The following is a 461373-nucleotide window of genomic DNA, read 5'->3' as shown; positions in this document are numbered from 1 at the left end:
GCAGCAGGACATTCTTCCGCTATCGAAGGCGGACGACCTGAAGATGGCAATGGAGTACGCCACCTTCGCTCAACCGGTAGGGGATCATCCGCTCTTTCCCTACTTCCGGGCGCCTAAGCCCATCAGTACAGACAGCGGCGACTATAGGGCCGCCGTACTAGCCAGCAACTCGACGCGCTACCCTTGGTCGTTGCGCAATCAACGTGCGCTAGGGGATGGGGAATCGGATCTGTCCTTGAAGGCGGATTTCCAGACGATGAAAGCTGCCAGTGTCAAGCCAGGCAGCAAAGACCCCGGCACGCCAATGATGCTTGCCCTTTGGGACCCTGTCGGCGTCGCACACGAACTCAATGGCTTTCGCCACGATGTCGTCGGGCATATCGCACGTTATTACATCGAGCGAGACATGCAAGTCGGCGCGATCGAGCAGTTTCGCTCGATCGAGTTGCTGTTGCAGCAACATGCCGCTGTCATGGCTGGAAAAATGCGCCAGGCGAGTCAAGATGAGGCACGGCGTCAAATCGAAGAGGGGAACGAATGGGCCGAGAGTAGCCTGCAAAGCGACGAGCAGAAGATCGCGGCTGATGAGCGCGCGTTGATGGAACGCTACCGGCAAGGTGAGATCGATTGGCAGGCCTACAAATCTGGAAGAAGCAGCAGCATCGCGCGTAATCAGCCGTTCGATGAGGCGCGGCAACGCGAGATCGAGTACCGCTACTCGTTCCACGATAGTCTTCGAGTGATAGATAACCCGGATCGTCTGGCCGAAACAGAGCGGCTGGCCTTGGCTTGGAATCGGAGCCAGGCGCAACGCGACTGGAATGGGAAGTACAGACCGCTCGTCGACGCGATTGCCATCGCGGCCTTCGAGGCCAAGCTGCAGGCATTCATGGACGCTGCCATGGCGTTGATGGAGCGGCGCTCCGAGGTCCTGGGGCGTTGGTTGAAGAACGATCTGTTCCTGACGGTGTTGGAGGACTACGATCAAGAAGATCTGCCGTCCGGCATTGCGTTCGGAGACGTTATTACCGATGCGATCGATGGCCTGACCATTGATACGCAGGGCAGGAAATTGATCGAAGCCTTCATCGCCGACATTGCGGCAGAAGAGCGCGGTTCGTTGGTCTGGCGCGTGATGGCGCTTAATCAGCGCGATGCACGCCCCGAGCTCCAGAATTACTTGCGTAGCGCTGAGCAGAAGAAAGACACCCCAATGGCATCAATCGGGGCTGCGTGGGGCGCTTTCACGGCCGGCGCTGCGCAGCTGAAGAAGCTGGTGGGCCACTATAAGGACATGTCCGAGCTTAGCCAGAAGACCGAGGCGAAGGCGCCCTGGGAGAAGGCGTTGAAGAATACTGGGGCCGATCGGTTCGCGGTGACTGTCGGTACCTACATGCTCAAGCGGCTGCGCCTGCAGGATTACGGTGAAACCGTGGGCAGCGCCATGGTGACGCATCTCCTCAGCACCCGCGCATTCATGTCCGAGCTGGAATCCCAGAATCTCATCAATCTTCGCGCCAAACTCGAGCCGGCTTACGCCCGTTTTTTTAAAGAAAAACTGGAGCAATACCGGCAGGACCCTGCCACTCGCAATGGCGCCATGGCGCTGGCGCTGGCCGATGCCGAGCGCAACAAGGAACTGGGAACTCGTGTGCTACGTGCTGCCTGGGCGCAGGCTTCTGACAAGGCCAAGTCTGCGATCCGGCTGGCAGCGATCGCCGGGTCACTGGAATTGGTCAACTTCCTGAATATTTTGGTTAAAAGCGACAAAGGTAGCAAGGATTACGCGCAGTTGCTTTCGTCGGGCATTTCAATGTCCTCGACATATATGCTGGCTGCTAACAAAGTGACGGAGGAGTTATATGACAAGCTTTACAATGGAAGCAGCCGGAGTGTGGCGAACACTAAGGCATTGGGCAAACTTTTAGGTGGTACGGCGAGTGGGGTCTCCTTATTGTTGGATTACTCTGCGATCGACGAGTACGTTGGCAATAGAAACGCGCTCGCGTTGGCATATGTTATTAAAGCTTTTGCCGACTTCTCAGCTAGTGCTTCTCAGCTTCTCACGGCGCTTTCACATTCCGCGCCAGTGGTGCAGCGAGCTTTTGGTGGTCAGCGAGCCGTGGTTTTCTTTAATGGACTTGAAGACTACTTAGTAAAGGAAGGTGGGAAGAAGGCGGCATTAAAAGCCGGCAGCGGGCTAAGCGTGCGATTGTTGGGAAAGGCAATGCTGCGCCTGGGTACTTGGCAGGTTACATTGGTCTTGATAGGCGTCGATGCGCTGATATGGTATCTGACGCCGGATGAGCTGGAAAAATGGTGCGAGCAGAACTATTTCGGCATCGTGCGTGCGCCTGGTGCGTTCGGCTTTGGTGGAAGCGATCCGAAGTTCAAGACAGGCAAAGAGCAGTCGGAGGCGTTCGATAAGGCCGTAGGCGCTATGGGTATTGCTGCACCAGCAGCATCTAATAAATCGGATCCACATTGAGCGATTCAAGAATGCAAAACGTAGACATAAGCGCTGCTCCGCGTTTGTTGCGCGGCAAGTTGAGTGCCGTGAAAACAAGTCGCACCACGATCGACTTTTTTTTTGGTCAATCCGATGAGCGGCTGATGGAGGGCACAGCGGTGGCTGCTGCCGCCATGGGCCTGAGCGGCGCGGCTGCGGCTATGACTGGCGCCGCCTTGGACGAAACCAAGGAGGATGTGCTCAGGGTGGAGTTCACTATCGATGGGGAGCGTATAGAGGGCGTTTTTTGGTCGTTCCCCTTCCAGGAAGGAGATGAATTGGAGGCCGTGGTTGAGCCCACACAGCAAGGTTGGATAGCCTTTGCTGTGGCCCGTCCATGTGACCGTATTGTTGCAATCTATCCTTATGCTTGGGCCGGTACGATTGCCCACTACAAGCGCTCGTTCTCCGTTGCATGGAAAGTGATACTGGCGATAGTTTTTTTTGGTACAGCGACCATGGTGTTGTTGACACTTTTAGATTGGAAGGAAAAGTCGCCGGAAATTATAAAGATGATTTTTCTCGGTGGAGGTTGCTTTTCACTGATACTGGCGGTTATTGCATTTAATCTTTCAAGACGATTGTTGCCTTTCTCTGAAATGGCGGACCGGATTTTTGCGACCCTAAAGCTGGACGCGCCTAAATGGGTTAACCTCCGCCAGTCAACTCTGAGAAATCGTACGCCCGAAGATCCGCCCGAATTGGGCGACCAATATTTCCGCTATTGATGTCGTCCGTCATGAAATAAGGCCGATACATATTGAGTGGTTCTAAAGTGCAAAATGTAGACATAAGCGCTGCCCCTCGTTTACTGCGCGGCAAGTTGAGCGCCGTGAAAATTAGTCACACCACGATCGACTTTTTTTTTGGTCAATCCGATGACCGGCTGATGGAGGGCACGGCAGTGGCTGCTGCCGCCATGGGCCTGAGCGGGGCAGCTGCAGCCATGACTGGAGCTGCTTTGGACGAGACCAAAGAAGATGTACTCAGGGTGGACTTTACTGTCGGTGACGAACGGATGGAGGGCGTATTCTGGGCATTCCCCTTTCAGGAAGGGGATGATCTGGAGGTCGTTGCTGAACCTGCGCGGGAGGGTTGGACAGCTTTTGCTGCTGCCCGCCCCCGTGATCGTGTCATTGTAATTTATCCTTACGCCTGGGCCGGTACAATTGCTCACTATAAGCGATCGTTTTCCGTTGCCTGGAAAGTGATATTGGCGCTAGCGGTGTTGAGCGGCGGGGTAATGGTCTTGCTAACGCTTTTAGATTGGAAGGAAAAATCGCCTGAAGTTATCAAGATGATTTTTCTTGCAGAAGGCTGCTTTTCCCTAATATTGTCGGTTATCGCGTTTAACCTGTCGAGGCGTTTATTGCCTTTTTCTAAGATGGCTGATCAGATTTTTGCCGCCTTAAGATTGGATGCGCCTAAATGGGTTAACCTCCGCCAGTCAACTTTGAGAAATCGTACACCCGAAGATCCGCCCGAATTGGGCGACCAATACTTCCGCTATTGATGTCGTAGATCATGCGAAGCGCGCCAGTAATCGAAGAGTAGCCGGTGCTGCTGGAACTGCTCACCGCCGAGTCGCGCAGCGCGCTGCGCCCGTTCCACGGCCATGTCACCGCGTTCGAACGGCTCGGCAGCAACGGCGGCCTGGCGCGCTACCGGCTGGTGGTGGAGCCGTGGCTGGCGCTGCTGGCCCAGCGGGTGGACAGCTACGTGTTCCAGGACATGAGCGTGGTGGAGATCGCCGAGAGCGTGTTCGCCGACTACGCCGAGCAAGGCGCGCTGGCGCCGGCGTGGCGCTGGGAGCTGTCCGACCGCAGCACGTACGCCAAGCGCAGCCTGACCACGCAATACGAAGAGACGGACTTCGCGTTCCTGCGCCGGCTGCTGGCCGAGGAAGGCATCGCCTATTGGTTCGAGCACACCGGCGCAGCCGACAGCGACACGCGCGGCACGCACACGCTGGTGCTGTCGGACCACAACGCCGCCTTCGCCGCGCTGGGCACGGTGCGCTACCACCGCCACGACGTGACCGAGCAGCAGGACAGCGTGCAGCAGTGGTCGCCGGCACGGCGCTGGCGCACCGCCACGCTGTCGCGGGCCAGCTGGGACTACCGCAGCCTGAGCCTGCGCCCGGCCGGCGCCGAAGCCACGCCGCTGGGCGACATCGACGCCGAGGACGTGGACACCGCCGGCCCGTACGCCTGGCAGGACAGCACGCGCGGCCAGCGCCGCGCGCAGCAGCAGCTCGATGCGCAGCAGGTGGCGGCGCAGACCATCGAGGGCCAGGGCAGCTGGCGCCAGCTGGCGCCGGGTAAGCGTTTCGGGCTGAGCCAGCATGCGGGTGTCGCGGCCGATGCGGCGTTCCTGTGCCTGCAGGTGCGGCACCAGGCGCGCAACAACCTGGGCGCGGACGTATTCGACGCGCTGGAGCAGTCGCTGGGCGCGGTGGCGGTGGCCGGCGCGCCGCTGCCGTCGGCGCTGGCGGGCCTGGGCGCCGGTTATGCGCCGCCGCAAGACGATGCGTCGGTGGAGTTCTACCGCAACCACTTCACCGCGTTGCCGGCCACGGCGACGTACCGGCCGCAGACCGAGGACGGCCATGGCCTGCGCCTGCATCCCAAGCCGACGGTCTCCGGCACGTTGAGCGCGATCGTGGTTAGCGACGGCGACCCGGTGCAGTCCGACCGCGACCACCGGATCAAGGTGCAGTTCCCGTTCCAGCGCGGGGCCGACGCCAGCAACGCGCTGGCGCACCCGGGGGGCGAGGACAACGCGCCGGGCAGCGCCTCGGCGTGGACCTGGGTGCGGGTGATGACGCCGTGGGCCGGGGACAACTGGGGCGGGGTGGTGCTGCCGCGCAAGGGCCAGGAAGTGCTGGTGGGGTTCCTGGAAGGGGACATCGACCGGCCGGTGGTGATCGGCAGCGTGTACAACGGGCGCGGCCAGGCCGACGCGGCGCACAACCAGGTCGGCGGCGGCGGGGCCGGGGCCACCGGCAATGCGCCGGCGTGGTTCCAGGGCAACGCGCACGGCGCGGTGTTCACCGGGTTCAAGAGCCAGGCGCTGGCGCAGAGCCAGGACGGCGCCGGCGGCTACCAGCAGCTGCGGCTGGACGACACGCCCGGCCAGGGCCGCGCGCAGCTGTCGACCACCCAGCACGCCAGCACCTTGACCCTGGGCCACCTGAAGGGCGGCCGCGACAACCTGCGCGAAGGCGAGCGCGGGTTCGGGGTGGACCTGTCCACGCAGGCGTACGGCGCGGTGCGCGCCGGCCAGGGCCTGCTGCTGAGCAGCGAGCCGGGCCAGCAGCAGTTGTGGCGGCCAGCCAGGCGCTGTCGCAGCTGGAACAGGGCGAACAGCTGCTGCAGGCGCTGGCCGATGCGGCCCGGCAGCAGCAGGCGCAGTTGCCGAACGAGGCGGCCACGCTGCCGGCGCAGGACGGGCTCAAGACCCTGCAGGCCAGCCTCAAGGCGACCCAGAGCGGCAGCGCCGCCGGCCAGCTCCCGGGCGGCGACGGCCAGGCGCCGGGCTGGAGCCGCCCGGCGCTGCTGGGCAGCGGCAGCGCGGGCGTGATGAGCCTGACCCCGGCCGACCAGGTGTGGGTGTCGGGGACGCAGACCACGCTGCTGGCCGGCACCGCGCTGAACTGGGCCAGTCAGGCGCAGCTGGTGCTGGCGGTGGCCGGGGGTCTGGTGCTGTACACCCAGGGCAGCGACCCGGTCGCCGGCAGCCCCAACCAGGAACGCGGCATCGCCCTGCACGCCGCGCAAGGCACGCTCAGCGCCCGCGCGCACAGGAACCAGGCCAGGATCGCAGCCAAGACCCAGGTCAGGATCGTCAGCACCACCGCCGACGTCCAGCTCGCCGCGCCGACCAAGCACCTGCTGGCCACGGCCGCCGGCGCCTACATCAAGCTGGACGGCGACAACATCGAACTGGGCGCGCCGGGGACGATCGAGTTCAAGGGCGGACATCGGGTGTGGACGGGGCCGCAGTCCGCGTCCAATTCAGCCAAGTCAATCCAAGGCTCCCACGAGGCTTGCGAATATCGGGTTCGTACTGCAGAAAATTCTGGTGCCGGTTTGGTGCCACTTGGAGCATAACGCGTGCACTTCGATCATCGGCTATTCGAGTCGCATCAGTTCGCCCTCATGAACCCGCTGCTGATTGAACGGCACGTTGTTGGGATGTGGCCCTGTGAACCCATCGTACCGCTTGAATTGAAGGGGCAGGGGCACCTTTTTCCGTATCTTTTACGGCTGGGAGAAATGTCTATAGATGAGAAGCTTCGCGCCTTAGACGCCACGGTGGCCTACGGGCAAGCACACGATAAAGAGCCATTTTCTGCTCTTATCGGTACTGCCGCTAAAGCCGGGCGGGTGCGCGGCCATCTTGCGAGGATGATGGTTCGACGCGTCGAGGGCGAAAAGATGCTGTTTAGATTTTACGACCCCCGCGTTTGGTCATGCCTGCAGTGGATTCTTTCTGCCTCGCAATTGGATGCACTGCTTGGTCCAATTGACGTGTGGACAACGCGCGACGCAACTGGAGACACATGGACACAGTCCCAGAGCATGCAATCAGCGGAGAGTGAATTCGCGATGGACTTGTCGCAGTTATCCGCAGTGGCGTCGCTGGGATCGGTCAATAAAGTACTTAAACGACTTCGGGAAGAAGAGGTTCATGTGGGCGGAAGCCTTCCGTTGTCCAAACGCGTGTATACCGAAATAGAAAATGCGAGAGCGGCAGGGCTCGTGAACGCGGATGACCAAGAGGCTTTCGCATTTTTGTCAATGTCGATATCTCCACGGATACACGATCGTCCGGAGTTTCAGGATTTGATGCACTTGGCGCGGAAAGAGCCCGGTGCTTACCGTAGCCTGGTTTTCGAAGTGGATGAGCAGAAGATTCAGCAATACGCGACTGAACTTGAACATCAAGGAGCTTGGCAGAATGGATAAGACCCCGATGCGATCCTGTGATCCTGCGAAGAAATGTGACGTCTGCGATCAGATCGGACTGCCGATACTCCCGCTTCGCTATGCCGTATGTCGATCGGACGTGCGTGAGCAATGGAGAGGCCCTCCGCTGACGGGGAAATTCGGCAAGGGAGTGTCTAGCCTCGCTCTGCCCGGAAGTGAAGCGCATTACACCTTGCGACTTGCGCGCCAAGGGTATCTCTATGTATTCAATGAAGTTCGTGGTGAGTGGAAAGGCTATCAAGTGACTGAAGACGCCTATCTATTAGAGTTTGATCCCCTAGGCGTGCCGCCGCCACGAGAGGAATTTGCTCCAAGCTGTGCGCGTATGGCTAATTCGCAGATTGCACGCTTCGTTACGATTCCCGATCCGAAGCGCGCTGGAGACGTATGGTTTGGCTACAGCGAAGCACCTTGGCCAGCTGAGATACTGAAGCGCAACATGTCACGTGCTGAACGCCAGAAGCACATGCGCTGCGTCAATGTAAAAGCATGGTTAGCAGGAAAGGACTTTGATCACGCAGGCAACGCAATGGATGCAGCGGCCTTGGTCAGTGAGTTCAAATTCACTCAGCCTGAAAGGCAGAAAACCACGATTCCATTTCTGCCACCGGCCCAGCCTACGCCTTCGCAAAAAAAGCCAGGTTCTCTGGGTCAGATAGAGAGTCTTGAAGAAGTCATGGTTGTCGCCAATCCTGGTTTCGGATTCTCGTTCGTGCACTTTGCTCGATGTAAACAGCAGGTGCCAGGCATGGAGGAGTGGTTGAAAAAGAGTGCTTCGCTTAGTAGGCCGATGATGCTTGCGCTAAATGATCCTGCCGGCATTGCTCAGGAGCTGTCGGCGCTGATTCGGGAAAAGGCGGGGGATTTCGAAGTTGAGAATGACCGCAGCTGGAAGCAGGCAAGTGCTGTAGCCATTCGCGGCATAAAGCAGGCCATCGAGGATCAAGCAGCAGCTGATGAGCTTAGTTCAGTGCGCGCTAGCGCGTATACTGGCAAGGCTGCCATGGAGCTTTACGCAGCTGGTATCAACAAAATACAGGAGGAGCTGACGCCCGAGCAGGAAAAAAGCGCCCGAGAATCTGCGTGGAACAGATATCGCGACGACTACGATCATGCTGCGATGAGTCGCTTCGAGATTGAGCTTAAGAGCGAGATGGAGAGCTTTACTAGCGCTCATCTTACTCCGCTTGCCGAGAGCTTTGTCAGCTGGTACCAGGACGAATCCTATCGAACCTGGCTGTGCTGCAACCATCATGACGAGTACTCGCACAGTGGAATGCGCTGGACGGAGATCGTCGAAAATTCGCTTGAAGGAGTCGTAGGTCACGACGTCGTCCAGGCAGCAGTCATCAGGGATCTGACCGGGCGATTCGATGACATCAAGAACGCAACCATGCGTGCGCTCGTTCTGAACGACAAGATTGCCGCTCAGATTCTGCAGGAACAATCGAAATCACTGGTCGACAATCCTGGCGCTTGGTCAAATATATTCAAGGCATATGGGCATGTCTTGGACAGAGGTGGCAAGAATCCAGCTGAGCTTCAGCAGGGGCTTGGGTTGATCGCAGGCTTTGTCTACAAAATTTCGGGTGGAATCGTCACATGTCTGGCAAAAGTCGGTACCACGGTGCGCCGGGGGACTGTAAGCATTGCAATCAGCGCCGCCACACGTAATAACATGATGGGGCTTCTGGGGATGCTTTCCGGGAAGCGCATTGAACGGGTAGGCATCAAGGCATCCGAGCGTGAAATGGCGCACTTCCTCGTTGAGGCGTTGAGTCGGGGGCAGCCCGGGGTCAATAGGAGAGAGTTGCGTGCCCGCATCGACCAACATCTGCGCCAGGAACTAAATGAGCGTAGTGGCGCCCGCGTTGCGACCGGTGAGCGAAATGCGCGTGGGAGAAAAATTTTCGAATGGGCGGTATTTTGGGATAAGGAGGCGGTGGCCGCAGCGCGCGGGGGTAGCCCTTCATCGCTAGGGAACTTGTTGCTGACGGAGCAGCAGATAAGGGCGCTGGTACAGAACCGAGCATCCCAGCATGCCGCTCCGCACGTTAGCCTTGACGTGAGACTTGGTGTGGTAGGCCTGATCCTTGACGCGTGGAACGTATGCGACTCGTTTGGCAAGCTCGACGAAAAGTCGGAAGGGCCTGCCTTACGTCGTGAATTGGCCCTGAGTTCGGCACTTGTAGGCTTTACTGGCACCAGCATGGAACTGATCGGCATTGGGCTAGAAAAAACAATGTGGGGCCGTACCGCGCTGGCAACAGAGCTTCGATTTGGTGCGCTGCAGGCGTCAACAAGGGCCGGGGCTATGGGGTTTTTCGGTAAAGCCCTTGGTGCGGTTGGTGGTCTATTAGGTGCGGCAATTGATGGCTGGAAGTCAGTGGACGCTTACAGGAAAGGTGATATCCCCATGACGGTCTTTTACGCTGTGACAGCGGTATCGGGAGCTGTTGTCGCTATTCTCATGCTTGCGGGGGTTCTTACCGCGGGCGTTGGATTTATTATTCTTCTTGTGCTTGGTTTTATAAGCATGCTGGGTGAATGGCTAATTAATTTGATTAGGGACGATAAGGTTGAAGTGTGGTTGGACAAGACACCTTTTGGCGTGCACGAACATGGGAGGTTTGGGTCCGTCGAAGAGCAAGATGAGGCATATAATGCGCTCATGCCGGCCGGGGCGTAAGAAATGAGTCAGTTTGCAGGCTGGTTGGCCCAGCATTATCGTGTGAATCGCCCGCTATCCGATTATGAAAGGGTTTCGGATGTTTCTAACTTCGATGCATCAGGGTTGAAGCCGATTGATCAAGGGATTATCGATCTAAATCCCGTATTTGTAGAATACGTGGATCGACACTTCCTCTATCGCGGCTGGGGAGCAATGTGGGGCTCCCTCATTGTCGCTATGGCGTTCACGTTCGCATTGGCAATGATACGGGTGCTCTGGGAGGTTAAAGCGGAGGGTTTGCGGGCGGTCACCGCAGGTGACTACTACGCAATTGGCTTTGTTGTGATCCTCTCGCTAGGAGCCGGCGCTTTAGCATACTGGATGCTATTAGGACGGGATGTTTTTCGGTATCAGTACTATCCAATACGTTTTAATAGGGTGAGTCGGGTTGTTCATATCTTTACAGGTGGAAAGCAGGGTGCGATCTCCGTTCCTTGGGATGATATCCATTTCGTCATTGGACGCGACAAACCTATAGGTCCTGATGAAGGCAGTACGTATGATCTGCGTGGTCATGTAATGCGCGGCGACCAAGTCATCCATACCTTTGCCGTTGGATCCGATAGTGGTTCCAGTCCCGGCGTCACCTTGGCACATTGGGAGATGATCCGCCGATACATGAACGGTGGTGGGATGGACGCGCTGCCGTTTCCCCCGCTACAGCTATTCATGTCGACCGCGGTAAGTTTCCGTAACGCGTTCATTATCCATGTTTCTTCGGCAGGCAAGGGTTTGATGCTTCTTGCTCTGCCAATCACGTTGCCCTGGGCCCTATTCCGGTATCTCACCATGAAGCTGTGCAGGAAGCCGCAGTGGCCCGAATCTGTGGAAGAGGCCTGCCAGCCAGGGTCAAAGCAGCCTGGCGCACTCCAAGCCCCTGCGGTTTATGGGCGTGTCAAGCGCGGTGGGCCGAAAGGCGATGCAATGCTGTCGTTCTGGAAAGATGCCATTAAAGAGGCAAAAGCAAGAGATCCCGAACTCCGTGCACAGCTGTACGGGCGGACTCCTACGTGAAGTGTGTCTTTGCTGAGGTCTCCAATTGCTATCCACGAGTTTCAGTTGGCGTCTTGGAATTGGGTAATAGCGCCGCTCCGGTCAACGCTGAGAAACCGTAAGCCTGAAGATCCCCCGAAATGGGCGAAGGGTATTTTTACTATTAATGTCGTGGATCATGCGTACTGTGCCGATACTTGATGAAAAGTAGCCGGTGCTGCTGGAACTGCTCACCGCCGAGTCGCGCAGCGCGCTGCGCCCGTTCCACGGCCATGTCACCGCGTTCGAACGGCTCGGCAGCAACGGCGGCCTGGCGCGCTACCGGCTGGTGGTGGAGCCGTGGCTGGCGCTGCTGGCCCAGCGGGTGGACAGCTACGTGTTCCAGGACATGAGCGTGGTGGAGATCGCCGAGAGCGTGTTCGCCGACTACGCCGAGCAAGGCGCGCTGGCGCCGGCGTGGCGCTGGGAGCTGTCCGACCGCAGCACGTACGCCAAGCGCAGCCTGACCACGCAATACGAAGAGACGGACGCCGCGTTCCTGAGCAGGCTGCTGGCCGAGGAAGGCATCGCCTATTGGTTCGAGCACACCGGCGCCGCCGACAGCGACACGCGCGGCACGCACACGCTGGTGCTGTCGGACCACAACGCCGCCTTCGCCGCGCTGGGCACGGTGCGCTACCACCGCCACGACGTGACCGAGCAGCAGGACAGCGTGCAGCAGTGGTCGCCGGCGCGGCGCTGGCGCACCGCCACGCTGTCGCGGGCCAGCTGGGACTACCGCAGCCGCAGCCTGCGCCCGGCCGGCGCCGAAGCCACGCCGTTGGGCGACATCGGCGCCGAGGACGTGGACACCGCCGGGCCGTACGGCTGGCAGGACAGCACGCGCGGCCAGCGCCGCGCGCAGCAGCAGCTCGATGCGCAGCAGGTGGCGGCGCAGACCATCGAGGGCCACTATGGTGGATATTCCAGTGCGCACTCGCGCCGTCGGCGCGGCCGATGCGGTAGCGATCTTCGCTCCGATGGGCGACGCCGCAGCTCGCGGATTCGCCGCGAATGGCCCGTCGCGCGGTGCTCCCGGCGGTGCGAACGGCGCCGGGGAATTTTTTTGTTCCAAGGCTGGCGCAATGCGCAGGAGGGCTGTAGAATGGCTGGCTCCCAAGCGGGAATAGCTCAGTTGGTAGAGCGCAACCTTGCCAAGGTTGAGGTCGCGAGTTCGAGTCTCGTTTCCCGCTCCAAATTTTGATCTACAGACTTCCACTGGCATCTGTAGGTCGTTGAAAAGAGAAGCTTCGGCTTCTTTTTTCGTTCCAGTAAAAGCCACGGAAATCCACCGACAGCCAGCGTTTTTGAGGCCAAAATTGAGGCCAAAGAATGAGGGTGGTACCGGTTCCGGGTTGTTGCTAGGGTTGGATCGGGCTGACCAGCAGCATTGAGCCTAAGTCTCACGACTTAGGAGTTTGATGATGGCACTCTCTGATCTGACTGTGCGGCAAGCCAAGGCCGCACAGAAAACCTACAGTATCCCCGACACCGACGGCCTTAGCCTGGTGGTCACCACCGTCGGTGGAAAGTCGTGGCATCTGCGCTACTACTGGCTCGGCAAGCAAAAGCGCATCTCCTTGGGCAGCTACCCCGAGATCGGACTGCGCGAAGCACGCGCCTTGCGTGATGAAGCCCGGGCGCTAGTGGCGAAGGGCATCAATCCCCATACAGAACGCAAACAGAAGCGACACGCTATCAAGCTGGCCTCGGACTACACGTTCAAGGCCGTCTTCGATGCTTGGGTCGAGCATCGTGCGAAGGAACTCAAGGAAGGCAGAAACAGCACGCTGTCGCAGATCCAGCGAGTCTTCCGCAAGGACGTGCTGCCCAGCCTTGAGAAGATGTCGATCTACGACATTCGCCGGCCTCAACTCCTGGGCGTCCTGGCGCGGATCGAGCGGCGCAAGGCTTTCACCACTGCCGAGAAGGTCCGCACCTGGCTGGGCCAGTTGTTCCGCTACGCCCTGGTCATTGTCGAGGGCATGGAGGCCAATCCGGCCACCGACCTCGATGTGGTAGCCGAGCCCAAGCCACCGGTAAACCACAATCCCTATCTGCATCTGTCCGAACTGCCCGACTTCCTCCAGAAGCTCAGGCTCTACAATCCGCGTGGCTGGCAAACGCAGCTCGGCATTCGGTTGCTGTTCCTGACCGGGGTTCGTACCGGCGAACTGCGGCTAGCCACCCCGGATCAATTCGACCTCGACCGCGGTCTTTGGATTATTCCGCCGCAGATCGTCAAGCAGCTTCAGGACGAGATGCGCAAGGCGGGTAGGCGTCCGCAGGACATACCGCCTTACATCGTGCCCCTTTCTGTCCAGGCCATCGAGATCGTGCGCTACCTCCTGCGTGTAATGCGGCCTGCCCAAAAGCATTTGCTGGCGCACCGCAGCGAACTCAAGAAGCGCATCAGTGAGAACACCCTCAACGCTGCCTTGAAACGAATGGGCTACGAGAATCAACTGACCGGCCACGGCATTCGGGGAACAATATCGACGGCGCTCAACGAGATCGGTTATCCCAAGATTTGGGTGGACGCGCAGCTTTCGCACTCCGATCCGAACAAGGTGAGTTTGGCCTACAACCACGCCATGTATGTCGAGCCGCGCCGCCGAATGATGCAGGATTGGGCTGACCGTCTCGATCTGCTTGAACAGGGCCATGTGGAAGATGCCAGTGCACATCTCACCATCCATATTGAAGGGACGCCTGCGATGGCGGAAGAGCCGGCGGCCATTGCCGCTGCTTCCGCTAAAGGCGACGTGTTGTCCACGCCGATCGCTGTGGCACCAAGCACTAAAGGAACCACCTTCCAGCGGCTTTCGCAGGTGCCTCCGCCCCCCATTCGGACGCCGAAACCGGAAGCATCCGCAATCCAGCGCGAGCGCGAGGAAATGCTGGCCATGTACGAGTCGCCTAGCTGCCTGCCGGTGCCGCTGTTCGGCAAGCTCGCCGGTAAGTCCAAGGACCAGATCAACCGCGAGCTGAAGGCAGGCAAGCTGCTGTCCATCAGCCTGGGTAATCGGGGGCAGCGTGTTCCCGATTGGCAACTGGTGCCACTCAAGCACAAGCTGGCCCAGGTACTTATGAATCAGTGCCAAGGAGCTGACTCATGGGACCTGTACCGAATGCTGACTCGGCCGCACCCGGATCTTGGTAATTGCGCAGCGATCGATGTAGTCACGCCGATCAATGTTGTCGCGGTCGTTCGGACCATTATGGGCGGCCGACATCATCCAGATGCCTCCGATACCGTCTCACCGCAAGCTATCCCCGGGGGTACGCGGCAGAGCATTCGCCGGATGAATGGTGCGGCTGTATTAGAAAGCGCTTGAATGCCAACGCTGCGGCCTGATGACCAGAGCGGGGCTGCCCATTGTCACCAGGTTTCGGGTCGGGGTCGTCTCCAGACTTGGCGACCTGTTGTGCTCTGGGCTCAAGCTACTCAGCAGGTACGTTGGTTTCCCCTGACGCTAAATTTTTGGGTTGATCGTTTGTGGGAAGCTCGCTAATTGCAAATATGGGTGCTTAGGCGAGAGATAAATCGCTCCAACGGAGCCGACAAGGTGCCGCTGTCGGGCCGAAGTAGATAGGTGGTGATCACTGCCGACTGCGCCGCCAAGGGACGGATTACTACATCAGGCCGTTGGCAGCAGGATGCGGCCCTAGTTTCCGTGGTGAAGCCGAGGCCGAAGCCCGCGCCGACGAGAGTGAACATCATATCTAATGAAGACGTATATTCAACGACATTGGGCTCGCGCTTCAAAGGCCGAAGGAAGCGCCTTAGTTCACGGTAATAGCCCTCGCAAAGCTGCGGGTCACATAAGACAAGTGGGTGGTTCCCAAGCTCATGAAGTGGGACCTCCTTATGGACTAACAACTCATGCCGAGCAGGTACCGCAATCACTAGCGAGTCTTGCCAAAGTGGTTCGGCAACAAAGTCATCATCAATCTCGGCCGTGTATGACAAACCTGCGGTGAAGTCGCCTGACCGTAGGCCGCGCAACTGCTCGGCCAAAGGAACTTCGGACAGCCTTATTTCAATCTCCGGTTCTTTTTCACGGCAATGGGCCAAGAATGTGGAAAGTCGCCGGTCAACTGCGCCATCGGAAATTGCGATGCGCAGATTGCCTCGTGAACCGGCTGCAATGGCCTTGGTATTTTCTCGTGCCTGCTTCAGGACGGTGAATAGCCTTCTAGTGTCATGCAAGAACGCAGTTCCGGCCGCAGTCAGTCGGGTACCTCTACGATCCCGATCAAAAAGAACTGCGCCCAATTCGTCCTCAAGTTCCTTGATAGTTCTGGAAAGCGGTGGCTGCTCAATATGGAGACGGTCTGCGGCCCTTGTAAAGTGCAACTCCTCAGCCAATACAACGAAGCAGCGAAGGTGTCGAAGTTCCATTAATTGCTTGCTAATTATTATTTCGAATTGATGTGCGATCTGACTGCCAAGCCTCGTCAAGATCGGTGTCGAAGAAGATTTTGGTGCTACTTGTTTATTGCTTTGCCTGATTCGTTTGCGGAAAGAATTTATTCTCAAAGAATGAAAGTGTTGACATGCATCTTATAGTCACTCCTGCCTTTGGGTGGCTTGACTTACAGTTGGATTATGTCCAGCTAAACAACTATCTTATCCACGCTGGAACTATAGTAAGTCCCTATCTCATATTTCCATAGTGCATCTGTACTATTGATTAGGTAGTAGGAGGATGTGGATGGAACCATCTCGTAAATAATTATGAGGGCGTCTGTGCCTCGGTTAAAGCCACACCATACCTTGTTCGCATAAACAGAGGTCCATAGGCGTTCACTGAACGAAAAATCGTCTACGCACCTTTGAGCCGGTAAGGCGCGCCGAACATGCTAGTTCGCTTCTGAAACGCGTACCGTAGGGAGGCCTGGCAAGCAGGCGTATTCCCCTGACGGGGCGAGGAAGAGTGATGAATCAGAAAGTGAAGACCGTGGTGATCGTGGCCGGATTCATGGCCGGCTTGGCACTTTCAACCAGCGCGTTGGCGCAGGCGTGTTGCCCAGGCGATGGGCATACCATTGCTGCGACCACTGGCTTGGGTCAAAGCATGCCGCCGGCGACCAATCTTGCGGTCGATCCATCATGGCGGGTCTATGCGTTTCGGCGCGATGGCGTGGAGTATTTGCAGGTCAACGATACCAAGGGCGTTGTGCGCGCAGCCTTAGGTCACATCAACGAAACGACTTGGGTCATGCCCATGGGTACGGACGTAAACCGCGTCACGATCGCCTCCAGCGCCAACGACAACTCGGGCACTTTGATCTATCGATCGGGTCCGATCGCCATCAGAGTCTTGCAGGCAGCGCAGGGCAACTCCTGGGTAATCACGACATCCGAGAACTGATGCGATCTTGAACGGGTTCTGAGACAAGGAAGCTCAGGCTCAACGCATGGCGGCGACGACAGGTGCCGCCATGCGTTGTAAGCCTGTCCAAAAACTCACCCTCCAGCGTCTCGTCGCCGCGCGGGACCGCATCGAGCACCGATGCGTCGGCGATGAGTTGGACGGCGACGCCCAGCCGTCCGCGCGACTGCCAGACCCGTGCTTTGACCAGATGCCGCCGTGCTAGCGGCAAAAACTCTACCGCGTTGAGCAGACAGCGGTACGCGGCAAGCTGCAGGCCGACCGACATTCTTCTTGGATCCCCAAGCAAGCGGCAGCGAAACTCCGTGTCGCACTTGTTTGCGAGGGATACCGAAGCCAGCACGTGGTAGAGACCGTGCGTCTCGATCGCCAACGGATAGAGTACATCGACATAGTTATCCAGCAACCGTGCCTGGATCAACCCGCTGCGGGTCATCTCCATCGCCGCAGCATAGTGGCCGCGTGTGCGCAGATACGTTATCGCGTTTCGGCGCAACCTGTTGAGCTGGACATTTATGTCCGTGTACTCGGCAACGCGGTTGCGCATTGCACGTTCGGAGGAGAGGTAGCCGGAATGGGCCATCTGTAGCGCCTGATCCCTGGATTGGCTGAAACTGCGGGCGTTCGCATACGCCGCCGAAAGTTGCGTACCGAAAGCCACGAGACCTATCGCGACGGCGCTGAGCAGCAACTGGACATTGAAGACATCGGCACTGAAGTACCCGTCGATACTCACCTTGGGCAGCGATAGCGCCACAGCCACGTTCACCACCACGATACCGAGCGCCGCACCCCGCCAGCCGTGACGCAGCGTCAACCCGATAGCGGGTGCGATCAGCGCGAGCATGAGCAATTGCTTGAGCAGCACGTCGGTGGACAAGGCGATCGCCACGAACAGCGCGCCGACCGCTGCAAGCGTCCAGACTGCGTGACGCAGAAGCGCTGCCGCTTCTTTTTCGCTCCTTGGTCGACGTTGCCAGAGCAGTGCCGGCAGAAGCAGCATCAACATGCCGAGAAAATCGCCCAGGGTGTACTTCACCAGCGTTTGCCACACCGCCGACCCTTGAGGCCCGCCGAGGACGGCGTTGAAGGCCAGACTGCAGCACGATCCCCAGATTGCCATCATCAACGCGAGCGCGAGGAGCCAATGGTTCTTGTGGGTTAGATTGGGAATGTGGCTGCGGGCGATCAGCGGCAGAAACGACACGATAGGCATGTAGAAAAATGCGCTGACGTATGCCCATGCTATGTTGTAGCCACGCACTTCCACCATCGGCACGCGGAGCATCAAGACGGCGGCGATGTCACCGATCAGCAGGTAAGGCCATTGGCGCCATGGCAACAGCAGCAACGTCACCAGCCTGAGCCCTGCGGGTAGATACCACTGATCGACGGACCAGCGTCTAAGCAGAAGAAACACAGCGCAGTAAACGATACTGAGCAGACATCCCCTTGCGAAATCCTTTGCAGCCATGTGCCCCTCCCTGGTACGGATACAGAGTAACTATAGAAGCCACTCCGACACGGGCGGTAGACAATTGCCCCGGTACCGTCATTGGTTACGAGGCGACCACCTCAAATAGGCGGCTGCTCGATAGCGGCACGTGTCGGGGCTCAGCGATGGGGCTGCTTTTGTACTGGTGTCATCGCGAGCGCACCAGCTGGTACTGGCTATGATCACCGTAGGCTGGTCCCTGCGTCTTGATATTGGCGCATAGACGACTCTCGCACAGCGTCACGTCGGCCGCGTTGTAAGCACGCAAAAGCTCGGCGCGTAGTTGGTTGTCGCGGATGTCCTGGCGGTACTGCATAAGTAGCCAACCGCCGCCAGCGAGCAACAGCAGCAAGCTCCCAAGCGTGACGGCGGCGCTCTTCCACAGCAGCAGGCGTTGCATGCGTTGGGTGGCCAACGACTGCGCGCCCTCGCTGATCAAACTGCCCGCGTGCTGCAGCCGCTTTTCAAAGCCGGCTACGGGCTCGTCAAGGCCATTCTGCACCTGCCGAATCAAAGCATCCGGAACACGCTGCAACGTCTCCTGCACCGAACGCACGGTCAAGCCTGGCAATGATTGCGTGACTTGTTCGAGGTGCTGTACTAGCCGCCGTTGTTGTCGATTGAGGTCGGCGCAGATGCGCTCGAACTGTTCCATCAGCGCAGCGGCGTTGCTCGCCAGTGCCAGCGTGTCGGACTGGTTCATCATGCTTCCTAGGATAGGGCGTGTAGACAATCAGAGGCTGTGCGCACCGATCCGCGGTGTTTCCTGCTGCTGCATGTCTGCTTGTTGCCGTTGTGTCTGCAACGCTTGCTGCGCCGCTTGATGCTCTTGTCGGTTTACCGTTTCGATCGCCTCGGCGCGAAGCGCACGGCCATTCTCGGCACTGGCCAGTTCTTGGGTCATCTGCCGGAACGCAGTGCGGTCGCCGCTCTGTGCGGCGGCCAGCATTCGATCCAGGAAGGCGCCGGGGTCCTCGTTCAGCGAGACATGTGCCTTGGGCTGCGCCGCCGCGCCCTCGGTTACTTTTAGCGGGGTCTGCCAGCCCTGCGGCGTGGTGCCGTGCTGTTGTGTGTCGTGTACCTGCTGCATATGCTTGGGCCAGTTGGGCACGCCAATGATGTTTCGCCCCGTGCCGGGCGGGAGGGGACCGCGCAATTTAGCCGCCCCGGGAATCGCGGAGGCTCCATTACTTGAGAAGATGGAGCTATGAGCAGAGCAAGCAAGTTCTCCCCGGAGACCCGGGAACGGTCGGTGAAGAAGGTTCTGGAGCACCAGGGCGAGTACGACTCGCGATGGGCGGCGATGGTGTCGATGTCGGCCAAGGTGGGCTGCACAGCCGAGACGCTACTGGGTTGGGTGAGGCAGCACGAGCGCGACGTTGGCAAGCGCGACGGGATGACGAGCACCGAGAAAGAGCGCATCAAGGCGCTTGAGCGCGAGGTTCGCGAACTGCGTCAGGTCAACGAAATAACGCGCTGTGGGTCAGCGATTTCACGTATGTCTCGACGTGGCAAGGACGGGTCTATGTCGCCTTCGTCATCGACGTCTTCGCCCGTCGCATCGTGGGCTGGAAGGCGTCGTCCTCGATGCAGACGGGCTTCGTGCTCGACGCGCTCGAACAGGCGCTCCACGCGCGGAAGCCGGTCGGCCCGGATCGCCTGATTCACAGCGATCGAGGCGTTTAGTACGTGTCGATCCGCTACACAGAGCGGCTCGTGGAGGTCGGCCTGGAGCCTTCGGTAGGCAGCGTAGAGGACTTCTACGACAGCACTGGGCGGAGACCATCAACGGCCTCCACAAGGCCGAGGTGATCCATCGCACGTCGTCCTGGCGCACGCGCGAGGAGGTCGAGTGGGCCACGCTCAACTGGGTCGACTGGTTCAACAACCGTCGATTGCTGGAGCCGATCGGGAATATCCCACCGGCCAAGGCTGAGGCCAACGACTATTCCCACTCCCATGAGTCAGCCATGTCGGCGTGACTCAAACCAAGGGGTCTCCGGGAAACACGGGGCGGCTCAGTCGGCCTTGCGTCGCTGCGTACTGCCAAGTATCGGTGCGGAAACGCGCACAAAGTCACACTGCGCCGACAACGCTGCAGTTGACCGGAGAGACATCCACCGTCCAAGGCCCACCGTCGCCATTCGGCGCCGCTATGGAGGTATCCTAGGTGTGTGCTCGGCACGGATTGCCCTCTCAGGCGATCCTTGCGACGCCCATTCAGACAAGGAGGCTCCATGGACCCGGTCGCCACAGTACTTTCCGCGCTGAGCGCCGCCCCGCGGCAGCAAGAACGGCTGTTGCGGTTGCATACCGCGCTTGGCCCCGACGTGCTGGTCGCCGAAACCATGGACGGCCGCGAGTCGGTCGATGGCGGCGGGTTCCGTTTCGACGTGTGCGCGCTATCGGCCAACGCCGGCCTGCCCCTGGACGACCTGCTCGGCCAGCCGGTCCTGCTGGAACTGCTCACCGCCGAGTCGAGTACCGCGCTGCGCCCGTTCCACGGCCATGTCACCGCGTTCGAACGGCTCGGCAGCAACGGCGGCCTGGCGCGCTACCGGCTGGTGGTGGAGCCGTGGCTGGCGCTGCTGGCCCAGCGGGTGGACAGCTACGTGTTCCAGGACATGAGCGTGGTGGAGATCGCCGAGAGCGTGTTCGCCGACTACGCCGAGCAAGGCGCGCTGGCGCCGGCGTGGCGCTGGGAGCTGTCCGACCGCAGCACGTACGCCAAGCGCAGCCTGACCACGCAATACGAAGAGACGGACTTCGCGTTCCTGCGCCGGCTGCTGGCCGAGGAAGGCATCGCCTATTGGTTCGAGCACACCGGCGCCGCCGACAGCGACACGCGCGGCACGCACACGCTGGTGCTGTCGGACCACAACGCCGCCTTCGCCGCGCTGGGCACGGTGCGCTACCACCGCAGCGACGCGACCGAGCAGCAGGACAGCGTGCAGCAGTGGTCGCCGGCGCGGCGCTGGCGCACCGCCACGCTGTCGCGGGCCAGCTGGGACTACCGCAGCCCGAGCCTGCGCCCGGCCGGCGCCGAAGCCACGCCGCTGGGCGACATCGGCGCCGCTGACGTGGACACCGCCGGCCCGTACGCCTGGCAGGACAGCACGCGCGGCCAGCGCCGCGCGCAGCAGCAGCTCGATGCGCAGCAGGTGGCGGCGCAGACCATCGAGGGCCAGGGCAGCTGGCGCCAGCTGGCGCCGGGTAAGCGTTTCGGGCTGAGCCAGCATGCGGGTGTGGCGGCCGATGCGGCGTTCCTGTGCCTGCAGGTGCGGCACCAGGCACGCAACAACCTGGCCGCGGAGGTGTTCGACGCGCTGGAGCAGTCGCTGGGCGCGGTGGCGGTGGCCGGCGCGCCGCTGCCGTCGGCGCTGGCGGGCCTGGGCGCCGGTTATGCGCCGCCGCAAGACGATGCGTCGGTGGAGTTCTACCGCAACCAGTTCACCGCGTTGCCGGCCACGGCGACCTACCGGCCGCAGACCGAGGACGGCCATGGCCTGCGCCTGCATCCCAAGCCGACGGTCTCCGGCACGCTGAGCGCGATCGTGGTCAGCGACGGCGACCCGGTGCAGTCCGACCGCGACCACCGGATCAAGGTGCAGTTCCCGTTCCAGCGCGGGGCCGACGCCAGCAGCGCGCTGGCGCATCCGGGGGGCGAGGACAACGCGCCGGGCAGCGCCTCGGCGTGGACCTGGGTGCGGGTGATGACGCCGTGGGCCGGGGACAACTGGGGTGGCGTGGTGCTGCCGCGCAAGGGCCAGGAAGTGCTGGTGGGGTTCCTGGAAGGGGACATCGACCGGCCGGTGGTGATCGGCAGCGTGTACAACGGGCGCGGCCAGGACGACGCGGCGCACAACCAGGTCGGCGGCGGCGGGGCCGGGGCCACCGGCAATGCGCCGGCGTGGTTCCAGGGCAACGCGCACGGCGCGGTGTTCACCGGGTTCAAGAGCCAGGCGCTGGCGCAGAGCCAGGACGGCACCGGCGGCTACCAGCAGCTGCGGCTGGACGATACCCCCGGCCAGGGCCGCGCGCAGCTGTCGACCACCCAGCACGCCAGCACCTTGACCCTGGGCCACCTGAAGGGCGGCCGCGACAACCTGCGCGAAGGCGAGCGCGGGTTCGGGGTGGACCTGTCCACGCAGGCGTACGGCGCGGTGCGCGCCGGCCAGGGCCTGCTGCTGAGCAGCGAGCCGGGCCAGCAGCAGCTGGCGGCCAGCCAGGCGCTGTCGCAGCTGGAACAGGGCGAACAGCTACTGCAGGCGCTGGCCGATGTGGCCCGGCAGCAGCAGGCGCAGCTGCCCGACGAGCCGGCCACGCTGCCGGCGCAGGACGGGCTCAAGACCCTGCAGGCCAGCCTCAAGGCGACGCAGCGCGGCAGCGCCGCCGGCCAGCTCCAGGGCGGCGACGGCCAGGCGCCGGGCTGGAGCCGCCCGGCGCTGCTGGGCAGCGGCAGCGCGGGCGTGATGAGCCTGACCCCGGCCGACCAGGTCTGGGTGTCGGGGACGCAGACCACGCTGCTGGCCGGCACCGCATTGAACTGGGCCAGCCAGGCGCAGCTGGTGCTGGCGGTGGCCGGCGGGCTGGTGCTGTACACCCAGGGCGGCGCACCGGTCGCCGGCAGCCCCAACCAGGAGCGCGGCATCGCCCTGCACGCCGCGCAAGGCACGCTCAGCGCCCGCGCGCACAGGAACCAGGCCAGGATCGCAGCCAAGACCCAGGTCAGGATCGTCAGCACCACCGCCGACATCCAGCTCGCCGCGCCGACCAAGCACCTGCTGGCCACCGCGGCCGGCGCCTACATCAAGCTGGACGGCGACGACATCGAACTGGGCGCGCCGGGCACGATCGAGTTCAAGGGCGGGCATCGGGTGTGGACGGGGCCGCAGGGCAGCAGCACCCGCGTGCAGCTGCCCTCGGCGGACAAGCCGGTATGCCTGGAATGCATGCGCGATCTTGCAACCCGGCACGAAGCCGTCGCGTCCCGCGGGTGATCGGTCATGCATCCGCTCTTCGAATCGTGGTCCACCTTCCTCGCCCCCCATCGCCACCGTGAGGGCACCGGGGCGTTCCTGCTGCTGGATGCCGCGCAGCTGCCCATCAATGCGATGCTGTGGAAGGAGATGATCGGCGAGCAGCGCGTCCACAATGTGCTGCGAGATCAACCCGAAAGCATCGATCCATCGGTGTGCGCGCTGCTGATGGACTACGAGGCCGCCTGGGTCGATGCGTTGTTGAACAGGCATTTGCCGCGCAGGCCGTTCGCCTTCGTCGCACTTTCCAGTGCGCTGCCCATCGCCCAACTGGCACAGGCATTGGCGAAACGCGCCGAGGTATCGCTGCCCGGCGGCAAGAAGGGATTGCTCCGCTATTACGATGCGGCAGTGCTGCAGGCGCTACCCAGGGCGGTGGAGGCCAGCAAGCTGGATGCCTTCCTGTCATGCGCCGATGCATGGGTCTGCATCGGTCGCGACGCCGCCCCACTGGAACTGCGTCCCTCGCCGGAACGCAGGCCCGGCCGGCCCGCCGCGCGCCTTGCGCTGACCCCACCCGAGCTGCAACGGCTGGACGCGCTCGGCCGGCTGGATCGCATTGCCGCAGAGCTGAAGCGCAACGGCGCGCTGCCGGTCGATGCCGATCCCTTCCAGACGTGGAAGAAACTGTCCGTGATGCAGGACGTGCTGCTGGAGGCGGGGCTGGAAGCGGAACCGCTGCTCTATCGCTGCTGCGCCGCGGTCGTGCGCCGGGATGTCGATGACAGCTGGCACGCACAGCTGTCCTCCATCGTGCACGACCACCGCGACGACGACGACGTGCTCTGCGAGGAACTGCTCGACTGGGCCTATGACGCGGCGAGCATGCAAGAGCGCCTGGCATGAGAAGCGAAGTCTATCTTCGAAAGAATGAAACTGCCTCGCTGCATTGGGTAGACGACATGGGCGCGGATGAGCTTCCTCCAACCCCATCTATTGCTAAAGAAGCAGGATCTTTGAGGCACCTATGAGCACGCTCAGATTTTTGATGGCGGCGTTTATCCTCTTGCTCGGTGGGTGCAAAGACGGTTTCTCGCAGTCGAGAACCGTATGCGTGACTGGATATAATGAATACGAAAAGCAGATTTATGAGTTCTGGCTTGATAATGAGTCAAAGGCGGGATGTTTTGGCAATCCTTCAGGGCGTGGCAAAGACACGGGTGATTGGGGTGGTGGCGGCGCATTTTCCTGTGGCTGTAAAGTAACGCCCGGTAAGGTTGTCAATCTTTACTGGACATTCGAGCAGACTAGGCAGGACTACGATTCTGGTTTGAAGCCCGAGGAGCACACCATCAGAGTCCAAACGCCGCAGCCACAATCATCCAGTTCACGATATTTTAGGATTTACTTTCGCAAGAATGGAACGGCGTCTTTGCAATGGGTAGACGACATGGGCGCGGATGAGCTTCCTCCAACTCCATCTATTGCTAAAGAAGTATGATCTTTGAGGAAACTATGAGCATTCTTAGATTTTTGATGATGGCGTTTATCCTCTTGCTGGGCGGTTGTAAGGATGGTTTCTCGCAGTCGAGAACGGTCTGTGTCACTGGCTACAACGAGTACGAAAAAAAAATCCATGAGTTCTGGCTGGATAACGAGGCAAAATCTGGCTGCTTTGGGAATCCTCCAGGTCGGACTGATGGGAATTCGTGGGGAGGTGGTGGGAAGTTTTCTTGTGGATGTAATGTCACACCTGGAAAGACTGTTAATTTGCAGTGGAGTTTTGTTATTCCTAAGGAGGATTTTTATGCAGGGAAGAGAGCTGAGGAGCATTTTTTAAAAGTCACCATCCCTCAGCCTGAATCAAGTGGATCACGGTATTTTCGCGTTTATTTCCGGAAAGATGGAACGGCGTCTTTGCAATGGGTAGATGATATGGGGGCAGAAGAGTTGCCCGCAACGTCCGATGGAAAAGGAGATTCCAAGTGAGTCAGGCGAGAAAAGAAAGTAAAGATTCAGACCAAAAGCGCGCATTTCTTGATCGCACAAAAGTCGAGGCTGAACAGAGATGCCCAGCATGCCAGCAGGTGCTCTGGTTAAGTTTCCTCTTTGACGGTTTTGGTTACACAAACAAGAATGGTCCTGCAAGTAACATTGCGAAAATTCATGCAGCCTTACGCGAAGATACGGCACACGGTGCACGGGCTTTTTACTACCCTGGTCTTGGCGCAGAATTCGACCCCGAGAACGCCGCACTTGCTGCCGCCCTGGGCGACAAAGCCGGCAAGGAGATCGAGGACAAGGTCAGCTCCGCACCGAAGGATGCCGCCAAGGGCGCGGTGACGGATGCCTGGAAGGAAAGCGAACGGCTGCGTGACAAGTCCTACGCGAATCGTGCGGCCTGGACGATAGATCGCGTCAAGAAGCAAGCGAAGCAGATCGTCAAGACGGCCCAGAAGCCCGTTACCACTGTAGCTAAGGAAGGCTGGAAAAAATTGCGCAAGGAATGGCGTGGGCTCTGGAAGGACGTAGTCAGGCACCCGTGGCGCGCAGCCAAGGATGCTGGCGCGGCCGTGGCCAAGAATACCGCTGGCTATGGAGCCGAAAGCGTCGGACTGATCCGCGACTCGACCCTCGGTGCGGCGCTGTTCAACACAGGCGTGGATACGCGCCTGAAGTCGGCCGAGACCGATTTCAAGGCCGCGTTCGCACTGGCCAAGGCCAAGCTGCCGGTGCACAGGGTCAACGTGGCGATCTTTGGCTACGACATGGGCGGCGGGATCGCGCTTGCGTTCAGCAAGCTGCTGATCGACGACATCTGCGCGAGTGGTCGCTACCAAGCGGTCGAGGTCAAGATCCGCTTTATGGGCCTGTTCGATTGCGTGACGAATCGCTACGACGATAACCTGCTGACCGGATTCATCCCGCTCAGCAACAAGGTGTCGTCGGAGATAAAGTTGCTGCCCGAGGTCGAACGCTGCGTGCATTATGCGGCGGCACATGAACTGCGCTTCTACAAGCCGTTGACGATTATCGGTGGCACTGCCAGCGCGACGGGCAACCGGCAGGAGCTGCTTTTTCCCGGTAGCCAGGTGGATGTGGGGGGAGGTGCCGAAGCCGAGGAAGCGGGTGTGCTGGATGGACTTGCACGTTATCCGCTAGAGATGATGTACAACCGGGCTTATGGCGCGGGAATTCCCATGCCCAGCTTAACCGAATTAGAAGATCTCGATGTCGCTTTGTATGTGAAATTTGTAGTAAATAGTGAGGTTCAATCCTTTCAGCGCAAATATCGCGCCATTTTAACTACGCTGGTTGAAGACGTAAAAGAAATCAGCCCCGCAGTAATCCGCCTGAACCTTCCATACGTCTGTACCTACACCAAGCCTGGCCAACGCACGGCCGAGCAGGAAAGCCAGTGCTATGTGCCGCCGGAGCCGCTGGTGGTGCGCTCGCTGCCCAAGGACATTCAGGGGCAGATGAAGGGGCATATGATCATCTACATTCAGTGGCTGCGGATGTGGTACGAACAATTCGCAAAGACCGCCAACGAGCAGACAGGCTCCTGGTTGTTGGGTGCCCCGAAATATCCCGCCGCCAAAGGCCGGTACGACAAGCTCGCGGCCGAACTGAGGTACCTTGAACGCAACGCGCGTTCGGTCGATACCTTCAATATGGAACAGGCAAAGAAACAGATCGACGGAGAGGTCGCATCCAATATCTTTGTCACCGATCCGCAAGGCCAAGCGCTTTATTGGATATGGAACAACCCTGGTAAGCGACTGCCAGAGGTCGAGGCGCTTTATGGTGGATTTCTTAAATATGTACACGACAGCATGGCAGAGAGCAGCCTTGAGGGTGCGTACGGTTCGTTCGCGGCATCCAAGCATTATATGAACCGCCGTCCGATGCAGAAGATCGAGACTAAGCCCGACAAGAGTTTCTTGGGGGATTTATGGGAATCCTATAAAAGCCTCTACAAATAGTTGCATGGGGCCAATATATTGCAGTGCCGTCAGCGCTCGCAGCCCGGCCGGCGCCGAAGCCACGCCGCTGGGCGACATCGACGCCGCTGACGTGGACACCGCCGGCCCGTACGCCTGGCAGGACAGCACGCGCGGCCAGCGCCGCGCGCAGCAGCAGCTCGATGCGCAGCAGGTGGCGGCGCAGACCATCGAGGGCCAGGGAACCTGGCGGCAACTGGCGCTGGGCACGCGTTTCGCGCTGCGCCAGCATGCGGGCGTGGCGGCCGATGCGGCGTTCCTGTGCCTGCAGGTGCGGCACCAGGCACGCAACAACCTGGGCGCGGACGTATTCGACGCGCTGGAGCAGGCGCTGGGTGCGGTGGCGGTGGCCGGCGCGCCGCTGCCGTCGGCGCTGGCGGGCCTGGGCGCCGGCTATGCGCCGCCGCAAGACGATGCGTCGGTGGAGTTCTACCGCAACCAGTTCACCGCGTTGCCGGCCACGGCGACGTACCGGCCGCAGACCGAGGATGGGCATGGCGTGCGCCTGCATCCCAAGCCGACGATCGCCGGCACGCTGAGCGCGATCGTGGTCAGCGACGGCGACCCGGTGCAGTCCGACCGCGACCACCGGATCAAGGTGCAGTTCCCGTTCCAGCGCGGTGCCGACGCCAGCAGCGCGCTGGCGCATCCGGGGGGCGAGGACAACGCGCCGGGCAGCGCCTCGGCGTGGACCTGGGTGCGGGTGATGACGCCGTGGGCCGGGGACAACTGGGGCGGGGTGGTGCTGCCGCGCAAGGGCCAGGAAGTGCTGGTGGGGTTCCTGGAAGGGGACATCGACCGGCCGGTGGTGATCGGCAGCGTGTACAACGGGCGCGGCCAGGACGACGCGGCGCACAACCAGGTCGGTGGCGGCGGGGCCTGGGCCACCGGCAATGCGCCGGCGTGGTTCCAGGGCAACGCGCACGGCGCGGTGTTCACCGGGTTCAAGAGCCAGGCGCTGGCACAGAGCCAGGACGGCACCGGCGGCTACCAGCAGCTGCGGCTGGACGACACGCCCGGCCAGGGCCGCGCGCAGCTGTCGACCACCCAGCACGCCAGCACCTTGACCCTGGGCCACCTGAAGGGCGGCCGCGACAACCTGCGTGAAGGCGAGCGCGGGTTCGGGGTGGACCTGTCCACGCAGGCGTACGGCGCGGTGCGCGCCGGCCAGGGCCTGCTGCTGAGCAGCGAGCCGGGCCAGCAGCAGCTGGCGGCCAGCCAGGCGCTGTCGCAGCTGGAACAGGGCGAACAGCTACTGCAGGCGCTGGCCGATGTGGCCCGGCAGCAGCAGGCGCAGCTGCCCGACGAGCCGGCCACGCTGCCGGCGCAGGACGGGCTCAAGACCCTGCAGGCCAGCCTCAAGGCGACGCAGCGCGGCAGCGCCGCCGGCCAGCTCCAGGGCGGCGACGGCCAGGCGCCGGGCTGGAGCCGCCCGGCGCTGCTGGGCAGCGGCAGCGCGGGCGTGATGAGCCTGACCCCGGCCGACCAGGTCTGGGTGTCGGGGACGCAGACCACGCTGCTGGCCGGCACCGCATTGAACTGGGCCAGCCAGGCGCAGCTGGTACTGGCGGTGGCCGGCGGGCTGGTGCTGTACACCCAGGGCGGCGACCCGGTCGCCGGCAGCCCCAACCAGGAGCGCGGCATCGCCCTGCACGCCGCGCAAGGCACGCTCAGCGCCCGCGCGCACAGGAACCAGGCCAGGATCGCAGCCAAGACCCAGGTCAGGATCGTCAGCACCACCGCCGACATCCAGCTCGCCGCGCCGACCAAGCACCTGCTGGCCACGGCCGCCGGCGCCTACATCAAGCTGGACGGCGACGACATCGAACTGGGCGCGCCGGGGACGATCGAGTTCAAGGGCGGACATCGGGTGTGGACGGGGCCGCAGTCCGCGTCCAATTCAGCCAAGTCAATCCAAGGCTCCCACGAGGCTTGCGAATATCGGGTTCGTACTGCAGAAAATTCTGGTGCCGGTTTGGTGCCACTTGGAGCATAACGCGTGCACTTCGATCATCGGCTATTCGAGTCGCATCAGTTCGCCCTCATGAACCCGCTGCTGATTGAACGGCACGTTGTTGGGATGTGGCCCTGTGAACCCATCGTACCGCTTGAATTGAAGGGGCAGGGGCACCTTTTTCCGTATCTTTTACGGCTGGGAGAAATGTCTATAGATGAGAAGCTTCGCGCCTTAGACGCCACGGTGGCCTACGGGCAAGCACACGATAAAGAGCCATTTTCTGCTCTTATCGGTACTGCCGCTAAAGCCGGGCGGGTGCGCGGCCATCTTGCGAGGATGATGGTTCGACGCGTCGAGGGCGAAAAGATGCTGTTTAGATTTTACGACCCCCGCGTTTGGTCATGCCTGCAGTGGATTCTTTCTGCCTCGCAATTGGATGCACTGCTTGGTCCAATTGACGTGTGGACAACGCGCGACGCAACTGGAGACACATGGACACAGTCCCAGAGCATGCAATCAGCGGAGAGTGAATTCGCGATGGACTTGTCGCAGTTATCCGCAGTGGCGTCGCTGGGATCGGTCAATAAAGTACTTAAACGACTTCGGGAAGAAGAGGTTCATGTGGGCGGAAGCCTTCCGTTGTCCAAACGCGTGTATACCGAAATAGAAAATGCGAGAGCGGCAGGGCTCGTGAACGCGGATGACCAAGAGGCTTTCGCATTTTTGTCAATGTCGATATCTCCACGGATACACGATCGTCCGGAGTTTCAGGATTTGATGCACTTGGCGCGGAAAGAGCCCGGTGCTTACCGTAGCCTGGTTTTCGAAGTGGATGAGCAGAAGATTCAGCAATACGCGACTGAACTTGAACATCAAGGAGCTTGGCAGAATGGATAAGACCCCGATGCGATCCTGTGATCCTGCGAAGAAATGTGACGTCTGCGATCAGATCGGACTGCCGATACTCCCGCTTCGCTATGCCGTATGTCGATCGGACGTGCGTGAGCAATGGAGAGGCCCTCCGCTGACGGGGAAATTCGGCAAGGGAGTGTCTAGCCTCGCTCTGCCCGGAAGTGAAGCGCATTACACCTTGCGACTTGCGCGCCAAGGGTATCTCTATGTATTCAATGAAGTTCGTGGTGAGTGGAAAGGCTATCAAGTGACTGAAGACGCCTATCTATTAGAGTTTGATCCCCTAGGCGTGCCGCCGCCACGAGAGGAATTTGCTCCAAGCTGTGCGCGTATGGCTAATTCGCAGATTGCACGCTTCGTTACGATTCCCGATCCGAAGCGCGCTGGAGACGTATGGTTTGGCTACAGCGAAGCACCTTGGCCAGCTGAGATACTGAAGCGCAACATGTCACGTGCTGAACGCCAGAAGCACATGCGCTGCGTCAATGTAAAAGCATGGTTAGCAGGAAAGGACTTTGATCACGCAGGCAACGCAATGGATGCAGCGGCCTTGGTCAGTGAGTTCAAATTCACTCAGCCTGAAAGGCAGAAAACCACGATTCCATTTCTGCCACCGGCCCAGCCTACGCCTTCGCAAAAAAAGCCAGGTTCTCTGGGTCAGATAGAGAGTCTTGAAGAAGTCATGGTTGTCGCCAATCCTGGTTTCGGATTCTCGTTCGTGCACTTTGCTCGATGTAAACAGCAGGTGCCAGGCATGGAGGAGTGGTTGAAAAAGAGTGCTTCGCTTAGTAGGCCGATGATGCTTGCGCTAAATGATCCTGCCGGCATTGCTCAGGAGCTGTCGGCGCTGATTCGGGAAAAGGCGGGGGATTTCGAAGTTGAGAATGACCGCAGCTGGAAGCAGGCAAGTGCTGTAGCCATTCGCGGCATAAAGCAGGCCATCGAGGATCAAGCAGCAGCTGATGAGCTTAGTTCAGTGCGCGCTAGCGCGTATACTGGCAAGGCTGCCATGGAGCTTTACGCAGCTGGTATCAACAAAATACAGGAGGAGCTGACGCCCGAGCAGGAAAAAAGCGCCCGAGAATCTGCGTGGAACAGATATCGCGACGACTACGATCATGCTGCGATGAGTCGCTTCGAGATTGAGCTTAAGAGCGAGATGGAGAGCTTTACTAGCGCTCATCTTACTCCGCTTGCCGAGAGCTTTGTCAGCTGGTACCAGGACGAATCCTATCGAACCTGGCTGTGCTGCAACCATCATGACGAGTACTCGCACAGTGGAATGCGCTGGACGGAGATCGTCGAAAATTCGCTTGAAGGAGTCGTAGGTCACGACGTCGTCCAGGCAGCAGTCATCAGGGATCTGACCGGGCGATTCGATGACATCAAGAACGCAACCATGCGTGCGCTCGTTCTGAACGACAAGATTGCCGCTCAGATTCTGCAGGAACAATCGAAATCACTGGTCGACAATCCTGGCGCTTGGTCAAATATATTCAAGGCATATGGGCATGTCTTGGACAGAGGTGGCAAGAATCCAGCTGAGCTTCAGCAGGGGCTTGGGTTGATCGCAGGCTTTGTCTACAAAATTTCGGGTGGAATCGTCACATGTCTGGCAAAAGTCGGTACCACGGTGCGCCGGGGGACTGTAAGCATTGCAATCAGCGCCGCCACACGTAATAACATGATGGGGCTTCTGGGGATGCTTTCCGGGAAGCGCATTGAACGGGTAGGCATCAAGGCATCCGAGCGTGAAATGGCGCACTTCCTCGTTGAGGCGTTGAGTCGGGGGCAGCCCGGGGTCAATAGGAGAGAGTTGCGTGCCCGCATCGACCAACATCTGCGCCAGGAACTAAATGAGCGTAGTGGCGCCCGCGTTGCGACCGGTGAGCGAAATGCGCGTGGGAGAAAAATTTTCGAATGGGCGGTATTTTGGGATAAGGAGGCGGTGGCCGCAGCGCGCGGGGGTAGCCCTTCATCGCTAGGGAACTTGTTGCTGACGGAGCAGCAGATAAGGGCGCTGGTACAGAACCGAGCATCCCAGCATGCCGCTCCGCACGTTAGCCTTGACGTGAGACTTGGTGTGGTAGGCCTGATCCTTGACGCGTGGAACGTATGCGACTCGTTTGGCAAGCTCGACGAAAAGTCGGAAGGGCCTGCCTTACGTCGTGAATTGGCCCTGAGTTCGGCACTTGTAGGCTTTACTGGCACCAGCATGGAACTGATCGGCATTGGGCTAGAAAAAACAATGTGGGGCCGTACCGCGCTGGCAACAGAGCTTCGATTTGGTGCGCTGCAGGCGTCAACAAGGGCCGGGGCTATGGGGTTTTTCGGTAAAGCCCTTGGTGCGGTTGGTGGTCTATTAGGTGCGGCAATTGATGGCTGGAAGTCAGTGGACGCTTACAGGAAAGGTGATATCCCCATGACGGTCTTTTACGCTGTGACAGCGGTATCGGGAGCTGTTGTCGCTATTCTCATGCTTGCGGGGGTTCTTACCGCGGGCGTTGGATTTATTATTCTTCTTGTGCTTGGTTTTATAAGCATGCTGGGTGAATGGCTAATTAATTTGATTAGGGACGATAAGGTTGAAGTGTGGTTGGACAAGACACCTTTTGGCGTGCACGAACATGGGAGGTTTGGGTCCGTCGAAGAGCAAGATGAGGCATATAATGCGCTCATGCCGGCCGGGGCGTAAGAAATGAGTCAGTTTGCAGGCTGGTTGGCCCAGCATTATCGTGTGAATCGCCCGCTATCCGATTATGAAAGGGTTTCGGATGTTTCTAACTTCGATGCATCAGGGTTGAAGCCGATTGATCAAGGGATTATCGATCTAAATCCCGTATTTGTAGAATACGTGGATCGACACTTCCTCTATCGCGGCTGGGGAGCAATGTGGGGCTCCCTCATTGTCGCTATGGCGTTCACGTTCGCATTGGCAATGATACGGGTGCTCTGGGAGGTTAAAGCGGAGGGTTTGCGGGCGGTCACCGCAGGTGACTACTACGCAATTGGCTTTGTTGTGATCCTCTCGCTAGGAGCCGGCGCTTTAGCATACTGGATGCTATTAGGACGGGATGTTTTTCGGTATCAGTACTATCCAATACGTTTTAATAGGGTGAGTCGGGTTGTTCATATCTTTACAGGTGGAAAGCAGGGTGCGATCTCCGTTCCTTGGGATGATATCCATTTCGTCATTGGACGCGACAAACCTATAGGTCCTGATGAAGGCAGTACGTATGATCTGCGTGGTCATGTAATGCGCGGCGACCAAGTCATCCATACCTTTGCCGTTGGATCCGATAGTGGTTCCAGTCCCGGCGTCACCTTGGCACATTGGGAGATGATCCGCCGATACATGAACGGTGGTGGGATGGACGCGCTGCCGTTTCCCCCGCTACAGCTATTCATGTCGACCGCGGTAAGTTTCCGTAACGCGTTCATTATCCATGTTTCTTCGGCAGGCAAGGGTTTGATGCTTCTTGCTCTGCCAATCACGTTGCCCTGGGCCCTATTCCGGTATCTCACCATGAAGCTGTGCAGGAAGCCGCAGTGGCCCGAATCTGTGGAAGAGGCCTGCCAGCCAGGGTCAAAGCAGCCTGGCGCACTCCAAGCCCCTGCGGTTTATGGGCGTGTCAAGCGCGGTGGGCCGAAAGGCGATGCAATGCTGTCGTTCTGGAAAGATGCCATTAAAGAGGCAAAAGCAAGAGATCCCGAACTCCGTGCACAGCTGTACGGGCGGACTCCTACGTGAAGTGTGTCTTTGCTGAGGTCTCCAATTGCTATCCACGAGTTTCAGTTGGCGTCTTGGAATTGGGTAATAGCGCCGCTCCGGTCAACGCTGAGAAACCGTAAGCCTGAAGATCCCCCGAAATGGGCGAAGGGTATTTTTACTATTAATGTCGTGGATCATGCGTACTGTGCCGATACTTGATGAAAAGTAGCCGGTGCTGCTGGAACTGCTCACCGCCGAGTCGCGCAGCGCGCTGCGCCCGTTCCACGGCCATGTCACCGCGTTCGAACGGCTCGGCAGCAACGGCGGCCTGGCGCGCTACCGGCTGGTGGTGGAGCCGTGGCTGGCGCTGCTGGCCCAGCGCGTGGACAGCTACGTGTTCCAGGACATGAGCGTGGTGGAGATCGCCGAGAGCGTGTTCGCCGACTACGCCGAGCAAGGCGCGCTGGCGCCGGCGTGGCGCTGGGAGCTGTCCGACCGCAGCACGTACGCCAAGCGCAGCCTGACCACGCAATACGAAGAGACGGACGCCGCGTTCCTGAGCAGGCTGCTGGCCGAGGAAGGCATCGCCTATTGGTTCGAGCACACCGGCGCCGCCGACAGCGACACGCGCGGCACGCACACGCTGGTGCTGTCGGACCACAACGCCGCCTTCGCCGCGCTGGGCACGGTGCGCTACCACCGCAGCGACGTGACCGAGCAGCAGGACAGCGTGCAGCAGTGGTCGCCGGCACGGCGCTGGCGCACCGCCACGCTGTCGCGGGCCAGCTGGGACTACCGCAGCCTGAGCCTGCGCCCGGCCGGCGCCGAAGCCACGCCGCTGGGCGACATCGACGCCGCTGACGTGGACACCGCCGGCCCGTACGCCTGGCAGGACAGCACGCGCGGCCAGCGCCGCGCGCAGCAGCAGCTCGATGCGCAGCAGGTGGCGGCGCAGACCATCGAGGGCCAGGGGACCTGGCGGCAACTGGCGCCGGGCACGCGTTTCGGGCTGCGCCAACATGCCGGCGTGGCGGCCGATGCGGCGTTCCTGTGCCTGCAGGTGCGGCACCAGGCACGCAACAACCTGGGCGCGGAGGTGTTCGACGCGCTGGAGCAGTCGCTGGGCGCGGTGGCGGTGGCCGGCGCGCCGCTGCCGTCGGCGCTGGCGGGCCTGGGCGCCGGTTATGCGCCGCCGCAAGACGATGCGTCGGTGGAGTTCTACCGCAACCAGTTCACCGCGTTGCCGGCCACGGCGACCTACCGGCCGCAGACCGAGGACGGCCATGGCCTGCGCCTGCATCCCAAGCCGACGGTCTCCGGCACGCTGAGCGCGATCGTGGTCAGCGACGGCGACCCGGTGCAGTCCGACCGCGACCACCGGATCAAGGTGCAGTTCCCGTTCCAGCGCGGGGCCGACGCCAGCAGCGCGCTGGCGCATCCGGGGGGCGAGGACAACGCGCCGGGCAGCGCCTCGGCGTGGACCTGGGTGCGGGTGATGACGCCGTGGGCCGGGGACAACTGGGGTGGCGTGGTGCTGCCGCGCAAGGGCCAGGAAGTGCTGGTGGGGTTCCTGGAAGGGGACATCGACCGGCCGGTGGTGATCGGCAGCGTGTACAACGGGCGCGGCCAGGACGACGCGGCGCACAACCAGGTCGGCGGCGGCGGGGCCGGGGCCACCGGCAATGCGCCGGCGTGGTTCCAGGGCAACGCGCACGGCGCGGTGTTCACCGGGTTCAAGAGCCAGGCGCTGGCGCAGAGCCAGGACGGCGCCGGCGGCTACCAGCAGCTGCGGCTGGACGACACGCCCGGCCAGGGCCGCGCACAGCTGTCGACCACCCAGCACGCCAGCAGCTTGACCCTGGGCCACCTGAAAGGCGGCCGCGACAACCTGCGCGAAGGCGAGCGCGGGTTCGGGGCGGAACTATCCACCCAGGCCTACGGCGCGGTGCGCGCCGGCCAGGGCCTGCTGCTGAGCAGCGAGCCGGGCCAGCAGCAGTTGGCGGCCAGCCAGGCGCTGTCGCAGCTGGAACAGGGCGAACAGCTGCTGCAGGCGCTGGCCGATGCGGCCCGGCAGCAGCAGGCGCAGCTGCCCAACGAGGCGGCCACGCTGCCGGCGCAGGACGGGCTCAAGACCCTGCAGGCCAGCCTCAAGGCGACCCAGAGCGGCAGCGCCGCCAGCCAGCTCCAGGGCGGCGACGGCCAGGCCCCGGGCTGGAGCCGCCCGGCGCTGCTGGGCAGCGGCAGCGCGGGCGTGCTGAGCCTGACCCCGGCCGACCAGGTGTGGGTGTCGGGGACGCAGACCGCGCTGCTGGCCGGCACCGCATTGAACTGGGCCAGCCAGGCGCAGCTGGTGCTGGCGGTGGCCGGCGGGCTGGTGCTGTACACCCAGGGCAGCGACCCGGTCGCCGACAGTCCCAACCAGGAGCGGGGCATCGCCCTACACGCCGCGCAAGGCACGCTCAGCGCCCGCGCGCACAGGAACCAGGCCAAGATCGCAGCCAAGACCCAGGTCAAGCTGGTCAGCACCACCGCCGACGTCCAGCTCGCCGCGCCGACCAAGCACCTGTTGGCCACGGCGGCCGGCGCCTACATCAAGCTGGACGGCGACGACATCGAACTGGGCGCGCCGGGGACGATCGAGTTCAAGGGCGGGCAGCAGGTGTTGACGGGGCCGCAAGGGGCGACCAGCAATGCTGTCGTGCCTAACGCTACGTTGAAGCCCTGCCCGCAGGACACCACGGCGAAGGCCGCTGGCGGCGCTGCGTACATCTAGGGGCAAGAACACATGTTGGACGCCATCGCTAGACAGTTAGGCGAGCATCTGCAACGCGATGAAGCGGATGCATGCTTTCTTCTCATCGACCCCTTGCTGAGAGAGCCTTTTCCGGAAGGTTGGCTACCAGTCGCGGCCGCGGACGTTTGGGAAGTACCCATCAAGCATCCCAGCGTCTCCGACACACAACGGCCGCGGCTGATCAGGCTGGATGCGCGCAACGTCGCTTTGCTCGAGGCCAGCGTCGCCGGTGCAGTGGAAGAGCAGCGAATGCCGACCGTCGAGGCAGCGCGTGGCTTCAGCATCGGGGGCTGGCTCTGGCTTGGGGCGCCGGCCGACCCCGCGCATCTGGCGCGTCACTTGGCCCGTTGCATGCAATTGCGCGCCGGGCCGGGCGGAACGAGCCGGTTGATCCGCTGGCACGATCGGCGCGTGTTGGAATGGATGTGGCCTGCATTGTCCGATGAGCAACGCAGCAGATTGCTTGGACCGATCCGCGCGTGGACCGTCCTGGATCGACGCAATCGCTTGGTCACCTATCGGACCAATTCGGAACGCCAGCCTGGCGCGCTGCGCTTGACCGCCACGCAATGGGTCCATGGGGCATTGAACGAGACGGTGCAGGATCTCCTGAGGGGCTGGATGTCCTTTGCCAATGAACTCCCCGCGGACTATCTTGCGCAGGCACACAGCGCAGCCATCGCGGTTGATGCCGCCGGCGTGACACACCGGCAGGACCGCAGCTTGATGGCGGCCTATCTCTTCCAGGTTCACCTGCGCCTGCTCGACCACCCGCGGGTTCAGTCCGCGGTGGCACGGGCCATTGCCGGCGAGACGACGCTGGCGAAAGCGCTGGAAGACATTCCGGACCCCGAGGGCTGGAACCGGATTCGCGACGAACTGAATCGCAGCGGCCGGCAGGCCGGCATCGACACCGATAGGGACATGCGACATGGCTGATGGTCAACAACCCACCTACTCCTCCAACGCCCAGCGAGCCGCTGCGACGACGCCAGCCGGACAGACGTCAGGATGCACCGCCTGCGTGAAGGCCGGGCTGCCCTTTCTGGTGCTCAGACCGGGGCTGGCGGACGCCGCCTACGCCGAGCCGAAGCAGCAGGCGTGCGTGGCGTTGCTGGACAAGGATGTAGCAGGGCCGAAATTGAGCTTCGGCCGCTACGTGATGCGCACGTTGCGTGCCGGCTATCTAATGGTCTATTACGCGTCGCCGCACACGGCGGAATTGAAGGCGAACAAGGGGTGGCAGGCCTTCCAGGTTTCCGACGGTGGCTATCTTGCGCCCTATCCGCTGGACATGATCGAGCACTCCGGCGCGAAAGCCGACAGCGCCTTTACCTGCCAACGAACCGCGGCCTACGCCAGCGCGATGCTGCTGGTGATCCCCGAACCCAAACACGCGGGCAAGGTCTGGGTGGGCTACAGCGATCATCCGTGGTCCAAGCCCGTGCGGGAATTCTATGCGTCGCACTCCAGCAAGCGCGACGCGCGCATGACCATGATCGACGTTCCCAGCGTCACCTGCTCGCGCTCCATGCCGCTGACGGCAGGAACGGTGGCAACGATCGTGGCCGACTACGACCCGTCTCCTCCCAAGAATCATTTGCTGGATACGCCATACCCTCCCCTATCCCAGGGAAGGGAAGCCACTGGAACGGCCGGCGTACGGCCCGAAACCGTCGCCCATCTGATGCAAGAAGCCGAGAAGCTGGTCAAGGCGAGCAAAGGACAGTACACGCTGGATCAGCTGAAGATCGTCAGCGTGCCGGATGCCGTGGGCATGACGGCAGAAACCGCCACCGCCCGCCTGACCCAGTGCAACAGCGCAAAGCGCTGGCTCTACGACAAGGACAAGCAAAGCGAACAGCGCCCTTGGCGATTGCAGACAGCGCTAAGCATCGAAGGGCTGCTGAAGGAAATCGACGAACGCAACAATGCCGCCAAGCAGAACCTGCAGGAACTCAAGCAGCGCGGCATGGGCGGCAAGAAGGTCACGCGCGCCGAGTTCGACCGCATGATCAAGAACAAGGAGTTGCCGCCAGGAACCTATTTCCAAGAAAGCGGAAGGGTCACCGAAACCGGCGAATACATCCCGGATTTCAGCAAGGGCACGATCGTCTTGCAGAATGGACAGGGCCTGGATCAGGACACCGCCAAGCTCAAGCAGCAAGTGCTCGACAAGCTCAAGAGCAAGGAGGGCGCTTATCCCTTCCGCGAATTTTTGCAGCGCTACACCGCATTGGTGGAGGCCGACCTCAAGAAGCTCGCCCAGGTGGAGTTGGACCACCAGGTCTGGATCCAGTCGACGGCACGCAAGTTGGTGACCGACAACGATTGCTCGCAACAGATCCGCATGGATGGCCTGCACTTCGCCAGCCTCGTCGCCGACATCACCAATGGTGGCGCGATGACCGATAAGGGCTTGGAATGGTACGGCGATTTCCTCAAGGATGATCCGGAACAGAAGGAAGCCTTGTTGACGCGGGCGCTGCTTGGCAACCAGGACGAATTCCACAAGGCCTTCAAGGCAACCAAGCTGCACAAGGAGGCCAAGAACCTGTTCAAGCTGTTCGAGGACACCAGCAAAGCGGCCGAAGGCCAGCTGAAAGCCGATCAGCGGCTGCTGAAGTCGTTTCCGTTCTACGACAAGACCGTCGCTTCGCTCCCCACCTTGAAGACAATGGCCGCTGCCGCCGGGCATCCGCTGATCGCCGTTGCCGGCGGGGTCGCGCTGAGCATGGAAAAGAAAAAAGCCTGGTCCGCCGCGGCGGGCGCCACGTTCGAGCGCTTGATGGCGGGGCTGCTGGAGGCGGCTGGCCCGGGGAAGGAGGCCGTCCAGATGGAGCTTCGCTTCGGCCAAGCGGTTCAGTTCTGGCAGATGGCCGGAGAGCGCTTACGCCAGTCCAGTGCCGAAGCCGCCAGCCAGGCGACCGGAAGCCTGCAGCGTCAGGCTGGCAAGGTGAAGAGCCTGGTATTGGCCGGATCGCTGGCGATGGCGATCAAGACGCCCGACGGGCTGGCCGAGCAAGTGGTCAAGGTCTGGAGATTCGGCGAAGACGCAAGCCAGCAGACCGGCAAGGTCGCGACACTGGCAGGCAATGAACTCAAGCTCTGGGGCGATGCCACCGCCAAGGCGTTGCGTGAAGGCTCTGCGGCCTTTACTGCCGCCGGCGGCGTCTTGCAGGCGTATGCGATCGTCAAGGCATTTCATGCCTTGACGTTCGGTAGCGACAAAGAACGTCAGGTCGCGTATGTGGGCCTGTTGGGTGCGGGCATGGGGCTGGCGGCCGTGACATTGGAGCTCGGTGAGGCGCTCTATAAGCATGTTGACAAGGCCAAGGGGGTCGATGCTGCTTTGGGGCGTGCACGGGTGTTGAAGTGGACAGCGGGGCGGATTTCTGCGGCTGGGTTGGTGATTGATGCGGCGCTTTCTTTTGCAAATGCCTACTCGCGACTAGGCACTAAAGATAACGACTCGCGAAATTTCTATCTAATGCAGGGGGCGTTCTTTAGCGCAGCGGCATATGCCTCCTGGATGGGAGCATCGACAACATTTGCAGCATCTGGCGTTTCCGGAGCCGGGGCGGCATCCGCGACCGCGTCTGCGGCATCTGCCGGAATGCTGGGACTATCCTGGACCGGATGGGGTCTACTACTCATTGGCGCGGGCCTGTTGGCAGGCTATGTCGCGATGCGCCTGCAGGACACGCCGACCGAGGAGTGGGCGGCCAAGAGCATCTGGGGCGTGGCGGACGCTGACGTAAAGTGGGGTAGACCTCAGCGTGAACAGGAAGAACTCAACAAGATGTTGATGGGCATCCGTGTGGAGTTCGAGTACAGCACGGAGTGGATCAAGAGCCTGGGTGCATCCGGAGCCGCCGCAGACACGCCCGGTGTCGTGGGCGAGGATGCCCGTATCTGGTCCAAGACCGTGACCACCAGGCTGTGGATGCCACAAGACCTGCGAGCGCATCTGAGCTATATGCTGGCCGTGGTGCTGGCGGATCTGAAGGGAGTCTCCACGACCGTGTATGCCTACAGCAATGGCCAGGGCACCATGCTGGCAAGGCTGGCCGGCGTGGACGAGGCGCGGTTGCAATCGGAAGCCGACGTGGTGGTGATCGAGATCGGCGTGGATGGATCATCCTACCGTAGTGCGCAGTTGGAAGTGACGATCGGCGAGTTGGCCGGTGAACGGCAAGTGCTGGTGCAGCAACTCGTGAATGGATAAAACGCAATGAACGAAGTCAAGAACCCGGCATACCGTGTGTTATTGCCCGAATGGCAGGGCGGCGAGCCGCAGTTCGATCTGCCGCCGGCGCAGCTCAAGCTGATGCTGAGCGCCACGCCGCATCGGGTTGCGCCCGTGTACAAGCGGCAACCGGTACATGAGCGCGCCAGCAGCTGTGAGTCGTTGGTCGCCGTGTATCCTAACGCAATCAGTATCGGCAGCGTCCTGGGTTCTGGAACTGAAAGAGGAGATGTCGGGTTTGGTGGATGGATGACACTACTAATCTCACTGGCTTTCTTTTGGTTTGGCATATTTGGATCCGGCCTCTATGACTTGGGCACATGGTTAATTTGCTTTCCTGCTGGTTCATTTTTTTTAATCGGCGCCATCCATTTACTGAGAATAAGCTACATGCTCCCTAGGGAGCAGCCGGTGCTATTCAACAGGGAAACAAAAAAAGTGTTTTTTTCCCGCATACAGCATGCCCCATTCTGGAAATTCTGGATCATGCCGGGGTTTCTCGAGCCGCAGACCGTGGACTGGGAGACGGTGCAAGCGCGCACCTACAAATTCAACCAACTGATGGGCGAGACCATGCGCGACTCGTATCGGCTGGAGCTGTGGGCACCGCACCCGGACGATCCCAAGAAGCTCTATGCGCGCGAATCGATCGGCTACCTGGGCTGGTATGAGGATGAGTTGCTGTGGCGCTTATACGAGCATATCCGCCGCTACATGGAAGAAGACGGCCCGCCGATCCAGCCCGGCGAGACGCTGCGCAAGCGCCGCACCGGCCGCGACCTGGAGCCTTTTAACGAGGAAATCATGGCAACCGTCGGCGGCCCAGCGCTTAGCCGCGAGCAGGTGGAGGCGCTTGCCGAGGCGCAACCAACCCACACAGCCTGATACGCGTAATCCCTTCTATGCGTCACACGGCAGAAACCGCCACCGCCCGCCTGACCCAGTGCAACAGCGCAAAGCACTGGCTCTACGACAAGAACAAGCAAAGCGAACAGCGCCCTTGGCGGTATTAGGCAACACTGAAGAAGTCCTGTATTTGGAGCATTGCCATGAACCTAGATGTCGATAAATGGAGTCTACTTGAGAAGGCTCAGGACTATCGCTTTCTGCTGCGTCTACTTAGCTTGGCCTTGGTCGCGGATCTGCTGTTAGCCTTATCTACTGGCACGAATTTGTTGGCTTTCCATTGGGGGAAGATCAGCGATCAGCCTGGGCTTTTGGTTGTGCTAATTCTCGCTTATAGCATGGCGATGACCGTCGGTGCTGCCACTGTTTCATGGATAGTCACGGAGCTTCTTATCCCATTGGTTTCAACGATTCAATCTCGACTCAATCTCTCGTCCCATCGGCCCAAACCAGATCCGCTGCGCTATGTAAGTTGGTCGGAAGCAGAAGAGTGGCTGGCGCAGCAGACTGATGCTGCTCATCGAGCGCCAGTGGAAAAACAGATGGCTGATTGGCGCAAAGAACGGAAGCGTTGGTTCTCTATAGTCAAAGATGGCTGGGCAGCATTAGCGCTAGGCGTCGCCAGTTTTGGGGTGCCTAATTCAAGCGTTGTCGCGCTTAACCACTGGCACTGGTGGGCCGCTGGAATTGTGTTGTCGGTGCCGGCGCTACCTTGCTTGTATCACGTCTGGGCGGGCATGCCTGGACACTACGAGATCGAGTTACCGGAACTAGCCTTGAGACTTTATCGCAAGAAAAGTTTGCGTTATTTAGCCCAAAACCAAGATTAAAAGAAGTTCCTGATTAGCCCCGACTCTCAGCCATGAAAATTGCTCGCTGCACGTAAAACCGGCTCTGGGCATGGTGTGGATTGCATCATGGCCGTGGCAAGTCGTGGCAGCATCTCGCGCAAGCGGAATCGACGATTAAAACGATAGGCTTGACCGGCCAGCCTTTCGTAGACATCCAGTTGCCATAATTGATGGCAATGACCGAGGTGTTTATGGGCAACAGCAAGCAATACACGGATGAGTTCCGTGCCGAGGCGGTGAGGCAGGTGATCGAGCGTGGCTTCACGGTGGTTGACGTCGCCTCCCGCATAGGGATTTCCAAGCACACGTTGTATGGCTGGGTGCAGGCGGCCAAGAAGACGGTACCGGCCCCTGGAGCCCCGGCCGCGCCGAGCGACTCGGCCGAGATCCGCCGGCTCAAGGCTGAGCTGCGGCGGGTAACCGAGGAGCGCGACATCCTAAAAAAAGCCGCCGCGTACTTTGCCAAGGGGTAAGGGCGAAGTACGCGTTCATGCGCGCGCACGTCCGAGAGTTCCGTCTGGTGGCGATGTGCCGGGTGCTGGACGTGCAACGCAGTGGCTACTACGCCTGGCTGCGCCATGGCGCCAGTGCTCGCGAGCGCGAAGATCAGCGTCTGCTGGGGCTGATCAAGCACCACTGGCTGGCCAGCGGCACGGTGTATGGCTATCGCAAGATCACCCTGGACCTGCGCGAGGCCGGCGAGCGCTGCAGCCGGCACCGCGTCCTGCGGTTGATGAAGGCAGAAGGCCTGCGTGCCCAAGTCGGCTACGGCCGCAAGCCACGTCATCACGGTGGTCCCGTGGGCGTGGTGACCAATGTGCTCAACCGGGAATTCGCGCCACAGGCACCGAACAAGGTCTGGGTCACGGACATCACCTACATCAGGACCTACGAGGGCTGGCTGTTCCTGGCGACGGTGATGGATCTGTACTCGCGGCAGATCGTCGGCTGGGCGACGGCGTCGACGATGACCAGCGATCTGGTACTGCAGGCGCTGGTGGCGGCAGCTTGGCGGCGCAAGCCGGGCCCAGGTGTGCTGGTGCATTCGGATCAGGGCTGTCAGTTCACCAGCAGCGACTGGCAGTCGTTCCTGAAAGCGCACCGGATGGTGCCGAGCATGAGCCGACGCGGGAACTGCCACGACAACGCCGTGGCCGAGAGCTTCTTCAGCGTCTTGAAGAAGGAGCGGATCAAGCGGCGGATCTACCCGACACGCGCCATGGCAGCATCGGACGTGTTCGACTACATCGAGATGTTCTACAACCCGATACGCCGGCATGGTTCCGCTGCCGGGCTGTCACCTGTAGAGTTTGAAAGGCGCTACGCGCAGAGCCGCAACTGAGTGTCTACGGAACTCTGGCCAGTCCAGTTCGGCCAGCAACCCCTGATGCGGACGGTGCCACACACCCGCGGCCTGCCAGTCACGCAATCGGCGCCAGCAAGTCATGCCGCTGCTGTAGCCAAGTTCCTGAGGCAGATCCTCCCAAGCGATGCCAGTGCGCAGCACGTACACGATGCCGCTGAGTGCGCTTTGGTCGTCTACGCGCAGCCTACCGCCCTTGGGCGAAGGTGGCACGACCGGGATCAAGGAGTGGATGCGCTTCCACAGCGCTGTGCTGATTTCTTTGCGGTGAGCCATCACCGCAAAGTGGTGGCTCAACAGACGTGTTCAAGAGGCTTTTGTTAGCCGCTCTTAGTGGACGCGCAGATATGGGTTGTTCGGCGGGACCTCATCAAAAAGATGCCTGGGATCTTGTAACAGGTAGCCGTGCAGCCGCCGTGATTTGCGTGGTCCGATGACATCGCAGGTCCAGATGTTCAATCCATTGTCTTGTTTGCGGTGTAGCAGCAGCTTCTCGAAGTGCTTCTGTACCCATTGCCATTCCTGCACGTTCTCCTGCTTAGCCAGAGCAGCGATCTGCGGGTGTTCCTGGGCATAGCGCTGGAAGACACCGGGACTGACCAAGTAAGCGGTATCGGCGACCGTATGCACCAACGCTTTGGCGTCGTTGATGATCAGCTTGCGTGATTCGATGCCCTGCTTCAGCCAGGTAATGAAGTGTTTGGCGGAGGGCAGTGCCTGCGACGGCTGGCCTTCAGCTGGGTCGGGTGTTTGCCTCTGTGTGGCGGTGGATTCCGCCTCGCCTGGCGGCAGGCTGGCAGATGCATCTTCCACAGGAGGCGTTGCCGGAGGAGACGGATCGCTGATCAACGACAGTAAGTCTTCCATCGCATCGACTTGAGCCGACGCGAGGACGGCGAGTGTCGCTGAAGCCGCGTCCACAAACGAATGGGGGCCGACGGGATCGGGCGAAGGGGCAGGGGAGCCGCCGTTCTCCTCGATTGGTTCGCTGCCCGATGCTTCTTCGACGACGGTGCCACTGAAGGGCTGTGGGCGTTCTGCGGCTTCCCAGATCAGTGCAGGGGCCAAGCGCAGCAGCGTGAAACTGTGCGACCAGCCGGTCTCGCTGGTGACCGTGGCTTTCCAGATGGCTTTGCCTTCCGGCGTTGCCTGGAGGATACCGTGGTCTTGCAGCACATTGAATACGGCGGTGTTGTTCGAAGGAATGCCATCGATTCCCTGCGCCAGCAAGTGTGCGCGCAGTTTGTCGGAGACGGTCTTGCTGACGAGCCACAGCGCATCGTGCGTCAGCCAGCCATCTGACGCCTGGGCCTGATTGAGCTTCAACTCTTCCTTGAGCAGGTAGCGCAGGCCGTCCAGCAGCTTGCGCTGCAAAGCATGCTTCGGTGCGGCCATCGCCTTTGCCGGATCACCTCCCAGTTCCTGGGCTACGGAGGCACGGTCGGCCTTCTCCACCAGTTCTCCGAGCACCCCGGCGTGCTCGTACTGTCCTGCCATGATGTACAGCAATGCAGCCCACAGCGATGGGAAGCCGCTGAGCCAGTCAAGGATGAAGCGATCTAGCACTTGGTGGTACAGCAGGCCGGTAGCTGCACTGTGCAGTCGGTACTCGCGATCCTCGCGGTAGCGGAATCGGTAGGGTTGCTTCAGCGGACCGTGCCAGGGGTGCCAGACACTGCCGTCGGCATGCTCTACATGTAGATCAACCGCGATCTTGCCGATGTCGTGAAGCAGTGCGGCATAGGCGGTTGCCGCGGTCCAGGCTTCTGCTTGAGCGGCCTGGTCTTCGGGTGTTGTGCCAGCGGGCAGCAGATAGGACTGCCGCAGCTTGAGCGCGTAGGCAACGATCTCAAGCCCATGGTCGAGCATGCCGCCATGGTAGGCATGGTGGTGGCTCTCGGAGGCGGGGAATTGCTGCACAAGCGCGGCGTAGCGCTCCAAGGGCTTGCGGTACAGCGTGTCGAACTGCTGGCGAGACAGCGAAGTGCGCTGCCAAATGTGTTCCAACAATTTCTGACGGCGCGGGGTGGCGAGCAGAGACGCGGCCGTCTCCGGCCGTGTCAGCCCTTTCGGGAGGTTGGTGGCGGGTGCTGCCGACGGAGCGGCAGCGACCAAGGCCTGTTTTCGCCGGAACAGGGAGAGCATATAGGTGTCCTGGTGGTGGGCCGACCGGGAGGCCTTTTAGCCTTTTCGAGGTAGGGCCTTTCCCCTTGCACCCCATTCCCCTTGCCTTTTCTGCCCTTGGGCCTTTAACCGTTTCGGTATAGCGGGGTATAGGTTGCGGTTCCAGCGTCAATGTGGAATCCGTTCGTGTGGATTGGGCGGTCAGCCTACGCTGCTCGGACGCCATTTCCACCACTTGGGTTCTCGCCAAGGCGACAAAGTTGACAAAGGCGACATGTGAGACTAAGGTTCGGTCTACCTTACATCGCCTGGAGATGATCATGTCCAATGCCGTCGAACTCATTGCTGACCGTCTGCCGCGCGTCACGGAGGAAGACGTGCGCCGCTTCGCCGCCATCGTCTATATCCGAGATGTCGGGGCTTTCGCGGCCGAGTTGCAGGCGTTTGTCCACGAGCGTGTAGAGGCGTTGGAGCTTCCCGCTCGCCTGGAGATGGAGACCATGCAGCGGACCTTGGAACGTAAGGCGTCCACGCTGCGCGCCGACAAGCGCTGGACACCGAATGAAACCGAAGTCCAGCGTGGCCGCACCGTGTTGTTGGAAACCTTTAACCAGCCGCATAACGTGCCGATCCCCGAATTCGCCAAGTTGGCGGACAAGTCGCGTCAGCAGATCTACAAGGACATCCTCGCCCGTCGGTTGCTGGCACTTAATGTGGGGATGCGCGGCCAGAAGCTGCCCGACTGGCAACTTGACCCGGTGAAGCAGCAGTTGACCCAAACCGTGCTTCAGGAGGTCGAGGGCATCGACAACTGGACGATCTACGGTGCGCTGTCCGAACCGCTTGAAGGGTTGGGCGGGCGTTCGCCGGTGGATGCGGTGACGCCAGACTCGATCGACGTCGTAGCTGAGGCCGTGTTCAACGTGCTGGAGCATTGCCCTGTTCGAGCGCGCTGAAGCGAAGGTCAGGGTCATCAAGGATATCGACCTCATTGACCATTTGGACTGGCCGCGTTTCGTTGCCACCTATCGCATCGGCGTGTTGCTCGACCCCGGCCCGGTGGAACCGGATGACGAAGCGTCCTGAAGCAGCAAGAGAACACATTGAAGCTCCAAGCCGAATGAATTGGACCAAGCTGGAATAGGCATCCTCGTGTAGCAGGAGACGACTATGAACACGACAACCCGCATCAGTACCGCAGAACGCCTCGGCCGCAGCGTTGGCCGTGGATGGCGCGCCTATGCGCGCGGCGAGCGACGGTTGTCGGGTTGGCTCGCCTCCAAGGGGGTGCCGACGGCGGGCGTTGTCGTACTGCTGTGGGTGGTCAAGCTAGTCGTCCTCGGTGTGCTGCTATACACAATGTCATGGCTAGCGCTGCTGCTGGTGTTTGCGGTGATGGCCGCATGGGTTGCACGCAACTCCGGGCTTGCCGACGACCCGCCCGAGCCGGAATGGCGCAACGGGCCTGCTGGATTCGGTCTGTACACCTACGATGGATTTCGCATCGATCCGCACGTCGAAGACGATGAGTAGCAATTCTCACTTCTTTGACAGAGCATTGATTGCAATGCCACCGCCCTTGCCTCCGGCAGCCTTGGCGTCCCCAGTTGCGCCGGCGAGGCCTTGCAGGACGTTGCCAGCGCGGATGCCTGCCCATGCCAAGGCCATGATCCAGAATGTTGGCAACACGATGAACATCGTCCCTGTGACGAAGTTCAGCAGCATGTCGCCGAACGTATTGTTCAAGCCCACCAGTGGATCGAAGTTGTTCTGCGGCCGATTCCAGCCCCAGCCCCATCCATAGAGTGCATCGAGGATGGTGCTGTCGATCCAGCGGCCTAACTGGAGCCAAAAATCGACGAAGAACAGCGCGAACTGCACGACGCTGATGGTGACGACGGTCTTGAGGTCGTAGGTGCCCACGACCAATACTAGAGGAATGCAAATCACCAACGCCATCTTGAGCAGTGCGAGCACCATGGGCAGGGCCTGGCGCACCACGTCCATTGCGGGGAATGCTGCGATGCCCCCAACGGCCATCCCCACGTCACCTGCCGCCCGCGTCACGATGTTCGGCAATGTCTTGTCGATCTGACCACCGTAGTCCGTATAGACGGAGCCTTGATTGAGTTTTTGCTGTCGCGGCGAGGCGATTGCACGGATCACCGAATCGTCCACGTCGGCGCGGCTCAGGAACCCAGCCCAACCCGCCAGCCGCGTGAGTAGGTTGGGGTCCACCTGGCCCAACAGCCGCGCCCGCAGGCCGCTGCTGCTATCGGCCCACCATTGCCGGCAGTTTGGGTAGCCGCCGCCGTTGGATACCTGCGCAAGCCCTGCATCGCGGTTGCTGTCGTAGGGCCAGTCCTCGCGTGGAGTGCTGGCGCGATAGCTGTCGTAGTAGCCAGCCGTATCCGTGAAGAAGCGCGAGCCGATCCAGGTGACATCGTGCATCTGCTCTTCGTCAAGCTGCGGGCGCTGCATAAACAACTTGGCGCGGGCCGGCCCGTAGCAGTCGTGGGTGAAATCCGCGACTTCTTGGGCCAGCACTGGATCATCTATGCGCGTGGCGTCGATCTCCATCCGCATTTGCCGCAGATCGGTGCCGCAGGGGATTGCGGCAACCGAGGCGCCCGTGACAGCGCGCGAAAGCGCATGCATGAAGGCCCACCACACCGGCAACTTCGCGCTTTGGTTGTTGAGGGTCGAGAAGGACTGCGACCAGCCTGTGTCGGAAGGCTGCGGCACGCTGACTTGGCACTGCGCCGAGCGCGAGCTGTCGTACTGGATGGTGTTCAGATCCACGTCGATAAATGGGATGCCGGCGAACATTACCACCACGATAGCGACGAACACGCGGTTCTCGATGCGCGCAGCCGAGAGCACGCCCTTGTTGCCTTCGTCGGCACCTTCCGTGCGCGCTTTGAGCCATTCCTGCACGATGATTGCCACAAAGGGCAGCGCAAACACACCGCTGGATACCAGCACAGCCCAGATCCCGTTATGGATGATCCAGGACACCAGCGTGAGGTAGTACTCCAGGTAGTCGGTTGTAAAAAGCGTCATGGCCTGACTCCCCCTCAGGTCTGCATCCGCAGGCTGATCTCCAGCGCCAGGATGGCGATGACACCGGCGATCTCGCTACGCACCAGGCGGCGCCGTGCCTGCGCGTCCTCCTCGCGCGCCAGCAGCCGGCGGCGCATCCAGATCCATCCGTAAGCCGTCGCCCCGTACAGGCATAGTCGCCATGCCAAGAAGTAGCCTGCAGTGGCGGCCAGCCACTGCTCCCAGCCGGCAATACTGCCGACCAGGTAGATGCCGGCGACATTGGCCCCTACGGCAATCGCGACAATCAACACCGCCCACAGCAGCGCCTTAGCCGCGCGTCGGCTAAAGAGCCAGTGTGGGCGCAGCCAAGTCATGCTCATGGCCGGTCTCCTTGCTTGCCTTTCTGCAACTGATCGAGACGGTCAGGCACCGGGTCGCCTTCGTAGATACCGCGCGAACCCGCCGCGCGCGTGCCGTGGCGCTGGATGATTGCCATCGGCGAGTTGTTGGCCAACTCGCGGCGCAGTTCCAACTCGGTTTTGAGGTTGCGGATCTCCTGATCGAGCGTGTCGCTCTCGTGGTTCACGGCCTCGACCGCCAACTGGTTGGCCGCTACGTTGGGTTCGTTCTTACCCGTCAGTAACGTGCGCTGGAGCAGCAGCGCCTTTTCCAGCACTGACGAGAGCGCGACTTCGGACGCCAAGCGTCGCGCCAGCAGGTCTTGATCCGGCTCGTCGCGCAGCGCCTCGATGACGCCGCGGGTGATGGGCAGCGAACTACTGCCTGCCCCGCGAAGGTTCTCGAACGTCGTGTTGTTCGTCCCGGAGATGAGTTCTTGCAGGGCTACGAGCTTGGCTTCGTACTCCTCCTGGATCAGCGGCGTTAGCCCTACGCCGGGCACTGTCTCGGTCTTGGTGCATGCATCGCAAGTGCGCTGCTCCTTCTCTCCCAGGACCCGCGTAGCCCATTCGACCGCCTGTTGCGGCGAGGTCCAGGTCTGGCAGGACAGAGTGGAGCAACTCGTCTGATCGATGGATGACGTGTCGGTCACGCCGCGGCCGTTGACCAGATTGTAGCCCGCCCGAGTGACATCGCTGACCACTCGGATGGACGGCTGACCCACGCCGCCGGCATTGCTGCCGCCCACCCAGGGCACGCCATCGTTACCGCGCTTGGTTTCCGCTCGCTCGATCGCCGATACGGCATCCGTACTCGACACTGCATCGCGCAGTGCCATGCTTTCCGCCATTTGGCTCCATCCAAGCTGTCCTCCCGCCTTGTCGGCCATTTTTTCGGCCATGGCGCGGCACGTCAGCTTCGAGCGATCGTAGTCCAGTCGCGCCTGCAGCACGCCGTTGGTGAGCAGGTTGTACAAACCTGGATCGGCGCGCTGGATGATCAGCGCAGGCAGAGATGCCACGGCACTCGTGGCGCTCTGGATCACATTGCTCATGATCTGTTGGAAACCGTTCGTAACACCGTTGAGCTGGTTCTTCAGCGTGGTCTGGATGTCCATATCGCCGCAGATCAGGTTGCTGTTCCAGCCTGCACCGACTCCAATCGAGCGCATGCCTGCCGCGCCGCCCATAGACACCGCACTGCCACCGCCGATCGAGTACATCACCTCATCGCCGATGACGGGACCGCCCGTTTGGAAACCGGTCTGCGCCCAGGCTAGGCCGCAGCCAAGGGAGAGCGCGCCAGCCAGCGCCGTGGGACGCAACAGGCGGCGTGCCTTGGTGGAGAGGGTCATCAGTTCAGGACGTTTCATCGCCGTATCCTCAATAGAAATCGACGCTGCCGAGGAATACCTGGCCCCGGCGTTCGCAGCATGCATAGGGCCGCCACAATGCCCAGGCGTAGTCGCCTTGCTGGGCCTGTGTTAGGGAACCGCTGCGCGGGAAGACCGTGCATGACGAGGACAGGACAGGCGTGAGTTCCTGCCATTTGCCGGTTGAGGCATCACCCTCCCTCAGTGCGCCTGCAGGCCAATAGCCGGGCCGTGAGTTCGCCAGTAGCGGTTGATAGACGTGAATCTGCCCGCGGCGCGTGACCACATCGCCAGCACGCTGAGCTACGACGGCGCCAGCTTTGTAGTCGTCCGTCTGCTGAAGGAAACCGCCGCGAGGATACAAATTGCCCCAAAGGTTCAGCGTCGAGCGCGCGCCGATCTCGCGCTTGCCCGGAATCAGCGACTCCGGGTAGGCAATCTCAGGCACGTTATAGCGCCAGGCTAGTGTGTCCAAGGTGCTGAGCAGATACGTCATGAACGCCGTGCCCGCGCCCTCGCAGAAATAGCCCGATGACGATACGAACCGGTTAAACACTTCGACGCCTGGATGACCGACGACATCGGCGTTCTTGAATCGCGCGAGGTTGTTCTCGTGGTCTTCGTTCGTGGTGCCGTCGCCGCCTGACTGGGCTGAGCGGTTGGGCATGCTCATCGCCTGAACTTCGACCCAAGGGTTTTCGCCAGTGTTGCTGTAGCTGGAGACGACCGCATCGGGGACATAGTGGCGCACTTTGACGGACGTGCGCACCGTGCATCCGGTCACGCTACAGTAGAGCCAGTAACAAATGCCCACCACTCTGTATTCAAGGCAATCTGGCGATGCCACTGAGCCGACGATGGTTGCGGTATTCAATGCGTAGCTCGTTGTGGTGCTGACCAACAGCAGCGAGGCCACCGCGACACGCAGGCGGCGTAGCAGGTCGAATGGGCGGATCACGGCTGTGCCCTCCGATACTGTTCGATACGCGCGATGGCGCGCGCCACGTTCGCCTCGCCATAGACCACATAGCGCTGGTCCACCACGACGGCCGGGATGCTGCTGATACCCAGGCTCCATGCGTCGGTGATGCCTTGGTAGGCGATGCCAATGCTGCGTTGAAGATCGGTGCCGTCTTGGCTCAAGCGCTGCCGGACGATGGCTACTGCCCGTTCGGGGTCGTTTGGCAGATTCGCGGAAAGCTCCGCTTCGGTCTGGGATGCCTGGTCCAGCTCGATCAGCCGCTCGCCTCCCATGGTCTTGACCGGGTGGCGGCTGTCGGTGACGACCACCACATCTGCGGCAAAGGTGGCCGGGTTGAATGCCGCCAGGGAAGCCGGCAGCGCGATAGCCACGCCAAGGGCCCGCCAGCCTGACGCAAACTTGGAGAAAGATGCTGGCATGTCGCGTGCCCCGGAAGTTGATCAGGGCGATAGTCGAACGCCGAACTCGATGCAGCACCTACAAACAATGCGCATTGCGGGCACCCCACATACATCCTGTCTTCCTGGGGCAACAAAAGCACATCGCCGGTTAGAACGGCCTGCATCACGAAGCTTCGATCAAAGATCGGCGAGCGCCAAAATCGTGCCTGCATGCTATCGATCAGCGACTGTGCTTCGATCTTTTCAGGACGAAGCACAGTTGTATCGGGCCCAGTGGTGACCAGGACATGCAACACAGGTCTATTTTCTGCCCTTCACCTGGCGAAAGCCGAGGGGCCGTCATTTCTGACAAGCTGGGCTATGGTTTCTTCCGCTGCTGGTGTCGTTCGAGATGCTTTTCAGCTTGGGCGATGCATTCTTGTTGACGCTTTACGTAGGCATCGCCTTTCCGCAGACGGACCAGCATGCCCAGCGGGAACACGACGCAAAAATACATGGCAAAACCAACGCACAATAAACATGGTACGAGCAGCTTAATGCCGCCGTTCATGAAGGCAAGTGGCAGCAGCAAGAAGCCCATTGCTATTGCACCGAAACAGTATAGGCCCTGGATCAATAGGAAATGGGTGAGATTGGTAGGATCACTTCGGAGCCACTCGATTTTCCTGAGTTCAGCTCGATTGACTAGTAGGCCAAATTTTTTATCCAAAAAGCTGACCTGATCGAAAGCCCATTTCGCAACAATGAGCACAATCGTAGCAACAAGACTGGCCGCCACGTCCGATACATCAAAAGGAATTCCCATCTGCCAACCTCCACAAGTCAGTGATTAAGAGAGCCCATGCCCGGCACGACGCTTAACGTCCTGTATCAGGTCTCTGATCTCACACCACTGATGTCTCAAAAGCTGCGACTGCCTCCTCAATACTTTCCCTTGTCATAGAGGTCACCAATCGGACTGTCCGGCTCACGGTCAGACGGCGACGCGAATGGGGCGAGGCCAGCGCGGTCAATCGCGTCGTAGTCTTCAAGACCGAGGGCTACCTTGGCATGTCGCCGATGATGTCCGTAGGCATTTGCGTTGTGGGGTCCGCTGGAACGGCGGGTGTATGGATGGTCGTGTCGGCCGACAGCATGTCCATGGCTGATAGCAGGGTATCGCCCTCGATCGGCCCCTGCAGCAGGACGGCCTGACCGGTCTGGCGATCGCGCAGCCGGACCGATGGCGTGGCGGTCACGCCGCTCTTCGTCGCTTCCGCGGCCTGGGCGCGTATCGTCTCCTCCGGCCGCCCGCTCGCCATGCATTGCTCGATAGCGGGCGTGAGCTCGGGATAGCGCAGGCCATCGGGCAAGCCTTGGCCGTCGCTGCGCGTATGGGCATAGACCCATTCGATGGCCTGCCAGAAGGCAGCATGCCCGCCGGCCTCAGCGGCGCATTCCGCCCAACGCGCTTCGGCTGACGCTGCGGGCTCATGCGCGGCCAGGGGCATGTGGTGCCATTGCAGGGCCACATCCGCGTGGTCGCCCACCCAGCGCTTGAGCAGCGGGAAGTAGGACCGGCAGAATGGGCATTCGAGGTCCCCATAGAGCGTCAGCGTGAAACGGCCCTGCGAGTTACCCATCTGCCAGGGAGGCCCAGCCACCTGCGCAGTGTTGACTGGCGTGGGCGCCTGCTGTGAGGATTCGCCTGACGACCGGGACGGTAGCCAGATCAGCAGGAACCAGATCAGCAGCAGCGCGGCCAGCACAGCAACCAAGGCCCAGAGCCAGCGAGACCGCCAGCGCCTGCGGCGGAACGCCTGCACCTGTATCGGCATGGAAGGACGTTTTGGCGTCATGGCTCTCTCCGGCGACTATTGCGGCAGGTCTAGGGTCGGCGACTCGATGCCGCGCGCTTGGTCGATCGTCTCGGCTACCGTTACGGCGGCGTCCAATTCGCTGATGCCGTATTGCTGCATGAGCTGGTAGCGCTCTGCTTTTTCCTCGGGCTCTGTTTGCGCCAGCGCGAGGTACAGGCTCGGCGGAACGGCTCGGAAAAGCACTTCCATCGACTTCGACAGAATGACCCCCTCTGTGAACTTGCCGGCCTCTTTTCTGGCAGACAGCATCAATGCCTTTTGAGCGGGCGAGAGTTCGCGGAATCGCGCGATCTTCTCCACCTCATCCGGCGGCATCGACAGGCAGATCCACCACTCGATCATGTTGAGCATGGGTTCTGCGGCACGAGGTAGATCGTCAATGTTCTGCGTCGCGAGCCAAAACCACGCACCCAATTTGCGCCACATCTTCGTGATCTTCACGACGTAAGGCGCGAGCAGCGGGTTCTTCGTAATGATGTGCCCTTCATCCGTGACATTGATGATCGGCCGACCGAGGTATTGGTCGCGCTCGGCGATATTGTTGACGGTGCTGATGAGGCTGATGTAAGCGATCGACAGCTGAGCGTTGTAGCCTTCACGGGCATAGGTTGCTAGATCGACCAGCGTGATGTCGGCCTCGGGCCACGGCGTACCGTCGCGGTCGAACATCTCGCCGTCCGTGCCTTGACAGAACATATCCATCGCGTCTGCCATCTCCAGCAGCCGCACGCGACGCATCTCGGGCAGCGTCGGGTCTTGGCCGCGAGTACGAAGCGCGTTGCGGACGTCGCGCGTGAGTACCGTGCGCTCTTCGTCTACGCAATACTCGGCTGCATCGAGGATGCACTGGCGGATCAGTGAGCGATCTGCCCGCGTCATTCTTGCTTCTTCTTTGTCCTCGCCGCCCGTAATCATCAGGCGGGCAGTGATCTCCAGTTCGCCGAGCACGTCGCGCTGCTCGTCCGCCTCCATGGCTAAGGCATCCGGTGGCAGGTCTTCGTCCAGCGCATCGGCATCGAGTGTCTGCATGTCGCTCGGCGCTTCGATCAGCCGGCGCGCATCAGCGAACGGCGCCAGGCTGATGCTCGAGCCAGGGGCCAGCTTGACCCGATTTACGGTCAGGCCTAAGCGCTTGGCGAAGTCGCTGAACAAGCCGAAGCTGTTGCCAGCTTCCACAACGAAGAGTCGTGGCCGGTAGAGCGCAGTGACCTGGTTGAGCAGGTTATTGAGCGTGGCGCTCTTGCCCGAGCCGGTGGGCCCGAAGAGAAACAGGTGGGCGTTCATCTGCCTGTCCAGGCGATTGAGTGGGTCGAAGGTGATCGGACCGCCACCGCGATTGAACATCGTGATGCCAGGGTGTCCTGTGCCCTGGGCGCGTCCCCACACGGGCGACAAATTCGCCAAATGCTGGGCGAACATCAGTTGCGTGTACCACTTGCGCCGATCTTTGGCGGGGTTGTAGCAGCAGGGCAGCCAGCGCAGGTAGCTGTTGAGCGGCGCGACCTCATCGTCCTCGCGCACCGGCTGCAAGCCGGCATTGAGCATCACGTTCGCCAAGTCCAAGCCGCGTCGGTCCAGTTCCGCCTCGTCGCGGCCGCGCAGATAGAACGTCAGGCTGCCTCTGTAGAGCTTGTGCGCGCTGCCGATCAGGGAGCGGGCTTCACGCACGTCCTTGAGCGTCTGCTCCGATGCCAAGGTTTCTCCAACCGCTTTCTTCGCGAGATGGTTCAAGTCCGATTCGAGGACATCCTGCGGCGTGGCAACCACTGTGAGACACATCAAAGTGTCTTCAGGCATTTGGTCGAACAGCGTGTTGATTGCATCGCCCTTACGGGTTTCGCCCGTCAGGTGTCCTGTGCCAGGCGGCATGCGCAGCCGGTCGGTGGTCAGCACGCGGTGCGGCATGCCATCGAAGTACCAGGTGCCGTGCGCCACATCGGAGCGCGGTTGGCTGAAGAACAGCCGCTGGCTGAAATCCCGCCCACTTGCTAGTTCGATTTCGCCGGGCTCGGTCTCATCTGGGTAGCGCGCTAGCGCATAGAAGCGCTCGCGGTCCTCTGCGTCAGGCCCAAGTAGCGCGGGACGCGGATTGAACCAGCGCAGTAGCCAATCGTGCACATCCGCTGCAATCATGCGCCGAGCCTGGATGCCGGCGTTTGCCAGGCCACCACACAGCCGGTCACAGACGATGTTGAGCATCTGCTCCGGTGTCTGACCACGACGGCTCTCGTGTCCGATGGAGCGCCGATAGACGACCATACGCACGCGCCGCGTCTGGCCGCGCCAACGCAACCGCGTGACCACCGTGTCCTCGAACAGTCCTCCGGGCTTGGCCACCGCGCGCAGGTGATGCGCGAAGAAGCGAAGGTAGAACTCGGTGAAAGCGGTATTGCGGGCGCGCGGCTGCACATAGTCGCGCAGAGTCTGCATGTACTGGTCGAAGCAGGGTTCGTCCTGTGCGTATAGCTGGAGCACCCAGGGGTTCTCGTCTAGTTCATCGAAGCTGTCCTGCAGGGCGTTTTCGAGCGCATCGCGGGCATGCGCGAGCCAGCCGGGTTCCCGGCCCTCGGTGCCAAGGGGCACCAGCTCGAAGAAGGCTGCCACCGACTGCCCGTCCTCCAGCAGCATGGACTTCGAGTGAGGCAGAAACTCCACCCATGGCAGCAGTTCAACGAACGATGGCGCGACGTCGTAAAGCGCCTGCTCGTCCCCTATGGTTGCCGGCCTACCGCCCTGAACCGCCGCGCCAGGTTCCGGAATGCCGGCCTTGCGCAAGGCCTCTACGTGGCGCTGCCAGCCGTCCGATTGATCGTCGTCGCTTGCGCCGGATGCGTTCAGCTTCGGCCAGAGGAGTTTCCAGCGCATCAGTAGTCCTCCACGCGCTCGCCCGGCATCGCGTACTGCACGCGCTGGTACAGCGGGAAGACTGTCGTGTAGCCAGGAACCGGCACGGGGTCCGTGCCCGCCAAGTGCGGGAACACGTACATCACCAGGTCGGGGTTCGGCAGGCGTTGGAACTGGCGATAGACCTCGTTGCTTGCCGTGCGCGTGTAGTGCATCTGCTCTGCCGGCGCGGCCTGCATGTCGGCGTCCGTCAAAGGCCTGCGCAAGCTCTGGCGTGCGTCGAGCAACTGGCGGCGCGCCACCTGACCGGCACCACCCACCGCGCCGCCGCTGGCCTCCTGCTGCCAGATGTCCATCATCGTGTGGTCGCCGTGGGTCAGCAGATCCTCTTTGTTGGTGGCGCAGCCGCCCAGCAGCGCGAAGAGGAGGGCCAGCGCAAGTCCCTTAGTCAAGATCGAGAGCATGATTTTCTCCTGCGCGGTGATCAACCTTGCGACCTTCGGGATCGAAGTCGATGGCGAGCGGTTTTTCGAGGTGGACGGCGACCTTGGCGCCGGGCTGGACATAGACGGCGGCGAAGGCTTGGCCGTACAGTTTGTTGACCCAGTTCGACATCTCCTTGACACCACCCGCGAGAATCCGACCGACCGCTTCCTGACCGGTGATGCCTACGGTGCCAATGGAGCCGTCCGAGCCCACGTAGGACATCTGGCCGCTGTCGCTCTTGATGAGTGAGGCCATGCCTGCACCGGCCGCCGTGATAAGGGCTTGCGAGCCGAGGTACTGCTGCGCATTGCTGCGCCGTTCTCCGCTGACGCATGGAATGCCGTAGGGATCGCTGATCCAACCCAGGCCCCCACTTTGTGAGTTTTGCTGCTGATTGTTTTGCTGGTTGCCGTCGCGATCTTCGGGAATCGTGCGGATCGTTCCATCATGAAAGACGAAGGTGATGCTGCGCACCTGGCCGCGCACGCATGAAAGCGTCCAGTCCCCCGAAGCCGTGCCGCTGAACACTGCACCGGCCACGTCAGGAATGTCGATGCCGTTGGCGGTGAGATTGTCGGGGCCGACGAGGACTTTGAAGGGGTATGGGTCGTTCACGGTTCCGTCGATTGGGACGCGGCCAATCAGCGCCGTCATTGCCACCGATCCTATGAGCGTCGAGTTCGTCGGCACGGTGTATATGGGTTTGGTGTTTTTGGCCGCAGCGGAGTCCTCGACCGCCTTCGGTGCGGTTTGCTCTGGAGTGTCCAGCGTGCTCTGCGCAGGGCCGAAACTGGTCGGAAAGTTCGTGCCGCTATTCGCGCCACGGCTGCCATTGCGGCCGTCGTCGGGCTTCTTGTCGTCCGGATCCACCCAGCGCATGCCGCCTTCCATCCCGACCTGGTCGCCGTCGTGCAGCCCCAGGCCCACTGGCAGATCGGTATTGCCGCCCCCGCGTCCGCCGATGCTATCCAAACGCCGCTGCAGGTCGGCGAGCAGACCCTCGGTCTGCTGGCGTTCACTGGTCGCCTGTTGCTGGTCGCGGCGCAGGCTCGAGCGTTCGGTTTCCAGCGCCGAGTTGATGCGCTGGTCGATCGAGTTCTCGCGCTGGCGCAGGCGCTGGTTTTCCTCGCGCTGGGACTTGTTGTCTGACAGCGCGGTTTGAAGCTCGGTGCGCAGTTGCTTTACCTGGGCGACGAGCGTTGCCACAGTGTCGCGCGGGGTATCGCCCGCAATGCCCAAGGCCTTCATCTCTTCGGGTGTGAGTTGGTTACCTGTGTCGGATTGGGGCGGAGCCGACGCCCCGCCGCTGGGGAACAGCCGAATACCGACGAACAGCACCAGCAGGGCCACAGGAATCATCAGCCACTTCAGGAGTCCGTTACTGCGCATTGCGGACCTCCTTGCCGTCCATCGGGGCCTCGTCGTTGGCTTCCGGCTGCGGCAAATGTGTGGCCGGGTCGAAGCGCTGGATGGCAGGCAAAAGTGACTGCGCGAGGCCGTGCCCGCGCGTCACCAGGTACAGAACGGTGGTGTCCTCGGGCGTGCCGCGCGGGCCGAGTGCCTCATGCTGGAAGGTCGCGGTGAGGAAATCGCCTTGCAGCACGCGCGGGTCGAGCGTGATCCAGCCGGTGCTGGTGTTGGTGAGGCGAACGGCCGTCACCCATTGGTCTTCCAGCCGCCACGAGGCGAGGGCGGTGGCACGTACCGGCAGCGTCGGCATCAAGGTACCAAGGTTCAGGTCCCGGCGCAGGTTGATCCGCATGACGCCCGGCAGCGGTTCGACGGTGCGCAGCGGCGCGTATAGGTGCTGCGCGGCAAAGCGTGTGAGTACCACCGGGATGGGCGTTTCTCGCCGGGGGGACCGTTCATCGGCCTGTTGATCGGCGGCCACTGGCGCCTTGTCGTCACCGGCCGGCTGATCGCCGTAGCGCGCGGTGGGCGCAGCGCTCTCGACGATGCGCACCGGCTCCAGCGCAGGCTCGCCATCCTTGGCCGGCTCGGCAGCAATGTCCAGCAGGATCAATGCCCCGGTGTTGGCGTCTTGCAGCTGCAGCCGCGTGGGTTCGATAGGCTCGTTTGCGCGCAGGTACACCGCGCCGCCTGCGCTCTGCACGCGCAGGCGTTCGCCCACGCCCGCAGGCACGCCGACGCGCACGTTCCGGTCGATGAACACGATGCGCTCCTGGCCGACCTTCAGTGGCACCGCCAGCGGCATGCGTTCCCAACGCAAAATTTCCACGGCCTGGGAGGCAGGAGTCGAGGCCATGGTCAGCAGCCCCAGCAGCCCCAGCAGCGCGAGTACAGAGTGCTTCATGGTGTTTCTCCTTGAGGCGCTTGCGCAGGCAGGCCGCCAGCTGCTGGACGGGCCGACTCCGGTGCACTGATGCGCTGGGGCGTGCCGTCATAGCAATCGAGTGCCAGGCCGAATGGGTTGCGCGAGGGATCGACATCCACACGCGTGACTTTGATGGGGTAGCGCACCAGGGCGCGCTTGACCTGCTCCTCGCCGTAGTATTCGTCGGCGCTGATGTCCAGCGTCACCACCCAGTCGCGGTCGGAAACCACGCGCACCCGGGCGGTGGGATCATCGCCATAGCCGCGGCCAGGGATTTCGTAGATGCCGCGCACACGTTGCCGCAGTTCGCCCGTGTTGCGCCGGTAATCGAAGTCGGCACGCAGAAAGGCTTGGCAAGACGGCGTGAGGTACGGCGAAAGCGCATGCAGGTTTCGCGGGTAGTCTTCTTCGCCATTGGTCGGCCAACGATTCAATTGCTGGAACACGTAGAACGTGAAGGCATAGACCGATTCAGGTGGAACCTCCCACCATTTGCGAGTACTCCCCGAACGCAAGTCTGGGGGGACGTGGATCGTCAAGTCGCGCGGTGCGCTCCACCAGCCGCCGCCCATCACGAGGGCGACGATCACCAGCGCACCAGCTCCCAGACGAAGCGTTTTGATGTGCGCCTGGAGATGGGTGATCTCGTTCTTGAAACGGCTCATCGTGCGCCCCTTGTCATGGACCTATGAGTGGACCAGAAGCCTGAGCGCGAGATCAGCATATGCCCGCCCACCCAGCCAGCGGCGAGCGGATGGCGCGTGGCGATTCGCCACTGCAATTGCCTGTAAAGCCAGGTATCCGGCCGGCCGCGCTTGAGGCGGCGCAGGATTCCGCCGCCGATGAATAGGCCGAGGGCCACGCCTAATACAACGAACGTGGGCGCTAGCGCGATCGTGCGGAACACCCATGACAGCGGCGCGCCGACCAGCAGACCTACGCCGCCGGACAGAAAGCAGCAAATCCACAACTCGTCGGCAGTGAGGCCGCGCACAACCACGGGATGACGGTTGAGCCGGTGCGGAAGGAACGTCACCGTTCCGTCAGCGCGGACGTGTTCGTGCTCGGACATGACCAGTCCCCTTAAAGGATGCCGGTGGCTTCGGTTAGGAGCCAGATACCGATCACGAGCAGCACTGCACCGATGGCGACGGTGAGTCCGAACTGACCCCAAGTTTTGCGGCCGGTGTGGATTTCCGCGTAGGTGCCGTATGCGTGGTAGCAGACGCCGATGAACATCGACGCCACGACCAGCAAGGCTACGAGCATGATGATGTCGTAGCCGTAATTGCGGATGGTCTCCATGATGCCGTTGCCGGCGCCGCGCGTGGGGTTCTCCAGTTGCGGCAGTCCCTGTGCGAACGACAGCGCGGGCAGCGCGGCTGCGCCCAGGGCCACAGTGGCACGCTGAGCAAGACGGGAAGTGAGGATGCGGCTTTGCATGGTCAGTCCTTTCAGGTCAGGAGAGTAGGAAGAAACTCAGGACGAGGTACATCGCGACGAAGCGGATGCACACGCCGAGGAACTGGCGTTGATTGAGGCGGCTCTCGGACCACCCCACGTAGGCCGTTCGGATGGCCCAGACGCCCCAGACGAGCAGGACCGCGAAGACGACGCCGACCAGGACGGTCGCCATCGCGGAAGGCGCGATACCGCTGTTGGCCTGGAATGCCGATACCTGGGCGGCGTTCATGGCTGTTCCTCCGCGGTCGCACGCGGCGGCTCGGCTCCCTGCTCGGTGCGGTAGTCGCCGGCCAGTTCGGAGGGATCGCGCGGCTGGGCACGCGAAGGAGTGAGGTGATCCCGGATACCGGTGCGCACGCGCGCCAGATCAGCCTGGAGACGCGGATAGTCGAAGTGGTAGCGCTCGCCCGGCGTGACGGGGGCATGCGCGGCGCTGTCCGCGACGGTGCGCTCCAGCGCATCGAGTTGGCGCAGCGCGGCGACCAGCTCCTGGCGCTGTGCCGGAGACTCGGCAAAGGACGTCGGGGACAGCCCCATCAAGAGGGCCATTGCGAGAACATTGGGTACGCCGCGATGCGCGGCGCGCAGCCAGATCGAAGCCACCATCGCGCCATTCCTGTGAAATCAGCAATGGCTCGATGGTGGAGATCGGGGCGGCTTCGAGCCGCAAACAATAGGAACCTGAGATTGACCTGATTGATGGTCTCGCTGCCAGGTTTGCGGGCGGGAAGGTTCTACGGGTGCTGTGCTAAAGGCAAATTCTGCCTAACGCCCCTCTTGAGAGCACTGGTGCTACAGGTACTTCTTAAAACTGCCCGCAGTCAGGCTCACAGCCAGTCCCAGCAAGGCCGCACTGGGCAGCAGAATCAGCAATGGATGCACCGAGATCGGCAGCGCCAGGTATGTGACCCATGGCAGCACCGCCAGCGGCATCAGGCTGGCTTTTGCACGGTGGTATAGGAAGCCTGATTCGCGGCCCGCGCCGAACCGGCGTACATCCCTCCGTACCAAACCGTCGATCAGGCCCACGAATGCCGCCGTCAAGATCAACGGCAGCGTAAGCACCAGAATAAGCAGGCGCACAACGAAGGTCAGCGTCGTGAACGCCGCGGCGATCAGATAGCTCTCGGTCCAGACATAGACCAGGCTGATGTAGTAGCGAAAGTTGTGCGTTTGCCCCTGGCTTGGCGCGCGGGCGCGCTCGGCGGTCTGGCTCATGCGTTCCAGCAGTCCCGAGCGTACGAACACCCATTCGTAGCCCGTATCCACCAGCTCATGCGCCGTGCGCCCTGGCTCCTGCACGACCAGGCTGCGCGTGAAGTGGTTGGAGAGGTGCCCTAGTTCGTACTGCAACATCTGTTGGGAGTGCCGCCAGCCCTGATCCTTCCAGAATAGGTGCATGCCGACACACTCCATGACGATCGAAAATAGCAGCGCGCCGATCAGCACTCCGAGCAGCCGAAACGGCAGCGTAAGGGTGCTGACGATCAGGCCTTGACTCTGGTTCTGCTCTCGCTGCGCGGTTGAGGCGACGTCTTTCATGGCGAGGACTCGTTGCCGGCGTCGTCTATAGCCCTGGCATCGGCGTTGGGCACAGCGGTGACCGCCTCATCAAGCAGGTCGCTGGGCAAGGCTGTGTCCTGTATGACCGGAGAACTGGTGAACTGCCACCACTGCGTGGTGTCGGTGTAGCTCTGGCGCATATAGCCAGCGAGCTGTTGCAGATCCTGCGGCATGACCTCATCGGGGGCAGGGGCCGGCAGCGGCATTCTGATCTTCCAGAGCTGACCGCCCTGCAGCAGCGCGAAGCACTGTCCTTTGGGTAGACCCACCACGTGCGATGGCTCGATCATCGGCACGCTGGACATACTGATACGGTCCTGCGTGTTCGACGTAAAGTCGGTCGCACCACGGATGTCTGAACTGTCGGTCGCGCCCGAGACGATGGTGGTGCTATAAACCTCGACTTTGGGCAGTTGCCTAGTCAGGAGTTCGGCCGTGGCCGTCTCCCGGACCCGCAACATAAACAGGTTGTTGAAGTTGCCGATCACTTGACCGGCTTTGGCCCGACTGCCAATGCGGGCCTCGATGTCCGAGAGCGTCTGCGTGTATGCGGTGACCTGCAGCCCGGCACCGCCGCCCTTGTTGATGAGCGGAATGAACTCGTCGCCCATCAGTTCGTTGAACTCGTCGGCGTGGATGTTGATTGGCACCCGCGCGCTGGCCGATGTCCCTGGCAGGCCGTCGTCGATTCCGTGCTTGTAGATGTGGCCTGCGACCGAGACGAGATCGCTGAACATCGAGTTGCCGACCGCTGCGGCGACTTCGGCGTCGGACAGCGCATCCAGACCCACGTAGACCAAGGCACGCTTCCTGATCACCTGCATCCAATCGAAGATTGGCCGCGGGTCTGCCAGGTCGGAATAGTTCGGCGCCAAGAGCTGCGCGATCTTGCCGCTGGTGAGCTTCTCAAGCAGTGGCAAGAGGCTGGCGACGATCTTGTCGAAGTACGTTTTGTCGTACCGCACAGCTGAGCGCAGGCCATCCAGCACCGGGTCGTAGTTGCGCGCCTGGGAAAGGTACTGCTCCAGCGCCACCACACGTTTCTCGCGCCCGATCATGTTGCGGGGGATGTTCTTCTCGTTGAGCTTGGCCTCGATCTGGACGATTACCTCCCACGCCTTGGGCTCCGTCTTCGCGAAGTAATGCTGGGCGTACTCGATGAACAGCGCGTCGATATTGATGACGTGTCGCTGGATCAGCATGTAGTCCGGGCGCTGCCCAAGTTCCACCAATGCCCGGGCGATGATGTTCACGAAGCGCCAAGCGAACTCGCGGAAAGCCGCGCTGTTGCCTTCGCCGGAGAGCTGGCCGGCAACGCGGGTTGCGACTTCCGAGATGCGCCCGAAGCGCCCCACGGCGTTGTAGCGCGCGGAAATCTCCGGCCATCCCAAATGAAAAACGTAGAACTCGCCTTCGCGGCCCGCGCGTTTGGCCTCCAGGTACATCCGCTTCAGGAGATCGGCATCGCCCTTGGGGTCGATGACAATGACGACTTCATGCTCGCTTGCGGCGTTCTTTCGGCGGATGTCCTGGGTGATGAACAACTCGGCCAGTCTGGTCTTCCCCACGCGCGTCGTGCCCAGCACTAGGGAGTGCCCGACGCGTTCGCCCAGCGGCAGACTGACGTCCACTTCCTCCGGTTCGATGCCATGTAGCCGTGGGAGGCCGCCCACGAGCGGCAGCGGTCGCACCGGGTTGAAAGGCGCATTCCAGCCCGTGAGCCTGGGCAGACGCGAAAGCGGAAACGGCGCGAACTCCAGTCGCTCTTCCAGGCGCCTTGCCAGTCGATATGCGGGTGTCGGTTCAACGTAGCGGCGGAACTCAGGCCGGTACGTCTGCATCAGCCGATGGGTGTGTTTCTGCTCCCACAGAAAGCCCCTGCCGATGAAGAGTCGCTGCTGGCTGACCGGCACGTCCTTGCTCGTCATCACATAGCGCGGCAGGCGGCGGATGTTGCGCCGGTAACGCAGGATGATGCGGGCATCGCGATAGCGGATCGCGCCGTAGGCACTGAATGCCAGCGCGCTGCCGACGCCCATGGCCGGGCTCAGCGCCAGCGACCACGGGGCCACCAAGGACAGAAACGCGGCGCCTGCACACGCTGCGACGGTGTATAGCTCCACCGCTGGGCGAAGCAGAACTTCAACCGGCTGTTTCCCCGACATGGCCTCATTGCTCGATGCTGGTGGCGGTGATCAGCGCCGGGTAGTGCCGCAGGCCCAGGCGTTCGGCCAGGTCGTCGCCGGACACGGGCGCGAGCGGCACGCCAGGCACCAGCGTGCGCAGCCGCGTCAAGGCCTGCACGGTCTCGACATTGACCACCAGGCCGACGGCGCGACGCTCGTGCAACGAGGCCGCATGGCGCCGCAGCCAGTCCTGGGAAGCCTTGTCGTCGCCGACGATCACGAAAGGCCGAAGGCCGGGTGCCTCGATTACCCGCCGCGCGACGGTACCGGGCGTGAGCCTGGCGCTGCGCACCGGCAGCATCGCGGCCTCGTCTGCGGGTGTCGCGGGAACCTGGGGTGTCGGGATGGGCGACCGCGCCGCGCCATCGGCCCGCGGCTGGAGGTTGAGGGCTTCGTAGTACGGCAGCGCCGACGCTCCGCCACGGTCCTCGACCACGATCATTGGCTCGCCGGCATACGAGGCCAACGGCAGGGCCGCCAGCAGCATGAGCAGGCCCCGCAGAGTCAGATGGAATTTCATCATGGGGAGATCTCCTGGCTCGCGGCGATCACCGCGGCGGTTGGACGCGCGCCCTGCACACGGGTGAGGTGGCGGGACACACTGCGCCGGTAGCGGGCGGCAGGCTCGCCGCCGGCGGGGCGGTGGTATCGGCCGATCGCGAGCAGCCAGTCTTCGCCGGGTACGTGTTGCTCCTTCAGGATTTCGGCTGCGATCGCAAGGTTTCGGTAAGGGTCCAGCAGGTCGCACGTACTGGTGAAGCGCTGCTTGTGGTAGCCCAGGTTGATTTGGCCCAAGCCGGCGTCGATGCGCGTGTGCGGCGTGGAGCGCATCGCCTGCTGCAAGCTGGAACAGGCGTCGGCGCGCGTGGCGAAGCGGCGTGACTGCCCGGCGATGTTGAGGGACCACGGCCATGGAACATTGCGTCCTTTGCGCTGGATGCCGCTCTCTTGCAAAGCCACGGCGTAGAGCACGGTCGAGGGAATGCCCGCCCGTTGCGCAGCAAGTTGGTAGGCCGGTGGCGGAACCTCTTGGGCTTGGGCAGCGCAGACACAAAGGCCGGCAGAGAGCACCACTGCTCGCAGGGGCCGCAAGAGGGGAGGAGCGGCTACGGCTGACGCTGCCATTGGCCATTTACCTCGCGCACGACGGCCGGCAGGTCGCCAGGTACACCCAGCGACAGCCAGCGACCGCCATCGTGGTTGAGCGTGATGCTGCCACTGCGCACCCGTGCCGGGTCGATCTGGGCGCGCTTGGCCCATTCGCGGATACGCGCGTCGTCCTGGCGACTGCCAACCATGTACAGGTCGAATTCGCCCCCCGAGGTTTGCAGACGCTGCACAAGCTGCTCGCAGGTCGCGCAGCCATCCTTGACGAACACCGCTGTGCGACCGCTGCCGCGCGCGGTGGCACTCGGCTTGTCATCGGGCAGGTTCACACGCTGCATACCGGGGTTCAGCCGCTGCCAGGCTTCGTCGTAGGCGCGCTGGTAGGCGAGCAGTTTCTCGACGCGGCGCGCCTCGACCTGGACTTGCAGCTCCGCGTAGCGGCGTCGTTCTTCGTCCGAGCGAGCTTCGATACCTAACGCGGTCAGTGGGTCCACGTTGGGCGATTGGATGCCCAGTGGCCCCTTCATCAGCTCCTGGTAGCGTGCCCATTCCTGCGGTTGCAGTCCCCAGTCGCGCGCCATATGGTCGTCGAGGGGGCGCTCCTGGTTGGGCGCATTACGGGACTGGGCTGTGGCAGGCTCCTGGGCCGAGGCCGACAGATGCAGCGCCGCCAGCAGCGAGAAGATCAGGATGGGATGGTGTTTCATCGCATGGTCTCTGCGTTAGGGAATCGCCACACGGCGGGTCTTCTCGCCGTCCTGGAACACGGCGGTATTCCCGTCGATGGCCTGCAAGCGCCAAGAACCAAACGCGTCGCCGGGCAGCAGTACCTGCACTTGGTCGGCGGTGAAATTTCCCGATGATGGGGCGGCGGCTACGCTGCGCTGGCCGGCGCGCAACTCGGCACCCACGATGCGGAACGGCAGTGGGGTAGGCTCAGGCTTGGCGGCAGTGGACTTGTTCTGCGAACGCGGCTTTGCGGATGCCTGTCGTGTTTTGATCTGCTCGACCTCGGCGCGCAGCGCCTGAAGATCGTCCATGGCGGCAAGGCCGAACAGCGTCTGTTCGATATGTGCGATGCGGGCATCCAGGGCCTGCCGGATATCTTGCAAGCCGGCGGCGGTCGCGGCTGCTGGTCGCTGCTGCAAGGCTTTGGTGGTCTCGGTGAGTCTAGCGATCTGCGTTTCGAGACGCTGCATGCTGGAATCGACGCGCTCCCGGTCGGCCAGATTGTTCATCGTTTGATGGTTCAGGACAGCGAAGACGCTCAGGCTGATCAGCCAAAGCCAGAGCAGACTTTGCACAACTACGGCGGCAGTCGCGCGCCAGGAAGACTGTGAGACGTTGTTCATGGTTGGCCTCCCGAGAAAGGAAACGTCTGCATCGCGTCGGCGGCAGGTTGTCCGGGCGCCGGCGCGGTAGCGTCGCCGCTGACCTGCTCGAAGCAGACTCGGCGCGTGCGGTCATCCACACGCAGCTCCCAGGACGGACCGGCGAGCGTGAGCAGCGCATCGCGCAGTGTCAGGGGGCCCAGATTCAAGTGCGCCGCCGGCATCGGTAGCGCGTACAACTCGATCACGGCTTGCCCTGTCTCGCAGAGTTGGTAGCCGCTGCGCTTGAGTACATGCCGAAGTCCGTCGCCGACCGTGGCGCGGGCTTCTTCGGGCATTGAGACATCGACGGTCTGTAGCAGCAGGTCGCGCTGCGCTGTCATCGGGGCGAGTTCCACCAAGGTGTAGCGCCCAGAGCGCACGACCGGAATAAACTGCGTCGCCTCGGGTGTCGATGCGGGCGAGGTTTTCTCGATGGCATCGGGCGCGTGCGACGCCGCGGTCGTCGCGCAACCGCCAGCCAGCATCGACCAGAGCAGGCAGAGGGCTGGGACCAGCAGGCGGGATTCGTGATGCTGAAACCAGGGTGGAGATTGGCGCATAGCTCGGCGTCCTGAAACATCTAGCCCTTACCATCAACGCCAAGGACGTGTGCAACAGCAAACAATGCGAATCACGCGGCGTCCGATTTGCTGACTCTGGTTCAAAAAAAACGGCCCCGAAGGGCCGTAAGTGGAGATAGTCAGGCGGCGACAAGCTGCCGGGCAAGTGCGACCTCGACGGAGTCGCCATCCTGGTTCAGGACATCAAGCCCCGATTCGGGCACGTCGCCCGAGGTGGACTGCGAGACCATGATTTTCTTGGCCATCAGCCCCAGGCAGGTCATCTGCGAGGAGCCGGCGTAGCCAAGGTAGATCACTCGCACGTCCTCTTCTTGCCCGATGCGCCAGGAACGGCGAGCCGCTTGCTGGAGCGAGTACACGTTGTAACCCGATTGCATGAACACGATCGTCGGGAAATCCAACAGGTCCAATCCCGTCTTGACGAGTTCGGGGTTGGTGATGAGCACATCGATGCCGCGGTCCAACCGCTCGGCAATCCAGTCTTCGCGGCGGCTGGCATCTACGCTCGCGCGCAGTACCGCCACCTTGAAGCCTTCCTGTTCCAGCAGCATCTTCAGGCGCGACGTGGTGTCGCGCTTGCCGGTATAGACCGTATAGGTCAGGACCTTGCGCCCCTGCGCCTTCTCCTGCTTGCAGACGTTGATTAGCTCGCGCTCCTTGGGGGTGATTTCGAACTCGTTGAACTGAGCCGGGACGAATGCCAAGGTGTCGCGCGTGCGCGGATGCACCACGGTCTCCGACCGGAAACAGCAATCCGGCCAGGCCAGCAGCACGTTGAGAACCACCCCTAGCAAGGTCGTGTCGCGTCGCGCCAGAGCCTGCTTCAGCTGCGTGTTTAGCCGACCCGCCAGGTCACGGTAGGCCGCGGCTTGTGCCGTGTCCATCGCGACTTCACGGAACTCTTCGTCATATGGAGGCAGAACGTCGCCACCGATGTCCTTGAGTTTGAGGAAGATCGTGAACGGCAGGATGCAGCGCAGCACACCCTTGGGGCCGAAGCCAGGAGCCTTGACCGTTCTGACACTGACTTTCGTGCCTTTCGCAGTCTTGTGCGCCGTGCCGGTGCTCTCGGAATAGATGTCCTTGAGGACACCGTGATCGCGCATAAACGCCATCGCGGCCGAGGTCATGCTGCCGTTTGTGGTCGGGCGGTAGCCGTCTTCGATCATCCGCCCGGGAAGGGCTCGGAACAGCAGATAGAACAGGTCGTCACCGTAGCCACCCATCAGCGTGCCAGTGAGCAGCAACGTCTTACGGGACTTTGCTGCCAGCACGCCCATGGCTTGGCCTTGGGCGCTGCCGCCGTTCTTGTACTCGTGCGCCTCGTCGGCGATGAGTAGGTCGAACGTACCTTGCGGCAGATAGCGTTTGATGAACTCGGACGGCTGATAGCCTCCCTCACCAAACCCGAACTCCATGTTCGCCATCGCACGCTCCATGCGCGTGGCCTGGCGGTCGGAGAAGACCAGCTCGCCGCGGTCATCCATCAAGTTGATGAACTCATGGATGTTGTCGCCCAGCATCGATGCCAGAAAGCCGTCGCCGAACTTCTGTATCAACTTCTGCGCAGTGACTTCCCCAATGGTGGGAATCCGTTTCAAGGCTTTGAGGACGGCCGAAGACTGGTCGCTACCGGACAGGCTTCTCGGGCGGACCAGCGTCCACAGGGGCGCGGCGCAATGGCTGCACTTCCTGCGGTATTCCTCAGCTTCGAGTTCGACCGGATTAACCGGTTCGCCGTCGAGGTCGGTGATGACATGGCCGCAGTCTGGGCAGGCTGCCACGTCGCCATGGCGGGTGCGCCTTGGGGTGAAGACGGGCCGCCAGTGGAAGCCCATCCGCATCCGCACGCGCCCCAGGACGAAGAACTCCTGAGCCATGGGCTGCACGCTCAACTGCTCACGCAACTTGATGAGCTTGACCAGTGTGTCGGGGCCGTTGAGTACCCAGACCTTTGCGCCGGCCACCGTCTCCTGAATCTCTCGCCGCCACTTGTAAACCAGATGCGGTGGCGAAAGAACCAGGGTGCGGCGGTAGCCCTCGGCATGGAGCACGGCGGCCGTGGCGATGCCGACGGTCGTCTTGCCGCAGCCCATTTCGCCGTTGACGATCGCGGCGCGCTCGCCACGGTCGATAAGCAACTCGGCGGCGGCATGGACGACTTCGGCCTGGGCCTCAAATAGTTTGCGCTTGAGGCTGGTGACAATGAGCTGACGGTGCGCCTGCGGCTGGCCCGTATAGACCGGCGGGTTGGCGCGATTGAGGGAGTCGAGCAGTTCGTCGCCGAACTCACCGACAAAATCCTGAAGGCTCAGGGTCAAAGGGGAAGATTCCGCATCGAGCAGTTCGCCCTGCACGGGAGTGTCTTCTGCGGCAGTAGAGTCGAGATCGAGGGACATGGTGATGCTCCAAAAAAAAGGGGCATGCACCACCCCCAACGGGGCAATGGCATGCCCCGGGGTGGGAAGATCAATCTCAATCGGCAAGCGGCCGACGGTGGATGGAAAACGCAGGCCTTGGCCGCCTGCGCGTGAAACGTGCTTAGTCTTCGGACCGCAGCAAGATGAGGGTGAACTGGCGTTTCGCATCGGTGACGATGCGAATGCTCAGCTCAGGGTGGACCATGTAGTGCGACTCCAGCGATGCGCCCGATTGCAGTGCGATGCCGTTGGCTTGCCATTGCTCCTCGGTGACTTCACCCCAATCGCCACGGGCGTGGCGACGGAAGTACGGAAGCGGGTCCAGACGGCCAGAGCGGACCATGCGGTCGATGCCTTTGCTGAGGATGAGTGCGCCGATGGGAAACAGCAGCTCCCGGCAGTAGGTCTCTATGCGATGCGATGCCATGGGCTCCTCCTTGATGTGGCATTGAGCCACGACACCCCTGGCGGAGTGAAGTGGCTCCGTCAGGTGGATGGGATGACGATGTGCTGTCTTCAGATCATGTCGCGCTCTTCGGGAAGCTGGACCACCGTTGTCTGGTGGTCTTCGCTGGTCCTGACGATCAGCACCAGCTCCGGCGTGATCCGGTAGTAGGAGATCATCAGGTTTTTCTGTTGGAGTGCGGCGTCGTTGGCTTGGCGGGTCGCCTCGTCGATCTCTCCCCAATCGCCGCGCACATGACGCTGCACATAAGCGAGGGGATCGATGAGACTTTTGCAGGCCAGCCAATGCACCTTTTCGCTCAACTGCAGCGAGGCCGGTGCGAACACTGGTTGCTTCTGCTGCGCAGGCCGCTGGAACAGACGTGAGAGCATGGTGTTTCTCCTTTGATGAAGTGCAGCGGGACGTCAGGCGTCCGGGGATTAGCGGATGGTCAACACCTCGCCCCGTGTCGGGGAGCCAGGCGTCATATCCCATGCGCGGATGACGGGGACGAACTTGTCGGTGAGGATCCGGGTTTCGGCGATGGAGCCGTCGTCGCGTTCGGTGAATTCCCTCTGGAGCGTCTTGTCCTTGTGGGTGTCACCTTTGACGACGAGCAGGCGCCCTGTCTTGGAACGCACCACGCCTGATATCGCGCCCGCGGCCAGGGCCAAAGCGAGATGCCAGTGGGAAAGAGCACGCGCTGGAGGACGCAGCGACTGCTGCGCGGCCCCCAGGTGCGTGTCCAGCGATGGCCAGAGGCCTTGGAGCCGACCAACCTCATCGGCGAACTGCTCCGGCTCCATCGTCACGCGGAAAAAGTGCTCCGGCTCGGCCGGACTGGCGGGGACGATGTAAGGCTGGAGCGGCCATTCGCTCGGCAGCTCCTCGGCTTCGACTTCGCCAAGCCCAACCTGCAGCAGCAGATTGCGCATGGCCTTGACGCCATCCGGCGCCTGCTCGCGCTGGCGCATCCGGCGGCCGAAGATCACCAGTTGCTTGAACTGCGTCTCTACCGCTCGGTAAATCCGCAGGTCCGTGTAGTGGCGCGTCAGCCAGCCGACCAGCTCCGCGTCTAGCACGTAGCCTGGAACGATGAAGACCAGCACACCGCCGTACTGCAGCAGCGACAAGGTTCGCTGATAGAACAGCTTTTCGAGACGGGCGCGGCCCTGGCCCTGATACCCAATGTTGCCGTTGACGTCTTTGGACAGGTCGCCATACGGAGGGTTGAGCCAGAGCAGCCCGAAGGACTGCTTGGAAATCATCGTGTCCATCAGGTCCGCGTGCAGGCAGTGATCGGCCAGGCCGCGGGCATGGCGTGCCCGCTCCGCGTCGAACTCGACAGCGAACGCCTTGGCCTGCTCGCGCCCGAGGGCATGGGCGGCTTCAGCGATCGCCACGCCTTCGCCTGCGCAAGGATCGAGAATGCACATCGGTCCGTCGCTTGGCATGAGTGCGTTGAGAGCTCTTTCGAGCGTGGGTTCATCCGTAGGGAAGTATCCATTGCGAATGAAATTGCGGGCGAGCCGCGGGAACATGAGGGCCATCAATATCTCCTGGTTGGTGGGGATGAATGGTGGAAGCCCGCCAAGGCGTGCCTCCACGGGTAGGTCAAGCCGTTACCGCTTTGGGCGCAGAAATCTTGGCCGGATAGGCATCGGCGGTGAGCACGTCACTGCGGATCAGGGTGCCCAGCGCCAGAGTCAGCGCTGGCACGTCGATGGTGAGCTGATGGCCTTCCAGTGGCCCGAGGGCGAACGGAAGGCGGGTCAGCATCTCGCGGGTTTGCAGCAGTTCCAGCACGGTCTCGCGCCAGTGATCGAGCAAGGGCAACGGGCAGGTGTCCCGCACCAGCATCCACAGGCGGTCGAGCCGGTGGGCGCTGTCGCGTGGCAGCAATGCCAGCGCGCTGGCGTTGGCTTTGTCGGGCTTGACGCAGCGCCGGTCGAACAGCCACACGTTGGAAAGAGAGCCGAACAGCGTGCGCCGGTAGGCGCGTGTGACGCGCTTTTCCAGTCGATCAACGTTGCCGATGAACACCGGGACGCTGCCACCCTGGTCGGTGATGACGTGGAACTGGTCCAGTCCCTGCTCGTCGCCGCCAAGGGTGAGGCGAGCTAGGAACTGCTGAACAGCGGTGTCGCGCGCCCAGATCGAGAGGAAGATCAGGTTGCCTTGATCGTCGCCGACGCAGGCGTCGGCCATCACGTCCGGGCATTCGTCGATGCGATACAGCGTGGTGGAAGAAGTGTTTGCGGGCATGGTGATGTCCTCGATTGACCGGGAACAGCACCGCCCTCGGAGGCTGGTGCTGCCCCTGGGCTGGAAGAAAAACGCTCAGTCCGGCTCGAACTGCCGGGTGTGCGGATTGAAATGAAGCACCTCGTCTGATGCTGTGATCGGCGTGAAGCCGTCCAGGTAGATGTTGTTGAGGTACTGGTCGCGGTAGGTCAGTGCCTGCCGCGCCTGTTCCTCGGTGAGACCGTTGTTGATGAAGTACTCCAGCATTTCCTCGTCCGAGGAAACTTCGTCGTTGGACAACTGCTCTTCAACGAATGCCAACAGCGACCGCGGGAGCATTGCCAGGATCAGGCCCATGTCGGTTTCTCCTGGCTCAGACCATCAGCGCCGCGGCGGGTACCGCGGATGCCGTTGGGGTGCGGCGCCGGGCGTGGTAGGCGCGAACGCCTGCACGCCAGTCGGCGGACTGCTCTGGTGCGAGATCCAGATAGGACAGCGGGCACGAGTAGTAGTACGGGGGCATTGACTCTTCCAGCGGTTTGTAGCCCCACTGGCCACTGCTGCGTTCAAGCAGATCGCAACTGATGTAGCGCAGGGACTGGCCCGGCGCGAGATCACGATGAACGTCTTCGACCTTGGCAGTCATTTCGATCACGGACCACAGTACGTTGCCACGCAGGACGTGAGCGATGACTTTCACGCTTACATGCTCGGTCTCTTGCGGTGCGATCAGTTCTGCGATCAATTCAGACCGCGATTGAGATGAGAAATACCAGCCCATGACAGGCCTCCTTGAAAAGTGAAGCCGGAGGCCTCCCCCGCGGGGGAGAACCCCCAGCGGGTGACGGAATGCCGCGTGTGCGGCGCCTGTGACTACGCAGTTTGCAGTTCGGCCTGTCGGCTCCACTCTTGCGTTTTGAAGTCCAGTGCGAAACCCAGCTCGTTCAGGCGGGCGATTTGCGCGCGCAAGGCGCGGCGGTCAATGGTCGAATCCAGCTTCACAGATTCGCCCAGCGGCCACAGTGCGCCGAACAGCGCGGCGTCCGGATCTTCTTCGCTGCCGGGGGCGGCAGACGCAACGGGCGGCGGCGCATCCACACCGAACGGCGTGGTATCGATCAGCGGGTCCGCCGATGCCTCCAAGGGAGCAGGTTTGGCGGGTCGCGAGGCTCTGGCGGGCTTGGCCGACGTTGCCACCGGCTGCGTCCCAAGCTCTTCTTCGAGCGGATCGACATCCTGTGTGGCGAAGCTGCGTTCCTCGTCGCGGCTCAGCTTTTCTATGCCGTTGAGCGTCATTCCGTCCAGGCTGGCGCGGATCTCGAACCGCATGCCGCCGCCGACCGGATAGGACTTCGGAAAGATGTACCTGATAACGAAATCTCCGTCGTACTTGCCTTCGGGGTACTGCTCCAGCTCGGGGTCTTTGACCTCGAACACACCAAGGTGTGTGGAAAGGCGGCCGACCGGGAACGGGCCGTACTTGCCGCGGACGGTGCGCAGCGTGAGCTGGCCCGGGACGACGATGGGCGATACCGATCTCTCGGGCACCGATGTGACTGCCATGATGGCTCTCCTTTGAGAAATAGGAAAAAGCGGCTTGGCCCCGTGAGGGGCCAAGCCGGGTCAAAACGAAGCAACCAATGCCAGTTCCTGCTCCTCGACCGCACCTTCGTGCTCGCGCTCGGCGGACTCGATAGGTTGGTCGGAAACGGGGTTGGCGGCCGTGTCGATGATGGTGTCGGCTTTGGTCGCGGATGCGTCCATCTCCGGCGGCGCCTTGGCTTGCGCCTGGCTCGTCGGATAGACCTGGGTGCCGTCGATCTTGATCAGACCGATGTGGACCAGCGTCGATTCCAGGCTCGCGGCAGGTTCCCCGGCGTGCTCGCCCTTGCTGCGGATGTACGGATCGATCTTCATGTCGTTGAGACGGAAGGCGATCAGCACCTTGCGATCCCCTTCGATGGCCTGCACGCATCGGCGAACCAGATGCTCGGCTTCAGGGGTGGCGACGATGGTGTCGAAGTACCGGTATTCCGGTTCATCGACAGGTCCTGCCAGTGCGGCGATGGAGCACGACAGGAACGGATCGCCACCCTTGGGGGTGACGTCCTTCGGACGGTTGAGGTAGCCGATGCCACGGGTAATCAGCTCGTGCTGCTCGATCGAAGCCAGTTCGGCCCTATCGATCAGCTCGGCCTTGAGCAGTCGCGCCTTGAGAGACGCGGCGGCCTTGCCCTTGTGCTCGCCCTTGTCGCGGATGTACGCATCGCCCCAGAGGTCGCCGAGGCGGAAGCGCACCAGCGGGCGCTGCTTGGGATCTTCAACGCCGATGTAGCGCTGAACGAGCTTCTTAGCCTCTGCACCCGAGACCTTGACGTCGAAGTAGCGATAGCTGGGATCCCTGGCGGGGCCGACCAGCGCGGCGATGGTGCATGCAACGAAAGGCTGTGCACGGCGGCCGCCCCTGACGGGTACTTCACGGGCACGTTGCAGATAGCCGATGCCTGAGGTGTGCAGATCGAAGTACGATTTCTCGTTGGACGTGGTGTTCATGGTGAATCTCCATAGGGAAGAAGCGGAGACACACCGAGCCCACGCAAGCGGGGAAGGGTGCGTAACCCCGCGATGGGTTGATAAGGCGAAAGCATCCGCCACCGGACAGGCCGGTGGACGCTCGCAGATGGATGCGGTGCGAGCTGGCTCGGTCACGCAGCGGGAGCTGCGCCGCAACCTCGAAGACCGATGGTTGCCTGGCATGTCGCTGACAACGTCAGCAGGCATGGGGGCAGCATGGGCGGGGCTCACTCTCGGGGCAGCAATGAATCGGCAACCGATCGCTTCCCTTTGTCCAGGTCGACCATCGTCTGCCACAGCAGTTGCAGCGGAAGCGACGAAATCGTAAGAAATATTCTTAAAATTCAGATGTTTAGCGAATTTCCTAGTCCAGCCCCCCGCACCGGAGACTTTCCTAAAGTTGTGGTCAGGCATAGTTTCGGTAAAGTGATGCGGCGCGAGCCTCACTCTGGAGCACTCATGCCTAACTATGCAGATGCTTAAGTGCTACACCCCACCTTCTCGCGTAAGACTTGGTATAGAACTTCACCGCACCCCCTCAGACCGCGCCGTCCGCCTCTACGAACCGACTAAGAGCCACCCGCCATGCCGAGAACCACGCATCGCCTAATCCAGCCGACGCCACAGCAAGCGGCGCGGGCGCTGTCTCGCTGAGCCACGCTTATCGCAAGTCGCCCACAGACAAGCACGTCATTTCAATCACTACCAGGGAGGTATTCACCATGAAGCTACGCACTATTTCCGCCACTATCGCACTGGCTGCGACTTTGGGCCTTGGCCTGAGCGCTACAGCTCGCGCCCAGGCACCGGACCCTTGCACGGTCTTTCTTTGCATGGCCAGCGTGTCCGGCTCCGGAACGCCGACTCCCGAATGCTCGGCGCCGATCGCAGTCTTCCACGCTATCCAGGTATGGAGCCCGCAGTTCAACCCGCCGGCCACGGCGGAGGCACGCCGGACATATCTGACGACATGTCCAGGCACGACCCCAGCAAATCAAGCCATCGTGGAATCCATTATCGAGAAGTGGGGCTACAGACCTTGACTGGCATCGCCCGCTGACCCATAAAAGCGCTTGCTTCTGAGAATTTGCGGGGATACCGTTACACCCCTGTTTGCATGGGTATCGCGCATTTCCTTTCTGTGCCATTGCGCTCCTATGCATCGGGCGGTGGGAAGTGAACCCGCTCCCTTTTGTATGTTCGTCCGCAGGAAAGCGCACTACGCTTCTACGAACCGATTAGAAACCACTCGCCATGCCGAGAACACACATCGCCTAATCGCGCTGCCAAAATAAATAACTGTTTGTCTTAACCTACAGAGGAAGTTCGTTTTGCATACCGCCATCAAGATCGTCGCCATCAGTAGCCTTGCCTTTACGCTTGCTGCGTGCGGCAGCGCCAAAGACGCCAACAAGAGCAACTTCAGCAAGGGCATCCAGGCGTACCTGGACACTCAGAAGGGCCTATGCGCTTCGATTCCTGCAAAGGGCTTGCCGTTCACCCTGGCGAATCAAGATATGCTGAGCGGCCAGAACAAGAAGCGCGCCGATGCGCTGGTCGATGCCGGACTGTTGACGAAGCGAGACACCGAAGTCAAAGCCATGTTCGGCAACAAGATGGAGCCAGCCACCGAGTACCAAATCACTGACACCGGTAAGAAATTCCTCGTCGCCAACGGTGCGAACACGCTGGCTGGGCAAGATGCCTTCTGTACCGGCAAGTACACCGTCGTGGAAGTGGACAACTTCACTGAACCCAGCGACATGATGGGCGTAAAGCTGTCGCAGGTGAACTACCGCTACAAGGTAGACGGTGCAGAAGACTGGGCCAAATCGGAAGTCATGCGTGCCAACTACAAGAATTTTGCGGAACAGACTCAGGGAGACATACAAGCCAAGGCGGCGGTCATCCTGACCAACGATGGGTGGATGCATGAGCGTCTATTCAAGCGTGGATAAAGAGCCCTGAATAAGTTCTAAAAAAAGGCCCTTCATCATAAGTGAAGGGCTTTTTTCTTCTGGCTGCTGCATCAATGCCCGGAACAGTCCGGATGCTGGCTTACTGGGGATATTGCCGGCCACTGGCGATGGTCGTGTGGCGGTTGCCGCGTTACGCGGGAGGCACCGCCTCCAGCGACAGATGCGTGGCGTTGGCGGAAAGCACCAGGTCGTCAGCGGTGTGCAGAATGCGAATGAATACGCTGTCCTTCGGATCAAAGTACTCCGCGAAGTCGTCGCCGCCCAGTTCGGCGAGGAAGTATACGCCTTGGTCCTTGACCAGGATAAGGCGGCATTGGCTGGCGATCGCCTCGGTCAGCACAGGGCGAAGGTTGGCACCTTTGAATCGCAGTGACATAGTCGAAATCTCCTTCGTGGAATAGAGAAAAGGCCCTCCACCCGGATGGATGGAGAGCCTGTGGGGCACGTGGCCAGAGGTACTGAAACGCCGTGACGCGGGTTCGGTTCAACCGAAGAACCGTCTGGCTTCAGTGCGGGGCGTCATGCCGGCAGCGCTTGGCGCGGTCGAGTCGCCTTCGTATTGATGACGCTTACGTCGATCAGACGCCAACGCCCGTCATCGATGAGTCGCTCCAGCACTTCGCCGAGCATGTCGAAGTACACCTCGTCATGCCGATCGATCAACTTGCCGTCTCGGTGCAACTCCACCACGTAGGTATCCCCTGCGCGGTCGTACAGCACCGTCACACGGCCCTCGAACTTCGCGGTCGAGACCGTGAAGCTGATCGCCGGAGGCGTCTCGATGATCTTGGACGGCTTCGGATCGACCCAGGTGAAATCCCTGGCACCGGCATCGACCAGCATGTGGGTGATGCGCCGGAAGCCATCGGGCGCTGGCATTTCCTCCAGTTGCTCGATGAGCTGGCCCAACTCCATGCATTGCGGCGCGGGGATGGGCAGCTTGGCCGGTGCGGAACCAAGGATGTGCGTCTTGACGGTGTAGGGAATGCCGTCGGACGTCATCTCGGTGCGTACTTCCGGGGTGTCCGCGCGCAGTCCGTCGAAACGGCGCCGCGCGTAGGGTTGGACATGCACCTTGGCGCCTTCGGAGGGAACGACGGTCACCAGTTTGGGATCGAGCACAGCGAACTCGCTGGGCTTGAGCTTGACGACGATGGCGTCATCAGTCGCCACGACCACGCGCCCATCGAAAGGCATGGGATCGATGGCGAAGCCCAATGTTGAAGACTGCGGCTGATCATCGAATACGCGGTACTTGAACGACCGCACATTGCGAGGTACATGGCCTGCGACAAGCGTAGGCATCATAGATTTGATGAGGGAACGGTCCATGGGAAACTCCTTGAGGAAGAATCAAGGGATTCCCCACCCGCAAGGGAGAGGTCCCTTGTGGGTGGCGTGGATGGACGCGTCCGCGTCCGTGGAAAGAAACGACCAGTGCGGTTTCCCGCACTTGCAGCCTTTAAGGTCTCGGCTGCCTGGGCATGTGTCGGCAACGCCGACGAACATGCAGGGAAGAATGGCGCTGCAGCAGGCTGTCGGCTCGAAGAAAATGACATCGCGCCGCACCCGCTTTTCAGCGCATTGCAGGCAAGAAAAAGACCTGATGAGTGGTTGGCAAGGTCAGGCTTCGGACACGAAGTGGCGTTTGCGCTGACGCGGGAAAGAACACATGCTGTGCTGATTTCTGGCTTTGGGTCAGGCCTTGCGCTGCGCGACGTGAAAGAGCTTGAGGGACATGGCCTAGGCGGCACATGTCCCTTGTGGGTGGGTGAGCGAAAGGCAGTGTTATTCCGGAGACCGGCTTCACCAACCGCTGTAATTCAGTATCAGGTCGGCGAGTACCTTGCGATGTTGTAGATCGAGACCGCCGAAGTCGGCAAGCCCATGGAATCCGCAACGTTTCAGAAGCGCGCCTCCCTTGCGCTCGTTGTAGAAGCTGACCATCGCGGCAAGAAACATGCGTTCCCCACTGCTCAGGACGCTAATGGCCTTGCTGATCCTTGGCACGTCGGGGCACATATCCCATTTGTCGCGTGCCAGGTTTAGCCCTTCGGGTGTGCCATCGCCAAACCATTGAGGCCCAGCGAGTTGCACACCGCGTTTCCAGGCATGGAGAAACGCATCGGACGCCGCAGCGAAATGCCGCTGCTCCTGTGCGATTTGATCGACGATTTCTCGAGGCAGATGCTGGTTCATGACGTGGCTCCTCCAGTTGGATCAGGGATTGGCCAGTTGGGACCAGCCGCCACTTTCGAGGGCGCTTTGAGCTGCGGCATAGCTTCGGAAGTACTCGCGAGATTCCCGCGAGACGGGACCTTCGCTATTGCGTGTGCCGATGTAGTGGCCTGCGGCGCTCTGCAGGACTTCGAGCGGCAGTAACTTGCCGCAATAGATCAAAGCCAATTGGCCGAAAGAGGCTTGTTGGGACATGAGTGGGCTCCTAGGAAAGCGGGGCCTTGTCCCTCACGGGATGGCAGCTCCCGCACGCGGTCGAAAAGAACGCATCAGCGTCACAAGACGCGTGTCCGCAGACTCGATGCGACGGCGGACTGGTGGGTAGCACGGGAGAACCCCGCGGCGGCCTCGAAACTCAGGCTGCTGGCATGGTGCTGACGGATCAGCGACACATGCGGGCAGCGTCGCGCGCGGGCCGGGCCAAGTCAGCGGAAAATTGGAACCCGTTCCGGTCCCGATTGATGGCCGCGAAAAAGAAAGCCCGGCATCGAACTGGCGGATGGCCGGAGTGGAACCTGCAGCAGCCTGGACAACCTGGCTGCTAGATGCTGCCGACATGTCGAGCGTGCCGTAAAGAGAATGGCGTGCCTGGGGTGGCGAGCATCAAACCGAAGCGGTCAACCTCTTCTTGTGCAGGCACTGCACCAGCCGCTGACCCAGCCACGCGACGCAGGGCACGGCCATCGAGTTGCCGATCGCCTTGTATCGCGGGGCATCTGTGGCGGGCTTGCCGCGATAAGGGACCAGCGTGTAGTCGTCGGGCATGCCTTGCAGCCGCTCGCATTCCAGTGGCATCAGGCGCCGCACCTGCCATTGCGACCAGTCTCCCAGAACGGGATCATTCCAGTCGTACCGGAAATGCGCCTCATAGTTAGGTGCCAGCACATGACTCTTATCCACGCCATCGCCACTGATGCGCAGTGCGGTCGATATGCCGCCGCCAAGCTCGGCTGCAAGACCATGCTGCCTGCCCCGCAAAGCAACGCAGGCCACCATCGGCACCCCGTAGCCTGGCCTGCCATTGGACAGGATGGTGCAAGCCACCTGCCCATGGCCTGACTCAAATCGCACTTCGCCGCGATTGTTCTGCGCGAATGCGATAGCCGGTACCACTCCTGCGTTCGCATGGCTGTGGCGATGCCCGCCTGCACGCAGGGTTTGCGCCCAATCCACTGTCGCATCGGCTCCACAACCTTGGGCGGTGAAGGCAATGATCGGCGCACCTTTGCCCGTACCTTCTTCGCCGCTGCCCTTGCCCCCGTTGGCGGTGTCGAGGGTGTGGGTGATGCTGCCGGCGACTGACAGCGCCATGAACGTCTCCGTGCGGATGTCATGCTTGGTGTCCGCCAACAGGCATGCGGCCACATCGACAGGGCCGATGCCTTCACCGAATCCAAACGTCGTCTTGACCTTGCCGTAGTGTTGCTTCAGTCCCCTGAAGTCGCCTGCTGCCTCAGCGCCAAGTCCAGCAGCGCCGGCAGTGCCTTGCCACGGCGCGAAGCCCGGCGAAGGATGCCCGCGCAGGCCTGCACGCTCAAAAAGTATTTCGGCGGGATCGAAACCATCTCCACCACCTGCCACAAGAAACACACGCTTGCGACGTTGGGCGACGCCGAAATATTGAGCGTCGAGCACGCGCCAGGCGATGCGGCGCCTGGGGCCAGACACGTAACCTGCGTGCGTCCATTTTTCCCCTGGCGGTTCGAGCGCACGGCTTTCTCCGGCCAATGCTCCCAGGAAATGCCCGAAGGCGTTGCTGCGGTCGTTGAGGACGCCTGGGACGTTTTCCCAGACGATCGTGGCCGGCGAGCGGTGTTTTTGGTGACGGGCTTGGTCGATGGCATTGGCTAACTCCACATAGGCAAGGGTCAAGGCGCCGCGCGGGTCATCCAGTCCCCGGCGCGCGCCGGCCACGCTGAACGATTGGCATGGCGTGCCGCCGACCAGGATGTCGGGGGCCGGCACGGTACCGGCCTGAACCTGGCGAGCGATCGTGGTCATGTCGCCCAGGTTGGGCACATGCGGGTAGTGGTGTGCGAGCACGGCGCACGGGAACGGCTCGATTTCGGCAAACCACGCGGCTTCAAGGCCGAGAGGTTGCCAGGCGAGGCTCACGGCCTCGATGCCGCTGCACACGCTGCCGTAAAGCAGCGGCGCGCAAGGTTGAGGGTGCATATCGGCTCTCCTGTTCGTGTGGCCCAGGCCAATGGCCGGGCCGGGATGTTGATGGGCAGGAGAAAGGCGCCGAAGGCCGCAGGGCCTTCGGCTCGGGAGAAAAGAAGAAGCCACCCGTGGGCTGATTTGCAGGCCCGGTCGTCGCTAGAACCGTCTGCTGTCAGCAATCACACCCGGCCCATGTCGTGGCTGGGGCCGGCATCGTCTGGCGCACATCCGCGCACAAAGGGAGCCCGTTTTTGCGCCGGCGGGCACCGGCACCGAATACCGCTGACCGCAAGGGGTCTCCCGATGGCTTGTGTGAGCGGGCAAGCCATCGGGGGACCCTTCGCAGAGGCGGAAGAAATGCAGATCAGCAGCGCGCGCGTGGCGCGATTCTTGGAGGAGTTACCTTCAGGTCCCGCGGCCGGGGGCGGCTCGGCGGGACGCGCACACGGATCAAGAAGGCGATGTGCGCTGGGCGTCCCGAAAGGGCGCGGGACACGAGCCATGCCGCAGAAGGCGAGCACGGCTCACGGGGGAGAGGGGTCGATCAGGAGCCTTTGCGGCCGCCACGGCGCGGACGTGAGGCTGCGCGCTTAGACGTACCGGATTCGACTGGCAGCGTGCCTTTGCAGTCAGGGTAGCGATTGCACGACCAGAACGGGCCGCTTTTGCCGATGCGCTGGCGGGTAGGTGCGCCACATTGCGGGCATGCCGGCCCTTGGGGAACCTTGATGGACAGGGACGCGCTACCGTACTGCGCGATCAATTGTGAAATCCATGCGGCCTGCTTGCCAATGAACACGTCCAGCGTGAGCTGGCCGGCTTCGATCATGTCGAGTGCTTGTTCCCAGACAGCGGTGGTGCCTGGATCGGCAATTGCCGCCGGCACCGCGCCGATCAGAGTGAAGGCCGCGTCCGAGGCGCGGATGGCGCGCCCCTTTTTCACAAGGTAGCCACGTGCGATCAGGCCGCCGATAATGTTGGCTCGCGTCGCTTCGGTACCGATGCCGACCGTATCCTTGAGCTTCTGTTTCAAGCGCGGATCCGAGACCAGCTTGGCAACGCCTTTCATGGACTTGACCAACTCGCCCTGCGTGTAGGGTCGAGGTGGCAACGTCTTGAGCGCCTTCAGATCCACACCGGTCACTTGGCACGCCAGGGTCTCGCTCAGCGCGGGCAGCACCTGGCTGCGCGCAGCGGTATCGCCTTCCTCATCTGGCTGAGGCTCGGCCAGAACCAGGCGCCAGCCCTTGACCACGACCTGCTTGCCGGTCGCTGCCAGTTTCTGCTGGCCGCAGGAGAAGTTCGCTACGGTGCGGTCGAACTCGTGATGAGGAAGGAACTGTGCCAGGTAATGCGCGCGGATCAATCGGTACACGGCCAACTCCTTCTCGCTCATAGCCGAGAGGTTTGCCGGTTCTAGCGTTGGGATGATGCCGTGGTGCGCCGACACCTTAGCGTCGTTCCAGGCACGCGAACGCACGGAGCGGTCGAGCTGGTCCATGATCGCTCGTAGCGAGGAATCGGTCTTGAGCAGGCTGTCGAGGACCGTGGGCACCTCGGAGAACATGCTTTCGGGTAGATATCCGGAATCCGAACGGGGGTACGTGGTGGCCTTGTGCGTCTCGTACAGTGCTTGGGCAATGTTCAAGGTTTCCTGCACGTCCAGCCCAAGCTGCTTGGAGCACACCTCCTGCAAGGTGCCCAGGTCAAACGGAAGCGGCGGGCTTTCCCGCACGCGTTCGGTTTCGACCGAGACCACCTGGGCGCTGCCGGCCGCATGTACCTGCTGCGCGGCCTGCTGTGCCACCGGCTGCTGCAGGCATCGGCCGGCGCCGTCTGTGCAGGCGTCGGGCGGGATCCACTGCGCGCTGAAAGCCTGGCCGCCTGCGGATAGGGACACGTCGATGGCCCAGTACGGCACGGAGACGAAGGCGGCAATCTCCCGGTCGCGGTCCACCACTAGCTTGAGCGTTGGGGTCTGGACGCGCCCGACTGACAGCACGCCGTCGTAGCCGGCTTGGCGCCCCAGCACCGTGAACAACCGGCTGAGGTTCATGCCCACGAGCCAGTCGGCGCGCGAGCGCGCCAGCGCCGAGTAGTACATCGGCAGCGTCTCGGCCGATGGCCGAAGCTTACCGAGCGCGGTGCGAATGGACGTATCGTTGAGGGCTGACAGCCAGAGCCGTTCTATAGGTCCACGATAGCCGCACAGGTCGATAACTTCGCGGGCGATGAGTTCGCCCTCGCGGTCGGCGTCCGTAGCAATGACCAGTTGGGTCGCCTTCGCCAGGAGCGCTTTGACGACTTTGAATTGCGTGGCCGTCTTCGGTTTGACCTCGACCCGCCAATGCTCGGGAATGATAGGCAACTGCTCGATGGACCAGCGCTTGAGCTGCTCGTCGTAGGCTTCGGGCGGTGCCGCTTCGACGAGATGGCCGATGCACCAAGTGACAGTGACGCCGGAACCGCTGAGGCAGCCTTCACGGCGCTGCGTGGCGCCGAGAATCCGGCCAATGTCTTTGCCCTGGGAGGGCTTCTCGCACAAGAACAGCCGCATGTCCGTCCGCTCGATTTCCGTGGTTCATTGAGTTGCTGGAATCGAGGATGCCGAGCGCTGCCAAGAGCAGCAGCAAACAAGCCGCATGCTGCGGCGACCGCTTTCACGGAGGATGAAATCGCTTTGGAGAAAGACGCGTAGCTGGAAGTGCGCGGGCAGGGAGCCGAGGTATACGGGAGGGCGTGGACTTCGGTGGACGTAGGTGGAGCTATCCCCTGGGGATAATTTGTGGCGAGCGGAGGAGGGCGGAGCACTGCGGCGTTCGCCCTCCATGCAGGGTCATTTCCTACGTTTCGCCTCTTTCGTCGCAGTCGTTTCCTGGGCGGCTTGGGGCTTCGTCTCTGCCTCTTGGTGCTTCGGGCTAAGGGTCACGGACTCAATGCGGTACGGCAGGATGCCGACGCTACGCGCGTTGATCTGCCAGGTTTCGCGTGGCTGATCCTCGTTGTCCGTCCAAGATTCACGCTCCATGCGGCCGACGACCAGCACGCGCATGCCTTTCTGGTACAGATCCTTCCAGTGCTCGGCATCGCGGTGCCAGAGTTCGACGGGCGCCCAAAAGCCTCCGCGATCGTCGAAAGAACCGTCCTTCTTGGGAACGGGGTTATCGAAATAGACGTTCAGGCGCAGGAGGCGGCTGGGCTCGTCGTTGCCATTGGGGAATTCGCGATATTCCGGTGGCGAGCCGATGTTGCCTTCGCCAGAAAAATGCGTGCTCATGATGCAATCTCCGTTGTGGTTGAAATGCCCGTGCCTCTCCGGCCCCAGGCGCGTGCAGGAATGCCTGGCGCAGTCATCAATCGCGCATCGCGGCGGGGAGGGACGTGAGCCGACGCAGATAGGCGGCATCCGCTTCGCTGGCCTTGCTGGCGCATTCCTGCGCCTGCCTGCCCAGGGTGTGCAGCAGGCTGATCTGCATGTTCAACGTGATGCGCTGAAGCTCGATCGCGTGCAGATCGGCCAGCAAGTTGACGGGCGTGCTGGTGCTGGCGATCAGTTCCTGCCACAGCGCCACGCCCATGGCTGACCTGTCGTGCCTGCGCCAGCGCAAAAAGGCCGTGCCTGCGCCAGTGGACTGTTGGGCCAGCTCTATGGGCAGCAGGTGGAAGGGGTGCCCGCACGCCTGTGGCAGCACCTGTCGCTGCGCCAGGGCAATCACCTCGTCGCGCATCGCGAAGCACTGACTGGCCCAGGTCTCGAAGTCCCCTTTACCTTTAAAAGGCTTTAAAAGGCCTTTTAGAGAGGCCGCGTGTTCCAGCCGCATGAAGGCTGGCTGTTCCAGACCACGGAAGTAGCGCGGTTCGCGGTTCGTGTCGCTCATGCCTGTTCGTCCTCGACGGTGCTGGCCTCGGCCGGATCGGCGGCAGTGCTTTCGTCGGTGGGAGGTGCGGCTGCGGCAGCGCTATCACCGCGCTGTTGGAGCCCGCGGCGCACGATGGGCGGCGAAAACTTCGAGCGTCGTGTGCCTTCTAGTACGTCTTGCGGCAGCTCGCCGAATTTTTCCAGCGCGACCCGCGCCGCCGCATTCTTGGCCGCGAAATCGTCCCGAGTGCAGCCCGAGTAGCGGTATTGCTGTGCCAGGCTGAACAGGCTGCGCAGCGCATGCGCACCCTCGTTGAGCCAGCGCTCCAGCGTGCTGCGGTCGATGAGTGCGGTGTGATGGGCAAGGATCAGCTTGCGGGCGATGTCGTCATAGTCGGCCAGGAGATAGACCGCAGCAAAGCCGAGCTGGGCGTTGACGAAGAGGGGCAATTTAACCGGCTGCACGTTGAGGTTCTCGCCCAGGCTCAATGCGGCGGGGACGCCCGCCAATGCCTGGTCCACCTGTTCGCGCAGCGATTGCAGCGTGGTTTTGGTCTGGTCGAGTTTTTCCTCGATGCGCAACATCCACCAATCGCTGTATGGGTCGTCCTGCTCCGAGCCGCGCTTCATCTTGTTCATCACGGCGATGTAGCCGTTCAGGCCGACGATGCCCGGTCGCCCCTCGGCGGCAGCGCGGCCATGCCAAATGCGGGATGCGTGATGGGTATGCAGCGTCAGCGACATCGCGCTGCGCAGCGAGCCGAGATTCAATTGCAAAGGTTCATTGGTTGCCATGGTGTGTCCGCTCGCTTTGGAAAAGGAGCAGCCAGCATTGGCATGCGGCGGAAGGCCGTCAGTCAACAAACCGAAATCGGCCAAGCCCCGGTTTAGGGAGTGGCCGCTACGAGCGACGCGAGCTATCCCCAGGGGATAGATCCATTAAGCGCCACTGGATGCTGCTCGCCGAGGCTGCACGGATACGCGCGATCCGTGCGTGACCTCCGATGGCGGCGCTGTGCCTGCCTGTTGTGCTGCCCTTTGGAATGGCCAATTATCCCCAGGGGATAGCTCCATGGCGCGCCAAGGAGCGCTGTTCGCCAAGGACAGGCCGCGCACATATGATCCAGTGCATGGCATCTCGATGCCTGCCCCATATCTGCTTGGCGTCTTGCACATCCAAGCGGCTATCCCCAGGGGATAGCGCTACTGACAGCCACAGGCATCTGCTTCATGATCTGTCGGTCCGACAAGTCAGGCCTTGCGCAGAAGGTCGCGTAGCTGTTCGATGTTCTGCCGGGCTACCTCGGTCGGAACCACATTGCGCGGTGCCACTGGTGGCTCATTGCACGCAGGAGGAGGAGCCAGTGATGCCATCTCGGCTTGCTTGGCCCACGCATTGAACTCACCCCGGATGGCGCGCTGGATGATGCCGAACAAATATCCCGCTGGATTGCGAATGGTCGAGCCTCGACAGCGGTCCGCCCATTCATCCAGCACGGCTTGCCGCAGTGACGCATCGACCTGCTGTAACGCAACCAATGCGCCCGCCTGCTGCTCTTCCTTCAGCGCGAGGAAGCGATCAGGCATGCGAACATCCGGCGTCCCTCGCACACGCTCACCCTCATGCGCGGTAGTACGTATTTTATTATTACTTTTACTACGTACAGTACGGTCCTGCTTCGGATTCCGAAGAGTGCCGTCGTGCCTGGAATTCAGCCCCGCTTCGGATTCCGAAGAATGGTGTTCGCCATTCCGAAGAAGGCTTGAAGCCCCTTCTTCGGAATCGTGGGTGGCGTCTTCTTGTGGATAACTCTCGCATACAGCTATGCCTTGTTGAGCCAGGCGTTCGGCAAGCACCTGCAGGCGCGATGGCAACGTGCGGCCTGACAGCAGCGGGTCTTCCGCGATTTCCTTAAGCGTGTTGAGTCCAACCATTTGCACAGCCTTTGCAGAATGGCTCAGTGATTGGCTGACCAGCTCCAGATAGTCGGCGTCAAGCTGTATCGCCTCGAACGGAGTCAAGGGCTCATCGTGCAGCACATACAGGTTGCCGAGGATGCGTCCGGTCTTAGGGTCGCGGCGTCTGCGCACCAGACTCAACCAGCGTGTCAGGCGCAATAGCGTCAAGGCGCGGGCCACGGTTTCGTGGGAGGCTTGTCCTGCGCAGGGCGTTGACGCTAGCCATGGTCGAAGTTGCTCGTATGTCGGGAACGCGGTGACGCCATCCTCGTTGAGCATCATCCGGAACACTTGCCATGCATTGCGCTCCAGTGGCGTCAGACGTCGATCGAGGAACAGCCGCCGCGGTACGCTCTCATGCCGATTGCCGCTGAACAGGAAACCGTCTCCGGACGTACGCGCAGACGCGGGCTCGCTGATTTTAGGCGTAAGGTCTTTCAGCGCGCTGTCGAACAAATCGGCGAGTGCTACGGGGCCTTTGCGTGGTGCTCGCGACGTTGCGTCATCCACGGCCATAGGTCATCCCAATCCTTGGTCGATCCAGTTTTTGATCGTGGCCCACACCACCGAAAGCGGCAGTGACATGGCTTCTGCCAAGTCCATGGCCGCATCGAGAATCGAGGACTCGTCCTCCATATCGACGTGTCTGCTGCTGGTCACGGCCTTCCACTGCCGCCACAGCTCCGTGTCCTGGGCTTCGTCTAAAACGGCATGGCGCCCCTTGCGTTTGGGCAGGCCGAGGACTTCGCGGCGAAGGGCGACCTCCTGGTGGGTCAGACCGTAGAAGCGGCTCACCATCTCCGTACTTGCTGCCAGCCTGAGCATGCGATCAACCGTGGCGATTTCCTTCTCCACGTCCTTCGCCTGCTTGAGCAGCCGAAGGAGCACTTCGCGGTTGACCGTCACGGAACACCACGAGACGCTGGCGTTTGCCAGTACGCTTATCAGCACCGGGTGCTTGAGCGCATCCAGCTCTTCCTCACCGAATCCCATGGATTTGCAACGACGCAGTTGCCCATTGCGCAGGTCGTAGAGTGCCTGGGCGATGACAGCTTGGTTGAGGGGGTGGGGTGCAGACATGCTGGTCTTCCTCGTTCAAGAATCGGGAGCCGTGGCACCGGCTTCCAGATCCAGCAGGCGTCGGGCCAACCGCAGCAACCGGAACAGCTTGACCAGCGCGGTATCGCTCAATCGCCTGGTGAAGTCGCCTTGACCGTGTAGCAGTGTCGGCAGATCGGTGACGAGTTGCTCGTTGGGGCCGGCATCGGCCGGCTGCTGACCGGCTAGAGATCCCAGCAACGCCAGCACGGCATGTTCAAGCTGCCAGGGTGCCTGGGCGCGACATGCGAACCCGATGCCGTCGGGACGGTCCTCGATGAACTCGTCCAAGTCCGCCTCGCCGGCGATCTCGCGCGCGAACTGCGCGATATGGATGCGTAGCCGGTCTGGCGCGTCCAGGCCGGGTTCGATGTACCAGACGTCGGAGATGGGATAGAGGCCACCGGCCTGTACTGGGATGGACTGCAATACGTTGGCTGAGAAGTCCGGCGGTACCGCATCGCCCAACTGCTCCGCGATCATCCGTTGGATGGACTGGAGCCGCTCTGTCGTTGGTGCCGGCGAGACGATATGGTCTTGCAGCAGCTCTCCAGCTGCTGCTGCAGGGTTTCCGGCGGATGCTTTGCCAGCGTCCGTATCATTTTCGCACGTGATGGGGTCGCCCGCTGACCGCGTTGTAGGTGGCGAAGGAGTATCGGTGGACGGCGCCGGTTCGACAGGCGGTCGCGCGATGGCTCCAGGCTCAGGCAATGCGGGCGGTGCCGACGGCGGCGTCGGTTGGCTAACCAGCGCACGGTGGCGGCTCTCGGATTCATTCAGGTCCAAGGCCAGCACATCGTAATTGACGCCCAGCAGCTCTGACATCTGGCCGATCAGTTCGTCCTGCACCCGCTGAGGAGCAAATTCGTCCGCCTGGATGTCGAACTGCGACAGCACCTCCTGAAAGAAATTGTCGAAGTTCAATGGAAGGGAGCGACTTTTGGCGTAATACTGCCAGGTGCGCTCGCAGGCCTTGCGCATGACCGAAAGCCGCTCGACCTGATGACGGCCCAAGCCTCCATAGAGCACGGTCGGAATCGCAGGTAGTAGGTAGCGCACTGCATCGGCCATGCGGCTTATGTGCGACTGCTGTACGGGATAGCCGTCGGCAGCGAGGCGGCGGGCTAGTTCGGACTGGCTCAGCGTGGCGCCGCTTTCCTCTTCATAGAACTCGCGGGCTTTTTCGACGCCCAAGGCGCGCTCGATGAACGTGAGGCCGCCGCGCAGCTCATTCTCGGCGAGGTGTCCGGTCAGCGCGACGATTTCTCCGCGCGCAGGCCAGGGCCGGAAAAGGCACGAAATACGGAAGAAGCGCTCGTCCTTCGTCTCTGTCCAGAGTTCACGTAGGATCGCGAGCCGCGTGTTGCCACCATTACGAATGATGTAGTGCTCGTCGCCCGGACGGCGCGTGATAGCAGGTGCTGCATCCAGGCCGCGTTCGCGGATGGACGCCTTGATTTCTTCATAGGCTGGGTTGCGCTTCATTCGCGGGTCGTGGTCGTAGGGCCGCAGCTGGTCCAGCGTCACGACCATCGGTGTATCGGCAATCGGGTCGCTCAAGGCCGTGACCGATGGACCGCAGCGCTCGAACCCGGCTGCAAGCAGCTTGCCGGCCATGTCCTGGGAGGATATCTCAGCCATCGCCTCGTCCCTCGGCGTTAGCGGCCCTTATCATGCGGGCCTCGCGCTCGGCACGGCGGATTTGCGCACGGGCGTTGAGGGGCGCCCGATGGTCGCTTGCGGTTGAGCTGGTGTAGATGGCAGCGCAGCCGGCCTTGGTGAACTTGAGGTGTCCGCCAGGTGTACGCTTGACGTGCCAGCCTTCGCTCGTAGCAAACTCGATCAGAGCGCGCAGGCGCTTATGGCCACGGGCCAGTTCATGTACGTTCGCCATGGGGCCTCCCAGTTTCAAGAGGACGCGCTGGACGGCCGGAGACTTGGATAAATTTGTCTTGCCACTCAGGGAACAGCTCCCCGGCGAGCGTGCGCATGGTGTCGAGCGCGGCGGGCGCAATTCTGCCCGGTGGCTGGCGATGCTCGACGCGATGCACCGGCAGACCACGGGTAGCGGCGCGGGGATAGGCTTCAATGGCTGGCACGTTGGTACCCAGCACGCGAATGCCAGCATGGTTTTGAAACAGGTCGCGCAGCGCCTGTTGGATCAGCCGCGCGTTGATGGATACGGAATGGACTCGATTGATAAGCAGGTGCAGCGGAGGCGGTTCGATGCCGAGGTGTCGATACGGAGCGATGTCCTCCAGCAACTGCATGGTGCCACGCCGCAACTCACGGGCCGCAAGGATTTCCGGAGTGACGGGCGACAGTGCTAGGTTGGAGGCCAACACTGCCATCTCCAGCAGCACCGAACGCGCGCCCTGCGTATCGATCAGCACCAGGTCATAAAGTGGTGCCAGCGCCGGCAGCATGTGGCGCAGCCGCAGGCGTCCATCTGGAGCATGCAAGAGCAAGGTGTTCAGTTCACCTCGATGGTCATTCGAGAGCACCAAGTCCAGACCTGCGATGATGGTGCGGGACACGAGTCGGCCGAGGTCGCGTTCATTGAAGGCCAGCAACTCATAGATGCCGCAGGGTGCGCGGTGGGCCAGTTCATAATAAGAGGAAAGCGTGGGCTGCACGTCGAGGTCGAGCAGCAACACGCGCAGTCCCGCGTCTGCGGCGAGCCCGCCGAGATTGGCGGCCGTGGTCGTTTTGCCAACGCCGCCCTTGGTCGAGATGATGGATACAACCTGCATGGTGCTCTCCGTCTAAAGGATGGGAAAATCCGAGGAGGAGAGAGGATCAGGTTCGGTTATTGAGGCGTTCGGCGATCCACTGATCGATCTCGACCGAATCCCAGCCCACAGCCCGTACGCCGAGGCGCCGCGCCTGTGGGAACTGACGCTTTTTCATCAGGTTGTAGATGTGAGCGCGCTTGAAACCAGACTTCGCTTCGACTTCACTGAGCCGCAGGATGCGGCGCTCGTTCGGTTGCAGTACCGGTGTTTGCAACATGGTGGTCACTCCTGAACGCTCAGTGGCGTTTGTTGGCGTGACCCCTATTCAATAGACATGGCTGCGGAAAGACATCGCAAATGCAATCTCTGCAATCCCGCATACATGCTGGAAACCGTCACGCGGCTGCCCTATGGACATCCTTCTGGACATCGGCTCGCGTTGTTGCCCCACCAAGGGCCGTTGTGTCGTTATGCCTACCGGGTGGACGGACAAGACTTAGCCAGCCCTCGACCAACGAGAAACAACACGCTCGATATCAGAGGTCACGGTTCCAACGTTATGGGGGACGTCAAATCCATCAAGGCCGATTCGATATGGTCTGATACACCCATGGTTTCACTATGCACGCAGGATGGAACAGCGACAGTTCAATGCCCGTTGGATGGAAAAAAACCCAAGCATCTCATTCTGTTTTGGCATCCTGATATATCGAGATAGTATCCAGCAGTGATGTGCTATGGATTGTTTGAGACGGGTGCGTGTCGCTCCCAATCCGACGCCAGAGGGGTGTTCTACGCAGTGACGTGTCCCGCATGAGCATGCCGCGCAAGCCACGACTGTGGCCACCGCGAAGACTGAGAGCACCAAGCTGATATTTCTTGTCCTGCCAGCCTTAAGCCAACCTCAATCTCTACGCGGCGCTTCACGCGCAGATTTTCGGCGAAGCGGTCGACGCTGCGACGATGACTCCGCTAAAGCTGAAGACTTTCTGGGCAGAGAAATGTAGGTTCCGAAGGCTCAGGAGGCGTCGGCCCTAATCCGACCGATCGCGGTAAGCTCGGCGGCAAGCGGCATCCGATCGTCGACCGCAATGGCATCATTCCCTTGGCGTGCAGCGTCATCTGCGCTCAGCGGCTTCCAGGGTTTTGCTAGCCACTCTAAGCCCATGCGCCTACGGTTTGGTTTCCCTCTGTAAATTGGCGAGGCCACAGGCAAGAAATGCGCACAAGGAACTTGCGATCAGGGCCCAGCGAGCCCCTTGCTGGGAGTTAAGACTCAGGAAAGCGGCTGCGATGACGCCACCAATCATTTGGCCTAGCAACCTGACGGTAGCTAGAACGCCGTTGGATCTTCCGCTTTCTTGCGCGGAACTGTAGCTCAGCAGCAGTTTTAGGTTAGGCGTTTGAAATATACCAAAGCCGGCTCCTGCCATAGCTGCACATAACGACGCAAGCCACATAGGTTGTATCGCACCCACAGCAGCCAGAAACGCTATCCCGATAGACATAATAAACAAACCCATCACTAGCAAATGAGCCGAATTCAATACATCCGAAGCGCGCCCCGAGAAGTATGAAAAAAAACCAGAAAACAAAGACCAAAAAACCATTGCAGAGACCGTCCCAGACAACCTTCCAACGCTTGCCGCGGAGAAAAAGAAGGGCAATGAGATCAGCGTGGCCCCCTGGGCCATATATGCAAGCAGCGTTATAAATGACGCCACAATAAATATTTTTTTGCTATAGGGATTAGGGAGAAATTTTTTAAAAGAACCTGGATTCCACAGGATAATTCCGATACCAAGGCAGCAAGTCGTTGCGCTAATTATGAATCTGGTCTTTCCGTAGCGACTTACTCCCAGCGCGGAAACCGAGAAAGCAATGAGAAAGAGCCCTGCCATGATGACCAATAAATCCATCCAAGGAACGCAACTCAAATTTTTATGCGGACGGCTTGGCAGAAAAATGGTCGCAAGCAAGCAGGCAGTCGCTCCAATTAAAAAATTCAAGACGAAAATCAGCGACCAAGAGCCATAAGACAGAATCAATGAAGAAATCAACGGGCCAGCACAGAATGATAGGGCCACCACCAGTGCGCTTGTTCCGACCGCCCTGCCGAAGAGGTGAGCTGGATACATCCCTCTCATAATGGCAATATTAACCCCTGCCATCGCACCACCTCCCAGTCCTTGAATTGCCCGAATCAATACAAGGTAATCAAAAGAAAAAACAGCGGAACAGGCCAATGCCGAGATCGAGAATGCAATCGTTCCTATTATATAAATAACTTTATAACCAAAAATGTCACCGAGTGCCGAAAAAAGCAGAAGCGAAGCCACCATGGAAACTTGGTAGGCGCTAACAACAAAAATTGAATCTGCACTCGGAATTCCCAATTGAGCAGCAATCCGAGGCAGCGCCGTATTGACCATCGATGCATCAAGAATGGCCACAGCAACCCCTAGAAGAATTGCCGACATGGCTAAAAATCTCTTGTGAGCCAATGCTCCAGCGTTCACAATGCGCTCATTTATATATAAAAATTACTTTGACGCATAACAGGATGTAGAATTACGAAATTAAACATCCATTCGATGAAGCTCTTTGAGGATTTTTTTAACCCCTTCAATGGGGTTTTTTCCGACCGCCAAATACCCATTCCACCCAATGCGATTAGCCACTTCGATATTGGCCGGTGAATCATCAAAGAAAATAATGTCCTTCCCGTATGCGCGTATTGAGCGCTCCACATGCTTAAAAGCTTCAGCATCTGGTTTCTTCTTCTTCATCAAAAAAGATAAAAAAGCACGGTCATGAGCAAGCAAATAAGTTTTTACATGATTCCAGTGAGTTTCGTTTGTGTTGGAGAAAAGATAGATTTCTACCTTTTGGTCGGCCAATTTCGATAACAGTTTTGCCGCCCCGGCAAAAGGGCCGACCAATCTCTTTTCTGTGAACCAGTTCTCGACAGGAATTTCGTTAATTTGATGCCTGCTGATCGCATTTAGATTCTGGAAAAAAGAACTCGAGCCTACGTTGCCGATACTGTAATCATGAAGAAGTGCCTTAAACTTCGAGGCGTCGCTCGGTTCAAGCCATGATTCAATTGGTGGCCCCAACTCAACTAGGACATTGCCAATATCGAAGCAGACGACGCTTCTCCCTGAATAATTTTTCATGATCAAGAATGCTCTTCTTTAGAGAAGGTCTTCCACACGCCAGTTCTTCCGGCGTGGGCATCTAGTATTCTGATCCGTGTATTGTTTTTCATGGGGGAGGGGAGATTCTCTACCGAAAAGAAATCGACTGCAGCAATTTCCGAATTCGGTTGCCAGGCTTCTCTAGCAACTATCTGGCACATGAAATAAATAACAAGATCCGACTTGAAGGGCGCTGAATAGATGCCCACAAGATTTTCAACGACAACTCGGTAACCCGTCTCCTCGAAAACCTCCCTGATAACCCCGTCTTCGGGTGACTCTCCATCTTCAAGCGTGCCTCCTGGGACGGTCCAGCCATATGGCGGGTAGTTCCTCTGAACACAGAGAACTTCCTGCCGCTCATTTAAAATGTTTGCAAAAACTCCAATCGTTGTCATGATTAGAAATCCCTTTTATCTTCTGGAATTGATTTACTTGCGCCCGCGATCCAATCCCCCCGGGGACGATCACCCTGGACGTATGCTGGATTTCCATAGGCAAGCGTTCCAGGCGGGATATCTCGCGTAACAACTGAGCCTGCACCGATAAAGGCGTTTTCGCCAATCGTAACGTTACCTAACAGAGTTGTCCCGCTTCCAACTCTTGCTCCCGATAGTATTTTAGGTGCCCGCAATACTTCTCCAACGCGCCATCGCATTTCGTTATCGTTGACTGTTACCACTCTTGCACCAATTTGCACGTTATCTCCAATCAAGCAATTCCCGGTAATATGTGTGAGCGCCGAGATTCTGACGCTGTCCCCGATCGTGGCGTCTCGCTCTAGGCACACAAAATGTGAAATCACGCTATTAGCGCCTATTTTGACTCGGGCGCGAATAACGACGTTGTGCCCGATGATGGAATTTTCTCCTATGCAAGCACCCGAGCACAATAGCGCCCCTGATCTTATTTTTGCTCCTCGCCCTATCATGATAGGCCCACTATTAACTCCATCGTCTTCATTGGGGACGATTCTCACATCAGAAGATATTAAAGCTCCTTCTGCAGCTAGCAGTAAGCCATGCTGGACAGCTTTCTCATAACTTAAAGTATCCATTACCATAGTTGCCGCTCCCGTGCTGGTGAAAATAAATTAACGTCTCGCCCGATAGACAAAGAATATAATTCTTCGCCCAAGATTCCTCTTGCGACTTGTCCCCGAAGAACATCGGTAGTGCCATCTGCAATCCGCAGCCCAAGTAAGTCTCGTAGTGATTTTTCTAGGTGAGCGTCAGCAGAATATCCATATGCGCCATGCACAAGCATGCTCCATTGGACGGCTGCGAGGGAGGCTTCTACGCTCTCTGCTTTAGCCATTGCCGCATCTACATAGCTATACTGCTTGAGTTCGATGCGACGCGCCGTATTCTGGGTTAGCAGCCAAGCCATATGCAGTCGCGATGCATGTTTTGCAAAATCTTGTTGCAAATGGGTAAACCTTCCAATTGGCCCGGAAAACGCGGAGCGCGTTCGCAATCTCTCTTTTGCTTTATCTAACGCTTTTTCCGCGGCACCTATTGCTGCTGCAGCCATTGCGCAGCGCCAGAACGAAAAATGTGTGGAGAAGATGCTAAACCCTTGTCCTTCTCCTCCTATTCGGTTTTTAGCCGGTACTCGTACCCTATCTAGATCGAGCTGTCCCCAAGATATACCGCGAAGACCCATGGCTTCGATGTCTGCCACCCTGACCCCAGGATTTGATTCCTCTATCATGAAAGCGGTCAGGCCTTGATCGACGCCTTTCACATTAGCAAATACTATAAAAACATCTGACTGCCGGAGGCGAGCGACATATTTTTTCTGCCCATTCAGTTCGTAGCCGTCGGCAGTACGTGACGCAGTTGTTTTTATGGCATGCAGATCAGAGCCACCACCTTCCTCAGTTATACAGATTGCAGCAAAACTCCTTCCAGTAGATATTTCTTCGAGTTGGAGCCTAAATCTGTTTTGCTTCTTTGATGCGAGAAATACTCTTCCATGTCCTAGACCTGGAACGTCTCGCAGATCAAGGCTGATGCGCCCAAAGAATTTAAAGGCTTCCATCAGTTCACGGGTATTTAATGGGCCCAGTTGTTCTGGCAGGTTGCTCTTGTAGTCCAATGAGGCGAGTTCTGGAATAGTCTTACGCCAGACTAAAGGATCATGCAAACTTTCACTGTCCTTCCAATTTTCCAGACTGGAAAGTATTTTTTCGCCGACGTCCCTGCTGAAGAATTTTGGAAGATGAATACTCATGCTCTGCCTAATAAATTAGCCCGTGCCTCAGTATATTGCGATCGTTCCAGAGGCTATGAGCCAAGATTGAGTGAAGTCTACGCCTCTAATTTACGCCCGGTTTCATGATTTTTTTTAGATTTTTATTTTTTAAGGACGGCTGATTTTTCCTTAATTTCTGGGGCGCTTTAATTTTTACTATTCCAATTTTCGTTTATATTTCCTTTTGGAGTATAAGCCTGACTGCCTATTGGGAAAAGGTGCGTCGGAGCGACTTTAGCAATGTCGCCGTGTATAAATGGCGCCCGAAGCAGCGCAACGCAGGCAGCATATCGACGCATGTGCATTATCAAAACTCCTCGTGATCAAGCCGAAGAAAGATTCGGCGATAGGAGCGGGCCGACGAATAATTTTAACGAACGGTACCGCGTCGCTAGTTTGCGCAGCATCTTAATAAAGCGCTGCGTCGTCAACGCTCAATCCAATCGTGCCGAGTTGTTTGCCGAACCAGTCTTGTGCGCTGGCGATTGCCTGTCAATGCGCGGAAATGCAGGTGTCTACCCTGCACTCCAAGGACCTTGCGAAATTAGATGCGGGTCCCTCAATCCCGGACACTAGAGTGGCTAAAAAACCTGGAAGCCGCTGTACGCAGATGATGTAGCACGCCAAGAACAGCAGTGTTCGATTGATGTCTATGAGGCGCTAGAAGCAGGTCCGCAGTTTGCCCATGCCGGCAACCAGGCACGACCCAGCGATAGCAGCCCACCCCGAAATAGCTTGGCCTGCACACGCTGATCGGATGTCTGGCTCTAAAGGGAAGCTCCACGTTTGGCAATAGCACACTTGCACTATAGCCCGATACGGAGCCTCATTCTAAACTGCTAACAGACCTCTGATACTTCTTATCGAGTTGTTGCAGAGTGAGCTGTCATCCTGTTTCAAACTCTGGATTTACGAGGCTGTAAACTGCGCTGCTCCTGGTTTTTTTAGGAATACCCCAAGTATATCTGTTTATGAGTTAATTTGTTTGGTTTGATACGGGGAGATGGTTGTTGTGTGAAGGGCTTAAATCCACTGTTCGGTGGGTTTGGCGCTTGAAAAGAAAAGGAGGTCAAGTTGTAGAAAGTGATTCTCTTGTAATGCTCTGACCGCTGACTACACTTTTATTAATGTAAAAATATGGAGGCTGTTATGACTTCTTCGAATAAAGATCGCACTCGAAATGATCTAGACGCTTTCCCCAATGGAAAAAATCCTAATGGGCCAGGACGCCCCATGCCTGAGGATGAAATCCCTTTCCAGGCAGATGTATTGAGAGAAGATGGGCGCGTCGTCGGCGCTAATTTCAAGGGGCAGGTGGACACTGCCACATTCAACGGAAATGTAAAGACCGGCCATGCCGAGGTGACCGTCCAGCAAGGAAATGCATTTGGTACGGCGTCTACAAACGGCACATCAATGGATGGCAGCGTAGGCTTAAAGACCACACAAGACCATTTTGAGTTCAGCGCTTCTTTCACTCCCGGTGGCGAACTCAACGGCTCGGGCAAAGTCACTGTCGGCGCTGTTTCTTACGAGTTTTCAAACAGTTCGGTTGGGACAACATTCAGCTTCGATAGCGGCGCCAGTGCCTCTATTAGTAGAGGCTTCGACGGGGCATGGAACGCGAATTGGTCTTCACCGACGATAGGTGGCTTTCAAACCTCATTGAGCTTTGGCTCCAGTAGCAGCAGCTGGTCTATTAACGCCAACTTCACACTTAAGGGAAATTAATTTGCTAAGGTGACGCGCCCCCGGGCTTTGCTTACAAGGGGGCGCTCCCTAACTACCAATGTACTTGGAAATGCTAAACCCATTCCACGTTCTCCGAGTGATATCAGCTACCGTTCTTATGGTGGCAATTTCTAGTTGTGCCTCGATACAAGGCGGCTTGGATCGCTTCGATGACTGGCTAGGCCAGAAAAGCTCTAATGATGGACGGTACTTGGCCAGTTGCTACGAGCCTGGCAACACTTTTGACGATACTACAGCTCCGCCGTGCGAACTAAGTATCAGAAGGCATTGCCCGAATGGATTCACCATCTTGAGTGTTGGTGCCATAGAAAACTCTAACCCCCGCAGCTTCACAGAGAAGTACAAAATTACGGCGGTCGCTCAGTGCAAGTGAAGGGCATCTGAATCACACCTAATGTCGTCCCTTGAACCGCCGCCGAGCCATAATGGCATTGGGCTGTGCATCGCCATTCGCTGATTCGCGATGTGTCTAGCAGGGCGGCCGTTCGACCGTTCTGCTGTACTCACACCATGCTCACTTTGAGACGACCCGTAGCGTCGCATGTTCCACCATCCCCATGCCCAATCCTGCCGGATACGTCTTCGCTGACACTCGACAGCTTGGTCGGCACCGGCCCCGGTTGGCGACGTCGGCCTGGAAAAAGACGAACAGCGGCCGATGGGCCAGGGGTGCGCGGAACCCAACGCCGCGCGGCGAGCGCCCCTGCGTGCCAAGGCACGCCTAGCTGTATGGCTGTTGGTCGATCAGGTGCAACCTGTTCGGCTGCATTCGCGGGGCGCCAAGCAAGGCGCGGCGGGGATGGGCTGCCTAGCCGATCCCCTGGAGGGCAAGCGTCGCGCGCAGGCCAGAAACGAAGAGAAGGCCGGAGGCATCAGGGATCAAAGCCGCATGGCCGCGACTCGGTACGAGGCACGGGGCAACGCCCGCGAGCCCGACGGCGGAACGCCGGGATGCAAATGACTTAAAAGCCCAGATGAGCCACAATGTAGCTACAACCACTTCTGAGCATATGAAATGGCTAGCACTGACGTCGTTCGTGCCTGGATAGACGGGCATATCAAAGAAGAAGCGAGTAGCGTCCTGGCCGATATGGGACTGTCTGTTTCGGATGCCATCCGTATGCTGCTAACCCGCATTGCAGCAGACAAAGCGCTGCCGTTTGACGTCAATCGCGTCCTTCCCCATTCGGATCGGAAGACGCCATGAGGTTGTGCCTGAAAACACTTAACCAGTCATGGCCCTGAACCGCATGGATCGCATACAACAGCTCGGCTACGAAAAAGATTTCCGCATCATCTTCCTTGAAGCCAAGGGGGACGGATTTCAGCGCCTGTTCGAAAAACTGATGGCGAAGGCCCACCCGAACGATTTCATGGCCTGCCGACCATGGGGCAATGTTGGCGACCGGAAAAATGACGGATACCTGCACTCGGCCCGAACCTTATTTCAGAGCTATGCGCCCAATGAGTTGACTGCTGCTGAAGCCATCAAAAAGATCAACGAGGATTTCGAGGGCGCAAAAGAGCATTGGGAAAAATATTTTGGTGAGTGGACTTTTGTTCATAACGCACCCGATGGGCGCCTTGGTCCCCATATCATCGAAGCGCTAGCCAAGCTCGCGCAAGAAAACCCGAAGATCAAGATTGGTCACTGCGGTTGGGATGAGATGCTGTCGAAGTTTCGCCAACTCAGTTTGGAGGATCTTGAGTCCTGGTTCGGTCCCTCCCTGACCATGGAGGCAAACGTCAATCTGGGCTACAGCGATCTGTTAGCCGTACTTAAGCACATCCACGTTGCTCCCACGCCGGAGACAAGTGAAGTCAAAGATGTATCGCGGGGGAAAATCGAGGCAAATCTTTTATCTGCGGTAGTCGCCGACTTTTTGAAGATCGGGATGCAGAAATCGCCGTTGGTAGCGCAGTTCTTCGATAACTGGAAGAATCCCGTATACGGCGAACAAATTGCATCGGCATTCAACAGTCAATACGTGTCTCTGAGGGATACGATCCCCTCGCTTCATCCCGACGAGATTTTTGGGCAGCTTGAAACCTGGGCGGGGGGAGTCATGAACACAACTCCCACGCATAAGGCGGCGGTGCTTGCGGTCATGGCCTATCTTTTCGACAAGTGCGAAATATTCGAAGATGCCCGGACGGTGAGGTCAACATGATCCTACCGTCCAAGCATCTTCCGCAAGATCGCGCCCTGCTGACTGTGGGCGCTCATGTCCTCACTTTTCTCGTTCGGCCCAAAACGGTTTCCGCGCTGTGGGAGGAGTTGAACCGACAGGGCCAAGGGGGCGTGGTTATTCGCCCTCGGCGAATAACCTACGACTGGTTCGTGCTTGCGCTGGACCTGCTGTATTCCCTTGGAACTATCGAACTTGAAAATGGCCTTGTGGCACGGAGGGAAGCTTGATCCACCATCTTTTCAGCACGCTGCCCACCTTCAAGAATCTCGGCGATTTGAAGCCAGGTCTGAACGTGCTGCTTGCCCAAAAAACCGAAGGCGCAAGTACCAAGCAAACGCGCAACCGCGCAGGCAAAACGAGTTTCATTGAAACAGTTCATTTTCTGACCGGCTCGGAAGCCGGTCCTGATTCCATCTTCCGCACGCCTGAGTTGGCCGAATACACTTTCGGCATGGACTTCGATTTGAAGGATGCGCGGACTGTCGTCGAGCGCAGCGGGAGCGCCAAAGCCAAGATCTACATAACAACGCCACCGGATGCCAAGCGAAAGCTATCGGCAACCGATTGGGTCACGTTTCTCGGTGAGGAGATGTTCGGCCTAAGCAGCCTCGAAGCGGCAGGCAGCAAGCCTCCATCGTTTCGATCACTATTTGCCTACTTTGTACGGCGCCAGATGAGCGGCGCGTTCACCACGCCAGAGAAGCAGGCCACCATGCAGGGAACGGGCGACATGCAAATGGCGCTGATGTTTCTCTTTGGGCTGGACTGGCAGATTGCGCGCGATTGGCAAGCGGTTCGTGATCGTGAAAAGACCTTGGAAGAATTGAAGAAGGCGGCGGGTACGGGGGCGTTCGGCTCAATCATCGGCAAGGCAGCTGATTTGCGCACACAGTTAACCCTGCAGGAATCTCGTCTCAAGAAGCTCTATTCGGAAATCGAAACCTTCCAAGTATTACCTGAGTACCGGGAACTGGAAGTCGAAAGCGCCAAGCTGACGCGTCAGCTCAACGAACTGGCCAATGCCAACACCATAGACTTCGCAGCCATCCGTGATCTCGAAGGCGCGCTGGCCTCCGAAATTCCACCGGACCTGGAAGACCTGCGAGCGGTCTATCAGGAAGCGGGCGTTGCACTTCCTGGTCTCGTAAAGCGTCGTTACGAGGACGTGCAAAGCTTCCATCAATCGGTTGTGCGCAATCGCAGGGACTATTTGTCCAGTGAACTCGAAGCGGCACAGCTACGGATTGAGTTGCGTGACAGCCAGAAAGCGCAACTCGACCAGCGACGTGCGGAGATCATGGGCATCCTCAGGAGCCATGGCGCTCTGGATCAGTTCCTCAAGTTGCAGGGGGAGTTAGGTCGCCTGGAATCGGAGGTGGAATCCGTGCGGCAGCGTTTCGAAGCGGCCGAGCAACTCGAAGGTACGAAAAACGAGTTGGAGATCGAGCGCAACCGGCTCACGATCCGGCTACGCCGCGATTTTGCCGAGCAGAAGGATCGGCTGGCCGAAGCCATCGTTGCCTTCGAGGAAACGTCGCAACGGCTCTACGAGTCGGCCGGCAGCATGACCGTCGACGAAACCTCCAATGGCCCGATGTTCAAGTTTCCGATGCAGGGTCAACGCAGCAAGGGCATCAAGAACATGCAGATCTTCTGCTTTGACATGATGCTTATGCGCCTGTGCCACAAGCGGCAGATAGGACCCGGCTTCTTGATCCATGACAGCCACCTGTTCGATGGTGTTGACGGCCGACAGGTGATCAGCGCCTTGCGCTTGGGTTCGGAGATTTCGCAGGAACTTGGCTTTCAGTACATCGTGACGATGAACGAAGACGACGCCTTCAAAGAAACCATTGAGGGATTTGATCTAAATGATCATGTGCTTCCGACGCGCCTGACTGATGCGACTGAAGACGGCGGGTTGTTCGGTATTCGATTTGGTTAAATAAAGGTGACGAAAATGGACAAAAAGACCAAAGGATCATGGCTAATTCATCATACCAACAAGCTTCAGGGCGTCACCAATCAGACTGGATATGAAAAGACGTTTCTTGCTGGGAAAGCGGGGATTTTGCTTTCCGCGATTTCATCCAATAATCAGGTCACCGTCAACAATGATCGGCTCACGGTTCTGGCAAAAGCCGCGAATATCAACACGACATTTGAGTTGCCAAAACTCATAGAAGTTCTGCAGCAGCAGCGTTTAATTGACACCGCAGGCGGTGGAATTGCGGTGCTCGGGGTGACTACCGCAAAGACATTGCAGCATACGTCAGACATTTTTGATGCCCTTTCTCCCGGCTCAACGGAAGTTGCCTCAATTGCACTTGCAGAACTAGCTTCCATCGAACCCGTTCTCGCTGGGCACGTAGCCGTAGAGTTGGCCGACTCCTATAAGCTCGGTAAGGCGGAGATCGGTCAATTGATGTCTGACGCGGAACAGGTCGGATTCGTGGATGCGGAAAAACTCAGTCCGGGCGAAACATTGTTATTCAATGGCAATCTGTTCCGTCGCGAAACGACTCGAAAAATCAAAGCCGTGCTTGACTCGCTCACTTCGGCTGAGCAAATAAAACTGCATGAGCTCACACAAACCCTGAAAAAACAGGCATGCGTCGACACGGATTTTGCAAGCAAACTTCTTGGAGAGCCACTCTTTAAGAAAGTTACGGCCATTGGATTGTTCGACATCAGTGTAGTTAGCAATTCAACCGAAGATGTGGGGTTTCTGACATTGCCATCGGCATTCTCGAAATACAGCAATTCGATGGTTGACGACGCGTTCGATCTTGCAAAAGCATTTGTCAGTTCCGTCACCTATGGGATGACGAAGAGCTCATATGCCCGAGGGCAGATACAAATGGTGGATGCGCTGCTAAGTGCGTTGGTGCGGGGTGAAAGCGTCGGTCCTGTGAATGCCATCGCGCAGGACTATAAAGTGCTCGAATTGAAAGGCGTTGTTGAGGTCAAGACAGGCACCAAGAAGTGGCGCACTGGACCGATGCTGAGATTGTTGAAAACGGAAGTTGGCGAACTTGCTCTCCAAGCAATTCGTCAGGGTGATGTTAGTGAACATTCCTTAAGCTCGCTTCCAACAGCAGCAGTCACCACTTTTACCGGCCCTGAACACAACCGTGAAAAGATCCGCAGAGCACAAACGCAGATGAGCCCCAAGGCTACCAATGACATGCTCTCTATTCTTCGTACCGGAGGCGGAATATGAGTAAGAGTCCGCAAGTGCTGCTTAAGGGCCCCAGAATGGAAGAGCTGCTACGCAGCTACTTTCTTAAGGCCGGCTATTACGTCGTCAGGGGCGTGCCGTTTATCTATGAAGGATTTGATGTTACCGACATCGATCTTTGGCTTTATAGCCGCACCTCATCCGTGTCGCGCGAAATCACGTTGGTGGATGCCAAAAACAAAAAGACACCCCAGGCCATAGAAAGAATATTTTGGGTTCAAGGGCTTCGTGTTGCAACCAAGGCTACCAATGCGGTCGTGGCGACGACAGAGAAGCGTCAGGAAGTGAAAGATTTTGGCCGGGAACTGGGTGTCTTGGTTCTTGATGGGACCTTCTTGGGTAAGCTGGATAAAGCAGACGCCCCTAATGCTCTCAGATTTTCAGAAGAAGAATTTTTCTCGAGAATTGACGAGTATTCGCTAAACAAACTCGATGGCGATTGGCGGGGCCGTATGCTTCTCTCCAAAAGTCTGTTGGCGAAATCGTTGTCCTTCGATAGCTGCAACGAGTGGCTCTCGCAAGGCAAGTTTTTTGCCGAGCAATCCATCACGAAAAGTAATCAGCGTGAGACAGCACTGCGCTGCTTATACATGGTGTGTTCTTTCATCGCCGTCGCCGTCGATTATTGCATGCGAGAACTTTCTTTCCACGAGCAATCCGAACGCAGCGTGCTTATCAAAGATGGGTTCACATATGGCTCAAAAGGTAGTGCCGGTCTCAAGAAGATCTTGAACGTGGCCATGGGCCTCATTGAGCAACATGCCAACGACGGCATGGCGATATCCAGACAAGTTCGATCAAGCATTGATCGTCAGCTGGAAGATCTAAATACAAGCATCCTAGGTGAATTCTTTTCGAAGAATGAAGTTGCCAGGACGTTGTTTTCGGTTGCCAAAGAATTCGAGCAAATTGCGATGAGCCGAGATTTTTCTTCTGATTCAACTGCGACCCCTGAGCTTCGCAGCATGCTTTATTGCCTGCTTGATTATTGGGAAGTTGATCGAGTTATGTTCTCGACCGCTTTAAAGGACGGTTAGGTTGGCCCCAACGAAAATTTGTGGCCTAGGGCCAGGGGAAGAAGCGTAGTTAAAAATCATAAATTCGGATTTGTCAGTCGGCAAGGGAGGCTTCATGTATTTGGGCGGCTTGGTAATTTCACGTTTCCGGTCTTGCGACAACGTAAGTGTTAGCCTCCGAGCCGATCTCACCGTCTTGGTCGGTGAAAACAATGGTGGGAAGTCCAACGTCGTAGACGCGATTCGATTGCTCACCTTGCCATTGAGCGGACGCCGGGAGCGGTATCCGGAAGATGAAGATGTCCGACGCCATGCAATCGTCCCAAACTTCCAGATCGAAGGTGTTTTCCGAGGGCTCGGCGACACACTGAAAGGATTGCTGATCTCTGCGGTCCCTGATCCCACCAGGGACGAAGCTGTCTTCGGGTATCGGTATGAGTCGAGATCCGAGCGCGCACCGCGTGGCAAGACCACTGTTTGGGCCGGGCGTTTCGACACCAACGAACCCGAAGCCGGCTCTACCGACTTGATCCGACACGTCTATTTGCCGCCCTTGCGCGATGCGCATCAGGCGCTTGGCACGGGCAGCGGGACACGTGTGATGGCGCTACTTCGCCATTTTCTACCGAAGGATCAAGAACTGAACTTCCTGGCTGGTGTCAGGCGCGCGGACGCCAGACCCGACATCCTGACGACGATGAACACGGAGATCGGTAACGCCCTCGGGCTGCTGACCAATGGGGTTCGTCCGCAGACAGCAGCCTTGGACTTCGGTGCAGAAACCCTGCTCGATGTCGCTCGCGACTTGAGATTTCGTATGGCCGATTCTGGCCTTGTGCCCGAAGACGTCCGGGCCTCTGGTCTTGGCTACTCCAACCTGCTCTACATGGCCACAGTGGTCGTCGAACTGGCAAAAGCCAAGGAAGCTGACCTTACGATCTTTCTCGTCGAAGAACCGGAAGCGCATCTGCACCCGCAACTGCAGGTGCTGGTTCTCGAATTCTTGTTGGACCAAGCACGCCAATCGGCGGATCGCGTCGTCGAGGCAGGCAAACCGGAAGGCCGTATCCAGATCGTCGTAACAACCCATTCACCAAACCTGACGGCATGGGTCTCTCCAGTGCATCTGGTGGTGATGCGCTCGCGTCGTCGCGACCAAAACGGGGTGGCGATCTCGGAGTCGGTCAGCGTGCCCGTCGCTGAACTCGGGCTCAAGCCAAAGACACTGGATAAGATCAGTCGCTATTTAGACGTGACCCGATCCGCGCTGCTGTTCGGCAACCGGGCCATCCTCGTCGAAGGAATTGCTGAGGCGCTGTTGTTGCCCGTATTGGCACAACAGCTTGTTCTCGCCGGTGATGCCGATGGATGGCTGCGGTTCAAAGGAACGGTCATCGTGCCGATCGAGGGCGTGGACTTTCGTCCCTACGTCGAGGTGTTGCTACGACCGCATGGCGATGCGCGTATCGCTGACCGACTGATCGTTATCACCGACGCAGACCCAACGGTGTTGGGGAATCGGAAGGTTGACCTGGAAAACCTCGCTGCGACCCACGGTGCGCCGCAGGCGTTGACGGTGTTGACGAATCAGCACACGCTGGAGCATGAGATCTTTGGTGCTGGCAACGAAGTCTTTCTAAAGAGCGTTTTTCTTCGTCTGCATCGAAACTCTCGTCGTGACTGGACGGATAGGATCGAGGGTGCCGCGGTGCAAGATCGTCCAGACGCATTCCTTAAGCTGATTGAGGCGAAGAAGACACGCAAGGGTGACTTGGCGCAGGCCATCGCTTCACGTATTGCGGCGGGTGAGCCTTTTGTCGTGCCGCTCTATCTCGCGGATGCGATCCGTGGCGCTGCGCAAGCATGACCGGGATTCATGGTCTGACAGCAGAACAGGAAGCATTCGCCACACATGTCGGTGGTGCTTTTTTGCATGCTTGCCCCGGCGCCGGAAAGACCCGTACGATTATTGCTCGCCTGGTCAAAATCGCCGCCGCGTTGCCACAACGTCGAGGCGTGGCGATCCTCTCGTTCACGAACTCCGCCGTGGATGAGTTTCGAGAACGCTGTCGGGTTGCGGGGCTCGACCCACTCCTAAGGCATCCCAGTTTCATGGGAACGCTTGATGCATTTGTCCGGCATTTTGTGGTGCTGCCCGCCTTTGGAACTGCATGTACGATGCGGCCGATCATTCTCGACAGTTGGGATCGCTTGGACATCAATATCCGGTTAGCCGGGCAATACGCTTTCCAAGGCGACGCGGTGAGCTTGGACATGTTTGACCCGGAAACCAACGTGATTGATCCGATGAGGATTGGGCACACCGGGTTGCGCAACCATGTCCTCCAGCACCAAGCTCGGTATCAGCAGGCGGCGGCGAACCGGCGACGTGGCTTACTGCAGGCCGGCTATCTGAGCGCCAGCGATGCCCGAGTTCAAACGCTGCAGTTAATTCGTGACCCCGTAAAGGGAGGAGCACTATGCCGCGCGCTAGCGGCGCGTTTTCATGAAGTCATGGTGGACGAAGGCCAGGATTGCAATCCGCTCGATCTGCAGATCCTTTCTTGGCTGAGAGCGCATGGCGTGCATGTCACGTTTGTGTGCGACCCTGACCAGTCGATATATGAGTTTCGCAACGGCAATCCTGCGGGCGTTCAGGCATTCAAAGAAACGTATCTCGTCGATTCGCATCTAGTGTTAACGGGAAATTTCCGTAGCAGCCCTGCAGTCTGCAAACTAGCTGCAACCCTCAGAAACGGTGGTCAAGAGGATCAGTCTGTTGGCGGCACCGCGAATGTTGCGCATCCGGTCTTGCTTTTGACTTACGGCGGTCGAGGCCCGACGGCGGCGATCGGTCGGGCCTTCCTTGATCGGATTGCTGAGCTTACATTGGATTCAACTGACGCGATCGTCTTGGCGCATTCGGGCAAGGTCGCGCAGCGCGCTGCCGGCGTGGTTCCCAGCGATTCGAACGGAAGGTCGCGGATCGAGTCGCTCGCTCGCAAAACGGCGGAATTCTGGTCACCTGCCGCAACGGCGCGGACGAGGGAAGCTGTAGTTCTGGCGGTGGAGACGTTGTTGCTAGACCTAATGAGGTTGCGCCAAGAAAACGAGCATTTGTTGCGTGCCTTTGAACGCGTTGGCCTGGATCGGCGCATGTATCGAAGACGTGCACTGAGTTTCCTCATGAGCCTTCCCAGGTCCTGTGGGAATGCCGATGCTGATCGGCTCGCATGGATAGCCCGTGTTCATGTGGAGGCGGAACAACTGAACCTTCCGCTGCCGGCCGGTGTGACCGTGCGTAGTTTCTTTCGAAAGCCAACCAATGCGCAATGGTCGAACCACCTTCAACTTCCGGTAGATCTCGGCCTGCCATGCGCCAAGATTCACGAGGCGAAAGGCCGTGAATACGGATCTGTCTGCGTCGTAATTCCACCTAATCGTGCCCCTCAAAACCGGGGCGAAGCCCTGTTTGGATCATGGGAAGCTCGCACCGATGCTGAGGCCAAGCGCGTGCTCTACGTTGGCTTGACGCGTGCCCAGCATCTGGGAGCGCTTGCGATACCAATCGCCTTTGCCGATCGTTGCGTCGCCATACTGGCCGCTGGCCAAGTTCCTTACACAAGAAGGGACTTAGGGAACGTAGCTCTGCGTCCGTTGCGATGACGTGGATGGCAGTCTTTGAGCGTTGATGGCCGTCTTTGGAAGAACTTTGTTGCTGAGGCTGAAAAACAAGGCTATAATTCAGGCCTTCGCTAACAAGAGAGGCGAAGAAAGTAGATGGGAATCAACGACTTAGCGCTCTAGTGCATGACTCGTTTCCCGCTCCAGATTCAGACAGAGCCCCGTCAGGGGCTTTGTTTTGTCGGACACCGCTGTTGGCGGTTTCGGCTAGAATTCAGTCCACCGGCCTGGTGGCAGAGTGGTTATGCAGCGGACTGCAAATCCGCGTACGCCGGTTCAATTCCGACCCAGGCCTCCATCTGCATTCCGACGCCCGGTAGATCCACGATCTATCGGGCGTTTGCATTTGTGGCAGCCCGAGGATCCGGCGCTCGCCGCGGTGGTTGCCGCCTCGCGCGATCGGCCTTTTGCTGCGTACCCGCGTTGCCGGTGCTTTGTCGTCGGCGCGCGCGTGCCAGTCAACCAGCCGCGAGCAATGCCGCGAGCAATGCTGCCAGCAGCAGTGCGGCGGCGGCCAGCAGCCGTGGCCGCCGCCATCGCCGCGGCTGGCGCTCGATCGCGCTGGCGGCGGCCCAGCGCAACAGGCCGTGGGCGAAGCCGTGGCGGTCCATGCTGCGGTCGCAGGCGTCCACGCAGGCGCCGCAGGCGTTACATGCGTAGTGCGGGCCGTCGCGCAGGTCGATGTGCGCAGGGCAGGCGTCCACGCAAGCGCCGCAGTCCACGCAGTCGCCGAGTTGCGTGTCGGTGAACGTGGGCAGGGTACCGGCGTAGGCGGCCAGCGCCTCGCCGCGGTCGCCGCCCTTGCAGGCGCGCCGGGCGATGCTGGCGCGCAGCGCATAGTCGCGGGCGGTGCCGGCGTCGAGCAGGCGGCGTCCGCGCTGGGCCACGCTGCCCTGGTCGCAGGCACGCGCGCCACGCGGCTCGCCGCGCATCGCGTCGTAGCCGATCAAGGGGGTGTCGCGGCCGCACAGCAGCGGCTGCAGCCGCGCGTAGGGGCACAGGTAGCGGCACACCTGGCTGCGCAGGAAGCCGGCATTGCCCCAGGTGGATAGCGCGTAGAACAGCACCCAGAAGGTTTCCCCGCCGCTCCAGGCGAACGGGTGCAGGCGCGCGATCAGATCGGCGATCGGCGCGAAGTAGCCCACGAAACTGATCCCGGTCCACAGCGCCAGCGCCGCCCAGACCAGATGCCGCGCGGCCGCCGGCCAGGCCGCGCAGCGGCGTTCCAGCCAGGCGAAGGCATGGCTCCACACCGACTGCGGGCAAGCGAAGCCGCACCACACGCGTCCGCCCAGCGTGGTCGCCAGCGCCAATGCGACAGCGGCGGCGAACAGCGTCAGCAGCAGCCAGCCGAGGTCGTGCGGCCACAGGGTCCAGCCGAACAGATCCAGGCGCCGCGCGGGAAGATCGAAGCGCAGCGCCTGGTGGCCATTCCAGCGCAGCCACGGCAGCAGGTAGAACGCGGCGAACAGCAGCCACAGGCTGCAGCGGCGCAGGCGCGTGTAGCAGCTGCGCGGCGTTGCCGGGTCATTGATGGCGGTGTTTGCGGCATCGGCGCGGAACGTGCGCAATGCAATGCTGCGGGACATCGGCGTTCCGCTCACGACGACGGCGCGTCGTGGTCTGCCGCGGCATGCGGCGCCGGCCGCAGCAGGAATTCGGTCAGCAGGCTGGAGCTCAGCGTGGCCGACCAGAACATGAAGAAGCCCAGCGTGTAGCCGAGTTCGCGGCCCAGCGCGCGGCCGGGGAAGGCGATGTCGCGCAGCGCCAGCGGATCGACCAGGGCGTAGAACAGTGCGCTCATCGCGCCGGCGGCCATGAAGCTGGGCCACAGGATCACGCCCAGCCGTTGCACCAGTGGGCGCGGCGCGGCGGGATCGAGCGGGTCGAGCAGGGCATCGTCGCTGGGGGTCATGACGGGCGGACTCCATCGTGGAAGGGGAGGTGCGGCATGCGGCCGCACTGCCGATCCGCCGTCGGCGCCGGTGCATGCCGCCAACGCAGACTAGGCAGCGCGGTGCGTGGCGACATTGATCCTGATCAAGGCCGGGCCGCGGCGGCTGCGGATACTGGCGTCCATGGACATCCTCACCGCTCCCGATCCCGCCGCCTGGGACTTCGACGCCGAGTTGCTGCGCCGCTACGACCGTCCCGGCCCGCGCTACACCTCGTATCCGACCGCGCCGCATTTCCAGGCCGGCTTCGGCCCGGCGCAGCTGTTCGCGGCGGTGCAGGCCAGCGATCCGGCACGGCCGCTGTCGCTGTATGTGCATGTACCGTTCTGCCGCAGCCCGTGTTTCTACTGCGGCTGCAACCGGGTGATCACCCGCGATGTCGGCAAGGGCCGCGGCTACGTGCAGCGCGTGCTGCGCGAGGCGGCGATGATGGCCGCCTGCCTGGAGAGCCAGCGCGAGGTGGTGCAGTTGCACCTGGGCGGCGGCACGCCGAATTTCCTGGCGCCGGAACTGCTCGGCGAACTGCTGCGGGGCCTGCGCGGGCTGTTCCGCTTCAGCGAGGCGCCGGATCGCGATATGTCCATCGAACTGGATCCGCGCACGGTGACCGCGCAGGACATCGCCGCGCTGGCCGCGCTGGGCTTCAACCGTGCCAGCCTGGGCATCCAGGATTTCGACCCGCTGGTGCAGCAGGCGATCAATCGCCGCCAGGGCGTGGCCGAGACGCTGGACATCCTGCGCGCCTGCCGCGTGCACGGCATGCGCTCGGTCAACGTGGACCTGATCTACGGCCTGCCGCGGCAGACGCCGGCCGGCTTCGCGCGCACCCTGGACACGCTGATCGCCGCGCGCCCGGACCGCCTGGCGGTCTACGGCTATGCGCATATGCCGCAGCTGTTCAAGGCGCAGCGGCGCATCGCCGATGCGGAGCTGCCCGATGCCGAGCACAAGCTCGCGTTGCTTGGGCTGGCGGTGCGCAAGCTGTCGGCGGCTGGCTACCAGTACATCGGCATGGACCATTTCGCGCTGCCGCACGAAGACCTGGCGCGTGCGCAGCGCCAGGGCGGGCTGCACCGCAATTTCATGGGCTATACCACCCACGCCGACACCGACCTGCTCGGCCTGGGCGTCAGCGCGATCAGCCGCATCGGCGCCAGTTACAGCCAGAACCAGCGCGAGCTGCCGGCCTGGGAGGCGGCGGTGGACGCCGGCGACAGTCCGGTGCTGCGCGGCCTGCAGCTCAGCGCCGACGACGCGCTGCGCGCGGAGCTGATCCAGCAGCTGATGTGCCAGGGCCGTACCGACGTCGCCGCGCTGGCGCAGCGCCACGGCATCGACTTCGCCAGCTATTTTCACGAGGAGTTGCAGGCGCTGGCGCCGCTATGCGCCGACGGCCTGGCCGACTACCGCGACGGCACGATCCAGGCCACCGCGCGCGGGCGCCCGCTGCTGCGCCTGATCGCGATGTGCTTCGACCGCTACCTGCGCCAGCCGGCGCAGCCGGCACGTTATTCGCAGGCGATCTGAGCGACGCCCGCCGACAGGTTCACCGTTTGCCGAGTGGCATCCCCGGTCTCGTCGTGGCGGCGATGCCGGGGCTTTTGTCTGGCGCTTGTGGCGCCGCGGCGGCCTGTATGGCCGTCCACTGCGGCGGCGTGAGCGTTGCGCAGGCCTGCATCTGCGGCAGCGCGCGCCGAAACGCGGATGGTGCCCGGAGCCGGAATCGAACCGGCATGGGGTTGCCCCCGGCGGATTTTAAGTCCGATGCGTCTACCAGTTTCGCCATCCGGGCCTGGTGCCGCTAGCGTGCCTGATTGCGTCCGAATTGGGAACCGCGCGTGCCGTTGCCACGGCATGCGGCGCGGCTACGCCGGCTTGAGATCTGCCCGAAAGGAGCACGAAAGACAACCTGCCTAGGCTCTGCCCGAATTAGCCGGAGAGCCGCCTTGCGCGTCCAGTGGAAAGTTCTTTGCGATTTCGACGGTACCGTGTCGCTGCAGGACGTGACCGATACCTTGCTCGAGCGCCTCGGCCGCCCCGGCTGGCGCGCGCTGGAAGAGGATTGGGTGGCCGGGCGCATCGGTGCGCGCGAGTGCATGAGCGGCCAGGTGGCGCTGCTCGACGGCGACGTGGACGCGCTGCACCGGGTGCTCGACGAGATCCATATCGATCCGGCATTCGTGCGCTTCGTCGATCTGGCGCGCGACATGGGCATGCCGCTGCGCATCGTCAGCGATGGTCTGGATTACCCGATCGCGCGGATTCTGGCGCGGCACGGCCTGCATCAGCTGCCGATCATCGCCAACCGCCTGCTGCGCACCGACGCCGGGCAATGGCGCATGGCCTCGCCGCATGCGCAGCCGCACTGCGCCAGCGGCACCTGCAAGTGCGCGGTCATGGCGCAGCAGGAGCCTGCGCGCTCGACCTTGCTGATCGGCGACGGCCGCTCCGATTTCTGCGTGGCCGGCAAGGCCGATCTGGTCTTCGCCAAGGACGGCCTTTTACGGCATTGCCGCGCCAGCGGCATCGCCCACCGTGCGATCGACGGTTTCGACGACGCCATCGCGCTGCTGCACGAACTCGCCGCGCCTGCCGTCGCCAGCGTGCGCTTCCCACTCCCCGTTCCCCAACGAGCCTGATCCCCATGAATCGGAATGTTCCGCTCCCCACCGCGCTTGCGCCGCTCCACGGCGATCTCGACACGCTCGATCTGGCCGCGCACGACGGCCTGCAGCCGGCCTCGCCCGATCCGGACGCGCTGCTGCGCACCGGCCCGGCCTACCACGCCGCGCTCGGCGATGCGCAGATGCTGGCCGACGAGGCCGAGTACTGTTCGTTCGGCGACACCGTGCACTACAGCGAACCGCCGCGGATCTTCGCGCACTGCGACGGCAGCTATCTGTACGACACCGAGGAGGTGCCGTACCTGGACCTGCAGATGTGGTATTCGGCGGTCAACTTCGGCTATGCCAATGCGCGCCTGAACGGCGCGCTCAAGCGGCAGATCGACAGCCTGCCGCAGGTGGCCAGCCAGTACCTGCACCCGACCAAGATCGAACTGGCCAAGACCATCGCCCAGGACGCGCAGCGCAAGTGGGGCCGCAAGGGCCGCGTGCATTTCAACGTCGGCGGCGCGCAGGCGGTGGAGGATTCGCTGAAGCTGGTGCGCAACGCCACTGGCGGCAAGAGCCTGATGTTCGCCTTCGAGGGCGGCTACCACGGCCGTACCCTGGGCGCCTCGGCGATCACCTCCTCGTACCGCTACCGGCGCCGCTTCGGCCATTTCGACCGCGCCCAGTTCATCGAATTCCCGTACCACTTCCGCGGCCCCAAGGGCATTTCCAAGGAAGAGTACGGCGAGCAGTGCGTGGCCAAGTTCGAGCGCCTGTTCGAGACCGAGTACAACGGCGTGTGGGACCCCAAGGCCGGGCAGTGCGAGTACGCCGCGTTCTACGTCGAGCCGATCCAGGGCACCGGCGGTTACGTGATCCCGCCGCCGAACTTCTTCACCGGCCTGAAGCGGGTGCTGGACAAGTACGGCATCCTGCTGGTGGTGGACGAGATCCAGATGGGCTTCTTCCGCACCGGCAAGCTGTGGGCGATCGAGCATTTCGGGGTGACCCCGGACGTGCTGGTGTTCGGCAAGGCGCTGACCAACGGCCTCAACCCGCTGGCCGGCGTCTGGGCGCGCGAGGAACTGATCAACCCGACCGTGTTCCCGCCGGGGTCGACCCATTCCACCTTCGCCTCCAATCCGCTCGGCACCGCGGTGGGCCTGGAGACGATGCGCATGCTGGCCGAGACCGATTACGAGACGATGGTGATGGAAAAGGGCGCGCACTTCCTCGACGGCCTGCGCGATCTGCAGACGCGCCATCCGGAAATCGGCGACGTCGACGGCCTGGGCCTGGCGCTACGCGCGGAGATCTGCCAGGCGGACGGCTTCACCCCGAACCGCAAGCTGCTCGACACGATGGTGGACATGGGCCTGGAAGGCGAGCTGCGCCACAACGGCAAGCGCATCGGCCTGGTGCTGGACGTGGGCGGTTACTACAAGAACGTGATCACCCTGGCGCCGTCGCTGCACATCAGCCACGACGAGATCGATCTGGGCCTGTCGCTGCTGGACCAGTTGCTGACCCGCGCCAAGCGGGTGGCATGAGATGGCGGGAGACAGCGCGTTGGCGCCGCGTTGCCTCCCGTCCGCCGCCGCAGCTTGCGCCTCAGCGCGCCTCGCGCAAGGCGAGCACCGCGTTGAGGCCGCCGAAGGCGAAGGAATTGCTGAGCACCGCGCGCACCTGTTGCGCGCGGGCCTGGTTGGGCACGTAATCCAGGTCGCAGTCCGGATCGGGATCGAGGAAGTTGGCGGTCGGCGGTACCCGCTGCTCGCGCAGCGCGCCGATCGCCGCGACCAGTTCCAGCGCGCCGGCGGCGCCCAGCGCATGCCCATGCACCGCCTTGGTCGAACTCACCGCCAGCGCATCGGCGTGGCGGCCGAACACCTGGCGGATCGCCTGCGTCTCGCCGCGGTCGTTGGCCAGGGTGCCGGTGCCGTGGGCGTTGATGTAGTCGATCTGCTGCGGCTGCAGTCCTGCGTCCTGCAGGGCCAGGCGCATCGCCGCGGCGGCGCCGTCGGCGCTGGGCGCGACGATGTCGTGCGCATCGGCGCCCAGGCCGAAGCCGGCCAGTTCGGCCAGCGCTACCGCACCGCGCGCGGCCGCGTGCGCGGCGCTTTCCAGTACGAAGATGCCGGCGCCTTCGCCCAGCACCAGGCCGCTGCGCTGCGCGCAGAACGGCCGGCAGGTGTCGTCGCTGACCACCCGCATCGCTTCCCAGGCGCGGATCAGCGGCAGGCTCAGGCAGGCTTCGCTGCCGCCGCTGATGGCCACGTCGGCCAGGCCGTGACGGATCAGCAGCGCAGCTTGCGCCAGCGCGTGGTTGGCCGAGGCGCAGGCGCTGGAGACGGCGAAGGCCGGGCCGCGCAGGCCGAAGGCGATGCTGATCTGGCTGACCGGGGCGTTGTTCATGCTGCGCACGATGGTCAGCGGATGCAGGCGCTCGGCCTGCTCGCGGTACAGCCGCCGCGATTGTTCGTCCCGGCTCACTTCGGCGCCGACGCCGGTGCCGATCACCACCGCCGCGCGTGCGGCGGCCGCGCCATCGAGCGCCAGCCCGGACTGGGCCACCGCCTCGCAGGCCGCGACCAGCGCCATCTGCGTCATGCGATCCAGCTGGCCCGGCGCGATGCCTCCCAGCTGCGCCGCCTGCGGCGCGAAGCCGGGCATGCTGGCGGCCAGGCGCATCTTCAGCGTGGCCTGCGGATCGGGCGTGGCCAGCGCGGCGATGCCGCTACGGCCCTCGCACATGCCGCGCCACAGGGCATCGGCACCCAGACCGAGCGCGCTGACCGCGCCCATCCCGGTGACGACGACGCGGTGTCCCTGCGCCGAGCGGTCCATGCCGGCTCAGTGCGCCGGTGCCGGCGCGGCGGCGGCCTTGGCGTCCAGCGCTTGCTGCACCGCCTCGGCCAGCTTGCCCAGCGAACCGTCGTCCAGGTTCGGATCGCGCTGCGGGAAGGTGATGTCGAAGTGCTCCTCGATGTCGAACAGGATTTCGATCGCCTCGAGCGAATCCACGCCCAGGTCCTGAAGTTTGGTGTCCGCACTCAGGCCGGCGGGATCGATCTCGCCATGCCTGGCGACGATGCTGTGGATCTGTGTCTCGATAGACGGGGTCATGGCAGTCCTCCGCGAAATGAAAGGCCACCGCGCGGCGGGTGCCGCCGGTGGAAGGCATGCCGCGGCCCACGGCTGCGGCGTCCATCCTCCACGCTAGCCGGTCAATCTTGCAGATGCCTTTCGTAAGCCAACTCGAACCGCGGGCGCTGCAGCAGCAGTTCCTCGCCCATCCCCCGCAGGATTTCCAGGCGCGGACCCTGGAGCATGGCGTGCCGGCGTTCGACGCCGTGTTCGACCTGCTCACCACCGCCGACCCGGCACTGCGCGCGCGCGTGGCCGGCTGGCCGCTGCAGCGGCTGTGGCGGCGCTGGCTGCGGCTGCGCACCAGCTTCGTCGGCAGTACCGTCAGCGAATACGCCTGGCTGCCGCGCGCGGCCGACCCGGCGCAGTTGCCCGGCCAGTGGCGGGCGCAACTGGGGCGCGAGCGCCCGCTGCTGATCGTCAAGGACATCCCGCAGCACTCGCCGCTGCTCGATGCTACCGACAACGCCTGGGCGCACGTGTTCCTGCAAGCGTGCGAGCGCAGCGGCTACGTGCTGCTGCGCGGGCAGGCGCTGGCCTGGGTGCCGATCGATTTCGCTTCCACCGACGAGTACCTGGCGCGCCTGTCGCGCGGCCGCCGCCGCAACATCCGCCGCAAGCTGCGCTCGCGTGGCGATCTGCAGATCGAGGCGCTGCCGACCGGCGCCGCCTTCGCCGACCCGGCGCTGCGTGCGCACTGCTATGCGCTGTACCTGCAGGTCTATGCGCAGAGCGAGGTGCATTTCGATCTGCTGAGCGAAGCGTTCTTCGACGCGCTGCTGACCGATACGGACGCCGGCGGGCTGGTGTTCACCTATCGCCACCAGGGCCGGCTGATCGGCTGGAACTTGTGCTACGTGTACGAAGGGCGGCTGCTGGACAAGTACATCGGCCTGCACTATCCGCAGGCGCGCGAGCACAACCTGTACGCACTGAGCTGGATGCACAACCTGGACTACGCCTGCCGCCATGGCCTGCGTGCCTATGTCGCCGGCTGGACCGATCCGGAAGTGAAGGCGCAACTCGGCGCCAGCTTCACCTACACCTGGCATGCGGTGTACCTGCGCAATCCGCTGCTGCGCATCGCGCTGCGGCGGCTGCGGCCGCTGTTCGAAGCCGACGACGTCGGCCTTGCCGACACCGATGCCGACCTGGCGCAATGAGATGAGCGCACCGGTACTGCTCGATCTGGATGACTCGCTCGGCGCAGTGCCGGGCGCGTTGCGCCTGCCGCTGCAGGAATGGCACGACGGGCTGCGCTTCGCCTGTTCGCTGCGCCGGCTGCGGCGTTTCGGCGCCGCGCTCGACGGCGTGCTGCCGGCACGGCACGGGACCGTGCTGCTGGGCAGCGGCGATTTCCATCACCTGAGCCTGCCGCTGATCGTGCGCCAGGCGCAGCGCGTGCAGGCACCGCTGCGGGTGGTGGTGTTCGACAACCACCCGGACAACATGCGTTTTCCGTTCGCCGTGCATTGCGGTTCGTGGGTATGGCGGGTGGCGGCGCTACCGCAGGTGGCGCGGGTGGAAGTGGTCGGCATCACCTCGGGCGATGTCGGTGCCGCGCATGCCTGGGAAAACCATCTGCGGCCGCTGTACCGCGGCAAGCTGCGCTACTGGTGCAGCGGCGTGGACGTGGGCTGGGCGCGACGCCTGGGCCTGGGCCGCGCGGTGTGCGGCTTCGGCTCGAGCATGGAGATGATCGACGCCTTCCTGCAGCACCTGCGCAGCACGCCGATGCCGACCTACCTGTCGCTGGACAAGGACGTGCTGGATCCGCAGGACGCGCGCACCAACTGGGACCAGGGCGAACTGCGGGTGCCGCACCTGCTCACCGCCATCGCCTACCTGCACGGGCAATTGCTCGGCAGCGATATCACCGGCGAGGTGTCGGAAGCCCGGTATCCGCAGTGGTGGAAGCGGCGCCTGGCGGCACTGGACGCGCAGCCGCCACCGTCGCCGCAGTCGCTGGCGGCGTGGCAGGCGCAGCAGCACGAGGTGAATCTGCGATTGTTGCAGGCGTTGGCCGAGGCTGGGCTGCCGCGGTAGTGCAATTTCAGCGCGATCTTTGCAGTCAGTAGGAGGTTGTGGGAGCGACTTCAGTCGCGACGGGCGTTACCGATGAAGCCTGTGGGACTGCCGGCTCTAGACGGGTAGGGAACCACTGCGCCAGGCATTGTCACCCGCCAATAGCGTTCGCCAGCGTGGGTTTCCTTCCACTATGTGCAGGTGGAAACTTGAAGCAGCGACGTCGCTGGCTGCATATCTGCCGGTAAGTCTCGTCGCGACTGAAGTCGCTCCCACAACGCTAACGGTGGCCGCGAATACGTGAGCCGAAACGCGCGCGCCAATAGCGCGGTTGCTGTGTCAACCCGCACGCTCCGCACATACCTGCTGCAACACCGCCACGATCGCCTCGAATCCATCCTCGTCCAGCCACGGGCTGTTGCTGATGCTCATGCAGCGCGCGGCGAAGTCGCGCGCGTTGGGCATCGGTGCGGGATCGACGATGCCGTGCAGGTAGGCGTAGTCGGGCAGGGCGTGCACGAACAGCAGGCCGACGCCGAGGCCGCGCGGCCAGAGCTGCGCCAGCGCGCGTTCGCGCGTGGCCGCGTCCGGCAGCAGCACCAGCAGTGCCGGCCAGCTGCCCTGCGCGCCGGCGCTGTCGGCGACGACCCGCAGCCCGGCGATCGCGGCCAGGCGGGCGCTGCGGCACCGGCCCTGTGCGCGCGCCTGCGCCAGGAACCCCGGCCAGCGTGCGCTGGCGCGTACGCCGACGGCTTCGCGCCAGGCGCCGACCGCGTGCTGCGGGATCGCCGTGTCGAAGTGGTCGCCGACCGCGGCCACACGATCGCCACGGCGCAGCGCGCGGCGCAGCGGGGCGCCGTAGGCCCAGCGCAATGCGCGCGGCCGGTACAGCGCGGCGTAGCCGAGCAATTGCAGGCTGCGCTGCAGTTCCCGGCGCCAGTCGGGCTGGGCCAGGCGCGCGGCCATCGCGGCCAGGCTGCGCCGCAACGGCGCATGCGGTGACATCAGCAGGCCGCCTTCGTACAGGGTCGGGCCTTTGCCCACCGCCAGGCTGCAGACGCCGATGTCGCCGCCCAGGCCGGCCGGGCGGCCGTCGGCGTGCACGCCGCCCAGCGCCTGCGCGGCGTCTTCGATCAGCACCGCGCCGCAGGCCGCGGCGGCATGGCGCAGCGGTTCCAGGTCGGTCAGGCGTCCGCCCAGATGGGTGGCGACGATCGCCAGGGTGTCGCTGCCGCAGCGCTGCGCCAGGTGCGCAGGGTCGGGTTCGATCGCATCGGGCAGCAGATCGCACAGCACCAGTTGCAGGCCGCAATGGGTTACCGCCAGCGCCACCAGCGGGCAGGTGTAGGCGGCCACCAGCACCTGTCGGCGGCGGCTGCCGGCGGCCAGGGTGCGCAGCGCGATGACCAGCGCGGCGGTGCCCGAGCAGGTTAGTAGCGCGTCGGGAAAGCCTAGTTGCGCGGCCAGCCTCTGCTGCGTGCGCGCCGGCCACAGGTCGCGCCAGTGCAGCGGCAGGCCGGCGGTGGGCGGAACCTCAGTGCGCATCGGCCAGCGTGGCGCGCTCGCCAAGCGCTAGGCAGACGATGCCGGCCACGATCAGCGCCGCGCCGAGCGCCTGCAGCACGCCGATCGGTTCGCCGAACCACCACGCCGACAGCAGCAGTATGCTGACGATCTCCAGGTGCGAGGCGGCGAAAGCCGGCCCGATCGGCGCGTGTTCGAGCAGCTTCATCCAGGTGAAGAACGCGCCGACATAGCCCAGCAGCGCGGCGTACAGCCAGGGGCTGGCGAGCAGGCGCAGCACCCAGGCCCACTCGGCCTGCGGCGGGAACGCGTGCGCGCCGCCCAGCTTGAAACCGAACTGGGCCAGGGTGTCGAAGCCCAGCAGCAAGGCGAAGCCGAGCGCGTAGCGTTGCAGCGAAGGGCGGGTCATGTGCCGAGCCCGACCACGGCCACGCCGGCGCTGACCAGGCAGATTCCGGCCACCTGCATGCGTCCCAGCCGCTCGCCGAACAGCCAGCGCCCGGCGAGCATGATCGCCACGATGTTGATCGAGCCGAGCAGCACGCCGCGGCCCAGCGGCACCAGCGACAGGAATGCGGTCCAGGCCAGGAATTCGAACGCGTAGCAGGCCATGCCCAGCCACAGCCACGGTTGCCGCGCCATGCGCCGCCAGCGTGCCGCGCCGCTCGCCAGCGGGTCGCTGGCGACGTGCTTGAAGGCCAGCTGGCCGACCGTGTCCAGCGCCACCGTCGCCAGCCACACGCCGACCACGGGCGCCTGCAGCGCCATCAGGCGGCCTGGCGCGGCGCTGCGGCCTGCGCGGCGAAGAACTGCGCCAGGCGCGCGCCGAGCACGCGGCGTTCGCGGTCCAGGGTGATCATGTGATAGCTGTCGTGCAGCAGCAGCAATTCCACCGGTCCGGACACGTTGGCCACCACCAGCTGCGCGTTGCGCAGGTGCGCGATGTCGTCCTCGGCCGCATGTGCGACCAGGCACGGCGCGGTCACCTTGGCCAGGTTGCGGCGCACCCGCCGCGACAGCAGGTGCATCTCGGCCAGCGCGTGCCAGGGATTGCCGGGCAGGCCGGCGGCGCTGCTGTCGCCGCCGAGCATCGCGCCGCTGATCTGCGCGCGGATGCGCTCGTCGCGCAGGCCGTACGGCGGTTCTTCCAGGAACATGCGGCGGCGGCCGATGCCCAGGCGCTTGAACCACGGCAGCAGGAACGCCAGCCGCGCGCGGCGCGGGATGTTCCAGCCGTCGTAGCGGAAGGTGGCGCCGAGCACGCCGACGCCATCGATCCACTCCGGCCGCTCCTCGGCCAGTTGCAGCGCCAGCAGCGCGCCCATCGACAGGCCGGCCACGAACAGCTTGTCCACCTGCGGGCGCATCTGCGCCGCGGCCTGCTCGACGCTGGCGCTCCAGTCGCGCCAGCCGGTGGCGAGCAGGTCGTCCTCGTTGCCGCAATGTCCGGCCAATTGCACGCCGTGCACGCTGAAGCCCTCGCGGTTAAGCGACTTGCCGAGCAGGCGCATCTCGCTGGGGGTGCCGGTCAGACCGTGGATCAGCAGCACGCCGTGGCGGCCGCCCTGGAAGTGGAATTCGGCGGATTGGATCATGGCGGTACGGCGTTGGCAGCGGAAGAACGCGCGCAGCGTGGCGGACAGGCGTTTCAGCAGCCTTTCGTCAACGTTGCGCCGCGGCCGGGTTGCGCAAGCGCACCAGTACACGCTGGCCCAGGCGCAGCGCCGACGGTTGCCGGAACGCCAGCACGCAGGCCACGCTGCGGTCGTTGCCGGCGCTCGCGCCATCGGCGTCGTCGTGCAGCTGCGCCGGGCCGAACGCCGGCGCCAGCCAGCGCACCACGGCGTTGCCCAACGCGGTCTGGCGGCCGTCGTCGCTGATCACCTCGGCCTGCATGCCCGGGCTCACCGCGGCGGCGTAGCTTTCGTTCAATTCGGCGCGGACCAGGCGCGGCGCGTCCGGCAGCAGGGTCAGCAGCGGCGTGGCGCCACCGTCGCTGCGCGCGCCGACCGCGGCGGCCAGTTGCAGCACGCGGCCGTCGGCGGGCGCGTACAGGCGGTACTGGTCGCGCTGCAGTTGCGCCTGGTGCACCTGCTCGGTGGCCAGCGCGGCGTCGCTGCGCGCGGCCTGCAGTGCGTCGGCCAGGGTCTGGCTGGCGTCGCCGGCATCGTCGGCGCTCTGGCCGTCGCCGGCGCCGATCCGCGCCGCTTCGGCCAGCCGCCGTTGGCGCTGCTGCGCATGTGCCAGCCGCTGCTGCAACTGGCGCACGTGCGCGCTCGCGGCCTGCGCGCGGGTCTGCGCGATGTCCAGGTCCAGCGCCGCGGCGCGGTCGTCGGCTTCGATCAGCAGCGCGCCGCGTCGTACCGCGTCGCCTTCGTGCACCGCCACCCGTTGCAGGGTCGCGGCGACCGGCAGGCTCAACCGCAGCAGCCCGCCTTCCACGTCGATGCGGCCGCGCGCCACCGCCAGGTAGGCCGGCGCCGCATTGGTCGCGGGCGCGGCCTGCGGCGGTTGCGCGCAGGCGACCAGCAGCAGGCCCAGCAGGGGGGCAGCGAGCAATGCTCTCATGGTGCGGACATCCGGGGCGAAGTGGGGGGCGAGGGCGGCGGCACCAGGCGGCGGTCGTCGAGGATGCGGCCGTCCTCCATCGACAGCACGCGGTCGGCATGGCGGATCAGCCGCGGGTCGTGGCTGACGCACAGCACCATGGTGTTGTGGCTGCGGGCGATGCGGTGTAGCAGGTCGATCACGATCTGGCCGTTGCCGGCATCCAGCGCGCTGGTCGGTTCGTCGGCGAATAGCAGCGCCGGGTGCTTGGCCAGCGCGCGCGCGATCGCCACGCGCTGTTTCTCGCCACCGGACAGCTCGGCCGGACGCAGCTGCTGGCGGTGGGCGATGCCGACCTCGGCCAGCGCCGCTTCGGCGCGCGCGCGCACCTCGGCCGCGGCCAGGCCCATGTACTGCAGCGGCAGCCGCACCTGGTCCAGCGCGCTCAGCGCCGGGAACAGGTTGAAGCCCTGGAAGATGAAGCCGGTATGGCGCAGGCGGAAGCGTTCCAGCGCGCTCGCGTCGAGCGCGCCAAGGTTCTCGCCCAGCGCCTGCACCTGGCCGCTGTCGGCGCGCTGCAGGCCGCTGAGGATCGACAGCAGGGTGCTCTTGCCGCAGCCCGAGGGGCCGGAGATCAGGGTCAGTTCGCCGGGCCACACCTGCAGCGTCACCTCGCGCAGCACGTCGGTGCGCAGCTTGCCGGAGACGAAGCTCTTGCACAGGCCGCTGCCGTGCAGCGTGGCGGCGTCGGGCGACAGCGCGGCGGGAACGGCGGCCCGGTTCATCGCAGCAACAGCGCCGGATCGGCGCGGCGCAGGCCGCGCAGCGCAGCCAGCGCCGAAAGCAGGGTCAGCAGCATCACCGCGACCACGCACGCCGCCCAGCCGTTGCCATCGAAGGCCACCGGCACATCGTGCGCACGCGCCAGCGCCACCAGCGCGGCGCCGAGCGCGCTGGCACCGAGCAGGCCAAGCGCGCCGACCCAGGCCGCCTGTTCCAGCACCACGCAGCGCAGCGCGCGCATGCTCACGCCCAGCGCGTTGAGCGTGGCGTACTCGCGCGCGGCGCCGAGCACCGTGGCCAGCAGGGTCTGGCTGGTGATCGCCACGCCGACCAGCAGCACGATGCCGCCGAGGAACAGCACGCCGGCGCCGGCGCCGGTGTCGAACATCCAGAACAGGATGCTGCGGCGGGCGAACTCGGCCGCACTCCAGGCCTTGATGCGCGCCGGCGCGGCGGCGCCGGCGAGGCCGCGCGCCACCACCGCGGCATCGGTGCCGGGCCGCAGCCGCGCGACCATGTAGGTCGGCCAGTCCGGGTGCACGGCATCGGTGTTCAAGGCGCGCGCGGTTTCCAGCGAGGCGAGTACGTTGACCCCGCCCAGTGCGCGCAGGCCGCGACCGACCCCGATCACCCGCACCCTGTGGCCGTTGATGCGCGCGCTGCGGCCGATGCCGACGCCGAGCTTGTCCAGTTCGGCACGGTCCACCACCACCGTGTCCGGTTCGCGCAGCGCCGCGCGCAGGGCGGGATTCAACAGCCGCGCGAACATCAGCCCGTCGCTGCGGGTGTCGATGCCGGAGACGTAGATCGACACCGCGCCGGTGTCGTCGGGGCCGCGCCAGTCGCCGTCGAACCACACGAACGGCTCGACCTGCAGCACCCGCGGGTCCAGGTACAGTGCGGTGGCGGCATCGGGATCGATCGGGCGGCCCTGGTCCACGCTCTGCGTACCTGGATAACCCAGCCAAAGGTCGGCATCGGAGCCGGACACGTAGACGCTGGCGCTGCCGAAGATGCCCAGCACCAGCGCGGTCTGCAGCAGCAGTAACAGGCTGGCGAAGCCAACCGAGACCACCACCGGCAGGAAGCGGCGCCATTCGTGGCGCAGGGTCTGGCGGGCCAGCGCGACCATCAGGGCGCCGCGCCTGCCGCGCCGGCCTCGGTGGCGGCGGCCTGAGTGTCCGCGCTGCCCAGCGCGGTCTGCAGCGCGATGTAGTCGAGGTCGCGCTGGCGCTGCGCCTCGAGCAGTTCCAGCGCGGCCTGGTCGCGCGCGGCCTGCTGGGTGGCGACGTCCAGATCGCTGCCCAGGCCCAGCTTGCGCCGCGCCTGCGCCGCGTCGGCGGCCTGCTGCAACGCCTGCAGCGCCTGCTGCTGCACCAGCGCGCGCTGGCGTTGTTGCTCCAGCGCGGTCAGCGCGTTCTGCACTTCGGCCACCGCTTCCAGCACGCAGTGGCGGTAGGCCAGCGTCGCCGCCTGCAGCAGGTCGCCGCGGGCCTGCGCCTGGGCCTGGCGCAGGCCCCAGTCGAACAGCGGGATGTCGATCAGCGGCCCCAGCGAGGCGATCTCGTGCGGGGTGGCGGTGCGGCGGTGCGAGAGCAGGTGGGTGGACCAGTGGATGGCGCCGCCCAGGCCGATGCTGGGGTAGCGGTCGGCGCGGGCGATGCCCAGTTCGCCGGCTGCGCTGAGCACTTCGGCCTCGCGTGCGGCGATGTCCGGACGGCGCCGCAGCAGGTCGGCGGGTACCGCGTCGAGTGCGCCGATCTGCAGGCCCGACGCTGCTGCGCGCGGAGCGGCGGCGGCCGCAACGGTGGCGCTCCACGCCGGGTCCGGCGCGCTGCGCGCCAGCAGCACCGCCAGCCGTTGCGCGGCGGCGGCGCTGGCGGTGCGCGGTTCGCCCAGCGCGGCCTGCGCCTGCAACTGCGCGGCCTGCGCCTGGGCGGCGGCCGCCGGCGGCGCCAGGCGCAGAGCGACCAGCGCCGTGCTCAGCGTCGCCTGCCGTTGGCGCGCGTCGGCGATACGTTGCAGCAACTGTTCGGCCTGTTGCGCGTGGCGCAGTTCGATCCAGTTGCGCGCCACGTCGGCGACGGTGGCGGTGCGGACTTGTTCCAGGTTGGCCTGTGCGGCCTGCAGATCGCCACGGCCCAGGCGGCGGGCGGCTTCGCCGCGCCCGAACAGCGGCAGTTCCCATTCCGCGTCGAAGCCGGCGACCAGGAACGAGGCGCTGGCGTCGGGATCGATCGGCTCTTCGGTGCGCGCGTGCAGCTGCGGTTTCAAATCGGCCGTGGCGACGCGGTCCATGCGCCGCGCCGCGCGCAGCCTGGCCAGCGCCTGCGTCACGTCGAGGTCGTCGCGCAGCGCCTGCGCGACCAGGGCGTCGAGTTGCGGATCGTGGAAGTCCTGCCACCAGGCGCTGCCTGCCGGCCGCGGGATGGCGGCGGCTGGCAGCGCGCTCCACTGTGGTGGCAGCGGTTGCGTCAGCTCGGGCAGCGGGGTACTGACGCAGCCGGCCAGCGCTGCGGCGCTCAGCACGGCAAGGCCGGCCAGCCTGGATGCGCGGCGCCGGCTCACGCGGTGGGTGCCGCGCTGGCCGGTAGCTCCAGCTCCACGCGCAGGCCGCCCAGCGCCGAGCGCCGATAGCGCAGCGGCGCGTGGTGGCGTGCGGCGATGCTGGCGACGATGGCCAGGCCCAGTCCGGTGCCGCATTCGGGCGCATCCGGGGTGCGGAAGAAGCGTTCGCCCAGGCGCGGCAGCAAGGTCTCGTCCACGCCCGCGCCGGCATCGTCGAGCGCCAGCTGCAGATGCCGCGGCTGCCGGCGCAGGCTGACCGTGACCATGCTGCCGGCGGCGTGCTTGAAGGCGTTGTCGAGCAGGTTGTCGAGCAGCTCGCGCAGCGACCAGGCGTCGGCGGCGACCCAGGCCGGCCCGCCGTCGGCGCTGTCGTCGTCGTAGCCCAGGTCGACCCCGGCCTGCAGCGCGTCGGGAATGCGCTCGGCCAGCGCCTGCGGCAGCCACACGGCCAGGTCCAGCGGCAGTAGCGGGCGGATGTTCTCGCGCGGCGCCTGCGCGCGGGTCAGCGCCAGCAATTGGGTGGAACTGCGGATCGCGCGGTCGGTCAGCTGGCGGATGTGCTGCAGCGCCTGCGCGGTGTCCTGCGGGCGGGTGCTGGCCTGGGCGCGCTGCACGTGCATGCTCAGCCCGGCCAGCGGCGTGCGCAGCTGGTGCGCGGCGTCGGCGACGAAGCGCTCCTGCAGCGCCATCAGCTGCTTGAGCCGGCCGAGCAGGCCGTCGATGGCCTGGGTCAGCGGCAGCACTTCGATCGGGATGTCGGGGCCGGACACCGGGCTGAGGTCGCGCTGGCTGTCGTCGAGCCGGCGCACCGCCGGTTGCAGCAGGCGCAGGCCCACGCGCACGCCATGCCAGACCAGCGCCAGTAGCGAGCAGGTCAGCAGCAGTTCGGTCGGCAACATCAGCATCAGGATCTCGCGCGCCCGCCGGTGGCGATCGTTCAGGGTCTCTGCCACTGAGATCGTCAGCCGGTCGTTGGCCTCCCATGCCGAGGGCACGATCAAGCTGGCCACGCGCACCGGGGTGCCGTCGGCCATGCGTTCGTCGCGCAGCGCCACCCGGCCGAGCGTGGCCGGGGCAGTGTGCGCCGGGATCGGCTGCGCGCTGTTGCTGATCACGCCGTGGTCGCGGCTGCGCACTTCGAAGAACACTCGGCCGTCGCTGCTGTATTCGAGCAGGCGCCGCGCCTGCAGCGGCAGCGGCAGGCTGGCGCCGGCGTCGTTGACCGCCTTGGCCAGGCCCAGCGTGTCTTCCTTCAGGTCCATGTCGTGGACATGGTTGGAGTACTTGAGCATCAGCAGATAGAACAGCGCCGAGACCACCAGCATCAGCAGCAGGGTCGGGATCAGCAGGAACGCCAACAGGCGCCGGCGCAGGCTGGGATGGGCGGGGGCTGCGCCCGCCGTCTCGGCTGCCATGGCCGCGCTCACGACGCCTGCGGGTCGTGGGCGGCGTCGGCGGTGCGGGATTCTTCCAGCAGGTAGCCCAGGCCGCGGATGGTGCGGATGCCGACCCCGGAGCCGTGCAGCTTGCGGCGCAGGCGGTGCATGGAGATATCCAGGCCGTTGTCGGTGATCTCGTGCTGCCAGTCGCACAGCGCGTCGGTGAGCTGGCCGCGGCTGACCACGCGCCCGCTGCGCATCAGCAGCGTTTCCAGCAGCGCGAATTCGCGCGCGGTCAGTTCCAGCGGTTCGTCGTGCAGCCACACCCGGCGCCCGGCCAGGTTGATCCGCAACTGGCCCAGGGCCAGCTCGGGAATGCCGCCGCTGCTGCGCCGGCGCAGCAGGGCGCGGGTGCGGGCCAGGAACTCGGACAGCTCGAACGGCTTGATCAGGTAGTCGTCGGCGCCCTGGTCGAGGGCGCGGATGCGGTCTTCCACGCCGTCGCGCGCGGTCACCACCAGCACCGCGACCTCGTCGCGGCGTTCGCGCACGCGTTGCAGCACCTGCAGGCCGTCGCGCCGCGGCAGGCCCAGGTCCAGCACCAGCAGGTGATAGGACTCGGCGCTGAGCGCGCGCTCGGCGGCGGCGCCATCGTTGACGTGGTCCACCACGTGCCCGCACTCGGCGAGCGAGTCGCGCAACGCAACGGCAATGGACGTATCGTCTTCGGCAACCAGGATGCGCATGGCGCGAGATGCTTGCAACGCGGATGTTGGAAAACCGTCGTAATCGGCGGTGGCGAGGCCGCTACGATGGGATCCGTTTATGTCGCGGCGGTGACCGGTGCGCGGCAAGCGTGCCGCGGACGCGCCGGACAGGTGCGGCGGCGGGCACGCCGGGTCGCCGCGATTCGTGTCGGAAAAGTCCTACAGCCGGGCGCGGAGTCGGCCGATCGCCAGCGTCTGTGTCGGCGCGCATCATTTCCCTGTCGGCAACGTCATCGCTCCCGCGCCAGGGATGCGCGCTTGCACGGAATCGAACGGATCTCGATTCGCCGGCCGCCTGTTTCGTTCCCGCATGCGCCGATGGACTGGCGCAGTTGCATGCGAACGGAGTGACACGGACCGAACGCACGACGCCCCGGCATGCCGGGGCGTCGTGCGTTCGGGCACAGGTTGCTTTGCCGCGCCTGCGCACAATACGGGTCTGCGCAGGCTGGCGTCGGCGTCAGCCGCGTCCGACGAATCTCGAATCCCGGCCCTACAACGCCCAATCCACGCGCACGCCGGCGACCAACGCATTCGGCAGATCGCGGGTGCGCGACGGTTCGTTGAACTGGTCCGGGTGCACGATGTAGTGCAGGTTCGGCGCGATGCGCAGCTGCGGGGTGACCTGGATGCCGTAGCTCAGTTCCATCATGTATTGCGAACTGTGCGGGGTGCCGCTGCCGCCGGCCGCGGCGCGCGCCAGGCGCAGGTCCTCCAGCGCCTTGCCGCTGTAGCGCTGCTGGGTGACGACGAAGGCGATGTTGTCCTGCTCGCGGCTGGCGAAGGTGCCGCGCTGGACCAGGCCCAGCTCCAGGAAGTGGTCCTCGATCAGCTGCCCGGAGGTGCCCTTGAGCACCGAGCCGAACAGCACCATCCCGCGCGCGCTGTCGGCGTCGGGGCGGGTGACCTGCTGCTCGAAGCGGATGAACGCGCCGGAGCGGCCGTTGCGCGGGGCGTAGTCCAGGCCGCTGAGTCGCGCCGGGGTGCCGTTGCGGTCGGTCAGCGGGTCCTTGTAGTCGGAGTTGTCCTGCCAGCCGCCCACTTCGTACATGGCCGGGAAGCGCACGCTGGCCGCGTCGGTCTTGTAGCCGACCGCGTACGGCACGATCACCCCGGTGCTGTCGCGGGTGCTCCAGTTCAGGCCGTGCTGGCCGTCTTCGGCCTGGGTCGGGTTGACCTCGTAGGCGCCGACGTGCGCGTACACGGTCGGGGTCAGCCAGGCTTTGGCGTGCGCGGCCCAGCTGGACACCGGCCAGTAGGTGAAGTTGCTGGTGCGGAACACGAAGGTCGGGTTGCCGCAGGACGAGTTGCCCTGGAAGTAACCGCACAGGGCCGAACCGAGGAAATCGACGTTGGCCTCGCTGCGTCCGGCCTCCAGTTCCAGGCGGTCGTCGAACAGCTTCTGCTGCAGGGTGAAGGTGGTCAGGCGCGTGCCCTGGCCGCCATAGATTTCCTGCACCGAGGTGCTGTTGCCGATGTCGCTGTTGGCCAGGTTGGTGCCGTGGCGGTTGATCGCGTAGACCTTCAGCGTGGCGCCGTTCCAGCCCATCAGCCGCTGCAGGTCGACGTCGGTGCCGAGCATCAGCTGGCCGGCGTAGGCGCTGCCCTGTTCCTTGCCGCCGTCCAGCGAGACCGCGGCTTCGCCGGTGTAGGCGAGCTTGAGCTTGAACGCGTCGCTGGCGTCCTGGGCATGGGCCAGCGGGGCGAGGGCGAGGGCCAGGGCGGTGAGCGACAGGCGCCGGGTGAGGGGCAGTGGGAGGGACATGGCAGAGACTCCTGGGGTGGGATGGAGGCCGGCGCGTCGCCGGGGGCGACGGGAGAGGGGGCATCGCCCCCGGCGGCGCGCCGGCGCAGGACTTATTCGGCGACCGGCTTCTTCAACACGCGCAGCGCCAGCGCGGTCAGCACGGTGCCGGCGAGCAGGGCAATCAGGTACATGCCCAGATGGGTCACCGCGTTGGGGATCGGCAGCACGAACACGCCGCCGTGCGGCACCTTCAGTTCGGCGCCGGTGGCCATCGAGATCGCGCCGGCCAGCGCCGACCCCAGCATCAGTGCCGGGATGGTGCGCAGCGGGTCGCGCGCCGCGTACGGGATCGCGCCTTCGGTGACGAAGGCCAGGCCGAGCACGCCGGTGGCGGCGCTGGTGCCGCGCTCCTCGCGGGTGAAGCGGTTGCGGAACACCCAGGTGGCCAGTGCGATGCCCAGCGGTGGGGTCATGCCGGCGACCATCGCCGCGGCCATCGGCGTGTACACCTGGCTGGCGATCAGGCCGGTGGAGAACGCATAGGCAGCCTTGTTGACCGGCCCGCCCATGTCGAAGGCCATCATCGCGCCCAGCAGCAGGCCCAGCAGCACCGCGCTGCTGCCCTGCATGCCGCGCAGCCAGTCGGTGAGCCAGGCCAGCGCTTCGGCGACCGGCTGGCCGACCACGTACAGCATGGTCAGGCCGACCAGCAAGGTGCCCAGTACCGGCAGGATCAGCACCGGCTTGAGCCCTTCCAGGGTGCGCGGCAGCTTGATCGCGCGGTTCAGCGCGGCCACGCCGTAGCCGGCGATGAAGCCGGCGAAGATGCCGCCGATGAAGCCGGCGCCGAGGTTGGCCGCGACCATGCCGCCGATCATGCCGGGGGCGATGCCGGGGCGGTCGGCGATGGAGTAGGCGATGTAGCCGGCCAGGGCCGGCACCATCAGGGTGAAGCCGGCCTTGGCGCCGATCTGGAACAGCGACCAGGCCAGGGTGCCCTTGTGCGCGTCGTCGAAGGCGTAGATGCCGCCCAGCGCGAACGCCAGCGCGATCAGCAGGCCGCCGGCGGTGACGAACGGCAGCATGAACGACACGCCAGTCATCAGGTGCTTGTACGGGCCGGCAGACTTGCCGCGTTCGCTGCTCGCCGGCGTGGCGCCGTTGCCGCTGGCCACGTGCACGCCGGCTTCGGCCAGCGCCTTTCGGATCAGCGCGGGGCCGTCGTTGATCGCCGGTTTGGTGCCGCTCTTGAACAGGCGCTTGCCGCCGAAGCGCGACAGGTCCACTTCGCGGTCGGCGGCGATCAGCACCAGGTCGGCGTCGGCGATTTCGGCAGCGCTGAGCGTGTCCTGCGCGCCGACCGAGCCTTGGGTTTCGACCCGCATCTGGTAGCCCAGGGTCTTGGCCGCCTGCTGCAGGCCTTCGGCGGCCATGAAGGTGTGGGCGATGCCGGTGGGGCAGGACGTCACCGCGACGATGCGCTTGGTAGCATCCGTCTGTGTGGCAGCGCTGGCGGTGGTAGTCGGCGCGGCATCGGCCGCGGCCAGCAGCGGCGCGAGCGCGCCGGCGGCGTCGTCGAGCACCGCATCCAGGCTGGCGCGCAGCGGCGCGGCGCCGGCGAAGCGCGCCGCGTCGGCATCGCCGTCGCCGACCAGCAGCAGCGGATAGGCGCTGCCGGCCGCGGTTAGGTCCAGCGGCGCGATCACGCCCTGCGGCGTACGCACCTCGGCGTGCAGTACCGCGCCGTGTGCGCTGGCCGCATGGCGCAAGGCTTCGGCAGCAAGGACGGCTTCGGTGCTGCGCTCGCCGGCGATGATCACCACGAAGATAGGATTCATGCTTGCTCCCGATGGACGCAGGGGGACGCCGCGCGCGATGGCGGCGTGGAGTTCGAGGACATTCGCTTCGAAGGCATGGGGGGCGACGAGGCGTTCATTGCAGCGCCTCGATGCGCACCGCGGCGGCGATGCCGGCGACCCGCTCGCGCGGCAGCCGGCGTGCGGCGCCGCTGCCCAGCGTGGCCACGGCGAAGGCGGTGGCCTGGCGCGCGCAGGTCGCCAGATCGGCCTCGGCGAGCAGCGCGGCGACCAGGCCGGCGACCATCGCATCGCCGGCGCCGACGCTGCTGCCGCCGGCCAGCTGCGGCGGGTGCGCCAGCAGCGCCTGCTCGCCGCGCACGAACAGCGCGCCGTCGGTACCCAGCGACACCACCACCAGTTCGATGCCGCTGGCCAGCAGCGCGCGCGCGGCCGCCAGCACGTCGGCGCTGCCGTGCAGCGGCGCGCCGGCCCAGTCTTCCAGTTCGTGGCGATTGGGCTTGATCGCGAACGGCAGCTGCGCGCGCGGCGCGGCCAGCGCTTCGCGCAACGGCGCGCCGCTGGTGTCCAGCAGCACCCGCGCGCCGGCCGCGGCGGCCTGCGCCTGCAGCGTGCGCCAGCTGTCGGCGGCCAGGCCGGCCGGCAGGCTGCCGGTCAGCACCACCGGCAGGCCCGGGTGCAGCAACTCGGCCAGGTGCGCGCCGACCGCCTGCAGCTCGGCCGCGCCCAGCGGCAGGCCGGGCAGGTTGATGTCGGTGGTGGCGCCGCTGTCGGCGGCGACCAGCTTGAGGTTGGTGCGGGTGTCGCCGGGCACGCGCAGGCAGCGGTCGTGGATGCCGCGTGCGGCGAACAGGGTTTCGAACAGGTGCGCGTTGCCGGCGCCGAGCGCGCCGAGCGCGGCTGTGGCGATGCCGGCATCGGCCAGGCAGGCGGCGACGTTGATGCCCTTGCCGCCGGCGATCGCGTGCGCGCTGCTGGCGCGATGCACCTGGCCGGGCTGCAACCGGTCGATCGCCACGGTCAGGTCGATCGCCGGGTTCAGGCTGACGCTGACGGCCTGCACGCTCATGCGCCGGTTCCGTCCAGCGCGCGCACGTCGGCCGCGCTCTCGCAGTCCAGCGCCTGCAGCGCCAAGGCCTGCAGCGCGTCCAGGCGGCTGCCGCGCAGGCGCGCCTTCACCGCCGGCACGTCGTTGGGGGTCATCGACAGCTCGTGGACGCCCAGCCCGGCCAGCAGCGCCGCGCCGAACGCATCGCCGGCCAGGCCGCCGCACACGCCGACCCAGCGCCCGTGGCGCGCGGCGCCTTCGACCGTGGTGCGGATCAGGCGCAGCACCGCCGGGTGCAGGCTGTCGGCCTCGGCGGCCAGGTCCGGGTTCTGCCGGTCGATCGCCAGCGTGTACTGGGTCAGGTCGTTGGTGCCGATCGAGAAGAAGTCGGCATGCCGCGCCAGCGCGTCGGCCTGGATCGCCGCGGCCGGCACTTCGATCATGATGCCCAGCGGCACCTCCGGCGCGTCCAGCTCCGCGCGCAGGCGCTCGCACGCGGCGCGCAGCGCGACGATCTCCGCCGCCGAGGTGATCATCGGGAACATGATCGCCAGCTTGGCGCCGTCCTTGGCCGCGCGGTACAGCGCGCGCAGCTGCGGTTGCAGCAGGTCGGCGCGGCGCAGCAGCAGGCGTGCGCCGCGCACGCCGAGGAACGGGTTGTCCTCGCGCGGCAGGTTCAGGTGCGCGACCTGCTTGTCGCCGCCGATGTCCAGCGCGCGCACGATCAGCGAACGGCCGTCCAGCGCCTTGGCCATCGCCATGTAAGTGGCGTACTGCTCGTCCTCGCTGGGCGTGCTGCCGCGCTCCAGGAACAGGAATTCGGTGCGCATCAGGCCCACGCTCTCGGCGCCTTGCGCCAGCGCCATCGGTACCTGCTCGGGCAGGTTGACGTTGGCGCCGATCTCGATGCGGTGGCCGTCCTGGGTCTGTGCCGGCTGGTTGCGCTGCTCGGCCTCGCGCTCACGCAGCTGGCGTTGTTCTTCGATGTAGGCGCGGGCCGAGGCCAGGTCGGCCTCCGACGGCGCCAGGTACAGGCGGCCGCTGTTGCCGTCGACGATGACGGTGGCGCCGTCGTCCAGGTCGAGCAGGTCGGCGCCGCCGGCGACTAGCGCCGGCAGGCCCAGGGTGCGCGACAGGATCGCGGTATGCGAAGTCGGCCCGCCCAGCGCGGTGGCCAGGCCGAGCACGCGGCTTGTGTCCAGGTGCGCGGTGTCCGACGGCGACAGGTCGCTGGCGAGCAGGATGCAGGGACTATCGGGCAGGTGCTCCAGGCTACCGCTGGCCAGGCTCGGATCGATCTGGGTCAGCACCCGGCGGCCGACGTCGCGCAGGTCGCTGGCGCGTCCGGCCAGCACTGCATTACCCAGCGCCGACAGCTTGTTGGCCATGCGCTCGACCGACTGCTGCCAGGACCAAGCCACGCCGTGGCCTTCGACCATCAGCTGGCAGGCCAGGGTGATCAGGTCGGTATCGTTCAGCAGTTCGGCCTGGGCGCGGAAGATCGCCGCGTCGCCGGCGCCGAGCCGGCGCCGGGTGTCGTCCTCGATCGCCTGCAGTTGCTGGCGGGTGCGCAGCAGTGCGTCGTGCAGGAGGGCGCCGCCGTCGCTGAGCGGCACCGCCGCGTCCGGCACCGGGCCGTCGTTGCCGGCCAGCTTGTGCACCACGCCGATCGCCAGACCCGGGCTGGCGCCGATGCCGACGATGGCCGGCTGCGCCTGCGGCGGAGTCCAGCCGGTGACCGGAGCGGCACGGCGCTGCGCCGCGGCCTGCGCATCGGCTTTCTCTTGCGCGGTGAGGCCGTCGATGACGCTGCGCAGCCGCGCCAGCGCGGCGGCGGCGTCCTGGCCTTCGGCCGAGATGGTCACCGTGTCGCCGGCATGCAGGCCCAACTGCAGCAGCGACACCAGGTTCTTGGCGTCGCCGGTCTGCTCGCCGGCGCGTACCTGGATCCGGGCGGCGAAGCCGCGCGCGGTTTCCACCCAGCGCGTGGCCGGGCGCGCATGCAGGCCGGTGGGGTAGGCGACGGTCCACTCGAAGCGCTCGCCGAAGTCGGCGACCGGCTTCCCGCTTGCCGCAGCGACCGCATCCTGGCTCAGCGCGTCGACGATCGCCTGCGGATCGTCGCTGGCGAACAGCGCGTCCAGCCGCGGCTGGTCCTGGATCAGCCGGGTCAGGCGCCGCAGCAGGGTGATGTGGGTATCGGACTGCGCGGCGATGGCGACCACCAGATGGGTGGTCTGGCCGGGATTCCACTCCACGCCGTCGCGGATCTGCAGCACCGCGATGCCGTCGCGCTGGACCAGATGGCGATCCTCGCCGGTGCAGTGTGGGATCGCCACGCCGTGGCCGAGGAAGGTGTTGGCCAGCGCCTCGCGGCGCAGCATGCTGGCCGCGTAGGCCGGCGGCACGCAGCCGGCAGCGACCAGCAGCTGCGCGGCCTGAGCGATGGCGTCGGCCTTGTCGCGGACCTGGACGTTGACGCGGACCAGTTCGCTGGCGACCAATACCGGGAGATTCGTCTGGGTCACGCGGGGGGCATCCTTCGAAGATCTGGGGCGGCGAGTGGGCGCAGTGTGGGAACGTTCCCACTTCCGCGTCAATGTGCACTGCACAATTTATTCGGGAAATGCCGGTGCTACTATCAAATCCGGCCACTTGGAAGGGTGTTGCAGTGGGAATTTTGCGGGAACGTTGCCAGTGACAGTCAGTATCCACGACGTGGCGCGGGTGGCCGGGGTCTCGACCTCGACCGTGTCGCGGGCGCTGGGCCAGGGCCCGGTCAGCGAGGAGGTGCGGGCGCGGGTCGAGGCGGCGGTGCGCGAGACCGGCTACCGGCCCAACCTGATGGCGCGACGCTTGCGCTCGCAGCATTCGGGGATCGTCGGGCTGATCGTGGCCGACATCCGCAACCCGTTCTTCACCGCGGCGATCGGCGCGGTCGAGGAGGTGGCCTACCGCGCCGGGATGCGCGTGATCCTGTGCAATACCGACGAGGATCCGCAGCGCGAGGCGCTGTACCTGCAACTGATGCAGGAGGAGCGGGTCAGCGGCCTGATCTTCGCGCCGACCCGCACCACCCAGAGCCAGTTGCCGACGTTGAATTTCGACTACCCGGTGGTGCTGCTCGACCGTGCCGGCAAGGCGGGGGTGCACGACAGCGTGGTGCTGGACAACGCCGCGGCGATGGCGAGCTTGATCGAGCACCTGGCCAAGCGCGGCTTGCGCCGCATCGGCGGGCTGTTCGGCAAGACCAGTAGCACCGCCGCCGAGCGTCGCGACGGCTATCTGGCGGCGATGCAGGCGCACGATCTGGCGCCGGACTACCGCGAGGTGGCGCCGAGCGCGGCGGCGGCGACCGCCGAAGTGCAGGCGTGGCTGGCGCAACCCGAGCGCCCCGAGGCGCTGGTGGCCAGCAACAGCTTGTTGCTGATGGGTGCGCTGAAGGCCGCGCGCGGCGCCGGCCTGCGCATTCCGCAGGACCTGGCGCTGGCCGGGTTCGACAACGAGAGCTGGACCGACCTGGTCGAGCCGGGCATCACCGTGATCGAACAACCGGTGGAGGACATGGGCCGCACCGCGATGTCATTGCTGCTGGAACGGCTGAATGCGCCGACCTTGCCGATGCGCAAGGTGGTGTTGAGCGGTCGCTGCATCGTGCGCGGGTCGAGCCTGCGCTGATCTCCAGGATCAGGCCGGGACAGGGGCCGGATCGCGATGGGTATCGCGCCGCTCCGAACCGTCAAGCCTGGCCCAGCAGCCCAGGATCAGGGTTTCCGCGTCGCTCCAGGCGATGCGCGGCCACGGATGCTCGGCGTCGTAGCGTTGGCGCAGCCGTTGCATGCGCACCGCATTGGACTCGCGCGGCAGTCGCAGGAACACGTCGCAGGCCATCTTGATCAGGCGCGCATGCTCGCTGAAGGACTGCGCGCCCAGCTTGCCTTCCCCGTGCAGCGTCTTCCAATGCGCCAGTTCGGCTTCGACATCCACGAGCAGGCTCGGAGCATGGCTCACGGCGAGATCTCCTGTAGTTGGGTGGGGGTGTTGCGGAATTGCGCAGAAGCGTCCGTACAGCATAGGACGTGTGGCGTAAAGGCCAGGTCACATCCGCGTCGCGGCGGTGGCAAGAACTGTGGCATGCGCGGCCATTTCGCAATGCCGCGCGCTCAGCGGGAACCCGCCTTGCACGCCCGCTTGGAGCGCGCCGCCGCGCCGCTTACCATGGCCGCGGGTCCGCGCCGCGGACATCCGCACTTCCGCGACCTCCCGCGGCGCCGGCTCCCAGCGCCGTCGCGGCGCCCTGAAAGGAACCGCATGCCCGTCGCTCTCGTGTTCGATCCCGCGCAGCTGCGCATCGCCGTCATCGGCCTGGGCTATGTCGGCTTGCCGTTGGCGGTGGCGTTCGGCGCGCGCTACGACACGCTCGGCTACGACATCGACGCGCAGCGCGTGGCGCAGTTGCGCGACGGTCACGACCAGACCCTGGAGATGGAGCCGGACGAACTGCGCGCCGGCGTGCACCTGCGCTACAGCGACGATGCCGCCGCGTTGCGCGACCGCAACGTCTACATCGTCACCGTGCCGACCCCGATCGACGCCTACGAACAGCCCGACCTGCAGCCGCTGCGCCAGGCCAGCGAACTGCTCGCCGGCGTGCTCAAGCGCGGCGACCTGGTGATCTACGAATCCACGGTGTATCCGGGCACCACCGAAGAGGTGTGCGTGCCGCTGCTGGAACAAGGCTCGGGCCTGCGTTTCAACGAGGATTTCCATTGCGGCTACAGCCCGGAGCGGGTCAATCCGGGCGACCGCCAGCGGCGCCTGGCCGACATCCGCAAGATCACCTCCGGCTCCAGCGCCGCGGCCGCCGATGCAGTGGATGCGCTGTACGCGAGCATCATCGACGCCGGCACCTGGCGCGCGCCGTCGATCCGCGTGGCCGAGGCGGCGAAGGTGGTGGAGAACATCCAGCGCGACGTCAACATCGCCTTGGTCAACGAGCTGGCGCTGATCTTCGACCGCCTCGGCATCGATACCCAGGACGTGCTGGAGGCAGCCGGCACCAAATGGAACTTCCTGCCGTTCCGCCCCGGCCTGGTCGGCGGCCACTGCATCGGCGTGGATCCGTACTACCTGCTGCACAAGTCCGAGAGCATGGGCTATCACCCGAACCTGATCCACACCGCGCGGCAGGTCAACAACCGGGTCGGCGCGCACGTCGCCGCACGGGTGCAGGCGCTGCTGGCGGACAAGGGCGTGGACATGGCCGCGGCCGCGATCCTGGTGCTCGGTGTCACCTTCAAGGAGAACTGCCCGGACCTGCGCAACAGCCGCGCGCTGGAGCTGGTGCAGGCGCTTGCCGCCAGCGGCGCGCAGGTCGATGCCTGCGATCCGTGGGCCGCGCCGCAGTTGGCGCGCGAACATGGCGGGGTGGAACTGCTGCCGGCGCCGGTCGCCGGTCGCTACGACGCGGTGGTGCTGGCGGTGGCGCACGACGAATACCGCGGTTTCGATGCCGCGCAGATCCGCGCGCTGGGCACGCCGAACCTGGTGGTCTACGACGTCAAGTCGGTGTGGCCGCGCGAAGCGGTGGACGACCGGCTGTAGCGCACAGCGGTGCACGCTGTGCACCGCCAAGCTGTACGCCGCCCAAGCGCGCCGTAGGCGGCGCCAGCGCCATTGCCGGCCTGCAGCGCCTACACTCGCGGGCTTCCGAAACTCGCGAGGAACGCGATGCACCGCTACCTAGCCTATGTCGCCAGCTGCGCGCTGCTGGCGCTGTCCATCGCCCTGTGCGCGATCTGGCCGTTGTGGGGCTGGGGCGTGGCCGCCTTCGCGATCCTGGCCCTGCTCGGCACCTGGGACCTAGTGCAGATGCGCAGCACGCTGCGCCGCAACTATCCGATCCTGGCGCACTTCCGCTACGGCCTGGAATCGGTCGGCCCGGAGATGCGCCAGTATTTCCTGCAGAGCGATATCGAGGAGGCGCCGTTCTCGCGCCAGCAGCGCGCCCTGGTCTACCAGCGCGCCAAGAACGTCATGGACGTGGTGCCGTTCGGCACCCTGCGCAGCGCCTACGCCACCGACTACGAGTGGCTCAACCACTCGCTGGCGACCAGCGAGATCGCGCATCACGATTTCCGCGTCAGCATCGGCGCCGACTGCGCGCAGCCTTACTCGGCCAGCGTGTTCAACATCTCGGCGATGAGCTTCGGCGCGCTGTCGGCCAACGCCATCCGCGCGCTCAACGAAGGCGCGCGCCGCGGCGGCTTCTACCACGACACCGGCGAAGGTTCGATCTCGCCGTATCACCGCGAATGCGGCGGCGACCTGGTGTGGGAGATCGGCTCGGGCTATTTCGGTTGCCGCGATGCGGACGGGCGCTTCAGCGAGGAGCGCTTCGTCGCCAACGCCACCCTGGCGCAGGTGAAGATGATCGAGGTCAAGCTGTCGCAGGGCGCCAAGCCCGGCCACGGCGGGGTGCTGCCGGCGGCCAAGGTCAGCGCCGAGATCGCCGCCACCCGCGGCGTGGCGATGGGCCAGGATTGCGTGTCGCCGTCGCGCCATTCGGCGTTCTCCACGCCGCTGCAGCTGCTGCAGTTCGTGGCCCGGCTGCGTGCGTTGTCCGGCGGCAAGCCGAGCGGCTTCAAGCTGGCGATCGGGCATCCGTGGGAGTGGTTCGCGATCGCCAAGGCGATGCAGGAAAGCGGGCTGTACCCGGATTTCATCGTCATCGACGGCGCCGAAGGCGGCACCGGCGCGGCGCCGGCCGAGTTCATCGACCATGTCGGCGTGCCGATGCACGAGGCGCTGCTGCTGGTGCACAACACCCTGGTCGGGCTGGACCTGCGCGAGCGGATCAAGCTCGGCGCGGCCGGCAAGATCACCAGCGCCTTCGATATCGCGCGCACCCTGGCGCTGGGCGCGGACTGGTGCAACGCCGGGCGCGGCTTCATGTTCGCGCTGGGTTGCATCCAGTCGCTGAGCTGCCACAGCGACCGCTGCCCGACCGGCATCGCCACCCAGGACCAGCGCCGCTGGAAGCACCTGGATCCGACCGACAAGGCGGTGCGGGTGCAGCACTACCACGCCAACACCCTGCGTGCGCTGCGCGAACTGCTCAGCGCCGCCGGCCTGGCGGATCCGTCGCAACTGGGGCCGGAGCACATCCTGCGGCGCATTTCACAGGTCGAGATCCGTTCGCTGGCCTCGCTGTATCGCTATCTGGAGCCGGGCGAACTGCTGCGCGACGGCGTGCCCGACCATGCGGTGTTCCAGGAGTACTGGGCCGATGCGCGCAGCGATTCGTTCCAGCCGCCGGTGCGGATCCGCGGCCTGCGCGACAGCAAGGCGCGATGAGCGCCGCTGCGCCGTCGCCTTGCGCGCGGTGCGGCGCGTCGATATCGCCGCGATGTGTGCGCTGCGCACCCGCAGCGTGCGCCAGGTGTGCAGCACGCACTATCCGCCCGAGGTCATCGCGGCCTGGGCGTCGGCGCCGGCGTAGGCGACGTATCCGCAGCTGATCGCCAGCGGCGGCGCGATGCTCGCCGAGGACGCCGGCGGGCGCCTGCGCGGCTTCGGCGTGGCCGATCTGGCCGGCAGCGAGATCGATGGGTTGTTCATCGATCCCGACTGGCGCGGCAGTGGACCGGGGCGACGCCTGCATGCGCGGGAGGTCAAGCTGGTGCCAGGCGCGCGCGGCCACCTGGCCGCCGCGCTCAACGCGGTGGCGTTCTACCAGGCGCAGGGTTACGCCGTATGTCGCGCCACCCGCAGTGCGCGCCGAATGTGGTGCATGTCGCCAACCGCGCTCGTGCGACTGCCATCGCCGCCCGCGGCCAGTTATCGTGACCGGGTCCATCCCACTTGCCGCGCATGTCCCAGCGACCGCCCCTCGGCTTCATTCCCGCGCCGTTGCCCGCCGACGAACTGGAGCGCCTGCGCGCGGTGGCCGAACTGGGCGTGCTGGATACGCCGCCGGAGCCGGTATTCGACGACCTGATCTGGCTGGCCAGCCAACTGTGCGACGTGCCGATCGCACTGGTCACGCTGATCGACGAACACCGCCAGTGGTTCAAGGCCAGCCGCGGGCTGAACGTGGCGCAGACCCCGCGCGAGCTGTCGTTCTGCGCGCATGCGCTGCTGTCGCCGGAACTGCTGGAAGTGCCGGATGCGCTGCAGGATCCGCGCTTCGCCGGCAATCCGCTGGTGCAGGGGCCGCCGCATATCCGCTTCTATGCAGGCATGCCCTTGCGCGGCAGCGGCGGCTATCTCTACGGCAGCCTGGGCGTGATCGACACCATGCCGCGGCAGCTGGGCAACGCGCACCGCGAAGGGCTGCGGCGCCTGGCCGCGCAGGTGACGATGCAATTGGAGGCGCGGCGCGACGCACGCATTGCGCGGGCCCAGGCGCAGATGCTGAACCTGTTGCTGGAGACGGTGCCCGATGCGGTCGTATCGTGTGCGGCGGACGGCTCGCTGGCCCAGTTCAACCGGGTCGCGCGCGCCTGGCACGGTACCGATCCGCGCGCATTGCCGCCGGCGCAATGGGCGCAGCATTTCGACCTGTTCGACGCCGATGGCCGGCGCCCGCTCGACAGCGAGCAGGTCCCGCTGTTGCGCGCCTGGCGCGGTGAATCGGTGCGCGATGCGGAGATCGTCGTCGCCGCCGCCGGACAGCCGCCGCGCAGCGTGTTGTGCAGCGCCGAGCGGCTGCACGACGCCGACGGACGCGCGCTGGGCGCGGTCTGCGTGATGCGCGACGTCACCGTCGAACGCCAGGCGCTGCGTGCCGCGCTGCTGGCCGGGCAGCGGTTCTCCGGCGCGTTCTCGGCGGCGGCGCACGGTATGGCGCTGGTCTCGCTGCAAGGCGCCTGGCTCGAGGTCAACGATGCCTTGTGCGCGATGCTGGGCTACGACCGCGACGCGCTGCTGGCGCTGGATTTTCCGCAGCTCAGCCATCCGCAGGATGTCGCCCAGGACATGGCGCTGGCTGCCGAACTGGTGGCCGGGCAACGCAGCGGCTACCACCTCGACAAGCGCTACCTGCGCCGCGACGGTGCCACGCTGTGGACCCGACAGGCGGTGTCGTTGGTGCGCGACGAACGCGAGCGGCCGCTGCACTTGGTGGCGCAGATCCAGGACGTCACCGAGCAGCACCTGGCCGAGGCGCGCCTGCGCCACAGCGAGTCGCAGCTGCGCACGATCGCCGACAACGCGCCGACCCTGATCGCCTACGTCGACAGCCAATTGCGCTATCAGTTCGTCAACAAGCCCTATGCGGACTGGTTCGGGCTGGCGCCGGCGGCGATCATCGGCCGGCGCCTGCCGGACTTGCTGGATGCGCAGCACATGGACAGGATCCGGCCGTATCTGCAGCGGGTGCTGGACGGCGATGCGCAGCACTTCGATACGGAATTGCGCGACGCGGCCGGCGAACTGCGGGTCATGCACTCCAACTACGTGCCCGACGATTCCATGGCGCCGGCGCGACCGGGCTTCCACATCATGATCAGCGACATCACCGGGCAGACGCGACTGGCGCGGCTAATGGAGGCGCGCGCGCTGCGCGACGAACTGACCGGGCTGCCGAACCGGATGGCGTGGAACGAAACCTTGCACCGGATGCTGGCCCAGCCCGGTCGCCGCGGCGCCGACCAAGTGGCGGTGATGTTCCTGGACCTCAACGATTTCAAGACGGTCAACGACCGTTTCGGCCATCACGCCGGCGATGCGGTACTGGTGCATTTCGCGCGATTGCTCAAGGCCTGCCTGCGCGAGCAGGACTTCATCGCGCGCCTTGGCGGCGACGAGTTCGTGGTGCTGCTGGACCAGTTGGCCGACGCCCGCAGCGAAGCGCAGGCGGCAGCGGCGCGGGTATTGGCCGCCGCGCACGACGGTTGCGTGGTCGACGGACAGCGCCTGCCATTGCAGCCCAGCATCGGCATCGCGCTGCAGACCGGCCCGGAATTCGATCCGGCCTTGCTCATCCAGCGCGCCGACCAGGCCATGTACAGCGCCAAGCGCGATCCCGAACGCCGCGTGCGGATCGCCGACCTTTGAGCTGCCTCGGCGATGCAGGCGTGGCTCAGTCGCGCCCGCGTTGTTGCAGCCACGCCACCGCACCGCGCCCGGCACGCAGGCCGCTGGCGAAGCAGGCGCTGAGCAGGTAGCCGCCGGTCGGCGCTTCCCAGTCGAGCATTTCGCCGGCGCAGAAGGTGCCGGGCAGGGCGCGCAGCATCAGCGCCGGGTCCAGCGCTTCCAGGCGCACGCCGCCGGCGCTGCTGATCGCCTCGGCCAGCGGGCGCGGGCGCAGCAGGGTCAGCGGCAGCCGTTTCAGCGTGGCCGCCGCATGTGCCGGATCGTCGCCGGCCTGCTTGCCCAGCACCTCGAACAGCAGCGCCGCCTTGACCCCGTCGATGCCGGCCTGGCGGCGCAGGTGCTCGCCGAAGCTGCGCCCGCCGCGCGGCTTGCCCAGCGCGGCCTGCAGCCGCGCCAGGTCGCGGCCCGGCGCCAGGTCCAGCCACAGCGGGGTCGGCCCGTGCGCGGCGATGGCCTGGCGCAGGTCCGCCGACAGCGCATAGATCAGGCTGCCCTCGATGCCGTGTTCGCCGACCACGCATTCGCCCTGCAGCGCGTGTTCGCGGCCCTGCGCATCGTGCCAATGCGCGATCACCGGCTTCAACGGCGCGCCGGCATGGCGTTCGCGGAAATGCGCGCTCCAGTCGATGTCGAAGCCGCAGTTGGCCGGCTGCAGCGGCGCGAGCTCGACGCCGCGCGCGCGCAGCGTGTCCTGCCAGGCGCCGTCGGAACCCAGCTGCGGCCAGCTGCCGCCGCCCAGCGCCAGCACGCAGGCATCGGCTGGCACCAGGCGTTCGCCGTCGGCGCTGGCGAAGCGCAGCGCGCCCTCGCTGTCCCAGCCCTGCCAGCGATGCTGCACGTGGAAGCGCACCCCGGCGTCCTTCAGTCGCCGCACCCAGCCGCGCAGCAGCGGCGCGGCCTTGCGGTCCAGCGGGAAGACGCGGCCGGAACTGCCGACGTAGGTGTCCACGCCCTGCGCCTGCGCCCAGGCGCGCAGCGCGTCGGCGTCGAAGTCGGCCAGCCATTCGGCGACCTGCGCGGCGCGTTCGCGGTAGCGCGACACGAACAGCGCGAATGGATCGGAGTGGGTCAGGTTGAGGCCGCCCTTGCCGGCGATCAGGAACTTGCGCCCCACCGAGCCCTTGCCCTCGTAGACATCGACCTCGGCGCCGGCCGCGCGCGCGGTCTCGGCGGCGATCAGCCCGGCCGGGCCACCGCCGACGATGGCGATGCGGCCGCGCACGGCGGCGGCGAGCTTGTTGGCGGGCATCGGCGGCAACGGCTCAACGCGGCTTGACGTCGAGCAGTTCGACTTCGAACACCAGCGAGGCGCCGGGCGGGATCACCCCGCCGGCGCCACTGGCGCCGTAGCCGTATTCGGCCGGGACCATCAGCTTGCGCTTGCCGCCCACGCGCATGCCGGCCACGCCTTCGTCCCAGCCGCGGATCACCTGGCCGCCGCCAAGGGTGAAGCTGAAGGGCTGGCCGTGGTCGGCGGAGGCGTCGAACTTCTCGCCGCGCTGGTCCTTGGCTTTCTCGTCGTACAGCCAGCCGGTGTAGTGCACGGTGACCTGGTTGCCGGGCCGCGCTTCGGCGCCGCTGCCGACCTGCTCGTCGATCATCTGCAACGCGGCGATGCTGCCGCCCGGCGGCGGACCCGGCGGCGTGCAGCCGCTTAACAGCCAGACCGGCAACGACAGGCTCAACAGCAGCAGGACACGGCGCATGCGGACATCCATGGCGAACAGGGCGTGCAAGGGTAGCGCATCGCCGCAGCGGCTATCATCGGCGCATGGCCAAACTGCTGCTCAACCTGCGCCACGTGCCCGACGACGAACTCGCCGAGGTGCGTGCACTGCTCGATGCCGCGCGCATCGACTACTACGAAACCCGCCCCGGCACCTTCGGCATTTCCGCTGGCGGCGTGTGGCTGCGCGAGGATGCCGAGCAGGCGCGGGCCAAGGCATTGCTGGCCGACTACCAGGCGCAGCGCGGCGAACACGCGCGTGCCGAGCGCGCCGCGGCGTTGCGCGACGGCAGCGCCGAGACCTTCGCCACGCTGCTGCGGCGGCGCCCGCTGTTCGTGCTGGCGACGCTGCTGGGCATGCTGCTGATCGCCTCGCTGGTGCTGCTGCCATTCTTCCTGCTGCGCGGCTGAGCGGCGTGGCGCACGCTAAAATGCGCGGATGATCGCCAACACCGCCGCCTACCATTTCGTCGCCATCGCCGATCCCGACGCGCTTGCCGCGCAGTTGCAGGACCGGGCGCAGGCCGGCGCCTTGCGCGGCACCATCCTGGTCGCGGGCGAGGGCATCAACCTGTTCCTGGCCGGCGCGCCGCAGGCGATCGACGACTTCTATGCGCAGCTGCGCACGGATCCGCGCTTCGCCGACCTGTGGGTGAAGACCAGCAGCAGTACGCAGCCGCCATTCGCGAGGCTGAAAACCAAGGTCAAGCCGGAGATCATCAGTTTCCGCCGCGATGCGGCCTCGCCGCTGGCCAGCGAACGTGCGCCGGCGGTGGCGCCGGCGACGCTGCAGCGCTGGCTGCGCCAGGGCCACGACGACGCCGGCCGCCGCGTGGTGCTGCTGGACACGCGCAATGTGCAGGAAGTGGATTACGGCACGTTCGCCGGCGCGCTGACCTTGCCGATCGTCAAGTTCACCGAATTGCCCGAGGCGCTGGCGCCGCATCGCGCCGACCTGGCCGACGCCACCGTGGTCAGCTTCTGCACCGGCGGCATCCGCTGCGAGAAGGCCGCGTTGTGGATGCGCGCCGACGGCATGGACAACGTGCTGCAGCTGGACGGCGGCATCCTCGGCTATTTCGAGCAAGTGGGCGGCGAAGGCTACGACGGCCGCTGCTTCGTCTTCGACGAACGCGTAGCGCTGGACCCGCAACTGCAGCCGCTGGTGGACGCGCTGTAGCAGCGGCTTCAGCCGCGACCGCTTTGCACGTGTCGTGCGGTCGCGGCTGAAGCCGCTCCTACAAAAAACCGGATCGGATTGGCGGCAGCGCTGCGACTACGCGTACTGCATCTTGCGGCTCATCCCGCCATCGACCACGAAGTCCTGGCCGGTGACGAAGCCGGTCTCGGCCGACAGCAGATACACCGCCAACGCGCCGATATCCTGTGGGGTACCGACCCGGCCGGCCGGATGCTGTGCATGGTCCTGCCGCGACAGCGTTGGCTTGCGCCGCGTGCTGGGCTTGCGCCAGGCATCGGTGGCGATCCAGCCCGGGCTGATGCAGTTGACCCGCACCGCCGGCCCGGCGCTGATCGCCAGCGCATGGGTGAAGGCCAGCAGGCCGCCTTTCGCCGCCGCGTAGGCTTCGCTATCGGGTTCGGATTGGTGGGCTCGGGTCGAGGCGATATTGACGATCGCGCCGCCGCCGGCGCTGCCGCGCAGTGCCTGCAGCGCGTGCTTGCTGCATAGGAAGGTGCCGCCCAGGCTCGCGCCCAGGCGCCGGTTCCATTCGCGCAGCGCCAGCCGCTCCAGCGGGCCGCTGTGCGGATCGGCGATGCCGGCATTGTTGACCAGGCCGTCGATGCGCCCGAACTGCGTCAGTGCAGCGTCGACGAAGCGCCGAACGCTGGCTTCGGCGGCTACATCCAGGCGCCGGAACAGCACCCGGTCGCCGGCATCGAGTTCGGCGGCGCAGGCGCGCCCGGCCTCGGCGTCCAGATCGCCGAACGCGACCCGGCCGCCGGCACCCAGCACCGCCTGCACCACGCCGCGGCCGATGCCCTGCGCGCCGCCGGTGACCAGAACCACGCGGTCGCGCAGCGACAGGGCGGGGGTGGTGGGTACCGGCGGGATCAGGGACATGGCGCAACCTCGCGTGACGGAGCGTGCAGCGTAATTTGGCCTCCGTGCAGCTGGCGTGGCTGCTTTGGGTCGGGCGTGTTTGGCGCGTGAGGTGCTGGCGCCCGTACCCTCATCCGCCCCTGCGGGGCACCTTCCCCCGAAAAAGGGGGCCATGGTCCCGGAGGGAGAAGGAAGGCGCTTGAGCCCCTCTCCCCCCGGGAGAGGGGTTGGGGTGAGGGTACGACCGCACGTGCACCCTGGTGCAGCGATGCCGCCACCGCAAATCAGCGTTCCGGCCCCGGCCGCTGCAATCGGTCCATCCGTCCCCATGTCCTCTGCATCAGCTTCGCAGGAACCCGCTCTCCATGATGCCGATCTCCATTCTCGATCTCGCCCCGGTCTGCGAAGGCAGCGACACCACCCAGGCCTTTGCCAACATGCTGGATCTGGCGCAGCACGCCGAGCGTTGGGGCTATCACCGCTACTGGCTGGCCGAGCACCACAACATGCCCGGCATCGCCAGCGCCGCCACTGCGGTGCTGATCGGGCATGTGGCCGGTGGCACCCACCGCATCCGGGTCGGCGCCGGCGGCATCATGCTGCCCAACCACGTGCCGCTGCAGGTGGCAGAACAGTTCGGCACCCTGGCCTCGCTGTATCCGGGGCGCATCGACCTGGGCTTGGGCCGCGCGCCCGGCACCGACCAGGCCACGGCGCGCGCCTTGCGCCGCTATTTCGACAGCGCCGACCAGTTCCCGCACGACGTCGCCGAGTTACTGCGCTATTTCGAACCGGCCGAGCCCGGCCAGTTGGTGCGCGCGGTGCCCGGTGCCGGCATCGAGGTGCCGGTGTGGCTGCTCGGCTCCAGCCTGTTCAGCGCGCGCCTGGCGGCGACGCTGGGGCTGCCGTTCGCGTTCGCCTCGCACTTCGCCCCGGACGCGATGGACGAGGCGTTGGCGGTGTACCGGCGCGAGTTCCGTGCGTCGGCGCGATTGCGCGATCCGTACGCGGTGCTGGCATTGAACGTGGTCTGCGCCGAGTCCACGGACGCGGCCCGGCGCCTGTTCACCACCCAGCAGCAGAGCTTCGTCAACCTGCGCCGCGGCCGCCCTGGCTTGATCCCGCCACCGATCGACGACATCGAAGCGTTCTGGCAACCGCACGAAAAAGCCGGCGTGGAGCGCGCGCTGGCCTGCACCGTGCTCGGCGATGCGGCCGAGGTCGCGCGCGGCATGGCCGAGTTCGTCGCCCGCCACCGCCCCGACGAACTGCTGCTGACCGCCAACATCCACGACCACGCGGCGCGGCTGCGCTCGTTCGCGATCGCCGCGCAGGCCTGGACCCAGGCGCTGGCAGCGTAGGCGTCGGCAGGCGCGGCCGCACCGCAATGGCTGCGTTCGCAGGCCAGCGGCCTGTGCTGCCTTGGCGCGCAAAGTAGACAAGGCGCGGCGACAGCGGCGGTTTTCACTCCGCGTTGCCTATGCCGTGGCTCAGATTCGGATGACGCGCCAAGGGCTGGCGCGCACGAGGCAGGACACGGCATCGCGCCGGTCGTCGCCACGCATCCACGGATCGAAACAGGGGGCGTCACATGGAATCCGAATACCTGCCGCCGGCCGCGCGCGGCTGTGGCCTGGAGGCCGTCTTGCATCAGCTGGCGCTGCAGCTGCAGCGTCTGCAGCGCACGTACGATGCACAGGCGGCGCAGCCGTTGTGCGTGGAAGTGTTCGCCGAGGTGCCGGGGTCGGATTAGCGCCGCGTTGCCGGACCAGTCGTGCCCGCGGCGTGCGTGGCGCGGCTGCGGCGCGAACATCTTGCGCGCCAGCCTCGGACTACAGCTTGTGCATCCACGCGCGGCTCAGCTCCACCACCTGGTCCGAGGCCAGGCCCATGCCGAGCGCCACGGCGATGCCGCCCAGCCACGACACCAGCATCAGGCCGCCGTCGCGCTCCAGCAAGGCCAGCGAGAACAGCAGCAGCATCGCGCCGAAGGCGTAGTTGGTGAACGGGATCGGCAGCGACAGCAGGATCCCCAGCACCACCAGCAACAGGCCGCTGAAGGCGCGTGCCGGCAGCGTCTCGACCAGCGCCGGCAGGCGCGGCTTGAGCAATTTGTCCAGCCGCCGCAGCCAGGGCGCGATGCGCCCGACGAAGCGCTGCATGGTGCGCCGGCGCGGGCCGCGTTCGCCGATGAAGCGCGGTAGCCAGGGCTTGCGCAGGCCGATCAGCATCTGCGCGCCGATCAGCGTCACCAGCGGCCCGCTAAGGCCGCCGGCCAGGCCTGGCACCGGCAGGAACGCCGGCAGGATCGCCACGAACAGGAACACGCCGAACGCGCTGTGCTGCAGGTCGGCCAGGATCAGCCGCAAGCGGAGATGTTCGTCCGGATCGCCGAGCAGGAAGGTATCGAGCAGGGTGCGGATGCCTTCGGCGCTGTAGCCGTGAGCGTCGTCCGTGCCGGGTGTCTCACCCGGTGATGTCATCGCTGTTCTCGTCCTGCAGTTTGCTCAGCAGCAGCTTGTCCACGCGCGCGCCGTCCAGGTCGACGATCTCGATGCGCCAGCCGGCCCAGTCGAAGAACTCGCCGGCGTGCGGGATGCGGCCGAAGTAGTAGATGCACAGGCCGGCCAGGGTGTTGTAGTCGCCTTCCTCGGCGTTGGGCAGTTCGGCGCCGCCGAGCAGCTCGCGCAGGTCCTCGATCGCCAGCGAGCCGTCGATCAGCAGCGAGCCGTCGGCGCGGGTCACCACCAGCGCGTCCTCGTCGGCGTTGTCCATCGACTGCAGGCGCCCGACCACCGCGCCCATCAGGTCGCTGATCGTGACCAGGCCCTGGATCTCGCCGTACTCGTCCACCACCAGCGCCATCGACTGCTGTTCCTCGCGGAAGATCTCCAGCAGTTTCATCGCGTGGGTGGACTCGGAGACGAACAGGGTCTCGCGCAGGCTCTGGAACAACTGGGTGGCGTTGCCGTCCATGCGCGTGACCAGCGATTTCACTTCCAGCACGCCGGCGATGTCCTGGTCGCTGCCGCGGTATACCGGATAGCGCGAGAACTCGTGCTCGCGAATGGTCTGGAAATTGCGCTCCGGCTCGGCATTGGCGTCGAGCCAGGCGATGCGGTTGCGCGGCGTCATCAGGCTGTCGGCGGTGCGGTCGCCCAGGCGCATGACCCGGTTCATCATGTCGCGCTCGTGGCTGTCGATCACGCCGGCCTCGTGGCTCTCGGCCACCAGCATGCGGATTTCCTCTTCGGTCACCGACGCCGATTGTTCGTTGCCCAGGCCGAGCACGCGCAGCACCAGCCGGGTCGAGCGCGACAACACCCACACCGCCGGCGCGGCGACCAGGGCCAGCCAGCTCATCGGCACCGCGACGAAGCCGGCGATGACTTCCGAGCGGGTCAGCGCCAGGCGCTTGGGCACCAGTTCGCCGAAGATCAGCGTCAGGAAGGTGATCAGCACGATCGCCATGGTCTTGCCGATCACCGCCGACCAGGGTTGCGGCTGCCCGATCAAGCTGAAGGTGGCCGACAGCGTCGGAAACAGCGACTGCAGTTTGGTCGCGATCGCCTCGCCGATGGCCTCGCCGCCGTACACGCCGGTCAGGATGCCGATCGCGGTGATGCCGATCTGCACCGTGGACAGGAAGTTTTCCGGGTTCTCGGCCAGCGCCAGCGCCTTGGCCGCGCGCGTGCTGGACTGCGCCATCTGCTTCAGCCGGCTTTTGCGCGAGGTCATCAGCGACATCTCGGACATCGCGAAGAAGCCGTTCAGCAGCACCAGGGCTGCCACGACCAATAATTCAAGCATGCGCGCGCTCCCTGGCGGCAAGGGAGAAGGGGACATGGGCGCCGAGGCGGCGCGGGGGAGGGGGGCTAGGGTGGTCGTCCATAGGGTGCGCCTGACCACGGCGCGGTTGCATGGTAGCAAACCCGGACGGCGGCGGCGTCCACGCGCCGCCGACGCGCTGCCGTCGGTCGCCGGATTCCCCCGGGTTGTCGGCAAACGGTCATAATTCCGCCCCGGTGCCGTCCCTCCCGCGACGGCGGGAAGCGCGTTTCATGTTCTCGTTGCAGACCATCTTCGGTTCCGGCAAGCAGTTCTACACCCTGCTCGACGAAGCGGCGCAGGCCGCCTATGACAGCACCAGGGCACTGCATTCGATGATGCGCGAATCGGACCGGCAGCCGGCGCTGGACGCCTTCAGGCTGGCGCGGCTGCGCGAACGCGCCGCGTCCGACAAGATCGGCCAGGCCCTGGTCGACAGCTTCATGACCCCGATCGAGCGCGAGGACATCGAGGCGCTGGGCTCGGCGCTGTACAAGATCCCCAAGCAGGTGGAGAAGTTCGCCGACCGCTATTCGCTGGCGGTGCAGCACCTGGAGCATATCGACTTCGCCCCGCGCGCGGCGATGCTGGAACAGGCCGCGGCGGTGGTGGTGGAGATGGTCCACGACCTGCACAACATGCACCTGGACCGCATGAGCGCGCTCAACGACCGGCTGCGCTCGCTGGAGAACGAGGCCGACCGGCTGATGCTGGAGCTGTACCGCGACATCTACTCCGGGCGCCTGGACAACCTGCAGATGTTCCTGCTCAAGGAGTTCTTCGAGATCCTGGAGAAGGCCATCGACCGCTGCCGCGAGGCCGGCGTGGTGGTCTACCAGATCGTGCTGAAGAATTCGTAATGGGCACAGGACGGATCCGCTGCCGGCGCGGCCGCGCCGCCATGCCCGCCGCCGCGACCGCCACGCGTGAGGCGAGGAGCGCACGATGCTGACGCTGGTCCTGATCGTGATCCTGGCGGCGCTGGTGTTCGAGTTCATCAACGGCTTCCACGACACCGCCAACTCCATCGCCACCGTGGTCGCGACCAAGGTGCTCAGCCCCGGCTGGGCGGTGATCCTGGCCGCCGGCATGAACCTGCTCGGCGCGCTGACCGGCACCGCGGTGGCGATGACCATCGCCTCGGGCCTGCTCGACACCGACGTGGTGACGGTCACCCCGCAGGTGATCCTGTGCGCGCTGCTCGGCGGCATCGTCTGGAACCTGATCACCTGGTGGAAGGGCCTGCCGTCCTCGTCCTCGCACGCCCTGATCGGCGGCCTGTGCGGCGCCGGCCTGGCGGCCGCGCACAACAACTGGGGCGCGTTGATCTGGTCGCAGAACGTCGGCGACTGGGCAAAGAACAAGGGCCTGCTGTGGAAGGTGTTCGTGCCGATGATCACCTCGCCGATCGCCGGCTTCCTGCTCGGCATCGCAGTGATGCTGCTGCTGTGGGCGATCATCGCCGGCCTGGCCGGGCTCGGCGGGCGCATCGGGCGGCTGGCGCGGCCGCGCTGGGTCAACGCCTTCTTCGGCAAGGCGCAGATCGCCTCGGCCGCCTACATGGGCTATGCGCATGGCCACAACGACGCGCAGAAGACCATGGGCATCATCGCCATGACCCTGATCGGCGCGCAGAGCACCGGCGCGCTGGACGACCTGCCGGCGTGGCTGGCGTTCCTGCACCCGGCGGCCAGCCAGGGCCAGGGCATCGCCACCTGGATCGTGTTGACCTGCGCGGTGGTGATGGCTGCCGGCACCGCCTCCGGCGGCTGGAAGATCATCAAGACGCTGGGCCACAAGATGGTCAAGCTGCACCCGATCCACGGCTTCGCCGCGGAAACCAGCTCGGCGACGATCCTGACCCTGGCCGCGCATTTCGGCATGCCGGTGTCCACCACCCACAGCATTTCCACCGCGATCATGGGCGTGGGCTTCGCCAAGAACCCGCGCTCGCTGCGCTTCGGCGTGATCGAGCGCATCGTCTGGGCCTGGATCCTGACCATCCCGGCTGCGGCCGGGGTGGCGTATTTGATCTTCCGGATGTTCGCGCTGTTCGGCTGGGTGGGGTGAGGCCGGGACCGGGGACCCGGAAGAGCGTAAGCCGAGAACCCGCTTTTCCGGGTCCCCGGTCCGTGTTCCCCGGTCCCGATCAGTTAGCCCGATACATCGCCATCACATCCCCACGCAACGCGCGCTGGCTATCAGGACGGTTGTAGAACATGTGTCCGCCCGGATAGTTCTTGACCTGCACCCGGGTCGGGTCGTTGCCCATCACCGGCATCTGGTCCACGGTCAGCACCGAACCCATGAACGGGCATGACAGGTCGTTCCAGCCGTGCACGATCAGCACCCGCAGCCTGGGATCGATCGCCACCGCCTGGCGTAGGTCGGTCACCGAGCCCTTGCGCAGTTCCTCGTTCCAGTCCCACAGCTTGTTCACGTCGTAGTTCAGCGCCTGGTAGCGCGCATCTAGCTTCCAGCCGACCACGCGGGTCACGAAATCGACCATCGCGGTGGTGGTCGGGGCGATGATGCTGTCCAGCAGCGGATCGTTGGCGCGTTGCTCGGGCGCGTTCGGGAACGGGTCGAATGCGGTGACGTTGGAGTCGTAGCGGCTGCCGAGCTGGCCCTTGTCGCGGAACACCTCGCGCAGGTAGGCCTGGGTTTCCAGGCGGCCGCCGGCGCGGCGCACGTAGACCGGGTCCAGCCCAGTCATCGCCGCCACCTGCTGGATCATGCGTTCGCTGCCGGCCGCGTCCGAGCGCCCGCGCAGCAGCGTGGTGACGTAGTCGCCACGGGTGTAGTCGATCACCTGGCGCATCGCCTCCGGGGTCAGCCGCTGCTCGCGCTCCAGGTGCGCGGCGGCGATCGAGGGCAGGGTCAGCATCCAGGGCAGCGGCGACACGTCGCGGTTGTCGTCCAGGGTCGGGTTGAGGTACGGCGAGACCAGCACCACGCCGTTCATCGCCACGCCAAGCTGGGTCTGCAGGTAATGGGTGATGCGCGGGCCGCGGAAGCCGCCGTAGCTCTCGCCGACCAGATACTTGCGCGACTGCAGGCGCCGGTTCTTCAGCAGCCAGTCGTAGATCGTGCGCGACAGGTACTCGATGTCGGCCTGCGGGTTGTAGAACAGCTTCTTGGCCTGCTCGTCGGAGACCCGCGCACGGCTGAAGCCGGTGCCGACCGGGTCGATGAACACCAGGTCGGTGAAGTCCAGCCAGGTGCCGGGATTGTCGTGCAGCGTCGCCGGCGCCGAGGCGCTGTCGCCTTCACTGCCGAAGGTGACTACCTTCGGCCCGATCGCGCCCAGGTTGAGGTAGACCGAGGCCGCGCCGGGACCGCCGTTCAGGGCGAAGGTGACCGGGCGCTCCTTGCCGTCCACGGTGTAGGCGGTGAACACCACGTCGGCGACGGTCTTGCCCTGCGCGTCCTTCACCGGCAGCGTGCCGACGGTGGCGGTGTAGCTGAGCGACTTGCCCTCGATCCGGGTGACCTGGCGCACTTTCGCATCGGCCGGCAGCGCGGCCGGCCTGGCCGGCTCGGTGCTGTCGGCTTTATCGGTGTTGTCTGGCTTGTCGGCAGCGGTGGCATCGGCGGCCAGCACGGCGGAGATAGGCAGCACGGCCAGCAACAATGCCGCCAGCAGCGGCTTGGACAGGTTCGGCACGGGGAGGGCGCTCGGCACAAGGGGAGCCGGCATGCTAGGCCGCGGCGCGGCGCGCGCGTATGTGCACAAAGGCATGGTCGGCGTGCAAACGATCGCGGTAGCGGGTTGCCTGGGCGCTGTCCTGGATCGTCACGGCGCTGCAGACGCTTGAACAGCCGACCATGGGCGATCGCCAAGCGCGTCGCCCTCTGCCGCCGCTGCGTTCGTCGCGACTGAAGTCGCTCCCACAAGGATTTCACCGGCAAAGTGGAGCGGCGAGGCCTGTTGTGGGAGGGACTTCAGTCCCGACTGCATGCCCGTTCGGAACATTCACCACTGCGCTCGTCGCGGCTGAAGACCGTTGTTCCTACAGCGTGCTTCGGCTCGATCGCTTGCGCAGGATGGTCGAGCCGCCGCCAGGCCCATCCCGACTCCCCAATCCCGGGCCTTCAGACCTCCAGCGACGCCAGGTCGCCCTTGGTCTCCAGCCACTGCTTGCGATCGCCGGCGCGCTTCTTGGCCAGCAGCATGTCCATCAGCGCACGGGTTTCGTCGCCTTCGTCGACGGTCAGTTGCACCAGCCGTCGCGTGTCCGGGTGGATGGTGGATTCGCGCAACTGCTGCGGGTTCATTTCGCCCAGGCCCTTGAAGCGGGTCACGCTGAGTTGGCCCTTGAGCTTGTCGCGCGCGATCTTTTCCAGCAGCGAGCGCTTCTCTTCCTCGTCAAGCGCGTAGAACACCTGCTTGCCCACATCGACGCGGAACAGCGGCGGCATCGCCACGAACACGTGGCCGGCCTTCACCAGCGCCGGGAAGTGGCGCAGGAATAGCGCGGTGAGCAGGGTCGCGATGTGCAGGCCGTCGGAGTCGGCGTCGGCCAGGATCACCACCTTGCCGTAGCGCAACCCGCTGATGTCGTCCTTCCCCGGGTCGCAGCCGATCGCGATCGCCAGGTTGTGCACTTCCTCGGAGGCCAGCACGCTGCCGGAGGCCACTTCCCAGGTGTTGAGGATCTTGCCGCGCAGCGGCAGGATCGCCTGGAAGTCCTTGTCGCGCGCCTGCTTGGCGCTGCCGCCGGCCGAGTCGCCCTCCACCAGGAACAACTCGGTGCGCGACAGGTCCTGGCTGATGCAGTCGGCCAGCTTGCCTGGCAGGGCCGGGCCGGAGGTGACCTTCTTGCGGGTGATCTGCTTTTCGGTCTTCAGCCGCGCGCTGGCGCGATCGATCGCGATCTGCGCGATGCGCGTGCCGGTCTCCACGTTCTGGTTCAGCCACAGGCTGAAGGCGTCGTGCGCGGCGCCTTCGATGAAGCCGGCGGCCTGGCGCGAGGACAGGCGTTCCTTGGTCTGGCCGCTGAACTGCGGGTCGGTCATCTTCAGCGACAGCACGAAGGTGACCCGGTCCCAGACGTCTTCCGGCGCCAGCTTGACCCCGCGCGGCAGCAGGTTGCGGAAGTCGCAGAATTCGCGCAGCGCGTCGGTGAAGCCGCTGCGCAGGCCATTGACGTGGGTGCCGTGCTGCGCGGTCGGGATCAGGTTGACGTAGCTTTCCTGCACCAGTTCGCCGTCGGCGACCCAGGCCACCGCCCAGTCCACGATCTCGCGGTCCTTTTTCAGGTTGCCGACGAACAGGTCGGCCGGCAGCAGCTCGCGCTCGGCCAGCTCGCCCTTGAGGTAGTCGCGCAGGCCGTCCTCGAAGTACCAGGTGTCCTGCTCGCCGGTGGCCTCGTCGTGCAGCTTCACGGTCAGCCCGGGGCACAGCACCGCCTTGGCGCGCAGCAGGTGGCGCAGCGCGCGCACCGCGAACTTGGGCGTGTCGAAGTACTTCGGATCGGCCCAGAAGCGCAGCCGGGTGCCGGTGTTCTTCTTGCCGACGCTGCCGACGATCTCCAGCTTGGACGCGGGAAAGCCGTCGCCGAACTCCATCCGGTATTCGTTGCCGTCGCGCTTGATGAACAACTCGACCTTCTTCGACAGCGCATTGACCACGCTGACGCCGACGCCGTGCAGGCCGCCGCTGAAGGTGTAGTTGCGGTCGTTGAACTTGCCGCCGGCGTGCAGCCGGGTCAGGATCAGTTCCACGCCGGAAATCTTCTCTTCCGGATGGATGTCCACCGGCATGCCACGGCCGTCGTCGGAGACCTCGCAGCTGCCGTCCTTGAACAGGGTCACCTCGATGTGCCGGGCGTGGCCGGCCAGCGCCTCGTCCACGGCGTTGTCGATCACTTCCTGCGCCAGATGATTGGGGCGTGCGGTGTCGGTGTACATGCCGGGCCGGCGCTTGACTGGGTCCAGGCCAGAGAGAACTTCGATGTCGGCGGCGTTGTAGCGGGTATTCATGCGTCTCAACAGGTGGCGCGAAGCAGATCCGGAAGTGTGCGTTGTGCGGCGGCTTTTTGCACGTCGCCGATGTTCAGGGTCAGTGCCGCGGCGGCGCGCTAGCCTTGCACTGGAAAATCCGCGACGGCATCCCCATCGTCGTTGTGGACTCACACAGGAGTACGCCATGAACGTTCGCAAGCTGTTGACCCTGGCCGCGCTGGTCGCCGCCGCGGCGGCCATCCCGGTGGCGATGGCCCAGGCGCAGAGCGCCGATCGGGCCGCCTCCGGCGCCGCTGCCTACGAGGCGCAGGTCGCGAAGGAGAAGGCCGAGGCCGATGCCAAGGCCAAGCGCCGCGCCGCTGCGGCGGCCGAGCACAAGGCTGGCAAGGACGCGGCTGCGCCGAAGAAAGAGCAAGAAGAGGAAGCGCGCAAGCCCTGAGCGCGCGCCCTGTTGCGACCTGCGACGCCCCGGCTGCTGCCGGGGCGTTTGTTTTGTGGGGTCGATCGCGCCGAAAGCGCTTGGGCAAATCGGCTTGACCCGTTAAACTATGGCTTTCCGGGAGGCCTTAGAGCCATGACCCCCCTGATCTTCGTTACCGGCGGCGTAGTGTCCTCGCTTGGCAAGGGCATCGCGGCCGCTTCGCTTGCGTCCATTCTCGAAGCGCGTGGCCTGTCGGTCACGATGATGAAGCTGGACCCTTACATCAACGTCGACCCGGGCACGATGAGCCCGTTTCAGCACGGCGAGGTGTACGTCACCGACGACGGCGCCGAGACCGACCTGGACCTGGGCCACTACGAGCGCTTCGTGCGCACCCGCCTGTCGCGCAAGAATTCGGTCACTACCGGCCGCATCTACGAGAACGTGATCCGCAAGGAGCGCCGCGGCGACTATCTGGGCGCCACCGTGCAGGTGATCCCGCACATCACCGACGAAATCCGTCGTTGCGTGGACGAAGCCACCGCCGGATTCGATGTGGCGCTGGTGGAGATCGGTGGCACTGTCGGCGATATCGAGTCGCTGCCGTTCCTGGAGGCGATCCGCCAGGTGCGCACCGAGCGCGGCGCCGAGCGGGCGATGTTCATCCATCTCACCCTGGTGCCGTACATCGCCGCCGCCGGCGAGCTGAAGACCAAGCCGACCCAGCACTCGGTCAAGGAACTGCGCTCGATCGGCATCCAGCCGGACGTGCTGTTGTGCCGCTCCGAGCAGGCGATTCCGGATTCGGAGCGGCGCAAGATCGCGTTGTTCACCAACGTCTCCGAGCGAGCGGTGATCAGCGCCGCCGACATCGACGTGCTCTACGGCATGCCGCTGGAACTGCACCGGCAGGGCCTGGACGAGATCGTCATCGACCAGTTCAAGCTGCGCGACAAGGTCGGCCCCGCCGATCTGTCCGAATGGGAAGCGGTGGTGGACGCCACCAAGCATCCGCTCGACGAGGTCACCATCGCCGTGGTCGGCAAGTACGTGGACCACCAGGACGCGTACAAGTCGGTCGGCGAGGCGCTCAAGCACGGCGGCCTTCGCCAGCGTACCAAGGTCACCTTGAAGTGGATTGAGGCGCAGGAACTGGAAGGCAGCGACCTGTCGGCGCTGGCCGACGTGGACGGCATCCTGGTGCCCGGCGGCTTCGGCGACCGCGGCTTCGAGGGCAAGGTGCTGACCTCGCGCTATGCGCGCGAGCACCGCGTGCCGTACTTCGGCATCTGCTACGGCATGCAGGCGGCGGTGGTGGACTACGCGCGCCATGTCGCCGGCCTGGAGGGCGCCAACAGCACCGAGAATGATCGGCAGTCGCCGTATCCGGTGATCGGCCTGATCACCGAGTGGCGCACCGCCAGCGGCGACGTGGAGAAGCGCGACGAGAAGTCGGATCTGGGCGGCACCATGCGCCTGGGCCTGCAGGAACAACGGCTCAAGCCCGGCACGCTGTCGCGCGAGATGTACGGCAAGGACGTGGTGTCCGAGCGCCACCGCCATCGCTACGAGTTCAACAACCGTTACCGTACGCAGCTCGAAGACGCCGGCCTGGTGATTTCCGCCAAGTCGATGGACGACACCCTGGTGGAGATGGTCGAATTGCCGCGCGACACCCATCCGTGGTTCCTGGCGTGCCAGGCGCATCCGGAGTTCCTGTCCACGCCGCGCGACGGCCACCCGCTGTTCATCGGCTTCGTACGCGCCGCGCGCGAGAAGAAGGCCGGCGGCAAGTTGTTGAAGGAAGCGCGCGCTTAGTTCCTTCTCCCATCGGGAGAAGGTGGCGTGAAGCGCCGGATGAGGGTACGGGCCAAGTCTCGTGCAGCCGATTTCCATGAAGCTTCGCCCGCACCCTCACCCCAACCCCCTCCCAATGGGAGAGGGGCTCAACCCAATAGGTGATCCGATGAAACTGTGTGGCTTCGACGTCGGCCTGGACCAGCCGCTGTTCCTGATCGCCGGCCCGTGCGTGATCGAGTCGATGCAGCTGCAACTGGACGTGGCCGGCAAGCTCAAGGAGATCACCGCCAGGCTGGGGATCAACTTCATCTTCAAGTCGAGCTTCGACAAGGCCAACCGGACCTCCGGCACCAGCTTCCGCGGCCCCGGCCTGGAAGAAGGGCTGAAGGTGCTCGAGGCGGTGAAGCGGCAGATCGGCGTGCCGGTGCTGACCGACGTGCACGAGTACACGCCGATGCACGAGGTCGCGGCGGTGGTCGACGTGCTGCAGACGCCGGCGTTCCTGGTGCGGCAGACAGACTTCATCAAGAACGTCTGCGCCGCCGGCAAGCCGGTCAACATCAAGAAGGGCCAGTTCCTGTCGCCGTGGGACATGAAGCCGGTGGTGGACAAGGCCAGGTCCACCGGCAACGAGCAGATCATGGTCTGCGAGCGCGGCGCCAGCTTCGGCTACAACAACCTGGTCAGCGACATGCGCTCGCTGAGCGTGATGCGCGAGACCGGCTGCCCGGTGGTGTTCGATGCCACCCATTCGGTGCAGTTGCCGGGCGGGCAGGGCAGCACCTCCGGCGGCCAGCGCGAGTTCGTGCCGGTGCTGGCGCGCGCGGCGGTTGCGGTGGGCGTGTCCGGCGTGTTCGCCGAAACCCATCCGGATCCGTCCAAGGCGCTGTCCGATGGCCCCAATGCCTGGCCGCTGGACAAGATGGAAGCGCTGCTGGAGACGCTGCTGGCGCTGGACGCGATCACCAAGCGCAGCGGCTTTCTGGAGCACGGACTGGGCTGATGCGGCGCGTGTACGGGTGCGTCGGCTCCCCGGACCCATCCGACTCTTGCGCAGCGCTCGCGCTGTACGGACCCGTGCACGGCCCCGGCGCGGCGCGCGGTGCATTTGGCAAGCAGCGGCGCTGCGGCCATAATCCGAGGGCTTCCGGCGTCCCCCCTCTTTCCTGGTAACCGACTGGACTTATGACCACTATCGCCAAGATCCACGCCCGCGAGATTCTCGATTCCCGCGGCAACCCCACGCTCGAAGCGGAAGTCACGCTGGCCGACGGCTCGCTGGGCCGCGCTGCGGTGCCGTCGGGCGCTTCCACCGGCACCAAGGAAGCGGTCGAGCTGCGCGATGGCGACAAGACCCGCTACCTGGGCAAGGGCGTGCGCAAGGCGGTGGAGAACGTCAATACCACGATCGCCAGCGCGCTGCAGGGCTTCGACGGCGCCGACCAGCAGGGTCTGGACCGGCGCCTGATCGACCTGGACGGCACCGAGAACAAGGGCCGTCTCGGCGCCAACGCGCTGCTCGGGGTGTCGCTGGCCAACGCGCATGCGCTCGCCGCCTCGCGCAAGCAGGCGCTGTGGCAGTACCTGGCCGGCGCCAACACCGCCAACGTGGCGCTGCCGGTGCCGATGATGAACATCATCAACGGCGGCGCGCATGCCGACAACAACGTCGATTTCCAGGAATTCATGGTGCTGCCGGTCGGCGCCGCGTCGTTCTCCGAGGCGCTGCGCGCCGGCACCGAGATCTTCCACGCGCTCAAGGCGGTGCTGAAGGGCCATGGCCTGTCCACCGCGGTCGGCGACGAGGGCGGCTTCGCCCCGGACTTCCGCAGCAACGTGGAAGCGCTGGACACCATCCTCGAGGCGATCGGCAAGGCCGGCTACACCGCCGGCGAAGACGTGCTGCTGGGCCTGGACGTGGCTTCCAGCGAGTTCTACGACAACGGCAAGTACCACCTGGTGGGCGAGGGCAAGCGCCTGACCAGCGAGCAGTTCGTCGACTTCCTCGCCGACTGGGCCGCGCAGTACCCGATCGTCAGCATCGAGGACGGCCTGGCCGAGGACGACTGGGCCGGCTGGAAGCTGCTGACCGACCGCCTCGGCAGCAAGGTGCAGCTGGTCGGCGACGACCTGTTCGTGACCAACCCGAAGATCTTCAGGCAGGGCATCGAGTCCGGCACCGCCAATGCGATCCTGATCAAGGTCAACCAGATCGGCACCCTGACCGAGACCCTGGAAGCGATCGCGATGGCCGACGCCGCCGGCTATGCGGCGATCGTCTCGCACCGTTCCGGCGAGACCGAGGACACCACCATCGCCGACATCGCGGTGGCCACTACCGCCACCCAGATCAAGACCGGCTCGCTGTGCCGCAGCGATCGCGTGGCCAAGTACAACCAGTTGCTGCGGATCGAGGAAGCGCTGGGCAGCGGCGCGCGCTACGCAGGGCGCGACGCATTCGTCTCGCTCAAGCGGTAAGCCGTGCGCAACTGGCGCTGGCTGCTGCTGGTGCTGGCGGGACTGCTGGCGTGGCTGCAGTACCGTTTCTGGCTCGGTCCGGGCAATTCCGGCGAGGTGCTGGTACTCGAGAGCCAGGTCGAGCATCAGCGGCGCGATAACGAAGGCCTGCAGCAACGCAATGCCGCGCTCGCCGCCGAGGTCAAGGACCTCAAAGACGGCGAGGCGGCGATCGAGGAACGTGCGCGTAGCGAGCTGGGCATGATCAAGCCGGGCGAAAAGTTCTACCGCGTCGTCGAGGATGCGCCGGTGCCAGCCGCCGCGGCGGCCGACGCCACGCCGGTGCCGGTCCCGCAGAGCGAGCAACCCTGATGGCCACGGTCTGGGCGGTGGTGCCGGCCGCCGGCCGCGGCACCCGCTTCGGCAGCGCCATGCCCAAGCAATACCTGCAGGCGGGCGGACAGCCGTTGATCGCGCATGCGCTGCAGGCCTTGCTGGCGCACCCGGCAGTGGTCGGGGCGATGGTCGCGCTCGGCGAAGACGATGCCGATTGGCCGGGCTGGACCGAACTGGCCGGCAAGCCGGTGCTGACCTGCGTCGGCGGCGCCAGCCGGGCCGGCTCGGTGCTGGCGGCGTTGCAGGCCTTGCCGGATTCGGTCAAGGCGGACGATTTCGTGCTGGTGCACGATGCGGCGCGCCCGAACCTGGCACTGGCCGATCTGGACCGGCTGCTGGAAACCGGGCGCGGCGATCCGGTCGGCGCGATCCTGGCCGCGCCGGTGCGCGACACCCTCAAGCGCGCCGGCGACGACGGCGGCATCGACGCCACCGAGCCGCGCGAACGCCTGTGGCGCGCGCTGACCCCGCAGTTGTTCCGGCGCCTGCAGCTGACCAGGGCGCTGGAGCAGGCCGCGGCCGCCGGCGTCGAAGTCACCGACGATGCGATGGCGATGGAGTTGCTGGGCCTGCGGCCGCTGCTGGTCGAGGGCGCCGAGGACAACTTCAAGGTCACCACCCCGGCCGACCTGATGCGCTTCGAATTCGAACTGTTCCTGCGCGCGCGGCAGCCGTGACGCGGCGGCGCCGCGCTGCGGCGTCGCGCCGCCGACACCTTCCCTTTTTCCTTTTGCGATCCTGCGATGCCCATGCCTGACTTTCCTCCCTTCCGTATCGGCCAGGGCTACGACGTGCACGCCTTCGGCGATGGCGACCACGTGATGCTCGGCGGCGTGCGTGTGGCGCACGAACGCGGCGTGCTCGCGCACAGCGACGGCGACGTGGTGATCCACGCGCTGTGCGATGCGCTGCTCGGCGCGCTGGCACTGGGCGACATCGGCCAGCATTTCCCGCCGTCGGATGCGCGCTGGAAGGGCGCCGACAGCGCGCAGTTCCTGCGCCATTGCGAGCAGCTGTTGCGCGCGCGCGGCTGGCAGCTCGGCAACGCCGACGTCACCGTGATCTGCGAGCGGCCCAAGGTCGGCCCGCATGCGCTGGCGATGCGCGAACGCCTGGCCGCGCTGCTGCAGGTCGGCGTCGATCGCGTCAGCGTCAAGGCCACCACCAGCGAAAAGCTTGGCTTCACCGGCCGCGGCGAAGGCATCGCGGCGCAGGCAGCGGTATTGCTGGTGGCGCTGTGAGCGACTTGCCGCGCGCGTTCGGCGCCGCGCCGTTGCAGGCGCGCATGCGCAGCTTGGCCGAGGATTTCCAGGTCGACGAACTGCCCGCGTTCGAGCCCAGCGGCGAGGGCGAGCACCTGTTGCTGACCGTGCGCAAGCGCGGCATGAATACCGCCTTCGCCGCGCGCCGCCTGGCGCAGTGGGCCGGCGTGGCGGAGATGGCGATCGGCTACGCCGGTATGAAGGACCGGCACGCGGTCACCACCCAGAGGTTCTCGGTGCACCTGCCCAAGCGCGTGGCGCCGCCGCTGGAGGCGCTGCACAGCGAGGACCTGCAGGTGCTGCAATCGTACTGGCACAACCGCAAGCTGCCGCGCGGCGCGCTGGCCGGCAACGGTTTCGTGCTGGTGTTGCGCGAAGTGCGCGGCGAGCGCGCCGCGATCGAGGCGCGGCTGGCGCAGATCGCGGCGCGCGGCATCCCCAACTGGTTCGGCGAACAGCGCTTCGGCCGCGACGGCGGTAACGTCGGCAACGCGCTGGCGATGTTCGGCGGGCGCCGGGTCCGGCGCGAGCAGCGCTCGCTGCTGCTGTCGGCGGCGCGCTCGGAATTGTTCAACCGGGTCCTCGCCGCGCGCGTGGCGGCGGGCAACTGGGACGCCGCGCTGGACGGCGAGGTGTGGCTGCTCGACGGCAGCCGCAGCGTGTTCGGCCCGGAGCCCTGGTCCGAGGTATTGGCCGAGCGCTTGCAGCGCTTCGACATCCATCCTTCGGCGCCGTTGTGGGGCGCAGGCGAGTTGCGCAGCGCCGACGCGGCGCGCGTGCTGGAACTGGCGGCGCTCGAGGATGCGACGTCGCTGCGCTTGCGCGAGGGCCTGGAGCGCGAAGGCCTGAAGCAGGAGCGGCGCGCCACCCGCTTGCGCGCTGCCGAGCTGCAGTGGCGCTGGCTTGACACGCACGACGACGTGCTGGAACTGCGTTTCGTGCTGCCGCCGGGCAGCTATGCCACTGCGCTGTTGCACGAGCTGGGCGAGGTGGTCGATGCCGGGCAGGGCGCGCAGGCCGAGCCGGCGGCGCAGGAATGAGTCACGCGGCGCCGTTTCAGCGCCGCGCCAGCAACACCAGCATCGCCCCGGTGCCGCCTTGCGTGGGCGGCGCCGAATGGAACGCCAGCACGTCGTTGCGCTGGCGCAGCAGGCGATCGACCAGGTTCTTCAGCAGCGGGATGCCGCCGGACTGCAGGCCCTTGCCGTGCACGATGCGCACGCAGCCGAATTCGTGCGCATGCGCCTCGGCGATGAACTGGCGCAGCAGCGCCTCGGCCTGCACGGCGTTGGCGCCATGCAGGTCGAGTTCGTCCTGCGCGGAGAACTGGCCGCGGCGCAGGCGCTGGAACACCCGTGCCGGCACGGTGTCGCGGCGGTAGCTGGCCACGTCGCCGGCCTCCAGCGGCGCGCTGTCGCGCAACAGGCGCTGGAACTCGCTGTGCGCCTCGGCATCGTCGCGCTCGGCCATGCGCGCGCGCGGCTTCGGCCGCGGCTTGGCGTTGGCCGGTGGCGTCGCGTTGATCGGCGTGACCGCGCCGATCGCCGCGCGGAACAGCGCGGCGGGATCTTCGTCTTCGGGATGCGACATGGCGCACAGCGTAACCCGCCGGTCGCGCGGCGCAAGCCGTGCACGAGGGCGGAAGGCGAGGGACGCATCCGGTATCATGCTCGGGTTATCCGAGGAGTCCCATGCGCGTACTAGTGAGCAACGACGACGGCGTCGACGCCCCCGGCATCAAGATGCTGGCCGAGCAACTGCGCAGCGCGGGCCACGAAGTGACCGTGGTCGCACCCGATCGCGATCGCTCCGGCGCCAGCAACTCGCTGACCCTGGATCTGCCCATCCGGATCAAGCGCATCGATCCGCACACCTGCAGCGTCGCCGGTACGCCCACCGATTGCGTGCACCTGGCGCTCACCGGCATGCTCGAGGACGAACCGGACATGGTTGTCTCCGGGATCAACAACTCGGCCAACCTGGGCGACGACGTGATCTATTCGGGCACCGTGTCGGCGGCGATGGAAGGCCGCTTTCTGGGCCTGCCGGCGCTGGCGATGTCGCTGGTCGCCCACAACCACGAACCCCAGCACTTCCAGACCGCCGCGCGCGCCGCGGTGGAGATCGTGGCGCGGCTGAAGGCCGATCCGCTGCCGGCGGACACCATCCTCAACGTCAACGTGCCGGATCTGCCGTGGGGCGAGATCAAGGGCTTCGAGGTCACCCGGCTCGGCAATCGCCACCGCTCCGAACCGTGCCTGCCGCAGTCCGACCCGCGCGGCGCCACCGTTTACTGGATCGGCCCGGCCGGCCGCGAGCAGGACGCCGGCCCCGGCACCGATTTCCATGCGGTACGCACCGGCTTCATCTCGATCACCCCGATCCAGGTCGATCTGACCCGCTATCAGGCGCTGGAGACCGTGGCCAGTTGGGTCGGCGGCCTCAGCGCCGCGCTGAGCGACTCGGCATGACCCCGCGGCTGCGCCTGCAACCGGAAGCGATCGGCATCGGCATGACCTCGCAGCGCGTGCGCGACCGTCTGGTCGAGCGCCTGCGCGAGTCCGGCATCCGCGACGAAGCCGTCCTCAACGCGGTGCGCACAGTGCCGCGGCACCTGTTCATCGACGAGGCGCTGGCCTCGCGCGCCTATGAGGACACCGCGCTGCCGATCGGCCACGGCCAGACCATCTCGCAGCCGTGGGTGGTGGCGCGGATGACCGAGACCGTGCTCGCGGCGGCACCGAAGAAGGTGCTGGAAGTGGGCACTGGCTCCGGCTACCAGGCCGCGATCCTGGCCGCGCTGGGGTTGGAGGTCTATACCGTGGAGCGCATCGGCGACCTGCTGCGGCAGGCGCGCAAGCGCTTGCGCCAGCTCGGCATGAACGTGCGCAGCAAGCACGACGACGGCCGCATCGGCTGGGCCGAGCACGGCCCCTATGATGCGATCGTGGTCACCGCCGCCGCGCCGGCGCTGGTCGATGCGCTGGTTGATCAACTGGCACCGGGCGGCTGCCTGGTGGCGCCGGTCGGCGGACCTTCGTCGCAATCGCTGGTGCGCCTGCGCCGCGATGCCGAAGGCCGCATCGAACAGGACATCCTGGCGCCGGTGAGCTTCGTCCCGCTGCTGTCGGGCATGCTGGATTGAGTCACGCTGAATAATTGAATCAGCCTGAATTGAATCACCCTGGATCGGATCACCGGAGTTGCGTTGCATGAAGATATTCGGGCCGTTGTACGAACGCGCCATCGTCTGGTCGCGTCACCGCCGCGCACCCACGTTCCTGGCCGGGCTCAGCTTCGCCGAGGCGATCGTGTTCCCGGTGCCGCCGGAGGTGATGCTGGCGCCGATGTCGCTGGCGCAGCCGCGGCGCGCGCTGTGGTTCGCCACGCTGAGCCTGATGGGCTCGGTGGCCGGCGCGCTGGTCGGCTACATGCTCGGCCATTTCGCCTTCGCCGCGGTGCAGCCGTTGATCGAGTGGCTGGGCTGGACGCAGAAGATCGATGCGCAGGTGACTCATCTGCGTGAGGTGGTCGCCGAGTCGCCGTGGCGTGCGTTCTGGCTGCTGGTGCTGGCCGGTTTCACCCCGATCCCGCTGAAGATATTTACCTGGGCCTCAGGCATCGTTGGAATCCCGCTGCTACCGTTCCTGACGAGCATGTTGGTCGGCCGCGGCAAGCGCGTCTATCTGGTGGCCGGCGCGATCCGCCTGGGCGGGCCGCGTGCGGAAGCCGCGTTGCGCCGTTGGATCGAACCGCTCGGTTGGGTCGCGATGGCGATCCTGGCGCTGCTGGTGGTGTGGGTCATATGGAGAGCGAAGTACGGATGAGCGTCGATCGGGTGGTGCGTAACGGCCTGCGTGGCAGCGTGTGCTTGCTGGTGGCGATGGGGCTTGGCGCGTGCAGCAGCGCCACCGTGGTGCGCACGTCCGGCGCGTCCGGCAGCAAGCCCGGCGCTGCTGCGGCGCCGCGTCCGTCGGTACCAAAGCCCGGGGTCAGCGCGAGCGTGCGCCGCGGGGACACGCTGTACGCGATCGCCCGCGCCAACAACATCGCGCCGCAGGACCTGGCCGCCTGGAACCGGCTGCCGCCGCCGTACACGATCTATCCCGGGCAATCGTTGAAGCTGTATCCGCCGAGCGGCGGCACCGTCTCAGCCCGGCCGGGCAGCGCCGTGGTGCTGCCGCCGGGTCCGCCATCCACCGCAACGCGCCCGCCCGCCGCGGCGCCGACGCCGGTGAGCAGCGGCTTCAGCTGGCGCTGGCCGGCCGACGGCGCGGTGGTCAGCCGTTTCGTGGTCGGCGAAACCACCAGGCAGGGCGTGGACATCGCCGGCAGCAGCGGCCAGGCGGTGCGTGCGGCCGCCGATGGCGTGGTGGTGTATTCGGGCGCCGGCCTGGTCGGCTACGGCGAGCTGATCATCATCAAGCACAACGAGCAATGGCTGTCGGCCTACGGCCACAACCGCAAGCGCCTGGTCAACGAAGGCCAAAACGTGAAGGCCGGCGAGCAGATCGCCGAGATGGGCCGCAGCGGCGCGGCGCGCGACATGCTGCACTTCGAGATCCGCTACAACGGCAAGCCGGTCGATCCGCTGCTGTATCTGCCCAGCAAGTAATCGGCACGTCGTCGGTCGGGCACAGCGCGCCGGGCGCTCAGCGGCGCGCGGTCCGGTGGACCGCAAGCGGCGCCGCTTCGCCCACTACAACGGCAAGCCGGTCGATCCGCTGTTGTATCTGCCCAGCAAGTAATCGGCGCCTCGTCGGTTGCACGGATCCCCGGTGCGATGCCTGTCCGGCGCCAGACGGCGCTCATCTGAGAGAGTTTGGGAAGAAGTGACACGCGGTCCGCGCAGACTGCAGCGCGACGCCGCCGCTCAGCCTTCCAGCATGAACCCGACCGCCACGCGCCGGCCTTCGGCGGCTAGCACGTTGTAGGTGCGCGCCGCCGCGGCATTGTTCATCACTTCGATGCCGATGCCGCGGGTCAGGAACAGCGCTAGCGCGGCGGCGGGCGGGAACACCTGGCGCTCGCCGGTGCCCAGGATCACCAGCGCCGGATTCAGTTCAAGCAAGGATTGCAGCTGCTGCGGCTGCAGCTCGGCCGCGGCCGGCGCGTCCCAGTGCTCGACCAGGGTGTCCGGGGCGAGAATGAAGCTGCGGGTGAGCAGGCGGTCGTTCACCCTGGCCTGGCGGCCGTCGGCCATGCGCAGGGTGTAGGCGTAGTCGGGCAGGTCCTGGGTCAGCTGCATGATGGCACCGGCAAGCGGATCAGCCGCGCGGCAACACGATCTGGCGGTCTTCCTTGGCCGGGCGGTACAGGATCGCGGTGTGGCCGATGCGCTGCACCAGCACGCTGTGCGATTGCTCGACCAAGCTGGCGATGCTCGCGTCGCGGGCATCGCGGTCGTCGCCGCCGACCTTCACCTTGACCAGTTCGTGGCGCTCCAGCACCTCGTCCAGTTCGGCCAGGAAGGCCGGCGTGACGCCCTTGCCGCCAATCTGCAAGAGGGGTTTGAGGTCGTGCGCCAGGCCGCGCAGGAAGCGGTTCTGGGACGGAGTCAGGCTGATCGACATGCAGACGGGAACGGGGTTGCCAAGGGCGATCAGGGTATCATGGCAGCCCACCACGACCGCGCTCCCATGGCAACCCGCAGCAAAAGCAGCCAACGCTGGCTCCGCGAACATTTCGCCGATCCCTTCGTAAAGAAGGCCCAGGCCGAAGGCATGCGGTCGCGTGCCGCCTACAAGCTGGAAGAGCTGCTGCAGCGCGACAAGCTGCTCAAGCCGGACATGGTGGTGGTCGATCTCGGTGCCGCGCCGGGCGGCTGGTCGCAGCAGGTGCGCAAGTCGCTGGGCGAGCGCGGCCGGGTGCTGGCGCTGGACATCCTGGAGATGCCGCCGCTGGCCGGCGTGGAGTTCCTTCACGGCGACTTCAGGGAAGACGCGGTGCTATCGCAGTTCGAGGAAATGCTGGGCGGCAACCCGGTAGACCTTGTGCTGTCGGATATGGCCCCCAATAAAAGCGGCATGGATGCGGTGGACCAGCCGCGGATGATGCACCTGGCCGAATTGGCGATGGCGTTCGCCGATAGCCACCTCAAACCGAGCGGGGCGTTCCTGATCAAGCTGTTCCAGGGCGTCGGGTCCGACGATTACATCCGCCAGATGCGCCGCCGTTACGAAAAGGTGTCCATCCGCAAACCGGCCGCATCGCGCAAGCGCTCGCCGGAGGTCTATGTCCTCGGACAGGGCAAGCGTGTCCAGATCAAGTAAGCTGAAACCGTCGCATCACGCATCGAGAAAGAGTTGAAGGGACACCGGAGCCAATGAGGATGAACGACTTGACCAAGAATCTGTTGCTGTGGGTAGTCGTCGCCGTCGTGCTGATGGTGGTGTTCCAGAGCTTCTCGCCACGGCTGGCCGGCGGCCCCGGCAACGACACCGTGACCTATACCCAGTTCCTGAAGGAAGTGGATGGCGGACGGGTGAAGACGGTCGATTTCACCGACGACACCGGTCTGTCGGTGACCGCGATCCGCTTCAAGCGCAGCGACGGCAGCGAGAGCATGGTCTACGGGCCGCGCGACGACAAGCTGGTGGACGTGCTGTACAGCAAGAACGTGGAGATGACCCGGCAGAAGCCGGCCAATGGCCCGAGCTTTTGGTCGCTGGTGCTGAACTTCCTGCCGGTCATCCTGATCATCGGCTTCTGGCTGTTCATCATGCGCCAGATGCAGGGCGGCGGCGGCGGCGCTAAGGGCGCGATGTCGTTCGGCAAATCGCGCGCCAAGCTGCAGGGCGAGGACCAGATCAAGATCACCTTCGCCGACGTCGCCGGCTGCGACGAGGCCAAGGAAGAAGTCAGCGAGCTGGTCGACTTCCTGCGCGATCCGACCAAGTTCACCAAGCTCGGCGGCAAGATCCCGCGCGGCGTGCTGATGGTCGGCCCGCCCGGCACCGGCAAGACGCTGCTGGCCAAGGCCATCGCCGGCGAGGCCAAGGTGCCGTTCTTCAGCATTTCCGGTTCCGACTTTGTCGAGATGTTCGTCGGCGTCGGCGCCAGCCGCGTGCGCGACATGTTCGAGCAAGCCAAGAAGCACGCGCCGTGCATCATCTTCATCGACGAAATCGATGCGGTCGGCCGTCACCGCGGCGCCGGCCTGGGCGGCGGCCACGACGAGCGCGAGCAGACCCTGAACCAGTTGCTGGTGGAGATGGATGGGTTCGAGGGCGGCGAAGGCGTGATCGTGATCGCCGCGACCAACCGTCCGGACGTGCTCGACCCGGCGCTGCTGCGCCCGGGCCGCTTCGACCGCCAGGTGGTGGTCGGCCTGCCGGACGTGCGCGGCCGCGAGCAGATCCTGAAGGTGCACATGCGCAAGCTGCCGCTGGCCGACGATGTCGAGCCGATGGTGATCGCGCGCGGTACCCCGGGCTTCTCCGGCGCCGACCTGGCCAACCTGTGCAACGAGGCGGCGCTGTTCGCCGCGCGCGAAACGGTCAAGGAGGTCCGCATGGACCACTTCGACCGCGCTCGCGACAAGATCCTGATGGGGTCCGAGCGCCGTTCGATGGCGATGAGCGAGGAAGAGAAGACGCTCACCGCCTATCACGAGGCCGGCCATGCCATCGTCGGTCGCCTGGTGCCAGAGCACGATCCGGTCTACAAGGTCACCATCATCCCGCGCGGGCGTGCGCTGGGCGTGACCATGTACCTGCCGGAAGGGGACAAGTACTCGATCAACCGGGTCGCGATCCAGTCGCAGCTGTGCTCGCTGTACGGCGGCCGCGTCGCCGAAGAGCTGATCTTCGGCACCGACAAGGTCACCACGGGCGCCTCCAACGACATCGAACGCGCGACCAAGATGGCGCGCAACATGGTCACCAAGTGGGGCCTGTCCGACGAGCTGGGACCGATCGCCTACGGCGAGGAAGACGACGAGGTGTTCCTGGGCCGCTCGGTGACCCAGCACAAGAGCGTGTCCGACGATACCGCGCGCCGCATCGACGAAGTGGTGCGTTCGATCCTCGACAAGGCCTATGCCAAGACCACGCATATCCTGACCGAGAACCTGGACAAGCTGCACGTGATGGCCAAATTGCTGCTGGAGTATGAAACCATCGACGTGCCGCAGATCGATGCGATCATGGAAGGTCGCGATCCGCCGCCGCCGATGGGCTGGAACAAGTCCGGCAAGGATGGCAAGGACGGCGGCAACGACAAGGGCAGTTCGCGGCCGCTGCCGCCGATCACCGGGCCGGCCGAGCAGCTGTAAGCGCGCGCTCGGGTCGATCAGAAAGCCAGGGAGCGATCCCTGGCTTTTTTGTTGCCTGCGCTTTTGTAGATACGGCGGTGCAGGACAGTCCGCCGGAGCGAGGCTTGCATCGCTCCGGCCGATTTTTTGGGGACATCCGCGCCGCCGCCGCGTCGTAGGCGCTACGACTGGGCGACAATGGCGTTCCGTTACACTGCCCGCCGCCCATGCCATCGCTCGCCCGTTCATCGCTGCCCCCGCTCCGCTCTGCATTGCCGGTCGCAACCAAAGACACGCGCAGCATTCCCATGCAGCGTGGCAACGCCCAGGAGCACCGCTGATGTTCGAGACCTCGCCCAGCCTGGATTGCGGCGGACGCCGCCTGTTGCTGGATCGTCCGCGGGTGATGGGCATCGTCAATGTCACCCCCGACTCGTTTTCCGACGGCGGCGCGCATGCGACGCTTGAAGCGGCGGTCGCGCACGGCCTGCGCCTGGCAGAGGAGGGCGCCGACCTGCTCGACATCGGCGGCGAATCGACCCGCCCCGGCGCCACCCCGGTATCGGTGCAGGAAGAATTGCGCCGGGTCGTCCCGGTGATCGAACGGCTGGCGGCGCAAACCACGTTGCCGCTGAGCGTGGACACCTTCAAGCCGGAAGTGATGCGCGCGGCGGTCGCCGCTGGCGCCGGCATGATCAACGATATTCAGGCCTTGCGTCGGCCAGGCGCACTGGACGCGGCGGCGGAACTTCGGGTGCCGGTGGTGCTGATGCACATGCCCGACGACGCCTATGCCGCCGGCAGCGCGCCGCACTACGACGACGTGGTCGGCGAGGTACACCGGTTCCTCGCCGAGCGCATCTTCGCCGCGGAAATGGCCGGTATCGACAAGCGCCGCCTGCTGGTCGATCCCGGCTTCGGGTTCGGCAAGGGCACCGCCGACAACCTGCAATTGCTGGCGCAGCTGTCGCGCCTGGTCGAACTCGGCGTGCCGGTGCTGGCTGGGCTGTCGCGCAAGCGCAGCATCGGCGAGCTGACCGGTCGCGCCGCGCCTGAGCAGCGCGTGGCCGGCTCGGTGGCCGCGCACCTGCTGGCGGCGCAGCGCGGCGCGCTGCTGCTGCGCGTGCACGATGTCGCCGCCACGGTGGACGCACTGAAGGTTTGGCGGGCGCTGGCGGCGGTGCCGCTGCCGCGCGCCGGCACTGCGCCCGCCGCGATTCGCTGGCCGGACGAGGACTGATGCCGGCCGACCGGCGTCCGCGCGCGATTGCGCTGATGGGGCCGACCGCGTCGGGCAAGACTGCCGCGGCGATCGCCCTGGCCGAGCGTTATGGCGGCGAGATCGTCAGCGTCGATTCGGCGCTGGTCTACCGCGGCCTGAACATCGGCGCGGCCAAGCCCGACGTCGCGCAACTGGCGCGTGTGCCGCACCATCTGCTGGACCTGCGCGATCCGTGGCAGCCCTATTCGGCCGCCGAATTCGCGTTGGACGCGCGTGCCGCGCTGGATGCGATCGTCGCCCGCGGCCGCCTGCCGATCCTGGCCGGCGGCACCGGCCTGTATTTCCAGGCATTGCTGGAAGGCCTGGCGCCGATGCCGCCGGCCGATCCGCAACTGCGCGCGACGCTGGGCGCACGTGCGCAGGCCGAAGGCTGGGCGGCGTTGCATGCGCAGCTGCAGCAGGTCGATCCGCTAGCCGCGCGGCGGATCCGGCCCGGCGACGCGCAGCGCATCCAGCGCGCGCTGGAAGTGTTCCAGCTCAGCGGCCGTCCGATCAGCGCATGGCAGGCGCAGCCTGGGCCGCCGCGGCTGCCGTTGCGGGTGCTGAAACTGGTGCTGGCGCCGGCCGAGCGCGCGCTGCTGCACCGGCGCATCGAACTGCGCTTCGACGCGATGCTGGCGCAAGGCTTCCTTGACGAGGTGCGCGCGCTGCGCGCCTTGCCGACGCTGCGCCAGGTGGCGCAGCCGCTGGAGTTGCCTGCGGTACGCGCCGTGGGCTACCGCCAGGCCTGGGAACATCTGGACGGTGCCAGCGATGCGGCGACGTTTCGCGATCGCGCGATCTTCGCTACTCGCCAGCTGGCCAAGCGCCAACTGACCTGGCTGCGCGGGGAACTGGACGCGCGCTGGTTCGACCCCGAATGCCACGGCGCGCGCCTGGATGTCGCGGTGGCGGACTTTCTTCGCTGATTTGGCTACACGCCGCGCTGTGCTGGAGCCCGCGGTTGTGTAACATCGGCGGTCCGGGCCACGGCAGGGGAGCTGCAGTGCCGTCCCGGGCACATAAAAACAATAAACGGGAGTGAAGCATGTCCAAGGGGCAATCCTTACAGGATCCTTTCCTGAACGCGCTGCGTCGCGAACGGGTGCCGGTTTCGGTGTATCTAGTCAACGGCATCAAGCTGCAGGGTACCATCGAGTCCTTCGACCAATTCGTGGTGCTGTTGCGCAACACCGTGAGCCAGATGGTCTACAAACACGCCATTTCTACCGTGGTGCCCGCGCGCAACGTGCGCGTCGGACCGGGCGGTGGTTATGTGCAGCAGAACGAGGGTGGCAGTGCGGACGATGACGAAGCCGAGTAGGACGCTGTTGAAGACCGGAGCCGCGGGTGTTTGATCGTTCCCGCCGCGGCGAACACGCACTGCTGATTCAGCCCTATGCCGGGGGTCCGTTGGAGGACGACGTGCTGGAGGAGTTCGCCGACCTGGCGCGCTCCGCCGGCGCCAGCATCGCCGCCACGCTGACCGCGCGCATCGACAAGCCCAGCCCGTCGACGCTGATCGGCAGCGGCAAGCTGGAAGAGGTCAAGGCCGTGGCCGAGGCCAGCGGCGCCGACCTGATCCTGGTCAACCATGCCTTGAGTCCGGGCCAGGAGCGCAACCTGGAAAAGTACCTGGAGCGGCGCGTGATCGACCGCACCGGGCTGATCCTGGACATCTTCGCGCAGCGCGCGCGCAGCCACGAGGGCAAGTTGCAGGTCGAGCTGGCGCAACTTCGCCACATGGCCACGCGGCTGGTGCGCGGCTGGACCCATCTGGAGCGCCAGCGCGGCGGTTCGATCGGCCTGCGCGGCCCCGGCGAAACCCAGCTGGAAACCGACCGCCGGTTGCTGCAGAAGCGGGTCGAACAGTTGCAGAAGCGGCTGGAAAAGGTCGAGGTGCAGCACACCCAGATGCGCCGTGCGCGGGTGCGCAGCGAATTGCCGCGGATCGCGGTGGTCGGCTATACAAACGCCGGCAAATCGACCCTGTTCAATGCCTTGACTGGCGCGGAGGCCTACGCCGCGGACCAACTGTTCGCGACCCTGGACCCGACCGTGCGCCGCATCGCGCTGCCCGGCGGCAATGCGATGCTGGCCGATACCGTTGGCTTCGTGCGCAACCTGCCGCACGAGCTGGTCGCCGCGTTCCGCTCGACCCTGTCCGAGGCGCGCGAAGCCGACTTCCTGCTGCACGTGGTCGATGCCGCCGATCCGCTGCGCGAAGAGCGCATCGCCCAGGTCGATGAGGTGTTGCACGCGGTCGGCGCCGGCGATCTGCCGCAGCTGCTGGTGTTCAACAAGATCGACCGCATCGAAGGCGCCGACGTGCGCCACGATGCGCAGGACGGCGTGCCGGACGACGCGCGCCGCGAGCGGGTCTGGATCTCGGCGCGCGACGAGCGCGGCCTCGACCTGCTGCAGGGCGTGCTCGGTCAGCGGCTGGGACTGCAGCACGTGCAGGGCAGCTTGCGCCTGCCGTCCAGCGCTGGGCGCCTGCGCTCGCAGCTGCACCAGTTGCAAGTGATCCGCAGCGAGCAGGCCGACGAAGACGGCTGGCTGCTGCAGGTGGACATCCCGATCACCGAGGCCGAACGCCTGGCCGCCAGCGCCGACGGCGCGCCGATCCGCGCGCTGCTGCCGCCGCGCGAGGAAGAGGAATGGCAACGGCGTTAGCCGCAATGTCGGATGACGCCGCTGCACGCCTCGCTTAGCTGTATTTTTTCTGAGGCGCCTGCAGCTTGCAGCACATTCTTGTGTGAGCGATCTCAGTGTCCTCATCCTAATCAACGCATGGCTGTTCTTCTTCGCTGCGCGACGACGATCCTTGATGGCGCAGGCATGCAAGCGAGCCTGCGCCTGACGCATCAGCGCCAGCCCGTGCACCACCATCGCTGAAGCTGCGCATTGCCCCACATCGCGCAAGCGCGACAGCCGTAGCGAATTGGGCTACAAAGCGCATTGGTTTCCCGAGCAGCGCCATGACCGTCCCCACCGATCCGCAACTCCTGCAACTCGCCACTGCGCTCAGCGACCAGTTGCGCACCACGCGCGAGCGCCTGGTTACCGCCGAGAGCTGCAGCGGCGGCTGGATCGCCAAGGCGATGACCGATATCGCCGGCTCCTCGGACTGGTTCGACTGCGGCATGGTCGCCTACAGCTACGAAGCCAAACAGGCGCTGCTAGGGGTGCGTCCGCAGACGCTGGAACACCATGGCGCGGTCAGCCGCGAGACGGTGATCGAGATGGTGTCCGGCGCGCTGGTCAATTCCGGCGCCAGCATCGCGGTGGCGGTGACCGGCATCGCCGGCCCCGGCGGCGGTTCCGCCGACAAGCCGGTCGGCACCGTGTGGGTGGGCTGGAAGCGGCGCGGCGGCTACGCCAGTGCGCAACTGTTCAACTTCGACGGCGACCGCGACGCGGTGCGCCGGCAGACCGTGGCTGCGGCGTTGCACGGACTCGGTGCGCTGCTGTGAACACCCTTGAGCTCTAGATGGCGACCACGATGTGGGAGGCGCTGAGCACGGTCCGCGACCTGGGGCGCCTGCAGGAAATCGCCTCGGTGCTGATCCGCTACGGCTTCGGCGATGTGGTCCGCCGTATCGGCATGGCCGACGTGCTGGAACGCGCCGGGCGCCTGCTGCACTGGCATAACGCCGAAGAAATGCTGCGCATGTCGGCGCCGCAGCGGGTTAGGCGCGCGCTGCAGGATCTCGGCCCGACCTTCGTCAAGCTTGGCCAGGTGCTGGCCACGCGCGTGGACCTGCTGCCGCCGGAGTGGATCGACGAATTGGGCGAACTGCAGAACGCGGCGCCGGCGCTGCCCTACGAACAGATCCTGCCGCAACTGATCGAGGCGTTGGGCGAGGCACCGTCGGCGATCTTCGCCCAGGTCGAGCAAGCGCCGCTGGCCGCCGCCTCGCTAGCGCAGACCCATCGCGCCTGGCTGCACGACGGCACCCCGGTAGTCATGAAGGTGCGCCGCCCCGGCATCCGCGACGTGATCGAGGCCGACCTGCGGCTGTTGGCGCGGCTCGCCGAGATCGTCGAGGCGCGCGCGGTCGACCTCAAGCGCTATCACCCGGCGGAGGTGGTGCACCAGTTCACCGTGTCGCTGCGGCGCGAGCTGGATTTCGCCGGCGAATGCCGCAACGCCGAGCGCATCGCGGCCAATTTCCAGGGCCACGACGAGATCCTGATCCCGCGCATGCACTGGCAGTGGACCTGCGAAACCCTCAACGTGCAGGACTTCGTCGCCGGTATCGGCGGGCGCGACCTGGCAGGCGTGGATGCCGCTGGCCTGGACCGGCGCAAGCTGGCCCGCGTCGGTGCCGACATCGTGTTTAAGATGGTGCTCGAGGACGGCTGCTTCCACGCCGATCCGCATCCGGGCAACATCTTCTACCTGCCCGGCGAACGCATCGCGGTGATCGATTTCGGCATGGTCGGGCGCATCTCCGAGCAGCGCCGTTATCAGGTCGTGCAACTGTTGCACGGCTTGGTCACGCAGGAGGCCGAAGCGGTCACCGACGTGCTGCTGGAATGGACCGACGGCGACGCCGAGGTCGACGAGGCGCGGCTGCAACTGGAGATCGCCGGTTTCGTCGATCAGTACCGCGGCGTGCCGTTGAAGGAGTTGCGGGTTGGCGCGATGCTCGGCGACGTCACCGCGATCCTGCGCCAGCACGCGCTGGCGCTGCCGGCCGACCTGGCGCTGATGATCAAGACCTTCCTGACCTTGGAAGGGGTAGGGCGCCAGCTCGATCCCGACTTCGACATGGCCGGTGCCGCGGCGCCGTACCTGGAGCGGGTGATGCTGCAGCGCTTCGCCCCGCGTGCGATGGCCAAGCGCGGCCGCCGCACCGTGCTCGGCGCGCTGGAACTGCTCGGCGACCTGCCGCGCGACACCCGCCGGCTGCTGCAGGCGGCGCGGCGCGGACGGCTGCAGCTCAATGTCGAGACCACGTCGCTGAAGGGCTTCGGCGACCAGGTCAACCGCGCCGCGAATCGGCTGACCATGGGTATCGTCACCGCCGCGCTGATCATCGGTTCCTCGATCGTGATGAACAGCGTCGGCGGCGTTTCCAGTCGCTGGCTGTTGGCGATCGGGGTGGGCGGCTTCATCGGCGCGGCGCTGTCGGGCGTGTGGATCCTGATCTCGATTTGGCGCAGCGGCCGCTGAGCGCAGTGGTTGCTGCGGCGAGCGGAGTCCAGTGCGGCGCGCGACAACCGATCCAGCCGCGCGCGTTGCAACCGTGGTGGAGGGCATCCTCGAGCCGATCCACGCAGCAGTTGCCCATTTCCATTTTTAGTAGTATTACTACTAACCATGGAACTGACCGAAACCCAGCAAGCGATCCTCGACCTTATCGCCGAGCGTATCGAGCACGACGGCGCACCGCCGTCGCAGACCGAGATCGCCCGCGCCTTCGGTTTCAAGGGCGTGCGTGCCGCGCAATACCACCTTGAAGCCCTGGAGCAGGTTGGCGCCATCCGTCGCGTGCCGGGCCAGGCCCGCGGCATCCGCCTGGTGGCCGGCGCGGCCGCACCGGCGCCGGCGCCGCAGGTGGACAGCGCCGACATCCTGCGCCTGCCGGTGCTGGGGCGGGTCGCTGCCGGGCTGCCGATCGGGGCGGATATCGGTTCGGACGATTTCGTGGTGCTGGACCGGGTGTTCTTCTCGCCGGCACCGGACTATCTGCTGAAGGTGCAGGGCGACTCGATGCGCGACGAAGGCATCTTCGACGGCGACCTGATCGGCGTGCACCGCACCCGTGACGCCCGTTCAGGGCAGATCGTGGTGGCGCGGATCGACGAGGAGATCACGGTCAAGCTGCTGAAGATCGGCAAGGACCGCATCCGTTTGCTGCCGCGCAATCCGGACTACGCGCCGATCGAAGTGCTGCCGGACCAGGATTTCGCCATTGAAGGTCTGTATTGCGGCCTGCTGCGCCCCAATCGCTGATTTGGATATTGCACTACACAGCGGGCCGGATTTTCCCGACTCGCAACATCGCTGTTCGCCGCTGCTGTAGACCTGCCCGGACGAATTATTTTTTCTTTGCCCCGCACTGTCTCAGCCCGTGCGATACCAGGCCGCTAAATTGAACCTACCCCGCAAATCATCCTCACCTCCGAAGGACACCAAAATGGACGAGAACAAGAAGCGCGCGCTCGCTGCTGCCCTGAGCCAGATCGAGAAGCAGTTCGGCAAGGGTTCGGTGATGCGGATGGGCGATCGCATCATCGAGGCCGTCGAGGTGATTCCGACCGGATCGCTGATGCTGGATATCGCACTGGGCATCGGCGGCTTGCCGAAGGGCCGCGTCGTCGAGATCTACGGTCCGGAATCCTCGGGCAAGACCACGCTGACCCTGCAGGCCATCGCCGAGTGCCAGAAGAAGGGCGGCACCGCGGCCTTCATCGACGCCGAGCATGCGCTGGACCCGATCTATGCCGGCAAGCTTGGCGTCAACGTCGACGAACTGCTGCTGTCGCAGCCGGATACCGGCGAGCAGGCGCTGGAAATCGCCGACATGCTGGTGCGTTCGGGCTCGGTCGATATCGTGGTGGTCGACTCGGTTGCCGCGCTGACTCCGAAGGCCGAAATCGAAGGCGAGATGGGCGACCAGCTGCCGGGCCTGCAGGCCCGCCTGATGAGCCAGGCGCTGCGCAAGCTGACCGGCAACATCAAGCGCTCCAACACGTTGGTGGTGTTCATCAACCAGCTGCGCATGAAGATCGGCGTGATGATGCCCGGCCAGAGCCCGGAAGTGACCACCGGCGGCAACGCATTGAAGTTCTACGCCTCGGTGCGCCTGGACATCCGCCGCATCGGCGCGATCAAGAAGGGCGACGAGATCATCGGCAACCAGACCAAGATCAAGGTGGTCAAGAACAAGCTGGCGCCGCCGTTCAAGCAGGTCATCACCGAGATCCTGTACGGCGAGGGCATCAGCCGCGAAGGCGAGCTGATCGACATGGGTGTGGAAGCCAAGCTGGTCGAGAAGGCTGGTGCCTGGTACAGCTACGGCAGCGAGCGCATCGGCCAGGGCAAGGACAATTCGCGCCAGTACCTGCGCGACAACCCGCAGGTGGCGGCGAAGCTGGAAAGCGAGCTGCGCGAGAAGTTCCAGCCGACGGAAGTCGCGCCGAGCCCGGCCGAAGCCGAGGATGCCGACGCAGACGCCGAGGCGTGATGGTCTTCTGCCGGGGGAGCGGCGGAGTCAGTGCCGCTCGTCTCCCTCGGCAGTCTTGAGCAAGCCAGGAGGGCAGGTGCCAGGGACGGCACATTGACGATCGTGGCGGGGTAAGCCTGCATGGGCGACGAAGAACACGCACAGGAACCGCGCCGGCGCCGCCGGCAGCCGGAACAGACGCCGTTGCAGCGGGCCTTGGGCCTGCTGGTGCGTCGCGAACATTCGCGCAAGGAACTGACCCGCAAATTGCGGGCCCGCGGCGTGGAGCCGGACGTCGCCGCTGCCGCCGTGGAGCGCCTGGCGGGCGAGGGCTGGCAGGACGATGGCCGCTTCGCCGAACTGCTGGTGCGCAGCCGGGCCAATACCGGCTACGGCCCGCTGCACATCCGCGCCGAACTCGGCACCCACGGCCTGGATAGCGAGGCTATCGCCACGGCGATGGCGGCGTTCGATGGCGATTGGAGCGAAAACGCCCGCGATCTGGTGCAACGCCGCTTCGGCGCGGCCGGACCGGTGGACCTGCCGCAGCGGCGCAAGGCCGCCGATCTGCTGGTGCGGCGCGGTTTCGATGGCGACAGCATCCGCGCGGCCACGCGCTACGAGCCGGAGGACTGAGCAGGCCGGGCCTGCTAACCTTGGCGGATTGTCTTGTCCGGTTTCGGCACGCCCGCATCTTGAGGGAGTACGCCCGGATATCCGTCCGCTCGTCTATAGCCAGCCCATGAACGTACCCGCCAAATTCTCCACCTCCCAGATCCGCAGCGACTTCCTCGAGTTCTTCAACGGGAAGGGCCACACCATCGTGCCGTCCGCGCCGCTGGTGCCGGGCAACGATCCGACGCTGTTGTTCACCAATTCCGGCATGGTGCAGTTCAAGGACGTGTTCCTCGGCGCGGAGAAGCGCAGCTACGTGCGCGCGGCCGACGTGCAGCGCTGCCTGCGTGCCGGCGGCAAGCACAACGACCTGGATGCGGTCGGCTATACCGCGCGCCATCACACCTTCTTCGAAATGCTGGGCAACTGGTCGTTCGGCGACTACTTCAAGAAAGAGGCGATCGCCTGGGCCTGGGAACTGCTGACCCAGGTCTGGAAGCTGCCTGCGGAGCGCCTGCTGGTCACTGTCTACCACACCGACGAGCAGGCCTACGAACTGTGGCGCGACATGATCGGGGTGCCGCCGGAGCGGATCGTGCGCATCGGCGACAACAAGGGCGCGGCGTACGCCTCGGACAACTTCTGGCAGATGGCCGACACCGGCCCCTGCGGCCCGTGCACCGAGATCTTCTACGACCACGGCGCGCATATCGCCGGCGGCCCCCCGGGTTCCCCGGACGAGGACGGCGACCGCTTCATCGAGATATGGAACTTGGTGTTCATGCAGTTCGATCGCCAGCCCGACGGCACCCTGGTGCCGTTGCCGGCGCCGTGCGTGGATACGGGCATGGGGCTGGAGCGCCTGGCCGCGATCCTGCAACACGTGCACAGCAACTACGAGATCGACGTGTTCCAGACGCTGATCCGCCACGCCTCCGAGCTGACCGGCATGGCCGACCTGGAGAACAAGTCGCTGCGCGTGATCGCCGACCACATCCGCGCCTGCGCGTTCCTGATCGTCGATGGCGTGCTGCCGTCCAACGAAGGCCGCGGCTACGTGCTGCGCCGCATCATCCGCCGCGCCCTGCGCCACGGCTGGATGCTCGGCGTGCGCCAGCCGTTCTTCCACAAGATGGCCGCCACCCTGTCCGAGCTGATGGGCGAAGCCTATCCGGAACTGCCGGCGGCGCTGTCCACCGTGCAGCGGGCGCTGCAGGCCGAAGAGGAGCGCTTTGCCGAGACCCTGGATTCGGGCATGAAGATCTTCGACGAGATCGCCGCCCGCGCCAGCGGCAGCATCCCCGGCGCGGACGCGTTCCGCCTCTACGACACCTATGGCTTCCCGGTCGATCTCACCGCCGACATCGCCCGCGAGCGCGGCATGGACGTGGACATGGCCGGCTTCGAAAGCGCGATGGAGCGCCAGCGCGAAACCGCGCGCGCGGCCGGCAAGTTCGGTGGTGGCACTACGCTGCCGGCCGACTTGGTGGCGCAGCTGTTTCCCACGGTGTTCCTGGGCTACGACGCGCTGCAGGCCGACGCGCTGAAGGTGGTCGCATTGCTGAAGGACGGGCGCCCGGTGGAGTCGGTCGAGGCCGGTGATGCGGCGATCGTGCTGCTCGATCGCACCCCGTTCTACGCCGAATCCGGCGGCCAGGTCGGCGACTTTGGCCAGTTGAGCGCGGACGGCGTGCTGTTCCAGGTCGAGGAGACGCAGAAGTTCGCCGGCCAGTTCCATGGCCATGTTGGCCAGCTGCGCAGCGGCCGCCTGCAGGTCGGTGCCACGCTGTCGGCGCAGGTCGACAGCGACCGCCGCGGCGCCACCATCCTCAATCATTCCGCCACGCACCTGCTGCATGCCGCGCTGCGCGAGGTGCTGGGCACCCACGTGCAGCAGAAGGGCTCGCTGGTCGCGCCGGACCGGCTGCGCTTCGATTTCTCGCACTTCCAGCCGATAAGCGCCGCCGAACTGGCAGTGGTCGAGCGCAAGGTCAACGCGCAGGTGCGCGCCAACCATGGGGTCGAAGTGCACCACATGGGCATGCAGGAAGCGCTGGATTTCGGCGCGATGGCGCTGTTCGGCGAAAAATACGGCGAACGCGTGCGCGTTCTGAAGATGGGCGACTACTCCATCGAACTGTGCGGCGGCACGCACGTGGCGCGCACCGGCGACATCGGTCTGTTCAAGATCACCAGCGAGGGTGGCGTCTCCGCCGGCGTGCGCCGCATCGAGGCGGTGACCGGGCAGGGCGCGCTGGACCACGTAGCCGCGGAAGAGGCCAAACTGCACGAGGCGGCCGAACTGGTCGGCGGCAGCGCCGGCGACGTGGTTGAGAAGATTCGCCAGCTGGGCGACAGGTATAAGCGCCTGGAGCGCGAGCTGGAAGCGCTGAAGGCAAAGCTGGCGTCCGGCGCCACCGCCGACCTGGCCGCCGCGGCGGTCGAGGTAGATGGGGTCAAGGTGCTCGCGGTGCGCCTGGAAGGCTTCGACGCCAAGGCCTTGCGCGAGGCGATGGACCGCCTGAAACAGCAACTGGGCGACAGCGTGATCGTGTTGGCCGGCGCCAGCGAGGGCAAGGCGGCCCTGGTTACCGGGGTGAATGGCAGCCCAATGGGCCGGGTCAAGGCCGGGGAACTGCTGGGCTATATCGCCAGTCAGATCTCAGGCAAGGGCGGCGGCCGCCCGGACCTCGCCCAGGGTGGTGGCGAGGACGGGCCCGCCCTTGCGCTTGCGCTTGAGGGCGTGCCTGCCTGGGTCAAGCAACATCTTCCCTGAACACAAACTCGCGCCGCCTTGCTGGCAGGGCGCGGCTTCCCTTAACATCGATCTTCTTTGTTCCCTTTTGTGATGGGGCGGCCCATGCCGGGACGCCGTACCAGTGGGAATCACCGGTTCCCTGGAGAATTTTAAAAATGTTGATCCTGACTCGCCGGGTAGGCGAAACCTTGATGATCGGCGATTCGGTCACCGTGACAGTGCTCGGGGTCAAGGGCAATCAAGTGCGTATTGGCATCACCGCACCGAAGGACGTCCCAGTGCATCGCGAAGAAATCTATCAGCGCATCCAGCGTGGCGACGAGCCGACGTCACATGGCGGCGGCCATGACGATCAATCTTCCGATTGATGCGTCGAAAGGGTTTACCTGAGGCCCTACAAACCGTTATCCTTCGCGCCCGGTTGCGGAATATCTGCAACGCATAAACCCGGAGTGATGCCCGAGCGGCTGAAGGGGCTCCCCTGCTAAGGGAGTATAGGGTCAAAAGCTCTATCGAGGGTTCGAATCCCTCTCACTCCGCCATTGTCAAGAAACCGCCCGCAAATCAACGATTTGTGGGCGTTTTTCTTTTTCCGCGCCTTGGACACTTGCTTGGACACTTCCATGCGAGTAGCGCACTACCTCACCCGCGGCGAGACCGGCCGCTTCTACGTTCGTTTGCGCATTCCTGCGGATCTGCAGGCGCGCTTCGGCCGCAAAGTCGTCAAGCGCAGCACCGGCACGACGTGCGATCGCGCCGCGCTTGGCTACGCGTTGCTGATGCAGCAGCGCTATGCTCGAGCCTTCGCAGCCATCAGGAACGGCAGCATGGGATCGGAGCTGGATGAGCTCTTGAGGAGCCTGGAGGGCACGTCGGCGCTCGAACTGATCCTCAAGGACGTGAAGCTGCCGGGCGGGGCATCGTTCGGGCAGGTGGAGATCAACGACGACAAGGACCTGTCGCTGTTCAAGCAACTGGCGGCGCAACACTCGGTGCCCGCGTCGGCGCCGTTCCCGCCGCGCAGGACCGTCAAGCCCATCCGTGAGGCTCGCCCTGTCGGCCTGACCCTTGCAGATGCGCGCGACAAGTATCTGGTCAGCATCCAGGGCAAGAACACCGCCAAGACCATCGTTCAGAAAACCCGGGCCCTGAAGGACCTGGAGGTCTTCGTGGCCAGCCAGCGCAAAGGCAAGCGTCCCGTGTTGCTGAAGGAGCTGACGCGCACCGACTTCTCGGAGTGGTTCCTGCACGAGACCGCGCAGAAGCGGGTCATCACCTACATCACGAACCGGTTCTCGGCTTGCGCAGACTTCATCAAGTGGGCGCAGACGGCCGGTCACTACCCGCGGGGCGACAACCCGGCGTCCGGGCACGCCTCTGTGCCCAAGCAGCTGAAGAAGCAGCGGGCGAAGAGCCATGGCTCGCAGGCGTTCACCCCGGACCAGGTCAAGCGCATCTTCGACCCGGAGAATTTCAAGCAGCTGAAAGGCGACGCGGCGCGGTGGCTCCCGCTCATCCTGCTCTACACCGGCGCCCGGTCCAACGAGGTGGCCAAGTTGGAGCTGGAGGACTGCCGGGAGGAAGATGGGATCGCCATCTTCCACTTCACCTGGATGGGCGAGGACAACAGCCTCAAGACCGATGCCAGCGAGCGGAAGACCCCCGCGCATCCTGACCTCATCAAGTTGGGGCTGTGGGAGCGTGTGGCGCGGCTGAAGGCCGCCGGCGGGACCAAGCTCTTCCCCGAACTCAGCTTCGACGCCAAGAACGGCCCGGCAGGCCGGACCCAGCACGCGTTCTCGCGCTACCTGGTCAAGCTCGGCATCAAGGCGCGGGGCGGTGGCAGGGTGGGGCACCACAGCTTCCGGGACACCGTCATCGGCGCGCTGAAGGCCGCGGGGGTCCACCGGGAGATGCGAGAGGAATACACCGGGCACGAGCTGTAGGACCGGCAGGAGCATGCGCACGCATATGAAGTGGAATTTGTCCCGAAAGCGCTGGCTGAGGCTTGTCATCCGGCACTGGCGTGGGCTATCGATGTGGCACTACAGGCGAGCTGACCAAGATGGTCATTAGTCGCCCCTGAAGAACCTCGCATCGCCTTGTAGAACAAGCATTGGAAGCATGATGAGGCGTGCTGTGCTTGCCAGTTTTCGCTAGTCTCTGTGCGGTTTTCTTGCACTTTCCGAGCATGCGCAACCGTCGTCCCGCCGCTGATGATCGTCCTGCCGAAGACCTGTTTCGTTCTTGCCTGGAGAACCAGATCGACCTGTGCCGTCCGTTGGCGCGGCTGAGCGCCGCGATGCCCTGGTCGGCGTTGGAGCAGGCCCTGTCGGCGCGCCTATCGGCTGATCCGTTGCGCGGTGGCCGTCCGGCCCTGCCGATCCGGTTGATGGCTGGGCTGCTCTACCTCAAGCACGCCTACGCCCTGTCCGACGAGGCGGTGCGCGCGCGTTGGCTGGAGAACCCGTACTGTCAGTTCTTCACCGGGGAGGTTGAACTGAACTTGTCCCACTGAAACGGACGCCAGGAAGCTTTCATCGTAACCTGGAGGTTTGCATGCAACGCATTACCCGTCGTCGCTACACGGACGATTTCAAGGCTCAGGCGATAGCCTTGGCAGAGTCGATTGGTCGCGCCAAGGCGGCCCGTCAGTTGGACATGTCGGTCAAGACGTTGGGCAATTGGGTGGACGCTGCGCGTGCCAGCCGCCCGTGCAGTTCTCCCAGTCGCAAGCCGGTGAGTGGGGGGGGGGAGAGCGAACTGGCTCAGCTACGGGCCGAGAACGCCACGCTCAAAATGGAGCGCGAAATCCTAAGGAAGCTCTGAACAAGCCTCCCCATATCGGCGACACTATCAGGATGTGATCGAGGGCGTGAGACATGACGCAGCTGAGCTTCTCCGACGCCGAGCATGCCGGTAAGCGCAAGCGAACCCGCCGCGAGGTGTTCCTTGCGCAGATGGACCAGGTCGTGCCGTGGAGCGCGCTGCTGTCGCAGATCGCGCCCCACTACCCGAAGGCCGGTCGGGGCCGCCATCCGTATGGGCTGGAGACGATGTTACGCATCCACTTCCTGCAGCAGTGGTATGCGTTGAGCGACCCGGCGATGGAGGAGGCGCTGTACGAGATCGCCTCGATGCGTCAGTTCGCACGGGTGTCGTTGCTGGAGGCGATACCGGATGAGACGACGATCCTCAACTTCCGGCATTTTCTGGAACGGCATGGATTGGCGCCGAAGCTGCTGGAGGCGGTGAACCGGCACCTTCAAGGCAAGGGGTTACCAGGTGGCCACCGGGACCTGCGGCTGCGGCGTTGCCGACGGTGCGAATTCACAATCCCGCCAAATGGGTTACCATTTGCTGATTCTTCAATGCGGAACTACGGGTGGCCCGCGGCAACGCCGGCCGAGCGTGCGACATGAGCACTACCATCGCCCCAGCATGAAACCCCGTCCAAGGCTGTCCGAGCAGGCGCCCTTGTGGCGCCTTCTTTGTATCCCGTGCCTTGCGCCGCCGGCTTCCGGCGCGCGGCGGGAAACGTCCGCCCCGCCTCGCTTTTCTTCTTGCCGACTCCCATGATCACGATCACGCTCCCCGACGGCAGCCGCCGCGAATTCGAACACCCCGTCAGCCCCATGGACGTGGCCCAGTCCATCGGCCCGGGCCTGGCCAAGGCGACCATCGCCGGCCAGGTCGATGGCCGCCTGGTCGACGCCTGCGACCCCATCGAGCACGACGCCAGTCTGCGCCTCATCACCGCCAAGGACGCCGAGGGCGTGGAGATCATCCGCCACTCCTGCGCGCATCTGGTCGGCCATGCGGTCAAGCAGCTGTACCCCGAGGTCAAGATGGTGATCGGCCCGGTCATCGCCGAAGGCTTCTACTACGACATCTACAGCGAGCGCCCGTTCACCCCCGAGGACATGGCGGCGATCGAAAAGCGCATGCAGGAGCTGATCGCGCAGGACTATGACGTGGTCAAGAAAGTGACCCCGCGCGCCGAGGTGATCGAACTGTTCCGCCAGCGCGGCGAGGACTACAAGCTGCGCCTGATCGAGGACATGCCCGACGACGTCACCGCGATGGGCCTGTACTACCACCAGGAATACGTGGACATGTGCCGCGGTCCGCACGTGCCTAACACGCGCTTTCTCAAGGCGTTCAAGCTGACCCGCATCTCCGGCGCCTACTGGCGCGGCGATGCCAAGAACGAGCAACTGCAGCGCATCTACGGCACCGCCTGGGCCGACAAGAAGCAGCTGGATGCCTACGTCCTGCGCATTGAGGAAGCGGACAAGCGCGACCATCGCAAGATCGGCAAGCAGCAGGGCCTGTTCCATCTGCAGGAAGAAGGCCCGGGCCTGGTGTTCTGGCATCCGAAGGGCTGGTCGATCTGGCAGGTGGTCGAGCAGTACATGCGCAAGGTGTACCGCGACAGCGGCTATGGCGAGGTGCGCTGCCCGCAGATCCTGGACGTGTCGCTGTGGCAGAAATCAGGTCACTGGGATAACTATCAGGACAACATGTTTTTCACCGAGTCGGAGAAGCGCACCTACGCGGTCAAGCCTATGAACTGCCCGGGCCACGTGCAGGTATTCAATCAGGGCCTGCACAGCTACCGCGACCTGCCGATCCGCTACGGCGAGTTCGGCGCCTGCCACCGCAACGAGCCGTCCGGCGCGCTGCACGGCATCCTGCGCGTGCGCGGTTTCACCCAGGACGATGGTCACATCTTCTGCACCGAGCAGCAGATCGAGGCCGAGGTCACCGCGTTCCACCGCCAGGCGTTGAAGGTGTATGCCGACTTTGGCTTCGACGACATTCAGATCAAGATCGCGCTGCGCCCGGAAAAGCGCCTGGGCGACGATGCGACCTGGGACAAGGCCGAGGCCGCGTTGCGCGCCGCGTTGGGCGCCTGCGGCGTGGAGTGGCAGGAACTGCCGGGCGAGGGCGCGTTCTACGGCCCGAAGATCGAGTACCACCTGAAGGACGCGATCGGCCGCACCTGGCAGCTGGGCACGATGCAGGTGGACTTCATGATGCCCGGCCGCCTCGGCGCCGAGTACGTGGACGAGAACAGCCAGAAGCAGCACCCGGTCATGCTGCACCGGGCTATCGTCGGCTCGATGGAGCGGTTCATCGGCATCCTGATCGAGCACCATGCCGGCGCATTCCCGGCCTGGTTGTCGCCGGTGCAGGCAATGCTGATGAACATCACTGATGCCCAGGCCGACTATGTAGACAGCGTGCGGAAACTCCTTGCAAATCAAGGGTTCCGCATCGAGGCCGATTTGCGGAACGAAAAAATCGGCTATAAGATTCGCGAACACACGCTGCAGCGGGTGCCGTATCTTCTAGTGGCGGGCGACCGCGAGAAGGAAAACAGCGCCATTGCAGTCCGTACGCGATCGGGGGAGGATCTGGGAACCATGTCGGTTGCCGCCTTCGCCGAACGGCTGCGCGCCGAGCAACTGGCGTAAGACAACCCCGATGCGGGCGGAGCCTCCGTCCGCGTCGGTCCGATTCCCCTGGGAGATTGCAACATCAGTACCCCTGACAACAAACAGAACCGCAAGAACCAAGAGATCCGCGTCCCGCGCGTTCGCGTGATCGGCAAGGACGGCGAGATGGTCGGCGTGTTGACCCGCGACGAAGCGTTGGCGCTGGCCGAAGAGGATGGGCTCGACCTGGTCGAGATCCAGCCGCAGGCCGATCCGCCGGTGTGCAAGATCATGGACTTCGGCAAGTTCAAGTTCGAGCAGCAGAAGAAGGCGAACGAAGCCAAGAAGAAGACCAAGCAAGTCGAGATCAAGGAAATCAAGTTCCGTCCGGTCACGGACGAGGGCGATTACCAGATCAAGCTGCGCAACATGCGCCGTTTCCTCGAAGAGGGCGACAAGGTCAAGGTCAACATCCGCTTCCGTGGCCGTGAGATGAGCCACCAGGAACTCGGGCGTGAAATGGCGTCGCGGATCGAGGCCGACCTCGGCGAAGACATCGTCATCGAATCGCGTCCGCGCCTGGAAGGCCGGCAGATGGTGATGATGATCGCGCCGAAGAAGCGCTGACCAGCAGCTCAGGATCGCGCGCCCGCCCCATTTGAGGGTGCGCGGCCGCCACGGGCGCCTGCCGGCGCCCCTCGTGTGTCCCGTCGCCGCGCTCAGCCGCCCCGATCTTGCCGCGTGGCTGCGCATCGCGCAGCCTGTTTGAGTCCCGAGTCCCGAGTCCCGAGTCCCGACGCGCAGGCGCCCGTATCGAAATACATGATTTGCAAGGCATTCCAAGCCCTGGCATAATGCGCGACCCAGTGCATCGGGTTTGCCGTCAACGCGGCAATAGGACCCGCCCTGATTCTTTGAGGATCAAGGGCTTATAAGCCGGTACGGGCACGGACGGAAAGTGTGGCCCAGCCACCGCCCTGACCAGTGACAAAACACCATCAAGGACATTGCAATGCCCAAGATCAAGACCAACCGGGCGGCGGCCAAGCGTTTCCGCAAGACCGCCTCCGGCAAGTACAAGTGCGGCCACGCCAACCGTAGCCATATCCTCACCAAGAAAGCGACCAAGCGGAAGCGCAACCTACGGCAGACGAACCATGTTCGTGCCGAGGACGCTGGCCGTCTTGACCGTATGCTGCCTTACCTCTGAGGACTGAACCATGGCTCGAGTAAAACGTGGCGTCCAGGCACGCCGTCGTCACAAGAAAGTTCTGAACCTGGCCAAGGGCTACTACAACGCCCGTCGCAAGGTCTTCCGCGTCGCCAAGCAGGCGGTGATCAAGGCGCAGCAGTACGCCTACATCGGCCGCAAGCAGAAGAAGCGCGTGTTCCGTTCGCTGTGGATCACCCGCATCAATGCGGCGGCCCGCATCAATGGCCTGAGCTACAGCCGTTTCATGAACGGCCTTCTCAAGGCTGGCATCACCCTGGATCGCAAGGTGCTGGCGGACATCGCCGTGCACGACGCGCAGGGCTTTGCCGCCTTGGCTGAGAAGGCAAAGGGCGCGCTGGCGGCATAATGCAGGTCCCTCTGCAACGGCCCGCACATCTATGTGCGGACTGTTGAACAACAGCAGGGAAATAGCAGACATGCAGGGGAAGGGCGCGAGTCCTTCCCCTTTTTGCGTTTTGGGCATCCCGAGATCGGGATCAATCCCGTGCTGGGATGTCTCCCGATCGCGGGATCTGGGTCGGGTGGTGGGCTGAAGTGAGGCGCGAGTGCAATGAGTGAGATCGAATCCCTGAGCGGACAGGCGCTGGCGGACATCGCCGCGGCGCAAAGTCCCGAAGCGCTGGAGCAGCTGCGGGTCGCGCTGCTGGGCAAGAGCGGCAGCATCACCGCGCAGCTGAAGCAGCTCGGCGCGTTGCCGCCGGAGCAGCGCAAGCTGGCCGGCGAGGCGATCAACCAGGCGCGCGACGTGGTCTCCGCGGCGCTGACCGAACGCCGTGCGTTGCTGGAAGGCGCGGCGCTGGACGCGCGCCTGGCCGCCGAGCGCATCGACGTGACCCTGCCTGGCCGGCGCGGCGAACGCGGCGGGCTGCATCCGGTCACGCGCACGCTGGAGCGCATCACCGAGATCTTCGCCCGGCTCGGCTACGAGTTGTCCGACGGCCCGGAGATCGAGGACGACTGGCACAACTTCGAAGCGCTGAACTTTCCACCGCACCATCCGGCGCGGGCGATGCACGACACTTTCTACTTTGGCGACGGGCGTCTGTTGCGTACTCACACCTCCGGCGTGCAGGTGCGCTACATGGGTGAGCATGCGCCGCCGCTGCGCATGATCGCCGCCGGCAAGGTCTATCGCAGCGACAGCGACCAGACCCACTCGCCGATGTTCCACCAGGTCGAAGGCCTGCTGGTCGACGAGCATTCCACCTTCGCCGATCTCAAGGGCACCTTGTCCGAGTTCGTGCGTGCGTTCTTCGAGCGCGACTTCGAGATGCGCTTCCGCCCCAGCTATTTCCCGTTCGTCGAACCCGGCGCGGAAGTGGACATCGCCTGGCAGCAGCCCGACGGCAGCGCCCGCTGGCTGGAAGTGCTCGGTTGCGGCATGGTCCATCCCAACGTGCTGCGCAGCGTCGGCATCGATCCGGAGCGCTACACCGGCTTCGCCTTCGGCATGGGCGTGGAGCGCTTTGCGATGCTGCGCTACGGCGTCAACGACTTGCGCGCGTTCTTCGAGAACGATGTGCGGTTCTTGCGTCAGTTTGCTTGAGTCCCGAGTCCCGGAAAACCCATGAAATTCTCTGAAAACTGGCTGCGCAGCCACGTCCCCATCCAGGCAACGCGCGATGAACTGGCCGCGACCCTGACCGCCATCGGTCTTGAAGTCGAAGAGCTCACTCCGCTCGGCGAGTCGCTGCAGCAGGTGGTGGTGGCGCGCATCGTCGCGGCGGTGCGGCATCCGGAGGCCGATCGGCTGCAGGTGTGCCAGGTTGATGCCGGGCAGGGCGGCTTGCTGCAGATCGTCTGTGGCGCGCCGAATGCGCGCGCCGGGCTGGTCGCGCCGCTGGCGCTGGTCGGCGCCCAGGTCGGCGGCATCGCGATCAAGGCGGCCAAGCTGCGCGGCGTGGAGTCCAACGGCATGCTGTGCTCGGCCAAGGAACTGGGCCTTGACAGCGATGCGTCGGGCCTGTTCGAGCTGCCCGACGATGCGCCGATCGGCCAGGCGCTGAGCGAGTATCTCGGTTTGCCCGACGCCAGCATCGAGATCAAGCTGACCCCGAACCGCGCCGATTGCTTCGGCGTGCGCGGCATCGCCTATGACGTAGCCGCGGCCTGCGCCAGCGAAGTGCTGCCGTTCGCGGCCGCGCCGGTTGCTGTCGCCAGCGAGCGTCGCCTCGAGGTCCGTCTGCAGGCGGGTGGCGATGCGCCGCGCTATTGCGGGCGCGTCGTCGAGGATCTCGACCCGGAGGCGAAGACGCCGCTGTGGATGGCCGAACGCTTGCGCCGCAGCGGTGTGCGTCCGGTGTCGCTGCTGGTCGATATCACCCAGTACGTGATGCTGGAACTGGGCCAGCCGATGCATGCCTTCGACCTGGAGACGCTGCACGGCCCGGTCGGCGTGCGCCGCGCGCGCGCCGGCGAGATGCTGAAATTGCTCGATGGCCGCGACGCAACGCTCGACGACGGCTTCCTGGCCGTCACCGATGGCGACCGTGTGGTCGCCCTTGCCGGTTTGATGGGCGGGCACGACACCCGTGTCACCGACGCGACTCGGCATGTGTTCCTGGAAGCGGCGCATTTCGCGCCGGCCGCGATCATGGGCCGCGGCCGCAAACTCGGCCTGCACACCGATGCCGGCCACCGCTTCGAGCGCGGCGTGGATCCGGCGCTGCCGCGGCCGGCGCTGGAACTGGCGACGCGGCTGGTGCTGGAACTGGCCGGCGGCCGTGCCGGTCCCGTGGTCGAGGCCGAGTTGCCCGAACACCTGCCGGCGCCGGCGCCGATCGCGCTGCGCCGCGCGCGCATCGTGCGCGTGCTCGGCATCGAGATTGCCGATGCCGAGGTCGAGCGCATCCTGCGCGCGCTGGGCATGGAGGTCGCGGTTGCCGCCAATGGTTGGCAAGTCACTGCGCCGAGCCGGCGCTTCGATATCGCCCTGGAGGAGGACCTGATCGAGGAGCTGGCGCGCATCCACGGCTACGACCGCTTGCCGACCACGCTGCCGGGCGGCGCCTCACGCATCGCCATGGGCAGCGAGACGCAGCTGGACGAATCGAGCGTGCGCCGCCAACTGGTGGCGCGCGCGATGCTGGAAACCATCAACTACGCCTTCGTCGATGCGGCGTTGCTGGATCAGTGGGGCCTGGATGCCGGGTGCGTGGCGCTGGCCAATCCGCTCAGCGCCGAACTGGCGGTGATGCGTCCGTCGTTGTTGCCGGGGCTGGTCGCGGCGCTGGGCCGCAACGTCGCCCGCCAGGCTGGGCGGGTGCGCCTGTTCGAACTGGGCAAGGTGTTCGAGGCGGCGGTGGCCGCTGTTGCGCCCATCGAGACGCAGCGTGTGGCGGCCGCGGTGTGTGGCGACGCCGACGCGCTGCAGTGGGGTTTGCCGGCACGCAAGGTCGACTTCCACGATTTGAAGGGCGATCTGGACGCGCTGGCCAGCGCCGCCGGCGCGCGCCTGGACTACCGCCCGTCGGCGCTGCCGTTCGCGCATCCGACCCGTGCGGCCGACGTGTACCGCGATGGCGCGCGGATCGGCTGGATCGGCCAGCTGCATCCGCGCCTGCTGCAGGCGCTGCAGATCGACGTGGAGGTGCTCGGCTTCGAGCTGGACCTGGCGCCGCTGGCGGCGCGCGCGCTGCCGCGTGCCGTCGACCTGTCGCGGTTTCCGTCGGTCCGCCGCGACCTGGCGTTCCTGGTGCCGGAGGCGGTGGCCTGGTCGGCGCTAGCGAGCAGCGTGCGCGGCGCGGTCGGGCCGCTGCTACGCGAGGTAGTACTGTTCGACCGCTACGTCGGGCCGGGGGTCGAGGCGGGTTTCAAGAGTCTCGCTATGGGCTTGATTTTGCAGGACAACTCGCGCACTCTGACGGATCGCGATGTGGATGCCGTGGTCGCCGATGCAGTGGCGGCGCTGGCGCGCGAACACGATGCGCGGATTCGCGGCTGAGACGTAGGGGATAGCAGGGCAATGGCATTGACCAAAGCGGAAATGGCCGAAGGGTTGTTCGACGAAGTCGGGCTGAACAAGCGCGAGGCCAAGGAATTCGTTGATGCTTTCTTCGATGTGCTGCGTGATGCGCTGGAGCAGGGGCGGCAGGTGAAGCTGTCCGGTTTCGGCAACTTCGATCTGCGCCGCAAGAACCAACGGCCCGGCCGCAATCCCAAGACCGGCGAAGAAATCCCGATCTCGGCTCGGACGGTGGTGACCTTCCGCCCGGGACAGAAGCTCAAGGAGCGAGTGGAGGCTTATGCTGGACCCGGGCAGTAACCGCGAACTTCCGCCGATTCCGGCCAAGCGCTACTTCACCATCGGTGAGGTCAGCGAGTTGTGCGACGTCAAACCGCACGTGCTGCGCTACTGGGAAACCGAATTTCCCAGCCTGGAGCCGGTCAAGCGCCGCGGCAACCGCCGCTACTACCAGCGCCACGACGTGCTGATGGTGCGGCAGATCCGCAGCCTGCTGTACGAACAGGGCTATACGATCGGCGGCGCGCGCTTGCGCCTGGAAGGCGAGGGCGCGCGGCAGGAATCGGCGCTGAGCAACCAGATCATCAAGCAGGTGCGGCAGGAACTGGAAGAAGTGATGCAGTTGCTGCGGCGCTGAGCGACAACGGCGCGACCGGCTAGGAATGGCCGCGCCAATCCCGCTATAATCGCCAACTCGCCGCAAGGCGTGACCGCCGCAACGGCGGATGTTTTTACCGGGGTATAGCGCAGCCTGGTAGCGCACTAGTCTGGGGGACTAGTGGTCGTCGGTTCGAATCCGGCTACCCCGACCATCTTCGAAGGCCCATGTCAGCGACATGGGCCTTTTTCGTTTTGTGGCGTTTGCGCCACGCGATCGCAGGCGCAAACGCCAGGATCTGCGCACGATCCTGCGGGCGCGGCGGCGCCGGTGTCTGGCGTCGTGGAATGGATAACGGGGTCTCGCCTGTACCTTCCCGCCGCGCAGCATCGGGTGCGAACCACCGGCTCGGACGAAGAGGTAGACAAACGCGCCAGTGCCGGCGCCAGGCGCGTGCAGCCTGCTGGCGACAGAGACGGAAATCCAGCAGCGAAGTGCGCAATGGAGCCGTCAACGACTTGACATGCGTCACGTTAACGTCGTGTCTTTTGCGATGCCGCTTCGTTGTTGATGCTGAATGCTCGGACATGTAGTTGAATCCACGCGGTATAGCGTCAAATAAATGCCGCATGATGTCTTGGTCAAGGCGGATAGCTGTGCCATAGTGCACTGCAACACGAGGCTTCGCTGTTGGCCTGGGCGGTCGCCCAGGCAGGAAAATGACACTGCAATCGTCTACCCCCGACCGGTGATGGAGCGCTGGCCGGCCAGATGGGTGCGGCGTTGCCAAAACCACTTGACAGAGGGCGTCTGCATCGCGCATGGGTAAACTCTCCGGTACGTTCAACTGGGCATTGTGCTTGGCCCTTTCTTGTCTGATCTTCCTGGCTGGCTGCAGTAGCGCCGGGCCGAAGATGCTGGCTGAATTGCCGCCTGGCGATCCGCTGGCCGGCTCCATGGGCCAGCCGGAATATCTGCTGGGTCCCGGCGATCTGCTGACGGTCAAGGTGTTTCAGGTGGACGACCTCGAGCGCCAGGTGCGGGTCGACAACGAGGGTCGCATCTCGCTGCCGTTGGTCGGCGACATCAAGGCCGCCGGGCTCAGCGTCAACGCATTGCAGAAGGACATCACCGAACGCTACCGCAACGGCTACCTGCAGAACCCGCAGGTGTCGGTGCTGGTCGACGAGTTCACCGGCAACCGGGTCACCGTGACCGGCGCGGTGAGCGAGCCGGGCATCTATCCCATCGTCGGCCCGGCACTGACCCTGCAGCAGGCGCTTTCGCTGGGCAGGGGCGTCAGCGATGTGGCCAGCCGCGGCAACGTGGTGGTGTTCCGCAATGTCGGCGGGCAGAAGATGCTGGCCCGTTTCGATCTGCGCGATATTCAGAAGGGCATCTCGCCTGATCCTGAAATCTATGGCGGCGACATCGTCGTGGTGTACCGCTCCGATGCGCTTGTAGTGCTGCGCACCGTGGTGCAGCTGACCCCGTTCGTCATGGTCTGGCGGGCATACCGATGAGTACTTCGAGCATGCACACCCGTTCCCCTTCGACGCCGCTGAGCCCGGCCGACATCAGCCTGCTTGATTATTGGAACGCCCTGTACCGGCAACGCTGGCTGATCGTCGGCATCACCGCGGCGGTCGTCGTGCTGGCGCTGCTGGTAACGTTATTGATGACGCCCAAATACCGCGCCACCAGCGTACTGCAGATCGAGCGCGAGTCCTTGAACGTCACCAACGTGGCGAACCTGATGCCGGTGGAATCGCCGCAAGATCGCGATTTCTACCAGACCCAGTACGAACTGCTCGGCAGCCGTTCGCTGGCGCGGGCGGTGATCCGCGAGGCCCGGCTGACCCAGGAGCCGGTCTTCAAACCGCTGGTGGACGAGGCGCTGGAGAAGCTGCAAGGCAATGGTGACGGCCGCGCGCCGTCGCCGCAGGCGCGCGCCGCCGCTGCCGAGAACGCTCTGGTCGCGGCAGTGCTGGACGCGTTGATGATCGAGCCGGTGCGTGATTCGCGGCTGGTGCGGATCAATTTCGATTCGCCGGATCGGGCGCTGGCCGCGCGGGTGTCCAACATCTACGCGCGCATGTTCATCGTCTCGACCCAGGAGCGGCGCCTGCAGGCGTCCTCGTTCGCCGCCAAGTACCTGTCCGAACGGCTGGAGCAGCTGCGCGAAAAGGTGGAAGAGTCGGAGAAGAACGCGGTCGACTACTCCAGCAAGGAGCAAATCGTGCCGCTGGGCGACGACAAGCCCTCGCTGCCGACGCAGAACATAAGCGAATTGAACGTGCGCCTGGCCGCCGCGCAGGATGCACGGATCAAGGCCGAGTCGGCCTGGCGCCAGGCCGGGATCGGCGACGGCATGGGCCTGCCGCAGGTGATCAGCAGCCCGCTGATCCAGAGCCTGCGCACCGAGCAGGCCAAGCTGGAGGCCGACTACCAACAGAAGCTGGCCACCTTCCAGCCCGGATATCCAGAGATGCAGCGCCTGCAGAACCAGATCGCGGAGACCAAGCGCCAGATCGGCAACGAGATCGCCAACATCCGCAGCGCGCTGAAGAACGATTACGAAGCGGCGCGGCAGCAGGAGACCCTGTTGTCCGAACGCATCTCCAGCCTGAAGAACGATGAGCTGGATCTGCAGACCCGCAGCATCCGCTACAACATGCTCAAGCGCGAAGCCGACACCAACCGCCAGCTGTACGACGCGTTGCTGCAGCGCTACAAGGAGATCGGCGTCGCCGGCAATGTGGGCACCAACAATGTATCGATCGTCGACCGCGCCGACATCCCGAACAGGCCGCATTCGCCGAAGATCTTGCTGAACCTGGCGCTGGCGTTCGTGTTCGGCCTGTTCTCGGCGATCGCCATCGCCTTGATCCGCTATTTCCTGCGCGAAGCCAATGCGGCGGCCGCGGCGTGAAGCGCGTGGCGCAAAGCCCGGCGCGATGCGGTGTGATCGCGATTGCGGCGGATGCGACGACGCAGGCACATCGTCTTTTTTTTTACGCACATTCTTCAGCGAGGTGATACGTGATTCAGCTAAGTAAGGAGGTGTTCCATTATTTTCCTGACCGGTTGTACGCAGTCGTCCTTGTCTTGAATTAACACGGGCTGCCGTGGACCTGGGGTCGGTGAGTAAGTCACCGCAGCGGTCCACTGGCAGATGAGATCGAGGCTCGCATACGTCGCATGTTCCCCCGCATGCCACCGACCGAGTTTGGATGGGAATCCCGCCATGCTTCTTGCAGACCTGAGTAGCGCCACCTATACGACATCGTCCCCCCGCCTGCTGTCCAAATATGCAGCGGCCGCGGACATCCTGCTACGCGTGTCGGATCTGACGGTCATCGTCGCCGGCGCGCTGGTGACCCACCGCCTGCTGTTCTCCAGCTGGCTGCCGCAAGCGCCTTACCGGGTCGCGATCGGTACCACCTTGCTGTACGCGGTGATCTGCTTCGCGTTGTTCCCGCTGTACCGCAGCTGGCGCGGACGCGGCCTGCTGCGCGAAATGATGGTGCTGAGCCTGGCCTGCGGCGGCGTATTCGCGCTGTTCGCGGTGCATGCGTTCGTGGTGCAGTTCGGGCAGCAGGTCTCGCGGCTGTGGATCGGCCTGTGGTTCGTCACCAGCCTGGCCACGCTGTTGGTCTCGCGCACCATGGTGCGCGGCGTGCTCAACCACCTGCGCTCTGAGGGCGTGGACGTGCAGCGCGTGGTGGTGGTGGGCCTGCGCCATCCGGTGGTCAAGATCCACAACTACCTGAGCCGCAATCCGTGGGTCGGCATGCAGCTGGTCGGCTATTTCAGCAGCGACTACGATCTGTCGGTGGCCGATCACCCGAAGAAGCTGCAGTGCCTGGGAGCGGGCACGCCGGAATCGCTGATCGACTACCTCAACAACAACGAGGTCGAGCAGGTGTGGATCTCGCTGCCGCTGGGCGAGCGCGACCACATCAAGCAACTCCTGCAGCAGATGGACCGCTACCCGATCCAGGTCAGGCTGATCCCGGACCTGTTCGACTTCGGCATGCTCAACCAGTCCGGCGACCAGATCGGCAACGTGCCGGTGATCAACCTGCGCCAGGGCGGGGTGGACCGCAACACCTACTTCGTGGTCGCCAAGGCGCTGCAGGACAAGGTGGTCGCTTTGGCCGCGCTGGCGATGCTGTGGCCGGTGATGTTGGCGATCGCGGTGGGCGTGAAGCTGAGCTCGCCGGGTCCGGTGTTCTTCCGTCAGCGCCGCCATGGCCTGGGCGGGCGCGAGTTCTACATGTACAAGTTCCGCTCGATGCGCGTGCAGCAAGAACCCAGCGACGTGGTGGTGCAGGCCAAGCGCGGCGACAGCCGGGTCACGCCGTTCGGCGCGTTCCTGCGCCGCAGCAGCCTGGACGAGCTGCCGCAGCTGTTCAACGTGCTCGGTGGCAGCATGTCGGTGGTGGGGCCGCGGCCGCATGCGGCGCAGCACAACACCCACTACGAAAAGCTGATCAACCATTACATGCAGCGGCACTACGTCAAGCCGGGGATCACCGGCTGGGCCCAGGTCAACGGGTTCCGCGGCGAGACGCCCGAACTGCGGACGATGAAGAAGCGCATCCAGTACGATCTGGACTACATCCGGCGCTGGTCGCTGTGGCTGGATACGCGGATCATCGTGCTCACCGCGGTGAAGGTGCTCGGGCAGAAGACCGCCTACTGATGCGCCCGATGTACCGTTACCGCGCCGACCGTTCCCACTGCCGGCGCCGCCCCTTCGTCGCCGTCGGCAGTGGGGACGGCGGCCGCTGGGTCGCGTGCCGCAGCGCCATCGAGCTCGCTTGCCGCAGTGCCGTGTGCGCGGTGGGGCGTGTCGCCTTGGCTGCGAGGCGGCGGCCGTTGTCGCAGCGTGCGCTGCTTCGCGTCGCGCAGCGAGGTGCCGTGTGCTGAATACCGCCACCGATGCCCCGCCGATGACGTTGCGCGAGCAGCGCCACAACCTGCTGATCGAGCTGGTGCTGCTGTTCGCCATCGGCTACAACTTCCTGCTGGCGGTGGTGAACGCCAAGGTATTCCGGGTCAGCCCGGCCATGACCTATGTGGTGGAAGTGGCGATCTACGGCGCCTGTTTCCTGATCGGGCTGTGGTCGCTGGACCGCAAGCGCACGGCGATGGTGTTCACCGGCATCGGCCTGCTGGCGGTGCTGATGCTGGTGCGGCTGTTCCTGGTCTGGTCGATCGATCCCAAGTTCTTCCGCGACGCGCTGATCCCGTTCGCGTTCCTGGTGCTGGGCGCGGCCTATACCGGTTCGTTGCCCAAGCTGTTCCTGCGCATGGCGCTGGTCGTGTCGCTGGTGGCGGCGTTCGAGCTGGCACTGCCCAAGATGTATGGCGACGTGGTCAATCCCAAGAGCTACTTCGTCAATGCGCGCGGCGCCAGCGCGTCGAGCTTCTGGAACCAGGACAGCAACCTGTTCGTCAGCGCGACCCGGCCGGGCGCGCGCAACTTCCTGCCGTCTTCCAACCTGCCGCGTGCGTCCTCTGTGTTCATCGAGCCGGTGACGATGGGTAACTTCATCATCTTCTTCACCGCGATCCTGCTGACCTTCTGGCGCTGGATGCGGCCGTTGGGGATCGCCGCATCGGTGGCGATGATCGGCTTCCTGATCGTGGCCTCGGACGGACGCCTGGCCGCCGGCACCTGCGTGATGATGGTGGCGCTGACGCCGCTGCTGCTGCGCATGGACCAACGCCTGGGTTTCCTGATCTTCTTCCTCGTGTTTCTGGGCGCGTGGCTGATGGTGTGGGCGTCCGGTATCCAGATCTACGAGGACACCACCATGGGGCGGGTGTTCTTCACCGTCTATTCGATCCGCAACATGACTGCCGAGTCCTGGCTGGGCCTGGATTTCGACACGCCGTACAAATACTTCGACAGCGGCATCGCCTATTTCATCTCCTCGCAGTCGGTGGTGCTGGTGCTGGCGTTCCTGCTCGCTTATTCGTTCGCGATGCTGATGCGCACGATCGAGGGCCAGTTGTTCAAGAACCTGCTGATCTTCGCCTTCGCGTTGAGCCTGCTGGTGTCCAACGGCTATTTCTCGATCAAGACCGCGGCGCTGTGGTGGTTCGTCTGCGGCTGCTTGTGGCAGATGGTGCCGCGGCGGGCCACGCCCGATGCGTTGCTGCCGGCAAGCGACACGCGGCCGCGTACGGCGGTGGCGACATGAGCGCTTCCACGCAGGCGTTGCAGACGGTGCTGGCCGAGCAGCCGGCCCGTCCCGGCGTGCGCGGCACGCGCGATGCGCGGATCGATGCGGCCAAGGCGCTGGCGATCCTGCTGGTGGTGTTCGGCCATGCGAAGGGCATCCCGCATGCCTATGTGATCCTGGCCTATAGCTTCCACGTGCCGATGTTCTTCGTGTTGTCCGGCTGGGTCGGCGAGGCGTTCGGCAAGCGGCCGCTGGGCTTGGCGACCTGGACCAAACTGGCGCGCAGCCTGTTGCTGCCGTATCTGGCGTTCTTCATGGTCGCTTACGCGTATTGGACGCTGACCCGCCACATCGGTTCCAAGGCGCAGCTGTGGGGCGACCGGCCGTGGTGGGAGCCGCTGCTGGGCCTGGTCAGCGGCATCGGACCCAAGCTGTACGTGATGCCGGCGCTGTGGTTCCTGCCGGCGCTGTTCGTGACCACGCTGAGCTATCTGTACCTGCGCCGGCGCCTGTCGCTGGACGTGCTGGCGGTGCTGTCGCTCCTGCTGGCCTGGGGCTGGGCGATCTGGTTCCCGACCCAGGATTACCGGTTTCCGTTTGCTCTGGATGTACTGCCGGTGTCGTTGTGCTTCTTCGCGCTCGGTGCGGCCGCGGCCAAGCGCAGCGGCCGGCTGCCGACCAGTCGCACCGGCAATGCCGTGGGGGCGTTGCTGCTGGCGGCGGCGTGGTTCGCGATCGCCTGGAACAACGGCCGCGTAGACGTGAACATGATGAAGTTCGGCCATTCGCCGTTGGGGTTCCTGGCCGCCAGCCTGCTCGGCAGCGCGATGGCGCTGTGCGCGGCGCGGCTGGTGCAGGAGTGGGCGTGGGTGCAGTGGATCGGGCGCAATACCTTGTTGATCCTGTGCACGCATACGCTGCTGTTCTCGGTCATGGCCGGCGTGGCCAGCCGTACCGGCCTGGTTCGCGGCGATGCCTGGGGGCCTGCCTGGGCGGTGTCGGTGAGCGTGTTCGCGTTGCTCGCCAGTGTGCCGATGCGCGCGGTGATCGTGCGCGTGGCGCCGTGGATGATCGGGCTGCGGCGCGAGCCGGCACGGCAGGAGGCGTCCTGATGGCGCCATCGCAATGCGGTGCGCTGGCGCACGGGAGTGTTCAATGAAGGTGATCCACGTGGTGCGCCAGTTCCATCCGTCCGTGGGCGGTATGGAGGAGGTTGTGCTGAATATCGCGCGGCGGCATCTGCAGCAGGGCCGCGACCAGGTCGAAGTGGTAACCCTGGACCGGGTCTTCACCCGGCCGCAGGAGCGGCTCGCACCGCGCGATGCCTACCAGGGCGTGCCGATCGTGCGCCTGCCGTTCCGCGGTTCCTCGCGCTATCCGCTGGCGCCGACGGTGCTTGCGGCGCTGCGCGGCGCCGACCTGGTGCACGTGCACGGGATCGATTTCTTCTACGACTTCCTGGCCTTGACCCGGGTCCTGCACGGCACGCCCATGATCGTCTCCACCCACGGCGGTTTCTTCCATACCACCTATGCCTCGCGGCTGAAGATGCTGTGGTTCAAGACCCTGACCCGGGCTTCGGCCTGGGCGTACGCGCGGGTCGTGGCGACCAGCGAGAACGATGGCCAGGTGTTCTCCGCGGTGGTTGCGCCGCAGCGCCTGCGGGTGATCGAGAACGGCGTGGACGTCGGCAAGTTCGCCGGGCAGGGCAGCGCGACGCCGGGGCGTACGCTGATCTATTTCGGGCGCTGGTCGGTCAACAAGGGCCTGCTGGAGACGCTGGACCTGCTGCGCGCATTGCTCGCGCAGGATCCGGCATGGCAGTTGATCGTGGCCGGGCGCGAATACGATTTCAGCCAGGCCGACCTGCTGCAGGCGATCGCCGAACGCGGGCTGCAACAGCGCGTGCAGCTGCACGCGGCGCCGTCGCAGCAGGAATTGGCGCGGCTGCTCGGCAGCGCGCAGTATTTCGTATGCCTGTCGCGGCACGAGGGCTTCGGCCTGGCCGCGGTCGAGGCGATGAGCGCCGGCCTGTTGCCGGTGCTGAGCGACATCCCGCCGTTCGCGCGCCTGGTGCGCGAATCGGCGCAAGGGCTGCTGCTGGAACCGGCCGATCCGCAGCGCGCCGCCGACGCGGTGCAGGCCTATGCGGCGGCGACCGACGCCAGCTTCGCCGTGCAGCGGCAGGCGGCCATGGCCTATGCGCAGCGCTACGACTGGGAGCATGTGGTCGGCGCCTATCTGGACGAGTACCGCGCGGCACTGGGCACGGCGGAGGCAGGGCGATGAGTGGCGAACCGCGTTGCAGCGGCGATGCGCGCGTGTCCGGTCCGCCGATCAGCGTGCTGCTGTCGACCGAACGGCCGACCGCGACCACCAATCCCTATCTGACCCAGCTGTATGCGGCATTGCCGCAGCAGGTGCAGTTGCGCTTCTTCTCGATGCGCGCGGCGCTGCTGTCGCGCTACGACGTGCTGCACGTGCACTGGCCGGAATACATGATGCGGCATCCCACCGCCGTGGGCACACTGGCCAAGCAGGTGTGCATGGCGCTGCTGCTGCTGCGGCTCAAGCTCGGCGGCGTGCCGCTGGTGCGCACGCTGCACAACGTGGCGCCGCACGAGGACAAGGGCTGGCGCGAGCGCCTGCTGCTGCGCTGGACCGACCGCCTGACCGCACGCTGGATCCGCATCAACGCGACCACACCGGAACGTGCGCCGTCCACCGACACCATCCTGCACGGGCACTACCGCGACTGGTACGCGGCGATGCCACAGCCGTCGCGGGTGCCGGGACGTTTGCTGCATTTCGGCCTGCTGCGTCCGTACAAGGGCGTGGAAACCCTGGTCGCAACGCTGCAGGCCTTGCCCGATCCGGCACTGAGCCTGCGCATCGCCGGCAATCCGATCGATGCGCAGATCCGTGCCGTGGTCGAACAGGCCTGCGCGGCCGATCCGCGGATCAGCGCGCGCCTGCAGTACGTGGAAGACGACGTCCTGGCGCGCGAGGTCGGCGAGGCCGAGCTGGTGGTGCTGCCGTATCGGCAGATGCACAACTCCGGCACCTTGCTGCTGGCCTTGTCGCTGGCGCGGCCTGTGCTGGCGCCGTGGAGCGCGGCCAATGCGGCGATCGCCGAGGAGGTCGGGCCGGGCTGGGTGCTGTTGTACCAGGGCGAGCTGGATGCGGCGCAACTGGCCGACGCGCTGGCGCAGGCGCAGCGCCTGCCCGCCGACGCGGTGCCGGATCTGTCGCGGCGCGACTGGTGCGCGATCGGCTTGCAGCATTACCGCAGCTATCTGGATGCGCGCGGCGTACGCAGCGAGGCACGGGCATGAGCGCGACCGAAACCCCAGGTTCCGCCACGCCGCCGCAGCGCAGCCTCGGCGCGCGCGCGGCCGGTGGCGCAGCGGTCACCATGGCCGGGCAGCTGGCGAAGATGGTGGTGCAGTTCGGCGGCATCGTGCTGCTGGCGCGCTTGCTGACGCCCTATGACTACGGCCTGATGGCGATGGTCACCGCGATCGTCGGCATGGCCGAGATCCTGCGCGACTTCGGGTTGTCCTCGGCCGCGATCCAGGCCAAGCACGTCAGCCGCGAGCAGCGCGACAACCTGTTCTGGATCAACAGCGGCATCGGTCTGGTGCTGGCGATCGTGGTGTTTCTGTCCTCGTCATGGATCGCGCACTTCTATCGCGAGCCGGCGCTGCTGGGCATCTCGCAGGCGCTGGCGGTGACCTTCCTGCTCAACGGCATGACCACCCAGTACCGCGCGCATCTCAGCCGTGGGCTGCGCTTCGGTCAGGTGTCGCTGAGCGATGTCGGTGCGCAGGTCATGGGTCTGATCGCAGGCGTCGGCGTCGCCCTGGCCGGCTACGGCTATTGGGCGCTGGTGTGGCAGCAGGTGGTGCAGGCGCTGGTCAACCTGGCAATCGCCGGCGTCTGCGCGCGCTGGCTGCCGCGCAGCTATCGTCGCGATGCGCCGATGCGCGCGTTCCTGAGCTTCGGCTGGAACCTGATGGCCGCGCAACTGCTCGGCTATGCCAGCCGCAACGTCGGCCAGGTGATCATCGGCCACCGGATCGGCGCCGAGGCGCTGGGCCTGTACAACCGTGCGTTCCAGCTGCTGATGATGCCGCTGAACCAGATCAATGCGCCGGCCACCTCGGTGGCGCTGCCGGTGTTGTCGCAGCTGCAGGACGACCCGCCGCGCTTCGGCAGCTTCCTGCTGCGCGGGCAGACGGTGATGGTGCATCTGATCGTGGCGCTGTTCTCCTTCGCCTGCGCACTGGCGTTGCCGCTGATCGTGCTGGTGCTCGGCGAACAATGGCGGCCGGCGGTGCCGCTGTTCCAGGTGCTGACCCTGGGCGGCATCTTCCAGACCGCGTCCTACGCCACCTATTGGGTGTTTCTGGCGCAGGGGCTGATGCGCCAGCAGCTGGTGTACTCGGTGGTCGGGCGGGTGATGCTGATCGCCTGCATCTTCGCCGGCTCGGTCTGGGGGGTGATGGGCGTGACCATCGGCTACACGCTGGGCCTGCTGGTGATGTGGCCGCTGTCGGTGATCTGGATCGCCAAGGTGGCGCCGCAGGTGCCGGCCATGGAGTTATTCAACAACGCCCTGCGCGCGATCCTCGGCTATGGCGCGGCCGGCGCGGCGGCGTACTTCGCCGCGCAACAGTGGGGCGGCAGTTCGCTGTGGCAGCAACTGGCGGTGGGCGCGTTGGCCATGGCGCTGGGCTGCGTGCTGGTGTTCGCGCTGTGGCCGGCATTCCGCCGCGACGTGATGGCGATCCTCAACATGCGCACGCTGTTGCGCGATGCCAGAGCCAAACGATGACCTGCGCGCAGTCGATTTTCTCCGAACACCCTTCCCGCAAAGGAGCGATGGCATGAGCGATTCTTCCGCGTCGGCGACGCTCGCCGCGGCACCGGCGGCGGCTCTTGCCGGACGTCCGCCGTGCTACTTGGTGCTGTCCGCGCACGACTACCGCACGCCGCGCCGCGCCAATATCCACTTCATCGCCGACGAGCTGGCCAAGCGCGGTACCACACGCTTCTTCTCGTTGCGCTACAGCCTGCTGTCGCGGCTCAAGGGCGACCTGCGGTTGCCGCTGGACGCCACCGCCAACAGTGTGGTCGAGCACAACGGCGTGGAGTGCTACCTGTGGCGCGCGCCGCTGCACCCGTTCAATACGCGGCGGCCCTGGCTGCGGCCGCTGGAAGACCTGATGTTCAAACTGTACGCCGCCAAGCCGCCGGCCACGCTGCTGCGCTGGATGCGCGAGGCGGATGTGATCGTGTTCGAAAGCGGCATCGCGGTGGCCTTCATCGAACTGGCGGCGCGCATCAACCCGACCGCGCGCAAGGTCTACCGCGCTTCTGACGGCCTGAGCACGATCAACGTCGCCGACTACATCGAGCGCGAGTTCGCGCGTGTGGCGCCGAGCCTGGACGTGATCGCGCTGGTGTCGCCTGCGATGGCCGAGGAGATTTCCAGCCGCCATAACGTGTTCCATGTCGGGCATGGGGTGGACCACAACCTGGATACGCTCGGCGATCCATCGCCGTACGGGGAGGGCATCCATGCGGTGGCGGTCGGCTCGATGCTGTTCGATCCGGAATTCTTCGTCGTCGCCAGCCGCGCCTTCCCGCAGGTCACCTTCCACGTGATCGGATCGGGGATGGGCCGCGCACCGGGTTACGGCGACAACGTGGTGGTGTACGGCGAGATGAAGCACGCCGAGACCATCGGCTACATCAAACACGCGCGCTTCGGCATCGCGCCGTATGCCTCCGAGCAGGTGCCGGTGTATCTGGCCGACAGCTCGATGAAGCTGCTGCAGTACGATTTCTTCGGCTTGCCGGCGGTGTGCCCGAACGCGGTGGTGGGGAGCTACCAGTCGCGCTTCGGCTACACGCCGGGCGACGAAGCCTCGATCGTGGTGGCGATCGGGAAAGCGCTACAGGCGCCGCACGTGCGCCACCGCCAGTGCCTGAGCTGGTCCGAAACCACGGACCGCGTCCTGGATCCGTCGGCCTATCCGGAAACCCGGCTTTTCGCAAGCGATGCCGCCTGACCAGGATCGATTTGGCCATCGAGCGCCTTGCGCGCACCAACAGGAGGGTGTTGCATTGTTCGCATTGCAAAAATGGATCGATTACGCAGAGCGCCATGCGTTGTTTTGGTGGAAGCCGAAGAACGGGGAGATCAACGTCGGCGATCGCCTGTCCAAGATCACGGTGTCCAAGGTGCTTGGGCAACGTGACCGGACCCTGCTGGACAAGCGCGACAAGCGCAAGCGCCTGATCGCGATCGGCTCGGTGTTGCATTTCGCCAGCGATGGCGAGACGGTGTGGGGCAGCGGCATCAACTGCAAGATCTCCGCCGACCGCCATACCTTGCGTACGCTCGACGTGCGCTCCGTGCGTGGCCCCAGGACCGGCGCGTTCCTGCGCGAGCGCGGCCTGGACGTGCCGGAGATCTATGGCGACCCCGGGCTGCTGATGCTCGCTGTTCTTCACGCGCGAATCGCTGGCGCCGCCGACCGCGCGGCAGCCGTTCCTGATCGTGCCGCACTTCAACGAGCCGTCGGACAAATATGCGTGCTACAAGGACCAGCTGGTGCTGCCGAACCGTCAGCCGGCCGGGTTCGTGCGGCAATTGCTGGGCGCGGAACTGGTGGTTTCCAGTTCCTTGCACGGCCTGATCCTGGCCGAAGCCTATGGCGTGCCGTCGGTGTACCTGGACTGGGGCAACGGCGAGGATCGGTTCAAGTACGACGACTACGACCACGGCACCGGGCGCATGCAGTGGCATGCCGGTCACAGCGTGGAGGAGTGCCTGGCCCTGGGCGGCAACCGCCCATTCGATCTGAACGCCGTGCAACGCGGCCTGTTGGACAGTTTCCCTCATGACCTCTGGTAACCCGCAAGCCGAACCCCGGGAGGTGATGGCGCTGGGCGGCTATCCGATCCTGCGCACCACCGAAGCGGCGTTCGCCCATGCGTTGTTCCAGGCGCAGGCGCACGGCGAGCAGCGCATGGTGTTCTTCGCCAACACCAACTTCGTGGTGCAGTGCCAGGCGCTGCGCGCGCGGCTGCGCGCGCCGGGCGTGAGCATCGTCAACGACGGCATCGGCATGGACCTGGGCGCGCTGCTGGTGCATGGCCGCCGTTTCGCCGGCAACCTCAACGGCACCGACCTGATTCCGTACCTGTGCCGGCACAGCCGGCGGCCGCTGCGCTTCTTCCTGCTGGGCGGGCGTCCGGGCGTGGCCCAGGCCGCTGCGCAGACGCTGCGGCAGACGCTGGGCCAGGACGTGGTCGGGACCTGCGACGGCTATGCCGAGTTCGCCGCCGCGGGCGCCGCTTTGGCCGAGCGCATCAACGCCAGCGGCGCCGACGTGGTGTTGGTGGCGTTCGGCAATCCGCTGCAGGAAAGCTGGATCCTTGAGCATGCCGCGCAGCTGGATGCGCGCTTGCTGTTCGGGGTCGGCGCGCTGCTGGATTTCCTGTCCGGCAACGCCCAGCGCGCGCCGGCCTGGGTGCGCCGGTTGCACATGGAGTGGATGTACCGCTTGTTGCGCGAACCGCGACGCCTGCTCAAGCGCTATAGCTGGGACTTGCTGGTGTTCTTCGGCGTCTGCCTGCGCAACGGCCGGCGCCTGGGCTAAGCCGCCGCGGGCGGCGGGCGGCCGCTGGCGTCCATCGGCAGTCAGAGCGACGGGCGCCTCGGTGTCTAGCCCAAGCCCGCCGTCAGGCACTAAACTGCGCCATGTCTACGAAATCGTCCACCCGCATCGCCACCTTGTTGCGCGACCTGTCGCTGCTGCCGCACCCGGAAGGCGGGCGCTATGCGCGCGTGCACACCTCCGCGTTGCAGGTCCAGCACGAGGGCACCACGCGCCCGGCCTGCACTGCGATCCGCTTCCTGCTGGTGCGCGGCGAGTACAGCGATTGGCACCGGATCGATGCCGACGAAACCTGGCAATGGGAGGAGGGCGGCGCGCTGGACTTGCTGAGCTTCGATCCGCAGCATGGCCTGCAGCGCTACCGGATGGACGCCAGCGAGCGCGGCGGCCTGCCCGCGGTAGTGATCCCGGCCGGCAGCTGGCAAGCGGCACGGCCGCTGGACGACTACAGCCTGGTGCGCTGCGTGGTGACGCCAGGATTCCTGTGGGAACGCTTCGAATTGCTGCCCGCCACCGATCCGCTGGTCGCGTATCTGCCCAAGCTGGCAGGCTGAACATCACTGGCGCCGCGCCGATCTGCGGTGTCGCGCAATGTCCCAGGGGAGTGCTGCGACGCCGTTGGCGAACGCGTTGAGAGGCATCGGGGAGGCGCTATTGCTGGTGTTGGCGGTACCGTCCGCGGCGCAGGTTGTCGACCTGGGTGCATTGTTGGTGACCGGGCGCAAGCCAGGCACGGGGCTGTAGCAGGTGCGCCGCGGCGACCACATGCTGTGGCTCCTGGGCGCGCTGTCGCCGCTGCCCAAAGGCACGCTGTCTGGGCCGCGACGCCAGCCTGGAAAAGAGGTGATCGCGCCTTGAGCGCGCGATGCGCGGCGCGCCGATGGCCTGGCGACGCCGCACATGCCGCACCACCAATGCGGATTGCGCTCAGCCGGCCGCGGTGCGCGGCGGATTGGCGCCGGCCGCCAGTTGCGGCCAGCGCGCCAGGATCGCAGCACGGATGCCGGCGGCGTCGATGCCGGCTTCGGCCAGCAACTGCTCGCGGCTGGCGTGGTGCTGGAATTCGTCGGGCAGACCCAGGTGCAGCAGCGGGCGCAGCACGCCTTCGGCATTGAGCAGCTCGGCCACGCCGGAGCCGGCGCCACCGGCCACCACGTTGTCCTCGATGGTCACGAAGCCGTCGTGGCTGCGCGCAAGCTCTAGCAGCAGCGCGCGATCCAGCGGCTTGACGAAGCGCATATTGACCACGCTCAGGCCGAGCTCGCGGCCGACCTGTTCGGCCGCGGCCACGGTCGATCCGAATGCAAGCAGCGCCAGCGTGGCGCCTTGGACGCGCAGTTGCGCCTTGCCGATCGGTAGCGTGTCCAGGACGGTGCCGGGCGCCACGCCGGGACCGGTGCCGCGCGGATAGCGCACCGCGGCCGGGCCGGCGTGGCGCAGGCCGGTGCTGAGCATCTGCCGGCACTCGGCTTCGTCGGCCGGGGCCATCAGCACCAGGTGCGGCACGCAGCGCAGGAAGCTCAGGTCCAGGTTGCCGGCATGGGTGGCGCCGTCGGGGCCGACCACGCCGCCGCGGTCGATCGCGAACAGCACGTCGAGCTGCTGCACTGCCACGTCGTGCACCAACTGGTCGTAGCCGCGTTGCAGGAACGTCGAGTAGATCGCCACCACCGGCTTGGCGCCCTGCGTGGCCATGCCCGCCGCCAGCGTCACTGCATGCTGCTCGGCGATCGCCACGTCGAAGTAGCGCTGCGGGTATTGCTTGCTGAAGCGCACCAGGCCCGAGCCTTCGCGCATCGCCGGTGTGATCGCCAGCAGCGCCGGTTCGGCCGCGGCCATGTCGCAGATCCAGTCGCCGAATACGTCGGTATAGGTCGGCGCCTTGGCGCCCGGCTTGGATAGCAGGCCCTTGCTGGGATCGAACGGGCCGACCGCGTGGTAGCCGATCTGGTCGCCCTCGGCCAGCTCGTAGCCCTTGCCCTTGGTGGTGATCACGTGCAGCAACTGCGCCCCCTTCAGCGTCTGCAGCGTCTTAAGCGCGCCGATCAGCGCCGGCAGGTCGTGGCCGTCGATCGGTCCGGTGTAGTGGAAGCCCATCTCCTCGAACAGCGTGGACGGCACGAACATGCCTTTCCAATGCTCCTCCCAGCGGCGCACGAAACGTGCGGTTGGGTTGCTCTTCTTGTCGCCGAGGATCTTCTTGCCGCCCTCGCGGATCGCATTGAGGGTCTTGCTGCCGCTCATCCGGCCGAGCATCTTGGTGACCCCGCCGACCGCTTCGGAGATCGACATGCGGTTGTCGTTGAGGATCACCAGCAGGTTTGGTTCCGGGTCCATGCCGCCGGCGTGATTCAGTGCCTCGTAGGCCATGCCGGCGGTCATCGCGCCGTCGCCGATGACCGCCACCACCTTGCGCTCGTCGCCGGCGCGCTGCAGCGCGATGGCCATGCCCAGCGCCGCGGAGATCGATGTCGAGGAATGGCCGACGCCGAAGGTGTCGTACTCGCTCTCCTCGCGCTTGGGAAACGGCGCCACGCCGCCCGCCTGCTTGACCGAATGGATCTGGTCGCGGCGCCCGGTCAGGATCTTGTGCGGATAGGTCTGATGGCCGACATCCCACACCAATCGATCGACCGGGGTGTCGTACAGATAGTGCAGGGCCACGGTCAGCTCGATCACGCCCAGTCCGGCGCCGAAATGGCCGCCGCTCTTGCCGACGCACTCGATCAGGTAGGCGCGCAGTTCCTCCGCGACCGCCGGCAGCTCCGACTCCTCGAAGCGGCGCAGTTCGGCGGGGATCTGGATGCGCGCAAGGCGCGGATAGCGGGTGGGGTCGATCATCGGGATTCGGGTTCAGCGGACCGTCCATTTTCCTCCCCATTCCGGGCACGGGCAAGCAACCCGTTCAGTTGCGCGCGGGCGCGGGCCAGGCTGGAAAGGAGGTGCGGCAATCCGTCGCAGTGTCAGGCGGCGTGCGGTTCAGAGCGACAGCTTGGAACGCTTGGGCAATTGCGCCTTCAGGAACGACATCTGGTCGGCGAGGATGTTGCGGTTGGACAGGATCAAGTGCTCGATCCAGCTCGGCCGGTACGGGACTGCCAGCAGCGGCATCGACGCCTGCTGCGGGGTGCGGTTGCCCTTGCGCGAATTGCAGTGGAAACACGCGGTGACCACGTTCTCCCAGGTGTCGCGGCCGCCCTTGGACACCGGCAGCACATGGTCGCGGGTCAGTTGCGGGCGGCCGAACTGCTGGCCGCAGTAAAGGCATAGCTGCGCGTCGCGGGCGAACAGTGCAGTATTGGTCAGGGTCGAGGTGGGATCGAGCGCACGCGAGCGGGCATGGCCGCGTGCGGCGATGATCGGATGCAGGTGCAACACGCTGCGCTCGCCGCTAGAGCGCGACATGCCGCCGTGGATGTGCATGCACGGCTCGCCCAGGGTCCAGGCCACCGCGTCGCGCGCATACAGGCAGGCGGCCGATTGCCAGTTGATCCAGTCCAACACCCGGCCATGCGCATCCAGCGACAGCAGTCGTACCGAGGGCAGATGGGCGTGAACAGGGGGAGGCGGCAAGGACGCGCCGCCGGCCGAAGCGGCGAAGGCTCCGGTATCGATCAGACCAATCGTTGTTGTGTCTGTCTCCATCGGGAAAACAGCTTATACCCGATTGTTGACGATTTGTGTATCGAAGCAGGACCGATCCGCGCGACCGGCGCGTTGCGCCGCCGGTCGCGGCGCGTGCGCTGTTCAGAAGTGCGCGTCGGCCATCGCCATCAGCGGTTCGGCGCCGGCCTCGATCACCGCGGCGTGGGTCAGCGTGCGCGGCAGGAGCCTGGCGTAGTAGAAGCGCGCAGTTTCGCGCTTGGACTGCTTGAACGCTTCGCTGCGCGCCGATGCATCCGCGGCGGCGACGCTGCGCGCCCACCAGTAGGCCAGCACTACGTAGCCGGAATAGAATACGTAGTCGTAGCTGGCCGCGCCCAGTTCGTCGGCGTTGCCTGCGGCGCGCTGTAGGATCCGCTTGGTCAGCGCCGCCCATTCGCCGGCCTTCGCGCGCAGCGGGCCAATGAACTCTGCCACCGCCGGGTTGTCCGCATGCTCGGCGGCGAAGGCCTCGATCTGCGCCAGGAACAGCTTCAGTCCTGCGCCCTGGCTGGACGCGGTCTTGCGTCCGATCAGGTCCAGCGCCTGGATGCCGGTGGTGCCTTCGTAAAGCGTGGTAATGCGGGCGTCGCGCGCCAGCTGTTCCATGCCGTGCTCGTGGATGTAGCCGTGGCCACCGAAGCACTGCAGCGCGTGGTAGGTGTTCTCCACGCCCCATTCGGTCTGGCAGGCTTTGGAGATCGGGGTCAGGAAACTGACCAGCACGTCGGCCTGCTGGCGTTCGGCCGGATCCTGCGCATGGTGGGCGATATCGATCAGGGTTGCGGCGTGCAGCGCCAGCAGGCGGCTGCCTTCTGTCAGTGCCTTCACCGTCAGCAGCATGCGGCGCACGTCCGGGTGCACCAGGATCGGGTCGGCCGGCTTGTCCGGCAGCGTGGCGCCGGTCAGCGAGCGCGACTGCAGGCGCTCGCGCGCATAGCGCAGCGCGTTCTGATAGGCGCGCTCGGACAGGCCGATGCCTTGCAGGCCGACGCCCAGTCGCGCCGTGTTCATCATCGTAAACATGGCCTGCAGGCCCTTGTGCGGCTGGCCGATCAGATAGCCCTGCGCGCCGTCGAAGTTCATCACGCAGGTGGCCGAGCCGTGGATGCCCATCTTGTGCTCCAGCGAGCCGCAGCGCACCGCGTTGCGTTCGCCGACGCTGCCGTCGCGGGCGACCTTGAACTTGGGCACCACCAGCAGCGAGATGCCCTTGGCCCCGGCCGGCGCATCCGGCAGCCGCCCCAGCACCAGGTGCACGATGTTGTCGGTGAAGTCGTGCTCGCCGGCGGTGATGAAGATCTTGGTGCCGCTGACCGACCAACTGCCGTCGACATTCGGTTCGGCGCGGGTCTTGAGCAGGCCCAGGTCGGTACCGCAGTGCGGCTCGGTCAGGCACATGGTGCCGGTCCAGCGTCCGTCCACCAAAGGCCTCAGGAACACCTCCTGCTGCCAGGCCTCGCCGTGCTGCTTCAGTGCCTCGACCGCGCCATGCGACAGCAGCGGGAAGTTGCCCCAGGCCAGGTTGGCGGCGTTGACCATTTCGTTCAGCGGTACGCCCAGCGTATGCGGCAGGCCCTGGCCGCCGAACTCGGTGGCCGCGGTCAGCCCGGTCCAGCCGCCCTCGGCGAACTGCCGGTAGGCCTCGCGGAAACCGGGCGCGGTGGTGACCGCGCCGGTGGCCGTATCCAGCGTGCAGCCATGCTCGTCGCCGAGCCGGTTCAGCGGCGCCAGCACGCTGCTGGTGAAGCGCGCAGCTTCCTCCAGCACGGCATCGACCACGTCGGTGGTGGCCTCGGCATAGCCCAGGCGGGCGAACAATGCCTCCACTTGCAGCACGTCGTGCAGCGCGAAGCGCAGGTCGGTCAGCGGGGCTTGGTAGGTGCTCATGCGGTCGCTCGAACAGAAGCCGCGGCGCGGCCGAGGTGAGCAGGATACTACGGCGTATGGATGTGGGGCTGGGTTTGGAGATTCGGAATTCGGGATTCGTAACGGCCGTTGCGCGGAGTGGATGGATCGGAGGCTCGCCATTGGCTTTTGCAAATCCCCAATCCACGGAGCGCTTCACAACGGCCGCAGGCCGGTCATCCCCAATCACCGCCCCTGACGCACCGTCACCGTCGCGGTCATGCCGGCGGCCAGGATCGTATTCGGCGGCACGCTGGCCGGATCGATGCGCATCCGCACCGGCACCCGTTGCGCCAGGCGGATCCAGATGAAGGTGGGGCTGACGTCGGCGAGCAGTGACGCGCTGGTCGGGTTGTCGCTGTCGGCGATGCCGCGGGCGATGCCTTCGACCTTGCCGTGCAGCAGCACCGCGCCGCTCATCAGGCGGATGTCGGCGCGATCGCCGACGTGCACCCGCGGCAGCTTGGTTTCCTCGAAATAGCCGTAGATCCACATCGCGTCGTCGCGCACCAGCGCCAGCAACTGGCAGATTGCGCCCAGCGCGGCGCCGAACACGAACCCCTTGAACAGCGAGCGCGCCGCCGCCGGCGCGTTGGCGCTGGACGACAGGATCGCGCTCAGCGCCACCGCCTGGAGCACCGCGGTGGCGCCGCTGATCCAGCCGGTCTGGATCCATAGCCAGCACATCGCCGCCACCAGCAGTGCGCTGCGCAGTGCGGTCAGCGCCTCCGCCGCATAGTCGTTGCCACGCAGGAACACGGCCGTGTCGCCGCGGGCCTGCGGCGTGCGCCACTGCTGCGGGGCGACCAGCGCGGCCTCCGCGGCGCCGTACTCGTGCAGCTCGCCGAAGAAACGCTGCAGCAGCGACACGCCGGTATCGAAATCCTCGTGGCACGCGCCCGGGAGGGTGTCGCGCACGGCGGCGGCACGCGGCGTCAGCGCAGTGCGGCACGCTGCCAGGCGGCGTGCGATTTCGGCAGTGCGCTCGCGGCCGCCGCGTTCACTCAGCGCCGCCTGCAGTGGCCGGTACAGGCCGATCAGCGCCGCGGCGACATCGCCCTCGGTCTGGCGCAGCAGCCGGTTGATGTAGCGGTGCAGCGACTGGAAGCTGGTGGACACCGCCATGAAGCGCAGGTTGAGCAGGCGCAGGCGGCCGCTGCGCACGCGCGCTTCCGGGTCCTCGAACACCACCGAGCTGCGCAGGTCCTCGATCTCCACCGCGTCGCGGACGAAGCGCAGGTGCGCCTGTTCCATCGACGCGCGTGACAGCTGCCCGCCGCTGGCGTCACGGACGAAATCCAGGAAGCCGTCGTAGGCCACGGCGCACGGTATCGCGCAGGGTCTGGCGCAGGCGGTTGGGAAACACCACGTCGCTGATCACGCCGGTCACCAGCAGCCCCAGCAGCACTTCGGTAACGCGTGCGGTGACCAGCGCGAACACGTTCTGCGGCTGGTCCACCGCCGACAGCGCGATTAGCGCCACGCTGTAGCCGGACAGCACGAAGGCGTATGCCTTGAAATTGCGGTACAGCAGCGCGCCGCCGGTGCACAGGCCGATCCAGATCGCCAGTACCAGCACGAACAGCACCGGTTCCTGCGGGAACAGCGCCACCATCGCCAGCGCGGCGACGCTGCCGATCAGCGTGCCCAGCACGCGATAGAAGCCCTTGGCGAAGACCATGCCGGTCTGCCGGTGCATCACCACCACCACGGTGATCATTGCGGTCATCGGCGAGGACAGATCAAGGCGCAGTGCGATCCAGCCGGCGAGGTAGATCGACAGCAGTGTGCGCAACACGAACAGCCAGGCCTCGCCTTCGCCACACAGGACGTCGGCCAGCAGCGTGCGCATCCGTAACCGTTGTGGCGGCGCTGCGGCATGCGCGCTGGCACTGACATTGACATTGACATTGGCGCCCTGTGCGCTCGTGCGTCGCCTTCCACGCTGCGCAGCAATTTCTTCAGCAAGGTTTCCAGCTGCGCCAGTTCGGCGCTTTGCAACTGCTGCGTGTAACCGCTGAGCTGCGCAAGCACGTCGGGCATGAAGGCGGCGATCAGGCACAGCAGCAACACGCGCCGGTCCTCGGCACTGGCGACGCGCTGGATCATGCGCTTGTCGATCAGATGACTGCTCAGGCGGGTGATGTTGGCCGATTCCTCGCTGGCCGCATCGCTCAGTTGCGATGGACTCAAGGTCCCGTCCGGGCTGGCGTCGATCATCATCAGCACGGTGTATTCGGAGTAGTTCAGGCCATAGGCGCGCAGCATGTCGTTGCCCTGGTCCAGGATCAGCTTGTGCAGCAGCTTGATCAGGCGCACCACCGTGGCCGCGTCGCGGGGGGGAAGCCCGGATGCTTGCGGTCGGTGACATCCAGGCGCTGCTCGGTGGCGGCGAAGCGGCTCATGACTGGTGCGGCATTTATATATATTATATTTGTGTATTAAAGCGCGGTAACGATGGCTGAACGCTGTCGCCTCAGCGTTTGTTGCGTTGGACATGGCGATGCGAGCGTTGACGCTGCCGGTCGCCGACGACAGCACGCTGGGCGCGGCATCGCGTGCCGAGTAAGCCGCGTCGATCGCCAGCGGGTTGCGCCTGATCGGGGTCAGGTCGCTCCACGCCGCCGCGGCAGCTGGCCTGCCGGGTTCCAGCGGTCGGGCCGCGCTTGCTGGCGGAGTGGTCGGGCCGCGTGGACAGATGCCCACATGCGCTTTCTTGCTTGTCTCATGCACGTCCACGCTGCACGGGATGGGATGACATCCGAGGCGGCGTTCGACAAGGCAGCGGCGGTAACGTGGTGCAGTGCCGATCGGCAGGTACGGCCTTGCTGCTGCCCAAGATCGCAAAGAGCGTACGCAGCGAGCATGCAATCGCGCCATGTCGGCGCGGTGCTTGCAGCTAGCGCAGGACGCCGTCCAGGCCGGGGGCAGGGGTGAGCATGTTGCGCGTGTCGATCTCGAAGTTGCGCTGCTTTTTCTCTTCCGGCGTGGCGTCGATGCTGCCCTTGAGCGTGTAGTCGAGGCTGCGGCGGCCGGCCAGCGCATCGGCGACGGCGATGCGTGCGGCCGAACTCGGGCGCAGCGCGACGCTGACCACGTCCGCGGTTTCCGGTCCGATCGAGATCGCGGGCGCGAGCTGCAGGGTCCCGGCGGCTTCGCCGCCCACACCCAGGTCCAGGCGCACGCGGTCGTAGCGCATCGGGACGCTGCTGTAGTTCTGCAGACGCAGTTCCACCTTCCAGCTGCCGTCCATGTTAACCGTGAGCTGCTGCAGGCTGGCCGCGGGGTCGGACACGCGGCGCACTATGCCGTCGCCGCAGGCGGCCAGCAGTGCAGTGCACAACACGAGCAAGCCGCAGCGGAGCCGCTGACGCATGACCGGATTCCAGGATGTGAAGACCGGCGAAGAATACTACGGCGCCAGCGTAGCCGGCGTGCGGCCAGCGCCCCGCTGGACATGCACGCCCGCGTTGCCGTCCAGCTGCGGCTTGCGTGGGTCCAGCCAGGCCGCGGCATCGTGTCGCCGGCGTACCGTTGTCGCAGCTGTGTCCGGCCCGCCCGCCCGCACCGAGTTCACGCGCCGCTGCGCGACTATGCCGGCCTCCGCGCCCATTCACCTTGCCTTCCCGTGGGTCGGTGGTGGCCGGGGTCTGTGGGACGTGACCGACTTGCGGGACACAACGATGCTGGCGCTGGTCAGGTGTCCGGATCGGACGCCTGTGCCGACAATGTCATCGGCGCAGCGGCCACGACGATGCGCTGGCTGCGTCGCGCGGCCAGTGGCTGCCTGGACCATGGCCATCGCCAGTGGCATCCGATGGGCCAGGCTGCCGAGGACGCCATCAGCATGCGCGGCTGGGCCGCCTGGCGCAGTCGGTGCTAGCCATGCTGGCCGGTAGGGAAATTCGCATGCCACACTTGCCCAATCCCGAGCGCATCGCTATGATGCGCGTCCCCGCACCGGTCCTGCCGCGTTGCGCAGTGGCCGAGTAGCTCAGTTGGTAGAGCAGGGGATTGAAAATCCCCGTGTCGGCGGTTCGATTCCGTCCTCGGCCACCATACATACGTAAGGCTCTACAGCGATGTAGAGCCTTTCTCTTTTTTCGGCTTGCAGCGAATTTGCACCGATCCGTGGTGCGATGCGTAAACGGGATGCCGGAACTGTGACGGGCCATTGCTGTTATCGTGGTGTGTGCCTACTTCCGCATTTTGGATGGCCTTTTCGTGCTATCGCCGGCGCCTGTGATCGTGTTTACGTTCGTAGACAAAAGCATTGATCTGAGCTTTACCGGGATCTAGCGCTCAACTATGTGGCGCGGATGTCGTAATCATCAGCACATGGTTAATCTGCGAGTGGGCTAATGCACGGTGACTTCACGCGGCGATGTGTACTGGCCCTTTTATTGGCGGTGGCCACTGGTGCCAGCGCCGCGCCGACGGCGAGCAAGCCGGATGTCAGTTCCTATCAGGGCGGTCTCAATCCAGGCGCGCCTTATATCGAGCAGGTCGGCTCCGAATGCGTGATGGTCAACGTGTATCTGGAGCAGCGCGACGGTGTCGCCCAGCAGGTCATTCTGCGCGAGCCTGTGGAATGCAGTAGCGGCAACCAGGCCCAGGATCTTGCCGTGGCCCACATGTCCAACTAGCAGGCGTCTGCCTGGCACGTTGGCGGTTTCCTCCTCTTCGTCGATTGCCGCCGCAACGGTCAACGCCTGTTGCGCCAGGTGCGGCGTGCCCAGCCGGGTGAGCCGCGTTGCAAGCACTGCCGCCGCGCTTCGCCCGTTACGGGCGAAGCGCTCTTGCTTGTTCGCGTAATGCTGGCCTGTCGTAACGGCCGGGCCGGCGGCTGTCATGGCATGCCGCCACACCGTCCGTTGTCCACAGGACTCGCTTTACATCGCCGTGCTGCTGCTGCATAAGGCTGGTCTTCATCTTTATTTGCAGGACCGCTCGCATGCGTCATCCATCGATCGCGGTGCTGCTGGCCTGCCTGCTGTGCCTGGCGCAGCAGGCGCGAGCCGCGCAGCCGGTGCGCTCGGTCGCCGAGTTCGATCTCGGCCGCTACGCCGGGCAATGGCACGAAATCGCGCACTTGCCGGTGTCGTTCCAGAAGAAGTGCGTCGCCGACATCACCGCCGCCTACGTGCTGCGCGACGACGGGTTGGTGGGCGTGCGCAATGTCTGCCGCACCGGCAAGGGCGACCTGCTTGCGGCCGAGGGCGTGGCGCGCCGGGTGGCCGGCCATCCTGGGCGGCTGCAGGTGCGGTTCGCGCCGGATTGGCTGGCGTGGGTGCCGCTGGTGTGGGCCGATTACTGGGTGATCGCGCTGGACCCGGAGTATCAGTGGGTGTTGATCGGCGAGCCGGGACGCAAGTACCTGTGGGTGCTGTCGCGTTCGCCACGGATGCCGCGCGCGCTGTTCGAGCAGATCAAGGCCAGGGCAACGGCGATGGGCTACGACCTGGATCCATTATTGGTTGTCGCGCCGCTGGACTGAACCGCCCGCCGGTCTGCATGCATGCACGCGCGGCGCGGTGCCGCTAACCGGGGAAGCAGACGCGGGCCGCGTCGAGCAGTCGCGCGCTGGCGCCTTCCATCAGCAGCTGGCGCGGCGTAGTCCGCCCAACTGCGCGTGGCTGCTGTTGAGCCACTGCGACAGCGCGGCACGGTCGCCTCCGCAGCCGTTCCAGATCACGCAGATCATCTCGCCGACATCGAGCAGGTGCTCTTGCGCAAGTGCGCGAGCGTGTCCGCATCGCGTGCCAGCCAGTCGATCACGCGCTGCGCGTCTGCGGTGGAGTCGTAGGAGGCACCGTCGATCAGCGACAGCAGGTTGGTCGAGCGTGCCAGTTGGCCGGCTCTGGCGCGCTCGGCACGGCGCATGCCATCCAGCACCGCCTTGATACGTTGTTCGTTGGAGGTGGGCAACGACATGCGGATGCGCTGACCATGCGTGACGGCGTGCAGGTGTACCGCATTTATTCTGTACGCAGCGTCACCTCGCCATCGGCAAGCCGCGCGCGCACGCGGTCGCCGGGCGCGAGCTGCGCGGTCGAGCGCACCAGCGTGCCGTCGTCGACCCGGGTCAGGATCGCGTAGCCGCGGGTCACCGTGGCCAGCGGGCTGACCGTCTCCAGCGCGCGGGCCAGGGCGCGCAGGCGCTGCGTGTCGGCCTGCAGTTGCCGCGCCATCGCCGCCTGCGGGCGCCTGCCGAGCGCGAGCAGGCGCTCGCGCAGTGCGGTCAGGCGCCGTTGCGGCTGGGCCGCGCGCAGGACCGCCGCGGCGTGGCGCAAGCGCGCGCCGCGGCGTTCGTGCTGCTGCCGCCACAGCGCTAGCAAGCGGCGCGCGGCGTCCTGTTGGCGGCGCCGCAGCAATTGCAGTTGCGCCTGCGGACTCTGGGCCTGCAGCCGCAGCCAGGCGCGGTCTGCGCGTTGCATCGCCTGGCGCATGCGGTGCTGCTGCCACTGCAGCAGCACCGCATGCTGGCCGCGCAGGCGCACGGCGAGGTCGCGCTGGTCTGGGGTGAGCAGTTCCGCGGCGACCGAGGGGGTCGGCGCGCGCAGATCGGCGGCGAAGTCGGCCAGGGTCACGTCGGTCTCGTGGCCGACTGCCGACACCACCGGCGTGGTCGCGGCGGCGATGGCCCGCGCCAGGCGTTCGTCGTTGAACGCCCACAGGTCTTCCAGCGAGCCGCCGCCGCGGGTCAGCAGGATCGCGTCGTAGCGGCCGCTGGCGTCGGCGCGCTGCAGCAGCGAGGTCAGCTGCGCGGCGGCGCTGTCGCCCTGCACCAGGCTCGGCAGGATGTCCACCTGCAGCAGCGGCATGCGCCGGCCGAGCACGCTCATCACGTCGCGCACCGCCGCGCCGCTGGGCGAGGTGATCACCGCCAGGCGGCGCACGAAGGCGGGCAGGGCCCGCTTGCGCTCGCTGGCGAACAGGCCCTCGGCGGCGAGCCTGGCCTTGAGTTCCTCGAACGCGCGGCGCAGCGCGCCTTCGCCGGCTTCCTCCAGGTGATCCAGCACCAGTTGGTAGTCGCCGCGCGCCTCGTACAGGGTCAGCCGGCCGCGCGCGAGCACGCGCAGGCCTTCGCGCGGAACGAACTTCAGCCACTGGCTCTTCGGCTTGAACATCGCGCAGCGCACCTGCGCGCGCGCGTCCTTCAAGGTGAAGTACAGATGCCCGGACGAGGGCCGGGTGACGTTGCCCAGCTCGCCTTCCACCCAGGCCAGCGGGAACGCGCTTTCCAGCAGGTCGCGCGCCAGCGTGTTGAGCTGGCTGGGGCTGAGGATCTGGTCGTCGCGATCGGGCATGCGGGCGGTGCGTGGGCGTGCGGGTCGCCTATCCTCGCATGCCGCCGTGAGCGGGCGGTGGCGGCGCTGCGGCGTTGTCCGCGCCGGTCTGCCCGGCATGTTGCGCCAGCGCCCATTGCACGTGCTCGCGCACCAGCGGCGAGCCATGTTGCGCGCGCGCGCCGAGCGCGGCCAGCACCTGCGGCGTGGTCGGTGCGTTGCCCAGCGCCACCGCCAGGTTGCGCAGCCAGCGTTCGTGGCCGCTGCGGCGGATCGCGCTGCCTTCGGTGCGGCGCAGGAACTCGTCCTCGTCCCAGGCGAACAGCTGCGCCAGCGTGGCCCGGTCGAGATCGTTGCGGGCGTGGAAGTCGGGTTCGTCGCTGCGCTTGGCGAACTTGTTCCAGGGGCACACCAGCTGGCAGTCGTCGCAGCCGAAGATGCGGTTGCCGATCGCCGGGCGCAGTTCCTCGGGAATCGCGCCCTCGTGCTCGATGGTGAGGTAGGCGATGCAGCGGCGCGCGTCCAGTCGGTATGGCGCGACGATCGCCTGGGTCGGGCACACGTCGATGCAGCGCGTGCAGGTGCCGCAGTGCGCGCTGGCCGGCGGATCGATCGGCAGCGGCAGGTCGACGTAGATTTCGCCGAGGAAGAACCAGGAGCCGCCGTTGCGGTCGATCAGGCAGGTGTGCTTGCCGATCCAGCCCAGGCCGGCGTCGCGCGCCAGGGCGCGCTCCAGCACTGGCGCCGAATCGACGAACACGCGATGGCCGAACGGGCCGATCTCGGCCTGGATGCGCCCGGCCAGCTTCTGCAGGCGGTTGCGCATCAGCTTGTGGTAGTCGCGGCCCAGCGCATAGCGGGCGACGTAAGCGCGTTCGCCGTCGCGCAATGTGTCCCAGGCCGAATCGTCGTCGTTGCGCCCGTAGTCCAGGCCGACCGAGATCACCCGCAGCGTGCCTGGAATCAATTCGGCCGGACGCGCGCGCTTGTCGCCGTGCTGCGCCATCCATTGCATCGTGCCGTACAGGCCTTGCGCCAGCCAGTCGCGCAGATGCGCTTCGTCCTGTTGCAGTTCGATGCCGGCGATGCCGCAGCGCTGGAAGCCGAACTCGTGCGCCAGCGCGCGGATGCGCGCAGCGGCGGCATGGAGGTCGGCGTGGGCGGCGCTGCTGGACATGGAGCAAGTATAGAATCTGGCGCATGTCCGACTCGTTCGATCTCTACGACACCGCCGCCGCGCGGCGCATCGATGCGCAGGCCACGGCCTTGCTTGGCGGCGATGGCTACACTCTGATGCAGCGCGCCGGCCAGGCCGCCTGGCAAACGCTGCTGCAGCATTGGCCGCAGGCGCAGCGCATCCTGGTGGCCTGCGGCAGCGGCAACAACGGTGGCGACGGCTATGTGTTGGCACGGCTCGCGCATTGCGCCGGTCGCCACGTGCGCGTGCTGCAGTTGTCCGGCCCGCAATCGGCGTTGGCGCAGCGCGCCTGCACCGACTACATCGGCGTCGGCGGTCGCATCGAGGTGTTCGATGCGGCGCTGGCGGGGGCCGACGTTGTCGTCGATGCGCTGCTCGGCATCGGTCTCAACCGCGCGCCCGACGCCGAACTGGCCGCCTTGCTCGGCGCGCTTGCCGGACTCGGCGCGCCGGTGCTGGCGCTGGACGTGCCCAGCGGTGTGGATGCCGAACACGGCAGCGTGCCCGGTGCGGTATTGCCGGCGACGCTGACCGTGCAATTCATCGTCGCCCACGCCGGGTTGTACACCGGGGCGGCGCTGAACCAGGTCGGCGCTACCGCGCTGGCGACGCTGGAGGTGCCGGCCGCCGCGTTCGACGGCTGCGTGGCGCAGGCGCAGGCCTGGACCGGCGCGGCGCTGGCCGCGCGCCTGGCGCCACGCCGGCGCGACAGCCACAAGGGCGATTCCGGGCACGTGCTGTGCATCGGCGGCAACTTCGGCAGCGGCGGTGCGGTCATGCTCACTGCCGAAGCGGCATTGCGCAGCGGTGCCGGCCTGGTCAGCGTGGCGACTCGCGACGCGCATGTTGCGCCGCTGCTGGCGCGTTGTCCGGAGGCGATGACGCATGCGGTCGAGGACGGCGCCGCACTGGCACCGCTGTTGCGCAGGGCCAGCGTGGTCGCGCTCGGTCCGGGACTTGGTCAGGACGAATGGGCGCAAGGGTTGTGGCGGCTGACACTGGCCGCCGAATTACCGGCGGTGATCGATGCCGATGCGCTGAACCTGCTGGCGCAGGCGCAGGCGCCGCGTGCGCTGCCGGACGCGGTGCTGACCCCGCATCCGGGCGAGGCCGGGCGTCTGCTCGGCATCGCCACCGCCGAGGTGCAGCGCGACCGTTTCGCCGCCGCCGCGGCGCTGGCCGAGCGCTACCAGGCGGCGGTGGTGCTGAAAGGCGCCGGCAGCATTGTCGCCGCGCCGGGAGAGGTCCCGCGGGTGATCGCCGCCGGCAATCCCGGCATGGCGGTCGGCGGCATGGGCGACCTGCTGACCGGTGTGATCGCGGCGCTGCGCGCGCAAGGCCTGGCCGCCTTCGAGGCGGCCAGCGTCGGCGCGTTGCTGCATGCGGCGGCCGGCGATTGCGCCGCCACCGAAGGCCAGCGTGGCCTGCTGCCCTCCGATTTGCTGCCCGTGCTGCGCCACCTGGCCAATTCGGAAACAAGGCGATGATGCGGCTCTACCTGGAAGACAGCGACGCCACCGAGCGCCTCGGCCAGGCGCTGGCCGCCACCCGCCCGGCGCAGGCGACGCTGCACCTGCACGGCGATCTGGGAGCCGGCAAGTCGACTCTGGCGCGGGCGCTGCTGCGCGCGTTGGGCGTGCAGGGTGCGATCCGCAGCCCGACCTACACCCTGGTCGAGCGCTATCCGCTGGCCGATGGCGAAGCCTGGCACCTGGACCTGTACCGCATCGGCGCTGCCGGCGAGCTGGATTTCCTGGGGCTGGACGAGGCCGCGGCGACGTTGTGGCTGGTGGAGTGGCCCGAACGCGGCGGCGATCTGCTGCCGCCGGCCGACCTGGTGGTCGCGCTGGCGTTGCAGGACGCGGGGCGCGCAGTGCAATTGCAGGCCGGCACGGCGGTGGGTGCGGCTTGGTTGTCGCGGATGGCCACACGCGGTGACTTGCGGGGTTTTTCTGCCGGCTGACACTAGGAAGTGCAAGCAGGTTATGGATTATTAAGGGAAAACCGCTTGTGTTTATCTCCCGGTGATGCTTGAATCGCCCCCATGCGCCTGGGGATCCATTTTTTCGCTTGTTCCGTTATCGCCGCAGGCTGGTGCCTGGCGGCGCAATCGGCGTTTGCGGGCCAGGTGCAGACGGTGTCGGTTGGCAACGGCGCCACCGGCACCCGTGCCGAGATCCGGCTGCAGGGCAGCGGCGGCTTCACCACGCTGACCCTGTCCAACCCCAATCGGCTGGTCGTCGATCTGCCCGAATCCTCTGCCGCGCAGGGTCTGAAGCTGCCTGCGGGCAACGGCGTGGTCACGGCGGTGCGCACCGGTCATCCGGTCCCGGGCACCTTACGTATCGTGTTCGACCTGAGCAGCCCGGTGGTGGCGTTCAAGCCGCAGATGCAGACCGTGGCCGGCAGTTCGGTGCTGGTGATCGAATGGCCGGGCGATACGTTGTCGGCCAAGCCGCTGACCAGCGCCGGCAATGGCGCGGCAACCCCCGCGCCGACGGCGTCCGCGGCGCCCACCGCGGCGGCGGTCGAACCCAAGCCGACGCCGGATCCGCGCCATGAAGCGGCGCGCGCGACCGCGGCCCTGACCTCGTCGGTGCTGCAACGCGCAGCGCCACCGCCGACACCAGTACAAGCAGCGACGACGACGGCGGCGGCTCGCCCGGGCGTCGTGCCGGCCCCGGCCGCTGCGCCCGGCAGCTCCGTTACCTCGATGGCGCCGACCGCATCCGCGTCCGCGTCCGCGTCGGTCGGCGCCGCCGTGCCTGTGCAGCAGGATGCCGTCGCGCCAGCGCCGATGCCCGATCGGCCCGAGGCGGCCAGCATCGACGACGCGGCGGTCGCCGCCGCTGCCGAAGCGCGCCCGGTGATGCCGAGCGCGCCGTCGCGGGTGGGCATGAAGCCTGGCATGCGGCCGTTGATCGTGGCCATCGATCCTGGCCATGGCGGCCAGGATCCCGGCGCGATGGGTCCGACCGGCAAGCGCGAGAAGGACGTGACCCTGGCGATCGGCCGCGAACTGGCGCGGCAGATCAACGCCACGCCGGGCATGAAGGCCTACATGACCCGCGACAGCGACGTATTCATCCCGCTGCCGATGCGCGCGCAGAAGGCGCGTGCGGCCAAGGCCGACATCTTCATCTCGATCCACGCCGACGCCGCCGAGAACCGTAGCGCGACCGGTTCCTCGGTCTACGTGCTGTCGACCAAGGGCGCTTCCTCGCAGCGCGCGCGCTGGCTGGCGGACAAGGAAAACGCGGCCGACCTGGTCGGCGGCGTGCGCCTGCAGAAGACCGACAGCACCCTGGCCAGCGTATTGCTGGACCTGGCTCAGAGCGGGCACATGAAGGCCTCCGAAGACGCCGCCGGGCACGTGCTGGGCGGGCTCAAGCGGATCGGCAACAACCACAAGCCGGAGCTGGAGCGCGCCAACTTCGCGGTGCTGCGCACCTCGGACATACCGGCGATGCTGGTCGAGACCGCCTTCATCTCCAATCCGGACGAAGAGCGCCGGCTGACCGATCCGGGTTACCAGCGACGCCTGGCTGGCGCGGTGCTGGACGGGGTCAATACCTTCTTCACCCGCCAGCCGCCGCCGGGCACGCTGTTCGCCGCGCGCGCGCAGGCCGAGGCCGAAGCGGCCAGCACCGTGGCCGGCGGCAGCCGCTGAGGCGCTCGGCTATCATCGCCGGTTGATCCCGATGGCGGCGTCCGCGCCGTGAGCCGTGCCGATGTCCCGTGACCGTTTCTGCTCTCCCGTTTCCCAATTCCACGCGATCGCGCGGCGCGCGCATTGCGCGTGCACGCCGCTGCGCAGGTTGGCGGCGGCATGAGCATCCGCCAATTGCCCGAGATCCTGATCAACCAGATCGCCGCCGGCGAAGTGGTCGAGCGCCCGGCCTCGGTGGTCAAGGAGCTGGTCGAGAACGCGCTGGATGCCGGCGCGCGCCGGGTGGACATCGACCTGGAAGAAGGCGGCGTGCGCCTGATCCGGATCCGCGACGATGGCGGCGGCATCCCGCCCGAGGAATTGCTGCTGGCGGTGTCGCGGCATGCGACCAGCAAGATCGCCTCGCTCGACGACCTGGAGTCGGTCGGCACGCTCGGCTTCCGTGGCGAAGCGCTGCCGTCGATCGCCTCGGTCAGCCGCTTCACCCTGGCCTCGCGCCGCCCCGGCGACGAGCACGGCGCCGCGCTGCAGGTCGATGGCGGCAAGGTCGGGCAGGTGCAGCCGCGCGCGCAGGCGCCGGGCACCACGGTCGAGGTGCGCGAGCTGTTCTACAACGTGCCGGCGCGGCGCAAGTTCCTGCGCGCCGAGCGCACCGAACTCGGGCATATCGAGGAATGGCTGCGTTCGCTGGCGCTGGCGCGCCCGGACGTGGAATTGCGCGTGTCGCACAACGGCAAGCCGTCGCGGCGCTACAAGCCGGGCGACCTGTATTCGGACGCGCGGCTGGGCGAAACCCTGGGCGAGGACTTCGCGCGGCAGGCGCTGCGCGTGGACCATAGCGGCGCCGGGCTGCGGCTGCACGGCTGGATCGCGCAGCCGCATTATTCGCGCGCCAGCGCCGACCAGCAGTACCTGTACGTCAACGGCCGTTCGGTGCGCGATCGCAGCGTGGCGCATGCGGTGAAGATGGCCTATGGCGACGTGCTGTTCCATGGCCGGCAGCCGGCCTATGTGCTATTCCTGGAGTTGGAGCCGGCGCGGGTCGATGTCAACGTGCATCCGGCCAAGCACGAGGTGCGCTTCCGCGATGCGCGGCTGATCCACGACTTCGTCTATCGCACGCTGCAGGATGCGCTGGCGCAGACCCGCGCCGGCAGCACGCCGAACGCAGGCGATGCCGCACAGGCGGCGCCGCTGGCGTATGCCGGTGGCGCGCAGCCGATGTCCGGCAACGCGAGCGGCGGCGGTGGCTCCGGTGGCCAGGGCTACGGCGCGCAATGGCGCCCGGCGCAGTCGCCGCTGGGCCTGCGCGTCAACGAGGCGCCGGCCGCCTACGCCGCGCTGTACGCCGCGCCGGCAGGTGCGGCCGATGCCGCAACGGGCCTGCCGCTGCAGGCCCAGGATGCGGCCGGCGGCCTGCCGGCGACCTCGGCCGACAGCGGCGTGCCGCCGCTCGGCTATGCGATCGCGCAGCTGCATGGCATCTACATCCTGGCCGAGAACGCCGAAGGCCTGATCGTGGTGGACATGCATGCCGCGCACGAACGCATCGGCTACGAGCGGTTGAAGAACGCGCACGACGGCATCGGTCTGCATGCGCAGCCGCTGCTGGTGCCGATCACCCTGGCGGTGGGCGAACGCGACGCCGACACCGCCGAGCGTGAGGCGGAAACGCTGGCCGCGCTCGGCTTCGAGATCACCCGCAGCGGCCCGCAGTCGCTGCACGTGCGCAGCATCCCGGCGTTGCTGGCCCAGGCCGAGCCGGAAGCCTTGCTGCGCGACGTGCTGACCGATCTGCGTGAACATGGCCACAGCCGCCGCGTCGCCGGCGCGCGCGACGAACTGCTGTCGACGATGGCCTGCCATGGCGCGGTGCGCGCCAACCGGCGCCTCACCGTGCCGGAAATGAACGCGCTGCTGCGCGACATGGAAGCCACCGAGCGTTCCGGGCAGTGCAATCATGGGCGCCCGACCTGGGCGCGTTTCACGCTGGGCGAGATCGATCGTTGGTTCTTACGGGGGCGCTGATGGGCAAGCGGGGAAGGGCGGCGGCGCTGCTGTCAGCGCTGCTCGCGTTGGCTGCATGCGGCAGGCAAGCGCCGGCACCGGCCGCGCCGGCGGTCGCCGACAAGGCGTTTTGGGCCGATGAACAGCGCTGGCGCGCGCAGCGCAAGCAGGAGCTGCTCGCGGCCGACGGCTGGACCAGCTTGGTCGGCTTGCACTGGCTGGAACTGAAGGAGCACTACATCGGCAGCGGCCCCGGCAGCGGCATCCGCCTGGCGGTGGGGCCGGCGCGGATGGCACTGGTGTCGCGCGTGGACGGACAGGTATTCCTGACCCCCGAACCCGGCGCGGCGCTGAGCGTGGACGGCACGCCGCTGCAGCGGCGCACGCGCATGTACAGCGACCACGACGCGACGCCGAGCGTGATCGACTTCGATGGCGGCAAGGGCAAGCTGAGCCTGATCGAGCGTGGCGGCCGCTATGCGCTGCGGGTCAAGCACGCCGATGCGCCGACCCGGCTCGGCTTCGCCGGGCTGCACTATTGGCCGACGGCCGACTCCTGGCGCATCCGCGGCCGTTTCGTGCCCAACCAGCCGGGCAGGACCCTGCCGATCGTCGACATCATCGGCGTCATCACCGCATCGCCCAACGCCGGTGCGCTGGAGTTCGAGCGCGACGGCAAGCGCTTCCGCGTGCAAGCGATCGGCGAACCCGGGGGGCCGCTGTTCGTGGTGTTCGCCGACCGTAGCAGCGGCCGCGGCAGCTATCCGGCCGGGCGTTTCCTGGACGTGCCCGCGCCGAGCGCCGACGGCAGCGTGGTGCTGGATTTCAATCGTGCCTACAACCCGCCGTGCGCGTTCACCCCGTTCGCGACCTGTCCGCTGCCGCCGCCGGAGAACCGGCTGGACCTGGCGGTGGAGGCCGGCGAAAAGACCTACGCCGCCGCACACTGAACCGAGAGCCCCGACGATGCCGATCCCGCACCTGCTGCGCAGCCTGCTGTTGTGCCTGACCCTGTTCGCCGCCGCGCCGGTGCCGGCGCGTACGCCGCCATCGCCGCCGGCACTGCCCAGCGCGACGCCCGCGCCGCCGACGCCACTGCTGTGGAAGGTCAGCGGGCCGCGCGGCGCACTGTACCTGCTCGGTTCGTTCCATCTGCTCAAGCCGCAGGACTATCCGTTGGCGCATGAGGTCGATGCGGCCTACGCGGCGGCGTCGCGGCTGCTGTTCGAACTGTCGCCGCAGGAGGTGGACGCGCCGCAACTGGGCGCGCAGATGCTGCAGGCGGCGCAGCGCCAGGACGGCAAGCGCCTGCAGGACGACCTGGACGCGGCTACCTGGCAGCGCCTGCGCCGCTATGCCGCCAGCCACGGCCTGCCGCTGGAGCAGATGGGCGGGTTCGAACCATGGTTCGTCGGCCTGAGCATCAGCATCGCCGAGATGAAGGCGCAGGGGTTGCAGGCCGATGCCGGCCTGGATCGGCATTTCATGGACATGGCGGCGCAGGCCGGCAAGACCGCCGAGGGCCTGGAGACCGCGCAGGCGCAGATCGCGATGCTCGACGGCATGCAGCCGGTGGAGCAGAAGCAGATGCTGGTCGAAGCGCTGGACGATGCCGAGCAGGGCGCGGCGCAGACCCAGCGCCTGTACGTGGCCTGGCGCCGCGGCGACGAGCGCCTGCTGTGGCAGGACATGGGCATGGAGATGAAGCGCGACTATCCGCGCCTGTATCAGCGCATCAACGTCGATCGCAATCAGGCCTGGGTGCCGCGGCTGGAGCAGCGCCTGCGCGACGGCCAGGGCGACACACTGGTGGTGGTCGGTGCCTTGCATCTGCTCGGCCCCGACGGTGTGGTCGAGGCGTTGCGCGCGCGCGGCTATAAGGTCGAGCGGATTTGTGCCGGCTGCAGGACGTCGGCACCGCCGCGTTCGCGCTGAGGTGGCGGCAATTTTGTAGGGGCGGCTTCAGCCGCGACATGCTCTACGGGTAGATTCTGTCGCGGCTGAAGCGGCTCCTGCCAAGGGCGCGCGCCGCGCTGGCGCGCTAGAGCGCGGCTCAGCGCGCCCGCGACTTCGGTGCGGAGCCGGTAGCGGCCGGCGGCTCGCTCGGCTTGCTCGGCTTGCTGCTGCCACCGGCGGCGGGGCGGCCGAAACCGGTGCCGAGGTTGCGCTGGAACTCCTGCCACAACTCCATGTTGCGCTCGGTCAGCTGGTTCATCATGGTCCACGGGGTCTGCCCGAGCAGGTTGCCCATCTGCTGGCGGAACTGCTGCTGCTGGTCCAGGAACACCTGCATGCTGCGCTCCAGGTAGTTGCCCATGAAGCCCTGCAGCGAATCGCCGTAGAACCGGATGATCTGGCTGAGCAACTGGGTGGACAGCATCGGTTCGCCGTCCTGTTCCTGGTCGGCGATGATCTGCAGCAATACCGCGCGGCTGAGGTCTTCGCCGGTCTTGGCGTCGCGGACTTCGAATTCTTCGCCGTCGATGATCAGCTGGCGGACATCTTCGATGGTGATGTAGCTGGAAATCTCGGTGTCGTAGAGGCGGCGATTGGGGTACTTCTTGATGATGCGGATCTCAGCCATGAAGCGATCGCTCTTGACGGTAGGCGCGCAGCATGGCGCAGCGCAGCAGGGCTTGCAACCGCCACACGCTCCTGAACCCGGGCCGAACGGCAAAAAAAATGCTGCGCAGCACGCGCGCAGCATGTGTGTACAGCGCGCAGCGCCAGCTGCAGCATTTTCGGTAGCGTTACCTCGACTGTGCCGCGCATCGACCTGAGCAGTTCAGTCGCCTGCCGTTACCAGCCCATGTGGTGACCGCCGTTGATGTCCAGGTTGGAGCCGGTGATCCAGGCCGCTTCCTCGGCGACCAGGAACGCGACCGCATAGGCGATCTCTTCCGGCCTGCCCAGGCGCCCGGTGGGGATGTCGGCGATGATTTTGGCGCGGACCTCGTCCGGCACCGACATCACCATATCGGTGGCCACGTAGCCCGGCGACACCGTGTTGACGGTGATGCCGTAGCCGGCGTTCTCACGCGCCAGGGAAATGGTGAAGCCGTGCATGCCGGCCTTGGCCGCGGCGTAGTTGGCCTGGCCGTACTGGCCCTTGAGGCCGTTGATCGAACTGATCTGGATGACCCGGCCCCAGCGCTGCTTGCGCATGCCTTCGATCACCGGGCGGGTGACGTTGAACACCGAGTTGAGGTTGGTGTTGATCACCTCGTGCCACTGCTCGGCGGTCATCTTGTGGAAGGTGGTGTCGCGGGTGATGCCGGCGTTGTTGATCAGCACCTCGATCGGGCCGAGCTGCCGTTCCACCTCCTGTACCAGCGCTTGTGCGTGATCGGGCGAGGCGACATCGCCGGCGACGATGGCGATCTCGTGGCCGCGTTCGTGCATGCGCTGCTGCCAGGCGCGCGCCTTGGCCGCGTCGCGATAGTTGCTGGCAACGCGGTGGCCCTGTGCGGCCAACCGCTCGCAGATCGCAGTGCCGATGCCGCCGGTACCGCCGGTGACCAGCGCAACGCGTGATGTCATGGATTCGCTCCGGATAGGGAAGAAAAGGGGGAGGGCCGCTGCGGCCGAACCCGCGATTCTAGTCAGCCTTGGCGTTGCTGGGGATATTGGCCGCATCGGCCAGCGTCCGATCCTGCGCCGGCAGCCGCGCCGGCTCGAACGCGCGCAGCGCCGCCGCCAGCAATGCGGCCACCGAGCCGGCCGCGGTCAGCGCCGCCGGGGCCTGGCCCAGCAGGGTCCAGGCCAGGCGCAGCGCGGGCAGCGGATCGGCGTCGTCCAGCGGCAGCGCCGCATGCGACTTGGACAGCTTGCGGCCGTCCCTGTCGAGCAGCAGCGGCAGGTGCAGGTAGTTCGGCGTCGGCAGGCCCAGTGCGCGCTGCAGCAGGATCTGTCGCGGCGTCGAATCGAGCAGGTCGGCGCCGCGGACCACGTCGCTGATGCCTTGCGCGGCATCGTCGACCACCACCGCCAACTGATAGGCCCAACAGCCGTCGGCGCGCAGCAACACGAAATCGCCGACCTCGGCATGGACGTCCTGTTCGACATCGCCGCGGACGCCGTCGCGAAACCCGACCGTGCTGCCTGGCGCGACCCGCAGGCGCAGCGCCGGCTGCGGCCGGGTCTGCGCGGCCACGCAGCGGTGATGGATGCCTCCCTGCGCGGCCAGTTCGCTGCGGCTGCAACTGCAGGCGAACGCCTGGCCGGTCTGCAGCAGGCACTGCGCCGCGGCCTGGTAGGCCGCGGCGCGCTCGCTCTGGCGCAGGACCGGTCCGTCTGCCTCCAGCCCGCAGGCGCGCAAGCTGGCCAACTGGCGCGCGGCCGCGCCGGGCACGCTGCGCGGCCGGTCCACGTCCTCGATGCGCAGCAGCCACTCGCCGCCGGCATGCCGCGCCAGCAGCCAGCTGCCGAATGCGGCGAGCAGCGAGCCCAGATGCAGCGGGCCGGTGGGCGAGGGCGCGAAACGGCCGCGGTAGGGAGGCGAGGACATGGGCAAGCTGAATCGTCGGTCAGATATGCGCTTGAATTCAAGCTGTACGCGCCGCAGATTCAAACCAAATCCCTCACGTTTCCTGGCGCGGAGTCCACGCTCACATGTTCAATCGAATCGCCTTGTTCCTCATCACCAATCTGGCGGTGCTGGTGCTGGCCGGCATTGTCATGTCCGTGTTCGGGATCAATCCCAATCAGATGGGCGGCCTGCTGGTGATGGCCGCGTTGTTCGGCTTCGGCGGCTCGCTGGTGTCGCTGCTGCTGTCCAAGTTCATGGCCAAGCGCGCCACCGGCGCGCAGGTGATCGCCGAGCCGCGCAACCACACCGAGCGCTGGCTGCTGGAGACGGTGCGGCGGCAGGCGCAGGCCGCCGGCATCGGCATGCCCGAGGTCGCGGTCTACGACGGCCCGGAGATCAACGCCTTCGCCACCGGCGCCAACCGCAACAACGCGCTGGTCGCGGTGTCCACCGGCCTGCTGCAGAACATGACCGAAGACGAAGCCGAGGCCGTGCTGGCCCATGAGATCAGCCATGTCGCCAATGGCGACATGGTGACGATGGCGCTGCTGCAGGGCGTGCTGAACACCTTCGTGATCGTGCTGGCGCGAGTGGTCGGCGGGGTGGTGGACGGCTACCTGTCCGGCAACCGCGACGGCCGCCGCGGCCTGGCCTACTACGCGATCGTGATGGTGCTGGAACTGGTGTTCGGCCTGTTCGCGACGATGATCGCGATGTGGTTCTCGCGCTACCGCGAGTTCCGCGCCGATGCCGGCGGCGCCAGCCTGGCCGGGCGCAACAAGATGATCGCGGCGCTGCAGCGGCTGGAACTCAACCACGGGCAGAGCACGCTGCCGTCGCAGGTGCAGGCGTTCGGCATCGCCGGCGGCCTGGGCCAGGGCGTGCGCAAGCTGTTCATGAGCCACCCGCCGCTGTCCGAGCGCATCGCCACGCTGCGCGCGTCGCACAACAACGCGACGGTGAGCTAAAGCCACCGCACGAACCGAACGTAGCGGGTCATCACCGCTTCCACCCGTTGCATGTCGGCGTCAGTCAACGGCTTTTCCGAGTCCCGGGTCCCGAGTCCCGAGTCCCGAGTCCCGCAACCTTCAAGCAAAATCGAACGTCATCCCCGGCCCGGCCAGGCCGACGAACTCGCCCTGTACGTAATCCACGCCGGCGCTGAACAGCAGGCTCATCGAGGTGGCATCGGCGACGCACTCGGCGATGCTGCGGATCCCGGCCGACTGCGCGCGTTCGGTGATCTCGCGGATCTTGTCCTGGTGCTCGCGGGTCTGCGCCAGATCCTGAGTGAAGCCGCGGTCCAGTTTCAGGAACGAGGGCTGGAAGTGCGCCAGCAGCTGGAACGAGTCCAGGCCCGAACCGAACTGCTCCAGCCCGACCTTGCAGCCCATGCCGGTGGCGTCGGCCAGGAACTGCTGCGCGTTGCGCAGGTGGGTGAACACCTTGGCTTCCGGCGTCTGCAGCCACAGCCGCTCGCCGGGCACGCCGTGCTTGTCCAGTTCGCGCCGGATCAATTCCACCATCTGCAGATCGGCGAAGGCATCCGGGCTGATATTGACCAGCAGGCTGGTGGCGTGGCCGGCACGCTGGCGCTCGCCGATCACCGCGATCGCGCGCGCCACCACCCAGCGGTCGATTTCGGCCATCAGCCCATGTTCGGCGGCGATGCCGAGGAAGGTGGTCGGGCCGATGATCTCGTCGTTGCGCTCCAGCCGCAGGTAGGCCTCGTACAGTTCGTGTTGCTCGCCCTGCAGGTTCAGCACCGGCTGGTAATGCAGCAGGAAGCCGTCGCCGGCCAGCGCCTCGCGCAGCTGCTGGACCCAGCGCTGGATGCGCTCTTCCTCGACCCGGTCGGCCGCGCCGGGGTCGAAGATCTTGCAGGCGTTGCCGCCCAGTTCGATCGTGGCCTGCACGTTCTCGCTGGCGCGGGCCAGGACCTGGCCGACGGTGGCGATCTTCTCGCCGATCTGCACGCCGCCGATGCTGACGGTGACCGTGGCCGAGCGCTCGCCGACGCTGAACACGTGCGCCGCGTAGGCATTGAGCAGGCGTTCGGCCTGCGCCGCGGTACGGCCGTAGTCGCCCTGCAGCAGCAGCGCGAAGTTGTGCTCGCCGAAGCGCGCGGCCTGCACGTCGCCGTCGATCGCCGCGGCCAGATGCTGGGCCAGCGCCGCCACCAGCGCGTCGGCCGAGTCCAGGCCGATGTCGGCCAGCAGCCGCGTGTAGTGGTCGGGTTCGACCAGCAGGAAGCCGTAGTGGCCGTTGCCGCGGCCGACCTGGGCCACCGCGTTCTCCAGCGCCAGCATGAAGGTCGGGCGGTTGAGCAGGCCGGTGACCTGGTCGCGCTGGCGCAGGTCCTCGACCTCGCGCGCCAGTTCCGGATCGAATTCCTCGCGGCGGCGGAACACCACCTGCACGCAGGCCTCGCCCTCATAGCTGGCGGTGGCGAACTCCATCGTCGCCGGGAAGCTTTCGCCCTCCATGGTGCGCGCATCGACCTGGTACTGCGCCGGCGGCGGTTCGCCCTTGCCCAGCGACTTCAGCAATTGCTTGAATTCCTCCACATGCTGCGGCGCGACCATATCCAGCAGCGAGACGCCCTCGACGTCGTCGAACGAGGCGAAGCCGAACATCTCCAGGTAGGCGTCGTTGGCGCGGATGTGCATGCCTTCGTGGATGTAGGCGATCGGATCGCGGGAGGAGGCGATCAGCGCGTCGCAGCGGCGCTCGGTCTCGCGCATCTGCGCCTCGATCCGGCGCAGCCCGCGGCGCGCCTGCAGGTCGGCCCAGGTGTTGCGCAGCACCGACAGCAGGTGCTCGGGGCGCTGGCGCAGGGCGATCGCGCGGGCGCCGCCGGCCATCGCCTCGACCCATGCGTTCTCGTCGATGCTGTCGGCGAGCAGGATCACCGGGATGTCCTTGCCACTGGCGCCCACGCGCTGCAGTACCTGCGGCAGCGGGATGCTCTGCGAGCGCGCGCTCAGCACCAGGTCGATCGGCTGCGCGGCGAGCATCGTGCCCAGCTCCTCGGCGTGCTGCGGCCGCGACGGCCGCACCGCGATGCCGCTGTTGCGCAGGCGGCTGACGATCGCTTCGGCGTTTTCACCGCTATCGTCGACGATCATCAGACGTAGGGTGATGTCTTTGGCTGTTTGCATGAAGCCTCCCTGAGACGGGGTTTAATACATGATGCCCACTATGGCGTCCGTGTGTGGTGCAGGGATTGCGAATCGCCAATCCCCAATCGCCAATCCCCGCTTTCAACAGCCGAATGCCTGCTCATCCCCGCCCTCAAACCACCGAGCCGGCGGCATGGCCCGAGGCCCAGGCCCACTGGAAGTTGTAGCCGCCCAGCCAGCCGCTGACGTCCAGCACTTCGCCGACGAAATACAGGCCGGGCACCTGGCGCGATTCCATCGTCGCCGACGACACCTGATTGGTGTCCACGCCGCCCAGGGTGACCTCGGCGGTGCGGTAGCCCTCGGTGCCGCTGGCCACCAGCGGCCAGGCGCCGAGCACGGTGGCGGCGGCGCGCAACTGCGGTTCGTCGAGCTGGCGTACCGGTTTGTCCGGTAGCCACACCTCGCACAGGCGCTGCGCGAAGCGTCGCGGCAAGGCCTCGCCCAGCACCGTGCGCAGCTCGGCGGCGCCGCGCAGGCGCTTTTGCTCGCGCAGCCACGCGGCCGCGTCCTGCCCGGGCAGCAGATCCAGGCGCAGGTCCTCGCCCGGCTGCCAGTACGAGGAGATCTGCAGGATCGCCGGGCCGCTGATGCCGCGGTGGGTGATCAGCATGAAGTTGCGGAAGCTGGCGCCGTTGCAGCTGGCTTGCACCGGCAGCGCCAGTCCGGACAGGTCCTGCAGGCGTTGCTGGTGCTTGCCGCTGAGGGTCAGCGGCACCAGTCCGGCGCGGGTCGGCAGCACCGCGTGGCCGAACTGGCGGGCCAGTTCGTAGCCGAAGCCGCTGGCGCCCAGGCTAGGAATGGACAGCCCGCCGCTGGCCACCACCAGCGAGGTGGCGTGCAACGGGCCGTCGTCGCTGTCGATGCGGAATCCTTCGCTGCCGCGTTCCACGCCGCGCACCCCGCACTGGGTCTGGATACTGACGCCGGCCGCGTCGCATTCGTCCACCAGCATGCGCACGATCTGCTTGGAGGAGATGTCGCAGAACAGCTGGCCCAGTTCCTTCTCGTGGTAGGCGATGGCGTGGCGCTCGACCATCTCGACGAAGTCGGCCGGGCGGTAGCGCGCCAGCGCCGACTTGCAGAAGTGTGGGTTGGCGGACAGGAAATTGCCCGGGCCGGTGCTGGTGTTGGTGAAATTGCAGCGCCCGCCGCCGGACATCAGGATCTTCTTGCCGACCTTGTTGGCGTGCTCGATCACCCGTACGCGGCGGCCGCGGCGGCCGGCGGTCAGCGCGCACATCAGCCCGGCGGCGCCGGCGCCGATGACGGCGACATCGACGCGGAGAGGCTCGGCGCGCGCGTTCATGCCGCGGCTTTGCGCACCGTCGGGGTGAAGGTGACGCTGGCTTCGTCGCCGAGCAACTGCACTTCGCCGTCCTGGATCACCACGTCGAAGCGCATGCTGCGCTGGATCAGTTCGGCCGCTGCCGCGACCGCGTCGCCAGGCAGGTCGAGCACCTGCAGCGGCTTGAGCTTGAGCAGGCCCGAGCCGTTCTTCTCCCACCAGATGTCGGCGAGGCGGCCGCCATAGTTGACCACCACCACCTCGCGGGCGCGGCCGCAGGCCTTGCGGATGCGCGATTCGTCGGGCTGGCCGACCTCGATCCATTGCTCGATCGCGCCGGTGTAGTCCATCCGCCACAGGTCCGGCTCGTCGTCGCTGCTCAGGCCCTTGCCGAACAGCAGGCGCTCCTCGGCGAACAGGGCGAAGGTCAGCAGCCGCGCCATCAGCCGTTGGTCGGTCTCGGACGGGTGCTGGGCCAGGGTCAGCGAATGCGCCGCGTAGTAGCCGCGGTCCATGTCGGAAATCTGCAGCTCGGCCTTGCGGAGGGTGGCGGTGAGGGCCATGCGGCTACCGGGATCAAAGGGCGTCCATGATAATGCGTGGCGATGTCCGATCCCCGCCCACCGTCCGCATTGGTTCCGGCCCCGAGCCGCTGGCAGCTGCCGCCCGGGCCGTGGTCGACGTTGCTGGACGGGCTGTGTGCGCGCTTCCCGCAGGTGTCCCGGGCGCAGTGGCAGGACCGTTGCGATCGCGGCCGGGTACAGGATCCGCAGGGGCAACCGCTGCCGGCGGCGCTGCCGTACCGGGTCGGGCTGGACGTGCGCTACTTCCGCGAGGTCGCCGACGAGGCGCTGATCGCCGGGGTGGAGCGCATCGTCCACGCCGATGCGCACCTGGTGGTGGCCGACAAGCCGCATGGGCTGCCGGTTACCCCGTCCGGGCGCTACCTGCGCGAGACCTTGCTGGCGCGGCTGGTGGCGCGATTGGGCAATCCGGCGCTGGTGCCGCTGCACCGGCTGGACCGCGCCACTGCCGGGCTGGTGCTGTTCTCGGCCGATCCGGGCAGCCGCGCCGCGTACCAGGCCTTGTTCCGCGAGCGGCGCATCGCCAAGACCTACCAGGCGCTGGCTCCGGCCCTGCCGGGACAGGCGTTTCCGCTGTTGCGCGCGAGTCGCCTGGTGCGCGGCGAGCCGTTCTTCCGTATGGCCGAGGCCGATGGCGAGGCCAACAGCCTGACCCGGATCGCGGTGCTGGACGCGCCCGACGGACCGCTGTGGCGCTATGCGCTAGCGCCGGTGACCGGCCGCAAGCACCAGTTGCGCGTGCACATGGCGGCGCTGGGCGCGCCGATCCTGGGCGATGCGCTGTATCCGCAGTTGTGCGCGGAGGAGGAGGGCGCCGCTACCGATGTGCTGCAGTTGTTGGCATGCGGGCTGGCGTTCGACGATCCGCTCAGCGGGCAGGCGCGCAGTTTTGCTAGTGCGCAGACCTTGGCTTGGCCGCCGGCGTAGACGACGCGGCCTAACTGCGCGAGACGCTTCGCGCCGTACCTTCACCCCAACCCCTCTCCCGAGGGGGGAGGGGCTAAGCGGCTGTTCCCTTCTCCCGGCGGGAGAAGGTGCCCCGAAGGGGCGGATGAGGGTACGGGCGCAGCCTCGCGCACCCAAACTCAACGAGACGCTTCGCGCCGTACCCTCGGCAAGGGCAGGGCGGCTGCGCAATTTGCGTAGAACGACAGGCGTATCGACCGCACTGCCGCGATCTTTAGGCCTGGGTTCAGCTTCTTTGTGTGGGATCTGGGTTTGTCTACACAAACTTGTCGCTTTTTGCGGACGACCCGCGTATGGTTGGTCCACTGTGTTTGCTAGGGTCACCGTGAATCGTGGCCTGGTGCAGTTGATCTCGCGATCCGCTTCATCGTTCCGCTTTACCAACGCCTGCAACTCAGTCTCGGCCCCGATACCCGGCGGCTGCGATTTTCTTCAATTTAATGTTTCAGGAGTTAGTAAATGAGCGATCGTCAGACTGGTACCGTGAAGTGGTTCAACGATGCCAAGGGCTTCGGCTTCATCACCCCGGAAAGCGGCCCGGACCTGTTCGTGCATTTCCGCGCCATCCAGGGCACCGGCTTCAAGTCGCTGCAGGAAGGCCAGAAGGTGACTTTCGTCGCCGTGCAGGGCCAGAAGGGCATGCAGGCTGACCAGGTGCAGGCCGTCTAATTTAGACGCCAGCTACCACAAGGTTGCCAAAACGCCGGGAGCGCAAGCTTCCGGCGTTTTTCATTGTGGCGCCACGGTTGCCACGATCGGCCTGCGGTTGCATCGGTGCGTAGCCGCGCCTGCATTGCATGCGCGGCCTGCCGCCGGGTACGGCTACCATTGCCGGCCACGCGTCTTCCGGAGCCGTCGCCATGATCACCGTCCATCACCTCAACCAGTCCCGTTCCCAGCGCGTGCTGTGGCTGCTGGAGGAATTGGCGCTGCCCTATCAGGTGGTCAAGTACCAGCGCGACCAGCAGACCATGCTGGCGCCGGCGGAACTGCGCGCGATCCATCCGCTGGGCAAGTCGCCGCTGCTGGTCGACGACGGCCACGTGCTGGCCGAATCCGGCGCGATCCTGGATTACCTGGTGGAGCGCTACGACACCGGGCGCGCGCTGTCGCCGTCGCCGCAGCCGCTAGAGGCGCCCGAGCGCCTGCGCTACCGCTACTGGATGCATTACGCCGAAGGCTCGGCGATGCCGCCGCTGCTGATGAGCCTGGTGTTCGGGCGCATCCGTTCGGCGAAGATGCCGTTCTTCGCGCGGCCGATCGCCCGCGCCATCGTCGACAAGGCGATGCACGGCTTCGTCGGCCCGCAGCTGACGCTGCACCTGGACTGGATGGAGCGGGAACTGGCGGCCACCGGTTGGTTCGCCGGCGACCGCTTCACCGCCGCCGACGTGCAGATGAGCTTCCCGGTCCAGGCCGCGGCCGCGCGCGCCGGCCTGCAGGCCTATCCGAACCTGGCCGGCTTCGTGCAGCGCATCGAGCAGCGTCCGGCCTACCAGCGCGCGCTGCAGCAGGGCGGGCCGTTCGAACTGCTCGGCAGCGGCAAGGCCGGCTAGGGCGCGTCCTTCATTCCAGGGCGGATCGCGGCGCGCGGCGGGGCGCTCGATACGCTGCGCCAGGTCGGTTCACGGCTGCGGCGTGCGCGGCTGACACTGGCGCACGAAGGCGATGCTGTCGGCCATGACCGGCAGCGCCGGATCCTCTTTGCGCAGTGCCAACGCCAGGCGCAGGTGGCCGACGCCGGGATAGATCTTCAGTTCGGCGGGCACGCCTGCGCGTTGCAAAGCCGCCTGCAGCGACTGGCTGTCGCGCGGTTCGACCACGCGGTCGTCGCCGCCGTGCAGCAGCAGCGCCGGCGGTTCGTCGCCATCGACGAAGGCGACCGGTTGCGAGCGCCGCTGCTGCGCCGGGTCGCGGCCGAACATGCCGATCAGGTCGGGATCGGTCAGCGGCAGGAAGTCGTAGGGACCGGCCAGGCCGACCAGACCGCAAAGCTGCCGCGGCGACACGCCCTGTGCCTGCAGCCAGCGGCCGTCGCTGGCCAGCAGCGCGGCCATGTGCGCGCCGGCGGAGTGGCCCATCAGCACCAGCCGCTGCGGGTCGCCGCTGTGCTCGGCGGCATGGCGCTGGCTCCAGGCCACGGCGGCGGCGGCGTCGTGCATGAAGCCGTCCAGGGTCACCTGCGGGTATTTGCGGTAATCCGGCACGATCGCGACCACGCCGTGCCGCGCCAGCGCTTCGCCGGCCCAGCGGTACTGCTGGCGGTTGCCGGTCTTCCAGGTACCACCGTGGAAGAACACCACCACCGGCGCGTCCTGGGCTGCGGCCGGGCGGTAGACGTCGAGCTTCAAGCCGTGGACTGCATCGAACACGATGCCGCGCTGCTCGCTCAGCCCGTGGCGCCCGGAGCCGGCGTTGAGGCCGGCGAAGAACACGCTGCTGCAGGCGGAGACCAGCAGCGAGGACAGCGCGACCAGCAGGTGGCGCGGCCAGCGCGGCGGCAACGGCGAACGTTCGGACATGGGCGGTACCTGCGGTAGAGGAGCGGGAGCATGCCGCACGCGCGTGTCGGCAACGAGTGCATGGTGTGGCGGTGCTGTAGGCAACTACGCGGGAGATGACGCTGCGGATGCGCTGTGTCGGCTGCAGGCGCGGCCTTGTGCACGCAACTCCGCGAGGCGCTTTCGCGCCAGACCCTCACCCCAACCCCTCTCCCGGCGGGAGAGGGGCTGTAAGCTGGCGAATATGCCGCCATTGCGCTTCGACAACCGTTTCACCGACGAATTGCCCGGCGATCCCGAGCACGGCCCGCGTCTGCGCGAGGTGCTGGGCGCGCTGTGGTCGCAGGTCGCGCCGACCCCGGTGGCCGCGCCACAGCTGCTGGCCCACTCGCGCGAGGTCGCGGCGATGCTGGGCTTCTCGGAAGCGGCGCGGCTGGCGCCGCAGTTCGCCGAGGTCTTCGCCGGCAACGCGCTGTACCCGGGCATGCGGCCGTACGCGGCGAACTACGGCGGCCACCAGTTCGGGCATTGGGCCGGGCAGCTTGGCGACGGCCGCGCGATCGCGCTGGGCGAGGCGCTGGGCGCGGACGGACGACGCTGGGAGCTGCAGCTCAAGGGCGCCGGGCGCACGCCGTATTCGCGCGGCGCCGATGGCCGCGCGGTGCTGCGCTCGTCGATCCGCGAATTCCTGTGCAGCGAAGCCATGCACCACCTTGGCGTGCCGACCACGCGCGCGCTGAGCCTGGTCGTCAGCGGCGAGCGCGTGCTGCGCGACATGTTCTACGATGGCCATCCGCGTGCCGAGCCAGGCGCGGTGGTGTGCCGGGTCGCGCCGTCGTTCGTGCGCTTCGGCAGTTTCGAACTGCCGGCCGCGCGCGGCGACACGGCCTTGCTGCGGCAACTGGCCGACTTCGTGATCGACCGTGACTTCCCCGAGCTGCGCACGTGCGGTGCGATCCGCTACGCCGACTGGTTCGGCGAGGTCTGCGCGCGCACCGCGGCGATGGTGGCGCAGTGGATGCGGGTCGGCTTCGTCCACGGGGTGATGAACACCGACAACATGTCGATCCTGGGGCTGACCATCGACTACGGCCCGTACGGCTGGATCGACGACTACGATCCGGACTGGACACCGAACACCACCGATGCGCAGGGTCGCCGCTACCGGTTTGGCACCCAGCCGCAGATCGCGTACTGGAATCTGACCCGGCTGGCGCAGGCGCTGGCGCCGCTGTTCGCCGATGCGGCACCGCTGCAGGCTGGACTGGCGCGTTTTCGCGAGACATACGCGAAGGCCGAACGCGACACCGCCGCCGCCAAGCTCGGCCTGGCCGAATGCGGCGCGGCCGACCTGGCGCTGATGCAGGACCTGCTGCAGTTGCTGCAGCAGGGCGAGGTGGACATGACCCTGTGGTTCCGCGGGCTGAGCGCGGCGCAGCTGCCGGCGCTGGCGGACCTGGCCGTGGCGTTCTACGACCCGGCCAAGCTGGCCGCGCAGGCGCCGGCCTTCGATGCCTGGCTTGCGCGCTATGCGCAACGGCTGCAGGCCGATCCGCTGCCGGCGGCCGCGCGCGCAGCGAGGATGCGCGCGGCCAACCCGCTTTACGTGTTGCGCAATTACCTGGCGCAGCAGGCGATCGAGCGTGCCGAGCAGGGCGACGCCGATGGCATCGCCGAATTGCTGGAGGTAATGCGCCGGCCCTACGACGAGCAGCCGGGACGCGAGGCGTTCGCGGCGCGGCGCCCGGACTGGGCGCGCGAACGCGCTGGTTGTTCGATGCTGTCGTGCAGTTCCTGACCAGGCGCGACGTGCTGTAGCAGGAGCTGCAGCCGCGACGCCTTGCCGGCAACGCGTCTGGGCTGAAACCCCGCCGTGAAAAGCGCGGCGCGGGCAGCGCAAGCGACGTGCAGGACGTCAGCGCGGCGCAGCTGCGCGATAGCGCCAGGCGGCAAGGAACGTGGCCACCACTTCCGCGGCCAGCGCCTGCTGGCTATCGCGATCCGGGGCCTGCCCGTTGAGCATCGCGCCGGGGTAGGCGTAGCCGATCGCCGCGCCGATGAAGGCGCTGGCTGCCAGCATGGGCGAGGCCACGCTGACGTCGCCGCGCGCATCCAGCCTCTGCAGCAGGTCGCTCAAGCGCTGGCGCAGGCGTCCGGTGCGGCGCTGGTGCATGGACTGCAGCAGGTCCGGCATCTGCGCGCTGGCCTGCACCAGCAGCCGATGCAGGCGCAGCGAGGACGGCGCATACAGGTGCGACTGCAGGGTCAGCGCGATCTGCTGCAGCGTGCGCGGCAGGTCCTGTGAGGCCGCATCGCCGATGTTCTCCAATTGCGCCTGCAGTTCCTCGTTCAGCACCTCGAACACCTGCATCAACAGGTCGGCCTTGCTGGAGAAATGGTTGTACAGGCTCTGCCGGGTGAGCCCGGCATGCAGCGCGATCTGCTCCAGCGAGACCTCCAGGCCGTGCTCCAGCAGCAGTTCGCGCGCGGCGCGCAACAACCGCGGCCGCGCCAGCGCCGGACGCCCGCGCTGGCGGCCGGCCGGCGCAACTACGCCGGTCTCGGCAGCCACCGCGACTGGGTGAGGCGGCGTCGTGCGGGCGATTGTGCGATCCTCCATGCTTATTTATTTGTCTTTAAGTAAATTAAATGATCCTCCCCCCAGCTTCCAGGATCAAGCGCATGTCCGCGCCTTTCGTCCAGCGTTCTCGCCGCACGCTGTTGTTGCTGGTGTGCGTCGCCCTCGTCACACTCGCCGGCTGCAAGGGCGAGCGCACCGCGCCGCCGGCGCAGGCCAGGACCGTGGGGGTGGTGACGCTGCAGCCGCAAAGCGTGCCGCTCAGCGCCGAGCTGGCCGGGCGCACCGCCGCCTCCGAAGAGTCCGAAGTGCGCCCGCAGGTCGGCGGCATCCTGCGCAAGCGGCTGTTCGAGGAGGGCGCGATGGTGCGCGCCGGGCAGCCGTTGTTCCAGATCGAGCCGGTCTTGTACCAGGCCGCGGCCAACGAGGCGCAGGCCAACCTGGCCACCGCCGAGGCCACGCTGGCGACCGCCAAGCTGCGCGCCGAGCGCTATCGCGAACTGGGCAAGACCCGGCTGGCCGCGCAGCAGGACGTGGACGACGCCCAGGCCACCTACAAGGAAGCGCTGGCCAGCCGCGACGCCAACCGCGCCGCGCTGGACACTGCGCGTACCCAACTTCGCTTCGCCACGGTGGAGGCGCCGATCAGCGGCCGCATCGGCCGCGCGCGGGTGACCCCGGGCGCGCTGGTCACCGCCAGCCAGGCCGATGCGATCGCCAAGATCCAGCAGCTGGACCCGATGAACGTGGACATCACCCAGTCCGGCAGCCAGTTCCTGGCGCTGCGCCGCGCGATCGCCGCTGGCGGGGTGCAGCCGGCGACCGCCGAGGTGCGGCTGAAGCTGTCAGACGGCAGCGACTATCCGCTGCCGGGCACGCTGCAGTTCGCCGATATCGACGTGGAGGAAACCACCGGCAGCGTGACCCTGCGCGCGCGCTTCCCGAATCCCGACGCGCAGTTGCTGCCGGGCATGTACGTGCGCGCGATCGTCGGCCAGGGCATCCGCCAGCAGGCGCTGCTGGTCCCGCAGGCGGCGGTGGACCGTACGCCGCGCGGCGACGCGCAGGCCTGGGTGGTGGGCGCCGACAACATCGTGCGCCAGCGCCAGTTCACCACGCTGCGCGCGGTCGGCGACCGCTGGCTGGTGGGCGACGGGCTCAAGCCCGGCGAGCGGGTGGTGGTGGAGGGCCGGCAGGGACTGAGCGACGGCGCCAAGGTCACCGTCAAGCCGGCCGCCGCTGGCGCCGGCAAAGGCTGAGCCGGCATGCTCGCGCGCTTCTTCATCGCCCGCCCGATCTTCGCCTGGGTGCTGGCGATCTGCATCATGGCCGCCGGCACCATCGCCGTGGTCACCCTGCCGGTGGAGCAGTATCCGGACATCGCCCCGCCCGGGGTCAACGTCACCGCCACCTACAACGGCGCCTCGGCGCAGACGGTGGAGGACAGCGTCACCCAGGTGATCGAGCAGCAGATCAAGGGCATCGACCACCTGCTGTACTTCTCCTCGACCAGTTCCTCGTCCGGGCAGGCGCGGATCAGCATCACCTTCGACCAGGCCGCCAATCCCGACATCGCCCAGGTGCAGGTGCAGAACGCGGTCAACCAGGCGCTCAACCGCCTGCCGCAGGAAGTGCAGCAGCAGGGCGTGACCGTGGCCAAGTCGCAGGGCGACAGCCTGATGGCGGTGGCGCTGTACGACAGCACCGACCGGCTGGACAACGTCGACATCTCCGACTATCTGGTCAGCACCCTGCAGGATCCGATCAGCCGCATCAACGGCGTCGGCGAGATCAACGTGTTTGGCGCGCAGTACGCGATGCGCGTGTGGCTGGACCCGCACAAGCTCAACGCCTACAAGCTGATGCCCGGCGACGTGCGCAGTGCGATCGAGGCGCAGAACACCCAGGTCACCGCCGGCGAACTGGGCGCGCTGCCGACCGGCGCCGAGCAGGCGCTCAACGCCACGGTCACCGCGCAGTCGCGGCTGCGGACCGCGGAGCAGTTCCGCGCCATCATCCTGGCCACCCAGGCCGACGGCTCCAGCGTGCACCTGGGCGACGTGGCGCGGGTGGAGATCGGCGCGGAGAACTACCAGAACAGCGCCACGCTCAACGGCCATCCGGCGTCCGGCTTCTCGGTGACGCTGTCCTCCGGCGCCAACGCGGTGGCCACCTCCGATGCGGTGCGTGCCGCCATCGAGCGGCTCAAGCCGACCTTCCCGCCGGGCATGGAAGTGGCCTATCCGCGCGACAGCACGCCGTTCGTGCGGGTCTCGATCGAGGGCGTGGTGCACACCCTGATCGAGGCGATCGTGCTGGTGGTGGTGGTGATGTTCCTGTTCCTGCAGAACGGCCGCGCCACGCTGATCCCGGCGATCACCGTGCCGGTGGTGCTGCTGGGCACGTTCGGCATCCTCGCCGCAGCCGGCTTCACCATCAACACGCTGACCCTGTTCGCGATGGTGCTGGCGATCGGCTTGCTGGTGGACGATGCGATCGTGGTGGTGGAGAACGTCGAGCGGATCATGCACGAGCAGCATCTGCCGCCGCGCGAGGCGACCCAGCAATCGATGGGCGAGATCACCGGCGCGCTGATCGGCATCACCGTGGTGCTGGGCGCGGTGTTCCTGCCGATGGCGTTCTTCGGCGGCTCCACCGGCATCATCTACCGCCAGTTCTCGATCACCATCGCCTCGGCGATGGCGCTGTCGGCGCTGGTCGCGCTGACCCTGACCCCGGCGCTGTGCGCGACCCTGCTCAAGCCGGTGGAAAAGGAGCGCCAGCTCGGACGCTTCTTCCGCTGGTTCAACCGCGGCGTGGAGCGCAGCCAGCAGGCCTACCAGCGCCGGCTCGGCACGCTGCTGCGGCAGCCGCGGCGCTGGATGGCGCTGTGTGTGCTGATCGTGCTGGCGATGGCGGCGCTGTACGCGCGCATGCCGACCGGCTTTCTGCCGGTGGAGGACCAGGGCCAGGTGCAGATCCAGTTCACCACGCCCGAAGGCACGCCGCTGGCCAGGACCGAGGCGCTGGGCCGGCGCATCAACGATTACTTCCTGGCCCACGAGAAGCACAACATCACCGCAGTGTTCATGGTGATCGGCCGCAACAACGCCGGCACCGGGCAGAACGCCGGCCAAGCCTTCGTCGCGCTGCGGCCATGGGGCGAGCGCAACCGCGACAACACCGCGCAGGCGATCATCGACCGCGCCAATGCGTATTTCCGCGGCACCGCCGACGCCAAGATCAGCGTGCTGTCGCCGCCGGCGGTGCGCGGCCTGGGCCAGTCCAGCGGTTTCGAACTGTGGATCCGCGACAGCGACGGCGCCGGCCGCGCGGCCCTGCTCAAGGCGCAGCAGCAGGTGCTGCAGGACGCCGGCGACGATCCGCAGCTGACCGCGGTGCGGCTCAACGGCCTGGGCGACAAGGCGCAGTTGCAGGTGGACATCGACCAGGCCCAGGCCAGTGCGCTGGGCCTGGCGCAGGGCGACATCAACGGCACCTTGTCCACCGCCTGGGGCGGCAGCTACGTCAACGATTTCGTCGATCGCGGCCGGGTCAAGCGCGTCTATGTGCAGGGCGATGCGCCGTACCGTTCGCTGCCGGAAGACATCGGCCAGTGGTATGTGCGCGGCAAGGACGGTCAGATGGCGCCGTTCGCCAGCTTCGCCAGCACCCACTGGACCCGCGGGCCGCAGTTGCAGCAGCGCTTCAATGGCCTGCCGGCGGCGCAGATCCAGGGTGGCGCGGCGGCCGACAGCAGTTCCGGCGAGGCGATGCAGCGGATGCAGGGGTTGGTCGCCAAGCAGAAGGGCTTCGGCCTGCAGTGGAGCGGCCTGTCCTACCAGGAGCAGCTGTCGAGCAACCAGACGCTGTGGCTGTACACCGCCTCGATCCTGTTCATTTTCTTGTGCCTGGCGGCGCTGTACGAGAGCTGGTCGATCCCGCTGGCAGTGCTGCTGGTGATTCCGCTGGGCGTGCTCGGCACGGTGGTCGCGACCACCCTGGCCGGCTTCGTCAACGACATCTACTTCCAGGTCGGCCTGCTGACCACGATCGGCCTGTCGGCGAAGAACGCGATCCTGATCGTCGAGTTCGCCGAGGCCGAGCAGCGCGCCGGGCGGCCGTTGCTGGAAGCGGCGCTGGAAGGCGCGCGGCTGCGCCTGCGGCCGATCGTGATGACCTCGCTGGCGTTCGTCGCCGGCGTGCTGCCTTTGGCGCTGTCCACCGGCGCCGGCGCGGCCAGCCGCCGCGAGATCGGCGTCAGCGTGATCGGCGGCATGCTCTCGGGCACGCTGCTGGCGGTGCTGCTGGTGCCGTTGTTCTTTGTGCTGGTGCGGCGCCTGCTGCATGGCCGGGCGGCGGACGCGCAGGCCGGGTAGGTGGCAGATGGGCAATGCGGTGCTGCTGCACGGCCCCACATTGCGCCTAAAATGGGCGCTTCCCCACGCTGCGATGTGCCGATGAACGATTCCTCCTGTTGCGGCGCGCCCAGCGACGCACCGGCCCACTGGTCCGGCCGCATCCGCGACATCGCCGATTTCCCGACGCCGGGCATCGTGTTCAAGGACATCACCCCGCTGCTGGCCGACGGCCCCGATTTCGCCTCGGCGCTGGACGAAATGGCCCGTCCCTGGCGCACCACGCCGCTGGACGCGGTGCTGGGTATCGAGTCGCGCGGCTTCATCCTGGGCGCGGCGCTGGCGCACGAACTGCGCACCGGTTTCGTGCCGATCCGCAAGCCGGGCAAGCTGCCGGGCAGGACGGTGACCCAGGACTACACGCTGGAATACGGCAGCGACCGCATCGAAATGCACGCCGATGCGCTGCCGGCCGGCGCCCGGGTGCTGATCGTCGATGATGTGCTCGCCACCGGCGGCACCTTGCGCGCGGCGCTGGCGCTGGCGCGGCAACTGCAGCTGGAGATCGTTGGTGCGGTGGTGCTGGTCGAGTTGCAGGCGCTGCAGGGGCGCGAGCGCTGGAGCGAGGACGTGCCGCTGTTGGCGACGCTGACCTATTGAAGGCGACGCGGTGCAGGGCGCCGTCGCGCGCGGCCGCCAGCGGACCGCGGCGGCCGTGGTCGCGGCGCGGCCTTGTGCGCCAGCGCGGTCACAGCTTGCTGACCCGGAACCGGCGGCCCTTGATTTTGCCCGCCTGCAGCTGTCCCAGCGCCCGGTCGGCGTGCTCGCGGGCGATGGCGACGTAGGAGCGGGTGGCATAGATCGCGATCTTGCCGATCGCCGCGCCGGACAGCCCGGCGTCGCCGGTCAGCGCGCCGAGGATGTCGCCGGCGCGCAACTTGTCGGTCTTGCCGCCGTCGATGCGCAGCGTGACCATTGCCGCCTGGGGCAATTGCGCCGGGCGCGCGGTGGCCAGCGGCGCGCGCGACCAACGCAGCGCCTGACCTTGTTCGGCTTCCAGCGCCTGCGCACGCGCCAGCTCGCGCGGCGCCACCAGGCTCAGCGCCAGGCCGCGCTTGCCGGCGCGCGCGGTGCGGCCGATGCGGTGGCGGTAGGTTTCGGTATCGGTCGGCAGTTCGTAGTTGAGCACTGCCGCCAGGTCTTCCACGTCCAACCCGCGCGCGGCCACGTCGCTGGCGACCAGCACGTTGCAGCTGCGGTTGACGAAGCGCACCAGCACCTCGTCGCGGTCGCGCTGTTCCATGTCGCCATGCAGCGCCAGCGCCGAGAAGCCGAATTGCTGCAGTGAGCCAGCCACTTCGTCGACCTCCTTGCGAGTGTTGCAGAACACCACGCTGGATTCGGGAGTGAAACGCAGTAGCAGCCCGGCCACGGCTTTCTGCCGGTAGCTCGGATCGACTTCGAAGAACTGCTGCTCGATCTCCGGCGCGTTGTCGGCGCCTTCGATGGTGACCTCGACCGGTTCCTGCAGCAGCTCGCGTGCCAGGGTGCGGATCGCCTCGGGGAAGGTGGCCGAGAACAGCAGGCTCTGGCGGTGCTTGTCGCAGCGGCTGGCGATCTCGCGGATCGGTTCCTCGAAGCCCATGTCGAGCATGCGGTCGCCCTCGTCCAGCACCAGCGTGCGCACTCCGCCCAGGTGCAGCGCACGCTTGCGCGCCAGTTCCTGGATGCGCCCGGGCGTGCCGACCACCACCTGCGGGTCGTGCGCCTCCAGCGAGGCCAGCTGCGGGCCGAGCGGCATGCCGCCGGTCAGCACCACCAGCTTCATGTTGGGAATGCCGGTGGCCAGCTTGCGCAGCTGCTTGCCGACCTGGTCGGCCAGTTCGCGGGTCGGGCACAGCACCAGCGCCTGCGCGCGGGTCAGTGCCGGGTCCAGCCTGTGCAGCAGGCCCAGGCCGAACGCGGCTGTCTTGCCGCTGCCGGTGGGCGCCTGCACGATGACGTCGCTGCCGGCCAGGATCGGCGGCAGGCTCTGCGCCTGCACCGGGGTCATGGTGGTGTAGCCGAGCGCGTCGATGCCCGGCGCCAGCGCCGGGGAGAGGGACAGGGTGTCGAAATCGTTCATGGCGCATTTTAGCCGGGACCGGGGACCTGGGACTGGGGACTCGGCAAATCCAGAGCAATGCGCGGCGCCAACCGCGGCTGTCTGCGCGCTTGGTCCCGAGTCCCGAGTCCCGAGTCCCGTACAATTCCCCCCATGCCTCTTATCACCCTACAGAACGTCGACTACAGCGTCGGCGGCCCCTTGTTGCTGGAAAAGACCGAACTGTCGATCGAGCCGGGCGAGCGTATCGCCCTGATCGGCCGCAACGGCGCCGGCAAATCGACCTTGATGAAACTGATCGCCGGCGAGCTCAAGCCCGATGATGGCGAGATCCGCGTCCAGCAGGGCGTGCGTATCGCGCGGCTGGAGCAGGAGGTGCCGCACGGCGCCGCCGGCAGCGTGTTCGACGTGGTCGCCGATGGCCTGGGCGAGCTCGGCCACTGGCTGGCCGAGTTCCACCGGCTCAGCCATGCCGCCGAGTTCGACGGCGATGCGCTGGGCGCGGTGCAGTCCAAGATCGACGGCGCCAACGGCTGGGCGCTGGACCAGCGGGTCAACGAGACCCTGACCCGGCTCGACCTGGACGGCGACGCGGAGTTCGCGCGGCTGTCCGGCGGCATGAAGCGGCGCGTGCTGCTGGCGCGCGCGCTGGTCTCGGCGCCGGACCTGCTGCTGCTGGACGAGCCGACCAACCACCTGGACATCGAGGCGATCGACTGGCTGGAACTGTTCCTGAAAGGCTGGAACGGCAGCGTGGTGTTCGTCACCCACGACCGGCGCTTCCTGCGCGCCCTGGCCACCCGCATCGTCGAGATCGACCGCGGCCAGGTCACCAGCTGGCCCGGCGACTGGGCCAACTACGAGCGCCGCCGCGAGGAACGGCTCAACGCGCAGGCGCAGGAGAACGCGCGCTTCGACAAGATGCTGGCGCAGGAAGAAGTGTGGATCCGCCAGGGCATCAAGGCGCGTCGCACCCGCGACGAAGGCCGCGTGCGGCGCCTGGAATCGATGCGCAACGAGCGTACCCAGCGCCGCGAGCTCGGCGGCAACGTGCGCATGGAGGCGGCGCAGGGCGAGTCCTCGGGCAAGAAGGTGATCGAGGCCAGGGAGCTGAGCTTCGCGTTCGGTGCGCGGACCATGGTGCGCGATTTCTCCAGCACCATCCTGCGCGGCGACCGCATCGGCCTGATCGGCCCCAACGGCAGCGGCAAGACCACGCTGCTGAAGCTGCTGCTGGGCGAGCTGACCCCGGGCAGCGGCGAGGTGCGCACCGGCACCAACCTGCAGGTGGCCTATTTCGACCAGTACCGCGCCACCTTGCGTGAGGACTGGAGCGCGATCGAGAACGTCGCCGAGGGCCGCGACTTCATCGAGGTCAACGGCAAGCGTAAGCACGTGCACGGCTATCTGCAGGATTTCCTGTTCACCCCGGAACGCGCGCGCGCGCCGATCACCCGCCTGTCCGGCGGCGAGCGCAACCGCCTGCTGCTGGCGCGGTTGTTCGCGCAGCCGTCGAACCTGCTGGTGATGGACGAACCGACCAACGACCTGGACGTGGAGACGCTGGAGCTGCTGGAAGAGTTGCTCGGCGACTACACCGGCACCTTGCTGCTGGTTAGCCACGACCGCGACTTCATCGACAACGTGGTGACCTCGACCATGGTGATGGAAGGCGACGGCCGCATCGGCGAGTACGTCGGCGGCTATAGCGACTGGGTGCGGCAGCGCGCCGCGCCGCCGGCCAGCGCGATGGCGGTGGCCAAGGCCTCGGCCACTGCGGCTGCCACTGCACCGGTTGCTGCTTCCGCCGCGGCGCCGCCCGCCAAGCGCAAGCTCAGCTACAAGGATGCGCGCGAGCTGGAGCAGTTGCCGGCGCGGATCGAGACCCTGGAGCAGCAGGTCGCGGCCTTGACCGCGGCGATGACCGAGTCGTCGTTCTACCAGCGCGATGCGGCGGCGGTGACCGCGCATACGCAGGCACTGACCCAGGCGCAGGCCGAGCTGGACGCGGCCTATGCGCGCTGGAGCGAGCTGGACGCGTAGCGGCGCTGGTTGGCGCGGCGTTCTCTGCTTACGGGCGCTCGCCATCGGACGGCTGCGCGCAATGTAGGAGGGACTTCCGTCTCGACAGCATCCGAAGCCGGAAAGTCCAGCGCTTCGCTCGTCGCGACTGAAGTCGCTCCCACAGGGAGATCGCGGCGAGGCGGCTGGGTGCACTGTGGGAGGGACTTCAGTCCCGACGCGCTCCGGTTGCAGCGACTTCGCCGCTTCGTTCGTCGCGACTGAAGCCACTCCTACAAAGTCTCGCGACCAGCGTGCTGGGTGCACTGTAGGAGGGGCTTCAGTCCCGACGCGGTCCGGTTGCGGCGACTCCGCCGTTTGGTTCGTTGCGGCTGATGGCCGCAAGCCACTTGGAGCCGCTTCTGCGGATAACAACGTCATATCGAAGAGCGCCAGCCGCACGACTGCGCAGCCGGCGCTTCGCTCAGCGCGAAGCGGCTTCCTCTTCGTCGTCGTCATCCAGGTCATCGGCCTGGCTGGTTCGCTCGTCGGGTTCGACCTCGTCGCCGGTCAGCAGGCCGACGAAGGCGACGAAGGCGATGCCGTCCTGCGCCCATTCCTTGGCCACGTCGTCGAGCAGTTCCAGCAGCACGTCGAAATCCTTCTTCGCCACTGATTGCAGTTCGGCCGCGTCTTCCAGTAGCAGCGCATAGCCGCCCTTGGCCGGCAGCCACGACAGGTCGCGCAGGCCGTCCATCAATGCATCCCAGTTGCGGCCGAAGCCGATCGGGAAGTCCAGCTGCGCGGCCAGCCGCATCAGCAGCATCGGCTTGCTGCTGCAGCCGCGCAGGTCGATCCGGCACAGCCGCAGGCCGGCGTCGCGGCCGAGGGCGGCGATGCTGTCCAGGTCGCTGTTGGCGACGCGGTAGACGCCGGAGGCGGCCGGCTCGGCCAGGTTGAGCGAAAAATTGAAAGTATTCATGGCGACGGCCTCCCGGAGGCGATGCTGAAACTGCGGAAACTGGCGTAGTGGTCGTCGCTGTAGTACCAGACGTCCGGCGGGTCGCCGCCGGTGACGATGCGCCGCGTCCCGCGGTGCTCCAGCCCCGGCGTGTCGACGGTGTATTCGCGATAGTAGCCGCGCGGGCGTGACGGCAGCCGGTTTTCGCGGTTGCCGAACACGCTGCCGTCCTGGCGGTGCGGGAACGGACCGCCACGCTGGATCAGCGTGATGGTGGCGCGCGCTTCGGGCGGCAGGAACGGCGGCAGCGTGGCGTCCGCGTTCGCGGCCGGCGTGGCCGGTGCCGGTGTAGGCGCCGGCAACGGCGCAGGATGAGTGAGCGCGGGGGCGAACTGCGGATGCGGCGGCTGCTGCAAGGCGCGGATGCCCCACAGCCCGGCGGCGAGCAGCGCGATCGCGACGATCAGTAACACGGGCTTGCGCATCGGGGGAAGCTCCAGCGAGAACGGCGGACGCCGCGTTCTGGTGCAGCGGCGGCACAGTATGGGCGAGTGCGGCTGTTCGTGCTCTTAACCAGGCGCCAGCAACGCTGGCCTGGCATCGCAGCGGCGCTGCCGATGCCGCTGCAACACGCGATTCACATTCGACTAACCGGTGGCTGGCGCATCGTAGCCGCCGATCCGCGGCGTCGGCCGACACGGCCGCTGCGCGATGGGACGATGTTTCCGCAACGCCGGTCTTGGTATGGTCGCCGGTCGTCCCTACCATTCATCACGCAACGTCCGTCCTTCCGGCGGGCGAAAGTCCAGGAGAACTGCATGGCCTACACCCTCCCCAAGCTGCCCTACGCCTACGACGCGCTGGAACCGCACATCGATGCGCAGACGATGGAAATCCATCACACCAAGCATCACCAGACCTACATCAACAACGTCAACGCCGCGCTGGAAGGCACCGAGTACGCCGACCTGCCGGTCGAGGCGCTGGTGTCCAAGCTGAAGTCGCTGCCGGAGAACTTGCAGGGTCCGGTGCGCAACAACGGCGGCGGCCACGCCAACCATTCGCTGTTCTGGACGGTGATGGCGCCCAACGCCGGCGGCACCCCGGTCGGCGAGGTCGCCAAGGCGATCGACAGCCAACTGGGCGGTTTCGACAAGTTCAAGGACGCCTTCACCAAGGCCGCGCTGACCCGCTTCGGCAGCGGCTGGGCGTGGCTGAGCGTGACCCCGGACAAGAAGATCGTGGTCGAAAGCACCGCCAACCAGGACAGCCCGCTGTTCGAGGGCAATACCCCGATCCTGGGCCTGGACGTGTGGGAACACGCGTACTACCTGAAGTACCAGAACCGCCGCCCGGACTACATCGGCGCGTTCTTCAACGTGGTGGACTGGAACGAAGTCGAGCGCCGCTACCACGCCGCGATCGCCTGATCGCAGCGGCGTCGCCGTCGCACCGAAGGCCGGGCTTGCCCGGCCTTTGTTTTTGCGCAGAGATGCATGCCGTCGGCAGGCGCGGGGTCAGCGCGGCGGCGGCGGCGCCTCGATCGGCAGCGGATCCAGCGGCTGCAGCGCCACCAGCAGGCCGCGTGGGTCGGCGCCGCGCGCGGCGCCCGGGGTGCGCGGCAGCAGCCGCGCGCTGCGTAGCGGACGGAAGCGGTCGCGTTCGAAGAACACATGGTCGGCCTGCGCGGCCAGCGCGAACAGGTGCGGATCCAGGCCGTTGCGCGGGGTGTCGTTGCGTGTGCCGCGCAGGCGCGCATCGCTGTCGCCGAAGCGCGCGGCCAGCGGCGCCAGCTCCGGCGCGTCGGCGGCGGCGAAGAAACCGCCAGCCAGCAGCGAGGGCACGCCCTCGGCGGTGGCGTCGATCCACGCCATCAGGTCGTCGGCCTGCTCGCGGCGGCTGGCGCCGCCATCGCGTTCGGCATGCAGGCGGGTGAAGTACAGGTTCACCGGCTGTCCGTGCAGGTCCACGCGCACCAGCCCGGCCACGCTGTGGTCCTCGAACGGATGCAATAAGGTTTCCGCTTCCTCCAGTACCGGCAGCCGGGTCAGCAGCGCGTTGCCGCGGCGTTGCGGCCGGCTCGGCGGATCGGCGCTGATGAAATGGCAGTGGTAGCCGAGCTGTGCGGCCAGCCATTGCGCCTGGTTCGGCAATGCCGTGGTCTGCAGCACCTCCTGCAGCGCGATCGCATCGGGTTGCAGCCGTTGCAGCGTCTCGACGATACGCACGCGGCGCGCCGGCCAGTCGTTGCGGTCCTGCTCGAGATTGAGGCTGACCACGCTGAGCGTGGCGGTTGGGGTGGGCGGCGGCGCAGGCAAACCGGCGGGCAGCGCTTGCGCGCCCGCATGCGCGGCCAGGGCCAGCAGCAGCCAGCCGAGTCGATGCCGTCGTCGTGGATTCCCGGTCATGCGTCGGATGCTAGAGCGTGCGGCTGCAGCGCCGCGTGTACGCAGACACGCGGCGCTGCAGTTCCTAATGCGGCAGCACGCTCTCTTGTAGACGCAGCGGCGCGCGGGCCGCGGCCTGGGTCGCCGAGCGGCCCAGCACCAGCTCGTAGTCGCCCGCGGCGATGCGCCACTGGCGCTGCGTCGTGTCGTAGTCGGCCAGGGTCTTGGGTTCGGCGACGATGCTGACGCGGCGGGTCTCGCCGGGCTTGAGCGTGAGCTTGTCCCAGCCGACCAGGCGGATCGGCGTGTGGTGGCCCTGCGGCAGGCGCAGGTACAGCTGCGGCACGTCGGCGCCTTCGCGTTCGCCGCTGTTGCGCACGTCGAAGCTGGCGATCACGCCGCTGCCGTCCACCTGCACGCTCAGGTTGGCGTAGTCGAAGCGGGTGTAGGACAGGCCGTGGCCGAACGCGTACAGCGGCTCCAGGCCGCGCGCGGCGAACCAGCGGTAGCCGACGTTGGCGCCCTCGATGTCGTAGTCGACATTGCTGCCTGCCGGTTGCGCCGGTTTGAAGCCCAGCCCCGGGATCGACGGCCGCGGCAGCTGCGCCACGTCGCGCAGCCAGGTCACCGGCAGGCGCCCGGACGGATTGACGTCGCCCAGCAACAGCCGCGCCAGCGCTTCGCCGCCACGGATGCCCGGGTACCAGGCTTCCAGCACCGCCGGCACTTGCTGCAGCCACGGCATCGCCACCGGGCCGTTGGTTTCCAGCACCACCACCGTGCGCGGGTTGGCCTTGGCCATCGCCGCGATCAGCGCGTCCTGCTTGCCGGGCAGTGTGATGTCGGGCAGGTCCACCGATTCGGCCGACCATTGCGTGGCGAATACGATCACCGCCTCGGCGCCACGCGCGAGCCTGGCCGCGGCGGCCACATTGTCGCCGCTGGCATAGTCGATCTGCGCCTCCGGCAGGGCCTTGCGCAGCGCTTGCAGCGGCGAGGACGGATGGAACATCACCGGGCCCGGCCAGGTGGTCGGGGCCAGCCCCGGCACCGCGTTGGCGCCGTTGACGGTGAAGCCGACCATCGACGAGCCGCCGCCGCCGATCACGCCCTTGTCGGCATGCCCGCCGATCACCGCGATGCGCCGCAGCGTGCGCGGCAACGGCAGCGTGTCGCGCTCGTTGCGCAGCAGCACCGTGCCTTCCTCGACCACTTTCTGCACCGCGTCGCCGCCGGCGCTATCGTTGATCGGCTGCCGCTGCGGCGGATGGTCGAAGCTGCCGGTGGCGATGAACGCGCGCAGGATGCGCCGCACCATGTCGTCCAGCCGCGCCTGCGGCACCGTGCCGCCGGCCACCGCCAGGCGCAGCGGTTGGTCGAAGTACACCGCCTTGTCGAACACTTCGCCGGCCGATTGCTGGTCCAGCCCGGCCAGCGCCGCCTTGGAGCCGCTGTGCACGCCGCCCCAGTCGGACATCACGTAGCCGGGGAATTTCCATTCCTGCTTCAGCACCTGGTTGAGCAGGTAGTCGTGCTCGCAGCCGTAGATCCCGTTGATGCGGTTGTAGGAACACATCACCGAGCCGGGCTCGCCGATCTGCAGCGCCAGCTCGAACGCCAGCAGGTCCGATTCGTGCATGGCCTGCGCGCCGATGTCGGCGCTGTGGGTGTTGCGCCCGGTCTCCAGGTCGTTCATCGCGAAGTGCTTCATCGTCGACACCACGTGCTGGCTCTGCACGCCGCGGATCGACTCGCCGACCATCACCCCGGCCAGCAGCGGATCTTCGCCGGCGTACTCGAAGTTGCGGCCGTTGCGCGGATCGCGCTGCAGGTTGACGCTGCCGGCCAGCAGCACGTTGAAGCCCTGCTGCCAGGCTTCGCGGCCCATCGTCGCGCCGCCGGCGTACGCCAGTTCGCGGTTCCAGGTGGCGGCGGTGGCCGGGCCGGACGGCAGCGCGGTGGCGTGGTCGCCGCGGCGCACGTTGCCCGGATTGGTCACGCCGACGCCGGCATCGGCCAGCTGTTGCGCGGCGATGCCCAGGCGTTCTATCGCCGGCACGAAGCCGGCCGAGCCGAGCGCGCCGGGCGGCAGCGGGCCGCCGTCCTTGCCCAGGCCGAAGTAGCTGTGCAGCAGCTGGAATTTCTCGTCCTGGGTCATCGCCTGCACCAGCAACGCGGCGCGGCGGTCCGGCGCCAGCGCGCGGTCGGCCCACGGGCGCTGCGCATCGGCGCTGGCGCTGGGCGCCAGGCGCAAGGTGCTGACCAGGCCGAAATGGTCCGAGGCCCACACGCCGTTGGCATCGGGCGTCTGGAACAGGATGCGGCTGCTCACCGGTTCGAAGCGCGCGCGCTGGAAGAACACGTGGTCGATGCGCTTGGGCGGATTGAACGTCGGATTCAAGGTGCTGTCGGCGCGGCGGTCCTTGGCGCCGTGCAGGCTGCCGTAGCTGTCGTCGAAGCCGGCGCGCAGCGCGGCCAGCTCCGGCGCATCGGCGCTGGCGTTGAAGTCGCCGGCCAGCAGCGACGGCGCGCCGTCGGCGGTCTTCTCGACCCAGGCCAGCAGGTCCTGCAGCTGGCGTTCGCGCAGCGCACCACCGGCTTGCGTCCAGTGCAGGTGGGTGACATAGAGATTGACCGCGCGGCCGTCCACGTCCAGGCGCAGGCGCCCGGCCGTGCGGCTGTCGTCGAGCGGGTTCAGGCGGATCTGTTCGCGTGCCAGGATCGGGCGCCGGGTCAGCAGCGCGTTGCCGTAGCGCTGCGCGGCGCCGGGCAGATCGACGCTGGTGAAGTACCACGCGTAGCCGAGCTGCTCGGCCAGCCACTGCGCCTGGTTGGGCAGGGTGTCGTGCTGCAGCACTTCTTCCAGCGCGATCGCATCCGGGTGCAGTTCGCGCAGGGTCTGCACGATCTGGTTGCGCCGCTTCGGCCAGTCGAGCTTGTCGTGGTGGAGGTTCAGCGTGACCACGCTGAGCGTCGGGGTGTCCTTGGGGGTCGCGGGCGCAGGCGCGGCGAAGGCCGGCCAGGCCAGCGCGAGCGCCAGGCAAAGGAGTCCTGAAAACGTTTTCATGGCAGGGCGTGAAGCCTCTCCGGCAGCAGAAGGGAAAGTCGCATCGGGGAGTGGGGGAGGGTGAAGCGGGGGAAGCGAACAGCCGGGTGCGGCGCTAGGACGGCGCTTCGTCGCTACGCATCACCGGATACAGCCGGTACTGCGTGTCCCAGGAGGAATGGCGGCGGTAGAAGAATTCCAGCCGCGCGTGCGGATCCTTGGCGAAGTCGGCGTCGTGCTCGAGCTTGGCCTCGAACTCGGCCTGCAGCGCCGGGTCGCTGGCCAGCATCTGCCGCGCTACGTCCTCGGCGACGTAGTCTTCCATGTATTCGGCGCGTTCGAAGGCGCTGTTGAATTCGCCCCATTGCAGCAGCGAGTCCGGCGCCTGCGGTTCCAGCAACGCCATCAGCAGCCGCGCCTTGGGCTGGGCGATCGGCACGAACAAGGCACCGGCGCCGATGGCGCGCGTTTCCGGTGTCCAGGCGCCCTGCACGCTGAGCCGCTGGTGGCCTTCGGAGGAACGCACGGCGAAGCTGGCGTCGTCGGCATGGAACGTCTGCACCGGCAGCGTGGCGGCGCGTTCCAGGGTGCGGAAGGCGATGCCGTGCTGGCGCAATTTGGCGGCGACCCGCGCGGCCTGCGCGGCCGGCACCAGATAGCCGGCGCGCGGCGCCACGACTTCGACGCTGGGCACGATGTGATCGCGCAGCGATACCCGCCATATCTGCGGGGTGCGCTCGTCGTAGCGGGTCATCAGCGCGCCGGACACCGGCGACAGCGTGCGGGTATAGGCGTAGCCGCGGAACTCCACCAGCCGTGACTGCTCGGTGGTGCGATAGTCCAGCGTTACCGTCTTCCCACCCAGTTGCTGCGCGCGCGCGTCGGCGGCCAGCGTGTCGGCGCGCCAGCGGCTGCCGTTGCGCGCCACCTGCTGCAGCACCGAGACGATGGTGTTGCGGGTGATCCGCACGCGCTGCGGATACGGCTTCCACGAATGCGTTTCCACCAGCATGCCGAAGCGGTTGCGTAGCTGGAAATAGCCATGCGAGAAGCGCGGCGTGGCCACGTTGTCCTCGAAGCCGGACGCCGGGTCGTCGTTGACCACGAACGAGGGGTAGTAGGGCAGCGGCAGCGAGCCCTGCCGCTTCAGGTCGGCGAGTACGCCGTCGCGCAGGCGCAGGCCGTCGCCGCGCAGCGCGGCGTCGCCGGCATGCAGCGGTTCCACCTGCACCGACACGTCGTGTTCGAACTGCGCGCCGTCGGTGACGTGCAGGTCCACGTACAGCAGCGGATCCCACTGGTCGACCAGGCGCAGCATCGCCTGCATCTCCGGCGCGTCGGCCTTGACGTAGTCGCGGTTGAGGTTGAGGTTCTGCGCGGTGGTGCGCCAGCCCATCTGCTCCGGGCCGCGCTGGTTGGGCCGGTTCCAGGCGCCGAAGCGCTCGTGGCCATCGACGTTGAACACCGGCACGAACAGCCACACCTGCTTGTCCAGCGCGCCGCGCGCGGCCTCACCGTCGAGCAGCTGGCGCAGCGCCAGGAAGCCGGCGTCCTTGCCGTCGATCTCGCCGGCGTGGATGCCGCCCTGGATCAGCACCACCGGCAGCTTGCGCGCCTGCGCGGCGGCCGCATCCAGCGCGCCGGAGGTGGACACCGCCAGCGCCTGCATCGGCCGGCCTTCGGGCGTGGTGCCGAAGGCGAAGCAGCGCACTGCCTGCGGATAGCGCTGCGCGAACGCGTCGCACAATGCGATGGTCTCCGCATAGCGGCCGGTACGCGCGTAACCGCTGCGTTCGGCCTGCGTGGACAGGCCCGCCTCGCTGGCCAGCAATGGCATGCTGCACAGCAGCATCGACAGCAGAAAGGGGACCAGCCAGGGTCGGATCATTGCGGCACCGTCGCGCGATAGGCGCCCATGATGCGTGCAGCGCGCCGATTGCGAAAGCACCCGCATTTCGCCGCGCGCGTGTCGCGGCTGGTTCGATTCGTCCGGAACGATCGGGTAACCTTCTGAAAACTTTGCCTGGACCACTGCCTGTGACGCGCGATCGAGCGATGAGGAATCCTGGATGAGCACGGCCGGCGCGCGGATGCCGCGGCAGATCCCCCACATCATCGGCAACGAAGCCTGCGAGCGTTTCAGCTTCTACGGCATGCGCAACATCCTGGTGCAGTTCCTGATCACCTCGTTGTTGCTGCAGGAAGTGACCGCGCCCGGCCGCGAGGCGGAGGCCAAGCACATCATGCATAGCTTCATGGTCGGCGTGTATTTCTTCCCGCTGCTCGGCGGCTGGCTGGCCGACCGCTTCTTCGGCAAGTACAGCACCATCCTGTGGTTCAGCCTGATCTATTGCGCTGGCCATGCCTGCCTGGCGCTGTTCGAGGGCAGCCGCGAAGGGTTCTTGGTCGGCCTGGGGCTGATCGCGCTGGGCGCCGGCGGAATCAAGCCGCTGGTGGCCTCGTTCATGGGCGACCAGTTCGACCAATCCAACAAGCACCTGGCCAAGCTGGTATTCGACGCGTTCTACTGGATCATCAACTTCGGCTCGCTGTTCGCCTCGCTGCTGATCCCGCTGGCGCTGAAAAATCTCGGCCCGGCGTGGGCATTCGGCATTCCCGGCATCCTGATGTTCGTGGCCACTGTGGTGTTCTGGGCCGGGCGCCGCCGCTACGTGCGCGTGCCGCTGCCGCCGCGCGATCCGCACGGCTTCGCCCAAGTGGTGCGCAGCGCGCTGCTGTTGCGCGCGCCTGAGCAGGGGCGTCCCGGCCTGGCGCTCGCCGCCATCGCGGTGGTGCTGGCGCTGGCCGGTTTCGCGCTGCTGCCGACGCTTGGCATCGTGATCTGCCTGTGCCTGGCGCTGGTGCTGCTGCTGGCGGGCATCGGCGGCGGCACTTGGCGGCAGCTGGAGCGCGCCCGCGCGGTGCATCCGGACGCGGCGGTGGACGGCGTGCGCGCGGTGCTGCGGGTGCTGGTGGTGTTCGCGCTGGCGACGCCGTTCTTCTCGCTGTTCGACCAGAAAGCCTCGACCTGGGTGCTGCAGGGCCAGCAGATGCAGATGCCCGACTGGTTCAGCGCCTCGCAGATGCAGGCGTTGAATCCGGCGCTGGTGATGCTGCTGATCCCGTTCAACAACCTGGTGCTGTACCCGCTGCTGCGCCGCGGCGGCTACGAGCCGACCGCGTTGCGGCGGATGACCGCCGGCATCGGCTTCAGCGGCCTGGCCTGGATCGTGGTCGGCACGCTGCAGGTGGCCATGGACGGCGGCGACGCGCTGTCCATCGCCTGGCAGATCCTGCCGTACGCGCTGCTGACCTTCGGCGAGGTGCTGGTGTCGGCGACCGGGCTGGAGTTCGCTTACAGCCAGGCGCCGCAATCGATGAAGGGCGTGGTGATGAGTTTCTGGAACCTGACCACCACGGTCGGCAACCTGTGGGTGCTGTTGTCCAACGCGGCGGTGCGCAACGCCACCGTCACCGCACACATCGGCAGTACCGGGCTCAGCGAAACCGCGTTCCTGATGTTCTTCTTCGCCGCCTTCGCCTGCGTCGCCGCGCTGTTGTTCGGACTGTACGCGCGTCGTTACCGCATGGTCGATCATTACCGTACCGCCTGAGGCCCCCGCATGCCGTCTGTCACCCCCGTCAACCTGATCCTGATCGTGCTCACCGTGCTGGTGTCGTGGGCGGCGTTCAACAACCGCAAGCTGCTCGACCGGCTGATCCTGTGGCCGCCGGCGATCGACCGGCACAAGCAGTACGACCGGCTGCTGACCCACGGCTTCATCCATGCCGATTTTCCGCATCTGCTGTTCAACATGGTCACGCTGTATTTCTTCGGCGGCCCGATCGAGCGGCTGATGGAGCGGCTGACCGGCAGCCTGCTGACCTATCCGCTGTTCTACCTGGCGGCGCTGGTGGTGGCGATCCTGCCCAGCTACCTGAAGAACCAGAAGAACCCGAACTACTTCAGCCTGGGTGCGTCCGGCGCGGTGTCGGCGGTGCTGTTCGCCTACATCCTGCTGGCGCCGTGGACCGGGATTTACTTCTTCTTCATCCCGATCCCGATCCCGGCGATCCTGTACGCACTGTTCTACGTGGGCTACAGCATCTGGATGGACCGCCGCGGCGGCGACAACATCAACCACAGTGCGCACCTGGCCGGCGCCGCATTCGGCGTGATGTTCCTGTTGATCATGGAGCCGTCGGTGCTGCCGCATTTCCTCGACGAACTGGCGCAGCCGCGCTTCGGCCGCGGCTAGCGAGCGGCGCGCGCAGTGGACATGCAGTAGCGTGAAATGCGGCCGGCGCGGGCCGCGCGTGGCGGCGGCTCGGGCGCTACTGACAGGATTGCGCGCCGCGTCGCGGGCCGGAGCGTCAGGCTCAGCCGCTCAGCCGGCCATGCTGCCGCGCAGCTGCACCTTGGCGCTGCCAATGGCGGCGTGCTCGTAGGTTTCCTTCAGCCGGTCGTAGACCTCGCTGCTGAGCTGCTCGAATTCCCAGCCCTGGGTCTGCCCGTCCACCACCAGCTGGAACAAGCCTTCCAGCAACGACGTGTCGTGGTCGCCCCGTATCTGTTCGTTGTCGCTCATGCGCCTTGCCCTTGTTCGATTACATCGGGATGGACTGTGCAAAACCCATGCCAGGTTCGTGCGGTGGTCCAGTGTCGATAGCGGCTGCCTGCGGCGCGGCTTTAGCTCGCAGGATCCGTTTCACAACCCGGCGCACAATTCGCGCGCCGCGCAGGGCGGGAACGGGGTCGATGCCGGCATGCCCCAGGTCGGAAGTCACGCAGCGCGGCATGCGGCTTCACATTGCCGCGGCGCGCGCGCGACCAGACTGTGCATTCAGTCGCATGAGCCGGGTCATGAGCGCAGCGTCCCTTCCCCCGATCGAACACGATCCGCAGCGGCAGCGCTTCATGCTGCACTTGGACGGCCACGAGGCCGAGTTGGACTACCTGCTGCAGGATGGGCGCCTGGTCGTCACCCATACCAGCGTGCCGGGCGCGATCGGCGGCCGTGGGTTGGCCGCGCGCTTGGTGACCGCGGCGCTGGAGCATGCGCGGGCGCAGGGATTGAAGGTTGTCCCGTCCTGTTCGTATGCGGCGGTGTTCGTGAAGCGCCATCCCGAATACGCCGACGTGCTCGGTTGAGTAAGCACGACGCGACGACGGCGCGATAATTCGTCATCACACTCAGGCAGGACACAGGGAGCGGACGTGAGGCACAGGTCACACACGGGGCAACACATTGCATGGCGGTGGACGGCGCTGGCGTTGGCGGCGAGTCTGGCCGTGGCCGGCTGCAAGCGCGAGGCCGCTGCGCCCGCCGCCGCACCGGCACCGGCCGCCGCTGCCCCCACTGCGGCGGCAGCGCCGGCCGCCCCGGCGCCGACGGAACTGAAGGACGTGATCGAGCAAACGCCCAGCTACGTTGTCGGCATCACTTTCCCGTCGGCGCTCAACCGCTACCCGGGCCTGGCCGAGGTGGTGGGCCGCTACGCGCAGGCCGCGCGCGGCGAGTTGATAGAGGCGGTCGGCGGCCTCGGCAACGACCGTCCCAGCGCACCCTACGCGTTGTCGCTGCAGTTCGAGATGCTGCTGGAACGGCCCGAGCTGGTGGCGGTGGCCGCCGACGGCAGCCGCTACACCGGCGGGGCCCATGGCGAACCGCTGGTGGCGCGCTTCGTGTGGCTGCCGCAGCAGCAGCGCATGCTCACCGCCGACACGCTGATCCCCGATCCCAAGGGCTGGGCGCAGGTGGCCGGCTATGTCGCCACCCAGTTGCGCCAGGCGGTGCAGGCGCGGGTGGACGCCGAGCAGCTGCCGCCGGAGGACCATGACGAACAGGTCCGTAGCGCCGACAAGATGATCGCCGAAGGCACCGGGCCGCAAGCGCAGAACTTCAGCCAGTTCCAGCCGCTGGTCGACGCTGCCGGCAAGATCGTGGCGTTGCGCTTCGTGTTCCCGCCGTACCAGGTGGGACCGTATTCCGATGGCACGCAGTCGGTGGACGTCCCGGCCAGCGTGTTGCGCGGCCTGGTGGCGCCCGAATACGCGGCGCTGTTCGCAGCGTAGCGGTTGCCGCATCGCCTGCGTGCGGACGGGCGACGGGCTGTTCCTGCTGCAGACCGTAGGCAGCACCGCCTCGCGGCAGCGCACCGATCCGTAGATCGCGCGCTAGCTATTCTCCAGTTCGATGCTGCCATCGGTCGCGCAGCTGGCCGCGACGCTGGAAGGCCGCTTCGTCTTCGCGGACTGGCACAACGTCGGCGCCGACCACGAGCGCACTCTGCAGGCCTGGCGCGACAACGGCGAGGCCTGCCCTGGCCACGGCTGCATGCGCAGTGCTACGAGCCGCGTTTCCGGCGCGTGTGGCGCTCCAATCCGGCCGGTCGATGGCCAGCTTGCGCTGCCGCGCGCGCAGCTGTGGCAGCGGCTGCTCTCGCCCGAAAGTGTACCGGGGGGATACCGCGCACCGTGCTGAACGGCCGTGGCTGGTCGGCGCCGCGCAACAGCCGGTAGCATTGGCGGCTTCGTCCCCCACAAACGATTGCATTCTCCATGGGAAGTTTTGATCAGACCGAGCGACGCGTCGCCTTTACCTGCGAGCGCTACCATGCCTTCCCGCGCGAACCTGCCGTGGTGATCAGGCTCGTCAAGCATCTGTACAAGCGCATCCACGCCAATGCCTGCGTGCGGCTCAAGGCCTACGGCATCAGTCCGCCGGAGTACGACATCCTGATGATGCTGTACGGCACGCCCGGCGAGTGCATCACCCCGACCGAAGTGGCCGAGGCCGCGGGCGAGAAGCCGGCCAACATCACCCGTCTCACCGACAGCCTGTGCAGCAAGGGTCTGATCCTGCGTTCGGCCAGCCCCGACGACAGGCGCAAGATCAGCATGACCCTGTTGCCGGCCGGGACCGCGCTGATCGAAGCCATGCTGCCGGAGGTCTGCAGTTTCCTGGAAGAGGAAACCGCCGGCCTCGACGAGGCCGAGCAGGTGCAGCTGGAGAGGCTGCTGAAGAAGATGCTCGCCGGCATCGACAGCACCGGCTGAGCGCGCCGCGTCCGCGCGTGCCGGCGGCACATTGCGGCCGCGACGCAAACGAAAACGCCGCCTGGGACACGGGCGGCGCATGCTGCCGGGGTCAGTCCTTGGCGGCCGGCGGCTGGCGTCTGTGGCAAGGCGCTGTCGCCGCCACCCGAGGGCAGGCCGCGTTTTTCCAGCAACGGCTCGTTCTTCGCTGCGTGTCCGGCGAAGTCCTGGAACAGCTGCATCGCATCGACGCTGCCACCACGCGAGAGCAGGGTCTGGCGGAAACGCTCGCCGTTGGCGCGGCTGAGTCCGCCGTGCTGCTTGAACCACTGCCGGGTGTTGGCGTCGAGCACCTCGGACCTGATGTAGGCGTAGTAGCCGGCTGCGTAACCACCCATGATATGGCTGAGGTAGGGCGTGCGGTAGCGCGGCTGCACCGGCGTCTACCACCACTGCGGCGGCATTCACCTCTTGACCTTCTGCTCGGCGATCGCCTCCACTTCCTTCAGCTGCTGCGCCATGCCGGCGTCGAAGGCCGGTGCGAAGTCGCTGTCCTTGATCCGGTCGAACTGCGGGAAGTGCGGCGGCAGCGGACTTTCGGCGAAGAACGGATTGGCCTGCGTGGCCGCTTGCGCGGCAGCGGGCGTGGCGGGGTTGGCATAGGCAGGCATGGCGAGTCCGAGCGTGGCGGCGAGCGCGAGGCGGGAGGTCATCGAGCGGCATCCAGCGATGAGGTTGGATCATGCAGGCTATCCCAGCGCGGCGCGCGCGGCCCGTGACTGCAGCCATCGGCCGGCCCCGCGGCGCAGCGCCTGCGGCAACCGCGCTTGCCTTCGCCGCCGCGGCGGCGTCATATAGCGCTTGACCGAGGCAGACCACTGCCACTGCGTGAAAACGGCCGACCGCCGCAGGGAAACACCATGAAAGCGATCTTTGGCGACCCGACCGGCGACATCGCCCACCTGTGCAAGGTCGCGCTGCTGCTGAAGCAGGGCACCGCTTCCACCCCTAGCGAGGTCTACGCGGCGCTGGGCATCGCAGCGTTCGCCGCGCTCGCGCGCATCGCCACCATCGAGGATTGAGCGCATGGACACCCCGACCACCGCCTACGCCTTCACCGCCACCGACCTGGATGGCCACGCGCACCCGCTCGCCGACTACACCGGCAAGGTGCTGCTGATCGTCAACGTCGCTTCCAGGTGCGGCTTCACCCCGCAATACGCTGGGCTGCAGGCGCTGTGGCAGCAATACCGCGAACGCGGGCTGGTGGTGCTGGGGTTTCCCTGCGACCAGTTCGGCCACCAGGAGCCCGGCACTGCGGAGGAGATCAAGCAGTTCTGTACGCTGACCTACGACATCGATTTCCCGATGTTCGCCAAGGTGCAGGTCAACGGCGCCGCCGCGCATCCGCTGTGGCAATGGCTCAAGCAGCAGAAATCGGGATTGCTCGGCATCGCCGCGATCAAGTGGAACTTCAGCAAGTTCCTGGTCGGCCGCGACGGCCAGGTGCTGGCGCGCTATGCGCCGACCGACAAGCCGGAAGCGCTGGCGGCGGATATCGAGCGCGCGCTGGGTTGAGCGGAAACGGTGCGCGATGCGGCCCGCTTTCTGCAGAAGTGGCTTCAGCCGCGACAGGCTCTACGGACAGCAACTGTGAAGCCGCCTTTACAGTGACGCGTCGCGGTTGGCAGGCGCAGCGATCGCGGCCGCGCGTTACTTTTCGACGAAGGCGCGCTCGAACACGTAATGACCCGGCGTGCCGATCCGCGAGGAGGCGACGAAGCCGCGCGCGTCCAGGGTCTGGCGCAGGTCGGCCAGCATCTGCGGGCTGCCGCAGATCATCGCCCGGTCGTACTCCGGATCCAGCGGCGGCAGGCCCAGGGTCTGCTGCATGCGCCCGCTGTCCAGCAGTTCGGTGAGGCGGCCGCGGTTGCGGAAGTCTTCGCGGGTCACCGCCGGGTAGTACAGCAGTTTCTCGCGGATGGTCTCGCCGAGGAACTCGTGCTGCGGCAGTTCGTGCTCGAAGTAATCGCGGTAGGCCAGGTCTTTTTCGAAGCGCACGCCGTGGGTCAGGATCACCTTGTCGAAGCGCTCGTAGGTTTCCGGATCCTTGATCACCGACAACCACGGCGCCAGGCCGGTGCCGGTGCCGAGCAGATACAGGTGCCGGCCCGGGTGCAGGTCGCTGATCAGCAGGGTGCCGGTGGGTTTCTTGCCGACCAGCACCGCATCGCCCGGCTTGATGTGCTGCAGACGCGAGGTCAGCGGGCCGTCCGGCACCTTGATGCTGAAGAACTCCAGCCGCTCTTCCCAGTTGGCGCTGGCGATGGAGTAGGCGCGCAGCAGCGGCCGCGTCTCCGTCTCCAGGCCGATCATCACGAACTGGCCGTTGTCGAAGCGGAAGCCTTCGTTGCGGGTGGTGGTGAAGCTGAAGTAGTCGTCCGTCCAGTGACGGACGTCGAGCACCGTTTCGGGGCCAAAAGCAGAGGACATGCCGTTGATCGTGATGGGGAAGGAGCGGGCGCCATTCTACCCCATGCCGGCTCAAATGAGAGGTAATCTCATTTGTGGTGATGCATCCCGGCGTACGTCACTTCTCGAACGACAGTTCGTAGGACAGGTACAGCGGCGCCTGCGGCGGGACCAGCAACGGGCGCTTGCCCAGGAAGCGCTCCAGGCACAGCGCCAGCGGCGTGGTGCCGTTGCCCCAGCTCGCGCCGACGCTGCCGTCGGCCTGCAGCTGGACCACGACGACGAACGGCGAGGTGTCCGGGCGAGGCGTGGCGCAACTGGCCACGCCCTCGTCCAGCGCCGCGCGTTGCAGCGCCTGCAGGCGCTCGGCCAGCGCGCCGGGCAGCGCGGCCTCGTCGCGGTCGGCCAGGGCCTTGGCGGCGGCGTAGTCGGATGGGCCGGGAAGCGGGTCGGCCGCTGCAGCGGGGAACGCCACGGCGGCGGCAAGCAGGCAGGGCAGGAAGCGTCGCAGCATTGGCGGATCCGAAGGACAGGCGAAGCTCAACGATACCCAGCGGCCTGCAATTCGAACAGCTCCGCGTAGCGTCCGCCTTGCGCCATCAGTTCGGCATGGGTGCCGCTGGCTTCGATCTGGCCGCCGGCCAGGACCAGGATGCGGTCGGCCATGCGCACGCTGGAGAAGCGGTGCGAGATCAGCACCGCGGTGCGGTTGTCGGACAGCTCCTTGAAGCGCTGGAACACCTCGAACTCGCTGCGCGCGTCCAGCGCCGCGGTCGGCTCGTCGAGGATCATCAGCTGCGCATCACGCATATAGGCGCGCGCGATCGCGATCTTCTGCCACTGCCCGCCGGACAGGTCCACCCCGGCCTTGAAGCGGCGTCCGATCAGCTGCGCGTAGCCGTGCGGCAGGCCCTCGATCAGCTCGCTGGCCATCGCCCGCTGCGCGGCGGCGCGGATCCGCGCCGCATCGGCCATCGAATCGACCCGGCCGACGCCGATGTTCTCGCCGGCAGTGAGGTGGTAGCGCACGAAGTCCTGGAAGATCACCCCGAGGTTGGCGCGCAGGTCGTCCAGGTCGTAGTCGCGCAGGTCGCGGCCGTCGAGCAGGATGCGGCCTTCGTCCGGGTCGTACAGCCGCGCCAGCAGCTTGACCAGGGTGGTCTTGCCGGCGCCGTTCTCGCCGACCAGGGCCAGCACTTCGCCGGCGCGCAGTTCGAAGTCCAGGTGCCGTACGGCCCATTGCTCGGCGTCCGGATAGCGGAAGCCGACGTTCTCGAACACGAAGCCGCGCACGATCGGCCGCGGCACCGGCACCGCGCCGGGGCGGGTGCGGATCTCCGGCACGATGCGGAAGAACGAATACAGGTCGTCCAGGTACAGCGCCTGTCCGGCCACCTGCGAAAACCCGATCAGCAACCCTTCCAGCAGCTGGCGCAGGCGCAGGAAGCTGCCGGCCAGGAAGGTCAGGTCGCCGATGCTGAAATCGCCGCGCACCGTGCGCCAGGCGATGTAGCCATAGGCGGCGTAATAGCCCAGCGTGCCCAGCGCGGCCAGCAACGTGCCCCACAGCATGCGCTTGCGCGCCAGCGCACGGTTGGCCTGGAAGAAGCGGTCGGCCAGCGCGCGGTAGCGCTCGATCAGGAAGCTGTGCAGGTTGAAGATCTTCACTTCCTTGGCGGTCTCGACGCTGGCGCCGACCTGGCGCAGGTAGTCGAGCTGGCGCCGCTCGGCGGTCCACTGGAAGTTCAGCGAATAGCCCAGCGCGTTGAAGTGCGCCTCGCCGACGAAGGCCGGGATCAGCGCGACGGCCAACAGCAACATCAGCCACGGCGCATACACCACCAGGCCGATCGCAAAACTGACCACGGTGATCGCGTCCTGCACCTGGCCGAACAACTGGCTCATCAGGTTCATCCGGCCCATGGTCTGGCGCCGCGCGCGGTCGAGCTTGTCCTGTTGTTCGGGGTCCTCGAAATCCTCCAGGTCCAGCTGCGCCGCATGCTCCATCAGCTGCACGCTGGTGACGTTGTTGAACAGCTCCGACAGCAGCGTGTCGGCATAGCTGACCAGCCGCCCGAGCAGGTCCGAGCCGATCGCCAGCGCCAGTTCCAGCGCCAGCAGTTCCAGCAGCCGGGCCAACCGCCCGCTGGCCAGCGCCTCGCCGAACGAGGTGAAGCCAGGCGATTGCCCGACCAGGTGGATCGCCTCGTCGATGATCAGCTTGCCGATGTACAGCGAGGCCACCGGGATCAGCGCGCGCAGCATGCGCAGGCCGATGCTGGTCAGGGTCAGCCAGCGGCTGGTCCGCCAGATCTGGCGCAGAAACGGCGGCAGGTTGCGCATCGCATCGAAGCGTTCGCGCAGGCTGGGGCCGGTGCGCGGCGCGGCGGATACGGCGCCATGGGTAGGAGCGGAAGAGGCCATCCGCGCATTGTGCCGGGGCCGGGTGTGCGCGGGGAGTGTTTGGGCGGCGCGCGCGCCTCAAGGTGGACATCCAGGGATGAGGGCTGATCCGTGATCGCGCTTGTCTGCCCTGCAGTGGGCTTGGTCGGCAATGCCCGTCGCGACTGGAGTCGCTCGCACAACGAAAGCGCGCGTCGCCTCACTCGTCCAGGCGCAGGGTCAGGCATTTGGCCGCGCCGCCGGCCTTGAGGAATTCGTCCAGCGGGGTCTGCACCACACGGTAGCCGATCTTGGCCAAGGCCGCGCACAGATCGGGCGAGGCGCGGTTGAGCAGCAGGTGTTGGTCCAGGTCCAACGCGTTGCAGGCGAAGGCGAGGGCGTCGGCTTGGCTCACCGCGATGCGTCGCGCCGGCGGGATGCGGCGGGCGATCGCCTGCTGGGCGGAGTTGTCGAAGGCGGCCGGGTAGTACAGCAGGTAGCCGTCGCGCAGCGGGAAAAAGCAGGTGTCCAGGTGGTACAAGCGCGGATCGACCAGGCGCAGCGGCGTCACCTCGATGTCCAGCAGGTCGGCCAGCTCATGCACGGCGGCGAGGTCGCTGCGATGGCCGTGGCCCATCCACAGCCGGTGTGCGCCGCGCTCCAGCAGCGCGTCGCCGGCGCCTTCGAAGCGTACGTCCTCGGGCAGCGCGCGGATGCGGAAGCCGGCGCGGCGGCACCAGTCGGCGAACAGCGCTTCCTGGCCGCGGCGCTCGGCATGGCGGAAGCGGCTGGGCACGATCATGCCCGCCTCGCTTTGCGTTGGTGATGCGCAAACGCTAGCGGTGTCGTATTGCTGTTTGCGGTCACCAAAGCCGGGATGACCCGCCATTGAGCTGTTGAAAGCGGGGATTGGGGATTGAGAAGCGGGCGGCGTACCGGCATGCGCCGCTGCGCTTACGGCATTGCCGGTTGCAGGTCAATGCCTGGCCGGTTCCAGGCGTGGCGTGCATGTCGATGCAGCAGGCACAACGGTTAAACTGGGAGACGCGCAGGAACACCAGTTCCGCTTGTCCGGATTCATCAGGGTCAGCGCCTCGACGATGCGCTCGCCGTCGATCACCACCCGCACCGCCGAATGCAGCCGCGCGCCGATCAAGCCCAGCATTGACGGTCGCCTTTGACCGTGCCGATCCGCGCTTGCAGGCCCAGGTCGCGCCACCGCCAAGCGCAGCCAGGCGTCCTGCAAAAGCTCCTCGGCGTCGCTGCGGCTGCCGAGCAGGCGATAGGCCAGGCCGAACAGCCGGGGACGTTGCGATGCGAAGGCGGGATCGGGACGCATGGCGACCAGGACGGGACAGCGCGCGCCGGCGTGACAGCGGGCGAGGCGGTCACTTTGCCCTAAAATGGCCGGGTTTCCCCCCCGCCAGCCGTAGAGCCAGCCGTGACCTCGATCAAGCAGGAAGACCTCATTCAGTCCGTCGCCGACGCGCTGCAGTACATCAGCTACTACCACCCGGTCGATTACATCAAGAACCTGGCCGCCGCCTACGAGCGCGAACAGTCGCCCGCGGCCAAGGACGCGATCGCGCAGATCCTGATCAACTCGCGCATGTGCGCCGAGGGCCACCGCCCGATCTGCCAGGACACCGGCATCGTCACCGTGTTCCTGGAAATCGGCATGAACGTGCGTTGGGACGACGCCACGATGGGCGTGGAGGACATGGTCAACGAGGGCGTGCGCCGCGCCTACAACCATCCGGACAACAAGCTGCGCGCCAGCGTGCTGGCCGATCCGGCCGGCAAGCGCGCCAACACCAGGGACAACACCCCGGCCGTGATCAACACCAAGATCGTGCCGGGCGACCACGTCGAGGTGATCGTGGCGGCCAAGGGCGGCGGCTCGGAAGCCAAGAGCAAGTTCGCCATGCTCAACCCGTCCGATTCCATCGTCGACTGGGTGCTCAAGACCGTGCCGACCATGGGCGCCGGCTGGTGCCCGCCGGGCATGCTCGGCATCGGCATCGGCGGCACCGCCGAGAAGGCCATGCTGCTGGCCAAGGAAGCGCTGATGGAGCCGATCGACATCGTCGATCTGCAGGCGCGCGGCGCGTCCAACCGGGCCGAGGAACTGCGCCTGGAACTGTACGAAAAGGTCAACGCGCTGGGCATCGGCGCGCAGGGCCTGGGCGGCCTGACCACGGTGCTGGACATCAAGGTCAAGGACTACCCGACCCACGCCGCCAACCTGCCGGTGGCGCTGATCCCGAATTGCGCGGCGACCCGCCACGCGCACTTCACCCTGGACGGCAGCGGCCCGGTGATGCTGGAGCCGCCGTCGCTGGAGGACTGGCCCAAGCTCACCTACAACCCGAGCAACGCGCGCCGGGTGAACCTGGACAGCATCACCCGCGAAGAGGTCGCCAGCTTCAAGCCGGGCGAGGTGGTGCTGCTCAACGGCAAGCTGCTGACCGGCCGCGACGCCGCGCACAAGCGCATGATCGACATGCTCAACCGCGGCGAGACGCTGCCGGTGGATTTCACCAACCGCTTCATCTACTACGTCGGCCCGGTCGATCCGGTGCGCGACGAAGTGGTGGGGCCGGCCGGCCCCACCACCGCCACGCGCATGGACAAGTTCACCCGGCAGATGCTGGAGCAGACCGGCCTGCTCGGCATGGTCGGCAAGTCCGAGCGCGGCGACGCGGCGATCGCGGCGATCCGCGACAACAAGGCGGTGTACCTGATGGCGGTCGGCGGTTCGGCCTACCTGGTGTCCAAGGCGATCAAGGCCGCGCGCGTGCTGGCATTCGAAGACCTGGGCATGGAGGCGATCTACGAGTTCGAGGTCAAGGACATGCCGGTCACCGTGGCGGTGGATGCCAGTGGCGAGTCGGTGCACAAGACCGGCCCGCGCGAATGGCAAGCGCGCATCGGCAAGATTCCGGTGGTGGTCGAGCCGGCCTGAGCCGGCGCCGCCGCAGGCGCCGCGCGGCATGCGAGACTGCCGCCGCCGTGGTCATCCGGCTGCGGTGGCTTACCAGGAGATTGCATGAGCGCCACCCTGTACCACTCGCCCAGCACCGCCGCCCTGGTGGTGCACTGGCTGCTGATCGAACTGGACGTGCCGCATACGCTGCACGCCCTGGACTTCGAACGGCGCGAACACAAGGCGCCGGAATACCTGCAGCTCAATCCGGCCGGCGTGGTGCCGACGCTGCTGCTGGACGGGCAGGTGCTGACCGAGGCGGCGGCGATCGCGTTGCATCTGGCCGACCTGCATCCGCAGGCCGGGCTGGCGCCGCCGCCCGGCAGCCCGGCGCGGGCCGCGTACTACCGCTGGATGCTGTTCTGCGCCAACACGCTGCAGCCGGCCTACCGCGCCTGGTTCTATCCGCACGAGCCGGCCGGTGCCGACAACGCCGAGGCGAGCAAGGCGCAGGCGCGGCAAACGTTGGAGGCGGCGTGGGAACAGGTCGCGCAGCATCTGCAGGCGCACGGCCCGTACCTGCTCGGCGTGCAGCTATCGGCCGCCGATTTCATGTTGACGATGATGATGCGCTGGTCGCGCAACATGCCGCGGCCCAGCGACAGCTGGCCGGCGCTGCAGGCGCATGCGCAGCAGATGAAGGCGCGTCCTGCGTTCCAGGAAACCTACCGCCGCGAAGGCCTGACCGACTGGACCTGAGCGCGGCGGCGGCAGTGTCGCGCGACGGCCGCTGACGGCCGCCGCGCGATGGTGCTTCAAGGCCGCTCGGGCCTCAGTACCACTCCAGCAGCGACACGCCCAGGCCCACATAGGTGGCGCGGTGGTTGTAGTCGATCATGCTCTCGCCGTAACCGTCGAACACCTGCACATGGCCGCGCAGCAGGTTGCTGATCGGGAAGCCCCAGTCCAGCTGCAGCGCGCCGTGCGAGCGGTCGCCGCTGCGCAGCGAATGCCGCGCCATCAGCGAGATCTCGTGGCCGCCGCGGTTGTAGGTCAGGGTGGCGTCGCCGCGGCCCATGTAGTCCTCGATGTCCGGGTTGTTGTCCTGGCGTTCGTTCTCCGGGATCCGGTACCACGGGCGCAGCACCAGCGCCCAGTTCTCGCGGTCCAGGCCGACGTTGAGGATCGCCCGGTTCCAGCTGCGCGAGAACGGATCGCTGCGGCCGTTGGACTGGTGGGTGAGCTGGATCCCGGTCATCCGCCCCTTCCAGCCGAACAGGCTGTAGTTGTTGCGGAACACCAGCGCCAGTTCCGGCTCGTAGTTGGTCTCGCGGAACGGCCGCGACTGCTCGCTGTTGTAGACCTGCCAGCGCGAGCTCTGGGTATAGGCGCCCCACAGGTCGCCGTTGTCGCCGAAGATGTTCTCCACGATCTTGGTCTTGAAGCTGAGCTGGAACTTGGCTTCGATGCTGTCCAGCGACTCGGGGCTGGTCACCGTGTCGTTCGGGTTCGGCGAGGACGGCGTCTCGTTCTTCTTGCTGGTCCAGAACGCCGGCAGCAGGTACACCGGCTTGTAGGCGCGCAGTTGGAAGGTCCCCAGCTTGGAGTCCTTGGCCAGCTCCCAGCGGCTGTCCAGCAGCGAGCCCTTGCCGGCGTTGGCGATGGTGGCGTCGTAGAGGTCGTTCTTGAACAGCGTGGCGGTGTGCTGGCGGGTGCGCTCGGCCAGGCCGGCGTCCTGCGGGATCGCGGTATCCAGCTGCTGCTTCTGGTTCTCGCTGGCCGTCTTCGCCGCCGCATCGGCTGCCTGCGGATCGGCGACCCGGCGCGACAATGCCTGGTCGTAGCACGACAGGCGCGCGGCGTTGCTGGTGATCGCCACGCAGGCTTCGGGCGAGGCAGGGGTGGGTTTCACTTCCTGGGCGTGGGCCAGCGGCATTGCCGCGAAGGACAGCAGCAACAAGGGACGGGCCGGGCGATGGATCATGCAGGTTCTCTCGAAAATAGGCGGCGCGGGCGGGGAGTGCGCTGCCGATGTGAATAGCCGGCTGCGAAAATACAGCAGGCGGCATAACGGGGTCATCACACGTTCATTTCGCTACAGCTGCGCCGCGACTCAGAGCAGCCAGGCCGCCGCGAACAGGCCGACCATCGCCAGCGCCAGCGCCAGCTTGGCGGCGGTGCCCAGCACGATGCCCAGCCAGGTGCCGAGGCCGACCTGGGTCGCCTGCTGCAGCTGCCGGCCATGCCAGTACTCGCCAGCCAGCGCGCCGACGAAGGGGCCGACGAACAGGCCGATCGGCATGAAGAACAGACCCGCCACGCTGCCCAGCACCGAGCCCCACAGCGCCTTGCGGCTGGCGCCGACGCGCTTGGCACCGAACACGGTGGCCAGGAAATCGACCAGGAACGACAGCAGCGTCAGCACCCCGAGCACCGTCAGCATTACCCAGCCCACCCGCTGGAAACCGTCGGCCCAGGCCGCCAGCAGCAGCCCGGCGAACAGCAGCGGCATGCCAGGCAGCGCCGGCAGCACCACTCCGGCCAGCCCCAGCAAGACCAGTAGCCCGGCGACCATGTAGTAGATGAACGTAGGATCCACGCAGTTTGCTCCGGGGCGATTTTCGGGTTGACAAAAAGGGTGTTTTTGCTGATTGCATTTTCATTTTCGCCGCGGTAAGTTTTCGGCCGCTGCGTTTGCAAAGGTCACCGTGAATCGTGGCCTGATGCGGTAGATCCAGTGCTCCGCTACAGCGTTATACCTCGCTTCCTCCTTGCAACCAGCCGCCGAACCCCCGGCGTACCCACCTCTGAGACTGTTTCAAGGAGTAAGTCCATGACTGACGGCAATCGCGAAACCGGCATCGTGAAGTGGTTCAACGATGCCAAGGGCTTCGGTTTCATCAGCCGCGAGAACGGCGAGGACGTGTTCGTGCACTTCCGCGCCATCCAGACCCAGGGCTTCAAGAGCCTGAAGGAAGGGCAGAAGGTCAGCTTCACCGTGGTGCAAGGCCAGAAGGGCCTGCAAGCCGATGCGGTGCAGCCGGTCTGACCCCGGCGCGCGCAGCAAAAAGGCCCGCAGTCGCGGGCCTTTTTGCCTTGCAGCGGACCGTGCCAGCGCTTAGCGCGGCACCACGCGGCCGTTGACCACGCGCACATAGGTGTTTTCGCGGATCCCGGCCAGGTCGCGCTGGTTGACCACGATCACCCGGCCATCGTCCATCTGCACGTGCACGTCGTAGCTGTCGCTGGTGACGTTGTTCTGGATCTGGTTGCCGGCCAGGGCGCCGGCCGCGGCGCCGGCCACAGCCGATACGTTCTGGTTGCCCTTGCTGCCGCCGGTGTGGTCGGAGACTTCATGGCCGGCGATCGCGCCGACGATGCCGCCCAGGACCGCGCCGGCGCCGGTGGGCGCGGTGCGGCCCGAACCCACGGTATCGATGCGGGTGACGATGCCGCAGTCCGCGCAGCGATTGTCCGAATAGCCGCGCGACGGCTGGCTATAGCCGCCACCACCACCGCCATAGCCGGGGGACGTGGCGCAGCCGGCCAATGCCAGAACGGCGACGGCGCCAGTAGCTAGTAGATGAATCTTCATGTGTGCTCTCCTCGACGGACGGTGATCGCGGCAGACCCGCGTTTGCACGCATCCTGTCCGCCAGCGTGTGAATGCAACGCCAATCGCGACGCGGGCGCGGCGCTGAGGCGCTGCAGCGTCAGGGGCAATTCATCGAGACGCGCGGTGGCGGGTCAGCGGAAATCGCGGTGGCAGGCGGCGCAGCCCTCGTCGAGGCGATGGGTGAGCTGGTCGAGCGCGGCGCAGGTGCTCGGTGGTGTGGCCTGCGCCGCATCCAGGGTGGCCCGCAGCGTGCGGGCGTGTTGCTGGAAGCGGCTGTCGTCGCTGAGTCCGGGAAACGCGGTTTCCAGATCGTTGCCGAGCAGGCGCAGCGTCTGCACCCGCGCTTGCAGGTCGGCGGCACTGCAACGGTTCTGGGCATGGCTGCGTTGCAGCAGGGCCAGTTGCCTGTCCATCACCTGCATCAGACTGCGCGGGAACGGATCCTGGCGCGCCTGCAATGCGCGCATCACCATCACCGTCGCGACCAGGCCGATCAGGATGCCGGCGAGCAGCACGAACAGGTAGCGCGAGGCGCTGGAAGCGGGGGCGCGTGGGCTGGCCATGGCGGGCGGGCGTGCAGGACGGAAGCGCGATAGTACGCCCGTCGCCGCTATCTGCATGGCGCCGCCGCCGCGTCGCCGATGAAATAAACTGCGCGCATGAACGAACAACTGCGTGAGCGCTTCGCCGGCATCGACCGGCTGTACGGGCGCGGGACCATCGAGCGCCTGGCGCAATGCCGCGTGGCGGTGGTGGGCATGGGCGGTGTCGGCTCGTGGGTGGTGGAGGCCTTGGCGCGGTCGGCGGTCGGCCATCTGACCCTGATCGATGCCGACGACATCTGCCTCTCCAACACAAACCGCCAGTTGCCGGCGCTGCAAGGCCAGTACGGGCGCAACAAGGCGCGGGCGATGGCCGAGCGCTGCGTGGCGATCAATCCGGCGATTGAGGCGACAGCGGTCGAGGCGTTCCTGACCCCGTCCAATATCGCCGCGCTGCTCGGCGGCGGCTTCGACCTGGTCATCGACGCCTGCGACAGCTTCCGGGTCAAGGTCGAAGCCATCGCCTGGTGCCGCCGGCGCAAGCTGCCGCTGCTGACCGTAGGCTCGGCCGGCGGGCGCACCGACCCTACCCTGGTGCGCATCCGCGACGTGTCTCGCACCGAGCATGACGCGATGCTGGCGCTGATCCGCAAGAAGCTGCGTGGCGAATTCAATTTCCCCAAGAACCCGCAGCGCTACTTCGGCGTGCCGGCGGTGTACTCGCTGGAGAACGTGCGCTATCCGCAGGCCAACGGTAGCGTCTGCGGACTGCGCCCGCAGCTGGGGCCGGATGCGGCACTGAATCTGGACTGTGGCGCCGGACTGGGGGCGGCTACCCACATCACCGGCGCGTTCGCGTTCGCCGCGGCGGGCAAGGCTTTGGAGATGCTGTTGAAGCCCAAGCGTGAGCAGGCGAGCGTGGCAACGGTGGCAGTGCAGGCGGACGACGCGGCGAGAATCGATGCGGTCTGAGGCAAGTTGCGTTGGAGAAATCAACGCTTTCGCGCTTGTTTGAACACAAGCGACTTCAGGCTACCTCTAAAAATCCCGCCTGCTTTGGCAGCATAGGATCTGAGCCAACAGCCGAGGCCCTGCGATGATCGGCGTGTTTGCCGGACACGAACATGAGTCCAAGCGCCAGCAGATGGGCGAGCCGCTGGCGGTGTTGTCTGGCCATCACTCCGCGATGCACTGCCATCGTCTTGAAGACGCGCGTCTGCTGCGTCTTGGCAGCTCATCGTGATGAAACTACGGGTTGTTCGAGGTGCCCTGAAGTCGCGCAAGCGCAGTGCGGGACTTTCCGGCTCCGCATGCTGTCGGCGCTCAGGCGGTTGTCATCGCCAAGCAGCGCCATGACCCGATACCCCTGTCGCCCACCGCGACAAACCGCTACCTTGTGGCGATGACCAGTTCCCCCGTAAGTGTGTTGATTCATGGTGCGTCCGGCCGCATGGGCCAGGCGCTGTTGCGCCTGGCCGTGCAGGACCCGGCGCTGCAGGTGGTGGCGGCGGTGATCCGGCGTGCGCCGGCGCAGCGGGTCGTCGATGGGGTGCCGTACTTCGCCGCGGCCGAACTCAACGGTGCGCCGGCGTTCGACGTGGCAGTCGATTTCAGCCTGCCGCAGGGCTTCGACCCGGTGCTGGCGCTGTGCGTGGCGCGGGGCGCGGCGCTGGTGTCCGGCACCACCGGCCTGGACGAGGCGCAGCGGCAGGCGTTGGCCGACGCGGCGGCGCGCATCCCGCTGATCTGGGCGTCCAACTTCAGCCTCGGCGTGGCGGTGCTGAACGAGCTGGTGGAACGCGCCGCCGCGGCGTTGCCCGGCTGGGACTGCGACATCGTCGAATCGCACCACGTGCACAAGCAGGACGCGCCGTCCGGCACCGCGCTGACCCTGGGCGAGGCGGCCGCGTACGGCGGCGCGCAGCCGCGCTACGCCAGCCTGCGCGCCGGCGACATCGTCGGCGAGCACCTGGTGCAGTTCGCCGGGCTCGGCGAGCGGGTGGAACTGGTGCACCGCGCCAGCAACCGCGACATCTTCGCCCGCGGCGCGCTGCATGCCGCCGCGCGCCTGCCGGGCCGCGCGCCCGCGGCCTACCGGCTGCGCGACCTGCTGGGCTGAACGGCGCTTTCACATAAACGTCTGGCGCGGACAGGTCCGCGTCGGTACAATTCTCGCTCGCCTGTTACCCATCGCCACGAACCCGGAGAAGCGCCGAGTTCGCGGTTTCTTGCAGCCGCAAGTTGGTGGGGCAGGGTTCCTCTCTCCCCAAGGCGAACCCCGTGACTCAACCCGCAATCCTTGTCCTTGAAGACGGCACCGTGTTCGAGGGCGAATCCGTAGGCGCCGCCGGCCTGTCCGTCGGCGAAGTGGTGTTCAACACCGCGATGACCGGCTACCAGGAGATCCTCACCGATCCCTCCTACGCCCGTCAGCTGGTCACCCTGACGTACCCGCATATCGGCAGCACCGGTTGCACCGACCAGGACGACGAAGCCGCCCAGGTCTGGTCGGCCGGGCTGATCGTGCGCAGCGTGCCGCGCCGTCCCAGCAACTGGCGCAGCCAAGGATCGCTGCCGGACTGGCTGATCCAGCGCGGCGTGGTCGCCATCGCCGGCATCGATACCCGCAAGCTGACCCGCATCCTGCGCGAGAAGGGATCGCAGAACGGTGCGGTGATGGCCGGCGAAGTGAACGTGGAGACCGCGCTGGAAGCGGCGCGAAAGTTCCCGGGGCTGAAAGGCATGGACCTGGCCAAGGTGGTCTCCACCGACAAGGCCTATGCGTGGCGCGACGGCCAGCTCGACCTGGACAGCAACGCGTTCGCCCAGGCCGCACCGACGTACAAGGTCGTCGCCTACGACTACGGCGTGAAGCTCAACATCCTGCGCATGCTCGCCGAGCGCGGCTGCGAGGTCACCGTGGTGCCGGCGCAGACGCCCGCCGCCGAGGTGCTGGCGATGCATCCGGACGGCGTGTTCCTGTCCAACGGCCCGGGCGATCCGGCGCCGTGCGACTACGCGATCGCGGCGATCAAGCAAATCGTGGCCAGCAAGATCCCGACCTTCGGCATCTGCCTGGGCCACCAGTTGCTGGCGCTGGCCGCCGGCGCACAGACCCTGAAGATGGGCCACGGCCACCACGGCGCCAACCATCCGGTGCAGGACCTGGACAGCGGCCGGGTGATGATCACCTCGCAGAACCACGGCTTCGCGGTGGACGAAGCGTCGCTGCCGGCCAACGTGCGGGTGACCCATCGCTCGCTGTTCGACGGCACCAACCAGGGCATCGAACTGACCGACGCGCCGGCCTTCAGCTTCCAGGGCCATCCGGAAGCCTCGCCGGGCCCGCGCGATGTGGCGCCGTTGTTTGATCGGTTTACGGCGTTGATGCGGGACCGGGGACAGGGGACAGGGGACCGGGAGGCGAGGGCTTGAGCCCTTCGCATTTCAGAGAACTCGAGGTATGGCGTTTGTCCGTCGAGCTTGCCAAGTCGGTCTACATATTGACTGCGGACTTTCCGAGGGAAGAGCGCCATGGACTCACGTCGCAGTTGCAACGCGCGGCCGTTTCAGTGCCATCCAACATCGCCGATGGCAATGCGCGCGCATCGACGCGCGACTACGCCCGCTTCGTTTCGATGGCGCGCGGTTCGATCGCAGAGCTACAGACGCAGCTGACGTTGGCCTCGGATATCGTCATGGATATCGCCGAACGGGTCGGAAAAATGCTGCATAAGCTGCACTACTCACTTAATCAACGGCTGGAAACCGGGTCCCTGGTCCCGGGTCCCCGGTCCCGGAGCTGACATGCCCAAGCGCACCGACTTAAAAACCATCCTCATCATCGGCGCCGGCCCGATCGTCATCGGCCAGGCCTGCGAGTTCGACTACTCCGGCGCGCAAGCGTGCAAGGCGCTGCGCGAGGAGGGCTATCGGGTGGTGCTGGTCAACAGCAACCCGGCCACGATCATGACCGACCCGAACATGGCCGACGCCGTGTACATCGAGCCGATCAACTGGCAGACGGTCGAGAAGATCATCGCCAAGGAAAAGCCTGATGCGCTGCTGCCGACGATGGGCGGGCAGACCGCGCTGAACTGCGCGCTGGACCTGGCCGACCACGGCGTGCTGGAAAAATACGGGGTGGAACTGATCGGCGCCAAGCGCGAAGCTATCATGATGGCCGAGGACCGCGAGCTGTTCCGCGTGGCGATGGGCGAGATCGGCCTGGAATGCCCGAAGGCGGCGGTGGCGCACACCCTCGAGGAAGCGCTGGAGATCCAGACCCGGGTCGGCTATCCGACCATCATCCGCCCCAGCTTCACCCTCGGCGGCAGCGGCGGCGGCATCGCCTACAATCGCGAAGAGCTGATCGAGATCGTCGGCCGTGGCCTGGAGCTGTCGCCGACCAGCGAAGTGCTGGTCGAGGAGTCGGTGCTGGGCTGGAAGGAATTCGAGATGGAAGTGGTCCGCGACACCGCGGACAACTGCATCATCGTGTGCTCGATCGAGAACCTGGACCCGATGGGCGTGCACACCGGCGACTCGATCACCGTGGCCCCGGCGCAGACCCTGACCGACAAGGAATACCAGCGCCTGCGCGATGCCTCGATCGCGGTGCTGCGCAAGATCGGCGTTGATACCGGCGGCTCCAACGTGCAGTTCGGCATCAACGCGCAGACCGGCCGCGTCGTTGTCATCGAGATGAACCCGCGCGTGTCGCGTTCCTCGGCGCTGGCCTCCAAGGCCACCGGCTTCCCGATCGCCAAGGTCGCCGCCAAGCTGGCGGTCGGCTACACGCTGGACGAACTGAAGAACGAGATCACCGGCGGCCTGACCCCGGCCTCGTTCGAGCCGTCGATCGACTACGTGGTGACCAAGATTCCGCGCTTCGCGTTCGAAAAGTTCCCGCAGGCCGATGCGCGCCTGACCACGCAGATGAAGTCGGTGGGCGAGGTGATGGCGATGGGCCGCACCTTCTCCGAATCGCTGCAGAAGGCGCTGCGCGGCCTGGAAACCGGCAAGATCGGGCTCGACCCGACCGGGCTGGATCTGGGCAACGAGGACGATATGGCCGCGCTCAAGCGCGAGCTGAAAGCGCCCGGTCCGGAGCGGCTGTTCTACGTCGCCGACGCGTTCCGCGCCGGCATGAGCGTGGAGCAGGTGCATGCGTTGTCGTTTATCGATCCGTGGTTCCTGGACCAGATCGAGGACCTGATCGCGCAGGAGAAGCAGCTGGCCGCCGACGGCCTGGGCTCGCTGGATGCCGCGCGCCTGCGTACGCTCAAGCGTGCCGGTTTCTCCGATGCGCGCCTGGCCGAACTGTGCGGCACCAACGAGGCCGCGATCCGCGCGCTGCGCCGCGCGCACAAGGTGCGCCCGGTGTACAAGCGGGTGGACTCGTGCGCGGCCGAATTCGCCACCGACACCGCCTACCTGTATTCGACCTACGAGGACGAGTGCGAGGCCAAGCCGAGCAACCGCGACAAGATCATGATCCTCGGCGGCGGCCCCAACCGCATCGGCCAGGGCATCGAGTTCGACTACTGCTGCGTGCACGCGGCGCTGGCGCTGCGCGAGGATGGCTATGAAACCATCATGGTCAACTGCAACCCGGAGACCGTGTCCACCGACTACGACACCTCCGACCGCCTGTACTTCGAGCCGCTGACCCTGGAAGACGTGCTGGAGATCGTCGAGCTGGAGCAGCCCAAGGGCGTGATCGTGCAGTACGGCGGGCAGACCCCGCTGAAGCTGGCGCGCGCGCTGGAGGCCAACGGTGTGCCGGTGATCGGCACCAGCCCGGACTCGATCGACCTGGCCGAGGACCGCGAGCGCTTCCAGCAGCTGGTCGACAAGCTGGGCCTGAAGCAGCCGCCGAACCGCATCGCGCGCAACTCTGAAGAGGCGCTGGTGCTGGCGCGCGAGATCGGCTATCCGCTGGTGGTGCGCCCGAGCTACGTGCTCGGCGGCCGCGCGATGGAGATCGTCTACGGCGAATCGGACCTGGCGCGCTACGTGCGCGACGCGGTCAAGGTCTCCAACGACTCGCCGGTGCTGCTCGATCGCTTCCTCGACAACGCGGTGGAAGTGGACGTGGACATCATCGCCGACAAGGACGGCAAGGTGCTGATCGGCGGGGTGATGGAGCATATCGAGGAAGCTGGCGTGCATTCGGGCGACTCTTCCTGCTCGCTGCCGCCGTACTCGCTGTCGGCCAAGACCCAGGCCGAACTGCGCCGCCAGGTGGTGATGCTGGCCAAGGGCCTGAACGTGGTCGGGCTGATGAACACCCAGTTCGCGGTGCAAGTGGACGAGGCCGGCGACGACATCGTGTTCCTGCTGGAAGTGAACCCGCGCGCCTCGCGCACCGTGCCGTTCGTGTCCAAGGCCACCGGCATGGCGCTGGCCAAGATCGCCGCGCGCTGCATGGCCGGCAAGACCCTGGCCGAGCAGGGCGCGCTGAAGGAGATCGTGCCCGACTACTACTCGGTGAAGGAAGCGATCTTCCCGTTTGCCAAGTTCCAGGGCGTGGACCCGATCCTCGGCCCGGAGATGCGCTCCACCGGCGAGGTGATGGGCGTGGGCCGCAGCTTCGGCGCCGCGTTCGCGCGCGCGCAGGAAGCCGGCGGGATCAAGGCGCCGCCGCTGGGTAAGGCGTTCCTGTCGGTGCGCGACCCGGACAAGCAGCGCGTGCTGCCGGTGGCGCAGGCGCTGGTCGAGCGCGGCTACACCCTGGTGGCCACCAGCGGCACCTGCGCGTGGCTGCGCCAGCACGGCCTGCAGTGCGACCAGATCAACAAGGTGGCCGAGGGCCGCCCGCATATCGTCGATCTGATCAAGAACGGCGAAATCGTGTATATCGTCAACACCACCGAGGGCCGCGCGGCGATCTCCGATTCGTTCTCGATCCGGCGCGAAGCCCTACAGCATCGGGTGACCTATTCGACCACCGTCGCCGGCGCTCGCGCGCTGGTGCATTCATTGGAATTCCGCGGCACCGGTCCGGTCTGGGCGCTGCAGGAACTGCACAAGGAGCTGGAAGCGTGAGAGCCCCGATCACCATGCAAGGCGCGCTGCGGTTGCGCGAGGAACTGGACCAGTTGAAGTCGGTCAAGCGGCCGCAGGTCATCGCCGCGATCGCCGAGGCGCGCGCGCACGGCGACCTGAAGGAAAACGCCGAGTACCACGCCGCGCGCGAGCAGCAGAGCTTCATCGAAGGCCGCATCAAGCAGCTGGAGAGCGAGCTGTCGCACGCCGAGATCATCGACGTCAGCAAGCTGGCGGTCGGCAGCAAGGTGGTGTTCGGCGCGACCGTCACCCTGGCCGACGTGGAAAACGACGAAGAGAAGCGCTACCAGCTGGTCGGCGATCTGGAAGCGGACATCAAGCTGGGGCTGATCGCGATCTCCTCGCCGCTGGCGCGCGCGCTGATCGGCAAGCTGGAAGGCGACAGCGTCAGCATCGACGCCCCGGCCGGACGCCGCGAGTATGAGATCGTCAGCGTCGAATACGTCGGCTGACGCCGTGGCGGTCGCCACCTTGTTGTTGCCGGAGCGCGCTCGCCTGGCCGCTGCGGCGCTGACCGGCGAGGTGGCGCGGGCGTTCGGCCGCGCCGAGCGCGAGCGTCTGGACCCAGGCTCCGAAGCGCAGTTGCGCCGCCATTTCGCCCTGCCGCCAGGGCAATGGCCGGTGGCGGCGCTGACCCGGCAACTGGATGCCGGCGACGCTGGCGACGGCGTGTGGCTGCGCGCCGATCCGGCCTATGTAGTGCCGGACATGCAGGGCGCACGGTTGATGGCGCACGGCGAGATGCTCGCGATCGACGCCATCGACCTGGCCGCGCTGCTGCCGTCGCTGCAGGAGTTGTTCGCCGAGTCCGGCCTGGTTCTGGACGCGCCGGAACCCACTCGCTGGTATCTGCGCCTGGCATCGGACAGCGTGCTGCCCGATTTCGCCGCACCGGCGCAGGTGCTCGGCGCCGACCTGTTCGACCATCTGCCGCAGGGCGAGGGCGGGCGGCGCTGGCGGGCGCTGCTGACCGAGGCGCAGGTGCTGCTGCATCAGCATCCGTGGAACCGCGAACGCAGCGCGCGCGGGCAGCCGGCGATCAACTCGCTGTGGTTCTGGGGCGGCGGCGCGTTGCCGGCCAAGGTGAGCACCGCGCATGCGCAGGTGCGCAGCCGCGAGCCGCTGCTGCGCGCGCTGAGCCAGGCCGCCGGCGTCGACGCCGCGCAAACGCCGCGCGTCGATGCGCTGGTCGATCTGCGCCAGCTGCGCGCGCCCGAGCAGTTCGTCGGCGAGGTGATGCAGCCGCTGCTCGAAGCGCTGCGCCTGGGCGAACTGCAGCAACTGCTGCTGGATTTCGAGGACGGCGTGCGTTTCCGGATCGAGCACGAGCAGCGTTGGCGCTTCTGGCGGCGGCCGCTGGCGCGCCTGGACGCATGAGTCCGCCGCTGCGCATCACCCGGCGGCCGCCCGCCGAGGGCGGGCCGTGGACGGACAGTGTGCTGCCGCTGCTGCGGCGCATCTACACCGCCCGCGGCGCGCACGACGCCAGCCTGGCACAGCCTAAACTGGCGCAGCTGCTGCCACCGGATGCGCTGAGCGGCATCGACGCGGCGGTCGCGTTGTTGGCTTCGGCGATCGCCGCCGGCAAACGCATACTGGTGGTCGGCGATTTCGACTGCGACGGCGCCACCGCCTGTGCGGTCGCGGTACGCGGACTGCGCCTGCTCGGCGCCGCGCAGGTGCTGCACGCGGTACCGAACCGCATGGTGCATGGCTACGGCCTGTCGCCGGCGCTGGTCGCCGAACTGGCGCCGCTGCAGCCGGACCTGCTGGTCACCGTCGATCACGGCATCGCCTGCCATGCCGGCGTCGCCGCGGCCAAGGCGCTGGGCTGGCAGGTGCTGGTTACCGACCACCATCTGCCGGGCAGTGTGCTGCCGCCGGCCGACGCGATCGTCGATCCGAATCTGGCCGGCGACGTGTTCCCCAGCAAGGTGCTGGCCGGCGTCGGGGTGATCTTCTACGTGCTGCTGGCGTTGCGCCGGCACCTGCGCGAGCGCGGCGCGTTCGCCACGCAGGCGCCGGATCTGACTGTGCTGCTGGATCTGGTTGCGGTCGGCACCGTCGCCGACCTGGTGCCGCTGGACACCAACAACCGCGCGTTGGTATCGGCCGGGCTGCGCCGCCTGCAGCGCGGCGACGGCTGCATCGGTCTGCGCGCCTTGATCGAAGCCAGCGGCCGCGATCCGGCGCGGCTCAGCGCCAGCGACATCGGTTTCGCGCTGGCACCGCGGCTCAACGCCGCCGGCCGCCTCGAGGACATGGCACTGGGCATTGAGCTGCTGCTGTGCGAGGACCCGCAGCAGGCGCGCGCGATCGCCGCCACGCTGGAACAGATCAACGCCGAGCGCCGCGCGGTGCAGCAGCAGATGACCGACGAGGCCGAGGCTACCGTAGCGCAGGCGCTGCTAGCCGCGCCGGACGCGCCGCCGGTGGCGGTGTGCCTGTTCGATGCCGACTGGCATCCGGGCGTGATCGGCCTGGTCGCTTCGAAGATGAAGGACCGCCTGCACCGCCCGGTGATCGCCTTCGCCCCGGCCGAGCCGGGCAGCGACCAGTTGCGCGGCTCGGCGCGTTCGATTCCCGGCTTCCACATCCGCGACGCGATGGCCGCGGTGGACGCGCGCCGGCCGGGGTTGATGGACAAATTCGGCGGCCATGCGATGGCCGCGGGCCTGAGCCTGCCGCACGCCGCATTGGCCGAGTTCGAGCAGTTGTTCGGGGAGCATGCGCTGGCCAGCCTGGACGCGGCGCTGCTGCAGGCCGAACTGCTCAGCGACGGCGCACTGGATCCGCACGAACTGGACCATCGCCATGCCGAGGCGCTGCGCCTGGCCGGGCCATGGGGGCAGGGCTTCCCCGAGCCGCTGTTCGACGGCGAGTTCGAGGTGCTGCAGTGGCGCCTGCTGAAGGAGCGTCACCTGAAGTTGAGCCTGCGCTGCGCGGGCCGCGGCGAGCCGTTGAACGCGATCCATTTCAACGGTTGGCGTGGCGGCGAACCGGGCCGCCGCGTGCACATCGCCTACCGCCTGGTCGCCGACGACTATCGCGGCGGAGAGTCGGTGCAACTGGTGGTGGAGCACTGTCAGAGCCTGTCGGGCTGATCGATCGCGCTTATTCCCTCTCCCGCCGGGAAAGGGGTTGGGGTGAGGGTCCGGCGCGAAGCGTCTCGCGGAGTTTGGCTGTGCGAGGCCGCACCCGCACCCTCATCCGGCCCTGCGGGCCACCTTCCCCCGAAAAGGGGGGCCATGGTCCCGATGGGAGAAGGAACAACAACCCCGCAGCGCCGCACCGGACGTTCAAGCAGTACCGTCCCATCAAGGAGTGATCCATGCCATCCATCGCGCGCAAAGGCCTGTGCCTGCTGTTGCTGTCGTTAACCTCGGCCGTCGCCGTATCCGCGTGGGCGCAAACCGCGCCGGAGCGGCAACTCCTCGCCCCACTGCTGAAGACCGATCAGGGCGAGCGCCCGGTCGAACTGCGCTCGGCGACGGTGAGCGCACACGCCGCGGCCGGTCTGGCCGAAACCACGGTGGATCTACTGTTCTTCAACCCCAATGCGCGGGTGCTGGAAGGGCAACTGGCGTTCCCGCTGCGCGATGGCCAGCAGATCAGCGGCTTCGCACTGGACATCGACGGGCAGATGCGCGACGCGGTACCAGTGCCGAAGGCGCGCGGGCGGCAGGTGTTCGAGGCGATCGAACGGCGCGGCGTGGACCCGGGCCTGGTCGAGCAGACCGCCGGCAACCAGTTCCAACTGCGGCTCTATCCGATTCCCGCACACGGCAGCCGCCGCGTGCGCCTGGTCTATCGCGAGTCGCTGCCGCGCACTGCCGCCGGTTGGCAGTGGCGGCTGCCGCTGGGCTATGCGGCAAGCGCGCAGACGCTGCGCCTGGAGTTGAGCACCCAGGCCGCGCCGATGGACACCGCGGCGTTGCCTGCGGGCCTGCGGGCCTGCGCCTGTTGCCGGCGCCCGGCGGTTATGCGGCGGCGTGGTCGGGCACGCCAGCGCAATTGCCCAAGGAACTGGCGCTGTCGTTGCGCGCAACCCGCGATCCACGCGTTGCGCTTGGCAGCCACGACGGCCAGCGCTATTTCCAGGCGCTGCTGCCGATCGCCGATCTCCGTGGCACACGCCCGTTGCCGCAACGCATCGGCCTGCTGTGGGATGCATCGGGTTCGGCGCGGCAGCGCGACATTCCTGCGGAACTGGCCTTGCTGCAGCGCTATTTCGCCGCGCTCGGCAACGCGCAGGTCGATCTGATCGTGCTGCGCGACCGCGCCGAAGCGCCGCGCCGTTTCCAGGTCCGCGCCGGCGACTGGAGCGCGTTGCAAGCGACCCTGCAGGGCCTGCAACCGGACGGCGCCAGCACGCTGGGCGACTGGCGGCCGGCGGCGGACGTGCAGGAGTATCTGTTGTTCAGCGATGGCCTGGGCAACTACGGCGCGCAGACCTTGCCGGCGCTGGCGCCGGGCCAGCGTTTGTTCGCGGTCGATTCCGCCGGCGCGCATGCCGATAGCGCGCACCTCGCGGCAGTGGCGGAAGCCCGTGGTGGACGCGCGATCGTAGTGCATGGCTTGCAGGGCGTGCAGCAAGCCAGCGCACGGCTGCTGCAGCGCGGCGGCGAACTGGTGGCGCTGCAGGGCGAGGGCGTGGCCGATCTGGTCGCCGATTCGCGCTACGCCGACGACGGCTATCTGCGCATCGCCGGACGCCTGCTCGCGGCCGATGCGACGCTGCAACTGGAGATCGCCACCGCCGCCAGCACGCGCCGCCTGAGCATCCCGTTGCACGGCGCCAGCGAGGTGCCGGGCGATCTGGTGCCCGGCGCCTGGGCGCGGGCCATGCTGCGCCGCCTGGCCGCCGATCCGCTCGGCGACGCCGCGCGCCGCCAGCAACTGGCCAGCCGCTTCGGCCTGGTCAGCGCCGACACCTCGCTGCTGGTGCTGGAGAACGTGGACGACTACGTGCGCTACGCCATCGCGCCGCCAGCGGCGCTGCGCGAGGCGGTGGCCCGCGCGCAGGCGCAGCGCCAGCAGGCGCTGGGCGAGCAGCGCAAGCGGCGCATCGATCGCGTCGCCGAGGATTTCGCGCAGCGCGTCGCCTGGTGGCAGCGCAGGTTCCCGCAGAACGCGCCGCCGCCGCCCAAGCCGCAAGGCGGGGACGGCGACGCCAGTTGGCAGCGGCGCGACGGCATTTCGCGAGCCGCACCGGTGATGGCCATGGCGCCGGCGCCTGCACCCATGGCGCCGATGCAGCAGGCAGAGCCCGCTGCGCTGGAGGCGATGGCCGTCAGCGGCGCGGTCGCGGCAGCCGACGGCGCTGCGGCGAACGCCGATGCGCCTGCCGGCGCGCGCGCGTCCACCACGATCTCCCTGGCATTGCAGCCGTGGCAGCCGGATTCGCCCTACGCCCGGCGCCTGCGCGCCGCCGCGCCGGACGCGGTCTATCCGTTGTACCTGAGCGAGCGCGCCGCGCACGCCGACAGCGTGGCGTTCTACCTGGACGTGGCCGACGTGCTGTTCGAACGCGGCCAGCGCGAACTGGCGCTGCGCGTGCTGTCCAACCTGGCCGAACTGCAGCTGGAGAACCGCCATGTGCTGCGCGTGCTCGGCTACCGATTGCTGCAGGCGGGCAGGGCGGACCTGGCGGTACCGGTGTTCGAGCAGGTGCTGCGGCTGGGCGAGGAAGAGCCGCAGAGCTTCCGCGACCTGGGCCTGGCCTATGCCGCGCGCGGCGATGCGCAGGCCGCGATCGAACAGCTGTACCAGGTCGTGGCGCGCGACTGGGACAGCCGTTTCGACGGCGTGGCGCTGATCGCCTTGAACGAATTGAACGCGATCGTGGCGCGCTCGCAGCAGCCATTGCAGACCGGCTTCATCGACCCGCGCCTGCAGCGCAACCTGCCACTGGACCTGCGCGTGGTACTGAACTGGGACAGCGACAACAGCGACATGGACCTGTGGGTGACCGATCCCAACGGCGAACGCTGCTACTACGCGCACCGCTCCACCTACCAGGGCGGGCAGCTGTCGCAGGACTTCACCGGCGGCTACGGGCCGGAAGAGTTCTCGCTGCGCCGGGCCAAGCCGGGCAAGTACACGGTGGAAGCGAACTTCTTCGGCGACCGCCAGCCGCTGGTCACTGGCGCCACCACCTTGCACCTGCAGCTGAGCACCGGCTGGGGCAGCGCCACGCAGCGCGACCAGCAGGTGACGCTGCGGCTGAAGGACAGGAAGGAGACGATCCTGGTCGGCGAGTTCGAGGTGCGCTGAGGCGGAAGGAAAATCTCAAGAAAAATAAACGCGCTGTGTTCCTTGGGGGACAGAAAAGGAGCAAGAAATAGCTAGATCCTGGTTGACGAAAAGTCGCGGAACATGGATTCTATGGAATCTCATTAGTCCTCATTTGGGGCTACAAGCAAGGATTGCTTATGTCAGGGGGAGTAGCGCCGCTTTCGTTAGTCGAGGGCGATGAGCCGGTACATGGCCAGTCGGATCTTGCATTGCATTGCATTGCATGGCTTGGTATTGCTCGCGCAATTCCATGGAATTGCGGCCGATGCGGCCCAGATTGCGCATTCGTTTGGGCGTGTCGGCGAGCCATTCGATGAAGCGGCATTGCTTCTGGCGGCCAAACAGTTGGGGCTGAAGGCCAAGGTCACTTCGCCTCCACCGTCGCGTATCGGCATGGTTGCGCTTCCAGCGCTTGCGCTGATGCAGGATGGTGACGCTTTCATTGTCGCAAAGGTTGGGCACGAACAAGTCTTGATCCATGACTTGGCGAAGCAACGTCCATGCTCGATCTCTCGTGAGGAGTTCGAAGCACGCTATGGGGGGCGTCTTCTTCAGGTGGCTTCGCGCGCGTCGGTTCTCGGAGAGCTGGCCAAGTTCGACTTCAGCTGGTTTATTCCCGCGGTGGTCAAGTACCGCAAGCTGATGCTTGAAGTGTTCGTCGTCTCGTTCTTCATTCAGTTGTTCGCTTTGGTAACGCCGCTGTTCTACCAGGTGGTGATGGACAAAGTGCTGGTGCACCATGGATTGACGACATTGGATGTCATCGCGATCGGGTTGGTCTCGATGGCGGTCTTCGAGGTGCTGCTCTCGGGACTGCGGACCTATGTGTTCGCCCATACCACCAGCAAGATCGACGTAGAACTGGGTGCACGTCTGTTCCGTCACGTGCTCGCGTTGCCGTTAGCCTACTTCGAGTCGAGGAGGGTGGGCGACACCATCGCGCGCGTCCGCGAACTGGAAAATATCCGCAACTTCCTGACCGGCCAGGCGCTGACGTCGGTCCTGGATCTGTTTTTTACGGTCGTGTTCCTGGCAGTAATGTTCTGGTACAGCGGCTGGCTGACCTTGATCGTGGTGTTGTCGCTCCCCCTGTACGCGCTGATCTCGGGTCTGATCACGCCGGTGCTACGGACACGTCTGAACGAGAAGTTTGCGCGTGGTGCGGACAACCAGTCGTTCCTGGTGGAAACGGTCAGCGGCATTGGCACGGTCAAGGCGATGGCGGTGGATCCTCGCGTCACCCGGACCTGGGACAACCAGTTGGCCGGGTACGTCAGTGCCGGCTTCGGCGTGACCCGGATCGCCACCCTGGGGCAGCAGGGTGTGCAACTAGTGCAGAAGACGACGGCTGTGGCCGTGTTGTTCTGGGGTGCCAAGCTGGTCATCGAAGGCAAGCTGTCGGTTGGACAACTGATCGCCTTCAATATGCTTTCCGGTCAGGTCACCGCCCCAATCATCCGGTTGGCGCAGCTGTGGCAGGACTTTCAGCAGGTCGGCATCTCGGTCGAGCGGCTTGGCGACATTCTCAATACGCGTACCGAGGTGCCAGGCAGTCGCATGGCGTTGCCACCGATCCGCGGGCAAGTCACGTTCGAGCGGGTCACCTTCCGCTATCGTTCCGACGCGGCAGAGGTGCTCAACGCCATAGAACTGGATGTCCGCCCGGGTGAAATCCTCGGCATCGTCGGCCGATCCGGGTCCGGCAAGAGCACCCTGACCAAGTTGGTGCAGAGGCTGTATACCCCCGAGCGCGGCCGTGTACTGATAGATGGGCAGGACCTTGCGCTGGCCGATCCGGCATGGCTACGCCGGCAACTGGGCGTGGTGCTACAGGAGAACTTCCTGTTCAACCGCAGCGTGCGCGAGAATATCGCCCTGTCGGATCCGGGCATGCCGCTGGAGCGGGTCATCCACGCAGCCAAGCTGGCCGGAGCGCACGATTTCATCGTGGCCCTGCCGGAAGGCTACGACACCAGGGTTGGCGAGCATGGCACCGGCCTGTCCGGCGGCCAGCGTCAGCGCATCGCCATTGCGCGTGCGTTGATCGGCAATCCGCGCATCCTGATCCTGGACGAGGCGACCAGCGCGCTGGACTACGAGTCGGAGCACGCAGTCATGAACAATATGCGAGCGATCTGCAAGGGCCGCACCGTGCTGATCATCGCGCATCGCCTATCGACCGTGCGCCATGCCAATCGCATCGTGGTAGTGGAGAAAGGGCGCATCGTAGAGAGCGGCTCGCATGGCGAATTGGTCGATCGACCAGACGGACACTATGCACATCTGTACCGGCTTCAGCAGGGGACATCATGAAGCATCGGCTCCAGGGATGGCGCGATTTCTTCCATCGTTATTCCACAATCGTTCGCTCGGCCTGGTCGGTACGCGCCCAACTGGATCCGCCGATCCGCACCGAGGACGAGCGTGCTTTCCTGCCCGCCCATCTCGAGCTGACCGAAACGCCCGTATCGCCTACGGCACGCTGGACGATGCGGATCATCATCGCGTTCTTCTGCGTCGCTTTGCTGTGGGCCTGCGTGGGCAAGCTGGACATCGTCGCAGTCGCGCCGGGCAAGACTGTCGTCGACTCAAGAACCAAGGTGGTGCAGACTGCGGAGACAGCGGTAGTACGCAGGATATTGGTACGCGATGGACAGGCGGTGAGGCGTGGGCAACGTCTGATCGAGTTGGATGCGACGGCAACCGGTGCCGACTTTGCCCAGGCTGGCGATGCCCTGGCCAATGCCCGTCTAACGGTTCTGCGCCAATCGGCGCTTGCTCGGTCAATCGCCGATGGTCGGCCGCCGAAGTTGGACCTGGCTCCCGATTTGAATGCCGAGCGGGTTGCAAGCGAACAGCAACTGGTCGTCAGCCAGTTCGACGCCTTCCAGGCTCGCCGTCACAACCTGCAAGCCAGCATTGCGCAAAGGCAGGCTGAACTTCGTACGACACAGGATGAGATTGGCCCGCTGGCCGAGTCCGCACGTATTTCCAAGGTGCGCGCGGAGGACTATGGTCGTCTGGTCGAAGGCAAATATGTAGGGCGCCACGAGTATTTGCTGCGCGAACAAGAGCGCATCGCCGCGGAAAGCCAACTCGCGACGCAGCGCAATCGCCTGCAGGAGATACGCTCTGCTCTCAGCGCGGCCCAGGAGGAACTGCGAATGCTGGTGACCGATACCCGGCAGCAGGCGCTGGATGCCGTGCGCCAGGCGAACGAACAAGCCGGGCAGCTCACCCAGGACGTGGCAAAGACCGGGCAACGCGACAAGCTGATGGAATTGCGCGCCCCCGTGGATGGCACGGTTCAGCAGCTGGCGGTGCACACGGTTGGCGGTGTGGTGACGCCGGCGCAGTCGTTGCTGGTCGTGGTGCCGGCCGAGGAGGCGCTGGAGGTGGAGGCTACCGTATTGAACAAGGACATCGGCTTTGTGCGTCCCGGTCAAGCCGTAACTGTGAAGGTCGAGAGCTTTCCGTATACCCGGTATGGTTACCTGACTGGGCGCATGGTCTCGGTTTCCCACGATGCAGCACAGGACGAGAAACTGGGGTTGGTATTTCCGGCGCGTATCAAGTTGGATGGTGCCACACTGAATATCGATGGAGTAGACGTGCGCTTGACATCGGGAATGAGCCTGAGCGCAGAGATCAAGACCGGGAAGAGGCGGCTAATCGATTATTTGCTCAGTCCGTTAGAGCAGCACACTAGTGAAGCGCTCAGGGAGCGCTAAAAAATGGAACTCCGACGCGGCAAGACATCCCAAGAGGTTACTGTCAAGCGGTCGAAGTTGGCCGATGAATTCGCAAGATCGATAAATTGGAAACGCTTGTCGCCTGCAATTATGACGTCAACGCGCACAATGAGGTGTTATGAGGGAGGTGATGGAATGACGGGATGGAGATGGGCCATGCATGGTGTGCTGCTTATCGCCGCCACCTTGGCGGGATGCAGCAACAAGGAGGAGATGCGCTGGAAGGAGCAAGTTTGGCTCAGCGATGGACGGCGTATCGATGTGGATCGCTACTCGGTGGCGTTGAAGAGCGGTTTTCCTAACGCGACGGACGGCCCTCCTGTTTACCAAGAAATCACCTATGCCCCTTTGGGGGTTCATTGGTCTACCAAAGATTAAAACATGAATTGTTCAAGTAGCATGGGGTCATTCGATATTATTCAAGGCGACGCCTATCTGGTTGTTCACGCTAACGAAAGAGCTGAAGTGTTCTGTGTGGGTAAGCCGCGAGGTTCCTATCTGATTAATGTTTATCGCTGGCGTAAAGGAGTGATGCAGAAAATTGATCAACGTGAAGCGCCTATCGCGCGCATGGGAATCAACTTGTCAGGAACAGGGAATTGGGGGTTTCGACATGGAGACAAGCCTAAGACTTACTTGTCTTGGGATGATGTGGCATTTGTGACGGGGTAGCTTAGTGCAGGACCCCCAGAGTTGATTTCAGAGTTCTACAAAATAAGGAAATATGCAATTTGCAAATGATTTGTGAATTATTAATATAAAAGGATGATTAATTATGGATTTTACCAAGGCGCAGCTTGATTGTACACGGCTGTCAGGGACTTGTATGGAGCAAAGTCTGCTGTAATGATGAAATTCATAAATAAGATGCCTCCACGGAGATAGCGAAAATGATGAGACGGAGATGGACTATGTTCGGTATGCTGCTTACAGCTGCCACCTTGGCGGGATGCAGCAATAAGGAGGAGATGCGCTGGAAGGAGCAAGTCTGGCTCAGCGATGGACAGCGTATCGATGTGGATCGCTACTCGGTGGCGTTGAAGAGCGGTTTTCCTAATTCAACGGATGGACCTCCCGTCTACCAGGAAATCAGTTATGCGCCCTTGGGTGTCCACTGGTCTGCCAAAAGCGGGACAAAGGGAGTTCCGGAGATGCTTTCCTTTGATATTATCGATGGTGATGCTTATTTGATCGTTGTCACTAGCGGGGATCTAGAGGAGTTTTGTGTTGGTAAGCCTGCTGGGTCTTATCTGATTAGCGTCTATCGCTGGCACAACCGGACGATGCAGGAAATCGATCAGCATGAAGCGCCTATCGCGCGCATGGGAATCAATCTTTCGGGAACGCACAATTGGGGGCTTCGCCATGCAGACAAACCGGTTACTTACATATCTTGGGACGATATAGCTTTTATGACGGATCAACCCAGTGAGGGGCCGCCAGATTCGATCGAGAAATTTTTTAAAATAAGAAAATATCTGATTTGCAGTTGACAAGGTGGTCGTGATTTATATAACGCTATTAAAGTGAAATTCACTAATTGTTAGCTGGATTTTGCGAAAACGGAAGTATGCAGTTTGTAAATAAATTGCAATTCAATAAAATAGGGATGTTATTATGAATTTTACAGATTCGCAGCTTGATTGCGCACGACTTTCGGCCAATGTGTATGGGGCGAAAATCGCTGTCAGGAGCCAGTTGAATACGTTGCAGATTCCGGAAGAGTGGAAGCAAATTTACGAGCGTGTTTCAGATTCGGGTTTCATGGCTCGTGCTTATCAAAAAAAGGGAACTGGTGAGGTTGTCATTGCCTACGCAGGTACTACTGGAGAGCAAGGAGCAGCAGCTGACGACTGGGAGACGGGGAATATTCCGGCGGGTGCCGGGATATATTCTATGCAAGTCTATGAAGCTGCGGCATTTTACCTTGATGTAATGAGGCTCGAGGGAGTTGATAAGTCCAATACTAGCTTTACGGGACATTCGCTCGGTGGAGGGCTTGCCTCCCTGATGGCTGTTTATTTTGACAAAAGCGCAACGGTTTTTGATGAGGCTCCTTTTGAGGCGTCCGCGGAACGAATCTATGAGATGGGAAGCTCTTATCCAAGGATAGAGGCTTATCGGACCCAGTTGAAGGCGAATGGCTATGAATTGCCGCAGGAATTTAATGATTACATGGATCGTGGTGACTTGAGTGTTCGCAGGAACAATGTCAAGCAAATCGTGATGGATGGCGAGGTGCTCAGCTATAAAACGGGCGGACTTGCCAAGATCAATGATGGAAGGCAGATTTCTATTGATCCACAAGCTGAAAGCATGTTCGGTTGGGGCGGAAGTGCGTTGGCTGATTTCAAGAAGGCAGTTGATCTGCATTCGATGACGCTTCTGGCCGGATTCATGAACTCGGAAGAATTTCTCAAGGCTAGCCAAGTCTACAAGGAATTATTTCCAAGATTATTTCAGGGTGTATATCAAGATATCGATCCAACAATGCGCACTGCTAGTACTCTGCTGGAGTTGCTGGTTCAGCGTCAGCTTGCAGGGGAGGGGGCGCTTGATGCGTTTGCGGCCGATTTGTCCAAGATCGACGGTGCAGAATTGCGTGGGGCTGATGGCTTCTTCTCTGTGTATGAAAATGGTGAAGTCAAGAAGATCAACCTGGCAGCCGCCATCGCGGATGTCGTACTGGCTGGGCTCTATCAGCAGGCGAATGGCAGAACGCCACAGGTCGGCTTTATCAGGCGGCTCAACGACGTCCTATCCCGCGGCGATGGCTACCTCGGCTTCGACGCAGAAGCGCTCGGCAGACAGGTGAAACGAGGCGTTCAGTCCTTGAGCCAATACGTCACCTCGAAGACGGAAGGCATGGCCTTCGATACGAATCTGTTGGAACGCGCACGCTGGGGTTTGCAGGACGACGGTGCCATGCACTACGCCGGCTCCGAATCGGACATGCGCTCGGATGTGGTCGTGGCACTGCATGACAGCAACATCATCGCCACTGGCGGCGGAGACGATCTGGTATTGGGCGGGAGCGGCAACGACGATATCACTGGCGGCTCGGGCAACGACCAGCTGTACGGCGGTGCCGGCATGGACATCTACCGGTTCTACAGCAATGACTCGGTGCTGGCGACCATCGACCGCATCTACGACAGCCAGGGCGATGGCGTCATCTATGTCGATGACGCGGCGGTGTCGGCCGGCGCCCGGCTTTCCGAAAGCACCTGGAAGGATGCCAGCGGCAAGTTGACGCTGACTTGGGTGCCGGAGCCGGTCGGCGGTTTGATCGTCAAGAATCTGGCCACAGGCGATACGATCTATGTGGACAAATGGTCCAACGGGCAATTGGGCATCATGTTGTCCGGCGATGTGCCTGTGGTGGACGCGTCGGCCATGACGACCGAGGCCGACGTCTTCGGTGAGCCGGCCCTCAACGCTGGTAATGACACCATTCGGGGGCTGGCAGGCAACGACGGACTCAGCGGCGGCGCAGGCGACGATTACCTGGATGGCGGCGACGATCAGGACCTGATCGCCGGCGGGGCGGGCGATGACAGGCTGTTCGGCGGCAGTGGCAACGACCTGATCTTCGATGGCGCGCGTCAGTTGAACCTGAGGCCGCTCGACGACACGCAGCGCGATTCGGACGGAAAGACCGAGTTGGACCGGTTCAACCAACAGATCGCTTTCCTCGGTTCGGCGGTAGTGAGCAGAGGCAAGAACTGGTTCATTCACTATGACGGTTCGGGCAAGCTGGTGATCAATGCGCCTGGTTGGGTAGACGTGGATGCGGATACTTTGCCGGGTGGCAACGATGTGATCGATGCCGGCGCTGGCGACGATATCGTCATGGGCGGCGACGGTAACGACATCATCGAAGGCGGCCAGGACGACGATGTCCTCAGCGGCGGAAAGAACGACGACCTCATCATCGGCGACAGCGCGACCGGCTCGGATTTGCTCGGTCCTGCGTCGGCTGGTGCGAACCCCAATGGCAACGACATCCTGAATGGCGAAGACGGGAACGATCGCCTCTATGGTTACGGTGGGAACGACCAGCTCTTCGGTGGCGAAGGCAACGACATCCTGATGGGATTCGGCAATCCGGATGCCCAGGAAGTGGCGGGCCAGGAAAACGACTACCTGGATGGGGGCGCTGGGGACGACAAGATCGAAGGCGGTGGTGGCAACGACATCATTTATGGCGGCTCGGGTGCGGACGAACTGGCGGGCGACGACCAGAAAGTGGATATCGCTCTGCACGGCAACGACTTCATCGATGGCGGCGAAGGCGACGACCTCATCTGGGGATTCGGCGGCGCGGACACGCTGAAGGGAGGTGCCGGCAACGATACCATTACCGGCGATTACGTCGGTTTGCCGCAATGGGCGCAGGGCGACGATGTGATCGATGCCGGTGACGGCGACGACGTCGTGCAGGGCAATGGCGGCAACGACCTCATCTACGGCGGGGCTGGCAACGATGTGCTCAGCGGCGGTGAGGGCGAAGACCGCGTGTTCGGCGGAGATGGAACCGATGAACTGCAGGGCGGAGCAGGCGACGACGTGCTGTACGGCGGCGCTGGAGACGATCGTCTCTACGGCGAGGCGGGTAACGACTATCTGCAGGGCGGGGATGGGAACGACGAACTGCAGGGCGGCGAAGGCAACGATACGCTACATGGCGACCTCGGCGCCGATACCCTGTATGGGCAGGCCGGCGACGATTTCTTGAACGGCGGTGATGGAAACGATGCACTTCAGGGTGGGAGCGGCAACGATACGCTCGATGGTGGGAATGGCGTGGACTACCTTTGGGGGGGCGAGGGCGACGACACCCTGCGAGGCGGCCAGCAGAACGACGAGCTGTATGGCGAAGCCGGCAACGATGCATTGGACGGAGGCGATGGAAACGATCTCCTCTTCGGAAATGAAGGCAACGACTCTCTCAGCGGCGGCAGGGGCGACGACCAACTGAATAGTGGTGCCGGCAGCGACACGCTGCTTGGCGGTGCCGGTGCGGATTCCCTCTATGGCCAGGAAGGCGATGATGTGCTTTATGGGGAAGACGGCAACGACGTCCTGTTCGGTGGTGCAGGGAACGACACGCTCTCCGGCGGCGATGGAGATGACGTGCTGGTCGGCGAGGCAGGCGACGATCTGATGGAAGGGGGCGGCGGTAGCAACAGCTACTTCTTCGATCGCGGTTTCGGGCACGATGTGGTTCGCCTCGCTGCCGGCGCAAAGGACCAGTTCGTCTTCAGGGGAGACATCGCGTCCGACGAGCTCATCTTCACGCGTAGCGGAGACGACTTGACCATCCGCATGGCCGACGACACCGCTGCCGTCAGCCTGATGGGCTATTTCGTCGCCGGCAATCAAGGCGTGATACGCACCGCGGACGGCTATAGCTACTCGGCCTCCAGTTTCGCCAATGGCGCGCTGCAGGGCCGGGTGACGAAGGGTACCGATGGTGCCGACACCATCGAGGGAACCAATTCGGCCGACCGCATTTATGGCATGGCAGGAAACGATACGATCTATGGCGGCGCTGGCGACGACGTGTTGGACGGTGGGGCCGGCGACGACGTCCTGTACGATGGTGCCGGTAACGACACGTTGGTTGGCGGAACCGGTAACGACACCTACTTCGTGGGATCGTTCAGCGGGCTGGATACGATTTCCCAACTGGGAGCATCCAACGCGGGGAAGGATCGGATCGTGCTGTCGCAGTTCGACTTCCAATCGATCATGAACTATCAGATCTCCGGTAGCGACCTGCTTATCGCAAGTCGCGCGGATAACGGACCAGGTGCGATAGTAAGACTTGAAGGATTCCTGGCCGCAGGCGCGCCGCGGCATGTGATCGAACTGGGCGATGGAAAGACGCTGACGGCGCTGGACTTCAATCGTGTTGCCTGGTACGGAACCAATGGTGCCGACACCTACTCGGGCGGTTTCAGTCCGGATTCCATCTATGGTGGCGCCGGAAACGATGTTCTTGCCGGTGGCGCTGGAGACGACGACATCAGTGGCGATGACGGCGACGACACGCTGTACGGCGGCATCGGCAACGATTCCCTCTCCGATGGTCAAGGAAGGGACGTCGTTTACGGGGAAGAGGGCGACGACACATTCAACATAGCGCGCGACTCGCAGGTCGATCGGTTTGTTGGTGGCAAGGGCAATGATGCCTACTACATGTATCACAATTACACCAGCTCCTGGCAGCCGCCGGTCGCGGATCTGAGCGAGATCGAAGAAGATGCGGATGGTGGTGTCGATACCATCTATACGAATTACTACATCGTCCGATTGGCGTCAAATATCGAAAACGCAGTCGTCAAGGCGGCCTCTTTTTGGTATGCCACTGTTCCGAGCCAAGTGATCGGCAACGAACTGAACAACACTATCCGCATCGAGCAGGGCAGTGCTGCCGGTAGCTATTCAGACAGGAAGTATCTTTTGGATGGCGGCGCTGGCGACGATACGCTGATCGGTCAAGAAAGCGACGACACCTATGTCGTTGACAGTGAGGGCGACGTCATTGTCGAGTCTTTCGCTTATTCATCTGTCGATACCGTGCGCGCTAGTCTTTCGTATTCCATCGCCGATAAGCTGCAGTTGGAAAACATCGAATTGACCAACGATTCGCTTGAGAGTACCGCGACGGGTAACAGATTGAGCAATGTGCTGAACGGTCGGATGTCGTCTGCGGTGAATACCCTGATCGGCGGGGCCGGAGACGATACCTATATCGCAGGCGAAAACGACATCATCATCGAGGAGGTCGCTGGCGGTCAGGATACCAGGATGGTCTATGGCGACTTCGACGTTCCGTCCGGCGCGAATATCGAAATCTACCGGCTTGTCGAAGGCTATTACGCGACGCTGCGGGGCGACGAGGAAGACAATATCCTGTACGCAAGTGTCGAGGGCGGGGCGTTGATCGGCGGTGACGGCAATGACCACCTCATGCGACGAACTGGGTTTCGAATCGGCTTGAAGGCGGCGATGGCGATGACCTTTTGCAGTCATCTGCCAAGAGTGGTGTTCTGGTCGGCGGCCGCGGTGCAGACGAAATTATGACGGGGGCCGGCGATGAGCTTATCGTCTATTCGCTTGGAGACGGAAATGACATCATTCGTGCGGCGTCCAAAAACAACACCGGTGCTGACGTTCTTCAGTTTTCAGCGGATGTTCGTCCGGAGGATGTGCTTTGGTCGCGCATTGGGAACGATCTGCTCATCACCGTTGGATCCTCTGGCGGTGCCGTGACGGTGAAGGACTACTGGAAAGATGACGGGGCAGTCGCCGAGTCTTTCGGAAATAATATCGGCGAATTCTATTTCGAGTACGATAAGAGCCGTCATCGGGGCGACCTCGTACAATTGCCCTACTTCAATAAGCCGCCTGTCGCTGATTCGCAAGTCGAAGCGGCCATCAATGCGATTCGAGGTGAGGAAATACGCTATGCGTTGCCTGCCGGGATGTTTTCGGACGATTCCAGCGATACGTTGACCTATTCCCTTCGGCATAGTCCTTGGGGCATTCCCGACTGGCTGTCGATCGACAGTGCCACCGGTTCCATCTCGGGTGTGGCCCCTACGGGCGTTTCGACAGCTACCTCGTTTTATGTCGTTGCAACCGACAGTGCCGGGAATGCAGCTACCCACAACGTTCAATTGAATGTGAGGAATCTGGTTCAGGGTAGTATGGAATCGGATGTATTGATGGGAACCGAGGCTGCCGACGAACTGCGTGGACTCGAAGGAAACGATCGCCTGGATGGCAATGGTGGAAGCGACCGTCTGGTTGGCGGCAGCGGTGATGATGTCTACGTGCTGCGTAACGGATATGAAGAGATTGTCGAGCTGTCGGAAGGTGGCTTCGATACCATCGAGATTTCAGAAAATTATTCTTATCTCCGTACGGAATTTTTTGAAAGAATCGTTCTGGTGGAAGGGAGCTCGGCGACAGAGGCTTCTGTCAGTGCCAATGATCAAGAATTGGTTGGAAATTCCTATTCCAATACGCTTTTTGCAGGATTGGGAAATAATAGGTTGGTTGGAGGCGGTGGAGATGATAGTTACGTTTTTCAGTCAAGGTTGGACGGGAGTGATGTGGTTGATAATTCCGGCGGCGGAGACGATGAAATACGTTTTGATCATTTTTATGTTTCACGCGATGAAATTTTTCTCAATCGCCAGGATGATGATTTGATTATTCGCATCGATGGTAGTGAGGGGGAGGTTCGTGTCCTCAATCAATTCAAGGGTGATGGGGCCGGGGTGGCCAGTCTGCACATTGGCTATGAAGACACGATAATGGCATCTGAATTCGAGGGGCTTCTATCGAAAAGCGATTCGGCGGCGTCGAGTGAGGGTATCTCCGCGAACGCCATGACTGCGAGGAATATGGCAGTTTCGGAGGCGGAATTCGATGATGTCGAGAGTGTGCAATCAAGACGTGCCGGTGCCGGTGCCGGTGTCGGTGGGAAGTGGCGTTCCAAGGGCGTGCTCCATCATCGATCCGATCACGGTGGGCGACTGGATGCCATCAGGCACATCGACGACTTGCATGGAATTCGGAAGCTCGTTGAAGCCATGAGTAGATTTTCAGGCGCGGCATATCTGCATTCTGGTGATGTGCTTTTTGTGGATCCAGAGGTTTCCCCTTTGCGCTCCGCCTGGCTTGGTAGCAATCACGTCCGGGTAAATCATGTGAGCCACCTTGAAAGCTAGTTGGCTTTGTGAGTTTGAGTCGTTTTTTATTCGTAGTATACCGGCGGGCGCTAAGCGCCCGCTTTTTTATGCGGCGCTAGCTGCGGCTGGCAGGGGCTACGCGCTACACTGCCGCCATATCCGACCCGTCCGGCGCCAGCGTCTACTCCCGTTTCCTGCCCTGGCGCCGCAGTTTCGAGATCGGCTTCTGGGTCGCGCTGACCCTGGTCAACGGCAGCGCCAACAGCATCACCGTGCTGATGGACATCCGCAGGTCCGGGCTGCACTTCGCCGCGTGGGAACCGGGGCTGTGGGAGTGGTCCAGCAATCTGGTGTTGCTGCTGATCGTGCCGCTGCTGGCGGCGCTGACCCGGCGCTATCCGCTGCATTGGGACAACTGGCGGCGCCGGTTGCCGGCCTACCTGCTGGGCAGCGTCGCGCTGTCGGTGCTGCACGTGCTGGGCATGGTCGCGATCCGCAGCGCGGTGTACCGCCTGCAGGGCCTGCACTACGACTTCGGCCCGTGGCCGCAGGGGCTGGCCTACGAATACCTGAAAGACGTGCGCAGCCTGGCCTCGATGCTGTTGTGCGTGGAGATGTACCGCTTCCTGCTGCGCCGCTGGCAGGGCGAGGCGGCCCTGCTCGGCGCGCCCGACGAAGGCCCGCCGGTGGAGTCGCTGGAGCGCCCGGAGCGTTTTTTGGTGCGCAAGCTCGGCCGCGATTTCCTGGTCGCCGCTGCCGATATCGAATGGCTGCAGGCCTCGGGCAACTACGTCAACCTGCGCGTGCGCGGCCATGACTACCCGCTGCGCAGCACCCTGGCCGCGATCGAGGCCAGGCTCGACCCGGCCGTGTTCGTGCGCATCCACCGCAGTTACATGGTCAACCTGGGCTGCGTGGTCTCGATCGAGCCGCTGGAGGCCGGCGAGGCGCGCGTGCACCTGCGCGACGGCCGCCATGTGCCGTGCAGCCGCCGCTACCGCGCCGCCTTGCGCGCGGCGGCCGGGGAGGGCGAGGCGGCGGTCGCCGCCTGATCGCGGCGCTGCCCGGCCCGGGCGGCGCCGCGCGCGCGCTGTGGCGCGGCGGCCGGAATTGCTAGAATCGCGCTCTTGTTTGCCGTTTGCCGGAATGCCGCCATGATCGAACTCAATCCCATCCGCCACCGCATCGCCGATCTGTCCGAGCGGGTGCTGTCGCTTCGGGGGTTTCTTTGACTACGACGTCAAGAAAGAACGCCTGGAGGAAGTGACACGGGAGCTTGAGAGCCCCGATGTCTGGAACGACCCCGAACGCGCCCAGGGCCTGGGCCGCGAACGCGCCAACCTGGAGAAGACCGTTGGCGGCATCGCCAGCGTGCTCGACGGGCTGAACGAGGCGCTGGAGTTCCTCGAGCTGGCCGAGAGCGAGGACGACGAGGACACCGCGCTGGCGGTGGTCGCCGATGTCGAGCGCTTCCAGGCGCACGTGGAGAAGCTGGAGTTCCAGCGCATGTTCTCCGGGCAGATGGACGCCAGCAACGCCTTCGTCGACATCCAGGCCGGCGCCGGCGGTACCGAGGCCCAGGACTGGGCCGAGATCCTGCTGCGCATGTACCTGCGCTGGTGCGAGTCGCGCGGCTGGAAGACCGAACTGATGGAAGTCTCCGGCGGCGAAGTGGCCGGGATCAAGTCGGCCACGCTGCGCGTGGAAGGCGATTTCGCCTACGGCTGGCTGAAGACCGAGACCGGCGTGCACCGGCTGGTGCGCAAGTCGCCGTTCGACTCGGACAACCGCCGCCACACCAGCTTCACCTCGGTGTTCGTGTCGCCGGAAGTGGACGACAACATCGACATCGAGATCAACCCGGCCGACCTGCGCACCGACGTCTACCGCTCCTCCGGCGCCGGCGGCCAGCACGTCAACAAGACCGAGTCGGCGGTGCGCATCACGCATATCCCGACCAACATCGTGGTCGCCTGCCAGACCGGGCGCAGCCAGCACCAGAACCGCGACAACGCGATGAAGATGCTCGCCGCCAAGCTGTACGAGCTGGAGATCCAGAAGCGCAACGCCGAGCGCGACGCGGTCGAGGCGACCAAGTCGGACATCGGCTGGGGCAGCCAGATCCGCAACTACGTGCTCGACCAGAGCCGGATCAAGGACCTGCGCACCGGCATCGAACGCACCGACACGCAAAAAGTGCTCGACGGCGACCTGGACGAATTCGTCGAGGCCAGCCTCAAGTCCGGCCTGGAAGTCGGCGCCAAACGCAGCGACGCCTGAACCGTCGGCCTCTCCCCACCGTGGCGGAGGCCGGCCACGCCGCGCAGCGCCCGCATCTGCTGCATCCTCTCCCTTCTTCTCCGTGTACCCATTGCCATGACCGAGCAGACCCCCGCGCCGTCCCTTCCCGTCGACGAAAACGGCCTCATCGCCGAACGCCGCGCCAAGCTGGGAGCGCTGCGTGCGCAGGGCGTGGCCTATCCGAACGATTTCCGCCGCCACGATTTCGCCGGCGACCTGCAGACCGAGTTCGCCGATGCCGAGCGCTGGAGCGCCGAGGCGCTGGAGGCCGAGGGCCGCAGCCTGCGCCTGGCCGGGCGCCTGCTGGCCAAGCGGGTGATGGGCAAGGCCAGCTTCGTGCAGCTGCAGGACGAGTCCGGGCGCATCCAGCTGTTCCTGCAGGCCAACGCGCTGGGCCCCGCCTACGACGCGTTCAAGGGCTGGGACATCGGCGACATCATCGGCGTGGAGGGCGGGCTGACCCGCACCAAGACCGGCGAGCTGTCGGTGCGGGCCAGCGCGCTGCGGCTGCTGACCAAGGCGCTGCGCCCGCTGCCCGACAAGTGGCACGGCCTGTCCGACGTGGAGCAGCGCTACCGCCAGCGCTATGTAGACCTGATCGTGTCGCCGGAGGCGCGCGAGGTGTTCGTCAAGCGCTCCAGGATCATCCGCGCGATGCGCGCCTGGCTGGACGCGCGCCGCTTCCTGGAAGTAGAGACCCCGATGATGCATTACATCCCCGGCGGCGCCACCGCCAAGCCGTTCACCACCCACCACAACGCGCTGGACCTGGACCTGTACCTGCGCGTGGCGCCGGAGCTGTACCTGAAGCGGCTGGTGGTCGGCGGCCTGGAACGGGTCTACGAGATCAACCGCAATTTCCGCAACGAAGGCGTCAGCACCCGGCACAATCCCGAATTCACCATGATGGAGCTGTACGAGGCCTACGCCACGTACCATGAGGTGATGGACCTGACCGAGAGCGTGATCCGCGACGTGGCCCAGGAGGTGCTCGGCACCACCCAGGTGCACTGGGACGGCGCCGACATCGACCTGGCCCCGGCGTTCCGCCGCTGGCGCATGGACGAGGCAGTCCGCCACCACAACCCCGAGATCAGCGCCGCCGACTGCACCGACCGCGACGCGCTGCTGCGCCACTGCGAGCGGCTGAAGATCCGCACCAAGCCGTCCTACGGCTGGGGCAAGCTGCTGCTGGAGATCTTCGAGGCGACGGTGGAACACACCCTGATCCAGCCGACCTTCATCACCGACCACCCGGTCGAGGTGTCGCCGCTGGCCCGTTCCAGCGACACCGAACCGGGCTATACCGACCGCTTCGAACTGTTCGTCAATGGCAAGGAGATCGCCAACGGCTTCTCCGAACTGAATGATCCGGAAGACCAGGCGGCCCGCTTCCAGGCCCAGGTGGCGGCGAAGGAAGGCGGCGACGATGAGGCCATGCACTTCGACGCCGACTACATCCGTGCGCTGGAGGTCGGCCTGCCGCCCACCGGCGGCCTGGGCATCGGCATCGACCGTCTGGTCATGTTGCTGACCGGCAGCAGTTCGATCCGTGACGTGCTGCTGTTCCCGTACATGCGTCCGGAGGCTTAATCTAGCCGCAGGTGGCGGTAGCCTTGGCGTGGGGTTCTCGTATCGGGCGTCGGCAAGCAAGTGGTTAGCAAGCGGAAGTGAGGCGGTTGGGTCGGCGCGGCCGGCGCCGGAGCGTTTCCCGTTGTTGTCACAGCAACCCGATGCCCATGGGCGAGAGGATCGCAGATGCAAGATGCCAGCATTAGCCTGTCAGGAATATCCTCCAGCAGCGACCGCCCGGACTGGGCGCAGGGGGCGGACAACCGCTTGAACATCGTCATCGTCGACGATCAAACGTCCGCGCGCACGATGCTGCGCCACGTGATCGAGGACATCGCCCCGGAGCTCACCGTCCGCGACTTCGGCGACTCGCAGGCCGCACTGGCCTGGTGCGAGGCCGGCAAGGTCGACCTGTTGCTGCTCGACTACCGCATGCCCGGCATGGACGGGCTGGAGTTCGCGCGGCGGCTGCGGCGGCTACCCAAGCACCGCGACATTCCGATCATCCTGATCACCGTGGTCGGCGACGAGCCGATCCGCCAGGCCGCGCTGGAAGCCGGGATCATCGACTTCCTGGTCAAGCCGATCCGCCCGCGCGAACTGCGCGCGCGCTGCCACAACCTGCTGCAGCTGCGGCTGCAGAGCGAAAACATCAAGCAGCGTGCGATGTCGCTGGAGCAGCGCCTGCTGGCGAGCATGCGCGAGGTCGAGGAACGCGAGCGCGAGACCCTGTCGCGGCTGGCGCGGGCGATCGAGTACCGCGACGCCGGAACCAGCGCCTACCTGGAGCGGATGGCGCACGTGGCCGGCCTGATCGCCGAGCAGCTGGGCCTGTCCGAGGACGAGGTGCGGGTCATCGAGATGGCCGCGAGCCTGCACGACATGGGCAAGATCGCCATTCCCGATGCGGTGCTGCTCAAGCCCGGCAAGCTGAACGAGGATGAGATGGCGGTGATGCGCATGCACCCGCGCATCGGCTACGAACTGCTCAGCGGCAGCCAGAACCGCTTCATCCAGGTCGGCGCGCTGATCGCGTTGCGCCACCATGAGCGGTACGATGGGAGCGGATACCCCGACGGCCTGGTCGGCGACGCGATTCCGCTGGAAGCGCGGATCGTGGCGGTCGCCGACGTCTTCGACGCGCTGATCTCCCCGCGTCCCTACAAGGAAGCCTGGACCATGGATGCGACCCTCGCCTATCTCTACGCGCAACGCGGCCGCCTGTTCGACCCGCGCTGCGTGGACGCGCTGTTCCGCGGGCGCGAGCAGTTGCACATGATCTGCGAGAAGTTCTCGACAGCTTCGGTTCGGCCGGGGGTCTAACCATGGCTAAGTGGTCTCCTCCATTGATCGAGCGCCTAGCCGGTCGCCCCGACAGTGAGCATGCTCAGAATTTGATTCGGATCGTGATCACTGCCCTATTTTCGATCTATATGGGGTGGCGCTATTTCCATGCGGGACAAGTCAATACATTGCCAGCAACCTGGCTGATTCTGCTGTTTGAACTGTTCGTCGCAATATGTTTGTTCGCAGCTATCTTGCTTCGTCCTGGGATTTCTCATGTGCGGCGCTGGATTGGCATGTTGACCGACTATGCATGCATAGGTGTAATCATGTGCATCGAGGGGGAGCCTGCATCGCCGCTATATGCGGTTTACTTGTGGGTAACCATCGGCAATGGGCTGCGTTACGGCAGTAGTTATCTGCGTCTGGCCACTGCAATGGCTTCTGTCTCGTTTTTGTGCGCTTTGATCATCTCGCCTTTTTGGCGTGGGAATGCGTATCTTGCCTGGGGATTGTGGATCGGTTTGTGCGCAGTCCCGCTGTACTTTGATTCCCTGCTGAAGGCATTGACCAAGGCAAGCGAAGAGGCACGCCGAGCCAATGATGCCAAGAGTCGCTTTCTTGCCAATATGAGCCATGAGTTCCGCACACCGCTCAATGGTTTGTCCGGCATGACGGAGGTGCTGGCCACGACCCGGCTCGACGCGGAACAGCGTGAATGCGTCAACACTATTCAAGCTTCGGCTCGCACTCTGTTGTCGCTGGTCGAGGAAGTGCTGGATATCTCGGTGATCGAATCGGGCAAGCTGCGCTTGGATAAGCGTGACTTTTCGCTACGCGAGACGCTGCAAGGCATCAGCCTGATCTTGCAACCTCAGGCGCGCGCCAAGAACCTGAACTATCAGGTCGACGTGGCCGCCGACGTGCCGGACAACCTATCAGGCGACCCTGGGCACCTGGGCCAGGTCCTGCTCAATCTGGCGGGCAATGCGATCAAGTTCACCGAGATGGGCCGGGTCGACATCCGCGTGCGGATACAGAAGAGCGAGCAGGGTCAGCCGAAGCGGTTGAGTTTCGACATCATCGATACCGGCATCGGCGTGCCGCCGGAGATGCGCCCGCGGCTGTTCGAAGCCTTCGAACAGGCCGATGTCGGTTTGTCGCGTCGCTACGAAGGTACTGGCCTGGGCACCACGATCGCCAAGGGCTTGGTCGAGGCCATGGACGGCAGCATCGGCTACCAGGAACATCCGCCGCGCGGCAGCCACTTCTGGTTCGAACTGCCGTTCGTGGCCAGCGCTGCGCAGACCACGGTAGCGGCAGCGACAGCTGGCGCAACGGCGCTAGCCGAGGAGTTCGATCCCAGCGGCAACGTCATTGCCTTCTCCGATCCGTTCCTGCGCCATCGCGCGCGCGTGCGCGGGATGCGCATTCTGGTCGCCGACGACCATGCCGCCAACCGCATGGTGTTGCAGCGCATATTGCAGAAGGCGGGGCATCGGGCGATCTGCGTCGATGGCGCCGAGGCGGTGCTCGACGCGCTGGCCGAAAGCGAATTCGACGCGGTGATCGTCGATCTGCATATGCCGGGCATGAGCGGGCTGGACATGCTCAAGCAGCTGCGGGTGATGCAGGCCGGTGGGCCACGCACGCCGGTGGTGGTGCTCAGTGCCGATGTCACCCCCGAATCGATCCAGCGCTGCGAGCAGGCCGGCGCGCACACCTTCCTGGCCAAGCCGCTGGTGGCGAACCGACTATTGGACACGCTGACCGATATTGCCACCGATGGCAAGCTGCGTGGTGCCAATGAGACATCGGCGCGCCCGCTCGCCGCATCGATCGAAGGCGTGCTGGATCCGTCCGTCCTCGACGAACTGGCCAGGCTCGGCATGGGCGAAGGCTTCGAGCGAGAGTTCATCTCGCAATGCCTCAACGATGCCGAGGGCTGCCTCGGCGGCATGCAGCTGGCAGGGGAGGCCGAGCATTGGGAGCGGCTGCGCGAGCATGCACATGCGATCAAGGGCGTCGCGAGCAACCTTGGATTGGTGCGGTTGGCCAGTCTGGGCGGTGAATTGATGCACATGGTTGAATGGCAGATGCGGAGTGAATGGAAACAGCGTCTCGTCAGTCTCAATGCCAGCCTTACCGAGGGGCGGGAAGCACTTGATATGCGAGCTAGGAGCGGTGCCACGCAGGGCGGCAGTGGAGAGATCGGTTGGTAAAGCCCAGCACTTGACCGGGCCCGTCCCCGTGTACCGAGTCGGATGAGTTGTCTTCAAGCCGCGACGCCTTGGGAACGGCGGGTTTGTGCTCTAACCAAACGGTTCATGGTGCGCAATGATCTGTCACCCAGCTGCATGGCTGTGTCGACCCAGACTTCCGTAATCTTCATTAATTCTTCAAGTGAAACAGCACTTGCTAGGCGACGGACCTTATGCATCGCTGCTCGGGCGTGTGGAATACGTTGGTGATCACGAATAATCTGTTGCACTGCCGCCACGCCCTCGCCAGGTGGAACCACAACATCTACTAAACCCATTTGTAGCAACTGTTCGGCAGTGTACAGATTGCCCTCCAGCATAATTTTTTCTGCCAAATGTGCGCTAATCCGCTGGCATAGAAACGAATAGGCTCCCATTCCCGGGAAGAGATCGAACAGGACTTCGGGCAGACCCATTAGCACCCCTTTCTCTGCTACGATGGTATGGCAGCTGAGCGCGGCCTCGAAACCGCCGCCCATAGCATTTCCTTGTACCAGAGCAATGCTGTGAGCCCCTGCATCCAACCCTATGTGAAATGCATGTACTCCGAGCACGCATTCTCGAGCGTAGTGGAGCATGGCATGGCGGTCGCCGCTAAGGATTAACTGGCTGAACAAGCCAAGGTCCCCACCCAGATTGAAGACACTGGCGTCAGAAGCCAGGATTACGTGGGGCAAAAGTTTGTTCTCTCGGTCCAGGCGCTGCTTCAGTTCCTTTTGGCAATGCACGATCTCGTGGACCAACTGCGATGAAAAGCAAGGACGCGCGGTTTCGCAGCCTTGGTTGGCATGCATGTAGATCCAATGCTCGCCTCCAGTGGGCGCGGAGTCGACGCGAAGGGTGGAGTAGGGGCGGGTACGGGGCAGCGTGTCGATCATGCTCATGGCTAGGGCTCTTGGGAGACGCCCACGAAGAAGTGTGGCGCAGTGGGCGAATGCGGGCTCCACCCGATCGATGCTACACCTGGCTCAGTAACATGAATCAATGACGCGCATGCGCTAGATAGACCTACGCCACGCAGCCAGCCGGCGCAGCGAACGCCGGCCTAATTCGGGGATCGCTACGCCTGGTTGTCGCGCAATTCCCGCCGCAGGATCTTGCCGACGTTGGTCTTGGGCAGTTCCTTGCGGAACTCGACGATGCGTGGGTGCTTGTAGCCGGTCAGGTTGGCGCGGGCATGCGCCTTGACGTCCTCGGCGGTGAGGTTGGGGTCCTTCTTGACGATGACCACCTTGACCACTTCGCCGGATTTCTCGTCCGGCACCCCGACCGCGGCCACTTCCAGCACGCCGGGCATCATCGCGATCACGTCCTCGACCTCGTTCGGGTACACGTTGAAGCCGGAGACCAGGATCATGTCCTTCTTGCGGTCGACGATGTAGAAGAAGCCCTGCGGATCCATCCGCGCCATATCGCCGGTGTGCAGCCAGCCGTCGGCATCGATGGCGCCGGCGGTTTCCTCGGGGCGGCGCCAGTAGCCCTTCATCACCTGCGGACCCTGGATGCACAGTTCGCCCACCTCGCCGGTCGCCAGGATCTGGCCCTGGTCGTCCTTGACGCAGGCGTCGGTGGACGGGATGGGTAGGCCGATGGCGCCGTTGTAGTCCTGCAGCGTCAGCGGGTTGATGCAGGCGGCGGGCGAGGTCTCGGTCAGGCCGTAGGCCTCGACCAGGGTCACCCCGGTCACCTGCTTCCAGCGCTCGGCCACGGCGCGCTGCACTGCCATGCCGCCGCCCAGGGTGAACTTCAGCGTCGAGAAATCCACCTTGTCGAAGCCGGGCGTATTGAGCAGGCCGTTGAACAGGGTGTTGACCCCGGTGAAGGCGGTGAAGCGGGTCTTCTGCAACTCCTTGACGAAACCGGGCATGTCGCGCGGATTGCTGATCAGGTGGTTGAGGCCGCCGAGCTTCATGAACACCAGGCCGTTCGCGGTCAGCGCGAAGATGTGGTAGAGCGGCAGCGCGGTGATGATGACTTCCTTGCCTTCCTCCAGTTTGCCGGTCGCCGCGATCCAGGCGCCGGCCTGCAGCATGTTGGCGACCAGATTGCGGTGAGTCAGCATCGCGCCCTTGGCCACCCCGGTGGTGCCGCCGGTGTATTGCAGAAAGGCGATGTCGTCCGGCTCGATGTCCAGTTGCGGCAGCGTATGCCGCCGGCCCAGCGTCAGCGTGTCGCGGAAGCGCACCGCGTTGGGGATGGCGTAATCGGGAACCAGCTTCTTGATGTACTTCAGCACGAAGTTGACCAACGGGCCCTTCGGGAAGCCGAGCATGTCGCCCAGGCCGGTGGTGATGACCTGCTTGAGCTGCGTGTCGGCCAGCACGTCCTGCACGGTCTTGCCGAAGTTGTCGATCACCACGATCGCGCTGGCGCCGGAGTCGACCAGCTGGTGGCGCAGTTCGCGCGGCGTGTACAGCGGGTTGACGTTGACCACGGTCATGCCGGCCAGCAGCACGCCAAAGGTGGCGATCGGGTACTGCAGGCAGTTGGGCATCATCAGCGCAACGCGGTCGCCCTTCTTGAGTTGCAGTTCGCCCAGCAGGTAGGCGGCGAAATGCCTGGCCAGTTCGCCGGCCTCGCGGTAGGTCAGGGTCTTGCCGAAGTTGCAGTAGGCCGGACGGTCGCCGAACTTGGCGACGGAGGTTTCGAAGACGGCGGCGACGGATCGGTATTCATCGACATCGATCTCGGCGGGAATGCTGGCCGGATAACTCTGCAGCCACGGACGTTCCTGACTCATGTACTCCCCCTGGTGTGGAATGCTGCCGCACGCCGACGCAACGCTGCGGCGTGGCGAGTGGCAGCATACCGTTACGCATGGAAAAGGCGAAACCTAGAACAAGTCCGATGCGACAGGCATGGGCGTGGGTATGGGGATGCGCGTTGCTGCTGGTCTTGCCCGGCTGCCAGCGCGATTAGGCGGAACAGCGGCTGCGCTAGGACATCGCCGTCATGCAGCAGGCGCTGGAGGAACATCGCCTGCGCGATGCGATGGCGGTGCTGGCAGACGATTTTGCGGGCGAGTCGGGGGTCGTGCTGCGCTGCACAACCTGTTGCGCGCGCAATTCCTGGTCAATGGCCGGATCGGCATGAGCAACGGGCCACTGTCGATACAACTGCGGGCGACGCCACGCTGCGTTTCGACGCGCGGGTCAGTGGCGGCGATGACGGTCTTGTGCGGGAGCGGATGCAGCGCTAGGCCGTGGTCACCGGCTGGCGCGTGCGCGTGGCCGCTGGCGGTTGCGGCATGGGCAGTGGAGCGCAGCCAATCGCGCCAGCGTCGAAAGGCAAGGGCTCCGTTCTGAAAACGCGGTGCCTTCAATCTATCGGTGTGGCAGCAAAGACCCGGACTTGGAAACGCGATGCCGATGCGCCAGCGGCGTGCACGAACGGCGATGCGTGCCTGCGCGAGCGCGACGGCGCGCGCAGGACACGCGCCGTCGCGACCTCAGGCCGCCTTGCGCGCCGCCAGCTGGCGCAGTACGTACTGCAGCAGGCCGCCGTGCTTGAAGTACTCCACTTCCTTCGGCGTCAGCAGCAGCACCTTGACCTGGAACTGCTTGACGCTGCCGTCGGCCTTCTTCGCATCGACCGTGGCGCGCTTGCTGGCGCCGTCCTGCAATCCGCTGATGTCGAACACCTCCGAACCGTCCAGTCCCAGCGACTGCGCGTTCTCGTTGTCCAGGAACTGCAGCGGCAGCACGCCCATGCCGACCAGGTTGGAGCGGTGGATGCGCTCGAAGCTCTCGGCGATCACCGCCTTGACCCCGAGCAGGTTGGTGCCCTTGGCCGCCCAGTCGCGCGAGGAGCCGGTGCCGTACTCCTTGCCGGCGATCACCACCAACGGCACGCCGTCGGCCTTGTACTGCATCGCCGCGTCGTAGATCGCCAGCTTCTGCCGCTGCGTGCCGTCCGGCCCGCGGTAAAGCGTGTTGCCGCCTTCTTCGCCGCCGAACATCAGGTTCTTGATGCGGATGTTGGCGAAGGTGCCGCGCACCATCACGTCGTCGTTGCCGCGGCGGCTGCCGTAGCTGTTGAAGTCGGCTGGCTGCACGCCGCGTTCCTGCAGGAAGCGGCCCGCCGGCGAGTCCTTTTTGATGTTGCCGGCCGGGGAGATGTGGTCGGTGGTGATCGAGTCGCCGAACAAGCCGAGCACGCGCGCGCCGTGCACGTCGTCGATGCTGCCGACCTGCATGGTCATGCCGTCGAAGTAGGGCGGGTTCTTGATGTAGGTGGACGCCGCGTCCCAGGCGTACAGCTCGCCGTCGGGCGAGGCGATTGCGGCCCAGCGGCTGTCGCCCTTGAACACGTCGGCATAGTTCTGCTTGAACATTTCCGGGCCGACGGTGGCGGCGATGGTGTCGCCGATTTCCTTGTTGCTCGGCCAGATGTCGCGCAGGTACACCGGCTGGCCGTCGCTGCCGGTGCCGAGCGGGTCGCGGCTCAGGTCGATGTCGGTGGTGCCGGCGATGGCGTAGGCGACCACCAGCGGCGGCGAGGCCAGGTAGTTCATCTTCACTTCCGGGTGCACGCGGCCTTCGAAGTTGCGGTTGCCGGACAGCACCGAGGCCACCACCAGATCGTCCTTGGCGATCGCCGCGGACACGTCGTCCGGCAGCGGGCCGGAGTTGCCGATGCAGGTGGTGCAGCCGTAGCCGACCACGTAGAAACCCAGTTGTTCCAGGTCGTCCATGACCCCGGCCTTCTTCAGGTAGTCGGTGACCACCAGCGAACCCGGCCCGAGCGAGGTCTTGACCCACGGCTGCGCCTTCAGGCCCTTGGCCACGGCGTTGCGCGCCAGCAGCCCGGCGCCGAGCATCACCGCCGGATTGGAGGTGTTGGTGCAGGAGGTGATCGCGGCGATCACCACCGAGCCGTCGCGCAGCTGCCAGCCGGCGCCGCTGTCTTCGCCGGTCTCGGCCTGCGAGGCCTTGGCGCCGACCGCGGTGCCGCCGCCGCCTTCGTTCTTGAGCCGATCTTCTTGCTTGAGGTCGCTATGGCGCTTGTGGCGCGCTTCGGCGAAGGGCACCAGGTTGTCGCGGAAATTACGCTGCATGTCTTCCAGCAGTACCCGGTCCTGCGGCCGCTTGGGGCCGGCCAGCGACGGCTTGACCTGGCCCATGTCCAGCTCCAGCGTGGCGCTGTAGGCGGCGTGCGCGGTGTCGGCGTCGTGCCACAGGCCCTGCGCCTTGGCGTAGGCCTCGACCAGCGCGATCTGCTCCTCGCTGCGCCCGGACAGGCGCAGGTAGGTCAGCGATTCGGCATCGACCGGGAAGATGCCGCAGGTGGCGCCGTACTCCGGCGCCATGTTGCCGATGGTGGCGCGGTCGGCCAGCGGCAGGTGCTGCAGGCCCTCGCCGAAGAACTCGACGAACTTGCCGACCACGCCGTGCTTGCGCAGCATCTGCGTCACCGTCAGCACCAGGTCGGTGGCGGTGGCGCCTTCGGGCAGCCTGCCGCTCAGCTTGAAGCCGACCACCTGCGGGATCAGCATCGACGAGGGTTGGCCGAGCATCGCTGCTTCCGCCTCGATGCCGCCCACGCCCCAGCCGAGCACGCCGATGCCGTTGATCATGGTGGTATGGCTGTCGGTGCCGAACACGGTGTCCGGATAGGCGATCGTCTCGCCGTCGTGCTCGCCGGTCATCACCACCCGCGCCAGGTGTTCGAGGTTGACCTGATGCACGATGCCGGTGTTCGGCGGCACCACCTTGAAGTTGTCGAATGCCTTCTGGCCCCAGCGCAGGAAGCCGTAGCGTTCCTTGTTGCGCTGGAATTCGATCTTGCCGTTGAGGTCGAGCGCGTCGGCCTTGCCGAACACGTCCACCTGCACCGAATGGTCGATCACCAGTTCCGAGGGGATCAGCGGATTGATCTGCTCCGGGCGCCCGCCGAGCTTGACCACAGCGTCGCGCATCGCGGCCAGATCGACCACGCACGGCACGCCGGTGAAGTCCTGCAGCACCACCCGCGCCGGCATGAACGCGATCTCGGTGTCGGGCTCCGCCTTGGGATCCCACTTCGCCACCGCTTCGATGTGGTCCTTGCCCACGCTGACGCCGCCATCTTCGTGGCGCAGCAGGTTTTCCAGCAGGATCTTCAGCGAGTAGGGCAGGCGGCCGATGTCGAAGCGCTCGGCGAGCTTGGGCAGGCTGTAATAGGCGTAGCGTTTGCCGTTGACCTCGAGCGAGGCACGGGTGGAAAAGGAATCGCTCATCACGGAACTCCTATGGCGTCGCGGCTGTAGGGACGACGCTCAGTCTGACCGATTCAGTGTGTACGCAGGGTGTGACCGGCGCTGTATGCGAGCTTGAGTATGACGCCTGAAGTATGTAAAATTTGTGCATACCTTATGGAGCCTGCCCATGGAAGCCACCGTCGCCGAGCGCGGTCAGATCACCTTGCCCAAGGCCGTGCGCGACGCGCTGGGCCTGAGCAAGGGCACCATCCTGAAGGTGGAGCTGGACGGCGGCCGCATCATCCTGCGCAAGAGCGTGGACGATGCGATCTCGCGCGCCCGCGGCCGCTTCAAGCTCGACGGCTTCGCCAGCACCGACGAGGCGATGCGCGCGATCCGCGGCCGCGCGCCGGGCGATCCGTTCGAACCCGCCGCCAAGCCATGATCGCGATCGACTCGTCGGTGCTGGTGGACCTGCTGGCCGACGGTCCGCAGGCCGACGCCACCGAAGCCTGCCTGCGCCAGTGCCTGAGCACCGGCCCGGTGGTGGTGTGCGACATCGTGCTGGCCGAGGTGTGCAGCGCGCTGCGCGACGGTGCCGAGGCGCTGTCGGTGCTGGAGGACATGAGCATCCGCTTCAATGCGCTGGAGGCCAAGTCGGCGTTGCGCGCCGGCGAGATGCAGCGTCGTTTCCGTGCTCGCGGCGGCCAGCGCGAGCGGGTGGTGGCCGATTTCCTGATCGGCGCCCACGCGCTGCTGCAATGCGATGGCCTGATCACCCACGATGACGGATTTTTCCGCGACTACTTCAAGGGCCTGAAGATCATCAGGCCCAAGCCGTCCGCCTGACGCCGCCATTCGTTTCCCGCTTACCGCTCACCCCTACCGAAATTTCCGGAGAACCCGCATGTTGGAAGCCTATCGCCACCACGTCGCAGAGCGCGCCGCGCTCGGTATCCCGCCGCTGCCGCTGAGCGCGCAGCAGACCGCCGAGGTCGTCGAGCTGCTGAAGCACCCGCCCGCTGGCGAAGAGTCGTTCCTGGTCGAGCTGCTGAGCCAGCGCGTGCCGGCCGGCGTCGACGACGCGGCCAAGGTCAAGGCCTCCTACCTGGCCGCGCTCGCCTTCGGCAGCGAGCAGTGCGCGCTGATCTCGCCCACGCGCGCCACCGAACTGCTCGGCACCATGCTCGGCGGCTACAACATCCATCCGCTGATCGAGCTGCTGGACAACGCCGAGCTCGGCGCGGTCGCCGCCGAAGGACTCAAGCACACGCTGCTGATCTTCGATGCGTTCCACGACGTGCAGGAAAAGGCCGAAGCCGGCAATGCGCACGCCAAGGCGGTGCTGCAGAGCTGGGCCGACGCGGAGTGGTTCACCAGCAAGCCGGAAGTGCCGCAGAGCCTTACCGTCAGCGTGTTCAAGGTGCCGGGCGAGACCAACACCGACGACCTGTCGCCGGCGCCTGACGCGACCACGCGCCCTGACATCCCGCTGCACGCGTTGGCGATGCTGAAGAACAAGCGCGACGGTGCGGCGTTCGTGCCGGAAGAGGACGGCAAGCGCGGCCCGATCCAGGCGATCGCCGATCTCAAGGCCAAGGGCCACCTGGTCGCCTATGTCGGCGACGTGGTCGGCACCGGGTCCTCGCGCAAGTCGGCGACCAACTCGGTGCTGTGGTGGACCGGCGAAGATATTCCGTTCATCCCCAACAAGCGCTTCGGCGGCGTGTGCCTGGGTTCGAAGATCGCGCCGATCTTCTACAACACCATGGAAGACGCCGGTGCGCTGCCGATCGAGCTGGACGTGTCGCAGATGGAGCACGGCGACGTCGTCGAGCTGCGCCCGTACGACGGCAAAGCGCTGAAGAACGGGCAGGTGATCGCCGAGTTCGCGATGAAGTCGGACGTGCTGTTCGACGAAGTGCGCGCCGGCGGCCGCATCCCGCTGATCGTCGGCCGCGGCCTGACCGCCAAGGCGCGCGAGTTCCTCGGCCTGCCGGCCTCTGACCTGTTCCGCCTGCCGATGGTGCCGCCGGATACCGGCAAGGGCTTCTCGCTGGCGCAGAAGATGGTCGGCCGCGCCTGCGGTTTGCCGGAAGGCGAAGGCATGCGTCCGGGCACCTATTGCGAGCCGAAGATGACCTCGGTGGGCTCGCAGGACACCACCGGGCCGATGACCCGCGACGAGCTGAAGGACCTGGCCTGCCTAGGCTTCTCCGCCGACCTGGTGATGCAGTCGTTCTGCCACACCGCCGCCTATCCGAAGCCGGTGGACGTCAAGACCCACCACAGCCTGCCGGAGTTCATTTCCACCCGCGGCGGCGTGTCGCTGCGTCCGGGCGACGGCGTGATCCACAGCTGGCTCAACCGCATGCTGCTGCCCGACACGGTTGGCACCGGCGGCGACTCGCACACCCGCTTCCCGATCGGCATCTCGTTCCCGGCCGGCTCCGGCCTGGTTGCGTTCGCCGCCGCCACCGGGGTCATGCCGCTGGACATGCCGGAGAGCGTGCTGGTGCGCTTCAAAGGCGAGATGCAGCCGGGCGTGACCCTGCGCGACCTGGTCAACGCGATCCCGCTGTACGCGATCAAGGACGGTCTGCTGACCGTGGCCAAGCAGGGCAAGAAGAACATCTTCTCCGGCCGCATTCTCGAAATCGAAGGCTTGCCGCACCTGAAGGTGGAGCAGGCGTTCGAGCTGTCCGACGCCTCGGCCGAGCGCTCTGCCGCCGGTTGCTCGGTGCGTCTGGACAAGGCGCCGATCATCGAATACCTGACCAGCAACATCACCCTGCTGCGCTGGATGATCGCCGAGGGCTACGCCGATGCGCGCACCCTGGGCCGGCGCATCAAGAAGATGGAAGAGTGGCTGGCCGATCCGCAGCTGCTCGAGCCGGACGCCGATGCCGAGTACGCCGCGGTGATCGAGATCGACCTGGCCGACATCCACGAGCCGATCGTGGCCTGCCCGAACGATCCGGACGACGTCAAGACGCTGTCCGAGGTCGCCGGCGCGGCGATCGACGAAGTGTTCATCGGGTCGTGCATGACCAACATCGGCCACTTCCGCGCCGCGGCCAAGCTGCTGGAAGGCAAGCGCGACATTCCGACCCGGCTGTGGGTCGCGCCGCCAACCAAGATGGACGCCTCCGAGCTGACCAAGGAAGGCCACTACGGCACCTTCGGCGCAGCCGGCGCGCGCATGGAAATGCCAGGCTGCTCGCTGTGCATGGGCAACCAGGCGCAGGCGCGCGAAGGCGCCACGGTGTTCTCCACCTCCACCCGCAACTTCCCCAACCGCCTGGGCCGTAACACCAACGTGTACCTGGGCTCGGCGGAACTGGCGGCGATCTGCTCGCGCCTGGGCCGCATCCCGACCAAGGACGAGTACATGGCCGACGTGGGCGTGATCAAGACCAGCGGCGAGCAGATCTACCGCTACATGAACTTCGATCGGATCCAGGAATACCAGGACGTGGCCGATACGGTTTCCGCCTGATTCAAGGCGGTTCGATGTGCTGTCGTTCCATGGCGGCAACGCGAAGTGCAGGCTGCCTCAGGTTGATCGCGGTGAAGCCCACTTCGATGTCGTGGCTGTGCGGCGGCAGGTGTAGCTCGGCGGTCAGCGGCACGCTGTGGCCGCCGACGTCGAGCGACTGGATCCGCACCGGCGGCGCCTGCGCGCGGCGCAGGCCGAGCGCGAGCGGATCGATCTGCGCGAAGCCGGAGATCAGCGGGAAGCACAGTGTGCCGTCGGCATCGCGCAGGCATGCCGGCTGGCCACCGCCGTTGGTTAGCGCATCACGCCTTCGCGCTTGACGGCCGACCACAGCCGCCTTGCTGCACCGGCTGGCTCAGGCTGACGCTGCCGGGCAAGCCGGGCAAGCCGGGCAGGCGCTGCGGCGTGCCGTTCGCGCCGCCGGCGCCGACCGCAATGGCGTACACCCCGCGTGGCCGCTGGCGACCAGCAGCGTGTGCTTGGCGCTGCGCTACAGGGCGCGGATCGGCAACTGGTCCGGCCATTGCGCGATCAGCCGCAGCGCGTGGCTGCGGCAGGCGTCGCTGTCGCGCGTCGGGCGGCAGAGAGCCGGCGCGGCCATCGACGGTGCCGATCCACAGTGGTGGGTGGAGAAGCGGCGCACGCCCTCGGGATAGGCAAGCGGCAGCGTCTGCGCGGCGAGCGCAGCACTGGCGGATAACAGCAGCAGCGACAACAGGAAACGGATCGGCATTGCCTGACAGGGGGTGAAAATGTGCCGCGCATCAGGCAATAATTGTGCCGCGATCGGCTCGCGGATGGATGACGCGCTCTAACCGATGGGTGGCGCGGCCCTTGGTTTCGCGCCGCGGGAACCGGGCGGCGTTGCACGATCCGTGTCGGCCAGGCGCGCGTCCAGCCAGCGTTCCAGCTGGATGGCCGGCAACGCCGGCGCGAACAGGAAGCCCTGCAGCACGTCGCAGCCCAGCCATGACAGGAAGGCGCGTTGCGCCTCGGTTTCCACGCCCTCGGCGACGGTGTGCAGGTGCAGGCTCTCGCCGATGCGCAGTACCGAAGTGGTCAATGCGCGCGCGGTCTCGCTGTGTTCCAGGTCGCGCACGAAGCTCATGTCCAGCTTGAGTTCGTTGACCGGCAGCTGGTGCAGATGGCTGAGGCTGGAATAGCCTGTTCCGAAATCGTCCAGCGACAGGCGCACGCCGCTGGCCTGCAATTGACGCAGATTGGCCAGCACCGCCGGTGCGTTGGACAGCATGACGCTCTCGGTCATCTCCAGTGCCAGGTCGCTGGGCAGCAACCCATGCGTGCTCAGCATCTGCGCCACGCGCGCGGGCAGCTGCGCGTCGGCGAAGTTGCTGGCCGACAGGTTGACCGCCACGCGCGGCACCGGCACCCCACGCAGGCGCCAATCGGCCATCTGCCGGCAGGCCTGGCGCAGCGCCCAATGTCCCAGTTCGTCGATCAGCCCGCATTCCTCGGCCATCGGCACGAAGCGTGCCGGCGAGATGTCGCCCAGATGCGGGTGCTGCCAGCGCAGCAGCGCTTCCACGCCGTACAGCGCGCAGGGCGGCTGGCTGTGCAGCTGCGGCTGGTAGTGAAGTTGCAGCTGATCGCGGCGCAACGCTTCGCGCAGCGCGGCCTCCAGCGCCACGCGTTCCTGCGCCATGCGGTTCATGTCGGCGCTGAAGAAGCGGAAACTGCCGCCGCCTTCGTTCTTGGCCCGGTACATGGCCAGGTCGGCGTGGCGCAGCAGGGTTTCGATGTCGCGCCCGTCGTCGGGGAACATTGCCACGCCGATGCTGGCGCCCGGGTGCAGGGTCACGTTCCCCACCACCACCGGCTCGGCCAGCGCCAACAGCAGGCGCTCGGCCACCCCGGCCGCCTGCTCGGCACCGCACTGCGGCAGCATCAGCACGAACTCGTCGCCGGCCTGGCGGCCGATCAGGTCGGTCGCGCTCAAGGTTTCGCCAAGGCGTCGCGCGATGTCGCGCAGCAGGCTGTCGCCAGCGGCATGGCCCTGGGTCTCATTGACGCGCTTGAAGCGGTCGATGTCGACGAACAGGATCGCCACCGGAAACGCGTGGTATTCGGCGGCGGCCAGCGCCTGTTCGGCGCGAGCGCTGAACATCACCCGGTTGGGCAGGTCGGTCAGCGCATCGTAGAACGCCAGCTGGTGCACACGCGCCTTGGTCTGCTCGCGCTCCAGCGCCAGCGCACATAGGTGCAGGCACAGCTCGATCAGCCGCAGGTGCCAGGCTTGCGGTTCGCAGCGGTCGCGGTAATACAGCGCGAAACTGCCGAGCACGCGCCCGCCGCTGGACGTGATCGGGCTGGCCACGCAGCTGCCCAGGTCGAGTTGCTGCACCAGCGCGCGGTAATCGGCGAACAGCGGATCGGTGGCGGTATCGCGCACCAGCACCTGCTTGCCACGCCAGATCGCCGCGCCGCAGGCGCCGGAGGCGGGGCCCACGCGCATGGATTCGACCACGGCGTTGAACGCGGTCGGCAGGCTCGGCGAGGCCAGCGGGTGCAGCCGGCCATTGCCATCGACGCTGATGATCGAGGCCACCACCTGCGGGGCGATGCGCTCGACCTCGCTGCAGATCAGGGTCGCCACGTCGACCAGCGGCTGTTCGCGGACCAGCGCGTCGAGCACGTTCTTGTGCAGGATCTCGTGCATCTTGCTCTGGGTGATGTCGGTGAACGACAGCACGTAATGCTGGATGCCGCCGTCCGCGTCGGCGATCGGATTGGCCACGATCGTTGTCCACAGCGGCGAGCCGTCCTTGCGGTAGACCAGCAGGTCGGTCTGGTGGCCCAGGCCGCTGACCACGCGCTCGCGGGCCTGCACGATCATCTGCATGTCGGTGCCGGCGCCGTTCAGCACGCTGCTCGGCAGCAGCCCGCGCACGTCGGCGGCGGCATGGCCGAACATGTGCACGAAACCGGCGTTGACATAGAGAATGGCCAGTTGCGGGTCGCACACCACGATGGCGTTGTCGCTGCGATCCAGCGCCAGCGACAGCAGCCGCATCCTGGCGTCGCGCTCGCGTTCGGCACTGATGTCGCGCACGAACACCACGTACAGCGGCGCAGATTCCTGCGGCACCGTGGCCGCGCTCACCGCCACCCAGCGCTGCACGCCGTCGGTGCCGGGCAACTGCAGTTCGTAGCTGTCGCCGGGGGCGCCCGAACCGTGCTGCATGCATCTGGCCAGGAACGCTGCGCGCGCATTCTCCGGCACCAGTTCGCCGAGCGGACGCCCCAGCACCTGCGCCTGCGGTAACCCCCACAGCGCTTCGGCGGTCTGGTTGAAGGCCAGGATGTGTGCGTCCGCGTCGATCACCACCACGCCGTCGGGTGCCTGCTGCAGACAGCTCAGCAGTGCCTGCTCGGGCGCTTGCAGCTTGCGCAGCACTGTCGCTGCGACACTGCCGGCGCCGGGCGCGATCGGTTTGCTGGCGCGCTGGCGCGGCACGGCCTAGGGTCCGGCAACGCGATGGCGGCAGGCTGCATGGCCGTGTCGGACAGCACGCACGGTAAGCCGGCGCGCCGCGCCCTGGTGCGTGCGCAATGGCGTCATCACTCGCTCGCTAATCGACATATCGTTCCCCGTTGTTGCTTGCCGCGCACGTGCCCAAGCACGGCGCGACGTCTCCCGATTGCGTCGCACAGCCCCTAGCGGGCCTGGTTGGACAACGCGATCAGACGCTCGGCGATCCTGTCCAGCGGCAACACTTCCTGTGCGGCGCCCAGCCGGAATGCGCTGCCGGGCATGCCCCAGACTACGCTCGTCGCCTCGTCCTGTACCAGCGTGCTGGCGCCGGCCTGCAACATTTCCAGCAGGCCGCGTGCGCCGTCGTCGCCCATACCGGTCAGTACTGCGCCGATCGCGTTGGCGCCGGCGTTGCGCGCCACCGACTGGAACAGCACGTCCACCGCCGGCTTGTGCCGGTTGACCGGCGGGCCGTCGTCGATCTTGCAGCGCCAGCGCGCACCGTCGCGGACCACCTGCAGGTGCTTGCCGCCGGGCGGCAGGTAGGCGTGTCCTGGCAGGATCGCTTCGCCTTCGCTGGCTTCGCGCACCGCCATCGCCGAGTGCCGGTTGAGGCGGTCGGCGAAGGCGGTGCTGAAGCCGGCGGGCAGGTGCTGGGTCATCACCACCGCCGGCGCATCGGCGGGCATGCCCTCCAGCACCACCCGCAGCGCCTCGGTGCCGCCGGCGGAGGCGCCGATCGCGATCAGCCGGTCGGTGGTGCGGAACTTCAGCGTGGACACCGCGCTGGGCGCCGCCACGGCGTTGCCGGCAGGCCGCGCCGCGGCCGGACGGTCGAGTGCGCGGACCTTGGCCTTGGCCGCCGCCTTGACCTTGCCGATGATTTCCTCTGCGTACTCCTCCAGGCCGCGCGCCACGTCGAGCTTGGGCTTGGAGATGAAATCGACCGCGCCCAGCGCCAGTGCCTGCAGCGTGGTGTCGGCGCCGCGCTCGGTCAGCGAGGAGATCATCACCACCGGCGTGGGCCGTAGCCGCATCAGGTTTTCCAGGAACGCCAGGCCGTCCATGCGCGGCATTTCCACGTCCAGGGTGATCACGTCCGGATTGAGCCGTTTGATCTTCTCGCGCGCCAGGATCGGATCGGCGGCCGAGCCGACCACCTCGATGCCAGGCGCGCGCGACAGGATTTCGGTCAACATCTGCCGCACGACCGCCGAATCGTCGACGATCAGCACGCGGCAGGGAATTTCTGAGGTCATTCGAACAACTCCACGGCGCCCGTGACCGGCGCTTTGGCGAGGCGGGCACGCACCGCCGATTCGGCGGCGGCGACTTCGGCTTCTTCGTGCGCATGCGGCAGGCGCTGCACGACCACGCGGCCGGTGGTGGGGAAGAACCAGATCTTGCGCGGATGGATGCCGCGCAGGTCCTCGGCCACCACCGGGATCTGCTCGGCCTTCAGATACTGCAACACGAACTCGGCGTTGCGGGTACCGACCGGGTTGTTGGTGAAACCCTTGAGCACGTTGCCGCCGCCGAATACTTTGGCTTCCAGGCGGCTGCGGCTGGCGCCGCGCTTGAGCAGGTCGTTGATCAGCACTTCCATCGCATAGCTGCCGTAGCGCGCCGGTGCGCCGTCGCCGGCCTGGCCGTCGGGCAGCATGAAGTGGTTCATGCCGCCGATCTTCAGCAGCGGGTCGCGGATGCAGGCGGCCACGCAGGAGCCGAGGATGGTGGTCAGCGCGGTGTCGTCGTCCACCACCAGGTACTGGGTCGGCAACAGCTTGGCCGCTATGGTCTGGAAGCGGGTGTCGTGGTAGCGCATCACCTGATCCGCGACCATCGTGGCGGCTCTCATGCGCGTGCCTTGGCGGCGCGACGGTACAGGGTGCGACCGCAGGGCTTGATCAGGTCGGCCGCATGCAGGTAGTTCTCCGAATGGCCGGTGTAGAGCATGCCTTCTTCGTCCAGGTGCGGGATCAGCCGCGACAGGATGCCACGTTGGGTCGGCTTGTCGAAATAGATCATCACGTTGCGGCAGAACAGCGCCATGTACGGGCCGCTGACGTCGTAGCGCGGTTCCAGCAGGTTCAACTGGCGGAATTCGAGCAGCTCGCGAAGCGCCGGCACCACCCGGCACTGGCCTTCGTTGGCGCCGCTGCCGCGTTGGAAGTATTTGCGCTTCAACGCCGGGTCCAGGCTGGCGATGCGATCGACCGAGTATACGCCGCGTGAGGCGGTCGCCAGCACTTGCGTGTCCACGTCGGTGGCCAGGATCCGCACCGGCGGGGTCAGCGTGCCGAACGCCTCGCAGACGGTGATCGCCAGCGAATAGGGTTCCTCGCCGGTGGAGGCGGCGCACGACCAGATCTTCAGCGGCGCCGAGCTGGCATGCTTCTGCAGCTCCTCGCGCAGGCGCTCGAAGTGGTGCGGCTCGCGGAAGAACGAGGTCAGGTTGGTGGTCAGCGCATTGGTGAACGCTTCCCACTCGTCGCCGCCATCGCGCTCCAGCCAGTCCAGATAGTCGCGGAACGAGCGCAGGCCGAGCGTGCGCAGGCGCCGCGACAGGCGGCCGTAGACCATGTCGCGCTTGGCCGGTGCCAGGGCGATGCCCGCCTTCTGGTAGATCAGGTCGCAGACCCGTTTGAAATCGCGATCGCTGAAGTCGAAGTCGCGATTGTCGGAACCGGGATGGGGCAGGGAAGACGTTGGAGTGGCCATGGCTCGCAGCGGTAATCGGTCTATCGGGTTATCGGCCGGAGCCGAGCGAAGTTGATGCCGGAACAAGACGCCGCCTGTGCCGCCGCCGCTGCCGCGCTCAGAATTCCTGATCTTGGTCTTCGCCGGCAGCCGTACGCGCGCTGCCCGCTGCGCTGCGCATGCGCGCTGGCGGCCGCGCGGCGGCTACCGCCGGTCGCGCCCTGGCCTGACCATGCGGGCGCGGTGCGGCGGCAGGCGCGGCGTGTCCTGCCGGCGTGTCACCGTGCGGGTCCAGCTTGAACTCGGCGACGGTGGCGCTGAGCTGGCCGGCCTGGGTCTGCAGCGTGCGCGCGGCGGCGGTGGCTTCCTCGACCAGTGCTGCGTTCTGCTGGGTGGCCTCGTCCATCCGGCTGATGGTCTGGTTGACCTGCTCGATGCCCGACGACTGCTCCTGCGAGGCGGCGGAAATCTCGCCCATGATGTCGGTGGCGCGCTGCACCGAGGACACGATCTCCTGCATGGTGCGGCCGGCTTGATCGACCAGCGCCGAACCTTCGGCGACGCGGGTGACCGAGTCGTCGATCAGCTGCTTGATCTCCTTGGCCGCGCCGGCCGAGCGCTGGGCGAGGGTGCGCACCTCGCTGGCGACCACGGCGAAACCGCGGCCCTGCTCGCCGGCGCGGGCGGCTTCCACTGCCGCATTCAAGGCCAGGATGTTGGTCTGGAAGGCGATGCCGTCGATCACCGAAATGATGTCGGCGATCTTCTTCGAAGAGATCTCGATGCCGCTCATCGTGCGCACCACCTGGCTCACCACCTCGCCGCCCTGAGAGGCGACTGCGGCGGCACCGACCGCGAGCTGGTTGGCCTGGCGCGCATGCTCGGCGTTCTGCCTGACCGTGGCAGTCAGCTCATCCATCGACGTGGCGGTCTGTTGCAGGCTGGCGGCCTGCTGTTCGGGGCGTCGCGACAGGTCCTCGTTGCCGGTGGCGATCTCCGAAGAGGCGACGTTCATGCTGGCCGCCGCGGTCTGGATGCGGCCGACGATGCCGGCCAGCTGTTCGGCGGTAGCGTTGGCGTCGTCGCGCATCCGGGCGAACACGCCATTGAACTCGCCGTGCATGCGCACGCTCAGATCGCCGGCGGCGATGGCCTGCAGCAGTTGCGACAGCTCGCCCAGGGTCAGGTCGCTGACCTGCATCATCGCATTGAGGTTCTGCACCATCGTGCGGAAGTCGTACTGAAACCGCTCGGCATCGCCGCGCGCGCTGAAGTCGCCGGCCGCGGCGGCTTCGGCCAGTTGCTTGATCTGCACGTTCAGCGCCGTCAGGTTGGCCTTGGCGGTGTCCATCGTCTCGGTCAGCACCGCTTTCTCGCCGGGCAGGCGCTCCATGTCTTCGCTCAGGTCGCCGACCGCATAGCGCTGGATGATCTGCACCAGGCGCAACTTCACCGCCACGTGCGCGGCGACCAGGTCGTTGCTGGCCTTGACCATGTGGCCGTAGTCGCCGGGGAAGGCGGTCGCGTCCATGCGATAGCTGATCGTGCCCTGCTCGTGGCGTTGCGCCATCTGGTTCTGCGCGTCGATCACCGCGCGGATGCGGCCGCGCATGTCCAGCATGTCGCCCATCAGCTGGCCGATCTCGTCGCTGGAACGGGGACGCACCGCACTGTCCAGCTCGCCGCGGGCGATGGCCTGCGACAGCTGCCGTGCCGCATCGAGCTGCCGCGCGATGCCGCGCGAAATCAGCCAGCCGATGCTGGACGCAGCGGCGATGGCCAGCACCAGCAGGCTCAGGATCAGCAGCTTGGTGCGCGACAGCTGCGCATTGATGATGTCCATTTCCTGGTTCAGCTGGGCAACGTTGTAGTCGGTCAGCGCCACGATCCGTTCGAACAGTGCGCGCCGCTGCGGCCGCGACTGCTTGTCGGAGATGGCCTGCGCAGCGGCGACGTCGCCGGCCCGCAGCGCATCGCCCATCGCGGCGTTGCTCCGCAGGTAAGCGTCCAGTCTTTCCCTGACCCCGGCATACATCTGCCGCTGCGTCTGTTCCAGCATCACCCGTTCGATGATCGCCTGATTCTTCGCCACTTCTGTGCGCGCCTTCTGCATGCGCTTGAAGTAGTCGGCCATCGCTTCCGGATCGTCGGCGCGCGCAATCTGCGCCAGTTCGTAGGTGCGGAACTCGCCAAGCTGCGCGCGGACTTCGGCCAGCGCCTGCGTGGCCGGCACCCAATCCAGTTCGATGCGCTTGAGCTCGGCCATCGCCAGGGTAGTGCGCGAATAAGTGAACACGCCTATGACCAAGGTCAACAGCGTGGTCATGGCGAATGCGAAGATCAGCTTGTCGCGGATTTTCAGCTGTTTGAGCAGGTGCATTGACGGTTCCGTGCAGCAGATCGGTCGAAGACGGTGGCGATGCGGTGCGGTGCGTCGGGGCTAGCGGGGGGCGTAGATGAGCACGTCGGCTTCCGCATGCGGCGCGTGGCGGGCGTTGATGCGGCTCAGTTCCTCCAGGTCGGCGAACAGGGCGCGGCGCTGCGGCAGCGCCTGTTGCGTTGACAGCTGGTTGGCGCGTTCGTGATCGCCGGCATGCACCGCCGCGCCGATCTGCCGGTGCAACTTCAGGTAGGCATCGAGTTCGGCCTGGATCGTGGCGAAGCGTTGGCGTTCTTCGCCGCTCGGCATGGTGGCGATGTACAGCGCCACCTGCTTGTGTGCGCCGCGCAGCGATTGCTCGATACGCTGGTCGTAGTCGGCCACCTCCGCCGCATTGCCCGTGGCGGCGATCAGCGACAGTTGATACAGGCGCAATTCCGCCAGTTGCGCACGCAGCTCGCATAAGGCCATGGCCGCTGGCGCTTGCCGGGTCTGCAACTGCTGCAGGTGCTCGCGCGAGTCGTCGAGGTTGCGGGTACCCAGATACCCCACCGCGACTACCGTGGCGCAGCCGAGCACGCATAGCAGCGCAGCGAGCAGGGACGATTTCAGATCGGTCTGGCGTGGCATCTCAGGCTCCGAAGCGGCGGCGATGACGAGGGCAGTGGCAGGCTGCATTCACGCATCGTTAATCGGGTATCGACTGCGGCCCCTGGCGCTTGAGTTCGCCATTACATGGCACCCGGTCAACTGTGATGCAGTTCGGATTCGTTGGATTCGTTGGATTCGATGGCCTGCTCGCGGCGCTGCACTCGGAACTTCGCCCAGTCCGTTTCGGTCATTGCCACGCGCGTGCCTGCCGCCTGGTTGAGACCAAGCGCGCGTTGGTCCCGACCGAACGGCGCGACGCGCATCGCGTGTTGCTTCCGGCAAAAAAATCCCCGGCGCGTGGCCGGGGATCGGGAACTGCATGAACGCCGCGATTGCCGGCGGCTCAGAACTCTTGCCAGTCCGAATCAGCCAGGGCCGGTACGGACTTCTTGCTGCGGGTCGCCAGCGCCGGCTTGCTCGATGGCACCGCGGCCGGCTTCGTGGCCACCGTGCGGATCGAGTGCACCTGCGCATGGCGCGGCGTCGGCGTCGGCGCGCTTGCCGGCGTCTGCTCCACGCGGAAGATCGAGACCGCTTCGGTCAGCTGCCCGGCCTGTTCTTCCATCGAGCGTGCGGCGGCAGTGGCTTCTTCCACCAGCGCGGCGTTCTGCTGGGTGGTCTCGTCCATCTGGGTGACGGTCTGGTTGACCTGCTCGATGCCGGACGACTGCTCTTGGGACGCGGCCGCGATCTCGCTCATGATGTCGGTGACGCGCTGCACCGAGGACACGATCTCGCTCATGGTCTGTCCTGCCTGGCGCACCAGCGCCGAGCCGTTGGCGACCTGGGTGACCGAGGCATCGATCAGGCCCTTGATCTCCTTGGCGGCATTGGCCGAACGCTGGGCGAGGGTGCGCACCTCGCTGGCGACCACGGCGAAGCCGCGGCCCTGTTCGCCGGCACGCGCCGCTTCCACTGCCGCATTGAGGGCGAGGATATTGGTCTGGAAGGCGATGCCGTCGATCACCGAAATGATGTCGGCGATCTTCTTCGAGGAGGTCTCGATGCCGCTCATCGTGGTGACGACCTGGCCGACCACGGCGCCGCCTTGCGAGGCGACCGAGGCCGCACCGACCGCGAGCTGATTGGCCTGGCGTGCATGCTCGGCGTTCTGCTTCACGGTGGAGGTCAATTCCTCCATCGACGCGGCGGTTTCTTCCAGGTTTGCCGCTTGTTGCTCGGTGCGGCGCGACAGGTCGTCGTTGCCGGCGGCGATCTCGCCAGCGGAGGCGTTGATACTGACCGCCGCGGTCTGGATGCGGCCGACGATGGCTGCGAGCTGCTCGGCGGTGGCATTGGCGTCGTCGCGCATGGTGGCGAACACGCCATCGAACTCGCCGTGCATGCGCGCGGTCAGGTCGCCGTGCGACAGCGCGGTCAGCAGCTTGGAGACTTCGCCGATGCTGTCGCCGTTGGCCTGCAGCAGGCCGTTGAGCTGCTGCGCCAGCTGCAGGAGGAACCCCTGCTTGCCGTCGGTGGCAACGCGTCCGGACAGGTCGCCGGCGGCGGCGGCCTGCACGATCTTGGCCACTTCCTCTTCGACCTGGGCCTCGACGGTGCGATCGCGCGATTCGCAGACGAAACCGACATGGCTGCCGTGCGCGTCGCGGATGCTGGACACGATCTGCGCGATACGGGCATGGCCGTAGGCCATCTCGCGCTCGGTCGCGCCCTGCTTCTTGATCGCGGCCACGGTGCGGGTGTCGATCTGGTTGCCGTATTCCAGCACCGACAGCGAGGAACCGACCAGCGGCATGCTCGAGTCGAACGCGGGGGCGACCTTGCGGATCTGGTCGGCGTACTTGTCGACGATGCCCTGCATCGACGGGTTGGCGTAGACGATGGTGTAGTCCAGGTCGGCGATGTACATGCCGGTGGAGGAGTTGTCCAGCGCGGTGCGGATGCGCAGGTTCTCGGCAGCTACCGCCGCGTCGCGCTCGGTGCGCTCGCGCAGGTCCTGCTGCATGCGCTTGAGCGCCTGCAGCAGTTCGCCGATCTCGTCCTTGCCGGTGGCGTCGATGTGCCCGTCGAGCTTGCCGCCGGCGACCTCGTTGGCGACCTTGACCGCACTACGCACGTTGCTGGCCAGCATGCGCCCGAACAGCCAGGCCAGGCCTACGGCGCCGATGACGCCGATCACCACGCAGATCAGCAGCAAGGCCGAGGACCGACGGTAAGTGATGTTGGCGGCCACTCCAGCGACCTGCGCTTGGCGGTTGTTTTCGCCGATCAACGCGATCACGTCGTCCACGACCTTGTTGTGCAGGGTGCGGGTCTCGCCGGTGAAAGTGTCGATCGCATCGTCGTGCAGTTCCAGCTGCAGCATTTCGTCCACCGACTGGTAGGAGGCGATCGCTTTTTTCCAGTCCGCCGCGGTGCGCTCGTAGATCGCGCGCTCCTGCGGGCTGCCGATCAGCGGCGGATACTGGGCGATGATTTCGTCCATCCGCTTCTTCAGCGCGACTTTGCGCGTTTCGGCGTCTTTCTTGATCGTATCGCTGCTGCGGATCAGGCTCTGGTAGGCCGCGCTGCGGTATTCGCCGAGGATGCCGCGCATCTCGCCGCCGGTGCGCACGCTGGGCACCACCTGGTTGGAGGTGTTGTCGGCCACGTTGTTGATCGAATGCAGGCCGTTGTAGGCGACCAGTCCCTGGATCAACATGATGGCGAGCACGAGACCGAATGCCAGCATCAGCTTCGGCATCAGCTTCATATTTTTTATCCACTGCATGAACGCATTTCCCCTTGTTTCGACAACGGCGGCGAAGCACCAGAAAACAAAAACGCCGCCTTGCCGAAGCGCAAAGGCTCCGGCACGGCGACGCTTCGTCTTACTTGATCGTGGCCAGCTTCAGGCTGGACGGCGCGCTGACCTGGATCTCGGCGCGCGAGCTGTCGCGTTCGATCTTGCCGATCACGCATACGTCTTTGCCTTCCAGGCTTTCCGGCGCGAAGCCGAACTTGCCGCGGTCGGCGCCGGCGATGCGCGCGGAGAAGGTGTGGCGCGGGAACATGCCGCCCATGTACAGGAAGGTCGGCTCGCCTTCGGAGTTCTGCGCGTACTTGGCCTTCTCGACCTTGCCGCAGACCATGCCGTCCTTGCCGACGAAGCGGGCCGCCATCTCCGGCGGGATCATCTGCTGCGATTGGGCAAAGGCGCTTGGGCTGGCGGCAAGCAGCAGGACCAGCAGCAAGGGGAAGTTCGGTTTCACGGGGAAACTCCTTTAGGGTGGGAAGGGGTGGGAAAATGAATCGGCCCCAACTGGATCGGGCCACCTATCAGCTATCGGCGTTGTCACGATGAACTTGACGGGCGCAAGTGCTAATCAGTTCGCATTTCCGAAAGAAAAAACCCGCCGATGAACGGCGGGTCGGGAATCGCGTGTGCAACTGCGGCGAGGCCGCGGCTCAGGCCGCTCAGGCGGCTTCGTCGACGTGTGCGTGCTGGCTCAGGTCGGCGCTGTCGAGCAGGGTCTCGATGTCCAGCAGGATCAGCATCTTATCGTCCTGGGTGCCGATGCCTGAGATGAAGCGGGTGTCCACTGCGGCGCCGAACTCGGGGGTCGGCCGGATCTGCTCCTCGTTCAACGGGATCACGTCGGAGACACTGTCCACGACGATGCCGACCACGCGGTCCTCGACGTTGAGCACGATCATCACGGTGAAGGCGTCGTAGCGCGCTTCCTTGAGGCGCAGCTTCAGGCGCAGGTCGATCACCGGCACGATGGTGCCGCGCAGGTTGATCACGCCCTTGATGTATTCCGGTGCGTCCGGGACCCGGGTGACCGAGTCGTAGCCACGGATCTCCTGCACTTTCAGGATGTCGACGCCGTAGTGCTCTTCGCCGAGGGTGAAGCTGAGGAATTCGCCGCCGGTGGCACCGGAGGCAGAGGTGTTCTTGTCGTTCATCGTGTGCTCCTGGTGTGCACGGAATTGAGAATGGAGGGCGGGAAGCGGGTAATGCGGCTCTTGCAATAGATCGGCGTAGTGCGGCAGAACTTTAGCGGTCCTGTCACCATCCGCACCGGCCTGGTACATTCGATAAAGATGGCGTGTGGTGTAGGAGCGGCTTCAGCCGCGTGGCTTTTTCTTGGGTCGATCGATGCGACCGCTTCATGCTCCGGTCGCGGCTGAAGCCGCTCCTGCACAAGCGCGCGGAGGCCACGCTGTCATGCGTCGGGACTGAAGTCCCTCCCACAAAAAACATGCTCCCACAGGATTCGCCGTGGACGGTCGGTGCGCTCTTCAAGGCAGCACGCCGCTCTTGCGCGCGCTGCGCTGGCGTTCGATGCGGAAGATGTAGCGCTGGATCGCCGCGTCGGCGCCGCGCGGCAGGTCGACGAAGCGTAGCCCGACGCGCAGCGTGTCCTGGCCGTTGGCCAGCTTGTGCGGATACAGGCTGCAGACCTGCAGGGTCAGCCGGATGGCGTCGGCGTTAGGCAACTGCAATACGCAGCTCGGGTAGCTTTGCCGCTCCTCCGGCAGCGGCTGGCCGGGCACCAGCGCCACCGCCAGACCGCCGTCGCTGATGTCGATGACCCGCAGTACCAGTTCGGTGGGCGGGCTGGCATCGTCCAGTCGCAGCACGCACATCGGCGATTCTGTGATCGGCGTCTCCAGCCGGAAGTGCTCGCGGCGTTGCAGGTAGTGAAGCGAATCCGGCAGCGGCGCACGGAAGCCGGGAGCGTCGCCGTGCGCGACCCGTTCCAGGCCGGCGATGCGGAAACGCAGCCCCACTTTGTCCACCTGCGCGAAGCACAACAGGTACTCGGCCTGCTCGGCGCTGCGGTTGTTGGCTTCGTTGACGCTCAGGTCCAGCAGCACACTGTCATCGTCCAGTTCCAGCAGCGCGGTCAAGAACGACTGGTCGCGGCCAACCACATGCGCGCTGATCTGCGAGCGCTGGTTGATCAGCGACCGCAGCAGTTGCCGGATCTCGCGCGGGTTGGTCAGCAGAAAGCGGTCGTCCTGTTCCGTCGCCTCGTGCGCAGACGGTTCGGTGGAGTCGCTGTTGGTGCCTTCGGCCATGGGTGGGCAACAGGGATGATGGATGGGCGGGGCGGCGTATTGCGCCCGTCCCACGACGCTATCGGCCGTGTTCGGCTTTTTTATAGCCTGGATGCAAGATGGCCACGTTGCCCGCGGCGCCAGCCGGCCCACGCGGCACCAGCGTGAACGAGGCCACCGCCCGTGCAAGCTCGCCGGCCTGGCTTTCCATCGAGCGCGCACTGGCGGTGGCTTGCTCGACCAGCGCGGCATTCTGCTGGGTCGCCTCGTCCATCTGGGTGACGGTGCGGTTGACCTGCTCGATGCCGGCCGACTGCTCCTGCGAGGCGGTGGATATCTCGCCCATGATGTCGGTGACGCGCTGCACCGAGGCCACGATCTCCTGCATGGTGCGGCCGGCGCGGTCGACCAGCGCCGAGCCTTCTGCGACGCGGCCGACCGAGTCGTCGATCAGGCCCTTGATCTCCTTGGCTGCATTGGCCGAGCGCTGGGCGAGGGTGCGGACCTCGCTGGCGACCACGGCGAAGCCGCGGCCCTGTTCGCCGGCCCGCGCCGCCTCCACCGCCGCGTTGAGCGCCAGGATATTGGTCTGGAAGGCGATGCCGTCGATGACCGAGATGATGTCTGCGATCTTCTTCGATGAGGTCTCGATGCCACTCATCGTGCTCACCACTTGGTCGACCACCTCGCCGCCCTGGGTGGCGACCGCAGCGGCGCCGACCGCCAGCTGATTGGCCTGGCGCGCGTGCTCGGCGTTCTGCTTCACGGTGGAGGTCAGTTCCTCCAGCGAGGCGGCGGTTTCCTCCAGGCTCGCCACCTGCTGCTCGGTGCGGCGCGACAGGTCATCGTTGCCGGTGGCGATCTCGCCGGCCGAGCTGTTGATCGAATCCGATGCGCCCTGGATCTGGCGCACGATCGTCGCCAGTTGCAGGGCGGTGGCGTTGGCGTCGTCGCGGATGCGCGCGAACACCCCGTGCAGATCGCCGTCCATGCGCGCGGTGAGGTCGCCCTGCGACAACGCCGACAGCAGCCGGGAAATGCGCGCCAGGCCGTCGGCGTTGTTGTCCAGCAAGGTGTTGAGCTGTTGCGCCAGCAGCAGGAAGAAGCCCTGCTTGCCGTCCAGGCCGATGCGGCTGTCGAGGTCGCCGGCAGAGGCCGCGCGCACGATTTGGGTCACTTCCTCTTCGACCTGGATCTCGTCGGTACGATCGGACCACTCCACGACGAAGCCCTGGCGCTCGGACGCATCGCCGATGACCGGATTGATGATCAGGCGCATGCTGCGTCCGCCTACCCGGATCTGCGCGGTGTGCGTGTGTTGCAATGTGGCCAGCAGTTTGGCCTGGTGCTCGGGGCGCTTGTGGAACATGTCGATGTTGCGTCCCAGCAGCTCGTTCGCATCGAAGCCGGGCAGCTCGCGGCGCAGGTCGTCCTGCGCGGCCGACAGCATGCGCGCCAGCGGCTTGTTGACGTAGACGATGTTGCGCTCTGCGTCGGCGATCATCACGTTGGCGGTGACGTTCTCCAATGCGGTGCGGATGCGCAGGTTTTCGTGCTGCGCCTGCGCTTCCTGTGCGTGGCTGCTCAGCAATTGCTCGCTGGCCACCACCAGGGTATGCGCGATCGAGCCTTCCGGCAGGGTCAGGCCGCGGATCGAGGCCGGCAGCGCTTGCTTGCGGGCGATGGCGCGCGCCAGCAGCGCCAGCTCGCGCGGCTCATGGCCCACGTCCAGCAGTTGCTTGCGCATCTGCACGGCCATCGCCATCAGGATGCCGGCCTCGACCATGACATAGCCTGCGTGCATGGCCAGGATGCCGATCCCCGCGTCGGCGGCGAACGCGCGCAGCGGCAGGCCGCGATGCTGCAGCCAGAAGAACAGCACGTGGTGGACGGCGATGGCCGCGGAGGCGACCACGATCGGCCGCCAGTCGCGGTAGTACAGCAACAACGCGATCAGCACGATCACGCCGAAGTGGATTTCGGTCATGCCGCCGGCCTGCTGGATCAGCACGGCGGCCAGCACCATCAAGCCCAGCGCCATGGTGCAGCGGCTCAGCAGCGTGCCCGGGTACAGTTGCACCTGCAGCGCGATGACCACCAGGGTCGGCAAGGTCACCGCCAGCCACGGCGTCCACAGGCCCTGGCGCCAGGCGATGGCCAGGCCGATCAGGCCGACGAACGCGGCCACCGCCAGGAACAGCCGGTCGGCGTCCGCCGCCAGCTTCTGCAGGTAGACGTAGCGTTCGTTGCCGACCAGCACGCTGCCGTGTGTGTTCGATGTGCTCATGCAGGTGGTTCCTTATCGGCATGCACAGTGGGTGGGAAGGATCAGTGGTGAGGCATTGTCGGCCGCCAGCAGGCGCGGGATCATCGTCGCAGCGGGAATCGCTTTGCCGCAGCCTTCGATTTGAGTAGGTCCGGCGTAGACCAGGCGATCGCCGGCATCGAAGACGACCAGCGCGTAGGGCAGTGCCGCCGGTGCTGGCCGTTGGCGCAGATCGACGCTGCGCAGACCCGGCGGCGTGGACGCCGGACCGGCAGATGCGCAACCGCATCCGGCTGCGCGCAACTGGAACGCCACCGCCTGGCCGCGCGGTGCTGTAGTGGAGGCAAAGGCCTGCAATTGCCGGCGGATGGCATCGGCGCTGGCGGTGGCCGGCGGCTTGGCAAGCAAGAGCAGGCTTGCGGCCGACCAGCTAGCCCACACGGCCAGCAACAACATGCCGATCGGCAACCGCGACGACCGTCGCGGATCATCCGCCTGGGCAATGGTGGCATCGTGCATGGGCTCCCCGATGGGCGCTGCGCCGACAATCACCGGCTCTTCATGTTATCGACGGGAAAAGCACTGGCTTTAGAAGATTGCCGATCGGATGTCGAGAACAGGGGGCAGGGGGCTTGCGCCATGCCTTCGCATCAGCCCCGCCGTCGCCCCTGTGGCGATGGAAACAGCATTGGCCGCAGAAGCGCTCCGCGGCCAAGGCTGGTCGGCTCATGGCATTGCGCCGTCCTCAGGCGTATCGCTGCAGCTTGCGTTGGATCGCCGCTAGCGGTGCGCTTGCCGCTGCATGCCTGCCGCAGCAGGGCGTGACCGCGACGATGGCGTGGCATGGGTCGCCTGGATCTTGAACAGGGCGACGGTCTCAGTGAGTTGGCCGGCCTGATCCTCCATCGCGCGTGCCGCGGCGGTGGCTTCCTCGACCAGCGCCGCGTTCTGCTGCGTGGCTTCGTCCATCTGGGTGACGGTCTGGTTGACCTGCTCGATGCCGGCCGATTGTTCCTGCGACGCGGCGGAGATTTCGCCCATGATGTCGGTGACGCGCTGGACCGAGGACACGATCTCGCTCATGGTCTGCCCGGCCTGGCGCACCAGCACCGAGCCATTTGACACCTGGCTAACAGAGTCGTCGATCAGCTGCTTGATCTCCTTGGCCGCACCGGCCGAGCGCTGGGCGAGGGTACGCACCTCGCTGGCGACCACGGCGAAACCACGGCCCTGTTCGCCGGCACGCGCCGCTTCCACCGCGGCGTTGAGCGCCAGGATATTGGTCTGGAAGGCGATGCCGTCGATGACGCTGATGATGTCGGCGATCCTCTTCGAGGACGCCTCGATGCCGCTCATCGTGCTCACTACCTTGCCGACCACGTCGCCGCCCTGCGAGGCGACCGCGGCCGCACCGGCGGCGAGCTGGTTGGCCTGGCGCGCGTGCTCGGCGTTCTGCTTCACGGTGGAGGTCAGTTCTTCCATCGAGGCGGCGGTTTCTTCCAGGCTGGCGGCCTGCTGCTCGGTGCGCCGCGACAGGTCGTCGTTGCCGGTGGCGATCTCGCTGGCCGCGCTGTTGATGCTAAGCGCAGCTGTCTGGATGCGGCCGACGATGCCGGCCAACTGCTCGGCGGTGGCGTTGGCATTGTCGCGCATGCTGGCGAACACGCCGTTGAAGTCGCCATGCATGCGCGCGGTCAGATCGCCGGCGGCGATGGCCTGCAGCAGCGCGGACAGCGACTGCAGGTTGCCGTCGGCGGTGTCCATCAGCAGGTTGAGGCTGTCGACCATGGCACGAAAGTCGTACTGGAAGCGCTGCGCGTCGCCGCGCACACTGAAGTCGCCAGCCGCTGCGGCGGAGGCGAGCTGGCCGATCTGGTGGTTCATCGCGGTCAGGTTCTGTTTGACCGTATCCATGGTCGCGGTCATTGCGGCCTTCTCGCCGGGCAGACGGTCCATGTCCTCGCTGAGGTCGCCGATCGCATAGCGGTCCATGATCTGTGCCAGGCGCAGGGTCACCGCGATCTGCGCCGCGGCCAACGCATTGCTGTCGCGGACCATGCGTCCGTAGTCGCCGGGGAAAGCGCTCTCGTCCATGCGGTAGCTGATCTGGCCGGCATCGTGGCGCTGCGCCATCTCGACCTGCGCCGTCAGCACGCGCTGCAGCTGCAGCTGCATCTGTTGCATGTTGTCCAGCAACTGGCCGCTTTCGTCGCGGCCGGACACCGTGATCGCCGTGTCCAGGCGACCCTGCGCAATCTGCGCGGCGACGTCGGCGGCACGGCGCACGTTGCGGGTCAGTGCCGACAGGGTGTGGACGCACAAGGCCACGATCAGCAGCGTCAGCAGGCTCAGCCCGGCGATCGTCCACCACATCGCGCTGCGCGCGTCCGCCAGATGCCATGCCGACTGTCGCTGCAGGGCTTGCAGCGAGGTCGCGCTCAGCGATTGCAGCGCTTGGTCCCATTCGTCGAGCGCGCGGTTCCAGCGCCGGTCGGCATCGGGCGCGCCGCTGTCCAGCGTGGCGGACAGTTGCAGCAGGGCCTGGTCGGCGCGGCTTGCCTCGCTGGCGACGCCCTGGGCCAGCACCGGATCCGCTTGCTTGAGCAGGCTGATCGCCTTTCCCAGTTCCTTGCGCAGCCGGGCATGGTCGCGCGCGATCTGCGCGATCTGTTCGCGCAGCACCGGCGCCTGTGCACCGGCCTGCGACGGATCGGCGGCCGCGTCCAGGCGGGTCAGCGCTTCGCGGGTATCCGGGCCGTAGATCAGGCTGGCCACCACCAGGTGGTAGCTCTCCACATACGGGGTATAGACCAGTTGGCTGTCGTCGCGCATCGCATCCAGTGCGGCGGACGCCCGTGCGGCGACAGCGCCGCTGTCGCCTGGCGTGTCGGTCAGCGTCTGGCGCAGGCGCGCCAGGGCCTTGGCGCTGTTCTCGAAGCCGGGCAACGCGGCGACGCGGCGTTGCAGGTCGGTCAGCATGCTGTCCGCGCGCCGTGCCGATTCTGCGACGGCGGCGCCGGTTTCGGCGCGTTGCGCCTGCAGCGTGTCCAGCAGCGACAGCATCTCGCGCAATGGCGCATAGCTGCGCAGCTCGTTGCGGCTGATACCAACGCTTTGGTTGAGCTTGTCGCTGTAGAGCAACACCGGGATCATCAGCCCGAGCAGGGCGAGGATGCCGATGATGCTGAGTTTCCTGGCGATGGCGAGATCGTGCCAGGCGCGCAGCGGCCGGAGCGGCCCGGCGGAGGGAAGCGGGTGGCCGGAGGCGGCCTGGATTGACGGTGTCATTGAGAATCTCTGAGCATCATGGTGACGACGGATCAGGCAGCCGATGACTGCAGTCGTCGGGCATCAGCTGCCGGCCGCTGCGGAACGGCCGCCAATAGCAGCATGACAGGCGGTGCCCAGCGCGGTCGGAGATGTCCCATGGCGATGGCGGCCTGCACATACGTTTGGAAGTGAAGGCTGTAACGGCATGTCGGCAGGATTGTTGAAGCGATGTCGGCGCGTGCGTCAGCTGGCGATCAACTTTGTCGATCGAGCGTGACGGCGGCCCTGCAGCGTGCTTGGATTATCGCGAACGAACAACGCCTTGCGCGATGCAGGTGCTGCAACGTGCAACCTGCAACCTGCCGCGTGGCTGCCAGCGTTCGCGTGATCGGTGTGTCGTGTCCGGGTGGAGGCAGCCGACCTGCAGTCGCCCCCAAGTCGCGATCGCCAAGCCGCAGCGGCTTGGCGATCACAGCGCCCGCTCAGAACTCGTGCCAGCTGGTGTCGCTGCCCGCATTGGCCACACGCTTGGGCGGAGCGTTGCGCACGACACGGGTCGCCGCTGCCACCTGTGCCTTGACCACTGCGGCTACGGCCGGTGCGCTGACTGCCTGGCGTCGGCTCGCGCTCGCGGGGGCGTCGTCGATCTTGAATACCGTCACGGTTTCGGTGAGCTGGCGTGCCTGATCTTCCATCGAGCGTGCCGCGGCGGTGGCTTCCTCGACCAGGGCGGCGTTTTGCTGGGTCGCCTCGTCCATCTGGGTGACGGTCTGGTTGACCTGCTCGATGCCGGCGTATTGCTCCTGCGACGCGGCGGAGATCTCGCCCATGATGTCGGTAACGCGCTGCACCGAGGACACGATCTCGCTCATGGTCTGCCCGGCCTGACGCACCAGCGCCGAGCCGTTGGCCACCTGGCTCACCGAGTCGTCGATCAGGTTCTTGATTTCCTTGGCGGCATTGGCCGAGCGCTGGGCGAGGGTACGCACCTCGCTGGCGACCACGGCGAAGCCACGGCCCTGTTCGCCGGCGCGCGCCGCTTCCACCGCGGCGTTGAGCGCCAGGATGTTGGTCTGGAACGCGATGCCATCGATGACGCTGATGATGTCGGCGATCTTCTTCGATGAGGTCTCGATGCCGCTCATCGTGGTGACCACCTGGCCGACCACCTCGCCACCCTGCGAGGCGACCGAGGCGGCGCCGACGGCGAGCTGGTTGGCCTGGCGCGCATGCTCGGCGTTCTGCTTGACCGTGGAGGTCAGTTCTTCCATCGAGGCGGCGGTCTCTTCCAGGCTGGCGGCCTGTTGCTCGGTACGCCGCGACAGGTCGTCGTTGCCGGTGGCGATCTCGCTGGCCGCGCTGTTGATGCTCAGCGCGGCCGTCTGGATGCGGCCGACGATAGCGGCCAGTTGCTCGGAGGTGGCGTTGGCATCGTCGCGCATCGTGGCGAACACGCCCTGGAACTCCCCGTTCATGCGTGCGGTCAGGTCGCCGGCGGCGATGGCCTGCAGCAGCGTGGACAAGGACTCCAGGTTGCCGTCGGCGGTGGCCATCAACTGGTTGAGGCTGTCGACCATGGCGCGGAAGTCGTACTGGAAACGCTCAGCGTCGCCGCGTACGCTAAAGTCGCCGGCGGCCGCGGCCGTGGCGAGTTGGCCGATCTCGCGGTTCATTGCGGTCAGATTCTGCTTGACCGTGTCCATGGTTTCGGTCAGCACGGCCTTTTCGCCGGGCAGGCGGTCCATATCGTCGCTGAAGTCGCCGATCGCATAACGGCCCATGATCTGCGCCAGGCGCAGCTTCACTGCGATGTGCGAACCGGCCAGTTCGTTGCTGTCGTGGACCATGCGCCCGTATTGCCCTGGGAACGCCTTGGCATTCATGCGGTAGCTGATCTGGCCGGCATCATGGCGCTGGGCCATCTCGTTCTGCGCGGCCATGACCGACTGCAGCTGGCTCTGCATCTTGTGCATGCTGATCAACAGGCGCCCGGTTTCGTCGCGTGACTGGGTGTCGATGACATTGTCCAGATTGCCCGAGGCGATGGCATCGGCGACCGAAATGGCCTGGCCCATGCGCTTGACCAACTGGCGGCGGATCACCAGGCCCATGCCCACGGCGACCAGGACCGCAATCAGGCTGCCGATCAGCACCGACCATTTGCCGCGGGCGCGCACCGTCTCCAGCTCCGCATTGCGCGTAGCCAGCAGGCTGGTCTCCTCATTGCTGAAATCGTTGAGCAGCTGCCGGATGTTGCCCATCGCGGCGCGGTCGCGTCCCTCATGGAACACGGCCACGGACTGTTCGACACCATTGGCCGCATCGCGCACGCCGATCGCGTACTTTTCCGCGGCCAGCAGTTGCTGGTAGGCCTTGTCCAACGCGACCAGGCGTGCCTGTTGCTTGGGATTGTCCAAGGTCAGCTGCTTGGCGTCGGCGTAGGCCTTTTCGAATGTGGCCTGACTTTTCTCGAAGGGCTGCAGATGCTGCTTGTCGCCGGACAGCAGGTAGCCGCGCGTGCCGGTCTCGATATTCAGTGCGTTCTTCTGCATCTCTTGGCCGGTCGCCAACACCTTGAACGTGTGTTCGTTGATCTCCACCGCACTGTTCAATTTGGACTGGCTGCTCAGGCTGATGCCGCCGACGACGAGCATGACCAGCACCACGGCGCCAAAGCCGATGGCGAGCTGGGTGGAAATGGTCAAATTCTTGGATTTCATTTTTCTGTACCGGGTCATGTTGATGAACGAGCGAACTGTGAAAGTACGGGCCCGGCAGGAGAAAGCGGTCTGCCGGGCGCCGGAGCTCAGCAGACGTGACGCGGCGACAGACAGCGGCCGCCGGTGGTGCTTTTGCCCAGGCCCAAGACAGGAGAGCCGGTGCGACGAGCGGGGTGGGACCATCACGTAAAATGTGAAAATTTAGTGGTATTTTTTAGACAAATGTTAATATTGAGACTTTTAGCGGCTTTGTCTGGGCGGACTTGAGGGTGTTAACCGGAAAAATGTTTGGCCGAGGATGCTCATCCCAAAAGTTTTGAGGACTTGACCAGCGGCTTTCGCGTCACGCATGAGAGTGGTTCCCATTCACTGCGTCACTGCGTCACTGCGTCACTGCCGCTGCGCGATGCCATCGGCGCCCCGGGGGCGGCATGTCTGGTCGCGCGTCGATCGCTGCGATGAGGTGCCGATCTGTTTGGGGCTACCGCCGCGCATGGTGGATGTTCATGTCGCCGACATGGGCAAGCCCGAACCTGCGGTCCGGGTTTGCCGAACATCCAATGCCGGTGCAACAGAATGCCTTCCTGCTGCTGGCATGCCTTAGCGGCATGACGGCGGCAGGGTTCAGAACTCCTGCCAACTGGCGTTGCCGCCACCGCCTGTGGCGCGTTTGGGCGCATTGTGCACCGCGCGTGTCGCGGCGGCCACCTGCGCCTTGACCACGGCGGCCACGTCCGCTGCGGCTGGCGCTGTGCGGCGACGCGCTGGCGCGGAGATCTCGTCGATCTTGAACACGGACACCGCTTTGGTGAGTTGACTGGCCTGGTCTTCCATCGAACGTGCGGCAGCGGTGGCTTCCTCCACCAGCGCCGCGTTCTGCTGGGTGGCTTCGTCCATCTGGGTGACGGTCTGGTTGACCTGCTCGATGCCGGCGTACTGCTCCTGCGAGGCGGCGGAGATCTCGCCCATGATGTCGGTGACGCGCTGCACTGAGGACACGATCTCGGTCATGGTCTGGCCAGCCTGGCGCACCAGCGTCGACCCTTCGGCGACACGGGTGGCTGAGTCGTCGATCAGGTTCTTGATCTCCTTGGCCGCACCGGCCGAGCGCTGGGCCAGCGTACGCACTTCGCTGGCGACCACGGCAAAGCCGCGGCCCTGTTCGCCGGCACGCGCCGCTTCCACTGCCGCATTGAGGGCGAGGATATTGGTCTGGAAGGCGATGCCGTCGATCACCGAGATGATGTCGGCGATCTTCTTCGAGGAGGTCTCGATGCCGCTCATCGTGGTGACCACCTGGCTGACCACCTCGCCGCCCTGCGAGGCGACCGCGGCGGCGCCGACGGCGAGCTGGTTGGCCTGGCGCGCATGCTCGGCGTTCTGCTTGACCGTGGAGGTCAGTTCTTCCATCGACGCGGCGGTTTCTTCCAGGCTGGCGGCCTGCTGCTCGGTACGCCGCGACAGGTCGTCGTTGCCGGTGGCGATTTCGCTGGCCGCGGCATTGATGCTGACCGCGGCGCTCTGGATGCCGCCGACGATGCCGGTCAACTGGTCGGCGGTGGCGTTGGCGTCGTCGCGCATCTGTGCGAACACGCCATGGAACTCGCCGTGCATGCGCGCGGTCAGGTCGCCGGCGGCGATCGATTGAAGCAGCGCCGAGAGCTTGCCGAGGTTGCGGTCGCTGACTTCCATCATCGCGTTGAGGCCTTGCACCATCGCCTGGAAATCGTGCTGGAAGTGCTGCGCATCGCCGCGCGCACTGAAGTCGCCGGCGGCGGCCGCGGCCGCCAGGCGCTTGATCTCGGTGTTGATCGCCAGCAGGCTGGTCTTGGCCGCGTCCATCGATTGGTGCAGCACCGCGCGGCTGCCGGGCAGGCGCCGCGCATCGCGGCGCAGGTCGCCGTTGGCGTATTCGTTGAGCACGGCGATCGCATCGACGATCGCGTCCAGGTGCTCGAACATCATGGTGTTGATGCCCTTGCTCAAGTCGCCGTACACGCCGGGGAAATCCAGCGGCATGCGATGGCTCATGTCCTTGTCGGCGTGCAGTTCGATCATCTGCGCGGTTTCGCTGGAGAAGCGCTGCAGCTGTGTTTGCATGTTCTCCATCGCATTGAGCAGGCGGCCGGGTTCGTCGCGTGCCTGGGTATGCACATCGTTGTCCAGGCGGCCATCGGCGATCGCCTCGGCGGCGCGGGTGGCGCGGTCCAGCGGCTGGGTCAGGCTGCGGGTGATCGCCCAGGCCAGCAGGCTGCTGACGATCAGCACCGCCACGCCGCCGCCGATCAGCATATTGCGGCCGCTGGCCATCGCCTGCGTCGCCTGGGCATAGGCCGTCTGCAGCTGTTCGTCCTGCAATTCAACGTTCTCGTTGATCTTCGCGTTCCAGGCGAGGGTGGCGGGGCGCGAGCGCTCGCTCAGCGCGGTTTGCGCTTCGGCATTGCGATTGGCCGTGGCGAGCGCGATCACTTCGTCGTTCATGGTGCGGGCGGTGGCGCGTGCGGCGTCGATCTCGGTGCGAAGCGCTCTACCTTTCTCGCTCGCGGTGAATGTCTCCAGTTGCTTGCGCAAGTCCGCATAGCGCTGGCGCTGTGTCTTGATCTCAGCCAGCGCCTGCTGGTTGAGTTCCTCGCTGGTGACCATGGCCAGGGTGCCCAGTGCGATCAGGATGTTGCTGTTTGCTTTGAGCATGCCATTGCCGATCCGGGCCTTCTCGACGTTGACTTTGACGATGTTGTCGAGTTCCTTGTGTGCACGCGACATGGACAGTAGCCCTGCCGCGACCAGCAGGCAGGAGAGCAGGATCAGAAGGCCGAAGGCGCCGCCCAGGCGGCGCCCGACGTTGTAGCGTTGCAGGAACGAATTCATGGTTGACCTCTTTGATTACCAAAGGTTGCTGTACGGTTCGTTGGGCAACGCCCTGCATAACGGCATTGCCGAAGAAATGTCTTTAGCGACGAGACTTGGCGGTAAACAAATGGAGAAAGAATTCGACTGTTTCGTCGTGGAGCTGCGTTTCTATCCAGCTGTGTAGTAGCTGTTGTGCCGTCGCATGAATGCAATAGCGGCACGGATGCTGGGTAGGCGTATAAAACTTTGGATGTAGGGCGACTCCCGACCTTGGGCGGGTGCGTTCCCTACGCGCGGCAGGCTTGCGATGGCGCGTCGGCGTTCATGCGACGCTGGTGCCGACAGTGCAGCCGGGCGAACCGTTCCGCTTGCACTCCATCAGAACGCTTGCCAATCCGTCTCGATCGCGGGATGGACGGTGCCGCGATTGCCGTGAATCGCGCAAACGGCTGGCGTGCGCATGCCGCTCGCCGGCGCAGGCCGCTTCGGTAGCGCCTTCACCGCAGTCGCTGTCCGGCTCGGCACCGCGGTGCCCGGCACGCGGCCGTCGAGTCTGAATATCGCGACGATCTCGCTAAGCTGGCCGGCCTGTTCTTCCATCGCGCGCGCCGCGGCGGTGGCTTCCTCGACCAGGGCGGCGTTCTGCTGGGTGGCTTCGTCCATCTGGGTGACGGTCTGGTTGACCTGCTCGATCCCCGACGACTGCTCTTGCGAGGCGGCGGAGATCTCGCCCATGATGTCGGTGACGCGTTGCACCGAGGACACGATCTCCTGCATGGTGCGGCCGGCTTGATCGACCAGGGCCGACCCTTCGGCGATGCGGGTGACCGAGTCGTCGATCAGGTGCTTGATCTCCTTGGCGGCGCCGGCCGAGCGTTGGGCGAGGGTGCGCACCTCGCTGGCGACCACCGCGAAACCGCGGCCCTGCTCGCCTGCGCGGGCGGCTTCCACTGCCGCATTCAAGGCCAGGATGTTGGTCTGGAAGGCGATGCCATCGATCACCGAGATGATGTCGGCGATCTTCTTCGAAGAGATCTCGATGCCGCTCATGGTGGTCACCACCTGGCTCACCACCTCGCCGCCCTGCGAGGCGACCGAGGCGGCGCCGACCGCCAACTGGTTGGCCTGGCGCGCATGCTCGGCGTTCTGCTTGACCGTGGAGGTCAGTTCCTCCATCGAGGCGGCGGTCTCTTCCAGACTGGCCGCCTGCTGCTCGGTGCGGCGCGACAGGTCGTCGTTGCCGGCGGCGATCTCGCTGGCCGCAGTGTTGATATTCCCGGCGGCCTGCTGGATGCGGCCGACGATACCGGCCAGGCGCTCGGCGGTGGCGTTGGCGTCGTCGCGCATGTCGGCGAACACGCCATGGAACTCGCCGTGCATGCGCGCGCTCAGGTCGCCGTCGGCCAATGCGCTGAGCAGGCGCGACACTTCGGCGATGCTGTCGGCGTTGGCGTCGAGCAAGCCGTTGAGCTGCTGCGCCAGCAGCAGAAAAAAGCCGTGCTTGCCGTCGCTGTCGATGCGTTTGGACAGATCGCCGGCGGCAGCGCTGCGCACCACCTCGGCTACGTCCACTTCGACCTTGGCCTCGGCGGTGCGGTCGCGCCATTCGCAGACGAAACCCACGTGCGCGCCGAGCTCGTTGCGGATCGCGGAAATCTCCTGCGCGATGCAGGCATCGCGGTAACGCACCTCGCGCTGCGCGACGCCCTGGCGGTCGAGCTGCTGGTAGATCTCCGCGTCCTGCGAGTTGCCCACTTCCAGCAGCGACACCGGCTGGCCGAGCAGCGGACTGGAACGCTGGAAGGCCGGCGCGCAGGCGTGGATGTCGTCGGCGTAGGTATGCAGCAGTTGCTGCAGCGCGCCGTTGGCATAGACGATGGTCAGGTCGGGATCGGCGATGTACATGCCGGTCGAGGCGTTGTCCAGCGCGGTGCGGATGCGCAGGTTCTGGGCGGCGACGCTGCGCTCGCGTTCGATCCGATCGCGCAGTTCGCGCTGCATCCGCGCCAGCGCCGCCATCAGGCTGTTGGCGTGCTTGGCCGCGACCGGGATCGGCAGATCCAGGCGCCCTTCGGCGATGTGCTGGGCGGCGGCCATCGCCACCCGCGGCTCGCCGCCGAGCAGACGCGACACCGAACGCAGGATCCAGCCAGCGGTCAGTCCCATGCCCAGCACCGCCAGCACCATCGCGCCCGCCTGTTGCCAGGTCACACGGCGGCTGTACTGTTCGGCGGCGCTGCGGCTGCTTCGGTTCAGCGCCAGGATGCGCTCGCTGATCGAGCCCATGCGCGTCTCGAGCTGTTCGAATTTCTCGGTGAAGGCGGCGTAGGCGGCGTTGCTGTCCGCCTTGGTTTCGACCAGGGTCACCACCTGGTTTGCGGCGGCGATGTAATCCTGCAACGCGGGCGCGACGGCATCCAGTTCGTGGCGCAATGTCGGATCCAGCGGCAGTTTGCGGTTGTCGGCCACGGCCTGGCGAAATTCCGTGGCATGCTCGACCAACGAGGCGTGCGCGGCCTTGACCCCGGGGGCGTCCTGCCGCGAGGCCGACAGCAGCGCGGTGGTCACGTCGCCGCGCAAGGCGTCGTGCATCATGTCCGCCTGCATATGGTTGCGCAGCGCGTCGGAGGAAATGACCTGCGCGGCGACCGCGTTGAGCAATCCGTGCTGCGCGCTGTAACCGACGCCGCCCAGCGCCAGCAGCGCGACCACCGCCACCAGCACCAGGATTGCGAGCATGTGCATGATCTTCATCGGTATCGCCTGGTTCGGTTCAAAAACGGAAGGACAAACCCGCGCCCAGCGCGTGATCCGGCGAACGGTCGTTGAGGCCGTGGCTATAGGCCACATCCAGCTGCACGTCGTTGCTCAGCAGCCAGGCCGAGCCGATGTCGAGCAGGGCGACGCTGCCGCCGTCGTCGCTGTTGGCGATCTGCGGCAGCGCCAGTTCGACGAACGAACGGCTGCGCTCGGTCCACGACTTGCCGAGCACCATGCCGAAGATGCCGGCCGCGTAGCGGTGGCCGTCCTCGTTCTCGTCCCAGATCACACCCGGCATTACCCCTGCGGAGAGGCTGTCGCTGAGTTCCCATTCGGCAACCAGCCGGAACGACGGGCGCGCGCCGTTGCCGCGCAGGCGGCCGGCGCCGCTGGGCAGATCCACGTGCAGCAACCACGCCAGCGAGGCGCCGCCATCGTCGGACGCGGCCAGGTGATGCTTGACCCCGAGCGAGACATCGGCGAAGCCGGAGATGTCGCCATCACCGCCAGGCACGTCGTTGTGCTGCCAGCCGTCGGTTTCCAGGCGCAGTTCCCAGGTCGGGCCGAGGCCGTAGCGGAACAGGGTGGGCGTGGCGTAGCCATTGACACCGTCGTCGCGCTCCCAGGCGACGCTGGTTTCCACCTGCAGGCGGCGGTCGCCGACGGTGAGGCTGGATTCGACGAAGTCGGGGCGATCGGTGGCGATCGGCGCTTCTTCGGCGTGCGCGAGGCCGGCGATGCCGAAAAAGCTCAGGCAGCTGGCAAGAACGATTGGCTTCATGACGATTCCCTGTGAACGATCAACTTGCAGACGCCGTGTCTGGCCGGTTGTCCGCCGACCGGCTGCAAGCGCTGTTCGCATCTGCTGGCGCGCCGCCATGGCGCAGCCAACATTCTGTCTCCCAAGCTAACGGCCCGATCCCGGTTTTCTGAAGCATGTCCTGCGCTTGGCCTGAAGCGGACATCGCAAGCACTGCGGGGCTGGCTTGCGCTGTCGCGGTTGTCGCGCTCCGATATGGCGTGCGCGATGCCATGCGCATGCGAACCCTGCGCCGCCGCACAGTGCGGCCGGCGCCTTCCTCAGGGGGAGTGTGGAAACGCGCCGAAGCGGCGGCTCAGAAGTCGTGCCACTGCGCTTGGTTGGCGCTGCTCGGCGTGCCTGGCAACGCAGGCATGGATGGCGTGCCGGGCTTCGCCGGCGCGCTCCTGGTTTTCGCCTTCGCCGCGGGCGTGGCCCGCGCGACGCCTGGCCTGGTCACGGTTGCCAGCGTGGTGGAGGCAACCGCAGTGTCGAGCTTGAACACGGCCACGGCCTCGGTGAGCTGGCCGGCCTGTTCTTCCATCGCGCGCGCCGCGGCGGTGGCTTCCTCGACCAGCGCCGCGTTCTGCTGCGTGGCTTCGTCCATCTGGGTGACGGTCTGGTTGACCTGCTCGATGCCGGCCGATTGTTCCTGCGACGCGGCGGAGATTTCGCCCATGATGTCGGTGACGCGCTGGACCGAGGACACGATCTCGCTCATGGTCTGCCCGGCCTGGCGCACCAGCACCGAGCCGTTGGCCACCTGGCTCACCGAGTCGTCGATCAGGTTCTTGATTTCCTTGGCGGCATTGGCCGAGCGCTGGGCGAGGGTACGCACCTCGCTGGCGACCACGGCGAAGCCACGGCCCTGTTCGCCGGCACGCGCCGCTTCCACTGCCGCATTCAAGGCCAGGATATTGGTCTGGAACGCGATGCCATCGATGACGCTGATGATGTCGGCGATCTTCTTCGAGGAGGTCTCGATGCCGCTCATCGTGGTGACCACTTGGCTGACCACCTCGCCACCCTGCGAGGCGACCGAGGCGGCGCCGACGGCGAGCTGGTTGGCCTGGCGCGCATGCTCGGCGTTCTGCTTGACCGTGGAGGTCAGTTCTTCCATCGAGGCGGCGGTTTCTTCCAGGCTGGCGGCCTGTTGCTCGGTACGCCGCGACAGGTCATCGTTGCCGGTGGCGATCTCGCTGGCGGCGGCGTTGATGCTGACCGCGGCGCTCTGGATGCCGCCGACGATGGCGGCCAGTTGCTCGGAGGTGGCGTTGGCATCGTCGCGCATCGTGGCGAACACGCCCTGGAACTCGCCGTGCATGCGCACGCTCAGGTCGCCGGCGGCGATGGCCTGCAGCAGCGTGGACAAGGATTGCAGGTTACTGTCGGCGGTGGCCATCAGCAGGTTGAGGCTGTCGACCATGGCGCGGAAGTCGTGCTGGAAGCGCTGCGCGTCGCCGCGCACGCTGAAGTCGCCGGCCGCTGCGGCAGAGGCGAGCTGGTTGATCTCGCGGTTCATCGCGGTCAGATTCTGCTTGACCGTGTCCATGGTCTCGGTCAACACGGCTTTTTCGCCGGGCAACCGCTCCATGTCCTCGCTGAGGTCGCCGATCGCATAGCGGCCCATGATCTGCGCCAGGCGCAGCTTCACTGCGATGTGCGAGGCGGCCAGTTCGTTGCTGTCGTGGACCATGCGCCCGTAGTCGCCGGGGAAGGCGCCTTCGTCCATGCGGTAGCTGATCTGGCCGGCGTCGTGGCGCTGCGCCATTTCCTTCTGCGCATCGAGCACGGCGCGCAGTTGTTCCTGCATGCGCTGCAGCGAACCGAACAGGCGACCCAGCTCGTCATTGCGCCGGTACTGGATGCGGCTGTCCAGGCGCCCGTCGGCGACCGCGGCAGAGACTTCGGCGGCGTCGGCCAGCGGCTTGACCACCAGGCGTTGCAGCAGCAGGTAAAGCCCGGCGCTGAGCAGCAGCGCCGCGCACAGGCCGACTGCGATGATGGTCCACAACAGCGAACGCGCCTGGGCCATCAGCAGCGCGCGCGGGACCGCCACGCCCAGCGCGAAGCGCTCCTGCGTCTGGCCGACCTGCAGCGGCACATACACTTCGATGTCGCTGGCGCCGGTCTGCGGATCGGCGGCCTGTCGGGTCACGGTCTCGCCCTTGGCGATGCCGGCCAACAAGGCGCGCGTGGCCGGATCGTCGAGTTTCTTGCCGACCAGTGCCGGGTCGCGATCGGCGATGATCACCCCGCCGGGCGACAGCAGGCGCACCTGGCCCTCGCCGAGCGGACGCAACTTGGACAGGCGTTGCTGCAGCTTGTCCAGGCCGAAGTCGCTCATCACCACGCCCAGGAACTTGCCGTTCTCGAGCACCGGAGTGGTCAGCGTGGTCATCAGCACCTTGGCGCCATCGATCTCATAGAGATAGGGTTCGACCACGGTGGGGCGGTGTTGCTGGCGCGCCTTGAGATACCAGTCGCCGATGCCGGGGACGTCGTAGTCGCGCAGCGGCTCGCGCACCTGTTTGTCGCCCTGCCATGCCCAGTACACCATGTAGCGGCCGCTGCGGTCGTGGCCCTCGGCGTTGACATAGGCTTGGTCCTTGCCGTCGAACGTCTCTGGCTCCCACATGGTGCCCATCGCGGTCCAGTTCGGGTGCTGGCGCAATCCGCGCAGCAGGATGTCGCTGAAGGTCTTGCGGACCTGGCCGCTTTGGTGACGCTGCACCAACATGCTGCTGGCGACGATCTGGTGGGAGATGAAAGCGGCATCCATGTCGCTGGCAATGCGCTGCGCCTCCAGGCGCGCGACATTGGCCATGCCGTCCTTGGCCGAGACGAGCAAGGCATCGCTGCTGCGCACATAGCTGATCGCAGCGGTCACCCCGAAGCACAGGACGGCGATGGCGGCCACGCCGAGCATCAGGCGGGTTGCGACGCTGGTGGAGCGGGTGAGAAGAGTCTGGCTCATGGCGTTGGTCGGCTGGCAGAAGTGGAGGGGACGCGCATTCCCATCCGTTCGCCGGCGTTGCAAGAGGGCATCGAGTGCCGGGCGTGACGGTTTCGTGAAGATGCTGCGTCTGACTCCTTATCGGCATTGCATCTCAAAAATTGAATCGGCCGCAGCGAGGCTGCGGCCGATCGGAACCTCATGCTGCGCCGGACGCTGCCGCCGGACTCAGAATTCCTTCCACTCGGTTGCCGTTTCGGCCATGGCCAGCGCCTTCGGCCGCGCTGCCTGGCGCACTGGCGCACGCGTTGCCGGCAGCGGGCGCGGCACCGGCCTGGCGACCACGGCGGTGTCGGTAGCCTCGATCTTGAATACTGCCACGGCCCCGGTGAGCTGGCCGGCCTGCTCTTCCATCGAACGTGCGGCGGCGCTGGCTTCTTCGACCAGCGCGGCGTTCTGCTGGGTGGTCTCGTCCATCTGGTTGACGGTCTGATTGACCTGCTCGATGCCGGCGTATTGTTCCTGCGAGGCGGCGGAAATCTCGCCCATGATGTCGGTGACGCGCTGCACAGAGGACACGATCTCGCTCATGGTCTGCCCGGCCTGACGCACCAGCGCCGAGCCGTTGGCCACCTGGCTGACCGAGGTGTCGATCAAGCCCTTGATTTCCTTGGCCGCACCGGCCGAGCGCTGGGCGAGGGTGCGCACCTCGCTGGCGACCACGGCGAAACCGCGGCCCTGTTCGCCGGCACGCGCCGCTTCCACCGCGGCGTTGAGCGCCAGGATGTTGGTCTGGAAGGCGATGCCGTCGATGACGCTGATGATGTCGGCGATCTTCTTCGAGGACGCCTCGATGCCGCTCATCGTGGCCACCACCTGGCCGACCACGTCGCCGCCCTGCGACGCCACCGCGGCGGCGCCGACCGCCAGTTGGTTGGCCTGGCGTGCATGCTCGGCGTTCTGCTTCACGGTGGAGGTCAGTTCCTCCATCGAGGCGGCGGTTTCTTCCAGGCTCGCGGCCTGTTGTTCGGTGCGCCGCGACAGGTCGTCGTTGCCGGCGGCGATCTCGCTGGCGGCGGCGTTGATGCTGACCGCCGCGCTCTGGATGCCGCCGACGATGGCGGACAGCTGTTCGGCGGTGGTGTTGGCGTCGTCGCGCATCCTGGCGAATACGCCGTTGAAGTCGCCGTGCATGCGTTCGGTCAGGTCGCCGGCGGCGATGGCCTGCAGCATCGTGGACAAGGATTGCAGGTTGCCGTCGGCGGTGGCCATCAGCTGGTTTAGGCTATCGACCATGGCGCGGAAATCGTACTGGAAGCGCTGCGCGTCGCCGCGCACGCTGAAGTCGCCGGCGGCCGCGGCGGCGGTGAGCCGACCGATCTCGCCGCTGATCGCGGTCAAGTTCTGCTTCACTGCGTTCATGGCCTTGGTGATGGTGGCCTTTTCGCCGGGCAGTTGCGGCATATCCTCGGAAAAGTCGCCGATCGCGTAGCGCTCGATCAGGTGCACGGTTTGCATCTTGACTGCGATATGGGTGGCCACCAGCTGGTTGGCGTCGCGAACCATCTTGCCGTAGTCGCCGGGGAAAGTGCTTTCGTCCATGCGGTAGCTGATCTGGCCGGCGTCGTGGTGCTGCGCCATTTCCGCCTGCGCCGCCAGCACCGCGCGCAACTGGGTCTGCATGATGCCCATGCTGGCCAGCAGGCGCCCGGTTTCATCGCGCGACTCGGTGTCGATGGCATTGTCCAGCTTGCCCGAGGCGATGGCGTCGGCGACACCGATCGCCAGACCAAGGCGCTTGAGCAACTGCCGCCGGATCAGGAAGCCCATGCCTACCGCGACCAGGATCGCGACCAGGCTGCCCAGCAGCACCGACCACTTGCCTTGCGCACGCACCACAGCCAACTGCTCGCTGCGCTTGACCAGCAAGCTGCTTTCCTCATCGGCGAACGCGCTGAGCAGCGAGCGGATCGTGCCCATCGCCTTGCGGTCGCGGCCTTCGGCGAACGCGGACAGCACCTTGTCCTGGCCGTTGGCGCCGGCGCGCAGCGCGATGATCTGCTTCTCGACCTGCAGCAGCTCCTGGTACTTGGCGTCCAGTTGCGCCAGGCGCGCTTGCTGTCGCGGATTGTCCACGGTCAGGCGCTTGGCCTTGGCGTAGCTCTTTTCAAAGCCGGCCTGGCCGAACACGAAGGGCTGCAGATGCGCCTTGTCGCCGGTCAGCAGGTAGCCGCGGGTTCCGGTTTCCACGTTCAGTGCATTGGCCTGCATCAGTTCGCCGGTCGCGAGCACATTGAAGGTGTGCTCGTTGATGGCCATGGCGTCGTTGAGCTGGAATTGGCTGCGCAGGCTGACCGCGCCAACGATGAGCAGCACCAGCACAACGGCACCGAAGCCGATGGCGAGTTGCGCCGACAGGGGCAAATTCTTGGTCTTCATCGATGGATCCCGAAGTTGAGGATGAAAGGACGGCAGGGGGAGGATGCCGATCGCCGCATCCATGTTCCCTGTAACGGCCGATACATGCCCAAGTTCAATCGATTGCTGGACCGCAATAGATAGCATTGGTCAATCGTTATTAGCTGTTTTCCTGTGCGATGCCTTTGATTTATTGGATTTAGGACACGCCACGCGGTGCGGTTGTGGTCTTTGCCACGGCAGACAGGTGCGACGTATCACGGCCGGCCACAATTGGCACTGCGTCCCAGAACGAGAATCGGCCGCGGAGATTCCGCGGCCGACGGGGTGTCGCTCTGCGCTGGGTCAGGCAGTGGCGGGATTCCTGGCCGCCGCCATCGCTGTGTGGCCTACGTCATTGCGTCTATGCCTGACGCAACTGCGCCGGTTGTGCCGACAGGCTGCGCACCGCTGCCCGTTTTGTCGGTGCGGCCTTGGCGGCCTCGATCTTGAACACCGCCACCGCTGCGGTGAGCTGGCCGGCCTGTTCTTCCATCGCGCGCGCCGCGGCGGTGGCTTCCTCGACCAGTGCGGCGTTCTGCTGGGTCGCTTCGTCCATCTGGGTGACGGTCTGGTTGACCTGCTCGATGCCGGCGTACTGCTCCTGCGAGGCGGCGGAGATCTCGCCCATGATGTCGGTGACGCGCTGCACCGAGGAGACGATCTCGGTCATGGTCTGGCCAGCCTGGCGCACCAGCGTCGACCCTTCGGCGACACGGGTGGCTGAGTCGTCGATCAGGTTCTTGATCTCCTTGGCCGCACCGGCCGAGCGCTGGGCCAGCGTACGCACTTCGCTGGCGACCACGGCAAAGCCGCGGCCCTGTTCGCCGGCACGCGCCGCTTCCACTGCGGCATTGAGGGCGAGGATATTGGTCTGGAAGGCGATGCCGTCGATCACCGAGATGATGTCGGCGATCTTCTTCGAGGAGGTCTCGATGCCGCTCATCGTGGTGACCACCTGGCTGACCACCTCGCCACCCTGCGAGGCGACCGATGCGGCGCCGACGGCGAGCTGGTTGGCCTGGCGCGCGTGCTCGGCGTTCTGCTTGACCGTGGAGGTCAGTTCTTCCATCGACGCGGCGGTTTCTTCCAGGCTGGCGGCCTGCTGCTCGGTACGCCGCGACAGGTCGTCGTTGCCGGTGGCGATTTCGCTGGCCGCGGCATTGATGCTGACCGCGGCGCTCTGGATGCCGCCGACGATGCCGGTCAACTGGTCGGCGGTGGCGTTGGCGTCGTCGCGCATCTGTGCGAACACGCCCTGGAACTCGCCGTGCATGCGCGCGGTCAGGTCGCCGGCGGCGATTGATCGAAGCAGCGCCGAGAGCTTGCCGAGGTTGCGGTCGCTGACTTCCATCATCGCGTTGAGGCCTTGCACCATCGCCTGGAAATCGTGCTGGAAGTGCTGCGCATCGCCGCGCGCACTGAAGTCGCCGGCGGCGGCCGCGGCCGCCAGGCGCTTGATCTCGGTGTTGATCGCCAGCAGGCTGGTCTTGGCCGCGTCCATCGATTGGTGCAGCACCGCGCGGCTGCCGGGCAGGCGCCGCGCATCGCGGCGCAGGTCGCCGTTGGCGTATTCGTTGAGCACCGCGATCGCATCGACGATCGCGTCCAGGTGCTCGAACATCATGGTGTTGATGCCCTTGCTCAAGTCGCCGTACACGCCGGGGAAATCCAGCGGCATGCGGTGGCTCATGTCCTTGTCGGCGTGCAGTTCGATCATCTGCGCGGTTTCGCTGGAGAAGCGCTGCAGCTGTCCTTGCATGTTCTCCATCGCATTGAGCAGGCGGCCGGGTTCGTCGCGTGCCTGGGTATGCACATCGTTGTCCAGGCGGCCATCGGCAATCGCCTCGGCGGCGCGGGTGGCGCGGTTCAGCGGCTGGGTCAGGCTGCGGGTGATCGCCCAGGCCAGCAGGCTGCTGACGATCAAGACCACCATGCTGCCGCCGATCAGCATGTTGCGGCCGCTGGCCATCGCCTGCGTCGCCTGCGCATAGGCCGTCTGCAATTGCGCGTCCTCAAGGTCCACGTTGTCACGGATCTTCGCGATCCAGGCGAGGGTGGCGGGGCGCGAGCGCTCGCTCAGCGCGGTTTGCGCTTCGGCATTGCGGCCTGAGGTGGCAAGCGCGATCACTTCGTCGTTCATGGTGCGGGCGGTGGCGCGAGCGGCGTCGATCCCGGCTCGAAGCGCCTTGCCTTTCTCGTTGGCGGGGAATGCCTCCAGTTGCTTGCGCAAGTCCGCATAGCGCTGGCGCTGCTGCTTGATCTCGGCCAGCGCCTGCTGGTTGAGTTCCTCGCTGGTGATCATGGACAGGGTGCCCAGCGCGACCAGGATGTTGGTGTTTGCATCGAGCATGCCGTTGCCGATCCGGGCCTTCTCGACGTTGACTTTGACGATGTTGTCGAGCTCTTCGCGCGCACGCGACATGGACAGCAGCCCTGCCGCCACTAGCAGGCAGGAGAGCAGGATCAGCAGGCCGAAAGCGCCACCGAGACGGCGGCCGACGTTGTAGCGTTGCAGGAACGAATTCATGGTGGACCTCTTTGATTACCAAAGGTTGCTGTAACGGTTCGGTGGGCAACGTCCCTGCATAGCGGCATTGCCGAAGAAATGTCTGTAGCGGTGAGACTTGGCGGTAAACAAATGGAGAAAGAATTCGACTGTTTCATTGTGTATCTACGGTTCTGTCCAGCTGTGTTGCAACCGTTGTGCCGTCGCATGAATGCAATAGCGGCACGGATGCTGGGTTGGCGTATGCAACCTTGGTTGTGTAGGGCGACTCCCGACCTTGGGCGAGTGCGTTCCCTACGCGCGGCAGGCTTGCGATGACGCGTCGGCGTTCATGCGACGCTGGTGCCGAGCGTGCAGCCAGGCGAACCGCCCGGCTGGCACTCCATCAGAACGCTTGCCAATCCGTGTTGATCGCAGGGTTGGCGACGGTGCGATTGCCGTGAATCGCGCGAACGGCCGGCGTGCGCATGCCGCTCGCCGGCGCAGGTCGCTTCGGTAGCGCCTTCACCGCGGCCGCTGTCCGGCTCGGTACCGCCGTACCCTGCAGGTGGCCGTCGAGTCTGAATATCGCGACGGCCGCGCTGAGCTGCCCAGCCTGGTCGTCCATCGCGCGCGCCGCGGCGGTGGCTTCTTCCACCAGCGCCGCGTTCTGCTGGGTGGCTTCGTCCATCTGAGTGACGGTTTGGTTGACCTGCTCGATGCCGGCGTACTGCTCCTGCGAGGCGGCGGAGATCTCGCCCATGATGTCGGTGACGCGCTGCACCGAGGACACGATCTCGGTCATGGTCTGGCCGGCCTGGCGCACCAGCGTCGAACCTTCGGCGACGCGGGTGACCGAGTCGTCGATCAGGTGCTTGATCTCCTTGGCGGCGCCGGCCGAGCGTTGGGCGAGGGTGCGCACCTCGCTGGCGACCACGGCGAAACCGCGGCCCTGCTCGCCGGCGCGGGCGGCTTCCACTGCCGCATTCAAGGCCAGGATGTTGGTCTGGAAGGCGATGCCATCGATCACCGAGATGATGTCGGCGATCTTCTTCGAAGAGATCTCGATGCCGCTCATGGTGGTCACCACCTGGCTCACCACCTCGCCGCCCTGCGAGGCGACCGAGGCGGCGCCGACCGCCAACTGGTTGGCCTGGCGCGCATGCTCGGCGTTCTGCTTGACTGTGGAGGTCAGTTCTTCCATCGACGCGGCGGTTTCTTCCAGGCTGGCGGCCTGCTGCTCGGTGCGGCGCGACAGGTCGTCGTTGCCGGTGGCGATTTCGCTGGCGGCGGCGTTGATGCTGACTGCGGCGGTCTGGATGCCGCCGATGATCCCAGTCAGTTGCGCGACCGTGGTGTCGGCGTCATCGCGCATTGTAGCGAACACGCCCTGGAACTCGCCGTGCATGCGTGCGGTCAGGTCGCCGGCGGCGAGGGATCGCAGCAGTTCGGACAACGTGCCCAGGTTGCGGTCGCTGTTCTCCATCATGGCGTTGAGGTCCTGCACCATCAGGCGGAAGTCGTGCTGGAAGTGCGCTGCATCGCCGCGGACGCTGAAGTCGCCGGCGGCGGCTGAGGCGGCCAGACGCTTGATCTCGGTGTTGATCGCCAGCAGGCTGGCCTTGGCCGCGTCCATCGATTCGTGCAGGAACACGCGGCTACCCGGCAGGCGCCGCGCGTCGCGGCGCAGGTCGCCGTTGGCGTATTCGTTGAGCACCGCGATCGCATCGACGATGGCGTCCAGGTGCTCGAACATCATGGTGTTGATGCCCTTGCTCAGGTCGCCGTAGACGCCGGGGAAATCCAGCGGCATGCGATGGCTCATGTCCTTGTCGGCGTGCAGTTCGATCATCAGCGTGGTTTCGCTGGAGAAGCGTTGCAACTGCGCCTGCATGCGTTGCATTGCGTGCAACAGGCGGGCCGGTTCGTCGCGCCCCTGGGTGCCGACGTCGTTGTCCAGGCGGCCGTCGGCGATCGCCTCGGCGGCGCGGGTGGCGCGCTCCAGCGGCTGGGTCAGGCTGCGGGTGATCGCCCAGGCCAGCAGGCTGCTGACCAACAGCACGCCGACGCCTCCGGCGATCAGCGTATTGCGCCCGTTGACCATTGCCTGGGTTGCCGAGGTGTAGGCGAGGGTGGCCTTCCTGCGCTGGCTGGAAACGCAGTCGCGGATCGCTTTTTGCCAGGCGTTCATCGCTGCGCCACCAGGCCCCATCAGCATCGCTTGCGCCTCGGCCTGGTGGCCTGTCATGGCGTTGGCGATGATCGCATCGTTGGAGATGCGGGCGATGTCCCGCTGCTTGGTCACCATTGCGCGGTTCTTCATGCCCTGCGCATCGGTGGTGGTGGCGAACAGCACATCGCGGTTGCTGTTGTAGTGCAGGCGCTGGCTGTCGATGGTCTCTTTGGCCGTGGCCATGTCGTCGGCATCCTTGGCCATGGACAGGTCGCGCAACGCGATCGAGATGCTGCTGTTGGCATCCAGCATCTCGCCCCATAACCGGATCTTTTCCATGTTGACGTTGACGATGCCGTCGAGCTCGCCGCGTGCTTTGGCGATGGTGACGACACCGGCGGCCACCAGCAAGCAGGACAGCAGGATCAAAAGACCGAAGGCCAGCGTCAGCCGACGGCCGACGTTGTAGCGTTGCAGAAATGCATTCATGACGAAATTCCAGTAAGACCAGGGGCAAGGGGAGCGGCTGACGTGAGGGTGACAGTTGCGTTTGCTGCGTCCATGCAGCAATTGGATGACGACCGCAACGCAAGGCCGCATCCCCACGGAGACGGGGCGGCGCCTGTGTGCTCCGTGGCGTGGCGGTCGTTGCGTCGGGAAAGATGAAACTTCAGCTTTCAGCGACGGCGTCAGGACTGCGTTTTCTCCGCGGCAACAACACCGCCGGCATTCCCGGGGCGCATGCGCTGGGCGCATGCGGCCTGCTGCATCGCCGCTGCAGCCTGTGCGTTGCGCGCGCGATGCGGGTAAAGCTGATCGGGCGGGAATGCGTGTTCGGCTGCCTGATCTTCGGGAACTTCACGGTGTGCATCAGGCGCATCCGTGAGTAGGCATCATGCCCTGGACGTGGTCGGCATTGCACCGAACCGAACGCCAACCTCAATTTGGTCTGGACGGACCCGTTTGCGTCACGATGCCGGTGGCCCGTCCAGGATGCCGCTTGTCCCTTAAGCAACGCCTTCGGCCGCGATTTCTTTAGCCGGCGACGCGACCCAGCGTCGCCGTCGGTGCGTATGCCGCTGCGCTCAGGCCGCTTGCGGCACCTTCAGCGAACGCACCAGCCCGCCGATGTCCACGATCAGGGCGACGCGGCCGTCGCCGAGGATGGTGGCGCCGGAGATGCCGCCGATGCGTCGGTAGTTGTTCTCGATGTTCTTGACCACCACCTGCTGCTGGCCGACCAGTTCGTCCACTTCCAGCGCGATCTTCTGGCCGTCGGCCTCGACCACCACCACCAGCGGCTCGGCCTGCTCGGTACGGCCGTAGCCGTAGGAATCACTGAGCGACAGGATCGGTAGGTATTCGCCGCGGACCCGCAGCACGCGGCCTTCGCCGGCCATGCTGCGGATGTCGTCGGGCTGCGGCTGCAGCGCTTCGAGCACGTAGGCCAGCGGCAGGATCAGGGTTTCGCCGGCGACCGACACGGTCATGCCGTCCAGGATCGCCAGGGTCAGCGGCAGCCGGATCAGCACGCGGGTGCCGCGGCCGGAGTTGCTTTCCAGCTGCACCTCACCGCCCAGGCCCTGGATGTTGCGGCGGACCACGTCCATGCCCACGCCACGGCCGGACAGGTCGGTGACGGCGTCGGCAGTGGAGAAGCCGGGGGCGAAGATCAGGTCCCACACCTGCGCGTCGGTCGGGTTGTCCGGTACGCTCAGGCCGCGCTCGGTGGCCTTGGCCAGGATGCGCTCGCGGTTGAGGCCGGCGCCGTCGTCGCTGACTTCGATGACGATGTGCCCGCCCTGGTGCGAGGCGGCCAGGGTGATGGTGCCGGTCTCGTCCTTGCCGGCGGCGCGGCGCGCTTCGGGCATTTCCAGGCCGTGGTCGATCGAATTGCGCACCAGGTGCACCAGCGGATCGGCGATCTTCTCGATCAGGCCCTTGTCCAGTTCGGTGCCTTCGCCGATGGTGCGCAGCCGCACCTGCTTGCCGAGGCGGCTGGACAGGTCGCGGACCAGGCGCGGGAAGCGGCGGAACACTGCGTCCACCGGCAGCATGCGCACGCCGATCACCGCTTCCTGCAGGTCGCGGGTGTTGCGTTCGAGCAGGTCCAGGCCGGCGAACAGGCGTTCGGCGTGGGCCGGGTCGAGGTCGCCGGAGACCTGCTTGAGCATGGCCTGGGTGATGACCAGTTCGCCGACCAGGTTGATCAGCGCATCGACCTTGTCGACGCTGACCCGGATCGAGCTTTCCGCTTCGTGCGCGGCGGCGGCGTTGCCGGCCGGCGCATTGGCGGCGACAGCGGCGGCCGGCGCGGCGGTGGCGCTGGCCGGCGGCTGCGCCAGGGTCGGGGCGGGCGCGTTGGCCAGGCTCGGCGGCGGCACCGCGCGGATGTCCAGTTCGCAATCGTCGATCACCCAGGCGAAAGTGTCTTCGATCGCGCTGCGCGGGATCTTGCCGACCAGGCCCAGGTCCCAGGCCAGATAGGCCTCGAGCGGGTCGAGGTCGCTGAAGCCGGGCAGGCGCGCGGTGCGGCAGGCGACCTGCAGCGGGCCGAGGTGTTCCAGCTCGCGGATGATGCGCAGCGGGTCGTTGCCGCTCATGAACAGCGACGGCGCCGGGGTGAAGCCGATCTGCCAGGCTTCCGGCTCGGCCGCCTGGTTGGCGGCCGGGGTCGCCACGGGCGCGGCGGCGTTGCCGTTGAGGGCCTGCTGCAGGCGGTCGTGCACGGCCTTGACCGCGACCGGATCGGCCGGGGTGCCGTGCTCGGCTTCGCGCAGCAATGCGCGAAGCACGTCCACCGAGCCCAGGATCGCGTCGATCGCGTGCGCTTCCACCTCGCGCTTGCCCGAGCGCAGCTCGTCGAGCAGCGTCTCCAGCACGTGGGTCAGGCCGGCCATCGCCTCAAAGCCGAAGGTAGCGGCGCCGCCCTTGATCGAGTGCGCGGCGCGGAACACCGAGTTGATCGTTTCGGGGTCGCGGTTGCCTTCTTCCAGCGACAGCAATCCGGCTTCCATCGCGTCCAGCCCTTCGCGGCTTTCCTCGAAGAAGGTGGCGTGGAAACGTTGCAGGTCCATGCTCATGGGCGGGGAATCCGGAAAAGGGTGGAGAGGGAATCAGCCCAGGACTTTCTGGACGGTGGCGATCAGCTGTTCCGGGTTGAAAGGCTTGACCAGCCAGCCGGTGGCGCCGGCGGCCTTGCCTTCGGACTTTTTGTCCGCCGCCGACTCGGTGGTCAGCATCAGCATCGGCGTGAACTTGTAGTCCGGCAGCTGGCGCAGCGCACGGATCAGCGAGATGCCGTCCATGTTCGGCATGTTGACGTCGGTGACCACCGCGTTGAAGCGCTGGCCCTGGGCGCGGCCGAGGGCGACCTGGCCGTCTTCGGCTTCCTCCACCGCGAACCCGGCCGAAGTGAGGGCAAAGGAGACCATCTGGCGCATCGACGCCGAATCGTCCACCACCAAGATACGTGCGCTCATGCCGCGTTCTCCACAGATTTCAGGTTGTCAGGGGTTGCAGGAAGGCCTAGCGATGCGCTGACCCCTAGCAGGCGTGCCGCGTCGCGGAACGTGTCGTTGCAGGCCGCGAACACAGTGCTTTTGCCATCCTGCCGACGGGCATCGACGAATGCGCACAGCACCTGCACGGATGCGGTATGGATGCGGCGGACCTCGCCGGCGTCCAACTGCAGCTCGTCGGCCGACGCCAGGAACGGGGTCAGCCGTTGTTTCAGGTCGGCGCTGGTCTCGATGCCGAGATCTTCGCCAAGGGTGACTGTGCTCATCATTGCTCCGCACGGAATTGTTCTAGGGCAGATAACGGCCAATACGCGGGAAGCTTTAGCGGCGCATCGGGAAAGTGCGGCAGAGTTGGCAGTTGCCGCCTGGCGATGCCGTGGGACATCGCCGCTGGCACGACGCCGGGCCGCCCTAAAGTAGTGCCGCGACGGGCGCGCTGGAGACGGCTGGATGACGCACTCGCTTACCGCAGCGAGCCTGCGGTCCATGGTGCTGCTCACCCGCAAGCGTCCATGCGCGGCCGGACCATGCCCGTGTGGTCTCAGTGCAGCAGTTGCTCGGCGTCGAGCAGGATCATCGGCTGCTGTGCCAGTCGCGCCACGCCGCGGAACAGGTGGTTGGAGATGCGGCAGATGCGGGCGTTGTCCGGCGGCTCGATCTGCTGGTCGGTGAGGCTGGCCACGTCCTCGACCGCGGACACGCGCAGGCCCAGGGTCTCGCCGTTCTCTTCCAGCACCACCACCCGGGTCAGCATGTCCATCTCGATCGGCGCGGCGCCCAGGTGGATGCCCAGGTCGATCACCGGCACCACCTGGCCACGCAGATTCATGATGCCCAACATCGCCGGCGGGGTGCCGCGCAAGGCCAGCAACGGCACCGGCAGCACCACTTCCTGCACCTTCAGCAGTTCCAGCGCATAGGCTTGTTCGCCGCAGCGCAGGCGCAGCCAGCGGGTGCTGCGCTCCGGCGCGCGGCGCTGGTGCGGGGAAGCTTCGTGCGGCACGCTCGGTGCCATGAACGCCTGCAGGTTGGGCGGCAGGCGCGGGCCTGCCGCTTGCGCGCGCTCTGCTTCGACGCGGCGTTCCGGCGGCACCGCCATTGGCGGGCGCTTGGTCGCGCGCGCAGCGGCGGCATCGTCTTCGGCGGCCAGGTCGCGCGGCGGCGCGGCGGCACGTTGCATCTCCATCGCCGCGACCACCTCGAGATCGGCGTCGCGCTCGGCGGCCGACGGTGCCTGCTGCGACATGATCCCGGCCAGGGCCGGATCGGCGTCGGCTTCGGCCAGGACCGCGGCGGCGAGTTCTTCCGGGGTGGGGCCGGCCGGCTTGGGCGCCAGGGCCTGCTGCGACATGATCCCGGCCAGGGCCGGATCGGCGTCGGCTTCGGCCAGGACCGCGGCGGCGAGTTCTTCCGGGGTGGGGCCGGCCGGCTTGGGCGCCAGGGCCTGCTGCGACATGATCCCGGCCAGGGCTGGGTCGGCATCGGCTTCGGCCAGGACCGCGGCGGCGAGTTCTTCCGGGGTGGGGCCGGCCTGCTTGGGCGCCAGGGCCTGCTGCGACATGATGCCGGCCAGGGCTGGGTCGGCATCGGCTTCGGCCAGGACCGCGGCGGCGAGTTCCTCCGGGGTGGGGCCGGCCGGGGCGGGCGCTGCGACGGTGTGCAGCGGCTCCTGCGCTGGCGCCGGCGCGGCGCTGGCCGCGGCGAGCGTGGCCTGGCGTGTGGCGTCGCGCTCATCGGCGATCACGTCGTGCAGCAGGCCTTCCAGATAGTCGTCGATGACCCCGGGCGTGTTCATGCGGCCTGCTCCATCGGCGTAGTGTCGCTGGCGACCAGCCATTCCAGCGCGCGCCGGTAGGCGGCCAGGCCGCGGCCAGGGTAGTCGCCGGGGACGCCGGCCACCGTCAACGCCTTGACGTTGCAGATCTTGGTGTCCACCGGGATCGCGTCTTCCCAGACCCGCTCGCCGTAGCTGTCCTGCATCTGCCGCAAGGTGTCGTTGCCGGCGCGGGTGCGCTTGTCGAACAGGGTCGGCAGGATCGAGGCGGGCAGCGGACGGCGGCGCGAGCGCTCGACCATGTCCACGGTGCGGACCATGCTGGCCAGGCCGTGCAGCGCCAGCGGTTCGGCCTGGGTCGGAATGATCACCCGGTCGGCCGCAGCCAGCGCGTTGATCATCAGCAGGCCCAGGGTCGGCGGGCAGTCGAGCAGGATGTAATCGTGCTGGCCGGCGTGCCGCGCCATCGCCTGCTGCAGGGCCAGGCCCAGCCCAGGCTGGTTGGCGCTGCGCCGCTCCAGCGTGGCCAGCGCGGTCTGTCCGCAGACATAGCTCAGGCGCTCGATGGCGCTGTGGCGGGCCAGCGCGGCCAGGTCGCTCGGCGGCGTCGCGAACAGCTCCAGCACGCCGCTCGGCGGCGGGTCCTGCGGCACGTCGAAGGCGCGGGTCAGCGAGGCGTGCGGATCGAGATCCAGCATCAGCACGCGGTGGCCGAGCATGGCCAGGCCACGGCCCAGCGCCAGCGTGCTCGTGGTCTTGCCCACGCCACCCTTCTGGTTGGCAATCGCCCAGATGCGCATCAGTTCACTCCTTCAATGGCGGCAGGTACCGCGCGGGGCTGGCCGGTATTGCCGGCAGCCACTGCGGCGGCATGTAGCGAGGTTGTCGGCACGGTGCCGGCGGTATTGGTCAATCGGTCTTGCGGCGACGGGGTGCCGGCCGCGGCGCCGGGCGCCGGGTCGCTGCCGCTATCGGGACCGCCGGCGTCGGCCAGGATCACCAGCACCACGCGGCGGTTGGCGTTGCGGCCGGCCTGGCTGTCGTTGTCGGCACGCGGGCGGAACTCGCCGTAGCCGATCATCGACAGCCGCGACGGCTGCAGGCCCTGGTCGGCGAACAAATGCACCACGCTGGCCGCGCGCGCCGCCGACAGTTCCCAGTTCGACGGGAACTGCACGGTGGCGATCGGGCTGTTATCGGTATAGCCCTCCACGCGCACGCCGTTGGGCACCGGCACCAGCACCTGCGCCAGCTGCGCCAGGGTAGCGCGGGCGCTCTGGTCCAGCGAGGCGGAGCCGGAGCCGAACAGGATGTCGCTGTTGATTTCCACTTCGATCCAGAGTCCGGCATGGCGCACGGTGATCAGCTTCTTCTGGATCAGCGGCGCCAGCGCGGCGCCGAGCCGGTCGGCGATGCCGTCGAGCTGGCGCTGCGCGCGGCGCAGCTGGTCCTCGTCGCGCAGCGCGCTGGGCGAGCGCAGCGGCGAGGCCGAGGGCAGCCGGTTCGGGTCGGGCAGAGACAGCGCCGGGCTGGACTTGATCGGGGTCGGGCGTGCGCCGCCCTGACCCTGCATCAGGTGCTCGCCGACCTGCACCGGGCTCATCGTCCGCGGCGCGCCGCCGAAGGCGGTGCTCATCGCGTCGGCCATGACCCGGTACTTGGCTTCATTGACCGTGGACAGCGCGTACATCACCACGAAGAAGGCGAGCAACAACGTCATCAGATCGGCATAGGGGATGGCCCATGCCTCATGGTTGACGTGATCTTCGTGCTGACGCTTGCGGGCCATAGTCGTGGGGTCAATGCAAGAAGCCGGCCAGCTTCGATTCGATGTTGCGGGGGTTCTCGCCCTGGGCGATGGCGATGAGCCCTTCGATGATCATTTCGCGCTCGCCGCTGCTGTGCTTGATCACGCTCTTGAGCTTGCTGGCCATCGGCAGGAACAGCAGGTTGGCCGAGGCGATGCCGTAGATGGTGGCGGTGAACGCGGCGGCGATGCCGTGGCCGAGCTTGCTCGGGTCGGCGAGGTTCTTCATCACCGCGATCAGGCCCAGCACCGCGCCGATGATGCCCAGCGTCGGTGCATAGATGCCCATGCCTTCGAACACCTTGGCCGCGGCCAGGTCGCAGTGTTCCTGGCCGTCGAGGTCGATCTCCAGCATGTGCCGGATCGATTCCGGCTCCACCCCGTCGACCAGCATCTGCAGGCCCTTGCGCACGAATGGGTCCTGCTGCTGCTGCACCTGGTTCTCCAGGCCGAGCAGGCCCTGGCGACGGGCGATGTTGCTCCACTCCACGATCTGCTGCAGCAGCGCCTGGCGATCGCTGGACGGCGGATGCAGGATCCACTTGGCGATCTGGAACGCGCGCTTGAACACCGCCGGCGGGGTGTGCACCAGGATCGCGGCGACGGTGCCGACGATCACGATCACGAACGCGGCCGGCGACCACAGCGCCGAGACGCCGGCGCCCTTGAGGATGCTGCCGCCTACCAGCGAGGCGATCGCCAACAGCAAGCCAATGAGACTGAGTTTGTCCATGCAGAAACTATCGGCAGTTAGGGGAGGGACTTGATGGTGGGGCTGTTTTTCGGGACCGGGGACCCGGGACCCGGGAATGATCGCGAGTGCGCTGCATTCCGGCTTGCTGCAGGAGGGGCTTCAGCCCCGATGCGTTACGAGTAAAGCGTCGGGGCTGGAGCCCCTCCTACAGAAAAAGCACTGCGCTTGAATGGCAGGATGGCCGTTTCTTTTTCAGAAAAACGGCATTTCTTCGTCAAATCGCTTGACAGCGATTTTCGCTCGGACACCATCTTCCGGTCCCCGGACCCTCAGCTCTTCAACCCATCCACATCCAGGATCAACGCCAGCCGGCCATCGCCGATCAGGGTCGCGCCGGCGTAGCCGGGCAGGCCGCGCAGTGCGCGCGGCAGCGGTTTGATCACCACTTCCTCGCGGCCGCGGACCTGGTCCACGACCAGTCCCATGCGCGATTCGCCGGCTTGCAGCACCACCACGGTCAGCAACGGCAGTTCCGGCGCTTCGATGTTCAACCACTTGCGCAGATCCACCAGCGGCAACGTGTGCGATTGCCGGTCGAGCACGGCGCGGCCGTCGAACCAGCCCAGCGCGCGGCGCGGCGCGTGCAGCACTTCCACCACACGCGCCAGCGGCAGCGCATAGACGGTGTCGCCGGCCTGCACCAGCAGGGTCGGCAGGATCGCCAGGGTCAGCGGCACGCGGATCAGGAAGCGGCTGCCGCGGCCCAGTTCGGACTGGATCTGGATCTGTCCGCTGAGTTCGCGGATGCGCGACTGCACCACGTCCATGCCGACGCCGCGGCCGGAGATGTCGGTGACTTCGGCCTTGGTCGAGAAACCTGGCAGGAACACCAGGTGCAGGCACTCCTCGGTGGTCAGGCGCGCGGCGGCTTCCGGATCGATCAGACCCTTCTCGCGGGCCTTCTGCCGCAGGCGTTCGGGGTCGATGCCGGCGCCATCGTCCTGTACCTCGATGCTGACGTAATCGCCTTCCTGCTGCGCCGACAGGCGCACGTGGCCGCCGCGCGGCTTGCCGGTGGCTTCGCGCAGCGCAGGCGTCTCGATGCCGTGGTCGATCGCGTTGCGCACCAGGTGCACCAGCGGATCGGCCAGCGCCTCGACCAGGTTGCGGTCCAGTTCGGTGTCGGCGCCGATCAGTTCCAGGTCCACTTCCTTGTTCAGGGAGCGGGCGACGTCGCGCGCGACCTTGGGAAAGCGCGAGAACACCTTGCCGACCGGCTGCATGCGGGTGCGCATCACTGCCGATTGCAGGCGCGAGGTGGCAATGTCCAGGCTGCTGACCGCGCGGTCCAGTTCTTCGTCGCGCAGGCGCACGCGCAGGGTCTTGAGCCGGTTGCGCGACAGCACCAGTTCGCCGATCAGGTTGACGATCGCGTCCAGACGCTTGGTGTCCACGCGCACGGTGTGTTCGGGTTCGGCGGCCTTGCCGGGCGCAGCGGCGGGCTTGGCGCTGGGCGCCGGCCGCGGCGCGGCGGCCGGCACCGGCAGCGCGGCGGGCGCGGCGCCGCCGTGCAACTGGTCGAGCAACGCTTCGAATTCGTCGTCGTCGATCATGTCGCCGTTGCCGCCTGCGGCGGGCGGCGGCGCGGCGACGGCGGCCTTGGCGCTGGGCGCGGCGGTCTCTTCCCCGCTGGTGGCGAACTGCGCGATCAGCTGTTGCGGCGCGCGCGGCGGTTCGCTGCCGCTGCCGAACGCGTCGAGCATCGACTGCAGGTAGTCCAGCGACTGCTGCGCGGCGTCGAAGTGCCGCGCCTGCAGGGTGGCCTGGCCGGCGCGGGCCTGGCCCAGGGTGTCCTCGGCGGCGTGGCACAGCTCGACCATGGCGTTGATCGCCAGGAATCCGGCGCCGCCCTTGAGCGTGTGGAAACCGCGGAATACCGCGTTGAGCTGATCGCTGTCCTCGGGCGCCTGCTCCAGCGACACCAATTGCTCGCCGAGCCGGTCCAGGATTTCCTGGGCCTCGATGATGAAGTCGGCAGCAATGTCGTCGGGTACGGCGCTCATGGCGTTACAGCCCCAATCCGGACAATAGATCGTCGGCGTCGTCCTGCGACACGCCGTGGCGGTCCAGGCCGGCCAGCGCCGGGCCGGCCAAGCTGCCGTCGGGTTTCTTGTCGTCCTTCGGCGGCAGGCCGAGCGCGCCGAAGCCCTCGTGCACGCGGCGCACGATGGTCGCCACGCGGCGGATGATCTGCCCGGTCAGGTCCTGGAAGCTCTGCGCCAGGGCCATCTCGGTGAGGTTATGGCGGATCTTGTCGAGGATCTCGCCCTGGTCGCCGGTCAGGCCGCCGGCGCGCAGCTGCTCGGCCAGCGCGCGGCATTCCTCGGCCAGGTCCAGGGTGCGGTGGCTGGCCTGTTCGGTCATGGCCACCACGTGGTCCAGGCGCGAGCAGGCATCGTCCAGCTCCCCGGCTTCGGAGGGGATGGTGGGCAGCTCGCCGAGCGCCTGGCCCAGGTCGCGCGCCAGCCGGCTCAGGCCCTGCATCATCGGCCGCGTGCGCCAGGCGGCTAGGGTGTCGATTTCCTTGCGCCAGGCGGCTTCGTCGCCACGCTCCAGTGCGTCCAGCGCACCTTGCAGGCGTTCGATCATGGCGCTGCGTTCGGCGGTGGCTTGCATCAGACGGTCGCTCCCAGGCGTTCGAAGATCTTGCCCAGCTTCTCCTGCAGCGTCTGCGCGGTGAACGGCTTGATGATGTAGCCGTTCACGCCGCACTGCGCCGCCTCGATGATCTGCTCGCGCTTGGCCTCGGCGGTTACCATCAGCACCGGCAGGTGCTTGAGCTTGTCGTCGGCGCGAATGTTGCGCAGCAGGTCGATGCCGGTCATGCCGGGCATGTTCCAGTCGGTGACCACGAACTCGAACGGTGCCGAGCGCAGTGCCGCCAGCGCACTGTTGCCGTCTTCGGCCTCTGCAGTGTTGGTGAAGCCCAGATCGCCGAGCAGATTCTTGACGATGCGCCGCATCGTCGAGAAATCGTCCACGATCAAAATCCGCATGTTCTTGTTCACCGCTAACTCCCTTGGGTCTTATTCTTTGTCTTCCAGGCCAGCGTCCGCCGCTTCGAACGCTTTCAAGCGTCCGCGCAAGCGTACCGTGGCCTGGCCGTGGATCTGGCAGACGCGTGACTCGCTGACACCGAGCACCGCGCCGATTTCCTTCAGGTTCAATTCCTGTTCGTAATACAGCGACAGCACCAGCTGCTCGCGCTCGGGCAACTGCGCGATCGCCTTGCCCAACTCGCGGCCGAACTCGCTGCGTTCCAGCATCTGCTGCGGATTGGGGCCGCCCTTGGCGATGGTGTCCAGTTCGCCATGGTCCTCGACCCGCGACTCCAGGCTCAGTACCTGGCCGCGTGCGGCATCTTCCATCAATCGCATGTAGTCGGGAAGCGGCATGTCCATCGCCGCGGCCACTTCGTTGGCGGCGGCGGCGCGGCCGGTGCTCTGTTCGATCTTGCGCACCGCCGAGGCGGCGTCGCGGGCGCGGCGGTGCACCGAGCGCGGCACCCAGTCGCCGCGGCGGATCTCGTCGATCATCGAGCCGCGGATGCGGATCGAGGCGTAGGTCTCGAACGAGGCGCCCTGGTCGGCGTCGTAGCTGCGCGAGGCCTCGATCAGGCCGATCATGCCGGCCTGGATCAGGTCGTCGATCTCGACGCTGGCCGGCAGCCGCGCGGCCAGGTGGTGGGCGATGCGCCGCACCAGGTCCGAATGCTGGGCGATGTAGTCGTTGGAACTGTTGCGCTGCACGGCGCGGTACTGAGCGGCGGCGTTCATGCGGCGACCCCCCTCTGGATGATCCGTTCGACGAAGAACTCGACGTTGCCGCGTGGCGCGGTCGGCGCCTGCCAGCGCGAGGTGCGGCGGGCGATTTCGGTGATCGCCTGCGCCGACGGGCTGGACGGGTAGGCTTTGACCACCGGCTGCTGGCGCTGCACCGACAGGCGCAGCCAGTCGTCCTGCGGCACGCAGCCCAGGTAGTTCAGCGACACGTCGCCGAGGAACTTCTCGCACACCCGGCTCAGCTTGTCGTACAGCAGGCGGCCTTCGTTGGGGTCGCGAACCATGTTGGCGACGATCTGCATCCGGTCCACGCCGCGTTCGCGCGACAGCACCTTGATCAGCGCGTAGGCGTCGGTGATCGAGGCCGGCTCGTCGCAGACCACCACCACCGCGTCCTGCGCGGCCTGGCAGAAGGTCAGCACGCTGTCGGTAATCCCGGCGGCGGTGTCGATGATCATCACGTCCAGGTCGCGTTGCAGCTCGGAGAACACGTTGACCAGGCCGACGTGCTGGGCGGGCGGCAGTTCGGCCATGTGCCGGCGGCCGGAGGCGGCGGGCACCACCATCAACCCGTTGGGCAGGTCGATCAGCACTTCTTCCAGGGTGCAGCGCCCGGCGACCAAGTCGGCCAGGGTGAACCTGGGAGTCAGCCCGAGCAGCACGTCGACGTTGGCCAGGCCAAGATCGGCGTCCAGCAGCAGGGTGCGCTTGCCCATGTCGGCCAGCGCCATCGACAGGTTGACCGAGATGTTGGTCTTGCCCACGCCGCCCTTGCCGCCGGTCACGGCGATCGTGCGCACCGGGCCTAGCGGACCCAGCGGTTCGCTGCGGGTTGCCGACAGGGGGAAGGCATTGGTGAGATTGGCGTAATCACGCGACGGCATGGTTCTGCTCCGGAGTACAGGGCTTATCGGCAGCGCGCCGCAAATCTTCAAGGCGCAATACCAGGCTGGCGGCGTTGGCGCGGTGCAGGTCGTCCGGCACGCGCTGACCATCGGTCACCCAGGTGATGGGAAGCCGGTGGTCCGCGACCACCGACAGGGCACTGCCAAACCGCCCGGTTTCATCCAGCTTGGTCAAGATCACCCCCTGCGGATCGGCGCCGGCGAACCGGCGCACCACCTCGTCCAGGTCGGAGAAATGCGCGTTGGCAGGGAGTACTAGCAAGGACCGGACCACACGCGAGGCGCGCAGCCAGTGCAATTGTGCAGCCAGGGCGCGGTCGCGCTGGCCCATGCCGGCGGTGTCGATCAGCACCAGCTTGTAGTCGCGCAGACGCTCCAGCAGCTGCTGCAGGGCGGCATCGCTGTCGGCCTCGTGCACGGCGATGCCGAGCTGGCGGCCGTAGCTGTGCAACTGTTCGCGGCCGCCGACGCGGATGGTATCGGTGGTGACCAGGGCCACGTCGCGGGCGGCGTGGCGTTCCAGGAAGCGCGAGGCCAGCTTGGCGATGGTGGTGGTCTTGCCGGCGCCGGTGGGGCCGATCAGGGCGATCACGCCGCCTTCCTCGATCGGATCCAGCGGCGCGATCGGCAGGCGCTTGGACAGCAGTCCCAGCATCAGCCCGCGGCCGCGGTGCAGCTCCAGGTCGGCGGGGATCTGCATGACCACGTCGCGGATGAGGCCACTGTCGAAACCGTAGTCGTCCATCAGTTCCAGCGCCTGGGCGCGCACCGGCGAACCGCGCAGGCGCTCGTCGGTGAGCCGGTTCATCTCGCGCTCGATCATCTGCCGCATCAGCGCCAGTTCGTCGCGCAGCTGAGTCAATTGTTCGTCGTTCTGCGCTGCCGGGAAGCTCGGCACCGGCGTCAGGGCCGGCAGCGCCGGAATCCCGGCGCTGCCGTCAGTGGTGGCCGGCGCCGTGGCGGCGGCGACCGGTTCGGCGCTGGGCGCAGCCGGGGCGCCCGGCGTGGCGGCCGGGCTCAGCGACACCGCGGCGATGTCGTCGAGCCATGCCGGTACGGCGGCGGCGCTCGCGGCGGCGCTGGCCGCGGCGGTGAACGGGCTCGCCATCGGCACGCTGATCGGCGCGTTGCGGAATACGTCCTCGGGAATGCGGAATTCGGCGAAGGGCGCGGCGGCTGCGGGAGCCGGGGCAGGGGCCTGAAGTGCGGCGGACGCACGGTTCGGCGTGGGCGCGGTGCCAGCCGGCATTGCCGAGGTGGCGATTGCGGCGGGCTGGGTCAGCGGCCGCGCCGGCGCGGGCTGGGCCATGCTGGCCGTGGCCGGGGAGCGGCGCTCGCTGATCGCGGCCATCATCGCCATCGCCGGGTTGGCCATGGCGCCGGACTTGGCCGCACGCGGCGCCGGGTTGGCTGCCGACACCTGCAGCCGCGGCGCCTGCTCTTCCGGACGCGCCGCATCTAGGGCCTGCTGCACCAGGGCTTCGTCGTAGTTGCTGGCGGCGACGATCTCGATGCCTTCGTCGGTGCGCCGGTTGGACAGGATCACCGCATCCGGGCCGTGCTCGTCGCGCACCATGCGGAACGCGGTGCGCATGTCGGGAGCTACGAAGCGTTTGATTTTCATGCGTGTGTTCTCCGGGACCGGGGACCGGGGACCGGGGACCGGGCTAAAGCCGATGTCCTGGTGCCCAGCGATTGCCTATGTGCTGCCATGTTCATGAGTGCCTAACCATCCAGTCGTTGCGTCGGTACCGCTGTGTCGCTCTTCGCTTTTCGCTTTTCCGGGTCCCCGGTCCCCGGTCCCCGCAATCCATCAACTAATCGTTCCCACCAGCTTCAACCGCTTGTCTTCCGGTACTTCGCTGTAGGACAGCACCGACAACGAGGGGACGCTGTGGCGGACCAGCCTGGCCAGCGCGGCGCGGACTTGCGCCGGCACCAGCACCACGGCCGGTTCGTTGCGCGCTTCCTGCTTGCTGACGCATTCGGCCAGGCTCTGGTGCAGTCGCTCGGCCAGTCCTGGTTCCAGCGCGGCACCGTTGCCTTGCGTAGAGTCTTGCAAGACACGTTCCAATTGCGGGGCCAGGGTGAACACCGGCAGCTCCGCCGACATTCCGGCGATTTCCTGGACGATGAAGCGGCCCAACGCGTTGCGTACCGCCGCGGTCAGTACGCCGGGTTCTTGACTCTGCGGGGCGTGCTCGACCAGCGCTTCGACGATCTTGCGCAGCTGCCGCACCGGGATCTTCTCGATCAGCAGGTTCTGCAGCACGCGCACCACCACCGACAGCGGCAGCGCCTTGGGGGTGAGGTCCTCGACCAGCTTCGGCGCGCTCTTGGCCAGGGTGGCCAGCAACTGCTGCACTTCCTCGTGGCCGAGCAGCTCCGGGGCGTGCTCGCGGATCAGGTGCGACAGGTGGGTGGCGATCACCGTGGCCGGATCGACCACGGTGTAGCCCATGGTCTCGGCCTGGGCGCGCTGGTGCGGCTGGATCCAGATCGCGTCGAGGCCAAACGCGGGATCCTTGCCGGGAATGCCGTCGATCTTGCCCAGCGCGCCGCCGGGGTCCAGTGCCAGCTCGCGATCGGGATGGATGTCGGCGGTGGCCACCGGCACCCCGTGCACCAGCAGGCGGTAGGCGTTGGCCGGCAGTTCCAGGTTGTCGCGGATGTGCACCGGCGGGATCAGGAAGCCGATGTCCTGGGTCAGCTTGCGCCGCACGCCCTTGATCCGCGCCATCAGTTCGCCGCCCTGGGTCTTGTCCACCAGCGGGATCAGCCGGTAGCCGACCTCCAGGCCCAGCGGGTCGATCGGGCGCAGTTCGTCCCAGCCCAGTTCGGCGCTGGCCTGCGCGCCGGCGGTGGCGGCCTGCTGCGCCGGATCCGGCTTGGCCTCTTCCGGCAGCAGGCTGCGCTTCCACATTTTCCACGCCAGCAGGCCCAGGATCAGCGCCAGCGTCAAGAAAGCGACGTTGGGCATGCCCGGGACCAGGCCGACCAGGCCCAGGATCGCCGCAGCGACCGCCAGCGCTTTGTGCTGGCCGAACACCTGGCCCATCATCGAGGCGCCCATGTCCTGCGAGCGCGAGGCGCGGGTGACCAGCATCGCCACCGCCGAGGACACCAGCAGCGCCGGCAGCTGCGCTACCAGGCCGTCGCCGATCGACAGAAGGGTATAGGTGGACGCGGCCTGCGCCACCGGCATGCCGTGCTGCAGGACGCCGACCGCCATGCCGCCGATCAAGTTGATGAACAGGATCAGGATGCCGGCGATGGCGTCGCCGCGGATGAACTTGCTGGCGCCGTCCATCGAGCCGTAGAAGTCGGCTTCCTCGCGGACCTCCTCGCGCCGGGCCTTGGCTTCCTCGCGGGTCAGCAGGCCGGCGTTGAGGTCGGCGTCGATCGCCATCTGCTTGCCGGGCATGGCGTCGAGGATGAAGCGTGCGGTCACTTCCGACACGCGCCCGGCGCCCTTGGTGATGACCACGAAGTTGATGATGGTCAGGATCGCGAACACCACGATGCCGACCGCGTAGTTGCCGCCGATCACGAACTCGCCGAACGCCTCGATGACCTTGCCGGCGGCGCCGTGGCCATCCTGGCCGTTGATCAGGATCACGCGGGTGGAGGCCACGTTCAGCGCCAGACGCAGCATCGTGGTCATCAGCAGCACGATCGGGAAAATGCTGAACTCCAGCGGCCGCTTCACGTAGACCACCGCCAGCAGCACCATCAGCGAGATCGCGATGTTGAAGGTGAACAGCGCATCCAGCACCGGTGCGGCCAGCGGCACCACCACCATCGCCAGCATCGCCACCACGATCACCGGCGCGCCGAGGCCGTGCTTGATCATGTCCATCATCTTGCGCGTGTTCATTTGCGCGGCGGGCTGGCTCACGGCTTGCTCCCCGGGGCGAATTCATCGACCTCCAGCGGCGGCAACGGCGGCATCGGCCCGCTGCGCCAGGAGCGCAGCTGGTAGACGTAGGAGAGGATCTGGGCCACGGCCGAATACAGTCTCACGGGAATTTCCTTGCCGAGTTGCCCTTCCCTATACAAGGCGCGTGCCAAAGGTGGCGCAGACACCACTGCGACGCGGTGCTGCTCGCCGATCTCGCGGATGCGGAAGGCCAGTTCGTCCACGCCCTTGGCGACCACGGTCGGGGCGCGCATGCGCCCGCTCTCGTACTTAAGCGCCACCGCGTAGTGGGTGGGGTTGACCACCACCACGTCGGCGCTGGGTACCGCTTCCATCATCCGCCGCTGCGAAAGCTGCATCTGCATCTGCCGGATGCGGCCCTTGACCTCCGGGCTGCCCTCGCTCTCCTTCATTTCCCGGCGCACTTCGTCGCGGGTCATCTTCAGTTTGCGGGTGTAGTTCCACTTCTGGTAAGGCGCGTCGATCGCGGCCAGCAGCGCCAGCGCGCCGGCGGTGTACAGCAGCAGGCGCAGGGTGAAGCCCAGACCGTCGCCGATCGCCTGTTCCAGCGGGTGCCGCATCAGGCTGCGTAGGCCGTCCACGTTGTTCCAGATGCACAGGCTGGCGGCGCCGCCGACGAAGGCCATGCGCAGCATCGACTTGAACAGTTCGGCCAGGCTCTCCATGCCGTATAGCCGGTTCAGCCCGGCCATCGGGTTGAGCCGCTCGAACTTGGGGATCAGCGCCGTCCCGGAGAAGCGCAGGCTGCCCATCAGGATCGGCGCGACGAAGCCGGCGGCCACGCAGATGCCGACCAGCGGCAGCGCCACCCACAACAGCCCCAGCAGCAGTTCGCCGAAATGGCCGAACAGGGCGTCGGGGTTGTCGTGCAGGCCCGGATCCGGGCGCAGCGCACCCTTCATCCAGGTCACCGCGCCGGCCGCCAGCGAGCCGGACATGCCCATCAGGGCGAAGATGCCGGCGCTGAACACCGCGGCCGTGGACAATTCGCGCGACTGCGGGATATTGCCTTGCTCGCGCGCCTCGCGCAGGCGTTTTTCGGTCGGTTGTTCGGTTTTTTCGGCGCCTTCTTCGTTTTCGGACATGGCGGTGGGGCAAGCCGGGCAGGGGATTCGATCCACCTTCCTGCAAGGACCGTACCGTTCGCCCGGCGGCCTGCCAGGCCTGCCCCGTCGCGCTGTTGTCGCAGCGCGCGTCTCGCTCGCGGAGGGTCTAGGGCTGCTGCAGTTCGACCCGGTTGCGGCCCAGATGCTTGGCCCGGTAAAGGGCTTGGTCGGCACGGGCCAGCAATTGCTGCAGGGTCTCGCCCGGCCGGTACCAGGCCACGCCGATCGAGGTGGTGACCGCCAGGCTCTGCGAGCCGACCCGCAGCGGATGCCCGCAGACCGCCACGCGCAGGCGCTGCAGCCGCTCGTGCGACGGGATCGGCAGTCCGGGCAGCACGCCCAGCAGTTCCTCGCCGCCGTAGCGGCCGATCAGGTCCGATTCGCGCAGATCGGTATTCAGGCGCTTCGCGACCTTGGTCAGGACCGCGTCGCCGATCAGGTGGCCGTACGTGTCGTTGATGCGCTTGAAGTGGTCCAGGTCGATCATCGCCACCGCCAGTGGCTGCTGCTCGGCCACGCTGTGCCGCATCTGCGCGGCCAGCGCATCGAGGATCCCGGCGCGGTTGAGCAGGCCGGTCAGGGAATCGTGCGAGGCCTTCACCGCCAGCGCGGCGCGGGCGATCTCCAACTCGCGCTTGTCGTGCTCCAGCTCCTGGGTGCGCAGCGCGACCAGCTCGGCCAGGTTGCGCTCGCGTTGCCGCAGGTGGCGCTCGCGCCAATGCAGTGCGGCGATCGCCAGTCCGCCGCAGAGCAGCACGTACAGCGCCAGCATACTCTGGCTGCGCCACCACATCGGCGCCACCGAGAACGCCACCCGCGCCGGCGCCGAGGCACTGTGCCGATAGGCGTCGAGCAACTGCAGTTCGAGCGTGTATTCGCCCGGCGCCAGCGGCGGATGCTCGATCTCGAAATTGGGCGTGTGGATCCAGCGCGTCTGCGCGCCTTCGAAGCGGTAGCGCAGCGAAACCCGGTTGCGGTCGTCGTACAGGTCCGGCGATCCGGCCTCGATGTGCAGCGACTCCTGGTTCCAGGGCAGGCGCGCGCCGGCTGCGATCGGATGCCCGCCGCGGCTGAATTCGCTCAGCGTCACCCGCGGCGCGCCGGCCTGGAACAGGCGCTGCGGGTCCAGCACGTGGCTGGTGCCCTTGCTGGTGCCGATCCACACCGAGCCGTCGTGGTCCTCGAAGAACGCCGATTCGGAAATGTCGTCCCATAACAGCCCTTGCGACTGGCTCAGGCGCGACCAGCGGCGGCCGTCGTAGACGTCCACGCCCTGGTTGTGGCCCATCCAGATCCAGCCGTTGCGGGTGCGCCGTATCAGGTAGATCTGCAGCTCGCGCTGTTCCGGCTGGACGCTCGGCCGCAACTGCAGGGTGTCGCCGTCGAGCCGGCCCTGCCATACGCCGGGGTTGTACAGCGCGGCCCAGACCTGGCCATCTTCCTGGATCAGCAGCTTGCTGACCCACGGCTGCGCCGGCTTGCCGTCCAGTTGCAGCCTGATCGGGGTCCAGGTGCTGTCACGCAGCCGGAACACACCGACTGCGCCGGCCAGCCACAGGCTGCCGTCGCGGCGCTGCTGGATGTCCGAGTATTCGCTGCTGGGCAGCGCCTGCACCCGCTGCGGCATATCGTCCGATTGCGGCCGCAGCAGGTAAAGGCCGTCGGTAGTGAGGATCCATATCCTGCCGCTTGCATCCAGGAACAGTCGCCTGATCGAGACGCGCAGCCGCGGGTAGCTGCGCAGTAACCGGCCCTGGCGGTCGTGATGGCACAGTTCCCCTAGCGCGCTGAGGCTCCACAGCGATCCGTCCGCCGCGTTGTGCAGGCCGAGGACCTGCTGACCGGCATCCCTCAGCCAGGGCTGGAAGCGTTCGTCGGCGCGGCGCTGGCGGTTCATTCCGGCTTCGTTGCCGAGTAGCAGTGCGCCTTGGCTGTTGCGCAGGATGCTCCAGGTCGGCGCGGCGTTCATACCCTGGGTCACGTCCCAGTTCTCGATCCAGCCGTAGCCGTTCCACCGCACCACGCCTTCGCCGTCCACGCTCATCCACAGGTCGCCGGCGTGGTCGAACAGCAGCACCGCGATGCCGCTGTCGGGCAGGCCGTTGCTGCGGTCGAAGCGGCGCCAACGCCCATGTTCCCAACGCAGCAGGCTCTGGCCGCTGCGCATCAGCACCCGCCCTTGCGGGTCGAGCAGGAGTTGGGCCTGCCCGACGACCTGGCGCAGGGGCGCGCCGCCGGGCGGATGCTGCGCGACGAAACGCCCGGCCGCGGCCGGCAATTGCATCAGGTGATGGTCGCCGCGCAGCCACAGCGCGCCGTCGCGGTCGCGCACGACGCCACGCCAGCGATCGGGCGGCAGGCCCTGCGCCTGGCCGTACACCGTCACCGAGCCGTCGGCGGCGACCCGGCACAGCTCATGGTCGCAGCCCAGCCACAGATTGTCGGCTTCGCTCTGTGCTTCGCCTAGCTTGCCGAGCTGTGGCAGCCGCGCCAGCGTCGCCGCGTCGAACAGCGGCTGCAGCCGCCAGCGCCCGTCGGCGCTGGCCACGGCACGCAACGCCTGCGTGCCGTTGAGCAGCACCATGCCCCAGCGCGGGTTGGCCAGGCGCAGCTTGTTGCTCTGCAGCGCGCCGGTCTCTTCCGGCGCCAGCCGCCGCAGTTGCGTGCCGTCGTCGACGTAGACCGCATCGAAGGTGGTCACCCATAGCCGCTGCTCGGCGTCCTCGCTCGCAGCGCTGATGGAATGGCCGCGCTGCCCCTGCAGCGGCACTTGTTCGAAGCGGTGGCCATCGAAGCGGTACAGTCCGCTCTCGCTACAGACCCACAGGCTGCCGTTGCCGGTCTGCAGCAGGCAGGTGTCGGCCACGCCGAGCAGGCCCTGGTCGTGGGCATAGCGGCGCAACGGGATCGACTGCGCGCGCGCGCCGTCGCCCAGCAGCAGCCCCAGGGCCAGCCATAGCAGCAGGGCCTGCAGCGTCCGCAGGCACGGCCGGCACGCGCGCATGCCGCGCCCCTCAGCCGCCGCGTGCGCCGCGGCAGTCATTAACGGGGGCGGGCAGGGAATCCGACATCTGGTGCGGCACCGGGCAGAAAAAAGTGGAGAAGAAGCGCGCGCATTGCCGCGCCGTGTCCGCCGCGGCCCGCAGCCATGGCGATGCGCGCGCGCGACGCGTGGCAATCCCTGGTATCGGCCGCGTGGTGGCTGGGCTTGAACTGCAATCGTTCAGTGCGGCACGGCGTGTCCCGGCTGCGGGTCCAGGTGCAGTTCGACCCGGTTGCGGCCGCCATGCTTGGCCCGGTACAGCGCCTCGTCGGCGCGGCTGAGCAACTGCTGCAGGGTCTCACCCGGGCGGTGCCAGGCCACGCCGATCGACGTGGTGATCTCGAGCAGGCCGGCGTCGGTCAGGAAGGGCGTGGCGCCGATCACCTGGTGCAGCGCGTGCAACCGGTTGTGCGCCGGTGGCAGCAGGCCCGGCAGCACCGCCAGCAGTTCCTCGCCGCCGTAGCGGCCGATCAGGTCGGCGCCGCGCAGATTCGCATTCATGCGCCGGCCGACCCGTGCCAGCACCGTATCGCCGATCAAATGGCCGTGGCGGTCATTGATCTGCTTGAAGTGGTCCAGGTCGATCATCGCCACCGCCAGCGCGGTGCCATCATTGCGGCTGCGCTGCATCTGCACAGCCAATGCGTCGAGGATGCCGACCCTGTTGAGCAGGCCGGTCAGGTCGTCGCGGACCGCCTTCAGCGCCAGCGCGGCGCGCGCCCGTTCCAGTTCGCGCTTGTCGTGTTCCAGTTCGCGGGTACGCTCGGCGACCAGCCGCGCCATGGTGCGCTCGCGGCTCAGCAACTGCTTCACGCGCCAGCGCCACACCGCGGTCACCAGCAGCGCCGCGGCCAGCGCGTACGCCATCCACGCCAGCGGGCTGCGCCACCAGGGCGGCAAGATGGTGAACTCCAGGCGCACCACGTTGCTGCGCGTGCGCTGGCGTTCGTCCAGCGCCTGCACCTCCAGCGCGTAATGGCCGGGCGACAGCAGGGTGTAGCTGAGATGCGCCTGTTGGGTGCTGGCCCATTGTTCCTGCAAGCCCTCAAGGCGGTAGCGAAAGCCGATGGTGTCGCTGCCGCCGACCGCGCCGGGGGCCGAGAAGGCGAACTCGATCGGCTGCTGCGACCACGGCAGCTGCGCGCCGGCGGTGACCGCGTTGCCGGCGCGGGTGGCACGCAGCAACTGCAGCTGCAGCGGCCGCACGGCGAACAGCCGCGTCGGGTCCAGGATCTGGCTGACGCCCTTGCTATTGCCGATCCACACCGAGCCGTCGGTGTCCTGGAAGAACGCCGATTCGGAGGTATCGTCCCACAGCAGGCCGTCGGCCTGGGTGACCCGGATCCAGCGCCCGCCCGACCACAGGTCCAGGCCCTGACTGCTGCCGATCCACATCCGCTGCTGCCGGTCCTGGTGCAGCACGTAGGGCACGATCCGCGACAGCAGTGGGTCGTCGACCTTGCGCAGCGACACGCTGGCGCTGCGCGGCTCGAAACGCCCACGCCAGACCCCGACATCGCCGAACGACAGCCAGACCTCGTCGCTGGCGCTGATGCTGAACTTGTCCAGTTCCGCGTCCGGCAGTGCCGTGCCGCGCAGGCGGATCGACTGCCAGCCCCGCGCCTGGCGCAGGTACAAGCCGTTTTGGCCAACCAGCCACAGACGGTGGCGCGCATCGTAGCCGCCACCGACGAACTGGTCGCGCGGCAGGTCGCGCGCCGGCTGTGCGCTGCGTTCGCCCGCCGGCAGCAGGAACAGGCCGCCGTTGGTCAGAATCCACAAGGTGCCGGCATCGTCGAAGAACATCCACTTCAGCGCCGAGCGCATCTTGGCCTGCTCGCGCATGCGGCCGCTGCCGCGGTCCAGCCGCAACACCCGCCCTGACGACTGACCCAGCCACAGAGTGCCGTCGGTGGCATCGACCAGTTGCACCGTCTGCCGCAGCGCCTGCCCGTCGGCGTCGGTCAGCGGCAGCATGCGGCCGCTGACCGGGTCGAGCACGTTGGCGCCCATTTCGCTGCCGACGTAGAGGCGGCCGTCGCCGCGGCTGCGCAGGATCGACCAAGTCGGTGCGGTCGCCAGTCCCTGCGGTTCCTCCCAATGCTGGATCAGCCCATAGCCCAGCCAGCGCTGCACGCCGCGGCCGCGGGTGCCCATCCACAAGCGGCCCTGGCGATCGCTGAGCAGGGGCGCAATGTTGGGCGCAAGCGCTTCCAGCCCCTGCGCGCGCTCGAAGGCGCGCCACTGCCTGCCTTCCCAGCGCAGCAGGCCGGTGTCGCTGCGGGTCAGCACCCGGCCGGCGGCGTCCTCGACCAGGTTGATGCCCACCGCCATGGTCGACAAGCCGCTGCCCGGCGGCGGCGCGCGTTCGCTGAAGCCTGCCGCGCCGGCCGGCCAGGCCAGTATGTGGTGGATGCTGCGCGCCCACAGCGTGCCGTTGCGGTCGCGCAGCAGCGCCAGCCAGATATCCTCGGGAACGCCGTCGGCGGGGCCGAGCCGGCGTAAGCGGCCTTGCGCATCCAGCCTGCATAGCTGGCGGCCGCAGCCCAGCCACAGCGCCTCGCCGATCGCGGTGACGCTGTAAGCCTCGGGCAGCGGTGCGGCGTCGGCCGTGCGCAGCGCTGCGACCTGCCAGTTGCCAGCGGCGCCTGCTGAGATCCGCAGCGGCCGTTTGTCGCTGAGCACGACGATGTCGTCGCCGAACGCCGCCAGCGATTGGCCCTGGTCGACCCGCAGGCGTCGCCCGTCGGCCGCGGGAACCGCGGCGAAGCGGCGGCCGTCGCCGACGTACAGCGCATTGGATGTGCCGACCCACATGCGTTGCCGACGATCCTCGGCGATCGCACGCACCAGTGGACTGCCGACGCCGCTATCGGCGCCGATCTGCTCGAAGCGTTCGCGTTCGTAGCGGTGCAGGCCCAGTTCGGTGCAGGCCCAGACCACGCCGTGCCGATCGGCATACAGGCAGTTGATGCTCAGGCCCTGCAGGCCGTCGGCCTGGGCGTAGTTGCGGAAGCTGTATTCCTGCGCCGCCACGGCGCCGATGCAGGCGCATAGCGCGAGCGCGGCGGCGGGCCGCCACGCGATGCCGCGCAACTGGGAGGGGTGCAGCGGCGGGTGGCTGTTCGGCACGGCGATGACTGGCGTTCCCGGAAGGCACTGCGCAAGGGGGGGGGCTGCATGCGCAACACGGTTGAAGAGACTATCGGCGCAGTCGCGCAAGGCTTGAATCGGGCAAGACCCGACTGCGCGCTTGCGCCATCCGATTCTAGTTCTAGGCGGTGATCTGTCGCGCTGCGTCGAAGGCGGCATCGAACAGGCGCTGCACCGGCGGCCCCATCTCGCCGACCAGCACCGCCAGCAGCGCCAGGCCCAGCACCACTGCCACCGGCAGGCCGAGCTGGATCGGATTCAGTGCCGGCGCGGCCTTGGCCAGCGCGCCGAACGCCAGGTTTACCGCCAGCATCGCCACCATCACCGGCAGCGCCAGGGTCAACGCGCCGCGCATCATGCTCATGAAGAAATCCGGCGCCACCGAGGCCATCGCCTGCGCGTCCGGCAGCGCGTTGCCGATCGGCAGCGCCTTGTAGCTGTCCACCAGCAGCGCCACCACCGCCAGATGGCCGTTGGCGGTGAAGAACAGCAGGCCGAAGGTCAGGTAGAACCATTGCCCGATCACCCCGGAGGTGACCCCGCGCAGCGGATCGGCCATCTGCGCGAAGCCCAGGCCGGTGCTCTGCGAGACCAGTTCGCCGGCCATCGCGCCGGCTTCGAAGATCAGCCGCAGCATGAAGCCCATGCTCGCCCCGACCGCCAGTTCGCGCGCCACGCTCAGCACCACTGCGGCGTCGAAGCCGTTCCAGTCCGGCACCGGCGGCAGCAGCGGCGCCAGCGCCATCGCCAGCGTCGCCGCCAGCATGACCCGCACCCGTGCCGGCACCGCGCGGCTGCCGACCAGCGGCATCGCCATCAGCATCGCGCCGATGCGCAGCATGGTCCACAGGATCGCACCGACCATCGCGAAGGTCTGCTGGCCATCGATGACCATTTGCGTTGCGGAGTCCATCAGGCCGGGACCGGGGAGTGGGGGGGAAAGGCCGGGGGCGGGGACCGGGGACCTGGGACCCGAAGGGCGCGTATCGGGAAAGCCCCGAGGTTGCCCCTGCTTTTCCCGGTCCCCGGTCCCCGGTCCCCGGTCCCGTTCTCGCCAGCCACGCCTAGCCCCCGATCAGATGCGGAATGCGCTGGAACAGCATGGTGGTGTACTCGACCAGATGCGCCAGCAGCATGCTGCCGGTGGCGAACAGCATCGCGGTCAGGGTGATGACCTTGGCGATGAAGGCGATGGTCGGTTCGTTGAGTTGGGTGGCGGCCTGGAACACGCCGATCACCACGCCCACCACCAGCATCGACAGCAGCAGCGGGCCGGCCACCCACAGCACGGTGATCAGGCCGCCGCGCAGTTCGGTCAGGGCCAGTTCGGGACTCATCGGCTCAGACTCCGTTGAAGCTGGCGGCGAGGGTGCCGACCGTCAGCACCCAACCGTCGACCAGCACGAACAGCAGGATCTTGAACGGCGCCGAGATCAGCATCGGCGACATCATCATCATGCCCATCGACATCAGCACGCTGGCCACCACCAAGTCGATGATCACGAACGGGATGAAGATCAGGAAACCGATCTCGAACGCGGTCTTCAACTCCGAAGTCACGAACGATGCCACCAGCACCGGGAACGGGATCGCGTCGGGGCCGCTGTAGGTGCCGTTGCCGGCCATGCCAGCGAAGGTCATCAGGTCGGCCTCGCGTACTTGCGCCAGCATGAATGCGCGAAGCGGCTGGGTGGTCAGGGTCCAGGCGGTCTGGAAGTCGATCTGGCCGTTGAGGTAGGGACTCATGCCCTGGCCCCAAGCCTTTTCCCACACCGGCATCATCACCAGCGCGGTCAGGAATAGCGCCAGGCCCATCAGCACCTGGTTGGACGGGGTCTGCCCGGTACCCATCGCCTGGCGCAGCAGGCCGAGCACGATGGTGATACGGGTGAACGCGGTCAGCACCAGCAGCATCGACGGCAGCAGGGTGAGCGCGGTCATCAGCATCAGGGTCTGCAACGGCAGGCTCACCTGCTGCGCGCCGACCTTGCCGACGTTCACTTCCGGCAGCGAGGGCAGGGTCGGCGCGGCGTTCTGCGCGGCCGGCGCGGCGGGTGCCGCCGGCGCGGCCTGGGCCCAGCCCAGTGCCGGCAGCATGCTCAGCGTCAGCAGGATCAGCAGCAGGCGCAGGCCGCGCGCGTAGCGGTTCCAACGAAGCAACATGGTCATTTGTCCTTGCGCAGCTTTTGTGCCAGCAGCTGGGCGAAATCGGGGAAGTGCTTGAGCTGCCTTAGGTTCGGCAGCGATGGCGCCGGCGCTTGCGGCAGCGGCTCGGGCAGGTGATGCAAGGTGCGTACCCCGCCCGGCGACACCCCGAGCAGCAACTGCTCGCCGTTGACGTCGATCACCACCACGCGCTCCTTGGCGCCGACCGCCAGGCTGGCCACCACGCGCAGGCCCTCGGCCGGGCGGAAGCCGCTGCCGGGCAGACGCTTGAGCACCCAGGCCATGCCCAGGATCAGCCCCAGCACCAGCAACAGGGCGAACACCGTACCGATCAGGCTCGGCGGCGAGGGCGCGGCGCTGCCGACGCCCGAGGCGGACTTGGCCGCCTGGGTGGCGGCTGCGAGCAACAGGCTCACCGCAGTCTCCGGATGCGCTCGCTGGGGCTGACCACGTCGGTCAGGCGCACGCCGAAGCGGTCGTTGATCGTCACCACCTCGCCGTGCGCGATCAGGGTGCCGTTGACGTACACGTCCAGCGGCTCGCCGGCGCCGCGCTCCAGTTCCACCACCGAGCCCTGGTTGAGCTGCAGCAGGTTGCGGATCGGAATGCGGTTGCGCCCGACTTCCAGCGACAGGGTCACCGGTACGTCCAGGATCATGTCCAGGTTCAGTTCGCCGCCGTCGCTGCCGGCTTCCGGCTGCAGGCTGTCGAACTGGGCCGGGACCGGCTCGGGGATTTCGTTCTGACTCATGACGCGTCTTCCTGCAGGGCGGGGGTGGGGCGGCGGCGCAGCGCGCCCGGGGGTTGGGTCGAAGTGATCTTCACGGCGTTCTGGCCGCGCGAGATGCCGAACTCGCCGGTGAACACCGGGATGTTCTCCACGCACAGCGGCACGTGTTTGGGCAGATCGATCGGCAGCACGTCGCCGATCTTCAGCCGGGTCAGCTCGCGCAAGGTCATCTGTTTCTGCGCCAGCACGCTGGAGACGGTGACCTCGGCGGTATTGAGCTGCTCGCGCAGCATGATGTTCCAGCTCTCGTCGCGGTCCACGCGGTCGCTCTGGATGCCGGCGTCGAGCAGTTCGCGGATCGGTTCCAGCATCGAATACGGCAGGGTGATGTGGATCTCGCCGCCGCCGCCTTCCAGCTCCACGTGGAAGCGGCTGACCACCACGTATTCGCGCGGGGTGACGATGTTGGCGAAGTGCGGGTTGACCTCGGAATTGAGGTACTCGAATTCCACCTCCATCACCGGCGCCCAGGCCTCGTGCAGGTCGGCGAAGGTCTGCTTGAGCATCAGCTGGATCACCCGCATCTCGGTCGGAGTGAATTCGCGGCCTTCGATGCGGGTGGGGTAGCGGCCGTCGCCACCGAAGAAGTTGTCGACCACGGTGAACACCAGGGTCGGTTCGAACACGATCAGGCCGGTGCCGCGCAGCGGCTTGAACTTGATCAGGTTGAGATTGCTCGGCACGTACAGCGAGTGCATGTAGTCGTTGAACTTGATCAGGTCGATGCCGCGCACCGACATGTCGGCCGAGCGCCGGATCAGATTGAACAGGCCGATCCGCCACAGCCGTGCGAAGCGCTCGTTGACCATTTCCAGCGTGGGCATGCGTCCACGGATGATCCGGTCCTGGCTGGAGAAATCGTACTGGCGCGCTTCGCCCGGCGCCGGCGGCGCCGGCCCGGTGTCCACCGCGCCGGCATCGACGCCATGCAGCAGAGCATCGATTTCGTCTTGGGAAAGCAGGTCGGTCATCGTCGTCGGCCCTTACTGCGTCACGAAGCTGGTGAACAGCAGCTCTTCCACGCACTTCTTGCCGGTTTCGGCGGCCATCAGCTTCTGCGCGTCGGCCAGCGCCGCGGCCTGCAGCTTCTTGCGCCCCGCGATGTCGGCGATGTCCTTCGCCTGCACCTGCGAGAACAGCATCAGCAGGTGTGCGCGGATCGCCGGGGCGTTCTCGGTGATCAGCTTCAGCTCTTCCGGGTCGCGGGTCATCAGCTGCACTTCCATCTGCAGGTAGTGCGGGCCGTCGTCCGGGCTGCCGTTGAGGTTGACCACGAAGGCCGGGTCCATCGCGAAATACTGCGCCGGCTTGGGCAGTTCGGCGGTCTTGGCCGCCGGCTTGCCGTGTGCGGCGTCGGGCTTCTTCAGGAAGAACCAGGCGCCGGCGCCGCCGCCGCCCAGCACCAGCACCGCGGCGATGACGATGATCAGCAGCTTCTTCTTCGACTTGCCGCCCTCCGGGGCCTCTTTGGGGTCCTTGGCGTCGGCGGATTTCTTCGATTTGTCGGCTGCTGCTGCCACGGATTGGCTCCTTAAGGGGGGACTCTGCCCTTAAGGATGCAATCGGTGTGCCGAAATGGCAGGGTGCGCTTGCCGGATATTTGACGGTGGCCGTGGCGGCCCGCCGATGCGGCCTTTTGTGGGAGGCACTTCAGTCCCGACGGGCTTTATCGGTGATGCCCGTCGGGGCTGAAGCCCCTCGCAAGGAGCGACCGGCGTCGGTCCGGCCGCGCGATGCTGCCGCTGGATTAAGCGTAGGCGTCGAGCAGGCCGCGCTGGCGCAGCACCACCGACGGAATCCCGACGCTGCCCAGCAGCTCGTCGCCAGCGCCGCCGCCGGCATTGCCGCCGTTCGACCCGCCGCCTTGCCGTGCGTTCTGCGAGGCCTGCTGTTGCTGCTGACCGACGTCGGCCTGGCCGAGCTGGAAGCCGTGCTGGCCGAGCATTTCGCGCAGTCGCGGCAGGCTGTTCTCCAGCGCCTGGCGCACTTCCGGCTGGGCGCTGGAGAAGCTGGCGTTGACCTGGTCGCCGTTCAGATGCAGGCGCACTTCGACCGGGCCCAGCTCGGCCGGGCTGAGCTTGATGTGCGCGTGGCCGATCTTCTGGTCCGCCAGCCAGCTCATGCGTGCGCCCAGTTCGTCGTCGAAGTGGTCGCCGTGCAGGTTCGGGGTCGGGGTCGGCGAGCCGGCGAACGGCGCGGCGGGGTCGGCGCTGCGCGCCGGCGCGTGGATCCCTGCCGTCGCCAGCAGGTTGATCGGATCGGTGCCGGTGCTGGCGACATCGCTGCCGCGGTCGGCGCTCTTGTCCGCGGCGCTCGCCAGCGCGGCGACCGGTGCCGCGTCGCCGCCGCCGGCCGCCTGCGCCGCGGCTCCGGCAACCTGCGCCAGCATGCCGCCGAAGCCGCCTGCGGCGCTGGCGCCGGTACTGCCTGCGGCGGTCGCCGGCGCGGCGGCGGTCGCGGCCGCGGCGGCGGCGGGATCGGCGCCGGCCGCTGCAGTCAGGGTGTCGCCGCCGAGCAGCGCGGCCACGCCCTGGGCAGCGGCGCCAGCGACGCCGATCGCCAGCCCGGCCGCACCCAGCGGACCGGCGCTTGCCGCCGGCAGCGCGGCCGCCAGCGTCGGCAACAGGCTCATGCCGATGCCGGCCAGGCCGGCCGGCGGCCAGCCGGCGTCTTCCTCGCTGTCCTCATCCTGCTTGGCGTCGGCTTTGGCGCCCTTGGCCGGAGCCTTGGTCGGGGCTTTGGACTCGTCGCTGCTCTTCTGGGTGTCGCGCGCGGCCTGGGTGCCGGCCTGCGCGCTGCGCGCCGGCTCGCTGGCGGTGTCTTCCTCGGTCTGCGGGCGCTTCGCAGCCGCGTCCTTCTTGTCGGCCGCGGCCTGCTGCGCCTTGTTGGCGTTCGGCCGTGGTGCCGGCTTGGGCGCGGCGCGCGCGCTGTCATTGCCGAGCAGCTTGTCGAAGTCCTGGCCGCCGCTGCGGCCCTGGCCCTGCGGATCTGCGCTGCTGCTTGGTGCGCCGAGGCGGGCGTTGCCGCCCAGCGCGGAAAGTGCGTTATTCATCGGCTGTCTCCGTTGTCGTTGTCGCTGTCGGCCGCGGCCACCGCCAGGCGCACCCGGCGCGCGCCGAGGTCGTCCATCTCGCGCTGGCTGCGGCGGTCGTCGACCTTGCGTTCCTGGGCGCGGTAGCTGGCCGCCAGTTGTTCCAGTACCTGCTTGTCGCGGCTGGCCAGCAATAGCCGGCTGCGCTCCATTTCCACCTTCTCGCGATTGCGGTCCACGGTCTGGCACTGCTGCTGCACGGCGCTTTCCAGGCGATCCAGGAACGCGCGGCGGTTGGCCAGTTGCGCCAGGCTGGTCGCGGACATCTGGCTGCTGGCGTATTCCTCGGCGTAGCGGCGCAGTTCTTCCAGCCTGGACTCGTGTGTCTCCAGCGCGCGCTGGCGCTCGGCCAGATCGCGGGCGACCTCATCCTCACGCTGCTGGGCGCGGCGGAGCAGGGGGTCGATACGCTGTGATTGCATCATCGCTTAGTTCTCACGTTCGACCAGGCGCTTCAACGCGGCCTGGCTGTGGGGCAGATCTGCGGCCTTGGCGACATCCTGTCCGAGGAATTCCATGATCTCCGGCCAGCGCTCCAGCGCCTCGTCCACGGCCGCATCGTTGCCGCGCTGGTAGGCGCCGATGGTGATCAGGTCGCGGTTGGCCGAGTAAGCCGAGACCAGCCGTTTCAGCGCGCGGATGCGCAGCCGCCACGGCTCGTCGGCGATGTCCTGGACCACGCGGCTGACCGAAGATTCCACGTCGATGGCCGGATACAGGCCGCTGTCGGCGACGCGCCGCGACAGCAGGATGTGGCCGTCCAGGATGGCGCGGGCAGCGTCGGCGATCGGGTCCTGCGGATCGTCGCCTTCGGTCAGCACGGTGTAGAACGCGGTGATCGAGCCGCGGCCCTTGGCGCCGTTGCCGGCGCGCTCGACCAGCGCCGGCAGCTTGGCGAACACCGACGGCGGATAGCCGCGGGTGGTCGGCGGCTCGCCGACCGACAGGCCGATCTCGCGCTGCGCCTGGGCGAAGCGGGTCAGCGAATCCATCAGCAGCAGCACGTTCAGGCCCTGGTCGCGGAACCATTCGGCGATTGCGGTGGCGCGGTAGGCGCCATGCAGGCGCGCCAGCGGCGGGCGGTCGGCCGGCGCGGCTACGACCACGGCGCGGCGCAGGCCTTCCTCGCCCAGCGTGGTCTCGACGAAATCGCGCACTTCGCGGCCGCGTTCGCCGATCAGGCCGACCACGATCACGTCGGCGGCGGTGTAGCGGGTCATCATCCCGAGCAGGGTGGACTTGCCGACGCCGGAGCCGGCGAACAGGCCCACGCGCTGGCCGCGGCCGATCGGCAGCAGCGCGTTGATCGCGCGCACGCCCACGTCCAGTGGCATGGTGATCGGCTCGCGTGCCAACGGGTTGATCGAGATGCCGGCCATGCCGACCGAGCCTTCGGCGCGGATCGGGCCCTTGCCGTCCAGCGGCACGCCGTCCGAATCGATGACCCGGCCGAGCAGGCCTTCGCCCACTTCCACGCCGCCGCGGCGGCGCACCGGCACCACCCGCGCGTTGGGCAGCAGGCCATGGGTTTCGGCGCTGGGCATCAGCGAGGTGCGTTCGCCGGAGAAGCCGACCACTTCGGCATCGACCCAGCCGCCGTCCACCTCGACCCGGCAGGTGGCGCCCATCGGCGCCTCGCAGCCGACCGCTTCCAGGGTCAGACCGACTGCGCGGCGCAGGATGCCTTCGCGGATCAGGCCGCGGCCGGCGGCGGCGTCGAGGCCGAGCTGGCCCAGGCGCGAGGCCAGGCGCAGGTTGCGCGCGTCCAGCCAGTCGGCCGGATGGGTGCCGGACAGCGCGCTCACAGGCCCGCTCCGGACTTGCGCAGCACCGTCTCCAGCGCCGCGCGCAGGCGCGCTTCCAGGGTGCCGTCGATACGTACCGCTTCGGCATGTACGCGCAGGTCGCCGCGGCTCAGGGTCAGGTCCGGCACCAGCCGGGTGCCGTCGGCCATCGAGGCCAGCAGCGGGGTCAGCGCGGCGATGTCGTCCGGGTGCAGGCGCACCTCGACCTCGCGGCGCGCGCCGCCGACCGCGTCCAGCGCTTCGCCGGCCAGGTCCGCCAGCAGCGCCGGATCGGCCTCGTAAGCGCGTCCGACCAGGCTGCCGGCGATGCGCACGGCCAGTTCGCCGAGCGCGCCGACCACTTCGTTTTCCAGCCGTGCCAGCGGCCGCGAGAAGTTGTCCAGGATGCCTTCGATCTGCGCGGTCAGACGGCGGATCTCGGCCTGGCCCTGGGCCAGGCCTTCGGCATGGCCGCGCTCGAAGCCTTCGTGCTGTGCGGCTGACTCGATCGCCTGGATGTCTTCCAGGGTCGGCGGGCGCAGTACCGGCTCTTCGGGCAAGGCGTCCTCGAACTGCGGCTCCGCTGCCGGCGCGGCATTGAGCTCCGGCGCGAACCAGCGCACCACATTGCCGCTCATACCATCGCCTCCGCACCGGCGCCGCCGAGGCTGATCACGCCCTCATCGGCCAGCCGGCGCACGATCGTGAGGATTTCCTTCTGCGCGCCTTCCACATCGGCCAGGCGCACCGGGCCGCGCGCTTCCATGTCCTCGAGCAGGATCTCGGCGGCGCGCTGCGACATGTTCTTGGTGATCTTCTCGCGCACCTTGATGTCGGCGCCGCGCAGGGCCAGGCCGAGGCGGTCGCCGCTGACTTCGCGCAGCAGGGTCTGCAGCGCGCGGTCTTCCAGTTCGACCAGGTTGTCGAACACGAACATCAGGTCCTGGATGCGGGTGCTGAGCTCGGCGTCGATCTTGCCGATCGCCGCTAGCACGCCCTGGTCCTGGCCGCTGTCCATGAAGTTGAGGATGTTGGCGGCGACCTTGATCCCGCCGACGTTGGACGATTTCAGGCCCTGGTTGCCGGAGAACTGGCGCTCCATGATCTCGTTGAGTTCGTTCAGCGCGTTCGGTGGGATGCCGTCGAGGGTGGCGATGCGCATCAGCACATCGGCGCGCACGCGCTCGGGCAGCAGCTTCAGCGCTTCGGCGGCCTGGTCGCTGTCCAGGTGCGCCATGACGATGGCGATGATCTGCGGATGCTCGTTGCGCACCAGATCGGCGACCGCGCGCGGGTCCATCCACTTCAGCGTGTCCAGGCCGGTGGTGTTGCGGCCGAGCAGGATGCGGTCGATCAGGCCACCGGCCTTGTCCGCGCCCAGCGCCTGCACCAGCACGTTGCGGATGTAGTCGTCGGCGCCCACGCCCAGCGAGGTCTTGCTACCGAGTTCGGCATTGAACTCGTCCATCACCTTCTCGACCTGGTCGCGCGAGATGCCGCTCATGGTGGCCATGGCGATGCCGATCTTCTGCACCTCCTTGGGGTCCATGTGTTTGAGCACTTCGGCCGCATCGCTTTCGCCGAGCGACAGCAGCAGCACAGCGGCGCGCTGGGTCCCGTTCATTGCAGCTGCATCAGGCTTCACTGGCCACCCATCCTTTCACGACTTGCGCGACACGCTTGGAATCCTGCTTGACCGCTTCGCGCGCCAGGCGCAGACGCTCTTCGTAGGCGTCGGGCAGGGCGATCGCGGGACGGCTGCCGCTGGCGATGCTGGCGGTGTCGTCGGCCATCGACGGCAGCAGCGGGTCGTCGTCGTCCAGCATCGACACATTGGCGTTGTGCGGCTCGGACTTGTCCTTGCCGGCATTCTTGGCCGGCGCCGGGCCGGCGATCTGGCGCAGCGCCGGGCGCAGTACGCCGAACAGCAGGGCCAGCACCACCGCCGCGCCGAGCAGCAGGCGCAAGCCGTTCATCACCCGCGGGTCTTCCCACCAACCCGGCTTGTCCGCCGCTTCCGGCGCTTCGCGCACGAACGGGGCGTTCATCACCGACACGGTGTCGCCGCGCTCGGCGTTGAAGCCGACCGCCTGCTTGACCAGGCCTTCGATGCGGGTCAGCTCGGCGGCGCTGAGCGCCTGCTCGACCATCTTGCCCTTGGCGCCGGGGCGCGGCACATGGTCGACCAGCACCGCCACCGACACGCGCTTGATCCGGCCCGGCGGCTGCCGGGTGTGCTGCAGGGTGCGGTCCAGCTCGTAGTTGCGGGTGGCGCTCTTTGAGCTTTCTGTCGGGGTCGCGGCGGCCGCCTGCTGGGCGTTGGCCGGCGTGGCGCCTGGGGTGCCGGCGGCGCCGGGCTGGCCGGGCGCGGCGGCGCCGGGCGGCGAGTTGCTGGTCGCGCCGGGGATGCCCTGCGGGCCGGCCGCGGCGGTGCTGCTGTCGCTGACCTGCTCGCTGCGCAGCTTCGGCGGCTCGCCGTTGTACAGCTCTCGCGCTTCCTCGGTGACCGAGAAATCCATGTCCACGCTGACTTCCGGATTGACCCGGCCGGGGCCGGTCATCGGCTCCAGCAGCTCGCGGATGCGCTGGTTGTAGGAGCTTTCCTGGCGCCGCACCTGCTCGAACTGGGCCGCGTTCAGGGCCGCGTCGCTGTTCGGGTCGGCGATGGTCAGCATGCGCCCGCTCTGGTCGACCACGGTGACCCGCTCCGGGGTCAGGTCGGGGATGCTGGAGGCGACCATGTTGACGATCGCATCGACCTGGTTGCGCTCCAGGGTGGTGCCGCCGCGCAGTTCCAGTACCACCGAGGCGCTGGCCACGTCGCGCTGGCGGGTGAACGCGCTGGGCTTGGGAATGGCCAGGTGCACCCGCGCCTCGCGCACCGGGCGCAGGCTGGCGATGGTGCGCGCCAGTTCGGTCTCCAGCGCGTGCTGGTAGCGGGCGTTCTCGACGAACTGGCTGACGCCGAAGCCCGGATCCTTCTCCATGACCTCGAAGCCCATGTTGCCGCCGTTCTCGGTCAGGCCGGAGCCGGCCAGCTTCAGCCGCGCGTCGTAGAGCTTGTCCTCCGGCACGGTAATCGCGCCGGTGGTCTGGTCGAGCTTGAACGGGATCTGCGCGGTGCGCAGCAGATCGGTGGCCTCGGCCGTGCCTTTTTCGTCCAGGCCGGTGTACAGCGGGGTGTAGGCGGGCTTCTGCGACCAGAAGAACACGAACAGGCCCGCGGCTACGGCCACGGCGATCATCGCCATCAGTCCGATGCGGCGGGTGATCTGCAGACTCTGCAGGCGATCGAACCAGGCGCCTGCCTTTTCGCCGCTGAGAGTGTCTTTGCTGAGCGCAAGAGCCATCGTTGTCTACCTTACAGCGGCATGTTCATCACGTCCTGGTACGCCTGGACGAGTCGGTTGCGGACTTCCACGGTGGCGCGGAACGCCACCTGGGACTGTTGCGCGGCCATCATCACCTTGGCCAGGCCGGCGTTGGGGTCGCCCATTTCGAAGGCCTTGGCCAGATCGCCGGCCTTCTGCTGGGTTTCGTTGACGCCGCTGATCGCGCTGCGCAGGGTGTCGCTGAAGCTCGGGCCCTGCGTGCCCTGGGTCCCGGTCAGGCCCTCGATCGCATTGCTGCGCCCGGCATCGGCCACCTGCGCAGGCGCGGCCTGGCCGACCTGGCTCTGGTAGCTGCGGATCTGCGAGAGGATGGAACTGATGGAGTCGCTCATACGGGGATGTCCATGCCGGGGGCGGCTACCCGGGATGGATGCAAGCGGTGTGCCGAAACCGCGGGCGCCGCGATCGGCTGCCTGGACAGGCGTGGCGAAGGCGCGGCGCATTGCGGCGTTTGCCGCCCGCCAGGTGCCGGCGTCGGCTTCCCGGCGCGGTGCGGCTGAGGGTCTCGGCCGCCAGTGTCGGCCGATTGACGCCTTGCGCCCGGGGCCGGTGCCGCGCGGCTGCGGGCTAGACCCTGGCGCGGATGTCGGCCGTGGCGGGCAGGCGGCTCAGTCCGGCAGCCACGCGGCGTGCCAGGCCTGCAGGTTGGCGCCCTGCAGCATCCAATCGCGGCGTACTGCCGCGTGCAGCGCGGACCCGGCCGCGGCGCTGGCGTCGGCATCGGCCAGGTGCTGGCGGATCGCGTTGACCCAGTCGCGGAAGCGGTGCTTGACCAGGGTTGCCGGCAGCCCGCCCTGGTACGGCGGCAGGTCGCTGGCGATCACCGGGTAGCCGCAGGCGCCGTATTCGAGCAGGCGCAGGTTGCTCTTGCAGCGGTTGAACAGGTTGTCTTCCAGCGGCGCCAGCGCCAGGTCCAGGCGCAGCGCGGCCAGGGCCTGCGGATAGCGTTCGAAGTCCACGCCCGGGTGCACCTCGGCCACGTGTGGGCGCAGCCGCTCCGGGCACATGCCCATGAACACCCAGTGCACCTCGCCGGCCAGCGCCTGCACCACGTCGGCGATCAGTTCCAGGTCGCCGGTATGGCTGGCGCCGCCGGCCCAGCCGACCCGCGGCTTGCCACCGCTGCCGGTTGCGGCGGTTACGGCCAGATCGCCCCACATGCGCGGATCCAGCCGGTTGTGGACCACGCGGATGTCCGCATGCAGGCCGGCCAGGGCCTCGGCCAGGGCAGGGGTGGACACCACCACCCGGTCCACCAGCGTCGCGGCGCGGCGCAGCGAGCGCAGCACATCCTTGGGCATCTGCTCGCGATGCACGCTCTTCAGCGGCAGGTTGGGCAGGTAGTCGTCCAGCTCGTAGACCTTGAACGCGGTGGAAAAGCGGCGCATGCGCTCCATCTTCGCCAGCTCGACGTCGCCGACCCGGCGTTGCACCACCACCGCATCGGGGGCGATGCGCTCCATCTCCACCGGGTCGAGCAGGCGCGCGTAGTAGACGCCGTCGATCTGCCCGGCCTCGGCCAGCGCCTGGAACGGCTGGATCACCCGGTAGTGGCCGCTGCCGAACGCGTCGCCGGGATGCGCCAGGATCCGCGGCAGCGGCTTCCACGCCAGCGGCTGCCAGGAGAACTCGGATTCGCCCAGCTTGAAGCCGCCCGGCTTCTCCAGGCCCAGGCTCGGCGAGTAGGCCGGATCGTGTGCCATGACCGGTAGCCAGCGTTGCAGCAGCGCGTCGTCGGCGCTTTGCGGCCGTGGCGGCGCGGCGGGCTGCAGCAGCAGCGCTTCCGGCGTCCACAGGGTCCATTCGCCCAGCGCGGCGGCGCGCAGGCACAGGTCCACGTCGGCACCACCGTCGCCGAACCCGCCCGCATCGAACCCGGACAGCCGCTCGAACAGTTCGCGCCGCACCAGCATGCAGCGCTCGGACACGGCACTATAGCGGTGCGCCACCTGCAACCGTCCCATGTAGCCGGACTGCGCCATCGGCTCGCCGGCGAAGGCATGGCCGGCGCCGGGCAACAGCCCCGGCAGCAGACCGGCGTGGGTGATGGTGGCGTCCGCGGACACGCCCTTGGCTCCGACGATGCCGACCTCCGGGCGCTGCGCGTGGTTCATCAGTTCGTGCAGCCAGCGGCCCTGGACCACGGCGCTGTCGGCGTCCAGGAATAGCAGGTAGTCGCCCTGCGCCTGGGTCGCGGCCAGGTTGCGCGCCTCGGCCTGGGCCACGCGTTGCTCCAGCGCGAACACGCGGATGCGGCCGTTGCCGAGTTCGGCCACCGCCTGCATCCATGCGCCGATTGTCGGCGAGTCGCTGGCATTGTCCACCAGCAACAGTTCGTAGGCCGGGTAGGCGGTGGTCTCGAGCAGGCCGACCACCAGGCGCTGCAGTGCCGGCAGATTGTCCTGGGCGATGGTCACGATCGAGACCGGCGCTTGCTGGGCGTGGCCGTAGTCGATGCGCTGCAGCCCGCCTGGCAGCGCATGCACCTGCGCGGCCGCGTAACCGCGCGCGCGCAGGTGGCTGGCGACTGCGCGCTGGCGCGCCTCGGCGCCCGCGGCGGCGTCGGCCGCCGTCGCGATCAGCAGCGGCTCGGGCAGATGCGCGATGCTGGCGCCGGCATCGCGCTGGAACAGGCGCAGGATCAGTTCCAGTTCCAGTGCGCCGTCGTGATCGGGATCGAACCCGCCCAGTTCCTGCACCAGCGCGCGGCGGAACACCCAATGCCCGGCGGTCGCCAGCGGATTGCCCAGCAGCAGGTCCAGATCTGGATCCGGGCGCAGCACCGGCGCCAGGGTCTGGCCGTCCAGCGCCAGCCATTCGTCGGCATACAGCGCGCTGCAGTGCGGCTGCTGCACCAGCTCCAGCAGCAACCGCAGCAGGCCGCCTGCGCAGAAACGGGTGCCGGCGCTGGCGCACAGTAACCAGTCCGCGTGGCCGAGTTCGGCCAGTGCGGCGTTGCGGTCGGCGGCCTCGTCGGTTGACGCCAGCGGCAGATGCCGGACCCGCGGATCCGGCCACGGCGTGGCCGTCGCGGCGCCGAGCACGGCCACGCTCAGCGTGGCGAAGGCGGCGCCGTCCAGCAGCAGACTGTGCAGGCTGGCGTGCAGCGCGGCCGTGTCGGCGTTGCGCGCGTCCAGCAGCACCGCGAGCCGCGCGCCGCCGCCCAGTTCGGCCAGGCGCGTGTCGAACAGGGCGCGCTGGGCCGGCGGCAGCTGCCGCTGCGCCTGCCAGTCGCGCAGCGCCAGCTGGGCGCGGCCGCGCGCATACGCGGCCTGGATCGCCTGTAGCAGATCGACTGGTTCGGCGTGGCCTCCGTCCAGCGGTGCTACATGGACCAGGCGTGCGTCGCCGTCGCCGTGGTACCAGCCCATGGCACGCACGCCGCGGCGGAAATCGTCGTGGCCCTGGTCGCCGATCCCCGGCCGGTCGCGGCCGGCCTGGCTGTATTGGTCCTGCGATACCCGGAAGCGGGTCAGCGGCCTGGCCAGCAGGGCCAGGTTGCCGCGGTGCAGCAGCTTGGCGTACAGCGCCAGATCGCCGACCCAATGGATCACCCGGCCATCGAGCATCATCAGCTGGTCGCCGATCTCCAGCAGATCCTGGCGCCGGCACAGCACGCAGCTGGGCTCGCCGATGAAGTTGATGGTGTGATCGGCGAGGAAGGACAGCAGTTCGGGGCCGTCGAGCACCACGTCGCCGGCGAACGGGAAGCTGGTGGCGTGGATGTCCGGCAGCGGCGCGTCGTCGCCGTCGATGCGCTGCCGGCGCGAGGAGGCCAGCGCCACGTCGGGAGCGGACTGCATGGCCTGAACCAGCGCGGCGACGCAGTCTGGCGCCAGCATGTCGTCGTCGTGCAGGAACTTGACGTACTCGCCCCGGGCCAGGCCGATGCCCTCGATGGTGCTGCCGAGTTCGCCGAAGCGCTCCGGATTGCGGTGATAGCGGATCGGGAATGGCGAGCCGGGCGCTCGACGTTCCACCACCTCGGCGATCGCCTGAGTGGGGTTGTCGTCGCAGATGACCAGTTCCAGCGCCGGATAGGTCTGGGCCAGCACGCTGTCGAGCGCCTTCTCGAAGTAGCGCAGCTTGTAGGCCGGCATGACGATGCTGACTATCGCGGGATCAATCATGAAGACATCGTCATCCAAAAAGGGCATACCCAGGATGCAATAGTCATGCCAACCCAATGTTGTTACACCGAAAGGGGGGGGCGCCTGACTAAGAGCGGCTAACAAAACTCTGGAAGTCGCCGTAGGCAGATGACGCAACAGGCCATGGACAGCAAAGCCAGGTGGATATCAATCCGGCGTTCGAAGCGGGTCCGCAGTTTTCCCATGCCGGCAAACCAGGCATGCGTGCGTTCAACTACCCAGCGGTATCGGCCCAGGTGATCGTTGCGTTCCACGCCCTTGCGGGCGATGCGTGGGGTCATCCCTCGTCGCTTCAGGTGGTCCCGGCACCGATCCATGTCGTAGGCCTTGTCGGCATGCAGCTTGTCCGGCCAGCGTCGTGGCCGTCCAGGTTTGCCGGCAATGGAGGGCAATGCATCGACCAGTTCCTCGAACACGACCGAATCGTGCCGGTTGGCCCCGGTCACGCAGAACGCCAGGGGAACGCCGTGCCGATCCGTGATCACGTGCCGCTTGCTGCCGCGTTTGCCGCGGTCGGTCGGGTTCGGCCCCGTATAGGCGCCCCCCGGGGGGAGGCCACGCTGGCCGCGTCCAGGCTGGCCCGGCTGAAATCGAGCCGGTCGGCGCGGCGAAGTTCGGCCAGCAACACCTGATGCAGACGGTGCCATACACCCGCGGCCTGCCAGTCACGCAATCGGCGCCAGCAGGTCATGCCGCTGCCGTAGCCAAGTTCCTGGGGCAGATCCTCCCACGCGATGCCAGTGCGCAGCACGTACACGATGCCGCTGAGTGCGCTTTGGTCGTCTACGCGCGGCCTACCGCCCTTGGGCGAAGGCGGCACGACCGGGATCAAGGGGTGGATGCGCTTCCACAGCGCTATGCTGATTTCTTTGCGGTGAGCCATCACCGCAAAGTGGTGGCTCTTAACTGCATCAGGCTTCTGGCTAACGCCTGACCGACTGGGGTATGTGAATTCCTTCACTATGTGTAATGGGGTGCAAAATTATTTCAAAAAATTTTTCGCGGTCGTGGTTCTTGAGATCCTTTCATTGCAGGAGCGTCGCGATCAGGTTGCCAGGCTCGGCGTCCATTTGACGCAACAGAAGACGGTGCAGACGTAAATCGAAAGTGCTGCGAAAGGTGGTTGGTGAGCCATTGTGGCATGTCAGGCTGCTTTGTTCATGCCTTTCCTAAAAGCAATACAGAACCATTGCATCAGGGCATAAGCGGTTATGCTGCCGAAAGCCGAGCTTGTAATCTTTGTCTGTCTCTAAGACGAAGTTCGTTAGTGTCAATAAATCCTCGGGCTTATGGTAGATGGAAATGGCCATCTGCGGACGATTCTTTTCTATTGTTTTTTTTGCGCCATGAACTGCTTTTAGTTCTGATCCCTCGATTTCCAGTTTTATGAATGTTGCCGTTTCTTCCGTGGCATCATCGATAGTTGTAACAGGTACGGTTGTCGAGACGTCGTCTTCACGCGAATTTTCATATATGTGACTAACTATATTCGATTCCACCAGGTGAGCGGATTGGGTTTGGGCGATCCCGGTACCTTCGAAAATAGGAACGGTTTGGCCTGGATTGAACTTCAGGATCGTATTGCTGTCCCATAATCCATTTTCGTGCAGAATGACGGACGACCGTAATGGCTGTAGATACTGATCCTGTAGTGCACTAAGGCGTTTGCGAATCAGTTGGTTGTTGTATCTGGAAGGCTCAAAAGAGTGAATTTTCTTAAAATTTCCCATGCAGGCGCGCAAGAAACTCTCGATAGTGTCGCCGTCGAATGCGCCGCCATCGACATAGACTTCCTGATTATTGAAATCAAAGAATTGACGATTTATGGAATAGGAATTTAGGTTGAATTTTTCGCTGTTGTGGCCGACGGCACATGCTTCAAGGTAGAAAGGATTTAATGTCATTCGATAAAGGAGGATGCATAGCCATGTGGTGCGAGAGTAGTCGTCGACCAAGTAGTCGCTCAATTCGACGAGCCGATCAGCATTCTCAATAGTGTGACTGAAGAATTCATAGCCATACAAGAAAAAACGCCCCGCTTCTCCGCCGTGGTCAATATTGCTTGATTTCAGCAAATGCAGGAATTGCAAAGGAAGGAGGGTCGGCAAGTTCCACTGATTGGCGACTTTGGTGAAGTGCTGGAATGCCGTGCCGCCTGGAGTAAGGATGCAGGACACGATATCCGAGTGACCCCCAGCTAGGCTCACCCAAGTGTCGGAGCTGATTAAAGGAACTCCAAAGATATGGCTTTGACGCTCATGCAGGAAGTCGTCGACGATGGCGATGACATTTGCAGACTTCGCCAGCACGCGGATTTCTGGGCGGCAAACCGATCCGCAAACGACGAATTTCTTGCTTGCCAGAAAGTCTGTGGGGGACTGGTCAAGCCAAGCGGGGAAAGGTCCGTTGGGTCGCAAAAGCAGGTCGCGCAACTTCAAGACATCTTTTGCGAGCGTTTGCCTGGAAAGAAATGGATACATGTGAAAATCCCCTTCTAAAGATGGCGCGGCGTCGTACGTGCTTCGCGCAGCTCAACAATCTGGGATCGCAGCAGTAATTAGTCTGAAATTGTTGTCCGTCGGCAGTGCTGCATCGAAGCCGTTGACCGGCGTGGCTTTCGCATCCAGTACGTCGACCACTGCGACGATCTGGACGCCGGGAGCCTTGCGCGCAATGCAGCGGCCGCAGCGGCGGCGAAGACTTTCGCTAGGTAAAAATTGGGGGGCAGAAACATTGCACCGCCGGCGCGTTTGCAAGCATCGATCAGGTCCGCTCGCGCTGAAGCGCGGCCAGAGGGTCGGTCATGGCTTCACTCGAAAGGGGCGCGCCTCGCGGGCGCGCGAGTGATGAAAATAGGGGTTGGCTGCGCGTCGCTTCGTAGCGTGGTCAGGTCGCGCCGCGAACACTGCGGATGATTGATCCTAGCGAAGCACGCGAGACGTAAACTGTGCATGCATCCCAGCTTGCGCAGCGGCGTTTGGGTTCAGCCGTACTGAATCGGACAGGCCAGGCGATGCCATATTGCTGGTGCGATGCAGCATGAGATCAGATCGTTGCAATTGCTGTTGCGTAGAGCGCGGCGTTAGGATCAACGCAGGATCCGGGCTCCACCAGGCATCAGTGCGTCGTAGAAGCAGCGGTCCTGCAGCACATCCGGCAGGGTGCCGGGCAGCAACCATTCGCAGTGCCGGCCGATCCTGGCGCCGCTGCGGGTCATGCTGCCGCCGCCCAGGGTGCTACCCTGGCCGATCTGTGTGCCGCGGCCAAGGTGCACGCCGGCATTCAGGGTGACGCAGGCGCCGACGCGCACGTCCTGTTCGACCATCACCTGGCGTTCTAGCCAGCTGCCGGCGCCGATGTTGCTGCCGGCCGCCAGGTTGCAGCCCGGTCCCACATGCACGTTGCCGAGCAGGCGCACGCCGGCATCGATGTGCGCCTGCGGCCACACCAGGTCGATGCTGCCGTAGCCGGCCAGGCGCACGTCGGCGAGCAGCCTGTGCCGCGACTGGTTCACTGCGCGTTCGTCCATGGCGACGAACACGTTGGTTGCCGCGGGCGGATGGCTGGCGTGCAGGGCGTTCAGGTCGAAGTTGTAGCGGTCCGGCGATTCCAGGGCAATGCCCACGTGCGCCAGGCCGCAGGCTTGCGCGGTGCGTTGCGCCTGCTCCAGCGCATGACCCAGGCCGATCAGCACCAGCGTCTTCATGCCGGTTGCTCCAGCACGTTGGCGCGGTACCACAGATGCTGGCGCACCAGCTCGGTCTCGTAGTCGCCGTGCATGAAGGGGCGCGAATGCGCACCCAGGCCGGCCTGCAGCCGTTCCAGCACCGCCGTGTCCTCGGCGATCACCTGGTGCTCGATGCGCATCAGCGTGCTCAGCAGGGCGGTGAAGTCGGTGCGCTCGCTCCTGCGCCGGGCGGTCGCCACCCACAGGTGATAGTCGGTCTCGTGCGGCGAAACCGGATCGTACTGCTGCAGCACAAAGGAGTCGCCGCGCACGCTGTAGAAGTTCACATTCGGGTACAGGAACCAGTTGTAAAACGCCGAATCCTCGCCGTAGCGCTCGCACAGTGGGCGGTACCAGTGGTCCTGCGCCGCGATCTCGGCCTTGGCCGGAAAGCTCAGCGCGTGCAGCGGCGCGCGCGCGCGCCCCTGCAGCAGCTGCTCGATCGCCGAGGGCACCTCGGCCAGCCGCTCGACGTGCGCCGACGGCTTGGGCGCGGCGGTCATCAGCGGATTGAAGGTCTTGGGATGGATGAACGGGATATGGTTGTAGTCCTTCACGTTCTCCATGTTGAGTTTCCAGTTGTAGCGCACCCGGTGGCAGCTGTAGATCAATTGCGCATCCACGTGCGAGGCCGCCGCGCGCAGGTTCTCAAGGAACGCCGGCGCGAACTGCTCTTGCAGCGGCAGCGGCTGCTCGGCCATGTTCACGAACAGCAATTCGCCGACCTGCTGCAGATGCAGCTTGGTCAGGCAGATCCCGGCCTTCTCCTCGGCGGTGAATTGGTATAGGCCGGAGTTGGGCAGCCCGCGCAGCTCGCCCTCGGCGCCGAACGACCAGGCGTGGTACGGACAGACCAGCGGGCGCTTGCCGTGCGATTCGGTCTGGATCGCCGACTGCCGGTGCGGGCACTGATTGAGGAAAGCGCGGATGCCGGCCTCGGTGCGCTGCACCAGCACCGGCACGCCGGCCACCTGACGCGCGAAGAACTGGTTGCGCTCGCGCACCATTGAGGCGAAGCCGACGAAGATCCACAGCTTGCCGAACAGCCGCTGCTGTTCCAGGCGCAGGCTCTGCGGGCTGATGTAGTGCTCGGCGTCGAGAGCGTGGCGGGTCATGCGGAAAGGCGTCCTGCGCGCGTGGTCAGCGGCTGAAGATGGTACGCGCCGGGTTTCCGGCGACGGTGACATGGGGCGGCACGTCCTTGACCACCACGCTGCCGGCGCCGATCACCGCGCCGTCGCCGACCGTGATGCCGGGCAGCACGGTGGCGTGCGGGTGGATGACCACGTCGTTGCCGATGCGCGCGCCGCCGCCGACGAACACGAAGTTGCCGATCTGCACGTAATCGCCGATGACCACGTCGTGGCCGACGATGGTGGTGGCGAGGATGGTGACGAACGCGCCGATGCGGCTGTCCGCGCCGATCGACACGCCGACCTCGAACAGGCTGCCGCGGCCGATCGGCGTTTCCGACGCTTCGCGCAGGCGCGGGCGCAGCACCATGAAGTCGGCGCCGCGATCCAGCAGCGGCTGGCTGTAGCGTCGGCGTGCGGCCGGGTCCCCGAGCGCGCACACGAACAGGTCACCGGGTTCCGGCTGGTAGGTATCCGGGTCGCCGAGCAGCGGCCAGCGCAGGCCGGCCCCCAGGGCGCTGCGGCTATCGAGAAAGCCCTTGATGTCCCAGGCCTGCCCATAGCCCGGATCGTCGTTGCAGGCCATCGCCGCGATGCCGCGGCCGAAGCCGCCGGCACCGACGATCAGCACGTGCTGCGGAGGCGCCTGGCTCATGCGAACTCCACGCCGCCGTCCATACTGAAGGCTTGGCCAGTGACCTTGCTGCTGGCGTCGGAGAGGAAGTACAGGCAGGCCAGGGCCACGTCTTTGGGGTCGCCGATGCCCAGCGGATAGCGCTTGCGGCTTTCCTCGAACCAGGCCTTGTCCTCGTTGATCAGCGATGTCTCGACCAAGCCCGGGCACAGCGCATTGGCGCGGATCCGGCGCCGTGCCAGTTCCAGCGCCAGCGGCCGCAGCATGCCGATCAGCGCCGCCTTTGAGCCGGCGTAGGGGCCGACGCCGACCGTGCCGGTGAGCGCGGCGATGGAGGAGAGGAAGACGATGGAACCGCCCGGGCGCAACGCCTGGCGCGCGAGCAGATGCCGGGTGAGCATCGTCGGCGCGATGTAGTTGATCGTCATCACCTCGCTGAGGAAGCGCTCGCTGACCAGTTTCATCGGCGACAGGCCACGGATGCCGGCGCTATGCACCACGCCATCCAGCGGACCGCTCTCCACCGCCAGGCGTTGCACGGTGTCCGCATCGCAAAGGTCGCCGGCGAACAGGCGGTGACCGTCGCCCGGCAGCGTCTGCAGCAGGGCCTGCAGCCGCGGCAGGTCGCGGCCGGCGACCAGCAGACGCGCACCGGCGCCGGCGCAAGCCTTGGCCACCGCCTCGCCGATGCCCTTGGAGGCACCGGTCACCAGGATGGTCTTGCCGTGCACGCCGTACAGCGTCTGCAGCAGCGCGGCGGGTGTTTCCGCAACGGACATCGGGGTCTCCAGGTTCATAGGCGGATCGGCAGGGACAGCCCGCCGTCGATGGTCAGGGTGCTGCGGGTGATCCAGCGGCTGGCGTCGGACAGGAGATAGGCCGCGCCGTTGGCGATATCGGCGGGGTCGATGCGTCCCAGCGGGGTCAGTGCGATTTTGTCGTCCATGTCCGCGGTGCTGCCCAGCCTGCTCAGCATCGGCGTATCCACATAGCCGGGGGCGATGCAGTTGGCGCGGATACGGTGCTTGGCCTGCTCCAGCGCGAAGGAACGCACCGCGGCTTCCAGCGCCGCCTTGGACCCGGCGTAGCCGGCGCTGGCTTGCGGCGCGGCGCGCGCGGTCAACGCGGAGACGTACACCAGCGAGGCGCCCTCGTGCAGCCGGCGCTTGGCCAGCAACTGCTGGGTCAGGCCGATCGGCGCCAGGTAGTTCACCGCCAGCATCTGTTGCAGGTGTTTCTCAGCGGCCATGCGGAACGGAACCAGCGCGGCGATGCCGGCGCACGAGGCCAGGCCGTGGTAGCGCTCTGCGGCTTCCAGCAGGCGGATGCGTGTGGTCTCTTCGGTGAGGTCGCCGACAACGCTGCGGTGGCCGTCGCCGTGCAGCGCGTCGGCGACCGCCTGCAGGCGGTCCTCGTCGCGCCCGTTGAGCACCAGCGTCGCGCCCAGGCGCGCACACAGCGCGGCCACGGCGGCGCCGATGCCCGAGGAGGCGCCGGTTATCAGGATGGTCTTGCCCTGCAGCCCGAAGGCGTCGGTCGTTGCGACAGACATCATGCTCACGACTCGATCAGATCAGGAAACACCGCGCCCTCGATGTCCAGCAGGCAGCTGCCCCACGACAGGCCGATGCCGAAGCCGCACAGAAGCACACGCTTGCGTCCCGATTCCAGTTCCTTGTTGATCCGCGCGGTCATGGTCACCGGCAGCGAGGCGCCGCTGGTGTTGCCGAAGTCGCGCAGGGTCGAAGGCACTTTCTCCACCGGCAGGCCGAGCTTTTTGCGGATGGTCTCGTTGATCATCCGGTTGGCCTGGTGGAATACGAAGTAGTCGATCTCGTTCTTGGACACGCCGGTGTAGTCGAGCAGTTTCTGCACCGCCTGCGGCACCCGCTGGGTGGAGAAGCTCAGCACCGCCACGCCGTCCAGCTGCAGGTCCACGCCGCGGTGCCAGTAATCGTTCTCGTCGGCGCGGAACGGCATCAGGTGCTGGATGGCGACCGGCTCGCGATGGCCGCCCACCGGCAGGATGATCGCCTTGTAGCCGCTGCCGTCGCTGTTGAGGTCGAAATACATCGGCGCGGCGTCGGCGCTGAATTCCAGCGCGGTGGCGGTGCCGGAATCGGAGAAGATCGGGTCCTCCAGATTCGCGCTGCGGTCGCCCACCAGCAGCAGGCCCTTCTTGACCCCGCCGGCGGCGATCATCGAGCCCAGCAGGTTGATGCCGAACGGATAGGCCGAGCAGCCCAGGTTGACGTCGAAGGCGACGGTGGCATGCGACAGGCCCAGCCGGTCCTGCAGGATGATCGCGGTCGCCGGGATCGGATAGTCCGGCGACTGGGTGACCACGATCAGCGCATCGATCTCCTCGCGCTGCCATTTCAGCCGTTCGATCAGGCCCTGCGCGGCATCGAACGCCAGATCGGAAAAACACTGCCACTCCTGCGCCATGCGCCGGGTCTCGATGCCGATGTTGCGCACCAGCCGCTCGCGCTCGGAACGGATCTGCGGCCGGCAATCGGTCAGGTTGGAGACGATGCGCTTGGGCACGCAGGTCGCCATGCCGGCAAAGCGCACGTTGTGCAGGGTGGAGGTCGGCATGCTACGCCTCGGTCAGCTGGTAGAGGTCGCCGACGGTGACGGCGGCGGCCAGGTGTTCGCCGGTGATGGTCTTGCCGTATTCCATGTCGAACATCACGATCACACCGAGTGCGGCCAGCGAATCCCATTCGGGAAGCTCGCGCAGCACGGTGTCCGTCGTCACCTCGACCGGAGTCTGGAAATCGGTCGCCGACAGGAAATTCTCGATAAACGTTGCTTGGCTCATTCTTGTTCCACGGGGTGGTCGGAGGAGGGGGCCGTCGGGAGCCGACGGCCGGTCTTTGCAGCGGTTGAACTTGCGCTGCCGGCGCTGGCGATCAGGCCGGCGATGGTCTGCACGTCGCCGTCGCTCAGGCCCGGATAGATCGGCAGGCACAGCACCCGTTCTGCCATCTGTCGCGCGACCGGCAATCCGGCCGGCGCGGCCGAGGGCAGGCCGCGGTACATCGGGAAATCGCTGATCAGCGGATAGAAGTAGCGGCGCACCAGGATCTCGTGCTCGCGCATCAGTTGATGCAGGCCGTCGCGGGTCAGCGGAAAGTCGTCCTCGATCAGGATCGGGAACGAGGCGTAGTTGGCCATTTCCGGCGAGCGCGGCGCCAGGCAACGGACGCCGGGGACCTGCGCCAGGCGTCGCCGGTAGTCGGCGTCGATCTCGCGGCGTTGCGCCAGCGCGCTATCGATGTGCTGCAGTTGCAGCAGGCCGAAGGCGGCGTTCACTTCGCTCATCTTGCCGTTGATGCCGGTGGCCACTACCGTGGTCTCGTCGACGAAGCCGAAGTTCTTCAAGCGGCTGATGCGCTGGTAGGTCTTGGCGTCGGGGCAGACGATGGCACCGCCCTCGAAGGTGTTGAACACCTTGGTGGCGTGAAAGCTGAGCACGCTGAGGTCGCCGTGGCGCAGGATCGAACCGCCGTCGTCCTTGACCCCGAAGGCGTGCGCGGCGTCGTAGATCACCTTGAGGTTGTAGGTGTCGGCGATGCGCTCGATCGCGGTGGTGTCGCAGGGCGTGCCGTAGCAGTGCACCGGCATGATCGCGGTGGTCTGCGGGGTGATCGCCGCCTCGATCTTGTGCGGATCCAGGTTCAGGGTGACCGGGTCGATATCGACGAACACCGGCTTGATCCCTTTCCAAAGCAGCGCGTGCGCGGTGGCCACGAACGAGTAGGGCGTGGTAATTACCTCGCCGGTGACGCGCAGCGCCTGCAGCGCGGTGAGCAAGGCCAGCGTGCCGTTGGTCAACAGCGCCAGATGGCCGACGCCCAGGTACTCCGCCAGCGCCTTTTCCAGCGCCTGGTGCATTTGGCCGCCATTGGTCAGGATGCGGCTGCTCCAGATCTTCTCCAGGTACGGCACGAACTCGTCCAGGGGAGGCAGCAGCGGGCTGGTGACGGGAATGGGCATGGTGGCCTGCATGGGTGCGTGTGGAAAATCCGCGGCGCGACGCGTTGCGACGTGGTTCCTGTTCTGCAAGCAAGCCATATGCCAACAGAGGTGTCCACTGCTTCCGCGAGGGCTGCCATGAAGCGTGGCGCGCTGCGATCCCCATCGCCTGCGACACGGACGCATCCATCGTGCGCCCGGAGGCGCGTCCGGCAAGCAATGCGATGCGAAGGGTGAGGGTACTTCAGTTTCGAACCGCGGTCGTTGCCTAGCGCAGCAAGCGCGCGCCGACGCGGTGACCCCGGCCGCGGCCTCAGCTGGCCAGTTCGGTCTGGTCGCGGTCGATGCCGTACTTGCGCAATTTCTCCACCAGCGTGGTGCGACGCAGGCCCAGCAGCTGCGCCGCATGCGCGACCACGCCTTGGGTGCGCTCCAGCGCTTCGTTGATCAGCGCCAGTTCGATGTTGGCCATGTGCCCGCGCAGGTCCAGTCCACTCTCCGGCAGCGTCGCGGCGGCCTGTGCGGCCGACTCGGACGGATCGGACAGCGCCTTGGGACCGACGTGCAGGTCGACCACGTTGGGCAGGCGGCGCGGATCCGGCGCGGCGATCGGCGCCGGCGGTGCCGACACGTCGATCGAGGAGGCGAAGTCGCCGCGGTAGCGCGCCGGCAGGTCCTGCACCCGCACCAGGCCGCTGGGATGCAGCACCGCCAGGCGCTCGACCAGGTTGGTCAGCTCGCGTACGTTGCCCGGCCAGTCGTAGCCGCGCAGCGCCTGCAGCGCTTCTTCGGAAAAGCGCACTTCGCCGCGCCCGGTCCGCGCCAACTGCGCGGCGATGGTGTTGACCAGTGCCGGCAGGTCGTCGCTGCGCTCGCGCAGCGCGGGCATCTCGATCGGGAACACGTTGAGCCGGTAGAACAGGTCCTCGCGGAACTGGTTGCCGGCGATGCGCTCTTCCAGATTACGGTGGGTGGCGGCGATCACGCGCACGTTGCAGCGGATGGTGACGTTGCCGCCGACCCGCTCAAAGCTGCGTTCCTGCAGCACGCGCAGCAGCTTGACCTGCATCGGCAGGCTCATGTCGCCGATCTCGTCGAGCAGCAGGGTGCCGCCCTCGGCCATCTCGAAACGGCCCTTGCGCGCGGACAGCGCGCCGGTGAAGGAGCCTTTCTCATGGCCGAACAGTTCGCTTTCCAGCAGATCCGGCGGGATCGCGCCGCAATTGATCGCCACGAACGGGCCGTCGCGGCGCGGCGATTGCTGGTGGATCGCGCGGGCCACCACTTCCTTGCCGGTGCCGGACTCGCCCAGCACCAGCACGGTGGTGTCGAACGCGGCGACCTGGTCGATCAGCCGCCGCAGCCGCACCACCGCGTCGCTGTTGCCGGTCGGGCCGCTGTCCTGCACCGCGCCGGCTTGGTGCTCTGCGTCCAGACGCTTGAGGCTGGCTCGGCGCAGTAGGGTTTCCAGCTGCGCGTGGCGCAGCGGCGCTTCCAGCTGCCACACGTTGGCCTCGTGTAGGCCGTGGCGCTGCGCGAACGCCTGCGCCTCGCCGTTGAGCAGCAGCACAGGCGGCGGCAGCGGACTGCGCGCGACCCAGCCGAAGAACGCGTCGGCCTGGGCTTGGTCGTCGAGTCCGCCGACCAGGATCGCCATCCACTCGCTCTGCCGGTGGCGGCCAGGGTTGACGTCGGCCACGTCGGTCACCCAGCGCGGGTTGAGGTCCATGAATTCGAGCAGGCTCACCGTGCGCTCGGCGCGAACCGCGTCGTCGTCGATCACCAGGATCCGCGATTCGCTCATGCCGCTACTCCCTCTGTGCGTAAGCCCTCCAGGATCGGCATCACTTCCTGGATGTAAGACAGCTTGCTGACGAAGTTGTCGGCACCGGCGCGCATGGCGTGCTCGCGGTGCTCGGCATCGTCGAAATGGCTGGCGATCACGATGTACGGGGCCTGGTCCTGGGTCTTGATCAGGCGCGTGGCCTGCAGGCCGCCCATCTCCGGCATGGCCAGATCCATCAGCACCACCTGCGGGCGCAGCGACTCGGAGCGCTCGATCGCCTCCAGGCCGTTGGCGGCGCTGCCGATCACTTCCATCCAGTCGAGCTTGCGGAAGTGGCGCATCGCCGCGTTGATGAAACCTTCGTGGTCGTCGACCAGAAGCACGGACAGTTTGTTCATGTGCATTGTTTCCTTAGCTCGCTCGGGCCAGCAGCGGCTTGGCGCGACGGCGTTCGCGGGCGGGGGCGATATCGAGTTGTTCGCGGTACTTGGCCACCGTACGCCTGGCCACGTTCACGCCCTGTCGCGATAGCAGCGCGGCGATCGCCTCGTCGGCCAGCGGTCGCCCCGCGGGCTCGGATTCGATCAGGCGCCGCACCATTGCGCGTACCGCCTGGCCCGAGACCGCCGCGCCTTCCAGGCGCACGGCGAAAAAATGCTTCAGTTCGAAGGTACCACGCGGAGTCTGCAGGTATTTGCCGGTGGTGATGCGCGATACGGTGGATTCGTGCATGCCGATCGCGTCGGCCACTTCCTTCAGGGTCAGCGGCGCCATCGCTTCCTCGCCCTTGACCAGGAACACGGCCTGGCGCTCGACGATGGCGCGGGTGGTGCGCAGCAGGGTCTCGTAGCGCATCGACAGGCCGCGGGTCAGCCAGCGCGCCTCCTGCAGCATTTCGCGCAGCGGCGCCGCGGCCTCGCCGGCCTCGGCCAGGGCGCGCTCGTGCATCGGATTAACGCTGACGCGGTGGGTGGTGGCCGGGTTCAGCGCGACCCGCCAGGTGCCGTCGCTATGCCAAGCGACCACGTCGGGAATCACGTGGCCCAGGTTCTCCGGCAGCAGGCTGTCGCCCGGACGCGGCTGCAGCGACAGGATCAGCCGCACCGCCTCGCGTACGTCGTCCGCCTCGGCATCGAGCTGGCGCGCGAGCAACGGGTAATCGTGGCTGGCGAGCAGATTCAGGTCGCCGGCGAGGAGGCGCGTGGCCAGATGGCGGCCGGCGACGCGGCCGGGCAGGGCGGCCAGCTGCACGCTCAGGCATTCGCGCAGGTCGCAGGAAGCCAGGCCGGCGGGGTCTCCGTGCAGCAGCCGCTGGCGGATCGCTTCCACCTGCGCGGCGGAGCGGTCGAAGCGTGCGCAGGCGAGCAGGGTCAGCGTGTCCAGCGCGCCGTCGAGATACCCGGCGTCGTCGCTGTGCTCCAGCCAGAACGCGGCCACTTCCAATGCGGATTCGTCCAGTTCCAGCGCCAGGCGCTGCAGCACGCGCAGTTGCGGATCGGTGGACTCGCCGGCCGCGATGCGCTGCATGCGGTCGTCTTCGCCCTCGCTCCAGCCGGCGGCGGGAATGTCCCACATCGAGGATTCGGGCAGTTCGTCGAACGCGGCGGTTTCCAGCGCGTTGTCGTGGTCGAGCACCGGCTCGAGCACACCTTCCGGCTCTTCCAGTTCCAGCAATGGATTGGTTTCCAGCGCGCGCCGGATTTCCATTTCCAGTTGCATCCCATCCAGTTGCAGCAGCCGGATCGACTGCAGCAATTGCGGGGTCAGGTGGAGTTGCTGGCCTAGCTGAGTGGTGACGGTCGGCTTCATGCGAACTTCCTCGGTTTGGCGCCAACCCTCCGGCGCCCGTGGAATGCATAGTGCTTACCACCTGACGGTAACAGAATCAGGACGTTTCTGCGTGATGTAGTCAAATGCCCGACACTCTGTAAGGAAAATCCTTACGCCGATGTAGGGAGCGGCGGTTGGTCGGCGCGCTGGAACCAAGGCTGGCGGGCCTCGCCGGTTTCACGGCGGCAGCTGACCGGTTAAGGCAAGCGGCATGCCAGTGTGACGCGTCGGGAACCCGTTGCCGGCCTCAGATCAGTTCGTTCTGGTGGCGCGCGGCCAGTAGGACCAGATCGTTGGCGCGGCGGCAGCCCAGCGACTCCATCATCCGCGCGCGGTGGGTTTCGACGGTCTTAACGCTGATTCCCAGATCCGAGGCGATTTCCTTGTTGTTCTGGCCACGGCCGATCTGGCGCAGGATCTCGCGCTGCCGCGGCGACAGCGCGGCGACGCCGACCGGGCGTTCGCGGCCGAGCATCGGCGCGATCATCTTCGAAGAAATCTGCGGGCTCAGGAACATCTGGTTGACGCTGGCCGCACGCAGCGCCAGTTCCAGCTCCAGCGGCGCCGCGTCCTTGACCACGAAGCCGGTGGCGCCGCGGTCCAGCGCATCGCGCACGTGTACTGGATCGTCGTGCATCGACATCATCACCACGCGGGTCTTGGGCGAGGTCTGCAGCACGTCGGTCAGCGCGTCCAGGCCGCTGCGCCCGGGCAGCGACAGGTCCATCAGCACCAGGTCGGGGCGGTGCAGGGTGGCCAGGTCCACCGCCTGCTGCGCATTGCTGGCCTCGGCGACCACGTCGACGTCCGTGAACGTTTGCAACAGCCGGCTCAGGCCGGCGCGGACCAGGGTGTGATCGTCGACGATGATGACTCGCACGGTGGGAAGGTCTCTTTCTCTAGCCCCGCACCTTAGCCGAGCGCGCGGTCGCCGCCAACCGTGCGTCGGCTCAGCGCCCGCGCCGGTTGTCGGCGATCTGCCTCCGATGCAGGCGAAACAGGTGCCGTTCCAGTGCTTCCTGTAAGCTTGGCGGCTGTGTCTCGAATCGTAGCCAGAGATGGAAACCGCCGCCGCTGGCGGCTTCGGCCACGACCTGGACCGGCAATTCGAGATGGTCGGGCAGCCAGTCCGAGGGCTGCAGGCGCAGCAGGCCGGCGGCGCCGGGAAGGGCGCCCGAACGCGATCCCAATTCGAGTCTCAAGCCTCGGTGCGACCATCGTAGCGGGCGCAACGGCAAACCTTCCTCGTGCTGCCGGGCCAGGCGGCCGAGCAGCACCAGCATCAAGTCGAGCTTGGCGTCCATGCGCTGCAACTGCAGCGGTTGCTCGCTGCGCTCTTCGCCGCCGTCTTCGCTGCGCAGGTCTTCGACCTGGGCCAGGCTGCGCAACAGGGCTTCGCCGGCGCCGAAGCGGCCGACGCTGTTGCCGAGCCTGAAGTCGGCCGGCAACGCCAGTTCGCAGCTGAGGGTGTCGTGGAACAACTCGACTTCGGCTGGGTGGTGGACGGCGACGTCGGAGGCGCTGTTCATCTCAGCGATCCGGCCTGCGAGTAGGCGCGCGCGGCATTGTTGGACACGCGGCTGGCGCGCAGCCAGTCGCCGGCGTCGTCGCGCGCCTGCAGCATCTGCGCGATCACCGCTTGCTGCAGTTTCAGCAGCGAACCGATGCCGTCGCGGGAGACGTCGCTGACGGCCTGCTTCAGGTATTGGCGCAGATGCTGGTCGTGCTCGGACACCATGCGCTCGGCCAGCGCGTGGTCATCGCCCTGCAGCACCTGCTGCAGTTGCTGCAGTTCTGCATGCAACGCTTCGATGCTGACGGCGATCATAGGGCGGCGACCGCGGCGAGTTCGCGCTGCTGGACGGGAATGGCGTTCCACGCCGCATCGATCTCGCTGAGCAGTTCCAGCGATTCGACCAGCGCGCTGTCGTCGTTGTGCAGATTGGCTTCGGTGAGCCGGTGCATCACGTAGTCGTACAACGCCGACAGGTTATTCGCGATTTCGCCGCCGGCCTCGTGGTCCAGCGAGCCGTTGAGGTGGCCGACGATGGCGCAAGCCTCGCCGATCGCCTTGCCCTTGCGCGCCTGATCGCCCTGCGCCAGGCAGGCCTGGGCCTGGCGGATACGCTGGCAGGCGCCAGCGAACAGCAAGGCCACCAGCTTGTGCGGGTTGGCATCGGTGATGCTGGTGGACACGCTCATCTTGCGATATTGCTCGGCGTATTGGCGACTGGAACCGTACATGGAAAACTCCCTCGGATGGCCTGGTGCCGCGCTGCCGCGCGGGACGGCGAAGGCGCCGCGGCGACGGTACGTGCTGCCAGTCCTGAATGACTGTCGATGCTAAAGATATCGGCAGCTGCTTGCCTGGACTTGAGTGCCGGCAGCGTCTTTCCTGCCGTTGCCGTCGCCGCTACGAGAACTGCTTGGACAGTCCGTCGCTGATCGATTGCATCTTCGCGACCATCGCGTCCATCGCGGTGAACCTGGCGGTGTAGTTGGTGGTCAGCGTTTCCATCCGCTTGTCCAGGTTGCTGAGCTGGTCGGTCAGGTCGCCGATGTGCTTGTTGAGCGCGGTGGTACGCTGGGTGATGGTGCCGTTGGCCGCATCGAGGTTGCTGTCCAGCAGGGTGTCTATGCCGGTGGTGAAGCTGCCTTTGGTGCCGAACGTCGCCTTGGCTGATGCTGGATCGCTGGTCATGGCGCTGTCGAACTTGGCGCTGTCGAAGCTCATCACCCCGTTCTTGTCGATGGTCATGCCCAGTGCCTTCAGATCGACGACGTTGTCGCTGATCTGCTTGCGTAGCGATTGCTGCAGTCCGCGCACCATCGAGTCGCCGGTCAGCGCCGACGCCTTGTTGCTGGTGGCGTTATAGGCGCTGGAAGACTTCAGCAAGGTGTTGGTGGTGTTGTAGGCGGTCACGAACGCGGTAAGGTTCGCCTTCAGTGCGGTGTTGTCGTTGGCGATGCTCAGGCTGTACTTGGTGCCTTCGGCGGCCTTGGTCAGGTTCAAGGTGACACCCGGCACGAGGTCGGCGATCGCATTGCTGCTGGAGGTCCGCTCGAAACCGTCCACGCGCACCACAGCGTCTGCCGCGGCCACGGTCTGGGTTAGGCCGCCGCTGCTGCCGTTGCTGTAGGTCAGCGCGCTGAGTCCGCCGTTGCCACCGGAGCTGGTGATGTTCAGCACGCCCTTCTTACCGGAATCCACCGCGTTGAGCACCAGGTGGTTGCCGTCGTCGGCGCTGACCACGCTGGCGGTCACGCCGCTGCCGCCGGCGGCCTTGTTGATCGCGGCGGCGATGTCGCTGAGCTTGCTGTTCTCGCCCACGGTGATGTTAAGCGTCTTGTCGCCATAGCCGATCGTCAAGGTGCCGTCGCCGACCACCGCGTTGTTGGCATAGGCGGCCGAGGTCAGCTTCTGGCGTTCGGCCAGCTTCACCACCTCCACGCTGTAATTGCCCGCGGTGGCGCTTTCGGTGACGCTCGCGGTATAGCCGGCGCCATCGGCGACGGTGGCCTTGACCGCGCCCTTGTCGGCGCTCTTGGCGATTGCGTCCATCGCCGTCTGCAGGTTGGACAGTGCGCCCTTGATCGTGCTCAGCGCCGACAGTTTGGCGCTGGAGGCGGTGCCGTCGGTATTGATCCGGTTTTCCTGAGGTGCCCGTTCGGAGGAGACCAATGACTTGACGAACGCGGCGACGTCCAGGCCTGAACCGACGGCAGACAACGATGAAGTAGCCATTAGAGCCTTCCTTACGATAGCGGGCGCGGAGACGGCCAGCGGTTGATAGGAGTATCGGCGGCGCGCCGCCGTTCTTGAGGCAAGACGCATGCGGCGAATGCCACGATCTCCATGCAAATCCTGTGCCTGCTGGACGGCGGATGCAAAAAAAGCCCCTCCTTGCGGAGGGGCTTCGAGGTCTTGCCAGTGTCGAGCGGGCTGTTACTGCAGCAGGCTCAGCACGTTCTGCGGGACCGACTTGGCCTGCGCCAGCATCGCGGTACCGGCCTGCTGCAGGATCTGCGTGCGGGTCAGTTCGGCCGTTGCCTTGGCATAATCGGTGTCGGCGATGCGGCTGCGCGAGGCCGACAGATTTTCCGAGGTCGTGCTCAGATTGGCGATGGTGGAGGTGAAGCGGTTCTGCACCGCACCCATGTCGGCGCGCGAGGAGTTGACCGAGGTCAGCGCCTTGTCGACGATTTCCAGTGCCCGCTGTGCGCCGGAGAAGGTCGAAATGTCCAGGTCGGCCAGGGTGTTGGTGGTGCCGGCGGTGGCGGCGGCCGTGGCAGCGATGCCGGCGGTGCTGAAGGTGACGCCGTCGGCGCCGGTGGCCGAGCCTGCGGTGAAGGCAAAATCCTTGCCGGCCTTCAACGATTCCAGCTTCAGCGCGCCGGTGCTGCTGTCGACCGAAGCGTAGACGCCGGTCTGGTCCAGCTTGTCGTTGATCGCAGCGGCCATCTTCTTGGAAATGTCGCTGCCGGTGTCGCCGACGGCCACGGAAACCGAGGCGATGCTGACGCTGTTGATCGACATGCCGGAGAAGCTGCCGCTGGCGGTTGCGGTGCCGGAGGCCAGGGCGGCCGAACCGGTCTGGGTGGCGGCGAAGCCGGCCTTGCCGAGCGAATCGACGTTGGCATCGACGATGCTGCTCACGCCGATGGTCTGGCCGGCATCGGCACCGACCTGGAACAGCGCGCCGGAGAACGATCCGTTCAGCAGCTTGGTGCCGTTGAAGCTGGTCTGGTTGGCGACGCGGTCGATTTCCGAGGTCAGCTGCTTGACTTCCGAGTTCAGTGCTCCGCGGTCGGTGTCGGAGTTGGTGGCGTTGGCCGACTGCACCGACAGCTCGCGGATACGCTGCAGGTTGTTGCCGATTTCGACCATCGCGCCTTCGGCGGTCTGGGCCAGCGAGATGCCGTCGTTGGCGTTGCGCGAGGCCACGTCCAGGCCGCGGATCTGAGTGGTGAAGCGCTCTGAGATCGCCAGACCGGCGGCGTCGACCGCGGCGCTGGTGATGCGCTTGCCCGACGACAGCTGCTGAATGGTCAGCGCCATGCTGGAGCTGTTGGTGTTGAGGTTACGCTGAGCGTTCAGCGACATTACGTTGGTGTTGATTACCTGTGCCATTTTGATATCTCCTCTAAGCGATTTATCCGGCAACCCATCGGTGCCTGGAGCCTCCGCAGGGGGGCCATCAATTGGCCGTTGCCGCTGCTGAGATAAGTAACGGCGCGATGTCAAGAACCTTTAGCGATTCGCTGCGGAAATTATCGCGATGCGGCGAACCGGTAGCCTGTGGCACTCGCGGCGAAGAGCTTGTTTCGGCCGCGCTTTTCCAAACTTTAGCGCTGCGCAGGTGACGCTTCCAAGCCCTGGCGGCGATGACGAACTCGGTATAAAGCAAAACGCCCGCCAGTGCTGCCGCGCTGCGGGCCTTCGCTTTATGCAGTGGAATCGAGGATCAACGGAGCATGTTGAACAGCGACATCGACTGCATGCGGGTAAAGACGGTTTGCGCCGACTTGAGCGCGGCCTGTTCCAACTGGTATTGGCCGATCGCATCGGCGTAGTCCAGGTCGCGTAGCGAGGATAGTGTGGTCTTCAGCGTCACTTCGTTGGAGGCGCGCAGCTCGGCGGCGTTGTCGAGCGCGGCCAGTTGCGCGCCGCCGGATGCACGCGCGTCGATCATCTTCGCCGAGGCCTGGCTGATGTCACGCATCGACGACTGCAAGGTGTTCTGCAGCGAAGCCTTGTCGCTGGCGGTGAGCGGGTCGGTGCTCAGCGCATTGGCCAGGGTCGTGATGGTGGAGAACACGTCCTTGTTGGTCGAGGCGCCGATCTGGAAGCTGTCGCCGACCGCCGGCGCGCCGTCCAGGCGCATCTTCAGGCCGCCGAAGCTGACATCTTCGCCAGCGGCGTAGGTGCCGGTCTTGACCACGCTGCCGCTGCCGTCGCGCACTTCATATGTGTCGGTGGCGGTGAAGGCGACGCTGTAGCTGCCGCCGTTCCAACCGCCAGCGCCGGAGTCGCGGCTGAAGTCCAGCAACAGTCCGGTGCCGGTATTGGTGCTGGCCGGATGCGCATCGACGGTGCCGTCGCCGGTACGGATGCGCATGAAGATCTCGCTACCGGGCAGGGCATCGGCGACCTGGGTATCGGCGGCTACCTCAACGCTGCGCTGGGTCTGGTCGCCGCTGTAGACGACTTTGCCGTTGACCATCGCGAACGGCGCGGCGTCGTCGGCGGCGCCGGCGAACAGGTAGCGGCCGCTGCCGTCGGTGCTGTTTGACAGGCTGAGCAGGCCGGCGTGCAGCGACTTGAGTTCGGAGGCGATCGCCTTGCGGTTGTCCGTGGTCAACGCCGAGCTGTTTGCCTGCACGGTCAATTCGTTGACCCGTGCCATCAGGTCGCCGGCCTGCGACAGCGCGTTTTCCTGCAGGCCCAGGCGGTTCTGCACATTGTTGGCGTTCTGGCCGAAACGCTCCAGTTCGGCCACAGCGCGGTCCAGGTTGACCGCGGTGCCGGAGGCGACCGGATCGTCGGCGGCGGTGACCAGGCGCTGGCCGGTCGCCAGTTGCTGCTCCAGGTGCGAGATCTTGGCCTGCTTGCCCAGCATGGTGTTGACCGATTGGTTGAACATCATGCCGGTGGAGATACGGTTGCTCATCGGATCGCACCCAGGATGGACTGGAACATCGTGTCGGCGGTGGAGATCAGTTGCGAGGCGGCCTGGTAAGCCTGCTGCAGGCGCAGCATGTCCGAGGCCTCTTCGTCGAGGTTGACGCCGGAGACCGAGTCGCGCGCGTCCTGCGCGCTGGTGTGGATCACGTCCTGCGCATCGGCTGCGTAGCTCGCCTGCCGCGCAGCCGAGCCGATCGTGGTGGTCAACCCGGACACCGCGCCGTTGAGGGTGATGGTGCCGCCGTTGAACGCCTTGGCATCGTCCAGATTGGACAGGGTCAGGGCGTTGCCGTTGTTGCTGGAGCCGGCGCCGGTGGGTTTCACCGCAAAGGTGTCGCCGGCGGCCGGCGCGCCATCCAGTGTCATGCTCCAGCCGTTAGCGCTGATGGTCTGCCCGGCGGTATAGGCGAACGGGCCGGAGCCGTCGATCGTGTACTGGTTGGCGTCGATGAAGGCGATGCTGGCGGGCGTCAGCAAATTGGCATTGCCGGCATTGGTGGCGCGGACGTTGCTGACCTTGCCGGTGCCGAGGTTGTCCAGGTCGGCGCTGGCGGCGATCGGGGTGGCCGCGGCGATGCGCGACGGGTCGGTGATCGCTACCGCCAGGCCGGTGACCGCGTTGGCGGTGGGCTGCAGCAGAAACGTGTCGCCGGCCGCGCCGGTGCCTGACAGCTGCAGGCTCACGCCGTTGACCACGAACGGATCGGTGCTGCTGCCGCTGCCGGTCATGGTCACGCTGGCGCCGGTGTCGGCGTGTCTGGCGGTCCAGCTGCTGCCGTCGAACTTCAGCAGCAGGTTCTGCCCGTCGAGCTTGCTCAGGTCGCCGACGCTGGCGCTGAAGCTGGCGCTGCCGGTGTTGGCGGCGTTGGCGTTGACGTTTGGCGCGGACAGCGAGAAGAAATCGCTGCCGAGGTTGCCGTACAGGTCCACGCCGGCCTTGTGCTGCTGGTTGTAGCTGACCGCCAGGCCGGTGGCGATGCGGCCCAGTTCGGCCTTGGTCGGATCCAGCACGCTGCTGCGGAACCCGATCAGGCCGCCGATCTGTCCGCCCAGCGCGCTGTTGCCCAGGGTGATGGTGGCGCCTTGCGCCTTCAGTGCGACCTGCAGGCGTCCGGGCTGGTAGGGATCGGTGGCCGTGGTGAGGGTGGAGGCGGTGGTGCCGACCACCAGCGCCTGGCCGCCTTCGGTGTAGACGTTGATTGCGCCGCCGTCCTGCTGCACCGCGCTGCCGCCGGTGTAGCCCACCAGTTGGGTGATCAGCGCATCGCGCCGGTCGAGCAGGTCCGGCGCGGCCGAGCTGGCGTCGCCGCCGATCTGGCCGTTGATCTTGGCGATCTCGCCGGCCAGGCGGTTGGCTTCGGTGGTGGCGGACAGCAGGCCGTTGTTGACCTCGTTGCCGAGCGCGTCCATCTGACCGTTGAGCTGCTTGAAGCGGGTCACCAGCGAGTTGCCGTTGTCCAGCAGGTTCTGCCGGCTGGCGGTGGCCGAGGCGTTGGACGACAACCCGCTGGTAGCGTCGAAGAAGTTCGACCACTGCCCGGAGATGTTGGTGGCTTTGTCGGAGAACAGCCCGTCGACGCGGTCGGACAGGCTCGACAGCTGCTTCAGCCGCGCCAGTTCGCCGCCGCTGTCCAGCAGCCGCGAGGTCGCCAACTGGTCGGCGACGCGGGAGATGTCGGTGATCTTGGTACCGTTGCCGATGTAGTCCGAGCCGTACTGGGTTGGCGTGGTGGTCGCGAACGCGACGCGCTGCCGGCTGTAGCCGTCGGTATTGATGTTGGCGACGTTGTGGCTCACCGTCGCCAAGGCGCGCTGGAAGGCGATGAGGGCGCTGGTGCCGGTGGAAAGGACGGACATGGGCGGCTACCTCAGCGCAACGCGCTGCTGGAGGGATCGGAGGTGCTGGCGAACGCGCGCTCGAGGCCGCTGGCGGCGGCATTGCCGATCGCCGCGACGGCGCGGCCGATGGTCGGGCCGCCGGCGATCGCGGCGATCTTGGCCGCGTAGGAAGGATCGGTGGCGTAGCCGGCACGCTGCAGGCCCTGGGCGAAACCGCGGATATTGGTGCCGGCATTGAGCGCCTGCTGGTAGCGCGGATTGGTCTTCAGCAGGCGCACGTAGTCGGCGAAGCTCTCGGCCGGCGAGGCGTAGGCGCGGAAATCGGCGGTCTGCGACTGCTTGACCCCATCGACGTACTCGTGGGTGCCGGTGGTGACGCGCTCGCCGCTCCAGCCGGTGGCCTTGATCCCGAACAAGTTGTTGGAGCTGGCGCCGTCGCCGCGGGAAATGCCGCGGCGTCCCCAGCCAGTCTCCAGCGCGGCCTGCGCGACCAGCGCCCGCGCATCCACGCCCAGTTCCTTGGCGGCCTTCTGCGCGTGGGTCCAGATCTGCGCGACGAAGCCTTCCGGGGTGCGCTCGCCGAGGCTGGCCGCGGCGGCCTTGGCGGCGGCGGTGGCGCTGGCGTCGATGCTGCTGCTGGCGTCGGCGCCTGCCGTCGCCGCCAGATCCGACCAGCGGTCGTCGGCGCCGGTCCACGCCACGCTGGCGCTGCCGTCGGCCGGGTTGCTGCCGATCGCGTCGTGCATGGCGCTGCTCTCGCGGCCGGCGATCAGGTCGAGCACGCGCGCGACCTGGTGCTGCGGCGCATCCCCCGCGTCCATGCCGCGCCAGGCGCTGGCGCCAACCGCGGCACCGGTATCGGCCAGCGCTGCGGCGCCGGCGGTCGCCGGATTGCCGGCGGCGCCGCCCTGGGCGGATACCAGCGAATACGCCTTGGCGGCCTGCGCGGCACCGATCGAGGTGTTGGTGGCCGGGGCGTCGGCGCTTTTGCCGCCGCCCAGCTGCTTGGCGATCATCCCCGCCAGGCCCAGCCCCTTGCCCTCGGTGAGCGCCTTGGCCATCTGCTTGTCGTACATGTCGCGAAACGTCTGGTTCTCGCCCGGGAACAGGGAATCGCCAAAGCTGGCGTCACGCATGCTCTTCACGAGCAGGTTCGCGAACTGTCCTTCCAACTGGCGCGACACCTTGTCGATCCGCGCGGGATCGTTCTGGGTGGTCGGGTTCAGTTCGATGGGAGAGGCCGAGATACGCATGTCAGATCACCTCCAGCTCCGCGCTCAGCGCGCCGGCCTGCTTCAGTGCTTCCAGGATCGCGATCAGGTCGCCCGGCGCGGCGCCGACTTCGTTGACCGCGCGTACGATCTGGTCCAGCGAGGTGCCGCCCTCGAACTTGAACATACGGCTGCCTTCGTTGGTGGCGGTGATGGTCGATTTCGGCGCGGCCACGGTCTGGCCGTTGCTCAGTGCGTTGGGCTGGCTGACCTGGGTGCCTTCGCTGATGGTGACGGTCAGCGAGCCGTGCGAGATCGCCGCGGGGCTGACCCGCACCTGCGCGCCGATGACCACGGTGCCGGTGCGGGCGTTGACCACCACCTTGGCCGGCGCCGCGCCCGGCGACAGTTCCACGTTCTCGATTCGCGCCAGCAGGCCGATGCGCGCGCTCGGGTCGGTGGGCGAGCGCACCGCCACGGTGCCGCCATCGACCGCATGCGCGCTGCCCGGGCCGAAGGTGCTCTCCAGCGCCGCGACCATCCGCGACACCGTGGTGAAATCGTTCTGGTGCAGGTTCAGGGTGATCTCACCGCTGCTGCCGAACACGTCCGGCAGCGCACGCTCCACCGTCGCGCCGTTGGGGATGCGGCCGACGCTGGGCACGTTGACCGAGATCCGCGAGCCGTCCTTGCCCTGCGCGCCGAAGCCGCCGACGATCAGGCTGCCCTGGGCGATCGCGTAAACTTGGCCGTCGGCGCCCTTCAGCGGCGCCATCAGCAGCGAGCCGCCGCGCAGCGAGACCGCGTTGCCGATCGAGGACACGGTGATGTCGATCGGCTGGCCGGGCTTGGCGAACGGCGGCAGTTCGGCGTGGATCGCCACCGCGGCCACGTTCTTCAGCTGCGGATTGACGTTCGACGGAACATTGACGCCCAGTTCGCCGAGCATGTTCTTCAGGCTCTGCACGGTGAAGGGCGCCTGGCTGGTGCGGTCGCCGCTGCCGTCCAGGCCGACCACCAGGCCGTAGCCGACCAGCGCGTTGCCGCGCACGCCGCCGACCTGGGCCAGGTCCTTGATGCGTTCGGCGGCGGCCGGGGCGGCCATGCCGGCGCACAGCGCGAACGCGGTTAGCAAGCGGCAGGTCAGGGACAGAAGGTTCATGGTGGGCCTCAGTACGGCGAAATGCGCGAGTTGAAGAAGCGGCTCAGCCAGCCCATCGCGTTGGATTGGGCGACGGCGCCGCGGCCGCCGTAGGCGATCCGCGCGTCGGCGACCTTGCTGGAAGGAATGGTGTTGTCCGGGGAGATGTCGGCGGCGCGGACGATGCCTTGCACCTGCACCAGCTCGTCGCCCTGGTTCAGGCGCAGGTTCTTCTGCCCCTGGATCACCAGGTTGCCGTTGGGCAGGCGCTGCATCACGGTCACGGTGATGCTGCCCTGCATGTTGTTGCTCTGCGCAGTGTTGCCCTTGCCGGCGAAGCTGCGGTCGCCGCTGGTGGAATTGTTGAGCAGGTTGACACCGTTGATCGTCAGCGGCGCGCCGAGCAGGGTCGGCGTGGCCATCGTCACCGCGTCCTTCTTGGTGATGCTGGTGTTGGCGGTGGTGCTGGCGTTGGTGCTTTCGACCAGGGTGATCGTCAGCAGATCGCCGACATCGCGCGCGCGCCGGTCCGAATATAGCGACAGGCCCGGGCCTGCGGCATAGATCGCGCCGGCGCTGGGCGGCGCGGCCTGCGCCACCACCGGCACAATCGGCGCCATCGGCGCGTACGGGCGCACGTCGCCGGCGGCGACGCCGAGGCCGGCGCAGCCGCCGAGCAGCACGGGTAGGACCAGCGCAGTGGTGAGAGAGAAGCAGGACAGACGCGACATGGCGGTTTCCAGAAGAAGTGTCGGGATCAGACGTTATTGTTCAGATAGCCGAGCATCGAATCGGTGGTGGAGATCGCCTTGGCGTTCATCTCGTAGGCGCGCTGGGTCTCGATCATGCTGACCAGCTCCTCGACCACGTTGACGTTGCTGCCTTCCAGCGAGGCCTGCACCGTGGTGCCGAGGCCGTTGAGGCCGGGCGTGCCGTTCTGCGCCGGGCCGGAGGCGGCGGTTTCCGCATACAGGTTTCCGCCCTTGGCCTGCAGGCCAGAGGGATTGATGAAGTCGCTCAGCGTCAACGAACCGATCTCCAGCGCCGCGGCGGTGCCGGCGACCTGCACGCTGACCGTGCCGTCGGTACCGATGGTCAGCGACTGCGCGCCTTCCGGGACCTGAATGCCGGGCTGCACCGCATAGCCGCTGTTGGTGACCAGCTCGCCCTGCGAATTGATCTGGAAGCTGCCGTCGCGGGTGTAGGCCGTGGTGCCGTCGGGCATCTGCACTTCGAAGAAGCCGCGGCCGTTGACCATCACGTCCAGCGCGCGCCCTGTCTGCTGCGGATTGCCCTGCTCGAAGTCCTTGGAGGTGGACACCACGCGCACGCCGGTACCCAGCTGCAGGCCCGAAGGCAACTGCGTCTGCGCCGAAGTCGCGCCGCCAGGCTGACGCACCTGTTGGTACAGCAGGTCCTCGAAGCTGGCGCGATCGCGCTTGAAGCCGGTGGTGTTGGTGTTGGCCAGGTTGTTGGACACGACCGACATGCGCGTCTGCTGCGCATCCAGTCCGGTCTTGGCGACCCACAAAGCCTGATTCATGACCCGATTCCTCTAAATGATGGCCCCGAGATCCGCGAGGGGCAGGGAGACTGATGCATGTGCCGTGCCACAAATGCGCCGGCTTGTCGGCGGCGGCGGCACGGCGCGCGTAATTGGCTTAGCCGTTCAGGCGCAGCAGGGTGTTGGCCGACTGGGCGTTCTCGTCGCCGTGCTTGATCACCTTCACCTGCATCTCGAACTGGCGCTGCAGCTGGATCATCTGTACCAGCGCGCCGGCCGCATCGACGTTGCTGCCTTCCAGCGCGCCGGTGTGGACTGCGCTGCCGGTGGCCAGGGCGAAGGCCTGGGTGGGATCGTCGCTGATGTTGCGCATCAGCCCGTCGGGGCGGCGTTCCAGGCGCTCGGCCGGCGCCTGCACCACCTTCATCTTGCCGACCACGGCCATCGCCTGCGGGCCTTCGCCCAGCGGCACGATCGACACCGAGCCGTCCTCGCCGATCTCCAGCGACTGGTGCGGCGGGATCGCCATCGGATTGCCCTGGTCGTCGAGCACCGCGCGGCCGCTGGAGGTGACCAGCTGGCCATTCGGGGTCACCGCCAGCTCGCCACCGCGCGTGTACGCCTCCTTGCCGTCGCTGGCCTGCACCGCCAGCCAGTTGTCGGCGCTGAGCGAGACGTCCAGCGCATTGCCGGTCACCTGCTGCGCGCCGACGTCGCGGTTGAAGCCCTGGTCGATGTGCAGCGCATCGATCCGCGACGGATAACCGGCGCCCTTGATGCGGAATGCCTCGGTATTGGCCAACGCCGCCTTGAAACCGGCGGTATCGACATTGGCCAGATTGTGCGACACCGTGCCCTGCGCCTGCAGCGAAGCGCGGGCGCCGGTCATGGCGACGTAGAGTGCTTTGTCCATCGGGAGCTCCTGGGAGCCGGGACCGGGGACCGGGAACCGGGGACCCGGAAAAGCGTGGAAGTCGGCGCGCCGACGCTACTGCGCCGCCGCTGCTGCCCTTGCTTTTCCGGGTCCCCGGTTCCCGGTCCCCGGTCCCGACATCACCATCAACGAATATTGATGATGGTCTGGGTGACCTGATCCTGGGTCGAGATCATCTGCGAGTTGGCCTGGAAGTTGCGTTGCGCGACGATCATGTTGACCAGCTGTTCGGTGAGATCGACGGTGGAGGCTTCCAGCGCGCCGGACTGCACGCTGCCGAAATCCGAGGTTCCCGGCGCGCCGGTGCGGGCATTGCCCGAGGCCGAGCTTTCCGCCCACACGTTGTCGCCGAGCGAGCTCAGCCCCTGCGGGTTGACGAAGTTGGTCATCGCCACCTGGCCCAGCGCCTTGTCGGCGTTGTTGGAATAGCGGGCGAAGACCACGCCGTTGGCGTCGATGCTGATCGAGTTGAGCTTGCCGCTGGCGTAGCCGTCCTGGCGCGCGTCGCGCAGCGCGAACGCCTCGCCGTACTGGGTCGAGCCGCTCACGTCCAGGGTCAGGTTGAGGGTGCCGGCGCCGGTGCTGGGGGTGAACGTACTCAGCGCGATCCTGCCGTCGGCGGGCGTGGTGAGCTTGCCGTTGCCGTCGAACTGGATCGTACTCGTGGTGCCGACTGCGGTGCCGTCGACATAGTTGTGCACCTGCCACTCGTTGGCGTTGCCGGTCTTGACGAAATACGAGGTCTGGGTGTGGCTGACGCCCAGCGAGTCGTAGACGGTGATGCCGCCGGTGGAATGGTTGTAGCTGTTGGCGTCGCTCGGGCTGAAGGTGGCAACGGTCGGGGTCTTGGCGTTGCCGGGCAGGGTGAACATCAGGTTCACCGTTTCGCTCTGCTTGGGCGAACTGTCGGTGGTCAGCAGCTGCAGATCGCTCAGCGTGCCGACCGCGAAGCCGTTGCCGTTGGCCGCCGGCGGGAACACCTGTAGCTTGGCGCCCTGCGGGTTGACCACGTAGCCGTTCTCGTCGGTCTGGAAGTTGCCGGCGCGCGAGTAGACCTTGGCGCCGTTGTTGGTCAGAGTGAAAAAGCCGTCGCCGGAGATCGCCATGTCCAGGTTGCGCCCGGTCGGATCGACATTGCCCTGCGAGAACTGCTGGGCGACGTTGCTGACCCGCACGCCGGCGCCGATCGCATTGCGCGCCAGGCCGTAGCCGGTGGCGGAGAACAGGTCGGCGAACTCGGCGCGCGATTCCTTGAAGCCGGTGGTGTTGACGTTGGCGATGTTGTTGGCGGTGACGTTGAGGTCGGAGTTGGCCGCTTTGATACCGGACAGCGAAGTATTGAAACCCATGATGGACTCCTGTGGATTGGCCGGCTCAGCTGACGCGGAGCACGTTGGCGAGCGGGGCGGTGCCCAGCCCGGTCAGGTCGAGGTAGATGCCGTCCGAGCCGATGGTGGCGCTCTCGACCGGGGCCTGGACGTAGGTAGACAGCGCGGTGTTGGTGCCCTTGCTGTCGGTAAGCGTTGCGCTGACGCCGTAAGTGCCGGGCGGCAGGCGGGTGCCGGCGCTATTGGTGCCGTCCCAGCTGAAATTGACTTCGCCGGCCTTGCTGGCGTTGACGCTGATCTGCTTGACCGCGTTGCCGTTGGCGTCGCTGACGGTGAGGTTGACGATGCCGGCGCCGGGCGCGGCGATCACGCCGTTGGCGCCGCCGTCGCTGCCCAGCGGCATCGTCGCCGACGGCACCAGCACCTTGTGACCGACCAGCTGCGCGCCGCGCAGGATCTGGTCACTGCTCATCGAACTGGACAGCGCGGTCACGGTCTTGTTGAGGTCGCCGATGCCCTGCACGGTGGACAGCTGTGCCATCTGCGACACCATCTGGCTGTTGTCCATCGGCTTGAGCGGGTCCTGGTGCTGCAGCTGCTCGGTCATCAGCTTCAGGAAGTCGGCCTGGTTCAGCGACGACGACTTGTTGGCAGTGGTCTTGCCGGCGCTGGCGCCGGTCAAGCCGAGGCTGGAATAAACGTCGTTGGAAACGGTACTCATCGGTACGTCCTAGGCCCTAAGGCGGCGGGAGGGAGGGCGCTTAGCGGCCCATGGTCAAGGTGGCCAACGCCAGTTCCTTGGCGGTGTTGAGGACTTCCACGCCTGCCTGGTAATTGCGCGAGGCGGAGATCAGGTTGACCATCTGCGACACCGGGTCCACATCCGGCGAATAGATGTAGCCGTCGGCATCGGCGAGCGGATGGCCGGGCTCGTAGCGCTTGATCGGCGGATCCTTGCTCTGGGTGATTTCCTTGACGTTGACCCCGGTCAGGCTGCTGTCGTGCGGGTTGCGCACGGCCTGGAAGATCGGCTCGATCGGCTTGTAGGCCGCTTCGGCCGAGCCGGCCACCGAATCGGCGTTGGCCAGGTTGCTGGCGATGGTGCTCAGGCGCACCGACTGCGCCTGCAGCGCGGAGCCGGCGACATCGAAGATCGGCAAATTGCTCATGCTTATTGGCCTGTGATCGCGGTGAGCATGCCGCGCACCTTGGATTCGACGAAGCTCAGCGAGGCGCGGTACTCCAGCGCGGCGCGGCCATAGGCGGCGCGCTCGACGTCCGCATCGACGGTATTGCCGTCGAGGCTGGGCTGCTTGGCCTCGCGGGTGACCTGGAATGGGTTGAGTCCGTTGCCGCCGCCGCCCACCGCGATGTGGCGGCTGTCAGTGGCCTGCAGCTGGCTACCGTCGCGCTGGCCCTGCGCGGCGCGCATCGCCGCGTCGAAATCCAGGTCCTGGGCCTTGTAGCCAGGCGTGTCGACATTGCTGAGGTTGCTGGCGATCAGCTTCATCCGTTGCTCGCGCAGCGGCAGGGCGTCGCCGTGGACACCTAAATAGGATGAAATCAGATTGGGCATGGCGCGCTCCCGCGGTTCGTTGCAGGAATGCAAGCAAAGTCTGTGCCAGAACCGGGGGGGCGCGCCGTGCGGCGCGGGGAACGGCCTTCGCCATTAGGGCGCAAGGCGTGCGGCTGCGGTACCCGGCGTCGTCCCGGGTACCGCGGAACGCTAGGCGGCCTTGGCCTCGGCGACCACCCGCAGCCGCGCCAGCACGTAGTCGGCCAGTTCGTGCGGGCTGTACTTGGCAACGAAGGCGTTGGCGCCGACGCGCTCGACCATGGCGTTGTTGAACACCCCCGATAGCGAGGTGTGCAGCAGCACGTACAGGCCGGCCAGGCCGGGGTGGCGCCGGATTTCCGTCGTCAGCGTATAGCCGTCCATCGCCGGCATCTCGATGTCGGAGATCACCATGGCGTAGCGGTCGGCTGGATTCTCGCCGCCGGCCTGGATCTGCAAGAGATGGTCCAGGGCCTGGCGGCCGTCGGATAGCAGGGTGGCGCCGACCCCGAGCTGGTCGAGCACGCTGCGGATCTGCTGCCGCGCCACCCGCGAGTCGTCCACCACCAGCACCTGCAGCTGCGAGCCGGTGAGCGCCAGCGACGGGTCGATCTGCGCGTCGGTGCGGTTCTGGGCGATGTCGGCGAGCACGCTTTCCACGTCGATGACCTGGATCAGCTCGCCCTGGAAGCGGGTCACCGCGGTCAGGTAGCTGGATTCGGCGCCCAATTCCGGCGGCGGATGGATGTCTTCCACCGCGATGTTGACGATGCGCTCCACGCCGCTGACCAGGAAACCCTGCACCGAGCGGTTGAATTCGGTGACCACCAGGTAGCCAGGCGCCTTATCGGCGTGCGTCTCGCGTTCCGGATGCCCGATCGCCAGGCCCAGATCCAGCACCGGCACCGAACGGCCGCGGACATCGGCGACCCCGGAGAATTGCAATGGCAGCCCCGGCACCTGGAACAGCTCCGGACGGCGCAGCACTTCCTGCACCTTGAAGACGTTCACGCCAAAAAGCTGACGGCCGCCCAGCCGGAACAGCAGCAGGGCAAGCCGGTTGTGGCCCGCCAAGCGGGTGCGCTGGTCGATTCGGTTGAGCAGGTCATGAGACATGGGGTTCATATCGGCGCCCTCGCGGCGGAACTTGAGGCCGGGCTGCGGCAATGCGCCTGCGAATCGCGGCATGGGCTTTGCATGGCAATGGCGACACCTTTATAGAGCGACGGCCATGCGCCTGATCCTGTTAGTGCTCCTGATGGCGGCAACGCCGGCCTGGGCCGCGGAATTCCAATCGGTGGACTCGATCCGCGCCGCAGCGCTGTCCACCCTTGGTGCCGACGCCGAAGCCGAGGCGACGCTGGACCCCTCGGTGCGCGTGCCGTTGTGCCCGGCGCCGCTGCAGGCGCAGCCCACCGGCACCACCACGGTGGAGGTGAGCTGCCCGCGCGAGGCCGGCTGGCGCCTGTTCGTGCCGCTCAAGGTGCGGCGTCTGCAGAACGTCCTGGTGCTGGGCCGCGGGATGGCCGCTGGGGAAACCGTCGGCGCCGCCGATATGGTGATCGAGAAGCGCGACGCGGCGCGGATCGTCGGTGCGGCAATGACCGATCCGGCGGCCGCGATCGGGAGGGTGGTGCGGCGCACGCTGCCGGCCGGCACGCTGCTGTCGGCCAGCGATCTGGTCGCGCAGCGGCTGGTGCGGCGCGGCGACAATGTGGCACTGGTGGCGCGCAACGGGGGACTGGAAGTGCGCATGGCCGGGCGTGCATTGAGCGATGGCGGCGAGAACGAGCGGGTGACCGTCGAAAACCTGTCGTCTCGGCGGGTGGTTCAGGGGACCGTGTCACAAAATGGCGACGTTTTTGTGACGCGTTGAGATCTCGCCTAAAGTTCGTCTGTGTAGGGCCGTTACCTACACCGAACCCGTAGCAGGATCACCCACATGAGCCAGAAAATCGAAGGGAGCTTGCCCAGCCAGGCCACGCTCCGTACCACGGCCGTCAACACCAAGGCCGCCTCCGGTGCGTCCGAGGATGGACAGAACCGTGCGGTGGGCGCCACGGCCGCGACCGACAGCCTGCGCCTGACCGGCGAAGCGTCCGGCCTGCAGAGCCTGCAGCGCCAGCTGTCGGCAGCGCCGGCGGTGGACAGTAACCGGGTCGAGTCGGTGCGCAGCGCGTTGCAGGGCGGCACCTACAAGATCAACCCTGACGCGATCGCCAGTCGCATGCTCGATCTGGACCAGCAGCTAAGCGCATGAACATCTCCGTGACCAACCCCTTGCAACAGCTCAGCGACGCACTCGCCGGCGAACGGCAGGCATTGTTGGATCACAACGTGGAAAGGCTGATGCAGGCCACCAGCGACAAGCTGGCGGCACTGCGTGCGCTGGAGGCCGACGTGCCCGCCGGAGCCGAGGCCGAATCGCGATTGCGCGAACTGGCAGACGCCAACCGTGCCAACGGCGCGCTGCTGTCGCGGCGGCGGCGCGAAGTGAACTGGGCCCTGCGTCATCTGGGCCGCAGCGAAAGCGCGCCGTCCTACGATGCCAACGGCCAGTCCAGCACCTTGCGCATGAGCCGCTCGCTGGCGATCGCCTAAGCCCTGGCGGCGCCAACGGCGTCGCCAGGCTGCAGCGTGGCGTGGCGGCTAGTTGCCGTGTCCACGCTCCGATAATGGCATCGGCGTATATTGAGTGTCCGCTCGTTACCCGTTGCCTTTCGTGAATTTCGCCGATCCCGATTACACCGATACGGTGCCGTTGCCTTCGCGCAAAAGTCTGCTCGCACTGAGCGAGCTGATCGACGAAGGCCTGGTGCTGTTTCGTGCCGACGGCCGCCTGCTGCTGGCCAATAGCGCCGCACGCGGCCACCTGTGCAATACCGACGTCTTCGACGACTGTGCCCTGGGCGAGCGCCTGGCGCAGTGGCTGCCCAGCGATGCGCTGTCGCAGGCGCGCAGCCATGGCCGCTGGAGCGGCAGCCTGCCGACCGAAGAACACGTGGTGCTGGCGCACCTGTATTTCCATGCCGACGGCGACGATGGCCACTATCTGGTGCTGATCCAGGGCATCGAAGGCCAGCAGGACTACGAGCAGGAACTGCAGCAGCGCCATGCCGAGCTGCGCCAGGCCTATCTGCGCCTCAACGGCGCGCAGGAAAAACTGCTGCAGTCGGAGAAGATGGCCTCCATCGGCCAGCTCGCCGCCGGCGTCGCGCACGAGATCAACAACCCGATCGGCTACGTGCATTCCAACCTGGGCAGCCTGCAGGAATACCTGCGCAGCCTGTTCACCCTGATCGAGGCCTACGAGCGTGCCCTGCGCGCGCCCGATCCGAAGGCGCTGATCCCGGAGATCGACGACATCCGCAACCGCTTCGACATCGACTTCATCAGCCGCGACCTGCCGCAGCTGATGGCCGAATCGCGCGAGGGCATCGAGCGGGTGACGCGCATCGTGCGCGACCTCAAGGACTTTTCCTATTCCGGCCGCGAGGAATCGTGGAAGCTGGTGGACCTGCATGCCGGGCTCGAGTCCACGATCAACATCATCTGGAACGAGCTCAAGTACAAGGTCACCCTGGACCGGCACTACGGCAACCTGCCGTTGGTCGAGTGCCTGCCGTCCGAGCTCAACCAGGTGTACATGAACCTGCTGCTCAACGCCGGCCAGGCGATCGGCGAGCGCGGCAGCATCGTGGTCAGCACCGGCCAGGACGGCGAAGAGGTCTGGATCGAGTTCAAGGACTCCGGCGCCGGCATTCCGGCGGATCTGCTGCAGCGCATCTTCGACCCATTCTTCACCACCAAGCCGGTTGGCAGCGGCACCGGCCTGGGCCTGTCGATCTCTTACGGCATCATCAACAAGCACCATGGCCGCATCGACGTGACCAGCACCGTCGGCGAAGGCTCATGCTTCAGGATCGTGATTCCGGTTAGGCAGCCGAAGTGAGGCCGGGACCGGGGACCCGGGACCCAGAAAAAGCGGCGATCCTGGCATGGCGGCGTTGTCGTGCAGTTGCCCTTTGCTCTTCCGGGTCACTGGTCCCTGGTCCCCGATTTCAAGTCTGCCCATCCCGCCGTTGCTCATCATGCGTGCGGAACGCCTGGCGGATGTGCTCGCGCAGTTCGTCGTCGTTCCATGGCTTGGTCAGGAAGCGGTAGATCGCGCCGCGGTTGATCGCGTCGGTGACCGTTGCCAGGTCGGTGTAGCCGGATAGCACCAGGCGGATGGTGTCGGGGTAGAGCATCTTGACCCGGCCCAGGAACTCGGTGCCACTCATGTCGGACATGCGCTGGTCGGACAGGATCACCTGCACGTCGTTGGTGGCCAGCAGGTCGAAGGCGTCGCGCACGTTGCCGGCGGCCAGGATCCGGTAGCCGTCGCGGCGGAACAGGCGCACCAGCGAGCGCAGCACGTTCTCCTCGTCGTCGAGCAGCAGCAGGGTGCGGTCCGGGCGGGTCTCGGTGAACGATTCCGGGCGCAGGTAGCGGCGCCGCAGCGCCATGCCCGCGGCCTCGGCCGACATCGGCTCGCCGAACAGGTAGCCCTGGAAGATGTCGCAGTCGTTGCGGCGCAGGAAGCCCAGCTGGGCCTGCGATTCGACGCCGTTGGCGATCACCACCATGCCCAGCTGGTGGCCCATGGCGATGATGGCGCGGGCGATCGCCGCCTCGCGATTGCCGGCCGGCGCGCTCTTGATGAAGCTGCGGTCGATCTTCAGCTTGTCCACCGGATAGCGCACCAGCGCGCTGAGGCTGGAATCGCCGGTGCCGAAGTTGTCCAGGCTCAGGCTGATGCCCTCGCGGCAAAGGTTGGCCAGGGTTTCGTGGACGAAGTTGACGTTGTTGGTCAGCGCGCTTTCGTTGATCTCCAGCACCATCATTTGCGGCGGCACCCCGGCGGCCTGCAGCGCCGACATCACTTCGTTGAAGAAGGTCGGGCGCAGCAGCTGCAGGGTGGAGACGTTGACCGAGATGGTGAAGTCGTCGAAGCCCTGGTCGCGCCACAGCCGCGCCTGGCGCAGCGCGCCCTCCATCACCCAAGTGCCGATCTGCACGATCACGCCCAACCGCTCGGCGGTGCGCATGAACCGTTCCGGCACCAGGATGCCCAGCGTCGGCGACTGCCAGCGCAGCAGCGATTCCATGCCGACCACGCGCCCGTCGCGGGCGCTGACCATCGGCTGGTAGCGCAGGCGCAGTTCGCCGTTGGGAATCGCATCCACGATCTGCCGCGAGATGATGCTCTCGCTGTGCGCGCTGGGCGGGCCATCGGCCGCGTACAGGCGCACCATGTTGCCGCCCTCGCGCGCAGCCTGGTAGACCGCGTCCTCGGCATAGTCGAGCAGCGTGGACAGGCGCGCGGAGTGTTCCGGGCACAGGCTCACGCCGATCTTGCCGGTCATGAACAAGGTGTAGGGCAGCACCGACAGCGGCAATTCGATCTGCTGCCGGACCTCTTCGGCGAAGGCCTCCGGCGGCGGCACGTCGGCGGTGCGCGGCACCGCCATGATCAGCTCATCGCTGCCGTGGCGCCACAGCAGACCGCGCCCGCGCAGATGCGCCTGCAGCCGCTGCGCCAGCAGCGCCAACGCGTGGTCGCCGACGTCCGCGCTCATATTCTCGTTGATCGAGGCGAAGTGGTCGATGTCGATGTGCAGCAGCATTACCCCCGGCCCGCCGGCCAGCGCCTCGGCGATCATGCCGGTCAGCGCCGGATGACCCGCGCCCAGGCGCGGCGGAAGTTCGTCGTCTTGCGGCACGGGGACAGCGGGATTCCACATCGTGTCAGGGTCCAGGTGGGTGCGTCGGCGTCGCCGCCGTGGTGTAGGGCAGGCACAGCGTCACCCGTGTGCCGGCACCGGGCGCGGTGTCGATCTGCAGGGTACCGCCTGCGCTCTGCGCGCGCTCGCGCATCACGATCAGGCCCAACCCGCGCGGGCCGGCCGGATCGAAGCCGTCGCCGTCGTCGACCACCTCCAGGCGCAGCTGCCGGTGCTGCTCGTCGCTCAGCGCCATGCGCACTTCGCCGGCACAGGCGTGGCGCAGCACGTTGGTCAGGCTCTCCTGGGCGATGCGGAAGCAGGCCTGCTCGACCTCGCCGCTGGGCCGCGCGGGCAGGGTGGCGATCTCCAGTTGCAGGCGCACCGGCGAGGCGCGGAACAGCATGCCGGCCTGCCAGCGCAGCGCCGCCTCCAGGCCGAGCGCGTCCAGTTGCGGCGGGCGCAGCAGGGTAGAGAGGTTGCGCAGCTTGGTGATGCTGCTGTCGGCCAGCTGCACGATCTCGTTCAGGTCCTCGCGGCGGCGCTCGGCGTCGGCTTCGTCCAGCGCCGCGTGCGCCGACAGCTTCATCGCGGTGATCGCCTGGCCGATGTCGTCGTGCAGGTCGCGCGAGATCGCGCGGCGTTCGTCCTCCTGCAGCGAGAACAGCCGCCGCGCCATCGCCTGCAGTTCGCGGTTGCTCAGCGCCAGCGCGTCGCGTATGCGCTCCGGTTCGCTGAGGTCGCGCACGATCAGCAGCTGGCAGTCGCGGCCGCTGTAGCGGACCTTGCCGAACGACAGCCCGGCATGGAACAGCGAACCGTCGCGGCGACGCATGCGCGCGGCGGCGGCGTGCTCGCCGCGGTCGCCCGCATCGCGCATCTGCTCGCGCACCTGCTGCAGATCGTTGGGGTAGACCAGGCCCTGCAGCGGCTCGCCGAGCAGGTTCTCGCCCGTGTAGCCGAACTGCCCGGCGCAGGCCGCGTTGGCGTACAGCACATGTTCCTGGTGCAGGATCGCGACCCCGTCGGGCAGTACCCGCACCAGTTCGCGGAACTGTTCTTCGCGCTCGTGCAGCAGGCGCCGCGAGCGTTCGTGCTCGGTCACGTCCTGCAGGGTGCCGCGCACGCAGGCCGCGCCGGTGTCGTCGCTGGCCGATTCGGCGCGCAGGTGCAGCATGCGCGCTTGGCCGTCGGCGGCCAGCACCGGCAGCAGCATGTCCAACTGCACCGGTGCGGCGCCACACAGTTCCTCGAGCATGTGCTGGATGCGCGCCTGCGATGCCAGATCGGCGGGCACCAGCAGTTCTTCCAGGCGATGCTGGCGTGGCTGCTCCGGCGCGCGCCGGCCGAGCATCCGGTACACCTGGTCGGAATAGCGGCCCAGGCCGCTGGCCGGATCCAGTTGCCAGGAGCCGAGGCGGGCGATCGCCTGCGCCTCCTCCAGCCGCAGCAGCGCCTGGTCGCGGCGCTGCTGTGCCTCGTGCTCGGCGCTGCGATCGCTGATCACCACCAACCGCGCGCTGCGGCCGCGGTAGTCCAGGCCGGTGCTGCGCGCCTCGGCCATGCGCAGGCTGCCGTCGCGCAGGCGCAGCGGCTCGGCCACCACGCAGACCTTGGACGGGGTGTCGCGGATCGACTGGATCACCTCGCCCATGCGTTCGGCCGCGCTCGGTGGCAATAACCGGCCCAGTTCCAGCCCGACGAAGGTATCGTGCGGCCAGCCGAAGAAGGCGATCGCGGCCGGATTCACGTCCACCACCCGCAGCGTTTCCGGGTCGTAGACCAGCATCGGGCTGGGATTGGCCTGGAACATCTGCCGGTAGCCGGTCTCGGACAGCGCCAGCTGCGCATGCACCTGCACCGCGCTGCGCACCAGCGGGCGCAGCAGGCAGTACAGGGCGATGGCGGTCAACAGCAGGAACACGGCGTCGTTGACCAGTTGGAGTAAGGCCAGCGTATGCGTGTTGTCTACGAATCGAACCAGCAGCAGGTCGCTGCCCAGCGACCAGATCAGGCCGACCAGCAGATAAAGCAGCGCGGTCCGCCAGATGCCCCGGTCCAGCCGCTGCGCCAGACGCATGCCCGATGACGGGGAGGTCGGGGAGAGATCGCGTTGTGGTTGCATGCCCCGACAGCCTGGTGCGGTGTTATTCGTCCGCTGCCATCTTACCGGCAAGCGGCGGCCGCGGCCCACTGCGGCGGCCGCCGCCGGCCAGGGCTGGGCGCTCAATTAATGCCGCCAGGTGCCGTTATCACCTTCGTCCGCCAGCATCAGCGCGGTAGAAACGGAGCACTTCGGCGTGGATCAAGGCGTCATCGCAAGCTTGCTGCAGCATCCGCTCACCTCGGCCGTGGTCCTGTTGGACGCCGAAGGGCGGCCGCTGGCCGCGAACCGGGCAGCGCAGGCGCTGGAGCTGCCGCGTACGGTGGATGCCTATGCCGAGCTGATGCGCGACGTGCGCGAGCGCCTGCTCGGCGGCGAGCGCATGCTTGCCTGTGCGCTGCCCGGCACCGCCGGGCGGCGCCTGGACGGCTGGCTGCGCGCGGTACGCGACGACGCCGGCGCGCTGCTGGCATACACCCTGAGCGTGCCCGAGCCGGTCGGCAGCGATGGCGCCACGCGCTGGGAGATCGCGCTGGACAGCGCCGAACACGGTCTGTGGGACTGGGACATCCCCAGCGACAAGACTTTCCGTTCCGAGCGCTGGAGGCAGATGCTCGGTTACCAGGGCGATGCGCCGGACTACGGACTCAATGCGCTGCTGCCGCTGGTGCACAGCGACGACCAGGACCGCCTGCGCGAGGCGATCCGCGCCCATTTCGAAGGCCGCAGCGCGACCTACGTGTGCGAATTCAGGCTGCGCCAGCAGGACGGACAGTGGCGCTGGATCCTGGATCGCGGCCGCATCGTCGCGCGTACCGCCGACGGCAGCCCGCTGCGCATGGTCGGCACGCATACCGACATCCACGAACAGAAGCTGCTCGAGCAGCGCCTGCGCGACCAGCAGACTCTGCTGCGCGAGGCGCAGCGCATGACCAGCATGGGCAGCTGGTCGTGGGATCCGCCGCAGAACCGGATCTGGTGGTCGCGCGAATTCCTGCGCCTGACCGGCCTGGCCGAGGAACACCAGCCGAGCAGCCGCGGCTGGCTGCGCCTGCTCAGCCGCGAGTCGGCGGCGCAGGTGCTGGCGACCTGGCGGCGCATGCAGCGCGACGGCAAGCAGGCCAACTTCGAGGTCGAGCTGGTGCGCGGCAGCGAGGCGCCGCTGCACCTGCGCGTCTGGGCGCAGCCGCAGCTGGAACCCGATGGCCGCATCCAGCGCGTGCTCGGCCAGGTGCAGAACATCACCGAGCAGCGCCAGACCGACGCGCTGATCCGCTGGCGCACCGAACTGCTCAACCGCGTCTCCGCGCTGGGCAAGATCGGTGGTTGCGAGATCGAGGTCGGCACCCGGCGCATGCAATGGACCGAGGAGTGCTACCGCATCCACGGCCTACGCAAGGAAAACCTGGAGCTGGACCAGGCGCTGTCGCTGTACACCCCAGATTCTCGCGACTCTTTCGAAGCGGCGCTGGCGCGGATCGCCCATGGCGGGCTGCCCGAGCAACTGGACCTGTGCTTCCACCGGCCTTCCGGGCACCGGGTATGGGTGCAGGTCCTGATCGAACTGGACGACCGCGATGGTCTGCCGCCGCGTTTCGTGGTGCTGTTCCGCGACATCAGCCGCGAACGCGAGGCCAGCGAACGCATCGAACTGCTGGCCCACTACGACCTGCTGACCGGGTTGCCGAACCGGCAACTGCTGCGCGAGCAGGCGGAAGCCGCGATGCGCGACGCGGTAGAGCGCGGCAGCACCCTGGCGATGCTGTTCGTCGACCTGGACGGATTCAAGAGCATCAACGATTCCTTCGGCCATGCCACCGGCGATGGGCTGCTGAAGCTGGCGGCTACGCGCATGCACCAGCAGCTGCGCACCAGCGACCTGTTCGGGCGCTTCAGCGGCGACGAATTCCTTGTGGTGCTGCGCGACCTGGCCGAACCCAGCGACGCCGGCCACGTGGCGCGCAAGCTCATCGCCGCGCTGGCCGAGCCGCTGCACAACGGCGAGAACGTGATCAAGATCGGCGCCAGCATCGGCATCGCCTTGATGGAAGACGGGCGCCAGGATTTCGACAGCCTGCTGCGCGCCGCCGACGCGGCGATGTACGCGGCCAAGGAATCCGGCCGCAACACCTGCCACTACTACAGCCAGGATGTGCTGCTGCGCGCACAGCGGCGCCTGGAGATCGAGCATGCGCTGCATGGCGCGCTGGACCGCGAGGAGTTCTCGCTGGTGTACCAGCCGCTGGTGCACGCAGCAGGCGAACGCGCGCCGGCGGTCGAGGCGCTGCTGCGCTGGCACCGCCCCGGCCATGGCCATTGCAATCCGGCCGAGTTCATTCCCATCGCCGAAGAATGCGGCGAGATCGTGCGCCTGGGCGACTGGGTGATCAACGAAGCCTGCCGCCAGGCCGCCGCCTGGGATGCGGCGGGGCTGCATTTCGACCGCGTGTCGGTGAACGTGTCGGCGATGCAACTGCGCGACCGTGGTTTCGCCGAGCGGGTGCTGGAACTGTGCCAGCGCAACAGCTGGTCGCCGAAGCGACTGGAGCTGGAGCTGACCGAGTCGGCGCTGATCCGCGACACCGAATCGCTGCGCCGCTGCTTCGAACTGTTCGAGCAGGAAGGCGTGCTGCTGGCGGTGGACGACTTCGGCACTGGCTTCTCCAACCTGCATTACCTCAATCGCTTCCCGGTGCAGCGGCTGAAGATCGACCGCAGCTTCGTGCAGGACATGCTCATCGACAGCGGCACCGCCAAGGTCACCCAGGCGATCGTGCAACTCGGCCATGCGCTGGGCATGCAGGTGGTGGCCGAGGGCGTGGAGACGGCGCAGGAGGAGGCGCTGCTGCGCGAGCAGGGCTGCGACGAGATCCAGGGCTATCTGCACTCGCGCCCGCTGCCGCCGCGCGAACTGGCGGCGTGGTTGCGGGCGCGCCAGAGCGTGCTGCCCGCGACCTTGCCGCGGCTGGTGCTTGCTGCTCAGTGAACGCGCGTTGCGGGCGCCTGCGCCGCGCTGTTGCGGCGCCGCATTTGCTGGCTATACTTCGCGCCCATCGTTCCCGGCCAGAGGCCACTTCCTTGGACAGTCATCCTAGACCGACGCTGCAGCTGTCGAGCTGACAGGACCGACAAGGTCTGGGTTCGTCCCAGATGGGTCCCGTCCGCTCAGGACGGGATCGTTCGCCACCGCCGTACCGGCGCTGGCGACAGACCCCGCAGTACGCAAGCCCGATCCGCGAGGACCCCGAGCGTAGCCGCTGGCGTTTCCGCATCCGGAGCCGCCCATGCCTGTCGTCGCTGTCGCCATGCATTTCGTCACTGCCGGTTGTCCGCGCGCATGCCGCGGCCAGTCCATGCCGCATCGCGGCGCCTGCTGCCGCACAGCGCGATCGCCGCGGTCGCGGCCGGCATCGCGGCGCCGGCGCAGCAGCGGCTGACGCCTGGCTGGAATATTCGCGCGCCACACTGGGCGGTCGTCCCACCCACGTTTCCGTGATTCCCTACCACCCGTGCGGCGCGCCTGGCGCCGCCGTCCTGCCGGAACCTTCCCATGGTGCTATTCCCCCGCGACCGCAACGCGCCCGGCCATGTCGCCGCACGTCCCGGCGTGCTGCCCAATCTGCACGATCTGGCGGTGTTCGCGCTGCTGCTGGCGCTGGGCGTGCTGCTGCTGCACGGCGCCGCCGACATGCGCGCGCCGCTGCTGCCGCCGGGCACCGAAGCGGTCTCGCTGGAGCTGCAGCATTTGCCCGAATACGGCCTGCGCACCACCTTGCGCATGTTCGCCGCGATGGCCGCCTCGCTGGTGTTCACCTTCGCCGTGGCGACCCTGGCGGCCAAGAGCCGCCGGGCCGAGCGGCTGATCGTGCCGGCGCTGGACATCCTGCAGTCGGTGCCGGTGCTGGGCTTCCTGACCTTCACCGTGACCTTCTTCCTGGGCCTGTTTCCGGGCCGCCAGATCGGCGCCGAGCTGGCCTCGATCTTCGCCATCTTCACCAGTCAGGCCTGGAACATGGCCTACTCGTTCTACCAGTCGCTGCGCAACGTGCCGCGCGACCTGGACGAGGTCACCCGCGGTTTCGGCCTGTCGCCGTGGCAGCGCTTCTGGCGGCTGGAGGCGCCCTATGCGACGCCGGCGCTGATCTGGAACATGATGATGTCGATGTCCGGCGGCTGGTTCTTCGTGGTCGCCTCCGAGGCCATCACGGTCGGCGACCACACCCTGGAACTGCCCGGCATCGGCTCCTATCTGGCGCTGGCGATCGCGCAACGCAACTTCGCCGCGGTCGGCTGGGCGGTGCTGGCGATGGGCGTGTTGATCGTGCTGTACGACCAGTTGCTGTTCCGTCCCATCGTCGCCTGGTCGGACAAGTTCCGCGCCGAACTCACCGCTTCGCAGGACAAGCCGCAATCGTGGCTGTACGACGTGCTGCGGCGCACGCGCCTGGCCAAGCGCCTGGTCGCGCCGCTGGTCTGGGTCTGGCAGCGCACGCTGCTGTGGCGCTGGGCGCCGCGGCGCGCGCGCCCGGCGGCGGCGCCTGCGCAGGACGGCGCCGCCAACCGCTGGGGCGACCGCCTATGGAGCGCGGCGCTGGCGATCTCGGGACTGGCCGCGGCCTGGTTCGCGTTCGACTACGGACGCCGGAATCTGGGCCTGCACGACCTGGCCGAGGCGTTCGGCGGCGGCCTGGCCACGCTGGCGCGGGTGGTAGTGCTGATCGCGCTGGCCAGCGTGGTGTGGGTGCCGATCGGGGTGTGGATCGGGCTGCGCCCGAAGGTGGCGCAGCGGGTGCAGCCGCTGGCGCAGTTCCTGGCCGCGTTCCCGGCCAACGTGCTGTTTCCGTTCGCGGTGCTGGCGATCGTCGCCACTGGCGCCAATCCGAACATATGGCTGTCGCCGCTGATGATCCTGGGCACGCAGTGGTACATCCTGTTCAACGTGATCGCCGGCGCCAGCGCGTTTCCCACCGACCTGCGCGAGGCGGCCACGGTCTACCAGCTGCGCTCGTGGACCTGGTGGCGGCGGGTGATCCTGCCGGGCATCTTCCCGTACTACATCACCGGCGCGCTGACCGCCTCCGGCGGCTCCTGGAACGCCAGCATCGTCGCCGAGCTCGCCAGCTGGGGCGACACCCAGGTGCAAGCGTACGGGCTGGGCTCCTACATCGCCCGCGCCACCGCCGCCGGCGACGGTGCGCGGGTGCTGCTCGGGGTGGCGGTGATGTCGCTGTTCGTGACCGTCTGCAACCGTGCGGTGTGGCGGCGCCTGTATGCCTTCGCCGAACGCCGCCTGCGCTTCGACTGACCCCCTTTTGGAGATCCCGACCATGACCTTTTCCGCAAGCGCGCCCGAGCGCGCCCCGCTGGTCCGCGTGCACGGCGTGCGCAAGAGCTACGACAAGGGCGGGGCGACACCGCTGGTGGTGCTGGACGATGTGGATCTGACATTGCATTCGGGGCAGATCGTCGGCCTGCTCGGGCGCTCCGGCTCCGGCAAGTCCACGCTGCTGCGCGCCATCGCCGGGCTGCTGCAACCCAGCGCCGGCAGCATCGTATTCCGCGACGCCACCCCGACCCAGGCAATCGACGATATCGCGATGGTGTTCCAGAGCTTCGCGCTGTTCCCGTGGCTGACCGTGCTGCAGAACGTGGAAGTCGGACTGGAGGCGCGCGGCGTGGCCGCCGACGAACGCCGCCGGCGCGCGCTGACGGCAATCGACCTGATTGGCCTGGACGGCTACGAGGGCGCCTATCCGAAGGAGTTGTCCGGCGGCATGCGCCAGCGCGTGGGCCTGGCCCGCGCCCTGGTGGTGCGGCCGAAACTGCTGTTGATGGACGAGCCGTTCTCGGCGCTGGATGTGCTGACCGCCGAGACCTTGCGCACCGACCTGCTCGACCTGTGGTCGGAAGGGCGTATGCCGATCGAATCGATCCTGATGGTCACCCACAACATCGAGGAAGCGGTGCTGATGTGCGACCGCATCGTGATCTTCGGTGCCAACCCGGGCCGAGTGATCGGCGAGATCCAGGTTACCTTGCCGCAGCCGCGCAACCGCCTGGCGCCGGCGTTCCGCGCCCTGGTCGACGACATCTACGCGCGCATGACCGCCAGCCCGCAGCGGCCGCAGGCGCGCGAAGGCGTGTTCCCCGGCAGCGGCATCGCGATGGTACTGCCGCGGGTGTCGAGCAACCTGCTGGCCGGCCTGGTCGAGGCGGTGGCGGCCGAGCCCTACCATGGCCGCGCCGACCTGCCGCCGCTGGCCGCCGGCCTGCAGCTGGAGGTGGACGAACTGTTCCCGATCGCCGAGACCCTGCAACTGCTGCGCTTCGCGGTGTTCGAGCAGGGCGACCTGCAACTGACCCCGGCCGGCCAGCGCTTCGCCGAACTTGGCACCGACGCGCGCAAGCAGATGTTCGCCCAGCACCTGGCCACCTACGTGCCGCTGGCCGCGCACATCCGCCGCGTGCTCGACGAACGCCCGACCCACCACGCCCCAGCGCGGCGTTTCCGCGACGAGCTGGAAGACCACATGTCCGAGGATTATGCGGCGGAAACCGTACAGGCGGTGATCAGTTGGGCACGCTACGCCGAGTACTTCGCCTACGACAAGCAGGCGGACCTGTTCTCGCTGAAGAATCCCAGCTAGCGCGTCGCTTCGTCGATGCGCAGGTGATGCCGCCCCTACAGGACTTCGCGGCGTTCGGAATTGCGCCCGCACAGAGCGGTTCAATCGTGATCGGCGAGCGCCGCGTACCCGGGCATCGGCACCGGCGTACCGGCCGCGGCGATGGTGGCCCCGTTCAAGCCCATGTCCCAGGCCAGGCCGGCCCAGATCAGGTCGGCGATGCTATCGCTCTGCGCCACCGGGCCACGCCGGCCGAGCATCTGCCGCAACTCGTCCTGCGCCAGCATTTCCAGCTGCCGCAGCGCGCTGCCCGGCTGGCGCCGCGCCGCAACCGGCATGCCGCTGGCGGCAAGGTCGGCAACCAGGTGCAGGGGAGCAGGCGAGGCGTGCTGCGCAGAGGTCAGATCGTCGCAGGACATGGCCTCTACTCGTGACAGGGACTGAAAGGGCATCGACTCGGCCAAACGGGGAAAGGCAGCAACGACAAGCCCCGGCCGGGGCCGGGGACTGGTCGCTTCATGGTGTGGCAGGGAACACGCGGCGTCGATCAGAACAGTTCGACGGTGCCGGCGCCCATGCTCTGCTGCGCCACCGGCTTGTGCGGCGGACGTTCCCACTCCACGCGCATCTCGCGCAGGCGGGTGCCGACGCGCTGCAGGGCTTCGACCAGTTCGTTGTCGAACACGCCGCCATTGCGATGCAGCAGTTCCTGCAGGCCCACGGCCTCGCGATTGATCGCGGTCAGGCGGTCAAGGTGGGTGTGCACGCCGCCCAGGGCCTGGGTGGCGATGTCCTCGAACTGCAGGGCACGCACCGCTTCGGCGACGCTGCTGTCGATGGCGCGGCCGCACTCGGAGATCTCGCGCATGCCTTCGCCCAGCGAGTTGTTGATCGCCGCCACGTTGTCCAGCATCGACGCGGCCTCGGCGCGCGCCTCGCGGGAGCGGTCCATGTCGCGCGAGGCCATGTGCGACACCGTCTCGCGGACCTTGGCGATGGCGTCCTTCGAGCTGTGCGCCAGCTTGCGGATCTGCTCGTTGAAGGTGGTCGAGCGCTCGGACAGGTTACGTACCTCGTCGGCGACCACCGCGAAGCCGCGGCCCGCCTCGCCGGCACGCGCCGCTTCGATCGCCGCGTTCAGCGCCAGCAGATTGGTCTGGTCGGCGATCGACTTGACGTCCTCCAGCAGGGCGAAGATGCCGTCCAGGTGCTGCGACATGTCGTCGATATAGTGCACCGTGGCGCTGCTCTGGCCGCTGACCTGCTCCAGCGCCTCGACCAGTTGCTCCATGCGCTGGCTGGCATGCTGGGCGAAGCGGGCCACGTCGACCCCGGCACCGCCGTCGTCGCCGGCGCGATCCACGATCCTCGCCAGCGCCACGTTCTGCTGCCGCGACTTGCGGTTCATCGCCTCGAAGCTGCCGCCCAGGCCGCTGACCGCCTGGCGGATCAGTTCGCGGGCCCGTTCGATCTCGCTGCGCGAGCCTTCGATCTCGTTGCCGACGAAGTTGCGCAGCTCGGACAGCAGCTGATCCTGCTCGCGCATGATCTTGGACTGCTCCGGCGAACGCCGGCTCTGGCTATAGGCTGTCCAGGCAGCGAAGCCCAGCCAACTCAGCGTCATCGTGGTGAGGATGGCCCAACGGACCGGGGCCGGCCAATCGAAACCGGCGGCGATGGGGAACAACAGCGTCAGGGCAAGCGGAGCAGCCAGACGGATCAAGAGGCGTGAGTACATGGACGTTCTCGGCAGATTCACGATTGCTGTATCGGCCGTACCCCCTCGGTCTTTAGCCGCGGTGTGGTACCGATCGCGTCCGCGCGGCGAAACGTGCGCTGCATCGAGCCAGTGCCGGCGGCGCCAGCGCCGCGCTCAGCCCAGCGCGCGGTCCACCGCGTCGATCATGCGTCGCTTGGACAGCAGGAAATCCCACAGGCTGCCGCCCATCTGCCGCCACAGCACCGCCGAGCGCACCGCGGCTAGCAACAGTGCGCGGATCTCCGCCACCACCCCGGCCTGGCCCAGGTAATGCGGATTGCCCTGCACCATCACCCGCGGACGCAGGTGGCTGATGGTATCGGCATACAGTTGACCGAGCGCGCCGATCACCTCCGGATGCGCGCTGTCGGCATGTTCGGCCAGCAGCGGCGCGATCCGGGCGATGCCGGCGCTGACCTTGGCGGCGGTCTCGGTGTCGCGCACGAAGCGCCGCTCCAGTTGCAGTACCGCCAGCGCCAGCCGCGGCAGCATCTCGTCCTGGCCCTGGTTGCGGAAATAGTTGTGCAGCAGGCGCAGCCCGGGCGCGACGTCGCCGACCTGGCCGTAGACCGCCTGCGGCGTGTCGGCATCGGTGCGGAACACGCTGTCGAGCAGTGTCCGCACCAGCGACGCCTCGGACTGCCCGGTCTCGGCGATGCGCCGCACCTGCTGCAGGGCCTGGGCAACGCCGGCCAGCGCCAGCACGCGCGCGTCCATGGAATCGGTCATCGGGTGGTTTCCTCTAGTGAAGCGGGGCGCTGCGCCAGACGGCGTTGCAGCGGGGCATCGGTGCTGGCGATCACCGCGCCGCCCAGGCACGCGTCGCCCTGGTACAGCACCAGCGACTGGCCGGGGGTCACGGCGCGCTGCGGGCGGACGAAGCGCACCGCCAGGGTGCCGTCATCGGCCACTTCGACCGTGCACGGCTCGTCGGCCTGGCGGTACCGGGTCTGCGCGGTGCAGTCGAAGCGCCGCGCCGGCGCCGACCCGGCGATCCAGTGGGCGGCTTCGGACTGCAGATGCGTGGACATCAGATGCGGGCTGTCGCGGTCCTGGTCCACGTACAGCACGTTGCGCGCTACGTCCTTGCCGACCACGTACCACGGCGCCGCCGCGCGGCCGCGCACGCCGCCGATGTTCAGGCCCTCGCGCTGGCCCAGGGTGAAGTAGAACACGCCCGGGTGCTCGGCCACGACCTGTTCCTGCGGGTCGCGGATTTCGCCGCGCCGCGCCGGCAGGTAGCGGCCGAGAAAGTCGCGGAAGTCGCGCTCGCCGATGAAGCAGATGCCGGTCGAGTCCTTCTTCGCGTGGGTCGGCAGGCCGGCCTCGCGGGCGATGCGCCGCACCTGCTCCTTGGGCAGCTCGCCGACCGGGAACAGGGTCGCGGCCAGTTGCGCCTGGCCGAGCTGGTGCAGGAAATAGCTTTGGTCCTTGTTGCGATCCAGCCCGCGCAGCAGCCGCCAGCGGCCGTCGGCGAAGGCCACCCGGGCGTAGTGGCCGGTGGCGATACGCTCGGCGCCGAGTTCGCGCGCCGCGTCCAGGAAATGCTTGAACTTGACCTCGCGGTTGCAAAGCACGTCCGGGTTCGGGGTGCGCCCGGCGGCGTACTCGGCCAGGAAGTGGGCGAACACGCCTTGCCAATATTCTTGCGAAAAATCGCGGAAGTGGAACGGCATGCCGAGCAGGCCGCACACCGCCACCGCGTCGCGGCGGTCGGCCTCGGCGCGGCAGCCGGTCGCTTTCGGCTTCCTGCCTGCAGCGACACTCGCGCTGTCCTGGGCATCCCCGCTGCCGTCGTCGGCCCAGTTCTGCATGAACAGGCCGGCCACGTCGGCGCCTTGCTGCACCAGCTGCCAAGCCGCCACCGACGAATCGACCCCGCCGGAGACGCCGACCATGATCCGCGAGCGGTTCATTCCAGTTGCCGCACCAGGTCCAGGGGATAGCGCGTGCCGGCGAGGAAATCGGCGGCCACCTGCCACACCAGCGGGCTGCGCCAGCGCGGCGCGGCGGCCTGCAGCTCGGCCGGGGTCATCCACAGGGCGCGCACGATGCCCTCGTCCAACGGCCGCTGCGGGTCGTGCGCGACCGGCTCGGCGGCGAAGGCGAAGCGCAGGTAGTGGCGGCCGTTGTCGGCCTTCCACTGGTAGGCGCCGATGAACGCGGTCAGCCGCACCTGCCAGCCGGTTTCCTCCAGCGTCTCGCGCAGCGCCGCCTGCAGCAGGCTCTCGTCCGGCTCCAGGTGCCCGGCCGGCTGGTTCAGCACCAGCGCGCCGGCGATGGATTCTTCCACCTGCAGCAGGCGTCCGTCGCGCACCACCACCGTGGCCACGGTCACATCGGGCTGCCAGGGGCCGGGGGTCAGCGCCATCAGAACGCGTCCTTGCCGGCGTTGAGTTCGGCATCCATCGCGTCGGCGCCGCGCGCGGCCGCTTCCAGCGCCTCACGCAAGGCGCTGTCGTCGGCATCGGCGGCGACCTTGACCACGAATACCGCGGTGCCGCCCTGGCGCACCCAGCCGCCGAGGATGTCGGCCTGCGCGTCTTCCAGCAGGCGGTTGGCGATCGCGGCGGGCAGGGTGCCGCCCTTGGCCTGGTAGGCCGGCGACCAGATCTCGCGGATCCGGTAGCTGCCGAAGGTCTCCACCGGTGAGCGCACGTAGATCAGCTGCTGGCGCTCGCGGCCCTGTTCGCGCAGCCCGAACAGCAACTGGTAGTCGCCGTCGGCATCGGCCTGGACGTCGTAGCCCATCGCCTTCAGGCGCTTGCCCAGCGCCTGGTCCGGCGCGGCGGCGGCTGGCAGCGAGGCCGCCAGGAGCGCGGCGAGCACGGCGGCCGTGCGGAAATTCGTCGAATGCATGCGTTGCGCCATCAAAGAGGGGGAATTGTGCGGGCAGGAGCGGCGATCGTCCAATCCGGGCCGACAGCCGCCGTATATAATCGGCGCATGCCTCGCAAGAATTCTTCAGACCTCGACCACGGCGTAATGGTGGAAACCGGCAAGCCGGAGATCGCCCGCCCGCCGATGTACCAAGTGCTGTTGCTGAACGACGACTACACCCCGATGGAGTTCGTGGTGACCGTGTTGCAGCGGTTTTTCTCGCTGGACCTGGAGAGGGCCACGCAGGTGATGCTGCACGTGCATACCCGCGGCCGCGGCGTCTGCGGGGTGTACACCCGCGAGGTGGCTGAATCCAAGGTAGCTCAGGTGAACGAGTTTTCGCGGATGAACCAGCATCCCCTGTTGTGCACGATGGAAAAAGCCTGATAGTGGTAAGCGTCGGTCACCGGTTTGCCCCGGACTAACGCGGTCTGAACACACTGATCCGATAGGGTTGTGGAAATTCACAACTCCAGCCGCATATTGTTGGCAACAGACGTCGGAGTGAACCATGTTCAGCAAAGATCTCGAGCAAACCATCGGCCAGTGCTACAAGCGCGCCCGGGAAGCCCGCCATGAGTTCATGACGGTCGAACACCTTTTGTTGGCCTTGCTCGACAACCCTTCGGCACAGGCGGTGCTCAAGGCCTGCGGCGCCGATACCGAACGCTTGCGCAGCGAACTGGAACAGGCCATCGAAGCTTCGGTGTCGCGTCTGGCCGAAGATGACGGCCGCGACACGCAACCCACCCTGGGCTTCCAACGGGTGCTGCAGCGCGCGGTCTACCACGTGCAGTCCTCGGGCAAAAAGGAGGTCACCGGTGCCAACGTGCTGGTCGCGATCTTCGGTGAAAAGGACTCGCATGCGGTGTATTTCCTGACTCAGCAGGACGTCACCCGGCTCGATATCGTCAATTACCTGTCGCACGGCATCGCCAAGCTGGGCGAGGAGGGCGAGAGTCCGGCGCCGTCCGACGGCGAAGCCAAGGGCGAGGCAGGTGAGGGCGAAGCCAAGGGCGACGCCCTGGCCGAATACGCCAGCAATCTGAACGAGCAGGCGCGCAACGGCCGCATCGACCCGCTGGTCGGCCGCGCCGACGAAATCGAGCGCACCATCCAGGTGTTGTGCCGCCGGCGCAAGAACAACCCGCTGTACGTGGGCGAGGCCGGTGTCGGCAAGACCGCGATCGCCGAGGGCCTGGCCAAGCGTATCGTCGAGGGCAGCGTGCCCGAGGTGCTGGCCGACGCGGTCATCTATTCGCTGGATCTAGGTGCGCTGGTCGCCGGCACCAAGTACCGCGGCGACTTCGAGAAGCGCCTCAAAGGCGTGTTGACCGCGCTGAAGAAGGTGCCCAACGCGGTGCTGTTCATTGACGAGATCCACACCATCATCGGTGCCGGCTCGGCCTCGGGCGGTACCATGGACGCCTCCAATCTGATCAAGCCGGCACTGGCCTCTGGCGATCTACGCTGCATCGGCTCGACCACGTTCCAGGAATACCGCGGCATCTTCGAGAAGGACCGTGCGCTGGCGCGGCGCTTCCAGAAGATCGACATCGTCGAGCCGACCGTGGGCGAAACCTTCGAGATTCTGCAGGGCCTGAAGCCCAAGTACGAGGCGCACCACGGGGTGACCTATGCCGACGACGCGCTGCAGGCGGCGGTGGACCTGTCGGTGAAGCATATCGGCGACCGCCTGCTGCCTGACAAGGCGATCGACGTCATGGACGAGGCCGGCGCACGCCAGCGGCTACTGCCGCAGGGCGTACGCAAGGAGTTGATCGACATCGAGGAGATCGAGACCATCGTCGCCAAGATGGCGCGGATCCCGGCCAAGCAGGTCAGTGCCACCGACAAGGACGTGCTGCAGCATCTGGAGCGCAACCTGAAGATGGTGATCTTCGGTCAGGACCCGGCGATCGAGACGCTGGCCTCGTCGATCAAGCTGGCGCGCTCGGGCCTGGCCAATCCGGAGAAGCCGATCGGCAACTTCCTGTTCGCCGGTCCCACTGGCGTCGGCAAGACCGAGGTGACCAAGCAGCTGGCGTTGCAGCTGGGCATCGAGCTGGTACGCTTCGATATGTCCGAATACATGGAGCCGCATTCGATCAGCCGTCTGATCGGTGCGCCTCCGGGCTACGTCGGTTTCGACCAGGGCGGCCTGCTGACCGAGAAGATCGTCAAGACCCCGCACTGCGTGCTGCTGCTGGACGAGGTCGAGAAGGCGCATCCGGACATCTTCAACATCCTGCTGCAGGTCATGGACCGCGGCGTGCTGACCGATACCAACGGACGCGAGGCCAACTTCAAGAACGTGATCCTGGTGATGACCACCAATGCCGGCGCCACCCAGGCTTCGCGGCGCTCGATCGGTTTCACCAAGCAGGACCATTCCACCGACGCGATGGAGACCATCCGCCGCAGCTTCACCCCGGAATTCCGCAACCGCCTGGACGCGGTGGTGCAGTTCCAGCCGCTGGCGTTCAGCCACATCCTGCGCGTGGTCGACAAGTTCATCATCGAACTGGAGATGCTGCTGCAGGAGAAGCACGTGTCGCTGTCGGCCACGCCGACCGCGCGCGACTGGCTGGCCCAGCACGGCTTCGACCCGCTGATGGGCGCGCGGCCGATGGCGCGGGTGATCCAGGACAAGGTCAAGCGCCCGCTGGCGGACGAACTGCTGTTCGGCAAGCTGGTCGGCGGTGGCCGCGTCACCATCGACGTGCGCGACGGCGAGCTGGTGGTTGAGACCCAGGCCGAGCCGGAGCGCCTGCTGCCGGCGACCGTCGAGTGATGGCGTCCTAGAACGCCAACCACGACAAAAGGCGGCTGCAGAACCTGCAGTCGCCTTGCGATGTCACCGATGAGACGAGAAGGCGGCCGAGGGCCGCCTTTTTCACAACCGCTGCGAGGCGGTCACTTCATGCGGTAGGTGATGCGACCCTTGGTCAGGTCGTACGGGGTCATTTCAACCTTCACCCGGTCGCCGGTCAGGATGCGGATGTAGTTCTTGCGCATGCGTCCGGAGATGTGGGCGATGATCTCGTGCCCGTTTTCCAGCTTGACCCGGAAGGTGGTATTGGGCAACGTCTCGCTGACGGTGCCTTCGAATTCGATGGAGTCGTCTTTCGACATGTAATCCTGTGCGATTTCGCGAGCGGCCACAAAGGCCTGAAGAGCGGGGATTTTACCCGCCTCGGCCGCAGCATGCAAAGTTTGCGTTAACGCCGCTCAGCAGTAGGCCAGTTCTGCGGCCGCCAGTTCGCCGAAACGCGGCGTCCACGGGCCGGCAGGCGTGGCATCGGCCGCCAGCGCGGCGATCGCCTCGAGGAACACGGCGCGCGGCCAGCGCTGCGCGCCGAGGCTGAGCAGGTGCGCGTTCTCGACCTGGGCATCGATCAGCGGCCAGCCCCAGCCGTGCAGGCGCCAGGCCAGCGCCGCCAGCGCCACCTTGGAGCCGCCGCTGCGCGCGCTGAACATGCTCTCGCCGAAGAACATGCGTCCACGCGCCACCCCGTAGATGCCGCCGACCAGCTCCTCGCCATCGAACACCTCCACCGAGTGAGCGTGTCCGGCACGGTGCAGGGCGACGTAGGCGGCCGTCATCTCGGCGGTGATCCAGGTGCCGTCCTGGCCGCGCCGCGGCGCCTGCGCGCAGGCGCCGATCACCTGCGCGAACGCGGTGTCGGCGCGCACCCGCCACGGCGAGTGGCGCAGCGCGCGGCGGAAGCGCGAGGACAGCCGCACTGCGTCGCTGCGGAACACGGTGCGCGGGTCCGGGCTCCACCACAGGATCGGATCGCCGTCCGAGTACCACGGGAAGATGCCGTGCGCGTAGGCATTGAGCAGGCGCGTCGGGGTCAGGTCGCCGCCGATCGCGAGCAGGCCGTCCGGTTCGCGCAGCGCGCTGGCCGCGGGCGGGAATGGGGCGGCCGGATCGGCGGCAAGCAGGGCGGGGAGACGGCGCATCGGCGCAGCGTAGCCGATCGGGCGGGCGCTCAGTCCGGGCGGAACGGCGAGTGCCGCAGCAGGGTCGCCGCGTGCTGGCGCACCGCGGCGGTTTCCTCGGCGCACCAGTCGGCCAGCGGCGCGCGGAAGCCGGGGTCGGCGATCCAGTGGCGGCTGCGCACCAGCCGCGGCAGGAAGCCGCGGGCGATCTTGTGCTCGCCCTGCGCGCCAGGCTCGAAACGGGTCAGGCCTTCGCGCAGGCAGTAGTCGATGCCCTGGTAATAGCAGGTTTCGAAATGCAGGCCGGGCAGGGTGTCGCCACCCCAGTAGCGGCCGTACAAGGTGTCGCCGCCGCGCAGGCAGAGCGCTCCGGCGATCGGCTTTTCTTCCTGCATGGCCAGGAATATCAGGACGTTACGCGGCATTTCTCGTGCGATATGCGAGAAGAGCTCCAGGGTCAGCGCGGGCGAGTTGCCGTAGTCGTCGAAGGTGCGCAGATAGAACGCGTACATCGCCTGCAGGTCGGCGGCGCTGGCCTCGTCGCCGTGCACGACGCGGAAACCGATGCCGGCGCGCTGCACCTTGGCCCGCTCCTGGCGGATGTTCTTGCGCCGCTTGTGGTCCATCGCCGCCAGATAGGCGTCGAAATCGCTCCAGCCGGCCTCGTTGTGCCACTGGTACTGCACGTCGCTGCGCGCCAGCCAGTCCTCGCCGAACGCGGCGTCGTCCGCGGCGCTGTGGAAGTTCACGTGCGCCGAGGACAGCCCGCTGGCCGCGGTCAGCGCCTGCATCGCCGCGAGCAGCGCCTGGCGCCGGGCGGTGTCGCGCGCCAGCAGCCGCGGCCCGGTCACCGGCGAATACGGCACCGCGCACAGCCACTTCGGGAAGTAGTCCTTGCCGTAGCGCGCGTAGGCATGCGCCCAGGCATGATCGAACACGAACTCGCCGTGCGAGTTGGTCTTCAGGTAGCCAGGCGCGGCGCCGACCAGCGCATCGCCGTCCCACAGGGTCAGGTGCAGCGGCGTCCAGCCCCAGTCCGGGCGCAGGCAACCGTGCCGTTCCAGGCCGGCCAGGAACGCGTGGGCGACGAACGGGTTGCCGCCGTCGTGCAGCGCGTCCCAGTCGGCCGCGGCGACCTCGTCGAGCCGGTGCAGCCAGCGCACGCTGCTCATGCCCGCACCCGCGCGCGCGTGGCGGACGCCGTCAGCGCGCGCGTGGCGGCGTGCTCAGGCACCCTTGTCCAGATAGCGCTCGGCATCCAGCGCGGCCATGCAGCCAAAGCCGGCCGAGGTGATCGCCTGCCGGTAGTGCTGGTCGGCGACGTCGCCGGCGGCGAACACGCCCGGCACCGAGGTCTCGGTGGCCGCGCCGCCCAGCCCGGAGCGGATCTCCAGGTAGCCGTTGTTCATCGCCAGCTGGCCGTCGAACAGCTGCGTGTTGGGGTGATGGCCGATGGCCACGAAGAACCCGTGCGCGGCGATCTCGCGGGTGCTGCCGTCCTGGGTGGACTTGACCCGCACCCCGGTGACGCCGGCCTCGTTGCCCAGCACTTCGTCGATGGCGTGGTGCCAGACGGTCTCGATCTTGCCGGCGGCGACCTTGGCGAACAGCTTGTCCTGCATGATCTTTTCGGCGCGCAAGGTGTCGCGGCGGTGCACCAGGTAGACCTTGCGGGCGATGTTGGACAGGTACAGCGCCTCTTCCACCGCGGTGTTGCCGCCGCCGACCACGACCACGTCCTGGTCCTTGTAGAAGAAGCCGTCGCAGGTGGCGCAGGCGGACACGCCGCGGCCCTTGAACGCCTCTTCCGAGGGGATGCCCAGGTACTTGGCGGTGGCGCCGGTGGCGATGACCAGCGCGTCGCAGGTGTACTCGGCGCTGTCGCCGCTGAGCCTGAACGGGCGCTGCGACAGGTCGGCGGTATGGATGTGGTCGAAGATCACCTCGGTCTCGAAGCGCTCGGCATGCGCCTGCATCCGCGCCATCAGGTCCGGTCCCAGCAGGCCATGGGCGTCGCCGGGCCAGTTGTCGACCTCGGTGGTGGTCATCAGCTGGCCGCCCTGCTGCAGGCCGGTGATCACCAGCGGCTTGAGATTGGCGCGCGCGGCGTACACCGCGGCGGTCCAGCCGGCCGGGCCGGAACCTAGGATCAGCAGGCGCGAATGCTTGGCGGAAAGGGGGGCAGGGGGGCTCATGTATACTCGCGAAGAGGTTGAAATGGCGGCGGATGCGCGGCATTGCGCGGTGTCCGGCGAAGTCGCATAGAGTGGCGGCCGGCCTGGGATGAATCAAGCCGCGTGGCGAGAACGCTGCAGCCTGCGGCCCACCTGTCACCGTGCCAACGCCGTGTGTGCCTGCCGCCGCGGGGTGCCGGGCGTTACCGCAAGCGCGGCGGGACGATTCAGGTTTCGACTGCTGAAATGCCAGGCCGATTCGTTTATTATCAATCACTAACAGTGTATTTCTAAGGTTTGGTCATAGCGTGGCGAAGCAGGTTCCGGAACGCGGCAAATCCCAGGGCGCCAATGCGGCCGCACGCAAGCAGGCCGCCGCGGCCAATCCGCGCCGGCAGAAGCTGTGGCGCGACCTGGCGCTGATCGCGATCGCGCCGCTGCTGCTGTACCTGTTAGCCAGCCTGGCCACTTACTCGGCGACCGATCCGGGCTGGTCGCATACCGGCAACGTGGTCGCGCCGGTGCACAACATGGGCGGCAAGTTCGGCGCCTGGATCGCCGACGTGCTGCTGCAGCTGTTCGGCTATGTGGCGTTCCTGCTGCCGGTGGTGATCGGCGCGATCTCCTGGATCGCGCTGTTCGGCATGGACAGCGATGGCGACGGCGAGGCCGACCTGGGTCCGGCGTTGCGCCTGGTCGGCATCGTCGGTTTCCTGATCGCCGGCACCGGGCTGCTGCACCTGCGCCTGTTCAGCGGCGACGTGGCCGGCGCCGGCGGCATCCTCGGCAAGCTGGTCGGCAGCTCGTTGACCGCCGGCTTCGGCGCGCTGGGCAGCAACCTGTTCGTGCTGGTGCTGCTGCTGGTGTCGATCACTTTGGCCACCGGCCTGTCCTGGTTCGCGGTGATGGAGCGCATCGGCCGCGCGATGATGACCCTGCCGACGCTGGCGCGGCGCGGCAGCCAGCAGGCCAACGAATGGCAGCAGACCCGCGCCATGCGCGAGGAACGCGAGGAAGTGCGCAAGGTCGATGCGGTGCAGCGCGCCAAGCGCGAGCCGGTCAGGATCGAGCCGCCGCCGGCGCCGGTGGTGGAGAAGAGCGAGCGGGCCAAGCGCGAGCAGCAGATCCCGCTGTTCCATGGCACCAGCGGCGACCAGTCCGGCATCCCGCCGCTGGCCCTGCTCGACGACCCCAAGCCGCAGACCAAGGGCTATTCCGAGGAAACCCTGGAAACCCTGTCGCGGCAGATCGAGTTCAAGCTCAAGGACTTCCGCATCGAGGCGCAGGTGGTCGGCGCCTATCCGGGGCCGGTCATCACCCGTTTCGAGATCGAGCCGGCGCCGGGCATCAAGGTCAGCCAGATCAGCTCGCTGGACAAGGACATCGCGCGTGGCCTGTCGGTGAAGTCGGTGCGCGTGGTCGACGTGATCCCGGGCAAATCGGTGGTCGGCCTGGAAATCCCCAACGTCAGCCGCGAGATGATCTACCTCAGCGAGCTGCTGCGCTCCAAGGAATACGACAAGTCGCCTAGCCCGCTGACCCTGGCGCTGGGCAAGGACATCGCCGGCCGCCCGACCGTGGCCGATCTGGCGCGCATGCCGCATCTGCTGGTTGCCGGCACCACTGGCTCGGGCAAGTCGGTGGCGGTCAACGCGATGGTGCTGAGCCTGCTGTACAAGGCCTCGGCCAAGGAACTGCGGATGCTGATGATCGATCCGAAGATGCTCGAGCTGAGCGTCTACCAAGGCATTCCGCATCTGCTGGCGCCGGTGGTCACCGACATGAAGGAGGCTGCCAACGGCCTGCGCTGGTGCGTGGCGGAGATGGAACGCCGCTACAAGCTGATGAGCACGGTCGGGGTGCGCAACCTGGCCGGCTTCAACAAGAAGGTCAAGGATGCGCAGGACGCCGGGCAGCCGATGATGGACCCGCTGTTCAAGCCCAACCCGGACCTGGCCGAGGCGCCGCGGCCGCTGGACACGCTGCCGTTCATCGTCATCTTCATCGACGAATTCGCTGACATGATGATGATCGTCGGCAAGAAGGTCGAGGAGCTGATCGCGCGCCTGGCGCAGAAAGCACGCGCGGCCGGCATCCACCTGATCCTGGCCACCCAGCGCCCGTCGGTGGACGTGATCACCGGCCTGATCAAGGCCAACATCCCGACCCGCATCGCGTTCCAGGTCAGCTCCAAGATCGACTCGCGCACCATCCTCGACCAGTCCGGCGCCGAGACCCTGCTCGGCCACGGCGACATGCTGTACCTGCCGCCGGGCACGGCCATGCCCGACCGCGTGCACGGCGCCTTCGTCAGCGACGAGGAAGTGCATCGCGTGGTCGAGCACCTCAAGGCCAGCGGCCCGGCCGACTACATCGAGGGCGTGCTCGACGAAGTGCAGACCATGGGCGACGGCACCGTGGTCGGTGCCACCGGCCTGCCGGAGAGCAGCGGCGGCGGCGGCGACGAATCCGATCCGCTGTACGACGAAGCCTTGCGCATCGTCACCGAGACCCGCCGCGCGTCGATCTCCGGCGTGCAGCGGCGGCTGAAGATCGGCTACAACCGCGCCGCGCGGCTGATCGAGGCGATGGAGGCGGCCGGCGTGGTCAGCCCCCCCGAACACAACGGCGACCGCAGCGTGCTGGCGCCGCCGCCGCCCAAGTGAGGCGCGCGACGCGGCCCGCACCCCGATTCCCGGCCATCGCAACTGCCCGGTGCCGCGCCGCATGCGATGCTGGCGGCCGTTCCCGCCCGCTGCCGTCGCCGATGTCCCCAACCGCCTGCCCCCTGCGCCTGCTGTTGTGCGCCGTCCTGGCCATGGCCGGGTCCGTTGCCGCCGCGCAGCCGCCAGCCCCAGCCGCTGCGGCCGCCAGCCAAGCCGCGGCGACGCCCGAGGTCGCCAACAACTACAGCTACGTGCGCTACCGCGCCGACTACGAGGTGCGCGACGACGCCGGCAGCGTGGAGACCGACGAGTACGAGCTGCTGTTGAAGACCAAGGCCGGCGTGGACAAGTTCAGCCAGGTTCGGCTGAGTTATAGCGAAAAGCTGGAAACGCTGGAGGTGCTGGCCGCCTACGCGATCACCCCGGACGGGCTGCGCCACGACGTGCCGGCCGACAAGATCTACACCCAGGAAAGCTATTCCAGCGCCTCGGCGGCGATGTACGCCGATCGCAAGGTCAAGGTGGTGGTGTTCCCCAACCTGATGCCGGGCACGCGACTGGTGTACCGGGTGCGCCGCACCCAGGCGGTACCGTACTTCCCCGGCTATTTCAGCCTGTGGGAGACCTTCAGCGTGTTCTCCCAGTACGACGACGCCACGGTGACCCTGGTCGCGCCGCGGCGCATGCCGATGTACCTGTACACGCGCGGCGTGGACGGTGCCAACACGCCGAAGATCGACGGCGCGCAGGCGCGCTGGGAATGGCGCTACCAGCGCCGCGAGCCGATGAAGAGCCAGAACTGGGCGGCGGCGACCTGGGAATTCAGCCCGACCATCATGGTCAGTAGCTTCCGCCGCTGGTCGCAGATGGGCCAGGCCTACCAGCGCAGCAGCGGCGTCGCTGCGCAGGTAACGCCGAAGGTGCGCGCGCGCGCCGAGCAGATCACCGCCGGCATCGGCGAGCGCCGCGCGCAGGCGACTGCGCTGTACGAGTGGGTGGCGCGCAACATCCGCTACGTGGCGGTGTACCTGGGCAACGGCGGGCTGCAGCCGAACAGCGCCGATAGCATCCTCGACAACCATTACGGCGACTGCAAGGACCACACCGTGGTGCTGGAAGCGCTGCTGGCGGCCAAAGGTATCGCCAGCACGCCGGTGCTGATCGGCGCCGAAGGCGGGCCGACCCTGCCGGACGTGCCGGTGCTCGGCCGCTTCAACCACGCCATCACCTATCTGCCCGAGTTCAAGCTGTACGTGGACTCGACCAATCCCTACGCGCGCTTCGGCCAGCTGCCGTCAGGCGATCTGGGCGTGCCGGTGCTGCACACCGTGGACGGCAGCGTGGAGCGCACCCCGCCCAACGACGCGCGGCTGAACCTGTACCAGGCCGAGGCCGACTACCGCTTCGCCGCCGACGGCAGCCTGCGCGGCATGACCAAACTCGATAGCGGCCAGATCGGCGAGATCGGCCTGCGCACCATGTTCGTGCAGCTGAATACGCAGAACCGCACCCGTATCGAGGAATCGATCCTGGCCGCGTCCGGCTTCGACGGCAGCGGCGAGCTGGAACTGAGTGGCGCGCCGCAGGACCTGAGCCGGCCGTTCGGCTATGCCTACCGGTTCCGCGCCAGCGACTACGTCGACTTCGGCGTGGTCGGTGGCATGACCCTGCCGCAGATGCCCGGCGCCGACTCGGTGCGTGGGGTCTACGCCACCACCTCGGCCGAGCACAACCTGACCCCGTTCTACTGCAATGACAACGCGCGCAGCGAAACCTACCGGCTGACCTTCCCGGACAGCGTGCCGATCATCGCCATCCCCGCCGACACCCGCTTCGGCAACGCCGCCGGCGAATACGCCGCGACCTGGGTGCGCGACGGCCAGACCGTGGTCGCCACGCATACGCTGCACCGACGCGCTGTGCATGGCCCGCAGGCGCTGTGCCAGCCGCAGGACTACGCGGCGTTCCGCGAGCTATACCAGCAGGTGCGGCGCGGTTTCCGTGGGCAGATCCTGTACGGCGATCTCGGCCGCATGCAGACCGGACAGTGAGCGCGCTTGCCTCTGATCGCCTATTCAGCTTGAACGCGTCACACTTCCCACACTCCATCCGGAACGCCGTCCGCATGCTTTCCATACTCCGTTACACCCTCTTTGCCAGCGCGCTGCTGGCCGGCAGCGCCTTCGCCGGCGCGCGCGACGACCTGAACACCTTCACCCGCGGGCTCAAGGGCCTGGATGGCCAGTTCGCGCAGAAGGTCTACGACGGCAAGGGCGCGCTGAAGGAAACCACCAGCGGCCGCGTCGCGTTGTCGGCGCCGCGCCTGTTCCGCTGGGAATACCACAAGCCCTATACGCAATTGATCGTCGCCGACGGCGCCAAGGTCTGGGTCTACGATCCTGACCTGAAGCAGGCCACGATGCGCACCCAGGGCGCCGAGGAGCAGAACAGCCCGCTGACCGCGCTGATCGACCCGGGCAAGCTGGACCGCCAGTACGACGTCAGCGAGGAAGCCGTGGCGCGGGACGGCCTGCAGTGGCTGTCGATGACGCCGAAGGTGGACACCGAGGCCAGCTTCCAGATCGCCAAGCTCGGCTTCGACGCCGGCGGCCTGGCACGGATGGAAGTGGTCGATGCGGTCGGCCAGCGTACCGAGATCAGCTTCACTGGCTGGAAGCGCAATCCGGCCTTCGCCGCCGGCACCTTCCGCTACGTGCCGGACAAGGACGTGGACGTAGTCGGCGACCGCTGAGGCGCCGAACCGGCCTGGGTTCGGCCAGGGCAGATCTGCCGGCGCCGGGTCGGCGCTTTCACGGCACCGGTTCGTAAGGCGTCCATTGGCCGACCGTGCGCATCGCCTCGGCCAACTGGTTGGTCTGGCGTTTGACGAAGAAGTCGATGCCGCGCTCGCGCTGGCGCTTGCCCTTCTCGCGCAGGATCAAAATGGTGGGTTCCCATATCGCCGGCTGGCTCAGCAGCGCGTCGAAGTCGCGCTCGGCCTGCGCCGCCTCCGCCTCGCGCCCGGCCATCCGCAACAGCTGGCTCTGCGCGCGCAGCGCGTCCAGGCGCGGCGCGGCCTCGGTCTGCAACACCCAGTCCACGATCAGCGAGGCGAAGCGGTTGTCGCGCATATGCACGCGGACTCGGTCCATGAAGTCTTCCAGCTGACGCTCGGCCACCAGATAAAGGCGCTGTTCGTCCACCTTGCCGCGCAGCTTGGCGACCCCGTAATTGGTCCATAGCGGCCAGTTGCGGCGCACGTCGTGTTCGAACTGGGCGAAGCTCTGGAACTCGAACCCGCGGTCGGTGCGCACCGGATCGATTTCGTTGTTGAACATCCACAGCGTGGTGAACGTGGTGCTGCCGGCCGAATGCAGTTCCTTGCTGAAACCCAGCTCGAGCGTGCCGGTGGACAGCCGCGCCAACGGCGTGGGTGCGGCATCCGCCACGGCGGGGCGATGCCACTGCTGGGCCACCACACTGGCCGAAGCGCGCGCGGCCATCTCGACCCTGGACTGCGCCGTCGAATCCTTCAGCAGCATGTTCATGTAGCCGGCGATCGGGGTCTGCGAGCTGGCGCTCTCGCGGCGCGCCTTGACGCCCACAGACGCGCCGAGCGTGACGCGCCGTGGCCGACCGTCCATCTCCCCCACGCGCACGCCGGCGGTTGCCGCGATGCTGGATTCGGTGCTCGACGCGGTGCGCTGGGCACCGTCGATCACACCGACGGTGATGCTGGGATGCTCTGCCAGCAACGCTCCCAGCAGGTCGCGTTGCGCAAGCGGCACGCCGTCGCTGTCGGGTTCGCCGGCCATGCGCAACAGATGCTCGAACATGGCCAGGAATTGCGCGCGCTGCTCAAGTTCGTGGCCTTTGCCGCGCCGCGGCACGCGGATCTGCACGCCATTCTCTAGACTCGACTCCATCTTCAAGCGCCATTCGGCGGTTCCGCCCAGTACCACCGGCGCGGCGTCGGTACCCGGCAGCAGCAAACCGGCGCTGATTCCCGCCGCGGCCTGCAGCTGCCGCGTCGCCTGTCGCCCGATCTGCAGCGATAGGCCGGTGCGTCCCATGTAGATTTCCATCGAGGCCTCGGTGCTGGCCTGTCCGCCCAGCGCCAGCTTCAGCCCGAGCCCGGCGGGGATCACCGCCAGCGCGGCCGACAGCGGCGCTGCGTTGAGGCCGAGCACGCGTTGTTCGGTGATGCGCAGTTTGTCGCGCCATGCCAGATGGCCCAGCAGGTCGCGCAGCGCATCGAACAAGGTCTCAGGCGATCGCACGCGGGCGCTATCGCCATCATGCAGCAGGCGGCTGGCGCTGGCGACGGCCTGATGGAAACGTTGGCGTTCGGCCGATTCCAGCGTGTCATCGCCGGCGCTAGCAGCGGCCTGCTCGCGGTGGTCGAGCAGGCCGCGCTGGAGCAGGCGCATCGTGTCCGGCAGCCGCATGCCGCCGGCGCGCAAGGCGCTCCAGGCGGCCTCGACCGCGGGATGGCACGCGGCCGTGGATGCAGCCGGATCGGTGCGCGCGGAACGCGCGGCGTGGTGTTGCAGATCCAGTCCGCGCCGCTGGATGTCGCGCAGCAGTTTGGGAGTGAAGGCGAGCCGCGTCAGGTCCTGTTCGGCCGGGCTCCAGCGCACATATTCCGCAAGCGCCTGTAGCGCCAGCTCCTGCGGGGCCGGGAGCTGCCCAGCCCCACGCTGCGCATGGCGCCTTTCGTTCAACCAGCCGGTCAGGTGCTCCGCTGCCTTGCGCAGTTCCTCGCCGGCGCGCCGCGAGGGGGTGGGCAGCGCTTCGGCAGCGGCCACCCGCGTTCCCAGTTCCAGCGCATGCAAGGGGTTGAGTTGGCCTCGCTGTGCGCTCGCGTTGCCGGCGCGCGCCCATTGCGCGAACATCTGCAGGCTGGCGTTGACCTGCGCATAGGGCGACCCGGCGGCGGTGCTCTCATAGCCGTTGCGCAATGCGTGGAAAGCGCTGCGTTGCATCTGCGTGGCCGCCTCCAAGCCGTGCGTCGGCGATGCGCCATGCAGCGCATGCTGCGCCCCGGCCTGTGCCGCGGACAGCCAGGTGCGCTGGGCGCTCTGCGCCACCTCCGTCTTCGCATACAGCTGGCCGGCACGCAGATAGATCTGCGCGGCCTCCCGCTGTTCCCTGGACGGCGCTGTCTGCTCGGCCCGCAGCATCTGCGCAAGCACCTGCATGCCGCGCGGCACGCCAGCCAGCAATCCGACGCAGGCGGCGGTGGTCTCGCTCAACGCCGGCGTATCGGTCCCCGGCGCCGGCACCAGTTCGCGCAAACCGATCGCGTCCAGCTCGCGCAGGGCCTGCGCGGCCTGCGCGATGTCGCCCCTGGCGGCAATCGACAGTGCCTGCAAGCCGATCTCGATCGCGTCGGCCGGCGACAATGCGTCGCTGCCGAACGCATCGCCGCGCGTCTGCACCGCGGTGGTCCAGGCGCGCAGGGTCTGCTCGTCGGCCGCGCACAATGTCTGCGCATGGAAGCCTGGCAGGGCATCGAGCAAGCGTTCGGCCGTGTCAGCGTTGGTGCTGGCGAATGTTGCCTGCAGCGCATCGTGCTGCGCTTCGGTACTGGACAGGTCCTGATCCACCCGGACCACGGCCTGTTCCATCCGGCCTTGCGCTTCCTCGAGCGCGTGCACGGTTCGGTCCTGCTGCCAAAGTTCGCTGGTATTGACCTGCAACGACTGCCGCGCCTGCTCCAACTGCGTGTCCACGCGCCGCAATTCGT

At 65.9% G+C, this 461373-nt stretch carries 389 protein-coding genes, 6 tRNA genes and 14 pseudogenes (2 of these 409 running past the window's edge); 180 read left to right on the top strand and 229 right to left on the bottom strand.

Annotation, left to right across the window (positions count from 1 at the left end; genetic code table 11):
- The 10 genes and pseudogenes from E4A48_RS09140 to E4A48_RS09095 form a co-directional block, all read left to right on the top strand.
- Positions 1-2488 carry the 3' portion of a T6SS effector BTH_I2691 family protein gene (locus E4A48_RS09140; RefSeq protein ID WP_142742294.1) on the top strand. The gene continues 662 nt to the left of window position 1, outside the view, so 2488 of the gene's 3150 nt are visible here — the last part of the coding sequence; its start codon lies beyond the left edge, outside the window; the stop codon is at positions 2486-2488.
- Positions 2489-2499: 11 nt separating this feature from the next.
- A complete protein-coding gene (locus E4A48_RS09135) occupies positions 2500-3237 on the top strand; it encodes a putative type VI secretion system effector (RefSeq protein ID WP_142742293.1) in 738 nt (245 codons plus the stop codon).
- Positions 3238-3284: 47 nt separating this feature from the next.
- A complete protein-coding gene (locus tag E4A48_RS09130; protein ID WP_160292270.1) occupies positions 3285-4022 on the top strand; it encodes a putative type VI secretion system effector in 738 nt (245 codons plus the stop codon).
- 44 nt (positions 4023-4066) lie between these two features.
- Positions 4067-6621 (top strand): annotated as a pseudogene (locus tag E4A48_RS09125) (type VI secretion system Vgr family protein).
- A gap of 48 nt (positions 6622-6669) precedes the next feature.
- Entirely contained in the window at positions 6670-7479 is an 810-nt protein-coding gene (locus E4A48_RS09120) for a DUF4123 domain-containing protein (protein WP_139116098.1), read from the top strand.
- Entirely contained in the window at positions 7472-10189 is a 2718-nt protein-coding gene (locus E4A48_RS09115) for a T6SS effector BTH_I2691 family protein (protein ID WP_139116097.1), read from the top strand. Before E4A48_RS09120 ends, E4A48_RS09115 begins: the two co-directional genes overlap by 8 nt.
- Positions 10190-10192: 3 nt before the next feature.
- Entirely contained in the window at positions 10193-11245 is a 1053-nt protein-coding gene (locus E4A48_RS09110; RefSeq protein WP_141697082.1) for a DUF6708 domain-containing protein, read from the top strand.
- A gap of 193 nt (positions 11246-11438) precedes the next feature.
- A pseudogene (locus E4A48_RS09105) lies at positions 11439-12173 on the top strand (type VI secretion system Vgr family protein); the annotation flags it as partial.
- 210 nt (positions 12174-12383) lie between these two features.
- Positions 12384-12459, top strand: a tRNA-Gly gene (locus E4A48_RS09100).
- Between the two features lie 225 nt (positions 12460-12684).
- A complete protein-coding gene (locus E4A48_RS09095) occupies positions 12685-14601 on the top strand; it encodes a tyrosine-type recombinase/integrase (protein ID WP_142742291.1) in 1917 nt (638 codons plus the stop codon).
- 173 nt (positions 14602-14774) lie between these two features.
- On the opposite strand, the gene E4A48_RS09090 is transcribed toward E4A48_RS09095, so the two are convergent.
- A complete protein-coding gene (locus E4A48_RS09090; RefSeq protein ID WP_142742290.1) occupies positions 14775-15668 on the bottom strand; it encodes a LysR family transcriptional regulator in 894 nt (297 codons plus the stop codon).
- A 538-nt stretch (positions 15669-16206) separates the two neighbouring features.
- On the opposite strand from E4A48_RS09090, the gene E4A48_RS09085 reads away from it, so the two are divergent.
- On the top strand, positions 16207-16641 hold the full coding sequence (locus tag E4A48_RS09085) for a hypothetical protein (protein WP_003474184.1): 435 nt from the start codon (positions 16207-16209) through the stop codon (positions 16639-16641).
- Here E4A48_RS09085 and E4A48_RS09080 read toward each other — a convergent pair.
- From E4A48_RS09080 to E4A48_RS09070, 3 genes and pseudogenes are all read right to left on the bottom strand, one after another.
- Positions 16622-18136 carry an MASE1 domain-containing protein gene (locus tag E4A48_RS09080; RefSeq protein ID WP_081317115.1) on the bottom strand — a complete coding sequence of 505 codons (1515 nt, stop codon included), beginning with the start codon at positions 18134-18136 and terminating at the stop codon, positions 16622-16624. The two genes, E4A48_RS09085 and E4A48_RS09080, sit on opposite strands and share 20 nt — an antisense overlap.
- 169 nt (positions 18137-18305) lie before the next feature.
- Entirely contained in the window at positions 18306-18860 is a 555-nt protein-coding gene (locus tag E4A48_RS09075; RefSeq protein WP_058361979.1) for a hypothetical protein, read from the bottom strand.
- 30 nt (positions 18861-18890) lie between these two features.
- A pseudogene (locus tag E4A48_RS09070) lies at positions 18891-19331 on the bottom strand (hypothetical protein); the annotation flags it as partial.
- A gap of 33 nt (positions 19332-19364) precedes the next feature.
- Here E4A48_RS09070 and E4A48_RS09065 point away from each other — a divergent pair.
- From E4A48_RS09065 to E4A48_RS08995, 15 genes and pseudogenes are all read left to right on the top strand, one after another.
- Positions 19365-20139 (top strand): annotated as a pseudogene (locus tag E4A48_RS09065) (IS3 family transposase).
- Positions 20140-20394: 255 nt separating this feature from the next.
- The gene (locus E4A48_RS09060) at positions 20395-23157 is read left to right on the top strand and encodes a type VI secretion system Vgr family protein (RefSeq protein ID WP_142742289.1); all 2763 of its coding nucleotides are present in this window, start codon (positions 20395-20397) and stop codon (positions 23155-23157) included.
- Between the two features lie 6 nt (positions 23158-23163).
- A complete protein-coding gene (locus tag E4A48_RS09055) occupies positions 23164-24042 on the top strand; it encodes a DUF4123 domain-containing protein (RefSeq protein ID WP_142742288.1) in 879 nt (292 codons plus the stop codon).
- 121 nt (positions 24043-24163) lie between these two features.
- Positions 24164-24637, top strand: coding sequence for a hypothetical protein (locus E4A48_RS09050; protein WP_260608100.1), 474 nt, complete (start codon positions 24164-24166; stop codon positions 24635-24637).
- A 14-nt stretch (positions 24638-24651) separates the two neighbouring features.
- Positions 24652-25125: a hypothetical protein gene (locus E4A48_RS09045; RefSeq protein ID WP_235426632.1), complete on the top strand. Its 474-nt coding sequence runs from the start codon at positions 24652-24654 to the stop codon at positions 25123-25125.
- The gene (locus E4A48_RS09040) at positions 25122-27122 is read left to right on the top strand and encodes a phospholipase effector Tle1 domain-containing protein (protein WP_142742287.1); all 2001 of its coding nucleotides are present in this window, start codon (positions 25122-25124) and stop codon (positions 27120-27122) included. The genes E4A48_RS09045 and E4A48_RS09040 overlap by 4 nt, the downstream gene beginning before the upstream one ends.
- A gap of 46 nt (positions 27123-27168) precedes the next feature.
- Positions 27169-29136 (top strand): annotated as a pseudogene (locus E4A48_RS09035) (type VI secretion system Vgr family protein); the annotation flags it as partial.
- A gap of 48 nt (positions 29137-29184) precedes the next feature.
- The gene (locus E4A48_RS09030) at positions 29185-29994 is read left to right on the top strand and encodes a DUF4123 domain-containing protein (protein ID WP_139116098.1); all 810 of its coding nucleotides are present in this window, start codon (positions 29185-29187) and stop codon (positions 29992-29994) included.
- Positions 29987-32704 carry a T6SS effector BTH_I2691 family protein gene (locus E4A48_RS09025; RefSeq protein WP_139116097.1) on the top strand — a complete coding sequence of 906 codons (2718 nt, stop codon included), beginning with the start codon at positions 29987-29989 and terminating at the stop codon, positions 32702-32704. The genes E4A48_RS09030 and E4A48_RS09025 overlap by 8 nt, the downstream gene beginning before the upstream one ends.
- A gap of 3 nt (positions 32705-32707) precedes the next feature.
- Positions 32708-33760 (top strand): DUF6708 domain-containing protein, encoded by a 1053-nt coding sequence (locus E4A48_RS09020; RefSeq protein WP_141697082.1) that lies wholly within the window; start codon positions 32708-32710, stop codon positions 33758-33760.
- Between the two features lie 193 nt (positions 33761-33953).
- On the top strand, positions 33954-36494 hold the full coding sequence (locus E4A48_RS09015) for a type VI secretion system Vgr family protein (protein ID WP_142742285.1): 2541 nt from the start codon (positions 33954-33956) through the stop codon (positions 36492-36494).
- Positions 36495-36506: 12 nt separating this feature from the next.
- Positions 36507-37454 carry a DUF4123 domain-containing protein gene (locus E4A48_RS09010; protein WP_142742284.1) on the top strand — a complete coding sequence of 316 codons (948 nt, stop codon included), beginning with the start codon at positions 36507-36509 and terminating at the stop codon, positions 37452-37454.
- On the top strand, positions 37447-40743 hold the full coding sequence (locus E4A48_RS21025; RefSeq protein WP_260608099.1) for a T6SS effector BTH_I2691 family protein: 3297 nt from the start codon (positions 37447-37449) through the stop codon (positions 40741-40743). The genes E4A48_RS09010 and E4A48_RS21025 overlap by 8 nt, the downstream gene beginning before the upstream one ends.
- Positions 40744-40749: 6 nt before the next feature.
- On the top strand, positions 40750-41649 hold the full coding sequence (locus E4A48_RS09000) for a DUF6708 domain-containing protein (protein WP_142742283.1): 900 nt from the start codon (positions 40750-40752) through the stop codon (positions 41647-41649).
- A gap of 164 nt (positions 41650-41813) precedes the next feature.
- Entirely contained in the window at positions 41814-42500 is a 687-nt protein-coding gene (locus tag E4A48_RS08995) for a hypothetical protein (RefSeq protein ID WP_142742282.1), read from the top strand.
- A gap of 26 nt (positions 42501-42526) precedes the next feature.
- On the opposite strand, the pseudogene E4A48_RS08990 reads toward E4A48_RS08995, so the two are convergent.
- Positions 42527-42664: pseudogene (locus tag E4A48_RS08990) on the bottom strand (IS1595 family transposase); the annotation flags it as partial.
- 48 nt (positions 42665-42712) lie between these two features.
- Between E4A48_RS08990 and E4A48_RS08985 the strand changes: the two are divergent.
- A protein-coding gene (locus tag E4A48_RS08985; protein WP_221887404.1) for an IS3 family transposase occupies positions 42713-43863 on the top strand; the annotation gives its coding sequence in 2 pieces (ribosomal slippage) (positions 42713-42968 and positions 42968-43863; 1152 coding nt in all).
- 18 nt (positions 43864-43881) lie between these two features.
- Here E4A48_RS08985 and E4A48_RS08980 read toward each other — a convergent pair.
- Both E4A48_RS08980 and mobH read right to left on the bottom strand, forming a co-directional pair.
- Positions 43882-44160 (bottom strand): annotated as a pseudogene (locus tag E4A48_RS08980) (transposase); the annotation flags it as partial.
- 54 nt (positions 44161-44214) lie between these two features.
- Entirely contained in the window at positions 44215-46029 is a 1815-nt protein-coding gene (gene mobH, locus E4A48_RS08975; protein ID WP_142742280.1) for a MobH family relaxase, read from the bottom strand.
- A 299-nt stretch (positions 46030-46328) separates the two neighbouring features.
- On the opposite strand from mobH, the gene E4A48_RS08970 reads away from it, so the two are divergent.
- Both E4A48_RS08970 and E4A48_RS08965 read left to right on the top strand, forming a co-directional pair.
- Complete coding sequence (locus tag E4A48_RS08970; protein WP_142742279.1) at positions 46329-46964, top strand: integrase; 636 nt, start codon at positions 46329-46331, stop codon at positions 46962-46964.
- Positions 46965-47178: 214 nt separating this feature from the next.
- Complete coding sequence (locus E4A48_RS08965; protein WP_142742278.1) at positions 47179-47541, top strand: DUF3742 family protein; 363 nt, start codon at positions 47179-47181, stop codon at positions 47539-47541.
- Positions 47542-47547: 6 nt separating this feature from the next.
- Here E4A48_RS08965 and E4A48_RS08960 read toward each other — a convergent pair whose 3' ends face one another.
- The 32 genes from E4A48_RS08960 to E4A48_RS08805 all read right to left on the bottom strand — a co-directional run bounded on the left by E4A48_RS08960 (position 47548) and on the right by E4A48_RS08805 (position 75667).
- Entirely contained in the window at positions 47548-49071 is a 1524-nt protein-coding gene (locus E4A48_RS08960; RefSeq protein ID WP_142742277.1) for a conjugal transfer protein TraG N-terminal domain-containing protein, read from the bottom strand.
- 14 nt (positions 49072-49085) lie between these two features.
- Entirely contained in the window at positions 49086-49433 is a 348-nt protein-coding gene (locus tag E4A48_RS08955) for a hypothetical protein (RefSeq protein ID WP_142742276.1), read from the bottom strand.
- The gene (locus E4A48_RS08950; RefSeq protein WP_142742275.1) at positions 49430-50824 is read right to left on the bottom strand and encodes an integrating conjugative element protein; all 1395 of its coding nucleotides are present in this window, start codon (positions 50822-50824) and stop codon (positions 49430-49432) included. Before E4A48_RS08950 ends, E4A48_RS08955 begins: the two co-directional genes overlap by 4 nt.
- Before the next feature lie 10 nt (positions 50825-50834).
- Entirely contained in the window at positions 50835-51782 is a 948-nt protein-coding gene (locus tag E4A48_RS08945; RefSeq protein ID WP_142742274.1) for a TIGR03756 family integrating conjugative element protein, read from the bottom strand.
- Positions 51779-52225: a TIGR03757 family integrating conjugative element protein gene (locus tag E4A48_RS08940; protein WP_142742273.1), complete on the bottom strand. Its 447-nt coding sequence runs from the start codon at positions 52223-52225 to the stop codon at positions 51779-51781. Before E4A48_RS08940 ends, E4A48_RS08945 begins: the two co-directional genes overlap by 4 nt.
- Before the next feature lie 340 nt (positions 52226-52565).
- Positions 52566-53012, bottom strand: a complete 447-nt coding sequence (locus E4A48_RS08935; RefSeq protein ID WP_142742272.1) for a hypothetical protein — start codon at positions 53010-53012, stop codon at positions 52566-52568.
- 235 nt (positions 53013-53247) lie between these two features.
- Entirely contained in the window at positions 53248-54045 is a 798-nt protein-coding gene (locus E4A48_RS08930) for a DsbA family protein (protein WP_142742271.1), read from the bottom strand.
- A gap of 15 nt (positions 54046-54060) precedes the next feature.
- The gene (locus tag E4A48_RS08925; protein ID WP_142742270.1) at positions 54061-56931 is read right to left on the bottom strand and encodes a conjugative transfer ATPase; all 2871 of its coding nucleotides are present in this window, start codon (positions 56929-56931) and stop codon (positions 54061-54063) included.
- A complete protein-coding gene (locus tag E4A48_RS08920; protein ID WP_142742269.1) occupies positions 56931-57374 on the bottom strand; it encodes a TIGR03751 family conjugal transfer lipoprotein in 444 nt (147 codons plus the stop codon). The genes E4A48_RS08925 and E4A48_RS08920 overlap by 1 nt, the downstream gene beginning before the upstream one ends.
- Positions 57355-58785 carry a TIGR03752 family integrating conjugative element protein gene (locus E4A48_RS08915; protein ID WP_142742268.1) on the bottom strand — a complete coding sequence of 477 codons (1431 nt, stop codon included), beginning with the start codon at positions 58783-58785 and terminating at the stop codon, positions 57355-57357. Before E4A48_RS08915 ends, E4A48_RS08920 begins: the two co-directional genes overlap by 20 nt.
- Positions 58775-59710, bottom strand: coding sequence for a TIGR03749 family integrating conjugative element protein (locus E4A48_RS08910; RefSeq protein ID WP_142742267.1), 936 nt, complete (start codon positions 59708-59710; stop codon positions 58775-58777). The genes E4A48_RS08915 and E4A48_RS08910 overlap by 11 nt, the downstream gene beginning before the upstream one ends.
- The gene (locus E4A48_RS08905; RefSeq protein ID WP_142742266.1) at positions 59707-60396 is read right to left on the bottom strand and encodes a PFL_4703 family integrating conjugative element protein; all 690 of its coding nucleotides are present in this window, start codon (positions 60394-60396) and stop codon (positions 59707-59709) included. Before E4A48_RS08905 ends, E4A48_RS08910 begins: the two co-directional genes overlap by 4 nt.
- A complete protein-coding gene (locus E4A48_RS08900) occupies positions 60393-60803 on the bottom strand; it encodes a TIGR03750 family conjugal transfer protein (RefSeq protein ID WP_142742265.1) in 411 nt (136 codons plus the stop codon). Before E4A48_RS08900 ends, E4A48_RS08905 begins: the two co-directional genes overlap by 4 nt.
- 11 nt (positions 60804-60814) lie before the next feature.
- Positions 60815-61174: a TIGR03745 family integrating conjugative element membrane protein gene (locus E4A48_RS08895; RefSeq protein ID WP_025389701.1), complete on the bottom strand. Its 360-nt coding sequence runs from the start codon at positions 61172-61174 to the stop codon at positions 60815-60817.
- A gap of 16 nt (positions 61175-61190) precedes the next feature.
- On the bottom strand, positions 61191-61424 hold the full coding sequence (locus tag E4A48_RS08890; protein WP_025389702.1) for a TIGR03758 family integrating conjugative element protein: 234 nt from the start codon (positions 61422-61424) through the stop codon (positions 61191-61193).
- Complete coding sequence (locus E4A48_RS08885) at positions 61421-61801, bottom strand: integrative conjugative element protein, RAQPRD family (protein ID WP_142742264.1); 381 nt, start codon at positions 61799-61801, stop codon at positions 61421-61423. Before E4A48_RS08885 ends, E4A48_RS08890 begins: the two co-directional genes overlap by 4 nt.
- A 186-nt stretch (positions 61802-61987) precedes the next feature.
- Entirely contained in the window at positions 61988-62737 is a 750-nt protein-coding gene (locus E4A48_RS08880; RefSeq protein WP_142742263.1) for a TIGR03747 family integrating conjugative element membrane protein, read from the bottom strand.
- A complete protein-coding gene (gene traD / locus E4A48_RS08875; RefSeq protein ID WP_142742262.1) occupies positions 62734-64923 on the bottom strand; it encodes a type IV conjugative transfer system coupling protein TraD in 2190 nt (729 codons plus the stop codon). Before traD ends, E4A48_RS08880 begins: the two co-directional genes overlap by 4 nt.
- Before the next feature lie 4 nt (positions 64924-64927).
- Entirely contained in the window at positions 64928-65467 is a 540-nt protein-coding gene (locus E4A48_RS08870) for an integrating conjugative element protein (protein ID WP_025389708.1), read from the bottom strand.
- The gene (locus E4A48_RS08865) at positions 65464-66069 is read right to left on the bottom strand and encodes a transglycosylase SLT domain-containing protein (protein WP_142742261.1); all 606 of its coding nucleotides are present in this window, start codon (positions 66067-66069) and stop codon (positions 65464-65466) included. The genes E4A48_RS08870 and E4A48_RS08865 overlap by 4 nt, the downstream gene beginning before the upstream one ends.
- Entirely contained in the window at positions 66051-66758 is a 708-nt protein-coding gene (locus tag E4A48_RS08860; RefSeq protein WP_142742260.1) for a TIGR03759 family integrating conjugative element protein, read from the bottom strand. Before E4A48_RS08860 ends, E4A48_RS08865 begins: the two co-directional genes overlap by 19 nt.
- A gap of 15 nt (positions 66759-66773) precedes the next feature.
- Positions 66774-67403 carry a hypothetical protein gene (locus E4A48_RS08855; RefSeq protein WP_142742259.1) on the bottom strand — a complete coding sequence of 210 codons (630 nt, stop codon included), beginning with the start codon at positions 67401-67403 and terminating at the stop codon, positions 66774-66776.
- A complete protein-coding gene (gene pilL2 / locus E4A48_RS08850; protein ID WP_142742258.1) occupies positions 67400-67984 on the bottom strand; it encodes a PFGI-1 class ICE element type IV pilus protein PilL2 in 585 nt (194 codons plus the stop codon). Before pilL2 ends, E4A48_RS08855 begins: the two co-directional genes overlap by 4 nt.
- 140 nt (positions 67985-68124) lie before the next feature.
- Entirely contained in the window at positions 68125-70404 is a 2280-nt protein-coding gene (locus E4A48_RS08845) for a helicase-related protein (protein ID WP_142742257.1), read from the bottom strand.
- Between the two features lie 142 nt (positions 70405-70546).
- Positions 70547-70852 carry a hypothetical protein gene (locus E4A48_RS08840; protein WP_142742256.1) on the bottom strand — a complete coding sequence of 102 codons (306 nt, stop codon included), beginning with the start codon at positions 70850-70852 and terminating at the stop codon, positions 70547-70549.
- A gap of 89 nt (positions 70853-70941) precedes the next feature.
- Complete coding sequence (locus E4A48_RS08835) at positions 70942-71262, bottom strand: hypothetical protein (RefSeq protein ID WP_025389714.1); 321 nt, start codon at positions 71260-71262, stop codon at positions 70942-70944.
- Positions 71263-71310: 48 nt separating this feature from the next.
- Positions 71311-72477 carry a DUF6094 domain-containing protein gene (locus E4A48_RS08830; RefSeq protein WP_409976366.1) on the bottom strand — a complete coding sequence of 389 codons (1167 nt, stop codon included), beginning with the start codon at positions 72475-72477 and terminating at the stop codon, positions 71311-71313.
- A 7-nt stretch (positions 72478-72484) separates the two neighbouring features.
- Positions 72485-73135, bottom strand: a complete 651-nt coding sequence (locus tag E4A48_RS08825; protein ID WP_142742254.1) for a hypothetical protein — start codon at positions 73133-73135, stop codon at positions 72485-72487.
- Positions 73136-73210: 75 nt separating this feature from the next.
- Positions 73211-73471 (bottom strand): hypothetical protein, encoded by a 261-nt coding sequence (locus E4A48_RS08820; RefSeq protein ID WP_142742253.1) that lies wholly within the window; start codon positions 73469-73471, stop codon positions 73211-73213.
- A 16-nt stretch (positions 73472-73487) separates the two neighbouring features.
- A complete protein-coding gene (locus E4A48_RS08815) occupies positions 73488-73895 on the bottom strand; it encodes a hypothetical protein (RefSeq protein ID WP_142742252.1) in 408 nt (135 codons plus the stop codon).
- A gap of 92 nt (positions 73896-73987) precedes the next feature.
- On the bottom strand, positions 73988-74677 hold the full coding sequence (locus tag E4A48_RS08810; RefSeq protein ID WP_142742251.1) for a DUF3275 family protein: 690 nt from the start codon (positions 74675-74677) through the stop codon (positions 73988-73990).
- 60 nt (positions 74678-74737) lie between these two features.
- Positions 74738-75667 (bottom strand): DUF3577 domain-containing protein, encoded by a 930-nt coding sequence (locus E4A48_RS08805; protein ID WP_142742250.1) that lies wholly within the window; start codon positions 75665-75667, stop codon positions 74738-74740.
- 1352 nt (positions 75668-77019) lie between these two features.
- Here E4A48_RS08805 and E4A48_RS20535 point away from each other — a divergent pair.
- Positions 77020-77646, top strand: a complete 627-nt coding sequence (locus tag E4A48_RS20535) for a hypothetical protein (RefSeq protein ID WP_185910741.1) — start codon at positions 77020-77022, stop codon at positions 77644-77646.
- Positions 77647-77797: 151 nt separating this feature from the next.
- Here E4A48_RS20535 and E4A48_RS08785 read toward each other — a convergent pair whose 3' ends face one another.
- Together E4A48_RS08785 and E4A48_RS08780 are read right to left on the bottom strand one after the other, a co-directional pair.
- The gene (locus tag E4A48_RS08785) at positions 77798-78043 is read right to left on the bottom strand and encodes a DUF3085 domain-containing protein (RefSeq protein ID WP_142742249.1); all 246 of its coding nucleotides are present in this window, start codon (positions 78041-78043) and stop codon (positions 77798-77800) included.
- A 143-nt stretch (positions 78044-78186) separates the two neighbouring features.
- On the bottom strand, positions 78187-78999 hold the full coding sequence (locus E4A48_RS08780) for a GTPase (RefSeq protein ID WP_142742248.1): 813 nt from the start codon (positions 78997-78999) through the stop codon (positions 78187-78189).
- A 187-nt stretch (positions 79000-79186) separates the two neighbouring features.
- Between E4A48_RS08780 and E4A48_RS20530 the strand changes: the two genes are divergently transcribed.
- Entirely contained in the window at positions 79187-79324 is a 138-nt protein-coding gene (locus tag E4A48_RS20530) for a hypothetical protein (protein WP_185910740.1), read from the top strand.
- A gap of 149 nt (positions 79325-79473) precedes the next feature.
- Here the strand turns inward: E4A48_RS20530 and E4A48_RS08775 are convergent, their stop codons facing one another.
- From E4A48_RS08775 to E4A48_RS08715, 13 genes are all read right to left on the bottom strand, one after another.
- Positions 79474-79866, bottom strand: a complete 393-nt coding sequence (locus E4A48_RS08775; RefSeq protein ID WP_025389723.1) for a hypothetical protein — start codon at positions 79864-79866, stop codon at positions 79474-79476.
- A 21-nt stretch (positions 79867-79887) separates the two neighbouring features.
- Complete coding sequence (locus E4A48_RS08770; RefSeq protein ID WP_025389724.1) at positions 79888-80100, bottom strand: hypothetical protein; 213 nt, start codon at positions 80098-80100, stop codon at positions 79888-79890.
- A gap of 408 nt (positions 80101-80508) precedes the next feature.
- Complete coding sequence (locus E4A48_RS08765) at positions 80509-82080, bottom strand: DNA cytosine methyltransferase (protein ID WP_142742247.1); 1572 nt, start codon at positions 82078-82080, stop codon at positions 80509-80511.
- A 532-nt stretch (positions 82081-82612) separates the two neighbouring features.
- Entirely contained in the window at positions 82613-84625 is a 2013-nt protein-coding gene (locus tag E4A48_RS08760) for a DNA topoisomerase III (protein WP_142742246.1), read from the bottom strand.
- Positions 84626-84904: 279 nt separating this feature from the next.
- Entirely contained in the window at positions 84905-85345 is a 441-nt protein-coding gene (locus E4A48_RS08755) for a single-stranded DNA-binding protein (RefSeq protein ID WP_142742245.1), read from the bottom strand.
- 76 nt (positions 85346-85421) lie between these two features.
- The gene (locus E4A48_RS08750; RefSeq protein WP_142742244.1) at positions 85422-85946 is read right to left on the bottom strand and encodes a DUF3158 family protein; all 525 of its coding nucleotides are present in this window, start codon (positions 85944-85946) and stop codon (positions 85422-85424) included.
- The gene (locus E4A48_RS08745; protein ID WP_025389729.1) at positions 85943-86722 is read right to left on the bottom strand and encodes a PFL_4669 family integrating conjugative element protein; all 780 of its coding nucleotides are present in this window, start codon (positions 86720-86722) and stop codon (positions 85943-85945) included. Before E4A48_RS08745 ends, E4A48_RS08750 begins: the two co-directional genes overlap by 4 nt.
- A gap of 456 nt (positions 86723-87178) precedes the next feature.
- Positions 87179-88402 (bottom strand): STY4528 family pathogenicity island replication protein, encoded by a 1224-nt coding sequence (locus E4A48_RS08740; protein WP_025389730.1) that lies wholly within the window; start codon positions 88400-88402, stop codon positions 87179-87181.
- 3 nt (positions 88403-88405) lie between these two features.
- Entirely contained in the window at positions 88406-88966 is a 561-nt protein-coding gene (locus E4A48_RS08735; protein WP_025389731.1) for a DUF2857 domain-containing protein, read from the bottom strand.
- 15 nt (positions 88967-88981) lie between these two features.
- On the bottom strand, positions 88982-90625 hold the full coding sequence (locus E4A48_RS08730; protein WP_142742243.1) for a ParB family protein: 1644 nt from the start codon (positions 90623-90625) through the stop codon (positions 88982-88984).
- The gene (locus E4A48_RS08725) at positions 90618-90878 is read right to left on the bottom strand and encodes a hypothetical protein (RefSeq protein WP_142742242.1); all 261 of its coding nucleotides are present in this window, start codon (positions 90876-90878) and stop codon (positions 90618-90620) included. Before E4A48_RS08725 ends, E4A48_RS08730 begins: the two co-directional genes overlap by 8 nt.
- Positions 90862-91737 carry a ParA family protein gene (locus E4A48_RS08720; RefSeq protein ID WP_025389734.1) on the bottom strand — a complete coding sequence of 292 codons (876 nt, stop codon included), beginning with the start codon at positions 91735-91737 and terminating at the stop codon, positions 90862-90864. The genes E4A48_RS08725 and E4A48_RS08720 overlap by 17 nt, the downstream gene beginning before the upstream one ends.
- A 46-nt stretch (positions 91738-91783) precedes the next feature.
- Positions 91784-91996, bottom strand: a complete 213-nt coding sequence (locus E4A48_RS08715; RefSeq protein ID WP_025389735.1) for an AlpA family transcriptional regulator — start codon at positions 91994-91996, stop codon at positions 91784-91786.
- A 738-nt stretch (positions 91997-92734) separates the two neighbouring features.
- Here E4A48_RS08715 and E4A48_RS08710 point away from each other — a divergent pair.
- A pseudogene (locus tag E4A48_RS08710) lies at positions 92735-92854 on the top strand (IS5/IS1182 family transposase); the annotation flags it as partial.
- 37 nt (positions 92855-92891) lie between these two features.
- Here E4A48_RS08710 and E4A48_RS08705 read toward each other — a convergent pair.
- The 5 genes from E4A48_RS08705 to E4A48_RS08685 all read right to left on the bottom strand — a co-directional run bounded on the left by E4A48_RS08705 (position 92892) and on the right by E4A48_RS08685 (position 97154).
- Positions 92892-94238 carry an MFS transporter gene (locus E4A48_RS08705; RefSeq protein ID WP_185910739.1) on the bottom strand — a complete coding sequence of 449 codons (1347 nt, stop codon included), beginning with the start codon at positions 94236-94238 and terminating at the stop codon, positions 92892-92894.
- Positions 94239-94298: 60 nt separating this feature from the next.
- Positions 94299-94898 carry an HAD-IA family hydrolase gene (locus E4A48_RS08700; RefSeq protein ID WP_142742241.1) on the bottom strand — a complete coding sequence of 200 codons (600 nt, stop codon included), beginning with the start codon at positions 94896-94898 and terminating at the stop codon, positions 94299-94301.
- A gap of 2 nt (positions 94899-94900) precedes the next feature.
- On the bottom strand, positions 94901-95317 hold the full coding sequence (locus E4A48_RS08695; protein WP_081088142.1) for an NUDIX hydrolase: 417 nt from the start codon (positions 95315-95317) through the stop codon (positions 94901-94903).
- Between the two features lie 2 nt (positions 95318-95319).
- On the bottom strand, positions 95320-95850 hold the full coding sequence (locus E4A48_RS21565; RefSeq protein WP_409976377.1) for an acyltransferase: 531 nt from the start codon (positions 95848-95850) through the stop codon (positions 95320-95322).
- A gap of 125 nt (positions 95851-95975) precedes the next feature.
- The gene (locus E4A48_RS08685; protein ID WP_142742239.1) at positions 95976-97154 is read right to left on the bottom strand and encodes an acyl-CoA dehydrogenase family protein; all 1179 of its coding nucleotides are present in this window, start codon (positions 97152-97154) and stop codon (positions 95976-95978) included.
- A gap of 1254 nt (positions 97155-98408) precedes the next feature.
- Here E4A48_RS08685 and E4A48_RS08680 point away from each other — a divergent pair.
- The 10 genes from E4A48_RS08680 to E4A48_RS08630 all read left to right on the top strand — a co-directional run bounded on the left by E4A48_RS08680 (position 98409) and on the right by E4A48_RS08630 (position 109358).
- Positions 98409-98906 (top strand): hypothetical protein, encoded by a 498-nt coding sequence (locus E4A48_RS08680; protein WP_142742238.1) that lies wholly within the window; start codon positions 98409-98411, stop codon positions 98904-98906.
- Between the two features lie 1036 nt (positions 98907-99942).
- Positions 99943-100134 carry a type II toxin-antitoxin system RelB/DinJ family antitoxin gene (locus tag E4A48_RS08670; protein ID WP_142742237.1) on the top strand — a complete coding sequence of 64 codons (192 nt, stop codon included), beginning with the start codon at positions 99943-99945 and terminating at the stop codon, positions 100132-100134.
- A 28-nt stretch (positions 100135-100162) separates the two neighbouring features.
- Positions 100163-101098: an ABC-three component system protein gene (locus tag E4A48_RS08665; RefSeq protein WP_221887394.1), complete on the top strand. Its 936-nt coding sequence runs from the start codon at positions 100163-100165 to the stop codon at positions 101096-101098.
- Positions 101095-101346, top strand: coding sequence for an ABC-three component system middle component 6 (locus E4A48_RS08660; RefSeq protein ID WP_142742236.1), 252 nt, complete (start codon positions 101095-101097; stop codon positions 101344-101346). The genes E4A48_RS08665 and E4A48_RS08660 overlap by 4 nt, the downstream gene beginning before the upstream one ends.
- The gene (locus tag E4A48_RS08655) at positions 101343-103064 is read left to right on the top strand and encodes an ABC-three component system protein (RefSeq protein ID WP_142742235.1); all 1722 of its coding nucleotides are present in this window, start codon (positions 101343-101345) and stop codon (positions 103062-103064) included. Before E4A48_RS08660 ends, E4A48_RS08655 begins: the two co-directional genes overlap by 4 nt.
- 15 nt (positions 103065-103079) lie before the next feature.
- Positions 103080-104342: a hypothetical protein gene (locus tag E4A48_RS08650; RefSeq protein ID WP_142742234.1), complete on the top strand. Its 1263-nt coding sequence runs from the start codon at positions 103080-103082 to the stop codon at positions 104340-104342.
- Complete coding sequence (locus tag E4A48_RS08645; RefSeq protein ID WP_142742233.1) at positions 104339-105397, top strand: hypothetical protein; 1059 nt, start codon at positions 104339-104341, stop codon at positions 105395-105397. The genes E4A48_RS08650 and E4A48_RS08645 overlap by 4 nt, the downstream gene beginning before the upstream one ends.
- A 94-nt stretch (positions 105398-105491) precedes the next feature.
- Positions 105492-107243, top strand: coding sequence for an ATP-dependent nuclease (locus E4A48_RS08640; protein WP_142742232.1), 1752 nt, complete (start codon positions 105492-105494; stop codon positions 107241-107243).
- Positions 107240-109042 carry a UvrD-helicase domain-containing protein gene (locus E4A48_RS08635; RefSeq protein WP_142742231.1) on the top strand — a complete coding sequence of 601 codons (1803 nt, stop codon included), beginning with the start codon at positions 107240-107242 and terminating at the stop codon, positions 109040-109042. Before E4A48_RS08640 ends, E4A48_RS08635 begins: the two co-directional genes overlap by 4 nt.
- A 242-nt stretch (positions 109043-109284) precedes the next feature.
- Positions 109285-109358, top strand: a tRNA-Cys gene (locus E4A48_RS08630).
- Between the two features lie 160 nt (positions 109359-109518).
- On the opposite strand, the gene E4A48_RS08625 is transcribed toward E4A48_RS08630, so the two are convergent.
- Both E4A48_RS08625 and E4A48_RS08620 read right to left on the bottom strand, forming a co-directional pair.
- Positions 109519-110649 carry a 4Fe-4S dicluster domain-containing protein gene (locus tag E4A48_RS08625; RefSeq protein ID WP_142742230.1) on the bottom strand — a complete coding sequence of 377 codons (1131 nt, stop codon included), beginning with the start codon at positions 110647-110649 and terminating at the stop codon, positions 109519-109521.
- 11 nt (positions 110650-110660) lie between these two features.
- Positions 110661-110975, bottom strand: coding sequence for a hypothetical protein (locus E4A48_RS08620; protein WP_142742229.1), 315 nt, complete (start codon positions 110973-110975; stop codon positions 110661-110663).
- A 163-nt stretch (positions 110976-111138) separates the two neighbouring features.
- Between E4A48_RS08620 and hemN the strand changes: the two genes are divergently transcribed.
- Positions 111139-112542, top strand: a complete 1404-nt coding sequence (gene hemN / locus E4A48_RS08615) for an oxygen-independent coproporphyrinogen III oxidase (RefSeq protein WP_142743129.1) — start codon at positions 111139-111141, stop codon at positions 112540-112542.
- Between the two features lie 178 nt (positions 112543-112720).
- On the opposite strand, the gene E4A48_RS08610 is transcribed toward hemN, so the two are convergent.
- Positions 112721-112807 (bottom strand) — tRNA-Leu (locus E4A48_RS08610).
- 154 nt (positions 112808-112961) lie between these two features.
- On the opposite strand from E4A48_RS08610, the gene E4A48_RS08605 reads away from it, so the two are divergent.
- Complete coding sequence (locus E4A48_RS08605) at positions 112962-113654, top strand: MtnX-like HAD-IB family phosphatase (protein ID WP_039004894.1); 693 nt, start codon at positions 112962-112964, stop codon at positions 113652-113654.
- A gap of 5 nt (positions 113655-113659) precedes the next feature.
- Positions 113660-115177 (top strand): aspartate aminotransferase family protein, encoded by a 1518-nt coding sequence (locus tag E4A48_RS08600; RefSeq protein ID WP_142742228.1) that lies wholly within the window; start codon positions 113660-113662, stop codon positions 115175-115177.
- A gap of 61 nt (positions 115178-115238) precedes the next feature.
- On the opposite strand, the gene E4A48_RS08595 is transcribed toward E4A48_RS08600, so the two are convergent.
- Together E4A48_RS08595 and E4A48_RS08590 are read right to left on the bottom strand one after the other, a co-directional pair.
- A complete protein-coding gene (locus tag E4A48_RS08595; protein WP_142742227.1) occupies positions 115239-116474 on the bottom strand; it encodes a beta-ketoacyl-[acyl-carrier-protein] synthase family protein in 1236 nt (411 codons plus the stop codon).
- A 6-nt stretch (positions 116475-116480) separates the two neighbouring features.
- The gene (locus tag E4A48_RS08590; RefSeq protein WP_039004897.1) at positions 116481-116753 is read right to left on the bottom strand and encodes an acyl carrier protein; all 273 of its coding nucleotides are present in this window, start codon (positions 116751-116753) and stop codon (positions 116481-116483) included.
- Between the two features lie 113 nt (positions 116754-116866).
- On the opposite strand from E4A48_RS08590, the gene E4A48_RS08585 reads away from it, so the two are divergent.
- Positions 116867-117937 (top strand): peptidogalycan biosysnthesis protein, encoded by a 1071-nt coding sequence (locus E4A48_RS08585; RefSeq protein WP_039004898.1) that lies wholly within the window; start codon positions 116867-116869, stop codon positions 117935-117937.
- Between the two features lies 1 nt (position 117938).
- The gene (locus tag E4A48_RS08580; protein ID WP_185910737.1) at positions 117939-118820 is read left to right on the top strand and encodes an arginase family protein; all 882 of its coding nucleotides are present in this window, start codon (positions 117939-117941) and stop codon (positions 118818-118820) included.
- 318 nt (positions 118821-119138) lie between these two features.
- On the opposite strand, the gene E4A48_RS08575 is transcribed toward E4A48_RS08580, so the two are convergent.
- The 14 genes from E4A48_RS08575 to ptsP form a co-directional block, all read right to left on the bottom strand.
- A complete protein-coding gene (locus E4A48_RS08575) occupies positions 119139-120344 on the bottom strand; it encodes a DegT/DnrJ/EryC1/StrS family aminotransferase (RefSeq protein WP_142742226.1) in 1206 nt (401 codons plus the stop codon).
- Positions 120334-120732 (bottom strand): DMT family transporter, encoded by a 399-nt coding sequence (locus E4A48_RS08570; protein WP_142742225.1) that lies wholly within the window; start codon positions 120730-120732, stop codon positions 120334-120336. The genes E4A48_RS08575 and E4A48_RS08570 overlap by 11 nt, the downstream gene beginning before the upstream one ends.
- A complete protein-coding gene (locus tag E4A48_RS08565) occupies positions 120729-121091 on the bottom strand; it encodes an EamA family transporter (RefSeq protein ID WP_009593961.1) in 363 nt (120 codons plus the stop codon). The genes E4A48_RS08570 and E4A48_RS08565 overlap by 4 nt, the downstream gene beginning before the upstream one ends.
- A complete protein-coding gene (locus E4A48_RS08560) occupies positions 121091-121918 on the bottom strand; it encodes an alpha/beta hydrolase (RefSeq protein WP_142742224.1) in 828 nt (275 codons plus the stop codon). Before E4A48_RS08560 ends, E4A48_RS08565 begins: the two co-directional genes overlap by 1 nt.
- Positions 121919-121985: 67 nt before the next feature.
- Positions 121986-122891 carry an HlyD family secretion protein gene (locus tag E4A48_RS08555; RefSeq protein WP_142742223.1) on the bottom strand — a complete coding sequence of 302 codons (906 nt, stop codon included), beginning with the start codon at positions 122889-122891 and terminating at the stop codon, positions 121986-121988.
- Positions 122888-123655 carry an ABC transporter ATP-binding protein gene (locus E4A48_RS08550; protein WP_039004904.1) on the bottom strand — a complete coding sequence of 256 codons (768 nt, stop codon included), beginning with the start codon at positions 123653-123655 and terminating at the stop codon, positions 122888-122890. Before E4A48_RS08550 ends, E4A48_RS08555 begins: the two co-directional genes overlap by 4 nt.
- Positions 123652-124785 carry an ABC transporter permease gene (locus tag E4A48_RS08545; RefSeq protein WP_142742222.1) on the bottom strand — a complete coding sequence of 378 codons (1134 nt, stop codon included), beginning with the start codon at positions 124783-124785 and terminating at the stop codon, positions 123652-123654. The genes E4A48_RS08550 and E4A48_RS08545 overlap by 4 nt, the downstream gene beginning before the upstream one ends.
- Positions 124785-126221 (bottom strand): TolC family protein, encoded by a 1437-nt coding sequence (locus tag E4A48_RS08540; RefSeq protein WP_260608097.1) that lies wholly within the window; start codon positions 126219-126221, stop codon positions 124785-124787. Before E4A48_RS08540 ends, E4A48_RS08545 begins: the two co-directional genes overlap by 1 nt.
- On the bottom strand, positions 126218-127636 hold the full coding sequence (locus E4A48_RS08535) for a sensor histidine kinase (RefSeq protein WP_142742221.1): 1419 nt from the start codon (positions 127634-127636) through the stop codon (positions 126218-126220). The genes E4A48_RS08540 and E4A48_RS08535 overlap by 4 nt, the downstream gene beginning before the upstream one ends.
- A gap of 8 nt (positions 127637-127644) precedes the next feature.
- Complete coding sequence (locus tag E4A48_RS08530) at positions 127645-128346, bottom strand: response regulator (protein ID WP_142742220.1); 702 nt, start codon at positions 128344-128346, stop codon at positions 127645-127647.
- Positions 128347-128860: 514 nt separating this feature from the next.
- Positions 128861-130132 carry a carbohydrate porin gene (locus E4A48_RS08525; protein ID WP_142742219.1) on the bottom strand — a complete coding sequence of 424 codons (1272 nt, stop codon included), beginning with the start codon at positions 130130-130132 and terminating at the stop codon, positions 128861-128863.
- Between the two features lie 92 nt (positions 130133-130224).
- Positions 130225-131952: a PTS fructose transporter subunit IIC gene (locus E4A48_RS08520; RefSeq protein ID WP_068830484.1), complete on the bottom strand. Its 1728-nt coding sequence runs from the start codon at positions 131950-131952 to the stop codon at positions 130225-130227.
- Between the two features lie 94 nt (positions 131953-132046).
- Positions 132047-133000, bottom strand: coding sequence for a 1-phosphofructokinase family hexose kinase (locus tag E4A48_RS08515; RefSeq protein ID WP_142742218.1), 954 nt, complete (start codon positions 132998-133000; stop codon positions 132047-132049).
- Positions 132997-135507 (bottom strand): phosphoenolpyruvate--protein phosphotransferase, encoded by a 2511-nt coding sequence (ptsP, locus tag E4A48_RS08510; RefSeq protein WP_185910736.1) that lies wholly within the window; start codon positions 135505-135507, stop codon positions 132997-132999. The genes E4A48_RS08515 and ptsP overlap by 4 nt, the downstream gene beginning before the upstream one ends.
- A 169-nt stretch (positions 135508-135676) precedes the next feature.
- Between ptsP and E4A48_RS08505 the strand changes: the two genes are divergently transcribed.
- A complete protein-coding gene (locus E4A48_RS08505; protein ID WP_142742217.1) occupies positions 135677-136657 on the top strand; it encodes a LacI family DNA-binding transcriptional regulator in 981 nt (326 codons plus the stop codon).
- 9 nt (positions 136658-136666) lie between these two features.
- On the opposite strand, the gene E4A48_RS08500 is transcribed toward E4A48_RS08505, so the two are convergent.
- Positions 136667-136990 (bottom strand): hypothetical protein, encoded by a 324-nt coding sequence (locus E4A48_RS08500; protein WP_039004913.1) that lies wholly within the window; start codon positions 136988-136990, stop codon positions 136667-136669.
- Between the two features lie 300 nt (positions 136991-137290).
- Between E4A48_RS08500 and E4A48_RS08495 the strand changes: the two genes are divergently transcribed.
- Complete coding sequence (locus tag E4A48_RS08495; RefSeq protein WP_058364141.1) at positions 137291-138583, top strand: nucleotide sugar dehydrogenase; 1293 nt, start codon at positions 137291-137293, stop codon at positions 138581-138583.
- A 126-nt stretch (positions 138584-138709) separates the two neighbouring features.
- Entirely contained in the window at positions 138710-140335 is a 1626-nt protein-coding gene (locus tag E4A48_RS08490) for an FMN-binding glutamate synthase family protein (protein ID WP_142742216.1), read from the top strand.
- A 99-nt stretch (positions 140336-140434) separates the two neighbouring features.
- Here E4A48_RS08490 and E4A48_RS21020 read toward each other — a convergent pair whose 3' ends face one another.
- Positions 140435-140599, bottom strand: a complete 165-nt coding sequence (locus E4A48_RS21020) for a hypothetical protein (RefSeq protein ID WP_237656113.1) — start codon at positions 140597-140599, stop codon at positions 140435-140437.
- Between E4A48_RS21020 and E4A48_RS21015 the strand changes: the two genes are divergently transcribed.
- The gene (locus tag E4A48_RS21015; RefSeq protein WP_256056348.1) at positions 140559-140978 is read left to right on the top strand and encodes a GNAT family N-acetyltransferase; all 420 of its coding nucleotides are present in this window, start codon (positions 140559-140561) and stop codon (positions 140976-140978) included. The two genes, E4A48_RS21020 and E4A48_RS21015, sit on opposite strands and share 41 nt — an antisense overlap.
- A complete protein-coding gene (locus E4A48_RS08480) occupies positions 140924-143038 on the top strand; it encodes a sensor domain-containing diguanylate cyclase (RefSeq protein WP_409976376.1) in 2115 nt (704 codons plus the stop codon). Before E4A48_RS21015 ends, E4A48_RS08480 begins: the two co-directional genes overlap by 55 nt.
- 25 nt (positions 143039-143063) lie before the next feature.
- On the opposite strand, the gene E4A48_RS08475 is transcribed toward E4A48_RS08480, so the two are convergent.
- Positions 143064-144326, bottom strand: a complete 1263-nt coding sequence (locus tag E4A48_RS08475; protein ID WP_142742215.1) for a TIGR03862 family flavoprotein — start codon at positions 144324-144326, stop codon at positions 143064-143066.
- Between the two features lie 13 nt (positions 144327-144339).
- The gene (locus E4A48_RS08470) at positions 144340-144783 is read right to left on the bottom strand and encodes an FKBP-type peptidyl-prolyl cis-trans isomerase (RefSeq protein WP_039008686.1); all 444 of its coding nucleotides are present in this window, start codon (positions 144781-144783) and stop codon (positions 144340-144342) included.
- A 65-nt stretch (positions 144784-144848) separates the two neighbouring features.
- On the opposite strand from E4A48_RS08470, the gene E4A48_RS08465 reads away from it, so the two are divergent.
- Positions 144849-145214 carry a DUF6164 family protein gene (locus E4A48_RS08465; protein ID WP_039004918.1) on the top strand — a complete coding sequence of 122 codons (366 nt, stop codon included), beginning with the start codon at positions 144849-144851 and terminating at the stop codon, positions 145212-145214.
- Between the two features lie 28 nt (positions 145215-145242).
- The gene (locus E4A48_RS08460) at positions 145243-145983 is read left to right on the top strand and encodes a sulfurtransferase (RefSeq protein WP_039004920.1); all 741 of its coding nucleotides are present in this window, start codon (positions 145243-145245) and stop codon (positions 145981-145983) included.
- Between the two features lie 96 nt (positions 145984-146079).
- On the opposite strand, the gene E4A48_RS08455 is transcribed toward E4A48_RS08460, so the two are convergent.
- Positions 146080-146886: an SDR family oxidoreductase gene (locus tag E4A48_RS08455; RefSeq protein ID WP_039004921.1), complete on the bottom strand. Its 807-nt coding sequence runs from the start codon at positions 146884-146886 to the stop codon at positions 146080-146082.
- A 344-nt stretch (positions 146887-147230) separates the two neighbouring features.
- Here E4A48_RS08455 and E4A48_RS08450 point away from each other — a divergent pair, with 344 nt between their 5' ends.
- Positions 147231-148226, top strand: coding sequence for an LLM class flavin-dependent oxidoreductase (locus E4A48_RS08450; protein WP_142742214.1), 996 nt, complete (start codon positions 147231-147233; stop codon positions 148224-148226).
- 230 nt (positions 148227-148456) lie between these two features.
- The gene (locus tag E4A48_RS20525) at positions 148457-148618 is read left to right on the top strand and encodes a hypothetical protein (protein WP_176717107.1); all 162 of its coding nucleotides are present in this window, start codon (positions 148457-148459) and stop codon (positions 148616-148618) included.
- A gap of 79 nt (positions 148619-148697) precedes the next feature.
- Here the strand turns inward: E4A48_RS20525 and E4A48_RS08445 are convergent, their stop codons facing one another.
- Positions 148698-149348 carry an exopolysaccharide biosynthesis protein gene (locus E4A48_RS08445; protein WP_058196118.1) on the bottom strand — a complete coding sequence of 217 codons (651 nt, stop codon included), beginning with the start codon at positions 149346-149348 and terminating at the stop codon, positions 148698-148700.
- Positions 149332-150675, bottom strand: a complete 1344-nt coding sequence (locus E4A48_RS08440) for a hemolysin family protein (RefSeq protein WP_142742213.1) — start codon at positions 150673-150675, stop codon at positions 149332-149334. Before E4A48_RS08440 ends, E4A48_RS08445 begins: the two co-directional genes overlap by 17 nt.
- A gap of 251 nt (positions 150676-150926) precedes the next feature.
- Here E4A48_RS08440 and E4A48_RS08435 point away from each other — a divergent pair, with 251 nt between their 5' ends.
- Positions 150927-151553 (top strand): DUF47 domain-containing protein, encoded by a 627-nt coding sequence (locus tag E4A48_RS08435; RefSeq protein WP_068830014.1) that lies wholly within the window; start codon positions 150927-150929, stop codon positions 151551-151553.
- An 85-nt stretch (positions 151554-151638) separates the two neighbouring features.
- On the top strand, positions 151639-152763 hold the full coding sequence (locus E4A48_RS08430) for an inorganic phosphate transporter (protein WP_058196119.1): 1125 nt from the start codon (positions 151639-151641) through the stop codon (positions 152761-152763).
- 79 nt (positions 152764-152842) lie between these two features.
- Here the strand turns inward: E4A48_RS08430 and E4A48_RS08425 are convergent, their stop codons facing one another.
- Both E4A48_RS08425 and parE read right to left on the bottom strand, forming a co-directional pair.
- On the bottom strand, positions 152843-154393 hold the full coding sequence (locus E4A48_RS08425; RefSeq protein ID WP_058196120.1) for a S10 family peptidase: 1551 nt from the start codon (positions 154391-154393) through the stop codon (positions 152843-152845).
- 395 nt (positions 154394-154788) lie between these two features.
- Complete coding sequence (gene parE, locus E4A48_RS08420; protein WP_058196121.1) at positions 154789-156678, bottom strand: DNA topoisomerase IV subunit B; 1890 nt, start codon at positions 156676-156678, stop codon at positions 154789-154791.
- Between the two features lie 166 nt (positions 156679-156844).
- Here parE and E4A48_RS08415 point away from each other — a divergent pair, with 166 nt between their 5' ends.
- The 8 genes from E4A48_RS08415 to truD all read left to right on the top strand — a co-directional run bounded on the left by E4A48_RS08415 (position 156845) and on the right by truD (position 164036).
- Positions 156845-157099: a hypothetical protein gene (locus E4A48_RS08415; RefSeq protein ID WP_039004929.1), complete on the top strand. Its 255-nt coding sequence runs from the start codon at positions 156845-156847 to the stop codon at positions 157097-157099.
- A 135-nt stretch (positions 157100-157234) separates the two neighbouring features.
- Positions 157235-158899 carry a CTP synthase gene (locus tag E4A48_RS08410; RefSeq protein WP_142742212.1) on the top strand — a complete coding sequence of 555 codons (1665 nt, stop codon included), beginning with the start codon at positions 157235-157237 and terminating at the stop codon, positions 158897-158899.
- Positions 158900-159047: 148 nt separating this feature from the next.
- On the top strand, positions 159048-159884 hold the full coding sequence (gene kdsA, locus E4A48_RS08405; protein WP_142742211.1) for a 3-deoxy-8-phosphooctulonate synthase: 837 nt from the start codon (positions 159048-159050) through the stop codon (positions 159882-159884).
- A 182-nt stretch (positions 159885-160066) separates the two neighbouring features.
- Positions 160067-161359, top strand: coding sequence for a phosphopyruvate hydratase (eno, locus tag E4A48_RS08400; protein WP_142742210.1), 1293 nt, complete (start codon positions 160067-160069; stop codon positions 161357-161359).
- Between the two features lie 3 nt (positions 161360-161362).
- Positions 161363-161710, top strand: a complete 348-nt coding sequence (gene ftsB, locus E4A48_RS08395; RefSeq protein WP_142742209.1) for a cell division protein FtsB — start codon at positions 161363-161365, stop codon at positions 161708-161710.
- On the top strand, positions 161710-162411 hold the full coding sequence (gene ispD / locus E4A48_RS08390) for a 2-C-methyl-D-erythritol 4-phosphate cytidylyltransferase (RefSeq protein ID WP_409976365.1): 702 nt from the start codon (positions 161710-161712) through the stop codon (positions 162409-162411). The genes ftsB and ispD overlap by 1 nt, the downstream gene beginning before the upstream one ends.
- 66 nt (positions 162412-162477) lie before the next feature.
- On the top strand, positions 162478-162975 hold the full coding sequence (gene ispF / locus E4A48_RS08385) for a 2-C-methyl-D-erythritol 2,4-cyclodiphosphate synthase (RefSeq protein ID WP_409975453.1): 498 nt from the start codon (positions 162478-162480) through the stop codon (positions 162973-162975).
- On the top strand, positions 162972-164036 hold the full coding sequence (gene truD, locus E4A48_RS08380; RefSeq protein ID WP_039004941.1) for a tRNA pseudouridine(13) synthase TruD: 1065 nt from the start codon (positions 162972-162974) through the stop codon (positions 164034-164036). Before ispF ends, truD begins: the two co-directional genes overlap by 4 nt.
- 16 nt (positions 164037-164052) lie before the next feature.
- On the opposite strand, the gene E4A48_RS08375 is transcribed toward truD, so the two are convergent.
- Positions 164053-164586: a Smr/MutS family protein gene (locus E4A48_RS08375; RefSeq protein ID WP_039004942.1), complete on the bottom strand. Its 534-nt coding sequence runs from the start codon at positions 164584-164586 to the stop codon at positions 164053-164055.
- A gap of 101 nt (positions 164587-164687) precedes the next feature.
- On the opposite strand from E4A48_RS08375, the gene surE reads away from it, so the two are divergent.
- From surE to E4A48_RS08355, 4 genes are all read left to right on the top strand, one after another.
- Entirely contained in the window at positions 164688-165467 is a 780-nt protein-coding gene (gene surE, locus E4A48_RS08370) for a 5'/3'-nucleotidase SurE (protein WP_039004943.1), read from the top strand.
- Positions 165464-166141 carry a protein-L-isoaspartate(D-aspartate) O-methyltransferase gene (locus E4A48_RS08365; protein WP_039004944.1) on the top strand — a complete coding sequence of 226 codons (678 nt, stop codon included), beginning with the start codon at positions 165464-165466 and terminating at the stop codon, positions 166139-166141. The genes surE and E4A48_RS08365 overlap by 4 nt, the downstream gene beginning before the upstream one ends.
- 67 nt (positions 166142-166208) lie before the next feature.
- Positions 166209-166823 carry a YqaA family protein gene (locus tag E4A48_RS08360; protein ID WP_039004945.1) on the top strand — a complete coding sequence of 205 codons (615 nt, stop codon included), beginning with the start codon at positions 166209-166211 and terminating at the stop codon, positions 166821-166823.
- Complete coding sequence (locus E4A48_RS08355) at positions 166802-167611, top strand: peptidoglycan DD-metalloendopeptidase family protein (protein WP_052234951.1); 810 nt, start codon at positions 166802-166804, stop codon at positions 167609-167611. Before E4A48_RS08360 ends, E4A48_RS08355 begins: the two co-directional genes overlap by 22 nt.
- A 258-nt stretch (positions 167612-167869) precedes the next feature.
- Here the strand turns inward: E4A48_RS08355 and E4A48_RS08350 are convergent, their stop codons facing one another.
- Both E4A48_RS08350 and yhbY read right to left on the bottom strand, forming a co-directional pair.
- Positions 167870-168244: an Mth938-like domain-containing protein gene (locus E4A48_RS08350; RefSeq protein WP_039004947.1), complete on the bottom strand. Its 375-nt coding sequence runs from the start codon at positions 168242-168244 to the stop codon at positions 167870-167872.
- A 19-nt stretch (positions 168245-168263) separates the two neighbouring features.
- Complete coding sequence (gene yhbY / locus E4A48_RS08345) at positions 168264-168569, bottom strand: ribosome assembly RNA-binding protein YhbY (protein ID WP_039004948.1); 306 nt, start codon at positions 168567-168569, stop codon at positions 168264-168266.
- 66 nt (positions 168570-168635) lie between these two features.
- Between yhbY and rlmE the strand changes: the two genes are divergently transcribed.
- From rlmE to E4A48_RS08150, 39 genes and pseudogenes are all read left to right on the top strand, one after another.
- On the top strand, positions 168636-169268 hold the full coding sequence (gene rlmE / locus E4A48_RS08340; RefSeq protein WP_058196126.1) for a 23S rRNA (uridine(2552)-2'-O)-methyltransferase RlmE: 633 nt from the start codon (positions 168636-168638) through the stop codon (positions 169266-169268).
- A 59-nt stretch (positions 169269-169327) separates the two neighbouring features.
- Positions 169328-171271: an ATP-dependent zinc metalloprotease FtsH gene (ftsH, locus tag E4A48_RS08335; RefSeq protein WP_039004951.1), complete on the top strand. Its 1944-nt coding sequence runs from the start codon at positions 169328-169330 to the stop codon at positions 171269-171271.
- Positions 171272-171590: 319 nt separating this feature from the next.
- Positions 171591-172490 (top strand): dihydropteroate synthase, encoded by a 900-nt coding sequence (gene folP / locus E4A48_RS08330; RefSeq protein WP_142742207.1) that lies wholly within the window; start codon positions 171591-171593, stop codon positions 172488-172490.
- A complete protein-coding gene (miaA, locus tag E4A48_RS08325; protein ID WP_142742206.1) occupies positions 172490-173440 on the top strand; it encodes a tRNA (adenosine(37)-N6)-dimethylallyltransferase MiaA in 951 nt (316 codons plus the stop codon). Before folP ends, miaA begins: the two co-directional genes overlap by 1 nt.
- Positions 173441-173559: 119 nt before the next feature.
- Complete coding sequence (gene hfq, locus E4A48_RS08320; protein ID WP_003471569.1) at positions 173560-173835, top strand: RNA chaperone Hfq; 276 nt, start codon at positions 173560-173562, stop codon at positions 173833-173835.
- A 26-nt stretch (positions 173836-173861) separates the two neighbouring features.
- On the top strand, positions 173862-175187 hold the full coding sequence (gene hflX / locus E4A48_RS08315) for a ribosome rescue GTPase HflX (RefSeq protein ID WP_039004955.1): 1326 nt from the start codon (positions 173862-173864) through the stop codon (positions 175185-175187).
- A gap of 305 nt (positions 175188-175492) precedes the next feature.
- A complete protein-coding gene (locus tag E4A48_RS08310; RefSeq protein ID WP_039004956.1) occupies positions 175493-175987 on the top strand; it encodes a CinA family protein in 495 nt (164 codons plus the stop codon).
- A 29-nt stretch (positions 175988-176016) separates the two neighbouring features.
- Positions 176017-177693: an ABC1 kinase family protein gene (locus E4A48_RS08305; protein WP_039008690.1), complete on the top strand. Its 1677-nt coding sequence runs from the start codon at positions 176017-176019 to the stop codon at positions 177691-177693.
- Positions 177694-177840: 147 nt separating this feature from the next.
- On the top strand, positions 177841-178476 hold the full coding sequence (gene lexA / locus E4A48_RS08300; protein ID WP_039004957.1) for a transcriptional repressor LexA: 636 nt from the start codon (positions 177841-177843) through the stop codon (positions 178474-178476).
- 184 nt (positions 178477-178660) lie between these two features.
- On the top strand, positions 178661-179710 hold the full coding sequence (gene recA / locus E4A48_RS08295) for a recombinase RecA (RefSeq protein ID WP_009604410.1): 1050 nt from the start codon (positions 178661-178663) through the stop codon (positions 179708-179710).
- Between the two features lie 120 nt (positions 179711-179830).
- Positions 179831-180325, top strand: coding sequence for a recombination regulator RecX (gene recX / locus E4A48_RS08290; protein WP_039004958.1), 495 nt, complete (start codon positions 179831-179833; stop codon positions 180323-180325).
- Between the two features lie 106 nt (positions 180326-180431).
- Complete coding sequence (alaS, locus tag E4A48_RS08285; protein ID WP_039004959.1) at positions 180432-183080, top strand: alanine--tRNA ligase; 2649 nt, start codon at positions 180432-180434, stop codon at positions 183078-183080.
- Between the two features lie 137 nt (positions 183081-183217).
- Entirely contained in the window at positions 183218-183430 is a 213-nt protein-coding gene (gene csrA, locus E4A48_RS08280) for a carbon storage regulator CsrA (RefSeq protein ID WP_009604405.1), read from the top strand.
- An 81-nt stretch (positions 183431-183511) separates the two neighbouring features.
- Positions 183512-183604: transfer RNA gene (locus E4A48_RS08275), tRNA-Ser, on the top strand.
- Between the two features lie 81 nt (positions 183605-183685).
- Entirely contained in the window at positions 183686-185008 is a 1323-nt protein-coding gene (locus tag E4A48_RS08270) for a site-specific integrase (RefSeq protein WP_260608094.1), read from the top strand.
- Between the two features lie 245 nt (positions 185009-185253).
- A pseudogene (locus tag E4A48_RS08265) lies at positions 185254-185559 on the top strand (transposase); the annotation flags it as partial.
- Positions 185560-185621: 62 nt separating this feature from the next.
- Positions 185622-185891: a transposase gene (locus E4A48_RS08260; RefSeq protein WP_142742205.1), complete on the top strand. Its 270-nt coding sequence runs from the start codon at positions 185622-185624 to the stop codon at positions 185889-185891.
- 53 nt (positions 185892-185944) lie between these two features.
- Positions 185945-186343: pseudogene (locus E4A48_RS08255) on the top strand (IS5/IS1182 family transposase); the annotation flags it as partial.
- A gap of 294 nt (positions 186344-186637) precedes the next feature.
- Complete coding sequence (gene thrS, locus E4A48_RS08250; RefSeq protein WP_142742204.1) at positions 186638-188542, top strand: threonine--tRNA ligase; 1905 nt, start codon at positions 186638-186640, stop codon at positions 188540-188542.
- Between the two features lie 48 nt (positions 188543-188590).
- Positions 188591-189130: a translation initiation factor IF-3 gene (infC, locus tag E4A48_RS08245; RefSeq protein WP_080601535.1), complete on the top strand. Its 540-nt coding sequence runs from the start codon at positions 188591-188593 to the stop codon at positions 189128-189130.
- Between the two features lie 385 nt (positions 189131-189515).
- A complete protein-coding gene (gene rpmI, locus E4A48_RS08240; RefSeq protein WP_002811096.1) occupies positions 189516-189713 on the top strand; it encodes a 50S ribosomal protein L35 in 198 nt (65 codons plus the stop codon).
- A 10-nt stretch (positions 189714-189723) separates the two neighbouring features.
- Entirely contained in the window at positions 189724-190083 is a 360-nt protein-coding gene (gene rplT, locus E4A48_RS08235; RefSeq protein WP_003466653.1) for a 50S ribosomal protein L20, read from the top strand.
- A gap of 204 nt (positions 190084-190287) precedes the next feature.
- Positions 190288-191283, top strand: a complete 996-nt coding sequence (gene pheS / locus E4A48_RS08230) for a phenylalanine--tRNA ligase subunit alpha (protein WP_039004965.1) — start codon at positions 190288-190290, stop codon at positions 191281-191283.
- A gap of 21 nt (positions 191284-191304) precedes the next feature.
- A complete protein-coding gene (pheT, locus tag E4A48_RS08225; protein WP_142742203.1) occupies positions 191305-193680 on the top strand; it encodes a phenylalanine--tRNA ligase subunit beta in 2376 nt (791 codons plus the stop codon).
- 21 nt (positions 193681-193701) lie between these two features.
- Complete coding sequence (locus E4A48_RS08220; RefSeq protein ID WP_039004968.1) at positions 193702-194001, top strand: integration host factor subunit alpha; 300 nt, start codon at positions 193702-193704, stop codon at positions 193999-194001.
- Positions 193982-194338, top strand: coding sequence for a MerR family transcriptional regulator (locus E4A48_RS08215; RefSeq protein ID WP_039004969.1), 357 nt, complete (start codon positions 193982-193984; stop codon positions 194336-194338). The genes E4A48_RS08220 and E4A48_RS08215 overlap by 20 nt, the downstream gene beginning before the upstream one ends.
- 98 nt (positions 194339-194436) lie before the next feature.
- A tRNA-Pro gene (locus E4A48_RS08210) sits at positions 194437-194513 on the top strand.
- 607 nt (positions 194514-195120) lie between these two features.
- The gene (locus tag E4A48_RS08205; RefSeq protein ID WP_142742202.1) at positions 195121-195822 is read left to right on the top strand and encodes a polysaccharide biosynthesis/export family protein; all 702 of its coding nucleotides are present in this window, start codon (positions 195121-195123) and stop codon (positions 195820-195822) included.
- A complete protein-coding gene (locus E4A48_RS08200; RefSeq protein WP_409975465.1) occupies positions 195804-197231 on the top strand; it encodes a GumC family protein in 1428 nt (475 codons plus the stop codon). The genes E4A48_RS08205 and E4A48_RS08200 overlap by 19 nt, the downstream gene beginning before the upstream one ends.
- Positions 197232-197546: 315 nt before the next feature.
- Positions 197547-199007, top strand: a complete 1461-nt coding sequence (locus tag E4A48_RS08195) for an undecaprenyl-phosphate glucose phosphotransferase (protein ID WP_039004972.1) — start codon at positions 197547-197549, stop codon at positions 199005-199007.
- A 250-nt stretch (positions 199008-199257) separates the two neighbouring features.
- On the top strand, positions 199258-200514 hold the full coding sequence (locus E4A48_RS08190; protein WP_260608093.1) for a polysaccharide biosynthesis protein GumE: 1257 nt from the start codon (positions 199258-199260) through the stop codon (positions 200512-200514).
- Complete coding sequence (locus tag E4A48_RS08185) at positions 200511-201608, top strand: acyltransferase family protein (protein ID WP_039004973.1); 1098 nt, start codon at positions 200511-200513, stop codon at positions 201606-201608. Before E4A48_RS08190 ends, E4A48_RS08185 begins: the two co-directional genes overlap by 4 nt.
- Positions 201609-201651: 43 nt before the next feature.
- Positions 201652-202785 (top strand): glycosyltransferase family 4 protein, encoded by a 1134-nt coding sequence (locus E4A48_RS08180; protein ID WP_039004974.1) that lies wholly within the window; start codon positions 201652-201654, stop codon positions 202783-202785.
- Positions 202782-203831, top strand: coding sequence for a glycosyltransferase (locus E4A48_RS08175; protein ID WP_142742200.1), 1050 nt, complete (start codon positions 202782-202784; stop codon positions 203829-203831). The genes E4A48_RS08180 and E4A48_RS08175 overlap by 4 nt, the downstream gene beginning before the upstream one ends.
- On the top strand, positions 203828-205333 hold the full coding sequence (locus tag E4A48_RS08170; RefSeq protein ID WP_039004976.1) for a lipopolysaccharide biosynthesis protein: 1506 nt from the start codon (positions 203828-203830) through the stop codon (positions 205331-205333). The genes E4A48_RS08175 and E4A48_RS08170 overlap by 4 nt, the downstream gene beginning before the upstream one ends.
- A gap of 52 nt (positions 205334-205385) precedes the next feature.
- Positions 205386-206573 (top strand): GumK N-terminal domain-containing glycosyltransferase, encoded by a 1188-nt coding sequence (locus tag E4A48_RS08165; RefSeq protein ID WP_039004977.1) that lies wholly within the window; start codon positions 205386-205388, stop codon positions 206571-206573.
- A 55-nt stretch (positions 206574-206628) separates the two neighbouring features.
- Positions 206629-207421, top strand: a pseudogene (locus tag E4A48_RS08160) (polysaccharide pyruvyl transferase family protein).
- A complete protein-coding gene (locus E4A48_RS08155) occupies positions 207408-208169 on the top strand; it encodes a WecB/TagA/CpsF family glycosyltransferase (protein ID WP_039004978.1) in 762 nt (253 codons plus the stop codon). The pseudogene E4A48_RS08160 and the gene E4A48_RS08155 overlap by 14 nt, the downstream one beginning before the upstream one ends.
- A gap of 101 nt (positions 208170-208270) precedes the next feature.
- Positions 208271-208741, top strand: coding sequence for a cupin domain-containing protein (locus E4A48_RS08150; protein WP_039004979.1), 471 nt, complete (start codon positions 208271-208273; stop codon positions 208739-208741).
- A 373-nt stretch (positions 208742-209114) separates the two neighbouring features.
- On the opposite strand, the gene dxs is transcribed toward E4A48_RS08150, so the two are convergent.
- The 7 genes from dxs to E4A48_RS08110 all read right to left on the bottom strand — a co-directional run bounded on the left by dxs (position 209115) and on the right by E4A48_RS08110 (position 217113).
- Entirely contained in the window at positions 209115-211028 is a 1914-nt protein-coding gene (gene dxs / locus E4A48_RS08140; protein ID WP_142742199.1) for a 1-deoxy-D-xylulose-5-phosphate synthase, read from the bottom strand.
- A 138-nt stretch (positions 211029-211166) separates the two neighbouring features.
- Positions 211167-211832, bottom strand: a complete 666-nt coding sequence (locus tag E4A48_RS08135) for an HNH endonuclease (RefSeq protein ID WP_142742198.1) — start codon at positions 211830-211832, stop codon at positions 211167-211169.
- A gap of 102 nt (positions 211833-211934) precedes the next feature.
- Entirely contained in the window at positions 211935-213719 is a 1785-nt protein-coding gene (locus E4A48_RS08130; RefSeq protein ID WP_039004983.1) for an acyl-CoA dehydrogenase C-terminal domain-containing protein, read from the bottom strand.
- Between the two features lie 204 nt (positions 213720-213923).
- Positions 213924-215057 carry an FUSC family protein gene (locus E4A48_RS08125; RefSeq protein WP_256056342.1) on the bottom strand — a complete coding sequence of 378 codons (1134 nt, stop codon included), beginning with the start codon at positions 215055-215057 and terminating at the stop codon, positions 213924-213926.
- The gene (locus E4A48_RS21005) at positions 215023-215535 is read right to left on the bottom strand and encodes an FUSC family protein (protein ID WP_256056344.1); all 513 of its coding nucleotides are present in this window, start codon (positions 215533-215535) and stop codon (positions 215023-215025) included. The genes E4A48_RS08125 and E4A48_RS21005 overlap by 35 nt, the downstream gene beginning before the upstream one ends.
- Positions 215463-216476, bottom strand: a complete 1014-nt coding sequence (locus tag E4A48_RS21000) for a MarR family winged helix-turn-helix transcriptional regulator (protein ID WP_260608092.1) — start codon at positions 216474-216476, stop codon at positions 215463-215465. Before E4A48_RS21000 ends, E4A48_RS21005 begins: the two co-directional genes overlap by 73 nt.
- A 160-nt stretch (positions 216477-216636) precedes the next feature.
- Complete coding sequence (locus E4A48_RS08110) at positions 216637-217113, bottom strand: LEA/WHy family protein (RefSeq protein ID WP_039004984.1); 477 nt, start codon at positions 217111-217113, stop codon at positions 216637-216639.
- Positions 217114-217720: 607 nt separating this feature from the next.
- Here E4A48_RS08110 and E4A48_RS08105 point away from each other — a divergent pair.
- The 3 genes from E4A48_RS08105 (at position 217721) to E4A48_RS08095 (ending at position 219234) form a co-directional block, all read left to right on the top strand.
- A tRNA-Phe gene (locus E4A48_RS08105) sits at positions 217721-217796 on the top strand.
- Between the two features lie 302 nt (positions 217797-218098).
- Positions 218099-218383, top strand: coding sequence for a hypothetical protein (locus E4A48_RS08100; protein WP_230812465.1), 285 nt, complete (start codon positions 218099-218101; stop codon positions 218381-218383).
- 308 nt (positions 218384-218691) lie between these two features.
- Positions 218692-219234, top strand: a complete 543-nt coding sequence (locus E4A48_RS08095; RefSeq protein ID WP_039004986.1) for a lipocalin family protein — start codon at positions 218692-218694, stop codon at positions 219232-219234.
- A 203-nt stretch (positions 219235-219437) separates the two neighbouring features.
- Here the strand turns inward: E4A48_RS08095 and E4A48_RS20995 are convergent, their stop codons facing one another.
- The 3 genes from E4A48_RS20995 to queG are packed head-to-tail and all read right to left on the bottom strand — an operon-like array spanning position 219438 to position 222203.
- A complete protein-coding gene (locus E4A48_RS20995; RefSeq protein ID WP_260608091.1) occupies positions 219438-219671 on the bottom strand; it encodes a hypothetical protein in 234 nt (77 codons plus the stop codon).
- A gap of 44 nt (positions 219672-219715) precedes the next feature.
- Positions 219716-221047: an exodeoxyribonuclease VII large subunit gene (xseA, locus tag E4A48_RS08085; protein ID WP_039004987.1), complete on the bottom strand. Its 1332-nt coding sequence runs from the start codon at positions 221045-221047 to the stop codon at positions 219716-219718.
- A gap of 28 nt (positions 221048-221075) precedes the next feature.
- Complete coding sequence (gene queG / locus E4A48_RS08080) at positions 221076-222203, bottom strand: tRNA epoxyqueuosine(34) reductase QueG (protein ID WP_142742197.1); 1128 nt, start codon at positions 222201-222203, stop codon at positions 221076-221078.
- 23 nt (positions 222204-222226) lie between these two features.
- Between queG and E4A48_RS08075 the strand changes: the two genes are divergently transcribed.
- The 6 genes from E4A48_RS08075 (at position 222227) to E4A48_RS08050 (ending at position 229836) form a co-directional block, all read left to right on the top strand.
- Positions 222227-223711 (top strand): NAD(P)H-hydrate dehydratase, encoded by a 1485-nt coding sequence (locus E4A48_RS08075; RefSeq protein ID WP_142742196.1) that lies wholly within the window; start codon positions 222227-222229, stop codon positions 223709-223711.
- Positions 223708-224187, top strand: coding sequence for a tRNA (adenosine(37)-N6)-threonylcarbamoyltransferase complex ATPase subunit type 1 TsaE (gene tsaE, locus E4A48_RS08070; protein ID WP_039004989.1), 480 nt, complete (start codon positions 223708-223710; stop codon positions 224185-224187). Before E4A48_RS08075 ends, tsaE begins: the two co-directional genes overlap by 4 nt.
- A gap of 81 nt (positions 224188-224268) precedes the next feature.
- Positions 224269-225894, top strand: coding sequence for an N-acetylmuramoyl-L-alanine amidase (locus E4A48_RS08065; protein WP_142742195.1), 1626 nt, complete (start codon positions 224269-224271; stop codon positions 225892-225894).
- 159 nt (positions 225895-226053) lie between these two features.
- Complete coding sequence (gene mutL / locus E4A48_RS08060) at positions 226054-227922, top strand: DNA mismatch repair endonuclease MutL (protein WP_039008702.1); 1869 nt, start codon at positions 226054-226056, stop codon at positions 227920-227922.
- Complete coding sequence (locus E4A48_RS08055; protein WP_058197118.1) at positions 227922-228851, top strand: DUF1684 domain-containing protein; 930 nt, start codon at positions 227922-227924, stop codon at positions 228849-228851. Before mutL ends, E4A48_RS08055 begins: the two co-directional genes overlap by 1 nt.
- A 16-nt stretch (positions 228852-228867) precedes the next feature.
- Positions 228868-229836: a TraB/GumN family protein gene (locus tag E4A48_RS08050; protein WP_039004992.1), complete on the top strand. Its 969-nt coding sequence runs from the start codon at positions 228868-228870 to the stop codon at positions 229834-229836.
- A gap of 118 nt (positions 229837-229954) precedes the next feature.
- Here the strand turns inward: E4A48_RS08050 and phaR are convergent, their stop codons facing one another.
- From phaR to gluQRS, 3 genes are all read right to left on the bottom strand, one after another.
- A complete protein-coding gene (gene phaR, locus E4A48_RS08045; protein WP_039004993.1) occupies positions 229955-230485 on the bottom strand; it encodes a polyhydroxyalkanoate synthesis repressor PhaR in 531 nt (176 codons plus the stop codon).
- Positions 230486-230700: 215 nt separating this feature from the next.
- Positions 230701-231441 (bottom strand): beta-ketoacyl-ACP reductase, encoded by a 741-nt coding sequence (gene phbB, locus E4A48_RS08040; protein ID WP_039004994.1) that lies wholly within the window; start codon positions 231439-231441, stop codon positions 230701-230703.
- Between the two features lie 58 nt (positions 231442-231499).
- On the bottom strand, positions 231500-232408 hold the full coding sequence (gene gluQRS / locus E4A48_RS08035; protein ID WP_142742194.1) for a tRNA glutamyl-Q(34) synthetase GluQRS: 909 nt from the start codon (positions 232406-232408) through the stop codon (positions 231500-231502).
- Between the two features lie 104 nt (positions 232409-232512).
- Between gluQRS and htpX the strand changes: the two genes are divergently transcribed.
- Positions 232513-233397 (top strand): protease HtpX, encoded by an 885-nt coding sequence (gene htpX, locus E4A48_RS08030; protein WP_039004998.1) that lies wholly within the window; start codon positions 232513-232515, stop codon positions 233395-233397.
- A gap of 120 nt (positions 233398-233517) precedes the next feature.
- On the opposite strand, the gene E4A48_RS08025 is transcribed toward htpX, so the two are convergent.
- The 3 genes from E4A48_RS08025 to E4A48_RS08015 form a co-directional block, all read right to left on the bottom strand.
- The gene (locus E4A48_RS08025) at positions 233518-235590 is read right to left on the bottom strand and encodes an EAL domain-containing response regulator (protein WP_142742193.1); all 2073 of its coding nucleotides are present in this window, start codon (positions 235588-235590) and stop codon (positions 233518-233520) included.
- Positions 235591-235723: 133 nt separating this feature from the next.
- Complete coding sequence (locus E4A48_RS08020; protein WP_039005000.1) at positions 235724-236920, bottom strand: BaiN/RdsA family NAD(P)/FAD-dependent oxidoreductase; 1197 nt, start codon at positions 236918-236920, stop codon at positions 235724-235726.
- Positions 236917-237462, bottom strand: coding sequence for a YaeQ family protein (locus E4A48_RS08015; RefSeq protein ID WP_003480986.1), 546 nt, complete (start codon positions 237460-237462; stop codon positions 236917-236919). Before E4A48_RS08015 ends, E4A48_RS08020 begins: the two co-directional genes overlap by 4 nt.
- 42 nt (positions 237463-237504) lie before the next feature.
- Between E4A48_RS08015 and E4A48_RS08010 the strand changes: the two genes are divergently transcribed.
- The 3 genes from E4A48_RS08010 (at position 237505) to E4A48_RS08000 (ending at position 240005) form a co-directional block, all read left to right on the top strand.
- A complete protein-coding gene (locus E4A48_RS08010; protein WP_058196800.1) occupies positions 237505-238410 on the top strand; it encodes a pseudouridine synthase in 906 nt (301 codons plus the stop codon).
- A gap of 498 nt (positions 238411-238908) precedes the next feature.
- A complete protein-coding gene (locus E4A48_RS08005) occupies positions 238909-239118 on the top strand; it encodes a cold-shock protein (protein WP_039005002.1) in 210 nt (69 codons plus the stop codon).
- A 191-nt stretch (positions 239119-239309) separates the two neighbouring features.
- Positions 239310-240005 (top strand): glutathione S-transferase family protein, encoded by a 696-nt coding sequence (locus E4A48_RS08000; protein WP_039005003.1) that lies wholly within the window; start codon positions 239310-239312, stop codon positions 240003-240005.
- A gap of 69 nt (positions 240006-240074) precedes the next feature.
- On the opposite strand, the gene E4A48_RS07995 is transcribed toward E4A48_RS08000, so the two are convergent.
- Positions 240075-240971 (bottom strand): alpha/beta hydrolase, encoded by an 897-nt coding sequence (locus tag E4A48_RS07995; RefSeq protein ID WP_039005005.1) that lies wholly within the window; start codon positions 240969-240971, stop codon positions 240075-240077.
- 223 nt (positions 240972-241194) lie between these two features.
- Between E4A48_RS07995 and E4A48_RS07990 the strand changes: the two genes are divergently transcribed.
- Positions 241195-242748, top strand: a complete 1554-nt coding sequence (locus E4A48_RS07990; RefSeq protein WP_142742192.1) for a protein adenylyltransferase SelO — start codon at positions 241195-241197, stop codon at positions 242746-242748.
- Between the two features lie 117 nt (positions 242749-242865).
- Here E4A48_RS07990 and E4A48_RS07985 read toward each other — a convergent pair whose 3' ends face one another.
- Entirely contained in the window at positions 242866-243522 is a 657-nt protein-coding gene (locus tag E4A48_RS07985; protein WP_235426649.1) for a TetR/AcrR family transcriptional regulator, read from the bottom strand.
- Between the two features lie 110 nt (positions 243523-243632).
- Between E4A48_RS07985 and E4A48_RS07980 the strand changes: the two genes are divergently transcribed.
- The 3 genes from E4A48_RS07980 (at position 243633) to E4A48_RS07970 (ending at position 248546) form a co-directional block, all read left to right on the top strand.
- Positions 243633-244787 (top strand): efflux RND transporter periplasmic adaptor subunit, encoded by a 1155-nt coding sequence (locus E4A48_RS07980; RefSeq protein WP_142742191.1) that lies wholly within the window; start codon positions 243633-243635, stop codon positions 244785-244787.
- 6 nt (positions 244788-244793) lie between these two features.
- Positions 244794-247907, top strand: coding sequence for an efflux RND transporter permease subunit (locus tag E4A48_RS07975; protein ID WP_058197087.1), 3114 nt, complete (start codon positions 244794-244796; stop codon positions 247905-247907).
- Positions 247908-247988: 81 nt separating this feature from the next.
- Positions 247989-248546 carry an adenine phosphoribosyltransferase gene (locus E4A48_RS07970; RefSeq protein ID WP_039005009.1) on the top strand — a complete coding sequence of 186 codons (558 nt, stop codon included), beginning with the start codon at positions 247989-247991 and terminating at the stop codon, positions 248544-248546.
- 88 nt (positions 248547-248634) lie between these two features.
- On the opposite strand, the gene dbpA is transcribed toward E4A48_RS07970, so the two are convergent.
- Complete coding sequence (gene dbpA / locus E4A48_RS07965; RefSeq protein WP_039005010.1) at positions 248635-250011, bottom strand: ATP-dependent RNA helicase DbpA; 1377 nt, start codon at positions 250009-250011, stop codon at positions 248635-248637.
- Between the two features lie 132 nt (positions 250012-250143).
- Between dbpA and E4A48_RS07960 the strand changes: the two genes are divergently transcribed.
- Positions 250144-252033 carry an ATP-binding cassette domain-containing protein gene (locus E4A48_RS07960; protein ID WP_039005011.1) on the top strand — a complete coding sequence of 630 codons (1890 nt, stop codon included), beginning with the start codon at positions 250144-250146 and terminating at the stop codon, positions 252031-252033.
- 442 nt (positions 252034-252475) lie between these two features.
- Here the strand turns inward: E4A48_RS07960 and E4A48_RS07955 are convergent, their stop codons facing one another.
- Both E4A48_RS07955 and E4A48_RS07950 read right to left on the bottom strand, forming a co-directional pair.
- Positions 252476-252973 (bottom strand): barstar family protein, encoded by a 498-nt coding sequence (locus E4A48_RS07955; protein ID WP_039005012.1) that lies wholly within the window; start codon positions 252971-252973, stop codon positions 252476-252478.
- Positions 252970-253437, bottom strand: a complete 468-nt coding sequence (locus E4A48_RS07950) for a guanyl-specific ribonuclease (protein ID WP_039005013.1) — start codon at positions 253435-253437, stop codon at positions 252970-252972. Before E4A48_RS07950 ends, E4A48_RS07955 begins: the two co-directional genes overlap by 4 nt.
- Before the next feature lie 333 nt (positions 253438-253770).
- Here E4A48_RS07950 and E4A48_RS07945 point away from each other — a divergent pair, with 333 nt between their 5' ends.
- Positions 253771-254382, top strand: a complete 612-nt coding sequence (locus E4A48_RS07945) for a superoxide dismutase (RefSeq protein WP_039005014.1) — start codon at positions 253771-253773, stop codon at positions 254380-254382.
- 87 nt (positions 254383-254469) lie between these two features.
- Here E4A48_RS07945 and E4A48_RS07940 read toward each other — a convergent pair whose 3' ends face one another.
- The 3 genes from E4A48_RS07940 to E4A48_RS07930 all read right to left on the bottom strand — a co-directional run bounded on the left by E4A48_RS07940 (position 254470) and on the right by E4A48_RS07930 (position 260273).
- Positions 254470-255360, bottom strand: a complete 891-nt coding sequence (locus E4A48_RS07940) for an endonuclease/exonuclease/phosphatase family protein (RefSeq protein WP_142742190.1) — start codon at positions 255358-255360, stop codon at positions 254470-254472.
- Between the two features lie 64 nt (positions 255361-255424).
- Positions 255425-258406: a glycoside hydrolase family 3 C-terminal domain-containing protein gene (locus E4A48_RS07935; protein ID WP_142742189.1), complete on the bottom strand. Its 2982-nt coding sequence runs from the start codon at positions 258404-258406 to the stop codon at positions 255425-255427.
- A 94-nt stretch (positions 258407-258500) separates the two neighbouring features.
- Positions 258501-260273, bottom strand: a complete 1773-nt coding sequence (locus E4A48_RS07930; protein ID WP_142742188.1) for a M14 family metallopeptidase — start codon at positions 260271-260273, stop codon at positions 258501-258503.
- Between the two features lie 181 nt (positions 260274-260454).
- Between E4A48_RS07930 and E4A48_RS07925 the strand changes: the two genes are divergently transcribed.
- A complete protein-coding gene (locus E4A48_RS07925; protein WP_142742187.1) occupies positions 260455-261999 on the top strand; it encodes a POT-type proton-dependent oligopeptide transporter in 1545 nt (514 codons plus the stop codon).
- Between the two features lie 9 nt (positions 262000-262008).
- Complete coding sequence (locus tag E4A48_RS07920; RefSeq protein WP_058197030.1) at positions 262009-262644, top strand: rhomboid family intramembrane serine protease; 636 nt, start codon at positions 262009-262011, stop codon at positions 262642-262644.
- A gap of 129 nt (positions 262645-262773) precedes the next feature.
- On the opposite strand, the gene E4A48_RS07915 is transcribed toward E4A48_RS07920, so the two are convergent.
- Positions 262774-262974: a hypothetical protein gene (locus E4A48_RS07915; protein WP_039005019.1), complete on the bottom strand. Its 201-nt coding sequence runs from the start codon at positions 262972-262974 to the stop codon at positions 262774-262776.
- Between the two features lie 275 nt (positions 262975-263249).
- On the opposite strand from E4A48_RS07915, the gene E4A48_RS07910 reads away from it, so the two are divergent.
- The 4 genes from E4A48_RS07910 to E4A48_RS07895 all read left to right on the top strand — a co-directional run bounded on the left by E4A48_RS07910 (position 263250) and on the right by E4A48_RS07895 (position 265445).
- Positions 263250-263537: a GNAT family N-acetyltransferase gene (locus tag E4A48_RS07910; RefSeq protein ID WP_142742186.1), complete on the top strand. Its 288-nt coding sequence runs from the start codon at positions 263250-263252 to the stop codon at positions 263535-263537.
- A gap of 96 nt (positions 263538-263633) precedes the next feature.
- The gene (locus E4A48_RS07905; protein ID WP_142743127.1) at positions 263634-264461 is read left to right on the top strand and encodes a DUF3298 and DUF4163 domain-containing protein; all 828 of its coding nucleotides are present in this window, start codon (positions 263634-263636) and stop codon (positions 264459-264461) included.
- A 121-nt stretch (positions 264462-264582) separates the two neighbouring features.
- Positions 264583-264870, top strand: coding sequence for a hypothetical protein (locus tag E4A48_RS07900; protein ID WP_039005021.1), 288 nt, complete (start codon positions 264583-264585; stop codon positions 264868-264870).
- Positions 264871-264947: 77 nt separating this feature from the next.
- The gene (locus E4A48_RS07895; RefSeq protein WP_039005022.1) at positions 264948-265445 is read left to right on the top strand and encodes a MarR family winged helix-turn-helix transcriptional regulator; all 498 of its coding nucleotides are present in this window, start codon (positions 264948-264950) and stop codon (positions 265443-265445) included.
- A gap of 113 nt (positions 265446-265558) precedes the next feature.
- Here E4A48_RS07895 and E4A48_RS07890 read toward each other — a convergent pair.
- Positions 265559-265864, bottom strand: a pseudogene (locus E4A48_RS07890) (M3 family metallopeptidase); the annotation flags it as partial.
- Positions 265865-265888: 24 nt separating this feature from the next.
- Entirely contained in the window at positions 265889-266137 is a 249-nt protein-coding gene (locus E4A48_RS07885) for a hypothetical protein (protein ID WP_039005024.1), read from the bottom strand.
- A gap of 207 nt (positions 266138-266344) precedes the next feature.
- Here E4A48_RS07885 and E4A48_RS20520 point away from each other — a divergent pair, with 207 nt between their 5' ends.
- Positions 266345-266506, top strand: coding sequence for a hypothetical protein (locus tag E4A48_RS20520; RefSeq protein WP_176717137.1), 162 nt, complete (start codon positions 266345-266347; stop codon positions 266504-266506).
- Positions 266507-266510: 4 nt separating this feature from the next.
- Positions 266511-267002 carry a glutathione peroxidase gene (locus tag E4A48_RS07880; protein ID WP_058196595.1) on the top strand — a complete coding sequence of 164 codons (492 nt, stop codon included), beginning with the start codon at positions 266511-266513 and terminating at the stop codon, positions 267000-267002.
- A gap of 135 nt (positions 267003-267137) precedes the next feature.
- Here the strand turns inward: E4A48_RS07880 and E4A48_RS07875 are convergent, their stop codons facing one another.
- The 5 genes from E4A48_RS07875 to E4A48_RS21560 all read right to left on the bottom strand — a co-directional run bounded on the left by E4A48_RS07875 (position 267138) and on the right by E4A48_RS21560 (position 271617).
- On the bottom strand, positions 267138-267917 hold the full coding sequence (locus tag E4A48_RS07875; RefSeq protein WP_039005026.1) for a ferredoxin--NADP reductase: 780 nt from the start codon (positions 267915-267917) through the stop codon (positions 267138-267140).
- A 97-nt stretch (positions 267918-268014) separates the two neighbouring features.
- Positions 268015-268410, bottom strand: coding sequence for a hypothetical protein (locus E4A48_RS20515; protein ID WP_230812653.1), 396 nt, complete (start codon positions 268408-268410; stop codon positions 268015-268017).
- Positions 268411-268436: 26 nt separating this feature from the next.
- Entirely contained in the window at positions 268437-270320 is a 1884-nt protein-coding gene (locus E4A48_RS07865; RefSeq protein ID WP_058196594.1) for an ABC transporter ATP-binding protein, read from the bottom strand.
- A gap of 178 nt (positions 270321-270498) precedes the next feature.
- Positions 270499-271080, bottom strand: coding sequence for a dimethylarginine dimethylaminohydrolase family protein (locus tag E4A48_RS07860; RefSeq protein ID WP_235426652.1), 582 nt, complete (start codon positions 271078-271080; stop codon positions 270499-270501).
- Positions 271081-271254: 174 nt separating this feature from the next.
- Positions 271255-271617 carry a sigma factor gene (locus tag E4A48_RS21560; protein ID WP_409976364.1) on the bottom strand — a complete coding sequence of 121 codons (363 nt, stop codon included), beginning with the start codon at positions 271615-271617 and terminating at the stop codon, positions 271255-271257.
- Between the two features lie 102 nt (positions 271618-271719).
- Here E4A48_RS21560 and E4A48_RS07850 point away from each other — a divergent pair, with 102 nt between their 5' ends.
- The gene (locus tag E4A48_RS07850) at positions 271720-273243 is read left to right on the top strand and encodes a fumarate hydratase (protein WP_039005030.1); all 1524 of its coding nucleotides are present in this window, start codon (positions 271720-271722) and stop codon (positions 273241-273243) included.
- A gap of 84 nt (positions 273244-273327) precedes the next feature.
- Positions 273328-273963 (top strand): glutathione S-transferase family protein, encoded by a 636-nt coding sequence (locus tag E4A48_RS07845; RefSeq protein WP_039005031.1) that lies wholly within the window; start codon positions 273328-273330, stop codon positions 273961-273963.
- Positions 273964-274036: 73 nt separating this feature from the next.
- Here the strand turns inward: E4A48_RS07845 and E4A48_RS07840 are convergent, their stop codons facing one another.
- The gene (locus tag E4A48_RS07840) at positions 274037-275188 is read right to left on the bottom strand and encodes a phospholipase A (protein WP_039005032.1); all 1152 of its coding nucleotides are present in this window, start codon (positions 275186-275188) and stop codon (positions 274037-274039) included.
- Positions 275189-275317: 129 nt separating this feature from the next.
- Positions 275318-275779: a DUF456 domain-containing protein gene (locus tag E4A48_RS07835; protein WP_409976375.1), complete on the bottom strand. Its 462-nt coding sequence runs from the start codon at positions 275777-275779 to the stop codon at positions 275318-275320.
- Between the two features lie 258 nt (positions 275780-276037).
- Here E4A48_RS07835 and E4A48_RS07830 point away from each other — a divergent pair, with 258 nt between their 5' ends.
- Entirely contained in the window at positions 276038-276253 is a 216-nt protein-coding gene (locus E4A48_RS07830; RefSeq protein WP_039005034.1) for a cold-shock protein, read from the top strand.
- A gap of 69 nt (positions 276254-276322) precedes the next feature.
- Here the strand turns inward: E4A48_RS07830 and E4A48_RS07825 are convergent, their stop codons facing one another.
- Together E4A48_RS07825 and E4A48_RS07820 are read right to left on the bottom strand one after the other, a co-directional pair.
- Complete coding sequence (locus tag E4A48_RS07825) at positions 276323-276799, bottom strand: glycine zipper 2TM domain-containing protein (protein ID WP_039005035.1); 477 nt, start codon at positions 276797-276799, stop codon at positions 276323-276325.
- A 152-nt stretch (positions 276800-276951) separates the two neighbouring features.
- Positions 276952-277383 carry a hypothetical protein gene (locus E4A48_RS07820; protein WP_142742184.1) on the bottom strand — a complete coding sequence of 144 codons (432 nt, stop codon included), beginning with the start codon at positions 277381-277383 and terminating at the stop codon, positions 276952-276954.
- Between the two features lie 96 nt (positions 277384-277479).
- On the opposite strand from E4A48_RS07820, the gene E4A48_RS07815 reads away from it, so the two are divergent.
- The 23 genes from E4A48_RS07815 (at position 277480) to E4A48_RS07720 (ending at position 310569) form a co-directional block, all read left to right on the top strand.
- A complete protein-coding gene (locus E4A48_RS07815) occupies positions 277480-278334 on the top strand; it encodes a tRNA threonylcarbamoyladenosine dehydratase (RefSeq protein WP_142742183.1) in 855 nt (284 codons plus the stop codon).
- Between the two features lie 124 nt (positions 278335-278458).
- On the top strand, positions 278459-278605 hold the full coding sequence (locus E4A48_RS20510; protein ID WP_155521945.1) for a hypothetical protein: 147 nt from the start codon (positions 278459-278461) through the stop codon (positions 278603-278605).
- Between the two features lie 159 nt (positions 278606-278764).
- The gene (dapB, locus tag E4A48_RS07810) at positions 278765-279481 is read left to right on the top strand and encodes a 4-hydroxy-tetrahydrodipicolinate reductase (RefSeq protein ID WP_142742182.1); all 717 of its coding nucleotides are present in this window, start codon (positions 278765-278767) and stop codon (positions 279479-279481) included.
- A 161-nt stretch (positions 279482-279642) separates the two neighbouring features.
- A complete protein-coding gene (carA, locus tag E4A48_RS07805; RefSeq protein WP_039005041.1) occupies positions 279643-280797 on the top strand; it encodes a glutamine-hydrolyzing carbamoyl-phosphate synthase small subunit in 1155 nt (384 codons plus the stop codon).
- Positions 280794-281168, top strand: a complete 375-nt coding sequence (locus E4A48_RS07800) for a four helix bundle protein (protein ID WP_142742181.1) — start codon at positions 280794-280796, stop codon at positions 281166-281168. The genes carA and E4A48_RS07800 overlap by 4 nt, the downstream gene beginning before the upstream one ends.
- A gap of 1 nt (position 281169) precedes the next feature.
- Complete coding sequence (carB, locus tag E4A48_RS07795) at positions 281170-284412, top strand: carbamoyl-phosphate synthase large subunit (protein ID WP_142742180.1); 3243 nt, start codon at positions 281170-281172, stop codon at positions 284410-284412.
- 8 nt (positions 284413-284420) lie between these two features.
- Complete coding sequence (gene greA, locus E4A48_RS07790) at positions 284421-284885, top strand: transcription elongation factor GreA (RefSeq protein ID WP_170867603.1); 465 nt, start codon at positions 284421-284423, stop codon at positions 284883-284885.
- Between the two features lie 4 nt (positions 284886-284889).
- A complete protein-coding gene (locus E4A48_RS07785; RefSeq protein ID WP_142742179.1) occupies positions 284890-285810 on the top strand; it encodes a phosphoglycerate mutase in 921 nt (306 codons plus the stop codon).
- Complete coding sequence (gene recJ, locus E4A48_RS07780; protein ID WP_142742178.1) at positions 285807-287537, top strand: single-stranded-DNA-specific exonuclease RecJ; 1731 nt, start codon at positions 285807-285809, stop codon at positions 287535-287537. Before E4A48_RS07785 ends, recJ begins: the two co-directional genes overlap by 4 nt.
- A 227-nt stretch (positions 287538-287764) precedes the next feature.
- Positions 287765-288697, top strand: coding sequence for a VIT domain-containing protein (locus E4A48_RS20985; protein WP_058196867.1), 933 nt, complete (start codon positions 287765-287767; stop codon positions 288695-288697).
- Positions 288698-289278: 581 nt separating this feature from the next.
- A complete protein-coding gene (locus E4A48_RS21435; protein WP_312845579.1) occupies positions 289279-290709 on the top strand; it encodes a DUF2135 domain-containing protein in 1431 nt (476 codons plus the stop codon).
- 210 nt (positions 290710-290919) lie between these two features.
- On the top strand, positions 290920-293043 hold the full coding sequence (locus E4A48_RS07770; RefSeq protein ID WP_142742177.1) for a type I secretion system permease/ATPase: 2124 nt from the start codon (positions 290920-290922) through the stop codon (positions 293041-293043).
- Positions 293040-294461, top strand: a complete 1422-nt coding sequence (locus E4A48_RS07765) for an HlyD family type I secretion periplasmic adaptor subunit (RefSeq protein WP_039005046.1) — start codon at positions 293040-293042, stop codon at positions 294459-294461. The genes E4A48_RS07770 and E4A48_RS07765 overlap by 4 nt, the downstream gene beginning before the upstream one ends.
- A 177-nt stretch (positions 294462-294638) precedes the next feature.
- Entirely contained in the window at positions 294639-294860 is a 222-nt protein-coding gene (locus E4A48_RS20975) for a hypothetical protein (RefSeq protein WP_230812683.1), read from the top strand.
- A 21-nt stretch (positions 294861-294881) separates the two neighbouring features.
- Positions 294882-295154, top strand: coding sequence for a hypothetical protein (locus E4A48_RS20970; RefSeq protein WP_260608089.1), 273 nt, complete (start codon positions 294882-294884; stop codon positions 295152-295154).
- Between the two features lie 239 nt (positions 295155-295393).
- Positions 295394-295975: a hypothetical protein gene (locus E4A48_RS07755; RefSeq protein ID WP_260608088.1), complete on the top strand. Its 582-nt coding sequence runs from the start codon at positions 295394-295396 to the stop codon at positions 295973-295975.
- 124 nt (positions 295976-296099) lie between these two features.
- Positions 296100-301574, top strand: coding sequence for a hemolysin (locus E4A48_RS20965; protein ID WP_142742175.1), 5475 nt, complete (start codon positions 296100-296102; stop codon positions 301572-301574).
- Positions 301514-303229, top strand: coding sequence for a putative Ig domain-containing protein (locus E4A48_RS07745; RefSeq protein WP_142742174.1), 1716 nt, complete (start codon positions 301514-301516; stop codon positions 303227-303229). Before E4A48_RS20965 ends, E4A48_RS07745 begins: the two co-directional genes overlap by 61 nt.
- Before the next feature lie 116 nt (positions 303230-303345).
- Positions 303346-304242 carry a LytTR family DNA-binding domain-containing protein gene (locus tag E4A48_RS07740; RefSeq protein ID WP_039005048.1) on the top strand — a complete coding sequence of 299 codons (897 nt, stop codon included), beginning with the start codon at positions 303346-303348 and terminating at the stop codon, positions 304240-304242.
- A gap of 102 nt (positions 304243-304344) precedes the next feature.
- Positions 304345-305470, top strand: a protein-coding gene (gene prfB, locus E4A48_RS07735) for a peptide chain release factor 2 (RefSeq protein WP_100225494.1) whose coding sequence is annotated in 2 segments (ribosomal slippage) — positions 304345-304419 and positions 304421-305470 — 1125 coding nt in all. Because the reading frame shifts where the segments join, the coding sequence is not laid out codon by codon here.
- A gap of 96 nt (positions 305471-305566) precedes the next feature.
- Positions 305567-307084, top strand: a complete 1518-nt coding sequence (gene lysS, locus E4A48_RS07730) for a lysine--tRNA ligase (RefSeq protein WP_053841043.1) — start codon at positions 305567-305569, stop codon at positions 307082-307084.
- A 165-nt stretch (positions 307085-307249) separates the two neighbouring features.
- Positions 307250-308386, top strand: coding sequence for a response regulator (locus E4A48_RS07725; RefSeq protein WP_039005051.1), 1137 nt, complete (start codon positions 307250-307252; stop codon positions 308384-308386).
- A 2-nt stretch (positions 308387-308388) separates the two neighbouring features.
- The gene (locus E4A48_RS07720; RefSeq protein ID WP_142742173.1) at positions 308389-310569 is read left to right on the top strand and encodes an ATP-binding protein; all 2181 of its coding nucleotides are present in this window, start codon (positions 308389-308391) and stop codon (positions 310567-310569) included.
- Between the two features lie 53 nt (positions 310570-310622).
- On the opposite strand, the gene E4A48_RS07715 is transcribed toward E4A48_RS07720, so the two are convergent.
- Together E4A48_RS07715 and E4A48_RS07710 are read right to left on the bottom strand one after the other, a co-directional pair.
- Complete coding sequence (locus tag E4A48_RS07715; RefSeq protein WP_003465522.1) at positions 310623-311492, bottom strand: crotonase/enoyl-CoA hydratase family protein; 870 nt, start codon at positions 311490-311492, stop codon at positions 310623-310625.
- A gap of 176 nt (positions 311493-311668) precedes the next feature.
- Complete coding sequence (locus E4A48_RS07710) at positions 311669-313348, bottom strand: long-chain fatty acid--CoA ligase (RefSeq protein WP_053833963.1); 1680 nt, start codon at positions 313346-313348, stop codon at positions 311669-311671.
- Between the two features lie 212 nt (positions 313349-313560).
- Here E4A48_RS07710 and E4A48_RS20960 point away from each other — a divergent pair, with 212 nt between their 5' ends.
- Positions 313561-313701, top strand: a complete 141-nt coding sequence (locus E4A48_RS20960; protein WP_260608087.1) for a hypothetical protein — start codon at positions 313561-313563, stop codon at positions 313699-313701.
- Between the two features lie 355 nt (positions 313702-314056).
- Here E4A48_RS20960 and acnA read toward each other — a convergent pair whose 3' ends face one another.
- Positions 314057-316825: an aconitate hydratase AcnA gene (acnA, locus tag E4A48_RS07700; RefSeq protein ID WP_142742172.1), complete on the bottom strand. Its 2769-nt coding sequence runs from the start codon at positions 316823-316825 to the stop codon at positions 314057-314059.
- Between the two features lie 148 nt (positions 316826-316973).
- On the opposite strand from acnA, the gene E4A48_RS07695 reads away from it, so the two are divergent.
- From E4A48_RS07695 to acnB, 3 genes are read left to right on the top strand one after another with little or no spacing between them, the layout of a single operon-like run.
- Positions 316974-317231: an AbrB/MazE/SpoVT family DNA-binding domain-containing protein gene (locus E4A48_RS07695; protein WP_003465530.1), complete on the top strand. Its 258-nt coding sequence runs from the start codon at positions 316974-316976 to the stop codon at positions 317229-317231.
- On the top strand, positions 317228-317635 hold the full coding sequence (locus tag E4A48_RS07690; protein WP_039005057.1) for a type II toxin-antitoxin system VapC family toxin: 408 nt from the start codon (positions 317228-317230) through the stop codon (positions 317633-317635). Before E4A48_RS07695 ends, E4A48_RS07690 begins: the two co-directional genes overlap by 4 nt.
- Positions 317636-317693: 58 nt before the next feature.
- Positions 317694-320285 (top strand): bifunctional aconitate hydratase 2/2-methylisocitrate dehydratase, encoded by a 2592-nt coding sequence (gene acnB, locus E4A48_RS07685; protein WP_142742171.1) that lies wholly within the window; start codon positions 317694-317696, stop codon positions 320283-320285.
- 1 nt (position 320286) lies between these two features.
- On the opposite strand, the gene E4A48_RS07680 is transcribed toward acnB, so the two are convergent.
- The 18 genes and pseudogenes from E4A48_RS07680 to E4A48_RS07600 all read right to left on the bottom strand — a co-directional run.
- Positions 320287-320616 carry a hypothetical protein gene (locus tag E4A48_RS07680; RefSeq protein WP_142742170.1) on the bottom strand — a complete coding sequence of 110 codons (330 nt, stop codon included), beginning with the start codon at positions 320614-320616 and terminating at the stop codon, positions 320287-320289.
- 159 nt (positions 320617-320775) lie between these two features.
- Complete coding sequence (locus E4A48_RS07675; protein ID WP_141696986.1) at positions 320776-321000, bottom strand: hypothetical protein; 225 nt, start codon at positions 320998-321000, stop codon at positions 320776-320778.
- Positions 321001-321096: 96 nt separating this feature from the next.
- Complete coding sequence (locus E4A48_RS07670; RefSeq protein WP_142742169.1) at positions 321097-323760, bottom strand: sensor domain-containing protein; 2664 nt, start codon at positions 323758-323760, stop codon at positions 321097-321099.
- Between the two features lie 200 nt (positions 323761-323960).
- Positions 323961-325037, bottom strand: coding sequence for a protein-glutamate methylesterase/protein-glutamine glutaminase (locus E4A48_RS07665; RefSeq protein ID WP_039005063.1), 1077 nt, complete (start codon positions 325035-325037; stop codon positions 323961-323963).
- Positions 325034-325636: a chemoreceptor glutamine deamidase CheD gene (cheD, locus tag E4A48_RS07660; protein WP_009601101.1), complete on the bottom strand. Its 603-nt coding sequence runs from the start codon at positions 325634-325636 to the stop codon at positions 325034-325036. Before cheD ends, E4A48_RS07665 begins: the two co-directional genes overlap by 4 nt.
- Positions 325633-326499, bottom strand: coding sequence for a CheR family methyltransferase (locus E4A48_RS07655; protein ID WP_142742168.1), 867 nt, complete (start codon positions 326497-326499; stop codon positions 325633-325635). Before E4A48_RS07655 ends, cheD begins: the two co-directional genes overlap by 4 nt.
- Positions 326500-326596: 97 nt before the next feature.
- The gene (locus tag E4A48_RS07650; RefSeq protein WP_142742167.1) at positions 326597-328858 is read right to left on the bottom strand and encodes a methyl-accepting chemotaxis protein; all 2262 of its coding nucleotides are present in this window, start codon (positions 328856-328858) and stop codon (positions 326597-326599) included.
- 60 nt (positions 328859-328918) lie between these two features.
- Positions 328919-329488, bottom strand: a complete 570-nt coding sequence (locus E4A48_RS07645) for an MCP four helix bundle domain-containing protein (protein WP_039005066.1) — start codon at positions 329486-329488, stop codon at positions 328919-328921.
- A gap of 116 nt (positions 329489-329604) precedes the next feature.
- Positions 329605-329772: a hypothetical protein gene (locus E4A48_RS20465; protein WP_155521876.1), complete on the bottom strand. Its 168-nt coding sequence runs from the start codon at positions 329770-329772 to the stop codon at positions 329605-329607.
- A gap of 80 nt (positions 329773-329852) precedes the next feature.
- Complete coding sequence (locus E4A48_RS07640; RefSeq protein WP_142742166.1) at positions 329853-332240, bottom strand: methyl-accepting chemotaxis protein; 2388 nt, start codon at positions 332238-332240, stop codon at positions 329853-329855.
- A 100-nt stretch (positions 332241-332340) separates the two neighbouring features.
- Complete coding sequence (locus E4A48_RS07635) at positions 332341-332646, bottom strand: hypothetical protein (RefSeq protein ID WP_141696369.1); 306 nt, start codon at positions 332644-332646, stop codon at positions 332341-332343.
- Positions 332647-332926: 280 nt separating this feature from the next.
- A complete protein-coding gene (locus E4A48_RS07630) occupies positions 332927-333418 on the bottom strand; it encodes a chemotaxis protein CheW (RefSeq protein ID WP_003467814.1) in 492 nt (163 codons plus the stop codon).
- Between the two features lie 336 nt (positions 333419-333754).
- Positions 333755-334537, bottom strand: a complete 783-nt coding sequence (locus E4A48_RS07625) for a flagellar brake protein (protein WP_142742165.1) — start codon at positions 334535-334537, stop codon at positions 333755-333757.
- Positions 334538-334676: 139 nt separating this feature from the next.
- Positions 334677-336068 (bottom strand): annotated as a pseudogene (locus E4A48_RS21715) (methyl-accepting chemotaxis protein); the annotation flags it as partial.
- 747 nt (positions 336069-336815) lie between these two features.
- Positions 336816-337301 (bottom strand): hypothetical protein, encoded by a 486-nt coding sequence (locus E4A48_RS07615; RefSeq protein WP_176717146.1) that lies wholly within the window; start codon positions 337299-337301, stop codon positions 336816-336818.
- A 261-nt stretch (positions 337302-337562) separates the two neighbouring features.
- A complete protein-coding gene (locus E4A48_RS07610; RefSeq protein ID WP_142742164.1) occupies positions 337563-340070 on the bottom strand; it encodes a methyl-accepting chemotaxis protein in 2508 nt (835 codons plus the stop codon).
- Positions 340071-340534: 464 nt separating this feature from the next.
- On the bottom strand, positions 340535-342772 hold the full coding sequence (locus E4A48_RS07605; RefSeq protein ID WP_142742163.1) for a methyl-accepting chemotaxis protein: 2238 nt from the start codon (positions 342770-342772) through the stop codon (positions 340535-340537).
- Positions 342773-343548: 776 nt separating this feature from the next.
- Positions 343549-345640 (bottom strand): annotated as a pseudogene (locus E4A48_RS07600) (methyl-accepting chemotaxis protein); the annotation flags it as partial.
- On the opposite strand from E4A48_RS07600, the gene E4A48_RS20460 reads away from it, so the two are divergent.
- Positions 345639-345806, top strand: a complete 168-nt coding sequence (locus tag E4A48_RS20460; RefSeq protein ID WP_185910735.1) for a hypothetical protein — start codon at positions 345639-345641, stop codon at positions 345804-345806. The pseudogene E4A48_RS07600 and the gene E4A48_RS20460 sit on opposite strands and share 2 nt — an antisense overlap.
- Positions 345807-346000: 194 nt before the next feature.
- Here the strand turns inward: E4A48_RS20460 and E4A48_RS07595 are convergent, their stop codons facing one another.
- From E4A48_RS07595 to E4A48_RS07570, 6 genes are all read right to left on the bottom strand, one after another.
- Positions 346001-348376 carry a methyl-accepting chemotaxis protein gene (locus tag E4A48_RS07595; protein ID WP_142742162.1) on the bottom strand — a complete coding sequence of 792 codons (2376 nt, stop codon included), beginning with the start codon at positions 348374-348376 and terminating at the stop codon, positions 346001-346003.
- A 19-nt stretch (positions 348377-348395) separates the two neighbouring features.
- On the bottom strand, positions 348396-349163 hold the full coding sequence (locus E4A48_RS07590; RefSeq protein ID WP_039004852.1) for a transporter: 768 nt from the start codon (positions 349161-349163) through the stop codon (positions 348396-348398).
- Positions 349164-349497: 334 nt separating this feature from the next.
- A complete protein-coding gene (locus tag E4A48_RS07585) occupies positions 349498-352158 on the bottom strand; it encodes a methyl-accepting chemotaxis protein (RefSeq protein ID WP_142742161.1) in 2661 nt (886 codons plus the stop codon).
- 207 nt (positions 352159-352365) lie between these two features.
- Positions 352366-354576, bottom strand: coding sequence for a methyl-accepting chemotaxis protein (locus tag E4A48_RS07580; protein WP_142742160.1), 2211 nt, complete (start codon positions 354574-354576; stop codon positions 352366-352368).
- Between the two features lie 382 nt (positions 354577-354958).
- Positions 354959-357124, bottom strand: coding sequence for a methyl-accepting chemotaxis protein (locus E4A48_RS07575; protein WP_142742159.1), 2166 nt, complete (start codon positions 357122-357124; stop codon positions 354959-354961).
- 364 nt (positions 357125-357488) lie between these two features.
- The gene (locus E4A48_RS07570) at positions 357489-359744 is read right to left on the bottom strand and encodes a methyl-accepting chemotaxis protein (RefSeq protein WP_142742158.1); all 2256 of its coding nucleotides are present in this window, start codon (positions 359742-359744) and stop codon (positions 357489-357491) included.
- 173 nt (positions 359745-359917) lie between these two features.
- On the opposite strand from E4A48_RS07570, the gene E4A48_RS07565 reads away from it, so the two are divergent.
- On the top strand, positions 359918-360145 hold the full coding sequence (locus E4A48_RS07565) for a hypothetical protein (protein ID WP_141696449.1): 228 nt from the start codon (positions 359918-359920) through the stop codon (positions 360143-360145).
- A gap of 195 nt (positions 360146-360340) precedes the next feature.
- On the opposite strand, the gene E4A48_RS07560 is transcribed toward E4A48_RS07565, so the two are convergent.
- The 63 genes from E4A48_RS07560 to E4A48_RS07250 all read right to left on the bottom strand — a co-directional run bounded on the left by E4A48_RS07560 (position 360341) and on the right by E4A48_RS07250 (position 428818).
- Positions 360341-362338: a chemotaxis protein CheA gene (locus tag E4A48_RS07560; protein WP_039005076.1), complete on the bottom strand. Its 1998-nt coding sequence runs from the start codon at positions 362336-362338 to the stop codon at positions 360341-360343.
- A gap of 33 nt (positions 362339-362371) precedes the next feature.
- Positions 362372-362737, bottom strand: a complete 366-nt coding sequence (locus tag E4A48_RS07555; protein ID WP_003470902.1) for a response regulator — start codon at positions 362735-362737, stop codon at positions 362372-362374.
- A complete protein-coding gene (locus E4A48_RS07550; RefSeq protein WP_003475010.1) occupies positions 362734-363042 on the bottom strand; it encodes an STAS domain-containing protein in 309 nt (102 codons plus the stop codon). Before E4A48_RS07550 ends, E4A48_RS07555 begins: the two co-directional genes overlap by 4 nt.
- A 275-nt stretch (positions 363043-363317) precedes the next feature.
- Complete coding sequence (locus tag E4A48_RS07545; RefSeq protein WP_142742157.1) at positions 363318-364571, bottom strand: chemotaxis protein CheW; 1254 nt, start codon at positions 364569-364571, stop codon at positions 363318-363320.
- A complete protein-coding gene (locus E4A48_RS07540) occupies positions 364568-365350 on the bottom strand; it encodes a ParA family protein (protein WP_039005079.1) in 783 nt (260 codons plus the stop codon). The genes E4A48_RS07545 and E4A48_RS07540 overlap by 4 nt, the downstream gene beginning before the upstream one ends.
- Entirely contained in the window at positions 365350-366339 is a 990-nt protein-coding gene (motD, locus tag E4A48_RS07535; protein WP_142742156.1) for a flagellar motor protein MotD, read from the bottom strand. The genes E4A48_RS07540 and motD overlap by 1 nt, the downstream gene beginning before the upstream one ends.
- A gap of 10 nt (positions 366340-366349) precedes the next feature.
- Entirely contained in the window at positions 366350-367090 is a 741-nt protein-coding gene (locus tag E4A48_RS07530; protein ID WP_039005081.1) for a flagellar motor protein, read from the bottom strand.
- Positions 367091-367380: 290 nt separating this feature from the next.
- Positions 367381-369114, bottom strand: a complete 1734-nt coding sequence (locus E4A48_RS07525) for a chemotaxis protein CheA (RefSeq protein ID WP_039005082.1) — start codon at positions 369112-369114, stop codon at positions 367381-367383.
- A gap of 4 nt (positions 369115-369118) precedes the next feature.
- Positions 369119-369727 (bottom strand): protein phosphatase CheZ, encoded by a 609-nt coding sequence (locus tag E4A48_RS07520; protein WP_039005084.1) that lies wholly within the window; start codon positions 369725-369727, stop codon positions 369119-369121.
- Positions 369727-370119, bottom strand: a complete 393-nt coding sequence (cheY, locus tag E4A48_RS07515) for a chemotaxis response regulator CheY (RefSeq protein ID WP_039005085.1) — start codon at positions 370117-370119, stop codon at positions 369727-369729. The genes E4A48_RS07520 and cheY overlap by 1 nt, the downstream gene beginning before the upstream one ends.
- An 18-nt stretch (positions 370120-370137) precedes the next feature.
- Complete coding sequence (locus E4A48_RS07510; protein WP_039005086.1) at positions 370138-370887, bottom strand: RNA polymerase sigma factor FliA; 750 nt, start codon at positions 370885-370887, stop codon at positions 370138-370140.
- A complete protein-coding gene (locus tag E4A48_RS07505; protein WP_039005087.1) occupies positions 370884-371777 on the bottom strand; it encodes a MinD/ParA family ATP-binding protein in 894 nt (297 codons plus the stop codon). Before E4A48_RS07505 ends, E4A48_RS07510 begins: the two co-directional genes overlap by 4 nt.
- Complete coding sequence (gene flhF / locus E4A48_RS07500) at positions 371764-373422, bottom strand: flagellar biosynthesis protein FlhF (RefSeq protein ID WP_142742155.1); 1659 nt, start codon at positions 373420-373422, stop codon at positions 371764-371766. Before flhF ends, E4A48_RS07505 begins: the two co-directional genes overlap by 14 nt.
- 189 nt (positions 373423-373611) lie before the next feature.
- Positions 373612-375675: a flagellar biosynthesis protein FlhA gene (flhA, locus tag E4A48_RS07495; protein WP_142743126.1), complete on the bottom strand. Its 2064-nt coding sequence runs from the start codon at positions 375673-375675 to the stop codon at positions 373612-373614.
- Between the two features lie 17 nt (positions 375676-375692).
- A complete protein-coding gene (gene flhB, locus E4A48_RS07490) occupies positions 375693-376823 on the bottom strand; it encodes a flagellar biosynthesis protein FlhB (RefSeq protein WP_039005090.1) in 1131 nt (376 codons plus the stop codon).
- Positions 376824-376950: 127 nt separating this feature from the next.
- A complete protein-coding gene (locus tag E4A48_RS07485) occupies positions 376951-379887 on the bottom strand; it encodes a ligand-binding sensor domain-containing diguanylate cyclase (RefSeq protein ID WP_142742154.1) in 2937 nt (978 codons plus the stop codon).
- 180 nt (positions 379888-380067) lie between these two features.
- Complete coding sequence (locus E4A48_RS07480) at positions 380068-383019, bottom strand: ligand-binding sensor domain-containing diguanylate cyclase (protein ID WP_260608085.1); 2952 nt, start codon at positions 383017-383019, stop codon at positions 380068-380070.
- 142 nt (positions 383020-383161) lie between these two features.
- On the bottom strand, positions 383162-383953 hold the full coding sequence (fliR, locus tag E4A48_RS07475) for a flagellar biosynthetic protein FliR (RefSeq protein ID WP_142742153.1): 792 nt from the start codon (positions 383951-383953) through the stop codon (positions 383162-383164).
- 151 nt (positions 383954-384104) lie between these two features.
- Positions 384105-384377 (bottom strand): flagellar biosynthetic protein FliQ, encoded by a 273-nt coding sequence (locus tag E4A48_RS07470; RefSeq protein ID WP_003469346.1) that lies wholly within the window; start codon positions 384375-384377, stop codon positions 384105-384107.
- 4 nt (positions 384378-384381) lie between these two features.
- The gene (gene fliP, locus E4A48_RS07465) at positions 384382-385203 is read right to left on the bottom strand and encodes a flagellar type III secretion system pore protein FliP (RefSeq protein ID WP_039005093.1); all 822 of its coding nucleotides are present in this window, start codon (positions 385201-385203) and stop codon (positions 384382-384384) included.
- 2 nt (positions 385204-385205) lie between these two features.
- On the bottom strand, positions 385206-385622 hold the full coding sequence (fliO, locus tag E4A48_RS07460) for a flagellar biosynthetic protein FliO (protein ID WP_142742152.1): 417 nt from the start codon (positions 385620-385622) through the stop codon (positions 385206-385208).
- Positions 385619-385957 carry a flagellar motor switch protein FliN gene (gene fliN / locus E4A48_RS07455; protein ID WP_003469349.1) on the bottom strand — a complete coding sequence of 113 codons (339 nt, stop codon included), beginning with the start codon at positions 385955-385957 and terminating at the stop codon, positions 385619-385621. The genes fliO and fliN overlap by 4 nt, the downstream gene beginning before the upstream one ends.
- Entirely contained in the window at positions 385954-386967 is a 1014-nt protein-coding gene (gene fliM, locus E4A48_RS07450; RefSeq protein WP_039005094.1) for a flagellar motor switch protein FliM, read from the bottom strand. Before fliM ends, fliN begins: the two co-directional genes overlap by 4 nt.
- A gap of 12 nt (positions 386968-386979) precedes the next feature.
- Positions 386980-387516 carry a flagellar basal body-associated FliL family protein gene (locus E4A48_RS07445; protein ID WP_039005096.1) on the bottom strand — a complete coding sequence of 179 codons (537 nt, stop codon included), beginning with the start codon at positions 387514-387516 and terminating at the stop codon, positions 386980-386982.
- A 227-nt stretch (positions 387517-387743) separates the two neighbouring features.
- Positions 387744-389048 carry a flagellar hook-length control protein FliK gene (locus tag E4A48_RS07440; protein ID WP_142742151.1) on the bottom strand — a complete coding sequence of 435 codons (1305 nt, stop codon included), beginning with the start codon at positions 389046-389048 and terminating at the stop codon, positions 387744-387746.
- A complete protein-coding gene (fliJ, locus tag E4A48_RS07435) occupies positions 389045-389512 on the bottom strand; it encodes a flagellar export protein FliJ (RefSeq protein ID WP_039005098.1) in 468 nt (155 codons plus the stop codon). The genes E4A48_RS07440 and fliJ overlap by 4 nt, the downstream gene beginning before the upstream one ends.
- 3 nt (positions 389513-389515) lie before the next feature.
- Positions 389516-390892 carry a FliI/YscN family ATPase gene (locus tag E4A48_RS07430; protein ID WP_003472374.1) on the bottom strand — a complete coding sequence of 459 codons (1377 nt, stop codon included), beginning with the start codon at positions 390890-390892 and terminating at the stop codon, positions 389516-389518.
- On the bottom strand, positions 390889-391509 hold the full coding sequence (locus E4A48_RS07425; RefSeq protein ID WP_039005099.1) for a FliH/SctL family protein: 621 nt from the start codon (positions 391507-391509) through the stop codon (positions 390889-390891). The genes E4A48_RS07430 and E4A48_RS07425 overlap by 4 nt, the downstream gene beginning before the upstream one ends.
- Positions 391506-392495, bottom strand: a complete 990-nt coding sequence (gene fliG / locus E4A48_RS07420; protein ID WP_039005100.1) for a flagellar motor switch protein FliG — start codon at positions 392493-392495, stop codon at positions 391506-391508. The genes E4A48_RS07425 and fliG overlap by 4 nt, the downstream gene beginning before the upstream one ends.
- A gap of 10 nt (positions 392496-392505) precedes the next feature.
- Positions 392506-394221, bottom strand: coding sequence for a flagellar basal-body MS-ring/collar protein FliF (gene fliF, locus E4A48_RS07415; protein WP_039005101.1), 1716 nt, complete (start codon positions 394219-394221; stop codon positions 392506-392508).
- An 11-nt stretch (positions 394222-394232) separates the two neighbouring features.
- On the bottom strand, positions 394233-394595 hold the full coding sequence (gene fliE, locus E4A48_RS07410) for a flagellar hook-basal body complex protein FliE (RefSeq protein WP_003472382.1): 363 nt from the start codon (positions 394593-394595) through the stop codon (positions 394233-394235).
- A gap of 276 nt (positions 394596-394871) precedes the next feature.
- Positions 394872-398393, bottom strand: a complete 3522-nt coding sequence (locus tag E4A48_RS07405; RefSeq protein ID WP_142742150.1) for a glycosyltransferase — start codon at positions 398391-398393, stop codon at positions 394872-394874.
- 98 nt (positions 398394-398491) lie between these two features.
- Positions 398492-399297 (bottom strand): IS5 family transposase gene (locus tag E4A48_RS07400; RefSeq protein WP_142742149.1). Its coding sequence is split into 2 segments (ribosomal slippage): positions 398492-398967 and positions 398967-399297, totalling 807 coding nucleotides; the frame shifts between segments, so codons are not numbered across the junction.
- 286 nt (positions 399298-399583) lie between these two features.
- Entirely contained in the window at positions 399584-400894 is a 1311-nt protein-coding gene (locus tag E4A48_RS07395; RefSeq protein ID WP_142742148.1) for an FkbM family methyltransferase, read from the bottom strand.
- Positions 400895-401502: 608 nt separating this feature from the next.
- On the bottom strand, positions 401503-402120 hold the full coding sequence (locus tag E4A48_RS07390) for an LbetaH domain-containing protein (RefSeq protein ID WP_142742147.1): 618 nt from the start codon (positions 402118-402120) through the stop codon (positions 401503-401505).
- The gene (locus E4A48_RS07385; protein ID WP_142742146.1) at positions 402117-403256 is read right to left on the bottom strand and encodes an aromatic ring-hydroxylating oxygenase subunit alpha; all 1140 of its coding nucleotides are present in this window, start codon (positions 403254-403256) and stop codon (positions 402117-402119) included. The genes E4A48_RS07390 and E4A48_RS07385 overlap by 4 nt, the downstream gene beginning before the upstream one ends.
- Before the next feature lie 25 nt (positions 403257-403281).
- Entirely contained in the window at positions 403282-403929 is a 648-nt protein-coding gene (locus E4A48_RS07380) for a NeuD/PglB/VioB family sugar acetyltransferase (protein ID WP_058196186.1), read from the bottom strand.
- A complete protein-coding gene (locus E4A48_RS07375; RefSeq protein ID WP_230812527.1) occupies positions 403926-404705 on the bottom strand; it encodes an SDR family NAD(P)-dependent oxidoreductase in 780 nt (259 codons plus the stop codon). Before E4A48_RS07375 ends, E4A48_RS07380 begins: the two co-directional genes overlap by 4 nt.
- Complete coding sequence (locus tag E4A48_RS07370; protein ID WP_237654667.1) at positions 404702-405460, bottom strand: SDR family NAD(P)-dependent oxidoreductase; 759 nt, start codon at positions 405458-405460, stop codon at positions 404702-404704. Before E4A48_RS07370 ends, E4A48_RS07375 begins: the two co-directional genes overlap by 4 nt.
- Positions 405461-405465: 5 nt before the next feature.
- Entirely contained in the window at positions 405466-406506 is a 1041-nt protein-coding gene (locus tag E4A48_RS07365) for a ketoacyl-ACP synthase III (protein ID WP_142742145.1), read from the bottom strand.
- Position 406507: 1 nt separating this feature from the next.
- Complete coding sequence (locus E4A48_RS07360) at positions 406508-406732, bottom strand: acyl carrier protein (protein ID WP_003466862.1); 225 nt, start codon at positions 406730-406732, stop codon at positions 406508-406510.
- Entirely contained in the window at positions 406729-407910 is a 1182-nt protein-coding gene (locus E4A48_RS07355; protein WP_142742144.1) for a DegT/DnrJ/EryC1/StrS family aminotransferase, read from the bottom strand. Before E4A48_RS07355 ends, E4A48_RS07360 begins: the two co-directional genes overlap by 4 nt.
- Positions 407911-408202: 292 nt before the next feature.
- Complete coding sequence (locus E4A48_RS07350) at positions 408203-409693, bottom strand: sigma-54 dependent transcriptional regulator (protein WP_039010059.1); 1491 nt, start codon at positions 409691-409693, stop codon at positions 408203-408205.
- Positions 409690-410073 (bottom strand): response regulator, encoded by a 384-nt coding sequence (locus E4A48_RS07345; RefSeq protein WP_003466870.1) that lies wholly within the window; start codon positions 410071-410073, stop codon positions 409690-409692. The genes E4A48_RS07350 and E4A48_RS07345 overlap by 4 nt, the downstream gene beginning before the upstream one ends.
- Positions 410074-410086: 13 nt before the next feature.
- Positions 410087-411484: an RNA polymerase factor sigma-54 gene (gene rpoN, locus E4A48_RS07340; RefSeq protein WP_039010057.1), complete on the bottom strand. Its 1398-nt coding sequence runs from the start codon at positions 411482-411484 to the stop codon at positions 410087-410089.
- 268 nt (positions 411485-411752) lie between these two features.
- Positions 411753-412385 carry a response regulator gene (locus E4A48_RS07335; RefSeq protein ID WP_039010056.1) on the bottom strand — a complete coding sequence of 211 codons (633 nt, stop codon included), beginning with the start codon at positions 412383-412385 and terminating at the stop codon, positions 411753-411755.
- 70 nt (positions 412386-412455) lie between these two features.
- Complete coding sequence (locus E4A48_RS07330; protein WP_039010054.1) at positions 412456-413034, bottom strand: PilZ domain-containing protein; 579 nt, start codon at positions 413032-413034, stop codon at positions 412456-412458.
- Complete coding sequence (locus E4A48_RS07325; RefSeq protein ID WP_142742143.1) at positions 413031-413333, bottom strand: hypothetical protein; 303 nt, start codon at positions 413331-413333, stop codon at positions 413031-413033. Before E4A48_RS07325 ends, E4A48_RS07330 begins: the two co-directional genes overlap by 4 nt.
- A complete protein-coding gene (gene fliS, locus E4A48_RS07320; protein ID WP_039010050.1) occupies positions 413330-413749 on the bottom strand; it encodes a flagellar export chaperone FliS in 420 nt (139 codons plus the stop codon). The genes E4A48_RS07325 and fliS overlap by 4 nt, the downstream gene beginning before the upstream one ends.
- A gap of 169 nt (positions 413750-413918) precedes the next feature.
- On the bottom strand, positions 413919-415250 hold the full coding sequence (fliD, locus tag E4A48_RS07315; protein WP_039010049.1) for a flagellar filament capping protein FliD: 1332 nt from the start codon (positions 415248-415250) through the stop codon (positions 413919-413921).
- A gap of 201 nt (positions 415251-415451) precedes the next feature.
- Complete coding sequence (locus E4A48_RS07310; protein ID WP_039010047.1) at positions 415452-416636, bottom strand: flagellin; 1185 nt, start codon at positions 416634-416636, stop codon at positions 415452-415454.
- A gap of 334 nt (positions 416637-416970) precedes the next feature.
- The gene (flgL, locus tag E4A48_RS07305; RefSeq protein ID WP_039010045.1) at positions 416971-418176 is read right to left on the bottom strand and encodes a flagellar hook-associated protein FlgL; all 1206 of its coding nucleotides are present in this window, start codon (positions 418174-418176) and stop codon (positions 416971-416973) included.
- The gene (flgK, locus tag E4A48_RS07300; protein ID WP_039010043.1) at positions 418173-420047 is read right to left on the bottom strand and encodes a flagellar hook-associated protein FlgK; all 1875 of its coding nucleotides are present in this window, start codon (positions 420045-420047) and stop codon (positions 418173-418175) included. Before flgK ends, flgL begins: the two co-directional genes overlap by 4 nt.
- Positions 420048-420058: 11 nt before the next feature.
- A complete protein-coding gene (gene flgJ / locus E4A48_RS07295; RefSeq protein ID WP_142742142.1) occupies positions 420059-421282 on the bottom strand; it encodes a flagellar assembly peptidoglycan hydrolase FlgJ in 1224 nt (407 codons plus the stop codon).
- A gap of 1 nt (position 421283) precedes the next feature.
- Positions 421284-422402, bottom strand: a complete 1119-nt coding sequence (locus E4A48_RS07290) for a flagellar basal body P-ring protein FlgI (protein WP_142742141.1) — start codon at positions 422400-422402, stop codon at positions 421284-421286.
- 8 nt (positions 422403-422410) lie between these two features.
- A complete protein-coding gene (gene flgH / locus E4A48_RS07285; protein WP_142742140.1) occupies positions 422411-423112 on the bottom strand; it encodes a flagellar basal body L-ring protein FlgH in 702 nt (233 codons plus the stop codon).
- 26 nt (positions 423113-423138) lie between these two features.
- Positions 423139-423924, bottom strand: a complete 786-nt coding sequence (flgG, locus tag E4A48_RS07280) for a flagellar basal-body rod protein FlgG (protein ID WP_004427262.1) — start codon at positions 423922-423924, stop codon at positions 423139-423141.
- Between the two features lie 118 nt (positions 423925-424042).
- Positions 424043-424798: a flagellar basal body rod protein FlgF gene (locus tag E4A48_RS07275; protein ID WP_004427261.1), complete on the bottom strand. Its 756-nt coding sequence runs from the start codon at positions 424796-424798 to the stop codon at positions 424043-424045.
- A 146-nt stretch (positions 424799-424944) separates the two neighbouring features.
- Positions 424945-426168 carry a flagellar hook protein FlgE gene (gene flgE, locus E4A48_RS07270; RefSeq protein WP_039010038.1) on the bottom strand — a complete coding sequence of 408 codons (1224 nt, stop codon included), beginning with the start codon at positions 426166-426168 and terminating at the stop codon, positions 424945-424947.
- A gap of 25 nt (positions 426169-426193) precedes the next feature.
- Positions 426194-426868, bottom strand: coding sequence for a flagellar hook capping FlgD N-terminal domain-containing protein (locus E4A48_RS07265; RefSeq protein ID WP_039010036.1), 675 nt, complete (start codon positions 426866-426868; stop codon positions 426194-426196).
- 40 nt (positions 426869-426908) lie between these two features.
- Positions 426909-427316, bottom strand: coding sequence for a flagellar basal body rod protein FlgC (gene flgC, locus E4A48_RS07260; protein WP_004425624.1), 408 nt, complete (start codon positions 427314-427316; stop codon positions 426909-426911).
- Between the two features lie 2 nt (positions 427317-427318).
- Positions 427319-427723 carry a flagellar basal body rod protein FlgB gene (gene flgB, locus E4A48_RS07255; protein ID WP_039010034.1) on the bottom strand — a complete coding sequence of 135 codons (405 nt, stop codon included), beginning with the start codon at positions 427721-427723 and terminating at the stop codon, positions 427319-427321.
- Positions 427724-427873: 150 nt separating this feature from the next.
- Entirely contained in the window at positions 427874-428818 is a 945-nt protein-coding gene (locus tag E4A48_RS07250) for a chemotaxis protein (RefSeq protein WP_039010153.1), read from the bottom strand.
- A gap of 115 nt (positions 428819-428933) precedes the next feature.
- Here E4A48_RS07250 and flgA point away from each other — a divergent pair, with 115 nt between their 5' ends.
- The 4 genes from flgA (at position 428934) to E4A48_RS07230 (ending at position 431654) form a co-directional block, all read left to right on the top strand.
- Positions 428934-429578 (top strand): flagellar basal body P-ring formation chaperone FlgA, encoded by a 645-nt coding sequence (flgA, locus tag E4A48_RS07245; RefSeq protein WP_039010032.1) that lies wholly within the window; start codon positions 428934-428936, stop codon positions 429576-429578.
- A gap of 66 nt (positions 429579-429644) precedes the next feature.
- Positions 429645-429962: a flagellar biosynthesis anti-sigma factor FlgM gene (gene flgM, locus E4A48_RS07240; protein ID WP_004425633.1), complete on the top strand. Its 318-nt coding sequence runs from the start codon at positions 429645-429647 to the stop codon at positions 429960-429962.
- Complete coding sequence (locus E4A48_RS07235) at positions 429959-430303, top strand: flagellar protein FlgN (RefSeq protein ID WP_080763556.1); 345 nt, start codon at positions 429959-429961, stop codon at positions 430301-430303. The genes flgM and E4A48_RS07235 overlap by 4 nt, the downstream gene beginning before the upstream one ends.
- Before the next feature lie 121 nt (positions 430304-430424).
- Positions 430425-431654: an ATP-binding protein gene (locus E4A48_RS07230; protein WP_052235181.1), complete on the top strand. Its 1230-nt coding sequence runs from the start codon at positions 430425-430427 to the stop codon at positions 431652-431654.
- 109 nt (positions 431655-431763) lie between these two features.
- On the opposite strand, the gene E4A48_RS07225 is transcribed toward E4A48_RS07230, so the two are convergent.
- Both E4A48_RS07225 and E4A48_RS07220 read right to left on the bottom strand, forming a co-directional pair.
- Positions 431764-433488 carry an EAL domain-containing protein gene (locus E4A48_RS07225; protein ID WP_039010030.1) on the bottom strand — a complete coding sequence of 575 codons (1725 nt, stop codon included), beginning with the start codon at positions 433486-433488 and terminating at the stop codon, positions 431764-431766.
- A 4-nt stretch (positions 433489-433492) separates the two neighbouring features.
- On the bottom strand, positions 433493-435592 hold the full coding sequence (locus E4A48_RS07220) for a PAS domain-containing sensor histidine kinase (RefSeq protein WP_260608083.1): 2100 nt from the start codon (positions 435590-435592) through the stop codon (positions 433493-433495).
- A gap of 175 nt (positions 435593-435767) precedes the next feature.
- Between E4A48_RS07220 and E4A48_RS07215 the strand changes: the two genes are divergently transcribed.
- From E4A48_RS07215 to E4A48_RS07205, 3 genes are all read left to right on the top strand, one after another.
- A complete protein-coding gene (locus E4A48_RS07215; protein ID WP_039010025.1) occupies positions 435768-438557 on the top strand; it encodes a sensor domain-containing protein in 2790 nt (929 codons plus the stop codon).
- Positions 438558-439121: 564 nt separating this feature from the next.
- Positions 439122-440876 (top strand): ABC transporter permease, encoded by a 1755-nt coding sequence (locus E4A48_RS07210; RefSeq protein WP_142742139.1) that lies wholly within the window; start codon positions 439122-439124, stop codon positions 440874-440876.
- A gap of 22 nt (positions 440877-440898) precedes the next feature.
- Entirely contained in the window at positions 440899-442218 is a 1320-nt protein-coding gene (locus tag E4A48_RS07205) for an ABC transporter ATP-binding protein (RefSeq protein ID WP_039010022.1), read from the top strand.
- Between the two features lie 80 nt (positions 442219-442298).
- On the opposite strand, the gene E4A48_RS07200 is transcribed toward E4A48_RS07205, so the two are convergent.
- The 6 genes from E4A48_RS07200 to E4A48_RS07175 form a co-directional block, all read right to left on the bottom strand.
- Positions 442299-442616, bottom strand: a complete 318-nt coding sequence (locus E4A48_RS07200) for a hypothetical protein (protein WP_039010020.1) — start codon at positions 442614-442616, stop codon at positions 442299-442301.
- A 128-nt stretch (positions 442617-442744) separates the two neighbouring features.
- Positions 442745-443935 carry a methyl-accepting chemotaxis protein gene (locus E4A48_RS07195; protein ID WP_009601439.1) on the bottom strand — a complete coding sequence of 397 codons (1191 nt, stop codon included), beginning with the start codon at positions 443933-443935 and terminating at the stop codon, positions 442745-442747.
- A 135-nt stretch (positions 443936-444070) separates the two neighbouring features.
- Positions 444071-444685 (bottom strand): high frequency lysogenization protein HflD, encoded by a 615-nt coding sequence (hflD, locus tag E4A48_RS07190; RefSeq protein ID WP_039010016.1) that lies wholly within the window; start codon positions 444683-444685, stop codon positions 444071-444073.
- Complete coding sequence (gene mnmA / locus E4A48_RS07185; protein ID WP_039010014.1) at positions 444682-445872, bottom strand: tRNA 2-thiouridine(34) synthase MnmA; 1191 nt, start codon at positions 445870-445872, stop codon at positions 444682-444684. Before mnmA ends, hflD begins: the two co-directional genes overlap by 4 nt.
- Complete coding sequence (locus E4A48_RS07180) at positions 445869-446327, bottom strand: NUDIX hydrolase (protein ID WP_058196589.1); 459 nt, start codon at positions 446325-446327, stop codon at positions 445869-445871. The genes mnmA and E4A48_RS07180 overlap by 4 nt, the downstream gene beginning before the upstream one ends.
- Positions 446327-446827, bottom strand: coding sequence for a hypothetical protein (locus E4A48_RS07175; protein ID WP_039010010.1), 501 nt, complete (start codon positions 446825-446827; stop codon positions 446327-446329). Before E4A48_RS07175 ends, E4A48_RS07180 begins: the two co-directional genes overlap by 1 nt.
- Before the next feature lie 75 nt (positions 446828-446902).
- Here E4A48_RS07175 and clpS point away from each other — a divergent pair, with 75 nt between their 5' ends.
- Both clpS and clpA read left to right on the top strand, forming a co-directional pair.
- A complete protein-coding gene (gene clpS / locus E4A48_RS07170) occupies positions 446903-447223 on the top strand; it encodes an ATP-dependent Clp protease adapter ClpS (RefSeq protein ID WP_039010008.1) in 321 nt (106 codons plus the stop codon).
- Positions 447224-447347: 124 nt separating this feature from the next.
- A complete protein-coding gene (gene clpA, locus E4A48_RS07165) occupies positions 447348-449630 on the top strand; it encodes an ATP-dependent Clp protease ATP-binding subunit ClpA (protein WP_039010006.1) in 2283 nt (760 codons plus the stop codon).
- A 122-nt stretch (positions 449631-449752) separates the two neighbouring features.
- Here clpA and infA read toward each other — a convergent pair whose 3' ends face one another.
- From infA to trxB, 4 genes are all read right to left on the bottom strand, one after another.
- Positions 449753-449971, bottom strand: a complete 219-nt coding sequence (infA, locus tag E4A48_RS07160) for a translation initiation factor IF-1 (protein WP_004425677.1) — start codon at positions 449969-449971, stop codon at positions 449753-449755.
- Positions 449972-450067: 96 nt separating this feature from the next.
- On the bottom strand, positions 450068-450805 hold the full coding sequence (aat, locus tag E4A48_RS07155; protein WP_142742138.1) for a leucyl/phenylalanyl-tRNA--protein transferase: 738 nt from the start codon (positions 450803-450805) through the stop codon (positions 450068-450070).
- A 29-nt stretch (positions 450806-450834) separates the two neighbouring features.
- Positions 450835-451956 (bottom strand): GNAT family N-acetyltransferase, encoded by a 1122-nt coding sequence (locus E4A48_RS07150; protein WP_142742137.1) that lies wholly within the window; start codon positions 451954-451956, stop codon positions 450835-450837.
- Positions 451957-452010: 54 nt separating this feature from the next.
- Positions 452011-452979 carry a thioredoxin-disulfide reductase gene (trxB, locus tag E4A48_RS07145; RefSeq protein ID WP_142742136.1) on the bottom strand — a complete coding sequence of 323 codons (969 nt, stop codon included), beginning with the start codon at positions 452977-452979 and terminating at the stop codon, positions 452011-452013.
- A 287-nt stretch (positions 452980-453266) separates the two neighbouring features.
- On the opposite strand from trxB, the gene E4A48_RS07140 reads away from it, so the two are divergent.
- The 3 genes from E4A48_RS07140 to lolA all read left to right on the top strand — a co-directional run bounded on the left by E4A48_RS07140 (position 453267) and on the right by lolA (position 458376).
- Positions 453267-455624 (top strand): DNA translocase FtsK, encoded by a 2358-nt coding sequence (locus E4A48_RS07140; RefSeq protein ID WP_142742135.1) that lies wholly within the window; start codon positions 453267-453269, stop codon positions 455622-455624.
- Between the two features lie 152 nt (positions 455625-455776).
- Positions 455777-457675, top strand: a complete 1899-nt coding sequence (locus E4A48_RS07135) for a DUF3857 domain-containing transglutaminase family protein (RefSeq protein ID WP_176717127.1) — start codon at positions 455777-455779, stop codon at positions 457673-457675.
- A 74-nt stretch (positions 457676-457749) separates the two neighbouring features.
- Positions 457750-458376: an outer membrane lipoprotein chaperone LolA gene (gene lolA / locus E4A48_RS07130; RefSeq protein WP_039009997.1), complete on the top strand. Its 627-nt coding sequence runs from the start codon at positions 457750-457752 to the stop codon at positions 458374-458376.
- Positions 458377-458434: 58 nt separating this feature from the next.
- On the opposite strand, the gene xopZ is transcribed toward lolA, so the two are convergent.
- Positions 458435-461373, bottom strand: partial view of a XopZ family type III secretion system effector gene (gene xopZ / locus E4A48_RS07125; protein WP_185910734.1) — the 3' portion only. It continues 1204 nt past the right edge of the window; only the last 2939 of its 4143 coding nucleotides appear in the window; its start codon lies off the right edge, out of view; it ends in the stop codon at positions 458435-458437.

Origin of the sequence: Xanthomonas translucens pv. cerealis (assembly GCF_006838285.1) — a bacterium.
Taxonomy (GTDB): Bacteria; Pseudomonadota; Gammaproteobacteria; order Xanthomonadales; family Xanthomonadaceae; genus Xanthomonas_A; species Xanthomonas_A cerealis.
This window is presented reverse-complemented; position numbering and strand designations above follow the sequence as displayed.

Excerpts from the sequence above, each read along its gene's own strand:
- E4A48_RS07715 (WP_003465522.1), bottom strand. The coding sequence starts at position 311,492 with ATGAGCATGATCGACACGCTGCCCCGTACCCGCCCCTACTCCACCCTT.
- E4A48_RS07880 (WP_058196595.1), top strand. The coding sequence starts at position 266,511 with ATGGACACCCCGACCACCGCCTACGCCTTCACCGCCACCGACCTGGAT.
- E4A48_RS07755 (WP_260608088.1), top strand. The coding sequence starts at position 295,394 with ATGTTCGGTATGCTGCTTACAGCTGCCACCTTGGCGGGATGCAGCAAT.
- E4A48_RS08915 (WP_142742268.1), bottom strand. The coding sequence starts at position 58,785 with ATGCGCAGTAACGGACTCCTGAAGTGGCTGATGATTCCTGTGGCCCTG.
- infA (WP_004425677.1), bottom strand. The coding sequence starts at position 449,971 with ATGTCGAAAGACGACTCCATCGAATTCGAAGGCACCGTCAGCGAGACG.
- E4A48_RS07625 (WP_142742165.1), bottom strand. The coding sequence starts at position 334,537 with ATGGCCGAAGGCACCAACAGCGACTCCACCGAACCGTCTGCGCACGAG.
- E4A48_RS08770 (WP_025389724.1), bottom strand. The coding sequence starts at position 80,100 with ATGTCCCAACAAGCCTCTTTCGGCCAATTGGCTTTGATCTATTGCGGC.
- flgB (WP_039010034.1), bottom strand. The coding sequence starts at position 427,723 with ATGCCCAATCTGATTTCATCCTATTTAGGTGTCCACGGCGACGCCCTG.
- E4A48_RS21025 (WP_260608099.1), top strand. The coding sequence starts at position 37,447 with ATGGCTGATGGTCAACAACCCACCTACTCCTCCAACGCCCAGCGAGCC.
- flgC (WP_004425624.1), bottom strand. The coding sequence starts at position 427,316 with ATGAGCAATTTGCCGATCTTCGATGTCGCCGGCTCCGCGCTGCAGGCG.
- miaA (WP_142742206.1), top strand. The coding sequence starts at position 172,490 with ATGCCGGCCGACCGGCGTCCGCGCGCGATTGCGCTGATGGGGCCGACC.
- E4A48_RS07375 (WP_230812527.1), bottom strand. The coding sequence starts at position 404,705 with ATGAACCTGGAGACCCCGATGTCCGTTGCGGAAACACCCGCCGCGCTG.
- E4A48_RS08855 (WP_142742259.1), bottom strand. The coding sequence starts at position 67,403 with ATGAACAACGTCTCACAGTCTTCCTGGCGCGCGACTGCCGCCGTAGTT.
- E4A48_RS09045 (WP_235426632.1), top strand. The coding sequence starts at position 24,652 with ATGAGCATTCTTAGATTTTTGATGATGGCGTTTATCCTCTTGCTGGGC.
- E4A48_RS07885 (WP_039005024.1), bottom strand. The coding sequence starts at position 266,137 with ATGACCTCCCGCCTCGCGCTCGCCGCCACGCTCGGACTCGCCATGCCT.
- E4A48_RS08355 (WP_052234951.1), top strand. The coding sequence starts at position 166,802 with ATGGAGAGCGAAGTACGGATGAGCGTCGATCGGGTGGTGCGTAACGGC.
- clpS (WP_039010008.1), top strand. The coding sequence starts at position 446,903 with ATGCCTCGCAAGAATTCTTCAGACCTCGACCACGGCGTAATGGTGGAA.
- E4A48_RS08760 (WP_142742246.1), bottom strand. The coding sequence starts at position 84,625 with ATGCGGCTGTTCTTGTGCGAGAAGCCCTCCCAGGGCAAAGACATTGGC.
- E4A48_RS08925 (WP_142742270.1), bottom strand. The coding sequence starts at position 56,931 with ATGCGCTGGAAACTCCTCTGGCCGAAGCTGAACGCATCCGGCGCAAGC.
- E4A48_RS07550 (WP_003475010.1), bottom strand. The coding sequence starts at position 363,042 with ATGAGCACAGTCACCCTTGGCGAAGATCTCGGCATCGAGACCAGCGCC.
- E4A48_RS07250 (WP_039010153.1), bottom strand. The coding sequence starts at position 428,818 with ATGTCTCATGACCTGCTCAACCGAATCGACCAGCGCACCCGCTTGGCG.
- E4A48_RS20995 (WP_260608091.1), bottom strand. The coding sequence starts at position 219,671 with ATGTCGTTGCCCACCTCCAACGAACAACGTATCAAGGCGGTGCTGGAT.
- E4A48_RS07640 (WP_142742166.1), bottom strand. The coding sequence starts at position 332,240 with ATGCAGTGGATAAAAAATATGAAGCTGATGCCGAAGCTGATGCTGGCA.
- E4A48_RS08360 (WP_039004945.1), top strand. The coding sequence starts at position 166,209 with ATGAAGATATTCGGGCCGTTGTACGAACGCGCCATCGTCTGGTCGCGT.
- E4A48_RS08600 (WP_142742228.1), top strand. The coding sequence starts at position 113,660 with ATGAATCGGAATGTTCCGCTCCCCACCGCGCTTGCGCCGCTCCACGGC.
- E4A48_RS07385 (WP_142742146.1), bottom strand. The coding sequence starts at position 403,256 with ATGACCCGCCACGCTCTCGACGCCGAGCACTACATCAGCCCGCAGAGC.
- E4A48_RS07950 (WP_039005013.1), bottom strand. The coding sequence starts at position 253,437 with ATGCGCAAGCCCGTGTTACTGATCGTCGCGATCGCGCTGCTCGCCGCC.
- E4A48_RS08995 (WP_142742282.1), top strand. The coding sequence starts at position 41,814 with ATGAACCTAGATGTCGATAAATGGAGTCTACTTGAGAAGGCTCAGGAC.
- E4A48_RS07485 (WP_142742154.1), bottom strand. The coding sequence starts at position 379,887 with ATGACTGCCGCGGCGCACGCGGCGGCTGAGGGGCGCGGCATGCGCGCG.
- hemN (WP_142743129.1), top strand. The coding sequence starts at position 111,139 with ATGGACATCCTCACCGCTCCCGATCCCGCCGCCTGGGACTTCGACGCC.
- E4A48_RS09115 (WP_139116097.1), top strand. The coding sequence starts at position 7,472 with ATGGATAAGACCCCGATGCGATCCTGTGATCCTGCGAAGAAATGTGAC.
- E4A48_RS08805 (WP_142742250.1), bottom strand. The coding sequence starts at position 75,667 with ATGAACACCACGTCCAACGAGAAATCGTACTTCGATCTGCACACCTCA.
- E4A48_RS07565 (WP_141696449.1), top strand. The coding sequence starts at position 359,918 with ATGAAACTTCAGCTTTCAGCGACGGCGTCAGGACTGCGTTTTCTCCGC.
- E4A48_RS08560 (WP_142742224.1), bottom strand. The coding sequence starts at position 121,918 with ATGATCCAATCCGCCGAATTCCACTTCCAGGGCGGCCGCCACGGCGTG.
- E4A48_RS20985 (WP_058196867.1), top strand. The coding sequence starts at position 287,765 with ATGCCATCCATCGCGCGCAAAGGCCTGTGCCTGCTGTTGCTGTCGTTA.
- E4A48_RS08665 (WP_221887394.1), top strand. The coding sequence starts at position 100,163 with ATGGCCCTGAACCGCATGGATCGCATACAACAGCTCGGCTACGAAAAA.
- E4A48_RS07995 (WP_039005005.1), bottom strand. The coding sequence starts at position 240,971 with ATGTCCGAACGTTCGCCGTTGCCGCCGCGCTGGCCGCGCCACCTGCTG.
- E4A48_RS08870 (WP_025389708.1), bottom strand. The coding sequence starts at position 65,467 with ATGATGAAATTCCATCTGACTCTGCGGGGCCTGCTCATGCTGCTGGCG.
- E4A48_RS08205 (WP_142742202.1), top strand. The coding sequence starts at position 195,121 with ATGGGTAAACTCTCCGGTACGTTCAACTGGGCATTGTGCTTGGCCCTT.
- E4A48_RS07210 (WP_142742139.1), top strand. The coding sequence starts at position 439,122 with ATGGTGCTATTCCCCCGCGACCGCAACGCGCCCGGCCATGTCGCCGCA.
- trxB (WP_142742136.1), bottom strand. The coding sequence starts at position 452,979 with ATGAGCCCCCCTGCCCCCCTTTCCGCCAAGCATTCGCGCCTGCTGATC.
- E4A48_RS09055 (WP_142742288.1), top strand. The coding sequence starts at position 23,164 with ATGCATCCGCTCTTCGAATCGTGGTCCACCTTCCTCGCCCCCCATCGC.
- E4A48_RS08535 (WP_142742221.1), bottom strand. The coding sequence starts at position 127,636 with ATGGCAGCCGAGACGGCGGGCGCAGCCCCCGCCCATCCCAGCCTGCGC.
- E4A48_RS07845 (WP_039005031.1), top strand. The coding sequence starts at position 273,328 with ATGAGCGCCACCCTGTACCACTCGCCCAGCACCGCCGCCCTGGTGGTG.
- E4A48_RS08620 (WP_142742229.1), bottom strand. The coding sequence starts at position 110,975 with ATGACCCCCAGCGACGATGCCCTGCTCGACCCGCTCGATCCCGCCGCG.
- E4A48_RS08110 (WP_039004984.1), bottom strand. The coding sequence starts at position 217,113 with ATGCGTCAGCGGCTCCGCTGCGGCTTGCTCGTGTTGTGCACTGCACTG.
- rpmI (WP_002811096.1), top strand. The coding sequence starts at position 189,516 with ATGCCCAAGATCAAGACCAACCGGGCGGCGGCCAAGCGTTTCCGCAAG.
- E4A48_RS07945 (WP_039005014.1), top strand. The coding sequence starts at position 253,771 with ATGGCCTACACCCTCCCCAAGCTGCCCTACGCCTACGACGCGCTGGAA.
- E4A48_RS08005 (WP_039005002.1), top strand. The coding sequence starts at position 238,909 with ATGAGCGATCGTCAGACTGGTACCGTGAAGTGGTTCAACGATGCCAAG.
- E4A48_RS08015 (WP_003480986.1), bottom strand. The coding sequence starts at position 237,462 with ATGGCCCTCACCGCCACCCTCCGCAAGGCCGAGCTGCAGATTTCCGAC.
- E4A48_RS08365 (WP_039004944.1), top strand. The coding sequence starts at position 165,464 with ATGACCCCGCGGCTGCGCCTGCAACCGGAAGCGATCGGCATCGGCATG.
- flgJ (WP_142742142.1), bottom strand. The coding sequence starts at position 421,282 with ATGCGTATCTCGGCCTCTCCCATCGAACTGAACCCGACCACCCAGAAC.
- E4A48_RS08450 (WP_142742214.1), top strand. The coding sequence starts at position 147,231 with ATGATGCCGATCTCCATTCTCGATCTCGCCCCGGTCTGCGAAGGCAGC.
- E4A48_RS08155 (WP_039004978.1), top strand. The coding sequence starts at position 207,408 with ATGACCTCTGGTAACCCGCAAGCCGAACCCCGGGAGGTGATGGCGCTG.
- E4A48_RS09060 (WP_142742289.1), top strand. The coding sequence starts at position 20,395 with ATGGACCCGGTCGCCACAGTACTTTCCGCGCTGAGCGCCGCCCCGCGG.
- E4A48_RS07665 (WP_039005063.1), bottom strand. The coding sequence starts at position 325,037 with ATGACCTCAGAAATTCCCTGCCGCGTGCTGATCGTCGACGATTCGGCG.
- flgG (WP_004427262.1), bottom strand. The coding sequence starts at position 423,924 with ATGAATCAGGCTTTGTGGGTCGCCAAGACCGGACTGGATGCGCAGCAG.
- E4A48_RS07360 (WP_003466862.1), bottom strand. The coding sequence starts at position 406,732 with ATGAGCCAAGCAACGTTTATCGAGAATTTCCTGTCGGCGACCGATTTC.
- E4A48_RS08435 (WP_068830014.1), top strand. The coding sequence starts at position 150,927 with ATGTTCTCGTTGCAGACCATCTTCGGTTCCGGCAAGCAGTTCTACACC.
- E4A48_RS08100 (WP_230812465.1), top strand. The coding sequence starts at position 218,099 with ATGCACGGTGACTTCACGCGGCGATGTGTACTGGCCCTTTTATTGGCG.
- E4A48_RS08860 (WP_142742260.1), bottom strand. The coding sequence starts at position 66,758 with ATGAAACACCATCCCATCCTGATCTTCTCGCTGCTGGCGGCGCTGCAT.
- E4A48_RS08785 (WP_142742249.1), bottom strand. The coding sequence starts at position 78,043 with ATGTCACTGCGATTCAAAGGTGCCAACCTTCGCCCTGTGCTGACCGAG.
- E4A48_RS08815 (WP_142742252.1), bottom strand. The coding sequence starts at position 73,895 with ATGGGCTGGTATTTCTCATCTCAATCGCGGTCTGAATTGATCGCAGAA.
- E4A48_RS08495 (WP_058364141.1), top strand. The coding sequence starts at position 137,291 with ATGCCCGTCGCTCTCGTGTTCGATCCCGCGCAGCTGCGCATCGCCGTC.
- E4A48_RS07440 (WP_142742151.1), bottom strand. The coding sequence starts at position 389,048 with ATGAATAACGCACTTTCCGCGCTGGGCGGCAACGCCCGCCTCGGCGCA.
- E4A48_RS09050 (WP_260608100.1), top strand. The coding sequence starts at position 24,164 with ATGAGCACGCTCAGATTTTTGATGGCGGCGTTTATCCTCTTGCTCGGT.
- E4A48_RS08820 (WP_142742253.1), bottom strand. The coding sequence starts at position 73,471 with ATGGGCCTGATCCTGGCAATGCTCCCGCGGTCGCTGTTGGCATTCGTT.
- E4A48_RS07425 (WP_039005099.1), bottom strand. The coding sequence starts at position 391,509 with ATGAGCGGCAATGTGGTGCGCTGGTTCGCGCCGGAGCTCAATGCCGCG.
- E4A48_RS08720 (WP_025389734.1), bottom strand. The coding sequence starts at position 91,737 with ATGCAGGTTGTATCCATCATCTCGACCAAGGGCGGCGTTGGCAAAACG.
- E4A48_RS08940 (WP_142742273.1), bottom strand. The coding sequence starts at position 52,225 with ATGCCAGCATCTTTCTCCAAGTTTGCGTCAGGCTGGCGGGCCCTTGGC.
- E4A48_RS20515 (WP_230812653.1), bottom strand. The coding sequence starts at position 268,410 with ATGCTGCGACGCTTCCTGCCCTGCCTGCTTGCCGCCGCCGTGGCGTTC.
- flgA (WP_039010032.1), top strand. The coding sequence starts at position 428,934 with ATGCGCCTGATCCTGTTAGTGCTCCTGATGGCGGCAACGCCGGCCTGG.
- E4A48_RS07930 (WP_142742188.1), bottom strand. The coding sequence starts at position 260,273 with ATGATCCGACCCTGGCTGGTCCCCTTTCTGCTGTCGATGCTGCTGTGC.
- E4A48_RS08660 (WP_142742236.1), top strand. The coding sequence starts at position 101,095 with ATGATCCTACCGTCCAAGCATCTTCCGCAAGATCGCGCCCTGCTGACT.
- fliR (WP_142742153.1), bottom strand. The coding sequence starts at position 383,953 with ATGGACTCCGCAACGCAAATGGTCATCGATGGCCAGCAGACCTTCGCG.
- E4A48_RS08885 (WP_142742264.1), bottom strand. The coding sequence starts at position 61,801 with ATGGTGGCTTCGATCTGGCTGCGCGCCGCGCATCGCGGCGTACCCAAT.
- E4A48_RS08375 (WP_039004942.1), bottom strand. The coding sequence starts at position 164,586 with ATGTCGCATCCCGAAGACGAAGATCCCGCCGCGCTGTTCCGCGCGGCG.
- pheS (WP_039004965.1), top strand. The coding sequence starts at position 190,288 with ATGAGTGAGATCGAATCCCTGAGCGGACAGGCGCTGGCGGACATCGCC.
- E4A48_RS08520 (WP_068830484.1), bottom strand. The coding sequence starts at position 131,952 with ATGAATCCTATCTTCGTGGTGATCATCGCCGGCGAGCGCAGCACCGAA.
- fliJ (WP_039005098.1), bottom strand. The coding sequence starts at position 389,512 with ATGATGCAATCACAGCGTATCGACCCCCTGCTCCGCCGCGCCCAGCAG.
- E4A48_RS08580 (WP_185910737.1), top strand. The coding sequence starts at position 117,939 with ATGAGCGCACCGGTACTGCTCGATCTGGATGACTCGCTCGGCGCAGTG.
- E4A48_RS07970 (WP_039005009.1), top strand. The coding sequence starts at position 247,989 with ATGAACGATTCCTCCTGTTGCGGCGCGCCCAGCGACGCACCGGCCCAC.
- E4A48_RS08880 (WP_142742263.1), bottom strand. The coding sequence starts at position 62,737 with ATGAAAGACGTCGCCTCAACCGCGCAGCGAGAGCAGAACCAGAGTCAA.
- E4A48_RS07900 (WP_039005021.1), top strand. The coding sequence starts at position 264,583 with ATGCTGCCATCGGTCGCGCAGCTGGCCGCGACGCTGGAAGGCCGCTTC.
- E4A48_RS08135 (WP_142742198.1), bottom strand. The coding sequence starts at position 211,832 with ATGGAGACAGACACAACAACGATTGGTCTGATCGATACCGGAGCCTTC.
- fliN (WP_003469349.1), bottom strand. The coding sequence starts at position 385,957 with ATGAGTCAGAACGAAATCCCCGAGCCGGTCCCGGCCCAGTTCGACAGC.
- E4A48_RS08910 (WP_142742267.1), bottom strand. The coding sequence starts at position 59,710 with ATGAAGCACTCTGTACTCGCGCTGCTGGGGCTGCTGGGGCTGCTGACC.
- E4A48_RS07395 (WP_142742148.1), bottom strand. The coding sequence starts at position 400,894 with ATGTATCCATTTCTTTCCAGGCAAACGCTCGCAAAAGATGTCTTGAAG.
- ftsH (WP_039004951.1), top strand. The coding sequence starts at position 169,328 with ATGAACGACTTGACCAAGAATCTGTTGCTGTGGGTAGTCGTCGCCGTC.
- E4A48_RS07195 (WP_009601439.1), bottom strand. The coding sequence starts at position 443,935 with ATGTACTCACGCCTCTTGATCCGTCTGGCTGCTCCGCTTGCCCTGACG.
- pilL2 (WP_142742258.1), bottom strand. The coding sequence starts at position 67,984 with ATGCGCCAATCTCCACCCTGGTTTCAGCATCACGAATCCCGCCTGCTG.
- E4A48_RS08890 (WP_025389702.1), bottom strand. The coding sequence starts at position 61,424 with ATGAACGCCGCCCAGGTATCGGCATTCCAGGCCAACAGCGGTATCGCG.
- htpX (WP_039004998.1), top strand. The coding sequence starts at position 232,513 with ATGTTCAATCGAATCGCCTTGTTCCTCATCACCAATCTGGCGGTGCTG.
- E4A48_RS08585 (WP_039004898.1), top strand. The coding sequence starts at position 116,867 with ATGCCTTTCGTAAGCCAACTCGAACCGCGGGCGCTGCAGCAGCAGTTC.
- E4A48_RS08900 (WP_142742265.1), bottom strand. The coding sequence starts at position 60,803 with ATGTCCGAGCACGAACACGTCCGCGCTGACGGAACGGTGACGTTCCTT.
- E4A48_RS08920 (WP_142742269.1), bottom strand. The coding sequence starts at position 57,374 with ATGCTCTCGATCTTGACTAAGGGACTTGCGCTGGCCCTCCTCTTCGCG.
- E4A48_RS07150 (WP_142742137.1), bottom strand. The coding sequence starts at position 451,956 with ATGAGCAGCGTGCGCTGGCTGCACCGGCTCGACGAGGTCGCCGCGGCC.
- E4A48_RS09000 (WP_142742283.1), top strand. The coding sequence starts at position 40,750 with ATGAACGAAGTCAAGAACCCGGCATACCGTGTGTTATTGCCCGAATGG.
- E4A48_RS20975 (WP_230812683.1), top strand. The coding sequence starts at position 294,639 with ATGCATGGTGTGCTGCTTATCGCCGCCACCTTGGCGGGATGCAGCAAC.
- E4A48_RS20460 (WP_185910735.1), top strand. The coding sequence starts at position 345,639 with ATGGTTGACCTCTTTGATTACCAAAGGTTGCTGTACGGTTCGTTGGGC.
- E4A48_RS08670 (WP_142742237.1), top strand. The coding sequence starts at position 99,943 with ATGGCTAGCACTGACGTCGTTCGTGCCTGGATAGACGGGCATATCAAA.
- E4A48_RS07860 (WP_235426652.1), bottom strand. The coding sequence starts at position 271,080 with ATGATCGTGCCCAGCCGCTTCCGCCATGCCGAGCGCCGCGGCCAGGAA.
- pheT (WP_142742203.1), top strand. The coding sequence starts at position 191,305 with ATGAAATTCTCTGAAAACTGGCTGCGCAGCCACGTCCCCATCCAGGCA.
- rpoN (WP_039010057.1), bottom strand. The coding sequence starts at position 411,484 with ATGAAGCCGACCGTCACCACTCAGCTAGGCCAGCAACTCCACCTGACC.
- E4A48_RS08570 (WP_142742225.1), bottom strand. The coding sequence starts at position 120,732 with ATGACCCGCCCTTCGCTGCAACGCTACGCGCTCGGCTTCGCCTTGCTG.
- E4A48_RS08440 (WP_142742213.1), bottom strand. The coding sequence starts at position 150,675 with ATGCTTGAATTATTGGTCGTGGCAGCCCTGGTGCTGCTGAACGGCTTC.
- E4A48_RS08765 (WP_142742247.1), bottom strand. The coding sequence starts at position 82,080 with ATGCACCCTCAACCTTGCGCGCCGCTGCTTTACGGCAGCGTGTGCAGC.
- E4A48_RS08935 (WP_142742272.1), bottom strand. The coding sequence starts at position 53,012 with ATGGGAATTCCTTTTGATGTATCGGACGTGGCGGCCAGTCTTGTTGCT.
- fliD (WP_039010049.1), bottom strand. The coding sequence starts at position 415,250 with ATGGCTACTTCATCGTTGTCTGCCGTCGGTTCAGGCCTGGACGTCGCC.
- flhF (WP_142742155.1), bottom strand. The coding sequence starts at position 373,422 with ATGAAAATCAAACGCTTCGTAGCTCCCGACATGCGCACCGCGTTCCGC.
- mobH (WP_142742280.1), bottom strand. The coding sequence starts at position 46,029 with ATGCTCTCCCTGTTCCGGCGAAAACAGGCCTTGGTCGCTGCCGCTCCG.
- E4A48_RS21435 (WP_312845579.1), top strand. The coding sequence starts at position 289,279 with ATGCTGCGCCGCCTGGCCGCCGATCCGCTCGGCGACGCCGCGCGCCGC.
- E4A48_RS08515 (WP_142742218.1), bottom strand. The coding sequence starts at position 133,000 with ATGAGCGTGCAGGCCGTCAGCGTCAGCCTGAACCCGGCGATCGACCTG.
- E4A48_RS09095 (WP_142742291.1), top strand. The coding sequence starts at position 12,685 with ATGATGGCACTCTCTGATCTGACTGTGCGGCAAGCCAAGGCCGCACAG.
- E4A48_RS07525 (WP_039005082.1), bottom strand. The coding sequence starts at position 369,114 with ATGAGCGCCGTACCCGACGACATTGCTGCCGACTTCATCATCGAGGCC.
- E4A48_RS08590 (WP_039004897.1), bottom strand. The coding sequence starts at position 116,753 with ATGACCCCGTCTATCGAGACACAGATCCACAGCATCGTCGCCAGGCAT.
- E4A48_RS07645 (WP_039005066.1), bottom strand. The coding sequence starts at position 329,488 with ATGCCACGCCAGACCGATCTGAAATCGTCCCTGCTCGCTGCGCTGCTA.
- E4A48_RS21020 (WP_237656113.1), bottom strand. The coding sequence starts at position 140,599 with ATGAACAACCCATCGATCTCGCTGCCGGCCAGATCGGCCACGCCGAAG.
- E4A48_RS07910 (WP_142742186.1), top strand. The coding sequence starts at position 263,250 with ATGAGCGCAGCGTCCCTTCCCCCGATCGAACACGATCCGCAGCGGCAG.
- alaS (WP_039004959.1), top strand. The coding sequence starts at position 180,432 with ATGAACGTACCCGCCAAATTCTCCACCTCCCAGATCCGCAGCGACTTC.
- ispD (WP_409976365.1), top strand. The coding sequence starts at position 161,710 with ATGGCCACGGTCTGGGCGGTGGTGCCGGCCGCCGGCCGCGGCACCCGC.
- E4A48_RS08840 (WP_142742256.1), bottom strand. The coding sequence starts at position 70,852 with ATGGCATCGCATCGCATAGAGACCTACTGCCGGGAGCTGCTGTTTCCC.
- E4A48_RS08165 (WP_039004977.1), top strand. The coding sequence starts at position 205,386 with ATGAGCGATTCTTCCGCGTCGGCGACGCTCGCCGCGGCACCGGCGGCG.
- E4A48_RS08445 (WP_058196118.1), bottom strand. The coding sequence starts at position 149,348 with ATGACATCACCGGGTGAGACACCCGGCACGGACGACGCTCACGGCTAC.
- E4A48_RS07510 (WP_039005086.1), bottom strand. The coding sequence starts at position 370,887 with ATGAACGCCGCCGCTCAGTACCGCGCCGTGCAGCGCAACAGTTCCAAC.
- fliM (WP_039005094.1), bottom strand. The coding sequence starts at position 386,967 with ATGACCGACCTGCTTTCCCAAGACGAAATCGATGCTCTGCTGCATGGC.
- surE (WP_039004943.1), top strand. The coding sequence starts at position 164,688 with ATGCGCGTACTAGTGAGCAACGACGACGGCGTCGACGCCCCCGGCATC.
- folP (WP_142742207.1), top strand. The coding sequence starts at position 171,591 with ATGTTCGAGACCTCGCCCAGCCTGGATTGCGGCGGACGCCGCCTGTTG.
- E4A48_RS07275 (WP_004427261.1), bottom strand. The coding sequence starts at position 424,798 with ATGGACAAAGCACTCTACGTCGCCATGACCGGCGCCCGCGCTTCGCTG.
- E4A48_RS08755 (WP_142742245.1), bottom strand. The coding sequence starts at position 85,345 with ATGAGCACGCATTTTTCTGGCGAAGGCAACATCGGCTCGCCACCGGAA.
- E4A48_RS21560 (WP_409976364.1), bottom strand. The coding sequence starts at position 271,617 with ATGCGTCCCGATCCCGCCTTCGCATCGCAACGTCCCCGGCTGTTCGGC.
- E4A48_RS20970 (WP_260608089.1), top strand. The coding sequence starts at position 294,882 with ATGGGGTCATTCGATATTATTCAAGGCGACGCCTATCTGGTTGTTCAC.
- flgK (WP_039010043.1), bottom strand. The coding sequence starts at position 420,047 with ATGTCCGTCCTTTCCACCGGCACCAGCGCCCTCATCGCCTTCCAGCGC.
- E4A48_RS20465 (WP_155521876.1), bottom strand. The coding sequence starts at position 329,772 with ATGCGCGTCGCGCCGTTCGGTCGGGACCAACGCGCGCTTGGTCTCAAC.
- E4A48_RS08640 (WP_142742232.1), top strand. The coding sequence starts at position 105,492 with ATGTATTTGGGCGGCTTGGTAATTTCACGTTTCCGGTCTTGCGACAAC.
- E4A48_RS07980 (WP_142742191.1), top strand. The coding sequence starts at position 243,633 with ATGTCCGCGCCTTTCGTCCAGCGTTCTCGCCGCACGCTGTTGTTGCTG.
- E4A48_RS08740 (WP_025389730.1), bottom strand. The coding sequence starts at position 88,402 with ATGGCCGTGGATGACGCAACGTCGCGAGCACCACGCAAAGGCCCCGTA.
- flgH (WP_142742140.1), bottom strand. The coding sequence starts at position 423,112 with ATGTCGCGTCTGTCCTGCTTCTCTCTCACCACTGCGCTGGTCCTACCC.
- E4A48_RS08865 (WP_142742261.1), bottom strand. The coding sequence starts at position 66,069 with ATGGCAGCGTCAGCCGTAGCCGCTCCTCCCCTCTTGCGGCCCCTGCGA.
- rlmE (WP_058196126.1), top strand. The coding sequence starts at position 168,636 with ATGGCAACCCGCAGCAAAAGCAGCCAACGCTGGCTCCGCGAACATTTC.
- E4A48_RS08195 (WP_039004972.1), top strand. The coding sequence starts at position 197,547 with ATGCTTCTTGCAGACCTGAGTAGCGCCACCTATACGACATCGTCCCCC.
- yhbY (WP_039004948.1), bottom strand. The coding sequence starts at position 168,569 with ATGTCGATCAGCCTGACTCCGTCCCAGAACCGCTTCCTGCGCGGCCTG.
- E4A48_RS08685 (WP_142742239.1), bottom strand. The coding sequence starts at position 97,154 with ATGAGTATTCATCTTCCAAAATTCTTCAGCAGGGACGTCGGCGAAAAA.
- E4A48_RS07580 (WP_142742160.1), bottom strand. The coding sequence starts at position 354,576 with ATGAAGACCAAGAATTTGCCCCTGTCGGCGCAACTCGCCATCGGCTTC.
- E4A48_RS08190 (WP_260608093.1), top strand. The coding sequence starts at position 199,258 with ATGACGTTGCGCGAGCAGCGCCACAACCTGCTGATCGAGCTGGTGCTG.
- E4A48_RS07655 (WP_142742168.1), bottom strand. The coding sequence starts at position 326,499 with ATGGCCACTCCAACGTCTTCCCTGCCCCATCCCGGTTCCGACAATCGC.
- E4A48_RS07875 (WP_039005026.1), bottom strand. The coding sequence starts at position 267,917 with ATGTCCTCTGCTTTTGGCCCCGAAACGGTGCTCGACGTCCGTCACTGG.
- E4A48_RS08905 (WP_142742266.1), bottom strand. The coding sequence starts at position 60,396 with ATGAGCCGTTTCAAGAACGAGATCACCCATCTCCAGGCGCACATCAAA.
- cheD (WP_009601101.1), bottom strand. The coding sequence starts at position 325,636 with ATGAGAGCCGCCACGATGGTCGCGGATCAGGTGATGCGCTACCACGAC.
- E4A48_RS08955 (WP_142742276.1), bottom strand. The coding sequence starts at position 49,433 with ATGAGCATGACTTGGCTGCGCCCACACTGGCTCTTTAGCCGACGCGCG.
- E4A48_RS07235 (WP_080763556.1), top strand. The coding sequence starts at position 429,959 with ATGAACATCTCCGTGACCAACCCCTTGCAACAGCTCAGCGACGCACTC.
- E4A48_RS09120 (WP_139116098.1), top strand. The coding sequence starts at position 6,670 with ATGAACCCGCTGCTGATTGAACGGCACGTTGTTGGGATGTGGCCCTGT.
- flhA (WP_142743126.1), bottom strand. The coding sequence starts at position 375,675 with ATGAACACGCGCAAGATGATGGACATGATCAAGCACGGCCTCGGCGCG.
- E4A48_RS07595 (WP_142742162.1), bottom strand. The coding sequence starts at position 348,376 with ATGAAGATCATGCACATGCTCGCAATCCTGGTGCTGGTGGCGGTGGTC.
- csrA (WP_009604405.1), top strand. The coding sequence starts at position 183,218 with ATGTTGATCCTGACTCGCCGGGTAGGCGAAACCTTGATGATCGGCGAT.
- E4A48_RS08130 (WP_039004983.1), bottom strand. The coding sequence starts at position 213,719 with ATGAGCACCTACCAAGCCCCGCTGACCGACCTGCGCTTCGCGCTGCAC.
- E4A48_RS08745 (WP_025389729.1), bottom strand. The coding sequence starts at position 86,722 with ATGGCAACCAATGAACCTTTGCAATTGAATCTCGGCTCGCTGCGCAGC.
- E4A48_RS07610 (WP_142742164.1), bottom strand. The coding sequence starts at position 340,070 with ATGACACCGTCAATCCAGGCCGCCTCCGGCCACCCGCTTCCCTCCGCC.
- aat (WP_142742138.1), bottom strand. The coding sequence starts at position 450,805 with ATGCGCCGTCTCCCCGCCCTGCTTGCCGCCGATCCGGCCGCCCCATTC.
- clpA (WP_039010006.1), top strand. The coding sequence starts at position 447,348 with ATGTTCAGCAAAGATCTCGAGCAAACCATCGGCCAGTGCTACAAGCGC.
- E4A48_RS07840 (WP_039005032.1), bottom strand. The coding sequence starts at position 275,188 with ATGATCCATCGCCCGGCCCGTCCCTTGTTGCTGCTGTCCTTCGCGGCA.
- E4A48_RS07935 (WP_142742189.1), bottom strand. The coding sequence starts at position 258,406 with ATGAAAACGTTTTCAGGACTCCTTTGCCTGGCGCTCGCGCTGGCCTGG.
- E4A48_RS07560 (WP_039005076.1), bottom strand. The coding sequence starts at position 362,338 with ATGAGCATGGACCTGCAACGTTTCCACGCCACCTTCTTCGAGGAAAGC.
- E4A48_RS08490 (WP_142742216.1), top strand. The coding sequence starts at position 138,710 with ATGCACCGCTACCTAGCCTATGTCGCCAGCTGCGCGCTGCTGGCGCTG.
- E4A48_RS08415 (WP_039004929.1), top strand. The coding sequence starts at position 156,845 with ATGAACGTTCGCAAGCTGTTGACCCTGGCCGCGCTGGTCGCCGCCGCG.
- E4A48_RS08625 (WP_142742230.1), bottom strand. The coding sequence starts at position 110,649 with ATGTCCCGCAGCATTGCATTGCGCACGTTCCGCGCCGATGCCGCAAAC.
- E4A48_RS08635 (WP_142742231.1), top strand. The coding sequence starts at position 107,240 with ATGACCGGGATTCATGGTCTGACAGCAGAACAGGAAGCATTCGCCACA.
- E4A48_RS20530 (WP_185910740.1), top strand. The coding sequence starts at position 79,187 with ATGGCGCTGCAGCAGGCTGTCGGCTCGAAGAAAATGACATCGCGCCGC.
- E4A48_RS08055 (WP_058197118.1), top strand. The coding sequence starts at position 227,922 with ATGGGCAAGCGGGGAAGGGCGGCGGCGCTGCTGTCAGCGCTGCTCGCG.
- E4A48_RS09090 (WP_142742290.1), bottom strand. The coding sequence starts at position 15,668 with ATGGAACTTCGACACCTTCGCTGCTTCGTTGTATTGGCTGAGGAGTTG.
- E4A48_RS08725 (WP_142742242.1), bottom strand. The coding sequence starts at position 90,878 with ATGGCGAACGTACATGAACTGGCCCGTGGCCATAAGCGCCTGCGCGCT.
- hfq (WP_003471569.1), top strand. The coding sequence starts at position 173,560 with ATGTCCAAGGGGCAATCCTTACAGGATCCTTTCCTGAACGCGCTGCGT.
- E4A48_RS07920 (WP_058197030.1), top strand. The coding sequence starts at position 262,009 with ATGCCGTCTGTCACCCCCGTCAACCTGATCCTGATCGTGCTCACCGTG.
- E4A48_RS08425 (WP_058196120.1), bottom strand. The coding sequence starts at position 154,393 with ATGCCGGCTCCCCTTGTGCCGAGCGCCCTCCCCGTGCCGAACCTGTCC.
- E4A48_RS20960 (WP_260608087.1), top strand. The coding sequence starts at position 313,561 with ATGCAGCAGGCGCTGGAGGAACATCGCCTGCGCGATGCGATGGCGGTG.
- E4A48_RS08650 (WP_142742234.1), top strand. The coding sequence starts at position 103,080 with ATGGACAAAAAGACCAAAGGATCATGGCTAATTCATCATACCAACAAG.
- E4A48_RS08730 (WP_142742243.1), bottom strand. The coding sequence starts at position 90,625 with ATGGCTGAGATATCCTCCCAGGACATGGCCGGCAAGCTGCTTGCAGCC.
- E4A48_RS08565 (WP_009593961.1), bottom strand. The coding sequence starts at position 121,091 with ATGGCGCTGCAGGCGCCCGTGGTCGGCGTGTGGCTGGCGACGGTGGCG.
- acnA (WP_142742172.1), bottom strand. The coding sequence starts at position 316,825 with ATGAGCGATTCCTTTTCCACCCGTGCCTCGCTCGAGGTCAACGGCAAA.
- E4A48_RS08260 (WP_142742205.1), top strand. The coding sequence starts at position 185,622 with ATGCAACGCATTACCCGTCGTCGCTACACGGACGATTTCAAGGCTCAG.
- E4A48_RS20965 (WP_142742175.1), top strand. The coding sequence starts at position 296,100 with ATGAATTTTACAGATTCGCAGCTTGATTGCGCACGACTTTCGGCCAAT.
- E4A48_RS07505 (WP_039005087.1), bottom strand. The coding sequence starts at position 371,777 with ATGCCGTCGCGTGATTACGCCAATCTCACCAATGCCTTCCCCCTGTCG.
- E4A48_RS08810 (WP_142742251.1), bottom strand. The coding sequence starts at position 74,677 with ATGGCAGTCACATCGGTGCCCGAGAGATCGGTATCGCCCATCGTCGTC.
- E4A48_RS09110 (WP_141697082.1), top strand. The coding sequence starts at position 10,193 with ATGAGTCAGTTTGCAGGCTGGTTGGCCCAGCATTATCGTGTGAATCGC.
- lolA (WP_039009997.1), top strand. The coding sequence starts at position 457,750 with ATGCTTTCCATACTCCGTTACACCCTCTTTGCCAGCGCGCTGCTGGCC.
- dxs (WP_142742199.1), bottom strand. The coding sequence starts at position 211,028 with ATGATCGACCCCACCCGCTATCCGCGCCTTGCGCGCATCCAGATCCCC.
- E4A48_RS20520 (WP_176717137.1), top strand. The coding sequence starts at position 266,345 with ATGAAAGCGATCTTTGGCGACCCGACCGGCGACATCGCCCACCTGTGC.
- E4A48_RS08270 (WP_260608094.1), top strand. The coding sequence starts at position 183,686 with ATGCGAGTAGCGCACTACCTCACCCGCGGCGAGACCGGCCGCTTCTAC.
- E4A48_RS08150 (WP_039004979.1), top strand. The coding sequence starts at position 208,271 with ATGTCTACGAAATCGTCCACCCGCATCGCCACCTTGTTGCGCGACCTG.
- E4A48_RS07605 (WP_142742163.1), bottom strand. The coding sequence starts at position 342,772 with ATGAAATCCAAGAATTTGACCATTTCCACCCAGCTCGCCATCGGCTTT.
- mutL (WP_039008702.1), top strand. The coding sequence starts at position 226,054 with ATGAGCATCCGCCAATTGCCCGAGATCCTGATCAACCAGATCGCCGCC.
- traD (WP_142742262.1), bottom strand. The coding sequence starts at position 64,923 with ATGTCGGGGAAACAGCCGGTTGAAGTTCTGCTTCGCCCAGCGGTGGAG.
- phaR (WP_039004993.1), bottom strand. The coding sequence starts at position 230,485 with ATGGCTGAGATCCGCATCATCAAGAAGTACCCCAATCGCCGCCTCTAC.
- E4A48_RS08555 (WP_142742223.1), bottom strand. The coding sequence starts at position 122,891 with ATGAGAGCATTGCTCGCTGCCCCCCTGCTGGGCCTGCTGCTGGTCGCC.
- E4A48_RS07520 (WP_039005084.1), bottom strand. The coding sequence starts at position 369,727 with ATGCAAGCCACCGCCGAACGCAGCGCCATGATCGAACGCCTGCAAGGT.
- E4A48_RS07925 (WP_142742187.1), top strand. The coding sequence starts at position 260,455 with ATGAGCACGGCCGGCGCGCGGATGCCGCGGCAGATCCCCCACATCATC.
- E4A48_RS09025 (WP_139116097.1), top strand. The coding sequence starts at position 29,987 with ATGGATAAGACCCCGATGCGATCCTGTGATCCTGCGAAGAAATGTGAC.
- E4A48_RS07695 (WP_003465530.1), top strand. The coding sequence starts at position 316,974 with ATGGAAGCCACCGTCGCCGAGCGCGGTCAGATCACCTTGCCCAAGGCC.
- E4A48_RS07830 (WP_039005034.1), top strand. The coding sequence starts at position 276,038 with ATGACTGACGGCAATCGCGAAACCGGCATCGTGAAGTGGTTCAACGAT.
- E4A48_RS08460 (WP_039004920.1), top strand. The coding sequence starts at position 145,243 with ATGATCGCCAACACCGCCGCCTACCATTTCGTCGCCATCGCCGATCCC.
- E4A48_RS07710 (WP_053833963.1), bottom strand. The coding sequence starts at position 313,348 with ATGAGTCAGGAACGTCCGTGGCTGCAGAGTTATCCGGCCAGCATTCCC.
- E4A48_RS07865 (WP_058196594.1), bottom strand. The coding sequence starts at position 270,320 with ATGGCCTCTTCCGCTCCTACCCATGGCGCCGTATCCGCCGCGCCGCGC.
- E4A48_RS07545 (WP_142742157.1), bottom strand. The coding sequence starts at position 364,571 with ATGAACACGCCCGGGGTCATCGACGACTATCTGGAAGGCCTGCTGCAC.
- gluQRS (WP_142742194.1), bottom strand. The coding sequence starts at position 232,408 with ATGTCCTCGCCTCCCTACCGCGGCCGTTTCGCGCCCTCGCCCACCGGC.
- E4A48_RS07470 (WP_003469346.1), bottom strand. The coding sequence starts at position 384,377 with ATGAGTCCCGAACTGGCCCTGACCGAACTGCGCGGCGGCCTGATCACC.
- E4A48_RS08965 (WP_142742278.1), top strand. The coding sequence starts at position 47,179 with ATGAACACGACAACCCGCATCAGTACCGCAGAACGCCTCGGCCGCAGC.
- E4A48_RS08930 (WP_142742271.1), bottom strand. The coding sequence starts at position 54,045 with ATGACGCCAAAACGTCCTTCCATGCCGATACAGGTGCAGGCGTTCCGC.
- E4A48_RS08170 (WP_039004976.1), top strand. The coding sequence starts at position 203,828 with ATGAGCGCGACCGAAACCCCAGGTTCCGCCACGCCGCCGCAGCGCAGC.
- rplT (WP_003466653.1), top strand. The coding sequence starts at position 189,724 with ATGGCTCGAGTAAAACGTGGCGTCCAGGCACGCCGTCGTCACAAGAAA.
- mnmA (WP_039010014.1), bottom strand. The coding sequence starts at position 445,872 with ATGAACCGCTCGCGGATCATGGTCGGCGTCTCCGGCGGGGTCGATTCG.
- E4A48_RS07615 (WP_176717146.1), bottom strand. The coding sequence starts at position 337,301 with ATGCACGATGCCACCATTGCCCAGGCGGATGATCCGCGACGGTCGTCG.
- E4A48_RS07770 (WP_142742177.1), top strand. The coding sequence starts at position 290,920 with ATGGCCAGTCGGATCTTGCATTGCATTGCATTGCATGGCTTGGTATTG.
- E4A48_RS08220 (WP_039004968.1), top strand. The coding sequence starts at position 193,702 with ATGGCATTGACCAAAGCGGAAATGGCCGAAGGGTTGTTCGACGAAGTC.
- E4A48_RS07265 (WP_039010036.1), bottom strand. The coding sequence starts at position 426,868 with ATGAGTACCGTTTCCAACGACGTTTATTCCAGCCTCGGCTTGACCGGC.
- thrS (WP_142742204.1), top strand. The coding sequence starts at position 186,638 with ATGATCACGATCACGCTCCCCGACGGCAGCCGCCGCGAATTCGAACAC.
- E4A48_RS09010 (WP_142742284.1), top strand. The coding sequence starts at position 36,507 with ATGTTGGACGCCATCGCTAGACAGTTAGGCGAGCATCTGCAACGCGAT.
- E4A48_RS20525 (WP_176717107.1), top strand. The coding sequence starts at position 148,457 with ATGGAATCCGAATACCTGCCGCCGGCCGCGCGCGGCTGTGGCCTGGAG.
- ispF (WP_409975453.1), top strand. The coding sequence starts at position 162,478 with ATGCCCATGCCTGACTTTCCTCCCTTCCGTATCGGCCAGGGCTACGAC.
- queG (WP_142742197.1), bottom strand. The coding sequence starts at position 222,203 with ATGTCCAGCAGCGCCGCCCACGCCGACCTCCATGCCGCCGCTGCGCGC.
- E4A48_RS07355 (WP_142742144.1), bottom strand. The coding sequence starts at position 407,910 with ATGCCCATTCCCGTCACCAGCCCGCTGCTGCCTCCCCTGGACGAGTTC.
- E4A48_RS20510 (WP_155521945.1), top strand. The coding sequence starts at position 278,459 with ATGATCGGCGTGTTTGCCGGACACGAACATGAGTCCAAGCGCCAGCAG.
- E4A48_RS08595 (WP_142742227.1), bottom strand. The coding sequence starts at position 116,474 with ATGGACCGCTCGGCGCAGGGACACCGCGTCGTCGTCACCGGGATGGGC.
- phbB (WP_039004994.1), bottom strand. The coding sequence starts at position 231,441 with ATGACATCACGCGTTGCGCTGGTCACCGGCGGTACCGGCGGCATCGGC.
- dapB (WP_142742182.1), top strand. The coding sequence starts at position 278,765 with ATGACCAGTTCCCCCGTAAGTGTGTTGATTCATGGTGCGTCCGGCCGC.
- E4A48_RS07135 (WP_176717127.1), top strand. The coding sequence starts at position 455,777 with ATGGCCGGGTCCGTTGCCGCCGCGCAGCCGCCAGCCCCAGCCGCTGCG.
- E4A48_RS09030 (WP_139116098.1), top strand. The coding sequence starts at position 29,185 with ATGAACCCGCTGCTGATTGAACGGCACGTTGTTGGGATGTGGCCCTGT.
- E4A48_RS07345 (WP_003466870.1), bottom strand. The coding sequence starts at position 410,073 with ATGAACAAACTGTCCGTGCTTCTGGTCGACGACCACGAAGGTTTCATC.
- E4A48_RS07835 (WP_409976375.1), bottom strand. The coding sequence starts at position 275,779 with ATGGTCGCCGGGCTACTGGTCTTGCTGGGGCTGGCCGGAGTGGTGCTG.
- E4A48_RS07895 (WP_039005022.1), top strand. The coding sequence starts at position 264,948 with ATGGGAAGTTTTGATCAGACCGAGCGACGCGTCGCCTTTACCTGCGAG.
- fliE (WP_003472382.1), bottom strand. The coding sequence starts at position 394,595 with ATGAGCGACTCCATCAGTTCCATCCTCTCGCAGATCCGCAGCTACCAG.
- E4A48_RS07765 (WP_039005046.1), top strand. The coding sequence starts at position 293,040 with ATGAAGCATCGGCTCCAGGGATGGCGCGATTTCTTCCATCGTTATTCC.
- dbpA (WP_039005010.1), bottom strand. The coding sequence starts at position 250,011 with ATGAACGATTTCGACACCCTGTCCCTCTCCCCGGCGCTGGCGCCGGGC.
- flgL (WP_039010045.1), bottom strand. The coding sequence starts at position 418,176 with ATGAGCAACCGTATCTCCACCGGCATGATGTTCAACCAATCGGTCAAC.
- E4A48_RS07220 (WP_260608083.1), bottom strand. The coding sequence starts at position 435,592 with ATGCAACCACAACGCGATCTCTCCCCGACCTCCCCGTCATCGGGCATG.
- E4A48_RS07175 (WP_039010010.1), bottom strand. The coding sequence starts at position 446,827 with ATGGCGCAACGCATGCATTCGACGAATTTCCGCACGGCCGCCGTGCTC.
- kdsA (WP_142742211.1), top strand. The coding sequence starts at position 159,048 with ATGAAACTGTGTGGCTTCGACGTCGGCCTGGACCAGCCGCTGTTCCTG.
- E4A48_RS08410 (WP_142742212.1), top strand. The coding sequence starts at position 157,235 with ATGACCCCCCTGATCTTCGTTACCGGCGGCGTAGTGTCCTCGCTTGGC.
- eno (WP_142742210.1), top strand. The coding sequence starts at position 160,067 with ATGACCACTATCGCCAAGATCCACGCCCGCGAGATTCTCGATTCCCGC.
- E4A48_RS07630 (WP_003467814.1), bottom strand. The coding sequence starts at position 333,418 with ATGAACGACAAGAACACCTCTGCCTCCGGTGCCACCGGCGGCGAATTC.
- E4A48_RS07820 (WP_142742184.1), bottom strand. The coding sequence starts at position 277,383 with ATGGCCAGCCCACGCGCCCCCGCTTCCAGCGCCTCGCGCTACCTGTTC.
- E4A48_RS07825 (WP_039005035.1), bottom strand. The coding sequence starts at position 276,799 with ATGAAGATTCATCTACTAGCTACTGGCGCCGTCGCCGTTCTGGCATTG.
- E4A48_RS07330 (WP_039010054.1), bottom strand. The coding sequence starts at position 413,034 with ATGAACAGCGCCTCCGACGTCGCCGTCCACCACCCAGCCGAAGTCGAG.
- E4A48_RS08550 (WP_039004904.1), bottom strand. The coding sequence starts at position 123,655 with ATGAACCGGGCCGCCGTTCCCGCCGCGCTGTCGCCCGACGCCGCCACG.
- flgE (WP_039010038.1), bottom strand. The coding sequence starts at position 426,168 with ATGGGTTTCAATACTTCGCTGTCCGGTATCAAAGCGGCCAACTCCGAC.
- E4A48_RS08715 (WP_025389735.1), bottom strand. The coding sequence starts at position 91,996 with ATGTTGCAAACACCGGTACTGCAACCGAACGAGCGCCGCATCCTGCGG.
- E4A48_RS08735 (WP_025389731.1), bottom strand. The coding sequence starts at position 88,966 with ATGTCTGCACCCCACCCCCTCAACCAAGCTGTCATCGCCCAGGCACTC.
- E4A48_RS21565 (WP_409976377.1), bottom strand. The coding sequence starts at position 95,850 with ATGATAGGGCGAGGAGCAAAAATAAGATCAGGGGCGCTATTGTGCTCG.
- E4A48_RS07960 (WP_039005011.1), top strand. The coding sequence starts at position 250,144 with ATGCCTCTTATCACCCTACAGAACGTCGACTACAGCGTCGGCGGCCCC.
- E4A48_RS08455 (WP_039004921.1), bottom strand. The coding sequence starts at position 146,886 with ATGTCCCTGATCCCGCCGGTACCCACCACCCCCGCCCTGTCGCTGCGC.
- E4A48_RS07540 (WP_039005079.1), bottom strand. The coding sequence starts at position 365,350 with ATGCGCATCTGGGCGATTGCCAACCAGAAGGGTGGCGTGGGCAAGACC.
- E4A48_RS07590 (WP_039004852.1), bottom strand. The coding sequence starts at position 349,163 with ATGAAGCCAATCGTTCTTGCCAGCTGCCTGAGCTTTTTCGGCATCGCC.
- fliP (WP_039005093.1), bottom strand. The coding sequence starts at position 385,203 with ATGTTGCTTCGTTGGAACCGCTACGCGCGCGGCCTGCGCCTGCTGCTG.
- E4A48_RS08470 (WP_039008686.1), bottom strand. The coding sequence starts at position 144,783 with ATGCGCCGTGTCCTGCTGCTGTTGAGCCTGTCGTTGCCGGTCTGGCTG.
- fliG (WP_039005100.1), bottom strand. The coding sequence starts at position 392,495 with ATGAACGGGACCCAGCGCGCCGCTGTGCTGCTGCTGTCGCTCGGCGAA.
- E4A48_RS07530 (WP_039005081.1), bottom strand. The coding sequence starts at position 367,090 with ATGGACAAACTCAGTCTCATTGGCTTGCTGTTGGCGATCGCCTCGCTG.
- fliS (WP_039010050.1), bottom strand. The coding sequence starts at position 413,749 with ATGTACGGTTCCAGTCGCCAATACGCCGAGCAATATCGCAAGATGAGC.
- E4A48_RS09080 (WP_081317115.1), bottom strand. The coding sequence starts at position 18,136 with ATGGCTGCAAAGGATTTCGCAAGGGGATGTCTGCTCAGTATCGTTTAC.
- E4A48_RS07690 (WP_039005057.1), top strand. The coding sequence starts at position 317,228 with ATGATCGCGATCGACTCGTCGGTGCTGGTGGACCTGCTGGCCGACGGT.
- E4A48_RS08895 (WP_025389701.1), bottom strand. The coding sequence starts at position 61,174 with ATGCAAAGCCGCATCCTCACTTCCCGTCTTGCTCAGCGTGCCACTGTG.
- E4A48_RS07585 (WP_142742161.1), bottom strand. The coding sequence starts at position 352,158 with ATGAGCCAGACTCTTCTCACCCGCTCCACCAGCGTCGCAACCCGCCTG.
- E4A48_RS07325 (WP_142742143.1), bottom strand. The coding sequence starts at position 413,333 with ATGATCGCCGTCAGCATCGAAGCGTTGCATGCAGAACTGCAGCAACTG.
- E4A48_RS07975 (WP_058197087.1), top strand. The coding sequence starts at position 244,794 with ATGCTCGCGCGCTTCTTCATCGCCCGCCCGATCTTCGCCTGGGTGCTG.
- E4A48_RS08700 (WP_142742241.1), bottom strand. The coding sequence starts at position 94,898 with ATGAAAAATTATTCAGGGAGAAGCGTCGTCTGCTTCGATATTGGCAAT.
- recA (WP_009604410.1), top strand. The coding sequence starts at position 178,661 with ATGGACGAGAACAAGAAGCGCGCGCTCGCTGCTGCCCTGAGCCAGATC.
- E4A48_RS08075 (WP_142742196.1), top strand. The coding sequence starts at position 222,227 with ATGTCCGACTCGTTCGATCTCTACGACACCGCCGCCGCGCGGCGCATC.
- E4A48_RS08065 (WP_142742195.1), top strand. The coding sequence starts at position 224,269 with ATGCGCCTGGGGATCCATTTTTTCGCTTGTTCCGTTATCGCCGCAGGC.
- E4A48_RS08575 (WP_142742226.1), bottom strand. The coding sequence starts at position 120,344 with ATGCGCACTGAGGTTCCGCCCACCGCCGGCCTGCCGCTGCACTGGCGC.
- E4A48_RS08645 (WP_142742233.1), top strand. The coding sequence starts at position 104,339 with ATGAGTAAGAGTCCGCAAGTGCTGCTTAAGGGCCCCAGAATGGAAGAG.
- E4A48_RS07405 (WP_142742150.1), bottom strand. The coding sequence starts at position 398,393 with ATGATTGATCCCGCGATAGTCAGCATCGTCATGCCGGCCTACAAGCTG.
- E4A48_RS08430 (WP_058196119.1), top strand. The coding sequence starts at position 151,639 with ATGCTGACGCTGGTCCTGATCGTGATCCTGGCGGCGCTGGTGTTCGAG.
- recJ (WP_142742178.1), top strand. The coding sequence starts at position 285,807 with ATGAGTCCGCCGCTGCGCATCACCCGGCGGCCGCCCGCCGAGGGCGGG.
- E4A48_RS07180 (WP_058196589.1), bottom strand. The coding sequence starts at position 446,327 with ATGGCGCTGACCCCCGGCCCCTGGCAGCCCGATGTGACCGTGGCCACG.
- E4A48_RS08095 (WP_039004986.1), top strand. The coding sequence starts at position 218,692 with ATGCGTCATCCATCGATCGCGGTGCTGCTGGCCTGCCTGCTGTGCCTG.
- lysS (WP_053841043.1), top strand. The coding sequence starts at position 305,567 with ATGACCGAGCAGACCCCCGCGCCGTCCCTTCCCGTCGACGAAAACGGC.
- E4A48_RS07205 (WP_039010022.1), top strand. The coding sequence starts at position 440,899 with ATGACCTTTTCCGCAAGCGCGCCCGAGCGCGCCCCGCTGGTCCGCGTG.
- parE (WP_058196121.1), bottom strand. The coding sequence starts at position 156,678 with ATGAATACCCGCTACAACGCCGCCGACATCGAAGTTCTCTCTGGCCTG.
- E4A48_RS08695 (WP_081088142.1), bottom strand. The coding sequence starts at position 95,317 with ATGACAACGATTGGAGTTTTTGCAAACATTTTAAATGAGCGGCAGGAA.
- E4A48_RS07370 (WP_237654667.1), bottom strand. The coding sequence starts at position 405,460 with ATGTCTGTCGCAACGACCGACGCCTTCGGGCTGCAGGGCAAGACCATC.
- E4A48_RS08525 (WP_142742219.1), bottom strand. The coding sequence starts at position 130,132 with ATGTCCCTCCCACTGCCCCTCACCCGGCGCCTGTCGCTCACCGCCCTG.
- E4A48_RS07725 (WP_039005051.1), top strand. The coding sequence starts at position 307,250 with ATGCAAGATGCCAGCATTAGCCTGTCAGGAATATCCTCCAGCAGCGAC.
- E4A48_RS08825 (WP_142742254.1), bottom strand. The coding sequence starts at position 73,135 with ATGCCCGCAAACACTTCTTCCACCACGCTGTATCGCATCGACGAATGC.
- E4A48_RS07290 (WP_142742141.1), bottom strand. The coding sequence starts at position 422,402 with ATGAACCTTCTGTCCCTGACCTGCCGCTTGCTAACCGCGTTCGCGCTG.
- E4A48_RS07390 (WP_142742147.1), bottom strand. The coding sequence starts at position 402,120 with ATGAAGACGCTGGTGCTGATCGGCCTGGGTCATGCGCTGGAGCAGGCG.
- E4A48_RS09085 (WP_003474184.1), top strand. The coding sequence starts at position 16,207 with ATGAATCAGAAAGTGAAGACCGTGGTGATCGTGGCCGGATTCATGGCC.
- E4A48_RS08950 (WP_142742275.1), bottom strand. The coding sequence starts at position 50,824 with ATGAAACGTCCTGAACTGATGACCCTCTCCACCAAGGCACGCCGCCTG.
- E4A48_RS08475 (WP_142742215.1), bottom strand. The coding sequence starts at position 144,326 with ATGCCCGCCAACAAGCTCGCCGCCGCCGTGCGCGGCCGCATCGCCATC.
- hflD (WP_039010016.1), bottom strand. The coding sequence starts at position 444,685 with ATGACCGATTCCATGGACGCGCGCGTGCTGGCGCTGGCCGGCGTTGCC.
- E4A48_RS09075 (WP_058361979.1), bottom strand. The coding sequence starts at position 18,860 with ATGAACCAGTCCGACACGCTGGCACTGGCGAGCAACGCCGCTGCGCTG.
- E4A48_RS08750 (WP_142742244.1), bottom strand. The coding sequence starts at position 85,946 with ATGAGCGACACGAACCGCGAACCGCGCTACTTCCGTGGTCTGGAACAG.
- acnB (WP_142742171.1), top strand. The coding sequence starts at position 317,694 with ATGTTGGAAGCCTATCGCCACCACGTCGCAGAGCGCGCCGCGCTCGGT.
- E4A48_RS08215 (WP_039004969.1), top strand. The coding sequence starts at position 193,982 with ATGCTGGACCCGGGCAGTAACCGCGAACTTCCGCCGATTCCGGCCAAG.
- E4A48_RS08775 (WP_025389723.1), bottom strand. The coding sequence starts at position 79,866 with ATGAACCAGCATCTGCCTCGAGAAATCGTCGATCAAATCGCACAGGAG.
- E4A48_RS08000 (WP_039005003.1), top strand. The coding sequence starts at position 239,310 with ATGATCACCGTCCATCACCTCAACCAGTCCCGTTCCCAGCGCGTGCTG.
- E4A48_RS07915 (WP_039005019.1), bottom strand. The coding sequence starts at position 262,974 with ATGAGCGACAACGAACAGATACGGGGCGACCACGACACGTCGTTGCTG.
- E4A48_RS08680 (WP_142742238.1), top strand. The coding sequence starts at position 98,409 with ATGCCTGAGGATGAAATCCCTTTCCAGGCAGATGTATTGAGAGAAGAT.
- lexA (WP_039004957.1), top strand. The coding sequence starts at position 177,841 with ATGGAACTGACCGAAACCCAGCAAGCGATCCTCGACCTTATCGCCGAG.
- E4A48_RS07200 (WP_039010020.1), bottom strand. The coding sequence starts at position 442,616 with ATGTCCTGCGACGATCTGACCTCTGCGCAGCACGCCTCGCCTGCTCCC.
- E4A48_RS09020 (WP_141697082.1), top strand. The coding sequence starts at position 32,708 with ATGAGTCAGTTTGCAGGCTGGTTGGCCCAGCATTATCGTGTGAATCGC.
- E4A48_RS07570 (WP_142742158.1), bottom strand. The coding sequence starts at position 359,744 with ATGAATGCATTTCTGCAACGCTACAACGTCGGCCGTCGGCTGACGCTG.
- E4A48_RS08845 (WP_142742257.1), bottom strand. The coding sequence starts at position 70,404 with ATGTCCCTCGATCTCGACTCTACTGCCGCAGAAGACACTCCCGTGCAG.
- tsaE (WP_039004989.1), top strand. The coding sequence starts at position 223,708 with ATGATGCGGCTCTACCTGGAAGACAGCGACGCCACCGAGCGCCTCGGC.
- E4A48_RS08020 (WP_039005000.1), bottom strand. The coding sequence starts at position 236,920 with ATGAACGCGCGCGCCGAGCCTCTCCGCGTCGATGTCGCCGTCATCGGC.
- E4A48_RS08350 (WP_039004947.1), bottom strand. The coding sequence starts at position 168,244 with ATGCAGCTGACCCAGGACCTGCCCGACTACGCCTACACCCTGCGCATG.
- E4A48_RS08970 (WP_142742279.1), top strand. The coding sequence starts at position 46,329 with ATGTCCAATGCCGTCGAACTCATTGCTGACCGTCTGCCGCGCGTCACG.
- E4A48_RS07225 (WP_039010030.1), bottom strand. The coding sequence starts at position 433,488 with ATGTGGAATCCCGCTGTCCCCGTGCCGCAAGACGACGAACTTCCGCCG.
- flgM (WP_004425633.1), top strand. The coding sequence starts at position 429,645 with ATGAGCCAGAAAATCGAAGGGAGCTTGCCCAGCCAGGCCACGCTCCGT.
- E4A48_RS07635 (WP_141696369.1), bottom strand. The coding sequence starts at position 332,646 with ATGATCCCGCCGGAGATGGCGGCCCGCTTCGTCGGCAAGGACGGCATG.
- E4A48_RS07310 (WP_039010047.1), bottom strand. The coding sequence starts at position 416,636 with ATGGCACAGGTAATCAACACCAACGTAATGTCGCTGAACGCTCAGCGT.
- fliF (WP_039005101.1), bottom strand. The coding sequence starts at position 394,221 with ATGGCTCTTGCGCTCAGCAAAGACACTCTCAGCGGCGAAAAGGCAGGC.
- E4A48_RS07350 (WP_039010059.1), bottom strand. The coding sequence starts at position 409,693 with ATGAGCGAATCGCGGATCCTGGTGATCGACGACGACGCGGTTCGCGCC.
- E4A48_RS08530 (WP_142742220.1), bottom strand. The coding sequence starts at position 128,346 with ATGCGCATCCTGGTTGCCGAAGACGATACGTCCATTGCCGTTGCGTTG.
- carB (WP_142742180.1), top strand. The coding sequence starts at position 281,170 with ATGCCCAAGCGCACCGACTTAAAAACCATCCTCATCATCGGCGCCGGC.
- xseA (WP_039004987.1), bottom strand. The coding sequence starts at position 221,047 with ATGCCCGATCGCGACGACCAGATCCTCAGCCCCAGCCAGCTCAACACG.
- E4A48_RS07815 (WP_142742183.1), top strand. The coding sequence starts at position 277,480 with ATGAACGAACAACTGCGTGAGCGCTTCGCCGGCATCGACCGGCTGTAC.
- E4A48_RS08545 (WP_142742222.1), bottom strand. The coding sequence starts at position 124,785 with ATGGTCGCGCTGGCCCGCCAGACCCTGCGCCACGAATGGCGCCGCTTC.
- E4A48_RS07365 (WP_142742145.1), bottom strand. The coding sequence starts at position 406,506 with ATGCCGACCTCCACCCTGCACAACGTGCGCTTTGCCGGCATGGCGACC.
- E4A48_RS08835 (WP_025389714.1), bottom strand. The coding sequence starts at position 71,262 with ATGCTCTCACGTCTGTTCCAGCGGCCTGCGCAGCAGAAGCAACCAGTG.
- E4A48_RS08465 (WP_039004918.1), top strand. The coding sequence starts at position 144,849 with ATGGCCAAACTGCTGCTCAACCTGCGCCACGTGCCCGACGACGAACTC.
- E4A48_RS07555 (WP_003470902.1), bottom strand. The coding sequence starts at position 362,737 with ATGAGCGCACGTATCTTGGTGGTGGACGATTCGGCGTCGATGCGCCAG.
- motD (WP_142742156.1), bottom strand. The coding sequence starts at position 366,339 with ATGGCCCGCAAGCGTCAGCACGAAGATCACGTCAACCATGAGGCATGG.
- E4A48_RS08780 (WP_142742248.1), bottom strand. The coding sequence starts at position 78,999 with ATGGACCGTTCCCTCATCAAATCTATGATGCCTACGCTTGTCGCAGGC.
- E4A48_RS08175 (WP_142742200.1), top strand. The coding sequence starts at position 202,782 with ATGAGTGGCGAACCGCGTTGCAGCGGCGATGCGCGCGTGTCCGGTCCG.
- E4A48_RS07940 (WP_142742190.1), bottom strand. The coding sequence starts at position 255,360 with ATGACCGGGAATCCACGACGACGGCATCGACTCGGCTGGCTGCTGCTG.
- E4A48_RS07720 (WP_142742173.1), top strand. The coding sequence starts at position 308,389 with ATGGCTAAGTGGTCTCCTCCATTGATCGAGCGCCTAGCCGGTCGCCCC.
- E4A48_RS08025 (WP_142742193.1), bottom strand. The coding sequence starts at position 235,590 with ATGCAAACAGCCAAAGACATCACCCTACGTCTGATGATCGTCGACGAT.
- E4A48_RS08960 (WP_142742277.1), bottom strand. The coding sequence starts at position 49,071 with ATGACGCTTTTTACAACCGACTACCTGGAGTACTACCTCACGCTGGTG.
- E4A48_RS08310 (WP_039004956.1), top strand. The coding sequence starts at position 175,493 with ATGACCGTCCCCACCGATCCGCAACTCCTGCAACTCGCCACTGCGCTC.
- E4A48_RS08180 (WP_039004974.1), top strand. The coding sequence starts at position 201,652 with ATGAAGGTGATCCACGTGGTGCGCCAGTTCCATCCGTCCGTGGGCGGT.
- E4A48_RS07650 (WP_142742167.1), bottom strand. The coding sequence starts at position 328,858 with ATGCACCTGCTCAAACAGCTGAAAATCCGCGACAAGCTGATCTTCGCA.
- E4A48_RS08050 (WP_039004992.1), top strand. The coding sequence starts at position 228,868 with ATGCCGATCCCGCACCTGCTGCGCAGCCTGCTGTTGTGCCTGACCCTG.
- E4A48_RS07955 (WP_039005012.1), bottom strand. The coding sequence starts at position 252,973 with ATGAATACTTTCAATTTTTCGCTCAACCTGGCCGAGCCGGCCGCCTCC.
- recX (WP_039004958.1), top strand. The coding sequence starts at position 179,831 with ATGGGCGACGAAGAACACGCACAGGAACCGCGCCGGCGCCGCCGGCAG.
- E4A48_RS07380 (WP_058196186.1), bottom strand. The coding sequence starts at position 403,929 with ATGAGCCAGGCGCCTCCGCAGCACGTGCTGATCGTCGGTGCCGGCGGC.
- E4A48_RS08185 (WP_039004973.1), top strand. The coding sequence starts at position 200,511 with ATGAGCGCTTCCACGCAGGCGTTGCAGACGGTGCTGGCCGAGCAGCCG.
- E4A48_RS08010 (WP_058196800.1), top strand. The coding sequence starts at position 237,505 with ATGTCCGATCCCCGCCCACCGTCCGCATTGGTTCCGGCCCCGAGCCGC.
- E4A48_RS08305 (WP_039008690.1), top strand. The coding sequence starts at position 176,017 with ATGTGGGAGGCGCTGAGCACGGTCCGCGACCTGGGGCGCCTGCAGGAA.
- E4A48_RS07990 (WP_142742192.1), top strand. The coding sequence starts at position 241,195 with ATGCCGCCATTGCGCTTCGACAACCGTTTCACCGACGAATTGCCCGGC.
- flhB (WP_039005090.1), bottom strand. The coding sequence starts at position 376,823 with ATGTCCGAAAACGAAGAAGGCGCCGAAAAAACCGAACAACCGACCGAA.
- E4A48_RS09135 (WP_142742293.1), top strand. The coding sequence starts at position 2,500 with ATGCAAAACGTAGACATAAGCGCTGCTCCGCGTTTGTTGCGCGGCAAG.
- E4A48_RS07575 (WP_142742159.1), bottom strand. The coding sequence starts at position 357,124 with ATGAATTCGTTCCTGCAACGCTACAACGTCGGCCGCCGTCTCGGTGGC.